Annotated in this window: 319 protein-coding genes, 8 tRNA genes and 3 pseudogenes; 192 read left to right on the forward strand and 138 right to left on the reverse strand. The window is 60.4% G+C overall.

Annotated features, from left to right (window positions below):
- Positions 1–163: 163 nt before the first annotated feature.
- The 50 genes from birA (at position 164) to bfr (ending at position 36,746) form a co-directional block, all read left to right on the forward strand.
- Positions 164–1,117: a bifunctional biotin--[acetyl-CoA-carboxylase] ligase/biotin operon repressor BirA gene (birA, locus tag ACKJSM_RS08770; protein ID WP_236180111.1), complete on the forward strand. Its 954-nt coding sequence runs from the start codon at positions 164–166 to the stop codon at positions 1,115–1,117.
- Positions 1,107–1,856 carry a pantothenate kinase gene (locus ACKJSM_RS08775; protein ID WP_410237241.1) on the forward strand — a complete coding sequence of 250 codons (750 nt, stop codon included), beginning with the start codon at positions 1,107–1,109 and terminating at the stop codon, positions 1,854–1,856. Before birA ends, ACKJSM_RS08775 begins: the two co-directional genes overlap by 11 nt.
- Before the next feature lie 7 nt (positions 1,857–1,863).
- On the forward strand, positions 1,864–2,304 hold the full coding sequence (locus tag ACKJSM_RS08780) for a hypothetical protein (protein ID WP_339490670.1): 441 nt from the start codon (positions 1,864–1,866) through the stop codon (positions 2,302–2,304).
- Between the two features lie 143 nt (positions 2,305–2,447).
- Positions 2,448–2,532 (forward strand) — tRNA-Tyr (locus ACKJSM_RS08785).
- Positions 2,533–2,557: 25 nt separating this feature from the next.
- Positions 2,558–2,631, forward strand: a tRNA-Gly gene (locus tag ACKJSM_RS08790).
- 26 nt (positions 2,632–2,657) lie between these two features.
- A tRNA-Thr gene (locus ACKJSM_RS08795) sits at positions 2,658–2,733 on the forward strand.
- Between the two features lie 85 nt (positions 2,734–2,818).
- The gene (tuf, locus tag ACKJSM_RS08800; RefSeq protein ID WP_236180118.1) at positions 2,819–4,012 is read left to right on the forward strand and encodes an elongation factor Tu; all 1,194 of its coding nucleotides are present in this window, start codon (positions 2,819–2,821) and stop codon (positions 4,010–4,012) included.
- A 53-nt stretch (positions 4,013–4,065) separates the two neighbouring features.
- A tRNA-Trp gene (locus ACKJSM_RS08805) sits at positions 4,066–4,141 on the forward strand.
- A 45-nt stretch (positions 4,142–4,186) separates the two neighbouring features.
- Positions 4,187–4,555 carry a preprotein translocase subunit SecE gene (gene secE, locus ACKJSM_RS08810; RefSeq protein WP_064589465.1) on the forward strand — a complete coding sequence of 123 codons (369 nt, stop codon included), beginning with the start codon at positions 4,187–4,189 and terminating at the stop codon, positions 4,553–4,555.
- A gap of 9 nt (positions 4,556–4,564) precedes the next feature.
- Positions 4,565–5,098 carry a transcription termination/antitermination protein NusG gene (gene nusG, locus ACKJSM_RS08815; RefSeq protein ID WP_007957598.1) on the forward strand — a complete coding sequence of 178 codons (534 nt, stop codon included), beginning with the start codon at positions 4,565–4,567 and terminating at the stop codon, positions 5,096–5,098.
- Between the two features lie 117 nt (positions 5,099–5,215).
- Complete coding sequence (rplK, locus tag ACKJSM_RS08820; protein WP_003228756.1) at positions 5,216–5,647, forward strand: 50S ribosomal protein L11; 432 nt, start codon at positions 5,216–5,218, stop codon at positions 5,645–5,647.
- A complete protein-coding gene (rplA, locus tag ACKJSM_RS08825; RefSeq protein ID WP_236180120.1) occupies positions 5,647–6,342 on the forward strand; it encodes a 50S ribosomal protein L1 in 696 nt (231 codons plus the stop codon). Before rplK ends, rplA begins: the two co-directional genes overlap by 1 nt.
- Before the next feature lie 198 nt (positions 6,343–6,540).
- Positions 6,541–7,041 carry a 50S ribosomal protein L10 gene (gene rplJ, locus ACKJSM_RS08830; RefSeq protein ID WP_169432136.1) on the forward strand — a complete coding sequence of 167 codons (501 nt, stop codon included), beginning with the start codon at positions 6,541–6,543 and terminating at the stop codon, positions 7,039–7,041.
- Positions 7,042–7,120: 79 nt separating this feature from the next.
- Entirely contained in the window at positions 7,121–7,486 is a 366-nt protein-coding gene (gene rplL, locus ACKJSM_RS08835; protein WP_007957596.1) for a 50S ribosomal protein L7/L12, read from the forward strand.
- A 220-nt stretch (positions 7,487–7,706) separates the two neighbouring features.
- On the forward strand, positions 7,707–11,780 hold the full coding sequence (gene rpoB, locus ACKJSM_RS08840) for a DNA-directed RNA polymerase subunit beta (protein ID WP_236180123.1): 4,074 nt from the start codon (positions 7,707–7,709) through the stop codon (positions 11,778–11,780).
- A gap of 63 nt (positions 11,781–11,843) precedes the next feature.
- The gene (gene rpoC / locus ACKJSM_RS08845) at positions 11,844–16,043 is read left to right on the forward strand and encodes a DNA-directed RNA polymerase subunit beta' (protein ID WP_236180125.1); all 4,200 of its coding nucleotides are present in this window, start codon (positions 11,844–11,846) and stop codon (positions 16,041–16,043) included.
- Positions 16,044–16,258: 215 nt separating this feature from the next.
- Positions 16,259–16,630, forward strand: a complete 372-nt coding sequence (gene rpsL / locus ACKJSM_RS08850) for a 30S ribosomal protein S12 (protein ID WP_003186084.1) — start codon at positions 16,259–16,261, stop codon at positions 16,628–16,630.
- A 108-nt stretch (positions 16,631–16,738) separates the two neighbouring features.
- Positions 16,739–17,212 (forward strand): 30S ribosomal protein S7, encoded by a 474-nt coding sequence (gene rpsG / locus ACKJSM_RS08855; protein ID WP_016772941.1) that lies wholly within the window; start codon positions 16,739–16,741, stop codon positions 17,210–17,212.
- Positions 17,213–17,242: 30 nt separating this feature from the next.
- Positions 17,243–19,348 (forward strand): elongation factor G, encoded by a 2,106-nt coding sequence (fusA, locus tag ACKJSM_RS08860; protein ID WP_410237242.1) that lies wholly within the window; start codon positions 17,243–17,245, stop codon positions 19,346–19,348.
- 31 nt (positions 19,349–19,379) lie between these two features.
- Positions 19,380–20,573, forward strand: a complete 1,194-nt coding sequence (gene tuf, locus ACKJSM_RS08865; protein WP_410237243.1) for an elongation factor Tu — start codon at positions 19,380–19,382, stop codon at positions 20,571–20,573.
- 157 nt (positions 20,574–20,730) lie between these two features.
- On the forward strand, positions 20,731–21,042 hold the full coding sequence (rpsJ, locus tag ACKJSM_RS08870) for a 30S ribosomal protein S10 (protein ID WP_003186070.1): 312 nt from the start codon (positions 20,731–20,733) through the stop codon (positions 21,040–21,042).
- 80 nt (positions 21,043–21,122) lie between these two features.
- Positions 21,123–21,758, forward strand: coding sequence for a 50S ribosomal protein L3 (gene rplC / locus ACKJSM_RS08875; RefSeq protein WP_007955641.1), 636 nt, complete (start codon positions 21,123–21,125; stop codon positions 21,756–21,758).
- A 12-nt stretch (positions 21,759–21,770) separates the two neighbouring features.
- Positions 21,771–22,373, forward strand: a complete 603-nt coding sequence (gene rplD, locus ACKJSM_RS08880) for a 50S ribosomal protein L4 (RefSeq protein WP_003228735.1) — start codon at positions 21,771–21,773, stop codon at positions 22,371–22,373.
- Positions 22,370–22,669, forward strand: coding sequence for a 50S ribosomal protein L23 (rplW, locus tag ACKJSM_RS08885; protein WP_002555488.1), 300 nt, complete (start codon positions 22,370–22,372; stop codon positions 22,667–22,669). Before rplD ends, rplW begins: the two co-directional genes overlap by 4 nt.
- 14 nt (positions 22,670–22,683) lie before the next feature.
- The gene (rplB, locus tag ACKJSM_RS08890; protein ID WP_003186055.1) at positions 22,684–23,508 is read left to right on the forward strand and encodes a 50S ribosomal protein L2; all 825 of its coding nucleotides are present in this window, start codon (positions 22,684–22,686) and stop codon (positions 23,506–23,508) included.
- Between the two features lie 16 nt (positions 23,509–23,524).
- Positions 23,525–23,800 carry a 30S ribosomal protein S19 gene (gene rpsS, locus ACKJSM_RS08895; RefSeq protein ID WP_011336172.1) on the forward strand — a complete coding sequence of 92 codons (276 nt, stop codon included), beginning with the start codon at positions 23,525–23,527 and terminating at the stop codon, positions 23,798–23,800.
- Positions 23,801–23,811: 11 nt separating this feature from the next.
- Entirely contained in the window at positions 23,812–24,144 is a 333-nt protein-coding gene (rplV, locus tag ACKJSM_RS08900; protein ID WP_003103908.1) for a 50S ribosomal protein L22, read from the forward strand.
- Positions 24,145–24,157: 13 nt separating this feature from the next.
- Positions 24,158–24,844 carry a 30S ribosomal protein S3 gene (rpsC, locus tag ACKJSM_RS08905; protein WP_003176422.1) on the forward strand — a complete coding sequence of 229 codons (687 nt, stop codon included), beginning with the start codon at positions 24,158–24,160 and terminating at the stop codon, positions 24,842–24,844.
- A gap of 12 nt (positions 24,845–24,856) precedes the next feature.
- Positions 24,857–25,270: a 50S ribosomal protein L16 gene (rplP, locus tag ACKJSM_RS08910; RefSeq protein ID WP_003228729.1), complete on the forward strand. Its 414-nt coding sequence runs from the start codon at positions 24,857–24,859 to the stop codon at positions 25,268–25,270.
- Complete coding sequence (gene rpmC, locus ACKJSM_RS08915; RefSeq protein ID WP_002555481.1) at positions 25,270–25,461, forward strand: 50S ribosomal protein L29; 192 nt, start codon at positions 25,270–25,272, stop codon at positions 25,459–25,461. The genes rplP and rpmC overlap by 1 nt, the downstream gene beginning before the upstream one ends.
- Before the next feature lie 2 nt (positions 25,462–25,463).
- Positions 25,464–25,730: a 30S ribosomal protein S17 gene (gene rpsQ / locus ACKJSM_RS08920; protein ID WP_003194644.1), complete on the forward strand. Its 267-nt coding sequence runs from the start codon at positions 25,464–25,466 to the stop codon at positions 25,728–25,730.
- Positions 25,731–25,753: 23 nt separating this feature from the next.
- Complete coding sequence (gene rplN / locus ACKJSM_RS08925) at positions 25,754–26,122, forward strand: 50S ribosomal protein L14 (protein ID WP_002555479.1); 369 nt, start codon at positions 25,754–25,756, stop codon at positions 26,120–26,122.
- Between the two features lie 11 nt (positions 26,123–26,133).
- Complete coding sequence (gene rplX / locus ACKJSM_RS08930; protein ID WP_003186046.1) at positions 26,134–26,448, forward strand: 50S ribosomal protein L24; 315 nt, start codon at positions 26,134–26,136, stop codon at positions 26,446–26,448.
- 20 nt (positions 26,449–26,468) lie between these two features.
- Positions 26,469–27,008: a 50S ribosomal protein L5 gene (rplE, locus tag ACKJSM_RS08935; RefSeq protein WP_003210069.1), complete on the forward strand. Its 540-nt coding sequence runs from the start codon at positions 26,469–26,471 to the stop codon at positions 27,006–27,008.
- 13 nt (positions 27,009–27,021) lie between these two features.
- Positions 27,022–27,327, forward strand: coding sequence for a 30S ribosomal protein S14 (gene rpsN, locus ACKJSM_RS08940; RefSeq protein ID WP_003228726.1), 306 nt, complete (start codon positions 27,022–27,024; stop codon positions 27,325–27,327).
- Between the two features lie 209 nt (positions 27,328–27,536).
- The gene (rpsH, locus tag ACKJSM_RS08945) at positions 27,537–27,929 is read left to right on the forward strand and encodes a 30S ribosomal protein S8 (RefSeq protein WP_011336171.1); all 393 of its coding nucleotides are present in this window, start codon (positions 27,537–27,539) and stop codon (positions 27,927–27,929) included.
- A 12-nt stretch (positions 27,930–27,941) separates the two neighbouring features.
- Positions 27,942–28,475 carry a 50S ribosomal protein L6 gene (gene rplF, locus ACKJSM_RS08950; protein WP_011336170.1) on the forward strand — a complete coding sequence of 178 codons (534 nt, stop codon included), beginning with the start codon at positions 27,942–27,944 and terminating at the stop codon, positions 28,473–28,475.
- Between the two features lie 10 nt (positions 28,476–28,485).
- The gene (rplR, locus tag ACKJSM_RS08955; RefSeq protein ID WP_003186037.1) at positions 28,486–28,836 is read left to right on the forward strand and encodes a 50S ribosomal protein L18; all 351 of its coding nucleotides are present in this window, start codon (positions 28,486–28,488) and stop codon (positions 28,834–28,836) included.
- A 3-nt stretch (positions 28,837–28,839) separates the two neighbouring features.
- Complete coding sequence (gene rpsE, locus ACKJSM_RS08960; protein WP_007955637.1) at positions 28,840–29,340, forward strand: 30S ribosomal protein S5; 501 nt, start codon at positions 28,840–28,842, stop codon at positions 29,338–29,340.
- Between the two features lie 2 nt (positions 29,341–29,342).
- Complete coding sequence (gene rpmD, locus ACKJSM_RS08965) at positions 29,343–29,519, forward strand: 50S ribosomal protein L30 (protein WP_003176408.1); 177 nt, start codon at positions 29,343–29,345, stop codon at positions 29,517–29,519.
- A gap of 3 nt (positions 29,520–29,522) precedes the next feature.
- Positions 29,523–29,960 carry a 50S ribosomal protein L15 gene (rplO, locus tag ACKJSM_RS08970; RefSeq protein ID WP_003228720.1) on the forward strand — a complete coding sequence of 146 codons (438 nt, stop codon included), beginning with the start codon at positions 29,523–29,525 and terminating at the stop codon, positions 29,958–29,960.
- Complete coding sequence (gene secY / locus ACKJSM_RS08975) at positions 29,961–31,289, forward strand: preprotein translocase subunit SecY (protein WP_003228718.1); 1,329 nt, start codon at positions 29,961–29,963, stop codon at positions 31,287–31,289.
- 27 nt (positions 31,290–31,316) lie between these two features.
- Positions 31,317–31,433 carry a 50S ribosomal protein L36 gene (gene rpmJ, locus ACKJSM_RS08980; RefSeq protein ID WP_002555468.1) on the forward strand — a complete coding sequence of 39 codons (117 nt, stop codon included), beginning with the start codon at positions 31,317–31,319 and terminating at the stop codon, positions 31,431–31,433.
- 130 nt (positions 31,434–31,563) lie between these two features.
- Positions 31,564–31,920, forward strand: a complete 357-nt coding sequence (gene rpsM / locus ACKJSM_RS08985) for a 30S ribosomal protein S13 (RefSeq protein WP_009045849.1) — start codon at positions 31,564–31,566, stop codon at positions 31,918–31,920.
- Positions 31,921–31,950: 30 nt separating this feature from the next.
- Complete coding sequence (rpsK, locus tag ACKJSM_RS08990) at positions 31,951–32,340, forward strand: 30S ribosomal protein S11 (RefSeq protein ID WP_002555466.1); 390 nt, start codon at positions 31,951–31,953, stop codon at positions 32,338–32,340.
- 18 nt (positions 32,341–32,358) lie between these two features.
- A complete protein-coding gene (gene rpsD / locus ACKJSM_RS08995) occupies positions 32,359–32,979 on the forward strand; it encodes a 30S ribosomal protein S4 (protein WP_011336168.1) in 621 nt (206 codons plus the stop codon).
- 26 nt (positions 32,980–33,005) lie between these two features.
- Positions 33,006–34,007: a DNA-directed RNA polymerase subunit alpha gene (locus ACKJSM_RS09000; RefSeq protein WP_003186012.1), complete on the forward strand. Its 1,002-nt coding sequence runs from the start codon at positions 33,006–33,008 to the stop codon at positions 34,005–34,007.
- 42 nt (positions 34,008–34,049) lie between these two features.
- A complete protein-coding gene (rplQ, locus tag ACKJSM_RS09005) occupies positions 34,050–34,436 on the forward strand; it encodes a 50S ribosomal protein L17 (RefSeq protein WP_007955635.1) in 387 nt (128 codons plus the stop codon).
- Between the two features lie 238 nt (positions 34,437–34,674).
- Positions 34,675–36,129, forward strand: coding sequence for a catalase (locus ACKJSM_RS09010; RefSeq protein ID WP_410237244.1), 1,455 nt, complete (start codon positions 34,675–34,677; stop codon positions 36,127–36,129).
- A gap of 149 nt (positions 36,130–36,278) precedes the next feature.
- Positions 36,279–36,746: a bacterioferritin gene (bfr, locus tag ACKJSM_RS09015; RefSeq protein ID WP_410237245.1), complete on the forward strand. Its 468-nt coding sequence runs from the start codon at positions 36,279–36,281 to the stop codon at positions 36,744–36,746.
- A gap of 65 nt (positions 36,747–36,811) precedes the next feature.
- Here the strand turns inward: bfr and uvrA are convergent, their stop codons facing one another.
- Positions 36,812–39,646 carry an excinuclease ABC subunit UvrA gene (gene uvrA / locus ACKJSM_RS09020; RefSeq protein ID WP_410237246.1) on the reverse strand — a complete coding sequence of 945 codons (2,835 nt, stop codon included), beginning with the start codon at positions 39,644–39,646 and terminating at the stop codon, positions 36,812–36,814.
- A 191-nt stretch (positions 39,647–39,837) separates the two neighbouring features.
- Here uvrA and ACKJSM_RS09025 point away from each other — a divergent pair, with 191 nt between their 5' ends.
- Together ACKJSM_RS09025 and ACKJSM_RS09030 are read left to right on the forward strand one after the other, a co-directional pair.
- Entirely contained in the window at positions 39,838–41,235 is a 1,398-nt protein-coding gene (locus ACKJSM_RS09025; protein WP_236180134.1) for an MFS transporter, read from the forward strand.
- A 9-nt stretch (positions 41,236–41,244) separates the two neighbouring features.
- Positions 41,245–41,763: a single-stranded DNA-binding protein gene (locus tag ACKJSM_RS09030; protein ID WP_007966163.1), complete on the forward strand. Its 519-nt coding sequence runs from the start codon at positions 41,245–41,247 to the stop codon at positions 41,761–41,763.
- Between the two features lie 76 nt (positions 41,764–41,839).
- Here the strand turns inward: ACKJSM_RS09030 and ACKJSM_RS09035 are convergent, their stop codons facing one another.
- From ACKJSM_RS09035 to ACKJSM_RS09065, 7 genes are all read right to left on the reverse strand, one after another.
- On the reverse strand, positions 41,840–42,997 hold the full coding sequence (locus ACKJSM_RS09035) for a glutathionylspermidine synthase family protein (RefSeq protein WP_410237247.1): 1,158 nt from the start codon (positions 42,995–42,997) through the stop codon (positions 41,840–41,842).
- Between the two features lie 2 nt (positions 42,998–42,999).
- Entirely contained in the window at positions 43,000–43,692 is a 693-nt protein-coding gene (locus tag ACKJSM_RS09040) for a DUF1190 domain-containing protein (protein WP_410237248.1), read from the reverse strand.
- A gap of 17 nt (positions 43,693–43,709) precedes the next feature.
- Positions 43,710–44,135 carry a DUF350 domain-containing protein gene (locus ACKJSM_RS09045; protein ID WP_236180140.1) on the reverse strand — a complete coding sequence of 142 codons (426 nt, stop codon included), beginning with the start codon at positions 44,133–44,135 and terminating at the stop codon, positions 43,710–43,712.
- A gap of 13 nt (positions 44,136–44,148) precedes the next feature.
- Positions 44,149–44,799: a DUF2491 family protein gene (locus ACKJSM_RS09050; protein ID WP_085654911.1), complete on the reverse strand. Its 651-nt coding sequence runs from the start codon at positions 44,797–44,799 to the stop codon at positions 44,149–44,151.
- 123 nt (positions 44,800–44,922) lie between these two features.
- The gene (locus ACKJSM_RS09055; protein ID WP_236180142.1) at positions 44,923–45,621 is read right to left on the reverse strand and encodes a PspA/IM30 family protein; all 699 of its coding nucleotides are present in this window, start codon (positions 45,619–45,621) and stop codon (positions 44,923–44,925) included.
- 17 nt (positions 45,622–45,638) lie between these two features.
- The gene (locus ACKJSM_RS09060) at positions 45,639–46,307 is read right to left on the reverse strand and encodes a YjfI family protein (protein WP_410237249.1); all 669 of its coding nucleotides are present in this window, start codon (positions 46,305–46,307) and stop codon (positions 45,639–45,641) included.
- Positions 46,308–46,449: 142 nt separating this feature from the next.
- On the reverse strand, positions 46,450–47,004 hold the full coding sequence (locus ACKJSM_RS09065; protein WP_236180145.1) for a cysteine hydrolase family protein: 555 nt from the start codon (positions 47,002–47,004) through the stop codon (positions 46,450–46,452).
- Positions 47,005–47,104: 100 nt separating this feature from the next.
- On the opposite strand from ACKJSM_RS09065, the gene ACKJSM_RS09070 reads away from it, so the two are divergent.
- The 3 genes from ACKJSM_RS09070 (at position 47,105) to ACKJSM_RS09080 (ending at position 50,133) form a co-directional block, all read left to right on the forward strand.
- Positions 47,105–48,100: a GlxA family transcriptional regulator gene (locus ACKJSM_RS09070; protein WP_410237250.1), complete on the forward strand. Its 996-nt coding sequence runs from the start codon at positions 47,105–47,107 to the stop codon at positions 48,098–48,100.
- 178 nt (positions 48,101–48,278) lie between these two features.
- Positions 48,279–49,385, forward strand: coding sequence for a DUF3182 family protein (locus ACKJSM_RS09075; RefSeq protein WP_410237251.1), 1,107 nt, complete (start codon positions 48,279–48,281; stop codon positions 49,383–49,385).
- A complete protein-coding gene (locus tag ACKJSM_RS09080) occupies positions 49,375–50,133 on the forward strand; it encodes an alpha/beta hydrolase family protein (RefSeq protein ID WP_236180150.1) in 759 nt (252 codons plus the stop codon). The genes ACKJSM_RS09075 and ACKJSM_RS09080 overlap by 11 nt, the downstream gene beginning before the upstream one ends.
- On the opposite strand, the gene ACKJSM_RS09085 is transcribed toward ACKJSM_RS09080, so the two are convergent.
- From ACKJSM_RS09085 to ACKJSM_RS09105, 5 genes are all read right to left on the reverse strand, one after another.
- Positions 50,134–51,123: a lysylphosphatidylglycerol synthase domain-containing protein gene (locus tag ACKJSM_RS09085; RefSeq protein ID WP_410237252.1), complete on the reverse strand. Its 990-nt coding sequence runs from the start codon at positions 51,121–51,123 to the stop codon at positions 50,134–50,136.
- Positions 51,120–52,406: a cardiolipin synthase ClsB gene (gene clsB / locus ACKJSM_RS09090; protein WP_410237253.1), complete on the reverse strand. Its 1,287-nt coding sequence runs from the start codon at positions 52,404–52,406 to the stop codon at positions 51,120–51,122. The genes ACKJSM_RS09085 and clsB overlap by 4 nt, the downstream gene beginning before the upstream one ends.
- Positions 52,403–53,200, reverse strand: coding sequence for an endonuclease/exonuclease/phosphatase family protein (locus tag ACKJSM_RS09095; protein WP_410237254.1), 798 nt, complete (start codon positions 53,198–53,200; stop codon positions 52,403–52,405). Before ACKJSM_RS09095 ends, clsB begins: the two co-directional genes overlap by 4 nt.
- On the reverse strand, positions 53,197–54,123 hold the full coding sequence (locus ACKJSM_RS09100) for a DUF72 domain-containing protein (protein WP_410237255.1): 927 nt from the start codon (positions 54,121–54,123) through the stop codon (positions 53,197–53,199). Before ACKJSM_RS09100 ends, ACKJSM_RS09095 begins: the two co-directional genes overlap by 4 nt.
- A 103-nt stretch (positions 54,124–54,226) precedes the next feature.
- A complete protein-coding gene (locus ACKJSM_RS09105; protein WP_410237256.1) occupies positions 54,227–55,438 on the reverse strand; it encodes an MFS transporter in 1,212 nt (403 codons plus the stop codon).
- 248 nt (positions 55,439–55,686) lie between these two features.
- Here ACKJSM_RS09105 and ACKJSM_RS09110 point away from each other — a divergent pair, with 248 nt between their 5' ends.
- A complete protein-coding gene (locus ACKJSM_RS09110) occupies positions 55,687–55,950 on the forward strand; it encodes a hypothetical protein (protein ID WP_410237370.1) in 264 nt (87 codons plus the stop codon).
- Positions 55,951–56,002: 52 nt separating this feature from the next.
- Here ACKJSM_RS09110 and ACKJSM_RS09115 read toward each other — a convergent pair whose 3' ends face one another.
- Positions 56,003–60,298: a DEAD/DEAH box helicase gene (locus ACKJSM_RS09115; RefSeq protein WP_410237257.1), complete on the reverse strand. Its 4,296-nt coding sequence runs from the start codon at positions 60,296–60,298 to the stop codon at positions 56,003–56,005.
- 178 nt (positions 60,299–60,476) lie between these two features.
- On the opposite strand from ACKJSM_RS09115, the gene ACKJSM_RS09120 reads away from it, so the two are divergent.
- Both ACKJSM_RS09120 and ACKJSM_RS09125 read left to right on the forward strand, forming a co-directional pair.
- A complete protein-coding gene (locus tag ACKJSM_RS09120; protein WP_236180164.1) occupies positions 60,477–61,361 on the forward strand; it encodes a sugar nucleotide-binding protein in 885 nt (294 codons plus the stop codon).
- On the forward strand, positions 61,354–62,283 hold the full coding sequence (locus ACKJSM_RS09125; RefSeq protein WP_236180166.1) for an NAD-dependent epimerase/dehydratase family protein: 930 nt from the start codon (positions 61,354–61,356) through the stop codon (positions 62,281–62,283). Before ACKJSM_RS09120 ends, ACKJSM_RS09125 begins: the two co-directional genes overlap by 8 nt.
- Before the next feature lie 178 nt (positions 62,284–62,461).
- On the opposite strand, the gene ACKJSM_RS09130 is transcribed toward ACKJSM_RS09125, so the two are convergent.
- From ACKJSM_RS09130 to ACKJSM_RS09150, 5 genes are all read right to left on the reverse strand, one after another.
- On the reverse strand, positions 62,462–63,160 hold the full coding sequence (locus ACKJSM_RS09130; RefSeq protein WP_074691639.1) for an OmpW/AlkL family protein: 699 nt from the start codon (positions 63,158–63,160) through the stop codon (positions 62,462–62,464).
- Positions 63,161–63,337: 177 nt separating this feature from the next.
- Positions 63,338–63,856, reverse strand: coding sequence for a DUF3299 domain-containing protein (locus tag ACKJSM_RS09135; RefSeq protein WP_236180171.1), 519 nt, complete (start codon positions 63,854–63,856; stop codon positions 63,338–63,340).
- 11 nt (positions 63,857–63,867) lie between these two features.
- Positions 63,868–65,133: an ABC transporter permease gene (locus tag ACKJSM_RS09140; RefSeq protein WP_039771938.1), complete on the reverse strand. Its 1,266-nt coding sequence runs from the start codon at positions 65,131–65,133 to the stop codon at positions 63,868–63,870.
- Between the two features lies 1 nt (position 65,134).
- Complete coding sequence (locus ACKJSM_RS09145; protein WP_410237258.1) at positions 65,135–65,845, reverse strand: ABC transporter ATP-binding protein; 711 nt, start codon at positions 65,843–65,845, stop codon at positions 65,135–65,137.
- A 14-nt stretch (positions 65,846–65,859) separates the two neighbouring features.
- Complete coding sequence (locus ACKJSM_RS09150) at positions 65,860–66,453, reverse strand: DUF2796 domain-containing protein (RefSeq protein ID WP_410237259.1); 594 nt, start codon at positions 66,451–66,453, stop codon at positions 65,860–65,862.
- A gap of 135 nt (positions 66,454–66,588) precedes the next feature.
- Here ACKJSM_RS09150 and ACKJSM_RS09155 point away from each other — a divergent pair, with 135 nt between their 5' ends.
- Positions 66,589–66,945: a hypothetical protein gene (locus ACKJSM_RS09155; protein ID WP_236180180.1), complete on the forward strand. Its 357-nt coding sequence runs from the start codon at positions 66,589–66,591 to the stop codon at positions 66,943–66,945.
- A 4-nt stretch (positions 66,946–66,949) separates the two neighbouring features.
- Here ACKJSM_RS09155 and trxA read toward each other — a convergent pair whose 3' ends face one another.
- Genes trxA through ACKJSM_RS09170 form a run of 3 tightly spaced genes read right to left on the reverse strand, consistent with a single transcriptional unit; the run spans position 66,950 to position 68,979 of the window.
- Entirely contained in the window at positions 66,950–67,822 is an 873-nt protein-coding gene (trxA, locus tag ACKJSM_RS09160) for a thioredoxin (protein ID WP_236180182.1), read from the reverse strand.
- 39 nt (positions 67,823–67,861) lie between these two features.
- Positions 67,862–68,518 carry a class I SAM-dependent methyltransferase gene (locus tag ACKJSM_RS09165; RefSeq protein ID WP_236180184.1) on the reverse strand — a complete coding sequence of 219 codons (657 nt, stop codon included), beginning with the start codon at positions 68,516–68,518 and terminating at the stop codon, positions 67,862–67,864.
- The gene (locus ACKJSM_RS09170) at positions 68,515–68,979 is read right to left on the reverse strand and encodes a YbaY family lipoprotein (RefSeq protein ID WP_011336139.1); all 465 of its coding nucleotides are present in this window, start codon (positions 68,977–68,979) and stop codon (positions 68,515–68,517) included. The genes ACKJSM_RS09165 and ACKJSM_RS09170 overlap by 4 nt, the downstream gene beginning before the upstream one ends.
- A gap of 128 nt (positions 68,980–69,107) precedes the next feature.
- On the opposite strand from ACKJSM_RS09170, the gene nrdR reads away from it, so the two are divergent.
- From nrdR to ACKJSM_RS09230, 12 genes are all read left to right on the forward strand, one after another.
- Positions 69,108–69,572, forward strand: a complete 465-nt coding sequence (nrdR, locus tag ACKJSM_RS09175; RefSeq protein WP_003228656.1) for a transcriptional regulator NrdR — start codon at positions 69,108–69,110, stop codon at positions 69,570–69,572.
- The gene (gene ribD / locus ACKJSM_RS09180) at positions 69,569–70,702 is read left to right on the forward strand and encodes a bifunctional diaminohydroxyphosphoribosylaminopyrimidine deaminase/5-amino-6-(5-phosphoribosylamino)uracil reductase RibD (protein ID WP_410237260.1); all 1,134 of its coding nucleotides are present in this window, start codon (positions 69,569–69,571) and stop codon (positions 70,700–70,702) included. Before nrdR ends, ribD begins: the two co-directional genes overlap by 4 nt.
- Positions 70,703–70,749: 47 nt before the next feature.
- The gene (locus ACKJSM_RS09185) at positions 70,750–71,412 is read left to right on the forward strand and encodes a riboflavin synthase (protein WP_007955571.1); all 663 of its coding nucleotides are present in this window, start codon (positions 70,750–70,752) and stop codon (positions 71,410–71,412) included.
- A gap of 16 nt (positions 71,413–71,428) precedes the next feature.
- Entirely contained in the window at positions 71,429–72,520 is a 1,092-nt protein-coding gene (gene ribBA, locus ACKJSM_RS09190) for a bifunctional 3,4-dihydroxy-2-butanone-4-phosphate synthase/GTP cyclohydrolase II (RefSeq protein WP_039771922.1), read from the forward strand.
- Between the two features lie 91 nt (positions 72,521–72,611).
- Positions 72,612–73,088: a 6,7-dimethyl-8-ribityllumazine synthase gene (gene ribE / locus ACKJSM_RS09195; RefSeq protein ID WP_003228649.1), complete on the forward strand. Its 477-nt coding sequence runs from the start codon at positions 72,612–72,614 to the stop codon at positions 73,086–73,088.
- Positions 73,085–73,585: a transcription antitermination factor NusB gene (gene nusB, locus ACKJSM_RS09200; protein WP_024014489.1), complete on the forward strand. Its 501-nt coding sequence runs from the start codon at positions 73,085–73,087 to the stop codon at positions 73,583–73,585. Before ribE ends, nusB begins: the two co-directional genes overlap by 4 nt.
- Positions 73,586–73,612: 27 nt before the next feature.
- Entirely contained in the window at positions 73,613–74,578 is a 966-nt protein-coding gene (gene thiL, locus ACKJSM_RS09205; protein ID WP_410237261.1) for a thiamine-phosphate kinase, read from the forward strand.
- The gene (locus ACKJSM_RS09210) at positions 74,575–75,078 is read left to right on the forward strand and encodes a phosphatidylglycerophosphatase A (protein WP_127651238.1); all 504 of its coding nucleotides are present in this window, start codon (positions 74,575–74,577) and stop codon (positions 75,076–75,078) included. Before thiL ends, ACKJSM_RS09210 begins: the two co-directional genes overlap by 4 nt.
- 28 nt (positions 75,079–75,106) lie before the next feature.
- Positions 75,107–75,832, forward strand: a complete 726-nt coding sequence (locus ACKJSM_RS09215) for a substrate-binding periplasmic protein (protein WP_410237262.1) — start codon at positions 75,107–75,109, stop codon at positions 75,830–75,832.
- A 132-nt stretch (positions 75,833–75,964) separates the two neighbouring features.
- Positions 75,965–76,582: a GTP cyclohydrolase II gene (ribA, locus tag ACKJSM_RS09220; protein ID WP_007955551.1), complete on the forward strand. Its 618-nt coding sequence runs from the start codon at positions 75,965–75,967 to the stop codon at positions 76,580–76,582.
- Positions 76,579–76,998: an MFS transporter gene (locus ACKJSM_RS09225; protein ID WP_236180191.1), complete on the forward strand. Its 420-nt coding sequence runs from the start codon at positions 76,579–76,581 to the stop codon at positions 76,996–76,998. The genes ribA and ACKJSM_RS09225 overlap by 4 nt, the downstream gene beginning before the upstream one ends.
- Complete coding sequence (locus tag ACKJSM_RS09230) at positions 76,998–77,798, forward strand: cobalamin-binding protein (protein WP_410237263.1); 801 nt, start codon at positions 76,998–77,000, stop codon at positions 77,796–77,798. Before ACKJSM_RS09225 ends, ACKJSM_RS09230 begins: the two co-directional genes overlap by 1 nt.
- Here ACKJSM_RS09230 and ACKJSM_RS09235 read toward each other — a convergent pair.
- The 4 genes from ACKJSM_RS09235 to ACKJSM_RS09250 form a co-directional block, all read right to left on the reverse strand.
- Positions 77,795–79,678, reverse strand: coding sequence for a TonB-dependent receptor domain-containing protein (locus ACKJSM_RS09235; protein ID WP_410237264.1), 1,884 nt, complete (start codon positions 79,676–79,678; stop codon positions 77,795–77,797). The two genes, ACKJSM_RS09230 and ACKJSM_RS09235, sit on opposite strands and share 4 nt — an antisense overlap.
- 151 nt (positions 79,679–79,829) lie before the next feature.
- Positions 79,830–81,728 (reverse strand): 1-deoxy-D-xylulose-5-phosphate synthase, encoded by a 1,899-nt coding sequence (gene dxs, locus ACKJSM_RS09240; RefSeq protein WP_236180196.1) that lies wholly within the window; start codon positions 81,726–81,728, stop codon positions 79,830–79,832.
- 91 nt (positions 81,729–81,819) lie between these two features.
- On the reverse strand, positions 81,820–82,707 hold the full coding sequence (gene ispA, locus ACKJSM_RS09245) for a (2E,6E)-farnesyl diphosphate synthase (protein ID WP_236180198.1): 888 nt from the start codon (positions 82,705–82,707) through the stop codon (positions 81,820–81,822).
- Complete coding sequence (locus ACKJSM_RS09250) at positions 82,704–82,946, reverse strand: exodeoxyribonuclease VII small subunit (RefSeq protein ID WP_007894317.1); 243 nt, start codon at positions 82,944–82,946, stop codon at positions 82,704–82,706. The genes ispA and ACKJSM_RS09250 overlap by 4 nt, the downstream gene beginning before the upstream one ends.
- Positions 82,947–83,309: 363 nt before the next feature.
- Here ACKJSM_RS09250 and ACKJSM_RS09255 point away from each other — a divergent pair, with 363 nt between their 5' ends.
- Genes ACKJSM_RS09255 through ACKJSM_RS09280 form a run of 6 tightly spaced genes read left to right on the forward strand, consistent with a single transcriptional unit; the run spans position 83,310 to position 93,483 of the window.
- Entirely contained in the window at positions 83,310–84,101 is a 792-nt protein-coding gene (locus tag ACKJSM_RS09255) for a YfaP family protein (RefSeq protein ID WP_410237265.1), read from the forward strand.
- 35 nt (positions 84,102–84,136) lie between these two features.
- Positions 84,137–85,849: a DUF2138 domain-containing protein gene (locus tag ACKJSM_RS09260; protein ID WP_410237266.1), complete on the forward strand. Its 1,713-nt coding sequence runs from the start codon at positions 84,137–84,139 to the stop codon at positions 85,847–85,849.
- Positions 85,819–86,484 (forward strand): DUF1175 domain-containing protein, encoded by a 666-nt coding sequence (locus tag ACKJSM_RS09265; RefSeq protein WP_236194171.1) that lies wholly within the window; start codon positions 85,819–85,821, stop codon positions 86,482–86,484. The genes ACKJSM_RS09260 and ACKJSM_RS09265 overlap by 31 nt, the downstream gene beginning before the upstream one ends.
- A complete protein-coding gene (locus tag ACKJSM_RS09270; RefSeq protein ID WP_410237267.1) occupies positions 86,481–91,046 on the forward strand; it encodes an alpha-2-macroglobulin family protein in 4,566 nt (1,521 codons plus the stop codon). Before ACKJSM_RS09265 ends, ACKJSM_RS09270 begins: the two co-directional genes overlap by 4 nt.
- Position 91,047: 1 nt before the next feature.
- Entirely contained in the window at positions 91,048–92,667 is a 1,620-nt protein-coding gene (locus tag ACKJSM_RS09275) for a DUF2300 domain-containing protein (RefSeq protein ID WP_410237268.1), read from the forward strand.
- Positions 92,668–92,670: 3 nt separating this feature from the next.
- A complete protein-coding gene (locus ACKJSM_RS09280) occupies positions 92,671–93,483 on the forward strand; it encodes a YfaP family protein (RefSeq protein ID WP_410237269.1) in 813 nt (270 codons plus the stop codon).
- 43 nt (positions 93,484–93,526) lie between these two features.
- Here ACKJSM_RS09280 and ACKJSM_RS09285 read toward each other — a convergent pair whose 3' ends face one another.
- The 14 genes and pseudogenes from ACKJSM_RS09285 to ACKJSM_RS09350 all read right to left on the reverse strand — a co-directional run bounded on the left by ACKJSM_RS09285 (position 93,527) and on the right by ACKJSM_RS09350 (position 107,168).
- The gene (locus ACKJSM_RS09285) at positions 93,527–94,612 is read right to left on the reverse strand and encodes a macro domain-containing protein (RefSeq protein ID WP_410237270.1); all 1,086 of its coding nucleotides are present in this window, start codon (positions 94,610–94,612) and stop codon (positions 93,527–93,529) included.
- Positions 94,609–95,253 (reverse strand): DUF4433 domain-containing protein, encoded by a 645-nt coding sequence (locus ACKJSM_RS09290; RefSeq protein ID WP_410237271.1) that lies wholly within the window; start codon positions 95,251–95,253, stop codon positions 94,609–94,611. Before ACKJSM_RS09290 ends, ACKJSM_RS09285 begins: the two co-directional genes overlap by 4 nt.
- Positions 95,250–95,831: pseudogene (locus ACKJSM_RS09295) on the reverse strand (DarT ssDNA thymidine ADP-ribosyltransferase family protein). Before ACKJSM_RS09295 ends, ACKJSM_RS09290 begins: the two are co-directional and overlap by 4 nt.
- Before the next feature lie 185 nt (positions 95,832–96,016).
- Positions 96,017–96,937 (reverse strand): restriction endonuclease, encoded by a 921-nt coding sequence (locus ACKJSM_RS09300; RefSeq protein WP_410237272.1) that lies wholly within the window; start codon positions 96,935–96,937, stop codon positions 96,017–96,019.
- 128 nt (positions 96,938–97,065) lie between these two features.
- On the reverse strand, positions 97,066–97,497 hold the full coding sequence (locus ACKJSM_RS09305; RefSeq protein WP_410237273.1) for a hypothetical protein: 432 nt from the start codon (positions 97,495–97,497) through the stop codon (positions 97,066–97,068).
- 442 nt (positions 97,498–97,939) lie between these two features.
- Positions 97,940–98,680, reverse strand: coding sequence for a helix-turn-helix transcriptional regulator (locus tag ACKJSM_RS09310; RefSeq protein ID WP_236180212.1), 741 nt, complete (start codon positions 98,678–98,680; stop codon positions 97,940–97,942).
- Positions 98,681–98,901: 221 nt separating this feature from the next.
- A complete protein-coding gene (ppa, locus tag ACKJSM_RS09315) occupies positions 98,902–99,429 on the reverse strand; it encodes an inorganic diphosphatase (RefSeq protein WP_007933577.1) in 528 nt (175 codons plus the stop codon).
- 114 nt (positions 99,430–99,543) lie between these two features.
- Positions 99,544–100,356 carry a zinc-dependent peptidase gene (locus ACKJSM_RS09320; protein WP_236180214.1) on the reverse strand — a complete coding sequence of 271 codons (813 nt, stop codon included), beginning with the start codon at positions 100,354–100,356 and terminating at the stop codon, positions 99,544–99,546.
- Between the two features lie 4 nt (positions 100,357–100,360).
- On the reverse strand, positions 100,361–101,011 hold the full coding sequence (locus ACKJSM_RS09325; RefSeq protein ID WP_236180216.1) for a DedA family protein: 651 nt from the start codon (positions 101,009–101,011) through the stop codon (positions 100,361–100,363).
- Between the two features lie 227 nt (positions 101,012–101,238).
- Positions 101,239–101,700, reverse strand: coding sequence for a GNAT family N-acetyltransferase (locus ACKJSM_RS09330; protein ID WP_007958617.1), 462 nt, complete (start codon positions 101,698–101,700; stop codon positions 101,239–101,241).
- A gap of 116 nt (positions 101,701–101,816) precedes the next feature.
- Positions 101,817–102,650, reverse strand: coding sequence for an ethanolamine ammonia-lyase subunit EutC (gene eutC, locus ACKJSM_RS09335; RefSeq protein WP_410237274.1), 834 nt, complete (start codon positions 102,648–102,650; stop codon positions 101,817–101,819).
- Positions 102,647–104,041 carry an ethanolamine ammonia-lyase subunit EutB gene (locus ACKJSM_RS09340; RefSeq protein WP_236180220.1) on the reverse strand — a complete coding sequence of 465 codons (1,395 nt, stop codon included), beginning with the start codon at positions 104,039–104,041 and terminating at the stop codon, positions 102,647–102,649. The genes eutC and ACKJSM_RS09340 overlap by 4 nt, the downstream gene beginning before the upstream one ends.
- A 52-nt stretch (positions 104,042–104,093) precedes the next feature.
- Positions 104,094–105,545, reverse strand: coding sequence for an ethanolamine permease (eat, locus tag ACKJSM_RS09345; RefSeq protein ID WP_236180222.1), 1,452 nt, complete (start codon positions 105,543–105,545; stop codon positions 104,094–104,096).
- A gap of 102 nt (positions 105,546–105,647) precedes the next feature.
- Complete coding sequence (locus tag ACKJSM_RS09350) at positions 105,648–107,168, reverse strand: aldehyde dehydrogenase family protein (RefSeq protein ID WP_236180223.1); 1,521 nt, start codon at positions 107,166–107,168, stop codon at positions 105,648–105,650.
- A 299-nt stretch (positions 107,169–107,467) separates the two neighbouring features.
- On the opposite strand from ACKJSM_RS09350, the gene ACKJSM_RS09355 reads away from it, so the two are divergent.
- The 4 genes from ACKJSM_RS09355 (at position 107,468) to ACKJSM_RS09370 (ending at position 111,759) form a co-directional block, all read left to right on the forward strand.
- A complete protein-coding gene (locus ACKJSM_RS09355; RefSeq protein WP_410237275.1) occupies positions 107,468–109,384 on the forward strand; it encodes a sigma-54-dependent Fis family transcriptional regulator in 1,917 nt (638 codons plus the stop codon).
- A 104-nt stretch (positions 109,385–109,488) separates the two neighbouring features.
- On the forward strand, positions 109,489–110,838 hold the full coding sequence (gene mpl, locus ACKJSM_RS09360) for a UDP-N-acetylmuramate:L-alanyl-gamma-D-glutamyl-meso-diaminopimelate ligase (RefSeq protein ID WP_236180227.1): 1,350 nt from the start codon (positions 109,489–109,491) through the stop codon (positions 110,836–110,838).
- The gene (ubiX, locus tag ACKJSM_RS09365) at positions 110,835–111,482 is read left to right on the forward strand and encodes a flavin prenyltransferase UbiX (protein ID WP_236180229.1); all 648 of its coding nucleotides are present in this window, start codon (positions 110,835–110,837) and stop codon (positions 111,480–111,482) included. The genes mpl and ubiX overlap by 4 nt, the downstream gene beginning before the upstream one ends.
- Positions 111,475–111,759 carry a YceK/YidQ family lipoprotein gene (locus ACKJSM_RS09370; RefSeq protein WP_236180231.1) on the forward strand — a complete coding sequence of 95 codons (285 nt, stop codon included), beginning with the start codon at positions 111,475–111,477 and terminating at the stop codon, positions 111,757–111,759. The genes ubiX and ACKJSM_RS09370 overlap by 8 nt, the downstream gene beginning before the upstream one ends.
- A 43-nt stretch (positions 111,760–111,802) precedes the next feature.
- Here ACKJSM_RS09370 and ACKJSM_RS09375 read toward each other — a convergent pair whose 3' ends face one another.
- From ACKJSM_RS09375 to ACKJSM_RS09390, 4 genes are all read right to left on the reverse strand, one after another.
- A complete protein-coding gene (locus ACKJSM_RS09375; protein WP_410237276.1) occupies positions 111,803–114,406 on the reverse strand; it encodes a hypothetical protein in 2,604 nt (867 codons plus the stop codon).
- 241 nt (positions 114,407–114,647) lie between these two features.
- Positions 114,648–115,289 carry an oxidoreductase gene (locus tag ACKJSM_RS09380; protein ID WP_410237277.1) on the reverse strand — a complete coding sequence of 214 codons (642 nt, stop codon included), beginning with the start codon at positions 115,287–115,289 and terminating at the stop codon, positions 114,648–114,650.
- Positions 115,290–115,316: 27 nt separating this feature from the next.
- Positions 115,317–117,044, reverse strand: a complete 1,728-nt coding sequence (locus ACKJSM_RS09385) for a C13 family peptidase (protein WP_410237278.1) — start codon at positions 117,042–117,044, stop codon at positions 115,317–115,319.
- 110 nt (positions 117,045–117,154) lie between these two features.
- On the reverse strand, positions 117,155–117,610 hold the full coding sequence (locus ACKJSM_RS09390; RefSeq protein WP_007909575.1) for a MaoC family dehydratase: 456 nt from the start codon (positions 117,608–117,610) through the stop codon (positions 117,155–117,157).
- A 193-nt stretch (positions 117,611–117,803) separates the two neighbouring features.
- On the opposite strand from ACKJSM_RS09390, the gene ACKJSM_RS09395 reads away from it, so the two are divergent.
- Genes ACKJSM_RS09395 through ACKJSM_RS09405 form a run of 3 tightly spaced genes read left to right on the forward strand, consistent with a single transcriptional unit; the run spans position 117,804 to position 119,483 of the window.
- On the forward strand, positions 117,804–118,166 hold the full coding sequence (locus ACKJSM_RS09395) for a CidA/LrgA family protein (RefSeq protein ID WP_236180238.1): 363 nt from the start codon (positions 117,804–117,806) through the stop codon (positions 118,164–118,166).
- Entirely contained in the window at positions 118,166–118,882 is a 717-nt protein-coding gene (locus tag ACKJSM_RS09400) for an LrgB family protein (RefSeq protein WP_410237279.1), read from the forward strand. Before ACKJSM_RS09395 ends, ACKJSM_RS09400 begins: the two co-directional genes overlap by 1 nt.
- Positions 118,883–118,892: 10 nt before the next feature.
- A complete protein-coding gene (locus ACKJSM_RS09405; protein WP_410237280.1) occupies positions 118,893–119,483 on the forward strand; it encodes an LON peptidase substrate-binding domain-containing protein in 591 nt (196 codons plus the stop codon).
- 19 nt (positions 119,484–119,502) lie between these two features.
- Here the strand turns inward: ACKJSM_RS09405 and ACKJSM_RS09410 are convergent, their stop codons facing one another.
- From ACKJSM_RS09410 to ACKJSM_RS09425, 4 genes are all read right to left on the reverse strand, one after another.
- Positions 119,503–121,323, reverse strand: a complete 1,821-nt coding sequence (locus ACKJSM_RS09410; protein ID WP_410237281.1) for a hypothetical protein — start codon at positions 121,321–121,323, stop codon at positions 119,503–119,505.
- Between the two features lie 235 nt (positions 121,324–121,558).
- A complete protein-coding gene (locus ACKJSM_RS09415) occupies positions 121,559–125,032 on the reverse strand; it encodes a calcium-binding protein (protein ID WP_410237282.1) in 3,474 nt (1,157 codons plus the stop codon).
- 243 nt (positions 125,033–125,275) lie between these two features.
- Positions 125,276–126,592 (reverse strand): bifunctional DedA family/phosphatase PAP2 family protein, encoded by a 1,317-nt coding sequence (locus tag ACKJSM_RS09420; RefSeq protein WP_410237283.1) that lies wholly within the window; start codon positions 126,590–126,592, stop codon positions 125,276–125,278.
- Between the two features lie 55 nt (positions 126,593–126,647).
- A complete protein-coding gene (locus ACKJSM_RS09425) occupies positions 126,648–127,343 on the reverse strand; it encodes a DNA-3-methyladenine glycosylase (RefSeq protein WP_236180250.1) in 696 nt (231 codons plus the stop codon).
- Between the two features lie 177 nt (positions 127,344–127,520).
- Between ACKJSM_RS09425 and ACKJSM_RS09430 the strand changes: the two genes are divergently transcribed.
- From ACKJSM_RS09430 to ACKJSM_RS09490, 13 genes are all read left to right on the forward strand, one after another.
- Complete coding sequence (locus tag ACKJSM_RS09430) at positions 127,521–128,792, forward strand: glutamate-5-semialdehyde dehydrogenase (RefSeq protein ID WP_236180252.1); 1,272 nt, start codon at positions 127,521–127,523, stop codon at positions 128,790–128,792.
- Positions 128,761–129,483, forward strand: a complete 723-nt coding sequence (gene nadD, locus ACKJSM_RS09435) for a nicotinate-nucleotide adenylyltransferase (protein ID WP_236180255.1) — start codon at positions 128,761–128,763, stop codon at positions 129,481–129,483. Before ACKJSM_RS09430 ends, nadD begins: the two co-directional genes overlap by 32 nt.
- Positions 129,484–129,555: 72 nt before the next feature.
- Entirely contained in the window at positions 129,556–130,050 is a 495-nt protein-coding gene (gene rsfS / locus ACKJSM_RS09440) for a ribosome silencing factor (protein ID WP_007958654.1), read from the forward strand.
- A 9-nt stretch (positions 130,051–130,059) separates the two neighbouring features.
- A complete protein-coding gene (gene rlmH / locus ACKJSM_RS09445; protein ID WP_009051038.1) occupies positions 130,060–130,527 on the forward strand; it encodes a 23S rRNA (pseudouridine(1915)-N(3))-methyltransferase RlmH in 468 nt (155 codons plus the stop codon).
- A 9-nt stretch (positions 130,528–130,536) separates the two neighbouring features.
- Positions 130,537–132,432 (forward strand): penicillin-binding protein 2, encoded by a 1,896-nt coding sequence (gene mrdA / locus ACKJSM_RS09450; protein WP_236180257.1) that lies wholly within the window; start codon positions 130,537–130,539, stop codon positions 132,430–132,432.
- A 31-nt stretch (positions 132,433–132,463) separates the two neighbouring features.
- Positions 132,464–133,567, forward strand: coding sequence for a rod shape-determining protein RodA (gene rodA / locus ACKJSM_RS09455; protein WP_410237369.1), 1,104 nt, complete (start codon positions 132,464–132,466; stop codon positions 133,565–133,567).
- Between the two features lie 17 nt (positions 133,568–133,584).
- The gene (gene mltB, locus ACKJSM_RS09460) at positions 133,585–134,595 is read left to right on the forward strand and encodes a lytic murein transglycosylase B (protein ID WP_007958658.1); all 1,011 of its coding nucleotides are present in this window, start codon (positions 133,585–133,587) and stop codon (positions 134,593–134,595) included.
- Entirely contained in the window at positions 134,595–135,602 is a 1,008-nt protein-coding gene (locus ACKJSM_RS09465) for a septal ring lytic transglycosylase RlpA family protein (protein WP_236180259.1), read from the forward strand. The genes mltB and ACKJSM_RS09465 overlap by 1 nt, the downstream gene beginning before the upstream one ends.
- Before the next feature lie 184 nt (positions 135,603–135,786).
- A complete protein-coding gene (locus ACKJSM_RS09470) occupies positions 135,787–136,944 on the forward strand; it encodes a D-alanyl-D-alanine carboxypeptidase family protein (protein ID WP_236180260.1) in 1,158 nt (385 codons plus the stop codon).
- Between the two features lie 84 nt (positions 136,945–137,028).
- The gene (locus tag ACKJSM_RS09475) at positions 137,029–137,304 is read left to right on the forward strand and encodes a DUF493 domain-containing protein (RefSeq protein WP_410237284.1); all 276 of its coding nucleotides are present in this window, start codon (positions 137,029–137,031) and stop codon (positions 137,302–137,304) included.
- Entirely contained in the window at positions 137,304–137,951 is a 648-nt protein-coding gene (gene lipB / locus ACKJSM_RS09480; protein ID WP_039771855.1) for a lipoyl(octanoyl) transferase LipB, read from the forward strand. The genes ACKJSM_RS09475 and lipB overlap by 1 nt, the downstream gene beginning before the upstream one ends.
- Before the next feature lie 25 nt (positions 137,952–137,976).
- On the forward strand, positions 137,977–138,975 hold the full coding sequence (gene lipA / locus ACKJSM_RS09485) for a lipoyl synthase (protein ID WP_162130488.1): 999 nt from the start codon (positions 137,977–137,979) through the stop codon (positions 138,973–138,975).
- Between the two features lie 173 nt (positions 138,976–139,148).
- Positions 139,149–140,096 carry an LD-carboxypeptidase gene (locus tag ACKJSM_RS09490; protein ID WP_410237285.1) on the forward strand — a complete coding sequence of 316 codons (948 nt, stop codon included), beginning with the start codon at positions 139,149–139,151 and terminating at the stop codon, positions 140,094–140,096.
- Positions 140,097–140,147: 51 nt separating this feature from the next.
- Here the strand turns inward: ACKJSM_RS09490 and ACKJSM_RS09495 are convergent, their stop codons facing one another.
- Together ACKJSM_RS09495 and arfA are read right to left on the reverse strand one after the other, a co-directional pair.
- Positions 140,148–141,470 (reverse strand): lytic murein transglycosylase, encoded by a 1,323-nt coding sequence (locus ACKJSM_RS09495; RefSeq protein WP_410237286.1) that lies wholly within the window; start codon positions 141,468–141,470, stop codon positions 140,148–140,150.
- Between the two features lie 226 nt (positions 141,471–141,696).
- Positions 141,697–141,849 carry an alternative ribosome rescue factor ArfA gene (gene arfA, locus ACKJSM_RS09500; RefSeq protein ID WP_410237287.1) on the reverse strand — a complete coding sequence of 51 codons (153 nt, stop codon included), beginning with the start codon at positions 141,847–141,849 and terminating at the stop codon, positions 141,697–141,699.
- Positions 141,850–142,019: 170 nt separating this feature from the next.
- On the opposite strand from arfA, the gene ACKJSM_RS09505 reads away from it, so the two are divergent.
- Complete coding sequence (locus tag ACKJSM_RS09505) at positions 142,020–142,925, forward strand: hypothetical protein (protein WP_410237288.1); 906 nt, start codon at positions 142,020–142,022, stop codon at positions 142,923–142,925.
- A 37-nt stretch (positions 142,926–142,962) separates the two neighbouring features.
- Here the strand turns inward: ACKJSM_RS09505 and holA are convergent, their stop codons facing one another.
- The 3 genes from holA to leuS all read right to left on the reverse strand — a co-directional run bounded on the left by holA (position 142,963) and on the right by leuS (position 147,339).
- Positions 142,963–144,000, reverse strand: a complete 1,038-nt coding sequence (holA, locus tag ACKJSM_RS09510; RefSeq protein WP_410237289.1) for a DNA polymerase III subunit delta — start codon at positions 143,998–144,000, stop codon at positions 142,963–142,965.
- A gap of 39 nt (positions 144,001–144,039) precedes the next feature.
- Positions 144,040–144,645, reverse strand: coding sequence for an LPS assembly lipoprotein LptE (lptE, locus tag ACKJSM_RS09515; protein WP_410237290.1), 606 nt, complete (start codon positions 144,643–144,645; stop codon positions 144,040–144,042).
- A gap of 87 nt (positions 144,646–144,732) precedes the next feature.
- Complete coding sequence (gene leuS / locus ACKJSM_RS09520; RefSeq protein WP_236180270.1) at positions 144,733–147,339, reverse strand: leucine--tRNA ligase; 2,607 nt, start codon at positions 147,337–147,339, stop codon at positions 144,733–144,735.
- 254 nt (positions 147,340–147,593) lie between these two features.
- Between leuS and ACKJSM_RS09525 the strand changes: the two genes are divergently transcribed.
- Both ACKJSM_RS09525 and ACKJSM_RS09530 read left to right on the forward strand, forming a co-directional pair.
- A complete protein-coding gene (locus ACKJSM_RS09525) occupies positions 147,594–147,917 on the forward strand; it encodes a hypothetical protein (protein WP_236180272.1) in 324 nt (107 codons plus the stop codon).
- A gap of 105 nt (positions 147,918–148,022) precedes the next feature.
- Positions 148,023–148,802, forward strand: coding sequence for a YdcF family protein (locus tag ACKJSM_RS09530; protein ID WP_410237291.1), 780 nt, complete (start codon positions 148,023–148,025; stop codon positions 148,800–148,802).
- Positions 148,803–148,875: 73 nt separating this feature from the next.
- Here the strand turns inward: ACKJSM_RS09530 and lnt are convergent, their stop codons facing one another.
- The 5 genes from lnt to miaB all read right to left on the reverse strand — a co-directional run bounded on the left by lnt (position 148,876) and on the right by miaB (position 154,203).
- Positions 148,876–150,399 (reverse strand): apolipoprotein N-acyltransferase, encoded by a 1,524-nt coding sequence (lnt, locus tag ACKJSM_RS09535; protein ID WP_410237292.1) that lies wholly within the window; start codon positions 150,397–150,399, stop codon positions 148,876–148,878.
- Positions 150,400–150,414: 15 nt separating this feature from the next.
- A complete protein-coding gene (locus tag ACKJSM_RS09540) occupies positions 150,415–151,254 on the reverse strand; it encodes an HlyC/CorC family transporter (RefSeq protein WP_007909641.1) in 840 nt (279 codons plus the stop codon).
- A gap of 5 nt (positions 151,255–151,259) precedes the next feature.
- The gene (ybeY, locus tag ACKJSM_RS09545) at positions 151,260–151,754 is read right to left on the reverse strand and encodes an rRNA maturation RNase YbeY (RefSeq protein WP_236180282.1); all 495 of its coding nucleotides are present in this window, start codon (positions 151,752–151,754) and stop codon (positions 151,260–151,262) included.
- Positions 151,747–152,751 carry a PhoH family protein gene (locus ACKJSM_RS09550; RefSeq protein WP_011336084.1) on the reverse strand — a complete coding sequence of 335 codons (1,005 nt, stop codon included), beginning with the start codon at positions 152,749–152,751 and terminating at the stop codon, positions 151,747–151,749. Before ACKJSM_RS09550 ends, ybeY begins: the two co-directional genes overlap by 8 nt.
- Positions 152,752–152,874: 123 nt before the next feature.
- Complete coding sequence (gene miaB, locus ACKJSM_RS09555) at positions 152,875–154,203, reverse strand: tRNA (N6-isopentenyl adenosine(37)-C2)-methylthiotransferase MiaB (protein WP_011336083.1); 1,329 nt, start codon at positions 154,201–154,203, stop codon at positions 152,875–152,877.
- Between the two features lie 132 nt (positions 154,204–154,335).
- On the opposite strand from miaB, the gene ACKJSM_RS09560 reads away from it, so the two are divergent.
- The gene (locus tag ACKJSM_RS09560; protein ID WP_007958692.1) at positions 154,336–154,665 is read left to right on the forward strand and encodes a DUF1820 family protein; all 330 of its coding nucleotides are present in this window, start codon (positions 154,336–154,338) and stop codon (positions 154,663–154,665) included.
- Between the two features lie 115 nt (positions 154,666–154,780).
- Here the strand turns inward: ACKJSM_RS09560 and ACKJSM_RS09565 are convergent, their stop codons facing one another.
- The 4 genes from ACKJSM_RS09565 to ACKJSM_RS09580 all read right to left on the reverse strand — a co-directional run bounded on the left by ACKJSM_RS09565 (position 154,781) and on the right by ACKJSM_RS09580 (position 158,295).
- On the reverse strand, positions 154,781–155,335 hold the full coding sequence (locus ACKJSM_RS09565) for a tetratricopeptide repeat protein (RefSeq protein ID WP_410237293.1): 555 nt from the start codon (positions 155,333–155,335) through the stop codon (positions 154,781–154,783).
- A 226-nt stretch (positions 155,336–155,561) separates the two neighbouring features.
- Positions 155,562–156,845: a glutamate-1-semialdehyde 2,1-aminomutase gene (gene hemL / locus ACKJSM_RS09570; RefSeq protein WP_410237294.1), complete on the reverse strand. Its 1,284-nt coding sequence runs from the start codon at positions 156,843–156,845 to the stop codon at positions 155,562–155,564.
- A 10-nt stretch (positions 156,846–156,855) separates the two neighbouring features.
- Entirely contained in the window at positions 156,856–157,479 is a 624-nt protein-coding gene (gene thiE, locus ACKJSM_RS09575) for a thiamine phosphate synthase (RefSeq protein WP_410237295.1), read from the reverse strand.
- Positions 157,480–157,497: 18 nt separating this feature from the next.
- A complete protein-coding gene (locus tag ACKJSM_RS09580) occupies positions 157,498–158,295 on the reverse strand; it encodes a hydroxymethylpyrimidine/phosphomethylpyrimidine kinase (protein WP_410237296.1) in 798 nt (265 codons plus the stop codon).
- A gap of 304 nt (positions 158,296–158,599) precedes the next feature.
- Here ACKJSM_RS09580 and ACKJSM_RS09585 point away from each other — a divergent pair, with 304 nt between their 5' ends.
- From ACKJSM_RS09585 to ACKJSM_RS09600, 4 genes are all read left to right on the forward strand, one after another.
- Positions 158,600–160,948: a 7TM diverse intracellular signaling domain-containing protein gene (locus ACKJSM_RS09585; protein WP_339488281.1), complete on the forward strand. Its 2,349-nt coding sequence runs from the start codon at positions 158,600–158,602 to the stop codon at positions 160,946–160,948.
- Positions 160,949–161,043: 95 nt separating this feature from the next.
- Positions 161,044–162,693 carry an acyl-CoA dehydrogenase family protein gene (locus ACKJSM_RS09590; RefSeq protein ID WP_410237297.1) on the forward strand — a complete coding sequence of 550 codons (1,650 nt, stop codon included), beginning with the start codon at positions 161,044–161,046 and terminating at the stop codon, positions 162,691–162,693.
- Positions 162,694–162,752: 59 nt separating this feature from the next.
- On the forward strand, positions 162,753–164,252 hold the full coding sequence (gene amn / locus ACKJSM_RS09595) for an AMP nucleosidase (RefSeq protein WP_236180297.1): 1,500 nt from the start codon (positions 162,753–162,755) through the stop codon (positions 164,250–164,252).
- Positions 164,253–164,318: 66 nt separating this feature from the next.
- Positions 164,319–164,954: a pseudouridine synthase gene (locus tag ACKJSM_RS09600; protein WP_085612563.1), complete on the forward strand. Its 636-nt coding sequence runs from the start codon at positions 164,319–164,321 to the stop codon at positions 164,952–164,954.
- Here the strand turns inward: ACKJSM_RS09600 and ACKJSM_RS09605 are convergent.
- Both ACKJSM_RS09605 and ACKJSM_RS09610 read right to left on the reverse strand, forming a co-directional pair.
- A complete protein-coding gene (locus tag ACKJSM_RS09605; protein ID WP_003228500.1) occupies positions 164,949–165,158 on the reverse strand; it encodes a DUF2788 domain-containing protein in 210 nt (69 codons plus the stop codon). The genes ACKJSM_RS09600 and ACKJSM_RS09605 overlap by 6 nt on opposite strands.
- A gap of 106 nt (positions 165,159–165,264) precedes the next feature.
- Positions 165,265–165,744, reverse strand: a complete 480-nt coding sequence (locus ACKJSM_RS09610) for an Lrp/AsnC family transcriptional regulator (RefSeq protein WP_008081091.1) — start codon at positions 165,742–165,744, stop codon at positions 165,265–165,267.
- Positions 165,745–166,199: 455 nt separating this feature from the next.
- Between ACKJSM_RS09610 and ACKJSM_RS09615 the strand changes: the two genes are divergently transcribed.
- Positions 166,200–167,249, forward strand: a complete 1,050-nt coding sequence (locus tag ACKJSM_RS09615) for a DUF6515 family protein (RefSeq protein WP_410237298.1) — start codon at positions 166,200–166,202, stop codon at positions 167,247–167,249.
- On the opposite strand, the gene ACKJSM_RS09620 is transcribed toward ACKJSM_RS09615, so the two are convergent.
- Positions 167,243–168,139, reverse strand: a complete 897-nt coding sequence (locus tag ACKJSM_RS09620; RefSeq protein ID WP_410237299.1) for a cation diffusion facilitator family transporter — start codon at positions 168,137–168,139, stop codon at positions 167,243–167,245. The two genes, ACKJSM_RS09615 and ACKJSM_RS09620, sit on opposite strands and share 7 nt — an antisense overlap.
- 15 nt (positions 168,140–168,154) lie before the next feature.
- Positions 168,155–168,574: a polyribonucleotide nucleotidyltransferase gene (locus tag ACKJSM_RS09625; RefSeq protein ID WP_236180304.1), complete on the reverse strand. Its 420-nt coding sequence runs from the start codon at positions 168,572–168,574 to the stop codon at positions 168,155–168,157.
- A gap of 108 nt (positions 168,575–168,682) precedes the next feature.
- Here ACKJSM_RS09625 and hrpB point away from each other — a divergent pair, with 108 nt between their 5' ends.
- Entirely contained in the window at positions 168,683–171,202 is a 2,520-nt protein-coding gene (gene hrpB, locus ACKJSM_RS09630) for an ATP-dependent helicase HrpB (RefSeq protein WP_410237300.1), read from the forward strand.
- A gap of 3 nt (positions 171,203–171,205) precedes the next feature.
- Here the strand turns inward: hrpB and ACKJSM_RS09635 are convergent, their stop codons facing one another.
- On the reverse strand, positions 171,206–172,120 hold the full coding sequence (locus ACKJSM_RS09635) for a LysR family transcriptional regulator (protein ID WP_007958716.1): 915 nt from the start codon (positions 172,118–172,120) through the stop codon (positions 171,206–171,208).
- A gap of 238 nt (positions 172,121–172,358) precedes the next feature.
- Here ACKJSM_RS09635 and ACKJSM_RS09640 point away from each other — a divergent pair, with 238 nt between their 5' ends.
- The 5 genes from ACKJSM_RS09640 (at position 172,359) to ACKJSM_RS09660 (ending at position 178,169) form a co-directional block, all read left to right on the forward strand.
- A complete protein-coding gene (locus ACKJSM_RS09640) occupies positions 172,359–173,852 on the forward strand; it encodes an aldehyde dehydrogenase (protein ID WP_410237301.1) in 1,494 nt (497 codons plus the stop codon).
- A gap of 32 nt (positions 173,853–173,884) precedes the next feature.
- Entirely contained in the window at positions 173,885–175,255 is a 1,371-nt protein-coding gene (locus ACKJSM_RS09645; RefSeq protein ID WP_410237302.1) for an aspartate aminotransferase family protein, read from the forward strand.
- 298 nt (positions 175,256–175,553) lie between these two features.
- Positions 175,554–176,531, forward strand: coding sequence for an ABC transporter substrate-binding protein (locus tag ACKJSM_RS09650; RefSeq protein ID WP_236180320.1), 978 nt, complete (start codon positions 175,554–175,556; stop codon positions 176,529–176,531).
- A 10-nt stretch (positions 176,532–176,541) separates the two neighbouring features.
- Positions 176,542–177,345, forward strand: coding sequence for an ABC transporter permease (locus ACKJSM_RS09655; protein WP_410237303.1), 804 nt, complete (start codon positions 176,542–176,544; stop codon positions 177,343–177,345).
- Positions 177,333–178,169 carry an ABC transporter ATP-binding protein gene (locus tag ACKJSM_RS09660; RefSeq protein ID WP_236180324.1) on the forward strand — a complete coding sequence of 279 codons (837 nt, stop codon included), beginning with the start codon at positions 177,333–177,335 and terminating at the stop codon, positions 178,167–178,169. Before ACKJSM_RS09655 ends, ACKJSM_RS09660 begins: the two co-directional genes overlap by 13 nt.
- Before the next feature lie 2 nt (positions 178,170–178,171).
- On the opposite strand, the gene ACKJSM_RS09665 is transcribed toward ACKJSM_RS09660, so the two are convergent.
- Positions 178,172–179,248, reverse strand: coding sequence for an endonuclease/exonuclease/phosphatase family protein (locus ACKJSM_RS09665; protein ID WP_236180332.1), 1,077 nt, complete (start codon positions 179,246–179,248; stop codon positions 178,172–178,174).
- A 74-nt stretch (positions 179,249–179,322) separates the two neighbouring features.
- On the reverse strand, positions 179,323–179,997 hold the full coding sequence (locus tag ACKJSM_RS09670) for a YciC family protein (protein WP_236180334.1): 675 nt from the start codon (positions 179,995–179,997) through the stop codon (positions 179,323–179,325).
- Positions 179,998–180,175: 178 nt separating this feature from the next.
- Here ACKJSM_RS09670 and ACKJSM_RS09675 point away from each other — a divergent pair, with 178 nt between their 5' ends.
- The 3 genes from ACKJSM_RS09675 to ACKJSM_RS09685 all read left to right on the forward strand — a co-directional run bounded on the left by ACKJSM_RS09675 (position 180,176) and on the right by ACKJSM_RS09685 (position 182,203).
- A complete protein-coding gene (locus tag ACKJSM_RS09675; protein ID WP_410237304.1) occupies positions 180,176–180,934 on the forward strand; it encodes a DUF2076 domain-containing protein in 759 nt (252 codons plus the stop codon).
- Positions 180,935–181,071: 137 nt separating this feature from the next.
- Positions 181,072–181,551, forward strand: a complete 480-nt coding sequence (locus ACKJSM_RS09680) for an NYN domain-containing protein (RefSeq protein WP_007958730.1) — start codon at positions 181,072–181,074, stop codon at positions 181,549–181,551.
- Between the two features lie 40 nt (positions 181,552–181,591).
- Positions 181,592–182,203: a PolC-type DNA polymerase III gene (locus ACKJSM_RS09685; protein ID WP_410237305.1), complete on the forward strand. Its 612-nt coding sequence runs from the start codon at positions 181,592–181,594 to the stop codon at positions 182,201–182,203.
- Positions 182,204–182,283: 80 nt separating this feature from the next.
- Here the strand turns inward: ACKJSM_RS09685 and ACKJSM_RS09690 are convergent, their stop codons facing one another.
- A complete protein-coding gene (locus ACKJSM_RS09690; protein WP_410237306.1) occupies positions 182,284–184,893 on the reverse strand; it encodes a S8 family peptidase in 2,610 nt (869 codons plus the stop codon).
- 3 nt (positions 184,894–184,896) lie between these two features.
- The gene (locus tag ACKJSM_RS09695) at positions 184,897–185,892 is read right to left on the reverse strand and encodes an AAA family ATPase (protein ID WP_410237307.1); all 996 of its coding nucleotides are present in this window, start codon (positions 185,890–185,892) and stop codon (positions 184,897–184,899) included.
- A gap of 663 nt (positions 185,893–186,555) precedes the next feature.
- Here ACKJSM_RS09695 and ACKJSM_RS09700 point away from each other — a divergent pair.
- Positions 186,556–187,068, forward strand: a complete 513-nt coding sequence (locus ACKJSM_RS09700) for a Bro-N domain-containing protein (protein ID WP_410237308.1) — start codon at positions 186,556–186,558, stop codon at positions 187,066–187,068.
- Between the two features lie 104 nt (positions 187,069–187,172).
- On the opposite strand, the gene ACKJSM_RS09705 is transcribed toward ACKJSM_RS09700, so the two are convergent.
- Positions 187,173–187,625 carry an Lrp/AsnC family transcriptional regulator gene (locus ACKJSM_RS09705; RefSeq protein WP_039771800.1) on the reverse strand — a complete coding sequence of 151 codons (453 nt, stop codon included), beginning with the start codon at positions 187,623–187,625 and terminating at the stop codon, positions 187,173–187,175.
- A 163-nt stretch (positions 187,626–187,788) separates the two neighbouring features.
- Here ACKJSM_RS09705 and yedA point away from each other — a divergent pair, with 163 nt between their 5' ends.
- Both yedA and ACKJSM_RS09715 read left to right on the forward strand, forming a co-directional pair.
- On the forward strand, positions 187,789–188,739 hold the full coding sequence (yedA, locus tag ACKJSM_RS09710; RefSeq protein WP_410237309.1) for a drug/metabolite exporter YedA: 951 nt from the start codon (positions 187,789–187,791) through the stop codon (positions 188,737–188,739).
- Between the two features lie 65 nt (positions 188,740–188,804).
- Positions 188,805–190,145 (forward strand): DEAD/DEAH box helicase, encoded by a 1,341-nt coding sequence (locus ACKJSM_RS09715; RefSeq protein ID WP_221615898.1) that lies wholly within the window; start codon positions 188,805–188,807, stop codon positions 190,143–190,145.
- Between the two features lie 38 nt (positions 190,146–190,183).
- On the opposite strand, the gene ACKJSM_RS09720 is transcribed toward ACKJSM_RS09715, so the two are convergent.
- Together ACKJSM_RS09720 and ACKJSM_RS09725 are read right to left on the reverse strand one after the other, a co-directional pair.
- The gene (locus ACKJSM_RS09720) at positions 190,184–191,425 is read right to left on the reverse strand and encodes a TIGR03862 family flavoprotein (RefSeq protein ID WP_410237310.1); all 1,242 of its coding nucleotides are present in this window, start codon (positions 191,423–191,425) and stop codon (positions 190,184–190,186) included.
- Between the two features lie 175 nt (positions 191,426–191,600).
- Positions 191,601–192,521, reverse strand: a complete 921-nt coding sequence (locus tag ACKJSM_RS09725) for a histone deacetylase (RefSeq protein ID WP_410237311.1) — start codon at positions 192,519–192,521, stop codon at positions 191,601–191,603.
- Positions 192,522–192,603: 82 nt separating this feature from the next.
- Here ACKJSM_RS09725 and ACKJSM_RS09730 point away from each other — a divergent pair, with 82 nt between their 5' ends.
- The 3 genes from ACKJSM_RS09730 (at position 192,604) to ACKJSM_RS09740 (ending at position 194,739) form a co-directional block, all read left to right on the forward strand.
- Positions 192,604–193,173 carry a GNAT family N-acetyltransferase gene (locus ACKJSM_RS09730; RefSeq protein ID WP_236180347.1) on the forward strand — a complete coding sequence of 190 codons (570 nt, stop codon included), beginning with the start codon at positions 192,604–192,606 and terminating at the stop codon, positions 193,171–193,173.
- 106 nt (positions 193,174–193,279) lie between these two features.
- Positions 193,280–194,149 (forward strand): acyl-CoA thioesterase II, encoded by an 870-nt coding sequence (gene tesB, locus ACKJSM_RS09735; RefSeq protein ID WP_236180350.1) that lies wholly within the window; start codon positions 193,280–193,282, stop codon positions 194,147–194,149.
- Positions 194,146–194,739 carry an HAD family hydrolase gene (locus ACKJSM_RS09740; protein ID WP_410237312.1) on the forward strand — a complete coding sequence of 198 codons (594 nt, stop codon included), beginning with the start codon at positions 194,146–194,148 and terminating at the stop codon, positions 194,737–194,739. The genes tesB and ACKJSM_RS09740 overlap by 4 nt, the downstream gene beginning before the upstream one ends.
- Before the next feature lie 28 nt (positions 194,740–194,767).
- Here the strand turns inward: ACKJSM_RS09740 and ACKJSM_RS09745 are convergent, their stop codons facing one another.
- The 4 genes and pseudogenes from ACKJSM_RS09745 to ACKJSM_RS09760 form a co-directional block, all read right to left on the reverse strand.
- Complete coding sequence (locus ACKJSM_RS09745) at positions 194,768–195,721, reverse strand: alpha/beta hydrolase (RefSeq protein ID WP_236180353.1); 954 nt, start codon at positions 195,719–195,721, stop codon at positions 194,768–194,770.
- Entirely contained in the window at positions 195,722–196,606 is an 885-nt protein-coding gene (locus ACKJSM_RS09750) for a neutral zinc metallopeptidase (protein WP_410237313.1), read from the reverse strand.
- Between the two features lie 190 nt (positions 196,607–196,796).
- Positions 196,797–196,916: pseudogene (locus tag ACKJSM_RS09755) on the reverse strand (aldo/keto reductase); the annotation flags it as partial.
- Positions 196,910–196,999 (reverse strand): annotated as a pseudogene (locus tag ACKJSM_RS09760) (FAD-binding protein); the annotation flags it as partial. The pseudogenes ACKJSM_RS09755 and ACKJSM_RS09760, both read right to left, overlap by 7 nt.
- Positions 197,000–197,176: 177 nt before the next feature.
- Between ACKJSM_RS09760 and ACKJSM_RS09765 the strand changes: the two are divergent.
- The 3 genes from ACKJSM_RS09765 to ACKJSM_RS09775 all read left to right on the forward strand — a co-directional run bounded on the left by ACKJSM_RS09765 (position 197,177) and on the right by ACKJSM_RS09775 (position 199,612).
- The gene (locus tag ACKJSM_RS09765; RefSeq protein WP_410237314.1) at positions 197,177–197,953 is read left to right on the forward strand and encodes an IclR family transcriptional regulator; all 777 of its coding nucleotides are present in this window, start codon (positions 197,177–197,179) and stop codon (positions 197,951–197,953) included.
- Positions 197,954–198,133: 180 nt separating this feature from the next.
- Entirely contained in the window at positions 198,134–198,667 is a 534-nt protein-coding gene (locus ACKJSM_RS09770) for a hypothetical protein (protein WP_410237315.1), read from the forward strand.
- A gap of 66 nt (positions 198,668–198,733) precedes the next feature.
- Positions 198,734–199,612, forward strand: coding sequence for a DMT family transporter (locus tag ACKJSM_RS09775; protein WP_039771776.1), 879 nt, complete (start codon positions 198,734–198,736; stop codon positions 199,610–199,612).
- A gap of 60 nt (positions 199,613–199,672) precedes the next feature.
- Here ACKJSM_RS09775 and ACKJSM_RS09780 read toward each other — a convergent pair whose 3' ends face one another.
- Positions 199,673–201,010: an MFS transporter gene (locus ACKJSM_RS09780; protein WP_410237316.1), complete on the reverse strand. Its 1,338-nt coding sequence runs from the start codon at positions 201,008–201,010 to the stop codon at positions 199,673–199,675.
- A 273-nt stretch (positions 201,011–201,283) separates the two neighbouring features.
- Here ACKJSM_RS09780 and quiC point away from each other — a divergent pair, with 273 nt between their 5' ends.
- Both quiC and ACKJSM_RS09790 read left to right on the forward strand, forming a co-directional pair.
- Positions 201,284–203,185, forward strand: a complete 1,902-nt coding sequence (gene quiC / locus ACKJSM_RS09785; protein ID WP_410237317.1) for a 3-dehydroshikimate dehydratase QuiC — start codon at positions 201,284–201,286, stop codon at positions 203,183–203,185.
- Positions 203,186–203,287: 102 nt separating this feature from the next.
- Positions 203,288–203,965, forward strand: coding sequence for a TetR family transcriptional regulator (locus tag ACKJSM_RS09790; protein ID WP_236180365.1), 678 nt, complete (start codon positions 203,288–203,290; stop codon positions 203,963–203,965).
- A gap of 33 nt (positions 203,966–203,998) precedes the next feature.
- Here the strand turns inward: ACKJSM_RS09790 and ACKJSM_RS09795 are convergent, their stop codons facing one another.
- The 3 genes from ACKJSM_RS09795 to ACKJSM_RS09805 form a co-directional block, all read right to left on the reverse strand.
- The gene (locus ACKJSM_RS09795) at positions 203,999–204,853 is read right to left on the reverse strand and encodes a shikimate dehydrogenase (protein WP_236180367.1); all 855 of its coding nucleotides are present in this window, start codon (positions 204,851–204,853) and stop codon (positions 203,999–204,001) included.
- Positions 204,850–205,299, reverse strand: coding sequence for a type II 3-dehydroquinate dehydratase (aroQ, locus tag ACKJSM_RS09800; RefSeq protein ID WP_410237318.1), 450 nt, complete (start codon positions 205,297–205,299; stop codon positions 204,850–204,852). Before aroQ ends, ACKJSM_RS09795 begins: the two co-directional genes overlap by 4 nt.
- Before the next feature lie 140 nt (positions 205,300–205,439).
- A complete protein-coding gene (locus ACKJSM_RS09805; RefSeq protein WP_410237319.1) occupies positions 205,440–206,351 on the reverse strand; it encodes a LysR substrate-binding domain-containing protein in 912 nt (303 codons plus the stop codon).
- 204 nt (positions 206,352–206,555) lie between these two features.
- Between ACKJSM_RS09805 and ACKJSM_RS09810 the strand changes: the two genes are divergently transcribed.
- A complete protein-coding gene (locus ACKJSM_RS09810; RefSeq protein ID WP_236180373.1) occupies positions 206,556–206,984 on the forward strand; it encodes a DUF4160 domain-containing protein in 429 nt (142 codons plus the stop codon).
- The gene (locus ACKJSM_RS09815; protein WP_410237320.1) at positions 206,981–207,427 is read left to right on the forward strand and encodes a hypothetical protein; all 447 of its coding nucleotides are present in this window, start codon (positions 206,981–206,983) and stop codon (positions 207,425–207,427) included. The genes ACKJSM_RS09810 and ACKJSM_RS09815 overlap by 4 nt, the downstream gene beginning before the upstream one ends.
- 55 nt (positions 207,428–207,482) lie before the next feature.
- On the opposite strand, the gene trmA is transcribed toward ACKJSM_RS09815, so the two are convergent.
- Entirely contained in the window at positions 207,483–208,562 is a 1,080-nt protein-coding gene (trmA, locus tag ACKJSM_RS09820; protein WP_410237321.1) for a tRNA (uridine(54)-C5)-methyltransferase TrmA, read from the reverse strand.
- On the reverse strand, positions 208,559–209,854 hold the full coding sequence (locus tag ACKJSM_RS09825; protein ID WP_410237322.1) for an NCS2 family permease: 1,296 nt from the start codon (positions 209,852–209,854) through the stop codon (positions 208,559–208,561). Before ACKJSM_RS09825 ends, trmA begins: the two co-directional genes overlap by 4 nt.
- 220 nt (positions 209,855–210,074) lie before the next feature.
- On the opposite strand from ACKJSM_RS09825, the gene ACKJSM_RS09830 reads away from it, so the two are divergent.
- On the forward strand, positions 210,075–210,524 hold the full coding sequence (locus ACKJSM_RS09830) for a DUF4879 domain-containing protein (RefSeq protein WP_410237323.1): 450 nt from the start codon (positions 210,075–210,077) through the stop codon (positions 210,522–210,524).
- Between the two features lie 67 nt (positions 210,525–210,591).
- Entirely contained in the window at positions 210,592–211,143 is a 552-nt protein-coding gene (locus ACKJSM_RS09835; protein WP_410237324.1) for a DJ-1 family glyoxalase III, read from the forward strand.
- 7 nt (positions 211,144–211,150) lie between these two features.
- Here the strand turns inward: ACKJSM_RS09835 and ACKJSM_RS09840 are convergent, their stop codons facing one another.
- Positions 211,151–212,389, reverse strand: a complete 1,239-nt coding sequence (locus tag ACKJSM_RS09840) for an MFS transporter (RefSeq protein WP_236180383.1) — start codon at positions 212,387–212,389, stop codon at positions 211,151–211,153.
- A gap of 400 nt (positions 212,390–212,789) precedes the next feature.
- Here ACKJSM_RS09840 and ACKJSM_RS09845 point away from each other — a divergent pair, with 400 nt between their 5' ends.
- From ACKJSM_RS09845 to ACKJSM_RS09855, 3 genes are read left to right on the forward strand one after another with little or no spacing between them, the layout of a single operon-like run.
- Positions 212,790–214,226 (forward strand): cytochrome ubiquinol oxidase subunit I, encoded by a 1,437-nt coding sequence (locus ACKJSM_RS09845; protein WP_085612595.1) that lies wholly within the window; start codon positions 212,790–212,792, stop codon positions 214,224–214,226.
- A 3-nt stretch (positions 214,227–214,229) separates the two neighbouring features.
- Positions 214,230–215,237, forward strand: a complete 1,008-nt coding sequence (cydB, locus tag ACKJSM_RS09850) for a cytochrome d ubiquinol oxidase subunit II (RefSeq protein ID WP_236180385.1) — start codon at positions 214,230–214,232, stop codon at positions 215,235–215,237.
- Between the two features lie 57 nt (positions 215,238–215,294).
- On the forward strand, positions 215,295–215,462 hold the full coding sequence (locus ACKJSM_RS09855; RefSeq protein ID WP_236180387.1) for a DUF2474 domain-containing protein: 168 nt from the start codon (positions 215,295–215,297) through the stop codon (positions 215,460–215,462).
- A gap of 69 nt (positions 215,463–215,531) precedes the next feature.
- On the opposite strand, the gene ACKJSM_RS09860 is transcribed toward ACKJSM_RS09855, so the two are convergent.
- Positions 215,532–216,656: a methyltransferase gene (locus ACKJSM_RS09860; RefSeq protein ID WP_410237325.1), complete on the reverse strand. Its 1,125-nt coding sequence runs from the start codon at positions 216,654–216,656 to the stop codon at positions 215,532–215,534.
- A gap of 151 nt (positions 216,657–216,807) precedes the next feature.
- On the reverse strand, positions 216,808–217,530 hold the full coding sequence (locus tag ACKJSM_RS09865) for an autoinducer binding domain-containing protein (RefSeq protein WP_410237326.1): 723 nt from the start codon (positions 217,528–217,530) through the stop codon (positions 216,808–216,810).
- 315 nt (positions 217,531–217,845) lie between these two features.
- On the opposite strand from ACKJSM_RS09865, the gene ACKJSM_RS09870 reads away from it, so the two are divergent.
- Positions 217,846–218,622, forward strand: coding sequence for a ferredoxin--NADP reductase (locus tag ACKJSM_RS09870; protein WP_236180393.1), 777 nt, complete (start codon positions 217,846–217,848; stop codon positions 218,620–218,622).
- A gap of 32 nt (positions 218,623–218,654) precedes the next feature.
- Here the strand turns inward: ACKJSM_RS09870 and mscL are convergent, their stop codons facing one another.
- Positions 218,655–219,068, reverse strand: coding sequence for a large-conductance mechanosensitive channel protein MscL (gene mscL, locus ACKJSM_RS09875; RefSeq protein WP_236180395.1), 414 nt, complete (start codon positions 219,066–219,068; stop codon positions 218,655–218,657).
- Positions 219,069–219,353: 285 nt separating this feature from the next.
- On the opposite strand from mscL, the gene katB reads away from it, so the two are divergent.
- Positions 219,354–220,892, forward strand: coding sequence for a catalase KatB (katB, locus tag ACKJSM_RS09880; protein WP_410237327.1), 1,539 nt, complete (start codon positions 219,354–219,356; stop codon positions 220,890–220,892).
- Between the two features lie 142 nt (positions 220,893–221,034).
- Positions 221,035–222,402 (forward strand): DNA repair protein RadA, encoded by a 1,368-nt coding sequence (gene radA / locus ACKJSM_RS09885; RefSeq protein ID WP_114885656.1) that lies wholly within the window; start codon positions 221,035–221,037, stop codon positions 222,400–222,402.
- Here the strand turns inward: radA and ACKJSM_RS09890 are convergent, their stop codons facing one another.
- Positions 222,403–222,771 (reverse strand): PilZ domain-containing protein, encoded by a 369-nt coding sequence (locus ACKJSM_RS09890; RefSeq protein ID WP_410237328.1) that lies wholly within the window; start codon positions 222,769–222,771, stop codon positions 222,403–222,405.
- A gap of 159 nt (positions 222,772–222,930) precedes the next feature.
- Between ACKJSM_RS09890 and ACKJSM_RS09895 the strand changes: the two genes are divergently transcribed.
- The 3 genes from ACKJSM_RS09895 to yjiA all read left to right on the forward strand — a co-directional run bounded on the left by ACKJSM_RS09895 (position 222,931) and on the right by yjiA (position 226,271).
- The gene (locus ACKJSM_RS09895) at positions 222,931–224,997 is read left to right on the forward strand and encodes a carbon starvation CstA family protein (protein WP_236180408.1); all 2,067 of its coding nucleotides are present in this window, start codon (positions 222,931–222,933) and stop codon (positions 224,995–224,997) included.
- A 15-nt stretch (positions 224,998–225,012) separates the two neighbouring features.
- Entirely contained in the window at positions 225,013–225,210 is a 198-nt protein-coding gene (locus ACKJSM_RS09900) for a YbdD/YjiX family protein (RefSeq protein ID WP_003228401.1), read from the forward strand.
- A gap of 89 nt (positions 225,211–225,299) precedes the next feature.
- The gene (gene yjiA / locus ACKJSM_RS09905; protein ID WP_236180410.1) at positions 225,300–226,271 is read left to right on the forward strand and encodes a GTPase; all 972 of its coding nucleotides are present in this window, start codon (positions 225,300–225,302) and stop codon (positions 226,269–226,271) included.
- 13 nt (positions 226,272–226,284) lie between these two features.
- Here yjiA and ACKJSM_RS09910 read toward each other — a convergent pair whose 3' ends face one another.
- From ACKJSM_RS09910 to ACKJSM_RS09930, 5 genes are all read right to left on the reverse strand, one after another.
- Positions 226,285–226,980: a GntR family transcriptional regulator gene (locus ACKJSM_RS09910; protein WP_410237329.1), complete on the reverse strand. Its 696-nt coding sequence runs from the start codon at positions 226,978–226,980 to the stop codon at positions 226,285–226,287.
- Between the two features lie 24 nt (positions 226,981–227,004).
- Positions 227,005–227,709, reverse strand: a complete 705-nt coding sequence (locus tag ACKJSM_RS09915; RefSeq protein ID WP_410237330.1) for a FadR/GntR family transcriptional regulator — start codon at positions 227,707–227,709, stop codon at positions 227,005–227,007.
- A 49-nt stretch (positions 227,710–227,758) separates the two neighbouring features.
- Positions 227,759–229,072, reverse strand: a complete 1,314-nt coding sequence (locus tag ACKJSM_RS09920; RefSeq protein ID WP_236180416.1) for a C4-dicarboxylate transporter DctA — start codon at positions 229,070–229,072, stop codon at positions 227,759–227,761.
- A gap of 279 nt (positions 229,073–229,351) precedes the next feature.
- The gene (gene glyA / locus ACKJSM_RS09925; RefSeq protein WP_217830075.1) at positions 229,352–230,605 is read right to left on the reverse strand and encodes a serine hydroxymethyltransferase; all 1,254 of its coding nucleotides are present in this window, start codon (positions 230,603–230,605) and stop codon (positions 229,352–229,354) included.
- Between the two features lie 240 nt (positions 230,606–230,845).
- Positions 230,846–234,694 (reverse strand): EAL domain-containing protein, encoded by a 3,849-nt coding sequence (locus tag ACKJSM_RS09930; protein ID WP_236180418.1) that lies wholly within the window; start codon positions 234,692–234,694, stop codon positions 230,846–230,848.
- Positions 234,695–234,970: 276 nt separating this feature from the next.
- On the opposite strand from ACKJSM_RS09930, the gene ettA reads away from it, so the two are divergent.
- Together ettA and gdhA are read left to right on the forward strand one after the other, a co-directional pair.
- Complete coding sequence (gene ettA / locus ACKJSM_RS09935) at positions 234,971–236,635, forward strand: energy-dependent translational throttle protein EttA (RefSeq protein WP_011336021.1); 1,665 nt, start codon at positions 234,971–234,973, stop codon at positions 236,633–236,635.
- Between the two features lie 191 nt (positions 236,636–236,826).
- Positions 236,827–238,164 (forward strand): NADP-specific glutamate dehydrogenase, encoded by a 1,338-nt coding sequence (gene gdhA / locus ACKJSM_RS09940; RefSeq protein ID WP_410237331.1) that lies wholly within the window; start codon positions 236,827–236,829, stop codon positions 238,162–238,164.
- Here the strand turns inward: gdhA and ACKJSM_RS09945 are convergent.
- The 4 genes from ACKJSM_RS09945 to ACKJSM_RS09960 form a co-directional block, all read right to left on the reverse strand.
- Positions 238,161–238,655, reverse strand: coding sequence for a GreA/GreB family elongation factor (locus ACKJSM_RS09945; protein WP_410237332.1), 495 nt, complete (start codon positions 238,653–238,655; stop codon positions 238,161–238,163). The genes gdhA and ACKJSM_RS09945 overlap by 4 nt on opposite strands.
- Before the next feature lie 70 nt (positions 238,656–238,725).
- Positions 238,726–239,082, reverse strand: a complete 357-nt coding sequence (locus ACKJSM_RS09950) for a hypothetical protein (RefSeq protein WP_339488188.1) — start codon at positions 239,080–239,082, stop codon at positions 238,726–238,728.
- Positions 239,083–239,166: 84 nt separating this feature from the next.
- Positions 239,167–241,020 carry a DUF4105 domain-containing protein gene (locus ACKJSM_RS09955; RefSeq protein ID WP_339488185.1) on the reverse strand — a complete coding sequence of 618 codons (1,854 nt, stop codon included), beginning with the start codon at positions 241,018–241,020 and terminating at the stop codon, positions 239,167–239,169.
- A 92-nt stretch (positions 241,021–241,112) separates the two neighbouring features.
- Entirely contained in the window at positions 241,113–241,601 is a 489-nt protein-coding gene (locus ACKJSM_RS09960) for a DUF3015 domain-containing protein (RefSeq protein WP_007950971.1), read from the reverse strand.
- Between the two features lie 416 nt (positions 241,602–242,017).
- Between ACKJSM_RS09960 and ACKJSM_RS09965 the strand changes: the two genes are divergently transcribed.
- Positions 242,018–244,456, forward strand: a complete 2,439-nt coding sequence (locus ACKJSM_RS09965; protein WP_410237333.1) for a Lon protease family protein — start codon at positions 242,018–242,020, stop codon at positions 244,454–244,456.
- A gap of 243 nt (positions 244,457–244,699) precedes the next feature.
- The gene (locus ACKJSM_RS09970) at positions 244,700–245,029 is read left to right on the forward strand and encodes a hypothetical protein (protein WP_007950969.1); all 330 of its coding nucleotides are present in this window, start codon (positions 244,700–244,702) and stop codon (positions 245,027–245,029) included.
- Between the two features lie 19 nt (positions 245,030–245,048).
- Here ACKJSM_RS09970 and ACKJSM_RS09975 read toward each other — a convergent pair whose 3' ends face one another.
- A complete protein-coding gene (locus ACKJSM_RS09975) occupies positions 245,049–246,878 on the reverse strand; it encodes a hypothetical protein (protein WP_410237334.1) in 1,830 nt (609 codons plus the stop codon).
- A 162-nt stretch (positions 246,879–247,040) separates the two neighbouring features.
- On the opposite strand from ACKJSM_RS09975, the gene ACKJSM_RS09980 reads away from it, so the two are divergent.
- The 3 genes from ACKJSM_RS09980 to ACKJSM_RS09990 all read left to right on the forward strand — a co-directional run bounded on the left by ACKJSM_RS09980 (position 247,041) and on the right by ACKJSM_RS09990 (position 248,714).
- Positions 247,041–247,529, forward strand: coding sequence for a TIGR00645 family protein (locus tag ACKJSM_RS09980; protein WP_007950967.1), 489 nt, complete (start codon positions 247,041–247,043; stop codon positions 247,527–247,529).
- 135 nt (positions 247,530–247,664) lie between these two features.
- Entirely contained in the window at positions 247,665–247,970 is a 306-nt protein-coding gene (locus tag ACKJSM_RS09985; RefSeq protein ID WP_410237335.1) for a DUF6482 family protein, read from the forward strand.
- A gap of 126 nt (positions 247,971–248,096) precedes the next feature.
- Complete coding sequence (locus tag ACKJSM_RS09990; RefSeq protein ID WP_236182026.1) at positions 248,097–248,714, forward strand: FKBP-type peptidyl-prolyl cis-trans isomerase; 618 nt, start codon at positions 248,097–248,099, stop codon at positions 248,712–248,714.
- 49 nt (positions 248,715–248,763) lie between these two features.
- On the opposite strand, the gene ACKJSM_RS09995 is transcribed toward ACKJSM_RS09990, so the two are convergent.
- From ACKJSM_RS09995 to ACKJSM_RS10005, 3 genes are all read right to left on the reverse strand, one after another.
- The gene (locus tag ACKJSM_RS09995; RefSeq protein WP_007950964.1) at positions 248,764–249,021 is read right to left on the reverse strand and encodes a hypothetical protein; all 258 of its coding nucleotides are present in this window, start codon (positions 249,019–249,021) and stop codon (positions 248,764–248,766) included.
- 207 nt (positions 249,022–249,228) lie between these two features.
- A complete protein-coding gene (locus ACKJSM_RS10000; protein WP_236182027.1) occupies positions 249,229–249,570 on the reverse strand; it encodes a zinc ribbon domain-containing protein YjdM in 342 nt (113 codons plus the stop codon).
- 123 nt (positions 249,571–249,693) lie between these two features.
- The gene (locus tag ACKJSM_RS10005) at positions 249,694–250,662 is read right to left on the reverse strand and encodes a polyprenyl synthetase family protein (RefSeq protein WP_007950962.1); all 969 of its coding nucleotides are present in this window, start codon (positions 250,660–250,662) and stop codon (positions 249,694–249,696) included.
- A gap of 241 nt (positions 250,663–250,903) precedes the next feature.
- Between ACKJSM_RS10005 and rplU the strand changes: the two genes are divergently transcribed.
- The 5 genes from rplU (at position 250,904) to ACKJSM_RS10030 (ending at position 254,657) form a co-directional block, all read left to right on the forward strand.
- Positions 250,904–251,215: a 50S ribosomal protein L21 gene (gene rplU / locus ACKJSM_RS10010; protein WP_003228361.1), complete on the forward strand. Its 312-nt coding sequence runs from the start codon at positions 250,904–250,906 to the stop codon at positions 251,213–251,215.
- 35 nt (positions 251,216–251,250) lie between these two features.
- Positions 251,251–251,508 (forward strand): 50S ribosomal protein L27, encoded by a 258-nt coding sequence (rpmA, locus tag ACKJSM_RS10015; RefSeq protein WP_003228360.1) that lies wholly within the window; start codon positions 251,251–251,253, stop codon positions 251,506–251,508.
- 193 nt (positions 251,509–251,701) lie between these two features.
- Positions 251,702–252,925 (forward strand): Obg family GTPase CgtA, encoded by a 1,224-nt coding sequence (gene cgtA / locus ACKJSM_RS10020; protein ID WP_039771717.1) that lies wholly within the window; start codon positions 251,702–251,704, stop codon positions 252,923–252,925.
- 137 nt (positions 252,926–253,062) lie between these two features.
- On the forward strand, positions 253,063–254,181 hold the full coding sequence (proB, locus tag ACKJSM_RS10025; protein WP_236182083.1) for a glutamate 5-kinase: 1,119 nt from the start codon (positions 253,063–253,065) through the stop codon (positions 254,179–254,181).
- A gap of 11 nt (positions 254,182–254,192) precedes the next feature.
- Positions 254,193–254,657: a CreA family protein gene (locus ACKJSM_RS10030; RefSeq protein WP_410237336.1), complete on the forward strand. Its 465-nt coding sequence runs from the start codon at positions 254,193–254,195 to the stop codon at positions 254,655–254,657.
- A 110-nt stretch (positions 254,658–254,767) separates the two neighbouring features.
- Here the strand turns inward: ACKJSM_RS10030 and rpsT are convergent, their stop codons facing one another.
- On the reverse strand, positions 254,768–255,040 hold the full coding sequence (gene rpsT / locus ACKJSM_RS10035; RefSeq protein ID WP_003228351.1) for a 30S ribosomal protein S20: 273 nt from the start codon (positions 255,038–255,040) through the stop codon (positions 254,768–254,770).
- A gap of 252 nt (positions 255,041–255,292) precedes the next feature.
- Between rpsT and murJ the strand changes: the two genes are divergently transcribed.
- From murJ to ispH, 6 genes are all read left to right on the forward strand, one after another.
- On the forward strand, positions 255,293–256,831 hold the full coding sequence (gene murJ / locus ACKJSM_RS10040; protein ID WP_236182028.1) for a murein biosynthesis integral membrane protein MurJ: 1,539 nt from the start codon (positions 255,293–255,295) through the stop codon (positions 256,829–256,831).
- 129 nt (positions 256,832–256,960) lie between these two features.
- Positions 256,961–257,899 (forward strand): bifunctional riboflavin kinase/FAD synthetase, encoded by a 939-nt coding sequence (ribF, locus tag ACKJSM_RS10045; RefSeq protein ID WP_007959537.1) that lies wholly within the window; start codon positions 256,961–256,963, stop codon positions 257,897–257,899.
- A 13-nt stretch (positions 257,900–257,912) separates the two neighbouring features.
- Positions 257,913–260,744, forward strand: a complete 2,832-nt coding sequence (gene ileS / locus ACKJSM_RS10050; RefSeq protein WP_410237337.1) for an isoleucine--tRNA ligase — start codon at positions 257,913–257,915, stop codon at positions 260,742–260,744.
- Positions 260,737–261,249 carry a signal peptidase II gene (gene lspA / locus ACKJSM_RS10055; RefSeq protein WP_236182030.1) on the forward strand — a complete coding sequence of 171 codons (513 nt, stop codon included), beginning with the start codon at positions 260,737–260,739 and terminating at the stop codon, positions 261,247–261,249. Before ileS ends, lspA begins: the two co-directional genes overlap by 8 nt.
- Positions 261,250–261,256: 7 nt before the next feature.
- Positions 261,257–261,694: an FKBP-type peptidyl-prolyl cis-trans isomerase gene (gene fkpB, locus ACKJSM_RS10060; protein WP_236182084.1), complete on the forward strand. Its 438-nt coding sequence runs from the start codon at positions 261,257–261,259 to the stop codon at positions 261,692–261,694.
- Between the two features lie 75 nt (positions 261,695–261,769).
- The gene (gene ispH, locus ACKJSM_RS10065; protein WP_236182031.1) at positions 261,770–262,714 is read left to right on the forward strand and encodes a 4-hydroxy-3-methylbut-2-enyl diphosphate reductase; all 945 of its coding nucleotides are present in this window, start codon (positions 261,770–261,772) and stop codon (positions 262,712–262,714) included.
- Here the strand turns inward: ispH and ACKJSM_RS10070 are convergent.
- The gene (locus ACKJSM_RS10070) at positions 262,686–263,240 is read right to left on the reverse strand and encodes a GspH/FimT family pseudopilin (protein ID WP_236182032.1); all 555 of its coding nucleotides are present in this window, start codon (positions 263,238–263,240) and stop codon (positions 262,686–262,688) included. The two genes, ispH and ACKJSM_RS10070, sit on opposite strands and share 29 nt — an antisense overlap.
- A 127-nt stretch (positions 263,241–263,367) precedes the next feature.
- On the opposite strand from ACKJSM_RS10070, the gene ACKJSM_RS10075 reads away from it, so the two are divergent.
- Genes ACKJSM_RS10075 through thiO form a run of 7 tightly spaced genes read left to right on the forward strand, consistent with a single transcriptional unit; the run spans position 263,368 to position 270,140 of the window.
- Complete coding sequence (locus ACKJSM_RS10075; protein ID WP_064599521.1) at positions 263,368–263,841, forward strand: GspH/FimT family pseudopilin; 474 nt, start codon at positions 263,368–263,370, stop codon at positions 263,839–263,841.
- Complete coding sequence (gene pilV / locus ACKJSM_RS10080) at positions 263,838–264,287, forward strand: type IV pilus modification protein PilV (RefSeq protein WP_236182033.1); 450 nt, start codon at positions 263,838–263,840, stop codon at positions 264,285–264,287. Before ACKJSM_RS10075 ends, pilV begins: the two co-directional genes overlap by 4 nt.
- The gene (locus ACKJSM_RS10085) at positions 264,284–264,997 is read left to right on the forward strand and encodes a PilW family protein (RefSeq protein WP_410237338.1); all 714 of its coding nucleotides are present in this window, start codon (positions 264,284–264,286) and stop codon (positions 264,995–264,997) included. The genes pilV and ACKJSM_RS10085 overlap by 4 nt, the downstream gene beginning before the upstream one ends.
- A gap of 10 nt (positions 264,998–265,007) precedes the next feature.
- Positions 265,008–265,487 carry a PilX N-terminal domain-containing pilus assembly protein gene (locus tag ACKJSM_RS10090; RefSeq protein ID WP_236182035.1) on the forward strand — a complete coding sequence of 160 codons (480 nt, stop codon included), beginning with the start codon at positions 265,008–265,010 and terminating at the stop codon, positions 265,485–265,487.
- On the forward strand, positions 265,474–268,566 hold the full coding sequence (locus ACKJSM_RS10095) for a pilus assembly protein (protein ID WP_410237339.1): 3,093 nt from the start codon (positions 265,474–265,476) through the stop codon (positions 268,564–268,566). The genes ACKJSM_RS10090 and ACKJSM_RS10095 overlap by 14 nt, the downstream gene beginning before the upstream one ends.
- Positions 268,567–268,580: 14 nt before the next feature.
- Complete coding sequence (locus ACKJSM_RS10100) at positions 268,581–268,982, forward strand: type IV pilin protein (protein WP_085648738.1); 402 nt, start codon at positions 268,581–268,583, stop codon at positions 268,980–268,982.
- A 57-nt stretch (positions 268,983–269,039) separates the two neighbouring features.
- Positions 269,040–270,140 (forward strand): glycine oxidase ThiO, encoded by a 1,101-nt coding sequence (gene thiO / locus ACKJSM_RS10105; protein ID WP_410237340.1) that lies wholly within the window; start codon positions 269,040–269,042, stop codon positions 270,138–270,140.
- A gap of 59 nt (positions 270,141–270,199) precedes the next feature.
- On the opposite strand, the gene ACKJSM_RS10110 is transcribed toward thiO, so the two are convergent.
- The 4 genes from ACKJSM_RS10110 to ACKJSM_RS10125 all read right to left on the reverse strand — a co-directional run bounded on the left by ACKJSM_RS10110 (position 270,200) and on the right by ACKJSM_RS10125 (position 274,497).
- On the reverse strand, positions 270,200–271,546 hold the full coding sequence (locus tag ACKJSM_RS10110) for a sigma-54-dependent transcriptional regulator (RefSeq protein ID WP_236182038.1): 1,347 nt from the start codon (positions 271,544–271,546) through the stop codon (positions 270,200–270,202).
- Entirely contained in the window at positions 271,543–273,132 is a 1,590-nt protein-coding gene (locus tag ACKJSM_RS10115) for a sensor histidine kinase (protein WP_410237341.1), read from the reverse strand. Before ACKJSM_RS10115 ends, ACKJSM_RS10110 begins: the two co-directional genes overlap by 4 nt.
- A complete protein-coding gene (locus ACKJSM_RS10120; protein WP_262159847.1) occupies positions 273,122–273,355 on the reverse strand; it encodes a PP0621 family protein in 234 nt (77 codons plus the stop codon). The genes ACKJSM_RS10115 and ACKJSM_RS10120 overlap by 11 nt, the downstream gene beginning before the upstream one ends.
- Before the next feature lie 125 nt (positions 273,356–273,480).
- On the reverse strand, positions 273,481–274,497 hold the full coding sequence (locus ACKJSM_RS10125) for an outer membrane protein assembly factor BamD (RefSeq protein ID WP_039771681.1): 1,017 nt from the start codon (positions 274,495–274,497) through the stop codon (positions 273,481–273,483).
- Between the two features lie 152 nt (positions 274,498–274,649).
- Between ACKJSM_RS10125 and rluD the strand changes: the two genes are divergently transcribed.
- The 8 genes from rluD (at position 274,650) to ACKJSM_RS10165 (ending at position 280,098) form a co-directional block, all read left to right on the forward strand.
- Positions 274,650–275,612: a 23S rRNA pseudouridine(1911/1915/1917) synthase RluD gene (rluD, locus tag ACKJSM_RS10130; RefSeq protein ID WP_410237342.1), complete on the forward strand. Its 963-nt coding sequence runs from the start codon at positions 274,650–274,652 to the stop codon at positions 275,610–275,612.
- Complete coding sequence (gene pgeF / locus ACKJSM_RS10135) at positions 275,609–276,331, forward strand: peptidoglycan editing factor PgeF (RefSeq protein WP_410237343.1); 723 nt, start codon at positions 275,609–275,611, stop codon at positions 276,329–276,331. The genes rluD and pgeF overlap by 4 nt, the downstream gene beginning before the upstream one ends.
- Before the next feature lie 129 nt (positions 276,332–276,460).
- Positions 276,461–279,025, forward strand: coding sequence for an ATP-dependent chaperone ClpB (gene clpB, locus ACKJSM_RS10140; protein ID WP_236182043.1), 2,565 nt, complete (start codon positions 276,461–276,463; stop codon positions 279,023–279,025).
- Between the two features lie 298 nt (positions 279,026–279,323).
- Positions 279,324–279,399: transfer RNA gene (locus ACKJSM_RS10145), tRNA-Asn, on the forward strand.
- Positions 279,400–279,408: 9 nt separating this feature from the next.
- Positions 279,409–279,485, forward strand: a tRNA-Pro gene (locus ACKJSM_RS10150).
- 5 nt (positions 279,486–279,490) lie between these two features.
- Positions 279,491–279,566: transfer RNA gene (locus tag ACKJSM_RS10155), tRNA-Lys, on the forward strand.
- A 97-nt stretch (positions 279,567–279,663) separates the two neighbouring features.
- A tRNA-Pro gene (locus ACKJSM_RS10160) sits at positions 279,664–279,740 on the forward strand.
- A 127-nt stretch (positions 279,741–279,867) separates the two neighbouring features.
- Positions 279,868–280,098 (forward strand): hypothetical protein, encoded by a 231-nt coding sequence (locus ACKJSM_RS10165; RefSeq protein ID WP_410237344.1) that lies wholly within the window; start codon positions 279,868–279,870, stop codon positions 280,096–280,098.
- A 73-nt stretch (positions 280,099–280,171) separates the two neighbouring features.
- Here ACKJSM_RS10165 and ACKJSM_RS10170 read toward each other — a convergent pair whose 3' ends face one another.
- The 5 genes from ACKJSM_RS10170 to ACKJSM_RS10190 form a co-directional block, all read right to left on the reverse strand.
- On the reverse strand, positions 280,172–280,579 hold the full coding sequence (locus ACKJSM_RS10170) for an EF-hand domain-containing protein (protein ID WP_410237345.1): 408 nt from the start codon (positions 280,577–280,579) through the stop codon (positions 280,172–280,174).
- Between the two features lie 214 nt (positions 280,580–280,793).
- Positions 280,794–282,092 (reverse strand): NAD(P)/FAD-dependent oxidoreductase, encoded by a 1,299-nt coding sequence (locus ACKJSM_RS10175; protein ID WP_410237346.1) that lies wholly within the window; start codon positions 282,090–282,092, stop codon positions 280,794–280,796.
- Between the two features lie 63 nt (positions 282,093–282,155).
- Positions 282,156–282,329 carry a DUF3094 family protein gene (locus tag ACKJSM_RS10180; RefSeq protein ID WP_003228304.1) on the reverse strand — a complete coding sequence of 58 codons (174 nt, stop codon included), beginning with the start codon at positions 282,327–282,329 and terminating at the stop codon, positions 282,156–282,158.
- Positions 282,330–282,385: 56 nt separating this feature from the next.
- Positions 282,386–282,913 carry an MOSC domain-containing protein gene (locus ACKJSM_RS10185; protein ID WP_410237347.1) on the reverse strand — a complete coding sequence of 176 codons (528 nt, stop codon included), beginning with the start codon at positions 282,911–282,913 and terminating at the stop codon, positions 282,386–282,388.
- Positions 282,910–283,536, reverse strand: coding sequence for a DUF1780 domain-containing protein (locus ACKJSM_RS10190; RefSeq protein ID WP_007959580.1), 627 nt, complete (start codon positions 283,534–283,536; stop codon positions 282,910–282,912). Before ACKJSM_RS10190 ends, ACKJSM_RS10185 begins: the two co-directional genes overlap by 4 nt.
- 130 nt (positions 283,537–283,666) lie before the next feature.
- Here ACKJSM_RS10190 and ACKJSM_RS10195 point away from each other — a divergent pair, with 130 nt between their 5' ends.
- The 3 genes from ACKJSM_RS10195 (at position 283,667) to ACKJSM_RS10205 (ending at position 285,101) form a co-directional block, all read left to right on the forward strand.
- The gene (locus ACKJSM_RS10195; protein ID WP_410237348.1) at positions 283,667–284,134 is read left to right on the forward strand and encodes an FAD/FMN-containing dehydrogenase; all 468 of its coding nucleotides are present in this window, start codon (positions 283,667–283,669) and stop codon (positions 284,132–284,134) included.
- Positions 284,131–284,820 carry an energy-coupling factor ABC transporter permease gene (locus ACKJSM_RS10200; protein ID WP_236182049.1) on the forward strand — a complete coding sequence of 230 codons (690 nt, stop codon included), beginning with the start codon at positions 284,131–284,133 and terminating at the stop codon, positions 284,818–284,820. The genes ACKJSM_RS10195 and ACKJSM_RS10200 overlap by 4 nt, the downstream gene beginning before the upstream one ends.
- A 65-nt stretch (positions 284,821–284,885) precedes the next feature.
- Complete coding sequence (locus ACKJSM_RS10205; protein ID WP_007959584.1) at positions 284,886–285,101, forward strand: hypothetical protein; 216 nt, start codon at positions 284,886–284,888, stop codon at positions 285,099–285,101.
- A 6-nt stretch (positions 285,102–285,107) separates the two neighbouring features.
- Here the strand turns inward: ACKJSM_RS10205 and yacG are convergent, their stop codons facing one another.
- From yacG to pilB, 5 genes are read right to left on the reverse strand one after another with little or no spacing between them, the layout of a single operon-like run.
- A complete protein-coding gene (gene yacG / locus ACKJSM_RS10210) occupies positions 285,108–285,308 on the reverse strand; it encodes a DNA gyrase inhibitor YacG (protein ID WP_039771664.1) in 201 nt (66 codons plus the stop codon).
- Positions 285,305–285,928, reverse strand: coding sequence for a dephospho-CoA kinase (coaE, locus tag ACKJSM_RS10215; RefSeq protein ID WP_207983964.1), 624 nt, complete (start codon positions 285,926–285,928; stop codon positions 285,305–285,307). The genes yacG and coaE overlap by 4 nt, the downstream gene beginning before the upstream one ends.
- A complete protein-coding gene (locus ACKJSM_RS10220; protein ID WP_410237349.1) occupies positions 285,925–286,797 on the reverse strand; it encodes a prepilin peptidase in 873 nt (290 codons plus the stop codon). The genes coaE and ACKJSM_RS10220 overlap by 4 nt, the downstream gene beginning before the upstream one ends.
- 1 nt (position 286,798) lies before the next feature.
- Positions 286,799–288,016 carry a type II secretion system F family protein gene (locus ACKJSM_RS10225; protein WP_410237350.1) on the reverse strand — a complete coding sequence of 406 codons (1,218 nt, stop codon included), beginning with the start codon at positions 288,014–288,016 and terminating at the stop codon, positions 286,799–286,801.
- Between the two features lie 2 nt (positions 288,017–288,018).
- Entirely contained in the window at positions 288,019–289,719 is a 1,701-nt protein-coding gene (gene pilB, locus ACKJSM_RS10230) for a type IV-A pilus assembly ATPase PilB (RefSeq protein ID WP_410237351.1), read from the reverse strand.
- Positions 289,720–289,945: 226 nt separating this feature from the next.
- Between pilB and ACKJSM_RS10235 the strand changes: the two genes are divergently transcribed.
- Complete coding sequence (locus ACKJSM_RS10235; protein ID WP_410237352.1) at positions 289,946–290,377, forward strand: pilin; 432 nt, start codon at positions 289,946–289,948, stop codon at positions 290,375–290,377.
- A gap of 294 nt (positions 290,378–290,671) precedes the next feature.
- Complete coding sequence (locus ACKJSM_RS10240; protein ID WP_410237353.1) at positions 290,672–291,028, forward strand: BON domain-containing protein; 357 nt, start codon at positions 290,672–290,674, stop codon at positions 291,026–291,028.
- A 165-nt stretch (positions 291,029–291,193) separates the two neighbouring features.
- Here ACKJSM_RS10240 and ACKJSM_RS10245 read toward each other — a convergent pair whose 3' ends face one another.
- The 14 genes from ACKJSM_RS10245 to dksA all read right to left on the reverse strand — a co-directional run bounded on the left by ACKJSM_RS10245 (position 291,194) and on the right by dksA (position 310,408).
- Complete coding sequence (locus ACKJSM_RS10245) at positions 291,194–291,490, reverse strand: DUF2845 domain-containing protein (protein WP_236182055.1); 297 nt, start codon at positions 291,488–291,490, stop codon at positions 291,194–291,196.
- Complete coding sequence (locus ACKJSM_RS10250) at positions 291,490–294,441, reverse strand: DUF748 domain-containing protein (RefSeq protein WP_410237354.1); 2,952 nt, start codon at positions 294,439–294,441, stop codon at positions 291,490–291,492. Before ACKJSM_RS10250 ends, ACKJSM_RS10245 begins: the two co-directional genes overlap by 1 nt.
- Before the next feature lie 109 nt (positions 294,442–294,550).
- The gene (locus ACKJSM_RS10255; protein WP_236182057.1) at positions 294,551–295,567 is read right to left on the reverse strand and encodes a class I SAM-dependent rRNA methyltransferase; all 1,017 of its coding nucleotides are present in this window, start codon (positions 295,565–295,567) and stop codon (positions 294,551–294,553) included.
- A 100-nt stretch (positions 295,568–295,667) separates the two neighbouring features.
- Complete coding sequence (acs, locus tag ACKJSM_RS10260; RefSeq protein WP_410237355.1) at positions 295,668–297,605, reverse strand: acetate--CoA ligase; 1,938 nt, start codon at positions 297,603–297,605, stop codon at positions 295,668–295,670.
- 114 nt (positions 297,606–297,719) lie between these two features.
- Complete coding sequence (gene pgi / locus ACKJSM_RS10265) at positions 297,720–299,384, reverse strand: glucose-6-phosphate isomerase (protein ID WP_339488139.1); 1,665 nt, start codon at positions 299,382–299,384, stop codon at positions 297,720–297,722.
- A gap of 347 nt (positions 299,385–299,731) precedes the next feature.
- On the reverse strand, positions 299,732–300,592 hold the full coding sequence (gene panC / locus ACKJSM_RS10270) for a pantoate--beta-alanine ligase (protein WP_273897803.1): 861 nt from the start codon (positions 300,590–300,592) through the stop codon (positions 299,732–299,734).
- Positions 300,589–301,389 (reverse strand): 3-methyl-2-oxobutanoate hydroxymethyltransferase, encoded by an 801-nt coding sequence (gene panB / locus ACKJSM_RS10275; RefSeq protein ID WP_410237356.1) that lies wholly within the window; start codon positions 301,387–301,389, stop codon positions 300,589–300,591. Before panB ends, panC begins: the two co-directional genes overlap by 4 nt.
- Positions 301,390–301,709: 320 nt before the next feature.
- On the reverse strand, positions 301,710–302,195 hold the full coding sequence (gene folK, locus ACKJSM_RS10280; RefSeq protein ID WP_410237357.1) for a 2-amino-4-hydroxy-6-hydroxymethyldihydropteridine diphosphokinase: 486 nt from the start codon (positions 302,193–302,195) through the stop codon (positions 301,710–301,712).
- Between the two features lie 3 nt (positions 302,196–302,198).
- A complete protein-coding gene (locus ACKJSM_RS10285; RefSeq protein ID WP_236182063.1) occupies positions 302,199–303,599 on the reverse strand; it encodes a polynucleotide adenylyltransferase PcnB in 1,401 nt (466 codons plus the stop codon).
- A gap of 734 nt (positions 303,600–304,333) precedes the next feature.
- Positions 304,334–305,770, reverse strand: a complete 1,437-nt coding sequence (locus ACKJSM_RS10290) for a sigma-54-dependent transcriptional regulator (protein WP_236182064.1) — start codon at positions 305,768–305,770, stop codon at positions 304,334–304,336.
- Positions 305,771–305,792: 22 nt separating this feature from the next.
- Positions 305,793–308,747: a sensor histidine kinase gene (locus ACKJSM_RS10295; protein WP_236182065.1), complete on the reverse strand. Its 2,955-nt coding sequence runs from the start codon at positions 308,745–308,747 to the stop codon at positions 305,793–305,795.
- A complete protein-coding gene (locus ACKJSM_RS10300; RefSeq protein WP_003176118.1) occupies positions 308,731–308,907 on the reverse strand; it encodes a hypothetical protein in 177 nt (58 codons plus the stop codon). The genes ACKJSM_RS10295 and ACKJSM_RS10300 overlap by 17 nt, the downstream gene beginning before the upstream one ends.
- Positions 308,908–308,984: 77 nt before the next feature.
- On the reverse strand, positions 308,985–309,881 hold the full coding sequence (gene gluQRS, locus ACKJSM_RS10305; protein ID WP_410237358.1) for a tRNA glutamyl-Q(34) synthetase GluQRS: 897 nt from the start codon (positions 309,879–309,881) through the stop codon (positions 308,985–308,987).
- Positions 309,882–309,964: 83 nt separating this feature from the next.
- Complete coding sequence (gene dksA, locus ACKJSM_RS10310) at positions 309,965–310,408, reverse strand: RNA polymerase-binding protein DksA (RefSeq protein ID WP_039771633.1); 444 nt, start codon at positions 310,406–310,408, stop codon at positions 309,965–309,967.
- A gap of 334 nt (positions 310,409–310,742) precedes the next feature.
- On the opposite strand from dksA, the gene ACKJSM_RS10315 reads away from it, so the two are divergent.
- The gene (locus ACKJSM_RS10315; RefSeq protein ID WP_236182067.1) at positions 310,743–311,915 is read left to right on the forward strand and encodes a pyridoxal phosphate-dependent aminotransferase; all 1,173 of its coding nucleotides are present in this window, start codon (positions 310,743–310,745) and stop codon (positions 311,913–311,915) included.
- Positions 311,915–312,628 carry a DNA/RNA nuclease SfsA gene (gene sfsA, locus ACKJSM_RS10320; protein ID WP_410237359.1) on the forward strand — a complete coding sequence of 238 codons (714 nt, stop codon included), beginning with the start codon at positions 311,915–311,917 and terminating at the stop codon, positions 312,626–312,628. Before ACKJSM_RS10315 ends, sfsA begins: the two co-directional genes overlap by 1 nt.
- On the opposite strand, the gene ACKJSM_RS10325 is transcribed toward sfsA, so the two are convergent.
- On the reverse strand, positions 312,625–312,942 hold the full coding sequence (locus tag ACKJSM_RS10325; RefSeq protein WP_410237360.1) for a Rieske (2Fe-2S) protein: 318 nt from the start codon (positions 312,940–312,942) through the stop codon (positions 312,625–312,627). The two genes, sfsA and ACKJSM_RS10325, sit on opposite strands and share 4 nt — an antisense overlap.
- Before the next feature lie 162 nt (positions 312,943–313,104).
- Between ACKJSM_RS10325 and ACKJSM_RS10330 the strand changes: the two genes are divergently transcribed.
- From ACKJSM_RS10330 to ACKJSM_RS10345, 4 genes are read left to right on the forward strand one after another with little or no spacing between them, the layout of a single operon-like run.
- Positions 313,105–313,977: a hemin ABC transporter substrate-binding protein gene (locus tag ACKJSM_RS10330; protein ID WP_410237361.1), complete on the forward strand. Its 873-nt coding sequence runs from the start codon at positions 313,105–313,107 to the stop codon at positions 313,975–313,977.
- A gap of 50 nt (positions 313,978–314,027) precedes the next feature.
- The gene (locus ACKJSM_RS10335; RefSeq protein WP_192565057.1) at positions 314,028–315,011 is read left to right on the forward strand and encodes a FecCD family ABC transporter permease; all 984 of its coding nucleotides are present in this window, start codon (positions 314,028–314,030) and stop codon (positions 315,009–315,011) included.
- Positions 315,011–315,778, forward strand: coding sequence for a heme ABC transporter ATP-binding protein (locus tag ACKJSM_RS10340; RefSeq protein ID WP_236182071.1), 768 nt, complete (start codon positions 315,011–315,013; stop codon positions 315,776–315,778). Before ACKJSM_RS10335 ends, ACKJSM_RS10340 begins: the two co-directional genes overlap by 1 nt.
- A 21-nt stretch (positions 315,779–315,799) precedes the next feature.
- Positions 315,800–316,651 carry a ChaN family lipoprotein gene (locus tag ACKJSM_RS10345; protein WP_410237362.1) on the forward strand — a complete coding sequence of 284 codons (852 nt, stop codon included), beginning with the start codon at positions 315,800–315,802 and terminating at the stop codon, positions 316,649–316,651.
- A gap of 225 nt (positions 316,652–316,876) precedes the next feature.
- Here the strand turns inward: ACKJSM_RS10345 and ACKJSM_RS10350 are convergent, their stop codons facing one another.
- The 4 genes from ACKJSM_RS10350 to ACKJSM_RS10365 all read right to left on the reverse strand — a co-directional run bounded on the left by ACKJSM_RS10350 (position 316,877) and on the right by ACKJSM_RS10365 (position 320,160).
- Positions 316,877–317,659, reverse strand: a complete 783-nt coding sequence (locus ACKJSM_RS10350) for a Crp/Fnr family transcriptional regulator (protein WP_410237363.1) — start codon at positions 317,657–317,659, stop codon at positions 316,877–316,879.
- A gap of 15 nt (positions 317,660–317,674) precedes the next feature.
- Positions 317,675–317,947: a TfoX/Sxy family protein gene (locus ACKJSM_RS10355; RefSeq protein ID WP_236182074.1), complete on the reverse strand. Its 273-nt coding sequence runs from the start codon at positions 317,945–317,947 to the stop codon at positions 317,675–317,677.
- Between the two features lie 220 nt (positions 317,948–318,167).
- Positions 318,168–318,512: a pentapeptide repeat-containing protein gene (locus tag ACKJSM_RS10360; RefSeq protein ID WP_007959639.1), complete on the reverse strand. Its 345-nt coding sequence runs from the start codon at positions 318,510–318,512 to the stop codon at positions 318,168–318,170.
- Between the two features lie 91 nt (positions 318,513–318,603).
- The gene (locus tag ACKJSM_RS10365; protein WP_410237364.1) at positions 318,604–320,160 is read right to left on the reverse strand and encodes an AAA family ATPase; all 1,557 of its coding nucleotides are present in this window, start codon (positions 320,158–320,160) and stop codon (positions 318,604–318,606) included.
- A gap of 118 nt (positions 320,161–320,278) precedes the next feature.
- Between ACKJSM_RS10365 and mrcB the strand changes: the two genes are divergently transcribed.
- Genes mrcB through ACKJSM_RS10380 form a run of 3 tightly spaced genes read left to right on the forward strand, consistent with a single transcriptional unit; the run spans position 320,279 to position 323,704 of the window.
- Entirely contained in the window at positions 320,279–322,603 is a 2,325-nt protein-coding gene (mrcB, locus tag ACKJSM_RS10370) for a penicillin-binding protein 1B (protein WP_410237365.1), read from the forward strand.
- Positions 322,604–322,619: 16 nt separating this feature from the next.
- Positions 322,620–323,369, forward strand: a complete 750-nt coding sequence (locus ACKJSM_RS10375; protein ID WP_410237366.1) for a hypothetical protein — start codon at positions 322,620–322,622, stop codon at positions 323,367–323,369.
- Entirely contained in the window at positions 323,369–323,704 is a 336-nt protein-coding gene (locus tag ACKJSM_RS10380; RefSeq protein WP_236182079.1) for a YqcC family protein, read from the forward strand. Before ACKJSM_RS10375 ends, ACKJSM_RS10380 begins: the two co-directional genes overlap by 1 nt.
- Positions 323,705–323,722: 18 nt before the next feature.
- Here the strand turns inward: ACKJSM_RS10380 and ACKJSM_RS10385 are convergent, their stop codons facing one another.
- The gene (locus tag ACKJSM_RS10385) at positions 323,723–324,139 is read right to left on the reverse strand and encodes a DUF4124 domain-containing protein (RefSeq protein WP_236182080.1); all 417 of its coding nucleotides are present in this window, start codon (positions 324,137–324,139) and stop codon (positions 323,723–323,725) included.
- A 400-nt stretch (positions 324,140–324,539) separates the two neighbouring features.
- On the opposite strand from ACKJSM_RS10385, the gene ACKJSM_RS10390 reads away from it, so the two are divergent.
- The 6 genes from ACKJSM_RS10390 to msrQ all read left to right on the forward strand — a co-directional run bounded on the left by ACKJSM_RS10390 (position 324,540) and on the right by msrQ (position 330,527).
- Positions 324,540–326,264 carry an acetolactate synthase 3 large subunit gene (locus ACKJSM_RS10390; protein ID WP_011335952.1) on the forward strand — a complete coding sequence of 575 codons (1,725 nt, stop codon included), beginning with the start codon at positions 324,540–324,542 and terminating at the stop codon, positions 326,262–326,264.
- A gap of 2 nt (positions 326,265–326,266) precedes the next feature.
- The gene (gene ilvN / locus ACKJSM_RS10395) at positions 326,267–326,758 is read left to right on the forward strand and encodes an acetolactate synthase small subunit (RefSeq protein WP_003205610.1); all 492 of its coding nucleotides are present in this window, start codon (positions 326,267–326,269) and stop codon (positions 326,756–326,758) included.
- A gap of 48 nt (positions 326,759–326,806) precedes the next feature.
- Positions 326,807–327,823, forward strand: coding sequence for a ketol-acid reductoisomerase (ilvC, locus tag ACKJSM_RS10400; protein ID WP_007959661.1), 1,017 nt, complete (start codon positions 326,807–326,809; stop codon positions 327,821–327,823).
- Between the two features lie 147 nt (positions 327,824–327,970).
- Entirely contained in the window at positions 327,971–328,828 is an 858-nt protein-coding gene (pssA, locus tag ACKJSM_RS10405; protein ID WP_039771608.1) for a CDP-diacylglycerol--serine O-phosphatidyltransferase, read from the forward strand.
- Positions 328,829–328,890: 62 nt separating this feature from the next.
- Positions 328,891–329,904, forward strand: coding sequence for a protein-methionine-sulfoxide reductase catalytic subunit MsrP (gene msrP / locus ACKJSM_RS10410; RefSeq protein WP_410237367.1), 1,014 nt, complete (start codon positions 328,891–328,893; stop codon positions 329,902–329,904).
- The gene (gene msrQ, locus ACKJSM_RS10415) at positions 329,904–330,527 is read left to right on the forward strand and encodes a protein-methionine-sulfoxide reductase heme-binding subunit MsrQ (RefSeq protein WP_410237368.1); all 624 of its coding nucleotides are present in this window, start codon (positions 329,904–329,906) and stop codon (positions 330,525–330,527) included. Before msrP ends, msrQ begins: the two co-directional genes overlap by 1 nt.
- Positions 330,528–330,721 lie beyond the last annotated feature (194 nt).

Here is a 330,721-nt window from a genome sequence, read left to right on the forward strand (position 1 = left end):
TTCCCCATGTGAGAGTAGGTCATCGTCAAGATTAAATTCCGAAACCCCAATTGCGAAAGCAGTTGGGGTTTTGTTTTGTCCGCAGGAAAATGAATTGTTTGAATTCTATGCAGTGGCCCCGTGCATGGCTATTATTCGGGCCTCATTCTGAGGCGAGATCTGCATGCTGACGTTGTTGAACCTTCTGAAGGATGGTCGATTCCATTCCGGTCAGGCCCTGGGTGTTGCCTTGGGAATTAGTCGAAGTGCGGTGTGGAAGCAGCTTCAGCATTTGGAGGTGGAGCTTGGGTTATCCATACATAAAGTTCGAGGGAGGGGCTATCAATTAGCCTCGCCCCTGACGTTGCTTGATTCGCTCAAAATAGAGGAAGGTCTTGTCGGCTTGTCTGTCAGTGTCTTCGATTCTATCGACTCAACTAATGCTGAATCGTTGCGCGCCGTCGATCGAGGTCGGGTGGCGCCCTTTCTAATATTGGCTGAGCGGCAGAGCTCCGGGCGCGGGCGCAGAGGTCGTAAATGGGTAAGCCCGTTTGCCGAAAACCTTTATTACAGTCTCGTGTTGCGTGTTGATGGTGGGATGCGTCAGCTTGAAGGGTTAAGTCTCGTTGTTGGTCTCGCGGTCATGCAGACCTTGCGCGCGCTTGGGGTGCAAGGTGCTGGGCTGAAATGGCCCAATGATGTATTGGTCGGGCAAAAAAAAATCGCCGGGATACTGTTGGAGCTGGTTGGTGATCCGGCAGACGTGTGCCATGTAGTGTTGGGCATAGGCATCAATGTGAACATGCAGGCTACAGATGAAGTCGATCAGCAATGGACTTCGATGCGTTTGGAGTCGGGCAAATCCTGTGATCGCAACAATCTGGCGGTTGAGCTGAGTAAGCGGCTGCAACTCTATTTGCAACGGCACCAAACTGACGGCTTCTCTACGCTTCAGGCGGAGTGGGAGGCAAGCCACTTGTGGCAAGGAAAGCCGGTTTCTCTCACTGCCGGCGTCAACCAGGTGGATGGTGTGGTGCTAGGAATTGATAATCAAGGTGCGCTCCGGCTGAAGGTGGATGGTATGGAAAAAGTCTTTAGTGGTGGTGAGCTCAGCTTGAGGTTGCGTGATGATTCTTGAGCTTGATTGTGGAAACAGCTTTATCAAATGGCGGGTGCTGAGTGCTGAGGCGGGTGCTCTGGTCGCGGAAGGTGTAGTTGATTCTGATGGGGCATTGGTCGAGGGGCTTCGATCGCTAGAGAACATGTCTCTCGATAAATGCCGCCTCGTCAGCGTAAGAACCGAAGAAGAGACCCGTTTGCTGATTGGTTTGCTCGAGCGGGAGTTCGGTATTTCCGTTATCTGTGCGGCGCCAGCTCGCGAGATGTCCGGCGTGAAAAATGGTTACGACGATTATGAGCGCCTTGGCCTCGATCGCTGGCTGGCGATGCTTGGTGGTTTTTACTTGGCTAAAGGGGCTTGTCTGGTACTTGATTTCGGGACGGCGGTGACTGCCGATTTCATCTCGGCGGACGGTGAGCATCTGGGAGGTTTCATTTGTCCTGGCATGCCGCTAATGCGTAATCAGTTGCGTACCCATACCCGAAAAATTCGCTATGGAGATCTCGTGGCGGAGCGGGCATTGATGAGTCAGGCTCCGGGGCAAAATACGGCTGAGGCTGTAGAGCGTGGCTGTTTGTTGATGCTCAGGGGGTTCGTATTGACCCAGTTAGAGATGGCGCATTCCTACTGGGGTGATGACTACAGTGTCTTCATTACGGGTGGTGATGCGGAGCTGGTCTCGGATATTGCTCCGGAGGCCCGCGTTGTTTCCGATTTGGTGTTCGTGGGTTTGGCTATGGCGTGTCCTTTTTCCTGAGGTTGGTATGCGTTGGTTGTTCCTTCTGCTTCTGGTACTCAATGTGTTTTATTACGTCTGGCATCAGCAGGAGGCACCGCTGCGTGCAAAGGATGTTACGCCGCTCAGTCTTTATCGTGGCCCGCAACAAGATATTCGCTTGTTGAGTGAGGCGGGTGGTAATGCTTTTCGTGAAAAAAGGACTGGGGCAAAGTCTGATAGTCAGTGCCTATATATAGGTGGCTTGAGTCGCCCTGAGTCTGCTCGGGCATTGGAGCAGCGTTTTGCTGAAGTGGGGGCCAAAGCTCTTCAATTGCCGAAAGAGTCTCCCGGCGGCTCATATTGGTTCCAGGTCACCCCTGAAACCCAGCGTTTGCTGGGGGATGCTCAACTTCAAAACCTTTCCAAGGAATTCAATGAGTTAAAACATAAAATAATGCCGTGCGAGGGGGTTGCACCTGCTGAATAGTTTGCATAGAATGGCGCCCGCTCCACAGCGAAGACCTGAAAAGGTTGGTGCGGCGGAGTGATGTCAATGCAGCTAACCTCAGGTTTTTAAATGAGAAAATGCTTGACAGGGGTTTGGCATAGTATAGAATGCCGGCCTGATTAGGAGGGGTTCCCGAGCGGCCAAAGGGATCAGACTGTAAATCTGACGTCTACGACTTCGAAGGTTCGAATCCTTCTCCCTCCACCAGATTTTAGCGTGAGCTGCAGGCTCCGCGGGTATAGTTTAGTGGTAGAACCTCAGCCTTCCAAGCTGATGATGCGGGTTCGATTCCCGCTACCCGCTCCAAGTTTGCAGGTTGTGCAAGGTGTTACGCTCTTGTAGCTCAGTTGGTAGAGCACACCCTTGGTAAGGGTGAGGTCAGCGGTTCAAATCCGCTCAAGAGCTCCATATAACAAGGCAGATATGAAAATATCTGCCTTTGTTTTAATGGCTTGTGTTGTTTGCTCAATTTCTTCTGTTAGGGGTGATATCGATGGCTAAGGAAAAATTTGATCGTTCCCTGCCGCACGTCAACGTAGGGACCATTGGTCACGTCGACCACGGTAAAACCACTCTGACCGCTGCTCTGACTCGCGTCTGCTCCGAAGTTTTCGGTTCGGCCGCAGTTGAATTTGACAAGATCGACAGCGCTCCAGAAGAAAAAGCTCGCGGTATTACCATCAATACTGCGCACGTTGAGTACAACTCGAACATTCGTCACTACGCTCACGTTGACTGCCCAGGTCACGCTGACTACGTGAAGAACATGATCACTGGTGCTGCGCAGATGGACGGCGCGATCCTGGTTTGCTCGGCCGCTGATGGTCCGATGCCGCAAACCCGTGAGCACATCCTGCTGTCCCGTCAGGTAGGCGTTCCGTACATCGTGGTTTTCCTGAACAAGGCTGACCTGGTAGACGACGCTGAGCTGCTGGAACTGGTTGAGATGGAAGTTCGCGACCTGCTGTCCACCTACGACTTCCCAGGCGACGACACCCCGATCATCATCGGTTCGGCTCGTATGGCGCTGGAAGGCAAAGACGACAACGAAATGGGCACCAGTGCTGTCAAGAAGCTGGTGGAAACTCTGGACAGCTACATCCCAGAGCCAGAGCGTGCTATCGACAAGCCGTTCCTGATGCCAATCGAAGACGTGTTCTCGATCTCGGGTCGCGGTACTGTTGTAACTGGTCGTATCGAGCGCGGTATCGTTCGTGTTCAAGACGCCCTGGAAATCGTTGGTCTGCGTGACACCACCACCACCACCTGCACCGGTGTTGAGATGTTCCGCAAGCTGCTGGACGAAGGTCGTGCTGGCGAGAACTGCGGCGTTCTGCTGCGTGGCACCAAGCGTGACGACGTTGAGCGTGGTCAGGTTCTGGTCAAGCCAGGTTCGGTTAAGCCGCACACCAAGTTCACCGCAGAAGTTTACGTTCTGAGCAAGGAAGAAGGCGGTCGTCACACTCCGTTCTTCAAAGGCTACCGTCCACAGTTCTACTTCCGTACTACTGACGTGACTGGTAACTGCGAGCTGCCAGAAGGCGTTGAAATGGTAATGCCAGGTGACAACATTCAGATGACTGTTACCCTGATCAAAACCATCGCGATGGAAGACGGTCTGCGTTTCGCAATCCGTGAAGGCGGCCGCACCGTTGGTGCTGGTGTTGTAGCCAAGATCATCGAGTAAACAGTTGTAATGTCTTTTTCGGGCCGGCATAATGGTCGGCCTGATTTTGTTTTAGGTCAGTAGCTCAATTGGCAGAGCGACGGTCTCCAAAACCGTAGGTTGGGGGTTCGATTCCCTCCTGACCTGCCAGATTCACTCGGTGTGTCTGGCTTTCTTTTCACAGGATCTTCATAGATGACTCCTAAGGCTGAAGCTCAAGGCTCTCGCTTCGATTTGCTCAAGTGGCTTGTAGTAGTCGCTTTGGTGGTTGTTGGCGTTGTTGGCAATCAGTATTACGCTGCTTCGCCGATCCTGTACCGTGTACTCGCTTTGCTTGTTATTGCTGCTGTGGCTGCCTTTGTAGGTCTGCAAACAGCCAAGGGCAAGTCTTTCTTTGTACTGGTTAAGGAAGCTCGCACCGAGATTCGTAAAGTCGTATGGCCAACTCGCCAAGAGACCACGCAGACCACGCTGATTGTTGTGGCTGTTGTTCTGGTTATGGCGTTGCTGTTGTGGGGGCTTGATTCCCTGCTCGGCTGGCTTGTTTCCTTGATTGTCGGCTAAGGGTGTCCCGTGGCTAAGCGTTGGTACGTTGTGCATGCTTACTCGGGTTACGAGAAGCATGTCATGCGTTCGTTGATCGAGCGCGTAAAGCTGGCTGGCATGGAAGATGGCTTCGGCGAAATTCTGGTTCCCACTGAAGAAGTGGTTGAGATGCGTAATGGCCAGAAACGCAAAAGCGAGCGCAAATTCTTCCCAGGTTATGTGCTGGTTCAGATGGATATGAACGAGGGTACTTGGCACTTGGTCAAGGATACTCCTCGGGTGATGGGTTTTATCGGCGGTACTGCTGATAAGCCAGCACCAATCACAGATAAAGAAGCTGAGGCGATTCTGCGTCGCGTTGCCGACGGTAGTGACAAGCCGAAGCCGAAGACGTTGTTCGAGCCAGGTGAGACCGTTCGAGTCAATGACGGGCCTTTCGCTGACTTTAACGGTGTCGTTGAAGAAGTTAACTACGAAAAGAGCCGGATCCAAGTGGCGGTGCTCATTTTCGGACGCTCTACTCCGGTAGAGTTGGAGTTCAGTCAGGTCGAAAAGGTCTAGCTGAGCAAGCATCCCAACCCCGCAGCCCTAGGCTGTGGGGTTTTGTCGTCACTGGGATAAACGCGCAAGTAACCGGGGAGCCTTTCGAGGCGTTCGAACCCGTAATTGGAGTGCCTCATGGCCAAGAAGATTACCGCTTACATCAAGCTGCAAGTGAAGGCCGCTCAGGCTAACCCAAGCCCACCTGTTGGTCCTGCTCTGGGTCAGCATGGTGTGAACATCATGGAATTCTGCAAAGCTTTCAACGCCCGTACCCAGGGTCTGGAAGCGGGTCTGCCGACTCCAGTGATCATCACTGTCTACAGCGACCGTAGCTTCACTTTCGAAACCAAATCCACCCCTGCTTCGGTTCTGCTGAAGAAGGCGGCCGGTCTGACCAGCGGTTCCGCTCGTCCAAACACCGTTAAGGTTGGCACTGTTACCCGTGCTCAGCTGGAAGAAATCGCGAAAACCAAAAACGCGGATCTGACTGCAGCTGATATGGATGCAGCCGTGCGCACTATCGCCGGTTCTGCTCGTAGCATGGGCCTTAACGTGGAGGGTGTGTAATGGCTAAGCTGACCAAGCGCCAAAAGGCTATCGCTGAAAAAATCGAAGCGGGCAAGTCCTACAACTTCGAAGAGGCCGCAACTCTGCTGGCTTCGCTGCCAGCTGCCAAGTTCGTCGAGTCGTTCGACGTAGCTGTAAACCTGGGCGTAGACCCGCGTAAATCCGACCAGGTCGTTCGTAGCGCTACTGTGCTGCCACACGGCACTGGCAAGACTGTTCGCGTTGCTGTGTTCACCCAGGGTCCAGCTGCTGAGGCCGCTCTGGCTGCCGGCGCTGACCGTGTAGGTATGGACGACCTGGCTGCCGAAATGAAAGGCGGCGACCTGAACTATGACGTAGTGATCGCATCCCCGGATGCCATGCGCGTTGTAGGTCAACTGGGTCAGATCCTCGGTCCACGTGGTCTGATGCCTAACCCGAAAGTCGGCACTGTTACCCCAGACGTCGCTACCGCGGTTAAAAATGCCAAGGCTGGTCAGGTTCGTTATCGCACCGACAAAAACGGCATCATCCACACTTCCGTTGGCAAGATTGGCTTCGATGCCGTCAAGCTGAAGGAAAACGTTGAAGCCCTGATCGCTGATCTGAAGCGTATCAAGCCAGCTTCTTCGAAAGGTATCTACGTCAAGCGCGTTACCCTGAGCACCACTATGGGCCCAGGTCTGGTCATCGACCAGAGCTCGCTGGACGCGTAAGACAAAAATTGGCGCAGTTGACTGCGCCAATTGAAAGATTGGGGTCCCTGCCTGGCGGGGGCTATCCAAGACCGTAGGCGACGCAAGTCTTAAACCTCAAGCCTACGCAGATGGTGCTCCCGGTTCCTTACCGAATCAGACACCAAAACGACATTCGGTTTCGATCGAATGAAACGGTAACAAGCAGGAGTTAAACCCGTGGCAATTAATCTCGAAGACAAGAAGGCCATCGTCGCTGAAGTCAACGAGGCTGCCAAAGTCGCTCTGTCCGCTGTCGTGGTTGATGCCCGTGGCGTAACAGTAGGCGCAATGACCGGACTCCGTAAAGAGGCTCGTGAAGCTGGCGTTTACGTACGTGTTGTACGTAACACCCTGCTCAAGCGCGCTGTTGCTGACACTCAATACAGTGTCCTCAACGACGTGTTCACCGGCCCGACCCTGATTGCATTCTCCAACGAACACCCGGGCGCTGCTGCTCGTCTGTTCAAGGAATTTGCCAAGGGTCAGGACAAGTTCGAGATCAAGGCAGCTTCGTTCGAGGGCAAGTTCCTCGCAGCGAATGAGATCGACGTGCTGGCAAGCCTGCCAACTCGCGACGAAGCTATTGCGAAACTGATGAGCGTGATTCAAGGCGCTACCAGCAAGCTGGCTCGTACTCTGGCGGCAATTCGCGATCAGAAAGAAGCAGCTGCAGCCTGAGGCTGAGCGTTTCCACTCTCGCGTATTTTTGTTTATTTCGACAGCCGTACAGGCTGTCCACCAAATCAGGAATTGAGTCATGTCTCTGACTAACGAACAAATCATCGAAGCAATCGGCCAGAAAACCGTTCTGGAAGTTGTTGAGCTGATCAAAGCAATGGAAGAAACCTTCGGCGTGACCGCTGCTGTTGCTGCTGCTGGTCCAGCTGCTGCTGCCGCTGTTGTTGAAGAGCAAACCGAGTTCAACGTTGTTCTGGTTGAAGCCGGCGAGAAGAAAGTCAACGTGATCAAGGCAGTTCGTGAACTGACCGGTCTGGGCCTGAAAGAAGCCAAAGAGAAAGTCGACGGCGCTCCTCAGGTTGTAGCTGAAGGCGTTTCGAAAGAAGCTGCTGAAGACGCTAAGAAGAAGCTGGAAGAAGCAGGCGCTAAAGTCGAGCTGAAGTAAGCATCGACTTTGCTCCTCCAGCCCGAGCGTCAAGCGACAGGCTGATGGCTGGTGGCTCTTGCCACCGGCCTTTTTCCGTTATTGGCAGCCGACTGGGTCGGTGTCGATAACGAGCTGTAACCACCCGATGCGGTGGCGCAAACCATGGGGTTTGCACGATTTTCTGGCTGCTCCCGTCGGGAGGGGCCAAACAAGCAGGTGACCAAGCTGGGGAACGCTGATGGCTTACTCATATACTGAGAAAAAACGTATCCGCAAGGACTTTAGCAAGTTGCCGGACGTCATGGATGTGCCTTACCTCCTGGCCATCCAGCTGGATTCGTATCGTGAATTCTTGCAAGCGGGAGCGACTAAAGATCAGTTCCGCGACGTGGGCCTGCATGCGGCCTTCAAATCCGTTTTCCCGATCATCAGCTACTCCGGCAATGCTGCGCTGGAGTACGTCGGTTATCGCCTGGGCGAACCGGCATTTGATGTCAAAGAATGCGTATTGCGCGGTGTAACTTTCGCCGTACCTTTGCGGGTAAAAGTGCGCCTGATCATTTTCGACAAAGAATCGTCGAACAAAGCGATCAAGGACATCAAAGAGCAAGAAGTCTACATGGGTGAAATCCCATTGATGACTGAGAACGGTACCTTTGTAATCAACGGTACCGAGCGCGTTATCGTTTCCCAGCTGCACCGTTCCCCGGGCGTGTTCTTCGACCACGACCGTGGCAAGACGCACAGCTCCGGCAAACTGCTGTACTCCGCGCGTATCATTCCTTACCGCGGTTCGTGGCTGGACTTCGAGTTCGACCCGAAAGACTGCGTCTTCGTGCGTATCGACCGTCGTCGCAAGCTGCCGGCCTCGGTTCTGCTGCGAGCACTCGGTTACACCACTGAAGAAGTGCTTGACGCGTTCTACACTACCAACGTGTTCCACCTGAGCGGCGAAACCCTCAGCCTGGAGCTGGTGCCATCGCGCCTGCGTGGTGAAGTTGCGGTTCTGGACATCCAGGATGAGAAGGGCAAGGTCATCGTTGAGCAAGGCCGCCGTATTACCGCGCGCCACATCAACCAGATCGAAAAAGCCGGTATCAAGACGCTGGATGTGCCGCTGGACTACGTCCTCGGTCGTACGACCGCCAAGGCCATCGTGCATCCGGCTACCGGCGAGATCCTGGCGGAGTGCAACACCGAGCTGTCGACCGAAGTCCTGGCGAAAATCGCCAAGGCTGGCGTTGTACGCATCGAAACGCTGTACACCAACGACATCGACTGCGGCCCGTTCGTCTCCGACACGCTGAAGATCGACTCCACCAGCAACCAACTGGAAGCGCTGGTCGAGATCTATCGCATGATGCGTCCAGGCGAGCCGCCAACCAAAGACGCTGCCGAGACCCTGTTCAACAACCTGTTCTTCAGTCCTGAGCGCTATGACCTGTCTGCGGTCGGCCGGATGAAGTTCAACCGTCGTATCGGTCGTACCGAGATCGAAGGTTCGGGCGTGCTGTGCAAGGAAGACATCGTCGCGGTACTGAAGACTCTGGTCGATATCCGTAACGGTAAAGGCATCGTCGACGACATCGACCACCTGGGTAACCGTCGTGTTCGCTGCGTTGGCGAAATGGCCGAGAACCAGTTCCGCGTTGGTCTGGTACGTGTTGAGCGTGCGGTCAAAGAGCGTCTGTCGATGGCTGAAAGCGAAGGCCTGATGCCGCAAGACCTGATCAACGCCAAGCCAGTGGCTGCGGCTGTGAAAGAGTTCTTCGGTTCCAGCCAACTGTCGCAGTTCATGGACCAGAACAACCCGCTGTCCGAGATCACCCACAAGCGTCGTGTCTCTGCACTCGGCCCTGGCGGTCTGACTCGTGAGCGCGCGGGCTTCGAAGTCCGTGACGTACACCCGACTCACTATGGTCGTGTCTGCCCGATTGAGACGCCGGAAGGTCCGAACATCGGTCTGATCAACTCCCTGGCTGCTTACGCGCGCACCAACCAGTACGGTTTCCTTGAGAGCCCGTACCGCGTGGTGAAAGAGGGTGTGGTCACCGACGACATCGTGTTTCTGTCCGCCATTGAAGAAGCCGATCACGTGATCGCGCAGGCTTCGGCGACCATGAACGAGCAGAAAGTCCTGATCGACGAACTGGTGGCCGTACGTCACCTGAACGAATTCACCGTCAAGGCGCCGGAAGACGTGACCTTGATGGACGTTTCGCCGAAGCAGGTAGTTTCGGTTGCAGCGTCGCTGATTCCGTTCCTCGAGCACGACGACGCCAACCGTGCGTTGATGGGTTCGAACATGCAGCGTCAAGCTGTACCAACCCTGCGCGCTGACAAGCCGCTGGTCGGTACCGGCATGGAGCGTAACGTGGCTCGCGACTCCGGCGTTTGCGTCGTGGCTCGTCGTGGCGGCGTGATCGACTCCGTTGATGCCAGCCGTATCGTGGTTCGCGTTGCTGATGACGAAGTTGAAACCGGCGAAGCGGGTGTCGACATCTACAACCTGACCAAGTACACCCGCTCGAACCAGAACACCTGCATCAACCAGCGTCCGCTGGTGAGCAAGGGTGATCGTGTTCAGCGTGGCGACATCATGGCCGACGGCCCGTCCACCGACATGGGTGAACTGGCTCTGGGTCAGAACATGCGCATCGCGTTCATGGCATGGAACGGCTTCAACTTCGAAGACTCCATCTGCCTGTCCGAGCGTGTGGTTCAGGAAGACCGTTTCACCACGATCCACATTCAGGAACTGACCTGTGTGGCTCGTGACACCAAGCTTGGCCCAGAGGAAATCACTGCGGACATCCCTAACGTGGGTGAAGCTGCACTGAACAAGCTGGACGAAGCCGGTATCGTTTACGTCGGTGCTGAAGTCGGCGCCGGCGACATTCTGGTAGGTAAGGTCACTCCGAAAGGCGAGACCCAACTGACTCCGGAAGAAAAGCTGCTGCGTGCGATCTTCGGTGAAAAAGCCAGCGACGTTAAAGACACTTCCCTGCGTGTGCCAACCGGCACCAAAGGTACTGTCATCGACGTGCAGGTCTTCACTCGTGACGGTGTTGAGCGTGATGCTCGTGCCCTGTCGATCGAGAAGTCCCAGCTGGACGAGATCCGCAAGGATCTGAACGAAGAGTTCCGCATCGTTGAAGGCGCGACCTTCGAGCGTCTGCGTTCCGCTCTGGTAGGCCACAAGGCTGAAGGTGGCGCGGGCCTGAAGAAAGGTCAGGACATCACCGACGAAGTACTCGACGGTCTTGAGCATGGTCAGTGGTTCAAACTGCGCATGGCTGAAGATGCTCTGAACGAGCAGCTCGAGAAGGCCCAGGCCTACATCGTTGATCGTCGCCGTCTGCTGGACGACAAGTTCGAAGACAAGAAGCGCAAACTGCAGCAGGGCGATGACCTGGCTCCAGGTGTGCTGAAAATCGTCAAGGTTTACCTGGCAATCCGTCGTCGCATCCAGCCGGGCGACAAGATGGCCGGTCGTCACGGTAACAAAGGTGTGGTCTCCGTGATCATGCCGGTTGAAGACATGCCGCACGATGCCAATGGCACACCGGTCGACGTCGTCCTCAACCCACTGGGCGTACCTTCGCGTATGAACGTTGGTCAGATCCTTGAAACCCACCTGGGCCTCGCGGCCAAAGGTCTGGGCGAGAAGATCAACCGGATGGTCGAAGAGCAGCGTAAAGTCGCTGAACTGCGTACCTTCCTGGACGAGATCTACAACCAGATCGGCGGTCGTAACGAAGATCTGGACAGCTTCTCCGATCAGGAAATCCTGGATCTGGCGAAGAACCTGCGTGGTGGTGTTCCAATGGCCACTCCAGTGTTCGACGGTGCCAAGGAAAGCGAAATCAAGGCCATGCTGAAACTGGCAGACCTGCCAGAAAGCGGCCAGATGCAGCTGACCGACGGCCGTACCGGCAACAAGTTCGAGCGTCCAGTTACCGTTGGCTACATGTATATGCTGAAGCTGAACCACTTGGTAGACGACAAGATGCATGCGCGTTCTACCGGTTCGTACAGCCTGGTTACCCAGCAACCGCTGGGTGGTAAGGCGCAGTTCGGTGGTCAGCGTTTCGGGGAGATGGAGGTCTGGGCACTGGAAGCATACGGTGCTGCTTACACTCTGCAAGAAATGCTCACAGTGAAGTCGGACGATGTGAACGGCCGGACCAAGATGTACAAAAACATCGTGGACGGCGATCACCGTATGGAGCCGGGCATGCCCGAGTCCTTCAACGTGTTGATCAAGGAAATTCGTTCCCTCGGCATCGATATCGATCTGGAAACCGAATAACACGTGACGCGATCGAGAGCGGGGCAGGATTGCCCGCTCTCTGCTCCGCCAGGAGGAAAGGCCTTGAAAGACCTACTGAATTTGCTGAAAAACCAGGGTCAAGTCGAAGAGTTCGACGCCATCCGTATCGGATTGGCCTCGCCTGAGATGATCCGCTCGTGGTCGTTCGGTGAAGTTAAAAAGCCGGAAACCATCAACTACCGTACGTTCAAGCCTGAGCGTGACGGTCTGTTCTGCGCCAAGATCTTTGGCCCGGTAAAGGATTACGAGTGCCTGTGCGGTAAGTACAAGCGCTTGAAGCACCGTGGTGTGATCTGCGAGAAGTGCGGCGTTGAAGTTGCACTGGCCAAGGTTCGTCGTGAGCGCATGGCGCACATCGAACTGGCTTCGCCGGTTGCCCACATCTGGTTCCTGAAATCGCTGCCGTCCCGTATCGGCCTGCTGATGGACATGACCCTGCGTGATATCGAACGCGTTCTCTACTTCGAGAGCTATGTCGTTATCGATCCGGGCATGACCACTCTTGAAAAAGGTCAGCTGCTGAACGACGAGCAGTACTTCGAAGCGCTGGAAGAGTTCGGTGACGACTTCGACGCCCGCATGGGTGCTGAAGCTGTGCGTGAGCTGCTGCACGCTATCGACCTGGAGCACGAGATTGGCCGTCTGCGTGAAGAAATTCCGCAAACCAACTCCGAAACCAAGATCAAGAAACTGTCCAAGCGTCTGAAGTTGATGGAAGCCTTCCAGGGTTCCGGCAACCTGCCAGAGTGGATGGTGCTGACCGTTCTGCCGGTTCTACCGCCAGATCTGCGTCCACTGGTACCGCTGGATGGTGGTCGTTTCGCGACTTCCGACCTCAACGATCTGTATCGTCGAGTGATCAACCGTAACAACCGCTTGAAGCGTCTGCTGGATCTGTCCGCTCCGGACATCATCGTGCGCAACGAAAAGCGTATGTTGCAGGAAGCTGTCGATGCACTGCTCGACAACGGTCGTCGTGGCCGCGCTATCACAGGTTCGAACAAGCGTCCTCTGAAATCCCTGGCTGACATGATCAAGGGTAAGCAAGGTCGTTTCCGTCAGAACTTGCTCGGTAAGCGTGTTGACTACTCCGGTCGTTCTGTAATTACCGTAGGTCCGACCCTGCGTCTGCACCAGTGCGGTCTGCCGAAGAAGATGGCTCTCGAGCTGTTCAAGCCGTTCATTTTCGGCAAGCTGGAAATGCGTGGTCTGGCGACCACCATCAAGGCCGCCAAGAAAATGGTCGAGCGTGAGCTGCCAGAGGTTTGGGACGTTCTCGCTGAAGTGATTCGCGAACACCCGGTTCTTCTCAACCGTGCACCGACCCTTCACCGTCTGGGCATCCAGGCGTTTGAACCGGTACTGATCGAAGGTAAGGCTATCCAGCTGCACCCGCTGGTCTGCGCCGCGTACAACGCCGACTTCGACGGCGACCAAATGGCCGTGCACGTACCGCTGACGCTGGAAGCCCAGCTCGAAGCGCGTGCGTTGATGATGTCGACCAACAACATTCTGTCGCCAGCCAACGGTGAGCCGATCATCGTTCCGTCGCAGGACGTTGTATTGGGTCTGTACTACATGACTCGTGAAGCGATCAACGCCAAGGGCGAAGGTCGTGTGTTCGCGGATCTGCAGGAAGTTGACCGTGTGTTCCGTGCCGGCGAAGCCGCACTGCACGCCAAGATCAAGGTTCGTATCAACGAAACCGTGAATGATCGTGACGGCAACAGCGTGAACAACACCCGTATCGTCGACACCACTGTCGGCCGTGCGCTGCTGTTCCAGGTTGTGCCGAAAGGTCTGTCGTTCGACGTCGTCAACCTGCCGATGAAGAAAAAGGCGATCTCCAAGCTGATCAACCAGTGCTACCGCGTGGTGGGTCTGAAAGAGACCGTGATCTTCGCTGACCAGTTGATGTACACCGGTTTTGCCTACTCGACCATTTCCGGCGTTTCCATCGGTGTTAACGACTTCGTTATCCCGGATGAAAAAGCCCGCATCATCGGTGCTGCCACCGACGAAGTGAAAGAGATCGAGAGCCAGTACGCCTCCGGCCTGGTAACCCAGGGCGAGAAGTACAACAAAGTGATCGACCTTTGGTCGAAAGCGAACGACGAAGTCTCCAAGGCGATGATGGCCAACCTCTCGAAAGAGAAAGTCATCGACCGTCACGGCGACGAAGTCGAGCAAGAATCGTTCAACTCGATGTACATGATGGCCGACTCGGGTGCGCGGGGTTCCGCAGCACAGATTCGTCAGCTGGCCGGTATGCGTGGTCTGATGGCCAAGCCGGACGGTTCCATCATCGAAACGCCGATTACTGCGAACTTCCGTGAAGGTCTGAGCGTACTCCAGTACTTCATCTCGACTCACGGTGCTCGTAAAGGTCTGGCGGATACCGCGTTGAAAACTGCGAACTCCGGTTACCTGACTCGTCGTCTGGTAGACGTGGCGCAGGATCTGGTCGTGACCGAGATCGATTGCGGCACCGAACACGGTCTGCTGATGACTCCGCACATTGAAGGCGGTGACGTTGTAGAGCCGTTGGGTGAGCGCGTATTGGGTCGTGTCATTGCCCGTGACGTATTCAAACCGGGTACCGAGGACGTCATCGTTCCTGCGGGCACTCTGGTAGACGAGAAGTGGGTCGAGTTCATCGAGCTGAACAGCATCGACGAAGTGATCGTGCGTTCGCCGATCAGCTGCGAAACCCGCTATGGCATTTGCGCCAAGTGCTACGGCCGTGATCTGGCTCGTGGTCACCAGGTCAACATCGGTGAAGCGGTCGGCGTTATCGCTGCCCAGTCCATTGGTGAGCCGGGTACCCAGCTGACGATGCGTACGTTCCACATCGGTGGTGCGGCAAGCCGTACTTCCGCAGCCGACAGTGTTCAGGTGAAGAATGGCGGTACAGTCCGTCTGCACAACCTGAAACACGTTGAGCGTGTGGACGGCAATCTGGTTGCTGTGTCCCGTTCCGGTGAGCTGGCAATCGCTGACGACTTCGGTCGTGAGCGCGAGCGTTACAAGCTGCCGTACGGTGCCGTGATTTCGGTTAAAGAAGGTGACAAGGTCGACGCTGGCGCTATCGTGGCCAAGTGGGATCCGCACACTCACCCGATCGTTACCGAAATGAAAGGTACCGTGACCTACGTGGGCATGGAAGAAGGCATCACGATCAAGCGTCAGACTGACGAATTGACCGGTATGACCAACATTGAAGTGCTTGATCCGAAAGATCGTCCAGCTGCCGGCAAGGACATTCGTCCAGCTGTGAAGATGGTCGATGACAACGGCAAGGATCTGTTGCTGCCAGGCACTGACGTTATCGCTCAGTACTTCCTGCCGGCCAACGCCCTTGTCGGTGTTGCGGACGGTGCGAAGATCGCGATCGGTGATGTTATCGCTCGTATCCCGCAAGAGACTTCGAAGACCCGTGACATCACCGGTGGTCTGCCGCGTGTTGCCGACCTGTTCGAGGCTCGTCGTCCGAAAGAAGCATCGATTCTGGCTGAAGTCAGCGGCACCATCGCGTTCGGTAAAGAAACCAAGGGCAAGCGCCGTCTGGTCATTACCCCGAACGACGGTAGCGATCCGTACGAAGAGCTGATTCCGAAGTGGCGTCACCTGAACGTGTTCGAAGGCGAACAGGTAAACCGCGGCGAAGTTATCTCCGACGGCCCGAGCGATCCGCACGACATCCTGCGTCTGCTGGGTGTGAGCGCGCTGGCCAAGTACATCGTCAACGAGATCCAGGACGTTTACCGTCTGCAAGGCGTGAAGATCAACGACAAGCACATCGAGACCATCCTGCGTCAGATGCTGCGTAAAGTTGAGATCTCCGAGTCTGGCGATTCCAGCTTCATCAAGGGCGACCAGATGGAACTGACTCACGTTCTGGTGGAGAACGAGCGTCTGAACGCGGAAGACAAGTTTGTCTCCAAATTCACCCGCGTTCTGCTGGGTATCACCAAGGCGTCGTTGTCGACCGAATCGTTCATCTCGGCGGCTTCCTTCCAGGAAACCACCCGCGTATTGACCGAAGCGGCCGTAACCGGCAAGCGCGATTACCTGCGCGGCCTGAAAGAAAACGTGGTCGTGGGTCGTCTGATCCCGGCCGGTACCGGTCTGGCTTATCACAGCGAGCGCAAGCGTCGTCGTGATGCAGACAAGCCGTTGCGCGTAAGCGCCAGTGAAGTGGAAGCTGCACTGACCGAAGCGCTGAACTCGAGCGGTAACTGAGTTCTGCGAAAAATGAGCTGAGGCCCTGATCAAGCCGTTCATCGAGTCGAGACAATTTGTCGAGGTTCGACGAGCGGGTAGGTCGGGGCCTTGCCTTGACTGGGGACAAGATCCTCTTTAGACTCTTGATCCCCTAAATTTGGCGGGAATTCGTTCCTGCCATTTTGCTTTTCTTGCAAGACAATAGCGTCGCAAGACAACAGTGGAGCTAGTAGATGGCAACTATCAACCAGCTGGTACGTCAGCCGCGTAAGCGTATCGTCGAGAAATCCGACGTGCCTGCGCTGCAGAACTGCCCGCAACGTCGTGGCGTGTGCACCCGTGTGTACACCACTACGCCGAAAAAACCTAACTCGGCACTGCGTAAAGTATGCCGTGTGCGTCTGACCAACGGTTTCGAGGTTTCCTCGTACATCGGTGGTGAAGGCCACAACCTGCAAGAGCACAGCGTGGTACTGATCCGCGGCGGTCGTGTAAAAGACTTGCCAGGTGTTCGTTACCACACCGTTCGCGGCTCCTTGGATACTTCCGGCGTTAAAGGTCGTAACCAGGGTCGTTCGAAGTACGGTACCAAGCGTCCGAAGTAATCGGCCGTTTTGCAGATTTTCATTTTATTGAGTCGATAAGAGTAAGGTCGGGCGCGCATCCACTGGATCTGTCCCGAGCTAACCTGAAGACCGTTTGAGGGCTTATCAATGCCAAGACGTCGCGTAGCAGCAAAGCGTGAGATTCTGGACGATCCGAAATACGGAAGCCAAATCCTCGCCAAATTCATGAACCACGTTATGGAAAGCGGCAAGAAAGCCGTTGCCGAGCGTATCGTTTATGGTGCCCTGGAAACCGTTGCGGCTCGCAAGGCCGGTACCGATCCCCTGGAACTCTTCGAAAAAGCACTCGACGCCATCGCTCCGCTGGTCGAAGTGAAGTCGCGCCGCGTTGGTGGTGCTACTTACCAGGTTCCGGTCGAGGTTCGTCCGTCCCGTCGTAACGCTCTGGCAATGCGCTGGTTGGTAGACTTCGCCCGCAAGCGTGGCGAGAAGTCTATGGCTCTGCGCTTGGCTGGCGAGCTGCTGGATGCTGCTGAGGGTAAAGGTGCTGCTGTTAAGAAGCGTGAAGACGTGCACCGTATGGCCGAAGCTAACAAAGCTTTCTCGCACTACCGCTTCTAATTTTAGCTTCACTAATTTTGCGAGGGCTTTATGGCTCGTACTACTCCGATTAATCGCTACCGTAACATTGGTATCGTCGCACACGTGGATGCTGGTAAAACCACCACCACCGAGCGCGTCCTTTTTTACACCGGCAAAAGTCACAAAATGGGCGAGGTGCATGACGGCGCCGCGACCACAGACTGGATGGTTCAGGAGCAGGAGCGTGGTATTACCATTACTTCTGCTGCTATCACCACCTTCTGGAAAGGTTCCGAGAAGCAGTTCCCACACGAGCATCGCTTCAACGTAATCGATACCCCGGGTCACGTAGACTTCACCATTGAAGTGGAACGTTCCCTGCGCGTACTCGACGGCGCTGTCGTTGTGTTCTGCGGTACTTCGGGTGTTGAGCCTCAGTCGGAAACCGTATGGCGTCAGGCCAACAAATACGGCGTTCCACGTCTTGTTTACGTAAACAAGATGGACCGTGCTGGTGCCAACTTCCTGCGCGTGATCGGTCAGATCAAGCAGCGTCTGGGTCACACTCCGGTGCCGATCCAGCTGGCTATCGGTTCGGAAGACAACTTCCAGGGCCAGATCGACCTGATCAACATGCAAGCTGTCTACTGGAACGACTCTGATAAGGGTATGGTTCCGGTTCGCAAGGAGATCCCTGCGGACATGCTTGAGCTGGCTGAAGAATGGCGCAACAACATGGTTGAAGCCGCTGCCGAAGCCAACGAAGAGCTGATGAACAAGTACCTGGAAGGTGAAGAGCTGTCGATCGCTGAGATCAAGGCTGCTCTGCGTCAGCGTACTCTCGCTGGTGAGATCGTTCTGGCTGTTTGCGGTTCCTCGTTTAAGAACAAGGGTGTTCCCTTGGTTCTCGACGCCGTTATCGACTATCTGCCTGCTCCGACCGACATTCCTGCTATCAAGGGTTCCAATCCTGATAACGAGGAAGAAGAGATGGAGCGTCACGCTAGCGACGACGAGCCGTTCGCAGCTCTGGCGTTCAAGATCGCTACCGACCCATTTGTGGGTACCCTGACCTTCGTCCGTGTTTACTCGGGCGTGTTGAACTCCGGCGACGGCGTGATCAACTCGGTCAAAGGCAAGAAAGAGCGCGTGGGTCGTATGGTGCAAATGCACGCAAACTCCCGCGAAGAGATCAAGGAAGTACGCGCTGGCGACATCGCGGCCCTGATCGGCATGAAGGACGTCACCACTGGTGAAACCCTCTGCAACGCTGAGAAGCCAATCATCCTCGTTCGCATGGACTTCCCGGAGCCGGTTATTTCGGTTGCTGTAGAGCCTAAGACGAAGGATGACCAGGAAAAAATGGGTATCGCTCTGGGCAAGCTTGCTCAGGAGGATCCGTCTTTCCGCGTTAAAACTGATGAAGAGACTGGTCAAACGATCATCTCCGGCATGGGCGAGCTGCACCTGGACATCCTGGTTGACCGGATGCGCCGTGAGTTCAACGTCGAAGCCAACATCGGCAAGCCGCAGGTTTCGTACCGTGAGCGCATCACGAAGAACTGCGAAATCGAAGGCAAGTTCGTTCGTCAGTCCGGCGGTCGTGGCCAGTTCGGTCATTGCTGGATTCGCTTTGCTCCTGCTGACGAAGGTCAGGAAGGTCTGCAATTCCTGAACGAAGTAGTGGGTGGTGTGGTTCCTAAGGAATACATCCCGGCTATCCAGAAGGGTATCGAAGAGCAGATGAAGAACGGCGTTGTTGCCGGCTATCCGCTGATCGGCCTGAAGGCTACCGTGTTCGATGGTTCTTACCACGACGTCGACTCCAACGAGATGGCGTTTAAAGTGGCTGCTTCCATGGCGACCAAGCAACTGGCCCAGAAGGGCGGTGGTGAGTTGCTCGAGCCGATCATGGCGGTAGAGGTTGTTACGCCTGAAGACTATATGGGTGATGTGATGGGCGACCTTAACCGTCGTCGCGGCATGATCCAGGGTATGGAAGACACAGTGTCCGGCAAGGTTATCCGTGCCGAAGTTCCACTGGGTGAGATGTTCGGTTATGCGACCGACGTTCGTTCCATGTCCCAGGGTCGCGCAAGCTACTCTATGGAATTCAAAAAATACGATACGGCTCCGTCGCACATCGTCGAATCCGTTACCAAAAAACAAGGCTGATTCAGCCCCTTTAGGCTAGGAGTTAATTGTCGTGGCTAAAGAAAAATTTGATCGTTCCCTACCGCACGTAAACGTTGGCACCATCGGCCACGTTGACCACGGTAAAACCACTCTGACCGCTGCTCTGACTCGCGTCTGCTCCGAAGTTTTCGGTTCGGCCGTAGTTGAATTCGACAAGATCGACAGCGCTCCAGAAGAAAAAGCTCGCGGTATCACCATCAACACCGCGCACGTTGAGTACAACTCGAACATTCGTCACTACGCTCACGTTGACTGCCCAGGTCACGCTGACTACGTGAAGAACATGATCACTGGTGCTGCGCAGATGGACGGCGCGATCCTGGTTTGCTCGGCCGCTGATGGTCCGATGCCGCAAACCCGTGAGCACATCCTGCTGTCCCGTCAGGTAGGCGTTCCGTACATCGTGGTTTTCCTGAACAAGGCTGACCTGGTAGACGACGCTGAGCTGCTGGAACTGGTTGAGATGGAAGTTCGCGACCTGCTGTCCACCTACGACTTCCCAGGCGACGACACCCCGATCATCATCGGTTCGGCTCGTATGGCGCTGGAAGGCAAAGACGACAACGAAATGGGCACCAGTGCTGTCAAGAAGCTGGTGGAAACTCTGGACAGCTACATCCCAGAGCCAGAGCGTGCTATCGACAAGCCGTTCCTGATGCCAATCGAAGACGTGTTCTCGATCTCGGGTCGCGGTACTGTTGTAACTGGTCGTATCGAGCGCGGTATCGTTCGTGTTCAAGACGCCCTGGAAATCGTTGGTCTGCGTGACACCACCACCACCACCTGCACCGGTGTTGAGATGTTCCGCAAGCTGCTGGACGAAGGTCGTGCTGGCGAGAACTGCGGCGTTCTGCTGCGTGGCACCAAGCGTGACGACGTTGAGCGTGGTCAGGTTCTGGTCAAGCCAGGTTCGGTTAAGCCGCACACCAAGTTCACCGCAGAAGTTTACGTTCTGAGCAAGGAAGAAGGCGGTCGTCACACTCCGTTCTTCAAAGGCTACCGTCCACAGTTCTACTTCCGTACTACTGACGTGACTGGTAACTGCGAGCTGCCAGAAGGCGTTGAAATGGTAATGCCAGGTGACAACATTCAGATGACTGTTACCCTGATCAAAACCATCGCGATGGAAGACGGTCTGCGTTTCGCAATCCGTGAAGGCGGCCGTACCGTTGGTGCTGGCGTCGTAGCTAAAATCATCGAGTGATCTCTTTATTGAGTCGGCTTTGATGAGTTGAAAAAGCCCCCGCTTAGCGGGGGTTTTTTTATTGGGTTGACACCTATATGGGGCGTCTATAGAATTGCGCCTCCTTTTAACGGGCGTATTGCGCCCGGTGGGAATAGCAGCCGGAGTCTGAAATCCAATGCAAAATCAGCAAATCCGTATCAGGTTGAAGGCTTTTGACCATCGCCTGATCGACCAATCAACCCAGGAAATCGTGGAAACCGCGAAACGTACTGGTGCTCAAGTGCGTGGTCCAATTCCACTGCCTACCCGTAAAGAGCGGTTCACCGTTCTGGTTTCCCCGCACGTCAACAAAGACGCGCGTGACCAGTACGAGATCCGCACTCATAAGCGCGTTCTGGATATCGTCCAGCCAACGGATAAAACCGTTGATGCACTTATGAAGCTTGATCTTGCGGCCGGTGTGGAAGTGCAGATCAGCCTCGGCTAAGACTCGGTCTTGGTCGTGTAACGCTCTGAAATGGGCGGCCATAGCGGGTGAAAGCCCCGTACACTCATGAGGTTTACAACATGACTATTGGTGTAGTCGGTCGTAAAGCGGGTATGACCCGTATTTTCACCGAAGAAGGTGTCTCCATTCCGGTCACGGTCATTGAGATCGAGCCGAATCGCGTCACCCAGTTCAAAACTGAAGAAACCGATGGCTATCGTGCAGTGCAAGTCACTGTCGGCGAGCGTCGTGCTTCCCGTGTTACAGCTGCTCAAGCTGGCCACTTCGCCAAGGCGAACGTTGCCGCTGGTCGTACCGTAATGGAATTCCGTCTTGAAGAAGGCGAGTACCAGGCCGGCGATCTGATCAACGCTGAAATCTTCGCTGCTGGTCAACTGGTTGATGTAACCGGTCAGTCCAAAGGTAAAGGCTTCCAGGGTACGATCAAGCGTTGGAACTTCCGCGGGCAAGATAACACCCACGGTAACTCCGTATCCCACCGCGTCCCAGGCTCTATCGGCCAGTGCCAGACTCCTGGTCGTGTATTCAAGGGCAAAAAAATGTCCGGTCATATGGGCGCTGAGCGCGTGACCGTGCAGTCCCTGGAAGTAGTGCGCGTGGACGCTGAACGCAATCTGTTGTTGGTCAAGGGCGCTGTACCTGGCGCTACTGGCGGCAACCTGGTTGTACGTCCGGCAGCCAAGGCTCGCGGTTAAGGGGAAGCTGACATGCAATTAAATGTAAATGACGCTCAAGCGATCGAAGTTTCCGAACTGACATTTGGCGGCGAGTTCAACGAGACGCTGGTTCACCAAGCAGTCGTGGCCTACATGGCTGGCGGCCGTCAGGGTAGCAAGCAGCAGAAGACCCGTTCCGACGTTCGTGGTGGCGGCAAGCGCCCATGGCGTCAGAAAGGTACTGGCCGTGCTCGTGCCGGTACTATCCGCAGCCCAATCTGGCGCGGCGGCGGCACCACCTTTGCAGCTCGTCCACAGGATCACTCCCAGAAGCTGAACAAGAAGATGTATCGCGCAGCAATGCGTTCCATCCTTGCTGAGCTGGTGCGTACTGATCGTCTGGTCGTGGTTCAGGATTTCGCAGTTGAAACTCCGAAAACCAAAGACCTGCTGGGCAAACTGAACAACATGAGCCTGACCGATGTTCTGATCGTGTCGGATGCTGTTGATCAGAACCTGTACCTGGCTGCTCGCAACCTGCCGCACGTAGATGTACGTGACGTGCAAGGTTCCGATCCAGTTAGTCTGATCGCATACGACAAGGTGTTGATCACCGTGTCGGCCGTGAAGAAATTCGAGGAGCTGCTGGGATGAACCAGGAACGCGTATTTAAAGTTCTGCTTGGCCCGCACGTTTCCGAGAAGGCTACGGTTCTGGCAGACAAGAAAGGCCAGTTCGTTTTCAAGGTTGCTACTGACGCAACCAAGCTGGAAATCAAGAAGGCCGTCGAAAGCCTGTTCAGCGTGAAAGTTGAGCGTGTTACTACCCTGAATGTTCTGGGTAAGAGCAAGCGCACCGCTCGCGGTCTGGGCAAGCGTAATGACTGGAAGAAGGCAGTTATCTCCCTTCAGCCAGGCCAAGATCTCGATTTCAGCAGCAGTGCTGAGTAAGGAAGGGGTGCATCATGGCAATCGTTAAATGCAAACCGACTTCCCCTGGCCGCCGTTTTGTGGTCAAGGTGGTCAACCAGGAGCTGCATAAAGGCGCTCCTCACGCACCGCTGCTCGAGAAAAAATCGAAGTCTGGTGGTCGTAACAACAATGGCCGTATTACCACTCGTCACATCGGTGGTGGTCATAAGCAGCATTATCGTCTGGTCGACTTCCGTCGCAACGACAAAGATGGCATCGCTGCCACTGTCGAGCGTATCGAATACGATCCAAACCGTACTGCTCACATCGCTCTGCTGCTGTACGCAGATGGCGAGCGTCGCTACATCATCGCCCCTAAAGGCGTGAGCGCTGGCGACCAGCTGATCGCAGGTGCGCTGGCACCGATCAAGCCGGGCAACGCTCTGCAACTGCGCAACATTCCAGTTGGTAGCACCGTACACGGCATCGAACTGAAGCCAGGTAAAGGCGCGCAAATCGCTCGTTCCGCTGGTGCTTCGGCTCAGCTGATCGCTCGTGAAGGCGTTTACGTGACCCTGCGTCTGCGTTCCGGTGAAATGCGCAAAGTGCTGGCTGAGTGCCGTGCGACCCTGGGTGAAGTCTCGAACTCCGAGCACAGCCTGCGTTCGCTGGGTAAAGCTGGTGCCAAGCGCTGGCGTGGCGTTCGCCCAACCGTTCGTGGTGTTGCCATGAACCCGGTTGACCACCCACATGGTGGTGGTGAAGGTCGTACCTCTGGTGGTCGTCATCCGGTATCGCCATGGGGCTTCCCGACTAAGGGCGCGAAGACTCGTGGTAATAAGCGTACCGACAAAATGATCGTCCGTCGTCGCAAGTAAATAGAGGGATACGACAGTGCCACGTTCTCTGAAAAAAGGTCCTTTTATTGATCTTCACCTACTGAAGAAGATCGAAGTGGCGGCGGAAAAGAACGATCGCAAACCAATTAAGACTTGGTCGCGTCGTTCGATGATCCTGCCACAAATGGTCGGTCTGACCATCGCAGTACACAACGGTCGTCAGCACGTCCCAGTTCTCGTTAACGAAGACATGGTCGGCCACAAACTGGGCGAGTTCGCCGGTACCCGCAACTATCGCGGGCACGTGGCAGACAAGAAAGCCAAGCGTTAAGGGGTAAGGAAATGGAAGTAGCCGCTAAGTTGTCGGGCGCTCGAATCTCCGCCCAGAAAGCCCGCTTGGTCGCCGACCAGATCCGCGGGAAGAAGGTGGGCGAAGCGCTCAACCTGTTGGCTTTCAGCAGTAAGAAAGCCGCCGAGATCATGAAAAAAGTGCTGGAGTCGGCCGTAGCCAACGCCGAGCATAACGAAGGCGCAGACGTTGATGACCTGAAGGTCAGCACCGTTTTCGTCAACGAAGGGCGTTCGCTGAAGCGCATCATGCCACGTGCCAAAGGCCGTGCTGATCGCATCGTCAAGCGGTCTTGCCATATCACTGTCAAGGTTGCTGACAAGTAACGGAGTCGAAGAGATGGGTCAGAAAGTACATCCCATTGGCATTCGCCTGGGAATCGTCAAGGAGCACACCTCCGTCTGGTACGCAGACGGTCGGACTTATGCGGACTACTTGTTCGCTGATCTGAAGGTGCGTGAATACCTCCAAGACAAACTAAAAAGCGCGTCCGTAAGCCGTATCGATATCCATCGTCCGGCCCAAACTGCACGCATCACCATCCACACCGCTCGTCCAGGTATCGTTATCGGGAAGAAAGGTGAAGATGTTGAGAAACTGCGTCAGGACCTGACCAAGCAAATGGGTGTGCCTGTGCACATCAATATCGAAGAGATCCGCAAGCCGGAGCTCGACGGTATGCTGGTTGCGCAGAGCGTAGCTCAGCAGCTGGAGCGTCGTGTAATGTTCCGTCGCGCCATGAAGCGCGCTGTACAGAACGCCATGCGCATTGGTGCCAAAGGCATCAAAATCCAAGTGAGCGGTCGTCTCGGCGGTGCTGAAATTGCACGTACTGAATGGTATCGCGAAGGTCGTGTGCCACTGCACACCCTGCGTGCCGACATCGACTATGCCAACTACGAAGCTCACACCACTTACGGTGTGATCGGTGTAAAGGTTTGGATCTTCAAAGGCGAAGTAATTGGTGGTCGCCAAGAAGAGCTAAAGCCACAAGCACCAGCGCCTCGTAAAAAAGCTGCTAAGTAAGGGGTACGCCAAATGTTGCAACCTAAGCGTACGAAGTTCCGCAAGCAGATGACCGGCCACAACCGTGGTCTGGCACTGCGCGGTAGCAAAGTCAGCTTCGGCGAGTTCGCGCTGAAGTCTGTAGCTCGTGGTCGTCTCACCGCTCGTCAGATCGAGTCAGCGCGTCGTGCTCTGACCCGTCACGTAAAACGTGGCGGCAAGATCTGGATCCGTGTATTCCCGGACAAGCCGATCTCCAAAAAACCTCTCGAGGTTCGTATGGGTAAAGGTAAGGGTAACGTGGAGTACTGGGTTGCCCAGATTCAGCCAGGCAAAGTCCTGTATGAAATCGAGGGTGTTTCTGAAGAGCTGGCGCGTGAGGCTTTCGCCCTGGCTGCTGCAAAGCTGCCGCTCGCCACCTCCTTTGTTAAACGGACGGTGATGTGATGAAAGCGAATGAACTTCGTGAAAAATCCGCACAGCAGCTGAACGAGCAACTGCTCGGCTTGCTGCGCGACCAGTTCAATCTGCGTATGCAGAAAGCAACTGGCCAGTTGGGGCAGTCTCATCTGCTCTCGCAAGTTAAGCGTGACATCGCTCGCGTGAAGACTGTGCTCAACCAGCAGGCAGGTAAGTGATCATGGCTGAAGCCGAAAAAACTGTCCGTACGCTGACTGGCCGTGTTGTCAGCGACAAGATGGACAAAACCATCACCGTTCTGATCGAGCGTCGCGTTAAGCACCCGATCTACGGTAAATACGTTAAGCGTTCGACTAAGCTGCACGCGCACGACGAAACCAATCAGTGCCACATCGGCGACAAAGTCACTATTCGTGAAACTCGTCCGATGGCCAAGACCAAGTCTTGGGCGCTGGTTGATGTTCTCGAACGCGCTGTGGAAGTCTAAGGGCTAGGGGTCGGAGAAATTATATGATTCAGACTCAATCCATGCTCGATGTGGCCGATAACAGCGGCGCTCGCCGTGTTATGTGCATCAAGGTGCTGGGTGGCTCCCATCGTCGTTACGCTGGTATCGGTGACATCATCAAAGTTACCGTGAAGGAAGCAATTCCTCGCGGTAAGGTGAAAAAAGGCCAAGTGATGACTGCTGTTGTAGTCCGCACTCGTCACGGCGTACGTCGTGCTGATGGCTCCATTATCCGCTTTGATGGCAACGCTGCTGTTCTTCTGAACAACAAGCAAGAGCCGATCGGCACCCGTATCTTTGGGCCAGTGACCCGTGAACTTCGTACTGAGAAGTTCATGAAGATCGTCTCGCTCGCCCCAGAAGTGCTGTAAGGAGATCCGACATGCAAAAGATTCGTCGTGACGACGAGATCATCGTGATCGCCGGCAAAGACAAAGGTAAGCGCGGTAAGGTGCTGAAGGTTCTTGCTGACAACCGTCTGGTTGTTGGTGGTCTGAACCTGGTCAAGCGTCATACCAAGCCTAACCCGATGTCGGGCGTACAGGGCGGTATCGTCGAGAAAGAAGCGCCACTGCACGCTTCCAACGTCGCCATCTTCAATGGCGAAACCAACAAGGCTGACCGCGTTGGTTTCAAAGTAGAAGACGGTAAGAAAATTCGTGTCTTCAAGTCGACCCAAAAAGCGGTTGATGCTTGAACACTGCTAGGTAGAAGACCATGGCACGACTAAAAGAGATTTACCGGAAGGAAATCGCTCCGAAACTTAAGGAAGAACTTAAGCTTTCGAACGTGATGGAAGTTCCGCGCGTTACAAAAATCACCCTGAACATGGGTCTGGGCGAAGCTATCGGCGACAAAAAAGTCATCGAGCACGCTGTTGCTGACCTGGAAAAGATCACCGGCCAGAAAGTCGTTGTGACCTACGCTCGCAAATCCATCGCTGGCTTTAAAGTCCGTGAAGGTTGGCCGATCGGCGTCAAAGTGACTCTGCGCCGTGAGCGTATGTACGAGTTCCTGGATCGTCTGCTGTCGATCTCCCTGCCTCGGGTTCGCGACTTCCGCGGCCTGAATGCCAAGTCCTTCGATGGTCGTGGCAACTACAGCATGGGCGTGAAAGAGCAGATCATCTTCCCGGAAATCGACTACGACAAGATCGATGCTCTCCGCGGTCTGGACATTACCCTGACCACCACTGCCAAGAACGATGACGAAGGCCGCGCTCTGCTGCGTGCTTTCAAATTCCCGTTCCGCAACTGATTGGAGTAGGAAAATGGCCAAGAAGAGCATGAAAAACCGTGAGCTGAAGCGTCAGCTCACTGTTGCCAAGTACGCCACCAAGCGTGCAGCGCTGAAAGCTATCATCGTTGATCTGAACGCAAGTCCAGAAGCGCGTTGGGAAGCTACCGTAGCTCTGCAGAAGCAGCCTCGTGACGCAAGCGCTTCGCGCATGCGTAACCGCTGCCGCTTGACTGGTCGTCCGCACGGCGTTTACCGCAAGTTCGGCCTGGGCCGTAACAAGCTGCGTGAAGCTGCAATGCGTGGTGACGTTCCAGGTCTGGTTAAAGCCAGCTGGTAATTGCTGTCAAAGTCTCGATGGCTTGGTTCGCAAGAACCTGACCATCGGTGGCCTTGAACATGAATCAAGCCCCTTTTGGGGCTTGATTCATTTCTGGGGTGTGTCTAGAATGACCGGCTCGCCTGAGCCCGTGTTTTTTATGCCCGGAATTTCTCGGCGACAAGTAGTAGCCGCAAGGCTAATTTTTCTGTATTAGGAGCGTCTAGCCCATGAGTATGCAGGACCCGTTAGCGGACATGCTAACTCGAATCCGTAATGCCCAGATGGCTGAAAAGTCCGTCGTAAGCATGCCTTCTTCCACGTTGAAGGTGGCTGTAGCTAAAGTCCTGAAGGACGAAGGTTACATCGCGGGTTATCAGATCAGCAGCGAAACCAAGCCACTGCTGTCTATCGAGCTGAAATATTTCGAAGGCCGTCCGGTCATCGAAGAAGTCAAGCGCGTTAGCCGTCCAGGCCTGCGTCAGTACAAGTCCGTCGAAGAGCTGCCAAAAGTACGTGGCGGTCTCGGTGTGTCTATCGTCTCCACCAACAAAGGTGTGATGACTGATCGTGCTGCGCGCGCTGCCGGTGTCGGCGGCGAAGTTCTTTGCACTGTGTTCTAAGGGGGGATAAGCATGTCTCGCGTCGCTAAGAACCCCGTTAAGCTGCCAGCCGGTGTCGAAGTCAAATTCGCAGGCCAACAGCTTTCGGTGAAGGGTGCCAAGGGTACTCTTGAACTGAACGTCCATTCGTCCGTTGAAGTCGTTGAAGAAGCCGGTGAGCTGCGTTTTGCTGCTCGCAATGGCGATCAACAGACTCGCGCAATGGCCGGTACCACTCGTGCGTTGGTAAACAACATGGTCCAGGGCGTAAGCCAAGGCTTCGAGCGCAAGCTCCAGCTGGTCGGTGTTGGTTACAAAGCGCAAGCAAAAGGTCAGGTGCTGAACCTGGCTCTTGGCTTCTCGCACCCAGTGGATTACGAACTGCCGGAAGGCATCACCGCTGAGACTCCTAGCCAGACCGATATCCTGATCAAGGGCATCGACAAGCAGCTGGTAGGTCAAGTGGCCGCCGAGATCCGCGACTTCCGTCCACCAGAGCCGTACAAAGGCAAAGGTGTGCGCTACGCGGACGAAGTCGTCCGTCGTAAAGAAGCCAAGAAGAAGTAGGGCATAGCAAATGACCGACAAAAAAGTTACTCGACTGCGTCGCGCTCGCAAAGCACGCCTGAAAATGCACGAACTCGAAGTCGTGCGTCTCTGCGTGTTCCGCTCTTCGCAGCACATCTACGCCCAGGTCATTTCGGCCGACGGCAACAAAGTCCTGGCAAGCGCCTCGACTTTGGATAAAGAACTGCGTGATGGCGCCACTGGCAACATCGACGCGGCCACTAAGGTTGGCCAGCTGGTCGCTACGCGTGCTAAGGCCGCTGGCGTCTCGCAGGTGGCTTTCGACCGCTCTGGCTTCAAGTACCACGGCCGCGTTAAAGCGCTGGCTGATGCTGCTCGTGAAGCTGGGCTGGAGTTCTAAGTTATGTCAAATAACGACCAAAAGCGCGACGAAGGCTACATCGAGAAGCTGGTTCAAGTTAACCGCGTAGCCAAAACCGTTAAAGGCGGCCGTATCTTCACTTTCACCGCGCTGACCGTGGTTGGTGATGGTAAGGGGCGTGTTGGCTTCGGCCGTGGCAAGTCGCGTGAAGTGCCTGCTGCGATCCAGAAGGCAATGGAAGCTGCTCGCCGCAACATGATCCAGGTTGATCTGAACGGCACCACCCTGCAGTACGCAATGAAGTCTGCCCACGGCGCTTCGAAGGTGTACATGCAGCCTGCTTCTGAAGGTACCGGTATCATCGCAGGCGGCGCTATGCGTGCTGTCCTCGAAGTTGCTGGCGTTCAGAACGTTCTGGCCAAGTGCTACGGCTCGACTAACCCTGTAAACGTGGTTCACGCCACTTTCAAGGGTCTGAAGGCTATGCAGTCTCCTGAGTCCATTGCAGCCAAGCGTGGCCTGCGTGTTGAGGAGATCAAGTAATCATGGCTACCGTTAAAGTTACGCTGATCAAAAGCATGACCGGCCGCATCCCTAACCACAAACTGTGCGTTAAGGGTCTGGGTCTGCGTCGCATCGGTCACACTGTAGAAGTCCAGGATACTCCCGAGAATCGCGGGATGATCAACAAGGCTTACTACATGCTGCGTGTCGAGGGTTAATCGATGAAACTCAATGATCTGAGTCCAGCGCCGGGTTCCCGTCGCGAAAAGCATCGTCCGGGCCGTGGTATCGGTAGTGGTTTGGGTAAGACTGGTGGCCGTGGTCACAAAGGTCAGACTTCCCGCTCCGGTGGCACTATTGCTCCAGGCTTTGAAGGCGGTCAACAGCCACTGCATCGTCGCCTGCCGAAGTTCGGTTTCGTTTCCCTGAAGGCCATGGATCGCGCAGAAGTGCGTCTGTCCGAACTGGCTAAAGTGGAAGGCGACATCGTCACCGTGCAGTCCCTGAAAGATGCCAACGTGATCAACGTCAACGTACAGCGTGTGAAAATCATGCTGTCCGGTGAAGTGACTCGCGCTGTCACTATCGGCAAGGGAATCGGCGCCACCAAAGGTGCGCGTGCGGCTATCGAAGCAGCTGGCGGCAAGTTCGAGGAATAAATGGCTAAGCAAGGTGCTCTCTCTGCGCTCGGCAAAGGCGGTATGTCTGAACTTTGGGCTCGTCTGCGTTTTCTGTTCCTGGCGATTATCGTCTACCGAATAGGCGCACACATCCCGGTTCCAGGTATCAATCCGGACCGACTCGCAGACCTGTTTCGACAGAATGAGGGGACCATTCTTAGCTTGTTCAACATGTTTTCCGGCGGCGCGCTGGAGCGGATGAGCATCTTTGCACTGGGGATCATGCCGTATATTTCGGCATCGATCATCATGCAGCTGATGACCGCTGTCAGCCCGCAGCTGGAGCAGTTGAAGAAGGAAGGTGAAGCTGGCCGTCGCAAGATCAGCCAGTACACCCGCTACGGCACCGTCGTCCTCGCTCTCGTCCAGGCCATTGGCATGTCCATTGGTCTGGCGGGGCAGGGCGTTGCGTTCACTGGTGACTTTGGCTTCCATTTCGTCGCGGTCTCCACGTTTGTGGCTGGCGCGATGTTCATGATGTGGCTGGGTGAGCAGATTACTGAGCGTGGTGTAGGCAACGGTATCTCGATGTTGATTTTTTCGGGTATCGTCGCCGGTCTTCCGAGAGCAATCGGGCAGTCTTTCGAGTCTGCGCGTCAGGGCGATATCAACATCTTCGCCTTGGTTGCCATCGGTTTGCTGGCAGTAGCGATTATCGGTTTCGTGGTGTTCATTGAGCGTGGTCAGCGGCGTATCGCTGTTCACTACGCCAAGCGTCAGCAGGGCCGAAAGGTTTTTGCTGCGCAGACAAGCCACTTGCCGCTGAAGGTGAACATGGCCGGTGTTATTCCGGCTATTTTCGCGAGCAGCATTTTGCTGTTTCCGGCTTCGTTGGGTGCCTGGTTTGGTCAGTCTGAAGGTATGGGCTGGTTGCAGGACATCTCGCAGTCGATCGCTCCTGGTCAGCCGTTGAATATTCTGCTGTTTAGTGCAGGGATTATTTTCTTCTGCTTCTTCTATACGGCGTTGATGTTCAATCCGAAAGACGTAGCGGAAAACCTGAAGAAGTCCGGTGCCTTTATTCCGGGCATCCGTCCAGGTGAGCAGTCCGCACGCTATATTGATGGCGTTCTGACTCGCTTGACCATGTTCGGTGCTCTTTACATGACGGCCGTGTGCTTGTTGCCCCAGTTTCTGGTGGTTGCAGCAAACGTTCCGTTCTACCTTGGCGGGACCTCGTTGCTGATCGTGGTCGTGGTTGTGATGGACTTCATGTCCCAAGTACAATCGCACCTCGTTTCGCACCAGTACGAATCCCTGATGAAGAAAGCCAACCTGAAGGGTTACGGCAGCGGCATGTTGCGCTGAGTACCCATAAGGTTCGAGGAGTTGGTGATGAAAGTTCGTGCATCGGTGAAAAAGCTGTGCCGTAACTGCAAGATTATTCGCCGCGAAGGTGTTGTTCGAGTAATTTGCAGCGCGGAACCGCGTCACAAACAGCGCCAAGGCTGAGTGTGATTGTGCTTCAAGCCCGGTAGCTAGTGCGCTACCGGGTTGATTATTTGTTATTACAGCGATATTATCTCGCGCCCTATTTCTTGGCTTCCGGGGCGTAGGTAGCTGTCAATTGGAGTCCCACTGAATGGCCCGTATTGCAGGCGTTAACATTCCAGATAACAAGCATACTGTTATCTCGCTGACCTACATCTATGGTGTTGGTCGCACTACTGCACAGAAGATCTGTGCAGAGACTGGGGTAAACCCAGCCGCAAAGATCAAGGATCTGAGCGACGAGCAGATTGAACAGCTGCGTGGCGAAGTGGCGAAGTTCACCACTGAAGGTGACCTGCGTCGCGAAATCAACATGAAAATCAAGCGCTTGATGGACCTCGGTTGCTATCGCGGTCTGCGTCATCGTCGTGGTCTGCCAGTACGCGGTCAGCGTACCAAGACCAACGCGCGTACCCGTAAAGGTCCGCGTAAGCCGATCCGCAAGTAATCGCCCCAGCGAATCGACAGGAATTTAATCATGGCAAAACCTGCTGCTCGTCCTCGTAAAAAAGTTAAAAAGACAGTGGTTGATGGCATCGCCCACATCCATGCCTCTTTTAACAACACCATCGTGACCATCACCGACCGTCAAGGTAACGCTCTTTCCTGGGCTACCTCCGGTGGTTCGGGTTTCCGCGGTTCCCGCAAGTCCACCCCGTTCGCTGCTCAAGTAGCTGCTGAGCGTGCTGGTCAAGCTGCGCTGGAATACGGCCTGAAAAACCTCGACGTGAACGTCAAGGGCCCAGGTCCAGGTCGTGAATCCGCAGTCCGCGCTTTGAACGGCTGTGGCTACAAGATCGCCAGCATCACCGACGTGACGCCAATCCCGCACAACGGGTGCCGTCCGCCGAAGAAGCGCCGCGTGTAATCCAGGAGATTGTAAAGAATGGCTCGTTACATTGGTCCAAAATGCAAACTCGCTCGTCGCGAAGGCACCGATCTCTTCCTGAAGAGCGGCGTGCGCGCGATCGAATCGAAGTGCAACATTGAAGCAGCACCTGGTATCCACGGCCAACGCCGCGGTCGCCAGTCCGATTACGGCACCCAACTGCGCGAAAAGCAGAAGGTCCGTCGTATCTACGGCGTTCTCGAGCGTCAGTTCAGCGGCTACTACAAAGCTGCTGCCAGCAAGAAAGGTGCAACCGGTGAAAACCTGCTGCAACTGCTCGAATGCCGTCTGGACAACGTTGTATACCGTATGGGCTTCGGTTCGACTCGTGCCGAATCCCGTCAGCTGGTATCGCACAAGTCGATCAGCGTTAACGGTCAGACCGTAAACGTTCCGTCCTACCAGGTTCGTGCTGGTGACGTGGTTGCTGTTCGCGAGAAGGCAAAGAACCAACTTCGCATTGTCCAAGCTCTCGAGCTGTGCGCCCAACGTGGTCGCGTAGAATGGGTAGAGGTAGATGCTGAGAAGAAGTCGGGCGTTTTCAAGAACGTTCCTGCTCGCAGTGATCTGTCCGCCGACATCAACGAAAGCCTGATTGTCGAGCTCTACTCCAAGTAAGTAAGGGCTAGAAAATAGGTGCATCCATGCAGATTTCGGTAAATGAGTTCCTGACACCCCGCCACATTGATGTGCAGGTTGTCAGTCCAACCCGCGCCAAGATCACTCTCGAGCCTCTCGAGCGTGGTTTTGGCCACACCCTGGGCAACGCGCTGCGCCGCATCCTGTTGTCCTCAATGCCCGGCTGCGCAGTAGTCGAGGCCGAGATTGACGGTGTGCTCCACGAGTACAGCGCCATCGAAGGTGTACAGGAAGACGTAATTGAAATCCTGTTGAACCTTAAAGGTCTGGCCATCAAGCTGCACGGTCGTGACGAAGTTACGCTGACCTTGTCGAAGAAGGGTTCGGGGGTGGTTACCGCTGCCGATATTCAGCTGGATCATGATGTCGAGATCGTTAATCCCGATCACGTAATCGCTAACCTGGCGTCTAACGGCGCCCTGAACATGAAGCTCACCGTAGCTCGTGGTCGTGGTTATGAACCAGCCGACTCGCGTCAGAGCGATGAAGACGAAAGCCGCAGCATCGGTCGCTTGCAGCTCGACTCTTCGTTCAGCCCGGTTCGCCGTATCGCATACGTGGTGGAAAACGCCCGTGTCGAGCAGCGTACCAACCTGGACAAGCTGGTTATTGATCTGGAAACCAACGGTACCCTGGATCCTGAAGAGGCTATCCGCCGTGCTGCAACCATCCTGCAACAGCAGTTGGCTGCGTTCGTCGACCTCAAAGGTGACAGTGAGCCAGTGGTTGTCGAGCAGGAAGACGAGATCGATCCGATCCTGCTTCGCCCGGTTGACGATCTGGAACTGACTGTACGTTCGGCTAACTGCCTTAAGGCGGAAAACATCTACTACATCGGCGACCTGATTCAGCGTACCGAAGTAGAGCTGTTGAAGACTCCGAACCTGGGCAAGAAATCCTTGACCGAAATCAAGGACGTTCTGGCCTCCCGCGGTCTGTCCCTCGGCATGCGCCTCGACAACTGGCCGCCTGCAAGTCTTAAGAAGGACGACAAGGCGACTGCCTGATCGTCGTAATCACCGAACGTAGTGTTTGGTAAGGAATGAACCATGCGTCATCGTAAAAGTGGGCGTCACCTGAGCCGCACCAGCTCGCACCGCAAGGCCATGTTCCAAAACATGGCGGTGTCGCTGTTCGAGCACGAGCTGATCAAAACTACTCTGCCAAAAGCCAAAGAACTGCGCCGCGTTGCCGAGCCGCTGATCACTCTGGCCAAGACAGACAGCGTTGCTAACCGTCGTCTGGCTTTCGACCGTACTCGTTCGAAAGCTATCGTTGGTAAGCTCTTCAACGACCTGGGCAAGCGTTACGCTACCCGTGAGGGTGGCTACCTGCGCATCCTCAAGTGCGGTTTCCGCGCTGGCGACAACGCGCCTATGGCGTACGTCGAACTGGTTGATCGTGCTGTCGGCGGTGAAGCTGTATCCGCTGAGTAAGACATCAGTCTGAAACAAGGAACCGGGCCTAGTGCCCGGTTTTTTGTGCCTGTAAGAAATGCGCTGTTCGTACAAGTTTCTAACCTGTTTGGGTCTGCACTATATGCGGGGAGTTATCGTTAGTTTTTCTCTATTGATGACTATAAGTTAATGAATTTGTGGCTGTCATATTGATGATCGATACTCCCCAACAAGCCGATTAGCCGGCAGTTCAAGACCGATAGAGGAAGAAGATCGCATGAGCCAGAACAAGACGCTTACGACCGCCAGTGGCGCACCTGTCGCCGATAACCAGAACTCTCGCTCCGCTGGCCCTCGTGGCCCTTTGCTGCTCGATGACTTCCATTTGATCGAAAAGCTTGCTCACTTCAACCGGGAAAATATTCCTGAGCGCCGTGTACACGCCAAGGGTTCGGGTGCCTACGGGACTTTCACCGTCACCCGTGACATTACGCAGTACACCAACGCCAAACTGTTTTCTGTTGTCGGCAAGCAAACCCCGACCTTTCTGCGTTTTTCAACAGTGGGTGGCGAGCGTGGTTCAGCCGATACCGAACGCGATCCGCGTGGCTTTGCACTCAAGTTTTATACCGAAGAAGGCAACTGGGACATCGTTGGGAATAACACGCCAGTGTTCTTCATTCGCGATCCGCTGAAATTCCCTGACTTTATTCATACCCAGAAACGCCTGCCGCAAAGCAACCTGAAAAGTGCGCAGATGATTTGGGACTTCTGGTCGCATTCGCCTGAGGCGCTGCACCAGGTCACCATTCTGTTCTCCGATCGCGGCATTCCGGACGGCTATCGCCATATGCATGGTTTTGGCAGTCACACCTACAGCCTGATCAACGCACAAGGTGAGCGTCATTGGGTGAAATGGCACTACAAGACCAAACAAGGCATCAAGAACCTCGCGCCGACAGAGGCGGCGCGCCTGGCGGGCACAGATCCCGATTACGCACAGCGTGATTTGTTCGAAGCGATCGAGCGCGGTGATTTCCCGAAATGGCGCGTTTGCATCCAGATCATGACTGAAGCCCAGGCTGCTGCGCACTACGAGAACCCGTTCGACGTGACCAAGACCTGGTCGCAAAAGGAGTTTCCACTGATCGAAGTGGGTGAGCTGGAATTGAACCGTAATCCGCTCAACTACTTTGCCGAGGTCGAGCAAGCGGCGTTCGGTCCAAGCAACATGGTGCCCGGTGTCGGTCTGTCACCAGATCGCATGCTGCAAGGTCGTGTGTTTGCTTACGCCGATGCCCACCGCTACCGCGTCGGCACCAACCATCAGCAACTGCCGGTGAATGCGCCGCGCAGCCCGGTGAACACCTATCAGCGCGACGGTTCGATGGCCTTTGGCAACAACGGTGGAGCTGCGCCGAACTACGAGCCAAACAGCTACGTAGAGTCGCCTAAGCAAGCGCCGCACTATGCCGAGCCTGCACTGGCCCTGAGCGGCGCGGCTGATCGCTACGATCACCGTGAAGACACCGACTACTACAGTCACGCCGGTGCGCTGTTCCGCTTGATGAGCGATGAGCAGAAAGCGTTGCTGGTCAGCAACATCGCCGGTGCGATGGCAAGTGTTTCGAGTGATGTCGTCGATCGTCAGCTGCAGCATTTCTACAAGGCCGATCCGGCGTACGGAGAAGCAATCGCCAAGCTGCTCAACGTACAGCTTAACGAAGTCTAAACGAGAAGCAGAACCGCCCTCATTAGGGCGGTTTTTGCGTTATTTAGGCTGCTTTTCTCAGAATTTCTTCGCTTTTATTGCGCGAAGTGAGTGACCTTCCAGTCAGGTTGGTTCAAACTACAGACTTTCAAGCAGGGAGATGTAGGGCGATGCAAGGCCACCCAGACGTTATCGATTACCTCAACACGTTGCTGACCGGCGAACTGGCCGCGCGTGACCAATATTTTGTTCACTCGCGGATGTATGAGGACTGGGGATTCACCAAGCTCTACGAACGAATCAACCACGAGATGGAAGAAGAGGCCGGTCATGCCGATGCGCTGATGCGCCGGATTCTGATGCTCGAAGGCACTCCGCGCATGCGCCCGGATGACCTGGACGTCGGCACCACCGTGCCGGAAATGCTCGAAGCGGATCTGCGCCTCGAATACAAGGTGCGCGCCGCGCTGTGCAAGGGCATCGAACTGTGCGAACAGCACGGCGACTATGTCAGCCGCGAGATCCTGCGGGTGCAGCTCAATGACACCGAAGAAGATCACACCTACTGGCTGGAAAAGCAGCTGGGCCTGATCAAGCTGATCGGTATCCAGAACTACCTGCAGTCCCACGCGTCCTGATTGCAGCCGATACAAAACAGCCCCTGTCACTGACGAAGTGACAGGGGCTTTTTCATGCCTGGCAATCAGGCCCGATCGCGGATCAGCAGCGGCTTGAGGTAATGGCCGGTGTGAGACTGTTTCATCTCGGCCACTTCCTCCGGCGTACCGGTGGCGATGATCTGTCCGCCTTTCGAACCACCCTCAGGGCCAAGATCCACCAGCCAGTCGGCGGTCTTGATCACGTCGAGGTTGTGTTCGATCACCACCACGGTGTTGCCGTGGTCGCGCAGGCGATGCAGTACGTCGAGCAATTGCTGGATATCCGCGAAGTGCAGACCGGTGGTCGGCTCATCGAGGATGTACAGGGTTTTGCCGGTATCGCGCTTGGACAGCTCGCGGGACAACTTGACCCGCTGGGCCTCACCGCCGGACAGCGTGGTCGCCGACTGCCCTAGCTTGATGTACGACAAGCCCACATCCATCAGCGTTTGAAGCTTGCGCGCCAGCGCCGGCACCGCGTCGAAGAACTCCCGCGCTTCCTCGATAGTCATCTCGAGGGTTTCGTGGATGCTCTTGCCCTTGTATTTGATCTCGAGGGTTTCGCGGTTGTAGCGCTTGCTCTTGCACACGTCGCATGGGACGTAGATGTCCGGCAGGAAGTGCATTTCCACCTTGATCAGGCCATCGCCCTGGCAGGCTTCGCAGCGACCGCCCTTGACGTTGAACGAGAAACGCCCCGGGCCGTAACCACGGGAGCGGGACTCGGGCACGCCGGCGAACAGTTCGCGAATCGGCGTGAACAGCCCGGTGTAGGTCGCCGGGTTGGAGCGCGGCGTGCGGCCGATTGGACTCTGGTCAATGTCGACGACCTTGTCCAGATGTTCCAGGCCCTTGATGCTGTCGTGGGCTGCCGCTTCCAGGGTGGTCGCGCCATTGAGTGCCGTGGCGCTCAGCGGGAACAGCGTGTTGTTGATCAGCGTCGATTTGCCGGAGCCGGAGACGCCGGTCACGCAAGTCAGCAGGCCGATCGGGATTTCCAGGTCGACGTTGCGCAGGTTGTTGCCGCGCGCGCCCTTGAGCATCAGCACCTGTTTCTTGTTGCGCGGTGTGCGCTTGGCCGGCACTTCGATCTTGACCCGGCCCGACAGGTATTTGCCGGTCAGCGAGTCCGGGTGCGCCATGACTTCGCCTGGCGTGCCTTCGGCGACGATCTGTCCCCCGTGAACACCGGCGCCCGGGCCGATATCCACTACGTAGTCGGCCAGGCGGATCGCGTCTTCGTCGTGCTCGACCACAATCACCGTGTTGCCGATGTCGCGCAGGTGCTTGAGGGTGCCGAGCAGCCGATCGTTGTCGCGCTGGTGCAGACCAATCGACGGCTCATCGAGGATGTAAAGAACACCCACCAGGCCTGCGCCGATCTGACTGGCCAGACGAATCCGTTGCGCCTCGCCGCCGGACAATGTATCGGCACTGCGATCCAGCGACAGATAGTCCAGGCCGACGTTGACCAGAAACTGCAGGCGCTCACGGATCTCCTTGAGAATCTTGTCGGCGATTTCGCCACGGCGGCCGGTCATCTTCAGCGCGCCGAAGTAATCGCAGGCGTCGCCGATCGGCAGGTTGGTCACCGCCGGCAGGGTTTTCTCGCCCACCCACACGTGCCGCGCTTCGCGACGCAGGCGAGTGCCACGGCAATCCGGGCACGACTGGGTGCTGAGGAACTTCGCCAGTTCTTCACGCACGCTGGCCGATTCGGTTTCGCGGTAGCGGCGCTCAAGGTTCGGCACGATGCCTTCGAACGGGTGCGAGCGTTTGACGATGTCGCCCCGGTCGTTGAGGTATTTGAAATCGACGTTCTGCGAACCACTGCCGTGCAGGATGAACTTCTGCTGATCGGCCGGCAGCTCGTTGAACGGCTGCTCCAGACTGAAGCCGTAATGCGCGGCCAGTGAGCCGAGCATCTGGAAGTAATAGACGTTGCGCCTGTCCCAGCCACGGATCGCGCCTTCGGCCAGGGTCAAATCACCGTTGACCAGTCGCTTGATGTCGAAGAACTGCTTCACCCCCAGACCATCGCAGGTCGGGCAGGCGCCGGCCGGGTTGTTGAAGGAAAACAGCTTGGGTTCCAGCTCGCTGATCGCGTGGCCGCAGACCGGGCAGGCGAAGCGCGCGGAGAAGATCATCTCTTCGCCCGGTTCATCGTCCATCGGCGCCACCAGGGCAATGCCGTCGGCCAGCTTCAGCGCGGTTTCGAAGGATTCGGCCAGACGCTGCTGCAGGTCGGCGCGAACCTTGAAACGGTCGACCACCACTTCGATCGTGTGCTTCTTCTGTTTATCCAGTTTCGGCAGTTCGTCCAGCTCGCACAGCCGGCCATTGACCCGAGCCCGGACGAAGCCCTGGGCACGCAGTTCCTCGAATACCGACAGGTGCTCGCCCTTGCGCTCGCGGATCACCGGCGCCAGCAGCATCAGCTTGCTGCCTTCCGGCTGAGCCAGCACCAGGTCGACCATCTGGCTGACGGTCTGCGCTTCCAGCGGGATGTCGTGATCCGGGCAGCGTGGCGTACCGACGCGCGCATAAAGCAGACGCAGGTAGTCGTAGATTTCGGTGATGGTGCCGACCGTGGAACGCGGGTTGTGCGAGGTCGACTTCTGTTCGATGGAGATCGCCGGCGACAGGCCTTCGATGGTGTCGACGTCGGGTTTTTCCATCATCGACAGGAACTGTCGGGCATAGGCCGACAGGGATTCGACATAGCGGCGCTGACCTTCGGCGTACAGCGTGTCGAAGGCCAGGGACGACTTGCCGGATCCGGACAGGCCGGTGATGACGATCAGTTTGTCCCGTGGCAGGGTCAGGTCGATGTTCTTCAGGTTGTGGGTGCGGGCCCCACGAATCAGGATCTTGTCCAAAATGGCCTCGCTCGGCGGGCGTCGAAAACACAGGAGTATACGGCCAAATACTGGATGGATGCACACTATCAAGTGAAGGGTTTTTTGCCTTACATGAAGAGAGTTTCATCTGTACGCGTCAAAGCGTCGCGATATACCCCGTCTCTCGATGGGACTGGTAGAATCGCCGCCGGTTCACACGAGGTTTTTCCATGCACGATCCCCACAGCGAACGCATGAGTGGCAGCGAGACCCGCGCGGCGAGCGGTCTGGCCCTGGTGTTCGCCTTCCGTATGCTTGGCATGTTCATGGTGTTGCCGGTACTGGCGACCTACGGCATGGATCTGGCGGGAGCGACCCCGGCCCTGATCGGGCTGGCGATCGGCGCTTACGGCCTGACCCAGGCGATTTTCCAGATTCCGTTCGGGATCATTTCCGACCGCATCGGCCGGCGTCCGGTGATTTACCTGGGGCTGATCGTCTTCGCCCTCGGCAGCGTGCTGGCGGCCCAGGCCGATTCGATCTGGGGCGTGATTGCCGGGCGGATCCTGCAGGGCGCCGGCGCTATTTCCGCGGCGGTCATGGCTTTGCTTTCCGACCTGACCCGCGAACAGCACCGCACCAAAGCCATGGCCATGATCGGCATGACCATCGGCCTGTCGTTCGCCGTGGCCATGGTGGTCGGCCCGCTGCTGACCCGTGCGTTCGGCTTGTCCGGCCTGTTTTTCGCCACCGGCGGCATGGCCCTGGTCGGGATCGTGATCGTGATGTTCATGGTGCCGAAATCCACCGGACCGCTGAGTCATCGCGAATCCGGCGTGGCGCGTCAGGCATTGATGCCGACGCTCAAGCACCCGGACCTGCTGCGGCTGGACCTGGGCATTTTTGTGTTACATGCGATGTTGATGTCGAGCTTCGTCGCACTGCCCCTGGCGCTGGTCGAAAAGGCCGGCCTGCCCAAAGAGCAGCACTGGTGGGTGTACCTCACCGCGTTGCTGATTTCTTTCTTCGCCATGATCCCCTTCATTATCTACGGCGAGAAAAAACGCAAAATGAAACGAGTTTTGCTCGGCGCCGTGATGACGCTGATGCTGACTGAGCTATTCTTCTGGCAGTTCGGCGACAGCCTGCGGGCTCTGGTGATCGGGACGGTGGTGTTCTTCACCGCCTTCAATCTGCTGGAAGCATCGCTGCCGTCGCTGATCAGCAAGGTTTCACCGGCAGGTGGCAAGGGCACGGCCATGGGCGTGTACTCCACCAGTCAGTTCCTCGGCTCGGCACTCGGCGGGATTCTCGGCGGCTGGATGTTCCAGCATGGCGGTCTGTCGGTTGTGTTCCTTGGATGTGCCGGGCTGGCTGCACTTTGGCTGGCCTTTGCTGTTACCATGCGCGAACCTCCCTACGTGACGAGCCTGCGCCTGCCGCTATCGCCCGAAGCGATCCGCGAAGCGGGTCTGGTCGAGCGTCTCAAGGCCCTCGTAGGGGTAACTGATGCAGTGATAGTCGCTGATGAAGCGGCGATCTACATCAAACTGGACACCGAATTAATGGATCGCACCACTCTCGAGCGCCTGGTGAACAACCCGGCGCAGACTGCGTGCGAAGCCTAGGAGAACGTTATGGCCCGTGGGGTTAACAAAGTCATTCTGGTCGGTACTTGCGGCCAGGATCCCGAAGTCCGCTACCTGCCCAACGGTAACGCCGTGACCAACCTGAGTCTGGCGACCAGCGAGCAATGGACCGACAAGCAGACCGGTCAGAAGGTCGAGAAGACCGAGTGGCACCGCGTATCGATGTTCGGCAAGGTTGCCGAGATTGCCGGCGAATACCTGCGCAAGGGTTCGCAGGTCTACATCGAAGGCAAGCTGCAGACCCGCGAGTGGGAAAAGGACGGTATCAAGCGTTACACCACCGAGATCGTGGTCGACATGCAAGGCACCATGCAGCTGCTGGGCGGCCGTCCACAACAGGGCGACCAGCAAGGCGGTGGCAATAATTATCAGCAGCAGGCGCCACGCCAGCAGGCTCCGCGCCCGCAGCAGTCGGCACCGCAGCAGCGTCCGGCCCCGGCTCCACAGCAGGCCGCACCGCAACCGGCTCCGGATTTCGACAGTTTCGATGACGACATTCCGTTCTGATTCGCTGTTGTATTCGCGCTAAACAAAAAAGGCCCGTCGCTGAACACGACGGGCCTTTTTCATGTGTGCAGGTTTTTCAGTCAAGAATCAGATGCGGCAGAAACCGGCTCGAATCCTTGGTGATCAGGCTGTTGTCTTCGCGCACGCCAATCCCGGCCGCCTGATCGCCGATCACCCATGAGCCGATCAGCGTGTAGCTGTCGTCGAACTTCGGCAAAGGGGCAAATTCCTGCAGGATGAAGGGCGCGTCGGTGTAGGGCCCATCCTCTTTGACAATCAGGCCCTCGGCGGTCTGCAGCTCGATGTTGGCGCCTTCCCGGGAGAAGTATGGCTTGCGTACCCAACCCTTGGGCACCGGGCTGCCCGGGTTCGGATCGAGGTGCGCGGCGAGCAGGTTCGGATGGCCTTTGTGCAGTTCCCAAAGCAACGGCAGGGCGCCCTTGTTGGAGAGGATCGACTTCCACGCCGGTTCGAAAAACTGGGTGTCGCACTCAGCGATCGCCGCGCCAAACGGTTCGTGGAAGATGAACTCCCAGGCGTGCAGCTTGAACAGGTGCGGGATCCAGCGATCCTCAAGATCCACGAAACGACCGTCAGCGCTCAGGCCGATGTCTTCGATGTCGATATGCCGCGATTCGATGCCGACCTTCTCTGCGATCAGCCGCAGATAATCCGTGGTGCCCTTGTCTTCGACCGAGTCTTTCATCGAGGCGAAGTAAAACGGCCGCGTGAGTTTCAGTTCGGCGAAGGCCTCGTGCAGGCGGGTGTCGATGCTGTTGAACTGGTCGGCATGGCGCGGCAGCAGCCCGCGCTCGATGCACTGCTCCAGCCAGCCCCACTGGAACGCTGCCGCTTCGTAAAGACTGGTGGGCGTGTCGTAGTTGAGTTCGAGCAGCTTCGCCGGGCCGTTGCCGCTGTAGGAGAAGTCCATGCGCCCGTACAGATGCGGATGACCTTCCAGCCAGGACGTTCGGATCATGTCGTAGTACGCCGCCGGAATGCTCAGGCGATCCAGCAGTTCTTCGCTGTGCACGACGCGGTCGACCAGATCCATGCACATCTCGTGCAGCTCGGTGGTCGGGTCCTCCAGATCGGTTTCGATCTGCGCCAGCGTGAACTGGTAATAGGCGCGCTCGTCCCAGTACGGCTCGTCGTCGATGGTGTGAAACAGAAAGCCGAGGCTTTCGGCGGTCTGTTTCCAGTCATGGCGCTCGGCGCAATGGATTTTCTTCATGGTCAGCTGCTCGAACGGCCCCAGCCGCCCCAACCGCTGCGCGCGCTGGACTGGCTGCCGAAGCCGCCACGGGAGGTGGACGAAGCGACGTTGACCGGTTTGCGGTAATCGCTGTCGTAGTCCCGCTGGCTGCGGCTCGGCGCCGATTCGATGCGACGGTTCAGCGTCGAGGTGTCGTAGGTCTGGCGGGTATTGCGCTCACGATAAACCGGCCGCGAGTCGCTTGCGCGGTTGTTGCTCATGGCATTGCCGATCAGCCATCCGGTGAGCCAGCCATTGCCGGCACCGCCTGAGGAGTGCGAAGTGCTCGTCTGATTGCTCTGTACGGCCGCAGCGTCGCCAGCGGGCATCTGGGCATTGGCGATTGCATCGAGGTTCTGCGCCGGCTCACCGTCCTGCGGCACCTTGAAACCACCGAGCTTGGGCACGAAACGGCCGGCGGAATTTTTCTGACACCAGTCGGCGGCAAAGTCCGCGTCGCAGGCCGCCTTGTCGTCGTAGGCCGGGGAGATCCGTCGGTGCTCGGCCAGGGCCGCGACGTAGGCGTTCGAGCAGACATCCGGCGCCACTTCGGCATCGACGCATTGCTCAACACTCTGGAAGTTGCGTTGCTGCTCTTGGGCGGCTGCTTCACCGGAAATCGCCAGGGCTACCGAAGCGGCCAGCGACAGTTGAACGTACTTGCTTCGTTTCATCTCAGGCTTCCTGCCGATCAGTAGGACGGGGTCATGCACGCGGCGTTGAGCATGCCGACGCTGATCGCCACCGCCGCCACATAAATGCCCGCAGCGATTTCACCGTTGGCGATGCGCTGGGACGTGCCCTTGAGCACCAGCCCGGTCGCCAGGAAAGCCAGCAATTGCACCGCGGCCGCGATCACCGCCCAGAGGACGAAGTCGAGGACGTTGATCGAATGGGCGATCACGTTGCTCGCCGGAATCGCGAAGCCGATGATTGCGCCGGCCAGGGCAATGGCGGCGGCGACGTTGCCGGAACGGATCAGCTCGAATTCCTTGTGCGGTGTGATGCGGGTGTAGACGAACTGAAACAGCATGAACAGCAGCACGGCGCCGATCAGGTACGCGACGAAACCGACCAGCGCGGCTTTGTTCAGGGAAATGGACAACGCTTCCAGCATGGAAAACTTCCTTTTAAATGGTGCTCAAATCGGTGGTGTACAGCGAGATGCCCAGCGAGGTGCTCAGGCTGACGGTGCCTTCTTCATCCTGCTCGACGGAGAACAGCAAGAGTTCGCGGCGATCGGTCAGGCCGGTGTCCCGGGCGTAGAGCATCGAGTGATGGTTGATGGTGTAGGACTCGTCCGGGTTGATCACCTGTTCGGTGAGCGGCACCAGTTCGGTCTGGCCGCGTTCGGTGCCCCATTCTCGGGTGTACTCGACACCTTCGTGGCGATAGGTCGGCAGGCCGATCAGGCTGTTCGGCCCGGCCAGGCGCTGCAGTTCGGCGTCACTGTTGACCGTCACATAGCTGACGTAGTTGAACAGCGTCACCGATTCGATCTGGTCGTCGCCGGTGACATGGATCTGTACCCAGAATTCTTCATCGTTCAGGTAGTAGCGATGCAGTTTGTTCGACTGACCGAGGTCGATCCAGCCCGCGCTCCAGATGGCCTGGGCGTCGGGAACCCGCACTGAAGTGCTGCCGTCGAGCAACAGGCCGAGGGTCGTGTCGAAGCGGATCGCCTTGCCCTGCGCCAGTCCGAGGGGGCCGCCGGCAGACCCGGACGCCGGCGCTGCCGACTGCCAGTTGCTGGTGCCGAGCAAATCTTTGAACCATCCCATGGGTACATTCCTTGAAGCGGGTGGAGGTATTCGTTGGCAAAACGCCGCTAGTGTACCGGGCGCGCGGCGAACGAGCAGGCAAAAAAGAAGGGCACCCGGTGCCCTTCTTTACTCCCGCCGCCGTTACGGAGCGGACTTCTGCTTCAGACGCTCGAGGATGGCGTTGGCGCTGCCTTCGTTCGGCGTGATGCCGGCTTCGCGCAGCTTGCGGTCCAGGTCGTTGCCGGTCGAAGCATCGGCCAGTTCGTCGGCAGCACTCAGCTCGGCCGCGCGTTGCTGCTGTTTGGCTTGCAGACGGTTCAGGGTACCGACGGCAGTTTCCAGCTTGCCGTTGGCGCCGCCGCTGGCGATCGAGGCGCTGACCTGAGCCTTCTGCACGCTTTCACGGGCCTTGGCCATGTCCACTTGCTGGCGCAGGCTCTTGATCCGCGCTTCGGCCTTGTTGATGTCCTTGCGCATGTTGTCGGCGTAGGTGCCGAACTCGTCGCTCTGCTTTTTCTCGACGTCGAGGTCGTTGGTCAGGGTCGAGATCGCTTCAGCCACTTCCAGCGCCAGGTCTTCACGGCCGGCGTTCAGGGCGGAAACGGCCTTGGCTTCCAGGTCCTTGATCTTGGCTTCGTACTCGCTCACGCGGTCGGCGGAGAGTTTGTGCTTGGCCATGATGGTGACAAGTTCGCGACGGGCGTTGGACAGCGCGCTGTCGGCGTCACGGATTTCCTGATCGAGGATGCGCAGGGCCTGCTGGTCGGCGATCGCTTCGCCGACTTCGTTGGCGCCGCCGCGCAGCGCGGTGAACAACTTGCTCCAGATGGACTGAGTCATTGGATATTCCCTGTTGATTACTTGAAGAAGTGTTCGAAGGCTTCGCTGGCGCGCTGCACGTTATCGACCAGGGTTTTCACCTCGGTCACCACGTTGGTCAGGCTCGAGTCGGCACTCAGTGCACCGAACATGTTGTAGACGGTCTGGCCGTTGGGCATGGTCTCGATGCCGATCGACGACAGCGGAAACATTTCCCGGCTGCGCAGCACGGCGTCGTTGAACGCGCGCACGTCGGTGATCGAATCGATGTCCACCAGCACGGTGTCGACAATGATCTGCTGACCGGCGATGGCGATGTGAATCGGCAGACCGCCGAATTCGTTCATTTCCAGCTTGAGGCTGGGTTCGGAGCTCTGGATCAGAGACAGCGTGATCTCTTGCGAAGCCACCTCGTCCAGCGCCTTGAAAGCGTTGTGGAGGCTATCGATGTTCCAGTTGTTGCCTGCGCTCATGTAATTCTCCGACATGAAAGAGCCAGCCAGAATCGGTTGGCGTAGCTGTTGCTCCATTTGCTTGAGCAAGCTTCGGTTTTCCGGAAGCACCCAAGTTTCGTGTTTCACATAACCGGCGGCAGCCAGGCCCGCGCGCATCTGCTTCATGTAGAAGCTCGACGGTTTTTTCGCGGACGGTGTCGAGCGCACTCCCTTTGAGCTCTCTGACGGCGTAGCAGGGGAGCGGCTTTTCATGGCGATGACTCCGTTATGAACATCTCACGCGTGAGCCACACTACAACCAAATCAAAATGCCATCAATGGCTCACGCGTGAGATTTTCATGACCCATGAAAAAACGCCCGCAACGAGGCGGGCGCAGGCTTTGTCACTTGTACTTAGCGGATGGCGGAGAGGAACTCATCGGTGGATACCACGCTGGCGTAGGCAAAACCCAGTGCTGACATGAACGCCGCATGCACGTGGGCGGCGGGCACGGTCAGGCCGTTGAATTCCAGGTCGCGGGTGGCGCAGGCATCGTGGATGACCGTGACGGTGTAACCCAGATCGGCCGCCGCACGGGTGATGCCGTCGACGCACATGTGGCTCATGCTGCCGACCACCACCAGCTCCTTGATGCCTTGTTCGTCGAGGATTGATTGCAGTTCGGTTTCGCGGAACGAGTTGACGAAGTGCTTGAGCACCACCGGCTCGTCTGCACGGTTGAGTACTTTCGGATGCAGTTTCGCGCCTTCGGAGCCCGGGGTGAAAAACGGTGCCTCGGGCGAGGTGAATTCGTGGCGGATGTGCACCACCGAATCGCCGGCCTCGCGGAATGCCGCAATCAGCCGGGCAGCGTTGTCCGCGGCGGCGTCGGCCCCCGCCAGCGGCCACTTGCCTTGGGGGAAGTAGTCGTTCTGGATATCGACTACGATGAGCGCTTGCCTGGCCATGGGTGTGTCCTCGAAGTATGGGTGGGTGTGGGTTCAGTATTGGCGCTGGCCACGTCTTCGAGGATTGGCCGCACCGACAATACACAGGGGAAAACTGACAATGGACGCGAAACCGGCGGTCGTCGAACTGGGGGTGCTGATCTATCCCGGCGCGCAGATGGCGGCGGTGCATGGCCTGACCGACCTGTTCGGGGTCGCCAACCGGATCGCCGCCGAACACCAGGCCACGCAATTGCCACTGCTGCGGATCAGCCATTGGCAGGTCGATGGAGATCGGCCACCGGTACGTGTCCATGACACTCATCCAGCTGCCGACAACGGTTTGCTGGCGGTGTTGATCCCGCCATCCATTGCCGGTTTTTCCGCGGCACAGATGCCGGCCGGGCTGCTGCCCTGGCTGCGTGAACAACATGCTCGTGGCGCGACACTTGGCGGGGTCTGTGTCGGCTCGTGGCTGCTGGCGGAGAGCGGGTTGCTCGATGGTCGCAGTGCTACCACGCACTGGACTTCGGCCAAGGCCTTCGCTGAGTGTTACCCGAAGATCAGGCTCAAGGCCGACACGCCGATTGTCGACGACGGTGACCTGATAACGACGGCGGGGCTGATGGCCTGGTCAGAGCTTGGTTTGCGTCTGGTGGACCGATTGCTCGGGCCGAGCATCGCCAGCAGCACCGCGCGGTTTCTGGTGGTGGAACACAGCGACAGCGCCAGTGCCTGCGGAAGCAATTTTGCGCCAATCCTCAATCATGGCGACGGCGCTATTCTCAAGGTTCAACACTGGCTGCAAGGCAATGGCGCGACGGATGTCTCACTGACGGCGATGGCAGAACGCGCGGGGCTCGAGGAACGTACCTTCCTGCGCCGCTTCCGTGCGGCGACCGGCCTGAAACCCACCGAATACTGCCAGCACTTGCGGGTCGGCAAGGCGCGGGAAATGCTCGAGTTCACCAATGGCACCATCGATTTCATCGCGTGGACGGTGGGCTATCAGGATCCGGGAGCGTTTCGCGCCATCTTCAGGAAAATCACCGGGCTGGCGCCGAGTGAATACCGGACGCGATTCGGCGTGAGTCCGCCGACGGCCGTGGTGAAGTAAAACGCACCCGTCGTGCAGAATACCGGAGTCATCGAGCCGGTCGTGCAGATTGAAACAGGCGCGGTGCCAGTACGGTTTTTACAAGTGGCTGATTTTCACCACGTTTCAGGCAAACCCCGGTTGGCCTGATCTCTGCACCCTCTGACCTACATTCAACCCGCCGTTGGAAGGGGGGCGCATGACCCCGAAACCCCGCAGGAAACTGGTCGTCGCCCATTCGGTCCGGCCCGGCGCGCCACAGCATGAAGTGCAGACCAACAAGGCCCTCGCGCGATGGCTGGCGCAGATCCTTGGCCTCAAGTTCGGCGGCAGTTACGACGCTGAAAAACATCGCGGCCGGGATATTTATCTGTTGCCGACCCAGACCCTCGTCGGCGCCGCGGCCCGTGAGTTGGGCGTGAGCGGCCCGGACGATTTATGGGGCGGCTTCGTCGAGCACGATTTCATCTGCACCAAAGCCATCAGCCACGGTTTGCGCAGCCATCAGGCCCAAGCGCCGCAAGGCTGGTCGCCCTTGTTTTCCGAGCGGGTGCGCACCGTGGTGCTGGACGGGCTCAGCGTCTTTGCGCTGGAGGATGCGCGGGCCGCTGCCGAACATCTGTTGTACAGCGGACCGATCCGGATCAAGCCGATCCATGCCTGTGCCGGGCGCGGTCAGGAAGTGATCAAGAGCCTCGATGCATTCGACGAAATCCTCGCCCGACCCGAAGCCGGAAAACTGTTCAGCGAGGGTGTGGTGCTGGAGCAGGATTTGAGTGGGGTGGTCACCCACAGCGTCGGTCAGTCATTCATCGGCGACCGGGTGCTGAGTTACTGCGGTGATCAATACTTGACCCAAGACACCCACGGCGAAGCGGTGTATGGCGGTTCGAACCTGCTGGTGGTGCAGGGCGGTTACGAGGATCTGCTGGCGCTGGATCTGCCCGACGACGTGCGTCTGGCCATCCAGCAGGCGCAGGTGTTCGACCGGGCGGCGGACGAAGCCTATCCGCGCTTCTATGCCTCGCGGCGCAATTACGACATCGCCCAGGGCCTGGACAGCGAAGGCCGGCCGCGCAGTGGCGTGCTCGAACAGTCCTGGCGAATGGGCGGCGCCAGCAGCGCGGAAGTCGCGGCGCTGCAAAGCTTCGTCAACGACCCCTCGATGCACGCGATCCGCGTGTCGTCGGTGGAAACCTATAGCGATCAGGCGCTGTCGGCGGATGCCATCGAGGTGTATCGCGGGCCTGCCGAAAACAGCGACTTTCTTCTCAAATACGTAACGGTCAAATCCTATGACGGCTAGAAGCGAAAGCATTCAAATCGACATTGATGATGAACAGATGAGCGGGACCTTCCTCAGTCCCAAATCGAAAGTCCCCGGCGTGTTGTTCGTGCACGGCTGGGGTGGCAGTCAGGAGCGGGATCTGGAGCGGGCCAAAGGCATCGCGGGTCTGGGCTGTGTCTGTCTGACGTTCGACCTGCGCGGGCACACCGGCGGTACCGGCATCCCGCTGAGCCGGGTCACCCGCGAAGACAATCTGCGCGATTTGCTGGCAGCCTACGACCGGCTGCTCGCCCACCCGGCGCTGGACACCTCGGCGATTGCGGTGGTGGGCACCAGTTATGGCGGTTACCTCGCCTCGATCCTGACTTCGCTGCGCCCGGTGCGCTGGCTGGCGCTGCGGGTGCCGGCGCTGTACCGCGACGAGCAATGGCACACGCCCAAGCGCGACCTGGACAAGGCTGACCTGCGGGATTATCGCGGCACGCGGGTGCGCGCCGACAGCAACCGCGCCTTGCACGCCTGTTCGAAATTCACCGGCGATGTGCTGCTGGTGCAGTCGGAAACCGATGAATACGTACCCCACGCGACCATCATGAGTTACCGCGCCGCGTGCCAGCAGACCCATTCGCTGACCCACCGTATCATCGACGGCGCCGACCATGCCCTGAGCGATCCGACTTCGCAGCAGGCCTACACCTCGATCCTGGTCGACTGGATCACCGAGATGGTGGTGGGCGAGCGGTTGAGCATCATTCAGTCGCGCTGATCACGACGTGGGTTTCTTCTCGATCCGCAACGCCTTGGCCTTGGCTTCCACCACCAGGTACATCAGCACGGTGATCAGCAGCGGCAGCAGAAAATAGATCGCCCGATACGCCAGCAATCCTGCCACCAGACTGCCGCGCGAAGCCTCGTGTTGCAGCAGCGCCACAAACACCGCTTCCAGCACGCCCAGCCCGGCGGGAATGTGGGTGATGACCCCGGCAATCGCGCTGATCAGCAGAACCCCGAGCACCAGCGGATAGTCGAGCTTGTTCGGCAGCAAGGTGAATATCACCGCCGCCATCAGCGACCAGTTCAATGCCCCCAGCAGCAATTGCAGGACCGCCATGCGCAGCGACGGCAGGTTGATTTCCACCCCGCGAATCGACCACTCGCGACGCCGGGAAAACTGGCAGGCGACCAGATAACCGACACTGACCAACAGCAGCAACACGCCAATGCCCTGCAACGCGCCGCTGCTGATTTTCCAGCCCGGTGGCATGCTCACCAGCCCGCTGGCGAACACCACGCCGGCGATGGTCATGTAGCCGAACCAGTTGGTCGCCAGGCTCAGACCGAGGATCTTGGCGATGTTGCTTTTGCTCACCCCGAGCCGCGAATACAACCGATAACGCATGGCGATCCCGCCGACCCATGCACTGAGGTTGAGGTTGAATGCATAACTGATGACGCCCACCGGCAGGATCTGTTTCCAGGTCAGGTCCTGGCGGATGTAGGTGCGGCCGATCAAATCGAAACTGGCGTACACCAGAAAGCTCAGCAAGGTCAGGCTGGAGGCGATGATCAGCGTGCGCACCTTGAAGTCGGCAAGGGTTTGCAACACCTCGGCCCATTCGATGCGGCTGGCGAACATCGTCAGCAGGACGATCAGCGCCAGAAAAAACAGCAGGGTCAGCGGACGTTTCCAGCGACTCCAGCGGGACTTGCTCGCCGGTGCCGGATGCACCGCTGCGTGGGCTTCGGAATGGCTCATGAAGGATCGCTCCCGGCGGCTGGGGTAAAGGGTTTGAGCCGTGGCTTGTGCGCCGGCAGCCAGCCGGCCATGGCTGGAAAGTGCCGCAAGAAGTGAAACACCAGAAAACCCACGGTCATGTGCCAGATCCGCCCGCGTGGCGATTTCGCGGCGTCCATCGCCTTGCAGTGGTTGTGGCTGAGGTCTTCGAGGCGCTCGAACAAGTGGCGATTGAAAGCGCGGTCGCGGATCAGCACGTTGGCCTCCAGGTTCAGCGACAGGCTCAGCGGGTCGAGATTGCTCGAGCCGACGGTGCTCCATTCCTCGTCCACCAGCGCCACTTTGCCGTGCAGCGGCCGTTCGCAATACTCGTGGATCTGCACCCCGGCCTTGAGCAGGTAGTCGTAGGTCATGCGCGCGGCGAGTTTGGCCACCAGCATGTCCGGCTGGCCCTGCAGGATCAGCCGCACCTCGACCCCGCGCCGGGCGGCGTTGCGGATCTCGCGCAGCAGGCGATAGCCAGGAAAGAAGTAGGCGTTGGCGATCACCACCCGCCGTTGAGCGCGGCGCAGCACCTGCAGATAGACGTCTTCGATATCGGTGTGGTGGCGGTCGTTGTCGCGGAACACCAGGCGCACCTGACCGTCGTGATCTTCGAACGCCATCTCGGCACGCCGCTGTCGACGGCGTTGCCACCAGAACCTTGCGCGTCCCGGACGGCCGCTTTGCAGCAGGGCGAAATGATGGATGTCGGCCACCGCCGGGCCCTGAATTTCCACCGAGTAATCCTGCTTCGCTTCGGGGCCGAAATCGGCCAGGTGATCGCCGGAAAAGTTGATGCCGCCGATGAACGCAACCAGCCCGTCGACCACCACAATCTTGCGATGCAAGCGCCGGAACCAGTTGGTGCGAATGCCCAGATGCCTGGGGGCCGGATCGAACATCTGCAGGTGCACGCCGGCATCGCTCAGCGCGGTCAGATAACCGGTGCTCAGTTCGCCGCAACCGAAGCCGTCGAGGCTGACGGTGGTGCGCACGCCACGGCGGGCGGCATCGATCAGAATTTCCTGCAACTCTTTCCCGACCTTGTCTTCGAAGACGATGAACGTCTCCAGCAGGATTTCGCTTTTCGCTGCGCGCATCGCTTCGAACACCCGGGGGAAATACTCCTCGCCGTTTTCCAGCAACTCGACGCGGTTGTTGCCTTGCCAGCGATACTCGACATCGACGGTGCCGGGCTCGCGCACGGGCGGGGTGATGCTGACGGGCTCCACGGCGGTTTTCTCCAGCGGTGCACTGCTCATAGTTCAATCTCCACCGATAGCGGTGCGTGGTCGGAAAGGTGTGACCAGGGGCGGTTCGCCAGCACTTTGGGCTGGCTGGCTTTGAGGTTGCGTACGTAGATCCGGTCCAGGCGCAGCAACGGCAGACGTGCGGGAAAACTGCGCGCTGCCCGGCCGTGATGCGCAGCGAACACCTCACGCAGACCACAGGGTTCAAGCAAGGCATCGGCGCGCTGGCGCCAGTCGTTGAAATCGCCGGCGACGATCACTGGCGCATCATCAGGCAGTTCGGCCAGACGTTCTCGCAGCAGGCGCAGTTGGTCGTTGCGATGGCTTTCGCGCAGGCCCAGGTGGACGCAGATCGCGTGCACTTCACGGTCGTCTCCCGGCAGGCGCAGCACGCAGTGCAACAGCCCGCGGTTTTCGTGGCCGCTGATCGAAACGTCGAGATTGTCATGACGCACGATCTGGAATTTCGACAGCACCGCATTGCCGTGATCGCCCTCCGGGTACACCGCGTTGCGCCCGTAGGCGAACTGCGGCCAGAGACTGTCGGCGAGAAATTCGTACTGCGGCATCGTCGGCCAATTGTTGTAGCGCTTGGGATGATGTTCGTGGGTGCCGTGGACTTCCTGAAGAAACACCACATCGGCGGACACGCTGCGCACCGCTTCGCGCAGTTCCGGCAGGATGAAACGCCGGTTCAGTGCGGTGAAGCCCTTGTGGGTGTTGACCGTCAGCACGGTGAAACGGCGCAGCGTGGTGACCACTGTGGTCTGCTCGTCGGTGAAGCCGAGCGGCTCGGGGATGCTCATGCGAGTACTCCTTCGGCGGCCGGTTCACCGGGCACGGTTTCGAGGTTTTTATCCAGATCGAAACGCTGCAACAGGCTGCGGGCATCGAAAGGCGCGCGCACTTTGATGTCGTTGTCGAAGTAACAGAAAATCTCGCGGGATTTACGGGCCCGAGGCTTCAGGCGCGGCGCGATCAAATGGGCGTCGCCCGGTTGCCGGCCATGGTGCCAGGCATCAATCCGTTCGGCCCAGCGTTGCAGCGCGGCCCGGGTGTAGCCGCTGGCGTAAAGTTCTTCGGCACCGTGCAGGCGCAGATAGACGAAGTCGCTGGTCAGGTCTTCGCGGTACGGCCATTTCCCGGCGGTGTCGGCGATCACCAGCGCGGTGTTGTAGCGTTTGAGCAGGCGCACGAAATCAGGGTCGATGAAACTGTCGTGGCGGATTTCCACGGCATGGCGCAGCGGTTTTTTACCGTAGGCCTTCAGGCTCGCGTGGCCGGGCAAGTGTGAGTCGTGCTGATGGGCGAGGGCGGCAGCGGCCTGCGTGTCGCGGGGTAGCTGGTCGAGAAAGGCTTCGAAACGCTCGGGGTCGAACGTGAAATTGGGCGGGAATTGCCAGAGAACCGGGCCGAGTTTTTCCTTCAGTTCCAATACCCCGGAGGCGAAGAAATTGGCCAGGGGTTTCTCGATCTCGCGCAGACGACGGATGTGGGTGATGAAGCGCGGCGCCTTGATGCTGAACACGAAATCATCCGGCGTTTCGGCGTACCACCGGGCATAACGTTCAGGCCGCTGCAGGGCGTAGAACGATCCGTTGATTTCGATGCTGTTGACCGCCCGTGAGGCGAATTGCAATTCGCGTTTGTGCGCCAGCCCCTTCGGGTAAAAGTCCCCGCGCCACGGGGCGTAACGCCAGCCTGAAATGCCGATATGAATCGTTGCCATGCCGCCCTCCCGTCGAAAGTCCCCATTCGGCCTCTGTCTGTGGATGACTGCGGACGATTGGGGAAAGTTTCGCCGGGATTACGGACGGTCAGGCTGTGAAGGTTCAGTGGCCGGTGATGACCCGGGCCGAGCCGTCGGCGGGTTCGGCATACACCGGGCCCAGCCGGTCGAGGCGTCCGCTCCAGGCGGTCAGGGCCAGCGCCACCAGCACCACCAGGCCGCCGAGCCATGCGGTATGGATCAGGCCGATGTGCTCGACGATCAAGCCGCCCCCCCACGCACCGCCGGCAATCCCGAGGTTGAATGCGGCAATGTTCAGGCCCGAGGCCACGTCCACGGCGTGCGGTGTGTGATGTTCAGCCTGACGCACCACATACACCTGCAAGCCCGGCACGTTGCCGAACGCGACTGCGCCCCAGACCAGCACGGTGGCCAGTGCCAGCCACGGGTTGCCGGCGGTGAAAGTGAGTACGAACAGCACGGCGGCGAGCAGGGCGAAGATGATTTTCAGCGCGCTGATCGGCCCGCGCTTGTCCGCCAGCTTGCCGCCCCAGAGGTTGCCGACGGCGACCGACACGCCGTACACCAGCAGCACCAGGCTGACAGTGCTGGCGCTGAAGCCGGAGATGTCCTGAAGGATCGGCGCCAGGAACGTGAAAGCGATGAACGAGCCGCCGTAGCCAATGGCGGTCATGGCATACACCAGCAACAGGCGCGGTTGCTTGAGCACCTGCAATTGCTGCAACAGCGAGGCTGGTTTGCTGTGGGCAATGTTGTTCGGCACATACAGCAGGCTGCCGATGAACGCGATCACGCCGAGTGCCGACACGGCGAGGAAGGTTTCACGCCAGCCGAAATGCTGACCGATGAACGTGCCCAGCGGCACGCCGGTGACCAGCGCCACGGTCAGGCCGGTGAACATGATCGCAATCGCACTGGCGGCTTTTTCCTTGGGCACCAGGCTGGTGGCAATGGTCGAGCCGATGGAGAAGAACACGCCGTGGGCCAGACCGGTGACGATCCGCGCCAGCACCAGCGATTCATAACTCGGTGCCAGCCAGGCCAGCAGGTTGCCGAGGGTGAACAGCACCATCAGCGACAGCAGCAACAGTTTGCGCGGGACCTTGCCGGTGAGTGCGGTCAGCACCGGCGCACCGATGGCTACGCCGAGGGCATACAGACTGACCAGCAGACCGGCGGACGGCAGGCTGACGCCGAGATCGGCGCCGATGGTGGGAAGCAGGCCGACGATGACGAACTCGGTCGTCCCGATGGCGAAAGCGCTGAGGGTCAGCGCGAGCAGGGCAATGGGCATGACAGCACTCCGGTGGGGGATTGAATGGAGCGCAGTGTCGGGGTTTGGTGGGGGTGGAAAAATACACGGAGGGGCATTTGATATTTGCGTACCGCGCAAATATCCCCCCTAAGGTGATCGTTCCCATGCTCTGCGTGGGAACGATCAAGGAGGGGAGTGGAGCGTGGGAGCGATCAACCGCAAAAGCCGAACTTGCCCGCGATTTACCGATCAGTTCCTTACAGGTTCAACCAAGGGATTTCTGCGTTTTGACCAGGTTCAGGATCGCGATTCTATTGGGGGCATTGCTGTTGTTCGGCGGTCATGCCGTGCAAGCCGCCAGCCTGCCGCTGTTCCTGATCGGTTTTCTCGCCGCATTGAGTGACGCCCTGACCAGCCCGCAGATCGCCCGGCAACTGGGCGGCAACATCACCAGCAGCATCGCGGTGCTCAAGGTCTGCTGGCAGCAGGTTTTGTTGCCCGAGCGCCAGGAAGAGGAGGGCACGGCAACGCAGGCATTGCGAATTGAATAGTCGATTTTGTGGTGGTAATGCAGGCCCCCATCGCGGGCAAGCCCGGTTTACATCAATGCCGAATCAGCTTGCTGCGAACCTGCTCCATGGAAACCTGATCCAGCTCCACCCAGAATTGCTGTTTGCCGGCGACCTCGGCAGCGACCGGCAAGCCGTCGCGATACACCAGCCGATTGCTCGCCAGCGCCGGCACTTTTGCCCCTGGCAACAAGGTCCCCGCGAGGTTCAGCGGGTCGACGCCGCACACCGCGATCAGGCTGCCATCATGGGGGCGACGGCGGACTTCGCGCAGCAGCGGAATTGCCTCGGGCAGGGCGAATTGCTCGCCCGCCAGACCACTGACAAAGCGCCCGCCGCGAATCTCGCCCCGTGCTTCCAGCCGATGGAACGTGCGCAGCAACTCGCGCCAGCTCGGCAGCCAGTCGGCTTCGCGTTCCAGCAGGCGCCAGAACACCACGCCATAGCGGCGCAACAAGGTCATGGCGATGTGTTCGAGGGTTTCGGGCGAGGCCATTTGACGGTTTTCCACCACCGGCCCGCGACGCAGTAACGCCCAGCGCCCGGCATCGTCCATGCCTGCGACAAATGCCCCGCGTCCGCGTCGACTGCTGCGCTGCTGGCGCTTGCTCGCCGGGGTGATCAGCGCGCGCAGTCCGGCAAAGCTGTCGGCATTCACCAACCCGGCGCCGACCAGTTCCTGCAAGGCGATTTCCAGCTCGGTGCGCAGCAGGTGTGCTTCATGAATCAGCTCATCGAAAAACAATGCACCGTGCTGGCTCAGCGTGTCGAAAACCTTGCGGGTTTTGGGCGACAGGTCATTGACCGACGTCTGCTCGGCCAGCGCGCTCCACAAGCCGACCTGAGTGCGCGGCAGCAACACGATCGGTGTGCTGCGCAATGCCGTGCCGCCGATGTTTTGCCGGGCGCTGAGGCGCGTCCATACCAGTTTGCCGCTGCGGCACAGGTCATCCAGCCAGCTCGGTGAATAATCCTTGAGCCGCGCGGGAAGAATGTCGCTGTCCCATGCCGAAGCGGCAGCCGGATAGCCTTCGAACTGAGCGACAATCGCCGATAACGCGGCGCTGCCCTGACCACGGTTGGAAGGGGACACGTGCTGCCAGTCGAACAGAAACCGCATGAAATCCTGCAACGCCACCGGCTCGATTTCCCGGCGCAGACGCTTGAGCGTGTAGCGGTGAATTCGCGCCAGCAGATGGCGTTCACACCATTGCTCAACGGTCGATCCCGGCGTGAACTGACCCCGCAGTACATAACCCTCGCGCTCCAGATGAGCGAGGGCTTGATGGACAGCGGTCGGCATCAGGGCCAGCGGTTCGGCAATCGCCGCCAGCGGTAGCGGGCCGAATGCGCCGAGTCGCGCGCGGATCACCTCAATCAGTGCGTCATCGGCCGTCCATGCTTCGTCGAACCCGGGCAACGGGGGCAGTACCGAATGCGCCTGTGGATAAAGCGCTTGCAGACAGTTCAGGCGTTCTCTTGCCAGCCACAGTGAATGCTCGGGATCGATCTGCAATCGGCAGGCTCGCCCGGTTTCGGCCAAGGCACCCAGCCACTCGCGCCAATGCGGATTGGCCTCGACTTCGCCGTCGTTGATGCAGGCCAGGCTCATCAGCGCTTCGTGCATTTCGTCGGCGCTGTTCGGCGTCGGCCAGGCTTCTTCGCGCACGGCGTCGATCGCATCGGCGTCCAGCGCGCCGAGGTCGTCGGTGGATTGCGGATCGCTCCAGCGGCGGTTGAGCACGGCCTGGGTGCGACGCTCTTCCAGCGGCGCATCGTCGAGAAAGGTGTAAGGGCGGGCGCTGAGGATTTCCGCCGCCAGCGGCGAGGGCGCCGGCAGGTCGCGGGCGATCAGGCGCACTTCGCCGCGCTCCATGCGCCGCAGCAGTTCGAGCCAGCCTTCGCTGTCCATCGCTTCGTGCAGGCAATCGTCGAGGGTCTGCTCCACCAGCGGATGCTCGGGAATTTCCCGTTCGCCGGCGAGGTTTTCCAGGCAGGCGATCTGATCGGGAAACACACTGGCGATCAGGTCTTCGCTTTTCATCCGCTGCAATTGCGGCGCGACCTTGCGCCCGCCGCTGTAGCGCGGCAGGGCCAGCGCCACGCCGGCATTCCAGCGCCAGCGCACACCGAACAGCGGCGCATCCAGCACCGCTTGAATCAGGATGTGCTCGGCGCTGTTGCTGTGCAGGTAACGCCAGACCTCGTCGAGTTCGAAACTGTGGCTGGTGGACAGCGACAGCACGATCGCGTCTTCGCTGGCGGCGGCCTGCAATTCGAAGTTGAAGGTGCGGCAGAACCGCTTGCGCAGGGCCAGGCCCCAGGCGCGGTTGATGCGACTGCCGAACGGCGAATGAATAATCAGTTGGGTACCGCCGGACGCGTCGAAAAACCGCTCCATCAGCAGCGTGTCCCGGGATGGCAAGGCACCGAGGGCGAGGCGGGCGCGGGCCAGGTAATCCACCAGTTGCTCGGCGCTGGCCAGGTTCAGGCCGAGGGTATCGGTCAGCCAGGCAAGGGCCGGTTGCAGGTTGCCGGGGCTGGCGCTGAGCCGTTGATCCAGCTGCGCGTGCAGGCGCGCCACGGCCGCCGACAGTTCGTCGCTGCGCCCCGGTGCCTCGCCGAGCCAGAACGGAATGGTCGGCGGCTGGCCTTGAGCGTCCTCGACCCGCACCTTGCCGGTGTCCACCCGCAGGATGCGATAGGAGGCGTTGCCGAGTTGGAACACATCGCCAGCGATGCTTTCCACAGCGAAATCTTCGTTGACGCTGCCGATGTTCAGGCCCTGGGGTTCGAGCAATACGCTGTAGTCGGCGTTGTCGGGGATGGTGCCGCCGCTGGTGACTGCCGTCAGCCTTGCACCGCGTCGTCCGCGCAGGGTTCGGCTGACGGCGTCGCGGTGCAGATAAGCGCTGCGGATGCCCTGACGGCCGTTGTAGCCCTCGGCGAGCATGCTCAGCAGCGCCTGATAATGTTGTTCGTCGAGGCGGGCGTAGGGCTCGGCCCGGCGCAGCAGCGCGAGCAAATCGTCTTCGGCCCATTCCTGGCAACTGACCTCGGCGATGATCTGCTGCGCCAGCACATCCAGCGGCGCTTCGGGGATGTGCAGGGTATCGAGTTCACCCCGGCGCACGCAGTCGAGCAGGGCGGCGCACTCGATCAAATCGTCGCGGGTGGTGGCGAACAGGCGTCCCTTGGGCGTGCCACCGACCTGGTGTCCGGAACGGCCGACCCGTTGCAGAAAACCGGCAATCGAACGCGGCGAAGCGATCTGACAGACGAGGTCGACTTCGCCGATATCGATGCCCAGCTCCAGCGAGGCGGTGGCGATCAGCACTTGCAGCTCGCCGCGCTTGAGCCGTTGTTCGGCGTCGAGACGAAACTCTTTGGCCAGACTGCCGTGGTGCGCCGCCACCGCGTGTTTGCCGAGGCGTTCGCTGAGGTGTCGGCTCAAGCGTTCGGCCAGACGTCGGGTGTTGACGAAAATCAGCGTGGTGCGGTGTTCACGAGCCAGTGTGGCGAGGCGGTCATAAACCAGTTCCCAGACGTCATTGGCCATCACGGCCGACAACGGCACCGGCGGCACTTCGATGTCCAGATCCCGTGGGCGCGCGTGGCCGATGTCGATGATGTCGCACGGGCGCTCATGACCCACCAGAAACCGCGCGACCGCCTCGATCGGTTTTTGCGTGGCCGACAGGCCGATGCGCGTCAGTGGTTCAGGACACAGTGCTTGCAAACGTTCGAGACTCAGTGCCAGGTGACTGCCGCGTTTGCCGGCGGCGATGGCGTGGATCTCGTCGACGATCACCGTGCGTGTGGTGCCGAGCATTTTGCGGCCGGACTCGGAGCCGAGCAGCACGTAGAGCGACTCCGGGGTGGTCACCAGAATGTGCGGCGCGCTCTTGCGCATGGCGGCGCGGTCTTTCTGCGGGGTGTCGCCGGTGCGCACGGCGGTGGTGATTTCCAGCGCCGGCAGATCCATTTGGCGCAACTGGTCGGTAATTCCGGCCAGCGGGTTCTGCAGGTTGATGCGGATGTCGTTGGACAGCGCCTTGAGCGGCGAAATGTAGACCACCAGCGTCTCGTCCGGCAGGCCATCCGGGGTTTCCAGGCCACGGTGGACCAGCTCGTCGAGCACGGCGAGGAACGCGGTAAGGGTCTTGCCGGAACCGGTGGGCGCGGCGATCAGCGTCGAGCGGCGCTGGCGGATCAACGGCCATGCGCGGGCCTGGGCGGCCGTCACCGTCGGGAAGGTACTGCTGAACCAGGCGCTGACGGCGGGGTGAAAGCCTGCCAGGGCCGCGTCCTTGGGGAGGGGCAGATTCATGGCTTCAGTTATGCGGGTGCGCAGGCGAAGTTGCAAGTACCGCTCGGGATCTACACTTTACGGGTGACGGTTGCGCACTAAACCCGCAAAATGCAACGATTCCGGCAATTATCGACGGCGGTGCCACAAGCATCGTCGCCAAAGCCATCGTTCCAATCAGACTGGGCCTGCTGACTCTATGCGAATGCGCCTTATGTTACTGGGCGGCGGAAATGCCCTTGGGCAGGCGCTGATTCGCCTCGGGGCAGAGGAAGACATCGGTTTCCTCGCCCCCCGCCCGCCCGAAGACGGCTGGGATGCCGCGAGCCTGACCCAATTGCTCGACGACACCCGTCCCGATGCATTGATCAACCTTGCCTACTATTTCGACTGGTTCCAGGCCGAGGCCGTCAGCGAAAGCCGTCTGGCCGGGCAGGAACGCGCGATCGAGCGCCTGGCCGAACTGTGCCAGCACCACAACATCGTGCTGGTGCAGCCGTCCAGTTATCGGGTGTTCGACGGTTCCCGCGCCACCGCCTACAGCGAAAAGGACGAACCGGTGCCGTTGGGGCTGCGCGGTCAAGCCTTGTGGCGGATCGAGCAGAGCGTCCGCGCCACTTGCCCTCAACATGTGCTGCTGCGCTTCGGCTGGCTGCTTGACGACAGCGCGGAAGGCATCCTCGGGCGCTTCCTGGCCCGTGCCGAACAGCCGGAAGAATTGCTGCTGGCCGATGACCGCCGTGGCAATCCGACCCCGGTCGACGATGCGGCACGGGTGATTATTTCGGTGCTCAAACAACTCGATTGCGCCGCGCCGCTGTGGGGCACTTACCACTACGCCGGCCATGAGGCGACTACGCCGCTGGCGCTGGGACAGGCGATTCTTTCGGAAGCGCGCAGCCTGCACCCGCTGGCCATCGAAGCCCCGACCGCCCAGGCCCACGCCGCGCGGCCAGATGCCGCCGAAGAGCCGCAACACGCGGTACTCGCCTGCAAGAAAATTCTGCACACTTTCGGGATCAAGCCGCGCGCCTGGCGTGCCGCGCTCCCGGGCTTACTGGATAGGTTTTATCGTCATGGCTGAAGGCCCTGTTCTCATCACCGGCGGCGCCGGTTTCATCGGCTCGCACCTGACTGACGCGCTGCTTGCCCAGGGCCATTCGGTGCGGATCCTCGATGATCTGTCGACCGGCAAGCGCAGCAACCTGCCGCTGGATAATCCCAAGGTGGAGTTGATCGTCGGCGATGTGGCCGATGCCGCTCTGGTCGCCCGTGCGATGCAAGGTTGCAGCGCGGTCGCGCACCTCGCGGCCGTCGCCTCGGTGCAGGCGTCGGTGGACGATCCGGTGAAAACCCACCAGAGCAATTTCATCGGCACGCTGAACGTCTGCGAAGCCATGCGCGAGGCTGGCGTCAAACGTGTGCTGTACGCCTCCAGCGCAGCGGTCTACGGCAACAATGGCGAAGGCGAGTCGATTGACGAAGACACGCCCAAGGCACCGCTGACGCCTTATGCGTCGGACAAGCTGGCCGGCGAGCAGTACTTCGATTTCTACCGCCGCCAGCACGGTCTGGAACCGGCGATCTTCCGGTTCTTCAACATCTTCGGCCCGCGCCAGGATCCGTCCTCGCCGTATTCCGGGGTGATCAGCATCTTCAGCGAGCGCGCGCAGAAAGGCTTGCCGATCACCGTGTTCGGCGATGGCGAACAGACCCGGGATTTCATGTACGTCGAAGACCTGGTCGATGTGCTGGTGCAGGCGATCGAAAAGCCGCAAGTGGATATCGGTGCAGTGAACGTCGGCTGGAATCAGGCGACCAACCTGAAGCAGATGCTGGCCGCGCTCGAAGCGGTGGTCGGCGAGTTGCCGCCCGTCAGCTACGGCCCGGCGCGCTCCGGTGACATCCGTCATTCGCGGGCGAACAACAGCCGGTTGCTGGCGCGATTCAAGTGCCCGACGCCAACGCCGATGAGCGTCGGCCTGGCCCGATTGCTCGGCCGCTGAGTTTCTCGCAGGCATGAAAAAGGCGCCTTTTGACAGGCGCCTTTTTCACGGCCGGAAATCGGGTTTCAAAAACATTTCCTGCAGCGAGGGAGCTTGCTCCCCGGTCGATGGCGTTACATCGCCGCCAGTTCTGAGCCTGCTCGCCACCCAGCCTCATTCACCACCACGTGAACGTTCTTTAGAACTTGTAGCCTAGACCAACCATGTAGATGAAGGGATCGACGTCCACGTTCACCCGTGCACGGGTGCCCGGAGCCACGGCGTTGTTCTCGACGGTGGCGCGGGTGTCGATGTCGATGTAGCGCACCTGAGCGTTGAGCATGATGTTGTCGGTCAGCATGTAGTCGGCGCCGACCTGCCAGGCCAGGCCCCAGGAGTTTTTCGCCTTGAAGTTGCTGAAGCCGTTGGACTGGGCTTCGCTGCCGACGTGCTCGTCGTAGATCCAGGTGTAGTTGATGCCGCCGCCGATGTACGGCTGGAACGGCGACTTCGCGTCCAGCGGGTAGTAAACGACGCTCAGGGTCGGCGGCAGGTGTTTGAGGGTGCCGAGCTTGCCGTTGGCGGCGGGCAGGGCGGTGCCCTTGAGCTTCACGTCATGCTCGAACGGCGAGGCGGCCAACAGCTCGATACCGATGTTGTTGGTCAGCATGTAGGCGAAGTTCAGACCCAGTTGGGTGTCGCTGCTCATGGTCGCCTTGCCGCCCAGGTTGGTGCCGCTCAGCGGACCCTGATCGACCTTGACGCTGGAGCTGTCGGCCTTCGGGTTGACGGTGATCGCACCGGCACGAACGATGATGTCACCGGCTTCGTGGGCGTGGGCGAGCGGGGCTGCGAGCGCGAGGGCAAACAGCGAGGCGCTGAGCAAGGACTTGTTCATGGAAGCTCCCAAAGGACGTTAAAAATGTTGGATGTCCTATGGTACGAATCCGTCTGATACGGTCTTTTGACTCAGCTCAATGAAACAGTGATGCCCCGGATTTTTGTGGAACTTTCAGGGCCCCATCGCTGGCTTGCCAGCGATGGGGCCCTTACAAGCAGCATGGAACCCGCAGGTTTACTCCGGTAGTTCGTACACATAAATCTTGTCCGCTTCCATCTGATACCCGGCGTCGGCCAGTTCGCTGGTGGACGGCTTGACCTGCAACGGCCCCTCGACCCAGTACGGCTGATACAGCTCGTCGAGCTTCACGCCGAGTTCGCTTTTCACGTGCACGATCTGATTCGACGGCGGTGGCGGCACGTGGATGCAGGCGCCGAAATACGGCACCAGCAGGAAGTCCGTGGTGCGGCCCTCTTCGCTCACCTCCAGCGGCACGATGTAGCCCGGCAGGCGAATGTTCTGGCCGTCGAGGCTTTGCACCACGGGGGCGTTGGGCATGTCCTGTTTGGCCGCCGGCGCGGACTCGGCCGACAGCGCATCGCCCATCTTCGACAGGTCGTGCAGCGGCGTCATGTTCGGTACTTCCGGCGCCGCGTCCGGCGGGATCATTTCCGACCAGGTCAGGTCTTTCGGTGCCGCCGCCCACACGGGCAGGGCGACCAGCAACAGCAGCGCGAGCACGGCGCGGGGCATGGGGAGCATCCTCATAAACGGATCGACAGGCCATCGGCCAGGGATTGGCGATATGCACGCCAGGCCGGCACGCTGCCCATCAGCAGCGCGGCCGCCAGAATGCCACCGAGCAGCGTCCATTCATACTCGCTTGGCCAGGCCAACGGCAGATACAAGCCGTAATTGGCCTGCACATAACCTTGAGCGGCGGCGATGCCGATATACAGCAATGCCAGACCCGCGATCACCCCGGTCAGCGCCAGAGCGAACGCTTCCAGCACCAGCAGGCTCGCGATATGCCACGGCCGCGCGCCCACCGAACGCAGGATCGCCATCTCGCGGCGACGTTCGTTGAGACTGGTGAGGATTGCCGTGAGCATGCCGATCAAACCGGTCAGCACCACAAACAGCGAGACCACGAACAGCGCTTTTTCGGCGGTGCTCATCAGGCTCCACAATTCCTGCAAGGCCACGCCCGGCAGAATCGCCAGCATCGGCTCGCCACGGAATTCGTTGATCTCCCGTTGCAGGGCGAAGGTCGAGATCTTGCTGTTGAGGCCGAGCATGAACGCGGTGATGGCTTGCGGTGTCAGGTCCATGTTGCGTGCCTGATCGGCGCTGATTCGCCCGTTGCCCCGGGCCGGCACGCCGTTGTGCCAGTCGATGTGGATCGCCTCCATGCCGCCGAGGCTGATGTGCAACGTGCGGTCCACCGGGGTGCCGGTGCGCTTGAGAATGCCGACCACGGTGAATGGCTTGTCATCGTGCTTGACCAGACTGATCGCCGCCACGCCGTGGGCCAGCACCAGTTTGTCACCGAGTTTGTAGTGCAGTGCTTCGGCCACTTCGGCGCCGAGCACCACTTCGAACGGATCGGTGGCGAAGGCCCGGCCATCCGCCAGTTGCAGATGCTGCTGGCGACCGTACTGGTAATGCTCGAAATAGGCTTCGGTGGTACCCATCACCCGGTAGCCACGATGGGAATCGCCGAGGGACATCGGGATCGCCCACTTCACTTTCGGGTTGCTGGCGAAGTGTTCGAAGCTGTCCCAGCGGATGTTGTTGGTGGCGTTGCCGATGCGAAATACCGAGTACAGCAACAGGTTTACCGAGCCCGAACGGGCGCCGACGATCAGGTCGGTGCCGCTGATGGTGCTGGCGAAACTGGCCTTGGCTTCGGTGCGCACCCGCTCCACGGCCAGCAGCAGGCAGACGGAGAGGGCAATGGCGAAAGCGGTGAGCAGGGCGGTGAAGCGACGGTTGGCGAGGCTGGCCATGGCCAGACGGAACAGATACATCTCAGACCTCGGCAGACGTGGCGGCGCGATTGAGTTCGGCCAGGGACAGATGACGATCGAACAGCGGCGCCAGGCTTTGGTCGTGGCTGACGAACAACAGACTCGAACCGGCTTCACGGCATTCGGCGAACAACAGGCGAATGAAGTTTTCCCGGGCGTCGTAATCCAGCGCCGAGGTCGGTTCGTCGGCGATCACCAGTTCCGGTTGCCCGATCAAGGCGCGGGCAGCGGCGACCCGTTGTTGCTGACCGATCGACAGCGAATCGGCGCGGCGACTCAGGAGGCTTTCGTCCTTCAAACCCAGGTGGGCGAGCAGGGTGGCGGCGGCCTGATCGACGCTGCCGTGGCGCTGTTTCGCACGCTCGGCCCGCAGCGTCGAAAAGTGGCACGGCAGCTCGACGTTCTCGCGCACTGAGAGAAACGGCAGCAGGTTGAACTGCTGGAAAATGTAGCCGGTGTGATCGACGCGAAAGCGATCACGGGCGCCGGCACCCAGTTCGGTCAGTTCCTGGCCGAGCAGGCGAATGCTGCCGCGACCGGGTTTCTGCACCCCGCCCAGCAGGCCGAGCAGGGTGGTCTTGCCGCTGCCGCTGGGGCCCTTGAGGAACAGGGTTTCGCCGGCTTCCAGACGAAACGCCGGGATGTCCAGCAGCGGCGGGTGACCGGGCCAGTTGAAGCCCAGGTCGGACAGTTCGATGAGTGCTTGGGTCATGGCGCCGTTTCGTGTCAGAACTTCAGGGCGGCGGCCTTGGCCGTCACTTCCGTGCCTTGCTGGCCGCTCGGGCCGATCAGTTGTACCTGAATTTTCTGGGTGGCCGGGAAGGTCGTGAACAGGTTCGCCAGGTCCAGGGTTTTCAACGCACCCGGCGCCGCACAGCTGAACTGGTAGTGGGCGTGGATTTCACTGTGGTCGTGATGATGCTCGTGACCGTCCTTGCCGGCTTCCTCTTCGTCGTGGTCGTCGGCATCCGGTTTGTCACCGAACAGCGGGCTCTCCAGCTCTTGACGGGTGACTTTGCAACCGGCGGTGGCCGGCAGGCTGAACAGCGCCAGTGGTTTTTCCAGTTGCGCACGAGCGGCGGCGACCTTGGCCTTGTCGGCATCGCTGGTGGCGACGTGCTCAAAACCCACGAGGTTCATCGCCGGGCTTTCCAGCTCCAGCTCCAGGGTCTGGCCGTCGAGGGCGGCGTTCAGGCGACCGACGCCATGTTCGTGAGCACCGAGGCTACCGTGCTCATGATCGTGATCATGCTCATCGGCAGCATGGGCGATGGCCAGCGGCAACAGGGCAAACGGCAAAGCGAGCAGCAGACGACGCATGACGGTCTCCGGGAAGTAAAGTGAAGAGTTTGTTATGTAATCTTATAACGAAAGTGCGCAGAGTTTGCCCGCCCGCTTGGCGTTACACAAGCCCCATGGGAGCATGCAGGTCAGATAGGTGCGGGAGAACAGCTTATGTTGCGGATACGCGGAACCGTCGGCGACTTGCCGGTGGATTTGACCCTGGAACTGGATGAAAGCGACTGGGCGCGGCTCGGTTCGCAGTTTGGCGCGCAGGTGCAGGCCGCTCAGCCGCCGACAGCAGCGGCGCCAGTGGCGAAACCGGTGAGTCAGGACGATGCGTTGTGGCAGGTCGCCAGGGATCTGCTGCGCAAGGCCGGGCAGCTCAGCGGCCCGGACCTGCTGGATCAGCTCGAAGGGCTGACCGGCAGCGCGGCGGCGGGCAAGCGCTTGCTGGTGCGCCTGCGTCATTCATCCGATGTGAAAGTGGCGAGCGGCGGGGATACGCCGCTCTACAGCTGGATCGAGTAAGCGCTTAGTACAGCGCCGCAAACACCTTGCGCCGGTAAGCGGTCACCAGCGGATGATCGTTGCCCAGCAGTTCGAACACTTGCAGCAAGGTCTTGTGCGGCAGGCCTTCGCCGTAGCTGCGATTGCGGATGAACAGCTTGAGCAGTGCGTCCAGCGCCGCTTCGTATTGCTGACGGGCCAGTTGCTGGATCGCCAGTTGGTACACCGCTTCATCGTCCTGCGGGTTCTGCGCCAGACGGCTTTTCAGGTCAGCGGCGTCCGGCAGGTCACGGGCCAGGCCGAGGAACTTGATCTGCGCCTTGGCGCCGGCCAGCGCGGCTTTGTGTTCGTCGCTCTTGACCGCGTCGAGCACGGTTTGCGCTTCGCCCAGCTCGCCGCGTTCGGTCAAGCAGCGAGCGTAGAGAATCAACGCCTTGGCGTTGGTGTTGTCTTCATTGAGCATCACCGCCAGCGCGGCTTCGGCATCGGCGAAACGACCGTCATCGAACAGCGCCTGGGCTTGCTCGAACGGATCAGCCGCTGCCGGCGGTGGCATTTTTACGTGAGGTTCGAGCAGGGCGCGCACGGCGGATTCCGGTTGCGCACCGGCAAAGCCGTCCACCGGTTGACCGTCCTTGAACAACACCACGGTCGGCAGGCTGCGGATGCCGAAGCGGGCGACGATGTCCTGCTCGATATCGCAATTGACCTTGGCCAGCAGCAGCTCGCCCTGATAGCTCTCGGCGATGCCTTGCAGCATCGGCATCAGCGCCTTGCACGGCGCACACCATTCGGCCCAGAAATCCACCAGCACCGGTTTTTGAAAGGATGCCTCGATTACCGACTGGTCGAAGTCGGCCGTCGTGGCGTCGAAGATGTACGGCGTTTGCTGACTCATGGGGTCTCTCGTAAAAGCGTGAATGGGGCAACTATACGGTCAGGCGCGGGCCGCGTGGTAGAGGCTGACATGGCGAAACTCTTCGGGCTCGGCCAGGTCCGGCAGGGTCATGGCTTCAAGCATTTCGATGCGCCGGTACAACGGATGACGGAAATCCCGGACCCGCGAATCCGCCACCAGCGCTTCGCGACCACGGCTCAGGAAGGCGTCGAGCAGCGGAAGATTTTCCCGGTCGTAGAGAACGTCGGCCACCAGGATCAGATCGAAGCGATCGGCCTCGGCGAAGAAGTCTGTGGAATAACTCATCTGCACATCATTGAGATCGGCGTTCGCCCGACAGGCGGCAATCGCCAGCGGGTCGAGGTCGCAGGCCACCACCTCCAGCGCACCGGCCTTCACCGCCGCGATGCCGGCGATCCCGGAACCGGCGCCGAAATCCAGCACGCGTTTGCCTCGAACCCACTCGGGAAACGCCGCCAGGTAGCGCGCCACCGCCAGACCGCTGGCCCAGCAGAAACTCCAGTACGGCGGTTCATGCAGGATCCGTTGGGTTTCTTCCTGGCTGAATTCGCGCGCCATGTTGTCGCCGTCGATCAGCCACAGCTGCAAATCGGTGTCCGGCAACGCACAGGCTTTCAGTCGGGCGTCGCCGAGCAACTCGCCCAGCGACTGTTGCAGGTCTGACGGTGCATTCATGGGGCTTTGACAAATTGCAGCTGGCCCAACGCCTGGGTGGTTGGCTGAGTGATGGTCTGCGACGGCAGGTGCAGGATCAACTGGCCGGATTGACTGGCGCGGCCGCGCAATTCAACCCGCGCGCCAACCGGGAAGGATTCGGGGTTGAAACGCAGGTGAAACGGCAGAATCTGGTTGTTGCCGATCAGGCTGGAACTGGCGAGCAATTGTTGCGGGCGATCCTTTTCGTCGATCACCAGCAGCGCCAGTTCGACTTCGGCGCCGGCCGGTACGCCTTGCAAGGTGCCGCTCAGTTCGCGTTGATACGCCGGCAGCGGGCCGAGGTCGGCGGCTTCCCGGGCTTTTTTCTGCGCCTGTTGCGGCGCCGGGCCCGGCGTGGGCGGCTGAGGCTTGGGCGCATCGCTGCCGCAGGCCACCAGCAGGCTGAAAACACTGAGCAAAACGAGCGGTCGTAGGGACATTGGTGGCTCCAGCAAAATGAAATCCATGGATCAATCGATCATGGCAGTCTGTATACCGCAAAGCCTATGGCTTGTCTTGCCACCGGGATGCGCTACCATGGCCCTCCCTTTTTTTGTTGCCAGCCACCATGCACTGTCCCTTCTGCGGTGCCAACGACACCAAGGTCATCGACTCGCGTCTGGTCGCCGAGGGCGAACAGGTGCGCCGCCGGCGTGAATGCCTGGCCTGCGGCGAACGTTTCACGACGTTCGAGACGGCCGAACTGGTGTTGCCGCGCCTGATCAAAACCGATGGCAGCCGCCAACCGTTCGACGAAGAAAAACTCCGCGCCGGCATGCAACGCGCCCTGGAGAAACGTCCGGTGAGCGTCGAGCGCCTCGAATCCTCGCTGGTCCATATCAAGCACAAGCTGCGCGCCACCGGCGAGCGCGAGGTCAAGTCCCTCGTGGTCGGCGAACTGGTGATGGCCGAGCTGCAAAAGCTCGATGAAGTCGCCTACATCCGTTTCGCTTCCGTGTACCGCCGTTTTCAGGACCTCAACGAGTTCCGCGAAGAGATCGACCGCCTCGCCCGCGAACCGGTGAAAGAATGACCACCGCCGCCGAGCAGGCCATTCTCGACGCCCACTTCATGGCTCGGGCCCTGGAACTGGCGCGCAAGGGGCATTACACGACCCATCCCAATCCACGGGTCGGCTGCGTGATCGTGCGCGACGGGCAGATTGTTGGCGAAGGCTGGCATGAGCGCGCCGGTGAACCCCACGCCGAAGTCCACGCCCTGCGCGCCGCCGGTGAATTGGCCCGTGGCGCCACGGCTTACGTGACCCTTGAACCTTGCAGCCACCACGGCCGCACTCCGCCGTGCGCCGATGCGCTGGTCAATGCCGGTGTTGGCCGGGTGGTTGCGGCAATGCGTGATCCGAATCCGCAGGTCGCAGGACGCGGTCTGCAGCGTCTGGCCGATGCCGGCATCGCCACCGAAAGCGGTGTGCTGGAGAGCGAAGCACGCCAGCTCAATCAAGGTTTTCTGAAACGCATGGAACACGGCTTGCCGTTCGTGCGGGTCAAGTTGGCCATGAGCCTCGACGGTCGCACGGCGATGGAAAGCGGCGAAAGCCAATGGATCACCGGCCCTGCCGCACGTTCGGCGGTGCAGCGTCTGCGCGCCCAGGCCAGCGTGGTGCTGACTGGCGCCGACACGGTGCTGGCCGATGGTGCACGTCTGACCGTTCGCGGCGATGAGCTGGGGCTGGATGCCGAACAAACCGCACTGGCCCTGAGCCGTCCGCCGCTGCGGGTGTTGATCGACGGACGTCTGCGAGTGCCGCTGGATGCGCCGTTCTTTAAGGCCGGCCCGGCGCTGGTCGCCACCTGCGTGGCCATTGAGGAGCAGTACGCCCACGGCCCGGAATGCGTGATCGTGCCGGGCGATGACGGGCAGGTCGATCTGCATCGATTGCTGATCGAACTGGCCAGTCGAGGCGTCAACGAAGTGCTGGTCGAGGCCGGCCCGCGACTGGCCGGCGCGTTTGCCCAGCTCGGTCTGGTCGACGAGTTCGTGATCTTCATCGCCGGCAAGTTCCTCGGCTCCACGGCGCGTCCGCTTCTGGACTGGCCGCTGGCCTGTATGAAGGATGCGCCGGAGCTGAAAATCACTGAAATTCGCGCGGTTGGCGATGACTGGCGAGTCACTGCCATCCCTGTCCCATCGGCGAGCGTATAATTCCCGGCCATCGCGTTAGCGCTGGCTTCGTTCTCAAGGAGAACCCCATGTTTACCGGCATCATCGAATCCATCGGCAGTATCCGCGCACTGACCCCAAAGGGCGGTGATGTGCGGGTGCATGTCGAAACCGGCAAGCTCGACCTGAGCGACGTCAAACTCGGCGACAGCATCGCGGTCAACGGCGTGTGCCTGACCGCCGTGGAACTGCCGGGCAACGGCTTCGCCGCCGACGTCAGTCGCGAAACCCTCGACTGCACCGCCATGAATGACCTGAAAAGCGGCAGCCCGGTCAACCTGGAAAAAGCCCTGACCCCGACGACCCGTCTCGGCGGCCATCTGGTCAGCGGTCACGTCGACGGTGTCGGCGAAGTGGTCTCGCGCAGCGACAATGCCCGTGCCGTGGAATTTCGCATCCGCGCGCCCAAAGAGCTGGCCAAGTACATCGCCCACAAAGGCTCGATCACCGTCGACGGCACCAGCCTGACCGTGAACGCGGTCGATGGCGCCGAATTCCTGCTGACGATCATTCCGCACACCCTGAGCGAAACCATCATGGCGTCCTACAAACCAGGTCGCCGGGTGAACCTGGAAGTCGATCTGCTGGCGCGTTATCTGGAGCGTCTGCTGTTGGGCGACAAGGCTGCAGAGCCAACGTCCGGGGGCATCACTGAAAGCTTTCTGGCCGCTAACGGCTACCTCAAATCCTGACTGAAGGGGGTGCCTTGTGGCGCTCAATAGCATCGAAGAACTGGTTGAAGACATCCGCCAAGGCAAGATGGTCATCCTCATGGATGACGAAGACCGCGAGAACGAAGGCGACCTGATCATGGCCGCCGAATGCTGCAAGGCCGAGCACATCAACTTCATGGCCAAGTACGCCCGTGGCCTGATCTGCATGCCGATGAGCCGCGAGCGTTGCGAAACCTTGAAGCTGCCGCTGATGGCGCCGCGTAACGGTTCCGGTTTCGGCACCAAGTTCACCGTATCGATTGAAGCGGCTGAAGGCGTGACCACCGGTATTTCTGCCGCCGACCGCGCACGCACTGTGCAAGCGGCCGCCGCGAAAGACGCGAAAGCCGAAGACATCGTCAGCCCGGGCCACATCTTCCCGCTGATGGCCCAGGCCGGTGGCACCCTGGCCCGCGCCGGTCACACCGAAGCCGCCTGCGACCTGGCGCGCATGGCCGGTTTCGAGCCGAGCGGCGTGATCTGCGAAGTGATGAACGACGACGGCACCATGTCCCGTCGCGCCGAGCTGGAAGCCTTCGCCGCCGAGCACAACATCAAGATCGGCACCATCGCCGACCTGATTCACTACCGGATGATCCACGAACGTACCGTTCAGCGGATTGCCGAGCAGCCGCTGGACAGCGAACTGGGCCAATTCAATCTGGTGACCTATCGTGATTCCGTGGAAGGCGACGTGCACATGGCACTGACCCTGGGCACCGTTTGCGCCGAAGAGCCGACCCTGGTTCGGGTGCACAACATGGATCCGCTGCGCGACCTGCTGATGGTCAAGCAACCGGGCCGCTGGAGCCTGCGCGCCGCCATGGCTGCGGTCGCCGAGGCCGGCAGCGGCGTGGTGCTGTTGCTCGGTCACCCGCTCGATGGCGACGTGCTGCTGGCGCACATCCGCGAAACCGGCGATCAGGCAGCGCCGAAAAAACCGACCACCTACAGCATCGTCGGTGCCGGTTCGCAGATCCTGCGTGACCTTGGCGTGCGCAAAATGCGCCTGATGTCGGCCCCGATGAAGTTCAATGCGATATCCGGTTTCGATCTGGAAGTTGTAGAATACGTGCCCTCCGAATAATGACCGGTTGTTTCCGGCCCTGTATTCGCGGCAAATAAATCACTGAGGGACGCGAAACAGACGCGTCCCGGCTCTTTAAGAGATCTGACGAATGACCCTGAAGACCATCGAAGGTACCTTCATCGCCCCTAAAGGCCGCTACGCTTTGGTAGTGGGCCGTTTCAACAGCTTCGTGGTTGAAAGCCTGGTCAGCGGTGCAGTTGATGCCCTGGTTCGCCACGGCGTGAGCGAAAGCGACATCACCATCATCCGCGCACCTGGCGCCTTCGAAATCCCGCTGGTTGCGCAGAAAGTCGCCCAGAAAGGCGAGTTCGCAGCAATCATCGCCCTGGGCGCGGTCATTCGTGGCGGCACTCCGCACTTCGAATACGTGGCGGGCGAGTGCACCAAGGGCCTGGCCCAGGTGTCCATGGAATTCGGCGTACCGGTCGCTTTCGGCGTCCTGACCGTTGATTCCATCGAGCAAGCCATCGAACGTTCCGGCACCAAGGCCGGCAACAAAGGTGCTGAAGCTGCCCTGTCCGCTCTGGAAATGGTCAGCCTGCTGGCGCAGTTGGAGGCCAAGTGATTAGCGACGAAAGCGATCGTTTCAACCCGCGCGATCCGAAACCTGCGGATGCCGGCAAGCCATCGAAGAGCGCCAAGCGCCGCGAAGCCCGTCAGCTCGCGACCCAGGCCCTGTATCAATGGCACATGGCTCGGCAGTCGTTGAACGAGATCGAAGCGCAGTTTCGGGTCGATAACGATTTCACCGATGTCGACGGTGCTTACTTCCGCGAAATCCTGCACGGGGTTCCGCAGTTCAAGACTGAAATCGACACCGCGCTCACGCCGTGCCTGGACCTGGCGATCGAAGAGCTGGACCCGGTTGAACTGGCGGTTCTGCGCCTGTCCACCTGGGAACTGCTCAAGCGCGTCGACGTGCCATACCGCGTTGTGATCAACGAAGGTATCGAGCTGGCCAAGGTGTTCGGTTCGACCGACGGCCACAAGTTCGTCAACGGCGTGCTCGACAAGCTGGCTCCGCGCCTGCGTGAAGCTGAAGTGAAGGCGTTCAAGCGCTGATCCGCGCTTGAATACTTTTTCTCAGCCATGGGCGAGTTTGAGCTGATCCGCAATTTCTTTGCCGCCGCGCCTTGTGCGCAGGGCGGCGAAGGCGTTGCACTGGGGATCGGCGACGACTGCGCCTTGCTGGCGGTTCCTTCCGGGGAACAGCTGGCGGTTTCCACCGATACGCTGGTGGCCGGCGTGCATTTCGCCGATCCCTGCGATCCGTTTCTGCTCGGTCAGCGCTCGCTGGCTGTGGCGGTCAGCGACCTCGCTGCCATGGGCGCCACGCCCGTCGCCTTTACCCTTGCCCTGACCTTGCCGACGGTGACCGCCGATTGGTTGCAAGCTTATGCCCACGGTTTGAACCGCATGGCGCAGGGCTGTGGCGTGGCGCTGGTTGGCGGCGACACGACTCGCGGGCCGTTGAGTCTGACCGTCACTGTGTTCGGTCGCGTCCCGGCCGGCAAAGCGCTGACCCGCAGCGGCGCACAGCCGGGCGATCTGCTGTGTGTCGGCGGTGAGCTGGGCAATGCCGCCGGGGCCTTGCCGCTGGTGCTGGGGCAGCGAGACGCCGAACCACACATCGCCCAACCGCTGCTTGATCATTACTGGTCGCCGCAACCGCAACTCGCCCTCGGTCAGGCGCTGCGTGGCAAGGCCACTTCGGCGCTGGACATCTCCGATGGCCTGCTCGCCGATTGTGGTCACATTGCACTGGCCTCGAAGGTTCGCCTTGAAGTCGAGCGCGAGCGTGTTCCGTTGTCGGACGCACTGGTGGCGTTTCTCGGTCAGCGCGGCGCCGAACGTGCGGCGTTGAGCGGTGGCGATGATTACGTGCTGGCCTTTACGCTGCCTTCCGGCGAGTTGCCGGCGCTGCTCGCCGATGGCCGGCCGATCCATGTGATCGGTCGCGTGACGCAAGGGCAGGGCGTGGTGCTGCTGGACCGCGACGGGCACGACATCACCCCGCACATCCGGGGTTATCAACATTTTCAGGAGTCACCGTGACAGATCACCCGAAACAGGTTCCGGCCGAATTCGTTCCGCCGTCGGTCTGGCGCAATCCCTGGCATTTCCTGGCGTTCGGCTTCGGCTCGGGCACCTTGCCCAAGGCGCCGGGCACCTGGGGCTCGTTAGTTGCGCTGCCCTTCATCCCGTTGTGGCAGATGCTGCCCGACTGGGGGTACTGGCTGATGCTCGGGATCACCATGCTGTTCGGCTTCTGGCTGTGCGGCAAAGTGGCCGACGATCTGCGGGTGCACGACCACGAAGGCATCGTCTGGGACGAAATGGTCGGGATGTGGATCACCCTGTGGCTGGTGCCGGAAGGCTGGTACTGGTTGCTCGCCGGGTTCCTGATGTTCCGCTTCTTCGACATTCTCAAACCATGGCCGATCCGCTGGATCGACCGGCATGTGCACGGCGGCGTCGGCATCATGCTCGACGACGTGCTGGCCGGCGTGTTTGCCTGGCTGGCGATGCAGGGACTGGTGTGGGTTTTCGCCTGATTTCCAGGCGTGGATGAGGGGCACAGGGATGACTCGACGGTGGTTGGCGATAGTGCTTTTGACCTTGCTGGGCGCCATGGCCCAGGCACAGGACGCGCCGCCGTCGGTCATCCACCTGGCCAGTGAAGACTGGGAGGACTACACCGCCGCCGATGGCCATGGCCTGGGCTGGGATGTGTTGCGCAAAGTGTTCGAGCCGGCCGGCGTGACCCTGGATATTCGCACCGTGCCCTACACCCGCTCGGTCGGGCTGGTGCAGTTGAGGGAAGTCGACGCATTGGTCGGCTCCTATCGCGGTGAAGCCGAGCAGGTGCTGTACCCGAAATGGAATTTCGATTCCGACCACATCTACGCACTGGGTCTTGCCAGCAGTCCATCGCCGACTCAGGCGACACTGGGCAAGTACCGACTGGCCTGGGTGCGCGGCTATCGCTACGAAACCTACCTGCCGAACGTCAAACGCTTCAACCAGATCGAGCGCCGCACCGGGATCCTGTCGATGCTCAAGCAAGGGCGGGCGGATTACTACATCGATGCGCTGACGGAAATCGAAGCGGTGCTGCGAAACGCCGCCGATCCTTCGCAGTACCGTTATTCACATCTGGCGGAATTGCCGCTGTACCTCGGGTTCGCCGACACCCCGCAAGGACGGGCGCTGATGTCGCTGTACGATCGGCGCATGGAACAACTGGTGAAAAGCGGTGAGTTGAAGCCGGTTTTCGAGCACTGGAAGCAGCCGTATCCCTTCGAATGAGCGCGACAAGGCCGAGCCTGTCATCAAACTTTTTGATAGTTATCCCCGATAATTCAGCCTAAGCGCCTGCGGGAACCTGCTGTTACAATGCCGCCCAGCGAATCTCGGACTTTTCAGATCAGGAGCACACCGGTGCCTGTCGTTTTTGTCGCCGCTTCCAAGCTGCCAACGCCTTTTGCGCAATTCACCATGCACGGTTTTCTCGATGAAGCCACCGGCCGCGAGCACGTTGTGCTGAGCCTGGGCGAGATTGCCGACGGTGCCCCGGTACTCGGCCGTCTGCACTCCGAATGCCTGACCGGCGATGCCTTGTTCAGCCAGCGTTGCGACTGCGGTTCGCAACTCGAAGGCGCCCTCAAGGCCATCGCTCGCGAAGGCCGTGGCGTGTTGCTGTACCTGCGTCAGGAAGGGCGCGGCATCGGTCTTCTGAACAAGATCCGTGCCTACGAACTGCAGGACGGCGGCGCCGACACCGTCGAGGCCAACGAGCGTCTGGGCTTTGCCGCCGACCAGCGTGACTACGCCATGTGCCTGCCGATGCTCGAGCATCTGGGCGTCAAATCCCTGCGTCTGATGACCAACAACCCGCGCAAGGTCAAAGCCTTGACCGACATGGGGATCGTCGTCGCCGAGCGCGTGCCGCTGCACACCGGTCACAACCCGCACAACAAGCTCTATCTGGCGACCAAGGCCAGCAAGCTCGACCACATGATGGGCAACGAGCATCAGGGCGAGGTAGACCGGGCGTGACCCGTGGGCAGGTGCGGCGCCGTCTGTCGATCGCCTGGTGGAAATACTTGGCGCTGGCACTGGTGCCGCTGTTCGTGATCAACGGTGTATTCGGCCAGGGCGAGGCGATTCTGCCGGTGCTGGCGATGCCTTTGTTTATCGCTGGCATGGCCTCGATGTTTGTCAGCCTGAAGTTTTTCGGACGCTACAAGCACGCGCTGATCGCCACACAAAAAGCCCTCGATACCCCTGAAGAACCCGCTGCCTGGATCGCCCTGGCCGCATGCCTTCGCAGTGCATTCGTGGTCGCGGCGCTGCCGGCATGGATTGGCGCGCTGGCAGTGTTTGTCGGCCTTGAAGCAGTGCCGCTGATGTTGCTGGCGCTGTCCACGGCGGTGCTGTTTTACCTCTATCGTATCCCGCGTCAACTCGCTTGATGCGTCGTCTCTGGCTGGCGGTTCTGCTGCTGGCCGTCAGCGGTGAAACGCTGGCCGCCCTGCGGGTGGTCAGCCTCGCGCCATCTCTGTCTGAAATTGTGGTTGAACTGGATTCGGCCGATCTGCTGGTCGGTGTGCTGGATGCCGGTGAGCGGCCATCCGCGATCAAGGACGTGCCGTCGGTGGGCCGTTATGGCCAGCTCGACATGGAACGGTTGCTCAGCCTCAAGCCTGACTTGTTGCTGTTGTGGCCTGGCAGTGTCGGCCCGGCTCAGCGCGATCAGCTCAAACGCCTGAACATCCCGACGTTGGTTGCCGAACCCCGCAGTCTCGAACAACTGACCGCGCAGATTGAAGCCATCGCGTCACAGCTCGGTCGTCCTGAACGTGGGATCGAACGGGCCGGGGCGCTGCGGCGCAACCTCGATGAGCTGCGCCAGCGCTACTGGCGGAATGTGCCGTTGCGGGTGTTCTATCAGGTCTGGGACAAGCCGCTGTACACCGTCGGTGGCGGACAGATCATCAGCGATGCGCTTGAAGTGTGCGGTGCGCGCAATGTGTTTGCCGATTTGAGCCTGCCCGCGCCGCAGGTGAGCATCGAAGCGGTTCTACAGCGTGATCCCGAGGTGATTCTGGCCAGCGATCAGCCGCAACTGGATGCGTGGAAAGACTGGCCACAGGTGGCAGCGGTCAAGCATCGGCAATTGCTGCTGGTCACCGACAAAGGCCTTGAGCGCCCGAGCGGGCAGATGATCGAGGCGACCGCCAAACTCTGCCACCTGATCGCGCCAGATCGTTAGCGCTGCGGCGTCCAGGTCACGCCGAACATGAACGCCCGACCTTCCTCGTGATAGCCATACTGACTGCCGTCATGGCTGTACAGCGCCCGGCTGTAACCCTTGTCCAGCAGGTTATCGACCTTGAAGTCCAGCTTGATCTCGCGGTTCAACGCCCAGCTGCTGCGCAGTCCGAGCAGTGCATAACCGCCCAATGGTTGCTGATTGTTCAGGTCGTCATAACTGCTGCTCACGGCCTGCCAACTGGCACCGAGGCCAAGGCGATCGAACTGTCGGTCCAGATCCCAGCTCAAGGTGCGACGTGCACGCCGGGCCAGGGTGTGGCCGGTGTCGCGGTCGCGGGGATCGATGATCGCCACGCCGAGGTTGCTCTGCCAGCCGAACAGCTCCTGCTTCAACGCCGCTTCGAAGCCGTTGATCCGCGCCGAGGCGACGTTTTCCGGGCGTGAGTTGCTGCCGAAGATGATCGCGTCTTCCAGGTCGGTCCGATACAGCGAGGCTTCGAGGCGAGTGCTGTCGCTCAACTGGCTGCGCCATTGCAGCTCGTAGCTTTTCGAGGTTTCCGGTTTCAGGTCGGGGTTGCTGAAATCCGGGTAATACAGATCGTTGAAGGTCGGCGCGCGGAAGCCTTCGCTGTAGCTGAGCAACAGATCGTTGTCCGGGTTGACCGGCAACGTCAGTGTGCCGCTCCAACTGTTCTGGCCACCGAATTGCTGGTTGTCGTCGCGGCGCAGGCCCAGTTCGGTGGAGAAGCTGTCGGCCTGAAAGCGATGCTGGATGAAGGCTGCGCGGTTCCAGCGGCTGTCTTCGTCGAACGCGGTGCTGCTGTTGATCCGGTCTTCGTACCAGTCGCCGCCGAGGATCAGGCTGTTGCGCGCATCGAGGGTCAGGTCGTTCTGCCAGGTCACCGAGTCGCGGTAGGTGTTGAACACCGAGCGTTCGTCGCTGAGCTTGTCGAAGGACTTCTCGCGGTTTTCGCTGTGGCCGAGTTCCAGGCGCGACTTCCAACGCTCGTTGATCCGCGCATCGATGTAGCTGCTGAAACTGCTGACGGTGAAATCGCTGTAAGGCTGCTGCTGGAGGGCGTCGAATGTCACCGGGTCGAAGCGCCCGAACGGGTTGTCGAACTCGCTTTTGCCCCGGTTATCCAGCAGGTTGGCGCCGACTTCGATGTCATCGCTCAGTGCATGGCTGAGGCTCAGGCTGATGGATTTATTGCGATAGGCGTCGTGGTCGCTGTCGCTGGGGTACGACTCGTGGGTGCGGTCGATCCCGGCGGTTTCATCGAGGCTGGCGCCGAGGTTGAAACGGGTTTTCTCGTCGCCACCAGACAGGCCGACGCTGCGTTCCCAGGTGTGGTTACTGCCGAATCCGACATGCATCCGAGGCTGCGAGCCTTGTTCGCCGCCGCGCCGGGTGAAGATCTGGATCACCCCGCCAATTGCATCGCTGCCGTAGATCACCGAACGCGAACCGCGCAGCACTTCCACGCGTTCAATCTGCTCGATGTTGAGGTGTTGCAGGTTGCTGTCGCCGGACGTCGAGTTGCCGATGCGCTGGCCGTCGACCAGCACCAGGCTTTGCGCCGATTGTGTGCCGCGAATGTAGATCCCCGGCAGGCTGCCGCGCCCGCCGGTTTGTGCGACTTGCACGCCCGGCACCCGTTGCAGCAGGTCGGTGACACTGCGCGGTTGCAGGCGCTCAATGTCTTCGCGGGTGAACACGGTATTGGCGGCGCTGCTGTCGTTGCGCGCTTCGACCTGGCGGTTGGCGCTGATCAGCATGTCCGGCAGCTTCAGGGCCTGGTCGCGTTCGAAGGTGTCGGCGAGGGTGTTGGCGGTTGGCAGCAGCAGGAAGGGCAGGGCGAGACGCGAGAGGTTCATCGGGGTCCGTTGGCACTTGAAGTGTTCACAAATCAAATGTGGGAGCGGGCTTGCTCGCGAAGGCGGAGTGTCAGTCAACTCATCATCGACTGATCCGACGCTTTCGCGAGCAAGCCCGCTCCCACATGGGGTTTTGCGTTGATCCAGCGAGTTAGCGGTTAAGCAGCTCCAGGCGCTCACGCACCGCCGCTTCGATCCCCGCCTCATCCAGCCCGCACTCGGCCAGCATCTGTGCCGGTTTGGCGTGCTCGACGTAAACGTCCGGCAAGCCCAGGTGCAGCACCGATTTGAGGATGTTCTCGCGGGCCAGAAACTCGCTGACCGCGCCACCGGCGCCGCCCATGATCGCGTTCTCTTCGACGGTCACCAGCAGGTCGTGGCTGTTGGCGATCTCGCGCACCAACGCGTCATCCATCGGTTTGACGAAACGCATGTCGACCACGGTAGCGTCCAGCGTTTCGCCGACCTTCAGGGCTTCGGCCATTTGCACGCCGAACACCAGCAGGGCGACCTTGCTGCCCTGGCGACGCACCACACCCTTGCCGATCTCGATCGGTTCGAGGTCTTTCTCGATGGTCGCGTTCGGGCCGGTGCCGCGTGGGTAGCGCACCGCCGCCGGGCCGTTGTACAGGTGGCCGGTAGTGAGCATCTTGCGCAGTTCGTTTTCATCGCTCGGGGTCATGATGACCATGCCCGGGATGCAGCGCAGGTACGAAAGATCGAAGCTGCCGGCGTGGGTCGGGCCGTCTTCGCCCACCAGACCGGCGCGGTCGATGGCGAACAGCACGTCGAGATTCTGCACCGCGACGTCATGCACCAACTGGTCGTAACCGCGTTGCAGGAACGTCGAATAGATCGCCACCACCGGTTTCGCGCCTTCGCAGGCCATGCCGGCGGCGAGGGTCACGGCGTGTTGTTCGGCAATCGCCACGTCGAAGTAGCGCAGCGGGAAACGTTCGCTGAACGCCACCAGATCCGAGCCTTCCTTCATCGCCGGGGTGATGCCCACCAGACGCGGGTCGGCAGCGGCCATGTCGCACAGCCATTCACCGAACACGCCGGAATACTTCGGCCCGCCGGCCTTTTTCGGCGCAGCGGCCGGGGCGTCCAGCGGTTCAAGCTTGGTGATGGCGTGGTAACCGATCGGGTCGACTTCCGCCGGGGCGAAGCCTTTGCCCTTCTTGGTGACGATGTGCAGGAACTGCGGGCCTTTCAGATCGCGCATGTTGCGCAGGGTGGCGATCAGGGTCGGCAGGTCGTGGCCGTCGATCGGGCCGATGTAGTTCCAGCCCAGCTCTTCGAACAGGGTGCCGGGAACCAGCATGCCCTTGGCGTATTCTTCGGTACGACGGGCGATTTCCCAGGCACCGGGCAGACGCGACAGCACTTTTTTGCTGCCTTCACGCATGCTCGCGTAAGTGCGACTGGAAAGGATCTTCGCCAGATAGTTCGACAGCCCGCCGACGTTGCGCGAGATCGACATGTCGTTGTCGTTGAGGATCACCAGCATGTTGGCGTCGACTTCCGGCGCGTGGTTCAGCGCTTCGAACGCCATGCCGGCGGTCAGTGCACCGTCGCCGATCACCGCAATCGCCTTGCGATCACTGTTCTGCAGGCGGGCGGCGATGGCCATGCCCAGCGCGGCGCTGATCGAGGTGCTGGAGTGGCCGACGCCGAAGGTGTCGTACTCGCTCTCGGAGCGACGCGGGAAGGCCGCGATGCCGTCCTTCTGGCGCAGGGTTTCCATGCGCTCGCGACGACCGGTGAGGATCTTGTGCGGATAGGCCTGATGACCGACGTCCCACACCAGCCGGTCGTCCGGGGTGTCGAAGACGTAATGCAACGCGATGGTCAGCTCGATGACGCCCAGGCCGGCACCGAAATGCCCACCGGTCTGGCCGACCGTGTAGAGCAATTCCAGGCGCAACTCATCAGCCAGGGTTTCCAGCTCGGCTTCGCCTAACCGGCGCAGGCCGTCCGGCGTGTTCGCGCGGTCGAGCAGGGGCGTGGTCGGGCGCTTGCGGGGAATCTCATGAAACGTCGTGGGCATCAGGCGAATCGTTATAGGTATAAAAGATGCGGCAGTTTACCTGATGCATCGCCCCCTGCCCACGCGTTGGTCTTTTTTGGCAGATAAGCCTTCAGTTGCGCCGGTCGACGATATACCGGGCCAGATCGCGCAATGGCTCGGCAGCCGCGTCAAACGGTCGCAGCGCGTGCAGGGCCTGATCGCGCAGTTCCAGCGCGTAAGCCTTGGCCGCGTCCAGACCGAGCAGGGCCGGGTAGGTCGGTTTGTCGCGGGCGATGTCGGCGCCCTGGCGCTTGCCGAGGGTTTGGGTATCGCTTTCGACGTCGAGGATGTCGTCCTGAACCTGGAACGCCAGACCGATGGCCTGAGCGTAAGTCTGCAGGGACTTGAGTTCGTCCTTTTCGGCACGGCCGCAGGCCAGGGCGCCGAGCTTGACGCTGACTTCGATCAGCGCGCCGGTCTTGTGCCGGTGCATCTGTTCCAGGGCTTTCTGATCGAGCTTGAGGCCGACCGAACCGAGGTCGATGGCCTGACCGCCAACCATGCCGGCCGGGCCCGCTGCGTGCGCCAGCGCCGTGACCTGTTGCAGGCGGATGTCCGCGCTCAGGTCGCTCAGGCGCGGGTCGAGCAGGGCGCTGAACGCCAGGCTCTGCAAGCCGTCGCCGGCCAGAATCGCGCAGGCTTCGTCGAATTTCTTGTGAGTGGTTGGCTGGCCGCGACGCAGGTCGTCGTCGTCCATCGCCGGCAAATCGTCGTGCACCAGCGAATACGCATGGATCAGCTCAACCGCACAGGCCGCGCCGTTGGCCTGTTCAGCCTTGCCGCCCAGGGCTTCGCAAGCCGCGTAGGCCAGCAGCGGACGCACCCGTTTGCCGCCGTTCATCACGCTGTAGCGCATGGCTTCATAGAGGCGCGCCAGTTCTGGCAGCGGGGCGTTGAACAGGGTTTCCAGCGCCGCGTTGACCCGCGCCTGGCTGGTGGCCGAATACGCTGCAATCATTCTGGCTGATCCGCGTCGAAGGGTTCCTCGGCGAGCTCGCCATCGCGCTCCAGCAACACCTGGACCTTCTGCTCGGCCTGGGCCAGCGCCGCCTGGCAGTCACGGGTCAGGCCGATGCCCTGCTCGAAAGCGGTCAGCGAGTCCTCCAGCGACAATTCACCGTTCTCCAGACGCTCCACCAGCGTTTGCAGATCGGCGAGGGACTGTTCGAAATCCAGTGCAGCTTTTTTGCGGGCCATGGCGGCTAATTCCGGTTGACGTTAAACCGGCGCGACACTAGCAGATAGGGGGGGTATGGGCAAATGAGCGGGGTGTTGTGGCCGTTTCATCATGGTGTCGATATCGATCTTGTCGGGCCCGAAAGTTATTCGGCTCATTTTGTGAGCCGAATAAGTCCGCTATTCGGCTCACGCCCCGTCAATGTGCGCGATTCCCACCGCAAATCCACATGTATCCGATTGTTAAAAAACTGCCGAATCGCTAACCTTCGCGCCTTCTACGACCCGACAGTCACGGGTCTTTCAGACGAAACGCAGTCTCGCCCACTGTGAAGCGCCGAGGATCGGGTGCAAGGTTTCGTCAGGCATGGCAGGAGGCATCACATGCGTTCACTTCTTTTGCTGCTGATCGGCTTGGCCTGCGCGCCCGCGCTGCTGGCGGCGCCGAGCGCGGAGCTGTCGGAGCCGGTGGGTGGCTGGCGCTATCACGGGCTGCTCGATCGCACGGAAAACCCGCAGGTCGCCTACCCCACGCCGCCGATTGATCGCGGCGTTCAGCGCAATCGCACGATGATCCAGGGCCAGCTCAAGGCGCTCGGGCATCTGCGCCCGCCCCACAGCCTGGCGGTGAATGGCAATCCACTGAATCTGTACACCGACGACGATGGACGTTTTGCCCGGCCGTATGCGTTCGGAGCCGGCTCCAACAGCGTCGAGGTGAACAGTGCCGACGGCCAGTCGCTCAAGCGTGTTCAATTCTACGAAGCCAACAACCTGCGCACACCGGCGCGGATCCGCGTGGTGCTCGGTTGGGACGACCCTAAAGCCGAACTCGACCTGCACGTCATTACGCCTGACGGCCAGCACGCCTTCTGGGCGCGCCCGGCGATGAGCAACGGCGGCGGCCTCGATCCGGACGGCGTCGATGGTCCCGGCCCGGAAATGTTCACCATGACCGCGCCGTTGCACGGCACCTATCTGGTTTACGTCAACTATTGGGGCAACTTCGGTAACGGGGGCTATAACTTCGAGGAGACCAGCAACCAGAACGAGGTGATCACCTCGCAGATCACGCTGGTGCTCAACGAAAACACCGTCGACGAAAAACGCGAAACGTTCATCGTGCCCCTGCGGGCCATCGGTGATCTGCTGCTGGTCAAGACTTTCAACTATTAAGCATCCCGCCACGGATGAATTCGGGTTCTGGAAAGATGAGCGATAACACTGCTGCACCGGCCGCCGTTACACCTGCCGGCAAACCTTCCCGGCGCTGGCCGTTGCTGGCGGTCGGGCTGTGCCTTGTCGCCGGCGTCGCGGGCGGGCTCGGATGGCTGATGCACAAACCCAAGGCGCCAGCGGCGGAGTTGGCCAGCGACAAGCTCGGCCTGAGCCGCCCGGACGCGCTGCTGGAAACCCGCTCCCTGAGCCAGTTGCCCAAGGACCTGCTGACGGTGCCGTTTCTCAAGGCCACGCTCACCGAGGATTTCGTCTTCTATTACGAAACCCACGCCGACCGCCTCGGGCTGATCGGCAGTTTGCGGCGGATCATCTACGAGCATGACTTGAAACTGCAGGACAGCCTGATCGAGCAACTCTTCGATCAACCGGCTGACGTAGCGTTGTGGCGCGGCGCCGATGGTCGGCTGAAGGATTTCCTGCTGGTGATGGATCGCGGCGGGCTGGCCAAAGTGCTGGAGCCGCTGGCGAAAGTCGCGCTGGATGATTCGCAGTTGAGCGTGTTCAGCACTCTGAAAGTCGGCGGCGATGAAGTGCCGCTGTATCAACTGACCTACAACGCCGGCAAATCCCTGTTGTTCGCCTCCCGTGGCGACAAACTGGTGGTGCTGTCCAACCCGACCAAATTCTACGACCCGGAAGGTGGTGCTTCCGAGGAGTCCGGCCACGTTTCGCCGCAAGCGCTGGCGGCGCTGCTCAACGGTGAAAAACTGTTCCCCGAAGCGTTCGGGTTGCCGGCCAGGACGCCTGAAACCAAACAGCGCCTGTCGGTCAATTCCAGCGTCCTGGCCATGGGTTACCAGCGCTTCATCCCGAATTTCGCCGGCCTGCGTTTCGACATGGACGACAAGGGCTGGCACAGCTATCTGGCGATGGACGAACTGGAAAACCAGCCGGACTTCGATTTCAAACCGGTCTGGCAAGCCATGCCGCTGGGTGCCAGTGCCTGCGTGACCTTGCCGGTCGCCGCCGAACCGCAGAAACCGTTGCTGGTGAAGCTCGGCGCCGAAGAAGCCGTGGCGCAGACACTCACCGAGCACGTGGCCGGCGCGGCGGGCCTGTGCTGGTACGCCGATTCGCGGTTATACACGCCCTTGCTGGTGGCCAGTCTGAACGACGAAGACAACGGCAAACTCGACGCGGAGATCGGCACGCTGTTCGATTCGATGGTCGGCGCCTATGAAAGCAAGGTCGACGACCACGCGTTCCCGGTGGTCGAGAAACAGGAAGGCCAGAGCCACCTCTGGCAGCGTCAGGTCAGCTCCAATTTCGGCCCGTACGCGGCCAAGGATGCCGAGAACCCGGACGCAATCACCGGCCGTGCCTTCATGAAAGTCAGCCTGGCGCGCCACGGTTCGACGCTGCTGTTTTCCCTCGACGACAAACTGGTCGACAAGGCCCTCGGCACCCTCGACAAACGCTTCCCGCCGATGGCCGATGTGTTGCCGAAAGACGTGCTGATGCCGATCTACTTCGGCCCGGATTCGATGGCGCAACTGATTCAGCAGGAAACCCTCGACAGCCTGCCGCAGGACATGGAGCCGGTGTTCTACAACGCTGCGCAAACCTACCTGATCCCGAAACTGCGCACCCTCGGCGGCATGGGCAAATACGCCCTGACGCTGCCGGAAGGCAGCGAGCCTGACGGTCACTGGCAATGGCTGCCGCTGGAGTGGAAAGCGCTGTGACCGGGTTGATCCGCAGCCTCGGCTTGCTGGCGCTGTTGCTCAGCGCCGGGGCCCGAGCCGTTGAAGCGCCGGCCCTGGATCCAGCGCAGTCCCAGGTCTTTCGCGCCTGGTTCGTGCGCATCGCCCAGGAACAATTGAGCAAAGGCCCCAGCCCGCGCTGGTACCAGCAGGACTGCGCCGGGCTGGTGCGGTTTGCCGCCAACGAAGCGCTGAAAGTCCATGACGACAAATGGCTGCGTAGCAACGGCGTGTCCAACCGCTACCTGCCGCCGGAACTGGATCTGAGCGCCGATCAGCGCAAGCTCGCCCAGCAATGGCAGCAGGGCGGCGGCAAGGTCGGGCCCTACGTCAACGCGATCAAACTGATTCAGTTCAACAGCCATCTGATCGGCCGCGACGTGTCCCAGGCACGGCCCGGCGATCTGATGTTTTTCGATCAGGGCGATGACCAGCACCTGATGATCTGGATGGGCCGCTACATCGCCTATCACACCGGTACGACCACCCCAACCGACAACGGCATGCGTTCGGCAAGCCTGCAGCAACTCATGACATGGAAGGACACCCGATGGATACCCGACGCAGCCAACCCCAACTTCATCGGCGTCTATCGACTGAATTTTCTCTCCCAATGACCGGTGCCCGCATGCTGCGTTTACTGCCCTTTCTGTTGCTGTCAGTGCTGCCTTTTTCGGCCGTGAATGCTGAGGACACTGTCGAGCCGAGCGGCTACACGCCGGTCTCCGGTGAAAGCTTTTTCCTGCTGGCCGACAGCAGTTTCGCCGCCGATGAACAGGCGGTGGTGCGCCTCGAGGCGCCGGGTCGCGACTACCGTCGATTCCGCATGGAGCCCTACGGCGGCGCCGACATCCGCGTGTACAAGATCGACAAGCCGCTGGACTTCCTCAAGCGCCAGAAGAACCTGCACCGCGTGGTCAGCGACGGCCAGTTCAAGGGCGAAGGCCTGTCCAACACCCTGTCGTACTTGTGGGACAACTGGTACCGCAAATCCCGTCGGGTGATGCAGCGTGCGTTCTCTTACGAGTCGCGCCAGCAGGTCACCGAAGAAGTGCCGGAGCTGAAGATGGGCAATGCCATCGCCGCACCGACGCCGTACGACGCGCAACCGCAGTTCGCCCTGATTCCGGGTCTGCCGGTGGTCAGCCAGTTCCGTTATCCGCTGTGGCAAGCGAAGCCGATCCAGCCGCCGACCGGAGTCAACCTGGCCGGGTCTTCCAGCGAGTTCGTCAGCGTCGCACCGGGTAACGTGTACATCCCGCTGGGTAACCTGAAACCGGGCCTGTATCTGGTTGAAGCGCTGATCGGCAAGTACCGCGCAACGACCATGGTTTTCGTTTCCAACACCGTCGCGGTGAGCAAGATTGCCGGTGATGAATTGCTGGTGTGGGCTGCGCGCAAGCACGAAGGCAGCTCGGTGCCGAAGGTCAATGTGCTGTGGACCGACGGCCTCGGCGTGATGAGCAGCGGCGCCACCGACACCGATGGTTTGCTGCGCCTGAAACACGTCAGCCCGGAGCGTTCGTTCGTGATCGGCGAGGACGAAGAGGGCGGGGTGTTCGTCTCGGAAAACTTCTACTACGACAGCGAAATCTACGACACCAAACTCTACGCCTTCACCGACCGACCGCTGTATCGCCCGGGTGATTGGGTGTCGCTGAAAATCGTCGGCCGCGAATTCAAGAATGCGCGGGACTCGGTCTTGCCGGGTGCGGCGGACGTCAATGTCAGCGTGCTCGATGCGACCGGCACCGAGTTGCAGCGTCTTGATCTGAAACTTGATTCCAAGGCTGGCACCCAGGGTCGTTTCCAGTTACCGGACAACGCCGTGGCCGGTGGTTATGAGCTGCATTTCAACTATAAGGATCAGGCCTACAGCAGCGCGTTCCGGGTGGCGGAGTACATCAAGCCGCACTTCGAAATTTCGCTGAACCTGGCCAAGCAGGATTACCGCACCGGCGAACCGGTGAAGGGCAGCCTGGTGCTGCTGTACCCGGACGGCAAACCGGTGGCCAATGCCAAACTGTCCCTGAGCCTGCGCGCCCAGCAACTGTCGATGGTCGACAACGAGCTGCAATACCTCGGGCAATTCCCGGTGGAGCTGACCAGCACCGAACTGACCACCGACAGCAAGGGCAACGTGACCCTCGATCTCCCGGCCGCCGACAAACCCAGCCGCTACATGCTCACCGTGTTTGCCAGTGATGGCGCGGCGTATCGGGTCAAGACCACCAAGGAAATCCTCATCGACCGCGGTGCTGCCAGCTTCCGCCTGAGCGCGCCGCAGCGCTTCAGCGCAGTCGGTGACAAGGTCGCGTTCAGCTACGCCAACGAAGGTGGCAGCGAACAGGCTCAGGCCGTGGTGCCGAGCGGCTACAGCTGGGTTCGCCTCGAAGACCAGACCACCGGCGAAGGCAAACTGACAGCGAAAGACAAAGGCTTCAGCGTGGCTTTCGAGCGCCCGGGCACCTACAACCTGTCGCTGAAAGATCAGCACGGCCGAGTGCTCGGTGCGACCGGTCATTCGGTCACCGGCGACGGCGTCAAGGCTGTGCCAGGCACCGTGGAAATCGTCCTCGACAAACCCGAGTACAAGGCTGGCGACGAAGCGCTGGCGCTGATCACTTTCCCGGAGCCGGTCAGTGACGCACTGCTGTCACTGGAGCGCGACAAGGTTGAAGCCACCGCGCTGCTGGCCAAGGGCGGTGACTGGCTGAAACTGGAAAAGCTCAGCGATACCCAATACCGCGCGCGCATTCCGGTGAAGGACAACTTCGCGCCGAACCTGACGTTCTCGGTCCTGTACACCAAGGGCGGTCAGTACAGCTTCCAGAACGCCGGGATCAAGGTCGTCGCGCCGCAGATCGACGTGGCGATCAAGACCGACAAAGAGACCTATCAGCCGGGCGATACCGTGACGGTCGACCTGACCACGCAGTTCGCCGGCAAGGCTGTGCCGGCGCACCTGACGGTCAGCGTCGTGGATGAAATGGTTTATGCGCTGCAACCGGAAGTCGCACCGACCATCGACCAGTTCTTCTACCATCCGCGCCGCAACAACGTGCGCACCAGCGCCAGCCTGTCGTTCATCAGTTACGACGTGGCGTTGCCGGGCAGCCCCGGGGCACCCGGCAAGGCCAACCGCAGCGAACGCGGGGTGAAAGTGCTGGAGCGACCGCGTCGCGAAGACGTTGACACCGCCGCGTGGCAACCGGAGCTGCTGACCGACGCCGACGGCAAGACCCGCTTCACCTTCAAGATGCCGGACTCGCTGACCCGCTGGCGCATCACTGCGCGGGCGATGGCCGATGATGGTCAGGTCGGGCAGAAGAAGCAGTTTGTCCGTTCGGAAAAACCGCTGTATCTGAAGTGGAGCGGGCCGAGCAAATTCCGCAAGGGCGATCAGCCGCAACTCGGCGTGTTCGCCTTCAGTCAGGCCGAAAAACCGGTCAAGGCCGAGCTGGTGACGCATTACGCCGGCGCCGAACAGCGCCTGCCGGTGACGCTCAACAACGGCATCAACTACCTGCCGCTGCCGGCCTTCGCACTGGCCACGGGCGAATGGACAGCGGAACTGGTGCAGGACGGCAAGACCGCCGACGCCCTGGCTGTGCGCCTGACCGCCACCGGCGAAGGCTGGCAGGTGACGCAGACCCAGAGCCTCGACGTGGCCAGCGGTGACACGCCGCTGAGCCTGCCGGCGGACGCCACCGACATTCGCCTGCGTCTGGATGACAGCCCGCAAGCGCTGTTCCGTTCGGCCCTCGACGACCTGCTCAGCTATCCGTACGGCGGCGTCGAACAGACCGCCAGCCGCTTGCTGCCGCTGAGCATCGCCTATCCGTCGCTGGCGTCGAGCCCGCAGATCCGCGACCGCTTGCGTCTGATCATGCAGAACAGCCGCTTGCGTCTGGTGCAAATGGCCGGGCCGTCGGCGAGCTTCACCTGGTGGGGCTTTGACGGCGAACCGGACGCGTTCCTCACTGCTTACGCCTATTACGCTGATTGGAACGCCAGCCAGGTGCTGGACCTGAGCCTGCCGCCGGAGCATTGGCAGCGGGTGCTGGAGGTTTACGCCAAGCAGGCGCCGAATACACCGTTGCTGCAACGGGCGCTGATTCTGTCGTTTGCCAAACAGATGCACTTGCCGGTCAACACGCTGCTCAGCGGCTTGATGGACGATCTGGGCAAGGCTGGCGAAGGCAATGCCGAAACCCTGATGGACGACGGCGAAGACAGTCTGGTGATGAGCGACCCGGACTCGGCGCTCGGTCTGGCGGCGGCGCGAGTGTTGAGCGCATCGGTGGCCACGCAGTCGAAAGTTGCTTTGCCAGATGCGTTCAATCGTCAGTTGGGCGCTGCGCAACAGCGCTTGGCCGTCAGTTCGCAGCCGTTTGCCGAAGCGCTGAACCTGTCGCTGCAACCGTTCGATCAGGCGCGTGCAACAGCGTTGTTGCAACGCCTGCTGCCGCAGCAATCGACCCTCGAACGGGCGCTGGCGCTGACCTGGCTGCAACGCAGCATCGCCCTGGCATCGCCGACCATCGCGCTGGCACCGGGCGAGGGCTGGAAGAAAAACTACGGCGCGACCGGCGAGATGTACTGGACGTGGCAGGGGGCGGCGCCGGTGCCGAGCGTGTTGACGGTGTCGGGCATTCAGGAGCGTCCACTGCGTGCGGCGCTGAGCTTCCAGACTCAGCAACCGGCGGTCGATCCGATGGCGGTGACCATCACCCGTCGCCTGTCGCGCCTGGTGCCGGGTGACGCAGCCTTCACCTTCAAACTGGAGCCGGTCGGCAGCAAGCCGTTGTCCAGCGACAGCCTGTACCTGGACGAAGTGATCCTCTCCAGCAAGGCACCGAAACCGCTGCGCTACGGCATGCTCGAAGTGCCGCTGCCGCCGGGCGCCGACGTCGAGCGCACGACTTGGGGCATCAAGTTGCAGGGCAAGGACGGCACTGAACCGACCGCGCTGGAGAAAGCACGGTTCGAACCGGGCCAACTGGCCTACGCGGTGCCGGTGGATGCGCTGAGCGGCGAATGGCGTCTGCGCCATCTGGTGCGGTTCTCGCAGAAAGGTCAGTTCAACCTGCCGCCGGTGCGTTTCACGCAGGTCTACGCGCCGCAGCATCAGGCCCGGGAAGCGAAAGCCGCCCTCGGTCAGGTCACGGTCAACTGACATGACCCGGCCGCTGGTCTGGCTGCTGATGTGTGTGATTCCTGCGCTGGCGACGGCGCAGGATGAACCGTTGCGCGTGGCCTACGAGGGCGAATTGCTGTCGCTGAACACCACGCAGTTGATCGCTCGCGAGCCGTTGTCTTCGTCGCTGGATACGCCGCTGGGCAGTCTGTGGAAGCTGTTTGTCTACGCGTGGCTGGTGGATACCGGTGCGCACGAGCCTGCTTATGAATGTCGCGGGCAGTCGAAGGAAGAAGTCTATTGCTGCACCGCGGGCGGCAAGATCGAGCGTGATCAGGCGCTGGTGAAATCCTGCGGGCTGTATTTCGAGCCGGCGCGGTTGGGTATAACCGCTGACGATTGGAGAACCTATTGGCAGGCGCGACAGGCGCCGTCATGGTTGCTGGATTTGCCATCGGTGCAACCGGCTACTCGGGTTTCCGTGGCTGACTTGCTGAAGGTTTTGTCTTTGTTGCCGGCTCAGAATCAGATGCGTCGTGTTCTGCTCGATGTAGTGCTGAACGCGGCGGACGGCAATGTCGTCGGTGAACTCGGTGGGCGCTTGCGGGTGAAAACCTGGAGCTGGCTCGGCGATCAGGACCCGCAATCACGCCAGGGCGGATTCGCCGGCTGGACGGCGGACGGCTCGCCGATCTGGGCCGGTGGCCGGGGTACCAGTCAGAGGGTGTTGCGGCGTTACGGTTCGGCGTTGGCGACGGTGTTGCCTGCATCATGGCCGGCGGACGCGGGGCGCTGCGTTGAGGTCGGACTGTTCTCGCGTTATCCGGTTTCGCGGGTGCTGTCGGGTGAGCGCGTAGTCGGTTCCGGCCCTTTGCAGGGCGATTACCGCGTCGAATTCGCCAACGGCAATGCGCTGGATATCCACAGCGACGGCGAGCTGTTTCTGCTCAACGACAAACTGGTCGCCCGGCTGGATCGCGAGGAGTACGTCGCCCGAGTGCTGGAGCGTGAAGCCAGGCCTGAACCGGCCGAAGCCGCCAAAGCCCTCGCCGTGGCGATCCGCACCTATCTGCTGCAAAACGCCACGCGCAACGGCGACTGTTTGAGCATCGATGACAGCAGCACCCGCCAACGGGTCGCCCCGCGACCTGCTTCCGCCGAGTCCCGCAATATCGCTGCATGGACGGCGGATCTGGTCCTGGCCGGCAGCACCGTCACCTATCACTCCGATCAACCCGGCCCCGACAAACTCGCCTGGCAACAAGCGGTCGAGCAAGCCAAGGCCGGCCAGCGTTACGACGCGATCCTGCTGCACGCCTATCCGCGCGCCAGCCTCAGCCGCTGGGACAACCCGGTGGCGTCCTGCGAAGCGCTGCCCGCCGCGCAAGACTGGCTGCAAAAACAACGGCGCGGCTGGCGCCCGAGGCTGGAAAGCGAAACCGGCTACAACGAAGTCAGCACGTTCGCCGTCTGCAAACTCGCCTTCGGCCGCCCCTTCGTCGACCGCGAACGCCAGCGCATTTACGTGCGCGGCGTGCTGTCCTTGCAGGATCGCCTCGACCTGACTCACGAATACCTGCACCTGGCCTTTGAAGCACACCCCAACGGCCAGGACGAAACCTATATCGAAGGGCTCGCCCGTCACCTTTTGCTGGAATAGACCATGACACTCCGTTATCCACAGGTCTTGCTGTTGCTCTGCGCATTTGCCGCGGTTTCGCCGGTGATCGCCGCTGACGGCGTCAAACTCGACACCCCGGTCGGCGGCTGGCGCAGTGGCGCGCCCGAAGGCGAGGGCGAGAGCTTCCGCCAGACCGTCAACTACCCGGCCTCCTCGGTGAACACTCCGCTCGGCCAGGCCAACACCGCCCGCATCAGTGGTGAAATCAAAGCGACACCGAAAAGCAAAGAGCCCGGCCGCCTGATCGTCAACGGCGTCAGCATGCCGCTGAAAATCGACGACAGCGGCCGCTTCGACCGCCCGTTCTCCTTCCCCAACGGCAGCAACAGCGTCGAAGTCCGCAGCCCCGACGGCCAGCAACGGCATCGCACGCAATTCCTCAATACCAGTGGCGGCGCGACTCCGGCAAAACTCCGGGTATTGCTGGCGTGGGACAGCGACGGCACTGACCTCGACTTGCACCTGATCACACCCGACGGCGCGCACATCTGGTACGGCGATCGCGTTGCCCCCAATGGCGCTGCTCTGGATGTCGACGTGACCACCGGCTACGGCCCGGAAATCTTCGCCATGCCGGCGCCGATCAAGGGGCAGTATTTGGTGTATGTGAATTATTTTGGCGGTGGGTATCGCGGGGATGATGAGGGTGGGGAAGAGGCGGTGCAGCCGTTGACTACGGCGCAGGTGACGGTGATTACCGAGGAGGGGACGCCGAGCGAGAAGATGGAGACGTTTCTGGTGCCGATGCGGGCGGTGGGGGAGTTGACGTTGGTGAAGTCGTTTAGTTATCCCTGACGGTAATTGGGCAGAAGGTTGCTGCCCAATTCTATTCAATCACTCAGGCCGCTAATTCAGGTCGGAAGCTGCTGGTGGTCAGACGCTTGAGCGCAATATCAAGAGACTGATCATCGAACAGTTTGCTCTTGCGCGCCGCCGCACCGGCGCCACCGTCCCAGTGCTTCAATGCTTCGCGCACTGCGGGAACGGTTGCCGAAACGCCTTCCTGGCTCAACAGCCAGTCAACTGTCGCCAGCAACTCCATGCCGAATGGCGATTCAAAACCGTCAATGAGCTGAGCTGTGCGTTCCAATGCTTGAGAGTATTCCTTGGCCTCAGTCTTGAGATAAGCCTGCAAAAAGGCTTTGCGTTCTTGATCAAACCAGATCACATCGCTAATGCCAGCGTCACTGATTCGCTTGTCACAATGCAGATAGCTTCCATCAAGGTTATCGAGCAGATGCTCCAGACGGTTAGCGTACGGGCCGTATTTATGTGCGACGAACTTGAGGTTGAGCGGGTTTTCAATTTCCGGCAGCTTCTCGATAGCGCGCTCAAGAAACCAGGCTAGTTTCTGGATTTCCAGCAGGCTGCATTCCATGCCCAACACCCAATAGCGTCGAACCAGTTCGGCGATAAGGGCACGAGCCGGGGTGAGTTTCTCTACACCGCTGCGCTTGGCGACATTCAGATATTGATTGGTAGGCTCGAACACCAGTACGTCGACATCCAGATCCCCCAAAACCTCAACGATGTGTTCGCGGACTTCAGGCCACTTCAATCCACCGTTACCAGCACCCAGTGGCGGGATCGCGACGGATTTCACGTCATTCTCAATTAGAAAACGACGCAGGTCGTGCAGACCTTCTGTTATCCAGGCCATTTGCGAAGGTGAACGCCAGTGACGTTTGGTCGGGAAATTCACGATCCAGCGAGGTCCTTCAAGTTCGTTGGTGGCGGTCACGTGCATCTTACCGGTTTCAACTTCCTTGGCCTTGCACGCCGCTGCGTACAAACGATAGTTCTGCGCAAAGCGTTCTTTGAACATCAGCGCGATGCCTTTGCCCATCACGCCCACGGTGTTCACCGTGTTGACGAGGGCTTCGGTCTTGGCTTCCAGCAGGTTGCCCTGGGTAAATCTGATCATTGGAAATACCATTTGGGACGCGCATGGACAGACAACGTCAGGCCTCGAGCGGCGACGTCTTGTTCTATGCGTTCTTTCATTGCATCGGTGTGGCACATGATGCCCAGTAGTCCCGTGATCGGTAAGTGATGGTGGATTAGCGCTTCCGCTTGATAACGCTCCATTTTACGAGGGTCATCAGGATCGCGCTTGAAGTCGCGCCGTTGAAGGATAGTCCAATCGATCTGGTCGAGATTCGCCAGATCGCTGTAGTAGTCTGTCCAACTCGGATAGGCATGTGCGTTTGTGAAGACAAACGGTAGGCCGAGCTCTTCAACGCGATAAAGGCTTGAGACCAGAATGACGATCTCATCATTGCTGCGTTGCTGCACGCTCCACCCGGAGTGGATGTTCTGCATCATCACCGAGAAGGGCGTGAAATAGAAGGGCACGTAGTCGGCCAGGACGCCTTCGGGTGCGATAGGCACCTGACGGGAACGGCGCTTGTCGATCAAGTCGACGTTTCCTATGTTCACGTACTGAGGTGCCTGTATTTCCGAGTTTGCGCAATGCAGGCCGTTGTCCAGAATCCAGGGCAGGTTATCGCGATGGACGATACGCCAAATCAGAGCTTTCTCTGGATTCAGGCTGGTGTAGTTCATTGATAAAACATTCTCTGATTCACGCTGGTCTGCACATTAACATCCGCTGCCTGCAATTTAGCTACGCAAAGTGCATCGACTTCTTCGCTGGGGGTGAAGATTTTGAAGAAGGCCTCAGGTTTAACAACCCCCGGTGCGAGACACTCGGCCATGCAGATGCTTTTGCAATGAGGGTCCAGGTAATCGCGACTGCTCATGACATCCCACTCGATGGCTTCGAAACCCTGTTCGTAATCAAGGAGCTGTATTGAGTCGCCTGCTAACGGGTGGCGTGGAATGATTTTCCAGCCGTATTGCCTGGCTGTTGATCTGTAGACCGAGATCAACACAAATTGTGCCTCTGGCCTGTTGCGCTGGACGCTTCCGTCAAATGGATTCTTCGCAAACTAGTGGAAGGGAACGTATTTATCGAGCTGCAAAGCCTGACGCTTTTTCAGGATTTCAGCATCTGCGACGTCTTTGAAACCCGAGAGGCTGGCGCGAGGTTTCAGGCCATCCGTGAAAATTCCATCCAGGTTTTCAACCGAAGTGAGATGGTAGAGAAGCTTCTGATCCTTGATGCTTTTAACGTCCGACATAGTGGTCTCCTTGACCTGCACATCAAACTAATCTGGATTCAGTCCCGGCCTCGCCCCGTGCTGATGTAACCCTCGATCCGTGGGGGTTGGTCGAACAATTACGGTGATTCTAGTGTGCCATCATTTTTGGCCACAAGCCTAATATGGGAATTGATTAACAGGGCCAAATCGCAAGACTCATGAATTCACTCCTCATCAAAGTAATCGCGATCCAGCGTCGGCAGGCGTAACAAGCGAGATGTCACACCAACCTCATGATCCATCATCAGGTGCACCAGTCGCGTCCCGTCTACCAACACAATACCGTCCACCGATTTGGCGAAGTCGACAGCGTGCGCCGTAAAGCCAGAAGTGGTGATAAACACACCGCGTTTTGCTTTTTGCCCTGCGAGCGCGCCATAGAATGCCTGCAATTCAGGTCGGCCAACGGTGTTCTGCCAGCGCTTGGCCTGAACGTAAACTTTCTCCAACCCCAATTTATCGAGCGAGATAATGCCGTCGATGCCGGCATCACCAGAACCTCCGACACGTTGCAAGTCATTGCGGCTGGCGCCGTAACCCAAGCGATGAAGCACATCCAGTACGATCACTTCAAAGCGGTTGGGGCTGACCTGGAGGAGGTTATCCAAAAGGTCTGCCGCTGTGGCATCGCGCAGTTCCTTCAGCGCTCGCTCCAATCGATCGTCGGGGCTTTCGGTGGCGGAGGTCAGATCGGGCTCAGCACTTGGTTGGTCATCCAGCGGCTCGGCGTCTGGTGCGACTTTCAGCCTCACGTTCATGTAGCCAATTGCTAAATGCTCCACCTCTTTGGCCGACAGTGGTGATGCGTGATCTTTGGCGTACTGCACACCCGCATCCGTCAACTTCCAATATCCGCGCTTGGCGCTGCTGGAAAGACCGGCACGCTTGAGTCGGTCGTGCGCCCAGCCTGATCGGTTCTTGTAGGTAGCCTGACCACTGGCGATCAGTTCTTCGCGCTGAGCCTCAGTCAGTTGCAGCATTTTTGCTGCTGCTTCATGGGCGTCCCGAGCGACTGCGCCCTCGGATTTGGTGGCGAGAAAACGCAGGATCGGTTCAATGAACTGATCGTAGGTTGGAACGGACATGGGCGCATCCCTGTGCTGAAAGTGTTCATGGCGATCGGATGGTGATTGTAAATCAATGGTGAATATGGAGGGCTTCGCGACGAAAGCGTTGGCAAGTGAAAGCGTAAGTCGCTATGTCAGTTCCACCATCAATCCGGAAAAACGCCGCAAAGTGCGTTGCCTTGGTAGCCCTGAACGATTGGCCCCAACGTCATGAGTGGGCCGCACGCGTAGAAGGGAGATGGCACTTTTTGTTGTGTGTTGAGCAGAACGACTTCGTTGCCGGTCTCGTCGCTGCCGAATGATTGCTCTTGATACGAAGTGCACACCGGCAGCTTCAATGGCACAGGGATGACCAGTGCCCAAACGGTAATCCCGCACCATTCTCGCGTGGGTGTCGACGTTACCGTTCTGCTGATTTGTGGAGTGACTGACCGATAGCTCTGCGCTCGGTAAGCGTCTGTCTTGGCGGTGGTCTTTTCCGGGAGCGATACGATTGCTCCAATGCATCCTGAAAGACAGAGGCACAGGGCAGCTGTCATGCCAGCTGACTTCATGTGTGAGCTGATGGTTTTGGGCATCAGTTTTGAACGTCCTTGTGGGGTGACTTGAGCATTCAGAGTTGCCGTGGCTTCCAGTAGGCGAGGCTCTGCTGTGCAAACATGGTTGCACTGCGCTCTACCGATAAAACCCGCCCCCGGCCGGTTTTTCAGCAGGCATTAAAAAGCCGGCTTGTGGCCGGCTTCTCGGGGACTGGCTTGGTTTATTTTTGGTAAACCGCGCCAGCCTTCAAAACGTACATCCGGATCTTGCGTCCGGCTGTGGGACTTGGTCAGACAGTGGTCTGCCGCGTCAGGCGTCATCTGGGCCGCTTGGCGGGTCGATGCGCGAATGTGGGGCGCAGGATACTGAGTTTTGCTTCTGATTCCCAGCTTGAAGTGCGGTTTAGAGCTATCAAACTGAAGGAAATCGAAGATTTGTACCGACTTTCAGGGCCTCATCGCCAGCAGGATGGCTCCCACTTCAGAGAAACGGCACCACCGGCCGCCGCTTGCCCAGCGTGGACCACCAGAACACCCACCCCAGCACATGAATCCGCTGCTCCTCGATCTGCGCTGCGCGAAAGATCTCGTCCGGGTATTCGGCACTATTGTGGCTGCGCAGGCGCAGGGCGTTACCCGGCATGCGATGCAGGTATTTGATGCGCAACATGCCGTCGTGTTCGATGGCGTAAATTTCGCCGTCCACCACCTGGGTGAGGCCGCGGTCGATGGCGAGTGTGGAGCCGTCCTCGATTTTCTCGGCCATGCTGTTGCCGATCATTTGGGTGCAGATGGCATCGGTGGGGCGGATTTCCAGGGCTTCGAGGTGGCTGCGGGGCAGGCGGATGGTTTGTTCCGGGTCCTTGATGACGTGGGTCTTGCCGGAGCCGGGGGCGGTCGGTGTTTCCTTGTAGAGCGGCAGTTCGATGTCGGTGGTTTCGAGCACCGTGTAGACGCCGCGAATGGCATGGGCATCGAGGATGTCGCCCGAGTCCGTCTGCAGGTGCGGGGCCTCTTTCGGACCTTCGCCGGTCTTCAGCCATTGGCTGTTGACGGACAGCAGGCGCGCAACTTCTTCCAGACGGTACGCGGGTACGCCCCGGGTGTACCAGTTATGAACGTTTTGGGCTTCCGTGCCCCAGAACTTTGCGAATCCCGTGGTGGTGATGTTCGCAGCTTCCAGGAGTGCCTTGAATCTTGGACCGCTAGTGTTCTTTCTCATAAACACGAGTCTACGACCGGCCTAGAGCGGTTTGAATAAACCTTGCGTTCAAAATCAGGGCAAATTTTGCGACGGGATGTAAGACGTCCTTGTGGGAAATTACACGAACTAAAACTTTTCTGTAGTCCGTCATAAACAAGTTGTTTAAGCCCCTGACGGTCGGGCACAAAAAACCCCGGATCAACCGGGGTTTTCTTCAAGCGCTTCGCAGGTCGTGAGGCTTAGCCTTTGTAGGCAGCAACCGACTTGGTGATCGCGGCGCGGGCGGCGTCTGCACCGTCCCAGCCTTCGATTTTCACCCATTTGCCTTTTTCGAGATCCTTGTAGTTCGCGAAGAAGTGCTCGATCTGCTGGATCAGCAGGGCTGGCAGGTCGGTGTATTCCTTCACGTCCACGTACAGCTGGGACAGCTTGTCGTGTGGAACGGCGATGACTTTGGCATCGCCGCCGCCGTCGTCAGTCATGTTCAGGATGCCGACTGGACGTGCGCGGATCACCGAACCTGGCGCAACCGGGTAAGGCGTTACGACGAGTACGTCCAGAGGATCACCGTCGTCAGCCAGGGTGTTCGGGATGTAACCGTAGTTGGCCGGGTAGAACATCGGGGTGGCCATGAAACGGTCAACGAACAGGCAATCGCTGTCTTTGTCGATTTCGTATTTGATCGGCGCGTGGTTGGCCGGGATCTCGATCGCGACGTAGATGTCGTTCGGCAGGTCTTTGCCAGCCGGAATCTTGCTGTAGCTCATTGGGCGTTGCCCCCGTTAGTTGACCAAAAACACTTGGCCGGATTGACCAAAAAGTGGCGGCGATTATAGGCATATTCTGCCGTGGACGCCATGTACCGGAAGTCGTGCAGACCTTTACTCGTGAGCCTGATAGACCGGGTCGGTGGCCTGAAGTTGCTTCAGGCGCGCCAACGGGTCCTGGCGGTAGAAAAGCTGCAGCTGCGCATACACCTGTGGATAAGCCTCGTGCAGCAGATCCGGAGCGCTAAAGAAGTACTCACTGGTGACGGCGAAGAATTCGGCCGGGTTCTCGGCGGCATACGGGTCGATGGCGGTTTCGGCGTCGGGATGGCGGTCGAGCTGGTGATTGAGGTCGTCGTACGCCCTCTGCATCACCTCGGCCCAGTCGCTGACCCGCATATCGGCGTGCAGCGGTGGCAGGCCGTTGGCGTCGCCGTTGAGCATGTCGAGCTTGTGCGCCAGTTCGTGGATCACCAGGTTATAGCCTTCCCAGCCACCACTGGCCATCACGCCCGGCCAGGCGAGGATGATCGGCCCTTGCTGCCAGGCCTCGCCGCTGTGTTCGCCGTCCCACTCATGCTCCACGCCACTGGCATCGCGATGGCGCTGGGGGCTGAGGAAGTCGTCGGGGTAGAGGACGATTTCGTGGAAACCCTGATACCAGTTCAGATCGCCGAGATGCAAAAGCGGCAACTGCGCCTGGGCGGCAAGCAGCAGGCGCTGTTCCTGGTGCAGTTCGACGCCGGGCAGGGCGGTCAGGTGTTTGTCTTCAAGGAACAGCACGCTGGCTTCACGCAGCCACTGGTCTTCAGCGGCCGTGATGCCGTCGAGAAAACTCAGGTGATGACGCACCCGTTGCCACAGTTCGTCGGCAATCGGGTGCCTGGCCAGAATGCGCCGGCGTCGCCAGGCGCTCAGCGACCACATCGGCTTAGTGCGATTGAGCTTTGGTGCTGCCGAAGCGGCTGCGAACCACGCCGATGATCATCGGTACCAGCGACAGCAGGATGATGCCCACCACCAGCAGCGACAGGTTCTTCTTGATGAACGGCACGTTGCCGAAGAAGTAACCGAGCGTCACCAGACCGCCGACCCACAGGACGGTGCCGAACACGCTGAAACCGAAGAAACGCGGATAAGGCATCTTCGCGACACCGGCAACGAACGGTGCAAAGGTGCGGATGATCGGCAGGAAGCGCGCCAGAGTCACGGTTTTGCCGCCGTGCTTGTCGTAGAAATCGTGGGTCTGTTGCAGGTAGTCGCGGCGGAAAATTTTCGAGTTCGGGTTGCTGAACAGCTTTTCGCCCGCCGTTCGTCCGATCACGTAGTTGGTGCTGTCGCCGAGGATCGCCGCCAGCATCAGCAGGCCCGCCAGCAACACCGGATCCATGCCGCCGCCCGCAGCGACTGCGCCGGCGATGAACAGCAGGGAGTCACCCGGCAGGAAGGGCATCACCACCAGACCGGTCTCGCAGAAAATCACCAGAAACAGGATGGCGTAGATCCATGGCCCGTAATTATTCACCAGCAGGTCGAGGTAAACGTCGAGATGCAGGACAAGATCGAGCGGGTTGAAATCCATGGAGGCACCTGTGGTGATGGCCTGACTCGGCAGACCTGTGCGGATGACTTCGTGTAAGCCTACAAGCGGGTGTAGTTTTTCTTACAAGCCGGAAAGATCGGGATTATACGGGCTGAAGGGTGAAAAGCGCGTTGGTTTTGTAGCGGGGGATGTCGGTGTGAATAAATGTCGGGTTGGCGTGCATTTGGGGAGGGAGGCTGCCCCCTCCCCCGCAAGACGCCCCGCGATCAGAGCTCGTCGCTGATCGGCAGCACATAGTTTTTGAACTCGGTGTCTTCCTTGAAACCGATGGACTCGTAGGTTTTCTGCGCCACTTCGTTGTCCGCGCTGGTGGAGACGCGCATGCGCACGGCCTGGGTTTCCTTGGCCATTTTCTTGGCGGTGCGGATGAGATTGTCAGCCACCAGCTGGCGGCGGGCGTCTTCGGCGACATAGATGTCGTTGAGGATCCACACGCGCTTGAGCGACAGGGAAGAAAAGCTCGGGTAGAGCTGACAAAAGCCCATGAGCTTCTTGTCGTCGTCATCGGCCAGCGCCAGATAAATCACCGATTCCTTGCGGCGCAGGCGTTTTTCGAGAAAGGCCCGGGACGAATCCGGATAGGGCAGGGAGCCATAAAACTCGCGGTACTTAACGAACAACGGGGTCAGCAAATCCAGGTGTTCGAGGGTCGCTTGAATAATCCGCATGGTAGGTCTCGTCCTTCAAGTGGCTGTCTTCACGTGCTCTGACGGCGATGGGAAACCCGGGCGGCCGTGCATCGATCCTGCCTGAAACCGGCGCAGAAAGGCAATGCAGAAACGGTTCAGGCGGGGGGCGGATCGAGTAGGAAATTACTCTTCATGTCCGCACCGGCTTCCGATTCCAGCGTCTGAACCTGCGCTTCGTCTTTCAGATTGACCCCCGACAGTTGTCGCCGACAGGCTTCGCGCATCAGATACAGCAAGCGATGCGCCGCCATACCGTAGCTGAGTCCTTCCAGCCGCACATTGGAGATGCAATTGCGGTAAGCATCCGTGAGGCCGACCTTGGGATTGTAGGTGAAATATAAACCCAGGCTATCGGGCGAACTGAGGCCCGGACGCTCTCCAATGAGCATCACGACCATTTTCGCGCCCAGCAACTGGCCGATTTCATCGCCAATCGCCACTCGGCCCTGCTCCACCAGTACCACCGGCGCAATCGACCATTCGTCGGCGGCCATCTGTTCTTCCAGACGGGTCAGAAACGGCAGAGTGTGCCGATGTACCGCCAGCGCGGACAGACCGTCCGCCACCACGATCACCAGATCCACGCCGCCCGGATGCGCCTGGGCGTATTCGCGCAGGGCTTGCGCCGATTGATCGCTCAACTTGCGCCCCAGGTCCGGGCGTTGCAGGTAGCTGTTGCGATCCACCGCCGCGCTGTGCAGCAGCAGGCTGTCGCGCTGGCGCTCGGTCAGTTGGGCGCTGAGCCCGGCGTGATCGAACGGCAGATGCACTGCATCCCGTGCTTGCGCGTGGGCGTACTGGAAATCCAGTTGTGCGCGGGTCGGCAGGCTGGTGCCGGTGCGGCCGAGAGCAATGCGCGCAGGGGTCAGACGACGTAGCTCCAGCCACGGGTTTTGCGGATCGACGGGCGGTTTTTCCATCTGACTCATCCCAGTTGCGCCAAGGCCTGGCGAAAGGCCGGCGGCAGGTTGTTGCCGAAGCGGACCTTGCCGTCCGCCTGGGTGAAGATGCCCATGTTTGCCAGCCACTGCTCGAACTCCGGCGCCGGTTTCAGGCCCAGGGTCTGGCGCGCGTAGAGCGCGTCGTGGAACGACGTGGTCTGGTAGTTGAGCATGATGTCGTCGGAGCCGGGAATGCCCATGATGAAGTTGATCCCCGCTACGCCCAGCAGGGTCAGCAGGGTGTCCATGTCATCCTGGTCGGCTTCGGCGTGGTTGGTGTAGCAGATGTCGCAGCCCATCGGCACGCCGAGCAACTTGCCGCAGAAATGATCTTCGAGGCCGGCGCGGATGATCTGTTTGCCGTTGTAGAGGTATTCCGGGCCGATGAAGCCTACGACGGTGTTCACCAGAAACGGCTTGAAATGGCGCGCCACGGCGTAGGCTCTTGTCTCGCAGGTTTGCTGATCGACGCCGTGATGGGCGTTCGCTGAAAGAGCGCTGCCCTGGCCGGTCTCGAAATACATCAGGTTCTGCCCGAGTGTGCCGCGATTGAGGCTCAGGCCCGCTTCGTAACCTTCCTGCAGCACGTTCAGGTTGATGCCGAAACTGGCGTTGGCCGCTTCGGTGCCGGCAATCGACTGGAACACCAGATCCAGCGGCACGCCACGGTTGATCGCTTCTATGGACGTGGTGACATGGGTCAGCACGCAGGCCTGGGTCGGAATGTCGTAGCGCTGGATGATTGCGTCGAGCATTTCCAGCATCGCGCAGATCGAGGCGATGCTGTCGGTGGCCGGGTTGATGCCGATCATCGCGTCGCCATTGCCGTACAGCAGACCGTCGAGAATGCTCGCGGCGATGCCGGACGGTTCGTCGGTCGGGTGATTGGGTTGCAGCCTTGTGGATAACCGTCCGCGCAGGCCGAGGGTGCCGCGAAATCGGGTGACCACGCGGATCTTCTGCGCCACCAGCACCAGATCCTGTACGCGCATGATCTTCGACACGGCAGCGACCATTTCCGGCGTCAGGCCCGGGGCGAGGGCGCGCAGGCTGGACTCGTCGGCCGCTTCGCTCAGCAGCCAGTCACGAAAACCGCCTACCGTGAGATGGCTGATGACCGCAAAGGCCTGCCTGTCATGGGTGTCGATGATCAGTCGGGTGACTTCATCGGTTTCGTAAGGAATCAGCGCTTCCTGCAAAAAGTGCGTGAGCGGGATGTCGGCCAGCGCCATTTGCGCGGCGACACGCTCGCCATCGTTGAGCGCGGCGACGCCGGCCAGGAAGTCCCCGGAGCGTGCCGGGCTGGCCTTGGCCATCACGTCCTTGAGGCTGTCGAAGCGGTAGGTCTGGGCGCCTACCGTATGAGCGAAACTGGCCATACACAATTCTCCGTGACGGCGCAGGCCAGGCCTGCGCCGTAATTTTCGGCAGTCAGTGCAAGGCTTCCTCAGCCTTCTGGATCGCCGCAAATTCTTCTTCCGGCGTGCCTGCTACCAAGTGATGTCGACTGTAGAGTGCAAAGTAAGCAATTAACACTCCATAGATGATGGCTGCGCCGATCACCACCCGTGGATCCACCAGAAAGCCCGCCACCACGGCGATGCACGCCAGCACCAGAGCGATGCCGGAGGTGAAGATGCCACCCGGGGTGCGATACGGTCGATCCATTTTGGGGCGGCGAATGCGCAGCGTGATGTGCGCAGCCATCATCAGCACATAGGAAATGGTTGCGCCGAACACCGCTACCAGAATCAGCAGGTCGCCCTGGCCTGTCAGCGACAGGCCGAACCCGATAATGCCGGGAATCACCAGCGCCAGCACCGGAGCCTTGCTTTTGTTGGTTTCGGACAGCTTGCGAGGAAGGTAACCGGCGCGGGACAACGCGAAAATCTGCCGCGAGTAGGCATAAATGATCGAAAAGAAACTGGCGATCAGCCCGGCCAGCCCCACGAGGTTGACGAAACTACCCATCCAGGTCGAGCCGCCGTAGGCGTTGCTCAGTGCTTCGACCAATGGGTTGCCGGAGGTCAGCAGCGAGTTGGCGCCCGCACCGCCGGGGCCGACGATCAGAATCAACAGGGCAAACATGAGCAGCACCAGCATGGCCCCGATCAGGCCGCGCGGCAGGTCACGCTTGGGGTTCTTGGTTTCCTCGGCGGCCAGCGGCACGCCTTCAACGGCGAGGAAGAACCAGATCGCATAGGGTATCGCCGCCCAGACGCCGACATAACCGAATGGCAGGAACGGACTGGCGCCCGCAGCACTCGTCACGGGTATATCGAGCAGGTTGGCAATGTCGAAGTGCGGCACCATCGCCACCAGAAACACCCCCAGCGCTATCGCGGCGACAGCCGTGATGACAAACATCAGTTTGAGCGCCTCGCCGACCCCGAAAATATGGATGGCAATGAAGATGATGTAGAACGCCAGATAGATCATCCAGCCACCGATGCCGAACAGCGACTGGCAGTAGGCACCGATGAACACCGCGATGGCGGCAGGGGCGATGGCGTACTCGATGAGAATGGCAGTGCCGGTGAGAAACCCGCCCCACGGCCCGAATGCGCTGCGGGCGAAACCGTAGCCGCCGCCGGCGGTGGGAATCATTGAGGACAGTTCGGCCAGAGAAAAACACATGCACAGGTACATGGTGGCCATCAGCAGCGTCGCGAGGAACATCCCGCCCCAGCCACCTTGTGCCAGGCCAAAGTTCCAGCCGGCGTAGTCGCCGGAAATGACATAAGCGACACCGAGCCCCACCAGCAGAACCCAGCCGGCGGCACCTTTTTTCAGTTCGCGTTGTTGGAAGTAGTCCGAACCGACTTTTTCGAAGTCGACGGAGGCGCCGGTCGCCGGAGCGCCAGCAGGAGATTCGCCAGGCATAAAGTGCACCCTTCTTATTGTTTTATTGGCCCGATCGGAATGTCGGGTCGAACGCCGGGAGCGAGCAAGCTCGCTCCCGCAGGGGAGCGAGCTGCAGGTGGATCAGAAGAAGCCCAGCGGATTGATGTCGTAGCTCACCAGCAGGTTTTTGGTCTGTTGGTAGTGATCGAGCATCATCTTGTGGGTTTCACGGCCGACGCCGGATTTTTTGTACCCGCCGAACGCGGCGTGCGCCGGGTACAGGTGGTAGCAGTTGGTCCACACACGACCGGCCTTGATGGCGCGGCCCATGCGATAGGCGCGGTTGATGTCGCGGGTCCAGAGGCCGGCACCCAGGCCGAACTCGGTGTCGTTGGCGATCGCCAGGGCTTCGGCTTCGTCCTTGAAGGTGGTGATGCTCACCACCGGGCCGAAGATTTCTTCCTGGAACACGCGCATTTTGTTGGTGCCCTTGAGCAGGGTCGGCTGGATGTAATACCCGGTCGCCAGGCTGCCCTCGAGTTTTTCCACCTTGCCACCGGTCAGCAGCTCGGCGCCTTCGCCCTTGGCGATTTCCAGGTACGACAGGATCTTGTCGAATTGCTGCTCGGACGCCTGGGCGCCGACCATGGTGTCGGTGTCGAGCGGGTCGCCACGTTTGATCTGGCTGACCTTTTTCATCACCGCTTCCATGAACTGCGGATAGATCGATTCCTGAACCAGTGCGCGGGAAGGGCAGGTGCAGACCTCCCCCTGGTTGAAGAACGCCAGTACCAGGCCTTCGGCGGCTTTTTCAATGAAGCTTGGCTCGGCCTGCATGATGTCTTCGAAGAAGATGTTCGGCGACTTGCCGCCCAGCTCCACGGTGGACGGAATGATGTTTTCGGCGGCGCATTTCATGATGTGGGAGCCGACCGGGGTCGAACCGGTGAAGGCGATCTTGGCGATGCGCTTGCTGGTGGCCAGGGCTTCGCCGGCCTCTTTGCCGAACCCTTGCACCACGTTGAGCACGCCCGGCGGCAGCAGGTCGCCGATCAGCTCCATCAGCACGCTGATGCCCAGCGGCGTTTGCTCGGCGGGCTTGAGCACCACGCAGTTGCCGGCGGCCAGGGCCGGGGCGAGTTTCCACGCGGCCATCAGGATCGGGAAGTTCCACGGGATGATCTGGCCGACCACGCCCAGTGGTTCATGGATGTGGTAGGCCACGGTGTTGCCGTCGATCTCGGCGGCGCTGCCTTCCTGGGCACGCAGGCAACCGGCGAAATAACGGAAGTGGTCGGCGGCCAGCGGGATGTCGGCGTTGAGGGTTTCGCGGATGGCTTTGCCGTTGTCCCAGGTTTCGGTGATCGCCAGGGTTTCGAGGTTCTGTTCGATGCGGTCGGCAATTTTCAGCAGGATCAGTGAGCGGGCCTGGGCGGACGTTGAGCCCCAGGCATCGGCAGCGGCGTGGGCGGCGTCCAGGGCTTTTTCGATGTCTTCGGCCGTGGAGCGCGGGAACTCGGCAATCGGTTGGCCATTCACTGGCGAGGTATTGGTGAAGTACTGACCTTTGACAGGCGCGACGAACTCGCCGCCGATGTAGTTACCGTACTTGCTCTTGAACGAGACTTTGGCGCCTTCAGTACCGGGGTGAGCGTAACGCATGATGTTCTCCTTGGCTGTTGTATTTATCAGAGAGACGCGCATGAGCGCTTGCTATAAGCGTAGAGCAAAGGTCGGGCCACTGCCGTGCAGGTCAGGCAAATCAAGGCCTTGCGAGATTTGTGTCGGACAAATGGCAAGCGTCTGTGACGGTATCGGTACGGCTCCGGTGACAGTTTGTACCGCTTTTGGCACAACCCGTGACCGGGCGGTCTTGCCAGCATTGCAAAGACCGGTGGGCTGGAGGATGCTGGGCACCACTTCACGCATGGGCCGATGAGCCTCGGGGAGAATAATAAGAAATGCACGACAACCATTTGAGTCGCCATGCCCAACAGGTTCTCACCGTCACCCAGGGCAAGCCGCACCTGCATGGCCCCGGTGCCGACCCGTCGATCGCCCGCTCGTGGCTGCGCTGCCTTGAGGACTATCACCTCGACCCGGCCCTGACCATGGCGCCGACCGTGCTCGAACACGGTCGCATCCTCGAAAGCCGCGAACGGCTGCAACAGGTGTTGCAGATTGCCGGCAGTGAAATGAGCAGCCTGCATCAACAACTTTCCGGCGCCGGCCACGCGGTATTGCTGACCGACGCGCGCGGGGTGATCCTCAACTGCGTCACTGCCCCCGCCGAACGCAAGATCTTCGAGCGCGCCGGTCTGTGGCTGGGTTCCGACTGGAGCGAGGCCTGCGAAGGCACCAACGGCATCGGCACCTGTCTGGTGGAGCGTCAGGCTTTGACCATCCATCAGGACGAACACTTTCGCGGCCGCCACACCGGCCTGACCTGCTCGGCGAGCCCGGTGTTCGACCCCCACGGCGAACTGCTGGCAGTGCTCGATGTTTCTTCCGCGCGGCATGACGTCTCGCGCCAGAGCCAGTTCCACACCATGGCGCTGGTCAATCTGTCGGCGAAGATGATCGAGAGCTGCTATTTCCTGCGCTGCTTCGATAATCAATGGTTGCTGCGTTTTCATCTTCAGGCCGAGTCTGTCGGGCTGTTCAGTGAAGGGTTGCTGGCGTTTGACGGGGAAGGGCGGATCAGTGCAGTCAATCAGAGTGCCTTGAACCTGCTTGGGCACATTCGTGGCGGCTTGCTCGGCAAACCGGTGGAGGCGTTTTTCGATTGTTCGCTGGATGAATTGCTCGGGCGCGCCAGTGCCAATGCCAGCGCCAGTTGGCCGTTGCGCACTCGTGACGGGCGGCATCTGTTTGCGGTGCTGCGCGGTGAAACCCGCCGGCCGCTGCCGGCAGCACCGGCTCCCGCGGCTGTCGCAGCGCCGCGTCTTGCAGGCATTTGCCTGGGGGATGCGGCGTTGCAGGCAGATTTTCGCAAGTCGCTGCGGGTGTTCGAGCGCGACGTGCCACTGCTGATCAATGGTGAAACCGGCTCTGGCAAGGAAGCCTTTGCCAAGGCTGTGCACAACGCCAGTCAGCGCGCCGGCAAAGCGTTCGTCGCCCTCAACTGCGCGGCAATTCCCGAGAGCCTGATCGAGAGCGAGCTGTTTGGCTACCGCGGCGGCAGCTTCACCGGTGCGCGCAAGGACGGCATGCGCGGCAAGTTGCAGCAGGCCGACGGTGGCACGCTGTTCCTCGATGAAATCGGCGACATGCCACTGGCCTTGCAGACTCGTTTGCTGCGGGTGCTCGAAGACCGGCAAGTGGTGCCGATCGGTGGCGAACCGGAAGCGGTCAACGTACGGATCATCAGCGCCACCCACCGCAATCTTCTGGAGCGGGTCGGCGATGGCAGTTTTCGTGAAGACCTGTATTACCGGCTCAACGGACTGGAAGTGGCGTTGCCGCCGTTGCGCGAGCGCAGTGACAAGTCGCAGCTGCTGGATTTCCTGCTGGCCGAAGAGGCGGGCGGGGAAAAGATTCTGATCGAAGAGCCGGCGCGCCAGGCGTTGCTGGGCTTCAACTGGCCGGGCAATGTGCGGCAGATGCGCAATGTGCTGCGCACGTTGGCGGCGTTGTGCGATGAAGGGCGGATCGGACTGGAGGATCTGCCGGCGATGTTCCGGCAGGTGCAGCCGCTGTTGGTCAAAACCGATGAGGCGGCATCCGGACAGCCGCTGGAAGACGCCGAGCGGCAGGCGTTGCTCAATGCGCTGGAACACACGCGCTGGCACATGACCCAAGCGGCTCAGCAACTGGGCGTGAGCCGCAATACGCTCTATAGAAAGCTGCGCAAGCACGGGATCGCCCGAACCGCCTGAATACTCCTGCAGAGCGTGGGAACGATCACGGTCGGATGATCAGCTAAAGAGTGCGGTTTTCACCTCCCTGCGCTAACCTGCGGCCATGTTTTACGAGGTCGACTATGCACATTCATATTCTGGGTATCTGCGGGACTTTCATGGGCTCGATGGCGGTTCTGGCCAAAGAGCTGGGCCACCACGTGACCGGCTCCGATGCCAATGTCTATCCACCGATGAGCACCCAGCTCGAAGCCCAGGGCATTGAACTGACTCAGGGCTACGACCCGGCGCAGCTTGATCCGGCGCCGGATCTGGTGGTGATCGGCAACGCCATGTCCCGCGGCAACCCGGCAGTGGAATATGTGCTGAACAAGGGCCTGCCGTACGTGTCCGGCCCGCAGTGGCTGGCTGACCATGTGCTGCAAGGTCGCTGGGTGCTGGCGGTTGCCGGTACGCACGGCAAGACCACCACCAGCAGCATGCTCGCCTGGGTGCTGGAACATGCCGGCATGAGCCCGGGTTTCCTGATCGGCGGCGTACCGCAGAATTTCTCGGTGTCGGCGCGTCTGGGCGGCACGCCGTTCTTCGTGATCGAGGCTGACGAGTACGACAGCGCGTTTTTCGACAAGCGTTCGAAGTTCGTCCACTACCGTCCGCGCACGGCGATCCTCAACAACCTTGAGTTCGATCACGCCGACATTTTCCCCGATCTACCAGCCATCGAGCGGCAGTTCCACCACTTGGTGCGGACTATTCCGAGCGAAGGCCTGGTGATTCACCCGACCACTGAACCGGCCTTGCAGCGGGTGATCGAGATGGGCTGCTGGACCCCGGTGCAAACCACCGGTGCCGGCGGTCAGTGGCAGGTCAAGTTGCTGAAGGACGACGGCTCGGCGTTCGAAGTGATGTTCGAAGGCGTGTCCCAAGGCGTGGTCGAGTGGGAATTGACCGGTCAGCACAACGTCGCCAACGCCTTGGCGACTCTGGCCGCCGCGCGTCACGTCGGTGTTGTACCGTCGATGGGCATCGCCGGGTTGAGCGCGTTCAAAAGCGTCAAACGCCGGATGGAAAAAGTCGCGGAAGTGCGCGGCATCACCATCTACGACGACTTCGCCCACCACCCGACCGCCATTGCCACCACCCTCGACGGCCTGCGCAAACGCATTGGCGATGCGCCGCTGATTGCGATCATCGAACCGCGTTCCAACTCGATGAAGCTCGGCGCACACCGTGACGGTCTGCCGGACAGCGTGGTCGATGCCGATCAGGTGATCTGGTACGCCCCGGCCAACCTCGGCTGGGATCTGGCGGGCACCGCCGCGTTGTGCACCGTGCCATCGATCGTCAGCGATTCGCTGGAAGGCATCATCGAGCGGGTGAAGAGCCAGGCCCAGCCTGGCACCCACGTGGTGATCATGAGCAACGGCGGCTTCGGCGGCCTGCACGGCAAACTCGCCGAGGCGTTGAAATGAACACGCGTTTGGTGAGCAATGGCCCGGAGCGCATCACGCTGGCGATGACCGGCGCCTCCGGCGCCCAGTACGGTTTGCGCCTGCTCGATTGCCTGGTGCGCGAGGACCGCGAGGTGCACTTCCTGATCTCCAAGGCCGCGCAACTGGTAATGGCCACCGAAACGGACGTGTCGCTGCCGGCCAAACCGCAAATGATGCAGGCGTTCCTCACCGAATATACCGGCGCGGCTGCCGGGCAGATCCGTGTGTACGGCAAGGAAGACTGGATGTCGCCGGTGGCCTCTGGATCGGGCGCCCCGGCGGCGATGGTGGTGGTGCCGTGCTCGACCGGGACCTTGTCGGCCATCGCCACCGGCGCTTGCAACAACCTGATCGAACGGGCGGCAGACGTGACGTTGAAGGAGCGTCGCCAGTTGATTCTGGTACCGCGCGAAGCGCCGTATTCGAGTATTCACCTGGAGCACATGCTCAAGCTGTCGAACATGGGCGTGACCATCCTGCCGGCGTCGCCGGGCTTCTATCACCAGCCGCAGACCATCGATGACCTGATCGATTTCGTGGTGGCGCGGATTCTCAATCTGCTGGGCATTCCCCAGGACATGCTGCCGCGCTGGGGCGAGCATCACCTGAGCAGCGATGAATAAGCTGCTGGCGATCCTGCTGGCGTTGCAACTGACCGGCTGCGCCACGGTGCGCACGCTGGATGCTGCCAAACCGGGGGCGCCGGTGGTGTATTCCGGCACGCGGCTGGATCTGTACGCCATGCAGGGCGGGTGCTGCCCGATGGACCGCTTCGGTGCCGAGGCGCCGAGCTATCCAGGGCTGGATCTGCCGGCCAGCGCATTGCTCGATACGTTGCTGTTGCCGTTGTCGTTGCTCACCGTGATCGGCGTCGGCTTCCAGGCGACCGGGGGGCTTTGAAAATCAATGGCTCGACCCGTCAGGATCGAGCCATTGATGCCTTCTACAGAGTGATCGTTTCGGGAGGAAAGACGATGTCGTTGGAGAAAATGTCTTTTCCCGCCGGTAACTCCAGCACACGTCTGCCGGCTTTTGCCAGTTCATCGATCAACACGTCGTATTCGTCCCGATTCAGGTCTCCGGCCCGGGTGCGGGCCTGGATCGCATCTGCATGGTTTTGACTTGAGCCGGTCCCACGTCCAAGCGCCTGTGCGTGTATATCGCCTACGGTGGCCGCACGGGTCATGCTCGAGTTGACCAGCCAGACGCGCCGGGAGGTAAACCCGATCGACGACACCGACACATGGCCTTCCCATTTCCGGCTCGGCAAGCGTGTCTGGTCGATCCGCGTTGGGTTGTAGACAAGATTATCCTGCCCTGGAACAACCTCTACCGTGCGGGTGTCGAGCACATAGCAAAACCTGATGCGTTGGGCGTCGTGCCCCGACGTGCTGCCATTCGGCGGTTGCGATTCGCGGTCTGTCGACGGACTGTCCGGCCGAGGCTCGGAGGCATTTGTCACGCCGTCGCCTTCCTTTGCCAAACCCATTGCGGCCTTGAGGCTGAACAGCGCGCTGACGGCCACCCCGCTCGTGGTGGCCTCGGTCACGGCTTCTTGTGGAAGCATGGCTGAGGGCCGGGCAATATCGAAGGGCGTCCGGCTATCCACTTTGAATACGGCAGGAATATCGGTCCTGTACAGATAACCATGAGCGTTGCGTTTAAATCCGCAGTACACCAACAACCTCTCAAAGAACGGTGGGCTCAGGCTGGCTTTCATCAGGCTGAAGCCCTCTCCCTGGTTCCTCAGCCTGATGATTTCGGCATGGAGCTCCGGCACAAACGGATCGAATTCCTTTGTATGGGTCAGGACCGTCGTACGCTCTTGATGGGTTTTGACCCACGCGGGTAACTCATCGTTGATGCGATTCTTGAACTGCCCTGTCGACGATAACTCCTTGCACAGCCGTCCAAGCTGCAGGGTGGACAGGTTGTAGGGCCGGTAGCGGGCAATGACGTGCACCAACGGCTTGAGCGGAGAGTCCGGATTGGTCCACAGCCGCAAGTAGTTGATCAATTGTTCACGCAGAGACGGGTATTCCCGCGGCTCGACCCAGGTCGGCTGTTTCATGTGGAGCGCGACATCCTGGCGAAAACGCACGATATCTTCCCCCTCGATCCTGTACAGGTTCCAGATATCAATGTCTCGCCAGTAGGGACGCAATGCCCGTTGATTGACCGAATAGCTGACCGGTCTGACGATGGTCAGCTTGTCGCCTTCAGGGAACGCCACTTGGGTGAGCGGGCCGTGACTGTGATCCAGACCAGGCTTGCGCCGCATTTCGACGTAGCCATGAAAGTTTGCCTTGTCGAGGTCCCAGGTGTAGTGACTGTGGTCACCGTAAGCCGGCGTGGTGGCGGTTGGCTGCGGCGTACCGGAAGGTGTCAGGTGCGTTGACGGCGTTGGCGTGGTTGAGGCCTCGGGGTGCTCCGGCGTATCGGGTGTCGGCAGGCGCGGCAACGGCGGCGGCCTGTCGGGCGTGCGGCGGTGCAGCGTGACGGATTCGAGGTGTTCTGCCCACTTGGCGGGCGTGAGCCGTTGGTGCTCCAGAAGGCGGTTGAACAGGTTGTGGTCCATCTCTGGACCTAGCCAGCGGCGAAGCTCCTCATACAGGTACTTGTTCTCCATCCGTTGTGCCCGAACCCTGGCCCATTGAGGCTTCTTTCCGGTTTGATGAGCTTCAGTGCGAAAGCGCGTGATGTCTTCGCCCTGCAAACCGTAGAGATCCCAGATGTCCCGGTCTGTCCAGGCAGGCAGCAGTTCGGCTGGCTGATCGATGGCATGAGAGGGAGACGCGACACGGACAAACGCTCCGCTTTCGTCCATGAACGCATGAAGCAGTGGAGGGCCGACGGAGTCGTCCAGACGCATTTTGCGGTGCATGACCACATAGCCGTGGTGATGAGGCAGTGACTGGTCCCAGACATAGTGTCGGGTGTCGACGTAGGCATCCGTCATGTCCGACTGTGGCAGGGGTGGTTGCTTTGGTTGAGGCTGAAATGTCTGTTCCGGGTGGTTATCTGTCTGCCTGGGGCTCGCCGGTTCTACCAGGAGGTGGGTGCTCTCGGGCTCGTCAACCCGCCAGGTATTACTGTCGGGATCGAAGTGCAGGGCAGGGCCTGAGGCGTGTGTTTCCTGAGGACGCATGGCCCGGTAAGTGCCGACGCTTTCGTCCCAGGCGACCATGACTGTTGTGGTCGTTGTGTACTGTACCTCGGCATAAATGCGCCCTCTGTGGACGCGCAGCCCTTCGGCGTTGACATTGGGCAACAGCGTTCGCGTTTGGGGCGCAAGCTCATAGTCGCGGATCGAGCCGGTCGAGTGCGGCGCGCTCGACGAGACGGGCAAGTCACGAACCTGTATCGCGGGCAGCGTGTCGCTTGAAAGTGGCTGGGGTGCCGACTGCCGCCCGGGTTGATGGACGGAAGGTTCTGCGACTCGAATCGGTCCTGGAGGCTGGAAATGCTGGATCGGCAGTTGCGGCACTGTGTCAGGAGGATTGTTCGGTGTGACGGGGACATTTCTGAAGGGCGTTCTGGGGCTCATCAAGGAATCCTTTCATTGATTGGCTGACGTGCGGGATTGCCACCCGAAACGGGACGGCAGGCACCGACAGGCTGGTAAGCACGTTATCCATGAACGCAAAGGAGCAGGAGGTAGTTACTTAGGACATGGCTGGTGACAAGACCTGGCTTGTTTCGGTCTTGTCAGGAGGTTCACTGCAAGAGCCTCGGCTCCGTTGAAAACGGTTGTCCGGATCTGCATCGAACCCCCGACGTGAGTGAACTCACTTGCCGAGCTTTCTCAGTTCATCCGACTCGACAATCCTTACCCCGTCCTGCTCTTCCAGTGCGAGACGCCACATGGCACGGGCCAGTTGGCAAGCTTCGATCCCCCGGTATTTGCCGGGAATCAATTTAGAGAGCGGTGCGGCCAGCTGTTCGCCCAGGCGGGGCTCGCTGCGTTGGCCAAGTAACAGCGATGGTCGGCAAATGGTGAGTTGCGGCCAGTTTTGCGCACGCAAGGCGTATTCCATTTCACCTTTGATCCGGTTGTAGAAAATCGAGGATCGGCGATCGGCCCCCAGTGCGCTGATCACAATCAGGTGCCGTGCGCCCATTTCCCGGGCGCGTTTGGCGAAAGCGACGACCATGTCCAGATCCACGGCGCGGAACGCCTCTTCGGAGCCAGCCTGCTTGATGGTGGTGCCAAGGCAGCAATAGGCGATGTCGACCCGGCCGGACAACTGCGGCAGGAAGGTCTGTGGGTCACCGACCGGGTTTTCCAGGTGCGGATGCTCGGCCAGCGGCCGGCGTGAAGGGGCAAGGACACGACTGATGGTCGGCTCGTTGAGCAGACGGTCGAGCAGATGTTCACCGGTCAGACCGGTGGCTCCGGCAAGCAAGACATGCTGAGGCGTCAAGTACATAGTGTCTCTCCCTTGATACTGTTCAGCTTAGTTGCTCTTTGTTGCTCCGTCGTTCAACGCAGCACTTTGCAAGGCTTTTCTCGCTTGTTGTTTGCGCAGCAGTTGCCAGTGCGCCAGTACGGTTTTCGGCGCCCAGATCTGCGGTTCAGAGGCTTCGAAATTGTCCGCCAGTTCGCGCTCGGCAACGGTGGCCTTGGCCAGTTTGAAGGCTTGCTCCAGGTCGTCGGTCTGGTTCAGTGCCTGGGCAAACAGGGCATCGCCGAAGTAGGTGAAGTTGGCCTCCTCGGAGCAGCCGAACGACACGCGGTCGGCGCGCGAGGCGGTCATGATCAGCGTGCGTTCATCCTTCAGTGCCGGAATGAAACCGCCGGAGTAGCACGAGGAGATGACAATGATCTTGTCGCGGTTCTTCAGCGGTGCGAGCACGGCGGCGAGTTCGTCGGCGGGCAGGTCGGCCAGTTCCATCCGCGGCTGGTCAAGCACCAGTTCGTGCTCGGCGGTGCCGTGGCTGGTCAGGTAGATGAAGACCAGATCTTCCGGGCCGCTGCGTTCGGCCAGGGTTTGAGCGGCGCGACGCAGATTCTCGCGGGTGGCCATCGGCCGGTCGCCGAGGTGGTCGCGATGGTTGACCAGGCGAATCTGGCCAAAGGCGCCGAAACGGCTGGTGAGCATGTTGGCCACGTAATCGGATTCGCGCAGGAACACGCTCTGCTTGCCGTCGCCGCCGAGGGTCAGGGTGTACAGCTCAACGGCCGGGGTTGAGGTCGGCACGCTGGCCAGCGCCTCGTCGAGCAGACGACCCTGGGCTAGCAGGCCGAGTTCAAGGGTGTCCGGCAGCAACTTGCCGGCGGCATCGCGTACCCGCTGGCCGTTGATCCAGGTGCCGCTGAGCACGCTGCCATCGGTGAGCACCAGGGTGCCACGTCCGGAATAGCTGTCGCTGTCGAATCCACCGACGTAGAAACTGCCATCGGACAGGTTCAGGCGGCCCTGACCGCTGAAGCGCCAGTCGTTGAAATAGCCGATGTAGTGGCTGCCGTCGGCGCCGATCAGTTCACCCTTGCCGGTCAGCGCGCCTTCCTTGAACTGCCCGAGCCAGACGTCGCCGTCGGCGTTTTCGTAGCGGCCCTTGCCGTGCAGTTGATTGTTCTTGAAGCCGCCGACGTAGATGTCGCCATCGGCGCTGTTGAACGTACCGTTGCCTTCGAGCTGGCCATTGACGAAGCGACCGGTGAACTGATTACCGCTGGCATCGCCACGCTGGCCTTCGCCATTGGGTTTGCCGTGGGCGAACTGGCCTTGATAGGAACTGCCGTCGTCCAGCTCCAGGCGGCCGAGCCCGGAATACTGGTCGGCCTTGAATTCGCCGCGATAGGTCATCGCGTTTTCCTTGAGGGTGCCTTCGCCGTCGCGCCGGCCCAGCTTGAAACCGCCGGTGTAGCTGCCGGTCGGGGTGGTCAGCGTGCCCTGGCCGTCGAACAACCCTTGCTGGAAATTGCCGCGATAGACCTCACCATTGCTGCCGTGCCATTCGCCCTGGCCATGCCATTGCCCCTTGTCGAACGCCCCGGCGTACCAACTGCCATTGGGGTAGTCGACCCGGCCCTGGCCTTGCAGCAAGCCATCGACCAGTTCACCGCGATAGCGGCCGCCGTCGGGCAGGCGCGCATCCGGCGGCAACAGCGATTCGCCGTCGCCGCACGCGGCCAGCAACAGGGTCAAGGCAAGGGGAGCAAGAGGGGCGAATGAGCGCATAGCGGGATCCGGGCAATTAGGCGACCGAGTATGCCGCAGCTATGTGACCTTATACAGCCGGCAGGGAGGAGCGGATGCGAAACAGCGTGAGCCGCTTCGCATCCAGGCACTTAAACGAAGCAGAGCGACAGCGGTTCGGCGATGTAGGCCGGTTTGTCCGAGCCTTCGATCTCCAGGGTGGCGGTGGCCTTGAGCAGCCACTGGCCAGGTTTTTTCTCGGTGACTTCACCCAGATCGACCTTGAGCCGGACCTTGGAGTTGACCTTGACCGGCTGGATGAAACGCACGCTGTCCAGACCGTAGTTGACAACCATCTTCACGCCTTGCGGCAGGATCAGGATGTCTTCCATCAGTTTGGGGATCAGCGACAACGACAGGAAACCGTGTGCAATGGTGCTGCCGAATGGCGTTTGCGCGGCTTTGACCGGGTCGACATGGATGAACTGATAATCCCCGGTGGCTTCGGCGAACAGGTTGATGCGCTCCTGGTCGATGGTGAGCCATTCGGAACGTCCGAGTTCCTTGCCGACATAATCTTTGAGCTCTGCAACTGGAACATAGGGCATTGAGACTCTCCTTGGGTTCATCGGTTTTGTAGTTTTTCAGGTAGGGGATTTGACCGCCCTGCGAACCACTGTAGATCATCATGGCGATTTGCTCAGGTCAACCGACCATGCTTTTGGCGAATGCCGATCCATAGCGCAGGCGTGCTTATAATGCGGGCGACCTGCAGGGTGAAAAGTAAGACGGAGATGTCGGATGTTGCTACGTGGCCTGACCATGCTGGTGCTGTTTCAACTGCTCGGCACGGCCCTCAATCATTTGCTGTTGCCGGTGCTGCCGGGGCCGATCATCGGCCTGTTGCTGTTGCTGGTATTTCTGATCGTGCGCGGTGAGGTCGGCGAGCCGCTGAATCTTGCGGCCGGCAACCTGTTGCGTTATCTGCCGTTGCTGCTGGTACCGCCGGCGGTGGGCGTGATGGTGTACGCCCAAGCGATTGCCGCGGATTTCTGGGCCATTGTCGGTGCGCTGGTGGTGTCGCTGATTCTGTCGATGGCCTTCGCCGGGGTGCTGATGCAGCGCCTGGTCAAGCGTCACGCGCCACATTCGGAGGAGTCCTGATGCTGTTCGACTGGCAAGGCGCCTGGGCTTCGGTGATTCACCATCCCCTGTTCGGCATCGGCATCACCCTGGGGGCTTATCAACTGGTGCTGGCAGCGTTCGAGAAAACCCGCTGGATCTTTCTGCAACCGGTGCTGGTCTCGATGCTGCTGGTGATCGGCGTACTGGTCGGCTGCGGCCTGACCTACGCCGAGTACCGCAAGAGCACGGAAATCCTCAGCATCCTGCTGGGGCCGGCGACCGTTGCGCTGGCCGTGCCGCTGTATTTGAATCTGCGGCGCATCCGCCAATTGTTCTGGCCGATTTTTACTACGCTGGTGATAGGCGGGGTAGTCGCCACGGGCATGGGCGTGGCGCTGGGCTGGTGGTTCGGCGCCGATCACATGATCCTGATGACCATGGCGCCCAAGTCGGTGACCTCGCCGATCGCCATGCTGGTGGCCGAGCAGATCGGTGGCGTAGCGGCGCTGGCGGCCGTCTTCGTGCTGATTACCGGGGTGATCGGCGCGATCTTCGGCCCGGCGCTGCTGAACCGCCTCGGCGTGCACAGCCCCGAGGCGCGCGGCATGGCGCTGGGCATGACGGCGCATGCGGTCGGCACGTCGGTGGCGTTGCAGGAAAGCGATGAGTGCGGTGCCTTCGCGGCGCTGGCAATGAGTCTGATGGGCGTGGCCACGGCGGTGTTCCTGCCGTTGGCGGTGTCGATGGTGGTGTAGGGAAATGTCTATGAGTATGCCGCTTTTTCCGCTGAACACGGTGCTGTTTCCCGGCTGCAATCTGGATTTGCAGATCTTCGAGGCGCGCTATCTGGACATGATCGGCCGTTGCATGAAACAGGGCGGGGGCTTTGGCGTCGTATGCATCCTCGAAGGGCATGAAGTCGGCGTGGCGCCCGAAGGGTTTGCGATGGTCGGGTGCGAAGCGCGGATTACCGATTTCCAGCAACAGGACAACGGCCTGCTGGGAATCCGGGTGCAGGGCGGGCGCCGCTTCATGGTGCAGCGCACCGAGGTACAACGCGATCAACTGATCCTGGCCGAGGTCGACTGGCTGGATGAAGAGCCTGAGCAACCGTTGCAGGATGAAGACGCGGATCTGGTAGCGCTGCTCAAGGCACTGGCCGAACATCCTATGGTCGAGGCGCTGAACATGGGGACCGAAGCGGTTGGCCAGCAGTCGCTGGCCAACCAGCTGGCTTACCTGTTGCCTTTCGCCGAAGAGGACAAGATCGATCTGCTGCAACTCGACGATCCGCAACAGCGCCTGGATGCGATCCAGGCGCTGCTCGATGAGTTGCAGGGGGAGTTGTTTGCATAGGACCGGCTGATCGGGTCCGTTAATCGGGCCAGACAATATCGCTGGCGAACCAGTCCTTGCCCGGGTCGAGCGTCAGTATCGGCTTGCCGGACTTCGCGACCTTGTCGATCAGTGCGTCATATTCATGCTGGTTGTGGACGCCCCTGTGGGTGCGTTCTTCAATACTGCGATTGCTCAACCATCTGTCTTTTCCCGCCTTGGCCACATCGTCGACTTTTGCCGCTCGGGTATAAGTTGAGTCGAACAGCCAGAGCCGGCTGGATTCGATGCCTTTTTTTGAAGTCGAGATCAGCGCTTCGAGATCATCGTCGGGAAACCATGCCCCCTTTTTCTCCATGGACGGATTGAACAGCTCATTTTCTTCCCTGAGCACGACTTCCATTTTTCGCGTGTCGATGATGTAGGCGAAAATGAATCTCTGGTTATGTCGAGTCGTTTCGTAGTTGCGCTCCGAATCCAGTTCCACATCAGAGGCATCAGACCACTCATTATCGGACTCGCCCGCATCGTGGTCAGGCTCGCCGGGTTTCTTGCCGGGATATTTGTTCTTCTGGTTGTTGTAGAGCAGGTATTCCGGATCCGGGGCATCCCTGCCTTTGCCGGCATACTCCGTGACCAGCTTCAGACTGACCGTTGCACTGATAGGCTTTTGGGTGGTCGCGCCGCGCGGATGATTCAAGCGCGGCAGCATTCTGCCGTCGTCATAAAACTCGAACGGCGTTCGTTCATCGGCCCTGAACAAACCGGGAATGTCGATGCGGTAAAGGCAGCCGTTACTGTTGCGCAGGTAACCAAGACTGCCTAGAGCCCCGTCGAGAAAGGGCCGGCTCAGGCTTTGGTCGAGGTCGACAAGGTCGCCGCGCCAAAGCGTGCCGTTCCTTGTGGGAATGATCAGCGGCTCAATTTCCTGGCGAAGTTGATCGAAGCGCCCCGGATCGTTCTCGTCGAGCGAACGCAACCGGTGCTGCTCTGCCCACTGCGGCATTTGTCGCGGGTTGTCCAGCAGGTCGTTGCGCAATTGCACATGTTGCCCGGGCGAAAGGTTGTAGTTGCGCAGGTGTTCAGTCACTTCATCCAGCGTCTTGCGCGGATGCAACCAGCGCCAACCATCCATGATCAGATCCTGCCTGGCATTGTTGGTCACCAGCGGTTTGACCCAGTGTGGCCGATGGCCGCTGGTCTGGGCTTCTTCCCGGAAACGGGTGATGTCCCGGCCATGAATGCCGTAAGCCTCCCAGATCTGATGATCCTTCCAGGCCGTCAGGTGGGTGGGCGAGCCATTGAAACCGGCCGGAGGTTCGTCAACCCGTACCCAATAGCTGTCTGGCCCCTTGAATCCGTAGAAGTAATCGGCGTCCGGCGAACTGTGGAAATGTTCTTGCCGTCGGTAATACCCCTGGTCGTCAAGCTCTATCCAGTGAGGCATGGGGTCCAGATGAGGACGCGTCAATGGCTGGAAAGGTTGCGGTTGGAAAATGGTTGGGCGCTTGGCCTGCGAGTCGCCCTGTTCAGAGGCTGGACGTTTGGCCGGTGGTGCTTTCGGCGGTTGGTGGGCAAGGCGCCAGGTTTTCTCGCCCGGATCTCTAAGGATCAGCGGGCCGGGCGCCAGTTTCCTGTACAGGTCGGTTACCCGATAGGCGCTGTGGGCTGCGTCGAACTCCACATGCACGGTGCCGATGTGCTCGATATCCACAAACCGGCGGCCGACGACAAAACGAAAGCCGTCGGCGTCCGCTGCCTGCATATTGCGCAACAACGCCTGGTTCAATAAATAGCCGGTCAACCCGCTGTCTGGCGCGGGCTGAACATCGGGCAGGTCTGAGATCTCGACTCCGGGCATGGCGTCGCCATCGACGGAGTGACTGCCCGGACCCTGTCCGGTCGAGACGGCAGGCCCGTTTGTATTCTCCGGGTGTGGCCGATGCAGTACCGGTATTTCCACCTCTGAACGCGGTCGATTGACAAACGTGTCCGTTGGCGTTTGCGAATGCCCTCTTGGAAAATTTGATGAAGGGGGGATCTTTGGGCGCATCGTGTCATTCCTTGACGGTTGAAATGTTGGTCCAGTGTTCGATTCAGATCGTTACTGCTTTTGCAGCCGATTTTTTTTCGATGATCAGGCGTTGCGGTTCGATGAGGCGTGTGGCGTCGCCGCGGGCTGTCCATTGAGCGGTAGCCGCGTTGTAGAAAATCTTTGCGTCAGGTGCATCGGGCAGATGGATGTTCTCGATGGGAACGTTATCGCTTTCCAGCATCTGCCGGATTTTATGGTCGTCAACCAGGGCGACGACTGCCTGGGTCGAGGCACAAGACAGCGCATTGACAGCATGCAGACTGATCACCTCGAACAGTGTATTGACCCGATAGCGATGCCCCGCAGAGTCGATGACGTCGATGGTTCCCAGGGGCAGCGATGCGTCGTTGCTGTCGGGCAGGTGAATGTGAACGCTGCCGATCTTGAGCAGGTCATCCTTGATGGAGAGGTGGCTGTCGCTGATCGTTTCCTGCAGCTGTTGCGTATGAATGTGCCAGGTCGATGATCCCAGGTCGCGGGCGTCCGCTTCGGCGGTGGACAGGCGAATGGACATATTGCTGGCCGGGTACAGCGCGTACGTCGAGGATCGTCCCTCCAGCCAGAACGTCGCGTTGTGATCGATGGCCTTGAAATCGACGCGTTGCGGGGTGTCCTTGAGGGTTCGCTTTTCGACGGACGGTTTGACAAACAGGTAGGTCCCGGCGCGCTTTCGCAACGATGCGCGGCTTTCCACCGATCGGTACCCGGGATTTCTGGCATCGTCCAGAGCGGCAGTGCCCGGATAGTCGAGTTGAAAGGACACACCATCGCGCATGACCAGGGTGAAGGCGTGATTCATCTTCCAGCCGGCGGTCAGGATGCCTGCCCCTCTGTCACTTTTTCGATCCGTGCTTTCGATGACGGCGCCGTGTAACGAGAGCAGTCCGGCACCCGGTCCGAAAGCGATCGTGAAGTGGACATCGTCGTAAGTGAGCACGGTGAATGCGTTTGTCTGCTGTGCCGTGACGGTATAGATCGCCCTGACTTCGGCAATGTCCTTGCTGTCGAAGTCGACATACAGCGTGCTGTGCGCCTTTTTGTCCGCCGGCGCGGCTTTCAGGACGGTGTGATAGTTCTTGCTGGAGACGAAGTAATACGAGTGTGCACTGGGCGACGGAATGTTGACCGGGTTGTTGAGCGACAGCGGGGATGGCCTGGCCACGCCGACAGTGATGACGTTGACGTTCAGGGGGTGATCGGTCAGGGCTGTGATCTCGGCCGGCCAGTCTGGTTGCAAGTGGTAGCCATCCTGGGTGATGAATATCCACTTGTCGTTTTTCAGCAGGCGTTTGCCATCGACGTTCCGGTAGACCTCTTCGAGTACCAGTGTGCGTAGCGGTGAGCGAGGGTGGTCGTCACGTAACGACTCGATCACCAGAGCATTGGCACGGATGAACCAGCTCTGAACCGCTTCAAGTGTTACACCCAGATAAACCTTGCTTGGCTCACTGCCGTCCTCGGTGATGAGAATCTGGCGACTCAGAGGGTTGATCTGGTAAGTGTCGCTCCCGCTACCGCCATCGACACTGGCAAAGAGACCTCGTGCGTAAATGTGGTCATCGCCTGCACCGGCATTGACCTGGTCTTGCCCGTTGGCGGTAATGACGTCGGCCTGATCCGATCCCTTGACCTGGTTGTAAGCGCCGGCCAGGGTTTCGACTTTTTCGATGGAGCTGAACGTGGAGTGCAGCACCGGTTCGACCGCCGGGTCCGCCGAGCGCAACCCGAGCCTGCCGGATTTCATGTCGATGTCGTAACCGAGGTAAGTCGGTGGATTCGGGATGTGATCCAGGTGCTTGTGAGTGCCTTGCAGCCATAGCAGGTCGGTACCGTCACCCCCTTGCAGATGACTCGGGCGGATTTCTGTGCCGGAAAGTGCATCGCTGGCGGACTGAAAAAGAAACGAGTCGTCTCTGTCACCACCACCGAGGTCTTTTTTGCCAGCGCCATAACTGAAGAAATTCGGTTTGTCGCGCACCCCCTGTACCGTGTCATTGCCACCACCGAGGCTCCAGAAAACGCCTTTGGCGGGGTCGCTCTTCACGGTGGTAACGATAGCGTCAGAGACCGGCAGGCCGGCGCGTGCATCGTAATGGTCATCGGTCTCGATGATGACTGGCAGGTTCTCGGTGACGTAGGGTGTTTCACCCTTGGCTTCATCCCACTGGTATCGATGGACGCGCGTGGCTTGCAGCCTGACGTCGAACCGGCCGTTGACGATCGCGTCGACACTGTCCTTGAGTTCATTGTCGAGCCAGCGCAGGCTTTGGGTCTTCAAGGCCTTGGCATAGTTGCGGGTGGTTTTCGCGACCAGATAGCGCTCCATCACGGCCTTGTCCTGGTCCTGTCCGGTGAACGCGAACCAGCCGGCACGCCAGCGTTCGTTCACGGACAGTTCGATGTAATCGTCAATGTCGTCGACGACCCGGACGGCGCCATAGATTCTGGCGCCGACAATCATGATTGCCGCCGCTGCAATGCCCACCGGACCGGCCGCCTGAAAGCCTGCCAGCGCAGCGCAACCCAGCGCCAGGGACAGCGCGGCGCTGAATATACTCAGCCCTCCGGTCACGTAGAGGTCCTGAGCCTCTTTTCCCTGGGCCTTGGCAGCATCGTTGAAGGATTTGATGGCGGTGTAGATATCAAACGGCAGCGTCAGCACGCTGGCGATCAATCCCGCGCCCCGGCAGAGCCACTTGCCCATGCCGGTCCTGCCGAATTGTTCAAGGGTCGCCGAACCTTGTCGGATCATATGTTCGCCTGTTCGGGTCAGGGCATACTCGAATCCCAGTGAGGTTATTTCCGCAAGGCCGCCGCCGACATTGATCAGGACTTCCCCTGTATGGCCTTTCTTGAGGGCGTCAATGGCACCGGTGAACGCGCTGTACAGTCCGTAAGCCTGCAGTCCCACCCCCATGCCGGCCAGGCTTCGACTCTTGGCCTTGTCTACCCAGTTGGGTAAATGATCGGGCAGCGGCTCCTTGCGTATGTCCAGGCGTTGTGTGGCTTTGAGCAGGTTGTTGATCTTGTTCATGGACGGAGCGGATTCGCCCGTTGTCATCTCGCGCATCAGCGATGGGGCATCCGGTGAACGCTGTGTAACTATTTCATACAACAGCGGCGCAACTTTCTGGCCTTCTTGTGTATTGACTGACTTGATGCGCTGTTCAACTTCGGCCGGATCGAACGCCAACGCATCGATGAATGACTGATCGGGTTCGGAAAAGTAGGTATTGGCTGCGGTGATGGGCTGGCCATTGAGCCTTGCGCCCAAGGCCTGCAGTTCCTGGCGGCTGACGCTCATTTCGCCGATGCGCAGGGGGCCAAACAGGCTGTCTGTGTCGCGCAGGCTGGGTGTGCGGCGATCCGGGATGGAAGTTTCTGAATGACGGTTAGTTGATGAGTTGCTTATGTCTGAAATAACAATCGAAGTTGTAGGATAAGTTTCAGAAGTTGTTTCAAGAGGGATAGACAAGATCAATACTCTTCCATGAGGTGATGAGAGGATTAATCTGTCATGTAATGATTTTTTTGGTCAGGCTGATTGTTTTGCCAATTATATTTCCGGCGGTCGCTTCAATCGCGATGAGAGTCTTTTGTTTTGGCAGGTGTGGCGGTGACGTATTTGTTGAAACAGCAGCGTTTCAGTTGGCAAACAGGACTGATCGCCGCTTGCGGATTCGCCCCGAAGGGGAATCCGCGAAGCGTCGGATGCGGCTCAATAGGCGTATCGAAGCAGAGTGTGTGGCAGGTGTCGCAATACGAAGAAACCAAACAGAGCGACCAGCGCCGGCAAGACCAGCCACCAGACTTTCTGCGGCATCGCACCCAGAGGGGCGTCGCGTTGACTGAGCCACAGGCCCGCTGCGCACACACAGGCAGCGAGCATGGCGCCGGCCAGGACATCCGTTGGCCAGTGCGCGCCCAGATATACCCGCGACAGGGCAATTGCCAGCGCCGGTATACAGCCAAGCAACAACCAGGTCAGGCGCAGGCGCGGCGGCTGCCCGCGCCCGGCCAGCACGGCGAGTGTCAGGAACAGCGCGAACGACCCCGAAGCGTGACCGCTGGGCATGCTGTAGCTGGTGAGTGGGTCAGTCAGCACTTCCGGGCGTAACCGGGCGAAAAACAGTTTGGTTCCGGTGTTGGCCAATGCCGTGACGAGCAGGGTTCCGCCGACGAAGATCGCGTGTCGCCACTGGCGGCATAGCAACAGCAGAGCGGTCAGCAGGCCGCTGAACAGCAGCATGTTGCGGAACTCACCGATCAGGGTGAACACCACTGCCACTTCATCCAGCGCCGGGCGGCGGTGTTCCTGCACCAGGGTCATGACACCCTGATCGAGGGCGCTCAGGTACGGGTAGCCGATGAACAGGCCGATCAGGATCAACAGGCTCATGCTGCTGATCCAGACCGTCGCCCGGCGATGACGGCGCAGGCTGCTGTTGGCGCTCAGGCCAACCATCACCGCGATACTGCCGGCAACAATCCCGGCCTCGAGCCAAAAGCCTTCCGGCAACGGCAGACGGAACGCCGCCCCGGTGGCCCAGCCCGGCAGCAGATAGGCGAGGCTCCAGCCGGCCGCTGCCAGCAGGCTGACGGCCGCAAAGCGCGGGAAGGGCATGTCGCACATCCCCGCGACCATCGGCAACATTGGCCGCAACGGGCCGATAAAGCGCCCGACCAGCAGGCTGGCGATGCCGTAGCGTTGGAAGTAGGTTTCCGCGCCGGCCATCCATTCCGGGTGATGGCGCAACCCCGGCAAGCGCCGGATGTTCTGGTGGAAGTGGCGACCGAGGAAATACGAAATCACGTCGCCGAGAATCCCGCCGAGGAAACCCAGCAACAGGGTTTCGCTCAACGACAGCGCTCCGCTGCCGGCCAGCACCGCCACTGCAAACAGCAGCACCGTGCCAGGCACAATCAATCCGGCAATCGCCAGGCATTCCACACAGGCCACGACAAACACTGCAGCCGCCAGCCACTGCGGATTGGCGGCCAGCCACCCGGTCACGCTATCGAGCCATGGGCCCATACAAACCACTCCATTTCATTGATGTCCCTGAACGGCGAGCCGAAGGGGTGCGCATTCACAGCAGAAAATAATCGCGACCTTCGACCTGACCCCGGCGCAGCGGGTTCCGCGTGCACCATTGGGCATAGGCGGCATCGACGAAGCGATACATCAAGTGTTCGTCGCGGCCCTGGGGGATACCCAGGCGAGTGGTCTGAATCACATGGGGCGGCGCGGGGCCGGTGTCTTCCACCAGCAGGATTTCATGGTCGAAACGCTTGGCATCCCACACCGGCACTTTCAGTCCCAGCGCCTTGCACAGCAGCGTCTGCCCGGCACACAGTTTTTGCGACGGGCGCGGGCGGCCCTGAGCGTCGGGATTATTCAGCAGCATCTGCGCCAGGCTGGCCGGGCCGCTGATCTCGTCGACCCACGGATAGGCCGATTTGATCAACACCGCATTGCCCGGACCCTTCGCGCTGAAGTTCAGCGAATCGCCGCCCCGGGCGTAGTACATATAGATGTGGCCGCCATCCAGAAACAAAGCCTTACGCTTTTCCGTGTAGCCAAGGGACGCGTGACTGCCTTTCTCCTCGCAGTAATAGGCCTCGGTTTCGATGATTCGGGCGCTGAGCCACAAGTCACCGACCCGGTGGCGAATGACTTTGCCGAGCAGATCCTTGGCCAGCGTCTGGGCGTCACGGTCGAAAAAAGCATCCGCGAGGCCGACGGGCTGGCGCGCGAAGGTGGCACGAACGGTCAGGTTGGACATGGCAAACAGTGTCTATCCAGGCGGAGGAGGTCGTGATGATAACAATTCGAGGCTTAATCACGGCTGAACGTCGGCAAATCGTGGTCCATTTCGACCATCCGCCCGTCACCGCTGTTAGTCCCGGGACGCGACAGCTATAATCTGCCGCTTTCCTCTTTGCCAAGACCCCAGCAGACCATGACTGAGTCCGTTCTTGACTACATGACCCGATTGGGTCGCGCCGCCCGCGAAGCCTCCCGCGTCATCGGCCGTGCCAGCACCGCGCAGAAAAACCGCGCCCTGCTGGCTGCCGCCCATGCCCTGGACGCCGCCCGCGTCGAGCTTGCGGCAGCCAATGAACAGGATCTGGCCGCCGGTCGCGCCAACGGTCTGGAGCCGGCACTGCTGGAGCGGCTGGAACTCACCCCGGCGCGCATCGACGGCATGATCGTCGGCCTGCGTCAGGTCGCGGCGCTGCCGGATCCGGTGGGTGCGATCCGCGACATGAGCTTCCGTCCGTCGGGCATTCAAGTCGGCAAGATGCGCGTGCCGCTGGGCGTGATCGGGATCATCTACGAATCCCGTCCCAACGTGACCATCGACGCCGCGAGCCTGTGCCTGAAGTCCGGTAACGCGACCATCCTGCGTGGCGGTTCCGAAGCGATTCATTCCAACCGCGCGATTGCCGCCTGCATCCAGCGTGGTCTGGCCGAAGCCGAACTGCCGGCCGCCGTGGTGCAAGTGGTGGAAACCACCGACCGCGCCGCCGTTGGCGCGCTGATCGCCATGCCCGAGTACGTCGATGTGATCGTACCGCGCGGTGGTCGTGGCCTGATCGAGCGCATCAGCCGTGACGCCCGGGTACCGGTGATCAAGCACCTGGACGGCATCTGCCACGTTTATGTCAGCGAGCACGCCGACCTGCCGAAAGCCGAGCGCATCGCCTTCAACGCCAAGACCTATCGCTATGGCATCTGCGGCGCGATGGAAACGTTGCTGGTCGATCAACGTGTCGCGAAGGAATTCCTGCCGTCGATGGCCAGACAGTTCCGCGAAAAAGGCGTCGAACTGCGTGGCTGCGAACGCACCCGGGCGATTATCGAAGCCGTCGCCGCGACCGAAGAAGACTGGAGCACCGAGTACCTGGCGCCGATTCTGTCGATCAGGGTGGTGGATGGCCTGGACCAGGCCATTGAGCACATCAACCGTTTCGGCTCCCATCACACCGACTCGATCGTCAGCGAAAACCTCGCCGACACCCGCCAGTTCGTGGCTCAGGTCGACTCGGCCTCGGTGATGATCAACACCCCGACGTGCTTTGCCGACGGATTCGAATACGGATTGGGTGCCGAGATCGGCATTTCTACTGATAAGCTGCACGCCCGTGGCCCGGTGGGCCTCGAAGGACTGACCTGCGAGAAGTACATCGTGGTCGGTGATGGTCAGTTGCGCGGCCAGGCGACGGTCTGACTTGTCCGACCTCGACCTGAAAGCGCCGAAATCCGGCAAGAAATCCCGTCCCCTGCGCATTGGCGTGCTGGGCGGGACGTTCGACCCGGTGCACGTCGGCCATCTACGTGGTGCGCTGGAAGTTGCCGAAGCGCTGGGGCTCGACGAGCTGCGCATGATGCCCAGCGCCCGGCCGCCGCACCGCGATACGCCGCAGGTGTCGGCGCAGGACCGGCTGGCAATGGTTGAATGTGCGGTGGCCGGTGTGCCGCCGCTGGTGGTGGACGCTCGCGAATTGCAGCGGGACAAACCGTCCTGGACCATCGATACCCTGGAGTCGCTGCGTGCCGAAATGGCCGCCGAGACCCAGGTTTTTCTGCTTCTGGGCTGGGACGCGTTTTGCGGCCTGCCCACTTGGCATCGCTGGGAAGAGTTGCTCCAGCATTGCCACATCCTGGTGCTACAGCGCCCGGACGCCGACAGCGAACCGCCGGATGCCTTGCGCAACCTGCTGGCAGCTCGTTCGGTGAGCGACCCGCTGGCCCTGAAGGGGCCGAGCGGACAGATTGCATTCGTCTGGCAGACACCGCTCGCGGTTTCCGCCACCCAGATCCGTCAACTGCTGGCCAGCGGTAAGTCGGTACGTTTCCTGGTGCCCGACGCGGTCCTGGCCTACATCGATGCGCACGGTCTGTACCGTGCGTCGAACTGAACAAGGCGTGCTTCACTGATACGAACCCACGTGTCGCCAAGCCGCCGAATATATGAGCAAAACGAGTTTTATATGACTGACAAAGACCAAACCAAAGTAAAGCGCAAAGGCACATTCAAGAGCGCCCCGCTGCCAGAGCCAGTCAACACCAACGAACCGCTGAAGGGCGACGAACTGGTCAAGGTGGCCGTTGCCGCCCTGGAAGACGTCAAGGCCCAGGACATCCAGATCATTGATGTGCGCGACAAGCAGAGCATCACCGACTACATGATCATCGCCACCGGTACGTCCAACCGCCAGATCAACGCGATGCTGGACAAGGTTCGCGAAGAGGTCAAAAAGAACGGCGCCAAGCCGCTGGGCGAAGAAGGCAAGGGCGACAGCGACTGGGTCCTGCTGGACCTGGACCTGGTGATCGTGCACATGATGACCGCCTCGGCCCGTCAGTTCTACGACCTGGAGCGCCTGTGGGCCGGTGCCGAGCAAAGCCGTGCGGCGGACGCCAAGCACCACAGCCCGGAAAACACCCACGAGCATTTCACCAAGCTCAACAAAGACCAGCTGTAAGGGATTGCTGTGCGACTGCGCCTGATCGCCGTCGGTTCACGCATGCCCAAGTGGGTGGAAGAGGGCTGGCATGAATATGCCAAGCGTCTTCCGTCCGAGCTGGCACTGGAACTGGTGGAAATTCCGCTCAATACCCGTGGCAAGAACGCCGACGTGGCCCGCTTCATCCGTCAGGAAGGCGAAGCCATGCTGGCCAAGGTCGGGCAGAACGAGCGGATCGTCACTCTCGAAGTTCATGGCAAGCCGTGGAGTACCGAGCAACTGGCGGTCGAACTCGATCGCTGGCGCCTGGACTCGCGCACGGTCAACTTCATGGTCGGTGGCCCGGAAGGGCTGGCGCCGGAAGTCTGTGCCCGGGCGGATCAGCGCTGGTCGTTGTCGCCGCTGACGCTGCCGCACCCGCTGGTGCGCATCCTCATCGGCGAACAGTTGTATCGTGCCTGGACCGTGCTGTCCGGTCACCCTTACCACAAGTAATCCGCCCTCATGTCTCAGCCGATCCGCATCAAGGACCACGAAAAAGACGCCCGTCTGGTGCGTGGTCGCGTCGTGTTCGGCGCAATTGCGGTGGTGGCGCTGATCTGCGTACTGATCGCACGGCTGTATTACCTGCAGGTGATTCAGTACGAGTACCACTCGACCCTGTCGGAAAACAATCGGGTTCACGTCCAGCCGATCCCGCCGACCCGTGGTCTGATTTTCGACCGCAATGGCGTGGTGGTGGCGGACAACCGTCCGAGCTTCAGCCTGAGCATGACCCGCGAGCGCTCCGGCGACTGGCAGCAGGTGCTCGACGTGATCGTCGAGGTGCTGGAGCTGACGCCGGAAGACCGGGTGATTTTCGAGAAGCGCATGCGCCAGGGGCGCCGGCCGTTCGAGCCGGTGCCAATCCTGTTCGAGCTGACCGAAGAGCAGATCGCCCGGATCGCGGTGAACCAGTTCCGTCTGCCGGGCGTCGAGGTGGTCGCGCAACTGGTGCGTCATTACCCGCAGGGCGCGCATTTTGCGCACTCGGTGGGTTACATGGGGCGGATCAACGAAAAAGAGCTGAAGACCCTCGATCCGGTGAACTACAGCGGCACTCACCACATCGGCAAGACCGGCATCGAGCGCTTTTACGAATCCGAGCTGCACGGCCAGGTGGGTTACGAAGAGGTCGAGACCAACGCCCGGGGCCGCGTCCTGCGCGTGCTCAAGCGTACCGATCCGGTGCCGGGCAAGGACATTGTCCTGAGCCTCGACATCAAATTGCAGGAAGCCGCCGAGGCTGCGCTGGGCGGTCGGCGTGGTGCGGTCGTGGCGCTCGATCCGAAAACCGGCGAAGTGCTGGCGATGGTCAGCCAGCCGAGCTTCGACCCGAACCTGTTCGTCACCGGCATCAGCTTCAAGGCTTACGCCGAGCTGCGCGATTCGATCGACCGCCCACTGTTCAACCGCGTGCTGCGCGGCCTGTACCCGCCGGGTTCGACGATCAAGCCAGCGGTGGCCATTGCCGGTCTCGATGCGGGCGTGGTGACGGCATCGAGCCGGGTGTTCGACCCCGGTTACTACATGCTGCCCAACTACGATCACAAATACCGCAACTGGAACCGCACCGGGGACGGCTTCGTCGACCTCGACACGGCGATCATGCGGTCCAATGACACCTACTTCTATGACCTGGCGCACAAGCTGGGCATCGACCGGTTGTCGGCCTACATGAACAAGTTCGGTATCGGCCAGAAGGTCTCGCTGGACATGTTCGAAGAATCTCCCGGCCTGATGCCGTCCCGCGAGTGGAAACGCGCGACCCGGCGCCAGGCGTGGTTCCCCGGCGAAACCCTGATTCTCGGGATCGGCCAGGGCTACATGCAATCGACCCCGCTGCAACTGGCCCAGGCCACGGCGCTGGTGGCCAACAAGGGCGTGTGGAACCGCCCGCACCTGGCCAGGACCATCGAGGGCGAGAAACCCAAGGATGAAAACCCGATGCCGGACATCATCCTTCGCGATCCGTCGGACTGGAACAAGGTCAACCACGGCATGCAGCAGGTGATGCACGGTGCCCGAGGCACGGCGCGCAAGGCTGCGATCGGCGCGCAATACCGGATCGCCGGCAAGTCGGGTACGGCGCAGGTTGTGGCGATCAAGCAAGGCGAGAAGTACGACCGCTCCAAGGTTCAGGAACGCCACCGCGACCACGCCTTGTTCGTCGGCTTTGCTCCGGCGGATGACCCGAAAATCGTGGTGTCGGTGATGGTCGAGAACGGTGAGTCCGGTTCCGGCGTTGCGGCGCCGGTGGTGCGCCAGGTCATGGATGCCTGGCTGCTGGATCAGGACGGACGGTTGAAGGCCGAATACGCCAGCCCTATCAGTGCGGAGGCTACGGCCCGTGATGAATAATTTCGATCGCATGCTCTCCAGCGAGGATGTGATGCGTCGCCGGGCGACGCTGCTGCAACGTTTGCATATCGACGGCCCGTTGCTGGTGCTGCTGTTGATCCTGGCCGCCGGCAGCCTGTTCGTGCTGTATTCGGCCAGCGGCAAGAGCTGGGATCTGCTGGCCAAACAGGCCACGTCGTTCGGCATCGGTCTGGTGTCGATGATCATCATTGCCCAGTTCGAGCCGCGGTTCATGGCGCGCTGGGTGCCGCTCGGGTATGTGATCGGGGTGGTGCTGCTGCTGGTGGTGGACATCATGGGCCACAACGCCATGGGCGCGACCCGCTGGATCAACATCCCCGGGGTGATCCGCTTCCAGCCCTCGGAATTCATGAAGATCCTGATGCCGGCGACCATCGCCTGGTACCTGTCCAAGCGCACGCTGCCGCCGCAGCTCAAGCATGTGGGCATCAGCCTGCTGTTGATCGGTGTGCCATTCATTCTGATCGTGCGCCAGCCTGACCTCGGCACTTCGCTGCTGATTCTGGCCGGCGGCGCCTTCGTGCTGTTCATGGGCGGGCTGCGCTGGCGCTGGATTCTCAGCGTGCTGGCGGCGGCTGTGCCAGTGTCGGTGGCGATGTGGTTTTTCGTCATGCATGACTACCAGAAGCAGCGGGTATTGACCTTCCTCGACCCGGAAAGCGATCCGCTGGGCACCGGCTGGAACATTATTCAGTCGAAAGCCGCCATCGGTTCTGGCGGCGTGTTCGGCAAGGGCTGGCTGTTGGGCACCCAGTCGCACCTGGACTTCCTGCCGGAAAGCCACACCGACTTCATCATCGCCGTGCTGGGCGAAGAGTTCGGGCTGGTGGGCATCTGCGCGCTGTTGCTGATCTATCTGTTGCTGATCGGCCGTGGTCTGGTGATTACCGCCCAGGCCCAGACGCTGTTCGGTAAATTGCTCGCTGGCGCCCTGACCATGACGTTTTTTGTTTACGTTTTCGTCAACATCGGTATGGTCAGTGGCCTGTTGCCGGTGGTGGGGGTGCCGTTGCCGTTCATTAGCTACGGCGGAACTTCGCTGGTGACGCTGCTGTCAGCGTTTGGGGTTTTGATGTCGATCCATACCCATCGCAAGTGGATCGCACAGGTTTGAATAAGGTGAAGAGTTCAATGCAAGTAATGCGTGACTGGGCGACACGATACGCACCGTGGCTCGGCCTGGTAGGCATCCTTGGCAGCGCGCAGGAAGCGTTGGCCGGCGATTACGAAGGCTCGCCCCAGGTGGCCGAATTCGTCGGTGAAATGACCCGCGACTACGGTTTCGCCGGCGAACAGCTGATGGCCGTGTTCCGCGAGGCCCAGCGCAAACAGGCGATTCTCGACGCCATTTCCAAACCCGCCGAGCGGGTCAAACAGTGGAAAGAATACCGGCCGATGTTCATCACTGACGCGCGCATCGCCCGCGGTGTGGACTTCTGGCGTCAGCACGAGGCCACCCTGGCTCGCGCCGAGCAGGAATACGGCGTTCCGGCCCAGGTGATCGTGTCGATCATTGGCGTTGAGACCTTTTTTGGACGCAATACCGGCAATTACCGGGTGATCGATGCCTTGTCCACGCTGGGTTTCGACTATCCTCCCCGTGCCGAATTTTTCCGCAAGGAACTGCGTGAGTTCCTGCTGTTGGCGCGCGAAGAGCAGGTCGACCCGCTGACCCTCAAGGGTTCCTACGCCGGGGCGATGGGTTTGCCGCAGTTCATGCCGAGCAGCTTTCGCGCCTACGCGGTGGATTTCGACGGCGACGGCCACATCAATATCTGGAACAACCCGGATGATGCGATCGGCAGCGTCGCCAGCTATTTCAAACGTCACGGCTGGGTTGCCGGCGAGCCGGTGGTCAGTCGCGCGGATGTCCGTGGCGAGCAGGTGGATGAAGGTCTGACCACCGGCATCGAACCGACGAAAACCGTCGGGGAGTTGCGAGCGCTGGGCTGGTCGAGTCATGATGCGCTGCGCGATGACATGCCGGTCACCGCATTCCGCCTGGAAGGCGACAACGGCCCGGAATACTGGATGGGCCTGAAGAATTTCTACGCGATCACGCGTTATAACCGCAGCGTGATGTACGCCATGGCCGTACATCAACTGTCTGAACAGCTGGTACAAGCACGGGGCGTCAAGTAATGCGGGCATTGCCTATCAATAAACCCCTGAAGCTGGTGGCCTTTGCTGCATTGGCGGTACTGGTCGCCAGTTGTTCGACCAGTCGTTCGCCAAGTCAGAAGCCGACCACCGCCGTACGTTCGCAGCCGGGCCTGGACATCAACCGGGCCCACAAGGACGGCGCGCCGTGGTGGGATGTCGATGTATCGCGTATCCCGGATGCCACGCCGACCCTGCACACCGGCCCGTACAAGGCCAACCCGTACACCGTGCTGGGCAAGACCTACTTCCCGCTGCAGGAATCCAAGACTTACGTGGCCTCTGGCACCGCGTCCTGGTACGGCACCAAGTTCCACGGTCAGAACACCGCCAACGGCGAGGTCTACGACCTGTACGGCATGAGTGCCGCCCACAAGACATTACCGCTGCCGAGTTATGTTCGGGTGACCAATCTGGACAACAACAAGAGCGTGATCCTGCGGGTCAATGACCGCGGACCGTTCTACTCGGACCGGATCATCGACCTGTCCTACGCCGCCGCGAAAAAACTCGGTTATGCCGAAATCGGCACCGCGCGGGTCAAGGTCGAAGGCATCGACCCGCAGCAATGGTGGGCCGCCAAGGGCCGTCCGGCGCCTTTGATGCTCAACGAGCCACAAGTCGCGCAGAATAACGCCCCGGTGATCACGGCCTCGGCCGGTACCGTCGAGCAATGGACCCCGCCGCCGCAGCAGCACGCCGCGGCTGTCGTGCCGGTTCAGCTCGATGCAAAAAAAAACGCTTCTGCACCAGCGTCTGGCCAGTATCTGCAGGTGGGCGCGTTCGCCAACCCGGACGCTGCAGAACTCCTGAGGGCGAAGCTCAGCGGGATGGTGAGCGCTCCGGTGTTCATCAGCTCGATCGTGCGCAATCAGCAGACCCTGCACCGGGTTCGCCTGGGACCGATCGGTTCGCCGGGTGAAATTGCCCAGGTGCAGAACAGCGTGCGCCTGGCCAACCTGGGTTCGCCAAGTGTAGTCACCGAATAAACGTAGGACTTGATTGACGGTTCACCAGCAATTGGGGGGTGAACCAGGTTGTTGGCTCGTCGAAGAACAAAAGCCCGGCAAGGGTGACTGGAGTGAGCAACTGAACACGCGATGGCCCGTTAGAAAGCCATCTGATTAATTTTGCCCGCAAGGGCAAGTTTCCATTAGCGATTTCGAGAGACGGATGAACATCACCACCTTTGCCAAACGCCTGTGTCTGCTAGTCCCGCTGCTCCTCTCGCCTGCCGCTTTCGCGGCCGAGATGATGCCGTCGCCACCACAACTGGCCGCCAAATCCTATGTGCTCATGGATGCCAACAGCGGCAACGTGCTGGTGGAGAACAACGGTGACCAGCGTCTGCCACCGGCCAGCCTGACCAAACTGATGACCGCGTACATTGCCACGCTGGAAATCCGTCGCGGCCAGATCGGTGAGAACGACCTGGTGACCGTCAGCGAAAACGCCTGGCGCACCGGCGGTTCGCGGATGTTCATCAAGGTCGGCTCGCAGGTCACGGTCAGCGACCTGCTGCACGGCATCATCATTCAGTCCGGTAACGACGCCAGCGTCGCGGTGGCTGAACACATCGCCGGCAGCGAAGACGCCTTCGCCGACCTGATGAACAAGACCGTCGCCGATCTGGGCATGACCAATACCCACTTCATGAACCCGACCGGTCTGCCGAACCCTGAGCACTACTCGTCGGCTCACGACATGGCGATCCTGGCTCGCGCGATCATCCACGAAGACCCGGCTCACTACGCGATCTACTCGCAGAAAGAGTTCTTCTGGAACGGCATCAAACAGCCTAACCGCAACCTGCTGCTGTGGCGCGACAAGACCGTCGACGGTCTGAAGACCGGCCACACCGACGAAGCCGGCTACTGCATGGTGTCCTCGGCCGTACGTGATGGCATGCGCCTGATCGCCGTGGTGTTCGGCACCAACAGCGAAGTGGCCCGTGCCGCCGAGACCCAGAAGCTGCTGACCTACGGTTTCCGCTTCTTCGAAACCCAGACCTTCTACCAGAAGGGCACCGAACTGGCTCAGGCTCCGGTGTGGAAAGGCACGACCAGCCAGGTCAAGGCCGGTCTGGCTCAGGATCTGACCATGACCCTGCCGAAAGGCCAGCTGAAGAAGCTCGCTGCCAGCATGACCATGAACCCGCAACTGACCGCGCCAATCGCCAAGGGCGACGTGATCGGTAAAGTCGAAGTGAAACTGGACGACAAAGTGGTGCACAGCGCCGACCTGATCGCCCTGGACGCTGTCGAGGAGGGTGGTATCTTCCGCCGCATGTGGGATAGCATCCGTCTATTCTTCTACGGCTTGTTCAACTGATTTGAGTTGACCTGCATGGCCCCGTTCCGATCCGGAGCGGGGCCTTGTTCGTTACCGGGCTTACGCTTACGAGGCCGTTACGCCATGACCGATACCGAAGTAAAGGCGCCAAAGATCGAATTCCCCCAGATTGATTATCCGGTTAAGGTGATCAGCGATACGGGCGTCGGCAACAAAGACAAGATCATCGACATCGTCAAGAAACACGCCAGAATCAACGATGAGCGTGTCGACGAGCGTCAAAGCAGCAACGGCAAGTACACCACCATCCAGTTGCACATCGTCGCGACCGACCAGGATCAGCTGTACAACATCAACAGCGAACTGCGGGCCACCGGTTTCGTGCACATGGTGCTGTGATGCCGGGCACGCTGGGCTTTCGCGAGCTTGGCCAGATGGCTTATGAGCCGGTCTGGCAGGCCATGCAGCGTTTTACCAACGAGCGTGGCACCACGGCCCCGGACGAAATCTGGCTGGTGGAACACCCGCCGGTGTTCACCCAGGGCCAGGCCGGCAAGGCCGAGCACCTGTTGCTGCCGGGGGATATTCCGGTGGTGCAGGTCGACCGCGGCGGTCAGGTGACCTACCATGGCCCCGGCCAACTGGTGGCATACCTGCTGCTGGATGTGCGCCGACTGGGTTTCGGCGTGCGCGATCTGGTCAGCCGCATGGAGCGCTGCCTGATCGAACTGCTGGCCAGCTATGGCGTGACCGCCGTCGCCAAGCCGGATGCTCCCGGCGTCTACGTCGACGGAGCGAAGATCGCTTCTCTGGGTTTGCGGATTCGCCACGGTTGTTCCTTTCATGGCCTGGCCCTGAACGTGGACATGAACCTGGAACCGTTTCGACGGATTAATCCCTGCGGCTATGCCGGGCTGGCAATGACCCAGCTGAGTGAGCACGCAGGATCGATTGAATTTGCCGAGGTAAGTGCCCGGCTGCGCGCGCAGCTCGTCAAACACCTCGACTATGCTGAGCAGACGACCCTGACGGGCGGAATCGACTGATATGACTACTGATGCAGTGCAAACCATGATCCCGACGCTCGACGTGACCGAGCGCCCGGCCCCGCGTCCCAAGGTTGAAGCCGGCGTCAAGCTGCGCGGCGCCGAGAAGGTTGCACGCATCCCGGTGAAGATCATTCCGACCACCGAACTGCCGAAGAAACCCGACTGGATCCGCGTGCGCATTCCGGTTTCTCCGGAGGTCGACCGCATCAAGAGCCTGCTGCGCAAGCACAAGCTGCACAGCGTCTGCGAAGAGGCGTCCTGCCCGAACCTGGGCGAATGCTTCTCCGGCGGCACCGCGACGTTCATGATCATGGGTGACATCTGCACCCGTCGTTGCCCGTTCTGCGACGTTGGCCATGGTCGTCCGAAACCACTGGACGTCAACGAGCCGGAAAGCCTGGCTATCGCGATCGCCGACCTGAAACTCAAGTACGTGGTGATCACCTCGGTTGACCGCGACGACCTGCGTGACGGCGGTGCCCAGCACTTTGCCGACTGCATCCGCGAAATCCGCAAACTGTCGCCGAACGTGCAGCTTGAGACCCTGGTCCCGGACTACCGTGGCCGCATGGACATTGCCCTGGAAATCACCGCGGCCGAGCCGCCGGATGTCTTCAACCACAACCTGGAAACCGTACCGCGCCTGTACAAGGCTGCGCGTCCGGGTTCGGACTACCAGTGGTCGCTGACCCTGCTGCAACGCTTCAAGCAGATGATGCCGCACATTCCGACCAAATCCGGCCTGATGCTGGGTCTGGGCGAAACCGACGACGAAGTCATCGAAGTCATGAAGCGCATGCGCGAACACGACATCGATATGCTCACCCTGGGCCAGTACCTGCAACCGTCTCGCAGCCACTTGCCGGTGCAGCGTTTCGTGCACCCGGACACCTTCGCCTGGTTCGCCGAGGAAGGTTACAAGATGGGCTTCAAGAACGTCGCCTCGGGCCCGTTGGTGCGTTCTTCGTACCATGCCGACGAGCAGGCGAAACTGGTCAAGGCCGAGCTGCTCGGTTCCTGATTCGGCGCTGAATGAGAAAATGCCCGCCGGGGTTTATCGCCCGGCGGGCATTTTTTTGCCCGGCCTACGTGCTTTACTGAATTTTCCTGCAACCTGCGGCGCGGCTGAGCCTCTTCTGTTTACCGCCGTTCCTGACTACTGTGTGAGCATGAATTCACACAGGGAGACCATGGATGACCGTTCGACCGACCCCCACCCTTTTTCCGCACAAGCCTGTGCCCGCGCTGCCGTCGGAAGGGCTGATAGGTGTCATCGCGCCAGCCGGCCCCGGCACGCTGGACACCGATAAGGCCGTTCAGTGGATGCGCGCCCGGGGTTACGGTTTGCGCGTGTTCCCTGGCGTCTACCAGAAGGAGGGTTATCTGGCTGGCAGCGACGAGGTGCGGCTCAACGATCTGCACGCGGCGTTCGCTGACAAGGAGGTCGATGCGATCATTTGCCTGCGCGGTGGTTACGGTACGCCCAGGTTGCTGGACCGCATCGATTACGACTTGCTGAGTCGCCATGCCAAGCCCTTCGTCGGTTACAGCGACATCACCGCGTTGCATCTGGCTATCAGTCGCTACGCCGGGTTCGTGACCTTTCACGGGCCGCTGTTGAATGCCGACTTGCTGGGGGACAAGGAGCCGCCGACGGTGACGTCATTCTTTGCCATGCTGCGCGGTCAGTTGAAGGCCGGCAGCGTCCTGAGTCATCCGGTGGCTTATCCGTTGACCACCGTGGAGCCCGGCATTGCCCACGGGCGTTTGCAGGGTGGCAATCTGGCGATGATCGCCGCGACCTTGGGCACGCCTTATGAAATTGATGTCGAAGGGGTGATTCTGCTCATCGAGGACATCAACGAGCCGCTGTATCGAATCGACCGTTTGCTGACCCAGATGCGACTGGCGGGCAAATTGGCCAGATTGCGCGGCGTGCTGGTCGGGGATGTGGCGGGTGTCGATATTGAGGCCTTGAACCGCTTGCTCAAGCAGACCTTTGAACCACTGCGGATTCCGGTGCTGTCGGGCTGGCGAAGCGGGCACTGCGATCCGAACCTGACGTTGCCGCTGGGAGCGCTGGTTCGGCTGGATGCGGGGAAGAAAGAGCTGATGCTCGAGCAGGATGTGGTGATTTGCTGAACGAGCCACAAAAAAAGACCGCCACCTGAAGAGGTGGCGGTCTTTGTTGGTTTATGGATTGCGCAGGCTTTCCAGCAGCTTGTGCGTCGGATAGCCATCCGCCGGCCAGCCGAATGACTGCTGCGCAGCGCGTATCGCCTTGCGCGTGTTGGCGCCGATGATTCCGTCTGCCGCACCGGCGTCGTAGTTGCGCGCGGTGAGCAGGTTTTGCAGTTCGATCCGCTCGCTACGGCTCAAAGGCAGGTCATCTTTTGGCCAGGAGCCATTGATCAGGCCGGCACCGTTGAAGCGCTCGGACAACAGGCTGACGGCCAGTGCGTAGGACGACGAGTTGTTGTACTTGAGGATCGCCCGGAAGTTATCGAGGATCAGGAACGCCGGGCCGCGGTAACCGGCCGGCAGTAGCAGGGCAGCGGACAGTTGCTCGGAACCGGCCGGCACCTGGCCGCCGTTCGGCAGGGTCACGCCCAGCTGCCGCCATTCGGCCACACTTTTACGAATCGCGCCGTCGGCCAGGGTGTAGTTGAAACCGCTCGGCAGCTGCACTTCGAAGCCCCACGGCTGGCCACGCTGCCAGCCGGAGCTTTGCAGGTAATGCGCGGTCGATGCCAGGGCGTCCGCCGGGCTGCCCCAGATGTCGCGGCGACCGTCGCCGTCGAAGTCCACGGCGTGGGTGTTGTAGGTAGTGGGAATGAACTGGGTCTGGCCCATGGCGCCAGCCCAGGAGCCGAGCATTTTCTCCGGTGTGATGTCGCCCTGTTGCAGGATCTGCAGCGCCGCGATCAGCTGCGCATGGGCAAATCCCGGACGGCGACCTTCGTAGGCCAGGGTGGCCAGCGAGTTGATCACCGACTTGCTGCCCTGAAACTGGCCGAAGTTGCTTTCCATTCCCCACACCGACACCAGCGCCTGACGATCAACGCCATAACGCTGTTCGATGCTTTGCAGGATGTCGGCGTACTGGCTGATCAGGGCCTGGCCTTTGCGTACGCGCAAGGGCGAAAGGGCACCGTCCAGGTACTCCCAGACCGGCCGGGCAAATTCCGGCTGACTGCGATCGGCGCGAATCACGCTGGCATCAAAGCTGACATTGGCGAACGCGCGGTCGAACAGGTCGGCACGAATGCCAGCGGCCAGAGCGTCCTTACGGAAGCCGGCCTGCCATTCGGCAAAGGTCTGAGTCGGTTGCAGGTCGAGGCCGTCACCGGACGGCACTACCGGCGGAATGACCGCTGGGGCTGTGGCAACGGGAACGGTTTGAAGCGGTTGAGCGTCGGCAGCGGTGGGTTTTTCCGCGCAGGCGACGAGCAGTACGAAGCTGGAGGCAGCGATCAGTTGGCGAAAAGGCCAACGACGGGAAAGACTGAGGGGCATGCACAGGTCCAGGGAATACGAATCAGGTGCAGACCTTAACATGCCTGCCAAATTAATCGGTTATCGGGTGAGAAAATCACGGATGGCTCGTCGACTAATCGATCAACCTACGCTGTTGCCGGGTGGCGTTCAACTGTCAGATCTAACAGCTGTCGCTGTATTTTTTTTGGTGTTTGAATGCAGTAGGTCGAGTGAGGATTCGACGATGTATGAGAGCAGACAACAATCAAGCGGCAAGAATGCAAGAAGCCTCCCAGCTTTTAGACTGGAAGGCTTCGCGACGGTAGCTGCCTTTTCCCTTGTTTGGTCGTTCCTGGCGACTACGGAAAAGGGGTTGGGCGACGAGGGATTTGGCTTTGTTGGTTCTCTTCTTGCTCATGAAGAATCTCCTGCAATTGAGCGGTCAGTATACGCGGTGTTCAGGAATCTGGAACTCAGGAATTGAAAGATCTCTTGTGGATTATCAGACCTGTTGTTTGACATCGCTTGGCTCTCGCGACTGACATTCAAAAATGTTGTTCAGCTCAGTAAATGAGTCGGGAGTTAATTATGAAACAAGTGATTTTGCTGGTATTCATGTCTCTTTTGTTCGCCTGCGCTAGTGCTCCTGTCGATCAAATAGCCACGCAATCAAGAACGACTACGCGCACCGGCAATGACGGAGCGGCTGTCGCGACGGCATTGAACGCACGCTATGCGCAAACGTCATCTAATTGTTTCAATAGTGAAACTGCACCCGTATTTTTATGTCGAGGTATCATAATCAGAGCAACGGTATATGGTGATTCCTATAATGTTTGGGATCCCAGTCCGGTAAATATAAGCAACGGGTTTGTTGCATTTTCTTATATGAGTACAGACTCCCGATTTCCAGCGCTTTACAATCGCGCCAATAATGGTTTTATCGTCAAGCCCATCTCACAGTTGACTGCCGGGCAGCTAAAATATAAGGCTGTATGCTTTTATGTAATCGACGGCGCGACCGATATGCGAGCGGACGGGGGGTGTGGGCAACACGCGTATCACGGTGCAATCAGTCGGTACTGCTCTTTGCAAGGCATCACGACAGCCGATCAGTTTATTGCCCATTACATGGCAAATACACCGGTGCGAGAGCAGAAACAATGCAGCTGGGATGTTCGCGATAACTCGCCTTATCAAACAGCAGCGTTATTTCGTCAGGCTTTGGCGGCCATGCCCAGAATCCCGAAGAATGGCCGCAATGATGAGAATGAACTTGTCGTAGCCGTATGGACCAGGCAGCCGGCTGCGAACATGCCCATCGAGGCTTTTTTTTATACTGACGCGGCAGGACTGATTCAAGCGAAAAAAAATCAGAGTTCTTACTACACTCAGGCTAACTCGAAAATAGTGCCAATCATCAAGTTGACCATAAATGCGACAAACTGGGCAGCGTCCTTCAGTTACAACCCCGCTGATCAAAATTATCTTTGATGGGGAGGTAGCGTTGGAGGGAAAAGTGAGGCGAGTGCTATTCGGCAGGTAGTGTCAGGCGCTGGCCCGCCATCAGCAGCGCCAACCGGCTCAGACTCATCCACGGCGAGCCGGCCGCCTGACCCTTGATCTGCGCATCGATGCGCTGGGCCTCTAGCAGCAATTGCCCCCAGCGTTGCGCCGAGTAGCGTTGCAGGGCCTTGCTCATCAGCGGTTTGCGCTTGTCCCAGACTGGCGGCTTAGCTTGGCTGAAGCACTTGTCCAGCGGCGTTCCCTGGCTGTATTGCAACGAGATGTTGGCCAGCAGGCGCAACTCCCGTGCCAGGGCCCAGAGGATCACCGGCGGCTCGACCCCTTCACCGCGCAGCCCTTCGAGCATGCGCAGGGCGTGGGCCGGTTCGCCGTTGAGCACCGCGTCGGTCAGGCCGAACACGTCGAAACGTGCACTGTCGGCCACGGCCGCCTGTACGGTTTCGACCGTGATCTGCCCGCCCTCGGCCATCAGCTTGAGCTTTTCGATCTCTTGCGCGGCGGCCAGCAGGTTGCCTTCGACCCGCGCGGCAATCAGCTCGACCGCGTCCTGGCTGGCCGACAAGCCGGCCTGGGACAGGCGCTGACGAATCCAGCTCGGCAGCTGGTTGGCATCCACCGGCCAGATCTGGATGAACTGGGTCTGCTGACCCTCGACCAGCGCCTTGCCCCACTTGGTCTTTTGCGCGCTACCGTCGAGCTTCGGCAGGCTGATCAACAGCACCGTGTCTTCAGCCGGGCGCGAGCAGTATTCGATCAGCGCGGCAGCACCTTTGTCACCGGGCTTGCCTGAAGGCAGGCGCAGTTCCAGCAGGCGCTTTTCAGCGAACAGCGACATGCTGGCGCCGGCCTGCAGCAGCGTACCCCAATCGAAATTGGCGTCGGCGGCAAAGACCTGGCGTTCGTCGAACCCTTGCTGACGGGCAGCGGTGCGAATGGCGTCGGCGGCTTCCTGACACAGCAGCGGGTCATCGCCGCTGATGATGTAGACCGGCGCAAGGGCGCCTTGCAGGTGTTTGCCGAGTTGGGCGGGAGCGAGCTTCATAAGAGAGGGCGAACGGGGCGCCTGCGCGCCCCGAACGTCTTACTGCTGCGGCAGTTCGAGCGGCGACTGACGCGGGGTTTCCGCTTCAGCCTTCTGCGCCGCTTCGAGGGCGTCGGCCTCTGCCTTGGCACGGGCGTTGGCGGTTTGCTGCAGAGCGTCCAGCTGCGCCGGCGTCAGCTGTTGCAGACGCAGCATCATGCGCTGTACCAGTTCACGGCGGGTTTCACGGCGGGCATCGTTGGCTTCCTGGTCGGAACCCACCAGGTTGTTGCCGTCGTGGATGAACACTTTCTGCACTTCAAGCTTGTCGCTTTTGAGCAGCAGGTTGTTTTCGCCACGGATGTCGTAGGTGAGCACGGTGCTCACCTGGTACTCGCCAGTACGACCGGCACCGGCGTAGCTGAGGATGCGCTGGTTTTCCTGCTCATCGGCCAGGAACAGCTTGTAAGGCGCACCGGAAACGACCTTGACGCCGCTGGCCTCCAGCACCTGACGCAGTTGCGTCACGGTTTCGCCGTAGGCGTTGCGGGCGCTCAGATCGAGCTCCTTGATCGACAGTTCGTTGGTGCCGGTACCACGCAGCTGGAAACCGCAGGCGCTCAACAGGACGGCGAGGCCCATCACCAGCAGATTGCGTTTGATCATTGTGTTGCTCCCCTTGAAACCATGTGGGCCGACTCTGTGGCCCGAAAGGTTTTACTGGGCGTCAGGCACACCTGACGCCCGATCCAATTAGCTGGCGACAATATTGACCAGTTTCCCGGGCACTACGATCACTTTGCGAATCGTCAGGCCGTCCACGAAACGCAGCACGTTTTCGTTGGCACGGGCTGCCGCTTCGATTTCTTCACGGGTGGCGGCGGCCGGCATTTCGATCTGGCCACGCAGCTTACCGTTGACCTGGATCACCAGGGTCAGGCTGTCCTGCACCAGCGCGCTTTCGTCCAGTATCGGCCAGCCGGCGTCGATCACCGGGTCAGCGTGACCCAGGCGGTTCCACAGCTCGTGGCTGATGTGCGGTGTGATCGGCGCCAGCAGCAGTGTCACGGTTTCTAGGCCTTCCTGAACCAGTGCCCGATCCTGTTCGGTCGCTTGCGCGGCTTTTTCCAGCACGTTCATCAGCGTCATCACCTGAGCGATGGCGGTGTTGAATTTGTGGTTCTGGCCGACGTCATGGCTGGCCTGTTTGATCGCCTGGTGGATCGCGCGGCGAATGACTTTCTGCTCGTCGTTCAGGCTGGCGATGTCCAGTTTGCCCGGCAGGCCCTGAATGACGTGGGCCTGAGCCAGGCGCCAGACGCGCTTGAGGAAGCGGTGCGAGCCTTCTACGCCTGAGTCGGACCATTCCGCGCTCATGTCGGGTGGCGAGGCGAACATCATGAACAGACGGCAGGTGTCGGCGCCGAACTGATCGATCATCGACTGAGGGTCGACGCCGTTGTTCTTCGACTTGGCCATCTTCTCGGTGCCGCCGATTTCCACCGGCAGGCCGTCGGCGATCAGTTTGGCGCTGATGACCTTGGCCTTGCTGTCGCGCTCGAGTTCCACGTCCGCCGGGTTGAACCAGGTGTAGGCACCGTTGGCTTCACGACGATAGTAAGTCTCGGCGACCACCATGCCTTGGGTCAGCAGGTTCTTGAACGGCTCGTTGGAGCTCACCAGGCCTTCGTCGCGCATCAGCTTGTGGAAGAAGCGCGCGTAGAGCAGGTGAAGAATGGCGTGTTCGATGCCGCCGATGTACTGATCCACCGGCAACCAGTGGTCGGCCGCGGATTTTTCCACCAGACCGCCTTCAAAGTGCGGCGAGGCGTAACGGGCGTAGTACCAGGACGACTCGACGAAAGTGTCCATGGTGTCGGTTTCACGCTTGGCAGGCTGACCGCATTTCGGGCAGGTGCACTCGTAGAACTCGGGCATGCGTGCCAGCGGCGAACCGGCGCCGTCCGGTACAACGTCTTCCGGCAGGACGACCGGCAACTGATCTTCCGGCACCGGTACGTCACCGCAGGCGTCGCAGTGGATGATCGGGATCGGGCAGCCCCAGTAGCGCTGACGGCTGATGCCCCAGTCGCGCAGGCGGAACTGGGTGCGCGAGGCACCGAGGTTTTTCTTGATCAGGGCAACTTCCATGGCGTCGAACGCGCCGGCGAAGTCCAGACCGTCGAATTCGCCGGAGTTGATCAGCGTGCCGTGCTCGCCGTAGGCGTCTTGCCACGGAGCCGGGTTGGTTTCACCGGAGCTGGTACGAACCACGGATTTGACCGGCAGGTTGTACTTGTGGGCGAACTCGAAATCGCGCTCGTCGTGAGCCGGCACAGCCATGACCGCGCCATCGCCGTAGTGCATCAGCACGTAGTTGGCGACCCACACCGGCAGTTTTTCACCGGTCAGCGGGTGCTCGACGAACAGGCCAGTCGGCAGGCCTTTCTTCTCTTGAGTGGCGACGTCGGCTTCGGCGACGCTGCCGCCCTTGCATTCGGCGATGAACGCTTGCAGCTCAGGGTTGTTCTTCGCAGCGAGAGCAGCCAGGTGGTGTTCGGCAGCCACGGCAACATAGGTTGCGCCCATCAGGGTGTCCGGACGGGTGGTGAAGACTTTCAGGGTGCCGGTTTCGCCGATCGAATCGACGTTGTACGGGAACTGCACTTCCATCCCGCGCGACTTGCCGATCCAGTTGCGCTGCATGGTCTTGACCTGCTCAGGCCAGCCGGTCAGTTCGTCGAGACTCTCCAGCAGCTCATCCGCGTAGGCGGTGATCTTGAAGTAGTACATCGGAATTTCGCGCTTTTCGATCAGCGCGCCGGAACGCCAGCCGCGACCGTCGATCACCTGTTCGTTGGCCAGAACGGTCTGGTCGATCGGGTCCCAGTTCACGGTGCCATTCTTGCGGTAGATCACGCCTTTTTCGAACAGGCGAGTGAACAGCCATTGCTCCCAGCGGTAGTAATCCGGTTTGCAAGTGGTGACTTCGCGCGACCAGTCCACCGCCAGGCCCAGGCTGCGCAGCTGGGATTTCATGTAGGCGATGTTTTCGTAGGTCCACTTGGCCGGAGCTACGTTGTTCTTCATCGCGGCGTTTTCCGCCGGCATGCCGAAGGCGTCCCAACCCATCGGTTGCAGAACGTTCTTGCCAAGCATGCGCTGGTAGCGGGAGATCACGTCGCCGATGGTGTAGTTGCGCACGTGCCCCATGTGTAGCTTGCCGCTGGGGTAAGGGAACATCGACAGGCAGTAGTAAGTCTCCTTGCCTGGCTGTTCACTGACTTCAAAGGACTTTTGCTCGTCCCAGAACGACTGGGCGGCGGCTTCGATTTCACGGGGCTGATATTGTTCGTGCATGGCTACTTTTGTACTGGATAGGGGTGGCCTAATCCTCTTCAATGCGACGTCCTGGGCATGTCGGACGAGCTGGAAGTGGAGTTACAGGAAGCGCCGTAGCATACATGACCGCGCTTGGCCTAGGGAAACCCTGATTGCAGCCGTTTGACCGGCCGGAATCGCGGCGAGGGCCGTTGGTCGCGGCGTGCAGCCGGTTTGTGCAGCGAAGCTAAGCTCTAACTGGGGAGTGAGTCTTATCTTCAATGAGGTGAGGGATGGTGGAGTCACAGCAAAAAAACGTTACCAAACCGGAGTTGTACGAGCGGTTGATCGATCGTCTGGGAATGGCCCTGGACGCGGCAAAAACCGCTGGAAGGCTGCGCGACGAGCGCCCCCTGGAACTGGAATTGCGTGGCTTGAGTCCCGCCGAGTTCAAACTGGTCAAGGCCTATCTGGATCGCAGTGAGCGTGAAACCCACGGATACCTGTCACAAGCCGTGAAACAACTCGATGCAGCCCATACGGCCAAGGTCATCTGGCTCAAGGACAAGGCGCCCGGCAGAGACACCCTCAAGGTTCGGACTCTGCAGGCCAAGTAAACGCATGGCAGGTCAAAAAGCGGATCTTTTTCAACGGGATCCGGCCCTACTGGTTGTCGCGTTGTAACAACCCACTTAGGCTTCGGGCATCTTTGGAGATGCTCGATGCCTATTCGCTATTTCATCAAACAACTTCTGTTGCCGCCTGGCCTTCTTTTATTGCTGTTGCTGACGGCCTGGTGGCTGCGTCGCTCGCGGCCACGGCTGGCCGGGCTGTGTTTTGTCCTGGGGTTTGGTGGCTTCTGGCTGATGAGTCTGCCGGTGGTCGTGCAGTGGGGCGCCAAGGCCCTGGAGCGCGAGCCGCCGCTGGCCCGGGATGCATGGACAAGCCTTGCGCAACGCGCCGATGCGATTGTGGTACTGGGCTCCGGGCGCGAGCGCGGCGATCTGGCCTGGGGCGAAGATCAGCCGACCGGCGTAGGTCTGGAGCGCCAACGTTATGCAGCGCGTCTGGCCAAGGCGTCAGGACTGCCGATTTTGACCAGCGGTGGCCTGCATTACGGCACGCCGCCGACTGAAGCCAAATTGATGGCTGATTCGTTGCGCGATGATTTCGGTGTGACGGTGCGCTGGCAGGAAGGGGAGAGCCGCACCACGTGGGAAAACGCTGCATTCAGCGCCAAAGTGCTGTTGCCGGAAGGCGTCAAGCGCATCGTACTGGTGACCCAGGCCTGGCACATGCCGCGAGCGGTGTGGAGTTATCAACAGGCTGGATTTGAAGTGGTGCCGGCGCCGGTCGGTTTCCTCGGCACGGACAATGCGCGACCGTTTGGCGGCTGGCTGCCGGAATTCAAGTCGATCTGGCAGAGCGGGCAGTTGATGAACGAGGCGGTGGGGCAGATCGGCTATTCGATGTTCTATCGAGGGAATGACAGCGCCGATTGATGCGTTGTCGTTGATGGCGCCTTCGCGAGCAAGCTCGCTCCCACAGTGGTCATCTGTGGGAGCGGGCGATTTCTCAGAGGGTCTTGGACATCCGGTTGGTCATCAGCGCCCAGCCGAACAGCACCACGCACAGGATGATCAACGGCCACGAGCGCCATTGCAGATACGGCGTCAGGTTGTGCATCGGCACCACTTCGCCGTACAGCACGCCCTGTTCGAACTGCGGGATGCGCTCGGTGATCTGCCCGAACGGGTTGATCAGCCCGGTCACGCCGTTGTTGGTCGCGCGAATCATCCAGCGTCCGGCTTCAAGTGCACGCATCTGCGCCATTTGCAGGTGCTGCAGCGGGCCGATGGAGGTACCGAACCAAGTGTCGTTGCTGATCGTCAGCAGCAGATCGCTGCGTGCCGCCAGACCAGCTGCGAACTCGGGATACACCACTTCGTAGCAGATGAACGGCGCAATCTGATATCCCTTGGCCTGCAACAGCGCCTGATCGGCAGGGCCCCGGGCGAAGTCGGACATCGGCAGGTCGAAGAACGCGATCAGCCCGCGCAGGATGTCCTGCAACGGTACGTACTCGCCGAACGGCACCAGTTTCTGTTTCAGATAAGTGCCATCGCCTTCGCCGACTACCGTGATGCCATTGAAGAAGCGTTTTTCGTGACGGACCATTTCGCGGATCGGCACGCCGGTGATCAGCGCCGATTTACGCTCGGCGGCGAAGTTGCCCATCATGTTCAGGTAGCCCTCGGCGGACTCCTTGAGCACCGGCACGGCGGTTTCCGGCCAGATCAAAAGATCCACCGGTTTGGAGCGGAAACTCAGATCGCGGTACAGCGCCAGTTGCGCATTGAGCTCGGCCGGGTCCCATTTCATGCTTTGCGCGACGTTGCCCTGAATCGCGGCAACGGTCAGAGGGGCGCCGGCCGGGCTGGTCCAGGCATGGCCCTTCAGCGCAATCCCCGCCGCCCATGGCCCGATCAGCAATACCAGACCGGCGGCGATGAAGGCTTTGCGGCGGGTTTGCAGCAGGCGCGGTGCGTTGTAGATCAGTGCAGCGGTCAGCGCGAGAACGAACGACACCAACCACATCCCGCCCACGGGCGCGAGCCCGGCCAGCGGGCCGTCGAGCTGGCTGTAACCGGAATACAGCCATGGGAAACCGGTGAGGAACCAGCCTCGGAAAGCTTCCTGACCGACCCACAACGCCGCAAACGCCAGGGCGTCGGCCACCGGCGCTTCGTTACGCCGCAACCAGCGCGCCCAGAGCCACGCGGGCAGGGCGAAGAACCAGGCAATGGCCGCCGTGAAGATCAGCATCAGGAACCCGGCCAGCAGCACCGAAGCGCCGCCGAAGTGGTGGATGCTGTAATAGATCCAGCTGGTGCCGGCGCCGAACAGGCCGAAACCGAAGCACCAGCCACGACCCAGTGCCTGACGCGGGCTCAGCTCGCGCAGGCCGGCATAGAACAGGCCGACCGCCAGCAAGGCCAGCGGCCAGAGATCGAACGGTGCGAGCGCGAAGGTGGTGATTGCACCGGCCGCCACGGCCAGCAGGTTACCGGGCCAGCCGGGGCGGGTTGTCCAGCGCATTTCAGTCCTTATTGATTACCGGGCGATTGGCGTCAGTCGCAGCAAATGAATCCGACGGCTGTCGGCGTTCAGGATGCGGAAACGATAGGCGCCGATTTCAGTGATTTCGTTGCGTTTTGGCAAGTGCCCGAATGCGCTCATCACCAGCCCGCCGACGGTGTCGAACTCGTCGTCGGAGAATTCGCTGTCGAAGAACTCGTTGAAGTTCTCGATCGGCGTCAGGGCCTTGATCAGGAAATCACCGCTGGGCAGCGGCTTGATGTAGCTGTCTTCTTCGACGTCGTGCTCGTCTTCGATGTCGCCGACGATTTGCTCCAGTACGTCTTCGATCGTCACCAGACCCGCCACACCGCCGTATTCGTCGATCACGATGGCCATGTGGTTGTGGTTGGCGCGAAATTCACGCAGCAACACGTTCAGGCGCTTGGACTCCGGCACGAAGGTGGCCGGGCGCAGCAGGTCCTTGATGTTGAAGCTGTCGCCGTTCTCCTTGAGGATCAGCGGCAGCAGGTCCTTGGCCAGCAGCACACCCATCACGTCGTCATGGCTTTCGCCGATGACCGGGTAGCGCGAGTGGGCGGAGTCGACCACGGCAGGGAGGAATTCGCGGGGTGTCTGGGTCGCCTTGATGCTGATCATCTGCGAGCGCGGCACCATGATGTCGCGAACCTGCAGGTCAGCCACCTGGATGGCGCCTTCGACGATGGCCAGCGCTTCGCTGTCCAGCAGTTTGTTCTGATGTGCATCGCGCAGCAGCTCCAGCAGCTCCTGGCGGTTCTTCGGCTCGTGGGCAAAAGCCTGGGTCAATTTACCCAGCCATGACTTTTGCCCGTTGCTCGATCGATCTTCGCTCATAGCGATTACTCTGAATCCTTTGTTGTAACAGTAGGGGATGTTTCGGTTTCGTCGTCCGCGTACGGATCGGGATAACCCAATTCGGCAAGCAACTCGCGTTCCAGTGCTTCCATTTCCTCGGCTTCCTCGTCATCTATATGGTCGTAACCAAGCAGATGCAAGCAGCCGTGAATGACCAGATGTGCCCAGTGGGCCTTTAGTTCCTTGCCCTGTTCGGCGGCTTCGCGCTCGACCACGGCCACGCAGATCACCAGATCGCCCAGCAGCGGGATGTCGAGAAACTCGTCGGGCACTTCGGCGGGAAAGGACAGGACATTGGTCGCGTAATCCTTGTGGCGCCAGGTGTGATTCAGTTCGCGACCTTCTTCCTCGTCGACCAGACGAATGGTCATTTCCGAGTCGGCGGTGCGCTGGCGCAGGGCCAGTTCGCACCATTGGCGGAACTCGGCTTCGGTCGGCGCAGAGGCTTCGGTCGCGACTTGCAGGTCAAGCTCAAGCATCGTGGCGAGTGTCCTTTGGCGCTTCATCGGCCAAACGCGTCTCGAAGCGCTCATAGGCTTCGACGATGCGTTGCACCAACGGATGGCGCACCACGTCTTTGGGCTGGAAGTGTGTGAAGCTGATGCCCGGCACATCCTTCAGGACTTCGATGACGTGATGAAGTCCGGATTTGGTGCCGCGCGGCAGGTCGACCTGGGTGATGTCGCCGGTGATCACGGCCGTGGAGCCGAAACCGATCCGGGTCAGGAACATCTTCATCTGCTCAACGGTGGTGTTCTGACTTTCATCGAGAATGATGAAGCTGTTGTTCAGCGTACGACCGCGCATGTAGGCCAGTGGCGCAACTTCGATCACCTGACGCTCGATCAGCTTGGCCACGTATTCGAAGCCGAGCATCTCGTAGAGCGCGTCGTAGAGCGGGCGCAGGTACGGGTCGATCTTTTGCGACAGGTCGCCGGGCAGGAAGCCGAGTTTTTCACCCGCTTCGACCGCTGGACGCACCAGCAGGATGCGCCGGATCTGTTCGCGCTCCAGAGCATCGACGGCGCAGGCGACCGCCAGGTAGGTCTTGCCGGTACCGGCCGGGCCGATGCCGAAGTTGATGTCGTTGCCGAGGATTTCCTTCACGTAGCGCAGCTGATTCAAGCCCCGTGGGCGAATCATGCCTTTCTTGGTGCGCAGGGCGACGGAGGCTTCGGCGGGGGCGTGGTTGTCCAGTTGCTCGACGGCCGATTCCTGAAGGAACAGATGCACCGTATCCGGCGACAGCTCCGAGCCCTTGGTTTCCCGGTACAGGCGGCGAATCAGGTTTTCCGCGGAAGTGGTGTGTTTGGGTTCGCCGATCAGCTCGAACTGATTGCCGCGGTTGCGGATCTCGATGGCCAGGCGCTGTTCGATCAGGCGCAGATGCTCGTCGAACTGCCCGCACAGATTGGCGAAGCGGCGAGCCTCAAAGGGCTCGAGGATAAAACGATGTGGTTCGATGGGTGCGTTCAAGGTCGTATTTAGCCGCCCTGGGGCAATTAGGATGAAATCAAGGATAACGCCAGCGGCGTGGGTGCGAAAGCTCTTAAAAAGCCTTGCATCGATTCAGCCGTCTGGCGCGGACTCCTTGCGGTGTTACTGGATCAGCGAGCCGCGCAGCGAGTGCGGTTGCGCCGCGTCGATGTGCACGTCGGCGAACTGGCCGATCAGGGTCGGATTATCGCAGCGGAAGTTGACGATACGGTTATTCTCGGTCCGCCCCTGCAGCTCGCCCGGGTCTTTCTTCGAATAATCGGTCACCAGAATCCGCTGGACCGAGCCGACCATTTGTCGGCTGATCTCGAACCCTTGCTGATTCAAGCGGTGCTGCAAGGCGTTCAGGCGTTCTTTTTTCAGTTCTTCCGGGGTGTCGTCGGCCAGATCGGCGGCCGGAGTGCCCGGCCGCTGGCTGTAGACGAACGAGTAGGAAAAGTCGAAACCGACGTCGGCAATCAGCTTCATGGTCTGTTCGAAATCTTTCTCGGTTTCCCCCGGGAAGCCGACGATGAAGTCCGAGCTGATGCAGATGCCGGGTACGGCGGCGCGCAGTTTGCGCAGCTTGGATTTGTACTCCAGCGCGGTGTGGTTGCGCTTCATCGCAGCCAGGATCCGGTCCGAACCCGACTGCACCGGCAAGTGCAGGTGCTTGACCAGTTCCGGCACTTCGGCGTGGGCCTGGATCAGGCTGTCGGAGAACTCCAGCGGGTGCGAGGTGGTGTAGCGGATGCGGTCGATGCCATCAACCGCCGCGACGACGCGGATCAGTTCAGCCAGGTCCGCCAGGCGACCGTCGTGCGTCAGCCCGCGATAACCGTTGACGTTCTGCCCCAGCAGGGTCACTTCACGCACGCCGTTTTCAGCCAGGTGGATGATTTCGGCGATCACATCATCGAACGGTCGGCTGACTTCTTCGCCGCGGGTGTAAGGCACCACGCAGAACGTGCAGTACTTGCTGCAGCCTTCCATCACCGACACGTAGGCGCTAGGGCCGTCGATGCGCGGCTCTGGCAGGTGGTCGAACTTTTCGATTTCCGGGAACGAGACGTCGACTTGCGGCAGTTTGCTGATGCGCGCGGCGTCGATCATTTCCGGCAGGCGGTGCAGGGTCTGCGGGCCGAACACCACGTCGACGTACGGTGCGCGATCACGGATCGCCGCGCCTTCCTGGCTGGCCACGCAACCGCCGACGGCGATCACCATGTCCGGGTTGGCCAGTTTCAGTTCGCGCCAGCGGCCGAGCTGGGAATACACCCGGTCCTGGGCGCGTTCGCGGATCGAGCAGGTGTTGAGCAGGATCACGTCGGCATCTTCGGCGCGCGCCGTGACTTCCAGGGCCTGGTGTTCGCCCAGCAGATCGACCATGCGCGAGCTGTCGTACTCGTTCATCTGGCAACCGTGGGTTTCGATGTAAAGCTTCTTGGCCATGGAATAGGGTCGTCACGTGGTTCAAAGAACCGCGCATTATAGGGAACATGTCCCCAGGTTCCTACCGCTGCGCGTCCGGTGGCTATGCTATAGTTCGCGCCCTCATTTTTACCCCGATGCTGTCTGCCCGCCATGACCAAACGCGAAGCTCCAATCTACAAGGTGATTTTCCTCAACCAGGGCCAGGTGTTCGAAATGTACGCCAAGCAGATCTATCAAAGTGATCTGTGGGGCTTTCTGGAAGTGGAAGAGTTCGTCTTTGGCGAGCGCACGCAAGTGGTCGTCGACCCGAGCGAAGAAAAGCTCAAGGCGCAGTTCGAAGGGGTGGTGCGCAGCTTTGTGCCGATGCATTCGATCGTGCGCATCGACGAGGTGGAGCGTCTGGGGACGCCGAAAATCAGTGAAGCCCGTGGCGGCGTGGGTAACGTGATGCCGTTTCCGGTGCCGATGCCCGAGAAGTAAGTCTGTAACTATCGTTCCCACGCTCTGCGTGGGAGTGCCGCCTTCGACGCTCTGCGTCAATGACGCGAAGCGTCACAGAATGAGTTCCAACGCAGAGTACGGGAACTATCGTTAGTCAGGGCAGGGGCGAGAACGGTGTGCGCCCGTCGGCGCTCTGCAGTTCCATCAGGTATTTACGGAAAATCTGCCCGAGTACCTGGGTGGCGGTTTCCAGGTCCTCGCGGGACATTTTTTCGGCCACCTCGTCGGCCGTGTCCAATGCCTCTTCAGCACCATTGACCGCCGCCATCTTCAGCACGATGTACGCCTGAATGTTGTTGGACTGCACGCCTTCACCGTGGAAGAACATGGTGCCGAGCTTGAACTGCGCCTGGGCGTGGCCTTGCAGCGAGGCCTTTTCGAAATAGCTCAGGGCTTGATTGAGATCGCGCGGCGCATTCTTGCCGTCGTAGTAGAACTCACCCAACTCGTATTGCGCTTGCGCATCCCCTTCGTCTGCCGCTTTCTGGCACGCGGCCAGTGCCTGCGTGACATCTTGCGGCTGAGTATTGAGGGTGCAGCGACCCATCGCCGGGATCAACAACGAGTTGCCGCCTGCTTGTGCATGTGCGAGCAGCGGCTGAAGGAGCAACAGGCAGCCCAAGGCAAGGGTGCGGCCGGTGCGGTTCATGGGAATCGACTTACCTCTGAAGGGCGCGCGGACCCGTCGAGGGATCCAATAAGCGCGCATTATGAAATAAGCAGGGCCATCCTTACAAAGTCTTTACTCGATTTTCTGCTGCGCGGGAAATATATCGCCCACTTTATGGGAGATTTTTGGCAGGCGTGTCGGAAAAGGCGTGCAGGTGTAGGAGAACGCTGACGCTGGCAATGGCCAACGTCAGCGGCGGGGCGTTTTATTTCAGTTTGGCGAAGGCGCGTTCGGCGGCGTCGAGGGTCAGTTTCAGCTCGGTTTCGCCGTGGGCGATCGAGGTGAACCCGGCTTCGAAGGCGCTCGGTGCCAGGTACACGCCACCTTCCAGCATCAGGTGGAAGAAGCGACCGAACAGCGCCGCATCGCTGGCCATCACGTCTTCAAACGTAACAATGTCGTCGGCACCGCTGAAGTACAGGCCGAACATGCCGCCTGCCTGGGTGGTCACGAACGGAATGCCAGCGGCATCGGCGCGCTGTTGCAGGCCGTCGAGCAGGCGCGTGGTGTAGTCGGTCAGCTCGGCGTGGAAGCCCGGACGGCTGATCAGGCGCAGGGTGGTCAGGCCGGCGGCCATTGCCAGCGGGTTACCCGACAAGGTGCCCGCCTGATAGACCGGACCCAGCGGCGCGATGCGCTCCATGATCGAGCGCTTGCCGCCGAAGCAGCCGACCGGCATGCCACCACCGATGATCTTGCCGAAGGTGGTCAAGTCCGGAGTTACGCCGTAGTGGGCCTGGGCACCACCGAGGGCAACGCGGAAACCGGTCATCACTTCGTCGAAAATCAGCACTACGCCGTGCTTGTCGGAGAGGCTGCGCAGGCCTTCGAGGAAACCCGGGGCCGGCGGTACGCAGTTCATGTTGCCGGCCACCGGCTCGACGATGATGCAGGCGACGTCCTGGCCGACTTCGGCGAGCATTTTTTCTACAGCGTCGATGTCGTTGAACGGCAGGGTCAGGGTGTGTTTGGCGAACGCCGCCGGCACGCCGGCCGAACTCGGTACGCCCTGGGTCAGCGCACCGGAGCCGGCCTTGACCAGCAGGCTGTCGGAGTGACCGTGGTAGCAGCCTTCGAACTTGATGATGCTGTCGCGACCGGTGAAGCCACGGGCCAGGCGGATGGCGCTCATGGTCGCTTCGGTGCCGGAGCTGACCATGCGCACCATCTCCATCGACGGCACCAGTGAGCAGACCAGATCGGCCATCTCGGTTTCCATCGCGGTCGGCGCGCCGTAGGACAGGCCGTGTTGCAACTGGTTGCGCACCGCGTCCAGCACGTCCGGGTGGCTGTGGCCAAGGATCATCGGGCCCCAGGAACCGACGTAATCCACATAACGCTTGTCGTCTTCGTCAGTGACGTAGGCGCCTTCGGCGTGCTTGAAAAACAACGGCGTGCCGCCGACGCTCTTGAACGCGCGCACCGGCGAGTTCACGCCACCGGGAATGTGTTTCTGGGCGTTGGCAAACAGGGTTTCGGAACGAGACATGATCGGGCTCTCAGACTTTTAGTAATTCATTGAAGGCGCGGGCGCGGCGGGTCACTTCGGTGCTGCTGTCGGCACCGAACAGGCCATGGACCACGGCCAGCAGATCGACACCATGGGCCACCAGCGGCGCGGCGTTGTCGAGGGTGATGCCGCCGATCGCGCAGATCGGCAGGTGCAGGGTGCGTTTGGCCTCGTCGAGCAGATCGAGGCTGCAACTCGGTGCACCGGGTTTGGTGTTGGAATTGAAGAAACGACCGAAGGCGACATAACTCGCGCCTTCCCTGGCGGCCTGTTCGGCCAGTTCCAGCTGCGCGTGGCAGGTCGAACCGATGATCGCCCTGGAGCCGAGCAGGGCGCGGGTCGGCGACAGCGGGCCGTCGGTCTGGCCCAGGTGTACGCCGACGTTCAGGCGCGCGGCCAGTTCGGCGTCATCGTTGATGATCAGGTGCGTCTTATAGCGTTCGCACAGATCGCGCAGGGCTTCGGCCTCACGCAGACGGCGGGCTTCGTCGCTGCTTTTGTCGCGGTATTGCAGCAGAGTGACGCCGCCTTCCAGCGCCGCCTCCACGTAGGACAGAAACTTGCCGGCCAGCAACTGGCTGTCGGTGATGGCATACAGGCCACGTAGTTTCATCGGGCAGACCTCACGACGTTACGAGCAGAAATCCAGCGGCAGGCGACGCGGGACGAACTGGCCTTTGCCCAGCTGTTCGGCATCGCGCAGGGTGCGCCAGGTGTAATCCAGCGCGGTACGCACGGCGCTGGCAAGGTTTTCGCCCAGTGCCAGGCGGCCGGCGAGGGTGCTGGCCAGGGTACAGCCGGAACCGTGATAGCTGCCGGGCAGACGCTGACACTTGAAGGTTTCGCGCAGACCGTCGTGGCTGTACAGGCGGTTGTGGATTTCGGTTTCGTCGCCGTGACCGCCGGTGATCAGCAGATTCTTGATGAACGGCAGGAGTTTTTCAGCGCACTCGTCCGCGGTGCCGTCTGGCAGTTCGGCGAGGATCCGGGCTTCGGGAAGGTTGGGGGTGGCGATGATCGACAGCGGCAGCAGGCGTTCGCGCATGGCGTAGCCGACTTCGTCCTTGCCCAGGCGTCCGCCGCCGCCGGCACGCAACACCGGGTCGCAGACCACTGGCAAGTGCGGGTGCGCCTGAAGCAGTTCGACGACGGTGTCGACCATTTCCAGGGAACCGAGCATGCCCAGTTTCACTGCCGCGACGTCGGAGTCGTTGAGTACGGCATTGGCCTGGGCCAGTACCCACTCACGGTCGAGGACGCGAAAGTCAGTGACGTTGACCGTGTCTTGCACGGTCAGGGCGGTGACGGCCGGAGCCGCATGGCAACCCTGAGCGAGCAGGGCTTCGATATCTGCCTGCAAGCCGGCGCCACCACTGGGGTCGTGGCCGGAGAGACAGAGGACAACGGGGCGTGAGCTGTAGATATTCATGGTGCGCGAGCTTACCACCAAACCTGTTTTTCGGGTGTTGTGGCACAGCGGGCGGCCGATAACACGGGTAGCGAGGCCCGGAGCGCTTGTCACAATCTGACCGAGTCAACAGCTCTAGCCCGGTGCTCTGCTCTGGAGCGCCCGTTCTAGAGCCTTTGTAGGAAAAATTTCCATGGTGCTCAATGGCCATCAACGGCTATGCTAGAGTGGATCCAAACCAATAACAGGTAATACCGGTTTTACGTCATCTCAAAGGGAATGGGGGGCTTCCTGACACAACCGGCCAAGCCACGCTGGGGCTTCAATGCGCTATTTGTTGATGTTGCTGTTCTGCTTGCCCCTCCTGGCAAGCGCCGTCGAGTTCGACGAGTTCACCCAGAGCCTCCCGCTGGGACGATCCCTGCAAGTGTTCGAAGACCCGAGCGGTCAGGCGAGCATTGCCGACGTCCGCGCGCAAGCCACCGCCGGAAACTTCAAACCCCATGACAAAGCCACGCTCAATGCCGGTTATTCGCACTCGGCGTTCTGGCTGAAGATCGACCTGCATTACCGCCCGACCAACCCGTCGGCGCAGCGCAGTTGGCTGTTGGAATTGGCCTATCCGCCGCTCGATCATCTCGACCTGTATCTGCCCGATGCCGCTGGCGACTATCGGCTGGTGCGGCAGACAGGGGACGCCTTGCCGTTCGCCAGTCGCGAGATCCGCCAGAACAATTACCTGTTCGACCTGGCGTTCAAGCCGGATCAGCAACGAACCGTTTATCTGCGGTTGTCCAGCGAAGGCTCGATCCAGGCGCCGGTGACGTTGTGGTCGAGCACCGCCTACCTCGAAGACCAGCCGGTGCGCCTGTACGTGCTGGGGATCATTTATGGCGTGCTGCTGGGGATGCTGGTTTACAACCTGTTCATCTACCTCAGCGTGCGCGACACCAGTTACCTCTATTACATCTTCTATATTGCGTCGTTCGGCCTCTATCAGCTGTCGGTCAATGGCGCGGCGGTCGAGTATTTCTGGCCGGACAACCCGTGGTGGGCCAACGCCGCCACGCCGTTCTTCATCGGTTGCGCGGGGCTGTTCGGCAGCCAGTTCGCCCGCAGTTTCCTGCAGACGAAGAACCACAGTCGTTGGCTCGATCGTCTGCTGATCGCCCTGATCGTTTTTGGCGCGGTGGTGATCGGCCTGTCGTTGATGACCCGTTATGGCCTGGCCCTGCGTCTGGCGACAACCCTGGCGCTGACTTTCACCGTGGTGATCTTCGCCGCCGGGATCCTCGCCTGGTGGCGCGGCCTGCGGGTGGCGCGGTATTTCATCATTGCCTGGTCGGCGTTCCTGATCGGCGGCATCGTCAACACCATGATGGTGCTGGGCTTGCTGCCAAACGTATTCCTGACCATGTACGCCAGCCAGATCGGTTCGGCCATCGAAGTGGCGCTGCTGTCGCTGGCCCTGGCCGACCGCATCAACGCGATGCGCGAACAACAGGCGCAGACCCTGTTCGATGCCGGCCAGAAACTCGAAGTACTCAACCAGCAACTGGCCCACAGCAACAAGCTCAAGGATGAATTCCTCGCGACCCTGACCCACGAACTGCGCACGCCGATGAATGGTGTGATCGGTTCGCTGGAGCTGATGCAGACCGTCGAGCTCGATCCGGAAGTGGAGCAATACCAGCAGACCGCCGCCGGTTCGGCGCGGGACATGATGCGTATGGTCAACGGCATCCTCACGCTGACCGAATTGCAGGCCGGCAAGCTCAAGGCAACGCCGGGCAGTTTCAGCCTGCGCGGGGTGGTCGAGGCGTTGCGGATTCAGTTCGATGGCAATGCTTCGAGCAAGTCGCTGGACTTCAAGGTCGACGTGCTGCCGACCCTGCCGGATCGCTTGCACGGCGACAGCGCCAAACTCGCGCAATGCCTGGAGTGCCTGCTGGATAACGCGATCAAGTTCACCCGCGTCGGCGGCCTCGCGTTGCGGGTCACGGGCAAGCCGTCGACGGACAATCGCCTGGCGCTGTCCTTCGCGGTGATCGACACCGGCATCGGTTTCACCGATCTGGGCGAGGCCACGCTGTATCAGCGCTTCTTCCAGCTCGACGGTTCGATGACCCGTGAATACGGTGGCCTGGGCGTCGGTCTGGCGATCTGTCGTCAATTGGTGGAGTTGCTTGGGGGCAAGCTCACGCACCGTTCCGAGCCGGGGCGTGGCAGCCGGTTTCAGCTGGATGTCGAGTTCGAGTTGCCGGAAGTGGAGGATATGCCCGCATTCAGCCGCGATACCGAGCGCGCGCCGCAGGATTGCACCGTACTGCTGGTGGACGACAACAGCGTCAATCAGTTGGTGATGCGCGGCATGTTGCTCAAGCTCGGTTTCCGGGTGCGTACCGCTGACCACGGCGCGGCGGCGCTCGAGTGTTTGCAGCGCGAGCGCTTCGATGCGGTGCTGATCGATTGCCAGCTGCCACCGCTCGACGGGGCATCGCTGTGTTGCCAGATTCGTGACCTGCCGGGATGCGCCCATCTGCCGGTTTTCATGATCGCGCTAGGGGCGGATCGAGAGCATTGCGCGTCCGGTGGCTCGATCGATTACCTGAGCAAACCGGTGAAATTCGAGGATCTGCAGGTGGCGATGCAGCGGCGGGTCTTGAGCTGCTAACAGGGTGAAAGCGCCGGTATTTAGGCCGATATGACACTTTGATCGGTTCGGGGGCAGTGCTTAACTGAAGCTCTGGCCGATCAAGGAGCCCCGTCATGAACCTGCATCAGTTCGCCGAAACCCACGAAGTCACCAACCAGCCGCCGTCGCTGGACGGCACCAACCTGTACCGCATCGACCTGCCGTTGCAGGAGTGGTCGCGGCGGTTCGGTGCCGGCTGGGCCGAGTCGCGGATCGACGCCTACGGCGCGCTGGCCGGCGGGCCGCTGATGGAGGCCGGGTTTCTCGCCAACCAGAACAAACCGGTGTTCGCCAGCCATGACCGCTACGGTCATCGCATCGATCTGGTGGAGTTTCACCCGGCGTATCACGAGCTGATGCGCACCGCCATCGAACATGGCCTGACCTCGCTGCCCTGGGCTCATCCACAAGATGGCGCCCATGTCGCCCGCGCCTCCATGACCTACCTGCACAGCCAGGCCGAAGCCGGCAGCGGTTGCCCGTTGACCATGACCTTTGCCAGTGTGCCGGCGATGCGTTTGCAGCCGAACCTGGCTGAACAATGGCTGCCGAAAATCCTCGCCACCGAATACGACCCGCGCAATGTTGGCATGGCTCACAAGGCCGGCGTGACCATCGGCATGGCGATGACCGAGAAACAGGGCGGCACCGACGTGCGGGCCAACACCACCAAGGCTTATCCGGTCGGCGCCAGCGGCCCGGGCCAGGCTTATGAACTGGTAGGCCACAAGTGGTTCTGTTCGGCGCCGATGTGCGATGCGTTCCTCACGCTGGCGCAGACCGACAAGGGGTTGAGCTGTTTCCTGCTGCCGCGCCATCGCCCGGACGACACGCGCAATCAGTTCTATATCCAGCGCCTGAAAAACAAGCTCGGCAACCAGTCCAACGCCTCCAGCGAAGTGGAGTTCCGTGGCGCGCTGGCGTGGATGGTCGGTGAAGAAGGACGCGGCGTGCCGACTATCATTGAGATGGTGGCGATGACTCGGTTCGACTGCATGGTCGGTTCGAGCTCGCTGATGCGTCAGGCGCTGACTCAGGCCAGCCACCACTGTGCCCACCGCAAGGTCGGCGGCAAACTGCTCGGCGAACAACCGCTGATGCAGAACGTGCTGGCCGATCTGGCGCTGGAAAGCGAAGCCGCGCTGGCCCTGAGCCTGCGCATGGGCAAGGCGCTGGATCATCTGGATGACCGCCATGAAGCGCAGTTCGCCCGGCTGGTGACCGCGGTGGGCAAATACTGGATCTGTAAACGTGCGCCCGCGATGATCAACGAAGCCGCCGAATGCATGGGCGGCGCCGGGTATGTCGAAGACAGCATTCTGCCGCGTCTGTACCGCGAAGCGCCGGTGAACTCGACGTGGGAAGGCTCCGGCAACGTGCAATGCCTCGACGTGCTGCGGGCCTTGTCGAAAGAGCCGGGTGTGCTCAATGTGCTGTTCAGCGAGTTGGGCGACGGCCATGGCGACAGGCGTCTTGCGGCGCACATCCAGCAACTGCAGGCGGCCTTCAAGGACACCAGTGACATTCAATACCGCGCTCGGCAATTGACCGAAGACATCGCCCTGGGGCTGCAAGCGAAGCTGTTGCTGGAGGCCGGGAATGCGGCGGTCAGCGATGCCTTTATCGCCAGTCGTCTGAACGGAGGCGGGCGGGTCTACGGCGCGTTGCCGCGCGGGCTGGATGTCGAGGCCATCGTCGCTCGCTCGACACCGCAGGGTTTCTGAAGGGGGATCGCGCCAAAGCCATTACGCCACTGTTTCCGTGACGCCACGATGCAGGCAAGATGAAGCTCTGCAAGTCAGAACACAGGAAGCTGATCGTGACCGAAGCGTTTATTGTCGTTCAAACCGCCGAACAAGCCGTGGATCGTCTGGCCGAGCTGCATGAGCGGGCCACCACGGCGCTGAACTCGGCGCTCAAGCGTTACCTCAAGGATCGCGTCGAGCCCGACGCCGAGCAACGTGCCCTGTTCCGTTATCCCGAACTGCGTCTGACCTACCACTGCCAGGGCGAAGTCCCACAGACCACCCGCGCTTACGCCAAGGTGCAGTTGCCGGGCACCTACAGCGTGACCGTTACCCATCCGAAGGCGTTTCGCAAATACCTGCTGGAACAGCTCACGCCGCTGATGCACGACTTCACCGTAACCGTCGAAGTCGGGGTCAGCGAGCAGAACATTCCGTACCCGTATGTGGTCGAGCAGGGCGATGAACTGGCCGGCTCCGGCGTCACCGCCGCTGTGCTGGCGCGAGTGTTCCCGAGTACCGACCTGTCCGCCGCCACCGATGGCATCGCCGACGGTCTCTACGACTGGGAAAACACCGATCCGCTGCCGCTGGCGCTGTTCGACGCCGCGCGCGTCGACTTCTCGCTGCGTCGTCTGGTGCACTACACCGGCAGCGACTGGCGCCATGTGCAGCCGTGGATTCTGCTGACCAACTATCACCGTTATGTCGACCAGTTCATCGTCCATGGCCTGGAGCAACTGCGCCGTGACCCGCGTTTCGTGCGCATGGTGTTGCCGGGCAACGTGATCATCGAAAAAGGCATGGATCACGGTGAAGCCTCGGCCATTGCCGCCGGCGTGGTCTGGCACCGTTACCAGATGCCGGCCTACCACCTGATTGCCAGCGATGGCCACGGCGTGACCCTGGTGAACATCGGCGTCGGCCCGTCCAACGCCAAGAACATCACCGACCACCTGGCCGTGCTGCGTCCGCATTGCTGGCTGATGATCGGTCACTGCGGCGGCCTGCGTCAGTCGCAGACCATCGGCGACTACGTGCTGGCTCACGCTTACATGCGTCGCGACGGGATTCTCGACCGCGTGGTGCCGCCGAACATTCCGATTCCGGCCCTGGCCGAAGTGCAGCTGGCGTTGCAGCAAGCGGCGGCCAACATCACCGGCGAAAAAGGCGAAGAGCTGAAAAAACGCCTGCGCACCGGCACCGTGCTGACCTACGATGACCGCAACTGGGAACTGCGCTGGGCCCAGGAGCGACCGCTGATCAACCTGTCCCGCGCCGTGGCGGTGGACATGGAAAGCGGCACCATCGCCGCCCAGGGTTATCGCCTGCGGGTGCCGTACGGCACGTTGCTGTGTGTGTCGGACAAGCCGCTGCACAGCGAAATCAAGCTGCCGGGTTCGGCCAACGCGTTCTACGAGCGTGCGGTCAGCCAGCACTTGAAGATCGGCATCGAAGCGGTGGATCTGCTGCGCACCGAACTCAATTCGCTGCACTCGCGCAAACTGCGTAGCTTCGACGAACCGCCGTTCCGCTGATTTGTGGATGGTCATTGAACGGTCGGGCTACTATGTCAGCCCCGACCGTTAGATGTTCTTTTCGCCATGTCCCGTCCCCAACGTCCACCTTCCCGCCGCCCCGGCGCGAAGCCAGCTTCTTCAGCCCCGCGCCGTGTCGCCAAGGCACCACCGGCCGAGCCGAAGCTGATCCTGTTCAACAAACCGTTTGATGTGCTGACGCAGTTCAGCGACGGCGAAGGGCGGGCGACGCTCAAGGATTACATCGACATTCCGGGTATTTACCCGGCCGGGCGGCTGGATCGCGACAGCGAAGGTTTACTGTTGCTGACCAACGACGGCCAGTTGCAGGCGCGGATCGCCGACCCCAAGCACAAGCTGGCGAAAACCTATTGGGTGCAGGTTGAAGGCGTGCCGACGGCCGAGCAGTTGCAGCGCCTGCGCGACGGCGTCGAATTGAATGACGGCATGACTTTGCCCGCGCAAGCGCGGCAACTGGATGAGCCTGAACTGTGGCCGCGCAATCCACCGGTACGCTTTCGCGCAACGATTCCGACAACCTGGCTGGAGCTGGTGATTCGCGAAGGGCGCAACCGCCAGGTGCGGCGGATGACGGCGGCGGTGGGGCTGCCGACGTTGCGGCTGGTGCGGGTCAGGATTGGTGACTGGACGATCGAAGGGCTCGATCAGGGCCAGTGGAAAGAAGTGCCGGCGCGCTTATAAGGCGCCGGATTCGATCAGGCCGATCACCACACTCTTGATGATGAACGCGGCCACGCCCAGGCCCAGCACGAAGAACAGAATGAACGAGCCGAAGCGCCCGGCCTTGGACTTCTTCGCCAGATCCCAGACGATGAAACCCATGAAAATGATCAGGATGCTGACCAGACCAGTCATCATCCACTCTTCAAATACTGCTGGATCCATCGGGTTCTCCGGCACGCAAGCGGCAAAAAGGGCGGCCGGGAGTATACGCCAGCGGCGAACGACGCAGCATTGACCTGCGTCGGTGTGCCGCAGTCATTCGTCGATTTCAGTTGCGCAGATGCGTCAGCGGCAATTCGGTGCTGTTGAGTACCTGATTCAGCACAAAGCTTGAGCGCACGCTGGTCACGCCTTCGATGCGGGTCAAGTGCCCCAGTAGCAACTTCTGATAGTGATCCATGTCCGGCACCACCACTTTCAGCTGATAGTCGGCATCCACGCCGGTCACCAGGCTGCATTCCAGCACTTGCGGCAAGGTGCGGATCGCCGCTTCGAAGTTCTCGAAACGTTCCGGTGTGTGCCGGTCCATGCCGATCAGCACGTAAGCGGTCAGGCTCAGGCCGAGCATCTTGCGATCGAGCAGGGCGACCTGACGGGAGATGTAGCCGTCGTCCTCCAGTTGCTTGACCCGGCGCGAGCACGGGGAGGGTGACAGACCGATGCGCTCGGCCAGTTCCTGGTTGGAGATGCGGGCGTCGCGCTGCAATTCCGCCAAAATACTCAGGTCGTAACGGTCGAGTTTGCTCATCAAACGGTCCCTTGTCTTAACTATTGCGGCGGATTATCTATCCAGGGTTAAAAATTGCGCAAGTGATGTTTATTTCAGCAATCTTCGCAATCATCTGTCGCAGCGCCCGGCCTATTCTTATCACCAGAATCACTGCTCGGTAACACAGTCCACTGCGGCCCGCCCAATCCGGCCCGCCGCGGCCGCCACCCCCACCGGGGTTGGGCCGGCCCCCGAGCTGCACACTGTCCAGAAGACGGCGTGAGGTGAGCCGACGTCAAAAGCGTCGAGCCAGGACGAAGTTCTCTAGAAGGGAGGCCGACGGGTCTCCCTTTTTTCTTGCCCGCGATTTGGCCCATCTCGCTCAATAAATAAATGACGTGACTGATAACCTGTAGCAGAACCCGGTGTGCTCATCCCCGGTCTTAGCTACACGCCCTCTTAATTACAGGCTCTCGTCCGCAGTGAGGAATTTCATGAAGTCGCGCATCTGGCGTCTGGCCAGTGTTGGTTTGCTGTGTGTGAGTGTCGGTGCGCAAGCGCTGGCGGATGAGCCGCAGAATCGCGGCCCCGACGGCGGCGGACGCGGGCCGGAGCATCAGGGCAACAATCAGGGCCATGGCGGCAGCAATCAGCCGCACGGCCAGAACAATCCACAGCGGCAGGACAACGACATCATTCGTGGCGACAACAGCCGCCAGTTCGAGCACAACGGCCAGCAGAGCCACGGCCAACCGAACAATGGCCAGTGGCATAACCAGAATCAGCCACGTCCGGCGTACAACCCCAACCCGGTGCGCCAGCCGCCACCGCCGCCGCAACTCCCGGCCAATGACCTGCCGATCCAGCCGCGCCCCGACACCGTGCGCCAGACCCAGGAACCTCGTCAGGGCTACTACCGCGACGAGCGCCCGCAGAATGGTTACCACCAGAACTGGCAGACCGGCACCCGTCCCAACGACAACCGCTGGCCCGGTCGTCCGGACGGGCATGGCAACGGCTGGGGCCCCGGCCCGCAGTACCGGCCGGGTCATGTAATCGACCGTTTCCCGGATCGCGACTATCGCGTGCCGTATCGCGGCCAGGACTATTTCTACTCCGGCGGCTACTGGTATCGCCCGCAAGGCCCGCGCTACATCGTGGTCCAACCGCCGCGCGGAATTCGCATCCAGTACCTGCCGGATTACGCCCGTGAAGTGTGGATCGGCGGTTCGTTGCTGTTCCTTGCCGCGGGCTCGTACTACGCCTATCAGGAAGCAACGCAGGATTACGTGGTGGTCGAGCCGCCGGTACAGCAGCCACCGCAGCCGACCGGCAATGGTTATGACGTGGAAGCCTATCCGGCCAACGGTCAGTCACCGGAGCAGGTTCAGCGCGACGGTTACGAGTGCTATCAGTACGCGGTGCAGCAAAGCGGCTTCAATCCGCGCACCGCGACTTATCAACCGGCGCCCGAAGTGGTGCAGGCCTACCGCCAGGCCCAGGGCAATTGCCTGAGCAGTCGCGGTTATCAGGTCAACTACTGAGCCCGAGCGGCTTTGACCACTTCCTGCGGGTCGGCGTGCACCAGCACTTCGGCCCGTGGGTAGGCTTTGTGAATGGCATCCGCCGCCTGATCGCTGATGCCGTGGGCGACTGACAGTGTCAGCTCCCCCGGCAGTTCCAGGTGCAACTGCACAAACCAGTGATTGCCGGAAATCCGTGTGCGCAGATCATGAGCGCCCAACACCCCCGGCACAGCGCAGGCCAGTTCGAGCATGTGCTGACTGACATCCGTCGGCAGCTCTTCATCCATCAATACCGAAAAACTTTCCCGGGCGATCTGGATTGCGCTCCACAGAATGTATGCCGCGATCCCCAGACCAAACCACGCATCCAGTTGCTCGAAACCCAATCCGGCCAACACCAGCGCAATCAGAATGCTGCCGTTGAGCAACAGGTCCGAACGGTAATGCAGCGAATCCGCCCGCACCGCGTTGGAGCCGGTCTGCTTGATGACCCGATGTTGCAACATCAACAGCGCGACAGTCAGCACCAGGGAAAACACGATCACCCCGATGCTCAGCCATGGCGCACCAAGCGGCTCGGGATTTTTCAGGCGCTCATAAGCCTGGAACGCGATCAGCAGCGCACTGCCGCCAATGAACAGCGCCTGCGCCATGCCCGCCAGTGACTCGGCCTTGCCGTGGCCATAACGGTGATCGTCATCCGCCGGGCGCAGCGCGTAATGCACCGCCAGCAGATTGAGCAACGACGTGATGCCATCGAGGGCCGAGTCGGTCAGGCCGGCGAGCATGCTCACCGAACCGCTCAGCCACCAGGCGATGGCTTTGGCAACGATCAGCGTACAGGCCACCGCCACCGAGGCGCGGGTCGCCAGCCGCAGCAGGCGGGCGTGTTCGGTGCTTGTGGTCATGGGGGCATGGATTCCTTATGCGGCAGGTTGCAGGCCGAACATCGCCAGTTGCTGGGTGCTGCCCTTGTGCTGGATCAGACGCGGGTCGTCCAGCGGCAGATTGCGGCCCAGCTCCGTTTCGAGAATAGCCTGCAACTTGAGGTTATCGACCTGGCCGTCCGGGCCGATGGCTGGCTTGAGTTTGGCCGGATCAACTTGCGCCGTGTGGCCTGGCTCGAAGTAGATCGCACCGGTGGCGAAGTCCACCGCAAACGCGATCACGCCCGGGAGGATATAGAACAGCAGGCCCACGGCATCGAGCACGGCAATCGCCGGGTCGATCTTGCCGTCGATCTGGCCGCGCCGGTCGGGATAGAAAATCGAACCGCACGCAGTGATCTGGGTGAGCAGGGTGGCAACCAGTACACCGCCGATCAGGCGAAAAGGTAAGCGCATGGGAATCTCCTGAGTCATCTGTTAACGAAGCGTCATCGTGTGAAGTTAAGACCCTGACGAACGCCTGGCAGTTCGCCGTTATACTCGCCGCTCTGTTTGGGAGCCAGCATGATTTCTTTGCCGATCGACGAAGTTTTACCCGCCCTGCGTGAAGCGTTGGCGACACGCCACGAAGCCGTGCTCGAAGCACCGCCCGGCGCCGGTAAAACCACCCGCGTGCCCTTGGCCCTGCTCAATGAAGCGTGGCTGAACGGGCAGACCATTCTCATGCTCGAACCCCGTCGGCTGGCCGCCCGCGCCGCCGCGGAACGGCTGGCCAGCGAACTGGGCGAGAAGGTCGGTGAAACCGTCGGTTATCGCATCCGCCTCGACAGCAAGGTCGGCCCCAATACGCGCATCGAAGTGGTCACCGAAGGCATCCTCACCCGGCGCTTGCAGGACGACCCGGCGCTGGAAGGCGTGGGCCTGCTGATCTTCGACGAATTTCACGAACGCAGCCTCGACGCCGATCTGGCACTGGCCCTCAGTCTGAACGGTCGCGAGCTGTTTCGAGCTGAACAACCGCTGAAGATTCTGCTGATGTCCGCCACTCTCGAAGGCGAGCGTCTGGCCGGGCTGCTCGACGACGCGCCGATCCTGCGCAGCGAAGGCCGGATGTTCCCGGTGACGATGCGCTGGGGCCGGCCTTTTCAGCCCGGCGAATACATCGATCAACGAGTCACGCAAACGGTGCTCGAAGCGCTGCACGATGAAACCGGCAGCCTGTTGGTGTTCCTGCCGGGGCAGGCGGAAATCCGCCGGGTTCATCAGCAACTGGCGGACGCCATCGGTGAGCGCAGCGACGTGTTGCTCTGCCCGCTGCACGGCGAACTCGACCTGAATGCCCAGCGCGCCGCCATCGACCCGGCCCCGGCGGGTCAGCGCAAAGTGGTGCTGGCCACCAACATCGCCGAGACCAGCCTGACCATCAATGGCGTGCGTGTGGTGATCGACGCCGGGCTGGCGCGGGTGCCGCGTTTCGATCCGGGCAGCGGCATGACCCGCCTCGACACTCAGCGCATCTCCAAAGCCAGTGCCACCCAGCGCGCCGGCCGGGCCGGGCGACTGGAACCGGGCGTGTGTTATCGGTTGTGGTCGCAGGATCAGCACGAACAACTGGCGGCTTATGGCAGTGCGGAAATCCTTTCGGCGGATCTGGCTGGCCTGGCTTTGCAACTCGGACGCTGGGGTGTGTCGCCGGGTGATCTGATCTGGCTGGATGTGCCGCCCGCCGCCGCTTATGCACAGGCTCAGGATTTGTTGCAGCGACTTGGTGCACTGGATGGCGAAAGCCTGAATCGCCACGGTCAGGCCATGGCCGAACTGCCGGCCCACCCGCGCATCGCTCATCTGCTGTTGCGCGGTCAGGCTCTGGGATTGGCAAGCATGGCGTGCGACGTCGCCGCGCTGCTCGGTGAGCGGGATATCTGGCGTGGCGCGGGGGCCGATCTTCACAGTCGTCTGGCACTGCTGTCCGGCCAAGAGCGCGCGGCGCGTGGTGCCCAAGGCAGCGTGCAGCGCGCCCGGCAACTGGCGCGGCAATATCGTGGCTACCTGCGCGGTAAGGCGAGCGAGCCGGTCGCCGATCCGGATCACCCGCGCTGGCTCGGCGCGTTGCTGGCACTGGCCTACCCGGATCGCGTCGCCCAGCAGCGGCGTCCTGGTGGCGCCGAATATCGACTGGCCAACGGCCGAGCAGCGCTGTTCGCCGAAGCCGACAGCCTGATGAAAGAGCCATGGATCGTCATCGCCGACCTCGGCAGCCGCCAAGGTCAGCGCGAAGAGCGGATTTATCTGGCAGCGGATTTCGATCCGGCGCTGTTCGATTCGGTGCTGGCCGAACAGGTGCACAACGTCGATCAACTGGACTGGGACGAACGTGAAGGCGTGCTGCGCGCAGAGCGTCAGCGCAAGGTTGGAGAGCTGATTCTCAGCCGCGAACCACTGACCGGTCTCGACGAAAACGCCCGCAGTCAGGCGCTGGTCAATCTGGTGCGGCGCAAGGGGCTGGAGCTGCTGCCGTGGACCCCGGAACTGCGCCAGTGGCAGGCGCGAGTCGCGTTGCTGCGCCAGCTCGACCTGGACGCCAAGGGCGACAGCCAATGGCCGGATGTCAGCGACGCCACGCTGCTGAAAACCCTCGAAGACTGGCTGATGCCGTACCTGGGCAAGGTCTCGCGCCTCAGCCATTTCGCCAACCTCGACCTGTCGAGCATCGTGCGCAATCTGCTGCCTTGGCCACTGCCGCAACAACTCGACGAACAGGCACCGCATCACCTGAGCGTGCCGTCGGGCTCGTCGATTCGCCTCGACTACAGCGAGCAGCCACCGATTCTCGCGGTGCGTTTGCAGGAGCTGTTCGGCCTGGCCGACACACCGCGCATCGCCGGCGGTCGGCAAGTGGTCAAACTGCACCTGCTGTCGCCCGCACGGCGTCCGGTGCAGGTCACGCAGGATCTGGCCAACTTCTGGCGCAGCACTTATGCCGAAGTGAAGAAGGATTTGAAGGGGCGGTATCCGAAGCACTATTGGCCGGATGATCCGTTGGTGGCCGAGGCTACCGCCCGGGCCAAACCGCGGGGTACGTGAGGGTCAGCGGCTAGCCTTCGCCGTCAGTTGCTCCCGGCAATAATCGGCAAACAACTGCGCCGGTTTGGTCAGTTGTCCGCGTTTGAGCCACGCGGCCACCAGGCCTGAGCCGGTGACGTCTTCGACGATGTCCACGCACACGACTTTCTTGCCGTCGTAGGTGCATTCCGAGTGAGGGCGGGTGACCAGGATCGAGAAGCCGAAACCCTGGCCGACCATGCCGCGCACCATTTCGATCGACGGTGAGCTGAACTCGATGCGTGGTGACAGCCCGAGTTCTTCGAACAGGCTGACGAAGTAGGTGCGGCTCGGTTGCACGTCCAAAAGGATCATCGGTTCCAGGCACAAGTCCCGCAGCGAAACCTGCTTGAGCTGGGCGAAGCGGTGATCCGCCGGGAGCAGGGCGTAAGGCCGTTGGGCCGGCATCAAGGGTTCGGTTTCGATGGTGGCGTCGAGGTCGTGCTTGTACAGGATTGCCAGGTCGAAGGTACCCGAAGTCAGGCCTTGCACCAGTTCCTGTTGTTCGCCGTCGCGAATGCGGATCTTCACCCCCGGATACAGCGCCGAGAAGCCGGCAATCAACTGCGGCAGGTACAGCGGCGCGACGGTTTCGAAACAGCCGATATCGATCTGCCCGGCCACCACGTCGTTGTCGGCGAGGGCGTTCTGTTCGAATTCCTTGGCCATGCGCAGCAGTTCCTGAGCCTTGCGGAAGAACCGCGCACCGCTCGGCGTCAGGGACACGCCCTGGGCGTGATGGCGGATCAGCAGTTGCACGCCGAAGCTGTCTTCCAGCCCTTTGATCGCCGTGGAAATCGCCGGTTGCGCGATGTACAGCTTGCGCGACGCTTCGGCGACGCTGCCGCATTCGACGGTGGTGATGAAGTATTTCAACTGACGCAGGTTGTAAGCGGCCACGGCGAACCTCAAAGCGAACGGATTGCACATCCAAGCAATTTGTACGCCGCCGGCCTCCGTTCTGTCGGCGGTTTTTTGTCCCCGAACAATAGCCCCATACGCGCGCGAAGGGGCCATCGGCTGGTTACCTTTTTTATTGTCTGCGAAGACATTTTTACTGGTTTTAGCGCGCCCGGGCCTGAGCGACTATCGACTGCGCACTGTTCACATAAAGAAAAAAGTCCAAGGAGCGTCCACCGTGTTCGAGCTTGCAGACTGGCAGCGCAAGGCCGCTGAATTGAGCTATCCGTACCAGGCCGTGATCAATGGCCAACTGTCTGCGGCGCAGTCGGGGCAGACCTTTGCCGCGATCAACCCGGCCACCGGCCAGCGACTGGCAAACGTCGCCGCGTGCGGTGAAGGAGAGGTCGACGCGGCGGTGCGCAACGGGCGGCAGGTATTCGAAGCCGGCACGTGGGCCGGGCGTTCACCGACCGAGCGCAAGCAAGTGCTGTTGCGTCTGGCGGACCTGATTCTGGCTCATCGCGAAGAACTGGCGCTGCTCGATTCGCTGAACATGGGCAAGCCGGTGATGGACGCCTACAACATCGACGTACCGGGCGCCGCCGGGGTGTTTCGCTGGTACGCCGAAAGCCTCGACAAACTCTACGATCAGGTCGCGCCGAGCGCCTCGAACGTGCTGGCGACCATCACTCGTGAAGCGCTGGGCGTGGTCGCCGCCGTGGTGCCGTGGAACTTCCCGCTGGACATGGCCGCGTGGAAACTCGCCCCGGCGCTGGCGGCGGGCAACTCGGTGATCCTCAAACCCGCCGAACAATCGCCGTTTTCCGCGTTGCGTCTGGCTGAGCTGGCGCTGGATGCCGGGTTGCCGGCCGGTGTGCTGAACGTGCTGCCGGGGCTCGGCGAACAAACCGGTAAAGCCCTGGGCCTGCACCCGGATGTCGATTGTCTGGTGTTCACCGGCTCGACCCAGGTCGGCAAATATTTCATGCAGTACTCCGCGCAGTCGAACCTCAAGCAGGTGTGGCTGGAGTGCGGCGGCAAGAGCGCCAACCTGGTGTTCGCCGACTGCAAGGATCTGGATCTGGCGGCGCAGAAAGCCGCGTTCGGGATCTTCTTCAATCAGGGCGAAGTCTGTTCGGCCAATTCGCGATTGCTGGTGGAACGCTCGATTCACGACGAGTTCGTCGAGCGCATGAAGGCTCAGGCCGAATGCTGGCAACCGGGGGATCCGCTGGATCCGGCGAGTGCGGCCGGGGCGATTGTCGACAGCCGTCAGACCGAGAGCATCCTGCGCTTCATCCACCAGGCCGAGCGCGAAGGCGCGACCCGCGTCTGTGGCGGGCGGCAGTTGAGTTTCAACGGCTCGGACAACTTCGTGCAGCCAACGATTTTCATCGACGTGCAGCCGCACATGACCCTGTTTCGCGAAGAAGTGTTCGGCCCGGTGCTGGCGGTGATTGCGTTCGATGACGAGGCCCACGCGGTGCAACTGGCCAACGACAGCGTCTACGGTCTGGCGGCGTCGCTGTGGACCGATGATCTGCACCGCGCGCATCGGGTGGCGCGGCAATTGCGAGCCGGTACGGTGTCGGTCAACAGCGTCGATGCGCTGGACGTGACCGTGCCGTTTGGCGGCGGCAGGCAATCCGGTTTCGGTCGCGATCTGTCGCTGCACTCGTTCGACAAATACACCCAGTTGAAAACCACCTGGTTTCAACTGCGCTCATGACAGCCGCTCACAACAAGAAAGGAGATCCGGCGATGACCACCTCACGTGAAACCCGCGACTACCAGGCCGCCGATGCAGCACACCACATTCATGCGTTCGTCGACCAGAAGGCCCTCAACGACGAAGGCCCACGGGTGATGGTGCGCGGTGAACGCCTGCACCTGTGGGACAACGACGGTCGGCGCTACCTCGACGGCATGTCCGGGCTGTGGTGCACCAATCTCGGTTACGGGCGCAAGGATCTGAACGCCGCCGCGAGCCAGCAACTGGAGCAGTTGCCGTACTACAACATGTTTTTCCACACCACCCACCCGCAGGTGATCGAGCTCTCCGAGCTGTTGTTCAGCCTGCTGCCGGGGCACTACAGCCACGCGATCTACACCAACTCCGGCTCCGAGGCCAACGAGGTGCTGATCCGTACCGTGCGCCGTTACTGGCAGGTGCTGGGCAAGCCCGAGAAGAAAATCATGATCGGCCGCTGGAACGGCTATCACGGTTCGACCCTGGCGGCGACGGCCCTCGGCGGCATGAAGTTCATGCACGAAATGGGCGGCATGATTCCCGACATCGCACACATCGACGAGCCATACTTCTTCGCCCACGAAGGCAACCTGACGCCGGCGGAATTCGGCCTGCGGGCGGCGCAGCAACTGGAAGCGAAGATCCTCGAACTGGGCGCGGACAAGGTCGCCGGGTTCATCGCTGAACCGTTCCAGGGCGCGGGCGGAATGATCTTCCCGCCGGAAAGCTACTGGCCGGAAATTCAGCGCATCTGCCGCAAGTACGATGTGCTGTTGTGCGCCGATGAAGTGATCGGCGGCTTCGGTCGCACCGGCGAATGGTTCGCCCACGAATACTTCGGTTTCGAGCCGGACACCCTGTCCATCGCCAAGGGTTTGACCTCCGGTTACATCCCGATGGGCGGGCTGATCCTGTCGAAGAAAATGGCCGACGTGCTGGTGGAGCAGGGCGGTGTGTTCGCCCATGGCCTGACCTATTCGGGGCACCCGGTGGCAGCGGCGGTGGCGATTGCCAACCTCAAGGCCCTGCGCGATGAAGGCGTGGTGACGCGGGTCAAGGATGACATCGGCCCGTACCTGCAACAGTGCCTGCGCGAGGTGTTCGGCAATCACCCGTTGGTGGGCGATATTCAGGGCACGGGCATGGTCGCGGCTTTGCAACTGGCCGAAGACAAGGCCACGCGCAAGCGCTTCGCCAATGAGAACGACATCGCCTGGCGCTGCCGCACGATCGGTTTTGAAGAGGGGGTGATCATTCGCTCGACACTGGGGCGGATGATCATGGCGCCGGCGTTGATTGCCCGTCGTGAAGAGATTGACGAGCTGGTGGGCAAGACCCTGAAAGCGCTGGATCGTACGGCGCGGGAACACGGTCGGCTCTGATCTGAAACCTGTGTGAAACGCTAACAATCGCAGCCTTCGGCTGCGATTTTTTTGGGCTTTGCACCCACCTCGTGCATCCCCGCCCGACGCGCCCTTTCGCGGTGCGCACTACCCAGTTTTTTCATCGTTCGCGTCTAACTATTTCCTCGTTTTCCTGAGGCCAGGCCTGGGTCAACATCGATTTCGCCAGCCAAGGCATTGCCCGCCAGAGTCCAGCAGAGACCGCAGCGTGCATCCGCGCCGACGAAGCTGGCCGTACTGCCCATGACAACTAAATCAACAGCGTTGGGAGTGCTCCATGAACAAGTCCTTGTTTACCCGTCTTGCAGGTCCTCTGGCGATTTCCGCCCTTTGCATCACCGCCGCCCAGGCCGGCACCTTGTCGATCGGCCACACCACGTGGGTCGGTTACGGCACGCTGTATCTGGCCCGGGATCTGGGCTACTTCAAGGAAAACGGCCTGACCGTCGAATTGCCGGTGGTCGAAGAGGCGTCGATGTACATGGCCGCCCAGGCGTCCGGGCAATTGTCCGGCTCGGCCTCGACCATCGACGAAGTGCTCAAGTACCGCCCGCAGTTCTGCTTCAAGGCGGTGGCCGTGCTGGATGACAGCCATGGCGGCGACGGCGTGCTGGTGGGTAAAAACGTGAAGAGCCTGCAAGAACTCAAGGGCCAGGCCGTGGCCGTCAACGAAGGGTCGACCTCGCAATTCTGGTTGTCGTACCTGCTGAAAAAGAACGGCATGAGCATGAGCGACATCACCGTGCAGAACATGACCGCCGACGATGCCGCCACCGCGTTCATTGCCGGTCGCGTGCCGGCCGCCGTGACTTGGGAGCCGCATCTGTCGATGGTGCGCGACAAGCAACAAGGCAAGGTGCTGATCGACAGCAGCAGTACGCCCGGCGTGATCGTCGATGTGGTGGCGCTCAACTGCACGGTGATCGAGAAGCAGCCGGAGGACGTCAAGGCGCTGGTCGCCGGTCTCTACAAAGCGGTGCAGTACACCAAGGACCATCCACAGCAAGCCTACGAAATCATGGCCAAGGGCGTCGGCGGTTACCTGTCCGATCCGAAGGAACTGGCCGCCGCCGCGCAAGGTGTGCGCTTCTACGATCAAGCCATGAGCGAAAAACTCCTTGGCTCGCCGGGCAAGCCGGGTGACAGCGCACCGCTGATCAAACTGGCCAACGAAACCGCCAGTGAATTGCAGGGCAAACCCTACAACGTCAGCAACGACGATCTGGTGGATAACCGCTTCGTCAGCCCGCTCTAGGAGACTGCTCATGTTCAAGCGCAATTCATGGCTGAGCCGCTGCATCACACCGAAGACCGGGTTGCCGGTGCCGGTGGTGTGGAGCGCCAGCGCTCTGGCCTGGGTGTTGCTGGTCGGCCTGTGGGCCGGGCTGTCCTATGGCGGCATCGTGCCGGGGATGTTTCTGCCAACGCCCGGCGCGGTAGTTGAGGCCGCCGTGCGCCTGAGCCGCGACGGCACCCTCGGCCAGCATGTCTGGGCCAGCGTCGAAGTGGTGATGGTCGGTTTCATTGTGTCGTCACTGGTGGCGGTGCCGCTGGGCTTGCTGATGGGCAGCTTTCGCATCGTCCAGGCGATCCTCGAGCCGCTGGTCAATTTCATCCGCTACCTGCCGGTGACCTCGTTCGTGCCGCTGTTCATCCTCTGGATTGGTATCGGTCTGGAGCAACGTGTCTCGGTGATCATTTTCGGGGTGTTTTTCCAGCAACTGGTGATGATCGCGGACGTGTCCAAAGGCATCTCCAAGGACTTGATCAATGCCTCCTACACCCTCGGTTCCAACCGGCGTGACGCGGTGCTGCATGTGATCGCCCCGGCGTCGTTGCCCGGCGTGCTCGACACCTTGCGGGTGACCATGGGCTGGGCCTGGACCTATCTGGTGGTGGCCGAACTGGTCGCCGCCTCGAGTGGCCTCGGCTACTTGAGCCTCAAGGCCATGCGCGGCTTTCAGGTCGACGTGATTTTTCTCGCCATCGCGATCATCGGCCTGCTCGGCCTGGTCACCGATCAACTGTTCCGCTTCTTGCGTTCGAGGATTGCCGCATGGGCTCAGTAACCGCAGCCAACCGTCGTTTCATCGAGCCGGTCGCCGCACCGGCACACGCTGCGCCAAGGTTGCAGGTGGACAAGGTCAGCCTGCGCTACAGCAAACCCGGCGGCGCTACATTCACCGCGCTGGAAGAAGTGTCGTTCGAGGTGCCGGATCAGCAGTTCGCGGTGCTGGTCGGGCCGTCGGGCTGCGGCAAGTCGAGCCTGTTGTACCTGACCGCCGGCCTGGCCGAGCCGACCTCCGGCGAGATCTACGTCGGCGGCCAGCAAGTGCAGGGCCCCGGCGCGGATCGCGGGATGGTGTTCCAGAGCTACACGCTGTTTCCGTGGCTGACCGTGCGGCAGAACGTCGAGTTCGGCCTCAAGCGCCGGGGCATGCCGGCGGCGCGGCGCAAGGAGATCGTCGATCACTATGTGCATGAGGTCGGGTTGTCCGGGTTCGCCGACAACTACGCCAAGCAGTTGTCCGGCGGCATGATGCAGCGGGTGGCGATTGCCCGGGCCTTGGCGAACGACCCGCAGATCCTGCTGATGGACGAACCCTTCGGCGCCCTCGACAGCCAGACCCGCCTGCAAATGCAGCAGCTGTTACTGCGGGTGTGGGGCCACAGTAAAAAAACCGTGCTGTTCGTCACCCACGATATCGACGAGGCGATCCTGCTCGGCGACCGGGTGTATGTGATGGGCGCCAGGCCTGGGCGGATCAAGCAGATTCTCGATGTGCCGATCGAGCGCCCACGCACCCTGGACATGGTGATGGAGCGCTCGTTCATAGAGATGAAGCGGCAGATCTTCGGGCTGTTGCACGATGATCTCGAAGAGGCTCACTGAGGTCAGTTAGGTGGCAGGAGGAACTTGGCAATCACCGGCAAATGATCGGAAATGCGCAACGTATCGTCCTGCCGCACCGTGGCCTCGACCCGTTTGATCTTCGGGCTGTAGAACAGGTAATCGACCGTGCGGTCCGGGCCGTTGAGGCCGGGGTCGTTGGGGTAATGGGTCAGCCATTTGGCGCGGTCGATGCCGCTGGCTTCGTTGTTGGTCGGGATCATCGGGTATCTGTCCCACAGCACATGCAGCGCACTGTCGGCGGAGTACGGCGTGCGTTGCTCAGTAGGCAGGCGCCGGTACTGGCCGAGCGGCAACAGGTTGAAGTCGCCGCCGATCAGCCACGGCGTGCCGTGGCTTTCGTGTTTGTCGAGAACCTTGGCCACCGCTGTCACCTGGGCCTGCAAGGTCTCGTCCGGTTGTACGGCGCGATCCAGATGGGTGTTGAACACCACCAGTTGCCCGCCATCGCTGAGCGGCAGGGTGGTGGCGAGCAAGGCGTTTTTCGGCTGGAACTGACGGCTGATGATATTCGCCGGCTGCACCGGCAATTGCAGGCGTTCGGCGTGTTCGATGCGGTAGCGGCTGAGGGTGGCGAGTTGCCGGCCGACGCTGCCGAAGATGTGCGGATCCGGGACGAAGTCGGCCTTCCAGTCGAAGGCGTGGGCGCTGCACGGGTAGAGGTCGGTCAGGCGTTCCTGCAACAGCTTGAGCTGATTCTGATAGTCGCTGGCCTTGGCGCCGTCATCCAGCTCCTGCAACAGCACCACGTCGGGCTGCTCGTCGCGGATCACCCGCGCCACTTCATCAAGGCTGAACGCCATGTCTTCCGCGGTCGGGGCTTCGTCGTCGCCTTGCGCCAGATCATTCCAGAACACGTAGCGCTTGCCGGCCAGGTATTGCACGTTCCAGGTCATGACTTTCAGGGCCTGGCCGGGGACCAGCGTCGGCGGTTGCCCGGTGCAACTGACCGGCAGGGTTTCCCGGGCGTCGGGGCGCCAGGTCAGGCTGTAGATCAGCGTGCCGATCAGGGCGAGGGCGAGCAGTACGGGCAACAGGATGTAGCGCAGTAGACGGGTCATGGCTCGGCTTATAGCGATACGAAGTGGGCCCCGAGCATACCCGAGACCCATTGATCAGCCCAAGCCCGGGGCAGTCAGACTATTCCGTCACGTTTGTCGGGCAATTCGCTGATTAGCATGAACAGGCGGAACAGCACCACGCTGGTGAACAGTTGCAGGAAGCTGTGGCCACTGTCGATCAAGACCGCGATCAACGGATTCTGCGGCTCGGGATAGACCTGCAGGGTCATGCCCTTGAGCAGCCACAACGGCGCCATCACACACAGGATGCACACCAGAATCCGCAGGAAATGCCCACGGCTCAGGCGCAGGCTTTCTTTCATGGCCTGCAACGGACCATAGCCGCGCAGCACCAGCAGGTATTCGCCGAAGGCCAGGGTGACCATCAGCCACAGCCCCGGCAGGAAATACAGCGACAGCCCGAGCAGGATCAGCAACGTGTTCAGGGCAGTCAGCACCGCGAAGCGTGGCCACAGGCGAGCGGCCATCGCCAGCAGATCGAGGGGGCGCGGTTCGTCGCCACGGGTGCGGGCATCGAGAAACAGAATCAGCGCGGCGGTGTACAGCGGATACACGAGCAGGCCGACGATCACGCTGATGGCCGAGTAACCGTCCGGGTCGCTGGCATGGTCGACCACCTGTTGCAGCACGGCTTCGAAAATCACCAGCGGCAGGCACAACTGGACGATCCGGCCCAGATTGCGTTTGAAGAAATACAGGGAGTCGCGCAGCACATCGAAGGCATTCATCAGTCGGTATCGCAGGTCAAAAACAGTGGCCCACTTTAACCGATGATCCGTTTCGCTGCGCAAACGTAAACGTTCGGTAAAGGTCATTGAAACATTCTGTTGCTGCCTCCATTACAGAGGTGCGCCTCATCCAACGTGGAGGAGGGCAACGTTATCTTCGGCAATCTATGAGGTCGCCATGAACAGCGAAGAACAAACCCTGATCGATGGACTGTTTTCCCGGCTGCAACAGGCCGAATCGGAAGCAGCCCCGCGCGACGCCCAGGCCGAGGCGCGGATCAAGGAACACCTGACGCGCCAGCCGGCCGCAGGTTATTTCATGACCCAGGCGATTCTGGTGCAGGAGGCTGCCCTCAAGAGCCTCGACGAACAGAACAAGCAACTGACTCAGCAGGTCAAGCAATTGCAGGCCGAACTGCAATCGGCCAAGGCGCAGAGCGCGCCGCCGGCCTCCAGCGGTGGTGGCTTCCTGTCGAGCATTTTCGGTGGCAGCAGCCCGCGCCCGGCGCAGACCCAGAGTGCCCTGGCGTCCACCGGCGGCTGGCGTGAGCCGGCACCGCAGCAGAATTTTGGTGCACCCGCGCCGCAACAGAACTTCGGCGCGCCACCACCGGGTTATGGCCAGCAGCAAGCGGCCCCGGCAGCCGGCAGCAGCTTCCTCGGCGGCGCGTTGAAAACAGCGGCCGGCGTGGCCGGTGGCGTGATGCTGGCGCAAGGCATCAGCAGCCTGTTCCATCACAACCAGCAGCCGCAGGAAATCGTCGAAGTCATCAAGGAAGAGCCGGCCCAGGTCAATGACCAGAGCAACAACGGTTGGGGCGATGACCAGCGCATGGCCAACAACGACTCCTACGGTAATGATCAGGGCGGCTTTGCCGACACCGACTACAACGATGACAACTCATCGTTCTTCGATGACGACGATTCCTTCGTCTGATTCACCATTCGTCCGGGGCGCCTGATCGCCCCGGGCCGATTATTCGCGGAACCTTCCTTCGGACTGGCATACTGAGCGCCTTTTTCGGGCCTGGTGCCCGATCCGGCTCATGCGCGTCAGCGCTCACAGGAACTCCGGTGAAAAAAATCGCAGTGTTCGCCGATGTGCAGAACCTCTACTACACCGTGCGTCAGGCCTATGGTTGCCACTTCAACTACGCGGCGCTGTGGGCGGATGTCAGCCAGCACGGGCAGATCGTCGAGGCCTACGCCTATGCGATCGACCGGGGCGACAGCAAACAGCAGCAGTTCCAGCAGATCCTGCGCAACCTCGGTTTCACCGTGAAACTCAAACCCTACATCCAGCGCAGCGACGGCTCGGCCAAGGGCGACTGGGACGTGGGCATCACCCTCGACATCATGGACGCCGCCGACCACGTCGACGAAATCGTCCTGGCCTCCGGTGATGGCGATTTCGACATGCTGCTCGAACGCATCATCAACAAACACGGCGTACAAGCGGTGGCTTACGGCGTTCCCGGCCTGACCGCCAACTCGCTGATCCGTGCCGCCAGCCGTTATGTGCCGATCGAAGGCGCACTGCTGTTGAAAAATTGAGCCCAGCTCAAGAATTGATTTGGACGGAGTACCACCCGGTTTGGAACGCATTGCAGTCATCGACTTTGAAACCACCGGCATCTCGCCGAGCAGCAGCTGCCGGGCCACGGAAATCGCCGTGGTCATGCTGGAAAACGGCCGCATCGTCGAGCGTTACCAGAGCCTGATGAACGCCGGCGTCCGCGTCCCGGCCTTCATCGAACAACTCACCGGCATCAGCAACGCCATGCTGCGCACCGCGCCTTCGGCTGAACAGGTGATGAACGAAGTCAACGAATTCGTCGGCTGCACGCCGCTGCTGGCGCACAACGCCGCGTTCGACCAGAAGTTCTGGGACTTCGAACTGGGGCGGATCAAACGCACCCGTTTGCAGAACTTCGCCTGCTCGCTGCTGCTGGCCCGCCGCTTGATGCCGGCAGCGCCGAACCACAAGCTCGGCACGCTCACTACGTTTGCCCAATTGCCGCATACCGGCCAGGCCCACCGGGCGATGGCGGATGCGGAGATGGCGGCGAACCTGATGGCGCATCTGGCAGATGAGTTGCGGCACAAGCACGGCGTGCGCGAGCTGTCGCACGACTTGCTGTGCAAATTGCAGAAAATCCCTGCGTCGAAGGTTCGGGAGCATCTGAAGAAACATTGCGATCACTAAAAACTTGAATCTATTCTGAAATAACGTCCTGCCTCATTGTGTAAGTCGTGTTGCGGCAGCGAAGCTGCCGCATTTGATTTTTAAACTCCAGCGGTATTTTGCTGCACCTGAATTGGAGGCTGAACACGCACTCTGTCTCGAACTTCCTGGTAAATTGGCAGTTCAACACCTTCGCGAACCTCTAATGAGACAATTATTCCGTAAGGAATCATCGAGTCAATTTCTGCGGCTTCTTTCCGGCAGTTGATCTTTATATTTAAATGATCACCTTCAATGAAGGGGTGTGCGTTCTCACCTTCGAACACTTCATGTTGAAGTGTTCCTCTCCGAACAGCTTGCCAACCTGAGCGACCACCCGCAGCTTCTTGGCGCTCATTTGCTAAAGGGTTGCTTGCTTCGAACCACATACTTGCTGTTCTATATTTTTGTGTGTTTGGTTGAGTCGGAGAAAACCATGCAAGAGTAACAGTTAGCTTTCTCCAGTCTCTGCGTGCACCAAGAGACGGAGGTAGAGGCATTTTGTAAACATGAGCCTGACCGTCACCAAGTTGCCCAAAACCGATTATTGTTGCTCGTTGAGGTGTGCATTCAAGGACCTTGCTGATGTCAGGAATTCCATAGCCAATCCACCGACTGGCCCAGGATCCCGGTTGTTCAACATTTTCCAATACATCTAGGGCCGAAAAAATTCTCGGGGCAATGTCATTCCAAGAACATCCATGTGCCAGCATCGCTTTTATAATTGGCGCTGTGTAGATGTCACTGAAATCGTTCGCGGGATTTTGTTGGACTATTTCCATGAGATTGTCATGACAAAGAACCGCAGCCCGACTTACTAGTGCTGTGGCATTGCTAGTTCCACGGGTATATGCACTGGAATCTAAGCTGCCCTGTTGGCCGGGAATCGCAACTTTATTTCCTGGTGCGGCGAAAGAATTGGAAATGGTCAGTGATACTGGATTTCGGCCTAAAAATGGTTTGTCATACCATTGCTTTCCGCCGAAGTAAACAAGGTCTGGTTTAATGGCGCGCCTATAGCCGCTGCCGAATGGCGATACTGGGCTCGGTAGCAAGCTAGTGAACGGATCAAATCTATTTGCCAAGTTTGCAGCGTTTGCGTAATCGTAATGTACTGCACCCACACTCATTCCATTAATGCACTCTGCCGGCGAAAGAAGTGACCGGGTACGAGCGTTTAAGAGTAGCGCATGTATCGATTTTTCCTCTATCTGATCAGGTGTCAAAGCTTCTAGTTGGTCAAGCGTTAGGTCGAGGGGGACAGAGCTTAGTTGATTGCCGGCGCTGATAATAAAAAGCACGCCGTATTTATAACTCAACCAGTCTAGTAATCGGGCTAGAGGGCTCATTGTTTGAGAGAATTGACGGCTGGGATCGCCTATGGATAGATTAACTATCTTAACAGTAGGGGCTGCGGGAGCTTCTCCGTTGTCATTTTCATAAAGTCTCCTAACTGCTCTGTGCAATAGATCGACTGAAAGCTGATCGGATGGGAGACTTTCCCTTCTAGGAGATCTGAAGTCATTGATGTCTGGCTTCATTATTGGCCGAACATAAATCGGACTACTCAACGGAGCTTGATTAGAATTTAAATCACCGTGTACCGCGAGTGATGCCATTGTTGTGCCGTGTAGCCTTTCGTTTGCAGGGTAATTTGCTGCCCAGTCATCGGGATCATCAATAATTACTCGGTTCTGTAAAAGCTCATGGTTGGCGAGAGGCAGTCCATCAAAAATTGCCAGTATTGGCTGGCCCTGCGCAGCTGAGTCAATCTCTCGGCTAGACGGCTCTGAAAAATCCTCAATTGGTCGATCTCCTGCAGAGATCTGACCTGTTGGGCGAAAGAACATAATGTTGTCACACTTGACTAGCTCAGTTTCAGGTGTGTTTATGATCTCTTGTATTCTATTTGCTGGAAGCTCTGCGAGAATCGCATGGTAGTTTATTCCGCTGAGAGAGCATTGGCTAATTATTTGGCCGCCTAGTTGTTGGATTAGAGAGGTGACTGTGGCTTCGCTTTCCCTTCGTTTCTCTAAAGTATTCCTATACCAAAGCTCTGTCTCAAATCTTACTGCTCGATTCTGGAAGTGCGGATCCTCTAACTCTTCTTGCCATATTTCAAGAATCCCTGTTTCCAAAAGCCTGTCTTGAGGTCCCCACCTTCTGATATCTCGCAAGTGGCAAAATACATCGCGAAATTTGGTTAGCCCTTTGTCAAACTTCAGCTTTGGATCAGGTTGGTCCTTGTAGTGGTTCCAAAGAGAAAGCATCTCTGTGAGTGCTTGTTGATTTGTTAAAACCAGATATAACCTGCCTTTAAGGTTTTTCTCTGGTTTTTCAGGGTTTGAAAAGAATTCGTCGGGTGGGATGTCATCAATTTCTATTTCACCCATCCATTCAAGGCCATCGATTTTTTTTGCTGCTTTGTAAAAGTCTTCTACAGATCCAATGGTTTCAATGACTAAAACTTGTTCTGGGTCAAGTCCGGCGGCGCTATTTTGGAGCTCAACCCGTCTTGCTTCAAATGCCCTCTGGAGTTCGGTTAGCTTAATTCCGACGCGCTCCCCCTGTACCTGATGGTTTGGTTTATTGAGGTTTCCGCCGCCACCTTGCAGCGCGGATCGAGATGCAGGTTCTGGTTGAGGAAACCACAAAAGAGGGCGCTCGGTCATCCGTTACTCCATATTTTCCAATTGTTCTGTTTTGGCTGTTTGTAAAGGCAGTAGCTTTAGTTCGTTGGCAACAATTTTATTGATATTCGAATTTGGTTGGTCAAGGACGTACTGACGAATGATGTTTTTACAAAATTCTTCTACTTCAGAGAAGTTTGAGCCATGCAATCTTCTGGCTAAAGCAGATGACGTATGTCCAAACGAAACTTTTGATTTGATTTGATAGCGCTCAAACCACTCGGTCAGACGAGCCCTGGTAGGGCTCGGAATGTTAATTCGAACCTGAAATCTTCGCCATACTGCGCGGTCAAGTAGCTCGGCATGATTAGTTGCGCCGATGACAACTACGTGACTCGGGAGGTTGTCTATCTGTAACAGCAGTGAGCTAACTACACGTTTTATTTCACCAGTTTCGTGGGTGTCGCCGCGCTCTTTGCCGAGAGTTTCAAACTCATCGAAAAATAGTACGCACTTTCTACTTGCCGCATAGTCGAAAAGATTTTTTAAACGTACCGCTGTTTCACCAAGATATGTGCCTATTATGTTTTCATAACGCACTACTAATAGCGGAACCATTAGTGCTTCTGCAATGGCCTCGGCTAAAGAGGTTTTTCCATTTCCTGGTGGTCCTATTAGTAGAATTCTATTCCTAGGCTCTAAGTTGTAGGAGCGCAAAAGCTCAACGCGATGATGTTCCTGGATAAGACTTCTGCATATTTCGGAGATATCTTTCGGAAGTATTAAATCGTCAATTTTCCGTTGTGGGGTTTTTTCGCTAAAAAAATCAGCCTGACGACTCACTACGGCGATGCTGTTTGTGGGCGCCATGGAGGGTGCGTCCGGCGTATTGTTTAGGACGCTTTCTAGCCTGTCGGCGAGAATTTTATGCTGTTTTGAGCGCTCTTCAGCAATTAATGCTTCAGTTACCTTTCGTAATTTAGTCTTGTCGCCTCGTATTCCAGACTGAACAAGGCTAACAAGTAAGTCGGCCCGTGCCATTCATAATCTCCTAGCCTCATCACGTTACGTGTTGAAGCGCATTAATTTTGCCGCAGCTACTTTGACTCAGGGGAGGGACTTCAGTCCTAGTGTTTTTCCCTGAGAATATGGCTTCCGTGCAGCTTTTGGACGGCATTTTTGCATAGCCGCTGCCCTTGTGCTGGAGAATTAGCTGCAAATGGCTGATTTTCTTCCTTGAGTACAGAGGGGCTTCAGGATAGGACCGCATTCGGTTTTTTCCAGCTGTTGATATCACGACTGATCGAAAGCGCGTCGTGCCGATTTTGGACGTTGCATCAAATCCTCGAGCCCCTGGGTTGAGAGGTAACTCATTAGGTTTAATTGCGTTTTGGGATTGTCGATTACTCCTACTTAACATTAGGGAATGTCCGTCTTGCGCCCGGTCTTTCGGGTCTCTAACCTCTAGACGTCGCTGCCAATTCAGCGACCGGGACTGCAAGCCCGCTGATAGTTTGTTAGGAGACCACTGGCAAACCTATAATCGCGTCGCTTCAATTAGCGACCATCGATTTATGGTAGCTGTGTGCGGGAGACCTTCGGGTCTGCCGAGGTCTCCTACTCGGTCTTGCAGACCCGTGCACAGCTGCCACCCATCATCTGCAAGTGATGCTGGCAGCTCCGATATTCAAAAGGAGATTTGTCATGGTCAAGGTTGTCCCCACGCACGCTGAAGGTTTCGGTTCAGCATCCACCTGTGAAACGCCAATTCACCCCCAGTCGTTCATCCGTCATAACATTCAATTGAGGGCCACTCTGCAGCATTCGGAAGCCTGGTTCTGCGCCCGAGACATTGGTCGTCTCATGGGGCTGGAAATCAACGCGCGACAAGTGCTCAAGCTGCATGAGGACCAGCGGCAGATGATGTATCTGTCCGGAAATGACGGTGCTCAAGAGACGTTGATGCTGAGTGAGTCCGGGGTTTACGCAATGCTGGTTTATCACTACTGCCCGGAAAACCGTCACCTGCGCCGTTGGCTGACGCATCAGGTAGTGCCAATGCTTCATCAGGAATCGAAGTCAGCTTCTGGCCCTCATGTACGTTTGATGAGTTTTGCGGGCGAAACGTTGAAGCTCCTGCACTGGCGAAACGAGCCGTGGGTGCGCATGCGGGATATGCCGTATCTGGTGACACAGGAAGGGCGCGGCTACTGTTGAGGGCTTTCCACTGATTCAGCGATCAGAGATTGATTGCTGATCTGGTCAGTTGTCTGCGGGAGCCAGCCAACTCGCTCCCGCAGCAGATTTGGACTTATCTGTATTTACTTGCCGTTGCCCTCGATATGCCCCAACGGCACCCGCTTCTCTATCGCACTCGACAACACGATCGACGTCTTGCTGAAGCCGAATTTCGCCACCCGGTTGATCAGTTCTTCCAGCTCGGTCATCGAGCCCACGGCGGCCTGCATGATCACGCAGGGGTCGCCGGTGACGCGGTGGCATTCGGTCAATTGGGGAATTCTGATCAGTTCGTCGTACACCTTCGGGTTGCCGTGCTGGTTCAGGCGCAGTTCGATGACGCACTGGATCGGCAGGCCGAGCTTGGCCATGTCGACTTTGGCCGAGTAGCCGGTGATGACGCCGCTGGCCTCGAGTTTGGCCACGCGCTCGGCGACGGCGGGGGCGGAGAGGTTCACTTTGCGGGCGAGGTCGGCGTAGGACGCGCGACCGTTTTCGAGCAGGGCGCTGAGCAGCATGCGGTCGTATTTGTCCAAGGTCTAACTCCTGAAAATGCCAGACTTTCGAAATCGTGGTTTTGGCCGTCGATCTCCGTGTTTTCAAAAGTGTACCGGCGCTATAAACAGGTTTTGTAACTTATTTTTAGCGGTTGGCCTTTCTAGAATAACCCATCCCCTGAGTCTGACTTTCGAGCTGCCCATGTCCGCCTTGCGCCGTTTTTCCTTGCCCTTGATCGCCGCGTTTTTTGCGTTGTACGTGATTTGGGGATCGACCTATCTGGTGATCCGCATCGGCGTCGAATACTGGCCGCCGCTGATGCTCGGCGGCGTGCGCTTTGTGATTGCCGGCACGCTGATGTACGCCTTCCTGCGCTGGCGCGGGGCACCGGCGCCGACTTGGGCGCAGTGGAAAGCGGCGGGGATCATCGGGATTCTGCTGCTCAGTTTCGGCAACGGCGCGGTGACGCTGGCCGAGCACAGCGGCGTGGCGTCGGGGGTTGCCGCGCTGGCGGTGGCGACGGTGCCGCTGTTCACTTTGCTTTGCGGTTATTTCTGGGGCGCCCGCAACACCCGCCTGGAGTGGGCCGGGGTGGTGATGGGGATTATCGGCATCGCGATGCTCAACATGGGCTCCAACCTGCAATCGAGTCCGCTGGGCGCGGCGTTGCTGATTTTCGCGGCGGCGAGCTGGGCGTTCGGTTCGGTGTGGAGCAAGCACTTGCCGCTGCCCCAGGGTGCAATGGCCAGTGCCGTGGAAATGCTGGTGGGCGGCGTGGTGCTGTTGATCGGCAGCGCGGCCAGCGGTGAGCACCTGCAGGCCATGCCGCCGCTGGAAGGCTGGCTGGCGCTGGCGTACCTGATCTTCTTCGGCTCGATCATCGCCTTCAACGCTTACATGTATCTGTTGAAAAACGTTCGCCCGGCGGCGGCCACCAGCTATGCCTACGTCAACCCGGCGGTGGCGGTGTTGCTGGGGATCGTGTTTGTCGGCGAGACCATCGGCATCGAAGAGGCACTGGCGATGCTGGTGATCATCGGCGCGGTGGTGCTGATCAGTCTGCCACAGTGGCGGCGTCCGGCGCGGTCGCCGGTGGTCAGCGAGCCGGCTGCCGCAGCGACGGCCATAGCGACGGAGCAGCGTGGGAATTAGGGTAAACTGCGCGTCATCGCATACTTGTTTTGCACAACCGCTCTGATTTTTCCTACGGTACTCCCATGACTTTCGCCACCCTTGGCCTGATCGAACCCTTGCTGCGCTCCCTCGAGAAGCTCGGCTACCAGACCCCGACGCCGGTGCAGGCGCAAGCCATTCCGGCCGTGCTGGCCGGTCGCGACCTGATGGCCGCGGCCCAGACCGGCACCGGCAAGACCGCCGGTTTTGCCTTGCCGCTGTTGCAACTGTTGGCGATGGAAGGGCCGAAAGTCACCGCCAACTCGGTGCGTGCGCTGATTCTGGTGCCGACCCGCGAGCTGGCCGAGCAAGTCCACGAAGCCGTGCGCCAGTACGCTGAAAACCTGCCATTGCGTACTTACGCGGTGTACGGCGGCGTCAGCATCAACCCGCAGATGATGAAGCTGCGCGGCGGCGTCGATCTGTTGGTGGCGACCCCGGGCCGTTTGCTCGACCTGTTCCGCCAGAACGCACTGAAGTTCAACCAGTTGCAGACTCTGGTGCTGGACGAAGCCGACCGCATGCTTGACCTGGGCTTTTCCGAAGAGCTGGCGAACATCTATCGGGCGCTGCCGAAGAAACGCCAGACACTGCTGTTCTCCGCGACCTTCTCCGATGACATCCGCCTGCTGGCCGGGCAGATGCTCAACGATCCGCAGAGCATCGAAGTCAGCCCGCGCAACGTGGCCGCCAACACCGTCAAGCAATGGGTGGTGACGGTGGACAAGAAGCGCAAGCCGGAACTGTTCGTGCACCTGATGCGCAAGAACAAGTGGAAGCAGGTGCTGGTGTTCGCCAAGACCCGTAATGGTGTGGACGCGCTGGTCGAGAAGCTCCAGGGCCTGGGCGTGAACGCGGACGGCATCCACGGCGACAAGCCGCAGGCGACCCGGCAGCGGGCGCTGGACCGTTTCAAGCTGAGCGAAGTGCAAATTCTGGTGGCCACCGATGTGGCGGCCCGAGGTCTGGATATCGAAGACCTGCCGCTGGTGGTCAACTTTGATCTGCCGATTGTTGCCGAGGATTACATTCACCGTATCGGCCGCACTGGCCGAGCGGGTTCGACCGGTGAGGCGATTTCGCTGGTGTGCGCCGATGAAGTGAACATGTTGTCGGCCATTGAAATGCTGACTCGCAGCACATTGAAGCGTGAGATTGAGCCGGATTTCGTGCCGGAGCACCGCGTGCCGGACACCGATGCCAGCGGCCAGGTGATCAAGAAGCCGAAGAAACCGAAGAAGCCGAAAGCTTCCGGTGGCGGCGGTGGCAAGCGCAATCTGGGCAAGTGGGTGGACAGCGGCGAGACCCAGGCGCCGGAGCCTTCGATCAAGCCTGTACGCAAGGTGCCGGTGTTCAATACCGGGCCGCGTAAGCGTAAGCCTTAAGCGTCAGACAGGGTCGTTCCCGCGCAAGGCGGGAACGATCAGTTACGCTGTTTCAACCAATCCAGCATTCCAGCTCCGGCCGCCCGGCCACTGGCAAAACACGCCGTCAGCAGATACCCGCCAGTCGGCGCTTCCCAATCCAGCATTTCCCCCGCACAGAACACCCCCGGCAATGCCTTGAGCATCAAGCGCTCATCCATCGCCTCGAACGTCACGCCACCGGCACTGCTGATCGCTTCATCCAGCGGTCGGGTTTTCACCAGCGTCAGCGGCAAGGCCTTGATCGCCCGGGCCAGCAGCGCCGGATCGGCGAAGGTTGCGGCATCAGTGAGCTCTCGCAGCAACGCCGCTTTCACCCCGTCAATCCCGACCTGACTGTGCAGATGCTTGGCCATCGAGCGCGACCCCCGCGGTTTGCTCAATGCTGACTGCAATTTATCCACAGGTCGGCCGGGCAGCAGGTCGATGTGAATCGTCGCTGCACCGTGGACATTGATCGCCTCACGGATCGGTGCCGACAACGCGTAGATCAAGCTGCCCTCGATACCGGTCGCGGTGATCACGCATTCACCCAAGCGCGGAATGTCGTCATTCAAACCGATGGCGACATTTTTCAACGGCGCGCCGGCGAACTTGCTGACCATCACTTCGCTCCAGGCCTGCACCTCGAAGCCGCAATTACTCGGCTGCAACGGCGCCAGTCCTACCCCGCGTTGCTCCAGCGGCAGCATCCACGCGCCGTCGGAACCCAGTCGCGACCAGCTGCCGCCGCCGAGGGCGAGCAGGGTGGCGTCGGGGTTGAGGGTTTTCTCGCCTTCCGGGCTGTCGATGCGCAACGCGCCGCTTTCATCCCAGCCGAGCCAGCGGTGGCGGGTGTGGATAACCACGCCGCTGTCGCGCAGGCGCTTGAGCCAGGCGCGCAGCAGCGGTGCGGCTTTCATGTCGGTGGGGAACACCCGGCCGGAGCTGCCGACGAAGGTTTCGATGCCGAGTTCGTGAATCCAGCGGCACAGGGCCTCGGCGTCGAACGCGCGCAGCAGCGGGGCGATGTTCGGGGCGCGTTCGGCGTAGCGCGAGAGGAAGGCCGGGTAGGCTTCGGAATGGGTGATGTTCATGCCGCCGACCCCGGCCAGCAGGAACTTGCGGCCCACCGAGGGCATGCCGTCGTACAGGTCGACGCGGACTCCGCCCTGGCTCAGCACTTCGGCGGCCATCAGGCCGGCGGGGCCACCGCCGATGATGGCGACGTGAGCGGGAAGGGCGGCGGAAGTCTGGGTCATGGCAGCGGCAATAGCGTGGCGGAATAAGCCGCGCATTCTAGCAGCAGCGGCCATCGTCAGGCCTGATCAAAAAACAACCAGCGCGCTGCAGGCCATGTTCAGTGTGGGCTGCAGTCCCTTTCGCTCAGGTTATCCACAGGCCGTTCCACAGCCATTGTGGGTAACGCAGCACAACTCAATGACAACCCGATGACTGCCAGACGCGCTGCGCACTGTGGTGCAGGATGCCGTGGCGGCGGGCGAGGGCCTGGCGATCCTTGCTGTAACCGCCGCCGATCACGCCGACTATCGGGATGTCGCGGCCCAGGCAGTGGCGCATCACGCTTTCGTCGCGGGCGGCAACGCCTTCGTCGGTCAGTTGCAGATAACCAAGGGCGTCGTCCTTGTGTACGTCGACACCGGCGTCGTACAGCACCAGATCCGGCTGATACAGCGGCAGCAGATAGTTGAGCGCGTCGTCGACCACCTTCAGATAATCGGTGTCGCCCATGCCGTTGGGCAGCGGAATGTCCCAGTCGCTTTCAGCCTTGCGTGCAGGAAAGTTCTTTTCGCAGTGCAGGGAAACGGTGATCGCTTCCGGGGTGTTGTGCAGAATCCGCGCAGTGCCGTCGCCCTGATGCACGTCGCAATCGAAGATCAGCACCCGGTTCACCCGTCCGCTTTGCAGCAGGTAGTGGCTGATGATCGCCAGGTCATTGAAGATGCAGAACCCGGCGGGGTAATCGTAGTGGGCGTGATGAGTGCCGCCGGCCAGGTGACAGGCCAGGCCATGTTCCAGCGCTTTTTCCGCCGCCAGAATCGAACCGCCGACCGCCCGCACCGTGCGTCGCGCCAGGGCTTCGTTCCACGGCAGGCCGAGGCGCCGCTGGTCTTCGCGGGACAACTCGCCACTCATGTAGCGTTCGATATAACCGCGGTCATGGGCCAGGGCGAGAATGTCGGCAGGGCACAGCTCAGGGCGCAGCAGGTCTTCGTCGCGGGTCAGGCCGCTGTTCACCAGGTGATCGCGCAGCAGGCGGAACTTGTCCATGGGGAAGCGGTGATCCGCCGGAAATTCCGGGCTGTAGTCTTCGTGGTAGATCAGCGGCAACGGCATGGTGGACTATTCATAAGGGCTGCAGGAAAGAGTGCAAAGCCTAACAGCGATGTAGACTGACGGCATCAAGCGGAGGGGCGGGATGGAACCGATACTGGAGCTGCAAAGCGCAAGGCTGCTGATGCGCCAATGGCAGGACGAGGATTTGCCGGCGTTCGCGGCGATGTGCGCCGATCCGCAGGTGATGCGCTACTTTCCCGCGTCCTTGAGCCGGCTGGAAAGCGCCGCGCTGATCGGCCGGGTGCGCGGGCATTTTGCCGAGCACGGTTATGGCCTGTGGGCGCTGGAGCGCAAGGACACTGGCGAGTTCATCGGTTTTACCGGACTCGGCGTGGTCGGTTTCGATGCGCCGTTCACCCCGGCGGTGGAAATCGGCTGGCGGCTGGCCAAGGAACACTGGGGCCTCGGTTATGCCAGCGAAGCGGCGTGGACCGCGCTGCGCTGCGGTTTTGACCGTTTGGCCCTGAAGGAGATCGTGTCCTTCACCGCGCAGAGCAATCTGCCGTCGGAAAAAGTCATGCAGGCGATCGGCATGCATCACGATCCGTCCGACGATTTCGATCACCCGAAACTGGCGGTCGACCATCCGTTGCGTCGACATGTGTTGTACCGCATCACCCGGGAGCAATGGCTGCAGACCTTGCATGGCTAAGCCGACACGGACGTTTACAATGGCGCGATCAGTGGCTCGCGCCAGAATCTGAATTGGCCGCCGCAGCCAAGACTGCGCGGCATAGCGTTGTGTGAGGAGAGTCTGAATGAGCCAAGTGTTGGAAGATCTGGTGGATCTGCTGACCCTCGAACCGATCGAGGAAAACCTGTTCCGTGGTCGCAGTCAGGATCTGGGCTTTCGCCAGTTGTTCGGCGGCCAGGTGCTCGGCCAGTCGCTGTCGGCGGCCAGTCAGACCGTTGAAGAAGCGCGCCATGTGCATTCGATGCACGGTTATTTTCTGCGTCCGGGCGATGCCAAGTTGCCGGTGGTCTACTCGGTTGATCGCGTGCGGGATGGCGGCAGTTTCAGCACCCGCCGCGTGACGGCGATCCAGAAGGGCCACCCGATTTTCACCTGCAGCGCTTCGTTCCAGTACGACGAAGCAGGCTTCGAGCACCAGAGCCAGATGCCCCAGGTGGTCGGCCCGGAAAACCTGCCGTCGGAGCTGGAACTGACCCAGCAACGCGCGCACCTGATCCCGGAGCACATGCGCGAAAAGCTGCTGTGCCCGAAGCCGATCGAAGTGCGCCCGGTCACTGAAAAAGACCCGTACAACCCGCAACCGGCGGACCCGATCAAGTACGTGTGGTTCCGTGCCGACGGTGCATTGGCCGACATCCCGGCGCTGCACAAATACCTGCTGGCCTACGCTTCGGACTTCGGCCTGCTGACCACCTCGATGCTGCCGCATGGCAAATCGGTCTGGCAGAAAGACATGCAGGTCGCCAGCCTCGACCACGCGCTGTGGTTCCATAACGATCTGCGTGCCGATGACTGGTTGCTCTACGCCATGGACAGTCCGTGGGCCGGCAATTCCCGCGGCTTCTCCCGTGGCAGCGTGTTCAACCGCGCCGGGCAACTGGTGGCGTCGGTGACTCAGGAAGGCCTGATCCGCCATCGCAAGGACTGGGCATGAGTCTGGCGGACCTGCGGCACTGGGTGTTCGACATGGACGGCACCCTGACCGTCGCCGTGCACGACTTCGCCGCGATCCGCGTGGCGCTGGCGATCCCGCCGGAAGACGACATTCTCACCCACCTTGCGGGATTGCCCGCCGATGAAGCGGCGGTGAAACATGCGTGGCTGCTGGAGCATGAGCGGGATCTGGCGCTCGGCTCGACCCCGGCAGTCGGCGCGGTGGAGCTGGTGCGTGATCTGCACGCGCGGGGTTATCGCCTTGGCATCCTGACCCGCAATGCGCGGGAGCTGGCCCATGTCACACTGGAAGCCATCGGCCTTGCTGACTGCTTTGCGGTGGAGGATGTGCTGGGCCGCGATGAAGCACCGCCGAAGCCGCATCCGGGTGGTTTGCTGAAACTGGCCGAGGCCTGGCAAGTGCCGGCGAGCGAGATGGTGATGGTCGGTGATTACCGGTTTGATCTAGATTGCGGCCGGGCGGCGGGCACCCACACGGTGTTGGTGAACCTGCCGGATAATCCGTGGCCTGGGCTGACCGACTGGCATGCGAAGGATTGTGTGGAGTTGCGGCGAATGCTGTTCGCCTGAAAAAAACGGGGGCTTGGGCCCCCGTTTTTTATTGCTCGAATATCGCTTTCTGGCCTTCCGGCGAGGTCAGCATGCCGTCGCCGTCATGCCCGACGCCGGGCACTTCGATCAGGCGCTGATTCACCCCTTCAGGGTGGCGGCGCAGCAAGTAACCGAAAAACAGCTTGCCGCGCTCCAGTCGATAAGCTCCCTGGGCTTTGGCGGCGCAACTCTTGTCCAGTGCCGGGTGCTGCGGGTCGGTGTCCTGCTGGCCCAACAGATAGATCACCTCGCGTTTGACGTAACGGCCTTCAAGCTGCGCGGGCGTTTGCCCACCCGAGTAGATCGGCGGATCCATCAGACCGTACTTCCAGCGGTTGAAACCGGGGCACTTCGCATGATCGAACGCCACCGGGCGTTGCTCATTGAAATAGGCGTACGACGATGGGTTGGCCACCACGTAACGCAAGCGAATGCCTTCGCTCTTCAGCGCCGGCTGATCCTGGGCCAGCAACGCATAACGCTGCACCACCTGGGCGCCGCCGGAGTGACCGAAGATCACGATCTGCCTTACGTCCGGAAACTGTTTGCGATCGCTCAACCGCCCGACGATTTCGTCCAGTGCGGCGTAGGAACTCAGCGGGTTCGGCCCTGTGGATAACCCGCCGCCCATCCAGTCGTTGCCTTGCCAGCGCAGCACGCTGGCGGGTAACGAGTAGAGCGCCACATCGCTTTCGTTGAGAAACTGCGGCGCGATCACCAGGGTGTTGGCGGTTTGCCCGGCCAGTTCCGCCGCGACTTCGCCGCTTTTGCGATAGGTCTCGGCGTTGCGCAGACGGCCATGAATGACGATCAGCACGCGCTCGATTTTCGCCGGCGCCGGGCCGATGCCCACCGCCATTTCACCGGCCTGCAATTGCAGACGCCCGGGACTGATTGCGTCGACGCCAGCCGCTTGGGCGGTACCGCCGATGAACAGTAAAGCCAACAGCCATTTATGCATTTACAGGTTTTTCGCCGCAAAGGTATCGCACTGGCCGACCTGGCCCTGAGCGAATCCGGTTTTGAACCAGCGCACCCTTTGCGCCGACGTACCGTGAGTAAACGAGTCCGGCACCACGCGGCCCTGACCCTGTTGTTGCAAGCGATCATCACCGATGGCGTTCGCCGCGTTCAAGGCTTCTTCGATGTCGCCCGGTTCCAGCCAGTTCAGGCGCTTCTGGGCGTTGTAGGCCCAGACGCCGGCCAGGCAGTCGGCTTGCAGTTCCTGACGCACCAACAGACCGCCGTCGCCTTCCATCTGCCGGCCTTGCTGACGGGCTGTCTGAATTTTCGCCGAGACGCCGAGAAGCGTCTGCACATGGTGTCCGACTTCGTGAGCGATCACGTAGGCCTGGGCGAAGTCGCCGGCGGCCTTGAAACGCTGAGCCATTTCCTGGAAGAACGCCATGTCCAGATAGACTTTCTGGTCTGCCGGGCAATAGAACGGGCCGGAAGCCGAGGTCGCCAGACCGCAGGCGGAATTGACCCGATTGCTGAACAGCACCAGGGTCGGGTCCTTATATTGGCGGCCCGCCTGTTGAAAGATCGAGCCCCAGGTGTCTTCGGTGTCGCCGAGGATCGAGCGCACGAATTCGGCCTGTTCATCGTTGGCCGGCGGCGCCTGACGGGTTTGCGAAGTGGGGGCCGATGGTTCGGTCATCTGCCCGGTGAGCTGGCCGAGGATCTGCAGCGGATCCTGCCCGGTGATCCAGCCGATGCCAACGATCAGCAGGATCGCCCCCAGGCTCAGCCCCTTGCCACCGCCGAAGCGCATGCCGCCGCCACCCATATCATCGCCACGGGCATCGACGACGTTGTCACTGCGTCGGCCTTTTTTCCATAGCATGTGGGAATCCTCTGTTTGATCGTGGTGATGAGTGTTGCTGGTGTGTGAGTGTGGCGCCAGTCCGGTCGTCCGTCCATTCGCACACACGCACCAAGGCCCGGCCTCAGGGTGACGAGGTCGGGCCTGTTATTGACGAGCACGGGCGCCGGGAATTCAATCCGCCGACGGATTTCTTTCACCGGTTCAGGTATCAGCGGTCGGAGGCATCCCACACCGGCGCGAAGTCCGGGCTCACCTGACGTTCGCGCTTGGACAACGCGGCGACCAGCGCCCGCTCGTCGTCATTCAGTTCGACGTTCAGTGATGCCAGGCGGCGGTGACGGCGGCCGACAAGCCGGCGGCGCCGGAGCCGACCACCAGAACGTCGCAGTCGATATCGGGAAGGGCAGGCATCAGCAAAGGCTCTAGCAATCATTTATTTTTAGAATGTGGTTCCAGAAAATAACCAGCGCGAGCAAAGCAGATAAACCGACTGAAGCGCAAAGTGGGCGGTTATCGGACGTCAGGTTCCAGATTTCGCATTCCTCGGGATGTCTTCTAGAATCGGCGAAATTTCACCGAGAGCGCACCATGGCCGGCAGTCAAATCGAACGGGTTTTCAGCGTGCTGGAAAGCCTCACCAGTGATCCGCGCGGGCTGCCGCTGCAGACCCTGGCCGAGCAACTGGACATTCCGAAGAGCGCGACGCATCGCCTGCTCGCCGAGCTGATCCGCCTGGGTTATGTGCGGCAGAACCCGGAGACGTTGCGTTATCAACTGTCGACCAAACTGGTTGCGATGGGCTTTCAATACCTGTCGAGCAGCGGTGCCGACATCGTGCAGCCGGTGCTCGATCGCCTGGCTCAGGAAACCGGTGAACTGGTGCGTCTGGGGGTGATCGACGGCGAGCGCCAGACCTGGATCGCCAAGGCCCAGGGCGCGCGCACCGGCCTGCGTTACGATCCGGACATGGGCCGCGACGCGCCGCTGTTCTACACCGCGTCGGGCCATGCGTGGCTGGCGTGCATGAGCGACGCCGAGGCGTTGTCGCTGGTCGAACGCCAGGGCGCGGAGGTGCCGGCGGATATCGGGCCCAACGCGCCGCGCTCCAATATTGAACTGCTCGAACGCCTGCGGGTGGCGCGGGAGCAGGGCTATGCCTGTGTGGAAGAAAGCTCGGCGGTGGGCACTTCGGCGATTGCCGCCGTGGTCAAACACCCTGCCGATGGCCGGGTGATTGGCGTGCTGAGCATCGCCGGGCCAAGCGCACGGATGCCGGCGGCGCGCTTGCATGAACTGGCGCCGTTGCTGCTGACGTTTACCGAGGAGTTGTCGGCGGCGAGCCTGGCGTCGGAGTTGTTCGTTTAAGCAAAGCTGTGCGCTGTTCGCCCACTTTTCAATCGGGCGGGTGTGAGAATCTGGAACCGGGTTCTAAATTATCGTTAGAGGACTTTTTCCATACCAATCACTAGAGGATCGCACCTTGAACCCGCTCCTTCGAATCGGCATTGGTTGCGTCACTTCTTCCGAACGGGTCGTGGCGCGGCCATGATCGAACGAATCCTGTCCCTGGCCAGCCTGACGGTACTGGAGCTGTCGCCGCCCGAGGAATATCACGTTCCACTGGTAGCCGATGACGGGTTGCGGCGTCAGACACTGGTGCGTTTACGTGACACCGGTATCGGTGTACTCGACGTGGAAATCCTGCGCTTGAAACCGCAGACGGTGGTCGCGGATGTCGAGCCACTGCTCAGCGTCGGCGCGCAGTTCGGTGCCAGCGAGTTGCTGGTCGCCGGTAACGATCCCGACGAACAGCGGCTCACCGATAACTTTGCGGCACTGTGCGATCTGGCCGGGCCGAGGCCGACGGACATGGCCGAGATCTTGCGTCAGGCCCGCAACGAACGACGGTTTCCCGGCGAGGGCGATTGTGACCTGATCGGCTTGTTGCGCAGTCTTGCGGCTGACCTTCCCCTGAGTCTGGAAATTCCCACGGTCAAATGGCTGGAGCAGGGCGTGAGCGGATTGCAGCGGACGCAAATGGCGATCGACCGGACACGGGAATTGTTGGCCCGGCTTTAAGTCTGCTTCAAGGGGCGAGGGCGCACGCATGCTCGTCACCGTTTATTTTTCATTCAGAGAGAGCCCATGACCGTCAGCACTCCGCTTTCCGGCGTCAACCAACCCTTCAAGGGGATCTTGTTGATTGTCGTGGCAACCTTCCTGTTCTCCAGTCACGACGCGCTGTCGAAATACCTTTCGGGTTTTTATCCGATCGTCATGGTGGTGTGGGCACGGTATCTGGTGCACACACTGCTGATGGCCGGGATTTTCCTGCCGCAGTCCGGGCTGCGCGTGCTGCGCACCAAACGCCCGTTATGGCAATTGGCGCGGGCGTTGTGCCTGTTGGGCACCAGTCTGTTTTTCACCACGGCGTTGCTGTACATACCGCTGGCCGAAGCCACGGCGGTCAACTTTCTTGCGCCGGTGCTGGTGACAGCGCTGTCGGTGCCGCTGCTCAAGGAACGGGTGACGCGCGGCCAGTGGATCGCGGTGGTGTGCGGGTTTATCGGGGTGCTGATCATCGTCCATCCGGGCGGTGACCTGTTCACCCCGGCGATTCTCTTGCCGTTCTGCTCTGCGCTGTTTTTCTGCTTCTATCAATTGCTCACCCGCAAGCTGGCGGAAGTCGACAGCCCGACCACCAGCAACTTTTTCGCCGGGTTGTGCAACACGCTGGTGATGAGTGCGCTGGTGCCGTTCTTCTGGCAGGTGCCGAGCCTGGGGCATGCGTTGTTGATGCTGGCGCTGGGCAGTTGCGGAATGACCGCGCACTTGTTTCTGACCCAGGCGTTCCGCCATGCCGCGCCGGCGTTGCTGGCGCCGTTCGGTTATTGCCAGATCGTGTTTGCAGGGTTGTTGGGCTGGCTGCTGTTTGCTCACACACCGACCCTGATGACGGTGATCGGGATCGCGGTGATCTGTTGCAGCGGATTGGCGGCAGCGTGGCAGCAGAGCCGGCGCTGAAAGCAAAACCGGCCTGAAATCAGGCCGGTCGGTACAGGAAGGCTACTCGATATTGAAAGGCTACTCGGTAACGGTAGGAATCTTGCGCGGTGCCATGAAGTACATCCAGGTCAGGGCAATGAAGTACATCGCCGGAATCAGGGTGAACAGCACGGTGTAGTTGTTGTGGGTGACGGTCAGGATGTGGCCGACGACCTGGGTCATGAACATCCCGCCGATCGCCGCGCACATGCCGCCGAAACCGAACACCGTGCTCATCATGTGCTTGGGTGTGTAGTCCATCACCAGGCTCCAGATGTTGGCGGTCCAGGCCTGATGCGCGCCGATGGCCAGGGAGATGGCGGCGACGGCGACCCACAGGTTGGCGGAACCGGCGGCCATGACCACGCCGATGATGCAGCAGGCAAACAGGAACATCGACAGCAGCCGCGCCTTGATCGAGTTCATGCCGCGTCCGATCAGGAACGAAGACAGAATCCCGCCGCCCACGCTGCCGAAGTCGGCAGTGACGTAGATGATGATCAGCGGAATGCCCATCTGGGTGACGTTGATGCCCAGGTTGTATTGCTGATTGAGAAACGGCGGCAGCCAGTACAGGTAGAACCAGAACACCGGCGCGGTCAGCGAATAGGCGAGGGCGAAGGCCCAGGTACCGCGCATCCGCAGGATTTTCGAGAACGGCACGCGGGCCTGTTCCGGTTCGACTTCTTTCTGTATGTATTCCAGCTCCGACTGTTTCACGCTCGGGTGATCTTCCGGATTGAAATACTTCAGGCCCCAGAACAACAGCCAGATCCCGCCCAGTGCCGCCATGCACAGGAACGCGGCCTGCCAGCCCCACACGTGAAGGACCAGCGGCAGCAGCATCGGGGTGAACATCGCACCGACGTTGGTGCCGGCGTTGAAGATACCCGTGGCGACGGCGCGTTCACCGGCCGGGAACCACAGGCGCGTGGTCTTCACGCAGGCCGGGTAGTTGGCCGCTTCGGTCAGGCCGAGGATGAACCGGCAGACCATAAAGCCCACCGCCGAGGTCGCCAGTCCGTGGGCGCCGGTGGCCAGGCTCCAGAGCAGCACCGCGCAGAAGAACACGCGCTTGACGCCGACCCGGTCGATCAGCCGTCCTTGCAGCACGAAGCCGATCGCGTAGCCGACCTGAAACCAGAAGTTGATATTGGCGTAGTCCATCGCCGTCCAGCTCATTTCCTTGGCGAGGATCGGCTGCATGACGCCGAGGGCGGCGCGGTCGATGTAATTGAGGGTGGTGGCGAAAAACACCAGCGCCAGCATACCCCAACGGGTCTTGCCGACGGCCATGGCGCCGCGGATCTTGTCGCCGATGCCACCCGTGGCAGTGCTCATGGCCGGAGCCATGCGGGAAGTCTGTGAAGGAATCATGTGTTCCACCCGTTTTTGGATTTGTTATTTGGTGTGCTGTTGTTGTGCACGCTGCGACCGGTGGTTCAGTTCCGGACTCAAGGTGAGACGGATGTTGGGCAGTGGACGAAAAATCGTCAATTCGCCAAACCGGCATTGTGTTCGATAATCGCACGCAAAACTAACCGGGTAGTACAGTTTAAATTGCTCAATGAAAAACCGGGACCAATAATTCGCTCACCCTATAAAAGCGGCGCAATTTTCGTAGCCGACGTCTCCACCGGGAGTTGAAACATGCAGCGATCCATTGCCACCGTCTCCTTGAGCGGAACCCTGCCGGAAAAACTCGAAGCCATTGCTGCCGCCGGGTTCGACGGGGTGGAGATTTTCGAGAACGATCTTCTGTATTACGACGGCAGCCCCCGGGAAATCCGGCAGATGTGCGCCGACCTCGGGATTGCCATCACCCTGTTCCAGCCGTTCCGCGATTTCGAAGGTTGCCGCCGCGATCGCCTGGAGCGCAACCTGGAGCGGGCCGAGCGCAAGTTCGACCTGATGCAGGAACTGGGCACCGACCTGGTGCTGGTCTGCAGCAATGCCTCACCCGACAGTCTCGGCGATCAGCAGATCGTCGTTGACGACCTGCGTCTGCTGGCCGAACGCGCTGGCGCTCGTGGCTTGCGCATCGGTTATGAGGCGCTGGCCTGGGGCCGTCATGTGAACACTTATCAACAGGTCTGGGACATTGTGCGTCAGGCCGATCACCCGGCCCTCGGCGTGTTGCTCGACAGCTTCCACACCTTGTCGCTCAAGGGCGATCCACGGGCGATTGCCGAGATTCCCGGCGACAAGATTTTCTTCGTGCAGATGGCTGATGCACCGATCCTGGCGATGGACGTGCTGGAGTGGAGCCGGCATTTCCGCTGCTTCCCGGGGCAGGGCGAATTCGATCTGCCGGGTTTTCTCGCGCCGATCATCCAGAGCGGCTACACCGGGCCGCTGTCGCTGGAAATCTTCAACGACGGCTTCCGCGCCGCGCCGCCCAGGGCCAATGCCGCCGACGGTCTGCGTTCGCTCCTTTATCTGGAGGAGAAAACCCGCCAGCGTCTGGAGCAGGAAAACCGTCCTGTGGATAACCGCAAAATCCTCTTCGAAACACCGAAGGCCAGCGAATACAACGGCATTGAGTTTCTTGAGTTCGCCGTGGATGAAAGCCTGGGCGCCAAGCTGTCGAACTGGCTGGAACGGTTGGGTTTCGTCAAGGCCGGCCAGCATCGTTCCAAGAGCGTCAGCCTGTTGCGCCAGGGTGATATCAACCTGATCCTCAACTCTGAACCCTATTCGTTCGGCCACAGCTTTTTCGAGGCCCACGGCCCGTCGCTGTGCGCCACCGCCGTGCGGGTCAAGGACAGCACCAGCGCGCTGGCTCGCGCTGTCGCCTATAAAGGTCAGCCCTATCGCGGGCTGGTCGGCCCCAACGAGCTGGAGCTGGCGGCGGTGCGTGCGCCGGACGGCAGTCTGATTTATCTGGTGGATCAGGAGGCGGATGTCTACGGCACCGACTTCAATCTGCTGCCGGACGCGGTAGCCCGCGGCGGCCTCAAACGCATCGATCACATGGCCATGGCGCTGCCGGCGGACAGCCTCGACAGTTGGGTGCTGTTCTACAAGAGCCTGCTGGATTTCGAGGCCGACGATGAGGTGGTGTTGCCCGATCCCTACGGTCTGGTGAAGAGCCGCGCGCTGCGCAGTCGTGACAGTTCGATCCGTCTGCCGCTGAACATTTCCGAGAACCGCAACACCGCGATCTCACACGCGCTGTCGAGTTATCGCGGCTCCGGGGTGCATCACATCGCCTTCGATTGCGACGATATCTTTGCTGAAGTCAGCCGGGCGAAAGAGGCAGGCGTGCCGCTGCTGGATATTCCGCTCAACTATTACGACGATCTGGCGGCGCGCTTCGATTTTGATGACGAATTTCTCAGCGAGTTGGCGTACTACAACGTGTTGTATGACCGTGATGCGCAGGGCGGCGAGTTGTTTCACGTCTACACCGAGCCGTTCGAAGGGCGCTTCTTCTTCGAGATCATCCAGCGCAAGAACGGTTACGCCGGCTATGGCGCGGCCAACGTCGCGGTACGGCTGGCGGCGATGGCCAAATCACGCAGTGGTGCCGTTCGCCAGGCGAAGTTGTAGGAAATTCGTAAACGCGGGATCAAACACCGGTCGCGCGGCTTCCTTCACTGGGGCGCGCGGCCCATAATCGCCAGCCTGTGCAGTGATGGCCGTGAGCCCGCAATGACAATGACTTCAGAACTTTCCGCAGCCCCCGTTCTACCCGCGGCAGAGCCGCGCAAGAGTCGCAAGAACAATCCGGAAAAGACCCGCGAGAACATTCTGCAGGAGGCGATCGTCGAGTTCGTCCAGCAGGGCCTGTCCGGCGCTCGCGTCGATGCGATCGCCGAGCGTATCCACACCTCCAAGCGCATGATCTATTACTACTTCGGCAGCAAGGAGCAGTTGTACGTCGAGGTGCTGGAGAAGCTCTACGGCGATATCCGCAACACCGAGAACCGCCTGCACCTGGCCGAATTGCCGCCGGTAGAGGCGATCCGCCGTCTGGTGGAGTTCACCTTTGACCACCATGACCGCAACGTCGATTTCGTGCGCATCGTCTGCATCGAAAACATCCACAATGCCGAGTACGTGAAGCGTTCCGATGCGATCAAGGCGATGAACAACACGATCCTTGATTCGCTGGGCGAGATCCTGGCGCGCGGTGCCGCTGAAGGCCTGTTCCGGGCCGGGCTCGATGCGCTGGATGTGCATCTGTTGATCAGTTCGTTCTGCTTCTATCGCGTGTCGAACCGCCACACCTTTGGTGAGATCTTTCAGATCGACCTGCCGGACGAAAGCATCAAGCAGCGTCATCGCGAGATGATTTGCGAGTCGGTGCTGCGTTACTTGCAGGCCTGACCGAAGTCGAGGGGGCCTGGCCCCCTCAGGGTTTTATCCATTCATGCTTTGAAAATGCGCGAGCATCCGCTGCGCATCCGGCACCTTGCCGCTGAACAGCTCAAACGCCTTTACTGCCTGAAACACCGCCATGTTGCCGCCATCCAGGGTTCGGCAACCCAGGGCGCGGGCGTTGCGCAGCAGTTCGGTTTCCAGCGGGAAATACACGATCTCCGCCACCCACAACTCGGGCCGCAGCAATGCCGCCGGCACGGGCATGCCGGGCAATTTGGCCATGCCCATCGGTGTGGTATTTACCAGGCCATCGGCCTGACTCAGCATGCTCGCCAGATCATGCCCGGCAACCGCCCGGCCCGCGCCGAAATGCTGGTTGAGGTTATTGGCCAGGCTTTCGGCACGCTCCACGTCCACATCAAAAATGCTCAGTTGCTGCACGCCTTCACTCAACAAGGCGTGGGCCACTGCCGCACCGGCGCCGCCAGCGCCCATCTGGACGACGCGCTCGCGGGCAACGTCTGGCAGGCCGCGACGAAAACCTTCGGCAAAACCCAGGCAATCGGTGTTGTGGCCGACGCGTTTGCCGTCTTTCAGCACTACCGTGTTCACGGCGCCGATGCCTCGGGCTTCCGGAGACAATTCATCGAGCAGCGGGATGATTGCCTGCTTGCACGGGAAGGTGATGTTCAGGCCGGTGTAGTTCATTCGTTCGGCGGCCAGCAGCAGGTCGGGCAGAGCGTTGCTGTCCAGGTGCAGTTGATCGAGATCGATCAGTCGGTAGAGATAGCGCAGGCCCTGTTCGTCACCTTCGTGTTCATGCAGCGCCGGGGTGCGGGAGGCCTGGATGCCGGCGCCGATCAGCCCGGCGAGTATCACGTTGTTGCGGTTCATGCGGTCACCCCCTTCAACCGCTGGCTGAAATGTTCCAGGGCCAGGCGATAACCGTGACTGCCGAAGCCGCACATCACGGCGGTGGCGATGGCCGAGACGAACGAGTGATGACGAAACGCCTCGCGGGCGTGGACGTTGGACAGGTGCACTTCGATCACTGGCAATTCGCTGGCGACCAGGGCGTCGCGGATGGCAACCGACGTGTGAGTCCAGGCGGCCGGGTTGATCACGATGCCCGCGCAGCGCTGGCGGGCGCCTTGAATCCAGTCGAGCAGTTCGCCTTCGTGGTTGGTCTGGCGAAACTCCACGGCCAGGCCGAACTCTTCAGCGGCGCGCCCGCACAGGGCTGAGATGTCGGACAGGGTTTCGTGACCGTAGGTTGCCGGTTCACGGGTGCCGAGCAGGTTCAGGTTCGGGCCGTTGAGCACCAGAACGATAGGGGGCATGGGGGCAAACTCCACTTATTGTTTTTGGCTTGGGCCGAGGGTTTCGACCTGTGGAGTTAAATTGTACTAGATGGTTACTTTAATCAATTGCTCTGCATCGACAGTCCGGTTTTGTGTGCGGTGATCGCACACTGGTGAAATCACTGCGGCAGCTGCTCGACCAGAAAATCGATGAAAGCCCTGACGCGCAGCGGCATGTGGCGATTCTGCGGGTACAGCAAGGTGAACGGCCGCGAGCGTCCGCCGTAAGGTTTGAGCACTTCCACCAGCGAGCCGTCGGCCAGTTCCTTTTCGACAATGAAGCGATAGGTCTGGAACAACCCGGCGCCGTATCTGGCCAGGGTCACGCCACCGAGCACGTCATCGGAGCAGCAGAAATTGCCCTCGGCGAGGATTTCCCGTGGCGCGTCTTCCTCATAGAACAGCCAAGTGATCCGCCGCCCGCTGCTGGGCAACTCGTACTGAATGCATTCGTGCTGTTCGAGGTCTTCGAGGGTCTGCGGGGTGCCGGCGCGTTTGAGGTAGTCGGGGCTGGCGACCATCACCAGCGCTGCATCTTCCAGATGCCGGGCGATCAGGCCGGAATCGGGAATGGCCCGCACGCGGATCGCCATGTCGTAGCCTTCGCCGACGAAGTCGATGTTGCGGTTGCTGATGTGCATGTCGACCTTCACTTGCGGGAATCGCGCGCGAAATGCCGGCAATAGCGGCAGGATCCGGTGATGGGCGTAGGTCGTAGGAATACTGATACGCAGTGTGCCGGACGGTTCCTGCTGCTGCCCCATGACTTCCCGTTGCGCCTCGACCAGTTGCGCCAGTGCCTGACGGCATTCTTCGTAATAGCGCCGGCCGCTGTCGGTCAATTTCACGCTGCGCGTGGTGCGGGCGAACAGTCGCACGCCAAGGCGTTCCTCCATACGTGATACCGAGCGGCTTACCGCTGCCGGCGTCACCGAAGCCGCTTGCGCCGCACCGGTGAAACTGCCGCACTCGGCGGCCAGGCAAAACAACTCGATGCTGCCCAGCTGAAGATCGTCGAAGTGTCGCTGCATGATTGGTTACACCGGGGAATGAGTCTTCGTATGTAGCAAATGCGCGGCTGCTGCGAAAGAACTGCTTACCATTTTGCGCGGGGCTTTGCCGAATCCCGCACTAGGCTCGAAAACGTAATGGCCATTGAGGGCAACGATGCCGATGGTCGGAATTGTCAGGGAATGGCAGTTTTCGAAACTCTTTAACCTAACGGATGGGTTAGCATGAAAGTGTGCAGTTACAAGGGATTGTCGGTGGTGATCATGCTGCGAGACGAACATTGTCCGCCCCATGCGCACGTGGATTCAGGTGCATGGAGTGCCCGCTTCAAATTCAGCTTCTGGCACAACGGCGTGGAGTTGTGGGATGTGGTACCCCTGTCGCGCCGGCCACCGATTGCCGTGCTTGAGGGGCTGCGCCAGTCGCTTCGTCAAACCGATCATCTGCGGCGGGCTCGCCGAATCTGGTGGACTCGCTTGCAGACGGCGTGTCTCGATAATCAATGGTGGGACGGGGATTCGAACGAAGTGGCCGTCATGCACGAAGTCACCGGTGCGACCTTCAGAATCGGATCGGCGTATTACGAACCGGAAGAAAACAAAACCCTGCTGGCCCTGGTCGGTGCTCAGGAAGGTGTGGAGATCGAACTATGAAAACAGTAAAGGCCGGTTTGCAGGCTGATCGACCGGTGACGGAAGGGCGTCTCGATGAAGCTGTCGATCGCGGGGGGCTGCGGCGACGCAGCAGCCTGCAAGCCGTGTCGGTGGCCTTTGAGAAACCGTGCCTGGCGATTCGCTTCGAGGACGACAGTGGTGTGCTTTTGCCAGTGAACCTTTACCGCGAGTTCGATGATTTCGAGCCGCAAGACTTCAGCGGATTGAATGTGGGCTTCGCCGGCACCGCGTTGTGCCACGACGGCAAGGACCTGCAGGTTTCCATCGCCGGCATGATCTCGGCCAGTCAGCCATTGATGGCCATGGCCGCTTCGGTGATCGCCTCGCGCAATGGTCGTCAGAGCAGCACCGCGAAGGCCGAAGCTGCACGAGCCAATGGCCGGAAGGGCGGGCGTCCACGTAAAGTCGATCCCGTGCCATGAGCAGGTACAAAAAAGCCGTCCCTCAGGACGGCTTTCTCGTGTCTGGCACCTGCGATCAGCGGCGGGTCAGCAACACGCCGGATTCCATGTGGTGGGTCCACGGGAACTGGTCGAACAGCGCACAGCGGGTGATGCGGTGCGTGTCGTGCAGTTGGGCGATGTTGGCCGCCAGTGTCTCGGGGTTGCAGGAGATGTACAGGATGTTGTCGAAGCGACGGGTCAGTTCGCAGGTGTCGGGGTCCATGCCGGCCCGTGGCGGGTCGACGAACACGCTGCCGAACTCGTAGCTTTTCAGGTCGATACCGTGCAGGCGACGGAACGGGCGAACTTCGTTCAGGGCTTCGGTCAGCTCTTCGGCGGACAGCCGCACCAAGGTGACGTTATCCACAGCGTTTTCGGCCAGGTTGCTCAAGGCGGCGTTGACCGAGGTCTTGCTGATTTCCGTGGCCAGCACTTTGCGTACTCGAGTCGCCAGCGGCAGGGTGAAGTTGCCGTTGCCGCAGTACAACTCCAGCAGATCGTCGCTGCGATCGCCCAGTGCTTCGTAGGCCCAGTTGAGCATTTTCTGGTTGACGGTGCCGTTGGGCTGGGTGAACGCGCCTTCCGGCTGGCGATAGCTGAACGTGCGGCCGCCGACGTCGAGCTTCTCGACCACGTAATCAAGGCCGAGCACTTCGCGCTTGCCCTTGGAGCGACCGATGATACTGACGCCCAGATCCGCTGCCAGTCTGGTCGCCGCCGCATGCCAGTGCTCGTCCAGCGGACGGTGATAGCACAGGGTGATCATCGCGTCGCCGGCCAGGGTGGTCAGAAACTCCACCTGGAACAGCTTGTGGCTCAGCGCCGCGCTGGCCTGCCACGCCGCCTTCAATTGCGGCATGAGCTGGTTGATGCGCAGGCTGGCGATCGGAAATTCTTCGATCAGGATCGGCGTGCGTTTGTCGTCCTGGGAAAACATCGCGTAATGCCGCTCACCGGCCTCGCGCCACAGCCGGAATTCGGCGCGCAGGCGGAAGTTCTGCAACGGCGAGTCGAACACCATTGGCTCCGGTGCATCGAACGGGGCCAGCAGGTCACGCAAGCGCGTGACCTTGTCTTCGAGTTGTGCGGCGTAGGCCTGGGAATCAAAAGTCATGCGTTGAACCAACCCAGCTTGATCACGAACAGAATCGACAGGATCACCAGCGCCGGGTTCAGCTCACGGGCGCGGCCGGACAGCAGTTTGATCGCAGTCCAGGCGATGAAGCCGAAGGCGATGCCGTTGGCGATGGAATAGGTGAAAGGCATCGCCAGGGCGGTGACCACGACCGGCGCGGCGACGGTGATGTCTTCCCAGTCTATTTCCGCCAGGCCCGAAGTCATCAGCACGGCGACGAACAGCAGCGCAGGTGCGGTGGCGAAGGCCGGTACGCTGGAGGCCAGCGGCGAGAAGAACAGCGCCAGCAGGAACAGGATCGCGACGACGATGGCGGTCAGGCCGGTGCGGCCGCCGGCACTCACGCCTGCAGCGGATTCGATGTAGCTGGTGGTGGTCGAGGTGCCCAGCAGCGAGCCGGCCATGGCCGCCGTACTGTCGGCAATCAGCGCACGGCCCATTTTCGGCATGTGGCCGTCCTTGCCCATCAGGCCCGCGCGCTTGGCGACGCCGATCAGGGTGCCGGAGTTGTCGAACAGGTCGACGAACAGGAAGGCGAAGATCACGCTGACCAGACCGATGTCCAGGGCGCCCTTGATGTCCAGTTGCAGGAAGGTCGGGGCCAGCGAAGGGGGCATCGAGGTCACGCCGCCGAACGGGGTGAAGCCCATGACGATCGAGACGATGGTCACCGCGAGAATGCCGATCAGCACCGCGCCGCGCACTTTCAAGGCTTCAAGGGCAACGATCAGGGCGAACCCGAGGGTGGCGAGGATCGGTGCCGGTTGTTTCAGGTCACCGAGGCCGACCATGGTCGCCGGGTTGCTGACTACGATACCGGCGTTGTGCAGCGCGATCAGTGCCAGGAACAGGCCGATACCGGCAGCAATCGCCGAGCGCAAAGGCAGAGGGATGCTGTTGATGATCCATTCACGGATGCGGAAGATCGACAGCAGGAAGAAGCACACGGCCGAGATGAACACCGCGCCCAGCGCCACTTGCCAGGTGTGGCCCATGTGCAGCACGACGGTGTAGGTGAAGAAGGCGTTCAGACCCATGCCTGGGGCAAGGGCGATCGGGTAGTTGGCGATCAGGCCCATGACCGCGGAGCCGATGGCGGCTGCCAGGCACGTGGCGACGAACACCGCGCCTTTGTCCATGCCGGTTTCGCCGAGAATGCTCGGGTTGACGAACAGAATGTAGGCCATGGCCAGGAAGGTCGTGACGCCCGCGAGAATCTCGGTCCGCACGTTGGTGTTGTGTGCCTTGAGTTGAAACAGCCTTTCCAGCATGTCTGCTCCCCGTGGCGCGCGTGGCGCCGTGAATGTATCGACCTCAACAGCAAAGCACAGACCGTCGCAAGCGCCTGGAAAATTGTGGTGGGCCGGAAAAAGCCGCGCATCATACCAGCAGCGTGAGGAAGATGGCGGATGTTGGTGTCGATCGTCGGCGAAGTTTTGCACCACGGCCAAGTACGCCATACTGCGCGCTGTTTTTTCGGGGATGAATCGCATGAACAAGGGTTGGATGAAGACCGCCGGACTGATGGCCTTGTGGCTGGTGGGGGCTCCGGCGGCACTCGCGGCGTCGGCACCGCCATTGAGCGAGGTGAAAGTCATCAAGGTTCAGTCGTCGTCCTGCGGGCTCGAAGACATTACCGATGGCCAGGTGCAGACCCGCTGTGATCACAGTGCGCCGGGCATCAAGGTGTACGTGCTGGAAATCGGCTACGGCCAGAGCCAGCCTCAGGCGTCGCTCGACGGCTTTGAAGTGAACGGTACCCGGAGCCCGGTCTGTGCCTTCGATAACGGCAACCTGACCGAATGCACGCCTGGCAGCAAAACCGTCGGCTCGCTGTACACCTTTGATCTGGCGGCCCGTCAGGAAGGCACCTTTACCTTCAGCAACACGTCGATCAACGCCCCGCGCAACACGATGTCCACCCAGCTTTACATCAAGTAACGGCGGTCGCCGAACGGGGCCGGGCAAAGCTGACTACGCTTTAAGGATCACTCAGCGGATGGCGCCCATGACCTTTAGAGCCCTGATTACCCTCGCCGAGGGCATCGATGATCTGCAATGCGTGACCCTGATCGACGTGCTGCGCCGGGCCGGCGTCGAAGTGGTGGCGGCCAGCATCGAAGGCCGACGCATGCTGACCTGCGCCCGAGGTACGCGGCTGACCGCCGACGGTATGCTCATTGATGTGCTGGCCCAGACCTTCGACCTGATCGTTCTGCCCGGTGGCGCTGTCGGCGCGCAACACTTTGCGGCGCACCAGCCTCTTCAACAACTGCTAAAGGATCAGGCCAGCGCCGGACGCCTGTTCGCCGCCATCGCCGAAGCCCCGGCGGTCGCCCTGCAAAGCTTCGGTGTATTACGTCAGCGCCGCATGACTTGTTTGCCCGCCACCAGCCATAACCTCTCCGGTTGCACGTTTGTCGATCAACCGGTGGTAGTCGACGGCAACTGCATCACCGCCCAGGGCTCCGGCGCCGCGCTGGCATTTGCCCTGACACTGGTCGAGCAACTGGCGGGCAAAGCTGTCAGTGCGAAGGTGGCGGGGGAGTTGCTGGCCTGAGAGCGTTTCAGGCCTTCACCTCTTCCACCGGCACATGCATCCGGTCGCGGTTGGCCAGGGTCGGGAACAGTTTGATCCAGGTTCCGGTCACCACCAGCGTGCCGATGCCGCCCATCACCACCGCCGGCACGGTGCCAAACCAGTGAGCGGTGAGACCGGATTCGAACTCGCCCAGCTGGTTCGAGGCGCCGATGAACAAGCCGTTCACCGCGCTGACCCGGCCGCGCATTTCGTCGGGGGTTTCCAGTTGCACGAAGGAGGCGCGGATTACCATGCTGATCATGTCCGCCGCGCCCAGCACCACCAGCACCGCCAACGAAAACCAGAACGAGGTCGACAGGCCGAAGGCAATGGTGGCCACACCGAACACACCGACGGCAGTGAACATCACCCGACCGACATTTCGCTCAACGGCAAACCGCGCCAGGAACAGCGACATCATCAACGCGCCGACCGCCGGTGCCGAGCGCAGCAACCCGAGGCCCCACGGCCCGGTCAGCAGGATGTCCTTGGCGAACACCGGCAACAGCGCCGTGGCGCCACCCAGCAGCACGGCGAACAGATCCAGTGAAATCGCCCCGAGAATGTCCGGACGGCTGCGAATGAAGCGGATCCCCGCCAGCAACGAGTCCAGCGTCGCCTTGCCTTTGTTCAGCGGGGTTTGTCGGGCAGGCAGGTTGAGCATCAACGTACAGGCGATGACATACAGAATGACCGTCGGGCCATAGACCCACACGCTGCCGAAGGCATAGAGCAGACCGCCGAGGGCCGGTGCGACGATGGTGGCCGATTGCTGCGCCGATTGCGCAGCGGCAACCGCCCGTGGAAACAGCGCGCTGGGTACGATGCTCGGCAGCAGCGCCTGGGTGGTCGGCATTTCGAAGGAGCGCGCGGCACCCAGCAGGAACGCCAGGATAAAGATCATTTCCCGGGTGACATGGTCAGTGGCGCTGCCGATGGCCAGTGCCAGGGCGATCAGGGCCTGCAACGACTGGCAGACCGCCGCGACTCTGCGCCGGTCGTAGCGATCGGCAACGTGGCCGGTGTGCAGCATGAACAGTACGCGTGGAGCGAATTCCACCAGCCCGACCAGACCCAGGTCGAGCACATTGCCGGTCAGTTGATAGAGGTTCCAGCCGATCGCCACGGTGAGCATCTGAAAACCGCTGGCGGTGAAGATCCGGGCAAACCAGAACGCAACAAAGGGACGGTGGTGACGTAACAGCAAGGGCTCTTGGCTGGGCATCTGCGGGTCGGTCTTGATCGAGGGGAACCGCGAGATTATCACCAGTCTGTAACAGGAAGTTGCTATGACAGGAAATTTAGTTAGCCAGACATCGATTTTTCCGAGTCCCGACACCGAACGCGGCCAAGGATGTATTTCACGGCGTTGCCAGGACTGTGAGGCAACTTGTCACGCGGCAAAAGACCACGCAGTTCTCCGTCGGAAATGGGACTACTCTTTCAACGTTGATTGATCCAGATCAAGACCCATCGCGGAACTGATCCGGGACCCGTCGGCAGACTCCCTGCGTCGCGATGCCTGTAAAAAGAAGAACGAATCCGAGTTCGCCGCACTCCATACCCGTGGGGGCAGTGGTTCAAGGCCGCCAGTCCTGGAACCGTTATCTGATAGAGGAAAGCTTATGTTCGGTTTAGAGGCCCTGGATCTCGCCCGAATTCAGTTCGCGTTCACCATCTCGTTCCATATCCTGTTCCCGGCGATCACCATCGGTCTTGCGAGTTATCTCGCGGTGCTGGAAGGCCTGTGGCTGAAAACCGGCAATGACACCTACCGTGACCTCTACCATTTCTGGTCGAAGATCTTTGCCGTCAACTTCGGCATGGGCGTGGTCTCGGGGCTGGTCATGGCCTACCAGTTCGGCACCAACTGGAGCCGCTTCTCGGACTTCGCCGGTTCCGTCACCGGGCCGTTGCTGACCTATGAAGTGCTCACGGCGTTCTTCCTCGAAGCCGGTTTCCTCGGGGTGATGCTGTTCGGCTGGAACAAGGTCGGACGCGGACTGCACTTTTTTTCCACGGTAATGGTGGCCATCGGCACACTGATTTCGACGTTCTGGATTCTCGCCTCCAACAGCTGGATGCAGACCCCGCAGGGCTTCGAGATCGTCAACGGTCAGGTCATTCCAACCGACTGGCTGGCAATCATCTTCAACCCGTCGTTCCCCTATCGCCTGATGCACATGGCGACGGCGGCGTTCGTCGCGACGGCTTTCTTCGTCGGCTCGTCGGCAGCCTGGCACTTGCTGCGCGGCAAGGACAACCCGGCGATCCGCACCATGCTGTCGATGGCGATGTGGATGGCGCTGATCGTCGCGCCGATCCAGGCGGTCATCGGCGACTTCCATGGCCTCAATACCCTTAAACACCAACCGGCGAAGATCGCCGCGATCGAAGGTCACTGGGAAAACGTCGGCAACGAAGCGACGCCGCTGATCCTGTTCGGCTGGCCGGACATGAAAGAAGAGAAAACCAAATTCGCCGTGGAGATTCCTTACCTCGGCAGCCTGATCCTGACCCACTCGCTGGACAAACAGGTGCCGGCACTCAAGGAGTTTCCGCCAGAAGACCGGCCGAATTCGACCATCGTGTTCTGGTCGTTCCGGATCATGGTCGGCCTCGGTTTCCTGATGATCTTCACCGGCCTCTGGAGCCTTTGGCTGCGCAAGCGCGACACGCTCTACACGTCGCGGCCGTTCCTGTACCTGGCGTTGTGGATGGGGCCGTCCGGTCTGATTGCGATCCTGGCGGGCTGGTTCACCACTGAAATCGGTCGCCAGCCGTGGGTGGTCTACGGACTGATGCGCACGGCCGATGCGTCGTCCAATCACAGCTTCATGCAGATGAGCATCACGCTGATCATGTTCGTGGTGGTGTATTTCGCGCTGTTCGGTGCGGGGCTGGGCTACATGATGCGCCTGGTGCGCAAAGGGCCGAAGACCGACGAAGGCAAGGAAACCAATGAAGGTGGTCCTGGCCAGAAACGCACGCCGGCCCGTCCGTTGTCCGCTGCCGACGACGATGGCGCCGAACACGACCGCAGCCTGACCAAGGAGATTTGAGTCATGGGTATTGATCTTCCGCTGATCTGGGCCGTGATCATCATCTTCGGCATCATGATGTACGTGGTCATGGACGGTTTCGACCTGGGGATCGGAATTCTCTTTCCGTTCATCCCCGGCAAGACCGACCGCGACGTGATGATGAATACCGTCGCCCCGGTGTGGGACGGCAATGAAACCTGGCTGGTACTGGGGGGCGCGGCGTTGTTCGGCGCTTTCCCGCTGGCCTATTCGGTGGTGTTGTCGGCGCTGTACCTGCCGCTGATCTTCATGCTCATCGGGCTGATTTTCCGCGGCGTGGCGTTCGAGTTCCGCTTCAAGGCCAAGGATGACAAGCGCCATCTGTGGGACAAGGCATTCATCGGTGGTTCGGTGGCGGCGACGTTCTTCCAGGGCGTGGCGCTTGGTGCGTTCATCGATGGTCTGCCGGTGGTCAACCGGCAATACGCCGGCGGTTCACTGGATTGGCTGACGCCGTTCACGCTGTTCTGCGGCGCTGCGCTGGTGGTGGCGTATGCCTTGCTTGGCTGCACCTGGCTGATCATGAAGACCGAAGGCAAGCTCCAGGAACAGATGCACAACCTGGCGCGCCCGCTGGCCTTCGTGCTGCTGGCGGTGATCGGCATCGTCAGCCTGTGGACGCCGCTGTCCCACCCGGAAATCGCCGAGCGCTGGTTCAGCATGCCGAACCTGTTCTGGTTCCTGCCGGTGCCGATTCTGGTGCTGGTGACGCTCTACGCATTGATCCGCGCAGTGGCGCGCAATGCCAACTACATGCCGTTCCTGCTGACCCTGGTGCTGATCTTCCTTGGCTACAGCGGTCTGGGCATCAGCCTGTGGCCGAACATCGTGCCGCCGTCGATCTCGATCTGGGACGCTGCCGCACCGCCGCAAAGCCAGGGCTTCATGCTGGTGGGCACGCTGTTCATCATCCCGTTCATCCTGGGTTACACCTTCTGGAGCTATTACGTGTTCCGCGGCAAGGTCACCCACGAGGACGGTTATCACTAGTGGTGATCTCGATGGCGCCGACGGCGGCGCCATCTCCCCTTACCGGAGGAGGCAAGCATGACCGGCAAACACTCCCTGCGCGACATTGAAGAAGCCGAAAAAAAGCCGCTTTGGCAGCGGCTCGGCTGGTTGGCCATGATCTGGGTCGGCAGCGTCGGTGCGCTGTTCATTGTCGCCAGCCTGATGCGCATGTTCATGAACGCCGCAGGTCTGACCACGCACTGAGACTTCCCATCCCGCTGCCTTGCGGCACGGATTTTTGACCCTCCGACCGGAGGGTTTTTTTTGCCCGGATTATTTACGCGCCTTGAGAATCACGAATTTCGGTGTAGCCGCTACTTGCTCGACACCCCGGAACAGCCGCGCCAGTTTGCTGTGATAACCCAGGTGACGGTTGCCGACGATGTACAGCGCACCGCCAACCACCAGCGCTTCTCGGGCCTGCTGGAACATGCGCCAGGCAAGGAAATCGCCGACCACCTGTTGCTGATGGAACGGTGGATTGCACAGCACCACGTCCAGCGACTGGGCTTCCTGGCCGGCCAGACCGTCGCCGGCGCGTACGATCACGTCACGTTCACCGAACGCCGCGCGCCAGTTCTCGGTTGCCGACTGCACGGCCATGAACGATTCGTCCACCAGTGTGTAATGCGCATCGGGGTTTTGCAGGGCGCTGGCGATGGCCAATACGCCGTTGCCGCAGCCAAGATCCGCGACTCGCGCCGCGCCAAGGTTTTTCGGCAGGTGCGGAAGGAAGGCACGGGTACCGATGTCCAGCCCTTCACGGCAGAACACGTTGGCGTGGTTGAGCAGTTCGATGGCCGGCTCGTCGAGGCGATAGCGGGTCGGGTAGGGCGAGAAGGCCGGTGCCTTGGCCTCGGGCGTGGCAATCAGCAAGCGTGCCTTCTTCACTGCAAGCGAAGCCTGAACCGGGCCGATGTAGCGTTCCAGCAGATCACCGGCGGCGCGGGGCAAATGCTTGACCATCGCCGCGGCCACCACCTGAGCGCCCGGTGTCAATTGACCCTGCAAGCGAATCAGTTGTTCTTCCAGCAACGCCAGAGTTTTCGGTACGCGAATCAGCACCCGGTCGAAGGGCCCGACCAATGGTTCGCTGGCGGGAATGCCGCGCAGTGCATCGAATGCCTGACCATTGCGCAGCAGGTTTTTTTCCAGCCCCTGAAACGCCAGAAACGAGTCGCCGCTGGTGCTGACCTGCACTTTGCCTGACAGGCTGATGGCCAGCGCGCCGAAGCTGTCGTTGAGTACCAGAACCCGTGTCTCGATCGGCAGGTTCTGTTCGGCCAGATGATTGAGCAGGAATTCGTCGGCTGCGTCGAAGGCTTGCAGTGGTTCGTTCTGCTGTTCGGGCTGGCGGATCAGATCGAGCTGGGCGAAGGGCGTATCGAGCAAGGGCATGGGGCGGGGACTCTGGGTAATCGACGGGTGTCCCGCGGCCCAGGGGGAGTGCGGCGGAACCATCCGAGTGGACAGCGGCACGAAGAATCGCGTCATCACTCAGGAAGGTTGCAAATGGTACGTTTTTTTTGTTGGCAATACTTGTCTGATTTCAGTGCGGGTGATCGGGAATGAACCCGGCCTTGGCGGCGGCGATGACGGCTGACATCTTGTTGCAGGCGTTGAACTTAATGATCAGATTTCTGGTGTGATAGACCACGGTCCGTTCAGTTACGTTCAGGATCTGGCCGATTTCCCAGGCCGTCTTGCCGATGGCACACAGCCTTACGATTTCGAGCTCCCGGGTAGACAATCGTACTGGGGCCGATTTGGGCGGTGCTGGCGGGAGGGTGCGAACGAGCATTTCGCTCAAGTGCTGCGTGATGAAGTGCAGCACACCGTATTGTTCGTAGAGCTCCAATGAGCAGATTTCGCAGTAGGTTCGTGCCAGACTGATTGTGCAGCACAGGTCGTTCTCTTCGTCGAGATACGACTGTGACCAGCCATGTTCCATCCCGTGACTCTGAAGTGCACTCCACATTTTCGGTGTCTTGGAAAATGCTTTCCTGTTCCAGACAAACGGCAGCATTGAGTGATGGCAAAATGCTGTAATCGGGTCATCTTCACTGTAAAGGTTTTCGTATTCGTCGTTCCAGGCCTCTGTGAAATTATTGATATAGAACGGTTTGAAAGAACGGGAGTCAGGCCGCGAGACTGCAATACCACAAAACTGAAAACCGATGTTCTTGGCAAAACTTCTCAGAATCGGGAATGCGTTTTCAATATTCTTCGCATGCGTAAGCTGTTCAATTTGGTACTCCTTCCACCTTTCCATTTTGAGAGTTCTCCATTTTTTCATGATTCGCGGGGGTGCAAAATTGGATCCAAGATGCCAGCACGGGTGGAAGTGTAGGACGCCTCCTACAAGGTTGTTGGATTTTTTTGTTCTTGAACGATGGTTGTAATGGGAATATCAGATGACAGTTATATGTGGAGGATCATTTAAAGAGTTGCATCGCTTGGGTTATGGATTGAATACCTTCTATTGCTCTATTCAGAATGATGGCACCTTGAAATGCCATTACAAATTGTCGGTGTTCCAATCAACATTAATGCGTAACACTTGAGTCATTGTTGAGGGAGTGACCCAATGACCGCCAGCAGCGAAAAATTCAGTCGTCAGACATTGCTTGATGTACGGCCGGTGACCCCCAGTCTGTTCACCCTGCGTACCACTCGGGATGTCGGTTTCCGCTTCCGCGCAGGGCAATTCGCGCGGATTGGTGTGACCCGTGAAGACGGCAGCACAGTGTGGCGCGCCTACTCGATGGTGTCTTCGCCGTTCGACGAATTTCTCGAGTTCTTTTCCATTGTGGTGCCGGGGGGCGAGTTCACCCGCGAACTGAGTCGTCTGAAGGTGGGGGACAGCTTGCTGATCGAGCGCCAGGCCTTTGGTTATCTGACGCTGGACCGTTTCATTGATGGTCGTGATCTCTGGCTGTTATCCACAGGCACGGGGGTGGCGCCGTTTCTGTCGATCCTGCAGGACTTTGAGGTCTGGGAGAAATTCGAGCGAATCATCCTGGTCTACAGCGTTCGAGAGTCTCGGGAACTGGCTTATCAAAAGCTGATCGCCGAACTCACACAGCGCGACTACCTCGCGCAATACGCTCACAAGTTCCGGTTTATCCCGGTGGTCACGCGTGAGCCGTATGCCGGCGCCCTGAACGGACGCATCACCACGCTGATAGAGAACGGCGAGCTGGAAAAGGTGGCCGGAGTCGAGCTGACGCCGGCGCATTCCCGGGTCATGCTCTGCGGCAATCCGCAGATGATCGATGACACCCGGGCCTTGCTCAAGCAACGCGATATGGCTTTGAGTCTGACCCGGCGCCCGGGGCAGGTGGCGGTGGAAAACTACTGGTAAGCAAACGGCGCCCTCAGGCGCCGTTTCAGTCTTCAAGGCCGGTTGTTCTGGGCCTTGAGCAGATCGCGAATCTCGCCCAGCAGTTCTTCTTCCTTGGTCGGTACCGGTGGCAAGGTCGGGGCCACGGCTTCTTCGCGCTTCAAGCGGTTGATGGCTTTGACGCCCATGAAAATCGCGAAGGCAACGATCATGAAGTCCAGAACACTCTGGATGAACTTGCCATACGCCAGCATCACGGCGGGGGCATCCCCCTGTGCAGCCTTGAGTGTGATGGCCAGGTCACTGAAATCCACCCCGCCGATCAGCAGGCCGATTGGCGGCATGATCACGTCGCCGACAAACGACGAAACGATCTTGCCGAAGGCCGCGCCGATGATGATACCGACGGCCATGTCGACCACATTGCCTTTGACCGCGAAGGCCTTGAACTCGCTAAGCACGCCCATAGTTATTTCCTTGTTACAGATGAGTTTGGTGTACGCAGTGTAAATCAGCAAAACGCGTCCTGCGCGCAACACCTTCTTACAAAGCTCGTTTTTATCGACACACCCATTCGCAATTAGTTTGCAAAGTGCCACTAATCGCGCGCGTAATACGCTGCAACCCACTGATCCTGAAGAAAAATTTATCAATCATCGCGTTACGATCTTTCTATTTATGTTTGTCTGACTGAGCTTTTAGCCTCTGTCTGGCGCACCTGGATGCGCCTCAAAAAAACAGAGGAGCCTGAAATGATTTCCACACTTGGTTCAGGGATTATTCCCCGTCGCACCGTTGGTGTATTGGCCGCCAGCTTGTTGGCCCTTTCCGTGAACGCCGCACCCCTGACCCGGGATAACGGCGCCGCGGTCGGCGACAACCAGAACTCGCAAACTGCCGGCGCCAACGGCCCGGTGCTGTTGCAGGACGTTCAACTGATCCAGAAGCTGCAACGCTTCGATCGCGAGCGCATCCCCGAACGCGTCGTGCATGCTCGTGGCACCGGTGCCCATGGCACATTCACCGCGACTGAAGATCTGAGCGATTTGAGCAAGGCCAAGGTGTTCTCTGTCGGCCAGGTCACACCGGTGTTCGTGCGTTTCTCGGCGGTGGTTCACGGCAATCACTCCCCGGAAACCCTGCGTGACCCACGGGGGTTCGCGACCAAGTTCTACACCGCCGATGGCAATTGGGATCTGGTGGGCAACAATTTCCCGACGTTTTTCATCCGCGATGCGATCAAGTTTCCGGATATGGTGCACGCCTTCAAGCCCGATCCGCGTACCAACCTTGACGATGATTCACGCCGCTTCGACTTCTTCTCTCATGTACCGGAAGCCACCCGTACATTGACCGAACTGTATTCCAATTCAGGAACACCGGCCAGTTATCGGGAGATGGACGGTAATAGTGTGCACGCCTACAAGTTGGTCAATGCCAAAGGCGATGTGCACTATGTGAAGTTTCACTGGAAAAGTTTGCAGGGCATCAAAAATCTCGATCCGCAACAAGTTGTACAAGTTCAGGGCCGAGACTACAGTCACATGACTCACGACTTGGTAACAAACATTTATAAGGGCAACTTTCCGAAGTGGGACTTGTACATTCAAGTCTTGAATCCGCAAGATTTGTCCAAGTTTGATTTCGATCCTCTTGATGCAACCAAGATCTGGCCAGGTATTCCAGAGCGCAAAGTTGGACAAATGGTCTTGAACCGCAATCCTTCCAATGTCTTCCAGGAAACCGAACAAGTGGCCATGGCGCCTTCTAATGTTGTGCCGGGCATCGAACCCTCTGAAGACCGTCTGCTGCAAGGCCGGATATTTGCCTATGCCGATACGCAAATGTATCGCCTCGGCGCCAACGCCCTGCAATTGCCAATCAATGCTCCCCAAACCGCCGTCAACAATGGCAATCAGGATGGCGCGATGAATGCCGGTGCGAGCACTTCCGGCGTCAACTACCAGCCAAGCCGACTGCAACCGCGTGAAGAGACGCCAGGCGCGCGCTACAGCCAGACCGCGCTGCAGGGCAGCACGCAACAGGCGAAGATCCAGCGCGAGCAAAACTTCAAGCAGGCCGGTGACCTTTATCGCTCGTTCAGCAAGAAGGAGCGTCAGGATCTGATCGAGAGCTTCGGCGGTTCGCTGGCGGGCGCTGATGACGAGAGCAAGCACATCATGCTGTCCTTCCTCTATAAGGCGGATCCGGAATACGGGGCTGGCGTGACCAAAGTGGCCAAGGGTGACCTGGGTCGGGTCAAGGCCCTGGCGGCCAAACTGGTCGACTGACAGCGACCCTTTCAAGCCTCGGCAGTTGTCGGGTTTGACCGGCAGCAGCGCCGCGCGTCTGGCCAGCGGAGAAATCCGTTCCGGCGCGCCGCGCTGATCGACGATGGCTGCGTTATCATCGCGGTTTTTGCCGGGGGTTCAGATGGCCAAGGCCAAGCGCATGTACGGCTGCACCGAGTGCGGCGCAACCTTTCCCAAGTGGGCCGGGCAGTGCGGCGAATGCGGCGCCTGGAACACCCTGACCGAAACCATGGTCGAGAGCGGTGGTGCCGCCGCACCGAGCGGGCGCACCGGCTGGGCCGGGCAACAGGCCCAGATCAAGACCCTGGCCGAAGTCAGCATCGAAGAGATTCCGCGTTTTTCCACAGCCTCCGGGGAGCTTGACCGAGTGCTCGGCGGTGGTCTGGTGGACGGTTCGGTGGTACTGATCGGCGGCGACCCGGGCATTGGCAAGTCGACGATTCTGTTACAGACCCTGTGCAACCTCGCCAAGAGCATGCCGGCGCTGTACGTCACCGGTGAGGAATCCCAGCAACAGGTCGCCATGCGCGCACGCCGCTTGGGCCTGCCGCAGGATCAACTGCGGGTCATGACCGAAACCTGCATCGAAACCATCATTGCCACCGCCCGTCAGGAAAAACCCAAGGTGATGGTGATCGACTCGATCCAGACAATTTTCACCGAACAATTGCAATCGGCACCGGGCGGCGTGTCCCAGGTGCGCGAGAGTGCGGCATTGCTGGTGCGCTATGCCAAGCAAAGCGGCACGGCGATTTTCCTGGTCGGCCACGTGACCAAGGAAGGCGCGCTCGCAGGGCCGCGCGTTCTGGAGCACATGGTCGATACCGTGCTGTATTTCGAGGGCGAGTCCGACGGTCGGTTGCGTTTGCTGCGAGCGGTGAAAAACCGTTTCGGCGCGGTCAACGAGCTGGGCGTGTTCGGCATGACCGACAAGGGCCTGAAAGAAGTCTCCAATCCATCGGCGATTTTTCTCACCCGCGCTCAGGAAGAAGTTCCGGGCAGTGTGGTGATGGCAACGTGGGAAGGCACCCGGCCGATGCTGGTGGAAGTCCAGGCGCTGGTGGATGACAGTCACCTGGCCAACCCGCGCCGCGTCACGCTGGGCCTGGATCAGAATCGTCTGGCGATGTTGCTGGCGGTGTTGCACCGGCATGGCGGCATTCCGACCCACGATCAGGACGTGTTCCTCAACGTGGTCGGCGGGGTCAAGGTGCTGGAAACTGCGTCCGACCTGGCCTTGATGGCCGCCGTCATGTCGAGCCTGCGCAATCGCCCGTTACCCCATGACCTGCTGGTGTTCGGTGAAGTCGGCCTGTCTGGCGAAGTGCGCCCGGTGCCGAGCGGTCAGGAGCGGTTGAAGGAAGCCGCCAAGCACGGCTTCAAGCGCGCGATCGTGCCCAAGGGCAATGCGCCGAAGGAAGCGCCGGCGGGGCTGCAGATCATCGCGGTGACGCGTCTGGAGCAGGCACTGGACTCGCTGTTCGAGTGATCAGGCGTCGATCAGCGCCGCGAGCTCGCGTTCCAGCTCGGTTTCGTCAGCCAGATTGAGTTCGATCAAGCGACGCAGGCGCTGAATCGACTCCAGGCTGATATGCCGACACACGAAACCGAGCTGGCCGTGATCTTCATGAGCCAGTTGCACATCCATCTCGATGTGCACGTCCTCGCTCAGATGAATGTCGACGAAAAAGTCCTGCTCGGGATTGCCCAGCCAGGGTTCGGGCTTTTCGATCAGCAGTCCCTTGAGCGACAGATCGATCAACTTCACCGGCCAGATGTACTCGCCCTGGCTCAATTCGGTTCGGGCGTCGAACGCGATACGTTTGAAGCGGCGACGCTCGGACGGGTGCTCGCTCATGGCGCAATCCTCAGGAAGGTCAGCTGACTATAGACCCGACCGGCGGGGTGTTGCCAATGAATGGACTGTCTAGACCAATGTCGGGGTATGGCCTTTGCCGCCAACAACGCTAAACTCGGGGTGGCTGTCTTTCTTGTCCACCCTGGCTGGAATAATAAAATGAAAAATAATAATAGCCTGCTACGCCACTTACCCTGGCTGCTGCTGGCAATCGTAGGAGCGTGCGCCCTGGGCGTAGTGGCATTGCGCCGAGGCGAGGCGATCAACGCCTTGTGGATTGTGGTCGCCGCCGTGGCCATCTATCTGGTCGCGTACCGTTACTACAGTCTGTTCATCGCTAACAATGTGATGCAACTCGATCCGCGTCGGGCCACCCCCGCCGTGCTCAACAACGACGGTCTGGATTACGTTCCAACCAACAAACACATTCTCTTCGGTCACCACTTCGCGGCCATCGCCGGCGCAGGGCCGCTGGTCGGTCCGGTTCTGGCGGCGCAGATGGGCTATCTGCCCGGTACGCTGTGGCTGATCGCCGGTGTGGTGCTGGCAGGCGCGGTGCAGGACTTCATGGTCCTGTTCATGTCGACCCGTCGCAACGGCCGCTCCCTGGGCGACATGGTGCGTGAAGAAATGGGCCGCATCCCCGGCACCATCGCCCTGTTCGGCTGCTTCCTGATCATGATCATCATCCTCGCGGTGCTGGCGTTGATCGTGGTCAAGGCCCTGGCTGAAAGCCCGTGGGGCATCTTCACCGTGATGGCGACCATCCCGATCGCGATGTTCATGGGCATCTACATGCGCTACATCCGTCCGGGCCGAATCGGCGAGATCTCGGTCATCGGCGTGTTGCTGCTGCTCGGTTCGATCTGGCTGGGCGGGCAGATCGCCGCCGATCCGGTCTGGGCCAAAGCCTTCAGCTTCACCGGCGTGCAGATCACCTGGATGCTGATCGGTTATGGCTTTGTCGCTGCCGTGCTCCCGGTGTGGCTGATCCTTGCCCCGCGTGACTACCTCTCTACCTTCCTCAAGATCGGTACCATCGTCGCCCTGGCGATCGGCATCCTGGTGACCATGCCCGAGCTGAAAATGCCGGCGCTGACCCAGTTCGTCGACGGCACCGGCCCGGTGTGGAAGGGCGGTCTGTTCCCGTTCCTGTTCATCACCATCGCTTGCGGTGCGGTATCCGGTTTCCACGCGCTGATCTCCTCCGGGACCACGCCGAAGCTGCTGGATAACGAAACCAACGCCCGTTACATCGGTTACGGCGGCATGCTCATGGAATCGTTCGTGGCCATCATGGCCATGGTCGCGGCCTCGGTGATCGAGCCAGGCGTGTACTTCGCCATGAACAGCCCGGCCGCCGTGGTCGGCGGTGACGTGGTGGCTGTGGCAACCGCGGTCAGTAACTGGGGCTTTGCAATTACCCCGGAAGCCCTGCAAGCCGTGGCGCATGACATCGGCGAAACCACCATTCTGGCCCGTGCCGGTGGTGCGCCGACCCTGGCGGTCGGTATCGCGCAGATCCTGCACAGTGTCCTGCCGGGTGAAAACACCATGGCGTTCTGGTACCACTTCGCGATCCTGTTCGAAGCGCTGTTCATCCTGACTGCTGTGGACGCCGGCACCCGTGCCGGGCGCTTCATGCTGCAGGACCTGCTCGGCTCCTTCGTACCGGCACTCAAGCGTACCGAATCCTGGACCGCCAACCTGATCGCCACTGCCGGTTGTGTGGCGATGTGGGGCTGGTTGCTGTATCAGGGCGTGATCGATCCGCTGGGGGGTATCAACACCTTGTGGCCGCTGTTCGGTATCTCCAACCAGATGCTGGCCGGTATCGCGCTGATGCTCGGCACCGTGGTCCTGATCAAGATGAAGCGCCAGCGCTACATCTGGGTCACCCTGTTGCCGGCCACCTGGCTGCTGATCTGCACCACGACTGCGGGCTTCATCAAGCTGTTCGACGCCAACCCGGCGATCGGCTTCCTGTCGCTGGCCAAGAAGTACAGTGATGCACTGGCCAACGGTCAGGTGCTGGCGCCGGCCAAGAGCGTCGAGCAGATGCAGCACGTGATCTTCAACGCCTACACCAACGCAACACTGACCGCGCTGTTCCTGTTCGTGGTATTCAGCATCCTGTTCTATGCGCTCAAGGTCGGCATCGCCGCCTGGGGCAAAAAAGAGCGTACGGACAAAGAATCGCCATTCCAGGCCCTGCCGGACGCGTAACCAGAGGATTGCAGCATGTTCAATGACCTGAGTCGCCTCGGTAAATACCTCGGTCAGGCCGCGCGCCTGATGGTCGGCATGCCCGACTACGACACCTACGTCGAGCATATGCAGACCAAACACCCGGACAAACCGGTGATGAGCTACGAGATGTTCTTTCGTGAACGTCAGGAAGCCCGTTACGGTGGCAAGGGTGGGCCGAAGTGCTGCTGAGCCGCTGATCGCGGTTCATCAGAGATGAGGTGGGAGCAGGTCTTTCGGCCTGCTCCCATTTTTATTTGTGCAATTGAAGGAGATCGAGTTTGTCTTCTCCCATCCCGGTCACGGTGCTCAGCGGTTTCCTCGGCGCCGGCAAGACCACCTTGCTGCGCCATCTGTTGAAAGCCGAGCACGGCCTGAAAATCGCCGTGATCGAAAACGAATTCAGTGACGCCGGTATCGACACCCAACTGCTGGGCGACGAACCGGTGCAAGTCATGACCCTGGCCAACGGCTGCGTCTGCTGCACCATCCACACCGACCTGACCAAGGCCCTGTATCTGCTGCTAGAACGGCTGGACAGCGGCGAAATCGCTTTCGATCGCTTGGTCATCGAATGCACGGGTCTGGCCGATCCGGCCCCGGTGGCACAGACTTTTTTCATCGACGAAGAACTGCGCGAGCGTTACCTGCTCGACGGCATCATCACCCTGGTGGACGCCGCTCATGCCGAGCTGCACCTGACCCAGACCATTGCCCAGGCGCAGATCGGTTTTGCCGACCGCCTGCTGGTGAGCAAGACCGATCTGGTGGATGAGGCTGCGTTCACCGCGCTCAGCGAACGTCTGACCCGCATCAATCGCCGTGCACCGATCCGCGTGGTCGAGCACGGCAATATCGATCTGGCCGAATTGCTCGATGTGCGCGGCTTCAACCTGAATGCCGATCTCGGCGGCGGGGTGAGCCTGCGACCGGTGAGCAAGGCGCCGTCCATTGACCGGATTTCCAGCCTCGTACTGCGTACCGATCAGCCGCTGGATATCGATCAGCTCAGCGAGTTCATGAATCAATTGCTCGAAGAGCACGGCAAGCAATTGCTGCGCTACAAAGGCGTGCTGAACATTGCCGGTGAAGACCGGCGGCTGGTGTTTCAGGGCGTGCTGAAACTCTACGGCTTCGACTGGGACACCGAGTGGGCCGAGGGCGAGGCGCGGGAAAGCGTGATCGTGTTTATCGCCGACGATTTGCCGGAAGAAAAAATCCGGGCGGGGTTTGCCAGGGTGGCGGCGAACTGAGTCCGCCGCGCCTTCAGTGGGTGGAGCCGCTGAGAATCGTCTGCTCCAGATGATCCAGGTGACGGTTCATCAGCGACACCGCCTCGTCGGCGTCATCACGCTCGATCGCCCCGACGATCCGGGCGTGATCCTGCCAGCCGCAACAGCTGTGTGTGGTTTCAGTGCATCGCGCAATCGCCAGTGACGTCAGCGGCACCAGCGTGCCGAGAAAGTGCGCCAACGGTGCATTCCGCGCCATTTTCGCCAACTGCAAATGGAACTCTCCGGACAGGCGAATCGCTGCGCCGCGTCGATCTTTATCCACCGCCTGACGCTCACGTTCGATCAACGCTCGCAGGCGCTTCAAATCTTCAGCCTGCGCGTGCTGACAAGCCAGCCGCACCAGTGTGTTCTCGGCCAGCCGCCGGGCGTGCAGGGCCTGACGTGTCTGCTCGGCGTCCGGCGCGGCCACGCGTGGTCGGTGGTTGGCCCGCAGCACGATGATCTGCTCATGGGACAGTTGGGTCAGCACCCGACGTACATCGGCGCGGCTGACGCCGAACATCTGCTTGAGACTGTCTTCGGTAAAACGACTGGCGGCATCCAGGCGCTGTTCGAGGATTGCGTCGAGCAGGCGTGGATACAGATCGTCCACCGGCGCCTGCAGGCGGGAGAAGGGCAGGGCCGCCGAGGTCGGGCGAGGGTGCGACGGCGTGGCAAGACTGTTCATGGCCGGTCTCCAGTGTGAGGCGTTTCAGTGGCTCAGGTTGTCATCCGGAATATTCAGTTCGATGCCCATGCGCTGGCCTTCACGCAGGATGTGCCGGCGCATTTCGGCGCTGGCCTGGGCGCTGTTCTTGCTGCGGATCGCGCGCACCACGGCTTCGTTTTCCTCAAGGCGTTCGGCCAGGTGCTCCGGCGAATTGCGCAGCACTTCGGCGCTTTGCTTCAGAGCATTGCTGGTCTGTTGCACCACGCTCTGGAAAATCGGATTCGAGGTCAGGGTGAACAGTTCTTCGTGGAAGGCGATGTAGGCATTGACGCCAGCCTCGCTGTCGCCGGCGTCGAGGGCTTCGCGCATGTCCATCAGCGTCAGGCGCAACTGCCCGACTTCCTTGCTGCTGATCGATTGCGCCACCAGGCCGACGATGAACGGCTCGAGGGTGTAGCGCAGTTGCAGCACGTCTTCGAGGCTGGCGCCGGCTACCGCGCTGTCATGGCTTTGACTGTCACTGGCCTGGGCGTCGAGGACCACCACGCCTTTGCCCGGCATCGAGCGCACCAGGCCGAGGGTTTCCAGCACGATCACCGCTTCACGCAGGCTCGGGCGGCTGATGCCCAGTTGTTCGGCCAGTTCACGCTGACCCGGCAGCATCTCGCCGGAGCGCCACTGACCACGGGCCAGCGCGGCCCGGAGTTTTTCTACCACTGAGTTGACGACGGTTGATGACGTAATCACGTGTTCGCTCCATGAGCCGTGCCTGCATTGGCGCAGGCACGGCGCTCATTCAGAATTCTTTGGCCGCCGCTTGAGCGACCGTTTTTCTCGGCTGAAAGTTATAGCCCTGCTCGCCGTTGAGCACTTTGTTCGCCCGCTGCACGTCGATGTCCTTTTCCCAGCGGGCGATCGCCACGGTGGCGACGCAGTTGCCGATCAGGTTGGTCAGCGCCCGGCCGATGCCCATGAACCAGTCCACTGCCAGTACCAGCACCAGACCGACCACCGGAATTGCCGGGATGGCCGTCAGCGTGGCCGCCAGAATCACCAGCGCCGACCCCGGAATGCCGTGGGCGCCTTTCGAGGTAATCAGCGACACCAGCAAAATCGTCAGCAGATCGGTCATGGCCAGTGGTGTGCCAGTGGCGTTGGCGATAAACACGATGGCCAGGGTCAGGTAGATCGAAAAACCGTCGAGGTTGAACGAGTAACCGGTGGGAATCACCAGGCCGACAGTCGAGCTGCCGATGCCCAGATGTTCGAGCTTGCGCATGATCTGCGGCAGCACGGCATCGGAGGACGCAGTGCCCATGACGATCAGCAGTTCTTCACGCAGGTACTTGAGCAGCGGCCACATGCGCAGGCCGGAGAGACGCATCACCAGACCGAGAATCAGCGCGACGAAGGCGATGCAGGTCAGGTAGAACAACCCGACCAGGCTGCCCAGGTGTTGCAGGGAATCGAGGCCATATTTGCTGGTGGTGAAGGCGATGGCGCCGAACACGCCAATCGGTGCCAGACGCACGATCATGCCCATGATGCGGAAGATCACATGGCTCAGTTCGTTGATCAGCCGCGAGATCCCGGAAGCGGCTTCGCCCACCAGATTCAACGCGCTGCCGAACAGCACCGAGAACAACAGCACTTGCAGGATGTTGTTGTCGGCAAAGGCGCCGAGCACCGAAGTCGGGATCAGGTCCATCAGGAACTGGGTGGTGGTGTGCATGTGCTGACCGCGTTCGGCGATGTCGCCCATGTCGGCGGCGGACAGTTGCTCCAGATGAATATTGGCGCCGCTACCGATGCCGGTGGTGAAGGCGAACACCAGACCGATTACCAGGGCGATGGTGGTCAGCACTTCGAAGTAGATCACCGACTTGAGGCCGATTCGACCGACCTTCTTCAGGTCGCCCGCGCCACTGATGCCGCTGACCACCACGCAAAACACGATCAGGCCGATGAGCATCTTGATCAGTTTGATGAAACCGTCGCCGAGCGGCTTGAGCTGGGCCGAGTATTCAGGAAGGGTCAGCCCGCAGACGATGCCGAGCACCAGTCCGAGAACCACTTGGAGGAAGATTGAACGCGAGCACCATCTGAGCATGGGAGGAATCCTGGTCGGTGTCCTGGCTGCCGTGCGCGGAGCGCATCAGATTCAGGACTTAATTATTGTGGTCTTACCGGTATGTCCAGTGCGGGTGCAGTCTAGGCGCTGTTTTTTGTCAATCGCAAGTGAAAAGTGACGAATTGGCATGACCGGTCTGACCAGTTGGGCGCCATGCCCCGGTCTTGAGCCATTTGGTGTTCAAAACTTTTTGACGGACGAAAAAAAAACCGGCCAATCACTTGGCCGGTTTTTCATGCTGCGGTTTTAACGTCGCAATTAAGCGCCGTATACCGGCAGTTTCTTGCAGATGGCTTTGACTTTCTCACGAACGGCGTCGATCACCGCTTCGTTGTTCAGGTCTGCCAGGATGTCGCAGATCCAGCCAGCCAGCTCTTTGCACTCAGCCTCTTTGAAGCCGCGAGTGGTCACAGCCGGAGTACCGAAGCGCAGGCCGGAAGTGACGAACGGGGAGCGTGGGTCGTTTGGCACGGAGTTCTTGTTCACGGTGATGAACGCTTTGCCCAGCGCGGCGTCGGCGTCTTTACCGGAGATTTCCTGCTTGATCAGCGACAGCAGGAACAGGTGGTTTTGAGTGCCGCCGGAAACCACGTCGAAACCGCGTTCGATGAACACGCCGGCCATGGCCTGGGCGTTTTTCACCACTTGTTGCTGGTAAGCCTTGAACTCAGGCTGCAGGGCTTCCTTGAAGCAGATCGCTTTGGCGGCGATCACGTGCTCCAGCGGGCCACCCTGGGCGCCCGGGAATACGGCGGAGTTCAGCTTCTTCTCGATGTCGGCGTTGGCCTTGGCCAGGATCAGGCCGCCACGTGGACCGCGCAGGGTCTTGTGGGTGGTGGTGGTCACGACGTCAGCGAATGGAACCGGGTTCGGGTAGACGCCAGCGGCGACCAGACCGGCCACGTGAGCCATGTCGACGAACAGGTAGGCACCCACCTTGTCGGCGATGGCGCGGAAACGCGGGAAGTCGAGGATCTGCGAGTAGGCAGAGAAACCGGCCACGATCATTTTCGGCTTGTGCTCGACCGCCAGGCGCTCGACTTCGTCGTAGTCGATCAGGCCGTTGGCGTCGATGCCGTACTGGATGGCGTTGTACAGCTTGCCGGAGGAGGAAACGCTGGCGCCGTGGGTCAGGTGACCGCCGTGGGCCAGGCTCATGCCCAGAATGGTGTCACCGGCCGACAGCAGGGCCAGGTAGACGGCGGCGTTGGCTTGCGAACCTGCGTGCGGCTGAACGTTGGCGTAGTCGGCGCCGAACAGCTCCTTGGCGCGGTCGATGGCCAGCTGTTCAACAACGTCGACGTACTCGCAACCACCGTAGTAGCGCTTGCCCGGGTAGCCTTCGGCGTACTTGTTGGTCAGAACCGAGCCTTGAGCTTCCATCACCGCTGGGCTGGTGTAGTTTTCCGAAGCGATCAGCTCGATGTGTTCTTCCTGGCGCTGGGCTTCTTGCTCCATGGCGGCAAAAAGATCGGCGTCGTACTTGGCAATAGTCAAATCACGGCTGAACATGGCGGTCCTCAAGGATCGGGGGCAGAAAAGGGGGGCATTCTAACCCAACGGGTTTTGGATGGCATATGAAACGACATCATGTCGCAGACAAGTGGCGTTCATGACCAGATATGTGGCGTCCGTGCCGGCCTTTTCGCTGACCAGCCGGTTCGCACAATAACCGAGGCCGGCCCTCGATTTTGTGATCGATATCAATCCCTTTGGGGGCGAGCTTGCTCGCGAAGATCGCGCCGCCGGTCTTCAGTCGAACATGAACAGCGCATCATTGCTGAACTGCGCCTCGAACCGTCCCGCCGGCATCGGCCGTCCGAACAGATAGCCCTGAACCTCGTCGCAGCCATGCTCGCGCAGGAAGTCCAGTTGCTCATGGGTTTCCACGCCCTCGGCGATGACCGCCAGATTCAGGCTGTGGGCCATGGCGATGATTGCCCGGGCGATCTGGGCGTCCTGCTCACCGGACGGCAGGCCGTCGACGAAGGTGCGGTCGATTTTCAGCACGTCGATCGGGAATTGCTTGAGGTAGTTCAGTGACGAGTAACCGGTGCCGAAGTCGTCGACCGCAATGCTCAGGCCAAGGTTCTTCAGACCGGCAAGGATTTGCATCGCCTCGCTGACTTCGCGCATCAGAATGCTTTCCGTCAGCTCCAGCTCCAGGCACGCCGGCGGCAGGCCGGTCTCGCGCAGGATCGTGGCGATCCGCGTGCCGAGCTGGCCGTCGGAGAACTGCCGCGCCGAGATGTTCACCGAGACTTTCGGTACGCGCACGCGGTTCTGGTGCCAGGTCTTGAGCTGACGACAGGCCTCGCTGATCACCCAGTCGCCGACGTCCACCACCAGCCCGAGCTCCTCGAGCACCGGGATGAAATCCCCCGGTGGGACCAATCCGCGACGGGGATGACGCCAGCGCAGCAGGGCTTCGGTGCCGGTCAGGCGTTTGCCGTCGCCACTGAACTGCGGTTGGTAATACAGCACGAATTCGTTCTGCTCCAGGGCGTGGCGCAGGTCGCTTTCCAGTTCCAGACGTTCCAGCGCACTGGCGTTCATGTCGGCCTGGTAGAACTGGAAGTTGTTCTTGCCGCGCTCCTTGGCGTGGTACATCGCGGTGTCGGCGTTTTTCATCAACTGGCTGAGTTCATTGCCGTCCTGCGGGCTCAGAGCGATCCCGATACTGGCGGTGACGAAGAACTCACGACCCTCCAGCACGAACGGTCGCACCAGGCTGCCCAGAATCTGCTCGGCCACGTGGATCGCGCGGTTCAGTGCCATTTCGCGGCTGGAGCGGTGTTGCAGCAGCAGGGTGAATTCGTCGCCGCCCATCCGCGCCACGGTGTCGTCATCGTCGACGCAGGCCAGCAGGCGCGTGGCCATGTCCTTGAGCATGCGGTCGCCGGCGGCGTGGCCGAGGGAGTCGTTGATCGGTTTGAAACGGTCGAGATCGAGGAACATCAGCACCACCCACGACTTCTGTCGTTCGGCCGATTGCAGCGCGGTGTGCAGGCGATCCTGGAACAGCGTGCGGTTTGGCAGATGGGTCAGGGCGTCGTAGTAGGCCAGGCGGTGAATCCGCTGCTCGCTGGCCTTGCGCTCGCTGATGTCGCTGAAGAAGCAGACGTAACTGGCCAGGTCGCCCTCGTCATCGAGCACGGCGGTGATGCCGACCCACGCCGGGTAGTGCTCGCCGTTGCGGCGCTTGAGCCAGACTTCGCCTTCCCAGGTGCTGTGCTGGTGCAACTGCTTGAGCACGTAGCGCAGGTGAGCGTCCTGCTGTTCGTCGACGGTCAGCATGTTCGGCAACTGGTCGAGCACTTCGCTCACTGCATAGCCGCTGACCCGGCTGAACGCCTCGTTGGCCTGGACGATATAACCGGCCGGGTCGGTGATCAGAATCGCCGAGGTCGAGTGCTCGAATACCGTGGCCGCCATGCGCAGGTCTTTTTCGGCGCGGCGCTGCTGGCTGATGTCGCGACCGACTCCGAGCACCCCTTCAAAGGCGCCATGTTCGTCCCACACCAGCACCAGACGCAGTTCGATCGGGATCTTGCGGCCGTCGGCGCGCAGGCAGTCGAACAGGAACATCTGGGTCTGCACCTGGCTGCGCAAAATCACCAGTTGCTCGGGTTTGCCCAGGGCTTTGCTGACGCGATCCATCAGGTGATAGATGCCGCTCAGTTGCTGCGGGTTGGCGATGGTCGATTGCCAGCCGTTCTGGAAAATCCATTCGGCGTCATAGCCCAGCACGGCCTGCACCGAGGGGCTGACGTAGTTCAGCGACAGCTGGCTGTCGGTGGAGAAAATCACGTCGCTGATGCTTTCGGCGAGCATCCGGTAGCGCTGCTCGCTGTCGCGCAGGGATTCGCTGGCTTCGATCTGCTCGGTGATGTCCTTGGCCACGCCGATGATCCGGGTGACCTGATCGTGCTTGTCCCGGGCCAGCGCCTGTTCGCGAATGTCAAAGCGCCGCCACTTGCCGTCGCGATGACGGAAGCGCAGCTGGCATTGCAGCAACTGGCTGTAACCGGCGTGACGCTGCATCTGCCGCGAGCGGTGGTAATAGTCGGCGTCTTCCGGGTGCAGGAGGATTTCCCAGAAATATTCGCCCATCTGATGCAGCTCGGTGCGGTTGTAACCCAGCGTCTGGCCGAGGTGGTGGTTGCTGAAAATCATCCGCTGGCTGATCACGTCCTGCACATACAGATGATCCGGCACGGTACGCACCACGTCCGACCAGAAGCCTTCGCGCTCCAGCAGCGACAGTTCGATCAGCTTGCGGCTGGTGATGTCGTTGATGCTCAGGATCACGGCCTTGTAGTCGTGTTGCTCCTGGGGCAGGCGCAGCACCAGCCACAGGTGCTGGTCGCGGCCATTGATGTCCGGCAGTTTGATTTCCAGTTCCAGCTGCTTTTGCTGCTGGAGCACGGCGTCGAGTACCTGGTTGCCGATGGCGCACTGACTGTGCGGCTGACCGTCGATCAACAGTTGCCAGGCGTGGTCGCAGGAATTGACGTTGAGCAGTTGCAGCGCGACCTGGTTGACCTCGGTGACCCGCAGTTCGTGGAGCAATTGCTGGCGCTGCGCGGGTTGATCGAGCCAGGCCTTGAGCTGATCGCTGGTCTGGATCTGGGCTCTCTCGAAAATCTGCTTGAGCCCCGAAAGATCCAGCACACACAACGCCACGCCGGTGCCTTCGAAAATATCCTGATAACGCCGACGCCCTTCATGTACCTGACGCTGACGGCGGCGCATGTTGAGCAGCGCGATGAACGGCAGCAGCGAAAGCGCCAAGCCCAACAGGCATTTGCCGATGAACGCCGGCAGCAGTTGTTCCAGCACATGCTGGCGGTCGAACAGGCCTCGCAGTTGCCAGTCGCTGCTGCTCAGCGGCACGGTCAGCACACTGTTGGCCAGATCGTCCGGGGTCAGGACGCTGGTGCTGCCGATGGGCATCGCTTCGTCGCGACTGATGATCTGATGGTTGATGCGATTTTCCACCAGCCATAGAGGACGGATACCGGTTTCGCCCTGTTTGGTCAGTGCACTGAAGAAGGTGGGTGTCAGCCGCAGTGCCCAGTATCCGCGAGTGCTGCCACTGGCCTGATGCAGCAGCAGATGCACCACCGAGCCGTCGTCGGCGTTGCTGAAGTAATGCGCCTGAGCACGACTGCGGCGCACCAGATCGCTGAGGTAATCGGCGTCGTGGCTGTCAGCGGCGCTGTCGCTGAGGATTTTTCCGGACGGGCTGAGCAGGGCCAGGCTGCGCAGGTCGGGCAGTGATTTCTGAAGTTTGCGCAGCAGCGCCTGCTGTTCGTCGGCTGACTGGGGTTGTTCGACGATCGGTAGCAGATTGAGGGCGATCTGCGCGTTCAACGCCATGTTCAGACTGACCTGCGCGGCGAGGTCGGCGGTGTAGTCAATGGTGTATTGGCGCTGGTTTTTCTGGGTTTCGCGCAGTTGATCGAGCAGTTGCCAGAACAGCAGCGCCAGCAGCATCAGCACCAGCGTCGCCAGTGCGCCTTTCAAGGTTCCGCGCAGGGACGAGCCGGGCGCCGGTTGGGTGCTGCTCACAGAAGCGGGCGGAGTGACATTGGACAAGCTGTAATCCTGCGGTCTGGCTGGACTGGCGCGACGTGCACTATAAGCCGGACGCCCAAGGGGCGGCTAGCATGCCTTGAGTCGTGGCGAAGTGCCAGCCCCACTCGGCTGGACTGCCTTCCGTCATTAAGGTAGCTTTGCCGGTTACGCGGGAGCGTTCCAGCTCCTAGACTTTCCGCGCGCACGCATTGATATCTTCCAGTGAACGACGCGCACGGTCTGGCCGGGCATCGCCTGTGTCCCAATCATTCATCAGTCACTGACCCAAGGTTCTCCATGGCTCAATACGTCTTCACCATGCATCGGCTGGGCAAAGTTGTTCCGCCGAAGCGGGAAATCCTGAAAAACATTTCTCTGTCTTTCTTCCCTGGCGCCAAGATCGGCGTGCTCGGCCTCAACGGTTCGGGTAAATCCACGCTGCTGAAAATCATGGCCGGCGTCGACACCGAGTTCGAAGGCGAAGCGCGTCCGATGCCGGACCTGAACATCGGTTATCTGCCGCAAGAGCCGCAACTGGATCCGACCAAGACCGTGCGTGAAGTGGTCGAGGAAGCGGTCAGCGTGATCAAGGATGCCCAGGCGCGTCTGGACGAGGTCTACGCTGCCTACGCCGACCCGGATGCCGACTTCGACAAGCTGGCCGCCGAACAGGCCAAGCTCGAAGCGATCCTGCAGGCCAGCGACGGCCACAACCTGGAGCGCCAGCTGGAAGTCGCCGCCGATGCGCTGCGTCTGCCGGCCTGGGACGCCAGGGTCGAACACCTGTCCGGTGGTGAAAAACGCCGTGTGGCCCTGTGCCGTCTGCTGCTGTCCGCCCCGGACATGCTGTTGCTCGACGAACCGACCAACCACCTGGACGCCGACTCCGTTGCCTGGCTCGAACACTTCCTGCATGACTTCCCGGGCACTGTGGTAGCGATCACGCACGACCGTTACTTCCTGGACAACGTCGCCGGCTGGATTCTGGAACTCGACCGCGGCGCGGGCATTCCTTACGAGGGCAACTATTCGGGCTGGCTGGAAGCCAAGTCCGATCGTCTGGCCCAGGAATCCAAGCAGCAATCGGCCCACGAAAAAGCCATGAAGGAAGAACTGGAGTGGGTGCGCAAAGGCGCCAAGGCCCGCCAGTCGAAATCCAAGGCTCGTCTGCAACGCTTCGAAGAAATGCAGTCGCAGGAGTTCCAGAAGCGTTCGGAAACCAACGAGATCTACATCCCGGCCGGTCCGCGCCTGGGCGACAAGGTCATCGAATTCAAGAACGTCACCAAGGGCTACGGCGATCGCGTGCTGATCGACAACCTGTCGTTCTCCATGCCCAAAGGCGCCATCGTCGGCGTGATCGGCGGTAACGGTGCCGGTAAGTCGACCCTGTTCCGCATGCTGATGGGCAAGGAAACCCCGGACTCCGGCAGCATCGAGATCGGCGAAACCGTGCAACTGGCCTGCGTGGATCAGAGCCGTGAAGACCTGGACGGCAGCAAGACCGTGTTCCAGCAGATCTCCGACGGTTCCGACCAGATCCGCATCGGCAACTACGAGATCCCGTCGCGCACCTACGTCGGTCGCTTCAACTTCAAGGGCGGCGATCAGCAGAAGTTCGTCAAGGACCTGTCCGGTGGTGAGCGCGGTCGTCTGCACCTGGCGCTGACCCTGAAGGAGGGCGGCAACGTCCTGCTGCTCGACGAACCGTCCAACGACCTCGACGTTGAAACCCTGCGTTCCCTGGAAGAAGCCCTGCTGGACTTCCCGGGCGCCGCCATTGTGATCTCTCACGATCGGTGGTTCCTTGACCGTGTCGCGACCCACATCCTGGCGTACGAAGACGACTCGCAAGCGGTATTCTTCGAAGGCAACTACACCGAGTACGAAGCCGATCGCAAAAAGCGCCTCGGCGAAGCAGCGGCCCAGCCACACCGGGTACGCCACAAGAAACTGGCCTGATTACGGGTGGTGGCATGAAAAAGCGGAGCCTTCGGGTTCCGCTTTTTTTGCCTGCAATTCGGGCTGATTTATAGCGTGTGTACTATTTGTTTTCATAAATGCGACATTTTTGTCTGTTGCTGTGTACAGGTCGTTTGTTACAGTCCGGCTCAATCTCCTCCAACGACAACAAATTTGCCGAGCCTTTTCCCATGATCGAATCCGTCGAATCCTTCCTCGCCCGTCTGAAAAAACGCGATCCGGATCAACCCGAATTCCACCAGGCCGTCGAAGAAGTCCTGCGCAGCCTGTGGCCGTTTCTCGAAGCCAATCCGCACTATCTGACCTCGGGGATTCTGGAGCGCATCTGCGAGCCGGAGCGGGCGGTGGTGTTCCGGGTGTCGTGGGTCGACGATCAGGGCAAGGTTCAGGTCAATCGCGGTTTCCGCATCCAGATGAACAGCGCCATCGGCCCATACAAGGGCGGTTTGCGCTTCCATCCTTCGGTGAATATGGGCGTGCTGAAATTCCTCGCCTTCGAACAGACCTTCAAGAACTCCCTGACCTCCCTGCCCATGGGCGGCGGCAAGGGCGGTTCGGACTTCGATCCGAAGGGCAGGAGCGACGCTGAAGTCATGCGTTTCTGCCAGGCATTCATGAGCGAGTTGTACCGGCACATCGGTGCCGATGTGGACGTGCCGGCCGGTGATATCGGTGTCGGCGCGCGGGAGATCGGTTTCCTGTTCGGCCAGTACAAGCGCCTGAGCAACCAGTTCACCAGCGTGCTGACCGGCAAGGGCGTGACCTACGGCGGCAGCCTGATCCGCCCGGAAGCCACCGGTTTCGGTTGCGTTTATTTTGCCGAGGAAATGCTCAAGCGCCGTGAGCAGACCGTCGAAGGCAAACGCGTGGCGATCTCCGGTTCCGGCAACGTTGCGCAATACGCCGCTCGCAAAGTGATGGACCTGGGCGGCAAGGTGATTTCCCTGTCTGACTCCGAAGGCACGCTGTATTGCGAGGCAGGCCTGAGCGAAGAGCAGTGGCTGGCGCTGCTTGAACTGAAAAACGTCAAGCGCGGACGGATCCGCGAATTGGCGGCGACGTTCGGCCTGGAGTTTCGCGCCGGTCAATTGCCATGGTCGTTGCCGTGCGACATCGCGCTGCCGTGCGCCACCCAGAACGAACTCGACGCCGAAGCCGCCCGCACCTTGCTGCGCAACGGCTGCATCTGCGTGGCCGAGGGCGCGAATATGCCGACCACCCTCGAGGCGGTGGATATCTTTATCGAGGCCGGGATTCTGTTTGCGCCGGGCAAGGCCTCGAATGCCGGCGGCGTGGCGGTCAGCGGTCTGGAGATGTCGCAGAACGCCATGCGCCTGTTGTGGACGAGCGGTGAAGTGGACAGCAAACTGCACGGGATCATGCAGTCGATCCACCACGCCTGCGTGCATTACGGAGAGGAAAACGGCCGGATCAACTACGTCAAAGGCGCGAACATCGCCGGCTTCGTCAAGGTTGCCGACGCGATGCTCGCCCAAGGCGTTGTTTAAGAACGTTCTATGCGGATCACTTCAATCAGTTGATCGCCGGCCGGACGCTGCCACAGCACTTCGTCGTTGAGCCGCGCGCCAAGCAGCGCACGGCCCAGCGGTGAGGCCCAGTTGATCAGGCCGTTGGCGGCATCGGCCTGATCTTCGCCGACCAGTTGCACCCGGCGCTCGGTGTCGTGTTCATCGGCGTAGGTTACCCAACTGCCGATCTGCACCTTGTCGTTCGACGTCGGGGCGGGCGCGACCTGGGCGCTGGCGACCCGTTGATTGAAATAACGCAAATCCCGTTCGAGATCGGCCAGTCGTTGTTTGTCGGCCTGTTCGCCCTTGGCCGACTGTTCGGTGTGCAGGCTTTGCAGTTCGGCGACTTTCGCCTGCAACTGGGCAAGCCCTTGCGGCGTGACGTAGTTGGGCTGGGTGCTGACCTGCCGTTCGACCGGCTGATCGGCTTGCGCAGCGGCGTTGTCTTCGTTGACGAAAGCGCGACTCATGGTGGGCTCCTGTTATAGCCGTTGGGCCATGTTCGCAGGCAAAAGGTTTCGCTGGATGTCTGGAAGCGACCTACTGCGAACGATAAGCCCGCGCGGCGCCCTGATCCTTCTCCTGCTGCCAGGCGCGCTCGCGTTCGTCCCAGTGCTCGTTGCGGTACTGTTCGCGATCCTTGTTTTCCAGCATCGCCTGGCATTGGCGGAAGCCGTCGCTCCAGCCTTCGGCGTATTGCTTGTCCTTGAGATAGCGCGGCACGTTCTTGCGAAACTCGCCGCTGATTGAGCCGGCCGCCTGACGACCGCTGATGCAACCGTCATCGAAACCGTCGGCGAACGCCGGTGGATAACCCTTGGCAATCAGGTCTTCGTGGGTGCTCTGACAGCCACCCAGCAACAGCAACACGCCCGTAAAAACCGCACACCGCCACATCACGCTCTCCCGCGCCGTCACACGGCTGATAGGGAAAGTCTAGAAGCGGATTCGTCGATGGGGCGTGAAAGAAAGATCAAAACCTCAGTAGTGATACCACTTCACTTCCAGCATCACCTCGGTCTGCGGTGTGGCCAGATGGCTGAACTCGCGCTGGGCACTCAGACGCAGGCCGAGGTTGCGCGACAATTCCCACTGCTGATTCAGACTCAGGCTGCGGCGCACTTCACCATTGAAGAAGTAATCGCCTTTGGCCTCCAGGCTGAGATTGCCCAACGGGTTTTTCCACAACACGCCGGTATTGAAACCGCCTGCGGGGGAAACGAACTCGGCGAAATCATTGTTGTGTTCAACGCGCACCGTGCCGAGGGCAAACCCCAGCACATCGTCACCCAGCGCCCAGGTTCCGCCACCGCCACCGTTGACATGGCTGACCAGGGTTTCGTCGTCATGCTTGCCCGGCACACGTTCAAGACCACCGGTGACTTGCCACGACAGCGGCTGCAACAGCGCATTGCGCGGGGTCAGCGAGCGGATGGTCGCCAGATCCAGCTGCTGGAATTGCCAGTGATTGCCTTCGTACTGGCGCAACTTCATCTGCAGGATTTCGATCTGCGCACCGAGCGGGAAACTCTCGGCGTTGTCGTTGAGGTCGTGATAGGCCATGCGCAAGCCGTACTCGCCGAACGCGCGGTCACCGCGGGTGCCGAGACCGGCCTGCCAGGTGCGCGATTCATGGCCGTCTTCGGGCAGGCCCGGCTGCGGGATTTGCAGCTCCGGTGCCGGGTTCTTGTTGATCGCCCGCAGCAGTTCGAAACTGCGCTGTGCACGCTGTGGATCACGCTCCTGGCCGTTGGCGCGGTAGCGCTCCAGGCGATATGCCGCGTCGACGATCAGCGCTTGGCGATCCCGGGGCAGGGCCTTGAAGGCCGGGGCCTGAAGCTGCTGCTGATCGGCGCTGACCTTCAGCACCCAGTCCTGTTCTTCGCCGCTCAAGGGTTCGGCACGGCTGAGCAGTTCGCGCTCGCGGGACGGACGGTATTCGATGTGCTCGACCAGCCCGGCTTCCTTCACTGCTTTGACGGTGTCGGTGGGGATGGCGGTCAGCGGGAATTGCTCGGTCAGACGCAGGCTCGGGCGCGCGACCTGCAACAGTTCGAGCAGGCGATAGGAGCAGTTTTCATCGAAGAAGAAGTAGTCGAACTGGATCTGCTTCAACTCCCATACGTGCTCGACCATCCGCGCGGTTTCGGCTTGCGTCAGGTTGAGCCGGTATTCCCACAGGTCGCGGTTTTCCAGGCTGCGGTATTCCGAGAGTTTTTCCTGATACGGCACCAGCGCGAACAGCCCCGGATAACCACCCATCAAGCCTTTCCAGGCGTAAAGAATGCTGTTGTCAGAACCTTCGATGTAGGCGCCGAAGTTGATCGCGTAACTGAGCAGCGAAGTCTTGTCGCTTTGCACGTCGGCCTGGTCGATGCGCAGCAGGGTGTGGCCGAACATCGACGACGGGCTGTTGAGGTAGGCCGCCGGGAAAATCATCACTGCGCTGTGTGGTGAGACGTCCTTGAACCACTTCTTGAATTCGGCGCAGTCCGGCGTCGGCAGGTCAGTCAGGTTGAGCTGATCCTTCAGCCAACGGGTACGTGCCGGGTAAACGCACTGGGCGTGTTGTTCACCGAGACTCGCCGGGGCGTACAGCGCCTGGACGGTAGCGGCCAGTTCGTGGTCGGGGTGCTCGTTGCCATCGGGGGCGAGGAAGAATTTTTTGTCGCTGACATAGCTGCGCCAGCCACCGAGCTTGGCAGTTTCGTAATGACCGAGGGAAATCCAGAAGCGGTCGTTGGCCAGTTGCTGCAAACGTTGAGGGTCGATGTGGGGCGCGGCGGACAGCGGGGCGCAGACACACAGCGCCAGCCAGGCAAGGCGTTTGAGCATAAATGGCAACTTAAGTCGAAAAGAAACAAAGCCCAGGAAGGGCGGGCCGAAAAAATAAAACCCGCTTCCCGAAAGAAGCGGGTGAGTCGAGCTTAAGCCTGAGTCGCGTACTTGGCCAGACGTGGGTCTGCCTTCAGAACGGCCAGGGTGTTGGTATGCACGTCTTCGGCGGTCACGTCCGCCTTGCTGAAGATCTGCTGGAAGTGCTCGTGAGTGACGGCGGCGAAGTGCGCACGATCTTCCGGCGCCACGCCCAATACCACGGCATAGGTCGTCAGCGCTTCGCCGTTGCCTTTTGCCATGTCTTCGGACAGCTCGTTCATCATGCCATTCATGGCAAACCAGGATTTGCCGCCATAGGTCAGCGAAGCGTTGGTGGAGCAACCGTTGGTGCCGGACGTCATGCCGAACGTGGCGTTACCGGAGGTGCCGTTGGTGGTGGAGGCCAGGAAGTGCGCCGGGGTGCCACGCTGACCTTCGAACAGCATGTTGCCCCAACCGCAATCCGGACCGCCTGGAGCTTGCGCCATTGCGTTGATCGATACAGCGGTGAAGAGAGTACCGAGAAGAATCCGTTTCATAGCTTTGTTCTCTTTATGTGCATACCAATGGACAGGGTTCTGGCCGGCTCTAAACGTAAGCTGCCTGCGCGACGATCATGCTGCGTTGAAAACAGGCTCGGAATGCTCATGTAGGCCCCTACACTCCGCTTCCTCGCCTGTTTTCGCCTTGCCTGATCGCCGCTCGGCGAGCTTACGTTCAGAGCCAAACGAAGCCAGTGGGCCGGTATTCGTTCCAGCCGCGCAGTTTGGAGTTTAGGCACGTTCCGAGGGTTCCGTGAGTTTTTGCACAATATTTGGAATAAACCCCGGTTTCAGGGGGTGGGGCCGCGAGCAGGGCGGTTGTCTATGCTTTGTGGTGTGGCGCGCCTTGCCAGTGGGGCTCGGGCAGCGCCAGAATGCCGCTATCTGCCCCGCCTGATTGTTAAGGAAGCCCGATGCCTGATCCTGTTGCTGCCAGCTTGCGTCTAGCGCCCGAAGCGCTGACCCGTCCGTTTTCCGCTGAACAGTTCAGCTTCACTACCACCAATGATCTGGAGCCCTTTCGCGGTGTGCTTGGCCAGGAACGTGCGGTCGAAGCCTTGCAGTTCGGTGTGGCCATGCCACGCCCCGGTTACAACGTATTCGTCATGGGCGAGCCCGGCACCGGCCGGTTCTCGTTCGTCAAACGCTACCTGAAGGCCGAAGGCAAACGCCTGCAGACCCCGGCGGACTGGGTCTACGTCAACAATTTCGATGAACCGCGCGAGCCCCGCGCCCTGGAATTGCCGTCGGGCACGGCCGGTGCTTTCATCGGCGACATCAACGGCCTGATCGACAACCTGCTGGCGACCTTTCCTGCGGTGTTCGAACACCCGTCCTACCAGCAGAAGAAGAGCGCCATCGACCGCGCCTTCAACCAGCGCTACGACAAGGCTCTGGATGTCATCGAACGTCTGGCCCTGGAAAAAGACGTCGCCCTGTATCGCGACAGCAGCAACATCGCCTTCACCCCGATGCTCGAAGGCAAGGCGCTGGATGAAGCCGAGTTTGCCCAGTTGCCTGAAGCCGAGCGCGAACGCTTTCACGACGATATCTCCGGTCTCGAAGAACGCCTGAACGAAGAATTGGCGAGCCTGCCGCAATGGAAGCGCGAATCGAGCAACCAACTGCGTCAGCTCAACGAAGAAACCATCACCCTGGCCTTGCAGCCATTGCTCGCACCGCTGTCGGAAGAGTACGCGGAAAACGCGGCCGTCTGTGGTTACCTGCAAGCGATGCAGGTCTATCTGCTGAAAACCGTGGTCGAGCAACTGGTCGATGACAGCAAGACCGACGCCGTCGCGCGCAAGCTGCTGGAAGAACAGTACGCCCCGAGCCTAGTGGTCGGTCATCCGGCCAGCGGCGGTGCGCCGGTGGTGTTCGAGCCGCATCCGACCTACGAAAACCTGTTCGGCCGTATCGAGTACACCACCGATCAGGGCGCGCTCTACACCACCTATCGCCAGTTGCGCCCGGGTGCACTGCACCGCGCAAACGGCGGTTTCCTGATTCTCGAAGCGGAAAAAATGCTCGGCGAGCCGTTCGTATGGGATGCGCTCAAGCGCGCCCTGCAATCGCGCAAGCTGAAGATGGAATCGCCGCTGGGCGAGATGGGCCGTTTCGCCACCATGACGCTCAACCCACAGCACATTCCGCTGCAGGTCAAAGTGATCATCATCGGTGCGCGTCAGCTGTATTACACGCTGCAGGACCTCGATCCGGACTTTCAGGAGATGTTCCGCGTTCTGGTGGACTTCGACGAAGACATCCCGATGGGCGACGAGAGCCTGGAGCAGTTCGCCCAGTTGCTGAAAACCCGCACTTCGGAAGAAGGCATGGCGCCGCTGACCGCCGACGCGGTGGCGCGTCTGGCGACCTACAGCGCGCGTCTGGCCGAACATCAGGGGCGTTTGTCGGCACGAATCGGCGATTTGTTCCAGCTGGTCAGCGAGGCGGATTTCATCCGGCAGCTGGCCAACGATGAAATGACCGACGCCGGCCACATCGAGCGTGCCCTGAAGGCCAAGGCCACCCGCACCGGTCGGGTATCGGCGCGGATTCTCGACGACATGCTGGCGGGGATCATCCTGATCGACACCGACGGCGCGGCGGTCGGCAAGTGCAATGGCCTGACCGTGCTGGAAGTCGGCGACTCGGCGTTTGGTGTGCCGGCGCGGATTTCCGCCACGGTGTACCCGGGCGGCAGCGGCATCGTCGACATCGAGCGCGAGGTCAACCTCGGTCAGCCGATCCACTCCAAGGGCGTGATGATCCTTACCGGGTATCTGGGCAGCCGTTACGCCCAGGAATTTCCGCTGGCGATTTCCGCGAGCATTGCGCTGGAGCAGTCCTACGGCTACGTCGATGGCGACAGTGCGTCGCTGGGCGAGGCGTGCACGCTGATCTCGGCGTTGTCGAAAACCCCGCTCAAGCAGTGCTTCGCGATCACCGGCTCGATCAACCAGTTCGGTGAAGTGCAGGCGGTGGGCGGGGTCAACGAGAAGATCGAAGGCTTCTTCCGTCTCTGCGAAGCACGCGGGCTGACGGGCGAGCAGGGCGCGATCATCCCGCAGGCCAACGTTGCCACGCTGATGCTTGATGAAAAAGTGCTGGCGGCGGTGCGGGCCGGGCAGTTCCACGTTTACGCGGTGCGTCAGGCCGACGAAGCGTTGAGTCTGCTGGTGGGCGAGCCGGCCGGTGAGCCGAACGAACAGGGCGAATTCCCGGAAGGCAGCGTCAATGCGCGGGTGGTGGAGCGCCTGCGGGTGATTGCCGAGATGATCAGCGAAGAAGACTTGAAAGAAGCCGAGAAGGAACTGGCGCAGGAGGCGCTGGCCGAGGCCAAACCGGCGTAAGTCAGGCGGCCGTTAAAAAAGTGGGAGCCTTGTGCTCCCATTTTGTTTTGTCGCGAACGTCGGCAAAAGTGCCATCACTCTGGCGTCAATATTCACACAATGACCATTCGGCGCCTTCTGGTTCTGTGCGGCTTGCGCACCGGACTTTTCTTCTATTCTCTGCTCAAGGACATCGACAGTATCACTGGATCGAAACAGCTCTTCAGCAAGGGCTGAACACCGGCTTTACCGAGGGTCGCCGCCATGTCGCGCAACCTCTGCCTCACCCGTCAATGCCTGGGTCTTGTGACCCGTATCGAATGCGCCATCAAGCCGTTGGCCGGCGATAACGGCATGTGGACGTTGCTCTTCGCCGCCGGCATGGCCGGTGAACAACCTTCCGCCATCAAGGCCCAGGGCCCGTTTCACGGGCCGATCGCCGCCGAGTCGATTCTCGACACCATTGTCGAAAGCCTGACGATGCACGGCTATGAGCTGGCCAATGACCCACAGATCTGGTCGTTGCATCTGCAGGCGCAGTTGCGGCAGATCAACGGTGGACGCGGACGCAGTATCGGCACTTTCGACCATTAGCGTCGATCACCAGTGCCGATCAGGGCGCAGCGCCCTGGGTCTGCGGCTTGTCGAGTTTGACCTCAAAGCCGTATTGCACGGTGGCGAGGTCGGTTCGCTGGTAGGTTTCCACGTGCGTCGGATGGCCGTAGAAATAATGCACGCCGAATAACGCCGGCCCTTCTGTGCTCGCATCGTGGCTGACCGACAGGATTCGCTTCAGGTAATTGCCGCTGTCGTCCTTGACGAAGAATCGCCATTCGTTGGCGGGGAATCGCTTCAAGTCCACCACGAGCGCGTTGTTTCTGATGTCCAGACCTTTTGGCAGGGCCTTGGCTTCATAGGCCTGTTTGTCCACCGTGGCCAGGAACAACGGCATCGAGCCGACGGCAATCGCCGGGGTTTCCGGGAACAGGTTCAGGTCGTAGGTGATGATCGCCTGTAGCGGATCGACCTGATACGCCTCAGGCGGCAGTTCGATCGGCTCGTCGAGTTTGCCGTCGTGTTTTTCAGTGAAGAACGTCACCGGGCTTTCGCCGGGGCTGAAGTCGTCGCCGAGCATTTCATCATTGAAGGTTCTGCGGTGGTCGAATTCGATGCGTGCGGCGCTCGGCTCTTCAACCGACTGGCGGATATGAACGCCGCTTTTGAGCTGTTCTTCAGTCAGGGACGCGCCCTTGAGCCAGTCGCGTGCCTGGTCATCGTAGACGGTGATCGGCAGGTCGAGCGGCTGCACGGTTTTTTCCGTGGTGTGCGGATTGAATTCGCGCACCGGCAAGTCCAGCGCCTTGCGGGTGACGGTCACTTCGGAAAAATCCAGCAGGCTGACTTCAAGGGTGTCGATCGGGCCGTTGAAGTACACCTTGGTGTAGTGGCGCGGATGCTGCTGTTCAAAGGCCTGTTGTTCATCGTCCAGCTTTTTTTCCAGTGCCTCGCTCCAGGCTTTTTGCTGTTGCAGGTAGGCCAGCTGCTTTTGATAGAAGGCCACCTGCTCGGGATTTTCGTTGATGGCGCCGGCGCGCACCAGAAACCGGCCCGTCGAATCGCGGGCCTGGACGATCAACGGATTGAGCCGGGTGTTGGCGACTTCCGGAGCGAGGGGCAACTGGTTGCTGAACTCGAGTTCGGCGTAATGCTTGTCCAGCTTCAGCAGGGTCACGCTGAGGTTGCCGTCGGAGCGCGTCTGGCCGACGTCCTTTTTATCCAGGTTGAAACTGTGCAGGCGTTTCGGTGCGATGACTTCCACCTGGCCTTGCAGGCTGACCGGGCGCGGCAGGTTCTTCTTGTCGACATTCAAGCCCTCGATGAACGGGTAAGTGACGGTCAGGTCATCGGGGTTGGTGACGTTGGAACTGGAAGGACTCAGTTGAATGCCCGGATCGGTTTCCGACCATTCCGGCTGGTAGGCAATCACCCGTTTGTTGCTCAGGGTAACCGAGTGCCACTCCATGCCATGGGGGAACAGAAAGCCGCCGGGGATGTTGAGATTGAAGGGGAACACCGGTTGCAGATCGGTGAGGTAATCGGAGCTGGAATCCTTGTGCAGCACAAACAGGCCGTTGATGAAGGTGTCGACCAGCGCCTGAGGTGTCGGGTAATGCCGGAGTACGCCGAGGGCGTCTTCGCCGTATTCGGTCCGGGGCGGTTTGTTGTCGAGCTTCTGTTGCGCGCGTTCGAGCAACAGCAGCGAACCGCCGAGTTCGGTCACGGCGTCCTTGAGTTTCGGGTCGGTAATGGCGTCCAGTGATTGCTCGAACTGCGCCGTCTTTTCTTCGAGACTGACGGCGGGTTTTTCATCGCCGGGCGAACACCCGCCGAGCAACAGGGCGAGGCAAATTCCGGCAGTCGTTATCGGCAATCGCACATCCATTTCCAGTCGTCCTGTGCACTGTCGCTGGGCTGTCAATGGTTTGGACACTAGCAGAAAAACTTTGACACACACACGCAGGTGGCGGATTTCCGGGCGGTTTCTGGCTGTCATGGGCGGCTGGTATACTCGCCGCCGATTTCAACCCTTCTTGTGTGAGAGTCAATGGAACGCTTTATCGAAAATGCAATGTACGCCACGCGCTGGCTGCTGGCGCCGATCTACATCGGGCTGTCCCTGGGGCTGCTGGCGCTGGCATTGAAATTCTTCCAGGAAGTGTTTCATGTCATTCCCAACGTCTTCTCCATGGCCGAGTCCGAGCTGATTCTGGTGCTGCTGTCGCTGATCGACATGGCGCTGGTCGGTGGCTTGCTGGTGATGGTGATGATTTCCGGCTACGAGAACTTCGTGTCCGAGCTGAACATCGATGAAGGCAAGGAGAAACTCAGCTGGCTGGGCACCATGGACTCTTCGTCGCTGAAGATGAAAGTGGCGGCGTCGATCGTGGCGATCTCCTCGATCCACCTGCTGCGGATCTTCATGGACGCCAAGAACGTCGATCCCGAGCACCTGATGTGGTACGTGATCATCCACATGACTTTCGTGATCTCTGCGTTCGCCATGGGGTATCTGGACAAGCTCACCAAGCACTGATGAGCTGTCGATTGCTGTAACAAAACCGCCCGTCTGTTGCGAAACAGACGGGCGGTGTCATTTGTGGCTTGTACTTTGTCCGGCCGAGGCATATCCCTGTAGGTCTCAAGGCTTGCCACCGCGTGAGGTGCGTTCATGAACCTGCAAGAGCTGAATGCGTTTGCCGTCGCCAGAAAGGTCGACGAACTGAACCTGATCTCCATGGAAGGCGGGATCTATCTGCTTGAGGCCCGGATGCATGGCGCGGCGTATCCGCTGAGCGATCCGCAGGGGAACCTGCTGATGCTGCGCTCGGTCGAGCATGCCCGTGATCTGCTGCATAACTTGCCGGTGCTGCCGTTCAACCTGGTGCACACCTCGGTGCACGATGAAATGTGCGGTCTTGGCGCCAGTGCCGAAGAAAGCCTGAAGGTGCCGCTGGCCTGGCGATCCGCACTGTAGGCCCCGGGGCCTGATCATTGCCGGAACATCTGTGCTAGTCTGCTCGCCCTTTTGGTTCCGGGCGCGCCGGGACGCGCTGTGTACGCACGGCGTGTTCCGAGGCCGTCCGCACAGCGGAGCAGTGTCATGTCCGAAGTAAATCTGTCCACCGACGAAACCCGCGTCAGCTACGGTATCGGCCGTCAGCTGGGTGACCAGCTGCGCGACAACCCGCCACCGGGTGTCAGCCTGGACGCCATCCTGGCCGGTCTGACCGACGCATTCGCCGGTAAGGAAAGCCGTGTAAGCCAGGACGCCATGTCCGCCAGCTTCAAGGTGATCCGCGAGATCATGCAGGCCGAAGCCGCTGCCAAAGCCGAAGCCGCCGCTGGCGAAGGCCGGGCATTCCTGGCGGAAAACGCCAAGAAAGAAGGCATCACCACGCTGGCATCCGGTCTGCAATTCGAAGTGCTGACTCAAGGTGAAGGCGCCAAGCCATCCCGTGAGGACACCGTGCGTACTCACTACCATGGCACGCTGATCGACGGCACTGTGTTCGACAGCTCCTACGAGCGTGGCCAGCCGGCTGAATTCCCGGTGGGTGGCGTTATCGCTGGCTGGACCGAAGCCCTGCAACTGATGAATGCCGGCAGCAAATGGCGTCTGTACGTGCCGAGCGAACTGGCCTACGGCGCTCAAGGCGTTGGCAGCATCCCGCCGCACAGTGTTCTGGTGTTCGACGTCGAGCTGCTCGACGTTCTGTAATCCCGTTACCCTGCACAAGCGTGGCTTGTGCAGGGTCTCTCAGTCTTTCTCATACTTCGATCTTGTTGTGCAGTTCACTGGTCGGGCGCAAGGCTCGGGCATAGCAGAACAGGAACAGATTGCGCACCAGCTCCTTGAGCACCAAGGGCTCGCTGGAACTCAGGCCGCTGACGTCCAGATCCCCTTGATCCTGCAACTCGTGCAGGGCTTCTTCTTCCAGTACGGCGCAGACTTCACCGGTTTCCCGATGCAGGATCCTGAGGTACGGGTGCGGGCGATCCAGCCAGGCGTCGATCAAATAAGTCATGGTTCTCATCTCCATTGAAAGGGTTTCAATGAGAATAATTCTTATTCGTCAAATAGCAAGCGCCTATTGGCGGTTTGTGATTTTTTGCGGGTAAAGATTGCGTAAGGTCAAAACGGCTGGCGTTTGGCTATCGCGTGGATTGGCTGGGGATTGCGGGAGAGGGGGAGGCTCCATCCCACGGCAGACGCGGGATGGAAGACAGCAGACTCAGACTTTTCTGACGAACTCGGATTTGAGTTTCATCGGGCCGATGCCGTCGATCTTGCAGTCGATGTCGTGATCGCCATCGCACAGGCGGATGTTCTTGACCTTGGTACCGACCTTGACCACCAGCGAGGTGCCCTTGACCTTCAGGTCCTTGATCACGGTGATGGTGTCGCCGTCCTGCAGGACGTTACCGACCGAATCTTTTTTCACGGCATCATCGGCTGTCACTTCGGCTTCACCGCCGGCAGACCACTCGTGGGCGCACTCGGGGCACACCAGTTGGGTGCCGTCTTCGTAGGTGTATTCGGAATTGCATTTCGGGCAGGGTGGCAACGTGCTCACTAAGGCTCCTTGGAGAGGGGATCGCTAAAAGTCGCACATTGTATAGGGTTTTGGCCGTTGATGGCAGGCAACAAAAAACCGCAGGCTCCACGGAGGCTGCGGTTTTTGATGACGCGATGCTGATCAGTGCGTGCGAGCGACCGCGAACTCGCTCAGCTCGACCAGTGCATCGCGGTATTCGCTGGCAGGCAGCGCGTCAAGGCACTTGATCGCACGGGCCACGTAATCGCGGGCCAGTTGCGCGGTGTATTCCAGCGAACCGGAGGCTTCCACGGCGATGCGGATGCTTTCCAGGTCTTCGATCCCGCCTTTCTGGATCGCCTGGCGTACCAGTGCGGCCTGCTCTGGCGTGCCTTCGCGCATGGTGTAGATCAGCGGCAGGGTCGGCTTGCCTTCGGCCAGATCGTCACCGACGTTCTTGCCCAGGGTTTCGGCGTCGCCCTTGTAGTCGAGCAGGTCGTCGACCAGCTGGAACGCCACACCCAGGTGATCGCCAAAGGTGCGCAGGGCTTCGCTCTGCTCGGCGGTGGCACCGGCCAGCGCCGCGGCGCTGTGGGTCGAAGCCTCGAACAGCATCGCGGTCTTGCCGCGGATGACTTCCATGTAGGTTTCTTCGGTGGTGCTGGCGTCGCGGACCTTGGACAGCTGCAGCACTTCGCCTTCGGCGATGATGCGCGTGGCCTGGGACAGGATCTTCATCACTGGCATCGAGCCCAGTTCGACCATCATCTCGAACGAGCGCGAGTACAGGAAGTCGCCGACCAGTACGCTCGGGGCGTTGCCCCACATGGCGTTGGCGGTCGAACGGCCGCGGCGCATGCCGGACATGTCGACCACGTCGTCATGCAGCAGGGTGGCGGTGTGCAGGAACTCGATGGTGGCGGCCAGCAAGCGCATGTCGTCGCCTTCGCGACCCAGAGCCTTGCCACACAGCAGCACCAATAAAGGACGCAGGCGTTTACCGCCGGCGGACGTGATGTAATCGCCGATTTTCGATACCAGCGGCACTCGGGAAGTCAGCTGCTTCTTGATGATGCCGTCGACGGCGCTAAAATCGTCCGCCACCGCGCGGTAGAAAGCTTGGGGTTGCATCAGCGACAGGTGCTCCAGAAGGGTTGCGCGGCATGCTAGGACCCACGTCCGGGCCTGTCAAGGCGCGATGGACGGCCCCTTGCATGACTTCGAAGGCTTGCGTACAATCGCGCACCCTGAACTTCCTGGGCAGCACCTGCCTTACGCAATTGCACTTGGGCCGTTCCAGCCCCATGCAGCCATGCCAGCCAATACCTCTTCTTATAAAGAGCTGGGTGAGCAGGATTATCGGAGAAATACCATGTACGCAGTAATCGTTACCGGCGGTAAGCAATACAAGGTCGCTGAAGGTGAATACCTGAAGATCGAAAAACTGGAAGTCGCCACTGGCGAATCCGTGACTTTTGACCGCGTTCTGTTGGTCGCCAACGGCGACGACGTGAACATCGGCGCACCTGTTGTTGCTGGCGCAACCGTCAAGGCTGAAGTGATCTCCCAAGGTCGTCACGATAAAGTCCGCATCATCAAGTTCCGTCGCCGTAAGCACCACATGAAGCGTATGGGCCACCGCCAGTGGTTCACCGAGATCAAAATCACCGGTATTCAGGCTTAATTACAGCCTAATTCCTCACTAGGAGAATTGAACTCATGGCACACAAAAAAGCTGGTGGTAGTACCCGTAACGGTCGCGACTCAGAAGCCAAGCGCCTTGGCGTGAAGATGTATGGCGGCCAGGTCATCAAGGCCGGCAACATCATCGTGCGTCAGCGCGGCACCCAATTCCACGCTGGCTACGGCGTTGGCATGGGTAAGGATCACACCCTCTTCGCGAAAATCGAAGGCGTGATCAAGTTTGAAGTAAAAGGCGCCTTCGGTCGTCGTTACGTGAGCGTTGTCGCAGCCTAACTGCGAGAGTGCTGGAGAAGCCCTGTCTTGCGACGGGGCTTTTTCGTTTGTGGGGTGAGTCTCTTGCAAAGCTGTTTGTATGGGCTGCCGGCGTGCGATGCAGGTCGTGGATTGGGGTCGCTGCGCTCATTTTTGCAAGAGTCTTATGTCTTGATTGTTTTTCGGCTCGTCCGTACGGCGAGAGGCGTTGGTTATGAAGTTTGTTGATGAAGTATCGATCCGCGTAAAGGCTGGCGACGGCGGCAATGGCTGCATGAGTTTTCGTCGCGAAAAATTCATTGAAAACGGCGGCCCGAACGGTGGTGATGGCGGTGATGGCGGTTCCATCTACATGATGGCCGACGAAAACCTCAACACCCTGGTGGACTACCGTTACACCCGGCACTTCGATGCCGAGCGTGGTTCCAACGGCGGCAGCACCGACTGCACTGGCAAGAAGGGTGAAGACCTGATCCTGCGCGTGCCGGTTGGCACCACCGTGATTGACTCTGCCACCCAGGAAGTCATCGGCGACCTGACCAAGGCCGGTCAGAAACTGATGGTGGTGCAGGGCGGCTGGCACGGTCTGGGCAATACCCGTTTCAAATCCAGTACCAACCGTGCGCCGCGCCAGACCACGCCGGGCAAGCCGGGCGAGCAGCGCGACCTGAAGCTGGAAATGAAAGTGCTGGCCGACGTCGGTCTGCTGGGCCTGCCGAACGCCGGTAAAAGTACCTTTATCCGTTCGGTGTCGGCTGCCAAGCCGAAAGTTGCCGATTACCCGTTCACCACCCTGGTGCCGAACCTGGGTGTGGTCAGCGTCGATCGCTGGAAAAGCTTCGTCATCGCCGACATTCCGGGTCTGATCGAAGGTGCTTCCGACGGTGCCGGTCTGGGTATTCGTTTCCTCAAGCACCTGGCGCGTACTCGCCTGCTGCTGCACCTCGTCGACATGGCGCCGCTGGATGAAAGCAGCGCGCCGGACGCCGCTGAGGTGATCGTCAACGAGCTGATCAAGTTCAGCCCGTCGCTGGCCGAGCGTGATCGCTGGCTGGTGCTGAACAAGTGCGACCAGATCCTCGAGGAGGAGCACGAGGCGCGGGTCAAGGAAATCGTTGATCGTCTGGAGTGGACTGGTCCGGTCTACGTGATCTCGGCCATCGCTAAAGAAGGCACCGAGCGCCTGACGCGCGACATCATGCGTTATCTGGAAGATCGTGCCGATCGCCTGGCCAATGATCCGGCCTACAAGGAAGAACTGGCCGATCTCGATCAGCGCATCGAAGACGAAGCTCGTGCGCAGTTGCAGGCGCTGGATGACAAGCGTGCCCTGCGTCGCAGTGGTGTGAAGTCGGTTCACGACATCGGTGACGATGACTGGGACGAGGAAGACGTGGATGACGAAGACGGTCCGGAAATCATTTACGTGCGTGACTGATTCGTTGCAGTAAACTTAAGCGCCGCTCAATCGAGCGGCGTTTTAGTATCTGGAAATCGATTGTTGGTCGCGAAGAACCACGAATAACGTCACGGGCGGTGCCAGGTCGCGCTGCCCTCAAGCTAAGGTTGAAGATGATGCGGAGCAAGGTGACAGGTGCGCAGCGTTGGGTCGTGAAGATCGGCAGCGCTTTGCTGACGGCGGATGGCAAGGGGCTGGATCGCGCGGCAATGAGTGTCTGGGTCGAGCAGATGGTGGCTTTGCATGAGGCTGGCGTCGAGCTGGTGCTGGTGTCCTCCGGGGCAGTGGCGGCGGGCATGAGTCGCCTGGGCTGGACCGCGCGACCCAGTGCGATGCATGAGCTTCAGGCTGCCGCTGCAATCGGTCAGATGGGCCTGGTGCAAGCCTGGGAGTCGAGCTTTGCCGAGCATGGTCGGCACACTGCGCAGATTCTCCTGACCCATGACGACCTGTCCGACCGCAAGCGCTACCTGAACGCTCGCAGCACCTTGCGTGCGCTGGTCGAACTGAAAGTTATCCCGGTGATCAACGAGAACGACACCGTCGTCACTGACGAAATCCGCTTCGGCGACAATGACACGCTCGCGGCGCTGGTGGCCAACCTGGTCGAGGCCGATCTGCTGGTGATCCTGACGGATCGCGACGGCATGTTCGATGCCGATCCGCGCAATAACCCTGGCGCGCAGCTGATTTACGAAGCGCGCGCCGATGATCCGACACTGGATGCAGTGGCGGGCGGCACCGGCGGTGCGCTGGGGCGTGGCGGCATGCAGACCAAGTTGCGCGCGGCGCGTCTGGCGGCGCGTTCCGGGGCGCACACCATCATTGTCGGTGGGCGTCTGGAGCGCGTGCTTGATCGTCTGAAGGCGGGTGAGCGGATTGGTACGTTGCTGTCGCCTGAGCGCGGCATGCTCGCGGCGCGCAAGCAGTGGCTGGCCGGGCATCTGCAAACCCGTGGCACGCTGGTGCTGGATGATGGCGCGGTTTCTGCGTTGTCCCAGGGCAACAAAAGCCTGCTGCCGGTCGGCGTCAAACTGGTTCAGGGCAGTTTCCGTCGTGGCGAAATGGTGGTGTGCGTGGCACCGGACGGTCGTGAGATTGCCCGTGGCCTGGCTAACTACAGCGCGCTGGAAGCACAAAAAATCATCGGTCAGTCGTCGGATGCGATTGTCGGTTTGCTGGGTTACATGGCTGAGCCGGAACTGGTTCACCGTGACAATCTGATTCTGGTGTAAGGAAAAACGCGATGCGCATGGCAAAAGGATTGTTGGGCTTGTTGATGGCGTTGCCATTGCTGGCCTCGGCCGAGGAGATCGGCCAGGTGTCGACGGTGTTCAAGTTTGTCGGGCCGAACGACCGGATCGTGGTCGAGGCATTCGATGATCCGAAGGTCGAGGGTGTGACCTGCTATCTGTCGCGCGCCAAGACCGGTGGTGTGAAGGGTGGGCTGGGTCTGGCGGAGGATCGTGCCGAGGCGTCCATTGCTTGCCGTCAGGTTGGGTCGATTAACTTCAAGGGCGAGTTGAAGGATGGTGAAGAGGTGTTCAAGGAGCGCACTTCGCTGGTGTTCAAGACCATGCAGGTGGTGCGCTTCCTGGACAAGAAGCGCAATACGCTGGTGTATCTGGTCTACAGTGATCGCCTGATCGAAGGCAGTCCGCAGAATGCGGTGACGGCGATTCCGATTCTGCCTTGGGCATCGGCTCATTGATCGCGTGTAAGAAGGGGAGCCGGCTGGCTCCTCTGTTTTTGCCCTGAGTTCAGCAAATCGCAGGCAATAAAAAACCGACCCTGAGGTCGGTTTTTTAATGACTACGTCGCTTAGGCAGCTTCTTTCAGTGCCTTGACGTGGCCATTCAGACGGCTCTTATGACGAGCAGCCTTGTTCTTGTGGATGATGCCTTTATCGGCCATGCGGTCGATAACTGGCACAGCCAGAACGTATGCAGCTTGAGCTTTTTCAGCGTCTTTTGCGTCGATGGCTTTAACTACATTCTTGATGTAGGTACGAACCATGGAACGCAGGCTGGCGTTGTGGCTGCGACGCTTCTCAGCCTGTTTTGCACGTTTTTTGGCGGAAGGTGAGTTGGCCACCGTCGAGCTCCTCGAAAGACTTTTTAGGAAATAGCAAACAAAATAGGCCGCGAATCATGCCGATGAGTTGAAGTCTTGTCAAGGGCGCTTGAAACGTTCCGCTAAGTGGTAGGTGTGGTGCGACGGGATATTTCTTTCCGGCGTGTGACCTGTAAACTCGCGAGCTTTGGCTCTGTGCTGTTGCGGCGCGGAGTATCGCACAAGTGGGCGCGTTATTCGCCTGCTGTTTATCGACAGGCACACATTCCTTCAATGAATCTGCTCAAATCGTTGGCCGCCGTCAGCTCTATCACGATGCTTTCCCGGATTCTCGGGTTTGTTCGCGACACGCTCATTGCCCGTATCTTCGGCGCCGGAATGGCAACCGACGCCTTCTTCATCGCCTTCAAGCTGCCCAACCTGCTGCGCAGGATTTTTGCCGAGGGCGCGTTTTCCCAGGCTTTTGTGCCGATCCTGGCCGAATATAAAAGCCAGAAGGGAGAAGAGGCGACCCGCACCTTTATTGCCTACGTTTCCGGTCTGCTGACGCTGGTGCTGGCACTGGTCACCGCGCTGGGCATGATTGCCGCGCCCTGGGTGATCTGGGCCACGGCGCCGGGTTTCACCGATACGCCGGAAAAATTCCAGCTGACCTCCGACCTGCTGCGAGTGACCTTTCCTTATATATTGCTGATCTCTCTGTCTTCGCTGGCGGGAGCAATCCTCAATACCTGGAACCGTTTCTCGGTTCCGGCGTTCGTGCCGACCCTGCTCAACGTCAGCATGATCGTGTTTTCGCTGTTCCTGACGCCGTACTTCGATCCGCCGGTCATGGCCCTCGGTTGGGCGGTGCTGGTCGGTGGCCTCGCCCAGTTGCTCTATCAACTGCCACACCTGAAGAAGATCGGCATGCTGGTGCTGCCGCGCCTGAATCTGCGCGATACCGGTGTCTGGCGAGTCATGAAGCAGATGCTGCCGGCGATCATCGGCGTCTCGGTCAGCCAGATTTCCCTGATCATCAACACTATTTTCGCCTCGTTCCTGGTGGCGGGCTCGGTGTCGTGGATGTACTACGCCGACCGTTTGATGGAGCTGCCGTCCGGTGTGCTCGGCGTCGCGCTGGGTACGATCCTGCTGCCGACGCTGGCCAAGACCTACGCCAGCAAGGATCGACACGAATATTCACGGATTCTCGACTGGGGCCTGCGCCTGTGCTTCGTGCTGGTGCTGCCGTGCGCGCTGGCGCTGGGGATTCTGGCTGAGCCTCTGACGGTTTCGCTGTTCCAGTACGGTCAGTTCAGCGGGTTTGACGCGGAGATGACCCAGCGGGCGTTGATTGCCTATTCTGTCGGTCTGCTCGGCATTATCGTGATCAAAGTGCTGGCGCCGGGCTTTTATGCGCAACAGAACATCCGTACTCCAGTAAAAATTGCAATTTTCACTCTGGTGGTTACTCAGCTGTTCAACCTGGTGTTGATCGGCCCGCTGGCGCACGCCGGTCTGGCACTGGCGATCAGCGCCGGTGCTTGCCTGAACGCCGGATTGCTGTTCTATCAACTGCGCAAGCAGCAGATGTATCAACCGCAGCCTGGCTGGCTGAAGTTCGGTTTCAAGCTGTTGGTCGCGGTGGCGGTGATGTCGGCGGTGCTGTTGATCGGCATGCATTTCATGCCCGCGTGGGATCAGGGCCACATGCTTGAGCGTTTCCTGCGCCTGGGCGCATTGGTAATTGCTGGTGTCGTCGCTTATTTCGGCATGTTGCTGCTGCTCGGTTTCCGCCTGCGCGACTTCAATCGCAAGGCGTTGAGCTGAGGTTCCACCCTTGAAACACGGGCGCGAGCCGGCAGTTTTGTCGGCTGGTTTATTTTGGGTTACGGTGTTGCCTGTCGTCGGCCGTCGGGTGTGGTTATAATCGGCCACTTTATGAGCAAGAAGCGCGTTATGCAGCTGGTTCGAGGCCTCCACAATCTGCGCCCCCAGCATCGGGGCTGCGTCGCCACTATTGGCAACTTTGACGGTGTTCACCGTGGTCACCAGGCCATCCTGGCCCGACTGCGTGAGCGTGCGCTCGAGTTGGGCGTACCCAGCTGCGTGGTGATTTTCGAGCCGCAGCCACGGGAGTTCTTTGCCCCGGAGACCGCGCCGGCGCGTCTGGCCCGGTTGCGCGACAAGCTGCAACTGCTGGCCGCCGAAGGCGTCGACCGGGTCTTGTGTCTGGCGTTCAACCAGCGCTTGAGCAAGCTGAGCGCCAGCGAATTCGTCGATACCATCCTGGTTGATGGCCTCGGTGTGCAGCATCTGGAGGTCGGTGACGATTTCCGCTTCGGTTGCGACCGTCTCGGCGATTTCGATTTCCTGTTGCAGGCCGGGCAGGTTCACGGTTTTACCGTGGAAGCGGCGCAAACCGTCGAGCTGGACGGCATTCGTGTCAGCAGCACCCAGGTGCGCAACGCGTTGGCCGCCGCCGATTTTGCTTTGGCCGAACGTTTGCTCGGTCGCCCGTACCGAATTGCCGGGCGTGTGCTGCATGGCCAGAAACTGGCCCGCCAACTGGGTACGCCCACGGCGAACATTCAATTGAAGCGCCGTCGCGTACCGTTCACCGGGGTTTATCTGGTCGACGTCGATATCGACGGCAAGACCTGGCCCGGCGTCGCCAATATCGGCGTGCGGCCCACGGTCCAAGGTGATGGCAAGGCCCACCTTGAAGTCCATCTTTTAGATTTTGCCGGCGATCTGTATGACCGGCGTTTGACGGTGGTTTTCCACCAGAAGCTGCGTGAAGAGCAGCGTTTCGCCTCCCTGGAGGCATTGAAAACGGCGATCAGCGCGGATGTCGCCGCCGCCCGTGCACTAGCCGCACCTAGCGCCCATCGCTAATGAAGAGCCTTAAATGACCGACTATAAAGCCACGCTAAACCTTCCGGACACCGCCTTCCCAATGAAGGCCGGCCTGCCACAGCGCGAACCGCAGATCCTGCAGCGCTGGGACAGTATTGGCCTGTACGGAAAGTTGCGCGAGATTGGCAAGGATCGTCCGAAGTTCGTCCTGCACGACGGCCCTCCGTACGCCAACGGTACGATCCACATCGGTCACGCACTGAACAAGATTCTCAAGGACATGATCATCCGCTCGAAGACCCTGTCGGGCTTTGATGCGCCGTATGTCCCGGGCTGGGATTGCCACGGCCTGCCGATCGAACACAAGGTTGAAGTGACCCACGGCAAGAACCTGGGCGCGGACAAGACCCGCGAACTGTGCCGTGCCTACGCCACCGAGCAGATCGAAGGGCAGAAGACCGAGTTCATCCGTCTCGGCGTGCTGGGCGACTTCGCCAACCCGTACAAGACCATGAACTTCAAGAACGAGGCCGGTGAAATCCGCGCCCTCGCCGAAATCGTCAAGGGCGGTTTCGTGTTCAAGGGCTTGAAACCTGTGAACTGGTGCTTTGATTGCGGTTCGGCCCTGGCCGAAGCGGAAGTCGAGTACGAGAACAAGAAGTCCTCGACCATCGACGTGGCCTTCCCGATCGCCGACGAAGCCAAACTGGCCGCGGCGTTCGGTCTGCCGTCCCTGAGCAAACCTGCCTCGATCGTGATCTGGACCACCACCCCGTGGACCATCCCGGCCAACCAGGCGCTCAACGTTCACCCGGAATTCACCTACGCGCTGGTCGACATCGGCGACAAACTGCTGGTGCTGGCTGAAGAGCTGGTCGAATCCTGCCTGACCCGTTACGGCGTCGAAGGCAACGTATTGGCCACCGCACCGGGTTCGGCGCTGGAGCTGATCAATTTCCGTCATCCGTTCTACGACCGTCTGTCGCCGGTGTACCTGGCCGACTACGTGGAACTGGGCGCTGGCACCGGCGTGGTTCACTCCGCCCCGGCCTACGGCGTGGACGACTTCGTGACCTGCAAGAAATACGGCATGGTCAACGACGACATCCTCAACCCGGTACAGAGCAACGGCGTCTACGTGCCGTCGCTGGAGTTCTTCGGCGGCCAGTTCATCTGGAAGGCCAACCCGGCCATCGTCGAAAAACTGAGCGAAGTTGGTGCGCTGCTGCACACCACCGTCATCGAACACAGCTACATGCACTGCTGGCGCCACAAGACCCCGCTGATCTACCGCGCCACCGCGCAGTGGTTCATCGGCATGGACAAGGAGCCGGTATCCGGCGGCACCCTGCGCCAGCGTTCGCTCAAAGCCATCGAAGACACCAAGTTCGTTCCGGCGTGGGGCCAGGCGCGCCTGCACTCGATGATCGCCAACCGTCCGGACTGGTGCATCTCTCGTCAGCGCAACTGGGGCGTGCCGATCCCGTTCTTCCTGAACAAGGAAAGCGGCGAACTGCACCCACGTACCGTCGAGCTGATGGAAGAAGTCGCCAAGCGCGTTGAAGTCGAAGGCATCGAAGCCTGGTTCAAACTCGACGCCGCCGAACTGCTGGGCGATGAAGCGCCGCAGTACGACAAGATCAGCGACACCCTTGACGTCTGGTTCGACTCGGGCACCACTCACTGGCACGTCCTGCGCGGTTCGCACCCGATGGGTCACGAGACCGGCCCGCGTGCCGACCTGTACCTGGAAGGTTCGGACCAGCACCGTGGCTGGTTCCACTCGTCCTTGCTGACCGGTTGCGCCATCGACAACCACGCGCCGTACCGCGAGCTGCTGACTCACGGTTTCACCGTGGACGAGTCCGGTCGCAAGATGTCCAAGTCCTTGGGCAACGTGATCGCGCCGCAGAAAGTCAACGACACCCTGGGCGCCGACATCATGCGTCTGTGGGTCGCCTCGACCGACTACTCGGGCGAGATGGCCGTGTCCGAGCAGATCCTGCAGCGCAGTGCGGACGCCTATCGTCGTATCCGTAACACCGCGCGTTTCCTGCTTTCCAACCTGACCGGTTTCAACCCGGCCACCGACCTGCTGCCGGCCGAAGACATGCTGGCGCTGGATCGCTGGGCGGTGGACCGCACCCTGCTGCTGCAACGCGAGCTGCAAGAGCACTACGGCGAATACCGTTTCTGGAACGTCTACTCGAAGATCCACAACTTCTGCGTGCAGGAGCTGGGTGGTTTCTATCTCGACATCATCAAGGACCGCCAGTACACCACCGGCGCCGACAGCAAGGCCCGTCGTTCGTGCCAGACCGCGCTGTTCCACATCTCCGAAGCGCTGGTGCGCTGGATCGCGCCGATCCTGGCCTTCACCGCCGACGAACTGTGGCAATACCTGCCGGGCGAACGCAACGAGTCGGTGATGCTCAACACCTGGTACGAAGGCCTGACCGAGTTGCCGGAAGGCTTCGAGCTGGGTCGCGAGTACTGGGATCGCATCATGGAAGTGAAGGTGGCGGTCAACAAAGAGATGGAAATCCAGCGCGCGGCCAAGGCCGTCGGTGGCAACCTGCAAGCCGAAGTGACGCTGTTCGCCGAGGAAGCGCTGACCGCTGATCTGGCCAAGCTGAGCAACGAGCTGCGCTTTGTCCTGATCACCTCGACCGCCACTGTTGCGCCGTTCGTGCAGGCTCCGGCCGATGCCGTGGCCACCGAAGTCAGCGGCCTGAAGCTGAAGATCGTCAAATCCGCCTTCCCGAAATGTGCCCGTTGCTGGCACTGCCGCGAAGACGTCGGCGTGAATCCGGAGCATCCGGAAATCTGCGGCCGTTGCGTGGACAACATCGATGGTGCCGGCGAGGTTCGTCACTATGCCTAATGCCGTTGGCCGTTTCGGACGGCTGAGCTGGCTCTGGTTGAGCTTGCTGGTTCTGGTCATCGACCAGGCCAGCAAGTTCTACTTCGAAGACAAGCTCGAGATGTTCCAGCAGATCGTGATCATCCCTGATTACTTCAGCTGGACACTGGCCTACAACACTGGCGCCGCCTTCAGCTTCCTCGCGGACAGCTCGGGCTGGCAGCGCTGGCTGTTCGCCCTGATCGCAATCGCGGTCAGTGCGGTGCTGGTAGTCTGGCTCAAGCGCCTGGGCCGCAACGAAACCTGGCTGGCCATCGCACTGGCGCTGGTGCTGGGCGGCGCACTGGGCAATCTGTATGACCGCATTGCCCTGGGCCATGTGATCGACTTCATTCTGGTGCACTGGCAGAACCGCTGGTACTTCCCGGCGTTCAACTTCGCCGACAGCGCCATCACCGTTGGCGCGGTGATGCTGGCACTGGACATGTTCAAAAGTAAAAAAACCGGAGAAACCGTTCATGACTGAACAGGTATTGGCTGAGCAGCGCATCGGCCAGAACACGGAAGTCACCTTGCATTTTGCATTGCGCCTGGAGAACGGCGACACGGTCGACAGCACCTTCGACAAGGCACCGGCGACTTTCAAGGTCGGCGACGGCAACCTGCTGCCAGGCTTCGAGGCTGCCCTGTTCGGTTTCAAGGCCGGCGACAAGCGTACCCTGACCGTCGAACCGGAAAACGCCTTCGGCCAGCCGAACCCACAAAACGTGCAGATCATCCCGCGTTCGCAGTTCGTGGACATGGAGCTGTCGCCGGGTCTGCTGGTGATCTTCAACGATGCGGCCAATACTGAGCTGCCGGGTGTGGTGAAAGAGTTCGACGACGCGCAAGTGACCGTCGACTTCAACCACCCGCTGGCTGGCAAGACGCTGACCTTTGACGTCGAAATCATCAACGTCAAAGCACTGTAATCGCTGTTCTGCAGGAGCCGGCTGACCGGCTCCCGTAGTGATCCAATCTTTCGCGCGCAAGACACGAGGCACCGCATGCAAATCAAACTCGCCAACCCCCGTGGCTTCTGCGCCGGCGTGGACCGGGCGATCGAAATCGTCAACCGCGCCCTGGAGGTCTTCGGGCCGCCGATCTACGTGCGTCATGAAGTGGTGCACAACAAGTTCGTGGTTGAGGACCTGCGCAGTCGTGGCGCGATCTTCGTCGAAGAGCTGGATCAGGTGCCGGACGATGTCATCGTGATCTTCAGTGCCCACGGCGTCTCGCAAGCCGTGCGTACCGAAGCCGCCGGTCGTGGCCTGAAAGTGTTCGACGCCACCTGCCCGCTGGTGACCAAGGTGCACATCGAAGTCGCGAAGTACAGCCGTGACGGTCGCGAGTGCATCCTGATCGGCCACGCCGGCCACCCGGAAGTCGAAGGCACCATGGGCCAGTACGACGCCAGCAACGGTGGCGCGATCTACCTCGTCGAAGACGAGAAGGATGTCGCCGAGTTGCAGGTGCGCAACCCCGACAAACTCGCCTTTGTCACCCAGACCACGTTGTCCATGGATGACACCAGCCGCGTCATCGATGCGCTGCGTACGCGTTTCCCGGCCATTGGCGGGCCGCGCAAGGACGATATCTGCTACGCCACCCAGAACCGTCAGGACGCGGTCAAGCAACTGGCCGACGAATGCGACGTGGTGTTGGTGGTGGGCAGCCCGAACAGTTCCAACTCCAACCGCCTGCGTGAACTGGCCGAACGCATGGCCACGCCAGCCTACCTGATCGATGGCGCCGAAGACCTGCAGAAGAGCTGGTTCGACGGTGTCGAGCGTATCGGCATCACCGCCGGTGCTTCCGCCCCGGAAGTTCTGGTGCGCGGCGTGATCCAGCAGTTGCAGGCCTGGGGCGCCACCGGCGCTGACGAGCTTGACGGGCGTGCGGAGAACATCACGTTCTCGATGCCTAAAGAGCTGCGCGTTCGCTCGATCTGACCGCCTTATCCTTTCGGCACAACGCCTGTTCAGCCTTTTGGTTGGCCAGGCGTACGCGACCGGTCGCCGCCAGCACCACCTGAAGCTGGCTGACCGGCTCGCGAGCCGAGCACAGATGTAACGTCCCCGCCTGAAACTTGCGGTCCGGCACCAGTGGCTGGCCCAGGCTGCTGAAGCGTATGTACCGGCTCACCAGCCAGTTGCCGACAATCGGTATCTTTCCGTCACTCGCCTGCTCGATCAGCAATGGATTACCGGCATCCCCCGGTCCCTTTCCGCTGAGATCCAGAATGATCCGCCAGCCCTGGCCCCAATCGCCGTTGATGCCATGAATCACCACGCTCTGATTGCGCGTGATGGCCATGGTCCGGGCATTGCGAATCCCGTCGAGCAGAGACTGCGCGGCCTGCTGCCGCCGGTTTGATTCGGTGAAGTCCGCCAGCGCCGGACTGACCAGCGACAGAACAATTGCGCCGATCGCCAGTCCCATAAGCAGTTCGACCAGACTGAAACCCTGTTGCGGCATGTGCGCGTCCTCCCTGGATTGTGCACAGCAGCGCAGTCCGTGCGCTGCACGCGGTAAATCAACCGGCGCCCGCCGGTCGAATGTTCTAGGTTTGTACAGGTATAGCCGACGGCAACGGAGGGCATCGATGGATCATCGTACAAAAGGTTTCACGCTGATCGAGCTGTTGGTGGCGGTCGCGGTGTTTGTGATCCTGATCACGATGGCGGTGCCGGCATTCACCCGTTCGGTGCAGGGCAGCAAGGCCGACACCGAAGTCGGCGACCTGCAACGGGCCCTCAATTACGCAAGGCTCGAGGCGATCAACCGGGGCGTCACCACCCGCTTGCGGCCGAGCGCCGGCGGCAGTGTCTGGACCGGTGAGCTGTCGGTCTACGACAGTACTGGCACTCCGGCCAATGTATTGCGGGTTGTTCCAGCGATGAGCAGCGGCGCGACTCTGACGCTACCCTCTGGAGTGACCGCACTGGACTTCAACAATCTGGGCGGGCTGGCGGCACCGTCCACGGCGGTGGTCATCAGTTACACGCTGGGCACGCAAAGCAGGACGCTGAACGTGTGTCTGAACGGACGAATTCAATTGGGTGGAAGTTGCGGATGAGGGCAGGGAGCAAGCACGCACAGGAAGGCATGACGCTGATCGAAGTGCTGGTCGCGTTGTTGATTCTGACGGTCGGGTTGTTGGGCGCGGCGGCGGTCCAGCTCAATGCGCTGAAGTACACCGACAGTTCGCGCATGACCAGCCAGGCGAGTTTCATCGCCTACGACATGATGGACAGGATTCGCGCCAATTCCGGCGCCGACTACACCGTCACACCGCCGACCACGGGCAACCTGAGTGTCGCCCGGGATCAGGATCTCTACGACTTCACCACCAATATCGTCAATTTCGGCGGCCCGACCGCCACCGGCAGCATCACCCTCAATCAACGCGTGTACACCATCACCATCACCTGGAGTGACGCGCGCGCCGCCAATACGACCGGTGCAACCCGCAGCTTTGTCCTGAGCAGCCGCGCCGCGGTCGATCCGGTGGCCACGCCATGAAGCGGCATAACCTGGGTTTCGGTCTGATCGAAATGCTGGTCGCCCTGGCGTTGGGGCTGATCGTGGTGCTCGGTGTGGTGCAGATCTTCCTGGCGGCCAAAAACACCTACGTCAGCCAGAACAGCGCCGCCGCCATGCAGGAAGACGCGCGGTTCGTGCTGAGCAAGATGATTCAGGAACTGCGCATGGTGGGCATGTTCGGCTGCCTGGGCACGATTAGCGATTCCAGCTCGGCGGGGGATTTCAATGCGGCCCAGATCACGCCGATCAGTTGGGACAACGCCAGCCTCAAACTGACCCTGGTCACCGCCGATGTCGGCAGCGCGGGCGGAACGCCGACCTGGACCGTGGTCTCCGATTGCCGCAACAGCGCCATTGCTTATACCGGCGCACGAGCAGCAGCGACGGGGCAGATCGCGTTCCCGATCCGTCGGCTGGTCTACAGCTTCAGCAACAACCAGATTCTGATGGGCACCGGCAGTGGCAATCCGGCCCAGCAGGTGCTGGTGAACAATGTCAGTGCGTTCACGGTGATGTTTGGTCTGGCGAGTTCCGCGACCGATGTCGCGGCGTCCACCTACAGCACCAATCCCGGTGATCCGGCGCGGATTCGCAGCGTGCGCCTGAGCCTGACCCTCACTGACCCGAACAACCGGGTCCGCAATCAAACCTTCAACGTGGTTGCCGCCTTGCGCAACCGCTTGCAGTGAGGGGCAAGCGATGAATCTTTCTCTCCATCGGCGACGGTCCCAGGGCGGCATGGTGTTGCTGGTCAGCCTGGTGTTCCTGCTGCTTCTGACGGTGATCGGCCTGTCATCGATGCAAAGCGCCAACCTGCAGGAAAAAATGGCGGGCAGCGTGAGCCTGCGCAATCAATCGTTCCAGACGGCCGAGGCCGCGCTGCGTATCGGCGAGAGTGCGGTGCAACTGGACGGCTACGCGCTGGCGGTGTGCGCCAGCGCCACCCAATGTGCGCCGCCGGCGGAGTCCTCGGTGGTCAGCGCGGCAGGGTTCAATTCCACGTCGGGCGTCACCTGGATCGCCGCCGGCAGCGGGTTTTACGGAGTGCAGAACATCGGCACGACCCTGACAGCGGTGAACGTGCCGAGCAATACCTCGGCGACGTTGTATCGGGTCACGGCCGTCGGTATCGCCGGCACTTCTCGCAGTGTGGTGGAGAGTGTCTATGCGAAGTACTGAGCGACGCTTCAAATGGCTGTCGCTGCTGTTCGGCATGCTGGCCGGGCTCTATCCGGGGGCGCCGGCGTATGCCTTCACGCCGTCCGATTCGCCGTTGTTGAGCGCGGCGGCCGTGCCTCCGAACGTCATGTTGATGATCGACGACTCGGGCAGCATGAACAGCATCATCTATGCGGCAGGATTTGATCCGACCGTGGATCGAACGCCGGCCCGGCAGTGCAACGCGGTCATTGGGCTGTGCTTCAGCTCGACCGCCATCACTGGCGATACGATCTTTCTTTCGAGCCTGCCGACCTCTGGCTGCTCCGGCGGCGCCTATGCGTTCTACAACAACAGCCTGACGCCGCTCTGCCTGAAATTGCCGGATCCGGTGGGCAGCGGCAACACCCGCTATTCGGCGGATTACATTTCCTACGTGGTCGGGCTGGCGATCAACAACGGCACGCGCGACTTCACCACCGGAGCCATTCCCAACGATTACCGGATCAACGTGGCGCGCAACGTTTCCACCACACTGGTCACCAGCAACCGCAACCTGCGCATGGGGCTGGCCACGTTCAACCCGGCCACCAGCAACAACCCCGGCAACGGTGGTTTCATTGCCCGTTCCATCAGCGATCTGTCAGCGGTCAGCGGCAGCGTGACCCAGGCCCAGGCCGACACCAACTACAACGCACTGATTTCCTCGATCAACGGCCTGAGCGCGGTGGCCAACACGCCACTGGCCGAGACCTACTACGAAATCACCCGCTACATGCGCGGGATGGCGCCGTACTACAACAGCACCCCCAGCACCTACACCAGCCCGATCCAGTACCGCTGCCAGAAAAACTACGGCGTGGTCATCACCGACGGCCTGCCGACCTACGACCGCACCTTCCCGAGCAACGACCCGCTGGGCGGCAGCCGCCTGCCGAACTGGGACGGCATCAACAATGACGGAAACAACCTGAACGGGGACGGGGAGGGCGATACGCTGTACCTGGACGATATCGCCAAGTTCGCCTTCGACATCGACATGCGCTCCTCCGGCACCGACGCGGCGGGCAAGAGCTGGAACGCGGTGGATTTCCCCAGGCAGAACATGAACACCTACACCGTAGGTTTCACCGCTTCCAACGACATGCTCTCGGACGCCGCCGACTACGGACAGGGCCGCTACTACCAGGCGACCGACAGCGCCGGCCTGAATGCTGCATTGTCTTCGGCGTTGAGCGATATCACCTCCAAGGCGGGGTCCGGCGGTGCGGGTGTGACCAGCAGCACCACGCTGACCGGCAGCAGCAGTTTTTTCCAAACCACCTACGACCCCAAAGACTGGCGCGGCACGATCAAGTCCTTTGGGTTCACCTCGGCCGGGGCGGTCAATACGTCGGCCGTGCTGTGGACCACCGACACGGCCATCGTGCCCGGTGCCACTGTGCCAACCTATCAGTCGTGGAACTCCCTGAACAACGCGGCGGTAACGTTGGCCTACGGCAACTTCTCCCCGGCCCAGCAGACCGTCCTCAACCAGGGTTTACCCGCCGGCATCAGCGGCAGCGACCTGGCCGAATGGAGCAAGGGCACCAACAAGACCGGGCTCAAAGTGCGCAGTGTGTTGCTCGGGGACATCATCAACTCGCCGCTGGTGCTGGCCTCGCCCACGGAAAAGACCGCTTCCGATCTGGCCGGTGACACCACTTACAGCACCTACCTGACCACCAAGGCTTCGAACATGAATACCAGCCTGGTGGTGAACGCCAACGACGGTTTTGTCAGCGTCATCAACTCGGCCAACGGTACCCGGCGCTATGCCTACATGCCGTCCAGCGTATTGCCCTCGCTGCGCCTGATTGCCGATCCGAACTACGTCAACGGCGTCAGCCACAAGTTTCTGGTGGATGGTCAGCTCGGTGTATTCGACGCGCAATTCGGCACGGCCTGGAAAACCCTGGCCATCGGCGGGACAGGCGCCGGTGGCAAGACCTTCTATGGCCTTCAGCTGTTCGACGCCTCGGCGGGCAACATCATCCGCGCCTTGTGGGAAGTCAGCGCGCCGGCCACCGCCAGCCCTTCCAACGCTTTTAATGATCTGGGTTATGCATACGCCCGTCCGGAAGTGGCACGCTTGGCCGATGGTCGCTGGGCGGCGTTCATTGCCAACGGTTACGGCAGCAATTCCGGGGTGGCGGCGCTGTATGTGCTGGATGTGCGTGACGGCTCGCTGATCAAGAAAATCGTCATCGACAGTACGGAAACCACCAACGGTTTGTCCTCGGTGAAGTTGCGGGTCAATTCGCAGAACGTGGTGCAGGCGGCGTATGGCGGTGACTTGAAGGGGCGGTTGTGGAAGTTCGATCTCAGTGCCACTTCGTCCGACAGCTGGGGCGTGGCGTTTGCCGGCAAACCGTTGTTCACCACGGCCGGCGGGGCGACTCAGCCGATCACTGCGCAACCGTTGCTGGCGGACAACGCTCTGGGCGGGAAACAGATTTTCGTCGGCACCGGTAAATTCAACGAAACCGCCGACAAGACCAACAAGGATTTGCAGGCGTTCTATTCGGTGTGGGATGCCGATGGCGGGTCGGGCCAGATCACGGTCAGCAGTTTGCAGGCGCAGGCGATTACCGGGGTGTTCTCCGGCAGTACCGGGCAGTTCGTCACCACCAGCCAGAATGACACGACTTATCCGGCGGAGAAGGGCTGGTATCTGCCGCTGGTGTACAACAACGCCTTGACTGGCGAACGGGTGATCAATCAGGCCAGTCTGGTGCTGGGACGCATCGTGTTCACCACGGCCAGTGTCGATACCACCGACCCGTGTTCCAGTTTCGGTACCGGCAAACTGATCGAGCTCGATGCGTTCAGCGGTAAGATGCTCAACTACGCGGTGCTCGACACCAATGCCGATGGCGTGGTCGACAGCAACGACACGATTTCCAGCGGCGTGGTGTTCACCGGTGGTATCCCGACCCTGAACGCCATCGTCAACGGTGCATCGCGCAAGGTCGTGAACGATTCCAGTGGCGGTATCACCACCCTGGTGGAAAAATCCGGCGGCGGCAGCCGTCGTATCATGTGGCGACAAATACAGTAAGTGAGAGTTGAGGCATGCGCAGATCCAACCGGGGTTTCACCTTGATCGAAATCATGATCGTGATTGCGATCATCGGTATCGTCATCACCATCGGCTATCCGAGCCTCACCGAATACGTGAAGAAAGGCCGTCGTGCAGACGTCGTCAGCACTTTGTCGGAACAGGCACAGATCCTCGAGCGCTTCTATTCGAAGAACAACGTCTACACCGGTGTCACCGGGTTGAGCACCGGCAACGATTTCTACACCATCACGCCGACGATCACCGATCAGACCTTCCTGCTGACCGCGACCCGCAAGACCGGCACGGCCATGGCCACTGACAAGTGCGGGGATTTCACCCTCACCAACACCGGTGTCAGAAGCATGAACAACGCGACCACCGGGCTGACCACCAAGGATTGCTGGGGCCGCTGAGCCGCTTTATTTCGGGCGCCATTTGCGCCCACTGTCTTTTTTACGGTTGGATCAAACATGACCAGGCAACAGCAAGTGGTGATTGTCGGTGGCGGGGTGATTGGCCTGCTCACGGCGTACAACCTCGCCTCCGAGGTCGGCAGCGTGGTGCTGCTGGATCGTTCGAACGTCGGCCAGGAATCGTCCTGGGCCGGTGGCGGTATCGTGTCTCCGCTGTACCCGTGGCGCTACAGCCCGGCCGTCACCGCGCTGGCGCACTGGTCGCAGGATTTTTATCCACAGCTGGGCGAGCGTCTTTTTGCCGATACCGGAGTCGATCCCGAAGTGCATACCACCGGCCTGTATTGGCTGGATCTGGATGACGAAGCCGAAGCGCTGGCCTGGGCTGCGCGGGAGAACCGCCCGTTGCGGGCTGTGGATATTTCGGCGGCGCATGATGCGGTGCCGGTGCTCGGTGGCGGCTTTTCCCGGGCGATCTACATGGCCGATGTGGCCAACGTGCGCAACCCGCGACTGGTGAAGTCTTTGAAAGCAGCGTTGCAGGCGCTGCCGAACGTGACGATTCACGAGCAGTGCGAAGTCAGCGGGTTCGTCCGTGAAGGCGAACGGGTGGTGGGCGTGCAGACTTCCACCGGTGTGATCGCTGGCGATCAGATCGTGCTGACGGCGGGCGCGTGGAGCGGCGAACTGCTCAAGACCCTGAACCTTTCCCTGCCGGTGGAGCCGGTCAAGGGCCAGATGATTCTCTACAAGTGCGCGGCGGATTTCCTGCCGAGCATGGTGCTGGCCAAGGGGCGCTACGCCATTCCGCGTCGTGACGGGCACATTCTGATCGGCAGTACGCTGGAGCACGAAGGCTTCGACAAGACCCCGACGAATAACGCGCTGGAAAGCCTCAAGGCATCGGCGGTCGAATTGCTGCCGGCGCTGGCCGATGCCGAAGTGGTGGGGCATTGGGCCGGGCTGCGACCGGGTTCGCCCGAGGGCATTCCTTACATTGGCCGGGTTCCGGGGTTTGACGGTCTGTGGCTGAACTGCGGGCATTACCGCAATGGGCTGGTGCTGGCGCCGGCGTCCTGTCAGTTGTTTGCCGACGTGATGCTGGGGCGCGCGCCGATCATCGATCCGGCGCCGTATGCTCCGGCCGGACGTATCTAGTCAGTTTTTCTTCCGGTAACTGACAAATAGCTTTCGCGGGCAAGCCTGCGAAAGGAGCCTTAATCCAGCCCCAGTTTCTTGAGCCTGTAGCGCATCGACCGAAACGACAGGCTCAACCGCTGCGCCGCCGCCGTGCGATTCCAGCGGGTTTCCTCCAGCGCCTGCAAAATCAGTTTGCGCTCGACGCTCTCAAGATAGTCTTCGAGGTTGTCGATCTGGGTGAGATCGGCAGCTCCGCCCTCGGCGGCGCCGTTACCTTCACTCAGGCGTAAATCATCGGTCTCGATCGTGCGGTTTTCACACAGGGTGTGTGCCCGTTCAAGCACGTTCTCCAGCTCCCGCACGTTGCCCGGGAAACGGTAGTTTTTCAGCGCCTCAAGGGCATGGGGATGAAGACGTGCCGCCGGTTGCCCGGTGCCATTGGCCAGGCGTTTGAGCATGTGGCCGGCCAGTGTTTCGATGTCATCGCGGCGTTCGCGCAGGGACGGCACACGCAGTTCGATCACGTTCAACCGGTAATACAGATCCTGACGAAAGCGCTCGGCAGCCACTTCCGCGTCGAGATCCTTGTGCGTCGCGCAAAGGATGCGCACGTCAACCACGGTTTCCTGTTGACCGCCGACGCTGCGCACGGCTTTTTCCTGGATCGCCCGCAGCAGCTTGACCTGCATCGGCAGCGGCAGATCCGCCACTTCATCGAGAAACAGCGTGCCGCCATGGGCCGCCTGAAACAGCCCCGGTTTATCCTCCACCGCGCCGCTGAAACTGCCTTTGCGGTGGCCGAAAAATTCGCTTTCCATTAACTCTGAAGGAATCGCCCCGCAGTTCACCGGCACAAATGGCTGGCTGGCCCGCGGGCCTTGTTCATGAATCAGTCGGGCGACCAGCTCCTTGCCACTGCCGGACTCGCCGCTGATGTAGACCGGTGCCTGGCTGCGGGCCAGTTTGTCGATCTGCTTGCGCAGGTTGCGCATCGGCGGTGAATCGCCAAGCAGCCGCCGGTCGATCGAGGTGCAGACATTACCTGCCGCCGGCATGCGCAACGCCGAGCCGACCAGCTCACGCAGGCGTGTCAGGTCCACGGGTTTGGTCAGGAAGTCGAAAGCCCCGGCCTTCAAGGCGTTGATCGCCGTTTCCAGGCTGCCGTAGGCGGTGATCATGGCTACCGGCAGTTGGGGATAACGCTGCTGAATATGCTGCACCAGTTCCAGGCCGGTGCCGTCGGGCAGGCGCATGTCGGTCAGGCACAGCTCGAAGCTCTCGCGGTGCAGCAGCGCCTGGGCTTCTGCGAGATTGCGTGCGCTGAAGGTGTCGAGTTTCATCCGTCCCAGGGTGATTTCCAGGAGTTCGCGGATATCCGGCTCGTCGTCGACGATGAGGATTTTTTGCCGTGGGCTCGTGTTCAACTTTGTTTCCGTCCGTGAGCAAAGGTGATGCGAAAGCAGCCGCCGCCTTGGCGTGATTTGAAGTCTAGGCGCGCTTGATTGCTTTCGCACAGCTCACGGGACAGATAAAGCCCAAGGCCGGTGCCCTGGCTGGTGGTGGTAAAGAACGGTTCGAACAGGTGGGCTTGATGATCCAGTGGCACGCCGGGGCCATTGTCTTGCACCTCGAGCACGGCCAGCGTGCTCTCGGGGTCGATGGACAGCGTCAGCCAGGCCTCGGCCGGATCGTGCAGCAGGGCACTGTGGCGCCAACCGTTACGTAACAGATTGTCGAGAATCTGTGTGAGCTGGCCGGGATCCATCAGGGTGCGGAAGTCCCCCGGGCCGATGTGCAGGTGAATCTGCTGGTGCTCGCCGGCCTGTTCGCGGCTCTCGTCGACAAACTGCTCCAGCCACGGCTTGAGATCCAGCCGTTGCGGTGCGCTCTGCTGGCGGCGGGACAGTTGCAGGACGTTTTCGATGACTCGGTTCATGCGCTGGGAGTGGTCTTGAATGATCTGCGTCAGACGCCGATCCGCGCTGTCGAGTTCCTCGGATTCCTGCAACAGCTGCGCGGCATGACTGATGGCCCCCAGCGGATTGCGGATTTCATGGGCGATACCGGCGGTCAGCCGACCCAGCGCGGCCAGTTTCAATTGCTGGGCCTGCTGGGCGATCTGTGCGAGGTCTTCGAGAAACACCAGGGTCTGGCGATTCGGGCTCTGTTCCAGGGCGACGAAACTCGGCTGCAGCTCCAGGCCGTTGCCGGCGATTTTCAGGCTTTGCGGGCGCAGGGTCGGGTTGTTCAGCCACAGTTGCAGGCGTTCGACCAGTGCGCTCGAGTGCTCATCAATCAAGTCGCCTTGGAGGTGCGGTTGTCCCAGCAGGATCCTGGCACTGTGATTGGCCAGTTGCACCCGGCGCTGTTCGTCGAGCACCAGAATGCCGGTGCGCATGCGTTGCAGGATCAGCGCGTTGAGGGCTTCGAGACCCACCACTTCGCTGGCGCGCAGCTCGGCCAGGTTCTCACTGACTTCGAGACGGCGGATCAACCCTTGTACCAGTAACGAGGCCGCAAAACACAAGGCGCCGAGGGTGCCGGCCTGCAGATAGTCGTTGGCGCTCAAGGGGTGACTGAAGCTCAGCAGAAAGCTGAGCCCGACGATGCCGAGGGTGGCGATGGCGGCGATCAGCAAGCCGATGCGTCGTCGCAGCAACGTGTTGCTGATGGCGACCGAAACGATCAGCAAGTTGCCAATCGCACTGGCCACACCGCCCGCCGCATAGAACACGCCACACAGCAGCAGAATGTCGACCAGTGACAGCGCGAACAACCGGGCCGGGCGGCGGATGTTCTCGAGGAATACCACCAGCAGAATGTTCAGCACCAGGTACAACCAGCTGCCATTGCGCAGCAACTCGTCGTTGGCCGAGGTCAGCAGGCGGTTGTCCATGTTGCTGGAGATCAGCAACACCAGGGTGATGCCGACGCTCAAACGGTACAGATGATAGAGGCGCAGCAGTCGCTGAGCCTGTTTGCTGTTGGCGTTGTCGGCCTCAGCGATCACTGGAGCCGGGGCCTTGCTCGAGGTGAGCCTGGCTGCAATACCACTGTTGTTGAAGGTTCAGCGCGCGGTCGCGGGGCAGGTGCACGCCACAATGGGCGCAGCGCACCATCGGCGCGGCATCCTGTTCGCGAGGCGATCGGGCGGAGGTGGCAGGGGCCTTGAATTTGCGCCACAACCAGACAGCAGCGGCGATCAAGGCAATCCAGAACAGTAAACGAAGCATGATGGGCGGCTTTTCGGCTAATGATTCGGCAGTTTAGCCAAGGACCCGACAGGCGCACAGCCCAATCACACGCGGCAATAAAAAGGGAGATCCGAAGATCTCCCTTTTTGGCATTACCGCAGTGATCAGTCGAACAGACCGAAGGTCATGTAACTGAAGATGGAGCGGTCGCTGTCGCTCGACTCCGGTTCCGGCTCTTCGATCACGTCGCCGTTTTCGTCTTTAGGCTTGAGCTCGTTCGGGATCGCGTCTTTCGCGTCCTGGAACTGCTTCTGCACGTCCTGGTTGGCGCGGGTCTCTCCCGGCGGCAGCGGCGGACGGGATTCGATCAGGCCCAGCGTGGCCTTGCTCAGGAACGAACGGTTGTCGGCTTCGGCAACGCGAGGCACGAACTGGCCGTCCTGCAGGCTCGGGTGGTTCGGGTAGTTGAGCTTCAGGGTTTCCAGACTGGTGGCGGCCAGATCGTCCAGGTGCAGGCGCTGGTAGGCTTCGGTCATCACCGCCAGGCCGTCGCCGACCGATGGGGTTTCCTGGAAGTTTTCCACTACATAACGGCCACGGTTGGCGGCAGCGACATAGGCCTGACGGGTCAGGTAGTAGTCGGCCACGTGGATTTCGTAGGCGGCCAGCAGGTTGCGCAGGTAGATCATGCGCTGCTTGGCGTCCGGCGCGTAGCGGCTGTTCGGGTAGCGGCTGGTCAGCTGGGCGAACTCGTTGTAGGAGTCGCGGGCGGCACCCGGGTCACGCTTGGTCATGTCCAGCGGCAGGAAGCGCGCCAGCAGGCCGACGTCCTGGTCGAACGAGGTCAGGCCCTTGAGGTAGTAGGCGTAATCCACGTTCGGGTGCTGCGGATGCAGACGAATGAAGCGCTCGGCGGCGGACTTTGCAGCTTCCGGCTCGGCGTTCTTGTAGTTGGCATAGATCAGTTCCAGCTGCGCCTGATCGGCGTAGCGACCGAACGGATAACGCGACTCCAGAGCCTTCAGCTTGGCTGTGGCGCTGGTGTAGCTGTTGTTGTCCAGGTCCTGTTGAGCCTGCTGGTACAGCTCGGCTTCACTCAGGTTTTCGTCTACGACTTCCTTCGATGAGCAAGCAGCGGTCAATGCGAGGATGGCGATCAGCAGCAGGTGTTTCACTTGCATGGCGGCTTGCGTCCCTATGACGGCCGCTGTCTTGGGCGGGGCCGTCCTGTTATGATGAGCGCCCCGTTGAAAAGCCCCGGGGCAAAAGACGCCGTATTTAACCACAAGCGCGCAGCCGAAACCAAAGGCTGTAGCCGACGCCCAGTCCGAGCATGTCCGATAAAATTGAACTTCGCGCAGAGGTGCCGTCCGAATTGGGCGGCCAACGCCTCGATCAAGTCGCCGCCCAACTCTTCGCCGAGCACTCGCGCTCGCGCCTTTCCGCCTGGATCAAAGAAGGTCGCCTGACTGTGGACGGGGCGGTCATCCGCCCGCGCGACATCGTTCATGGCGGTGCCATCCTTGAGCTGACTGCCGAGCAGGAGGCCCAGGGTGAATGGGTCGCTCAGGACATCGAACTCGACATCGTCTATGAAGACGACGACATTCTGGTGATCAACAAGCCTGCAGGCCTGGTGGTGCACCCGGCTGCCGGTCACGCTGATGGCACCTTGCTCAACGCGTTGCTGCACCACGTCCCGGACATCATCAATGTCCCGCGTGCCGGTATCGTGCATCGTCTGGACAAGGACACCACCGGTCTGATGGTGGTGGCCAAGACCATTCAGGCGCAGACCAAACTGGTCGCGCAGTTGCAAAGCCGCAGCGTCAGCCGGATCTACGAGTGCATTGTGATCGGCGTAGTGACCGCCGGCGGCAAGATCAACGCGCCGATCGGCCGTCACGGCCAGCAGCGTCAGCGCATGGCGGTGATGGAAGGCGGCAAGCCGGCCGTCAGCCACTACCGCGTGCTGGAGCGCTTCCGTTCCCACACCCACGTACGGGTGAAGCTGGAAACCGGTCGTACTCACCAGATCCGCGTGCATATGGCGCACATCAACTTCCCGTTGGTCGGCGACCCGGTGTACGGCGGCCGTTTCCGCATTCCGCCGGCCGCGAGCCAGACCATGGTCGAATCCCTCAAGCACTTCCCGCGTCAGGCCCTGCACGCGCGGTTCCTCGAACTGGATCACCCGACCACCGGTGAGCGCATGAGCTGGGAATCGCCGTTGCCGGAAGACTTCGTCTGGCTGTTGACCCTGCTCAAGCAGGATCGCGAGGCATTCGTCGGATGAACTGGCTGACGCCGGACTGGCCCGCGCCGGCCAGCGTCAAGGCCTGTGTCACCACCCGCGAGGGCGGCGTCAGCGAGACGCCGTTCGACAGCCTCAATCTGGGCGATCATGTCGATGACCGCCCCGATGCTGTGGCCGAAAACCGTCGACGTCTGACCGAACACTTCTCTATAAAGCCTGCCTGGCTGCAGCAAGTGCACGGGATTGCCGTGGCACATGCCGATCCGTCCGTGGTGGCCACCGCGGATGCCAGCTGGACGGCGACACCCGGTATCGCCTGTGCGGTGATGACCGCCGACTGCCTGCCGGCGCTGTTCTGCGACCGTGCCGGCACTCGCGTTGCTGCGGCGCATGCCGGTTGGCGTGGACTGGCGGCTGGCGTGCTGGAAGCCACCCTCGACAGTCTGAATGTCCCCGCCGGGGATGTACTGGTCTGGCTCGGCCCGGCCATCGGCCCCCAAGCCTTTGAAGTCGGCCCGGAAGTCCGGGAAGTCTTCGTCAGTCAATTGCCCGAAGCCGAGGCAGCCTTTGTCCCGAGTCACAACGCGGGCAAGTTCATGGCTGACATCTATAAGCTGGCGCGGCTGCGTCTGGCTGTCCGGGGTGTCACCGCTGTTTATGGTGGCGGTTTCTGCACCGTGACCGATCCGCGCTTCTTTTCCTATCGCCGTGCACCTCGCACGGGTCGCTTCGCCTCCCTGGTCTGGCTTACCCGCTAAACTCTCTGATCTGCATCAACTCCCTGACGCTTGAATCTTCCAGAATCGACCGCATCTATAGCGGTATCTGGCAGGTTTCTTTATTCAGGATGGTTTTCAGGTCCGGCCTGCTCAAAAGGAAGGTGACCCATGCGTATAGACCGTTTAACCAGCAAATTGCAGTTGGCGTTGTCCGATGCCCAATCCCTGGCTGTCGGCCACGATCATCCGGCCATCGAGCCGGCGCATTTGATGCAGGCGATGCTTGAACAACAGGGTGGTTCGATCAAACCCCTGTTGATGCAGGTGGGCTTCGACGTCAACAGCTTGCGTAAAGAGCTGACCAAAGAGCTCGATCAATTACCGAAAATCCAGAACCCGACCGGTGACGTCAACATGTCGCAGGATCTGGCGCGTCTGCTCAACCAGGCCGACCGCCTGGCCCAGCAGAAGGGCGATCAGTTCATTTCCAGCGAGTTGGTGCTGCTTGCCGCGATGGACGAGAACAGCAAACTCGGCAAGTTGCTGCTCGGCCAGGGCGTGAGCAAAAAGGCCCTGGAAAACGCAATCAACAACCTGCGTGGTGGCGAGGCGGTCAATGACGCCAACCACGAGGAATCACGTCAGGCGCTGGATAAATACACCATCGACCTGACCAAGCGCGCCGAAGACGGCAAGCTTGACCCGGTGATCGGCCGTGACGATGAAATTCGTCGCACCATTCAGGTTCTGCAACGCCGCACCAAGAACAATCCGGTGCTGATCGGCGAGCCTGGCGTGGGTAAAACCGCGATTGCCGAGGGGCTGGCCCAGCGCATCATCAACGGCGAAGTGCCGGATGGGCTGCGCGGCAAGCGTCTGCTGTCCCTCGATATGGGCGCGCTGATTGCCGGTGCCAAGTATCGCGGTGAGTTCGAAGAGCGCCTGAAAGCGCTGCTCAACGAACTGTCGAAGCAAGAAGGGCAGATCATTCTGTTCATCGACGAGCTGCACACCATGGTCGGCGCCGGCAAGGGCGAAGGCTCGATGGACGCCGGCAACATGCTCAAGCCGGCACTGGCTCGTGGCGAATTGCATTGCGTCGGCGCGACCACGCTCAATGAGTACCGCCAATATATAGAGAAGGACGCAGCCCTCGAACGGCGCTTCCAGAAAGTGTTGGTGGACGAGCCGAGCGAAGAAGACACCATCGCGATCCTGCGTGGCCTCAAGGAGCGTTACGAGGTTCACCACAAGGTGGCGATTACTGACGGCGCGATCATTGCGGCGGCCAAACTCAGCCATCGCTACATCACTGACCGGCAGCTGCCGGACAAGGCGATCGACCTGATCGATGAGGCGGCCAGCCGCATCCGTATGGAGATCGACTCCAAGCCGGAAGTGCTGGATCGTCTGGAGCGGCGCCTGATTCAACTGAAGGTGGAATCCCAGGCACTGAAGAAAGAAAGCGACGAGGCGGCGAAGAAACGTCTGGAGAAACTCCAGGAAGAAATCGATCGCCACGAGCGTGAGTACTCGGATCTGGAAGAAATCTGGAACTCGGAAAAAGCGGAGGTGCAGGGTTCTGCGCAGATTCAGCAAAAGATCGAACAGTCCCGTCAGGAGCTGGAGGCCGCGCGACGTAAAGGCGACCTGAACCGCATGGCCGAGTTGCAGTACGGGGTGATCCCGGATCTGGAGCGCAGCCTGCAAATGGTCGACCAGCACGGCAAAAGCGAGAACCAATTGCTGCGCAGCAAGGTGACCGAAGAGGAAATCGCCGAAGTCGTCTCGAAGTGGACCGGCATCCCCGTGTCGAAAATGCTTGAAGGCGAGCGCGACAAGCTGATGAAGATGGAAAGCCTGTTGCACCAACGCGTGATCGGCCAGGACGAAGCGGTGGTCGCAGTGGCCAACGCGGTGCGGCGTTCCCGCGCCGGGTTGTCCGACCCGAATCGCCCGAGCGGCTCATTCATGTTTCTCGGCCCGACCGGTGTCGGTAAAACCGAGCTGTGCAAGGCGCTGGCCGAATTCCTCTTCGATACGGAAGAGGCGATGGTACGGATCGACATGTCCGAGTTCATGGAGAAACATTCCGTGGCGCGGCTGATCGGTGCGCCACCGGGCTACGTCGGCTACGAAGAGGGCGGTTACCTGACCGAAGCGGTACGTCGCAAGCCTTACTCGGTGATCCTGCTGGACGAAGTCGAGAAGGCGCACCCGGACGTGTTCAACATCCTGCTGCAAGTGCTGGAGGATGGCCGTCTGACCGACAGTCATGGCCGCACGGTGGACTTCCGCAATACCGTGATCGTCATGACTTCCAACCTCGGTTCAATGCAGATCCAGGAACTGGTCGGTGACCGTGAGGCGCAACGTGCGGCGGTGATGGATGCGATTTCCACCCACTTCCGTCCGGAGTTCATCAACCGGGTCGACGAAGTGGTGATCTTCGAACCATTGGCGCGGGACCAGATCGCGGGCATTACCGAGATCCAGCTGGGCCGTCTGCGCAGTCGTCTGGCCGAGCGCGAGCTGAAGCTGGAACTGAGCCCGGAAGCGATGGACAAGCTGATTGCCGTCGGTTACGACCCGGTCTATGGCGCACGGCCGCTGAAGCGGGCGATCCAGCGCTGGATCGAGAACCCGTTGGCGCAGTTGATCCTGTCGGGGCGCTTCATGCCAGGCGAGACCGCGACCGGCGTCGTGGAGAACGACGAGATCACGTTCAACTGACGCCCGACGGTGGTGTCGTCATCAAGGCCTCGCACTGCGAGGCCTTTTTTTTCGCCAGGCTGTTGAACTCAAAGGAAAAGGCTTGTAAAGTGCGCCCCGCAGTCAGTCACCAACACGGTTTCAGCTCACTGGGCGGAAATCTGAAATAAGTTGCAAATCATTAACTTGAAAGCAATTTAGGGGGTTGACAGAGGTGTTCTAGGTTGTAGAATAGCGCGCCTCAGACACACGAACGCAGCGATGCGAAAACGATGTCGAGAAGCTGCAAGTTTCACCGTAGTAAATTGAAATATGTAGTTCCGTGATAGCTCAGTCGGTAGAGCAAATGACTGTTAATCATTGGGTCCCAGGTTCGAGTCCTGGTCACGGAGCCAATTTCAAACCGGGGTATAGCGCAGTCCGGTAGCGCGCCTGCTTTGGGAGCAGGATGTCAGGAGTTCGAATCCCCTTACCCCGACCATTTTTGGGTCGTTAGCTCAGTTGGTAGAGCAGTTGGCTTTTAACCAATTGGTCGTAGGTTCGAATCCCACACGACCCACCATTTTTGAAACCAGGTAACACTGGGATCGAATCTTAAGATCAGAGGCCAAAAGCGCTGATCGAAGAAGGCGATCTTTGAAAGGTCGCCTTTTTTTTACCGGGGTATAGCGCAGTCCGGTAGCGCGCCTGCTTTGGGAGCAGGATGTCAGGAGTTCGAATCCCCTTACCCCGACCATATTAAAAATCCTCGTATCGAAAGATACGGGGATTTTTTTTGGTTCTTCGCGGAACCCTGGGAAAGCGAGCAGGCTAACCTGCTGGCGCTCAACGCCGCCATCGAAGCAGCGCGGGCCGGTGAAGCGTTGCAGACGATCACGGCGTCGGTCCATGAAATCCACGAGCGCAATCTGGTGATCGTCAGCGCCGCTGAAGAGCAGGCGCAAGTGGCGCGGGAAGTGGATCGCAATCTGGTGAACATTCGCGATCTGTCGGTGCGTTCGGCGGCGAGTGCCGATCAAACCAGCGCGTCGAGCTACGAGCTGTCGCAACTGGCCAATGCCCTGCAGGGCATGGTGCGGCGCTTCCAGTTGTAATCATGCAGGCATGAAAAAGCCGCGCTTCTCGTCAGAGAAAGCGCGGCTTTGTTTTGTCAGGCAGGCTGAAAAATCAGGCACCGTCCTGGTCTTTCAGGTGCTCGAACAGACCTTTCGGCATTTTCTTGCCGTTGGCTTCGAAGTTGGCTTTGACGTTGTTGTACGCCTCTTGCTCGTCGATGAAGCCGTCGTGGTTGGTGTCGATCTTGTCGAAGTCGGACTTCGGCGCAACTTTCAGAAATTCGGCGCGCGAGACCTTGCCGTCGCCATCGGTGTCGGTCTTGGCCATCGACGCATCGCCGCATTTGCCTTCACCGCATTTGCCTTCCGGGGTTTTCACCGAGGTCTCGGCCGAAGCAACCATGTAGCCCTGGGCCAACGGTTGCGCGGCAAACACCGAGCCGGACAGCATCAGACCGCCGGCCAGTACGGCACCGACCAGGCCAAGGGCGTTTTTGCCGATTTTCGAAGTACGGGACATTGCATTCTCCTTCGGTTGCACAGCGCAACCACACGTTAAGGGCGATCAAGCCGGAGCAGGTGTGCTCGGGTGTGGCCATTAAGCGGTGGCGGTGTATCGCGTCTGTGTCGAGGAGCGGGGCGTTTGTAAGCGAAGGTGGGGAAAGCGAGGGCAGATACAGTAGAAGACAAAACACCGTGGGAACGAGCCAGCTCGCCCCCACGATATTTTTACGTCAGTGCAGCTTCAGGCGTGGCTCGGTGCCGCGTCCGATCTTGCTGCCGAGCATCAGCATTGCCGTACGGAACGGCCCATACAGCGCCATCTGGTGCATGCGGTACAGCGACACGTAAAACATCCGCGCCAGCCAGCCCTCGAGCATCACGCTGCCGGTCAGATTGCCCATCAGGTTACCCACCGCCGAGAAACGCGACAGCGAAATCAGCGAGCCGTAGTCGGTGTACTTGTACTCCGGCAGGGTCTTGCCTTCGATGCGCAGCTTCAGTGATTTGGCCAGCAACGACGCCTGCTGGTGAGCAGCCTGGGCCCGTGGTGGAACGTTGCGATCGGAGCCCGGTTGCGGGCACGCGGCGCAGTCACCGAAGGCGAAGATGTTTTCGTCGCGGGTGGTTTGCAGTGTCGGCAGCACTTGCAGCTGATTGATGCGGTTGGTTTCCAGGCCATCGATGTCCTTGAGGAACGCTGGCGCGCGGATCCCGGCGGCCCAGACTTTCAGGCTCGCCTTGATTTCGTTGCCGTCTGCGGTAATCAGGCTGTCGGCGGTGACCTGGCTGACCGAGGCGTTGGTCATCACGTTGACCCCGAGTTTCTCCAGGGTCTTGTGCACCGGCCCGCTGATGCGCTCCGGCAGGGCGGGCAGCACCCGTGGCCCGGCTTCGATCAGGGTGATGTGCATGTTTTCCGGTTTGATCCGGTCCAAACCGTAGGCGGCCAGCTCATGGGCGGCGTTGTGCAGTTCGGCTGCCAGTTCGACGCCCGTGGCGCCCGCGCCGACGATGGCCACGCTGATCTGCTGGATCGCATCGGTCTGCCCGGCGTGGGCGCGCAGATAGTGATTGAGCAGTTGCTGATGGAAGCGTTCGGCCTGTTTGCGGGTATCGAGGAACAGGCAGTGTTGCGTGGCGCCCTGGGTGCCGAAATCGTTGGTGGTGCTGCCGACCGCGATCACCAGCGAGTCGTACGGCACTTCCCGCGCCGGGACCAGCTCCACGCCGTTTTCGTCGTAGGTGGCGGCCAGCTGGATCTTCTTCTGCTCACGATCGAGCCCGCTCATGCGCCCCAGCTGGAACTCGAAGTGGTTCCATTTGGCCTGGGCGACATAGTTGAGTTCGTCTTCGGAAGAATTCAGCGATCCGGCGGCCACTTCGTGCAACAGCGGTTTCCAGATGTGCGTGAGGTTCGCGTCGACCAGCATGATGCTGGCGGTACCGCGCTTGCCCAGGGTCTTACCCAGACGGGTAGCCAACTCCAGACCGCCGGCGCCGCCGCCGACAATGACAATACGATGGGACATAGGGATAGCTCGCAAGGTTTTTAAAGGAAATCGGTACAGCTAACCGAGCGAGCGCGATGCAGCTCATAGCGTCAGGTAACTGATTAAACGGCTCAACAGGCCCAGACCAATGGTCACTGCCAGCACCAGCACCAGGAGCATCCACGGCCGGAATGGCCGGCGCTCGACACGGTGCTGGGACAACTGCAGGTACTCTTCGACATGCTTCTGGTCTTCGGGGTTCAGGCGGCTGGTCATATGAGGCCTCGTCAGGGGTAGACGTTGCTGAATGTGAACAAGCTACAGCGGTTTTTTTAACCGGGATTGAACGCAGCATAGCCACTGTCAGGGATCGGTTCGACCGACACACCGTCCCCCAGGCGAATGATCCCGCTTTGTAACACTCGCGCGGTGATTCCGCCATGCCCGCGCACGGCCTGGAATGTTCCGGGTCCGAGATTGTTCTGCAGGCGCGCGCACGGTTGACACCAGCCCGTGGTTTCGAAAATCGCCTGGCCAATGCGAAAGCGCCTCCCCTTGAGGCTGAACAGGTTGATCCCGCTTATAACGAGATTGCGCCGCAGATCTTCAGGCCTGATCGGTTGCTCGTGGGGACGTCCCATCAATGCGCTGATCACGGCCAGGTGTTCGAACTGAATCAGCGTGACCTGTCGGGCGTTACGTACACCGGGGCGGGCATGATCCCCGGTCAGTCCCGCTTCAAGGCGTGCCTCTACGGCGTCGAGCTCGATCATCGGCCCACGAGACTCAGGACGCACGCCAATCCAGCGCACGCATCCCGTTTGCGGGACATCGGCGATCAATTGTTGCAGCGGCGTCACAGGCTGATCCCGACATCGAACACGATGCTGCGCCCCAGGTTGCCGCGCAGAAAATCCGGGGCATCGGGATGGGCGAACAGCACCCGTGCGAAGGTCGGCCCGACCAGCGACAGCGAGCGCCAGCCCTGACGCAGGTATTCGGTGGGCGGTGGAAAGTGGCTGTTCAGGTCGAGCACTTCGCGTTTGAGGCTGGCAAAGGCAATGATGTCCAGCTCGCCCAGGTCCATCCCGCGTTCCTTGTAGTTGTGCGCCTTCTTGCGCAAGGTCGGTGCCAGTCTCAGCAGAAATTCATTGGCCGGAATCCGCCGCGGCTTGGCTTCACGGCGCACCAGTTGGCTGAGGGAAAACGCACTGCGCCGCCGTTGCAGCTCATCGCGCCATTCGTCGTTGAGCCGACGGCCTTCGTCAAGGACGAAGAACACCTCGAAGTTGGCGTCGCGAAACAGCACGTCCGGTGGCTCTCCGGCAGGGGCGAACTCGTCGGCGCGATAAGGAATATTCAAGCCTTGCAGCAGGCGCTGGCAAACCCAACGCTCACGCTCCCATTTGCGGGCATTGGACAGGAACGCGTTGGCTTGCTCGGCCGCGATGGTCAGCAGGCGTAAATAATCTGAGTCATCCATAGGCCCAAGCTTAGCGTTCAATTGCGACAAGCAGAAAGCGTTCGCGCGGCAAAGTGCATCAGTGGGCAGTCGGGAGGGTCGGTGTAGACTGATGGCTCCGTGTATCAACGTCGAATGAAAGGGGCTGAATGTGAAATTTCGCTGGCTGTTGTTGTTCGCTGTCGTTCCGTTATGGGCCCATGCGCTGGAAATCGGCGAGCGGCTGGCACCCTGGACGTTGCTGGATCAGTACGATCAGCCGTTTACCCTTGATAACCGCACCACGACGCTGCTGGTGGCGCGTGACATGGACGGCGCGAAACTGCTCAAGCAAGCCATGGCCGATCAGCCCAAGGGCTATCTGGAGGCGCGGCATGCGGTGTTTGTCGCCGATATCCAGCGTATGCCGGCGCTGATCGCGAAGATGTTCGCCGTACCGGCCATGCGTGACTACAGCTATCGAGTGTTGCTTGATCGCGAAAGCCGCGTGGCCTCGCGCTATCCCGGGACCGAAGGCACGGTGCTCTGGCTGCAGCTCAAGGACGGGTGCTTGCTGGCCCGGCATGAATACACCCAGGCGGCTGAACTGCGTGAGGCGCTGGAGCAGGCTCGCCCATGATCGGCGCCGAGCTGCTGTCGTCTGCGAGCCTGCTGCTGGGATGGTTGATTTACCTGCCGGTGCTGCTCTGGGCGATTGGCCGCGCGCCGTGGGTTGAGCTGTTCAGTGACAACCGCCGTCAGCACTTGCTGTTCGGCACGGTGTTCGCGTTGTTTCTGTTGTGGCTGGTGCGCAGGGATTTCGATACCGGCGTGTCTTACCACTTCATCGGCATGACGGCAGTGACGCTGCTGCTGGACTGGCCGCTGGCGATCGTCGGCGGACTGATGGCGCAACTGGGGCTGGTGCTGTTGGGACGTCAGGATCTGGTGGCCGTCGGGGTCAACGGCGCCTTGTTGATTCTGTTGCCGGTGTTGATCACCGAATGCGTGGCGATCCTGGTCGAGCGCGCACAACCGCGCAATCCGTTCGTGTACATCTTCTGTTCCGGTTTTTTCGCCGCGGCGCTGTCGGCGTTGTTGTGTCTGACGCTGAGCCTGACGTTGCTCTGGTACGACGGCCTCTTTGCCATGCCCGAATGGCTGGAAGATTTCATCGGTTACCTGTGGCTGCTGATTTTTCCCGAAGCCTTCATCAACGGCATGGTGGTCAGCGCTCTGGTGGTGTTCTGCCCGGAATGGCTGGAGACTTTCAACCGCACCCGCTACCTTTCGGCGCCGTGGAAGGACGACGATCCCAAGTCTTGATCCACATCAAATCCGCTCTGCGCGCGGCATTTCATGCTCGGCCAAATCCCTTCAGGAGCAGCGGCATGAGTGTGTACGAGTGGGCGAGGCAGGAAACCCGGCAGAGTCTGGAGATGGCGCAGGAGGTAGGGTTCGATCCGGGCCTGAGCCTGCGCGCCTTGCTCAGCGCGGTGGTGCAGCAGAGCAAGGCGGTGCGCAACGCCGAAGACCTGGCCGACGAGTTGCGTTTTCTGGCGGAAAACCTCGACGACGATCAGGACTACGGCTTCATGCGGCCCTGAACGGGATCAGTGACGCGGGTCGAAATCGCCGGAAAACAGTTCGTCCTCGGCATCCGGGGCCACCGGAATCTTGTGTTCTTCCGACGCCCAGGCGCCGAGGTCGATCAGTTTGCAGCGGTCCGAGCAGAACGGACGGAATTTGTTTTCCGGGGTGAATTCCACGGGCGCGCCGCAAGTCGGGCAGTTGACGGTTGGGGTCTGGCTCATGATTGGCCTCCGGATAATGTCAGGTAAAAGTGATGCAGGCGCTCGACCTCGCTGTGCAGCCAGGCGAGGTCGCGGTCGTTGACCACCACATCGTCGGCACGGCTGACGCGGTCTTCGCGGCTGGACTGGGCCTTGAGGATCGCCTGGACCTGCTGTTCGCTGGTCTGGTCACGCTGCAAGGTGCGTTCGATCTGCAGTTGTTGCGGGGCGTCGATCACCAGGATTCGCTGGGTCATCGCGTATTGCCCGGATTCGATCAGCAGCGGCGAGACCAGAATCGCGTAAGGCGATTGTGCCAGCGCCAGGTGATGGGCGATTTCCTCGGCGATCAGCGGATGCAGCAAAGCTTCGAGCCAGCGCCGTTGCTCCGGTACCTCAAAGATCAGTTTACGCAGGGCTGCACGATCCAGCGTGCCGTCGGCCTGCAACACATCGGGGCCGAAGTGTTCGGCGATCTTCGCCAGCGCCGGGCGGCCCGGTTCGACCACCCAGCGCGCCGCGTGATCGGCGTCCACCACGTGGACACCGAGATCGATGAAGTGCTGGGCGGCGGCGCTTTTGCCACTGCCGATGCCGCCGGTCAGGCCGAGAATCCAGGGTTTTTCCACAGGGGTATTCATTTCAAACCGACAAACTGCCAATAGAAGCCGGTTATTTGACCACCCCAGAGCAAGGCAATCCAGCCGGCAATGGCCAGATACGGGCCGAAGGGGATCGGAGACGAGGTTTTCTGGTCCCGCAGCTTGAGCAAAATCACCCCGAGCACGGCACCCACCAGCGAAGACAGCAGGATGGTCAGCGGCAGAACCTGCCAGCCGCCCCAGGCCCCGAGCAGCGCTAGCAACTTGAAATCGCCGTGACCGATGCCGTCCTTGCCGGTGATCAGTTTGAACAGCCAGAACACCGACCATAGCGCCATGTAACCCAGCACCGCGCCCCACAGGGCATCGTGCAGCGGCACGAACAGCTCGAAGCTGTTGACGATCAGCCCCAGCCACAGCAGCGGCAGCACCAGCACATCGGGCAGCAACTGATGTTCGGTGTCGATCAGGCTCATGGCCAACAGGCCCCAGGTCAGCACGATCAGCAGGCACGCGGGCCAGCCGAAACCCAGGTGCCAGGCGATGAACGCCGAGAGCAGGCCGCAGGCCAGTTCAGTCAGCGGGTAGCGCTTGCTGATCGGTGCTCTGCAACTTGAACAGCGCCCGCGCAGGAACACGTAACTCAACACGGGAATGTTTTCCCATGCGCGGATCCGGTGGCCACAGTGCGGGCATTGAGAGTGCGGCAGCATCAGGTTGTAGGTGGGCAACGGCGCTTCACCGGGCAGTCCCAGCACATCGTGGGCCTGCTGGCGCCATTCACGCTCGAGCATTTTCGGCAGGCGCCAGATCAGCACGTTGAGAAAACTGCCGACCACCAGCCCCAGCAGCAGGGCGGTGAAGACAAAGGCCAGCGGATACAGGCTGAGGAGTTCGTCGATAGGCATGTCAGATCGCTGAGCCGAGTTGGAAGATCGGCAGGTACATCGCCACCACGAGGCCGCCGACGATCACCCCAAGCACCACCATGATGAATGGCTCCATCAGGCTGGTGAGGTTGTCGACCATGTTGTCCACCTCGTCCTCGTAGAACCCCGCGACTTTGTCGAGCATCTCGTCCAGTGCGCCGGACTCTTCGCCGATGGCGGTCATCTGCACCGCCATGTTCGGAAAGATGCCGGTGGAGCGCATCGAGAAATTCAGCTGCATGCCGGTGGAGACGTCCTGGCGGATGCGCAGCACGGCGCGCTTGAACACCACGTTGCCGGTGGCCCCGGCCACCGAGTCCAGGGCTTCCACCAACGGCACGCCGGCCGCGAAGGTGGTCGACAGGGTCCGGGCAAACCGCGCCACGGCGGACTTGTACATCAACGTGCCCACCAGCGGCAGCTTGAGAAACCAGGCATCGCGTCGGTCGCGCAAGGCCTGGGATTTTTTCAGGGCATGACGGGTGCCGAAAAAACCGGCCACCAGCACACCGAGAATCGCCCACCACCCTTGCTGCATGAATTCGGACAGGCTAATCACCATCAACGTGAAGGCCGGCAGTTCGGCACCGAAGCCGGAGAACACAGACTGGAATTGCGGTACCACCTTGACCAGCAGAATCCCGGTCACCACCGCCGCCACCAGCACCACGGCGGCCGGGTAGGTCATGGCCTTCTTGATCTTGGCCTTGAGGCTTTCGCTCTTTTCCTTGTAGGTGGCGACCCGTTCCAGCAGAGTGTCCAGGGCGCCGGACTGCTCGCCGGCATCCACCAGATTGCAGTACAACTCGTCGAAATAGTGCGGCTTCTTGCGCAGCGCGGCGGCGAAGCTGTTGCCGGCGGCCACTTCCTGTTTAACCTCGTCCACCAGCTTGCGCATGGCCGGGTTTTCGAAGCCTTCGCCAATGATGTCGAATGACTGCAACAGCGGCACGCCGGCCTTCATCATGGTCGCCATCTGCCGGGTGAACAGGGCAATGTCCTGAGCCTTGATGCGCTTGCCGAAGCTCAGCAGCGAGGCGGATTTCCTGCGCACCTTGCCCGGGTTGATGCCCTGCTTGCGCAATTGGGCCTTGATCAATGCAGGGTTCTGGCCGCTCAACTCGCCGGTCACCTTGCTGCCTTTGCGGTCCGTGCCTTCCCAGGCGTAGACGCTGATTTTTGCTGCCTTGACCGCCATGTTCAGTCCTTCGTGACCCGGTTGATTTCTTCAAGGCTGGTGATGCCTTGCATGGCCTTGATCAGGCCCGAGGTGCGCAGGTCGTTAAAGCCGTCCCGGCGCATCTGGGTATCGATTTCCAGCGAGTTGTCCTCGGCCATGATCAGCCGTTGCAGCTCGGGGGTGTTCTTCACCACTTCATAGATCCCCACGCGACCCTTGTACCCGCCGTTGCAGTGATCGCAACCGCCGGGCTCATAGATCGTGAAATGGCCCATGCGTTCCTCGGGGAAGCCTTCCTTGATCAGGGTCTCGCGGGGGATTTCGATGGGTTTCTTGCAGTGGCTGCAAAGTTTTCGCGCCAGACGCTGGGCAATGATCAGGCTCACCGAGGTCGCGATGTTGAAGCCGGGGATGCCCATGTTGTGCAGGCGGGTGAGGGTTTCTGCTGCGCTGTTGGTGTGCAGGGTGGACAGCACGAGGTGCCCGGTCTGGGCAGCCTTGATCGCGATTTCGGCGGTTTCGAGGTCGCGGATCTCGCCGACCATGATCACGTCCGGGTCCTGACGCAGGAACGAGCGCAGGGCCTGGGCGAAGTCCAATCCCTGGCGTGGATTGACGTTGACCTGGTTGATGCCTTCCATGTTGATCTCCACCGGGTCTTCGGCAGTGGAAATATTGATGTCGACGGTATTGAGGATGTTCAGCCCGGTGTACAGCGACACGGTCTTGCCCGAGCCGGTGGGGCCGGTCACCAGAATCATGCCTTGCGGCTGTTTGAGGGCTGCCATGTACAGGTCTTTCTGTTCCGGCTCGTAGCCGAGGGCATCAATGCCGATCTGGGCACTGGACGGGTCGAGGATCCGAATCACCACTTTCTCGCCCCAGAGGGTGGGCAGGGTGTTGACCCGGAAATCGATCGACTTGCTCTTCGACAGACGCATCTTGATCCGCCCGTCCTGAGGTTTTCGCCGTTCTGAAATGTCGAGGCTGGCCATCACTTTCAGGCGCGCGGCAATGCGCCCGGCGAGCTGAATCGGCGGCTTGGCCACTTCCCGCAGAATGCCGTCGGTGCGCACCCGCACCCGGTAGTGCTTTTCGTAAGGCTCGAAGTGCAGGTCGGACGAGCCGCTCTTGATCGCGTCCAGCAGCATCTTGTGCACGAAACGCACTACCGGGGCATCGTCGGCGTCCATCCCGCCGAGCGTGTCCTGTTTGCTGTCGTCGACCGTTTCGATGTCGAGCCCGTCGAGATCAACATCGGCCATCTCCTCCAGTCCGGTGGCATGGGTGTCGAAGAACTTTTCGATGGCGTCGGTGAGCTTGTCGTCCTCGACCAGAATGGCTTCGGTGCTCAGCCCGGTGCTGAACTGAATGTCATTGATCGCCTGATGATTGCTCGGATCGGAAATCCCCACGAACAGTTTGTTGCCGCGTCGCCAGAGGGGCAGGGCGTGGTGCTGGCGCACCAGTTTTTCGCTGACCAGGCCCTTGGGCTGGGTTTCCTTGTCGAGGCAGTTGAGGTCGAGAAATGCCATGCCGAAATGCTCCGAGGCAATCTCGGCGACCTGCCAGCTCTTCACCAGTTTGTTCTGCACCAGGTAACTGACCAGCGACAGACGATTGCGCTGCGCCTGTTGCCAGGCTTGCTGGGCACTCTTTTCCGTGAGCAATTCGGCCTGGACCAGTTGTTTGGCCAGGCCGCTCAGAGCGATGTCATTCATGGGGGTTCCACGTGCTTGCCGTTCATGACTTATAGCCTAGTCAAGTGACAGCGCCACACACGCGCAGTGCAGGTGACAAAAAGTGTCAGATAGTGCGGCTACGGGTTGTAGGAATCGGCACGTCAGCCGGATGGCGTCCAGTGGGCCGGGCCTTCAACGGCTTGGCACGGGCTGTGCTGAGTCCTGTTCAGATCATGAGATTCCGACTCATGCATGGAGCGTGTCTATGAATAAACAACAGGGTTTTACTCTGATCGAGCTGCTGATCGTCGTGGCGATCATCGGTATTCTCGCGACGGTGGCGCTGCCGCAGTATTCCAAATACCAGGCGCGGTCGAAGGTGACGGCGGGGTTGGCGGAAATCAGTGCGATGAAAGTGCCGTTCGAAGATGTGATTAACCAAGGCACCGATCCTTCGCTGACTAACGTGGCGGGCAGTGCAACGGTTACAACTTCGAATTGTTCGGTATCCGCATCGGGCACTGCTTCGACGGGCGCCGGTTCAATCGTCTGCACGATTAAAAACGCTCCAGGTCCAGTTCTGGACAAAACCATCACACTCACCCGCTCGTCCGGTACGGGAGCAGGTGTGTGGACATGCGCCACGACGGTTGCGCCGGATTACTCGCCAAAAGGCTGCACTGCGAGCGGTACCTGATTTTTCCACAGGCTTCCAAATGCCCCGCAATGCGGGGCATTTTTATTGCGCGGCACTTCGCAAAAGCTCCAATAATTTCAGAGTGTTAGGAACTTTCCGAAATGCCGCAACTTGCATGTAGATATTTCACAGGTCATGCAATTTGCATGATTCCGAAAAAATTCTAATTTGACAACTTGTTGATTTATAAGGGTTTTTGTCAGGTTTGAAAGTTGGCACAGCGTTCGCAACTACCTGGGTAACCCTGCTGACAAGACAACCAGCAGACTTTCCAGAAAAACAGGAGTTACTCGTATGAAGAAGTTCGCTATCACTGCCGCTGCTGCTACCGCGCTGACCCTGACCATGGCTTCGGGTGCATTTGCTCAATCGACTCAGACCACTCAGGCGCCAATGACCCTGGCTGCCGGTGAAGTCACCCAAGCGAAAGAAGCGACCTCCGATACCTGGATCACTACCAAAGTGAAAGCGGATCTGGTCACCGAAAAAGGTATCCCAGGCACTGATATCAAAGTTGAAACCAACAAAGGCGTCGTTTCCCTGTCTTCCACTGTTGCAGTGACAGAGGCGCAGAAAACCACCGCCGTTGCCATCGCCAAGAAAATCAAAGGCGTGAAAGCGGTCTCCGCTGACGGCCTGAAAGCCGAGTAAGGCAAGGCTTCTCGCCTGGACCGGGAGAAGACGCGACAGGCGGGCCGAGCAATACGTCTGCCGCACTTTAGAGTTCATGCGACCGGCCACACGGAATGTGGCCATTGCAGGCCCCGGCACATGTGTCGGGGCCTGTTTTATTTCAGGGGCGGAAAAGCGGGGAAGTCAGTTGCCGCGCTTGCTGTTGATCTGTCTCAGGCGATTGCCTTCAAAGCGCAGGTATTGGTACATACCGTTGCTCGGGCCGTAGGTCCATTCCTCGACCTGAAACTCTTCACGACGGTTGGCGCTGCGCTTGTAACCGAGCAGATCGCGACTGACCGGCTCGCCACATTTTTGCAGCACCTCGCTGGCGCGATCGCCGAGGCTCACCAGTTGGCTGCCGCAGCGCAGGGTATCGGACGCCGCGGCCTGGCTGGCGATCAGCGTCAGCCCCAGTGCAGTCAGCCACTTGCTGTTCATCACTCGGCATCCAGATGCATTTGCGTTACCACCCGGCCGTCGCTTTCTGCTTCGCCGAGGTTGGCGTCAATGAAGTACACGCGATCGTCGGCCAGTTGGCCCTTGTCCACCAGATAGTCCTTGATGCTGCTGGCACGGTCCTGACCGAGCTGGCGCAGCAGCACGTCGCTGGAACTCCAGAACTTGATCACGTCCGCACGCATTTTCGCCGTGCGTTCTTCCTTGCCCAGATCCTTCCATTCGGCCGGTGGCTGGGTTTTCAGACGTGTGCGGTAAATGCCTTCAAGCAAGGGACCTTTTTCGCCCTCCGGCACCTCAATCAACGAGGCCTGAGCCGGTACCTTGTCGCCACGGCGCTGGAGCATCTTGTAGTAGTTGTACTGGTATTCACGTTCCAGGCGTTGTTCGGCGAGCAACGGGCCGTCGCTGCTTTTTGCCGCAGTGCCTTCGATTTCCAGGCGCAGGGCCGGACGCTCCTTCAGCGCTTGCGACAGTTTCACCAGCGCCGCTTCGGCGTCTTTGCTCAGGTCGCTGGAGCCCGGTGCAAAGGACACGGTGCCGAGGTCTTCGGAGCCGCCACCGCTGACCAGACCGCCAATCAGTTTGAACGGTGCGGCGGCAGCCTTGACGATCAGGTTACGCAGGGTTTGCCAGACAATCGGCATCACGCTGAATTGCGGGTTGTTCAGGTCGCCGGTCACCGGCAGCTCGATGGAAATCTTGCCGTCGACGTCCTTGAGCAGGGCGATCGCCAGTTTCAGCGGCAGGCTCACGGCATCCGGGCTGTCGACTTTCTCACCCAGTTGCAGCTGTTCGACCACCACTTTGTTCTCGGCCTTGAGCTGGCCTTTGGTGATCAGGTAATGCAGGTCGAGGTTGAGCCGGCCCTTGCGGATCCGGTAGCCGGCGAACTTGCCGGAGTAGGGCGTCAGGGTGGTCAGCTCGACCCGTTTGAAGCTGGTGGCGATGTCAAGACTGGCCATCGGGTCGAACGGATTGACTGCGCCCTTGATGGTCACCGGCGCATAGCGGTCGACCTTGCCCTTGATGTCGACGCTGGCCGGTTTCGCCTGACGGCTGTCGATGGTGCCGATCTGGCCGTTGAGCTGCTGAACGGCGGTGGCGAAGTTCGGGGTCAGGCTGAAGTCGGCGAAGTTGGCCGAGCCGTCGTTGATCGCGATGCCACCGATGTGAATGCCCAGCGGTTTGTCCTGGCTCGCCGGTTTCGTCGCGGCGGTCTTAGTCCCGGAATCGGCCGGCTGCGGGATCAGCAGGTCGTCGATGTTGGTGGTGCGGTCATCGTTGATCATGAACCGTGCATACGGCTGGAACAGGTTGATCCTGTCGATCGACAGGCTGTCGCCGTGCTGATAGTTCAGGCCTTCGACCACCACTTGCTGCCACTTGAGGAAGTCGCGGGTTTTCAGAGTGTCGAGGGTGTGCAACTGATCGATCTGAGCACGACCGGTGACGCTGAGGGCCAGCGGGTCAGTGCTTTTCAGGTTCACTTTCAGGTCGCTGCCGAGCATGCCGCTGCGCAATTCAAGGCGAATGAACGGATTGATGTAGGACTGCGCGACCCGCAGGTCGATGTCCTGGGTTTTCACGTTGAGTTGTGCGGTGACCGGGGCCAGGTTGACCACGCCGTCGGCGCTGATCTTGCCTTGCTTGCCCAGGCCGGTGTCGAGCCTGAGGTTGAAGGGCGAGCCGTTGAGGCTGTCGAAATTTTGCAGGTCGACGTTCAGCGGCGTGACATCCAGGGTGACTTCCGGCTTCGCCGAGCGATCGGCCAGATGCACTTTGTAGTCACGCAGTTGCACGTCCTTGACCAACACTTGCCAGGGCTTGCTTGGTGCGGTGGGCTCCGGCTTCGGCGAGTCTGCGGCGGCCGGGGTGTCTTTCGGTTCCGCCGCAGCCTTGGCGGCAGGTTTGGACGGCTGACTGGCGAACAGTTTTTGCCAGTCCAGTTGTCCGTCCGCTTCCAGTGCTGCCCAGGTTTCCAGTTTCTGGCTGCGGATCTTGCCGATCACCACTTGCTGTTTGGCCAGGTCCACCGTGGTGTCGCTGACGTCGAGGCGTTCAAGCTTCGCCAGTGGACGTCCGTCCGGCGCCTTGATGGCGAACGGCGCGATGTTGACCGCCACGTTGCTCAGCAGCAGTTCGGTTTCCTTGGACAGGTTGAGCTTGTAGTCGGTACTCAGGCTGACGACGCCGTTTTCCAGCACCAACGGCACGGCGTCGCGTACGTAGGGCCAGAAGGCTTTCATCTTGCCATCGGTGATCTTGAGGGTGCCTTCGGAGGCGATCGGAACCAGGCTGAAGTTGCCTTTCCAGTCGATCTGCCCACCGGCCGGGCCGATCGCGACGAGAGTCATGTCGGCGTTGTCTTCGGGCAGGGTGCTGAGGTTTTTCAGCTCGAAATCGAGCTTGTCGTAAACGAATTCGATCGGCTCGCTCGGGCGCGCGTCCACGAAATGCAGGTTGCCGCCGGCCAGCTGGATCCGGTCGATGCGCAGCGGGAACGGTTTGGCGTCGGGATCGGCAGGGGCTGGTTCGCTGGCGGGGAGCTTGAACAGGCCAAGGAGGTTGAGCTGGCCGTCCTTGGCAAACAGGATCTCGGTCTTGGATTTTTCCAGTTCGATGTCGGACAGGTGCAGGGCTTTGGTCCACAGGCTGTCGAGTTGCAGGTTGGCGTATAACCGTTCGAAGCCGACCTGTTCCTTGCCCGGCTCGCCGATCACCAGCCCCCACAGCGTGACTTCAAGGCTGAACGGGTTGAGTTCGATGCGTTGCAGATGCGCGGGGACCGTGGCGTAGTTGGCCAGTTGCTGGTTGGCCACCCTGAGTGCAATGCCCGGCAGGATCAGGAACCCCAGCAGGCTGTAGAGGGCCAGAGCAGTCAACAGGGCGCCAATCGCGCGAATCAATCCTTTGGGCATGTGCGGCTTCATCTGTCTGAATCGGAGTGCCTTGGAGTATGGCACGCGATTCCGGTTCCGAAGCAAATGCCGATGCTCAGGATTGTTCAGATTTTTCCGTGGGAAATTTCCTGCGCCGCTTTTAAAGCTGGAGGATCAGGGTCTTCAGCGGCGGTTGTTGATCCCGCGAAGGGAAGTCGGCACCTGGGGTCATCACGCTCCATTCACGTACCGGCCGGCCGGCTTTTTCTGCGCAGCGCAGCACCTGTTCGCGCCAGTCATCCATGCTGACTTTCGCCAGATTATTGCAGCAGATCAGCACGCCGTTCTCGGCGGTGGTCAGCAGCGCGGGCTTGAGCAGGCTTTGATAATCGCGCAGCAGATCGACGGTGCCGAACGCGCTCTTGGCCCACGCCGGTGGGTCGAGCAGCACCAGATCGTATTGGCGCTGTTCGAGGCGTTGATAGCTCGGCAGTTTCTGCCCGCGACGCTGGCTGATCGGCAGGCCGGCCAGTTGGCGGATGGCCGGGAAGTAGTCGGACTGGATGAATTCCATGCTCGGCAGGTGCGGGTTGAGCTGACCGTTCTCGCGACCGACCGCCAGATTGCCCTCGGCGAAATCCAGATTGCACACCTCGCTTGCACCGCCAGCGGCTGCGCTGAGACCGACGCCGCAGGTGTAGGCGAACAGGTTGAGCACACGTTTACCCTTGGCGTGATCCTTGACCCAGCCGCGGGTGTTGCGCAGGTCGAGGAACAGCAGCGGATCCTGTCCGGCATGACGGCCACGTACACGATAATTCAGGCCCCATTCGTGGCCGATCAGATCGGCCAGTGCTGCGTCGTCGGCGCGGTAGACGCTGTCTTCACGGTCGATCCGCGAATTGCCACGGGAGCGGTCGTTGTAGACCAGCAGCGTTTCCAGGCCCAGGGTCTGGTTGACCATGGCGTGCAGTTGCAGCAGGTCTTCACGCGCCAGGGTCTGATGAAAGCTTTGCACCATCAGTTGCGGGCCATAGCGGTCGATGGTCAGGCCGCCGGCGCCTTCCTGGCTGCCGTGGAACAGCCGGTAGCAGTCGGTGCCCTGGCGGTGCAGCTCGGCGAGCAGATCCTGGCGTTGGTCGAGAGCGGCGCGCAGCGCCAGGTTCAAGGAAGACATGCGGGCGCCTTGCTGGAGGGAATCGGGGCGCGGGAGTTTAGCAGCAACTTGGCGGCAAGCGGCGAGCTTCAGACTTGGGGCTCGCCGCTTGCAGCTGCTCCTATTGGTTCAAGCGTTTATCGATCAAACCCTGCACCACGCTCGGATCCGCCAGGGTCGACGTATCGCCGAGGCTGTCGAGTTCGTTGCAGGCGATCTTGCGCAGGATCCGCCGCATGATTTTGCCCGAACGGGTTTTCGGCAGCGCCGGGGCCCACTGGATCAGGTCCGGTTTGGCAAAGCTGCCGATTTCCTTGCTGACGTGGGCCAGCAGTTCTTTCTTCAGTTCATCGCTGGGCTCGGTGCCATTCATCGGCGTGACGAACGCATAAATCCCCTGGCCTTTGACGTCGTGGGGATAGCCGACCACGGCGGCCTCGGCGATGCTGTCGTGCAGCACCAGCGCGCTTTCTACCTCGGCGGTGCCGATGCGATGGCCGGAGACATTGATCACGTCGTCGATGCGCCCGGTGATCCAGTAATCGCCGTCCTCGTCACGGCGGGCGCCGTCGCCGGTGAAGTAGTAGCCGGGGTAGGGTTTGAAGTAGGTGTCGACCATGCGCTGCGGGTCGCCGTAAACGCTGCGGATCTGTGCCGGCCAGCTCGACTTGATCGCCAGCACGCCACTGCCGGCGCCCTTGATTTCCTTGCCGTGCTCATCGAGCAGCACCGGTTGCACGCCGAACATCGGCTGGGTGGCGCAGCCCGGTTTGATTCGCCGGGCGCTGACCAGCGGGCTGAGCATGATGCCGCCGGTTTCGGTCTGCCACCAGGTATCGACAATCGGGCAGCGCTGTTCGCCGACCACGTTGAAATACCATTCCCACGCTTCCGGGTTGATCGGCTCACCGACACTGCCGAGCAATCTGAGGCTTTGCCGCGACGTTTCCTGCAACGGCCCGGCGCCTTCGCGCATCAAGGCGCGCAGGGCGGTGGGGGCGGTGTAGAAGATGTTGACCTTGTGTTTGTCGATCACTTGCCAGAACCGTGAAGTGCTCGGGTAGCTCGGCACACCTTCGAAAATCAGGGTGGTCGCCCCGTTGGCCAGTGGGCCATAGACGATGTAACTGTGGCCGGTGACCCAGCCGACGTCGGCGGTGCACCAGAACACTTCGCCGTCGCGGTAATCGAGTACGTACTTGAAGGTCATCGTCGCTTGCAGCAGGTAACCGCCGGTGGTGTGCAGCACGCCCTTGGGTTTACCGGTGCTGCCGGAGGTGTAGAGGATGAACAGCGGGTCTTCGGCGTCCATCGGTTCTGGCGGGCAATCGTCGCTGACGTCGCGTACGGCCTGGTGATACCAGAGGTCGCGGCCTTCGACCCAGTCGACTTTGTTCTGGGTACGCTCGACTACCACGACGGTGCTGACATTCGGGCAACTCTGCAGGGCCTTGTCGACATTCTGTTTCAGCGGTACGAATTTGCCACCGCGCACACCTTCGTCGGCGGTGATCACGGTGCGGCAGTCGGCGTCGAGAATGCGGTCGCGCAGAGAGTCCGGGGAGAAACCACCAAACACCACCGAATGAATCGCGCCGATCCGCGCGCAGGCGAGCATGGCGTAGGCGGCTTCGGGGATCATCGGCATGTAGATGCAGACCCGGTCGCCTTTTTTCACACCACGGCTTTTCAGCACGTTGGCCAGGCGGCAGACGTGGTGATGGAGTTTGCTGTAGGTGATTTGCGTCGATTCGGCAGGGTCGTCGCCTTCCCAGAGAATGGCGGTCTGATCGCCGCGCTTTTCCAGATGGCGGTCGATGCAGTTGTAGCTGACGTTCAGCTTGCCACCGGCAAACCAGGCGGCTTCGCCGGTCTTCAGGTCATAGCGCTGGACGGTCTGCCACGGCGTGCTCCAGTCGAGAAAACGCCGGGCCTGTTCGGCCCAGAAGGTGCTGGGGTGTTCAATGGATTCGCGGTACAGGCGCTGGTAGTCGTCCTGACTCAATTGTGCAGCCCGGCGGACGGCATCGGCTTTGGGGAACGTGCTGATATCGAACATGACGGTTCCTTATTCTTGTTGTGCGACAAGGATAAAGATGCGCCGAGAGCGGTGAGGGTTCAATACCTGTAAACAAACACCCCCTCATGGCGAGGGGGTGTGTTCAGGGCTGGATCAGCCGCGGTGACGGCCGCGGAAGTAGTTGATCAGGCCTTGGGTGGACGGGTCTTCAGCAGCGGTTTCTTCGCTGCCGACCAAGCGGTTGTAGACACCCTTGCCCAGTTCCTTGCCCAGTTCCACGCCCCACTGGTCGAAGGCGTTGATGCCCCAGACCACGCTTTGCACGAAGACTTTGTGCTCGTACATCGCCACCAGTGCGCCGAGACGACGCGGGCTGATGCGCTCGACCACCAAGGTATTGCTCGGACGGTTGCCCGGGATCACCTTGTGCGGTGCCAGCTTCTGCACCTGGTCTTCGCTCATGCCCTTGTCGCGCAGTTCGGCTTCGGCTTCCGGCAGGGTCTTGCCGAGCATCAGCGCCTGGCTCTGCGACAGGCAGTTGGCGTACAGCCACTGATGGTGGTCGGAGACCGGATTGAAGCTGACGATCGGGACGATGAAGTCGGCCGGGATCAGTTGGGTGCCCTGGTGCAGCAACTGGTGGTAAGCGTGCTGACCGTTGCAGCCGACGCCACCCCAGATCACCGGGCCGGTATCGGTCGACACTGCGGTGCCGTCCTGGCGCACGCTCTTGCCGTTGGATTCCATGTCCAGCTGTTGCAAGTGCTTGGTGATGTTACGCAGGTAGTGGTCGTACGGCAGGATCGCGTGGCTTTGTGCACCCCAGAAGTTGCCATACCACACGCCGAGCAGGGCCAGCAGCACTGGCATGTTCTGTTCGAACGGCGCGCTCTGGAAATGCTGGTCCATGGTGTAGGCACCGGACAGCAGTTCCTTGAAGTTGGACATGCCGATGGCCAGCGCGATTGGCAGGCCGATCGCCGACCACAGCGAGTAACGACCGCCGACCCAGTCCCACATCGGGAAGATGTTTTCTTCGCGGATACCGAAGGCCACGGCTGCCGCGTTGTTGCTCGAGACGGCGATGAAGTGGCGATACAGCTCGGCTTCCGAACCACCCTGGGCCAGGTACCAGGCGCGGGCGGCCTGGGCGTTTTTCAGGGTTTCGAGGGTGTTGAACGATTTCGACGAAACGATGAACAGCGTGGTCTCGGCGCGCAGCTTTTGCGTCAGCTCGTGAAATTCGCTGCCGTCGATGTTCGCCAGGTAATGGCAACGCACGCCTTTCTGGGCGTAGGACAGCAGGGCTTCGGAGACCAGCTCGGGGCCGAGGAACGAGCCACCGATGCCGATGTTCACCACGTCGGTGATCGGCTTCTCGGTGTAACCGCGCCACAGACCGTCGTGGATGCGGCCCACGAGATCGGTGATCTGGTTCAGCACCTTGTGAACTTCAGGCATCACGTTGACGCCGTTGACCGACAGCTTGTCGCCAACCGGGCGACGCAGGGCGGTGTGCAGCGCCGGGCGGCCTTCGGACGCGTTGACGATTTCGCCGTCGAACAGCGCCTTGATCGCGCCTTTGAGATCGACTTCATTGGCCAGACCCACCAGCAGGTTGCGGGTCTCGGCGTTGATCAGATTCTTCGAATAGTCGAGAAACAGTCCGCAGCTGCTGAGAGTGAACTGATTGAAGCGCTGCGGATCGGCGTTGAAGGCTTCGCGCATGCTGAAATCCTGCATGGCTTGGCGGTGATCTTTCAACGCTTGCCAGGCAGGCAGAGCGGTAACGTCATGAGGAGTGCGGTAGTACGCCATCGCTGCGGTTTTCCTTTTTACTTGAACGGCCTTTTGAACACTGAAAAGACCTCCCCGCCATGTTTGGGCGAGGGGGCAACTGCGTCGACACGATTACTTTGGCGCAGGGCGAATACAGTAAACCCAGCGCCGCGATCTGTCTTGGCTTTGTCTGACCTGTTTTCGGTACTTTTTTAACATTGATAACAGACGGGGCCGACAAACGGCGGGTATTGCGAGCAGTCCCTGCTATTGGTGTCGAGTCGAACGGCGGGCAGTTTGCCCGATGGGCAGGTGCTCAGCAATACAGTCTGGAAGTGCGTGCAGACGCGGTGGGAGCGGGTTTGCTCCCACCGCGTTTGCCGGGGTCAGGCGGGGGTATCGAGATTCAGGTGCAGGTTGTCGATCAACCGGGTGGTGCCGAGGAATGCGGCGACCAGAATCACCAGATCACGATCTTCCGCCGTTGCCGGACGCAGGGTCAGCGCGTGGCGGATTTCCAGGTAGTCCGGACGCAGGCCGGCAGCTTCCAGTTGCTGGCGTTGCGCCTGGATCAGGGCAGGGAAGTCGCGCTCGCCCTGCTTGATCGACTCGGCAATGCTGCTCAGGGTGCGGTAGACCACCGGCGCCACGGCGCGCTGTTCTTCACTGAGGAAACCGTTGCGCGAGGACAGCGCCAGGCCATCGGCGGCGCGTACGGTCGGTTCGCCGATGATCTGGATCGGCATGTTCAGGTCGTGCACCAGCGCGCGGATCACCGCCAGTTGCTGGAAGTCTTTCTGGCCGAAGATCGCCAGGTCCGGCTGCACCATATTGAACAGCTTGCTGACCACCGTCGCCACGCCTTCGAAGTGCCCCGGACGACTGGCGCCGCACAGGCCTTCGGAGAGTTGCGGCACGCTGACCCGGGTCTGTCCGGCCATGCCGTCGGGATACATTTCTTCGACGGTCGGGGCGAACAGCAGATCGCATCCGGCTTCCAGCAGTTTTTCCTGATCCGCCGCCAGGGTGCGCGGGTATTTGTCGAGGTCTTCGCCGACGCCGAACTGCAACGGGTTGACGAAAATGCTCGCGACCACGAAGTCCACACGCTGGGTGGCCTTGGTGATCAGGGCGATGTGGCCGCTGTGCAGGTTGCCCATGGTCGGCACGAAGCCGATGCGCTTGCCTTCACTGCGGGCGCGCGCCACGGCGGCGCGCAGTTCACGTACGGTTTTGACGGTGTTCATGCAGAGAATCCGTGTTCGATCCCGGGAAAGGTGGCGGCTTTGACTTCGTTGACGTATGCCTTCAGCGCGGACTGGATGCTGTCCTGACCCTGCATGAAGTTCTTCACGAACTTCGGTACGCGGCCGCTGATCGACAGGCCGAGCATGTCGTGCAGTACCAGCACCTGACCGTCGGTGTCGCTGCCGGCACCAATGCCGATCACCGGAATTTTTACCGCCTGGCTGATTTCAGCCGCCAGTTCGCTCGGCACGCATTCCAGTAGCAGCATGGCCGCGCCGGCCTGCTCCAGGGAGATCGCGTCGGCGCGCATCTGGCGTGCCTGGTTCTCGTTGCGACCTTGCACTTTATAACCGCCGAGAATGTTCACGGCTTGCGGAGTCAGGCCCATGTGGGCGCAAACCGGTACGCCGCGTTCGGCCAGCAGACGGATCGAGTCCGCCAGCCACAAGGCGCCTTCGACCTTGACCATGTGCGCACCGGCCTGCATCAGCTGAGCGCTGTTGGTCATGGTTTGTTCGAGGGTGGCGTTGGCCATGAACGGCAGGTCGGCCAGGATCAAGGCATCAGCGTTGCCGCGTTTGACGCTGGCAACGTGGTAGGCCATTTCTGCGGTGGTCACCGGCAGGGTGCTGTCGTGCCCCTGCAGGACCATGCCGAGGGAGTCGCCCACCAGCAGCACTTCGACACCGGCCTCGTTGCAGGCGTGGGCGAAGGTCGCGTCATAGCAGGTCAGCATGGTGATCTTTTCACCTTTCTGCTTGAGGCTCTGGAGCGTGGTCAGGGTGATGGCTGGCATGTAAGAAATCCTCGTTCAGGCGCTCTGGAAACTACTGCGAGTAACGCGCGTGATTCGTCATCTATTCAGGCGCACGCTCTTTTGTCGTGCTTATAAGGCCTGGATTGCGCCCTTGTATGCCGGGTTGGCGGCAGCGGGACGCCTATAGTCGTGATGAGGCCTCAGGAAGTCAATTGCATGTGTTACCGCATTGTTACGAGGGGAGTGTTACCGGCGTTACTGATGCGATTCAGCGGGCCGGCGGGCCTGATCTGCGGGATTTTTGTCCTACAGGAACGCAAAATGCGGGAGCCGGTTGGCTCCCGCATCAGCGGTGTGTGTCAGGCGTGAGAGAGGCGTTCGAGGCCGACGAACGGGCAGGCTGCGAGAAGATCGGCAAGTGTGCGTCCATCGGCCAGACGCAGATCTTCGGGCGCCAGTTCGGCCAAAGGATAGAGAACGAACGCGCGTTCCTGCATGTGGTAATGCGGGACCTTCAGGCGCGGCTCGTCGATCAGGCGATCACCGAACAGCAGAATGTCCAGATCCAGCGTGCGCGGGCCCCAGCGTTCCAGGCGTTCGCGGCCCTGATCATTTTCGATCGCCTGCAGGGCATCGAGCAGATCCAGTGGGGCCAGCGAGCTGTCGAGTGCGGCAACCGCGTTGGTGTAACGCGGTTGGCCCGGCAGCAGTGAGTCGCTCTGATAAAACGCGGAGACCCCGACCCGTTCGGTGTTGGGCAATTGCCCCAGCGCGTCGATCGCGCTGCGCAGTTGTTCGGCCGGGTCAGCCAGGTTGCTGCCCATGCCGATGTAGATGCGTTCCATGCCTTATTCGCCCGTGGCGCTCGGTGCGCCGGCGCGTTTGCGCTTGGAGCCGCTGCTGCGGCGACGCTTGCGCGGTGCGCCACTGGCGTCATCACCTTTGCCGCTGAGCTCGCGGATCATGTCGCGACGTTCGCTGTCGTTGGCGTCCTGATAATCGGTCCACCAGTCGCCCAGACCATCGGTCTGCTCGCCAGCGCTTTCACGCAGCAGCAGGAAGTCGTAGCCGGCGCGGAAGCGCGGATTGTCCAGCAGCAGGTCGGCACGTTTGCCGCTGCGGCGTGGCAGGCGTTCCTGCATATCCCAGATTTCGCGGATCGGCATGGTGAAGCGTTTTGGAATTGCAATGCGCTGGCACTGTTCGGCGATCAGTTCGTGAGCACCTTCCTGCATAGCCGGAATCGGCGGCATGCCGCGCTCTTGCAGGCGCAACACGCGGGCCGGCAGGGCAGGCCACAGCAGCGCGGCGAACAGGAACGCCGGGGTCACCGGTTTGTTCTGCTTGATCCGCAGGTCGGTGTTGGTCAGTGCTTCGCTGATCAGCGTGTGGGTGTATTCCGGGTTGTGTTCCAGCGCATCGGCACTGGCCGGGAACAGCGGCGCGAACAGTTGCAGGTCGACCAGCATCTCGAAGGTGATGGCGCCGTGACCGGACAGGAACAGCTTGAGCACTTCCTCGAACAGACGGGCTGACGGGATCTCGCGCAGCATCGGCGCCAGTTCGCGGATCGGCTGGACGGTGTGCTTCTCGATACCGAAATTGAGCTTGGCGGCAAAACGCACGGCCCGCAGCATCCGCACCGGGTCTTCCTGGTAGCGTTGCTTCGGGTCGCCGATCAGACGGATCAGGTGATTGCGGATGTCGTGTACGCCGTTGGCGTAGTCGAGGATGCGCTCGCTGACCGGATCGTAATACAGGGCGTTGATGGTGAAGTCGCGGCGCTGCGCGTCTTCTTCCAGGGTGCCGTAGACGTTGTCACGCAAAATGCGCCCGCTCTCGTTGCGCGAAGACTGGTTGCTGTCTTCGTCGTCTTCGTTTTGCGGGTGATTGGCGCGGAAGGTCGCGACCTCGATGATTTCGCGACCGAAATGGATGTGGACCAGCTTGAAGCGGCGGCCGATGATCCGCGCATTGCGGAATTCGGCGCGAACCTGCTCGGGGGTGGCGCTGGTGGCGACGTCGAAGTCTTTGGGCGTGATGCCCAGCAGCATGTCTCGCACGCAACCACCAACCAGGTAGGCCTGGTAGCCGGCGCCCTGCAGGCGTTCGACGATGTTGACCGCGTAACGGCTGAATTGCGCCTTCTGCAGCGAGTGTTGGCCGCTGTTGAGGACTTCAGGCGTGCTACGGATGTGTTGCGTACGACGCAGGGGAGTTCGGAATGACTGGAACAGCTTCTTCAGCATGGGATGCACTGTTTGAAGGAATGTTCGGCCATACCAGAGAATGACCGCATGATGGGCCGGGATTCTAGCATTTAGTCGAGGGATGGTGTAGGACGCTGCCGTTTTGCGCTGCAAGCCGCAGGCTAGAGGGGGTGGAAACGCATCAGAAGGGAGGATTTTCCGGGAGGGAGAAACTACAAGGGGAGCCGAAGCTCCCCAAGAAGTAGTTGCGTGCTCTTTTTATTATTGATTCGGGCTTCTTGTTTTTGTTGAGTGCCCTCGCCATGAAGCTTTTCCTTCATGACCCTCCCAATCGGGAGCCAAGAGCAAACGGATTGCTTTGGTCGCTGTGTTGCAGTGATCTTGTGATCCAACCAGTACAGGCTCTGTCTTAAGACAGTTTTTATTGTTCTCGGCCTGGTCGTGGGGCTAGCCCCAAATACAACGCCTCTCCAAAAGAATCAGTTAGCTGCGCCTCTCGCCGTCTTGTTTTTATTGTGCGTGAGTCGATTCGTCTTATTTTTATTGTCTTTTGCATTGCTTGTTATTGTTCTTGTACCAAATACATAGCAGGTGCCGTGCCAACTTTTGCGAACCCCAATAAAACAAGGGGTTAGGTCGATATGGCCGTTTTTTCATGGCGAAAAAAAGCCGGGGTTTCGTTACCGATAACCCCGGCTTCTGTTACGTGAAAAGACTGAGGTAACAGTTTTTTCAGCGCTTCAACGCTAACCCGCACACTCGACAGGTAACGTTCAGCTCTCGCTGGCGACCCCGGACTTGCGCCGCGGAATCCCCAGCCGCTGACGGCGTTCCCACAGGCATTTGCGGCTGACGCCCAGTTTGCGCGCCAGTTCGGTCTCGGTCATGTGGTCCTGATGCTCAAGCACGAAGTGCTGGAAGTAGTCTTCCAGTGACAGGTCTTCGGTCGGCTCGTGGCTGCTGTTGCTGGCGTTACCGGCCGGTTGCGCCGGCAGGCCGATGAATTCGTCGTCCTCCAGATCGCCCAGTTCGATGTCGATGCCCAGCAGGTCGGCAGAAATTTCCGGGCTTTCGCTCAGAATCACCGCGCGTTCGACGGCGTTTTCCAGTTCTCGCACGTTGCCCGGCCAGGAATAGTGCCGGATCGCCTGTTCGGCATCGGCGGCAAATTTCAGGTCGGTACGATTGATGCGGGCGCTTTGGCGCGCGAGGAACGCATTGGCGATTTCGTTGACGTCGGCACCGCGCTCGCGCAGGGCTGGCAGTTTCAACGCGATCACGTGGAGGCGGTAATACAAGTCTTCACGGAACTGGCCGATTTTTGCCAGGCTCTTGAGGTCGCGGTGGGTCGCGGCGATCAAGCGGACATCAACCTTCTGCGACTGAACCGAGCCAACCCGGCGAATTTCGCCTTCCTGCAGTACGCGCAGCAGGCGAGCCTGGGCTTCCAGGGGCAATTCGCCGATTTCGTCGAGAAACAGCGTGCCGCCGTCCGCCGCTTCCACCAGACCGGCGCGACCGGCACTGGCGCCGGTGAACGCCCCTTTCTCGTGGCCGAACAGTTCGGACTCGATCAGGCTTTCCGGGATGGCGGCGCAGTTTACCGAGATCATCGGTGCCTTGGCGCGTTTCGACAGGTTGTGCAGGGCGCGGGCCACCAGTTCTTTACCGGTACCGGACTCACCCTGGATCAAGACATTGGAATCGGTCGGCGCGACTTTACGGATCTTGCCGTAAAGGTCCTGCATCGGTGGGCACGAGCCGATGATGCCAATTTCGCCATTGCTGTTGTCGATGGCGGATTTGCCATTGCCATTGGCCGATTTGGCAGAAGCTGCTTCGCCGGCGGCAGGCGCCGACTGGCGATCGCGCAGGATCCGCGCGACAGCCTGAAGCATTTCATCGTGGTCGAAAGGCTTGGCGATGTAATCCACCGCGCCCATCTTCATCGAGTCGACCGCCGAGCGCAGGCTGGCGTAGCTGGTCATGATCAGCACCGGCGTGCCCTGGCCGAGCTTGATCAGCTCGGTGCCCGGAGCGCCCGGCAGACGCAGGTCGCTGACGATCAGATCGAATGTGGGAATACTGAAGCGTTCTTGTGCTTCCTGCACTGAACCGGCTTCGCTGACCTGGTACTGGTTGCGCTCCAGCAGGCGGCGCAAGGCGGAGCGGATAATGGTTTCGTCTTCGACGATCAAAATGTGCGGCATTGATTCGATACTCTCGACGGTCTCAGTTCACAGCGGACGTCGCTTCGACATGGCGCGGCAATGTGACCCGGATACGGGTGCCGCGCTGGCTTTGAATATCAGCCGGGCTGTCGATGGTGATTTGTCCATAATGCTCTTCAACGATGGAATAGACCAGTGCAAGGCCCAGACCGGTGCCTTCGCCAGGATCCTTGGTGGTGAAGAAAGGTTCGAACAATCGGTCCATGATGCTCGACGGAATACCGCTGCCTTCGTCTTCGACGATCAGATCGACCGTGTGTTCGCCGGCTTCACTCTTGACCCGTACCGCACTGCCGGCAGGCGAGGCGTCACGGGCGTTCGAGAGCAGATTGATCAAGACCTGGGCAAGTCGCTGCGGATCGCCTTCAACCCAGTGATCGGGATCGCAGAGGTTGTAGAAGTGCACTTCGAAATTGCGCCGGTTCAAGGCCAGCAGACCGATGGCGTCCTGGGCGACTTCCGCCAGACAGACGGGCTCGTCGCTGTGCTGATGGCTGCCGGCATGGGCGAAGCTCATCAGCGACTGGACGATGCGTGACACGCGTTTGGTCTGTTCGAGGATCTGGCCGCTGATTTCCGTCAGCTCATCGTCCTCTTCGCGTTCTTCGCGCAGGTTTTGTGCGAGGCAAGCGATGCCGGTGATCGGGTTGCCGATTTCGTGGGCCACGCCGGCGGCGAGCCGTCCAATGCTGGCCAGGCGCTCGGAATGCACCAGTTTGTCTTCGAGCATCTGGGTTTCGGTCAGGTCTTCCACCAGCAATACCAGACCGCTGTTGCCCGGTGCCAGCGGTTCGTCGATGGCCGCTTTGTGCAGGTTCAGCCAGCGGGTCTGGCCGTCGAGGGCCAGGTGCTGTTTGTGCAAGTGCTCGTCGGGCAGGTGGGTGAAGCCTTGCAGCAGATCTTTCCATGGATTGGCGATGGTACTCAGGCGCGAGCCGACCACTCGTTGCGCGGCAATCCCGGTCAACTCTTCCATGGCCTTGTTCCACATCAGGATTTCCTGATCCTTGGCCAGCGAGCAGACGCCCATCGGCAGTTCTTGCAGAGTCTGGCGGTGGTAGCGGCGCAAGGCGTCGAGCTCGGCCGCCAGGCCGGTCAGGCGCGAGTGATAATCCTCGAGGCGGCTTTCGATGAAGTGAATGTCTTCGGTGACATAGTTCTCGCCTCCGGCCTTGTACGGCAGGAAGGTTTCCACCATGTCCTGGGCGACGCTCGGGCCCATCAGGCCGGAGAGGTTGGCTTCGATCCGGTCACGCAACCGGCGCAAGGCATAGGGGCGGCGTTCGTCGAACGGCAGATAAAGGTCGCGCAGGGCCTGTTCGACTTCTTTCTGCGCCGCTTTGGCGCCCAGTGGCTTGGCCAGTTGCGTGGCGAACTCCTGCGGGGAGGCGGCGTGCAGTTCCCGGCGTTGTGGGCGTCGCACGTTGTCCACCGCACAGGCCTCGGCGGCGCTGGCCTCTTCCGGGCTGGCGTTGGTGAACAGCGAAATCAGGGTGAACATCAGCACGTTGGCCGCCAGCGAGGCGATGGCCGCCATGTGCCAGCTGGTGTCGTCCAGTACGTAGATCATGTTCAGCAGCGGAATATAGAAACCCTGCAGATTGCCGACCAGCGGCAACAGCATGGTCACGATCCACACCACAATCCCCGCCAGCAGGCCGGCAATGAACCCCCGGCGATTGGCGGTCGGCCAGTACAGCACCGACAGCACACCCGGCAGGAATTGCAGGGTCGCAACGAAGGCAACGATGCCGAGGTTGGCCAGATCCTGCTCGGCGCCGAGCATCAGGTAGAAGCAGAAACCGGCCATGATGATCGCGACGATCAGCGCCCGTCGGGTCCATTTCAGCCAGCGATAGATATTGCCTTCGGCCGGCGGCTGATAGAGCGGCAGCACCAGGTGGTTCAGGGCCATGCCCGACAGCGCCAGCGTGGTGACGATGATCAGGCCGCTGGCCGCCGACAGCCCACCGACATACGCCAGCAGCGCCAGTGACTTGCTGTTGGCGGCGATGCCGATGCCGAGGGTGAAGTATTCCGGATTGGTGGTGGCCCCGAGTTTCAGGCCGGCCCATAGAATCAGCGGCACCGCCAGGCTCATCAGCAACAGAAACAGCGGCAGCCCCCAGCTCGCGCTGACCAGCGAGCGCGGGTTGAGGTTTTCGGTAAACGTCATGTGATACATGTGCGGCATCACGATCGCCGAGGCGAAAAACACCAGCAGCAGCGTGCGCCACGGGCCTTCCTGCAACGGCGTGTGCAGGGCGGCGAGGGCGGTCTGGTTCTGCAGCAGCCACAGTTCGAGCTGTTGCGGACCGTCGAATACGCCGTACAGCGCGTAGAGGCCAACACCGCCGAGGGCCACCAGTTTGATCACCGATTCGAAGGCAATCGCGAACACCAGCCCTTCGTGCTTTTCACGGGTCGCGATATGGCGCGAGCCGAAGAAGATCGTGAACAGAATGATCAGCGCACAGAATGCCAGGGCCACGCGATTCTGCACCGGTTCACCGGTGAGGATGCCGATGGAGTCGGCCACCGCCTGGATCTGCAACGCCAGCAACGGCAATACGCCGATCAGCATGAAAATCGTGGTCAGCGCACCGGCCCAAGTGCTGCGAAAGCGGAAGGCAAACAGGTCCGCCAGCGACGACAGTTGATAAGTGCGGGTGATCTTGAGGATCGGATACAGCAGCACCGGCGCCAGCAGAAAGGCGCCGGAGACCCCGAGATAACTGGACAGAAAGCCGTAGCCGTACTGATAGGCCAGACCCACCGTGCCATAGAACGCCCACGCACTGGCGTAGACCCCCAGCGACAGGGTGTAGGTCAACGGGTGGCGAATGATCGCCCGCGGGATCATGCCCCGTTCACTGATCCAGGCCACGCCGAACAGCGCGGCCAGGTAGGCGGCGCTGATCAGCAGCATCTGGGTCAGGCTAAAGCTCATCGGCATCTTTTTGGCTCTGCAGGATGAAGGTCACGACAATCAGGATCAGCCAGAGCAGATAAGGGCGATACCAGGCGCCCGTAGCGTCGATCCACCAATCCATGATGGCAGGAGAAAACAGGTAGATCCCCACGACCAGAAGCAGGACCAAGCGATAGATGTACATCCCGGCCTCTCTTTTTTATGCGCGTGCCCGAAAACGTGCGGCGATGGTAACGGATGGGCGCGCCACTGCAAGTGTCGTCACAGCAGTTGCGCTTCGGGCAGTGTCAGTGTGCGCGGGATTTTCAAGGCATCCCAGTGGGCACTGCCCCAGTTCAACAGTTCTTGCGGCGAGGCGTGGGCCAGTTCCGGCCCCGGGTTTTGCCCCAGAGCACGCAAGGCTCGGAGCAGCAGTGGCGTGGCCTGATCGGCTTCCAGCGGTGGCGAGCGATAGGATTTGCCGAGCTTGTTGCCGTCCGGCTGGGTGATCAAGGGCAGGTGCAGGTAACGTGGCTGGCGCAGGCCCAGCAGTTCTTGCAGATAAAGCTGGCGCGGCGTCGAGTCGAGCAGATCGGCGCCGCGCACGATGTCGGTGATGCCCTGCCAGGCGTCGTCCAGCACTACCGCCAGTTGATAGGCGTAGAGGCCGTCGCGGCGACGGATCACGAAATCACCCACGTCGCGGCCCAGATGCTGACGGTATTCGCCCTGCACCCGGTCGATGAAGTGATATTCCAGCTCTGGCACGCGCAGGCGGATCGCGGCGTTTTCCTGGTCGTGGCCGGCGTTGCGGCACAGTCCAGGGTAAATGCCGTTGTAAGGCTCCAGCTGTTTGCGCGAACAGGTGCAGGCGTACGCCAGGCCGTGATTGAACAGGCTGTCGAGCACCTGGGCGTAGGTTTCGTGCCGTTCGCTCTGGCGGACCATTTCGCCGTCCCATTCGAAGCCATAGCTTTCCAGCGCCTTGAGAATCGCCGCTTGCGCGCCGGGCTCTTCACGGGGCGGGTCGAGATCTTCCATGCGCACCAGCCAGCGACCGCCCACTGAGCGCGCGTCCAGATAAGAGGCCAGGGCGGCGACCAGCGATCCGAAGTGCAGGTGCCCGCTGGGGGTCGGGGCAAAGCGGCCAATGTAGGCGGGGGAGATGTTGGCAGTCATGAGGGCGATGTTACTTGAGAGTCAAAAAACAGCAGAAACAAAAACGGAGCGTTCGCACGCTCCGTTTTTCGTTCAGGCCGGGATTATTTGCCGACCTGCTTTTCCTTGATTTCCGCCAGGTTCTTGCAGTCGACGCACATGTCGGCAGTCGGACGGGCCTCGAGGCGCTTGACGCCGATCTCGATGCCGCAAGAGTCGCACCAGCCGTACTCTTCGTCTTCGATCAGTTGCAGGGTCTTGTCGATCTTCTTGATCAGTTTGCGCTCGCGGTCGCGGGCGCGCAGCTCGAGGGCGAACTCTTCTTCCTGGCTGGCACGGTCGGCCGGATCAGGAAAGTTGGCCGCTTCGTCTTTCATGTGATCAACAGTGCGGTCGACTTCCTGCATCAAGTCGAGTTTCCACTTGGTCAGGATCTTGGTGAAGTGCGCACGCATAGGCGCGCCCATGTACTCTTCGCCCTCTTTAGGGACGTAAGGTTCGAAACCGCTGAGTGTCTGACTTGCCTGTTGCTTTGCTTGGGTGGGCATGAAATGGACCGCCTCTACTCTTGTAATCCATTGCGCAGGATTGCTCCATCACCGACACCTGCCGGCCCTGCGGCTGCAAGCGGGCGAACTTACCAGATCAATTCGGCCCGCGCTACTCCCGGATGTCGAGCGCGCGGCCGATGGGGCTTGCAAATGTTTGCCAAGCCATGTCCGGCGTTGCTGCAAACCTGCTCAATCACTGATTTTAGTCAATCCTGGAGCTTACGCGCGGGTCGTTACAGTCCAGTGTTCTTGAGGCTGTGACCGCTGCGGGTTCTCGCTCGTTCCGGCAGATGGGTAGAATCGTCTCTTTTCCCTCGTTGAAGGAAGGCCAATGGCTCAGCCCTACAGTGCGCGCAGTCGTGCGATCGAACCGTTCCATGTCATGGCGTTGCTGGCGCGGGCCAATGAACTGCAGGCCGCCGGCCACGACGTGATCCACCTGGAAATCGGCGAACCGGACTTCACGACCGCCGAGCCGATCATCCGCGCCGGCCAGCAAGCCCTGACGGCCGGGAAAACCCGCTACACCGCAGCCCGCGGCATTCCCGAGCTGCGCGAGGCGATTTCCGGCTTCTATCAAACACGCTACGGCCTGAACATCGATCCACGGCGGATACTCATCACGCCCGGCGGTTCCGGTGCGTTGCTGCTGGCCAGTGCGTTGCTGGTGGATCCGGGCAAGCACTGGCTGCTGGCCGACCCTGGCTACCCTTGCAACCGGCACTTTCTGCGTTTGGTCGAAGGCGCGGCGCAGCTTGTACCGGTGGGCCCGGACGTGCGTTATCAACTGACGCCGGAGCTGGTGGCGCGCCACTGGGATCACGACAGCGTCGGTGCGCTGGTTGCTTCGCCGGCCAACCCGACCGGTACGATTCTGACCCGCGACGAGCTGGCGGGGCTATCCACAGCCATCAAGGCGCGTCACGGGCATCTGGTGGTGGACGAGATCTATCACGGCCTGACTTATGGCACCGATGCCGCCAGTGTGCTTGAAGTGGATGACAGCGCCTTTGTCCTTAACAGTTTCTCCAAGTATTTCGGCATGACCGGATGGCGCCTCGGCTGGCTGGTGGCGCCCGATGCGGCGGTCAGTGAGCTGGAAAAACTCGCGCAGAACCTCTATATCAGCGCGCCTAGCATGGCCCAGCATGCGGCGCTGGCCTGTTTCGAGCCTGATACCATCGCGATCCTCGAAGAGCGCCGCGCCGAATTTGGCCGTCGTCGTGACTTTCTGCTGCCTGCACTGCGGGAGCTGGGTTTCAACATCGCCGTGGAGCCGGAAGGCGCGTTCTATTTGTATGCCGATATCAGCCAGTTCGGCGGCGATGCCTTCGCGTTCTGCCGGCATTTCCTTGAAACCGAACATGTAGCTTTCACCCCGGGGCTGGATTTCGGTCGCTATCAGGCCGGTCATCATGTGCGCTTTGCCTACACGCAAAACCTCCCTCGCTTACAGGAAGCGGTGGAGCGCATCGCCCGCGGCTTGAAGAGCTGGCAAGGCTGATGCGTTTTCATCCACCGCTCGAAGAAGGCCGGTTGATCCGCCGTTACAAGCGTTTTCTCGCCGATATCGAAACCGTTGGCGGCGAGTTGCTGACCATTCATTGCCCGAACACCGGTTCGATGCTCAATTGCCAGGTCGAGGGCGGGCAGGTCTGGTTCAGCCGCTCCAATGATCCCAAGCGCAAGCTGCCTGGCACCTGGGAAGTCGGTGAAACCCCGCAGGGCCGGCTGTTTTGCGTGAACACCGGGCGCGCCAACGCTCTGGTCGAAGAAGCCTTGCAGGCTGGCGTCATCAGCGAGTTGAACGGTTTCACCGGGCTCAAACGCGAAGTGGCGTACGGGCAGGAAAAAAGCCGCATCGATTTTCGCCTTGACTACCCGACGGGCCCGGCCTACGTGGAAGTGAAAAGCGTCACCCTCGGTTTCGACGGCACGGCGATTGCGGCATTTCCCGACGCAGTGACAGAGCGCGGTGCCAAGCACTTGCGTGAGCTGGCGCATCTGGCCCGGGACGGGATTCGCGCAGTGCAGTTGTATTGCGTCAATCTCACCGATATCGAAGCGGTTCGTCCTGCCGAAGAAATCGACTCGGCCTACGCCGCTGCACTGCGTGAGGCGGTGGCATGCGGGGTCGAAGTCCTGGCGTACGGCGTGCGTTTGAGTCATGAAGAGATGGTGATCGACCGCCGCCTTGACGTGCTGCTCAACGGTTAAACATCGATCCACAGCCCTTGCGCGTCTTCCCGGCAAGGGATAGCCGTCAGCGATTGCCCGGCGCAGGGGCCGGCAACGCACTCTCCGTCCTCGATCAGAAACAGTGCGCCGTGGGTGGCGCACTGGATCAGGCTGTTGCTGGGGTCGAGAAACTGGTCGGGGTGCCATTCCAGGCCGACGCCCCGATGCGGACAGCGATTGAGATAGACATACGCGTGCCCGGCGCGGCGCACGGCCAACAGTTTTTTCCCGTCGATATCGAAACCGCGGCTGTCGCCCTCAGCCAGATCGGCACCCGCGCAAAGAAACTTCATGGCTATCCTCAAGTGTCGGCTCGTGTCCGGATATGTCCGAGCTTGACGTTCAAATGCAAACAATTATCAAATGGCCGCCTTCGCCCGCGGCGAGGTGATCGCTGCCGAGGATACTTGGCCTGCCGTCCCGATGCGCGGGAAAACCCTTCAAGGAAGCTGTCTATGCGCCTGAGTACCCGCGTTGCCGTGCTGTGTGTCGGACTTTTGGTCAGCCACCAGGCTGCAGCGGCCGAGTTGCCGCAACGTTGGGTCAGCGCTGGCGGCGCATTGTCGGAGTGGGTGAGTGCGCTGGGTGGCGAGGCCAAACTGGTGGGCGTCGACACCACCAGCCAGCATCCGCAATCCCTCAAGTCGCTGCCGAGCATCGGTTACCAGCGCAGCCTGTCGGCCGAAGGCATCCTCAGCCTGCGCCCGGACATCCTGATCGGCACCGAAGAAATGGGCCCGCCGCCAGTGATCTCGCAGGTTCGCAGCGCCAAGGTGCAGGTGGCGTTGTTCTCGGCTCAGCCGGATCTGCCGACGCTGGAAAAAAACGTTACCCATCTGGGGCAGTTGCTCGGCGCCGAAAGCCAGGCCGCGCAATTGCTGCAAAGTTATCAACAGCAGCTCGATGCGCAAAAAGCGCGTGTGGCCCAAGCGCAGACTAAACAGAAAGCGCCGGGCGTGCTGTTGCTGCTCGGGCATGCCGGCGGCAAACCGCTGATCGCCGGCAAAGACACCGCCGCCGATTGGCTGCTGCAACAGGCGGGCGGGCATAACCTCGCGACCCATACCGGTTACAAACCGTTTTCCGTGGAATCCCTGGCCAGTCTTGATCCTGAAGTGCTGGTGTTCGCTGACCGTGCGCTGACCGGCGAGGCGGCGAAAGCGGCGTTGTTCAAGGAGAACCCGATCCTCGATTCCAGCCGTGCGGCCAGGACCGGACGTGTGCTGGAGCTGGATCCGACGCTGCTGGTGGGCGGACTCGGGCCGCGTTTGCCGGCTGCGCTGAAGACCCTGTCTGACGGTTTCTATCCGGCCCAGAGCGGCCAATGACCACGTTGGTCAAACCCCGTGGCTTGTTCATCGGCCTGATCCTGCTATGTCTGCTGGCGATCTGGTTGTCACTGGCGTTGGGGCCGGTCAGTCTGCCGCTGTTCGATACCTTGCGCGCCGCCCTGCGCATGATCGGTGTGCCGCTGGCGCCGGACGGGCTGGAGCAGGCTGAACTGATTCTCGGGCAGATTCGTCTGCCACGTACGCTGCTCGGGCTGGCCGTCGGCGGTGTGTTGGCGCTGTCCGGGGTGGCGATGCAGGGGCTGTTTCGCAATCCGCTCGCCGATCCGGGACTGGTGGGCGTCTCCAGTGGTGCGGCGCTGGGCGCGGCGGTGGCGATTGTCGGCGGCTCGTTTTTTGGCGGATTACCGGAGTGGTTCGGGCCTTATCTGCTGTCGGTATGCGCGTTTCTTGGCGGGCTCGGGGTAACGGCGCTGGTGTATCGACTCGGTCGCCGCAACGGGCAGACCAATGTGGCGACCATGCTGCTGGCGGGGATTGCCCTGACAGCGCTGGCCAGTTCGGCGGTGGGGCTGTTTACCTATCTGGCCGACGACGCGACATTGCGCACGTTGACGTTCTGGAACCTGGGCAGCCTCAACGGCGCCAGCTATGCACGGTTGTGGCCGCTGCTGATCATCACCGTCGGTGTTGCACTTTGGTTGCCACGCCGGGCCAAGGCGCTCAATGCGTTGCTGCTCGGCGAGTCGGAAGCCGGGCATCTGGGAATCGATGTCGAGCGGCTCAAGCGCGAGCTGGTTTTCTGTACGGCGCTGGGTGTCGGCGCTGCGGTGGCGGCGGCGGGCATGATCGGCTTCGTTGGGCTGGTAGTGCCGCATCTGGTGCGTTTGCTCGCGGGGCCGGATCACCGGGTGTTGCTGCCGGCATCGGTGCTGGCCGGTGCGAGTCTGTTGCTGCTGGCGGATCTGGTGGCGCGTCTGGCGCTGGCGCCGGCAGAGCTGCCGATTGGCATCGTCACCGCGTTCATCGGTGCGCCGTTCTTCCTTTATCTGTTGCTGCGAGGGCGTGCCTGATGCTGCGTGCGCACAATCTGCACATCCGCCGTGGCCACAAGACTGTTCTGGCCGATGTCAGTCTGCAACTCGAACCGGGCGAAGTGCTGGGTGTGCTGGGGCCGAACGGCGCCGGTAAAAGTACCTTGCTCGGTGCGCTTTGCGGCGAGTTGAGCGCCAGCGACGGGGAAGTGCTGCTGGACGGTGAGGCCTTGAGCCATTGCAGCGGCACACAGCGCGCCCAGCGACTGGCGGTGTTGCCGCAGGTGTCGACGCTGGATTTTGCCTTTCGTGTTGAAGAAGTGGTCGGCATGGGGCGTCTGCCTTATCAGAGCGGGCGGGTGCGCGATGACGAGATCGTCGCTGCCGCATTACGGGCGGCCGATGCCGGCCATCTGAGTGGCCGCAGTTATCTGGCGCTGTCCGGCGGCGAGCGCCAGCGGGTGCATCTGGCGCGGGTGCTGGCGCAGCTCTGGCCGGGGCAGGCGGGGCAGACTCTGCTGCTTGATGAGCCGACCTCGATGCTTGATCCGTTGCATCAACACACGACGCTGCAAGCGGTGCGCGAATTTGCCGATCGTGGCGCGGCAGTGCTGGTGATCCTGCATGATCTGAATCTGGCGGCGCGCTATTGTGATCGCATCCTGCTGCTGGAAGGGGGGCGCCCGGTGGCGTTGGGCACGCCGCAACAGGTATTGCGTCCGGAATCGCTGAAAGCGGTTTTCGGTCTGGAGGTGCTGGTGCAACCGCACCCGGAGCGCGGGCATCCGCTGATCATCGCCCGCTGATTTCGTCATCGAGGTGAGCGTATGCGCGGGATTTTGCTGTTGGCGGTATTGTGGCTTGCAAGTTGCCAGCATGTTGCAGCGCCGCCGGTCGTGGGCGAGATCCGTGATTTGCGCAGCGGCGAGAGGCTGACGGCGCAGCAATTACTGGCTCAGTTAAGCAATCCATCGCAGGTGATTATTGGCGAACAGCATGACAACGCCGATCACCATGCCCTTCAATTGTGGTTGTTGCAGAACCTCGAAGCGGCGCGCCCTCAGGGCAGTCTCCTGCTGGAAATGCTCACGCCCGATCAACAGTCGCGCGTCGATGACGTGCGCCATGCCGCAACGCTACCGGCTGATCTTCCTGCTGCATTGGCCTGGCAGGACGGTTGGGACTGGAGTCTCTATGGTCCGATAGTGCGGTTCGCCCTGACGCAATCCTGGCCGTTGCTGGCGGCCAATCTCGATAACATCGAAATTCGCGCGTTCTATCGCGATCCTCCGGTTTTGAGCGGAGAGCGCAGCACCGCCAGACCTGTGAGAGAGACCCTGTTGGAGCAGATCGGCGATTCTCACTGCGGCCTGCTGCCGTCATCACAAATGCCGGCGATGCTCGCTGTTCAGCAACAACGGGATCGGCGCATGGCCACGCGGTTATTGGCGGCGCCTGCGCCAGCATTGTTATTGGCGGGTGCGTATCACGCGCGCAAGGATGTGGGCGTGCCGCTGCATGTGCTGGATCTGGGCGCGCCCGAAGCGCCGACGGTGTTGATGCTGGCGGAACAGGGCAGTCAGATCACGGTGGCGATGGCTGATTACGTCTGGTTCACACCGGCCACGCCGAAGCCGGATTATTGCGCCGAGATGCGTAAACAATTCGGCAAGAAATGACTTTTCCACAGGCAAAAAAAGACCCGGTAAAAACCGGGTCAAATAACCGTGATTAGCCTGATGAGGAGATAATCTGAGAGTCCGAACCAAGGGCTTTTCAGAATATCGACTGATCTCGCGATCAGTTGTGATAATCATAGCGATTCTCATTACCAAGTCAACTGCTGTTTTTCATTTCTGTCGTGTTGTCCCGGCAATGGCGCAAACGCCCCGTGAGTATGGGCGTCAGGTCTGGGCTGTGAGCTGCTTGTTGAGCTGGTCAATACGCCGCGCCATGCTTTCGAGCAGGCTGTGGGCGATTTTTGGATTGGTGCGGGTCATGCTCAGAAACTGATCGCCGGGAATCAGCATCACCGTGCACGCTTCCCGGGCAATGACAGTGGCATTGCGCGGTTCGCCGGTGAACACGGCCATTGCGCCGAAGATCTCATCTTTGGGCACATCGCCTACCTTGTGCCCGTTAACAAACGCTTCGGCCTTTCCTTCGATAATCACGAACACATGATCGGCGATGTCACCCTGGCGGATCAGAACCTCACCAGTCTCGACGCGCTTGAACCCATGGGTGCTGCGAAACTCGCGTGGCTTGAACTCGGCAACCGCGTGGGCCAGCAGCGCCATTTGCCCGAGCAGGTAGTGCAGAAACTGCTCCGAACGCGCAGCGTCGCTATACACATGCTGAAACAAATCACTTCGATGATAAGGCAGTAATGTCAGCGGGTTATCCGTGAACAAGGCGCAATCCGCCCATTCCGGACCCTGTTGCAGGCCGATCAGATCTCCCTCATGCCAATAGAACAGACCGCGACCACTGACTCGCCCGGTGATCACACCTTGCGTCAGCAAGTACAACTGGTCGTCCGGCAGACGTGCCAACAGATCATCCGTGGCGTCCAGTTCCAGCGCCGGCCCGCACGGCGCCAGGCCTTCGAGCCATTGCGCAGGCAAGCTCTGCAAGTGGTTGATCAATGCATCGGCCTGGGCCGATTGTTCTCCGAGCAGGTACATGGCGGTCAGTGCCCGTCAGTTCTTGTGGCGAGAGGTAATGGCTTCCAGCTGCTTGTTCAACGCATCCTTGCGCTCGGCGGGTATGTCGTTCCAGTGCACATCCATCAGCGCCCCTTCGATCGCATACAACAACACCTTTGACGCGCGGAACCCGCGTGTGCGCACGGCCCGGTAGGCATCCACCGCGCCCAGGCGACGCAAGTCCGAGGCGCTGTGGATGCCCACGGCATGCAGCCATTGCGCCGACGTCTTGCCAAGATTCTTCAGGTGTTGCAGTTCATCATTCATCAAGCCTCCTTGCGACGGCCGAATGGTGCGTGGGCGAGCTTCTCAGGAGTGTAGCCATCAGTAGGAAAAGCGTGGTTGTTTGGTCGGATTCAACGCAAACGCTTCTAAGAAACGTCAGTTTTTGCTGATGAATCAGGATGAGGAGGGCGAGGGAGAATTACGAATAGCACGCAGTCCAGCGCAAAGCGGGGGCGCTGGACGGTTCAGGTTTTTAAACGCTTCAGCGAGTGCGATAACGCAGGCGCGTACCGAAATTCATCGACATCAGGATTTCGTCGGCACTCAGCTCCGGCGGGAAGTAGGCCCCGGAAATCTGCGCGTGGGCCAGGCTGGCGCCTTCCAGCGAAGCGTTGCGAAAGTCGATGCCGCGCAGGTCGGCGGAACGGAAGTAGGCGTCCCTGAAGTCCACGCCATCGGCGTTCAGTTCCCGCAGGTCGAGGCCGCGGAAGTCGCCGCCGACCATGTCGATCGGGCCGTCTTTCGGACGCTCGTTGTTGAATCCTGTGATGTCGTCTTTGTGCAGCAAGGCATAAAGCGGTGTATCGAGAAGTTTCGGCTGGCTCATGTCAAATTACCTGTTGGTTTTATGACGCCAGTATAGTGCCACTATTTGGCGGCCGTGAAGCGAGCGAGGGCTTCACGGCCGAAATAGTTTCTTACAGGCCCGGCAGGCGCTGGCGGATCTGCGCCACGACGGTATCCAGGGTGCCGGATTCATTGGTCTGCACGCGTTTGCTGCGCAGAATCTCCTCCGGGCTCAAGGCTTCGCGGTTGGCCTGTTGCGCTTCGATCACGGCGAGGGTTGCGTCGGACGGATCCTTCTTGTCTGCCTGACGAATCGCCAGCCAGCTCTCGATAACTGCCTGAGGTGCGTTGCAGTCGAGGATCAGGAACGGCGTGCCAGTGGCTTCGGCAACCTTGGCGGCGTTGTCGCGTTGTTCGCGCTTGAGGTAAGTGGCGTCGATCACCACCGGGAAACCGGCGTGGAGGATCACTTCGGCGATTTCATGCAAGCGCACATAAGTCGTGGTGCTGGCATCGGCGCTGTAGATCCCGGCCTGAACATCATTGGCAACGGTTTGCTCGCCGAACAGGCGCTTGCGCTCGACGTCGGAACGCAGGCGTATCGCGCCCAGCGCTTCGACCAGACGCATGGCCACATGGCTTTTGCCGACAGCGGACACGCCGTGGGTGATTGCCATGAAGCGCGAAGGAATGGTGCTGTAGCTTTCCGCCAGGTTGGCGTAGTTGCGGTACTGGCGCAGGGTCGTGGCGCGCTGCACCGGAGTCGCATCGGCCGGCATGCTGAACAGCGCAACCTTTGCACGTACCAGCGCGCGGTAAGCCTTGTAGAAGTTCAGCACCTCCAGGCCTTGATAGTCGCCGGTCAGTTCCAGGTATTGGCTGATGAAGCGACGGGCCAGGGATTTCAGGCCACGGTCTTCCAGGTCCATCGCCAGGAAACCGGTGTCGGCCCAGACGTCAGTGAAACGGAACGGTTCGTTGAATTCGATGCAGTCGAAGATCACGACTTTGCTGTCGATCAGCGTGGCATTGCCCAAGTGAATGTCACCGTGGCATTCGCGAGTGAAGCCGTCGGCCTTGCGTTGGGCGAACAGCGGTTTCAGGCGATCGAAGCTGCTTTCAGCCCATGCCTGCAGGGCGTCGAGTTGCAGCAGGTCATTCTTGTCGCTGAGGAACGGCAGGATCTGTTCGAAGTTCTGGCGCACCGGTGCCATCACGCTTTCCGGTGTACCGGCTTCGTGTTCGGCCGGGACTTTCGGCGCGTTGAGGTGGAAGCGGGCAATCTGCTCGGCCATTGCGTCGATGTGCGCGGTGGTCAGCTCGCCGTTGGCTTGCAGGGTGCTGAGCAGGCCGGTCTGTGGGAACTGGCGCATTTTCAGCACGTATTCGATGGCCGGGCCGTCGCCACCCAGTTGCGGGGCTTCGGCGCTGCCGGTCACTGGAATCACTTGCAGATACAAATCTTCGGTCAGGCGCTGGTTCAGCCGCAGCTCTTCGCCACAGAAGTGCTCTCGGGAATCGAGGCTGGTGAAGTCGAGGAAACCGAAGTTCACCGGTTTCTTCACTTTATAAGCGAAGGGACCGGTGAGCAGTACCCACGAGATATGGGTTTCGATGACCTGGAACCCTTCGACGGGATGCGGGTAGAGGGCCGGGTTTTGCAGGGCAGCGATCAGGGACTGGCTCACGGACGATCCTTCAGAGTCTGGGGGAAATTCAAGGTCGTCATTATGGCCGCTCGCCAGCCCGACGCAAACCTAGGAGCGCGCCTGTTGAGTATGAATAAAGTGCGTATAATCCGCCGCCATGACTCGTACTCGATCTCCCCGTACCCCAAAAAAACCAGCTTCCCGGGGCCTGCGCCCATGGTTGGGCTGGGCCCTTAAACTCAGTCTGGTCGGCCTTGTGGTGCTGGCCGGCTTCGCCGTTTACCTCGATGCCGTGGTGCAGGAGAAGTTCTCCGGCAAGCGCTGGACCATCCCGGCCAAGGTGTACGCGCGTCCGCTCGAGCTGTTCGTCGGACAGAAGTTGAGCAAGGACGATTTCCTCACCGAACTCGATGCCCTGGGCTATCGCCGCGAAGCCGTGAGCAATGGTCCCGGCGCGGCGGCGGTCAATGGCAACACGGTTGATCTGAATACCCGTGGCTTCCAGTTCTATGAAGGCCTTGAGAAACCGCAATCGGTGCGCGTGCGTTTCTCCGGCGATTATGTGGCCGAACTCTCGGCGACCAACGGTTCGAAGCTCTCCGTGGTACGCCTGGAGCCGCTGATGATCGGCGGCATCTACCCGAAAAACCTTGAAGACCGGATTCTGATCAAGCTCGATCAGGTGCCGCCGTATCTGCTGGAAACCCTGGTCGCGGTGGAAGACCGGGATTTCTACAGCCACTGGGGCGTCTCGCCGAAATCGATTGCCCGCGCCGTTTGGGTCAACACCTCGGGCGGCAAGATGACTCAGGGCGGCAGTACGCTGACCCAGCAACTGGTCAAGAACTTCTTCCTCACCAACGAACGCAGCCTGACCCGCAAGCTCACCGAAGCGATGATGGCGATGTTGCTTGAACTGCATTACGACAAAAAGGAAATCCTTGAGGCTTATCTCAACGAAGTCTTTGTCGGGCAGGACGGTCAACGTGCGGTGCACGGCTTTGGTCTGGCGAGCCAGTTCTTCTTCGCTCAGCCTTTGTCCGAGCTGAAACTGCATCAGGTCGCGCTGTTGGTCGGCATGGTCAAAGGTCCGTCCTATTACAACCCGCGTCGCAACCCGGAGCGCGCGCTGGAGCGACGCAATCTGGTGCTCGATGTGCTTGAGCAGCAGGGCGTTGCCTCTGCCGAACAGGTGGCCGCCGCAAAGAAAATGCCACTGGGCGTAACCACACGCGGAAAACTGGCCGACAGCTCCTTCCCGGGCTTCATCGATCTGGTCAAACGCCAGTTGCGTGAAGACTATCGCGACGAAGATTTGACTGAAGAAGGCCTGCGGATCTTCACCAGTTTCGACCCGATCCTGCAGATGAAAGCCGAAGCCTCGGTCAACGACACCTTCAAGCGCCTGTCCGGTCGCAAGGGGTCCGACGACGTGGAAGCGGCAATGGTCGTGACCAATCCGGAAACCGGTGAAGTCCAGGCCATGATCGGCAGCCGTCAGGCGAGTTTTGCCGGTTTCAACCGCGCACTGGATGCGGTGCGGCCGATCGGCTCGCTGATCAAGCCGGCGGTTTATCTGACGGCGCTGGAGAAGCCGAGCCAGTACACATTGACCAGTTGGCTGTCGGACGAGCCGCTTTCAATCAAGGGCGCGGATGGTCAGGTCTGGAAACCGCAGAATTACGACCGTCGCTCCCACGGTACAGTGTTCCTGTATCAGGGGCTGGCGCATTCCTACAACCTGTCGACCTCGCGTCTCGGTCTGGCGGTCGGCGTTCCGAATGTCCTCAAGACGCTCGCGCGGCTGGGCGTGACCCGCGAGTTTCCGGCGTTCCCGTCGATGCTGCTGGGCGCTGGCGGCATGACCCCGATCGAAGTCGCGACCATGTATCAGACGCTGGCCAACGGTGGTTTCAATACGCCGATGCGCGGGATTCGCAGCGTACTGACTGCCGAGGGCGAGCCGCTCAAGCGTTATCCGTTCCAGATCGAGCAGCGTTTCGATCCGGCCTCGATCTACCTGATCCAGAACGCCATGCAGCGGGTGATGCGTGAGGGTACCGGCAGTTCGGTTTATAACGTGTTGCCAAGAACCCTGACATTGGCGGGCAAGACCGGCACCAGTAACGATTCGCGCGACAGCTGGTTCGCCGGTTTCAGTCAGGATCTGCTGGCGGTGGTCTGGCTCGGCCGTGATGACAACGGCAAGACGCCGTTCACCGGGGCCACCGGTGCGTTGCAGGTCTGGACCAGTTTCATGCGCAAGGCCGACCCGCTGCCGCTGGACATGCCGCAGCCGGATAACGTGGTGCAGGCCTGGGTCGATTCGCGTACCGGCCAGGGTTCCGATGCCAGCTGTCCGGGCGCCGTGCAGATGCCGTATATTCGCGGCAGCGAACCGCCACCCGGTGCCTCCTGCGCGGGCGAAAGCCCGGCCTCGGGCGAATCGGTGATGGATTGGGTCAAGGGCTGGATGAATTAAGCAAAGAGGGTTTCAAGTGAACAAGTGGTTGATTCCAGCGGTGACCGCCGTGGCTTTGCTCAGCGGCTGCTCCACCGTACAGCGTGGTTCGATCCCGGTTGTGGACTCCGGCACCGCCGTGTCCAACAGCGAACGCATTTCGGCCAATGGCGGTTTCCGTCAAACGACAGTGAAGCGTCCTGCTCAGGCCCAGACCCAGGCGATCCCGCAAGGCGATACCGGTGTGGTGGTGATGGTGCCGGGCGGCGCAGCGGCTTCGGCGCCGATCAGCACTTCGCCGATCGTTCCGGGCCCGGCGTCGGGCGGCATCACGCCGGGGCCGCATAACCCTTCGCCGGTCGAGTCGGCGCCTATCAGCTCCGGCAGCTACAGCATGCCTTCGACGCCGAGCGGCATTCCATCGGCTAGCAGCAGCGGCGGCGGTCTGTCTGCCGACGAGCAGCTGGACGGCCCGGTTCTCGCGCTGCTGACCACTGCGCAACAGCAGCAGGCCGGTGGCGACCTCAACGGTGCGTCCTCCAGCCTGGAACGTGCCCAGCGCGTAGCGCCGCGCGAGCCGCAAGTGCTTTACCGTCTGGCACAGGTGCGCATGGCCCAGGGCGATGCGCCGCAAGCCGAGCAGACTGCCCGCCGTGCACTGACCATGGCCAACGGTCGTCCGGACTTGCAGGCCAGTCTGTGGGAATTGATCGCTCAGGCACGTGAGAAACAAGGCGATTCCGCTGGTGCCTCTCTGGCCCGTCAGAAGGCCAAGGTTTCGCTGTGATGGACAGTCGTTTCTCCAAAGTCGCCGATCAATTGTTGTTGATCGAGCGTGAGCTGCGCGCCCAGGGCTGGTGGGATGACGTCCAGCCCTCGGTCGAAGCCCTGAGCAGTGTCGAGCCGTTTTCGGTCGACACCCTCGATTTCGAGCAGTGGCTGCAATGGATATTCCTGCCGCGGATGAAGATGATCCTCGAACAGGATCTGCCATTGCCCAATGCTTCGGGCATCCAGGAAATGGCCGAAATGGTTTTCGCCCAGCGCAATGTGCAGGGCAAGGATCGGCAACTTCAGGTGTTGCTCAAAGAATTCGACCTGCTGATCACCGCTTCGCGCTGAGCCGGGAGCTGCCAGTCGTTACTGGCAGTTTTCTGCTATTTGTTTTTTTGCTTCTTCAGTACGTTGCTGGCGCTGGTCATCGCTCAGTCGTCGCAGTTCTCCCTCCACTTCTTCCCTCAACCGCGGGTTGTTCTGCAGTTGCGCGAGATTCGTGCGCGCCTGTTCGCAAAATGCCTTGAGTTGACTCTGTTGTTCGGCCACTTGCTGCTTGACCTTGTCATCGATGGCTTTCTGATCGCCCAGCGTTCCGCCGCCAGGTAGTGCGGCAGGGGTTGGCGCGGGTGAGGAGGGCGTCTGCACGGCGGTGGATGAATGCCCCGGTGGTGGCTGCTGATCGAAATGGGTGACGCCCTGGGCATCGACCCATTTGTAGATCTGAGCGGCCATGCACCATGGACTGGCGCTGATTAGTAGAGTTAGTAGAAGCGTTCGCATGCTGATTCCTTGGCAAAACTGCGCAATTGAAGCTAACAGAGTAGCGGTTTCCAGGTTTTTTCTTGCGTTCTCATGTGCTTACCCACAATTAAGCACATAGACGGCTTGACTTGCAGAGGGCGAAACAGAAGAATCCAAAGTCCGCTGTACAGGGACTGCCAGAAGCAGACCCTCTCGGCAGATCATGAGGCGCATATCCGCGTCGACCTGTTACACCCGCAACGCGTTACCTCGCGCTGGGTGGGAAAGGCCCGCAACACTTGGGACGATCCCAATACTTGCTCAGTCAGTGCTGACGTAGTCGGCGACCACCGTCGCTCATGCTCTGCCGAGAAGTAAACCTATTAAGACCCGTTCGCTTTTTTGTGGACGGTATTCTGGCGTTTTAGAGGTGAACAACGTGGAGCTTTTATCTGGCGGTGAGATGCTCGTCCGCTTTTTGCGTGACGAAGGCGTCAAATATATCTACGGGTACCCGGGTGGTGCTCTCCTTCATGTTTACGATGCCCTGTTCAAAGAACCGGAAGTGACCCACATCCTGGTTCGTCACGAACAAGCGGCTACCCATATGGCTGACGGCTACGCCCGTGCCACCGGTAAGGCCGGTGTGGTATTGGTGACTTCCGGTCCAGGCGCCACAAACGCCATCACCGGTATCGCCACCGCCTATATGGACTCGATTCCAATGGTGATCATTTCCGGTCAGGTGCCAAGCACCATGGTCGGCACCGATGCGTTCCAGGAAACCGACATGATCGGTATCTCCCGGCCGATCGTGAAGCACAGCTTCATGATCAAGCACGCTTCGGAAATCCCGGAAGTCATGAAGAAAGCCTTCTACCTGGCGCAATCCGGTCGTCCGGGCCCGGTCGTGGTCGATATCCCCAAAGACATGACCAACCCGGCCGAGAAGTTCGAATACATCTTCCCGAAGAAAGCCAAACTGCGCTCCTACAGTCCGGCCGTTCGCGGTCATTCCGGGCAAATCCGCAAGGCGGCAGAAATGCTCCTGGCGGCCAAGCGTCCCGTGCTGTACTCCGGCGGTGGCGTGATCCTCGGCAACGGCTCCGCGCCGCTGACCGAACTGGCAAAAATGCTTAACCTGCCGGTTACCAACACCTTGATGGGCCTGGGTGCCTACCCTGGCACTGATCGTCAGTTCATCGGCATGCTCGGCATGCACGGCAGCTACACCGCCAACCTGGCGATGCACCATGCCGACGTGATCCTGGCAGTCGGTGCGCGTTTTGACGATCGCGTGATCAACGGCGCGCCGAAGTTCTGCCCGAACGCCAAGATCATTCACATCGACATCGACCCGGCTTCGATTTCCAAGACCATCAAGGCCGACGTGCCAATCGTTGGTCCGGTGGAGAGCGTCCTGACCGAAATGGTCGCGATCCTCAAGGAAATCGGCGAAACCCCGAACAAGGAAGCGGTCGCCAGTTGGTGGAAGCAGGTCGATGAGTGGCGCGGTGATCGCGGCCTGTTCCCTTACGACAAGGGCGACGGCAGCAAGATCAAGCCGCAGACCGTGATCGAAACCCTGTGCGAAGTGACCAAGGGCGACGCCTTTGTGACCTCCGACGTGGGTCAGCACCAGATGTTCGCTGCGCAGTACTACAAGTTCAACAAACCGAACCGCTGGATCAACTCCGGTGGTCTGGGCACGATGGGCTTCGGTCTGCCGGCCGCGATGGGTATCGCGCTGAGCTTCCCCGACACCGATGTTGCGTGCGTCACCGGTGAAGGCAGTATCCAGATGAACATCCAGGAACTGTCGACCTGCCTGCAATACGGTTTGCCGGTCAAGATCGTCATCCTGAACAACGGTGTTCTGGGCATGGTTCGTCAATGGCAGGACATGAGTTACGGCAGCCGTCACTCGCACTCCTACATGGAGTCCTTGCCTGACTTCGTCAAGCTGGCTGAAGCCTATGGCCACGTCGGCGTGCGCATCACCGAATCGAAAGATTTGAAGTCGAAGATGGAAGAGGCGTTCGCCATGAAAGATCGCCTGGTGGTGATCGACATTTCGGTCGACACCAGCGAGCACGTCTATCCGATGCAGATCAAAGACGGCTCCATGCGCGATATGTGGCTGAGCAAGACGGAGCGTACCTAATCATGCGGCACATTATTTCCTTGCTTCTGGAAAACGAACCCGGTGCTTTGTCTCGCGTAGTCGGCCTGTTCTCGCAGCGCAACTACAACATCGAAAGCCTGACCGTGGCGCCAACCGAAGACCCGACCCTGTCGCGTCTGACGCTGACCACTGTCGGTCACGATGAAATCATCGAGCAGATCACCAAAAACCTGAACAAGCTGATCGAAGTGGTCAAGCTGGTGGACCTGTCGGAAAGCGCTCACATCGAGCGCGAACTGATGCTGGTCAAGGTCAAGGCCACTGGCGCTCAGCGCGCCGAGATCAAACGCACCACCGATATTTACCGTGGACAGATCGTCGACGTCAGTGCCAGCGTGTATACCGTTCAACTGACCGGTACCAGCGACAAGCTCGACAGCTTCATTCAGTCCATCGGCACCGCATCGATTCTGGAGACCGTCCGCAGTGGCGTCACCGGTATTGCCCGCGGCGACAAAGTACTCAGCATCTAAACCAAATTAGCGAATGGCCTGAACGGCCTGGATATAAAGGGGAAATTCATGAAAGTTTTCTACGATAAAGACTGCGACCTGTCGATCATCCAGGGCAAGAAAGTTGCCATCATCGGTTACGGTTCCCAGGGCCACGCCCAGGCATGCAACCTGAAAGATTCCGGTGTCGACGTTACCGTAGGTCTGCGTAAAGGTTCGGCTACCGTTGCCAAGGCTGAAGCCCACGGCCTGAAAGTGACCGACGTGGCTGCCGCTGTTGCCGGTGCCGACCTGGTCATGATCCTGACCCCGGACGAGTTCCAGTCTCAGCTGTACAAGAACGAAATCGAGCCGAACATCAAGAAAGGCGCCACCCTGGCCTTCTCCCACGGCTTCGCGATCCACTACAACCAGGTTGTTCCGCGTGCCGACCTCGACGTGATCATGATCGCGCCGAAAGCACCGGGCCACACCGTACGTTCCGAGTTCGTGAAAGGCGGCGGTATCCCTGACCTGATCGCGATCTACCAGGACGCCTCGGGCAATGCCAAGAACGTTGCACTGTCCTACGCTGCTGGCGTTGGTGGCGGTCGTACCGGCATCATCGAAACCACCTTCAAGGACGAGACCGAAACCGACCTGTTCGGCGAACAAGCCGTTCTGTGCGGCGGTACCGTCGAGCTGGTAAAAGCCGGTTTCGAAACCCTGGTTGAAGCTGGCTACGCGCCGGAAATGGCCTACTTCGAGTGCCTGCACGAACTGAAACTGATCGTTGACCTCATGTACGAAGGCGGTATCGCCAACATGAACTACTCGATCTCCAACAACGCTGAGTACGGTGAGTACGTGACCGGTCCGGAAGTGATCAACGCCGAATCCCGTCAGGCCATGCGCAACGCCCTGAAACGTATTCAGGACGGCGAATACGCCAAAATGTTCATCAGCGAAGGCGCAACCGGCTACCCTTCGATGACCGCCAAGCGTCGTAACAACGCCGCTCACGGTATCGAAATCATCGGCGAGCAACTGCGCTCCATGATGCCGTGGATCGGTGCCAACAAGATCGTCGACAAAGCCAAAAACTAAGTCGTCGAACCTTGTATGAAAAAACGCGGCCTCGGCCGCGTTTTTTCGTATGGGCCGGCGGTTCTGGTATAAAGCTGCATCGTTTGTGGCCGAACCGTCGTCCCAGACACCTGTCGAAAATGTCCAATCCGTTGCAAGGTACTGTCCATGAGCGAACGTCCCGAAGAGCCGAACCAGGCTTCAGACGCCGAAAGCCTGCTGCCCATCGATGAGCACATCGAAGAAGGGCATGACGCAGAAGGCCGTAAAGTCCGGCATCGCGGTATCTATCTTCTGCCGAATCTGTTCACCACTGCGAACCTGTTCGCAGGGTTCTATTCCATCATCAACTCGATGAGTGCCCAGGCTGCGCTGAGCGCCGGGGACGCGGCGAATGCGAGCAAGTATTTCGCCTTCGCCGCCATCGCGATTTTTGTCGCCATGGTGCTCGATGGCCTTGATGGCCGGGTAGCGCGCATGACCAATACCCAAAGTGCGTTCGGTGCCGAGTACGACTCGCTGTCGGACATGGTTGCCTTCGGCGTTGCCCCGGCCTTGCTGGCTTTTGGCTGGGCGCTGGGTGACATGGGCAAGGTCGGCTGGATGGTTGCCTTCATTTATGTGGCCGGTGCGGCCTTGCGTCTGGCGCGCTTCAACACTCAGGTGGGTACCGCCGACAAGCGCTACTTCATCGGCCTGGCCAGCCCAGCAGCTGCGGGTGTGGTGGCAGGGATTGTCTGGGCGTTCAGCGATTACGGGATCCAGGGGTCGAAGATGTCGTTCCTGGTCGCGCTGATGGTGGCGGCCGCCGGGATGCTGATGGTCAGCAATATCAAATACAACAGCTTCAAGGAGCTGGATCTGAAGGGGCGCGTGCCGTTCGTGGCGATCCTGGCGGTAGTGCTGGTGTTTGCCGTGGTGTTCAGCGATCCGCCTCGCATTCTGCTGCTGGTGTTCCTCGCCTATGCCGCGTCGGGCCCGGTGCAGTATCTGTTGCATCTTCGTCGTCACAAACACGCCGAGTGATGTAATTTCCCTCATACTCCGCAGTCTATGGTGCATCTGTCCTCCAAAGCTGCGGAGTTGCCATGCTGATCAAAGTCCCCAAAGCGTCCGACTGCCATGAGTCGGACGTCACGCCTGAATCCATCTATCTCTCTCGCCGACAATTGCTCGGAGCGACTGCTGCCGGTTTGGCCATGAGCACTTTGCCGCGCTGGGCCAGTGCCGAAGACGCTGCTCGCTATGCCGATGTCGAGGCCGGAAAGGCGCCCGCCTGGTTTACCGAGAAACTGCCCTCTGTCAAATGGGGAGCGGTGAACGTCAAGGATGAGGCGATTACGCCTTTCAAGGACGCGACCCATTACAACAACTTCTATGAGTTCGGCACCGACAAGGGGGATCCGGCGGCCAATGCCGGTTCGTTGAAAACCGAACCGTGGAGTGTTGTGGTGGACGGGGAGGTGGGTAAACCGGGGCGTTATGCTCTGGAAGATTTCATGAAACCTTACCAGCTGGAGGAGCGTATCTATCGCCTGCGTTGTGTCGAGGCGTGGTCGATGGTGATTCCCTGGATCGGGTTCCCGATTTCGGCACTGTTGAAGCAGGTAGAGCCTACCTCCAATGCCAAGTACATTCGCTTCGAAACCCTGCAGGATCCCAAGTCCATGCCCGGACAGCGTTCGGGATTTGCCCTGATCGACTGGCCTTATGTAGAAGGCTTGCGTCTGGATGAGGCGATGAATCCCTTGGCGATTCTGGCGGTGGGTATGTATGGCCGTGAGTTGCCGAATCAGAACGGTGCGCCGCTGCGTCTGGTAGTGCCATGGAAGTACGGCTTCAAGAGCGTCAAATCCATCGTGCGGATCAGTCTGGTCAGCGAGCAGCCGAAGACAACCTGGCAGAGCATTGCGTCTGATGAGTACGGGTTCTATGCGAATGTAAACCCTACGGTCGACCATCCACGTTGGACTCAGGCGCGGGAAAGGCGGTTGCCTAACAGCCTGTTCAAGCCGAATGTGCGTGACACGCAGATGTTCAACGGCTATGCGGACGAGGTCGCTTCTTTATATGCAGGGCTCGATCTGCGGAAGAACTACTGATGCGATATCCAATCTGGCGCGTAGGTGTTTTCCTGGCTGCGGCAATCTGGCCGCTGTTTTGGTTCTATCAGGCCTTTGCGGATCTGCTTGGGCCTGATCCAGGGAAGGTCCTGGTTGATCGGCTGGGGCTTGGGACGTTGGTTTTGCTGTTGATTACCTTGAGTATGACGCCACTGCAGAAACTTACGGGATGGGCAGGGTGGATTGCTGTGCGTCGGCAGCTGGGGCTTTGGTGTTTTGCCTATGTGGTTTTGCATCTTTGCAGCTATATGGCTTTCATTCTCGGTTTCGACTGGTCGCAACTGGGTGTCGAACTGCGCAAGCGTCCCTATATCATTGTGGGTGCTCTGGGCTTCCTGGGATTGTTGGCATTGGCGGTTACCTCCAACCGGTACAGTCAACGCCGTTTAGGTACCCGCTGGAAGAAGCTGCACCGGTTGGTGTATGTGATTCTCGGGTTGGGATTGCTGCATATGTTATGGATCGTACGTGCGGATCTCAAAGAGTGGTCAATCTATGCCGTTATAGGCGTTTTCCTTTTGGCGCTGCGTATTCCGCCTTTGACACGCCGGATCCCGCGTTTGATGGGTAAAAAGCAGGTTTTTCAAGAAAAGCGGAATTAGGTGTTGACGGCAGATTCTGAGTCTCTATAATTCGCCCCACTTCCGGCGCAGTCGAAACGGAAAACTCCTTGATATTCAATGAGTTAAGTAGGTTTCGAAAGCGGATTGCTTCAGATAATCGAGGCCTGGAAGAAGTTGGAAATGCCGGATTGTTACGGCGCTTTCAACGGTTCGATCTTCTCGGTCGAAAGCGG

Source organism: Pseudomonas sp. PHC1, assembly GCF_046487845.1.
In the GTDB taxonomy this organism is placed as follows: Bacteria; Pseudomonadota; Gammaproteobacteria; order Pseudomonadales; family Pseudomonadaceae; genus Aquipseudomonas; species Aquipseudomonas sputi.

Coding starts and splice junctions, on each gene's coding strand:
- ACKJSM_RS09425 (WP_236180250.1), bottom strand. CDS start 127,343: ATGTCCAACCTGACCGTTCGTGCCACCTTCGCGCGCCAGCCCGTCGGC.
- ettA (WP_011336021.1), top strand. CDS start 234,971: ATGGCTCAATACGTCTTCACCATGCATCGGCTGGGCAAAGTTGTTCCG.
- ACKJSM_RS09075 (WP_410237251.1), top strand. CDS start 48,279: ATGACCCCGAAACCCCGCAGGAAACTGGTCGTCGCCCATTCGGTCCGG.
- ACKJSM_RS09490 (WP_410237285.1), top strand. CDS start 139,149: ATGACCGTTCGACCGACCCCCACCCTTTTTCCGCACAAGCCTGTGCCC.
- cydB (WP_236180385.1), top strand. CDS start 214,230: ATGGGTATTGATCTTCCGCTGATCTGGGCCGTGATCATCATCTTCGGC.
- nrdR (WP_003228656.1), top strand. CDS start 69,108: ATGCACTGTCCCTTCTGCGGTGCCAACGACACCAAGGTCATCGACTCG.
- ACKJSM_RS09325 (WP_236180216.1), bottom strand. CDS start 101,011: ATGGATTTCAACCCGCTCGATCTTGTCCTGCATCTCGACGTTTACCTC.
- eat (WP_236180222.1), bottom strand. CDS start 105,545: ATGCCTGGCGAATCTCCTGCTGGCGCTCCGGCGACCGGCGCCTCCGTC.
- rplE (WP_003210069.1), top strand. CDS start 26,469: ATGGCACGACTAAAAGAGATTTACCGGAAGGAAATCGCTCCGAAACTT.
- ACKJSM_RS09615 (WP_410237298.1), top strand. CDS start 166,200: ATGAAGTCGCGCATCTGGCGTCTGGCCAGTGTTGGTTTGCTGTGTGTG.
- ACKJSM_RS09860 (WP_410237325.1), bottom strand. CDS start 216,656: ATGCCCTTGCTCGATACGCCCTTCGCCCAGCTCGATCTGATCCGCCAG.
- ACKJSM_RS09170 (WP_011336139.1), bottom strand. CDS start 68,979: ATGTCCCTACGACCGCTCGTTTTGCTCAGTGTTTTCAGCCTGCTGGTG.
- ACKJSM_RS09260 (WP_410237266.1), top strand. CDS start 84,137: ATGAGCGATAACACTGCTGCACCGGCCGCCGTTACACCTGCCGGCAAA.
- ACKJSM_RS09730 (WP_236180347.1), top strand. CDS start 192,604: ATGGAACCGATACTGGAGCTGCAAAGCGCAAGGCTGCTGATGCGCCAA.
- ACKJSM_RS09600 (WP_085612563.1), top strand. CDS start 164,319: ATGTCCCGTCCCCAACGTCCACCTTCCCGCCGCCCCGGCGCGAAGCCA.
- thiO (WP_410237340.1), top strand. CDS start 269,040: ATGACCAGGCAACAGCAAGTGGTGATTGTCGGTGGCGGGGTGATTGGC.
- rpmJ (WP_002555468.1), top strand. CDS start 31,317: ATGAAAGTTCGTGCATCGGTGAAAAAGCTGTGCCGTAACTGCAAGATT.
- ACKJSM_RS09370 (WP_236180231.1), top strand. CDS start 111,475: ATGAATAAGCTGCTGGCGATCCTGCTGGCGTTGCAACTGACCGGCTGC.
- ACKJSM_RS09625 (WP_236180304.1), bottom strand. CDS start 168,574: ATGCGCTTACCTTTTCGCCTGATCGGCGGTGTACTGGTTGCCACCCTG.
- ACKJSM_RS09950 (WP_339488188.1), bottom strand. CDS start 239,082: ATGTGGCGGTGTGCGGTTTTTACGGGCGTGTTGCTGTTGCTGGGTGGC.
- mpl (WP_236180227.1), top strand. CDS start 109,489: ATGCACATTCATATTCTGGGTATCTGCGGGACTTTCATGGGCTCGATG.
- ACKJSM_RS10170 (WP_410237345.1), bottom strand. CDS start 280,579: ATGTCCCGTACTTCGAAAATCGGCAAAAACGCCCTTGGCCTGGTCGGT.
- ACKJSM_RS09765 (WP_410237314.1), top strand. CDS start 197,177: ATGGCCGGCAGTCAAATCGAACGGGTTTTCAGCGTGCTGGAAAGCCTC.
- ACKJSM_RS09355 (WP_410237275.1), top strand. CDS start 107,468: ATGCACGACAACCATTTGAGTCGCCATGCCCAACAGGTTCTCACCGTC.
- rplR (WP_003186037.1), top strand. CDS start 28,486: ATGACCGACAAAAAAGTTACTCGACTGCGTCGCGCTCGCAAAGCACGC.
- ACKJSM_RS09060 (WP_410237249.1), bottom strand. CDS start 46,307: ATGAAAAGCCGCTCCCCTGCTACGCCGTCAGAGAGCTCAAAGGGAGTG.
- sfsA (WP_410237359.1), top strand. CDS start 311,915: ATGCGTTTTCATCCACCGCTCGAAGAAGGCCGGTTGATCCGCCGTTAC.
- ACKJSM_RS10385 (WP_236182080.1), bottom strand. CDS start 324,139: ATGCGAACGCTTCTACTAACTCTACTAATCAGCGCCAGTCCATGGTGC.
- ACKJSM_RS10190 (WP_007959580.1), bottom strand. CDS start 283,536: ATGGATGACTCAGATTATTTACGCCTGCTGACCATCGCGGCCGAGCAA.
- ACKJSM_RS09920 (WP_236180416.1), bottom strand. CDS start 229,072: ATGCTCAGATGGTGCTCGCGTTCAATCTTCCTCCAAGTGGTTCTCGGA.
- ACKJSM_RS09740 (WP_410237312.1), top strand. CDS start 194,146: ATGAGTCTGGCGGACCTGCGGCACTGGGTGTTCGACATGGACGGCACC.
- ACKJSM_RS10345 (WP_410237362.1), top strand. CDS start 315,800: ATGCGCGGGATTTTGCTGTTGGCGGTATTGTGGCTTGCAAGTTGCCAG.
- rpsC (WP_003176422.1), top strand. CDS start 24,158: ATGGGTCAGAAAGTACATCCCATTGGCATTCGCCTGGGAATCGTCAAG.
- ispH (WP_236182031.1), top strand. CDS start 261,770: ATGCAAATCAAACTCGCCAACCCCCGTGGCTTCTGCGCCGGCGTGGAC.
- ACKJSM_RS09380 (WP_410237277.1), bottom strand. CDS start 115,289: ATGTACTTGACGCCTCAGCATGTCTTGCTTGCCGGAGCCACCGGTCTG.
- rplX (WP_003186046.1), top strand. CDS start 26,134: ATGCAAAAGATTCGTCGTGACGACGAGATCATCGTGATCGCCGGCAAA.
- ACKJSM_RS09610 (WP_008081091.1), bottom strand. CDS start 165,744: ATGAGCAAACTCGACCGTTACGACCTGAGTATTTTGGCGGAATTGCAG.
- ACKJSM_RS09350 (WP_236180223.1), bottom strand. CDS start 107,168: ATGCGTTACGCTCACCCCGGTACTGAAGGCGCCAAAGTCTCGTTCAAG.
- rplA (WP_236180120.1), top strand. CDS start 5,647: ATGGCTAAGCTGACCAAGCGCCAAAAGGCTATCGCTGAAAAAATCGAA.
- ACKJSM_RS09120 (WP_236180164.1), top strand. CDS start 60,477: ATGCGAATGCGCCTTATGTTACTGGGCGGCGGAAATGCCCTTGGGCAG.
- ACKJSM_RS09815 (WP_410237320.1), top strand. CDS start 206,981: ATGAAAACAGTAAAGGCCGGTTTGCAGGCTGATCGACCGGTGACGGAA.
- ACKJSM_RS09035 (WP_410237247.1), bottom strand. CDS start 42,997: ATGAAGAAAATCCATTGCGCCGAGCGCCATGACTGGAAACAGACCGCC.
- rplQ (WP_007955635.1), top strand. CDS start 34,050: ATGCGTCATCGTAAAAGTGGGCGTCACCTGAGCCGCACCAGCTCGCAC.
- ACKJSM_RS09585 (WP_339488281.1), top strand. CDS start 158,600: ATGCGCTATTTGTTGATGTTGCTGTTCTGCTTGCCCCTCCTGGCAAGC.
- ACKJSM_RS10070 (WP_236182032.1), bottom strand. CDS start 263,240: ATGCCGCAACAGGGTTTCAGTCTGGTCGAACTGCTTATGGGACTGGCG.
- lipB (WP_039771855.1), top strand. CDS start 137,304: ATGCCGGGCACGCTGGGCTTTCGCGAGCTTGGCCAGATGGCTTATGAG.
- pssA (WP_039771608.1), top strand. CDS start 327,971: ATGAGCGAACGTCCCGAAGAGCCGAACCAGGCTTCAGACGCCGAAAGC.
- ACKJSM_RS09780 (WP_410237316.1), bottom strand. CDS start 201,010: ATGATTCCTTCACAGACTTCCCGCATGGCTCCGGCCATGAGCACTGCC.
- ACKJSM_RS09115 (WP_410237257.1), bottom strand. CDS start 60,298: ATGAATCTGCCCCTCCCCAAGGACGCGGCCCTGGCAGGCTTTCACCCC.
- ppa (WP_007933577.1), bottom strand. CDS start 99,429: ATGAGCTACAGCAAGATTCCGGCTGGCAAAGACCTGCCGAACGACATC.
- ACKJSM_RS09065 (WP_236180145.1), bottom strand. CDS start 47,004: ATGGCCAGGCAAGCGCTCATCGTAGTCGATATCCAGAACGACTACTTC.
- ACKJSM_RS09775 (WP_039771776.1), top strand. CDS start 198,734: ATGACCGTCAGCACTCCGCTTTCCGGCGTCAACCAACCCTTCAAGGGG.
- rpmC (WP_002555481.1), top strand. CDS start 25,270: ATGAAAGCGAATGAACTTCGTGAAAAATCCGCACAGCAGCTGAACGAG.
- ACKJSM_RS09265 (WP_236194171.1), top strand. CDS start 85,819: ATGGCTGCCGCTGGAGTGGAAAGCGCTGTGACCGGGTTGATCCGCAGC.
- ACKJSM_RS09725 (WP_410237311.1), bottom strand. CDS start 192,521: ATGCCGTTGCCGCTGATCTACCACGAAGACTACAGCCCGGAATTTCCG.
- dxs (WP_236180196.1), bottom strand. CDS start 81,728: ATGCCCACGACGTTTCATGAGATTCCCCGCAAGCGCCCGACCACGCCC.
- rpsL (WP_003186084.1), top strand. CDS start 16,259: ATGGCAACTATCAACCAGCTGGTACGTCAGCCGCGTAAGCGTATCGTC.
- tesB (WP_236180350.1), top strand. CDS start 193,280: ATGAGCCAAGTGTTGGAAGATCTGGTGGATCTGCTGACCCTCGAACCG.
- ACKJSM_RS09230 (WP_410237263.1), top strand. CDS start 76,998: ATGCGTCGTCTCTGGCTGGCGGTTCTGCTGCTGGCCGTCAGCGGTGAA.
- ACKJSM_RS09690 (WP_410237306.1), bottom strand. CDS start 184,893: ATGACCGAGCGCCCTCTTTTGTGGTTTCCTCAACCAGAACCTGCATCT.
- pgeF (WP_410237343.1), top strand. CDS start 275,609: ATGAACTGGCTGACGCCGGACTGGCCCGCGCCGGCCAGCGTCAAGGCC.
- gdhA (WP_410237331.1), top strand. CDS start 236,827: ATGATCGAATCCGTCGAATCCTTCCTCGCCCGTCTGAAAAAACGCGAT.
- rplV (WP_003103908.1), top strand. CDS start 23,812: ATGGAAGTAGCCGCTAAGTTGTCGGGCGCTCGAATCTCCGCCCAGAAA.
- ACKJSM_RS10200 (WP_236182049.1), top strand. CDS start 284,131: ATGATCGGCGCCGAGCTGCTGTCGTCTGCGAGCCTGCTGCTGGGATGG.
- quiC (WP_410237317.1), top strand. CDS start 201,284: ATGCAGCGATCCATTGCCACCGTCTCCTTGAGCGGAACCCTGCCGGAA.
- miaB (WP_011336083.1), bottom strand. CDS start 154,203: ATGGCCAAGAAGCTTTACATCGAAACCCACGGTTGCCAGATGAACGAG.
- pgi (WP_339488139.1), bottom strand. CDS start 299,384: ATGGCGTACTACCGCACTCCTCATGACGTTACCGCTCTGCCTGCCTGG.
- ACKJSM_RS09695 (WP_410237307.1), bottom strand. CDS start 185,892: ATGGCACGGGCCGACTTACTTGTTAGCCTTGTTCAGTCTGGAATACGA.
- yedA (WP_410237309.1), top strand. CDS start 187,789: ATGTCCGCCTTGCGCCGTTTTTCCTTGCCCTTGATCGCCGCGTTTTTT.
- ispA (WP_236180198.1), bottom strand. CDS start 82,707: ATGATTGCAGCGTATTCGGCCACCAGCCAGGCGCGGGTCAACGCGGCG.
- ACKJSM_RS09795 (WP_236180367.1), bottom strand. CDS start 204,853: ATGAACCGCAACAACGTGATACTCGCCGGGCTGATCGGCGCCGGCATC.
- ileS (WP_410237337.1), top strand. CDS start 257,913: ATGACCGACTATAAAGCCACGCTAAACCTTCCGGACACCGCCTTCCCA.
- dksA (WP_039771633.1), bottom strand. CDS start 310,408: ATGCCCACCCAAGCAAAGCAACAGGCAAGTCAGACACTCAGCGGTTTC.
- ACKJSM_RS09475 (WP_410237284.1), top strand. CDS start 137,029: ATGACCGATACCGAAGTAAAGGCGCCAAAGATCGAATTCCCCCAGATT.
- ACKJSM_RS09655 (WP_410237303.1), top strand. CDS start 176,542: ATGTTCAAGCGCAATTCATGGCTGAGCCGCTGCATCACACCGAAGACC.
- ACKJSM_RS09990 (WP_236182026.1), top strand. CDS start 248,097: ATGTCCGAAGTAAATCTGTCCACCGACGAAACCCGCGTCAGCTACGGT.
- ACKJSM_RS09100 (WP_410237255.1), bottom strand. CDS start 54,123: ATGGCAACGATTCATATCGGCATTTCAGGCTGGCGTTACGCCCCGTGG.
- ACKJSM_RS09375 (WP_410237276.1), bottom strand. CDS start 114,406: ATGAGCCCCAGAACGCCCTTCAGAAATGTCCCCGTCACACCGAACAAT.
- ACKJSM_RS09945 (WP_410237332.1), bottom strand. CDS start 238,655: ATGAGTCGCGCTTTCGTCAACGAAGACAACGCCGCTGCGCAAGCCGAT.
- ACKJSM_RS10250 (WP_410237354.1), bottom strand. CDS start 294,441: ATGAAGCCGCACATGCCCAAAGGATTGATTCGCGCGATTGGCGCCCTG.
- rpsM (WP_009045849.1), top strand. CDS start 31,564: ATGGCCCGTATTGCAGGCGTTAACATTCCAGATAACAAGCATACTGTT.
- secY (WP_003228718.1), top strand. CDS start 29,961: ATGGCTAAGCAAGGTGCTCTCTCTGCGCTCGGCAAAGGCGGTATGTCT.
- ACKJSM_RS09385 (WP_410237278.1), bottom strand. CDS start 117,044: ATGCGCTCATTCGCCCCTCTTGCTCCCCTTGCCTTGACCCTGTTGCTG.
- ACKJSM_RS09670 (WP_236180334.1), bottom strand. CDS start 179,997: ATGAATGCCTTCGATGTGCTGCGCGACTCCCTGTATTTCTTCAAACGC.
- msrQ (WP_410237368.1), top strand. CDS start 329,904: ATGCGATATCCAATCTGGCGCGTAGGTGTTTTCCTGGCTGCGGCAATC.
- trxA (WP_236180182.1), bottom strand. CDS start 67,822: ATGAGTCAGCAAACGCCGTACATCTTCGACGCCACGACGGCCGACTTC.
- ilvC (WP_007959661.1), top strand. CDS start 326,807: ATGAAAGTTTTCTACGATAAAGACTGCGACCTGTCGATCATCCAGGGC.
- rplK (WP_003228756.1), top strand. CDS start 5,216: ATGGCCAAGAAGATTACCGCTTACATCAAGCTGCAAGTGAAGGCCGCT.
- ACKJSM_RS09975 (WP_410237334.1), bottom strand. CDS start 246,878: ATGGATGTGCGATTGCCGATAACGACTGCCGGAATTTGCCTCGCCCTG.
- ACKJSM_RS09825 (WP_410237322.1), bottom strand. CDS start 209,854: ATGCTGGAAAGGCTGTTTCAACTCAAGGCACACAACACCAACGTGCGG.
- ribD (WP_410237260.1), top strand. CDS start 69,569: ATGACCACCGCCGCCGAGCAGGCCATTCTCGACGCCCACTTCATGGCT.
- mscL (WP_236180395.1), bottom strand. CDS start 219,068: ATGGGCGTGCTTAGCGAGTTCAAGGCCTTCGCGGTCAAAGGCAATGTG.
- rplP (WP_003228729.1), top strand. CDS start 24,857: ATGTTGCAACCTAAGCGTACGAAGTTCCGCAAGCAGATGACCGGCCAC.
- ACKJSM_RS10120 (WP_262159847.1), bottom strand. CDS start 273,355: ATGCTTCGTTTACTGTTCTGGATTGCCTTGATCGCCGCTGCTGTCTGG.
- rplU (WP_003228361.1), top strand. CDS start 250,904: ATGTACGCAGTAATCGTTACCGGCGGTAAGCAATACAAGGTCGCTGAA.
- ACKJSM_RS09660 (WP_236180324.1), top strand. CDS start 177,333: ATGGGCTCAGTAACCGCAGCCAACCGTCGTTTCATCGAGCCGGTCGCC.
- ACKJSM_RS10205 (WP_007959584.1), top strand. CDS start 284,886: ATGAGTGTGTACGAGTGGGCGAGGCAGGAAACCCGGCAGAGTCTGGAG.
- pilV (WP_236182033.1), top strand. CDS start 263,838: ATGAGGGCAGGGAGCAAGCACGCACAGGAAGGCATGACGCTGATCGAA.
- rpsG (WP_016772941.1), top strand. CDS start 16,739: ATGCCAAGACGTCGCGTAGCAGCAAAGCGTGAGATTCTGGACGATCCG.
- ACKJSM_RS09420 (WP_410237283.1), bottom strand. CDS start 126,592: ATGGGCCCATGGCTCGATAGCGTGACCGGGTGGCTGGCCGCCAATCCG.
- rpsK (WP_002555466.1), top strand. CDS start 31,951: ATGGCAAAACCTGCTGCTCGTCCTCGTAAAAAAGTTAAAAAGACAGTG.
- ACKJSM_RS09995 (WP_007950964.1), bottom strand. CDS start 249,021: ATGACTTATTTGATCGACGCCTGGCTGGATCGCCCGCACCCGTACCTC.
- ACKJSM_RS09235 (WP_410237264.1), bottom strand. CDS start 79,678: ATGAACCTCTCGCGTCTCGCCCTGCCCTTCCTGCTGCTGCCAACCGCC.
- ACKJSM_RS10095 (WP_410237339.1), top strand. CDS start 265,474: ATGCGAAGTACTGAGCGACGCTTCAAATGGCTGTCGCTGCTGTTCGGC.
- ACKJSM_RS10355 (WP_236182074.1), bottom strand. CDS start 317,947: ATGAATGATGAACTGCAACACCTGAAGAATCTTGGCAAGACGTCGGCG.
- ACKJSM_RS09085 (WP_410237252.1), bottom strand. CDS start 51,123: ATGAGCCATTCCGAAGCCCACGCAGCGGTGCATCCGGCACCGGCGAGC.
- katB (WP_410237327.1), top strand. CDS start 219,354: ATGATTTCCACACTTGGTTCAGGGATTATTCCCCGTCGCACCGTTGGT.
- ACKJSM_RS10240 (WP_410237353.1), top strand. CDS start 290,672: ATGAAGAAGTTCGCTATCACTGCCGCTGCTGCTACCGCGCTGACCCTG.
- nadD (WP_236180255.1), top strand. CDS start 128,761: ATGGTCAGTTGCGCGGCCAGGCGACGGTCTGACTTGTCCGACCTCGAC.
- ACKJSM_RS09980 (WP_007950967.1), top strand. CDS start 247,041: ATGGAACGCTTTATCGAAAATGCAATGTACGCCACGCGCTGGCTGCTG.
- ACKJSM_RS09895 (WP_236180408.1), top strand. CDS start 222,931: ATGAAAAATAATAATAGCCTGCTACGCCACTTACCCTGGCTGCTGCTG.
- ACKJSM_RS10245 (WP_236182055.1), bottom strand. CDS start 291,490: ATGAACAGCAAGTGGCTGACTGCACTGGGGCTGACGCTGATCGCCAGC.
- birA (WP_236180111.1), top strand. CDS start 164: ATGCTGACGTTGTTGAACCTTCTGAAGGATGGTCGATTCCATTCCGGT.
- rpoB (WP_236180123.1), top strand. CDS start 7,707: ATGGCTTACTCATATACTGAGAAAAAACGTATCCGCAAGGACTTTAGC.
- ACKJSM_RS09305 (WP_410237273.1), bottom strand. CDS start 97,497: ATGCCCAAAACCATCAGCTCACACATGAAGTCAGCTGGCATGACAGCT.
- ACKJSM_RS09830 (WP_410237323.1), top strand. CDS start 210,075: ATGAACAAGGGTTGGATGAAGACCGCCGGACTGATGGCCTTGTGGCTG.
- trmA (WP_410237321.1), bottom strand. CDS start 208,562: ATGACTTTTGATTCCCAGGCCTACGCCGCACAACTCGAAGACAAGGTC.
- ACKJSM_RS10075 (WP_064599521.1), top strand. CDS start 263,368: ATGGATCATCGTACAAAAGGTTTCACGCTGATCGAGCTGTTGGTGGCG.
- ACKJSM_RS09855 (WP_236180387.1), top strand. CDS start 215,295: ATGACCGGCAAACACTCCCTGCGCGACATTGAAGAAGCCGAAAAAAAG.
- gluQRS (WP_410237358.1), bottom strand. CDS start 309,881: ATGACTGCCAACATCTCCCCCGCCTACATTGGCCGCTTTGCCCCGACC.
- ACKJSM_RS09255 (WP_410237265.1), top strand. CDS start 83,310: ATGCGTTCACTTCTTTTGCTGCTGATCGGCTTGGCCTGCGCGCCCGCG.
- arfA (WP_410237287.1), bottom strand. CDS start 141,849: ATGAGCAAGAAGAGAACCAACAAAGCCAAATCCCTCGTCGCCCAACCC.
- ACKJSM_RS09835 (WP_410237324.1), top strand. CDS start 210,592: ATGACCTTTAGAGCCCTGATTACCCTCGCCGAGGGCATCGATGATCTG.
- ACKJSM_RS09145 (WP_410237258.1), bottom strand. CDS start 65,845: ATGACCCAAGCACTCATCGAACTGTCCGACCTGGGCTTCAACTGGCCC.
- ACKJSM_RS09185 (WP_007955571.1), top strand. CDS start 70,750: ATGTTTACCGGCATCATCGAATCCATCGGCAGTATCCGCGCACTGACC.
- ACKJSM_RS10285 (WP_236182063.1), bottom strand. CDS start 303,599: ATGCTGAAGAAGCTGTTCCAGTCATTCCGAACTCCCCTGCGTCGTACG.
- ACKJSM_RS09340 (WP_236180220.1), bottom strand. CDS start 104,041: ATGGCCAGTTTCGCTCATACGGTAGGCGCCCAGACCTACCGCTTCGAC.
- rluD (WP_410237342.1), top strand. CDS start 274,650: ATGTCCGATAAAATTGAACTTCGCGCAGAGGTGCCGTCCGAATTGGGC.
- ACKJSM_RS09105 (WP_410237256.1), bottom strand. CDS start 55,438: ATGCCCATTGCCCTGCTCGCGCTGACCCTCAGCGCTTTCGCCATCGGG.
- bfr (WP_410237245.1), top strand. CDS start 36,279: ATGCAAGGCCACCCAGACGTTATCGATTACCTCAACACGTTGCTGACC.
- ACKJSM_RS10300 (WP_003176118.1), bottom strand. CDS start 308,907: ATGTACATCTATCGCTTGGTCCTGCTTCTGGTCGTGGGGATCTACCTG.
- ACKJSM_RS09000 (WP_003186012.1), top strand. CDS start 33,006: ATGCAGATTTCGGTAAATGAGTTCCTGACACCCCGCCACATTGATGTG.
- ACKJSM_RS09250 (WP_007894317.1), bottom strand. CDS start 82,946: ATGGCCCGCAAAAAAGCTGCACTGGATTTCGAACAGTCCCTCGCCGAT.
- ACKJSM_RS09300 (WP_410237272.1), bottom strand. CDS start 96,937: ATGTCCGTTCCAACCTACGATCAGTTCATTGAACCGATCCTGCGTTTT.
- rplL (WP_007957596.1), top strand. CDS start 7,121: ATGTCTCTGACTAACGAACAAATCATCGAAGCAATCGGCCAGAAAACC.
- ACKJSM_RS09645 (WP_410237302.1), top strand. CDS start 173,885: ATGACCACCTCACGTGAAACCCGCGACTACCAGGCCGCCGATGCAGCA.
- ACKJSM_RS09560 (WP_007958692.1), top strand. CDS start 154,336: ATGACCAAACGCGAAGCTCCAATCTACAAGGTGATTTTCCTCAACCAG.
- ACKJSM_RS09870 (WP_236180393.1), top strand. CDS start 217,846: ATGACCGCCAGCAGCGAAAAATTCAGTCGTCAGACATTGCTTGATGTA.
- ACKJSM_RS09395 (WP_236180238.1), top strand. CDS start 117,804: ATGTTGCTACGTGGCCTGACCATGCTGGTGCTGTTTCAACTGCTCGGC.
- ACKJSM_RS09055 (WP_236180142.1), bottom strand. CDS start 45,621: ATGACTCAGTCCATCTGGAGCAAGTTGTTCACCGCGCTGCGCGGCGGC.
- ACKJSM_RS09910 (WP_410237329.1), bottom strand. CDS start 226,980: ATGAACAGTCTTGCCACGCCGTCGCACCCTCGCCCGACCTCGGCGGCC.
- ACKJSM_RS09150 (WP_410237259.1), bottom strand. CDS start 66,453: ATGCGTCGTCTGCTGCTCGCTTTGCCGTTTGCCCTGTTGCCGCTGGCC.
- ribF (WP_007959537.1), top strand. CDS start 256,961: ATGCAGCTGGTTCGAGGCCTCCACAATCTGCGCCCCCAGCATCGGGGC.
- ilvN (WP_003205610.1), top strand. CDS start 326,267: ATGCGGCACATTATTTCCTTGCTTCTGGAAAACGAACCCGGTGCTTTG.
- ACKJSM_RS09495 (WP_410237286.1), bottom strand. CDS start 141,470: ATGCCCCTCAGTCTTTCCCGTCGTTGGCCTTTTCGCCAACTGATCGCT.
- rpsJ (WP_003186070.1), top strand. CDS start 20,731: ATGCAAAATCAGCAAATCCGTATCAGGTTGAAGGCTTTTGACCATCGC.
- ACKJSM_RS09050 (WP_085654911.1), bottom strand. CDS start 44,799: ATGGGATGGTTCAAAGATTTGCTCGGCACCAGCAACTGGCAGTCGGCA.
- panC (WP_273897803.1), bottom strand. CDS start 300,592: ATGAACACCGTCAAAACCGTACGTGAACTGCGCGCCGCCGTGGCGCGC.
- ACKJSM_RS09650 (WP_236180320.1), top strand. CDS start 175,554: ATGAACAAGTCCTTGTTTACCCGTCTTGCAGGTCCTCTGGCGATTTCC.
- lspA (WP_236182030.1), top strand. CDS start 260,737: ATGCCTAATGCCGTTGGCCGTTTCGGACGGCTGAGCTGGCTCTGGTTG.
- secE (WP_064589465.1), top strand. CDS start 4,187: ATGACTCCTAAGGCTGAAGCTCAAGGCTCTCGCTTCGATTTGCTCAAG.
- ACKJSM_RS09130 (WP_074691639.1), bottom strand. CDS start 63,160: ATGAACAAGTCCTTGCTCAGCGCCTCGCTGTTTGCCCTCGCGCTCGCA.
- ACKJSM_RS09770 (WP_410237315.1), top strand. CDS start 198,134: ATGATCGAACGAATCCTGTCCCTGGCCAGCCTGACGGTACTGGAGCTG.
- ACKJSM_RS09540 (WP_007909641.1), bottom strand. CDS start 151,254: ATGAGCGAAGATCGATCGAGCAACGGGCAAAAGTCATGGCTGGGTAAA.
- rplN (WP_002555479.1), top strand. CDS start 25,754: ATGATTCAGACTCAATCCATGCTCGATGTGGCCGATAACAGCGGCGCT.
- ACKJSM_RS09955 (WP_339488185.1), bottom strand. CDS start 241,020: ATGCTCAAACGCCTTGCCTGGCTGGCGCTGTGTGTCTGCGCCCCGCTG.
- ACKJSM_RS09275 (WP_410237268.1), top strand. CDS start 91,048: ATGACCCGGCCGCTGGTCTGGCTGCTGATGTGTGTGATTCCTGCGCTG.
- rplB (WP_003186055.1), top strand. CDS start 22,684: ATGGCAATCGTTAAATGCAAACCGACTTCCCCTGGCCGCCGTTTTGTG.
- msrP (WP_410237367.1), top strand. CDS start 328,891: ATGCTGATCAAAGTCCCCAAAGCGTCCGACTGCCATGAGTCGGACGTC.
- ACKJSM_RS09805 (WP_410237319.1), bottom strand. CDS start 206,351: ATGCAGCGACACTTCGACGATCTTCAGCTGGGCAGCATCGAGTTGTTT.
- ACKJSM_RS09010 (WP_410237244.1), top strand. CDS start 34,675: ATGAGCCAGAACAAGACGCTTACGACCGCCAGTGGCGCACCTGTCGCC.
- tuf (WP_236180118.1), top strand. CDS start 2,819: ATGGCTAAGGAAAAATTTGATCGTTCCCTGCCGCACGTCAACGTAGGG.
- ACKJSM_RS09400 (WP_410237279.1), top strand. CDS start 118,166: ATGCTGTTCGACTGGCAAGGCGCCTGGGCTTCGGTGATTCACCATCCC.
- ACKJSM_RS09310 (WP_236180212.1), bottom strand. CDS start 98,680: ATGAGAAAGAACACTAGCGGTCCAAGATTCAAGGCACTCCTGGAAGCT.
- ACKJSM_RS10255 (WP_236182057.1), bottom strand. CDS start 295,567: ATGTCTTCCTTGAACCTGGCGCTGCGCGCCGCTCTCGACCAACGCCAG.
- ACKJSM_RS10175 (WP_410237346.1), bottom strand. CDS start 282,092: ATGTCCCATCGTATTGTCATTGTCGGCGGCGGCGCCGGCGGTCTGGAG.
- proB (WP_236182083.1), top strand. CDS start 253,063: ATGCGGAGCAAGGTGACAGGTGCGCAGCGTTGGGTCGTGAAGATCGGC.
- rplD (WP_003228735.1), top strand. CDS start 21,771: ATGCAATTAAATGTAAATGACGCTCAAGCGATCGAAGTTTCCGAACTG.
- ACKJSM_RS09330 (WP_007958617.1), bottom strand. CDS start 101,700: ATGCGGATTATTCAAGCGACCCTCGAACACCTGGATTTGCTGACCCCG.
- ACKJSM_RS09165 (WP_236180184.1), bottom strand. CDS start 68,518: ATGAATGCACCGTCAGACCTGCAACAGTCGCTGGGCGAGTTGCTCGGC.
- mrdA (WP_236180257.1), top strand. CDS start 130,537: ATGTCTCAGCCGATCCGCATCAAGGACCACGAAAAAGACGCCCGTCTG.
- rpsD (WP_011336168.1), top strand. CDS start 32,359: ATGGCTCGTTACATTGGTCCAAAATGCAAACTCGCTCGTCGCGAAGGC.
- holA (WP_410237289.1), bottom strand. CDS start 144,000: ATGAAGCTCGCTCCCGCCCAACTCGGCAAACACCTGCAAGGCGCCCTT.
- thiL (WP_410237261.1), top strand. CDS start 73,613: ATGGGCGAGTTTGAGCTGATCCGCAATTTCTTTGCCGCCGCGCCTTGT.
- ACKJSM_RS09270 (WP_410237267.1), top strand. CDS start 86,481: ATGACCGGTGCCCGCATGCTGCGTTTACTGCCCTTTCTGTTGCTGTCA.
- ACKJSM_RS09470 (WP_236180260.1), top strand. CDS start 135,787: ATGAACATCACCACCTTTGCCAAACGCCTGTGTCTGCTAGTCCCGCTG.
- ACKJSM_RS09620 (WP_410237299.1), bottom strand. CDS start 168,139: ATGACCACAAGCACCGAACACGCCCGCCTGCTGCGGCTGGCGACCCGC.
- rsfS (WP_007958654.1), top strand. CDS start 129,556: ATGACTGACAAAGACCAAACCAAAGTAAAGCGCAAAGGCACATTCAAG.
- ACKJSM_RS10360 (WP_007959639.1), bottom strand. CDS start 318,512: ATGAGCCAGCCGAAACTTCTCGATACACCGCTTTATGCCTTGCTGCAC.
- ACKJSM_RS10235 (WP_410237352.1), top strand. CDS start 289,946: ATGAATAAACAACAGGGTTTTACTCTGATCGAGCTGCTGATCGTCGTG.
- lnt (WP_410237292.1), bottom strand. CDS start 150,399: ATGCGCTGGACAACCCGCCCCGGCTGGCCCGGTAACCTGCTGGCCGTG.
- ACKJSM_RS09135 (WP_236180171.1), bottom strand. CDS start 63,856: ATGCCCCGCGCCGTGCTCGCGCTGCTGTTGCTGGTCGCCCTGCCCGTG.
- ACKJSM_RS09790 (WP_236180365.1), top strand. CDS start 203,288: ATGACAATGACTTCAGAACTTTCCGCAGCCCCCGTTCTACCCGCGGCA.
- ACKJSM_RS09890 (WP_410237328.1), bottom strand. CDS start 222,771: ATGAGCGAGCACCCGTCCGAGCGTCGCCGCTTCAAACGTATCGCGTTC.
- rplO (WP_003228720.1), top strand. CDS start 29,523: ATGAAACTCAATGATCTGAGTCCAGCGCCGGGTTCCCGTCGCGAAAAG.
- ACKJSM_RS09125 (WP_236180166.1), top strand. CDS start 61,354: ATGGCTGAAGGCCCTGTTCTCATCACCGGCGGCGCCGGTTTCATCGGC.
- ACKJSM_RS09390 (WP_007909575.1), bottom strand. CDS start 117,610: ATGCCCTATGTTCCAGTTGCAGAGCTCAAAGATTATGTCGGCAAGGAA.
- ACKJSM_RS09405 (WP_410237280.1), top strand. CDS start 118,893: ATGAGTATGCCGCTTTTTCCGCTGAACACGGTGCTGTTTCCCGGCTGC.
- ACKJSM_RS10325 (WP_410237360.1), bottom strand. CDS start 312,942: ATGAAGTTTCTTTGCGCGGGTGCCGATCTGGCTGAGGGCGACAGCCGC.
- ACKJSM_RS10125 (WP_039771681.1), bottom strand. CDS start 274,497: ATGCAAGTGAAACACCTGCTGCTGATCGCCATCCTCGCATTGACCGCT.
- ACKJSM_RS09985 (WP_410237335.1), top strand. CDS start 247,665: ATGAACCTGCAAGAGCTGAATGCGTTTGCCGTCGCCAGAAAGGTCGAC.
- ribE (WP_003228649.1), top strand. CDS start 72,612: ATGACCCTGAAGACCATCGAAGGTACCTTCATCGCCCCTAAAGGCCGC.
- ACKJSM_RS09580 (WP_410237296.1), bottom strand. CDS start 158,295: ATGAATATCTACAGCTCACGCCCCGTTGTCCTCTGTCTCTCCGGCCAC.
- acs (WP_410237355.1), bottom strand. CDS start 297,605: ATGTTCGATATCAGCACGTTCCCCAAAGCCGATGCCGTCCGCCGGGCT.
- ubiX (WP_236180229.1), top strand. CDS start 110,835: ATGAACACGCGTTTGGTGAGCAATGGCCCGGAGCGCATCACGCTGGCG.
- ACKJSM_RS09140 (WP_039771938.1), bottom strand. CDS start 65,133: ATGTATCTGTTCCGTCTGGCCATGGCCAGCCTCGCCAACCGTCGCTTC.
- fusA (WP_410237242.1), top strand. CDS start 17,243: ATGGCTCGTACTACTCCGATTAATCGCTACCGTAACATTGGTATCGTC.
- ACKJSM_RS09025 (WP_236180134.1), top strand. CDS start 39,838: ATGCACGATCCCCACAGCGAACGCATGAGTGGCAGCGAGACCCGCGCG.
- ACKJSM_RS09590 (WP_410237297.1), top strand. CDS start 161,044: ATGAACCTGCATCAGTTCGCCGAAACCCACGAAGTCACCAACCAGCCG.
- ACKJSM_RS09960 (WP_007950971.1), bottom strand. CDS start 241,601: ATGAAACGGATTCTTCTCGGTACTCTCTTCACCGCTGTATCGATCAAC.
- ACKJSM_RS09970 (WP_007950969.1), top strand. CDS start 244,700: ATGTCGCGCAACCTCTGCCTCACCCGTCAATGCCTGGGTCTTGTGACC.
- rpmD (WP_003176408.1), top strand. CDS start 29,343: ATGGCTACCGTTAAAGTTACGCTGATCAAAAGCATGACCGGCCGCATC.
- ACKJSM_RS09565 (WP_410237293.1), bottom strand. CDS start 155,335: ATGAACCGCACCGGCCGCACCCTTGCCTTGGGCTGCCTGTTGCTCCTT.
- ACKJSM_RS09155 (WP_236180180.1), top strand. CDS start 66,589: ATGTTGCGGATACGCGGAACCGTCGGCGACTTGCCGGTGGATTTGACC.
- ACKJSM_RS10315 (WP_236182067.1), top strand. CDS start 310,743: ATGGCTCAGCCCTACAGTGCGCGCAGTCGTGCGATCGAACCGTTCCAT.
- ACKJSM_RS09750 (WP_410237313.1), bottom strand. CDS start 196,606: ATGCTATGGAAAAAAGGCCGACGCAGTGACAACGTCGTCGATGCCCGT.
- ACKJSM_RS09410 (WP_410237281.1), bottom strand. CDS start 121,323: ATGCCCGGAGTCGAGATCTCAGACCTGCCCGATGTTCAGCCCGCGCCA.
- ACKJSM_RS09045 (WP_236180140.1), bottom strand. CDS start 44,135: ATGCTGGAAGCGTTGTCCATTTCCCTGAACAAAGCCGCGCTGGTCGGT.
- ACKJSM_RS09745 (WP_236180353.1), bottom strand. CDS start 195,721: ATGCATAAATGGCTGTTGGCTTTACTGTTCATCGGCGGTACCGCCCAA.
- ACKJSM_RS09865 (WP_410237326.1), bottom strand. CDS start 217,530: ATGGAAAGGTGGAAGGAGTACCAAATTGAACAGCTTACGCATGCGAAG.
- lipA (WP_162130488.1), top strand. CDS start 137,977: ATGATCCCGACGCTCGACGTGACCGAGCGCCCGGCCCCGCGTCCCAAG.
- rpmA (WP_003228360.1), top strand. CDS start 251,251: ATGGCACACAAAAAAGCTGGTGGTAGTACCCGTAACGGTCGCGACTCA.
- eutC (WP_410237274.1), bottom strand. CDS start 102,650: ATGAGTCAGATGGAAAAACCGCCCGTCGATCCGCAAAACCCGTGGCTG.
- thiE (WP_410237295.1), bottom strand. CDS start 157,479: ATGAAACTACGTGGCCTGTATGCCATCACCGACAGCCAGTTGCTGGCC.
- ACKJSM_RS09040 (WP_410237248.1), bottom strand. CDS start 43,692: ATGAAACGAAGCAAGTACGTTCAACTGTCGCTGGCCGCTTCGGTAGCC.
- ACKJSM_RS10220 (WP_410237349.1), bottom strand. CDS start 286,797: ATGCCTATCGACGAACTCCTCAGCCTGTATCCGCTGGCCTTTGTCTTC.
- amn (WP_236180297.1), top strand. CDS start 162,753: ATGAAGCTCTGCAAGTCAGAACACAGGAAGCTGATCGTGACCGAAGCG.
- ACKJSM_RS10030 (WP_410237336.1), top strand. CDS start 254,193: ATGCGCATGGCAAAAGGATTGTTGGGCTTGTTGATGGCGTTGCCATTG.
- ACKJSM_RS09215 (WP_410237262.1), top strand. CDS start 75,107: ATGACTCGACGGTGGTTGGCGATAGTGCTTTTGACCTTGCTGGGCGCC.
- rpsH (WP_011336171.1), top strand. CDS start 27,537: ATGAGTATGCAGGACCCGTTAGCGGACATGCTAACTCGAATCCGTAAT.
- ybeY (WP_236180282.1), bottom strand. CDS start 151,754: ATGCTTGAGCTTGACCTGCAAGTCGCGACCGAAGCCTCTGCGCCGACC.
- ACKJSM_RS10180 (WP_003228304.1), bottom strand. CDS start 282,329: ATGACCAGCCGCCTGAACCCCGAAGACCAGAAGCATGTCGAAGAGTAC.
- ACKJSM_RS10350 (WP_410237363.1), bottom strand. CDS start 317,659: ATGTACCTGCTCGGAGAACAATCGGCCCAGGCCGATGCATTGATCAAC.
- aroQ (WP_410237318.1), bottom strand. CDS start 205,299: ATGCCCCCTATCGTTCTGGTGCTCAACGGCCCGAACCTGAACCTGCTC.
- ACKJSM_RS09675 (WP_410237304.1), top strand. CDS start 180,176: ATGAACAGCGAAGAACAAACCCTGATCGATGGACTGTTTTCCCGGCTG.
- ACKJSM_RS10340 (WP_236182071.1), top strand. CDS start 315,011: ATGCTGCGTGCGCACAATCTGCACATCCGCCGTGGCCACAAGACTGTT.
- ACKJSM_RS09280 (WP_410237269.1), top strand. CDS start 92,671: ATGACACTCCGTTATCCACAGGTCTTGCTGTTGCTCTGCGCATTTGCC.
- rpsE (WP_007955637.1), top strand. CDS start 28,840: ATGTCAAATAACGACCAAAAGCGCGACGAAGGCTACATCGAGAAGCTG.
- ACKJSM_RS09900 (WP_003228401.1), top strand. CDS start 225,013: ATGTTCAATGACCTGAGTCGCCTCGGTAAATACCTCGGTCAGGCCGCG.
- ACKJSM_RS09430 (WP_236180252.1), top strand. CDS start 127,521: ATGACTGAGTCCGTTCTTGACTACATGACCCGATTGGGTCGCGCCGCC.
- ACKJSM_RS10085 (WP_410237338.1), top strand. CDS start 264,284: ATGAAGCGGCATAACCTGGGTTTCGGTCTGATCGAAATGCTGGTCGCC.
- ACKJSM_RS09810 (WP_236180373.1), top strand. CDS start 206,556: ATGAAAGTGTGCAGTTACAAGGGATTGTCGGTGGTGATCATGCTGCGA.
- ACKJSM_RS09505 (WP_410237288.1), top strand. CDS start 142,020: ATGAAACAAGTGATTTTGCTGGTATTCATGTCTCTTTTGTTCGCCTGC.
- ACKJSM_RS10100 (WP_085648738.1), top strand. CDS start 268,581: ATGCGCAGATCCAACCGGGGTTTCACCTTGATCGAAATCATGATCGTG.
- clpB (WP_236182043.1), top strand. CDS start 276,461: ATGCGTATAGACCGTTTAACCAGCAAATTGCAGTTGGCGTTGTCCGAT.
- ACKJSM_RS09530 (WP_410237291.1), top strand. CDS start 148,023: ATGCCTATTCGCTATTTCATCAAACAACTTCTGTTGCCGCCTGGCCTT.
- cgtA (WP_039771717.1), top strand. CDS start 251,702: ATGAAGTTTGTTGATGAAGTATCGATCCGCGTAAAGGCTGGCGACGGC.
- ACKJSM_RS09320 (WP_236180214.1), bottom strand. CDS start 100,356: ATGTGGTCGCTGAGCGCCTGGCGACGCCGGCGCATTCTGGCCAGGCAC.
- ACKJSM_RS09605 (WP_003228500.1), bottom strand. CDS start 165,158: ATGGATCCAGCAGTATTTGAAGAGTGGATGATGACTGGTCTGGTCAGC.
- ACKJSM_RS08775 (WP_410237241.1), top strand. CDS start 1,107: ATGATTCTTGAGCTTGATTGTGGAAACAGCTTTATCAAATGGCGGGTG.
- mrcB (WP_410237365.1), top strand. CDS start 320,279: ATGACTCGTACTCGATCTCCCCGTACCCCAAAAAAACCAGCTTCCCGG.
- rpsQ (WP_003194644.1), top strand. CDS start 25,464: ATGGCTGAAGCCGAAAAAACTGTCCGTACGCTGACTGGCCGTGTTGTC.
- rplF (WP_011336170.1), top strand. CDS start 27,942: ATGTCTCGCGTCGCTAAGAACCCCGTTAAGCTGCCAGCCGGTGTCGAA.
- clsB (WP_410237253.1), bottom strand. CDS start 52,406: ATGAGCAGTGCACCGCTGGAGAAAACCGCCGTGGAGCCCGTCAGCATC.
- hrpB (WP_410237300.1), top strand. CDS start 168,683: ATGATTTCTTTGCCGATCGACGAAGTTTTACCCGCCCTGCGTGAAGCG.
- lptE (WP_410237290.1), bottom strand. CDS start 144,645: ATGATCAAACGCAATCTGCTGGTGATGGGCCTCGCCGTCCTGTTGAGC.
- ACKJSM_RS09665 (WP_236180332.1), bottom strand. CDS start 179,248: ATGACCCGTCTACTGCGCTACATCCTGTTGCCCGTACTGCTCGCCCTC.
- ACKJSM_RS10380 (WP_236182079.1), top strand. CDS start 323,369: ATGGACAGTCGTTTCTCCAAAGTCGCCGATCAATTGTTGTTGATCGAG.
- ACKJSM_RS09070 (WP_410237250.1), top strand. CDS start 47,105: ATGGACGCGAAACCGGCGGTCGTCGAACTGGGGGTGCTGATCTATCCC.
- leuS (WP_236180270.1), bottom strand. CDS start 147,339: ATGCACGAACAATATCAGCCCCGTGAAATCGAAGCCGCCGCCCAGTCG.
- ACKJSM_RS09030 (WP_007966163.1), top strand. CDS start 41,245: ATGGCCCGTGGGGTTAACAAAGTCATTCTGGTCGGTACTTGCGGCCAG.
- ACKJSM_RS08780 (WP_339490670.1), top strand. CDS start 1,864: ATGCGTTGGTTGTTCCTTCTGCTTCTGGTACTCAATGTGTTTTATTAC.
- rplC (WP_007955641.1), top strand. CDS start 21,123: ATGACTATTGGTGTAGTCGGTCGTAAAGCGGGTATGACCCGTATTTTC.
- coaE (WP_207983964.1), bottom strand. CDS start 285,928: ATGAATACCCCTGTGGAAAAACCCTGGATTCTCGGCCTGACCGGCGGC.
- murJ (WP_236182028.1), top strand. CDS start 255,293: ATGAATCTGCTCAAATCGTTGGCCGCCGTCAGCTCTATCACGATGCTT.
- ACKJSM_RS10290 (WP_236182064.1), bottom strand. CDS start 305,770: ATGCCGCACATTTTGATCGTCGAAGACGAAACCATTATCCGCTCCGCC.
- ACKJSM_RS09080 (WP_236180150.1), top strand. CDS start 49,375: ATGACGGCTAGAAGCGAAAGCATTCAAATCGACATTGATGATGAACAG.
- ACKJSM_RS10225 (WP_410237350.1), bottom strand. CDS start 288,016: ATGGCGGTCAAGGCAGCAAAAATCAGCGTCTACGCCTGGGAAGGCACG.
- ACKJSM_RS10295 (WP_236182065.1), bottom strand. CDS start 308,747: ATGCCGATGAGCTTTAGCCTGACCCAGATGCTGCTGATCAGCGCCGCC.
- rodA (WP_410237369.1), top strand. CDS start 132,464: ATGCGTCGCCGGGCGACGCTGCTGCAACGTTTGCATATCGACGGCCCG.
- rpsN (WP_003228726.1), top strand. CDS start 27,022: ATGGCCAAGAAGAGCATGAAAAACCGTGAGCTGAAGCGTCAGCTCACT.
- yacG (WP_039771664.1), bottom strand. CDS start 285,308: ATGAGCCAGACCCCAACCGTCAACTGCCCGACTTGCGGCGCGCCCGTG.
- glyA (WP_217830075.1), bottom strand. CDS start 230,605: ATGTTCAGCCGTGATTTGACTATTGCCAAGTACGACGCCGATCTTTTT.
- ACKJSM_RS09465 (WP_236180259.1), top strand. CDS start 134,595: ATGCGGGCATTGCCTATCAATAAACCCCTGAAGCTGGTGGCCTTTGCT.
- ACKJSM_RS10090 (WP_236182035.1), top strand. CDS start 265,008: ATGAATCTTTCTCTCCATCGGCGACGGTCCCAGGGCGGCATGGTGTTG.
- hemL (WP_410237294.1), bottom strand. CDS start 156,845: ATGTCTCGTTCCGAAACCCTGTTTGCCAACGCCCAGAAACACATTCCC.
- radA (WP_114885656.1), top strand. CDS start 221,035: ATGGCCAAGGCCAAGCGCATGTACGGCTGCACCGAGTGCGGCGCAACC.
- panB (WP_410237356.1), bottom strand. CDS start 301,389: ATGCCAGCCATCACCCTGACCACGCTCCAGAGCCTCAAGCAGAAAGGT.
- ACKJSM_RS09700 (WP_410237308.1), top strand. CDS start 186,556: ATGGTCAAGGTTGTCCCCACGCACGCTGAAGGTTTCGGTTCAGCATCC.
- ACKJSM_RS09845 (WP_085612595.1), top strand. CDS start 212,790: ATGTTCGGTTTAGAGGCCCTGGATCTCGCCCGAATTCAGTTCGCGTTC.
- ACKJSM_RS10330 (WP_410237361.1), top strand. CDS start 313,105: ATGCGCCTGAGTACCCGCGTTGCCGTGCTGTGTGTCGGACTTTTGGTC.
- mltB (WP_007958658.1), top strand. CDS start 133,585: ATGCAAGTAATGCGTGACTGGGCGACACGATACGCACCGTGGCTCGGC.
- ACKJSM_RS09715 (WP_221615898.1), top strand. CDS start 188,805: ATGACTTTCGCCACCCTTGGCCTGATCGAACCCTTGCTGCGCTCCCTC.
- ACKJSM_RS10005 (WP_007950962.1), bottom strand. CDS start 250,662: ATGCAACCCCAAGCTTTCTACCGCGCGGTGGCGGACGATTTTAGCGCC.
- rplW (WP_002555488.1), top strand. CDS start 22,370: ATGAACCAGGAACGCGTATTTAAAGTTCTGCTTGGCCCGCACGTTTCC.
- ACKJSM_RS09285 (WP_410237270.1), bottom strand. CDS start 94,612: ATGATCAGATTTACCCAGGGCAACCTGCTGGAAGCCAAGACCGAAGCC.
- ACKJSM_RS09095 (WP_410237254.1), bottom strand. CDS start 53,200: ATGAGCATCCCCGAGCCGCTCGGCTTCACCGACGAGCAGACCACAGTG.
- ACKJSM_RS09965 (WP_410237333.1), top strand. CDS start 242,018: ATGCCTGATCCTGTTGCTGCCAGCTTGCGTCTAGCGCCCGAAGCGCTG.
- ACKJSM_RS09290 (WP_410237271.1), bottom strand. CDS start 95,253: ATGAACTACACCAGCCTGAATCCAGAGAAAGCTCTGATTTGGCGTATC.
- ACKJSM_RS09840 (WP_236180383.1), bottom strand. CDS start 212,389: ATGCCCAGCCAAGAGCCCTTGCTGTTACGTCACCACCGTCCCTTTGTT.
- ACKJSM_RS09720 (WP_410237310.1), bottom strand. CDS start 191,425: ATGACCCAGACTTCCGCCGCCCTTCCCGCTCACGTCGCCATCATCGGC.
- pilB (WP_410237351.1), bottom strand. CDS start 289,719: ATGAATGACATCGCTCTGAGCGGCCTGGCCAAACAACTGGTCCAGGCC.
- folK (WP_410237357.1), bottom strand. CDS start 302,195: ATGGAACGCATCTACATCGGCATGGGCAGCAACCTGGCTGACCCGGCC.
- ACKJSM_RS09525 (WP_236180272.1), top strand. CDS start 147,594: ATGGTGGAGTCACAGCAAAAAAACGTTACCAAACCGGAGTTGTACGAG.